Annotated in this window: 464 protein-coding genes, 3 tRNA genes, 1 other RNA gene and 7 pseudogenes (2 of these 475 only partly in view); 243 read left to right on the top strand and 232 right to left on the bottom strand. The window is 68.3% G+C overall.

Annotated elements, in window-relative coordinates:
* From ACGFJ2_RS32900 to ACGFJ2_RS32875, 6 genes are all read right to left on the bottom strand, one after another.
* On the bottom strand, positions 1-53 hold the start of the coding sequence (locus ACGFJ2_RS32900) for a replication initiator (RefSeq protein ID WP_393475108.1). The gene continues 1,489 nt to the left of window position 1, outside the view; the window shows 53 of its 1,542 coding nt (coding positions 1-53); it begins with the start codon at positions 51-53; its stop codon lies off the left edge, out of view.
* A 29-nt stretch (positions 54-82) separates the two neighbouring features.
* Positions 83-235, bottom strand: a complete 153-nt coding sequence (locus tag ACGFJ2_RS32895; protein ID WP_393474881.1) for a hypothetical protein — start codon at positions 233-235, stop codon at positions 83-85.
* Positions 232-1,641 (bottom strand): FtsK/SpoIIIE domain-containing protein, encoded by a 1,410-nt coding sequence (locus ACGFJ2_RS32890; protein ID WP_393474878.1) that lies wholly within the window; start codon positions 1,639-1,641, stop codon positions 232-234. The genes ACGFJ2_RS32895 and ACGFJ2_RS32890 overlap by 4 nt, the downstream gene beginning before the upstream one ends.
* A gap of 86 nt (positions 1,642-1,727) precedes the next feature.
* Positions 1,728-2,030 carry a hypothetical protein gene (locus tag ACGFJ2_RS32885; RefSeq protein ID WP_393474875.1) on the bottom strand — a complete coding sequence of 101 codons (303 nt, stop codon included), beginning with the start codon at positions 2,028-2,030 and terminating at the stop codon, positions 1,728-1,730.
* On the bottom strand, positions 2,027-2,302 hold the full coding sequence (locus ACGFJ2_RS32880) for a hypothetical protein (RefSeq protein WP_393474872.1): 276 nt from the start codon (positions 2,300-2,302) through the stop codon (positions 2,027-2,029). The genes ACGFJ2_RS32885 and ACGFJ2_RS32880 overlap by 4 nt, the downstream gene beginning before the upstream one ends.
* A complete protein-coding gene (locus ACGFJ2_RS32875; RefSeq protein ID WP_393474869.1) occupies positions 2,302-2,712 on the bottom strand; it encodes a plasmid replication, integration and excision activator in 411 nt (136 codons plus the stop codon). Before ACGFJ2_RS32875 ends, ACGFJ2_RS32880 begins: the two co-directional genes overlap by 1 nt.
* Before the next feature lie 267 nt (positions 2,713-2,979).
* Between ACGFJ2_RS32875 and ACGFJ2_RS32870 the strand changes: the two genes are divergently transcribed.
* The gene (locus ACGFJ2_RS32870) at positions 2,980-3,537 is read left to right on the top strand and encodes a suppressor of fused domain protein (protein ID WP_393474866.1); all 558 of its coding nucleotides are present in this window, start codon (positions 2,980-2,982) and stop codon (positions 3,535-3,537) included.
* A gap of 64 nt (positions 3,538-3,601) precedes the next feature.
* Here the strand turns inward: ACGFJ2_RS32870 and ACGFJ2_RS32865 are convergent, their stop codons facing one another.
* The gene (locus ACGFJ2_RS32865; protein ID WP_393474863.1) at positions 3,602-4,342 is read right to left on the bottom strand and encodes a GntR family transcriptional regulator; all 741 of its coding nucleotides are present in this window, start codon (positions 4,340-4,342) and stop codon (positions 3,602-3,604) included.
* A gap of 427 nt (positions 4,343-4,769) precedes the next feature.
* On the opposite strand from ACGFJ2_RS32865, the gene ACGFJ2_RS32860 reads away from it, so the two are divergent.
* Together ACGFJ2_RS32860 and ACGFJ2_RS32855 are read left to right on the top strand one after the other, a co-directional pair.
* Positions 4,770-5,990, top strand: coding sequence for a DUF5919 domain-containing protein (locus tag ACGFJ2_RS32860; RefSeq protein WP_393474860.1), 1,221 nt, complete (start codon positions 4,770-4,772; stop codon positions 5,988-5,990).
* Positions 5,987-6,814 (top strand): inositol monophosphatase family protein, encoded by an 828-nt coding sequence (locus tag ACGFJ2_RS32855; RefSeq protein ID WP_393474857.1) that lies wholly within the window; start codon positions 5,987-5,989, stop codon positions 6,812-6,814. Before ACGFJ2_RS32860 ends, ACGFJ2_RS32855 begins: the two co-directional genes overlap by 4 nt.
* A gap of 37 nt (positions 6,815-6,851) precedes the next feature.
* Here ACGFJ2_RS32855 and ACGFJ2_RS32850 read toward each other — a convergent pair whose 3' ends face one another.
* Together ACGFJ2_RS32850 and ACGFJ2_RS32845 are read right to left on the bottom strand one after the other, a co-directional pair.
* Positions 6,852-8,717 carry an IS481 family transposase gene (locus ACGFJ2_RS32850; RefSeq protein ID WP_393475105.1) on the bottom strand — a complete coding sequence of 622 codons (1,866 nt, stop codon included), beginning with the start codon at positions 8,715-8,717 and terminating at the stop codon, positions 6,852-6,854.
* Positions 8,718-9,207: 490 nt separating this feature from the next.
* Positions 9,208-9,846: a hypothetical protein gene (locus ACGFJ2_RS32845; protein ID WP_357958966.1), complete on the bottom strand. Its 639-nt coding sequence runs from the start codon at positions 9,844-9,846 to the stop codon at positions 9,208-9,210.
* A gap of 528 nt (positions 9,847-10,374) precedes the next feature.
* On the opposite strand from ACGFJ2_RS32845, the gene ACGFJ2_RS32840 reads away from it, so the two are divergent.
* The 3 genes from ACGFJ2_RS32840 (at position 10,375) to ACGFJ2_RS32830 (ending at position 11,664) form a co-directional block, all read left to right on the top strand.
* Positions 10,375-10,740 (top strand): hypothetical protein, encoded by a 366-nt coding sequence (locus ACGFJ2_RS32840; protein WP_358185531.1) that lies wholly within the window; start codon positions 10,375-10,377, stop codon positions 10,738-10,740.
* 328 nt (positions 10,741-11,068) lie between these two features.
* Positions 11,069-11,299 carry a DUF433 domain-containing protein gene (locus ACGFJ2_RS32835; RefSeq protein ID WP_358185534.1) on the top strand — a complete coding sequence of 77 codons (231 nt, stop codon included), beginning with the start codon at positions 11,069-11,071 and terminating at the stop codon, positions 11,297-11,299.
* Positions 11,296-11,664: a DUF5615 family PIN-like protein gene (locus tag ACGFJ2_RS32830; protein WP_358185538.1), complete on the top strand. Its 369-nt coding sequence runs from the start codon at positions 11,296-11,298 to the stop codon at positions 11,662-11,664. The genes ACGFJ2_RS32835 and ACGFJ2_RS32830 overlap by 4 nt, the downstream gene beginning before the upstream one ends.
* 288 nt (positions 11,665-11,952) lie before the next feature.
* Here ACGFJ2_RS32830 and ACGFJ2_RS32825 read toward each other — a convergent pair whose 3' ends face one another.
* The 6 genes from ACGFJ2_RS32825 to ACGFJ2_RS32800 all read right to left on the bottom strand — a co-directional run bounded on the left by ACGFJ2_RS32825 (position 11,953) and on the right by ACGFJ2_RS32800 (position 17,070).
* Positions 11,953-12,573 carry an SMI1/KNR4 family protein gene (locus ACGFJ2_RS32825; RefSeq protein ID WP_393474850.1) on the bottom strand — a complete coding sequence of 207 codons (621 nt, stop codon included), beginning with the start codon at positions 12,571-12,573 and terminating at the stop codon, positions 11,953-11,955.
* Positions 12,574-12,980: 407 nt separating this feature from the next.
* Positions 12,981-13,394, bottom strand: coding sequence for a PIN domain-containing protein (locus ACGFJ2_RS32820; RefSeq protein WP_358185545.1), 414 nt, complete (start codon positions 13,392-13,394; stop codon positions 12,981-12,983).
* Complete coding sequence (locus ACGFJ2_RS32815; RefSeq protein ID WP_358185548.1) at positions 13,391-13,651, bottom strand: CopG family transcriptional regulator; 261 nt, start codon at positions 13,649-13,651, stop codon at positions 13,391-13,393. The genes ACGFJ2_RS32820 and ACGFJ2_RS32815 overlap by 4 nt, the downstream gene beginning before the upstream one ends.
* A 1,050-nt stretch (positions 13,652-14,701) precedes the next feature.
* Positions 14,702-15,034 carry a helix-turn-helix transcriptional regulator gene (locus tag ACGFJ2_RS32810; protein WP_062431302.1) on the bottom strand — a complete coding sequence of 111 codons (333 nt, stop codon included), beginning with the start codon at positions 15,032-15,034 and terminating at the stop codon, positions 14,702-14,704.
* Positions 15,031-15,411, bottom strand: a complete 381-nt coding sequence (locus ACGFJ2_RS32805; RefSeq protein WP_358185552.1) for a type II toxin-antitoxin system RelE/ParE family toxin — start codon at positions 15,409-15,411, stop codon at positions 15,031-15,033. The genes ACGFJ2_RS32810 and ACGFJ2_RS32805 overlap by 4 nt, the downstream gene beginning before the upstream one ends.
* A 756-nt stretch (positions 15,412-16,167) precedes the next feature.
* Positions 16,168-17,070 (bottom strand): LysR family transcriptional regulator, encoded by a 903-nt coding sequence (locus tag ACGFJ2_RS32800; RefSeq protein WP_358185555.1) that lies wholly within the window; start codon positions 17,068-17,070, stop codon positions 16,168-16,170.
* Between the two features lie 90 nt (positions 17,071-17,160).
* Between ACGFJ2_RS32800 and ACGFJ2_RS32795 the strand changes: the two are divergent.
* Positions 17,161-18,183 (top strand): annotated as a pseudogene (locus ACGFJ2_RS32795) (MFS transporter); the annotation flags it as partial.
* A 124-nt stretch (positions 18,184-18,307) separates the two neighbouring features.
* Here the strand turns inward: ACGFJ2_RS32795 and ACGFJ2_RS32790 are convergent.
* A pseudogene (locus ACGFJ2_RS32790) lies at positions 18,308-18,391 on the bottom strand (zinc finger domain-containing protein); the annotation flags it as partial.
* Between the two features lie 660 nt (positions 18,392-19,051).
* On the opposite strand from ACGFJ2_RS32790, the gene ACGFJ2_RS32785 reads away from it, so the two are divergent.
* From ACGFJ2_RS32785 to ACGFJ2_RS32775, 3 genes and pseudogenes are all read left to right on the top strand, one after another.
* Positions 19,052-19,285 carry a hypothetical protein gene (locus ACGFJ2_RS32785; protein WP_357962482.1) on the top strand — a complete coding sequence of 78 codons (234 nt, stop codon included), beginning with the start codon at positions 19,052-19,054 and terminating at the stop codon, positions 19,283-19,285.
* A complete protein-coding gene (locus ACGFJ2_RS32780) occupies positions 19,285-19,677 on the top strand; it encodes a type II toxin-antitoxin system VapC family toxin (RefSeq protein ID WP_393474844.1) in 393 nt (130 codons plus the stop codon). The genes ACGFJ2_RS32785 and ACGFJ2_RS32780 overlap by 1 nt, the downstream gene beginning before the upstream one ends.
* Positions 19,678-19,822: 145 nt before the next feature.
* Positions 19,823-20,161, top strand: a pseudogene (locus ACGFJ2_RS32775) (inositol monophosphatase family protein); the annotation flags it as partial.
* 185 nt (positions 20,162-20,346) lie between these two features.
* On the opposite strand, the gene ACGFJ2_RS32770 reads toward ACGFJ2_RS32775, so the two are convergent.
* Positions 20,347-20,712 (bottom strand): Inorganic pyrophosphatase, encoded by a 366-nt coding sequence (locus tag ACGFJ2_RS32770; RefSeq protein ID WP_357962489.1) that lies wholly within the window; start codon positions 20,710-20,712, stop codon positions 20,347-20,349.
* A 512-nt stretch (positions 20,713-21,224) separates the two neighbouring features.
* On the opposite strand from ACGFJ2_RS32770, the gene ACGFJ2_RS32765 reads away from it, so the two are divergent.
* Positions 21,225-21,536, top strand: a complete 312-nt coding sequence (locus ACGFJ2_RS32765) for a hypothetical protein (RefSeq protein ID WP_393474841.1) — start codon at positions 21,225-21,227, stop codon at positions 21,534-21,536.
* Positions 21,537-21,588: 52 nt separating this feature from the next.
* Here the strand turns inward: ACGFJ2_RS32765 and ACGFJ2_RS32760 are convergent, their stop codons facing one another.
* Positions 21,589-22,035, bottom strand: coding sequence for a DUF6086 family protein (locus ACGFJ2_RS32760; protein WP_358185569.1), 447 nt, complete (start codon positions 22,033-22,035; stop codon positions 21,589-21,591).
* Positions 22,036-22,913: 878 nt separating this feature from the next.
* Between ACGFJ2_RS32760 and ACGFJ2_RS32755 the strand changes: the two genes are divergently transcribed.
* The 8 genes from ACGFJ2_RS32755 (at position 22,914) to ACGFJ2_RS32720 (ending at position 29,067) form a co-directional block, all read left to right on the top strand.
* Positions 22,914-24,260 carry a sialidase family protein gene (locus tag ACGFJ2_RS32755; protein WP_393474837.1) on the top strand — a complete coding sequence of 449 codons (1,347 nt, stop codon included), beginning with the start codon at positions 22,914-22,916 and terminating at the stop codon, positions 24,258-24,260.
* A 434-nt stretch (positions 24,261-24,694) separates the two neighbouring features.
* A complete protein-coding gene (locus tag ACGFJ2_RS32750; protein ID WP_358185575.1) occupies positions 24,695-25,150 on the top strand; it encodes a hypothetical protein in 456 nt (151 codons plus the stop codon).
* 146 nt (positions 25,151-25,296) lie between these two features.
* Entirely contained in the window at positions 25,297-25,767 is a 471-nt protein-coding gene (locus ACGFJ2_RS32745) for a hypothetical protein (RefSeq protein WP_393474834.1), read from the top strand.
* Positions 25,768-25,836: 69 nt separating this feature from the next.
* Positions 25,837-26,388, top strand: a complete 552-nt coding sequence (locus ACGFJ2_RS32740) for a DUF6461 domain-containing protein (RefSeq protein ID WP_393474831.1) — start codon at positions 25,837-25,839, stop codon at positions 26,386-26,388.
* A 3-nt stretch (positions 26,389-26,391) separates the two neighbouring features.
* On the top strand, positions 26,392-27,096 hold the full coding sequence (locus tag ACGFJ2_RS32735) for an SDR family NAD(P)-dependent oxidoreductase (RefSeq protein WP_393475102.1): 705 nt from the start codon (positions 26,392-26,394) through the stop codon (positions 27,094-27,096).
* A gap of 38 nt (positions 27,097-27,134) precedes the next feature.
* The gene (locus tag ACGFJ2_RS32730) at positions 27,135-27,596 is read left to right on the top strand and encodes a hypothetical protein (protein WP_393474828.1); all 462 of its coding nucleotides are present in this window, start codon (positions 27,135-27,137) and stop codon (positions 27,594-27,596) included.
* A gap of 197 nt (positions 27,597-27,793) precedes the next feature.
* Positions 27,794-28,357 (top strand): hypothetical protein, encoded by a 564-nt coding sequence (locus ACGFJ2_RS32725; RefSeq protein ID WP_393474825.1) that lies wholly within the window; start codon positions 27,794-27,796, stop codon positions 28,355-28,357.
* Between the two features lie 146 nt (positions 28,358-28,503).
* The gene (locus tag ACGFJ2_RS32720) at positions 28,504-29,067 is read left to right on the top strand and encodes a GNAT family N-acetyltransferase (protein ID WP_357958275.1); all 564 of its coding nucleotides are present in this window, start codon (positions 28,504-28,506) and stop codon (positions 29,065-29,067) included.
* A 111-nt stretch (positions 29,068-29,178) separates the two neighbouring features.
* On the opposite strand, the gene ACGFJ2_RS32715 is transcribed toward ACGFJ2_RS32720, so the two are convergent.
* On the bottom strand, positions 29,179-30,036 hold the full coding sequence (locus tag ACGFJ2_RS32715; protein ID WP_393474822.1) for a LysR family transcriptional regulator: 858 nt from the start codon (positions 30,034-30,036) through the stop codon (positions 29,179-29,181).
* A gap of 68 nt (positions 30,037-30,104) precedes the next feature.
* Here ACGFJ2_RS32715 and ACGFJ2_RS32710 point away from each other — a divergent pair, with 68 nt between their 5' ends.
* Positions 30,105-30,995 carry a DMT family transporter gene (locus ACGFJ2_RS32710; protein WP_393474819.1) on the top strand — a complete coding sequence of 297 codons (891 nt, stop codon included), beginning with the start codon at positions 30,105-30,107 and terminating at the stop codon, positions 30,993-30,995.
* A 10-nt stretch (positions 30,996-31,005) separates the two neighbouring features.
* Here ACGFJ2_RS32710 and ACGFJ2_RS32705 read toward each other — a convergent pair whose 3' ends face one another.
* Positions 31,006-31,776 carry an SDR family NAD(P)-dependent oxidoreductase gene (locus tag ACGFJ2_RS32705; protein WP_393474816.1) on the bottom strand — a complete coding sequence of 257 codons (771 nt, stop codon included), beginning with the start codon at positions 31,774-31,776 and terminating at the stop codon, positions 31,006-31,008.
* 131 nt (positions 31,777-31,907) lie between these two features.
* Here ACGFJ2_RS32705 and ACGFJ2_RS32700 point away from each other — a divergent pair, with 131 nt between their 5' ends.
* Positions 31,908-32,087 (top strand): TetR/AcrR family transcriptional regulator, encoded by a 180-nt coding sequence (locus ACGFJ2_RS32700; protein ID WP_393474813.1) that lies wholly within the window; start codon positions 31,908-31,910, stop codon positions 32,085-32,087.
* A 145-nt stretch (positions 32,088-32,232) separates the two neighbouring features.
* Here ACGFJ2_RS32700 and ACGFJ2_RS32695 read toward each other — a convergent pair whose 3' ends face one another.
* Together ACGFJ2_RS32695 and ACGFJ2_RS32690 are read right to left on the bottom strand one after the other, a co-directional pair.
* Positions 32,233-32,934 carry a hypothetical protein gene (locus tag ACGFJ2_RS32695; protein WP_393474810.1) on the bottom strand — a complete coding sequence of 234 codons (702 nt, stop codon included), beginning with the start codon at positions 32,932-32,934 and terminating at the stop codon, positions 32,233-32,235.
* A gap of 16 nt (positions 32,935-32,950) precedes the next feature.
* Positions 32,951-33,835 (bottom strand): amidohydrolase family protein, encoded by an 885-nt coding sequence (locus ACGFJ2_RS32690; protein WP_393475099.1) that lies wholly within the window; start codon positions 33,833-33,835, stop codon positions 32,951-32,953.
* Between the two features lie 169 nt (positions 33,836-34,004).
* Here ACGFJ2_RS32690 and ACGFJ2_RS32685 point away from each other — a divergent pair, with 169 nt between their 5' ends.
* A complete protein-coding gene (locus ACGFJ2_RS32685; protein WP_358185599.1) occupies positions 34,005-34,628 on the top strand; it encodes a DJ-1/PfpI family protein in 624 nt (207 codons plus the stop codon).
* A 57-nt stretch (positions 34,629-34,685) separates the two neighbouring features.
* On the opposite strand, the gene ACGFJ2_RS32680 is transcribed toward ACGFJ2_RS32685, so the two are convergent.
* Positions 34,686-35,012 (bottom strand): hypothetical protein, encoded by a 327-nt coding sequence (locus ACGFJ2_RS32680; RefSeq protein WP_357958261.1) that lies wholly within the window; start codon positions 35,010-35,012, stop codon positions 34,686-34,688.
* Positions 35,013-35,169: 157 nt separating this feature from the next.
* A complete protein-coding gene (locus ACGFJ2_RS32675) occupies positions 35,170-35,511 on the bottom strand; it encodes an NUDIX hydrolase (RefSeq protein ID WP_393474805.1) in 342 nt (113 codons plus the stop codon).
* 1,358 nt (positions 35,512-36,869) lie between these two features.
* On the opposite strand from ACGFJ2_RS32675, the gene ACGFJ2_RS32670 reads away from it, so the two are divergent.
* Positions 36,870-37,103 carry a hypothetical protein gene (locus ACGFJ2_RS32670; protein ID WP_358185605.1) on the top strand — a complete coding sequence of 78 codons (234 nt, stop codon included), beginning with the start codon at positions 36,870-36,872 and terminating at the stop codon, positions 37,101-37,103.
* Positions 37,104-37,207: 104 nt separating this feature from the next.
* Here ACGFJ2_RS32670 and ACGFJ2_RS32665 read toward each other — a convergent pair whose 3' ends face one another.
* The 4 genes and pseudogenes from ACGFJ2_RS32665 to ACGFJ2_RS32650 all read right to left on the bottom strand — a co-directional run bounded on the left by ACGFJ2_RS32665 (position 37,208) and on the right by ACGFJ2_RS32650 (position 40,622).
* Positions 37,208-37,384 carry a hypothetical protein gene (locus ACGFJ2_RS32665; protein ID WP_393475115.1) on the bottom strand — a complete coding sequence of 59 codons (177 nt, stop codon included), beginning with the start codon at positions 37,382-37,384 and terminating at the stop codon, positions 37,208-37,210.
* Between the two features lie 95 nt (positions 37,385-37,479).
* Positions 37,480-37,869, bottom strand: a pseudogene (locus ACGFJ2_RS32660) (dienelactone hydrolase family protein); the annotation flags it as partial.
* A 25-nt stretch (positions 37,870-37,894) separates the two neighbouring features.
* Positions 37,895-39,166: an MFS transporter gene (locus tag ACGFJ2_RS32655; protein WP_393474802.1), complete on the bottom strand. Its 1,272-nt coding sequence runs from the start codon at positions 39,164-39,166 to the stop codon at positions 37,895-37,897.
* Positions 39,167-39,509: 343 nt separating this feature from the next.
* Positions 39,510-40,622, bottom strand: coding sequence for a hypothetical protein (locus ACGFJ2_RS32650; protein WP_393474799.1), 1,113 nt, complete (start codon positions 40,620-40,622; stop codon positions 39,510-39,512).
* Positions 40,623-41,069: 447 nt separating this feature from the next.
* Here ACGFJ2_RS32650 and ACGFJ2_RS32645 point away from each other — a divergent pair, with 447 nt between their 5' ends.
* A complete protein-coding gene (locus ACGFJ2_RS32645; RefSeq protein ID WP_393474796.1) occupies positions 41,070-41,225 on the top strand; it encodes a hypothetical protein in 156 nt (51 codons plus the stop codon).
* 11 nt (positions 41,226-41,236) lie between these two features.
* Here ACGFJ2_RS32645 and ACGFJ2_RS32640 read toward each other — a convergent pair whose 3' ends face one another.
* Both ACGFJ2_RS32640 and ACGFJ2_RS32635 read right to left on the bottom strand, forming a co-directional pair.
* Complete coding sequence (locus tag ACGFJ2_RS32640; protein ID WP_393474793.1) at positions 41,237-41,521, bottom strand: hypothetical protein; 285 nt, start codon at positions 41,519-41,521, stop codon at positions 41,237-41,239.
* Positions 41,522-41,555: 34 nt separating this feature from the next.
* Entirely contained in the window at positions 41,556-42,065 is a 510-nt protein-coding gene (locus ACGFJ2_RS32635) for a hypothetical protein (protein WP_393474790.1), read from the bottom strand.
* A 242-nt stretch (positions 42,066-42,307) separates the two neighbouring features.
* Between ACGFJ2_RS32635 and ACGFJ2_RS32630 the strand changes: the two genes are divergently transcribed.
* Entirely contained in the window at positions 42,308-42,850 is a 543-nt protein-coding gene (locus ACGFJ2_RS32630) for a GNAT family N-acetyltransferase (protein ID WP_357958243.1), read from the top strand.
* Positions 42,847-43,620, top strand: coding sequence for a class I SAM-dependent methyltransferase (locus tag ACGFJ2_RS32625; RefSeq protein ID WP_393474787.1), 774 nt, complete (start codon positions 42,847-42,849; stop codon positions 43,618-43,620). Before ACGFJ2_RS32630 ends, ACGFJ2_RS32625 begins: the two co-directional genes overlap by 4 nt.
* Here the strand turns inward: ACGFJ2_RS32625 and ACGFJ2_RS32620 are convergent.
* The 4 genes from ACGFJ2_RS32620 to ACGFJ2_RS32605 all read right to left on the bottom strand — a co-directional run bounded on the left by ACGFJ2_RS32620 (position 43,617) and on the right by ACGFJ2_RS32605 (position 47,170).
* Entirely contained in the window at positions 43,617-44,126 is a 510-nt protein-coding gene (locus ACGFJ2_RS32620; protein WP_357958239.1) for a GNAT family protein, read from the bottom strand. The genes ACGFJ2_RS32625 and ACGFJ2_RS32620 overlap by 4 nt on opposite strands.
* A 68-nt stretch (positions 44,127-44,194) precedes the next feature.
* Entirely contained in the window at positions 44,195-45,025 is an 831-nt protein-coding gene (locus ACGFJ2_RS32615) for a carbohydrate ABC transporter permease (RefSeq protein WP_393474784.1), read from the bottom strand.
* Positions 45,015-45,926, bottom strand: a complete 912-nt coding sequence (locus tag ACGFJ2_RS32610) for a carbohydrate ABC transporter permease (RefSeq protein WP_393475096.1) — start codon at positions 45,924-45,926, stop codon at positions 45,015-45,017. Before ACGFJ2_RS32610 ends, ACGFJ2_RS32615 begins: the two co-directional genes overlap by 11 nt.
* Entirely contained in the window at positions 45,893-47,170 is a 1,278-nt protein-coding gene (locus ACGFJ2_RS32605) for an ABC transporter substrate-binding protein (RefSeq protein ID WP_393474781.1), read from the bottom strand. The genes ACGFJ2_RS32610 and ACGFJ2_RS32605 overlap by 34 nt, the downstream gene beginning before the upstream one ends.
* A gap of 164 nt (positions 47,171-47,334) precedes the next feature.
* On the opposite strand from ACGFJ2_RS32605, the gene ACGFJ2_RS32600 reads away from it, so the two are divergent.
* Complete coding sequence (locus ACGFJ2_RS32600) at positions 47,335-48,279, top strand: ATP-dependent DNA ligase (protein ID WP_358185643.1); 945 nt, start codon at positions 47,335-47,337, stop codon at positions 48,277-48,279.
* On the opposite strand, the gene ACGFJ2_RS32595 is transcribed toward ACGFJ2_RS32600, so the two are convergent.
* The 5 genes from ACGFJ2_RS32595 to ACGFJ2_RS32575 all read right to left on the bottom strand — a co-directional run bounded on the left by ACGFJ2_RS32595 (position 48,280) and on the right by ACGFJ2_RS32575 (position 53,789).
* Complete coding sequence (locus ACGFJ2_RS32595) at positions 48,280-48,654, bottom strand: hypothetical protein (protein ID WP_357958232.1); 375 nt, start codon at positions 48,652-48,654, stop codon at positions 48,280-48,282. It abuts the gene before it with no gap.
* 156 nt (positions 48,655-48,810) lie between these two features.
* A complete protein-coding gene (locus ACGFJ2_RS32590) occupies positions 48,811-50,760 on the bottom strand; it encodes a beta-galactosidase (RefSeq protein ID WP_393474777.1) in 1,950 nt (649 codons plus the stop codon).
* Positions 50,761-50,776: 16 nt separating this feature from the next.
* Complete coding sequence (locus ACGFJ2_RS32585; protein ID WP_357958228.1) at positions 50,777-51,619, bottom strand: carbohydrate ABC transporter permease; 843 nt, start codon at positions 51,617-51,619, stop codon at positions 50,777-50,779.
* On the bottom strand, positions 51,619-52,500 hold the full coding sequence (locus tag ACGFJ2_RS32580) for a sugar ABC transporter permease (RefSeq protein ID WP_358185654.1): 882 nt from the start codon (positions 52,498-52,500) through the stop codon (positions 51,619-51,621). The genes ACGFJ2_RS32585 and ACGFJ2_RS32580 overlap by 1 nt, the downstream gene beginning before the upstream one ends.
* Positions 52,497-53,789, bottom strand: coding sequence for an ABC transporter substrate-binding protein (locus tag ACGFJ2_RS32575; protein ID WP_393474773.1), 1,293 nt, complete (start codon positions 53,787-53,789; stop codon positions 52,497-52,499). The genes ACGFJ2_RS32580 and ACGFJ2_RS32575 overlap by 4 nt, the downstream gene beginning before the upstream one ends.
* A 171-nt stretch (positions 53,790-53,960) precedes the next feature.
* Between ACGFJ2_RS32575 and ACGFJ2_RS32570 the strand changes: the two genes are divergently transcribed.
* Entirely contained in the window at positions 53,961-54,950 is a 990-nt protein-coding gene (locus ACGFJ2_RS32570) for a LacI family DNA-binding transcriptional regulator (protein ID WP_357958222.1), read from the top strand.
* Positions 54,951-55,652: 702 nt separating this feature from the next.
* Here ACGFJ2_RS32570 and ACGFJ2_RS32565 read toward each other — a convergent pair.
* Entirely contained in the window at positions 55,653-56,117 is a 465-nt protein-coding gene (locus ACGFJ2_RS32565) for an ATP-binding protein (RefSeq protein ID WP_393474770.1), read from the bottom strand.
* A gap of 218 nt (positions 56,118-56,335) precedes the next feature.
* Here ACGFJ2_RS32565 and ACGFJ2_RS32560 point away from each other — a divergent pair, with 218 nt between their 5' ends.
* Positions 56,336-57,160 carry a helix-turn-helix domain-containing protein gene (locus tag ACGFJ2_RS32560; protein ID WP_393474767.1) on the top strand — a complete coding sequence of 275 codons (825 nt, stop codon included), beginning with the start codon at positions 56,336-56,338 and terminating at the stop codon, positions 57,158-57,160.
* Positions 57,157-57,375, top strand: a complete 219-nt coding sequence (locus tag ACGFJ2_RS32555; RefSeq protein ID WP_393474764.1) for a DUF397 domain-containing protein — start codon at positions 57,157-57,159, stop codon at positions 57,373-57,375. The genes ACGFJ2_RS32560 and ACGFJ2_RS32555 overlap by 4 nt, the downstream gene beginning before the upstream one ends.
* A gap of 171 nt (positions 57,376-57,546) precedes the next feature.
* On the opposite strand, the gene ACGFJ2_RS32550 is transcribed toward ACGFJ2_RS32555, so the two are convergent.
* Positions 57,547-58,671 (bottom strand): NAD(P)/FAD-dependent oxidoreductase, encoded by a 1,125-nt coding sequence (locus tag ACGFJ2_RS32550; RefSeq protein ID WP_393474761.1) that lies wholly within the window; start codon positions 58,669-58,671, stop codon positions 57,547-57,549.
* Positions 58,672-58,789: 118 nt separating this feature from the next.
* Positions 58,790-59,572 (bottom strand): SDR family oxidoreductase, encoded by a 783-nt coding sequence (locus ACGFJ2_RS32545; RefSeq protein ID WP_357958218.1) that lies wholly within the window; start codon positions 59,570-59,572, stop codon positions 58,790-58,792.
* An 86-nt stretch (positions 59,573-59,658) separates the two neighbouring features.
* Between ACGFJ2_RS32545 and ACGFJ2_RS32540 the strand changes: the two genes are divergently transcribed.
* Positions 59,659-60,516: a helix-turn-helix transcriptional regulator gene (locus tag ACGFJ2_RS32540; protein WP_393474757.1), complete on the top strand. Its 858-nt coding sequence runs from the start codon at positions 59,659-59,661 to the stop codon at positions 60,514-60,516.
* Between the two features lie 188 nt (positions 60,517-60,704).
* On the opposite strand, the gene ACGFJ2_RS32535 is transcribed toward ACGFJ2_RS32540, so the two are convergent.
* Positions 60,705-61,601, bottom strand: coding sequence for a hypothetical protein (locus tag ACGFJ2_RS32535; protein WP_393474755.1), 897 nt, complete (start codon positions 61,599-61,601; stop codon positions 60,705-60,707).
* Entirely contained in the window at positions 61,598-62,143 is a 546-nt protein-coding gene (locus ACGFJ2_RS32530) for an RNA polymerase sigma factor (protein WP_393474752.1), read from the bottom strand. The genes ACGFJ2_RS32535 and ACGFJ2_RS32530 overlap by 4 nt, the downstream gene beginning before the upstream one ends.
* 180 nt (positions 62,144-62,323) lie before the next feature.
* Here ACGFJ2_RS32530 and ACGFJ2_RS32525 point away from each other — a divergent pair, with 180 nt between their 5' ends.
* Positions 62,324-63,151, top strand: coding sequence for a hypothetical protein (locus ACGFJ2_RS32525; RefSeq protein ID WP_358185687.1), 828 nt, complete (start codon positions 62,324-62,326; stop codon positions 63,149-63,151).
* Positions 63,148-63,528 carry a GntR family transcriptional regulator gene (locus tag ACGFJ2_RS32520; protein ID WP_357958213.1) on the top strand — a complete coding sequence of 127 codons (381 nt, stop codon included), beginning with the start codon at positions 63,148-63,150 and terminating at the stop codon, positions 63,526-63,528. Before ACGFJ2_RS32525 ends, ACGFJ2_RS32520 begins: the two co-directional genes overlap by 4 nt.
* A gap of 70 nt (positions 63,529-63,598) precedes the next feature.
* Here the strand turns inward: ACGFJ2_RS32520 and ACGFJ2_RS32515 are convergent, their stop codons facing one another.
* From ACGFJ2_RS32515 to ACGFJ2_RS32505, 3 genes are all read right to left on the bottom strand, one after another.
* Positions 63,599-64,789: a MarP family serine protease gene (locus tag ACGFJ2_RS32515; protein ID WP_393474748.1), complete on the bottom strand. Its 1,191-nt coding sequence runs from the start codon at positions 64,787-64,789 to the stop codon at positions 63,599-63,601.
* Between the two features lie 91 nt (positions 64,790-64,880).
* Positions 64,881-65,543 carry a GDSL-type esterase/lipase family protein gene (locus ACGFJ2_RS32510; RefSeq protein ID WP_357958207.1) on the bottom strand — a complete coding sequence of 221 codons (663 nt, stop codon included), beginning with the start codon at positions 65,541-65,543 and terminating at the stop codon, positions 64,881-64,883.
* 56 nt (positions 65,544-65,599) lie between these two features.
* Complete coding sequence (locus ACGFJ2_RS32505) at positions 65,600-67,117, bottom strand: FAD-dependent oxidoreductase (RefSeq protein ID WP_393474745.1); 1,518 nt, start codon at positions 67,115-67,117, stop codon at positions 65,600-65,602.
* 190 nt (positions 67,118-67,307) lie between these two features.
* On the opposite strand from ACGFJ2_RS32505, the gene ACGFJ2_RS32500 reads away from it, so the two are divergent.
* Entirely contained in the window at positions 67,308-70,601 is a 3,294-nt protein-coding gene (locus tag ACGFJ2_RS32500; RefSeq protein WP_393474742.1) for a BTAD domain-containing putative transcriptional regulator, read from the top strand.
* 8 nt (positions 70,602-70,609) lie between these two features.
* Here the strand turns inward: ACGFJ2_RS32500 and ACGFJ2_RS32495 are convergent, their stop codons facing one another.
* The 4 genes from ACGFJ2_RS32495 to ACGFJ2_RS32480 all read right to left on the bottom strand — a co-directional run bounded on the left by ACGFJ2_RS32495 (position 70,610) and on the right by ACGFJ2_RS32480 (position 75,294).
* Entirely contained in the window at positions 70,610-71,965 is a 1,356-nt protein-coding gene (locus ACGFJ2_RS32495; RefSeq protein ID WP_357958201.1) for a PhzF family phenazine biosynthesis isomerase, read from the bottom strand.
* Positions 71,966-72,065: 100 nt separating this feature from the next.
* Positions 72,066-74,192, bottom strand: coding sequence for a beta-propeller fold lactonase family protein (locus ACGFJ2_RS32490; protein ID WP_393474739.1), 2,127 nt, complete (start codon positions 74,190-74,192; stop codon positions 72,066-72,068).
* A 285-nt stretch (positions 74,193-74,477) separates the two neighbouring features.
* A complete protein-coding gene (locus ACGFJ2_RS32485) occupies positions 74,478-74,678 on the bottom strand; it encodes a DUF5708 family protein (protein WP_357958197.1) in 201 nt (66 codons plus the stop codon).
* Positions 74,679-74,832: 154 nt separating this feature from the next.
* Positions 74,833-75,294 carry a hypothetical protein gene (locus tag ACGFJ2_RS32480; RefSeq protein WP_393474736.1) on the bottom strand — a complete coding sequence of 154 codons (462 nt, stop codon included), beginning with the start codon at positions 75,292-75,294 and terminating at the stop codon, positions 74,833-74,835.
* Between the two features lie 371 nt (positions 75,295-75,665).
* Here ACGFJ2_RS32480 and ACGFJ2_RS32475 point away from each other — a divergent pair, with 371 nt between their 5' ends.
* On the top strand, positions 75,666-76,604 hold the full coding sequence (locus tag ACGFJ2_RS32475; RefSeq protein WP_393474733.1) for a hypothetical protein: 939 nt from the start codon (positions 75,666-75,668) through the stop codon (positions 76,602-76,604).
* Between the two features lie 164 nt (positions 76,605-76,768).
* Here ACGFJ2_RS32475 and ACGFJ2_RS32470 read toward each other — a convergent pair whose 3' ends face one another.
* Together ACGFJ2_RS32470 and ACGFJ2_RS32465 are read right to left on the bottom strand one after the other, a co-directional pair.
* Positions 76,769-79,210, bottom strand: a complete 2,442-nt coding sequence (locus ACGFJ2_RS32470; RefSeq protein ID WP_393474730.1) for a hypothetical protein — start codon at positions 79,208-79,210, stop codon at positions 76,769-76,771.
* 5 nt (positions 79,211-79,215) lie between these two features.
* On the bottom strand, positions 79,216-80,517 hold the full coding sequence (locus tag ACGFJ2_RS32465) for a DUF4407 domain-containing protein (protein WP_393474727.1): 1,302 nt from the start codon (positions 80,515-80,517) through the stop codon (positions 79,216-79,218).
* An 81-nt stretch (positions 80,518-80,598) separates the two neighbouring features.
* On the opposite strand from ACGFJ2_RS32465, the gene ACGFJ2_RS32460 reads away from it, so the two are divergent.
* Positions 80,599-81,927, top strand: coding sequence for a hypothetical protein (locus ACGFJ2_RS32460; protein ID WP_393474724.1), 1,329 nt, complete (start codon positions 80,599-80,601; stop codon positions 81,925-81,927).
* 63 nt (positions 81,928-81,990) lie between these two features.
* On the opposite strand, the gene ACGFJ2_RS32455 is transcribed toward ACGFJ2_RS32460, so the two are convergent.
* Positions 81,991-82,536, bottom strand: coding sequence for a flavoprotein (locus tag ACGFJ2_RS32455; protein WP_393474721.1), 546 nt, complete (start codon positions 82,534-82,536; stop codon positions 81,991-81,993).
* Positions 82,537-82,665: 129 nt separating this feature from the next.
* Between ACGFJ2_RS32455 and ACGFJ2_RS32450 the strand changes: the two genes are divergently transcribed.
* Positions 82,666-83,268, top strand: a complete 603-nt coding sequence (locus tag ACGFJ2_RS32450) for a cadmium resistance transporter (protein WP_357958190.1) — start codon at positions 82,666-82,668, stop codon at positions 83,266-83,268.
* Positions 83,269-83,321: 53 nt separating this feature from the next.
* Here ACGFJ2_RS32450 and ACGFJ2_RS32445 read toward each other — a convergent pair whose 3' ends face one another.
* Positions 83,322-83,849 (bottom strand): MarR family transcriptional regulator, encoded by a 528-nt coding sequence (locus ACGFJ2_RS32445; RefSeq protein ID WP_357958188.1) that lies wholly within the window; start codon positions 83,847-83,849, stop codon positions 83,322-83,324.
* 38 nt (positions 83,850-83,887) lie between these two features.
* Here ACGFJ2_RS32445 and ACGFJ2_RS32440 point away from each other — a divergent pair, with 38 nt between their 5' ends.
* Positions 83,888-84,784, top strand: a complete 897-nt coding sequence (locus ACGFJ2_RS32440; protein ID WP_357958186.1) for an EamA family transporter — start codon at positions 83,888-83,890, stop codon at positions 84,782-84,784.
* On the opposite strand, the gene ACGFJ2_RS32435 is transcribed toward ACGFJ2_RS32440, so the two are convergent.
* On the bottom strand, positions 84,766-86,145 hold the full coding sequence (locus tag ACGFJ2_RS32435; protein ID WP_393474717.1) for an FAD-dependent monooxygenase: 1,380 nt from the start codon (positions 86,143-86,145) through the stop codon (positions 84,766-84,768). The genes ACGFJ2_RS32440 and ACGFJ2_RS32435 overlap by 19 nt on opposite strands.
* Before the next feature lie 89 nt (positions 86,146-86,234).
* On the opposite strand from ACGFJ2_RS32435, the gene ACGFJ2_RS32430 reads away from it, so the two are divergent.
* Positions 86,235-86,627 (top strand): glutaredoxin domain-containing protein, encoded by a 393-nt coding sequence (locus tag ACGFJ2_RS32430; protein ID WP_393474714.1) that lies wholly within the window; start codon positions 86,235-86,237, stop codon positions 86,625-86,627.
* Positions 86,628-86,632: 5 nt separating this feature from the next.
* On the opposite strand, the gene ACGFJ2_RS32425 is transcribed toward ACGFJ2_RS32430, so the two are convergent.
* Complete coding sequence (locus ACGFJ2_RS32425; RefSeq protein WP_393474711.1) at positions 86,633-87,262, bottom strand: hypothetical protein; 630 nt, start codon at positions 87,260-87,262, stop codon at positions 86,633-86,635.
* A gap of 78 nt (positions 87,263-87,340) precedes the next feature.
* Here ACGFJ2_RS32425 and ACGFJ2_RS32420 point away from each other — a divergent pair, with 78 nt between their 5' ends.
* A complete protein-coding gene (locus tag ACGFJ2_RS32420; RefSeq protein WP_393474708.1) occupies positions 87,341-88,033 on the top strand; it encodes a TetR/AcrR family transcriptional regulator in 693 nt (230 codons plus the stop codon).
* A gap of 16 nt (positions 88,034-88,049) precedes the next feature.
* Here the strand turns inward: ACGFJ2_RS32420 and ACGFJ2_RS32415 are convergent, their stop codons facing one another.
* The gene (locus ACGFJ2_RS32415; RefSeq protein ID WP_393474705.1) at positions 88,050-89,036 is read right to left on the bottom strand and encodes a hypothetical protein; all 987 of its coding nucleotides are present in this window, start codon (positions 89,034-89,036) and stop codon (positions 88,050-88,052) included.
* Positions 89,037-89,074: 38 nt separating this feature from the next.
* Here ACGFJ2_RS32415 and ACGFJ2_RS32410 point away from each other — a divergent pair, with 38 nt between their 5' ends.
* Positions 89,075-89,749, top strand: a complete 675-nt coding sequence (locus ACGFJ2_RS32410) for a 2'-5' RNA ligase family protein (RefSeq protein WP_393474702.1) — start codon at positions 89,075-89,077, stop codon at positions 89,747-89,749.
* A 66-nt stretch (positions 89,750-89,815) separates the two neighbouring features.
* Here ACGFJ2_RS32410 and ACGFJ2_RS32405 read toward each other — a convergent pair whose 3' ends face one another.
* The 3 genes from ACGFJ2_RS32405 to ACGFJ2_RS32395 all read right to left on the bottom strand — a co-directional run bounded on the left by ACGFJ2_RS32405 (position 89,816) and on the right by ACGFJ2_RS32395 (position 94,563).
* Entirely contained in the window at positions 89,816-90,205 is a 390-nt protein-coding gene (locus ACGFJ2_RS32405; protein WP_357958173.1) for a hypothetical protein, read from the bottom strand.
* A gap of 83 nt (positions 90,206-90,288) precedes the next feature.
* Positions 90,289-93,639, bottom strand: a complete 3,351-nt coding sequence (locus ACGFJ2_RS32400) for a tetratricopeptide repeat protein (RefSeq protein WP_393474700.1) — start codon at positions 93,637-93,639, stop codon at positions 90,289-90,291.
* Between the two features lie 237 nt (positions 93,640-93,876).
* Positions 93,877-94,563: a response regulator transcription factor gene (locus ACGFJ2_RS32395; protein ID WP_393474697.1), complete on the bottom strand. Its 687-nt coding sequence runs from the start codon at positions 94,561-94,563 to the stop codon at positions 93,877-93,879.
* A gap of 175 nt (positions 94,564-94,738) precedes the next feature.
* Between ACGFJ2_RS32395 and ACGFJ2_RS32390 the strand changes: the two genes are divergently transcribed.
* From ACGFJ2_RS32390 to ACGFJ2_RS32340, 11 genes are all read left to right on the top strand, one after another.
* The gene (locus ACGFJ2_RS32390) at positions 94,739-94,990 is read left to right on the top strand and encodes a MoaD/ThiS family protein (protein WP_357958303.1); all 252 of its coding nucleotides are present in this window, start codon (positions 94,739-94,741) and stop codon (positions 94,988-94,990) included.
* Positions 94,991-95,061: 71 nt separating this feature from the next.
* Complete coding sequence (locus ACGFJ2_RS32385) at positions 95,062-95,727, top strand: DUF2993 domain-containing protein (protein WP_357958168.1); 666 nt, start codon at positions 95,062-95,064, stop codon at positions 95,725-95,727.
* A gap of 37 nt (positions 95,728-95,764) precedes the next feature.
* Positions 95,765-96,277, top strand: coding sequence for a sigma-70 family RNA polymerase sigma factor (locus ACGFJ2_RS32380; RefSeq protein ID WP_357958301.1), 513 nt, complete (start codon positions 95,765-95,767; stop codon positions 96,275-96,277).
* Entirely contained in the window at positions 96,277-97,080 is an 804-nt protein-coding gene (locus ACGFJ2_RS32375; protein ID WP_357958299.1) for a zf-HC2 domain-containing protein, read from the top strand. Before ACGFJ2_RS32380 ends, ACGFJ2_RS32375 begins: the two co-directional genes overlap by 1 nt.
* Before the next feature lie 28 nt (positions 97,081-97,108).
* Positions 97,109-97,552, top strand: a complete 444-nt coding sequence (locus ACGFJ2_RS32370; protein ID WP_357958167.1) for a thioredoxin family protein — start codon at positions 97,109-97,111, stop codon at positions 97,550-97,552.
* Between the two features lie 32 nt (positions 97,553-97,584).
* Positions 97,585-97,668, top strand: coding sequence for a putative leader peptide (locus ACGFJ2_RS32365; RefSeq protein ID WP_350668905.1), 84 nt, complete (start codon positions 97,585-97,587; stop codon positions 97,666-97,668).
* Between the two features lie 61 nt (positions 97,669-97,729).
* Positions 97,730-98,161, top strand: a complete 432-nt coding sequence (locus ACGFJ2_RS32360; protein ID WP_358185737.1) for a DUF4395 domain-containing protein — start codon at positions 97,730-97,732, stop codon at positions 98,159-98,161.
* Positions 98,158-98,997: a sulfurtransferase gene (locus ACGFJ2_RS32355; protein ID WP_357958163.1), complete on the top strand. Its 840-nt coding sequence runs from the start codon at positions 98,158-98,160 to the stop codon at positions 98,995-98,997. The genes ACGFJ2_RS32360 and ACGFJ2_RS32355 overlap by 4 nt, the downstream gene beginning before the upstream one ends.
* Positions 98,997-99,326 (top strand): DUF1416 domain-containing protein, encoded by a 330-nt coding sequence (locus ACGFJ2_RS32350; protein WP_357958161.1) that lies wholly within the window; start codon positions 98,997-98,999, stop codon positions 99,324-99,326. The genes ACGFJ2_RS32355 and ACGFJ2_RS32350 overlap by 1 nt, the downstream gene beginning before the upstream one ends.
* A gap of 199 nt (positions 99,327-99,525) precedes the next feature.
* Positions 99,526-100,086 carry an RNA polymerase sigma factor gene (locus ACGFJ2_RS32345; protein ID WP_357958159.1) on the top strand — a complete coding sequence of 187 codons (561 nt, stop codon included), beginning with the start codon at positions 99,526-99,528 and terminating at the stop codon, positions 100,084-100,086.
* Positions 100,083-100,823 carry a methylated-DNA--[protein]-cysteine S-methyltransferase gene (locus ACGFJ2_RS32340; protein WP_393474691.1) on the top strand — a complete coding sequence of 247 codons (741 nt, stop codon included), beginning with the start codon at positions 100,083-100,085 and terminating at the stop codon, positions 100,821-100,823. The genes ACGFJ2_RS32345 and ACGFJ2_RS32340 overlap by 4 nt, the downstream gene beginning before the upstream one ends.
* 104 nt (positions 100,824-100,927) lie before the next feature.
* Here the strand turns inward: ACGFJ2_RS32340 and ACGFJ2_RS32335 are convergent, their stop codons facing one another.
* Entirely contained in the window at positions 100,928-101,482 is a 555-nt protein-coding gene (locus ACGFJ2_RS32335) for an XRE family transcriptional regulator (RefSeq protein WP_357958155.1), read from the bottom strand.
* A 143-nt stretch (positions 101,483-101,625) separates the two neighbouring features.
* Between ACGFJ2_RS32335 and ACGFJ2_RS32330 the strand changes: the two genes are divergently transcribed.
* Complete coding sequence (locus ACGFJ2_RS32330; RefSeq protein ID WP_393474688.1) at positions 101,626-102,966, top strand: hypothetical protein; 1,341 nt, start codon at positions 101,626-101,628, stop codon at positions 102,964-102,966.
* 43 nt (positions 102,967-103,009) lie between these two features.
* On the opposite strand, the gene ACGFJ2_RS32325 is transcribed toward ACGFJ2_RS32330, so the two are convergent.
* From ACGFJ2_RS32325 to ACGFJ2_RS32315, 3 genes are read right to left on the bottom strand one after another with little or no spacing between them, the layout of a single operon-like run.
* Positions 103,010-103,915 carry a hypothetical protein gene (locus ACGFJ2_RS32325; protein WP_393474685.1) on the bottom strand — a complete coding sequence of 302 codons (906 nt, stop codon included), beginning with the start codon at positions 103,913-103,915 and terminating at the stop codon, positions 103,010-103,012.
* The gene (locus ACGFJ2_RS32320) at positions 103,915-104,544 is read right to left on the bottom strand and encodes a hypothetical protein (RefSeq protein ID WP_393474682.1); all 630 of its coding nucleotides are present in this window, start codon (positions 104,542-104,544) and stop codon (positions 103,915-103,917) included. Before ACGFJ2_RS32320 ends, ACGFJ2_RS32325 begins: the two co-directional genes overlap by 1 nt.
* Positions 104,541-105,233 (bottom strand): hypothetical protein, encoded by a 693-nt coding sequence (locus ACGFJ2_RS32315; RefSeq protein WP_357958147.1) that lies wholly within the window; start codon positions 105,231-105,233, stop codon positions 104,541-104,543. The genes ACGFJ2_RS32320 and ACGFJ2_RS32315 overlap by 4 nt, the downstream gene beginning before the upstream one ends.
* 163 nt (positions 105,234-105,396) lie before the next feature.
* Between ACGFJ2_RS32315 and ACGFJ2_RS32310 the strand changes: the two genes are divergently transcribed.
* From ACGFJ2_RS32310 to ACGFJ2_RS32285, 6 genes are all read left to right on the top strand, one after another.
* Positions 105,397-107,334 carry a hypothetical protein gene (locus tag ACGFJ2_RS32310; protein ID WP_357958145.1) on the top strand — a complete coding sequence of 646 codons (1,938 nt, stop codon included), beginning with the start codon at positions 105,397-105,399 and terminating at the stop codon, positions 107,332-107,334.
* Positions 107,335-107,404: 70 nt separating this feature from the next.
* A complete protein-coding gene (locus ACGFJ2_RS32305) occupies positions 107,405-110,368 on the top strand; it encodes an ATP-binding protein (protein WP_225294305.1) in 2,964 nt (987 codons plus the stop codon).
* Between the two features lie 420 nt (positions 110,369-110,788).
* The gene (locus tag ACGFJ2_RS32300) at positions 110,789-111,631 is read left to right on the top strand and encodes a DUF998 domain-containing protein (RefSeq protein WP_393474679.1); all 843 of its coding nucleotides are present in this window, start codon (positions 110,789-110,791) and stop codon (positions 111,629-111,631) included.
* A 79-nt stretch (positions 111,632-111,710) separates the two neighbouring features.
* Positions 111,711-111,842, top strand: coding sequence for a hypothetical protein (locus tag ACGFJ2_RS32295; RefSeq protein ID WP_357958139.1), 132 nt, complete (start codon positions 111,711-111,713; stop codon positions 111,840-111,842).
* A gap of 397 nt (positions 111,843-112,239) precedes the next feature.
* Positions 112,240-112,554: an NUDIX domain-containing protein gene (locus ACGFJ2_RS32290; protein ID WP_357958138.1), complete on the top strand. Its 315-nt coding sequence runs from the start codon at positions 112,240-112,242 to the stop codon at positions 112,552-112,554.
* 58 nt (positions 112,555-112,612) lie between these two features.
* Entirely contained in the window at positions 112,613-113,179 is a 567-nt protein-coding gene (locus ACGFJ2_RS32285; RefSeq protein ID WP_357958136.1) for a hypothetical protein, read from the top strand.
* A gap of 27 nt (positions 113,180-113,206) precedes the next feature.
* Here ACGFJ2_RS32285 and ACGFJ2_RS32280 read toward each other — a convergent pair whose 3' ends face one another.
* Positions 113,207-114,052: an IS5 family transposase gene (locus tag ACGFJ2_RS32280; protein ID WP_393474674.1), complete on the bottom strand. Its 846-nt coding sequence runs from the start codon at positions 114,050-114,052 to the stop codon at positions 113,207-113,209.
* 1,206 nt (positions 114,053-115,258) lie between these two features.
* On the opposite strand from ACGFJ2_RS32280, the gene ACGFJ2_RS32275 reads away from it, so the two are divergent.
* Positions 115,259-116,149: a hypothetical protein gene (locus ACGFJ2_RS32275; RefSeq protein WP_358185753.1), complete on the top strand. Its 891-nt coding sequence runs from the start codon at positions 115,259-115,261 to the stop codon at positions 116,147-116,149.
* 282 nt (positions 116,150-116,431) lie between these two features.
* Here ACGFJ2_RS32275 and ACGFJ2_RS32270 read toward each other — a convergent pair whose 3' ends face one another.
* The 5 genes from ACGFJ2_RS32270 to ACGFJ2_RS32250 are packed head-to-tail and all read right to left on the bottom strand — an operon-like array spanning position 116,432 to position 121,339.
* Positions 116,432-117,574, bottom strand: coding sequence for an alpha/beta hydrolase family protein (locus ACGFJ2_RS32270; RefSeq protein WP_393474671.1), 1,143 nt, complete (start codon positions 117,572-117,574; stop codon positions 116,432-116,434).
* A gap of 24 nt (positions 117,575-117,598) precedes the next feature.
* Positions 117,599-119,017, bottom strand: a complete 1,419-nt coding sequence (locus tag ACGFJ2_RS32265; RefSeq protein WP_393474668.1) for a S41 family peptidase — start codon at positions 119,015-119,017, stop codon at positions 117,599-117,601.
* The gene (locus ACGFJ2_RS32260) at positions 119,014-120,063 is read right to left on the bottom strand and encodes an ABC transporter permease (protein WP_393474665.1); all 1,050 of its coding nucleotides are present in this window, start codon (positions 120,061-120,063) and stop codon (positions 119,014-119,016) included. Before ACGFJ2_RS32260 ends, ACGFJ2_RS32265 begins: the two co-directional genes overlap by 4 nt.
* Positions 120,060-120,950, bottom strand: coding sequence for an ABC transporter ATP-binding protein (locus tag ACGFJ2_RS32255; RefSeq protein WP_393474662.1), 891 nt, complete (start codon positions 120,948-120,950; stop codon positions 120,060-120,062). The genes ACGFJ2_RS32260 and ACGFJ2_RS32255 overlap by 4 nt, the downstream gene beginning before the upstream one ends.
* Positions 120,947-121,339: a GntR family transcriptional regulator gene (locus ACGFJ2_RS32250; protein ID WP_393474659.1), complete on the bottom strand. Its 393-nt coding sequence runs from the start codon at positions 121,337-121,339 to the stop codon at positions 120,947-120,949. The genes ACGFJ2_RS32255 and ACGFJ2_RS32250 overlap by 4 nt, the downstream gene beginning before the upstream one ends.
* Positions 121,340-121,610: 271 nt before the next feature.
* Here ACGFJ2_RS32250 and ACGFJ2_RS32245 point away from each other — a divergent pair, with 271 nt between their 5' ends.
* The 4 genes from ACGFJ2_RS32245 to ACGFJ2_RS32230 all read left to right on the top strand — a co-directional run bounded on the left by ACGFJ2_RS32245 (position 121,611) and on the right by ACGFJ2_RS32230 (position 125,088).
* Positions 121,611-122,552 carry an ATP-binding cassette domain-containing protein gene (locus tag ACGFJ2_RS32245; RefSeq protein WP_393474656.1) on the top strand — a complete coding sequence of 314 codons (942 nt, stop codon included), beginning with the start codon at positions 121,611-121,613 and terminating at the stop codon, positions 122,550-122,552.
* Between the two features lie 79 nt (positions 122,553-122,631).
* On the top strand, positions 122,632-123,456 hold the full coding sequence (locus ACGFJ2_RS32240; RefSeq protein ID WP_357958120.1) for an ABC transporter permease: 825 nt from the start codon (positions 122,632-122,634) through the stop codon (positions 123,454-123,456).
* A 48-nt stretch (positions 123,457-123,504) separates the two neighbouring features.
* Positions 123,505-124,623, top strand: coding sequence for a serine hydrolase domain-containing protein (locus ACGFJ2_RS32235; protein ID WP_393474653.1), 1,119 nt, complete (start codon positions 123,505-123,507; stop codon positions 124,621-124,623).
* A gap of 195 nt (positions 124,624-124,818) precedes the next feature.
* On the top strand, positions 124,819-125,088 hold the full coding sequence (locus tag ACGFJ2_RS32230) for an alpha/beta hydrolase (protein WP_393474650.1): 270 nt from the start codon (positions 124,819-124,821) through the stop codon (positions 125,086-125,088).
* 31 nt (positions 125,089-125,119) lie between these two features.
* Here ACGFJ2_RS32230 and ACGFJ2_RS32225 read toward each other — a convergent pair whose 3' ends face one another.
* From ACGFJ2_RS32225 to ACGFJ2_RS32215, 3 genes are all read right to left on the bottom strand, one after another.
* Positions 125,120-127,327: a hypothetical protein gene (locus ACGFJ2_RS32225; protein WP_393474647.1), complete on the bottom strand. Its 2,208-nt coding sequence runs from the start codon at positions 127,325-127,327 to the stop codon at positions 125,120-125,122.
* A gap of 59 nt (positions 127,328-127,386) precedes the next feature.
* Entirely contained in the window at positions 127,387-128,250 is an 864-nt protein-coding gene (locus ACGFJ2_RS32220) for an LLM class F420-dependent oxidoreductase (RefSeq protein ID WP_393474644.1), read from the bottom strand.
* Positions 128,251-128,406: 156 nt separating this feature from the next.
* Positions 128,407-128,829 (bottom strand): YjdF family protein, encoded by a 423-nt coding sequence (locus tag ACGFJ2_RS32215; RefSeq protein WP_393474641.1) that lies wholly within the window; start codon positions 128,827-128,829, stop codon positions 128,407-128,409.
* A gap of 169 nt (positions 128,830-128,998) precedes the next feature.
* On the opposite strand from ACGFJ2_RS32215, the gene ACGFJ2_RS32210 reads away from it, so the two are divergent.
* Together ACGFJ2_RS32210 and ACGFJ2_RS32205 are read left to right on the top strand one after the other, a co-directional pair.
* Positions 128,999-130,228 (top strand): MurT ligase domain-containing protein, encoded by a 1,230-nt coding sequence (locus ACGFJ2_RS32210; protein ID WP_357958104.1) that lies wholly within the window; start codon positions 128,999-129,001, stop codon positions 130,226-130,228.
* Entirely contained in the window at positions 130,218-130,931 is a 714-nt protein-coding gene (locus ACGFJ2_RS32205; protein ID WP_357958102.1) for a glutamine amidotransferase, read from the top strand. The genes ACGFJ2_RS32210 and ACGFJ2_RS32205 overlap by 11 nt, the downstream gene beginning before the upstream one ends.
* Before the next feature lie 147 nt (positions 130,932-131,078).
* On the opposite strand, the gene ACGFJ2_RS32200 is transcribed toward ACGFJ2_RS32205, so the two are convergent.
* The 3 genes from ACGFJ2_RS32200 to ACGFJ2_RS32190 all read right to left on the bottom strand — a co-directional run bounded on the left by ACGFJ2_RS32200 (position 131,079) and on the right by ACGFJ2_RS32190 (position 133,233).
* Complete coding sequence (locus tag ACGFJ2_RS32200) at positions 131,079-132,332, bottom strand: RNA polymerase sigma factor (protein WP_393474637.1); 1,254 nt, start codon at positions 132,330-132,332, stop codon at positions 131,079-131,081.
* Positions 132,333-132,357: 25 nt separating this feature from the next.
* Positions 132,358-132,762, bottom strand: coding sequence for a YciI family protein (locus tag ACGFJ2_RS32195; RefSeq protein WP_393475091.1), 405 nt, complete (start codon positions 132,760-132,762; stop codon positions 132,358-132,360).
* A 108-nt stretch (positions 132,763-132,870) separates the two neighbouring features.
* Positions 132,871-133,233: a DsrE family protein gene (locus ACGFJ2_RS32190; RefSeq protein ID WP_357958099.1), complete on the bottom strand. Its 363-nt coding sequence runs from the start codon at positions 133,231-133,233 to the stop codon at positions 132,871-132,873.
* Between the two features lie 66 nt (positions 133,234-133,299).
* Between ACGFJ2_RS32190 and ACGFJ2_RS32185 the strand changes: the two genes are divergently transcribed.
* From ACGFJ2_RS32185 to ACGFJ2_RS32170, 4 genes are all read left to right on the top strand, one after another.
* The gene (locus ACGFJ2_RS32185; protein ID WP_357958097.1) at positions 133,300-133,800 is read left to right on the top strand and encodes an FABP family protein; all 501 of its coding nucleotides are present in this window, start codon (positions 133,300-133,302) and stop codon (positions 133,798-133,800) included.
* 5 nt (positions 133,801-133,805) lie between these two features.
* Positions 133,806-134,102 carry a DUF2470 domain-containing protein gene (locus ACGFJ2_RS32180; protein WP_357958096.1) on the top strand — a complete coding sequence of 99 codons (297 nt, stop codon included), beginning with the start codon at positions 133,806-133,808 and terminating at the stop codon, positions 134,100-134,102.
* Between the two features lie 304 nt (positions 134,103-134,406).
* The gene (locus ACGFJ2_RS32175) at positions 134,407-134,820 is read left to right on the top strand and encodes a Fur family transcriptional regulator (RefSeq protein ID WP_357958094.1); all 414 of its coding nucleotides are present in this window, start codon (positions 134,407-134,409) and stop codon (positions 134,818-134,820) included.
* Positions 134,821-134,863: 43 nt separating this feature from the next.
* Positions 134,864-135,802 carry a folate-binding protein gene (locus tag ACGFJ2_RS32170; RefSeq protein WP_357958092.1) on the top strand — a complete coding sequence of 313 codons (939 nt, stop codon included), beginning with the start codon at positions 134,864-134,866 and terminating at the stop codon, positions 135,800-135,802.
* A 61-nt stretch (positions 135,803-135,863) separates the two neighbouring features.
* On the opposite strand, the gene dtd is transcribed toward ACGFJ2_RS32170, so the two are convergent.
* Positions 135,864-136,289: a D-aminoacyl-tRNA deacylase gene (dtd, locus tag ACGFJ2_RS32165; protein ID WP_393474631.1), complete on the bottom strand. Its 426-nt coding sequence runs from the start codon at positions 136,287-136,289 to the stop codon at positions 135,864-135,866.
* 60 nt (positions 136,290-136,349) lie between these two features.
* Here dtd and ACGFJ2_RS32160 point away from each other — a divergent pair, with 60 nt between their 5' ends.
* A complete protein-coding gene (locus ACGFJ2_RS32160) occupies positions 136,350-137,258 on the top strand; it encodes an asparaginase (RefSeq protein ID WP_357958088.1) in 909 nt (302 codons plus the stop codon).
* 11 nt (positions 137,259-137,269) lie between these two features.
* Here the strand turns inward: ACGFJ2_RS32160 and ACGFJ2_RS32155 are convergent, their stop codons facing one another.
* Both ACGFJ2_RS32155 and ACGFJ2_RS32150 read right to left on the bottom strand, forming a co-directional pair.
* On the bottom strand, positions 137,270-138,877 hold the full coding sequence (locus ACGFJ2_RS32155; protein WP_393474628.1) for a DUF2207 domain-containing protein: 1,608 nt from the start codon (positions 138,875-138,877) through the stop codon (positions 137,270-137,272).
* Between the two features lie 63 nt (positions 138,878-138,940).
* Complete coding sequence (locus tag ACGFJ2_RS32150; RefSeq protein WP_393474625.1) at positions 138,941-140,035, bottom strand: FAD-dependent monooxygenase; 1,095 nt, start codon at positions 140,033-140,035, stop codon at positions 138,941-138,943.
* A gap of 110 nt (positions 140,036-140,145) precedes the next feature.
* Here ACGFJ2_RS32150 and ACGFJ2_RS32145 point away from each other — a divergent pair, with 110 nt between their 5' ends.
* Entirely contained in the window at positions 140,146-141,207 is a 1,062-nt protein-coding gene (locus ACGFJ2_RS32145) for a TetR/AcrR family transcriptional regulator C-terminal domain-containing protein (RefSeq protein WP_393474622.1), read from the top strand.
* A 49-nt stretch (positions 141,208-141,256) separates the two neighbouring features.
* Here the strand turns inward: ACGFJ2_RS32145 and ACGFJ2_RS32140 are convergent, their stop codons facing one another.
* Positions 141,257-141,991, bottom strand: coding sequence for an alanyl-tRNA editing protein (locus tag ACGFJ2_RS32140; protein ID WP_357958081.1), 735 nt, complete (start codon positions 141,989-141,991; stop codon positions 141,257-141,259).
* Between the two features lie 195 nt (positions 141,992-142,186).
* Between ACGFJ2_RS32140 and ACGFJ2_RS32135 the strand changes: the two genes are divergently transcribed.
* Positions 142,187-142,756, top strand: coding sequence for an SGNH/GDSL hydrolase family protein (locus ACGFJ2_RS32135; RefSeq protein WP_393475088.1), 570 nt, complete (start codon positions 142,187-142,189; stop codon positions 142,754-142,756).
* On the opposite strand, the gene ACGFJ2_RS32130 is transcribed toward ACGFJ2_RS32135, so the two are convergent.
* From ACGFJ2_RS32130 to ACGFJ2_RS32110, 5 genes are all read right to left on the bottom strand, one after another.
* Complete coding sequence (locus ACGFJ2_RS32130; RefSeq protein ID WP_357958080.1) at positions 142,741-143,109, bottom strand: DUF2516 family protein; 369 nt, start codon at positions 143,107-143,109, stop codon at positions 142,741-142,743. The two genes, ACGFJ2_RS32135 and ACGFJ2_RS32130, sit on opposite strands and share 16 nt — an antisense overlap.
* A gap of 118 nt (positions 143,110-143,227) precedes the next feature.
* Positions 143,228-143,644: a hypothetical protein gene (locus tag ACGFJ2_RS32125; protein WP_357958078.1), complete on the bottom strand. Its 417-nt coding sequence runs from the start codon at positions 143,642-143,644 to the stop codon at positions 143,228-143,230.
* A gap of 3 nt (positions 143,645-143,647) precedes the next feature.
* Positions 143,648-144,139, bottom strand: coding sequence for a helix-turn-helix domain-containing protein (locus ACGFJ2_RS32120; RefSeq protein WP_358205386.1), 492 nt, complete (start codon positions 144,137-144,139; stop codon positions 143,648-143,650).
* Between the two features lie 59 nt (positions 144,140-144,198).
* Entirely contained in the window at positions 144,199-145,104 is a 906-nt protein-coding gene (locus tag ACGFJ2_RS32115) for a M56 family metallopeptidase (RefSeq protein WP_357958074.1), read from the bottom strand.
* Positions 145,101-145,463 carry a BlaI/MecI/CopY family transcriptional regulator gene (locus ACGFJ2_RS32110; protein ID WP_225294249.1) on the bottom strand — a complete coding sequence of 121 codons (363 nt, stop codon included), beginning with the start codon at positions 145,461-145,463 and terminating at the stop codon, positions 145,101-145,103. The genes ACGFJ2_RS32115 and ACGFJ2_RS32110 overlap by 4 nt, the downstream gene beginning before the upstream one ends.
* Before the next feature lie 54 nt (positions 145,464-145,517).
* Here ACGFJ2_RS32110 and ACGFJ2_RS32105 point away from each other — a divergent pair, with 54 nt between their 5' ends.
* Positions 145,518-146,021 carry an O-acetyl-ADP-ribose deacetylase gene (locus tag ACGFJ2_RS32105; protein WP_393474616.1) on the top strand — a complete coding sequence of 168 codons (504 nt, stop codon included), beginning with the start codon at positions 145,518-145,520 and terminating at the stop codon, positions 146,019-146,021.
* 15 nt (positions 146,022-146,036) lie between these two features.
* On the opposite strand, the gene ACGFJ2_RS32100 is transcribed toward ACGFJ2_RS32105, so the two are convergent.
* Positions 146,037-146,828, bottom strand: coding sequence for a class I SAM-dependent methyltransferase (locus ACGFJ2_RS32100; protein WP_393474613.1), 792 nt, complete (start codon positions 146,826-146,828; stop codon positions 146,037-146,039).
* Positions 146,821-147,564 (bottom strand): SDR family NAD(P)-dependent oxidoreductase, encoded by a 744-nt coding sequence (locus tag ACGFJ2_RS32095; protein WP_358205373.1) that lies wholly within the window; start codon positions 147,562-147,564, stop codon positions 146,821-146,823. Before ACGFJ2_RS32095 ends, ACGFJ2_RS32100 begins: the two co-directional genes overlap by 8 nt.
* 133 nt (positions 147,565-147,697) lie before the next feature.
* Between ACGFJ2_RS32095 and mshA the strand changes: the two genes are divergently transcribed.
* From mshA to ACGFJ2_RS32080, 3 genes are all read left to right on the top strand, one after another.
* Complete coding sequence (gene mshA, locus ACGFJ2_RS32090) at positions 147,698-148,936, top strand: D-inositol-3-phosphate glycosyltransferase (RefSeq protein WP_357958294.1); 1,239 nt, start codon at positions 147,698-147,700, stop codon at positions 148,934-148,936.
* Between the two features lie 26 nt (positions 148,937-148,962).
* Entirely contained in the window at positions 148,963-149,451 is a 489-nt protein-coding gene (locus ACGFJ2_RS32085; protein ID WP_393474610.1) for a YbjN domain-containing protein, read from the top strand.
* A gap of 105 nt (positions 149,452-149,556) precedes the next feature.
* On the top strand, positions 149,557-150,300 hold the full coding sequence (locus ACGFJ2_RS32080) for a phosphoglyceromutase (RefSeq protein WP_357958063.1): 744 nt from the start codon (positions 149,557-149,559) through the stop codon (positions 150,298-150,300).
* A gap of 47 nt (positions 150,301-150,347) precedes the next feature.
* On the opposite strand, the gene phoU is transcribed toward ACGFJ2_RS32080, so the two are convergent.
* Positions 150,348-150,998, bottom strand: a complete 651-nt coding sequence (gene phoU / locus ACGFJ2_RS32075) for a phosphate signaling complex protein PhoU (RefSeq protein WP_357958061.1) — start codon at positions 150,996-150,998, stop codon at positions 150,348-150,350.
* A gap of 132 nt (positions 150,999-151,130) precedes the next feature.
* On the opposite strand from phoU, the gene ACGFJ2_RS32070 reads away from it, so the two are divergent.
* Complete coding sequence (locus ACGFJ2_RS32070) at positions 151,131-152,300, top strand: ATP-binding protein (RefSeq protein ID WP_364013273.1); 1,170 nt, start codon at positions 151,131-151,133, stop codon at positions 152,298-152,300.
* Positions 152,297-152,989, top strand: coding sequence for a response regulator transcription factor (locus ACGFJ2_RS32065; protein ID WP_225294233.1), 693 nt, complete (start codon positions 152,297-152,299; stop codon positions 152,987-152,989). The genes ACGFJ2_RS32070 and ACGFJ2_RS32065 overlap by 4 nt, the downstream gene beginning before the upstream one ends.
* A gap of 60 nt (positions 152,990-153,049) precedes the next feature.
* Here the strand turns inward: ACGFJ2_RS32065 and ACGFJ2_RS32060 are convergent, their stop codons facing one another.
* Complete coding sequence (locus ACGFJ2_RS32060) at positions 153,050-153,631, bottom strand: copper chaperone PCu(A)C (protein ID WP_357958057.1); 582 nt, start codon at positions 153,629-153,631, stop codon at positions 153,050-153,052.
* A gap of 241 nt (positions 153,632-153,872) precedes the next feature.
* On the opposite strand from ACGFJ2_RS32060, the gene ACGFJ2_RS32055 reads away from it, so the two are divergent.
* From ACGFJ2_RS32055 to ACGFJ2_RS32040, 4 genes are all read left to right on the top strand, one after another.
* Positions 153,873-154,355, top strand: coding sequence for a CarD family transcriptional regulator (locus ACGFJ2_RS32055; protein ID WP_043624891.1), 483 nt, complete (start codon positions 153,873-153,875; stop codon positions 154,353-154,355).
* A 17-nt stretch (positions 154,356-154,372) separates the two neighbouring features.
* The gene (ispF, locus tag ACGFJ2_RS32050) at positions 154,373-154,828 is read left to right on the top strand and encodes a 2-C-methyl-D-erythritol 2,4-cyclodiphosphate synthase (protein WP_357958055.1); all 456 of its coding nucleotides are present in this window, start codon (positions 154,373-154,375) and stop codon (positions 154,826-154,828) included.
* Between the two features lie 229 nt (positions 154,829-155,057).
* Entirely contained in the window at positions 155,058-155,345 is a 288-nt protein-coding gene (locus ACGFJ2_RS32045) for a GlsB/YeaQ/YmgE family stress response membrane protein (protein ID WP_357958053.1), read from the top strand.
* 94 nt (positions 155,346-155,439) lie between these two features.
* Positions 155,440-155,715 (top strand): GlsB/YeaQ/YmgE family stress response membrane protein, encoded by a 276-nt coding sequence (locus ACGFJ2_RS32040; RefSeq protein ID WP_225294225.1) that lies wholly within the window; start codon positions 155,440-155,442, stop codon positions 155,713-155,715.
* Between the two features lie 128 nt (positions 155,716-155,843).
* On the opposite strand, the gene ACGFJ2_RS32035 is transcribed toward ACGFJ2_RS32040, so the two are convergent.
* The gene (locus tag ACGFJ2_RS32035; protein WP_393474603.1) at positions 155,844-157,562 is read right to left on the bottom strand and encodes a DUF2637 domain-containing protein; all 1,719 of its coding nucleotides are present in this window, start codon (positions 157,560-157,562) and stop codon (positions 155,844-155,846) included.
* Between the two features lie 58 nt (positions 157,563-157,620).
* Between ACGFJ2_RS32035 and ACGFJ2_RS32030 the strand changes: the two genes are divergently transcribed.
* Together ACGFJ2_RS32030 and cysS are read left to right on the top strand one after the other, a co-directional pair.
* Entirely contained in the window at positions 157,621-158,007 is a 387-nt protein-coding gene (locus ACGFJ2_RS32030; protein WP_357958049.1) for a PPOX class F420-dependent oxidoreductase, read from the top strand.
* Between the two features lie 43 nt (positions 158,008-158,050).
* Positions 158,051-159,442, top strand: a complete 1,392-nt coding sequence (gene cysS / locus ACGFJ2_RS32025; protein ID WP_357958047.1) for a cysteine--tRNA ligase — start codon at positions 158,051-158,053, stop codon at positions 159,440-159,442.
* Between the two features lie 257 nt (positions 159,443-159,699).
* Here cysS and ACGFJ2_RS32020 read toward each other — a convergent pair whose 3' ends face one another.
* The 3 genes from ACGFJ2_RS32020 to ACGFJ2_RS32010 form a co-directional block, all read right to left on the bottom strand.
* On the bottom strand, positions 159,700-160,365 hold the full coding sequence (locus ACGFJ2_RS32020) for a tetratricopeptide repeat protein (RefSeq protein ID WP_393474599.1): 666 nt from the start codon (positions 160,363-160,365) through the stop codon (positions 159,700-159,702).
* 82 nt (positions 160,366-160,447) lie between these two features.
* A complete protein-coding gene (locus ACGFJ2_RS32015) occupies positions 160,448-160,603 on the bottom strand; it encodes a transposase (protein ID WP_358205344.1) in 156 nt (51 codons plus the stop codon).
* Between the two features lie 144 nt (positions 160,604-160,747).
* Positions 160,748-161,182: an organic hydroperoxide resistance protein gene (locus tag ACGFJ2_RS32010; RefSeq protein ID WP_357958042.1), complete on the bottom strand. Its 435-nt coding sequence runs from the start codon at positions 161,180-161,182 to the stop codon at positions 160,748-160,750.
* A gap of 30 nt (positions 161,183-161,212) precedes the next feature.
* On the opposite strand from ACGFJ2_RS32010, the gene ACGFJ2_RS32005 reads away from it, so the two are divergent.
* Together ACGFJ2_RS32005 and ACGFJ2_RS32000 are read left to right on the top strand one after the other, a co-directional pair.
* Complete coding sequence (locus ACGFJ2_RS32005; RefSeq protein WP_393475085.1) at positions 161,213-162,394, top strand: LLM class flavin-dependent oxidoreductase; 1,182 nt, start codon at positions 161,213-161,215, stop codon at positions 162,392-162,394.
* Positions 162,391-163,206: an alpha/beta fold hydrolase gene (locus ACGFJ2_RS32000; RefSeq protein WP_393474594.1), complete on the top strand. Its 816-nt coding sequence runs from the start codon at positions 162,391-162,393 to the stop codon at positions 163,204-163,206. The genes ACGFJ2_RS32005 and ACGFJ2_RS32000 overlap by 4 nt, the downstream gene beginning before the upstream one ends.
* Before the next feature lie 181 nt (positions 163,207-163,387).
* Here the strand turns inward: ACGFJ2_RS32000 and ACGFJ2_RS31995 are convergent, their stop codons facing one another.
* The 3 genes from ACGFJ2_RS31995 to ACGFJ2_RS31985 all read right to left on the bottom strand — a co-directional run bounded on the left by ACGFJ2_RS31995 (position 163,388) and on the right by ACGFJ2_RS31985 (position 165,587).
* Positions 163,388-164,248: an NBR1-Ig-like domain-containing protein gene (locus ACGFJ2_RS31995; protein ID WP_393474591.1), complete on the bottom strand. Its 861-nt coding sequence runs from the start codon at positions 164,246-164,248 to the stop codon at positions 163,388-163,390.
* Positions 164,249-164,447: 199 nt separating this feature from the next.
* Positions 164,448-164,966, bottom strand: coding sequence for a hypothetical protein (locus ACGFJ2_RS31990; protein ID WP_393474588.1), 519 nt, complete (start codon positions 164,964-164,966; stop codon positions 164,448-164,450).
* Between the two features lie 96 nt (positions 164,967-165,062).
* Positions 165,063-165,587, bottom strand: coding sequence for a hypothetical protein (locus ACGFJ2_RS31985; RefSeq protein WP_393474585.1), 525 nt, complete (start codon positions 165,585-165,587; stop codon positions 165,063-165,065).
* A 382-nt stretch (positions 165,588-165,969) separates the two neighbouring features.
* Between ACGFJ2_RS31985 and ACGFJ2_RS31980 the strand changes: the two genes are divergently transcribed.
* The 5 genes from ACGFJ2_RS31980 (at position 165,970) to ACGFJ2_RS31960 (ending at position 167,978) form a co-directional block, all read left to right on the top strand.
* Positions 165,970-166,185 (top strand): FAD-dependent monooxygenase, encoded by a 216-nt coding sequence (locus ACGFJ2_RS31980; protein WP_393474582.1) that lies wholly within the window; start codon positions 165,970-165,972, stop codon positions 166,183-166,185.
* On the top strand, positions 166,182-166,442 hold the full coding sequence (locus ACGFJ2_RS31975; RefSeq protein ID WP_393474579.1) for a hypothetical protein: 261 nt from the start codon (positions 166,182-166,184) through the stop codon (positions 166,440-166,442). Before ACGFJ2_RS31980 ends, ACGFJ2_RS31975 begins: the two co-directional genes overlap by 4 nt.
* 16 nt (positions 166,443-166,458) lie before the next feature.
* Positions 166,459-166,854 carry a VOC family protein gene (locus ACGFJ2_RS31970; protein ID WP_393474577.1) on the top strand — a complete coding sequence of 132 codons (396 nt, stop codon included), beginning with the start codon at positions 166,459-166,461 and terminating at the stop codon, positions 166,852-166,854.
* 265 nt (positions 166,855-167,119) lie between these two features.
* Positions 167,120-167,251, top strand: coding sequence for a hypothetical protein (locus ACGFJ2_RS31965; protein ID WP_393474574.1), 132 nt, complete (start codon positions 167,120-167,122; stop codon positions 167,249-167,251).
* 40 nt (positions 167,252-167,291) lie between these two features.
* Positions 167,292-167,978: a winged helix-turn-helix transcriptional regulator gene (locus tag ACGFJ2_RS31960; protein WP_393474571.1), complete on the top strand. Its 687-nt coding sequence runs from the start codon at positions 167,292-167,294 to the stop codon at positions 167,976-167,978.
* 12 nt (positions 167,979-167,990) lie between these two features.
* Here the strand turns inward: ACGFJ2_RS31960 and ACGFJ2_RS31955 are convergent, their stop codons facing one another.
* Positions 167,991-168,989: an alpha/beta fold hydrolase gene (locus ACGFJ2_RS31955; RefSeq protein ID WP_393474568.1), complete on the bottom strand. Its 999-nt coding sequence runs from the start codon at positions 168,987-168,989 to the stop codon at positions 167,991-167,993.
* Between the two features lie 205 nt (positions 168,990-169,194).
* On the opposite strand from ACGFJ2_RS31955, the gene rlmB reads away from it, so the two are divergent.
* On the top strand, positions 169,195-170,157 hold the full coding sequence (gene rlmB, locus ACGFJ2_RS31950; RefSeq protein WP_357958024.1) for a 23S rRNA (guanosine(2251)-2'-O)-methyltransferase RlmB: 963 nt from the start codon (positions 169,195-169,197) through the stop codon (positions 170,155-170,157).
* 21 nt (positions 170,158-170,178) lie between these two features.
* Positions 170,179-170,251: transfer RNA gene (locus tag ACGFJ2_RS31945), tRNA-Thr, on the top strand.
* 680 nt (positions 170,252-170,931) lie between these two features.
* Here the strand turns inward: ACGFJ2_RS31945 and proS are convergent.
* On the bottom strand, positions 170,932-172,374 hold the full coding sequence (gene proS, locus ACGFJ2_RS31940) for a proline--tRNA ligase (protein ID WP_393474565.1): 1,443 nt from the start codon (positions 172,372-172,374) through the stop codon (positions 170,932-170,934).
* Between the two features lie 461 nt (positions 172,375-172,835).
* Here proS and ACGFJ2_RS31935 point away from each other — a divergent pair, with 461 nt between their 5' ends.
* Positions 172,836-173,132: a hypothetical protein gene (locus ACGFJ2_RS31935; RefSeq protein ID WP_358202440.1), complete on the top strand. Its 297-nt coding sequence runs from the start codon at positions 172,836-172,838 to the stop codon at positions 173,130-173,132.
* A gap of 238 nt (positions 173,133-173,370) precedes the next feature.
* On the opposite strand, the gene ACGFJ2_RS31930 is transcribed toward ACGFJ2_RS31935, so the two are convergent.
* Positions 173,371-175,350 (bottom strand): sugar transferase, encoded by a 1,980-nt coding sequence (locus tag ACGFJ2_RS31930; RefSeq protein WP_393474562.1) that lies wholly within the window; start codon positions 175,348-175,350, stop codon positions 173,371-173,373.
* 475 nt (positions 175,351-175,825) lie between these two features.
* Here ACGFJ2_RS31930 and ACGFJ2_RS31925 point away from each other — a divergent pair, with 475 nt between their 5' ends.
* Complete coding sequence (locus ACGFJ2_RS31925; protein ID WP_357959611.1) at positions 175,826-175,966, top strand: hypothetical protein; 141 nt, start codon at positions 175,826-175,828, stop codon at positions 175,964-175,966.
* A 577-nt stretch (positions 175,967-176,543) separates the two neighbouring features.
* On the opposite strand, the gene ACGFJ2_RS31920 is transcribed toward ACGFJ2_RS31925, so the two are convergent.
* The 3 genes from ACGFJ2_RS31920 to ACGFJ2_RS31910 form a co-directional block, all read right to left on the bottom strand.
* Positions 176,544-176,981, bottom strand: a complete 438-nt coding sequence (locus ACGFJ2_RS31920) for a hypothetical protein (protein ID WP_357959614.1) — start codon at positions 176,979-176,981, stop codon at positions 176,544-176,546.
* Between the two features lie 1,398 nt (positions 176,982-178,379).
* Positions 178,380-178,697: a hypothetical protein gene (locus ACGFJ2_RS31915; RefSeq protein WP_393475112.1), complete on the bottom strand. Its 318-nt coding sequence runs from the start codon at positions 178,695-178,697 to the stop codon at positions 178,380-178,382.
* Positions 178,649-179,134, bottom strand: a complete 486-nt coding sequence (locus tag ACGFJ2_RS31910) for an Rrf2 family transcriptional regulator (protein ID WP_393474558.1) — start codon at positions 179,132-179,134, stop codon at positions 178,649-178,651. Before ACGFJ2_RS31910 ends, ACGFJ2_RS31915 begins: the two co-directional genes overlap by 49 nt.
* Positions 179,135-179,276: 142 nt before the next feature.
* Between ACGFJ2_RS31910 and ACGFJ2_RS31905 the strand changes: the two genes are divergently transcribed.
* Positions 179,277-180,038, top strand: coding sequence for a hypothetical protein (locus tag ACGFJ2_RS31905; RefSeq protein WP_393474555.1), 762 nt, complete (start codon positions 179,277-179,279; stop codon positions 180,036-180,038).
* Between the two features lie 93 nt (positions 180,039-180,131).
* On the opposite strand, the gene ACGFJ2_RS31900 is transcribed toward ACGFJ2_RS31905, so the two are convergent.
* Both ACGFJ2_RS31900 and ACGFJ2_RS31895 read right to left on the bottom strand, forming a co-directional pair.
* Positions 180,132-182,891, bottom strand: a complete 2,760-nt coding sequence (locus tag ACGFJ2_RS31900) for a CARDB domain-containing protein (protein ID WP_393474552.1) — start codon at positions 182,889-182,891, stop codon at positions 180,132-180,134.
* Positions 182,892-183,085: 194 nt separating this feature from the next.
* Complete coding sequence (locus ACGFJ2_RS31895; RefSeq protein WP_358202380.1) at positions 183,086-184,051, bottom strand: hypothetical protein; 966 nt, start codon at positions 184,049-184,051, stop codon at positions 183,086-183,088.
* 217 nt (positions 184,052-184,268) lie between these two features.
* Between ACGFJ2_RS31895 and ACGFJ2_RS31890 the strand changes: the two genes are divergently transcribed.
* Entirely contained in the window at positions 184,269-185,222 is a 954-nt protein-coding gene (locus ACGFJ2_RS31890; protein ID WP_357959626.1) for a GntR family transcriptional regulator, read from the top strand.
* Here ACGFJ2_RS31890 and ACGFJ2_RS31885 read toward each other — a convergent pair.
* The 4 genes from ACGFJ2_RS31885 to ACGFJ2_RS31870 form a co-directional block, all read right to left on the bottom strand.
* Complete coding sequence (locus ACGFJ2_RS31885; RefSeq protein WP_393474548.1) at positions 185,219-186,202, bottom strand: BtrH N-terminal domain-containing protein; 984 nt, start codon at positions 186,200-186,202, stop codon at positions 185,219-185,221. The two genes, ACGFJ2_RS31890 and ACGFJ2_RS31885, sit on opposite strands and share 4 nt — an antisense overlap.
* 71 nt (positions 186,203-186,273) lie before the next feature.
* Positions 186,274-188,517 (bottom strand): bifunctional polysaccharide deacetylase/glycosyltransferase family 2 protein, encoded by a 2,244-nt coding sequence (locus ACGFJ2_RS31880; RefSeq protein ID WP_393474545.1) that lies wholly within the window; start codon positions 188,515-188,517, stop codon positions 186,274-186,276.
* Positions 188,514-189,017, bottom strand: coding sequence for a hypothetical protein (locus tag ACGFJ2_RS31875; RefSeq protein WP_358202347.1), 504 nt, complete (start codon positions 189,015-189,017; stop codon positions 188,514-188,516). The genes ACGFJ2_RS31880 and ACGFJ2_RS31875 overlap by 4 nt, the downstream gene beginning before the upstream one ends.
* Positions 189,018-189,079: 62 nt before the next feature.
* On the bottom strand, positions 189,080-189,271 hold the full coding sequence (locus tag ACGFJ2_RS31870) for a hypothetical protein (protein ID WP_393474542.1): 192 nt from the start codon (positions 189,269-189,271) through the stop codon (positions 189,080-189,082).
* Positions 189,272-189,297: 26 nt separating this feature from the next.
* On the opposite strand from ACGFJ2_RS31870, the gene ACGFJ2_RS31865 reads away from it, so the two are divergent.
* Genes ACGFJ2_RS31865 through ACGFJ2_RS31855 form a run of 3 tightly spaced genes read left to right on the top strand, consistent with a single transcriptional unit; the run spans position 189,298 to position 193,341 of the window.
* Positions 189,298-190,770 carry an AMP-binding protein gene (locus ACGFJ2_RS31865; RefSeq protein ID WP_393474539.1) on the top strand — a complete coding sequence of 491 codons (1,473 nt, stop codon included), beginning with the start codon at positions 189,298-189,300 and terminating at the stop codon, positions 190,768-190,770.
* Complete coding sequence (locus ACGFJ2_RS31860; protein WP_393474536.1) at positions 190,767-192,110, top strand: condensation domain-containing protein; 1,344 nt, start codon at positions 190,767-190,769, stop codon at positions 192,108-192,110. The genes ACGFJ2_RS31865 and ACGFJ2_RS31860 overlap by 4 nt, the downstream gene beginning before the upstream one ends.
* 37 nt (positions 192,111-192,147) lie before the next feature.
* Positions 192,148-193,341 (top strand): acetyl-CoA carboxylase biotin carboxylase subunit family protein, encoded by a 1,194-nt coding sequence (locus ACGFJ2_RS31855; protein ID WP_393474533.1) that lies wholly within the window; start codon positions 192,148-192,150, stop codon positions 193,339-193,341.
* A 164-nt stretch (positions 193,342-193,505) separates the two neighbouring features.
* Here the strand turns inward: ACGFJ2_RS31855 and ACGFJ2_RS31850 are convergent, their stop codons facing one another.
* The gene (locus ACGFJ2_RS31850) at positions 193,506-193,823 is read right to left on the bottom strand and encodes a hypothetical protein (RefSeq protein WP_357959649.1); all 318 of its coding nucleotides are present in this window, start codon (positions 193,821-193,823) and stop codon (positions 193,506-193,508) included.
* Positions 193,824-194,238: 415 nt separating this feature from the next.
* On the opposite strand from ACGFJ2_RS31850, the gene ACGFJ2_RS31845 reads away from it, so the two are divergent.
* Positions 194,239-195,075, top strand: coding sequence for a hypothetical protein (locus tag ACGFJ2_RS31845; protein ID WP_393474530.1), 837 nt, complete (start codon positions 194,239-194,241; stop codon positions 195,073-195,075).
* Positions 195,076-195,196: 121 nt separating this feature from the next.
* On the opposite strand, the gene ACGFJ2_RS31840 is transcribed toward ACGFJ2_RS31845, so the two are convergent.
* From ACGFJ2_RS31840 to ACGFJ2_RS31825, 4 genes are all read right to left on the bottom strand, one after another.
* On the bottom strand, positions 195,197-195,547 hold the full coding sequence (locus ACGFJ2_RS31840; RefSeq protein ID WP_357959655.1) for a hypothetical protein: 351 nt from the start codon (positions 195,545-195,547) through the stop codon (positions 195,197-195,199).
* A 22-nt stretch (positions 195,548-195,569) separates the two neighbouring features.
* Positions 195,570-195,890: a hypothetical protein gene (locus ACGFJ2_RS31835; RefSeq protein ID WP_357959658.1), complete on the bottom strand. Its 321-nt coding sequence runs from the start codon at positions 195,888-195,890 to the stop codon at positions 195,570-195,572.
* A gap of 171 nt (positions 195,891-196,061) precedes the next feature.
* Positions 196,062-196,421: a hypothetical protein gene (locus ACGFJ2_RS31830; protein ID WP_357959661.1), complete on the bottom strand. Its 360-nt coding sequence runs from the start codon at positions 196,419-196,421 to the stop codon at positions 196,062-196,064.
* A gap of 11 nt (positions 196,422-196,432) precedes the next feature.
* Positions 196,433-196,840, bottom strand: coding sequence for a hypothetical protein (locus ACGFJ2_RS31825; RefSeq protein ID WP_357959664.1), 408 nt, complete (start codon positions 196,838-196,840; stop codon positions 196,433-196,435).
* 99 nt (positions 196,841-196,939) lie between these two features.
* Here ACGFJ2_RS31825 and ACGFJ2_RS31820 point away from each other — a divergent pair, with 99 nt between their 5' ends.
* On the top strand, positions 196,940-198,175 hold the full coding sequence (locus ACGFJ2_RS31820) for a helix-turn-helix transcriptional regulator (protein ID WP_357959667.1): 1,236 nt from the start codon (positions 196,940-196,942) through the stop codon (positions 198,173-198,175).
* Between the two features lie 68 nt (positions 198,176-198,243).
* On the opposite strand, the gene ACGFJ2_RS31815 is transcribed toward ACGFJ2_RS31820, so the two are convergent.
* From ACGFJ2_RS31815 to ACGFJ2_RS31800, 4 genes are all read right to left on the bottom strand, one after another.
* A complete protein-coding gene (locus ACGFJ2_RS31815; RefSeq protein WP_357959669.1) occupies positions 198,244-199,191 on the bottom strand; it encodes a DUF1152 domain-containing protein in 948 nt (315 codons plus the stop codon).
* Positions 199,160-199,864 (bottom strand): class II aldolase/adducin family protein, encoded by a 705-nt coding sequence (locus ACGFJ2_RS31810; protein ID WP_357959672.1) that lies wholly within the window; start codon positions 199,862-199,864, stop codon positions 199,160-199,162. Before ACGFJ2_RS31810 ends, ACGFJ2_RS31815 begins: the two co-directional genes overlap by 32 nt.
* The gene (locus ACGFJ2_RS31805) at positions 199,861-200,130 is read right to left on the bottom strand and encodes a nucleotide-binding domain containing protein (protein WP_393474524.1); all 270 of its coding nucleotides are present in this window, start codon (positions 200,128-200,130) and stop codon (positions 199,861-199,863) included. The genes ACGFJ2_RS31810 and ACGFJ2_RS31805 overlap by 4 nt, the downstream gene beginning before the upstream one ends.
* A gap of 82 nt (positions 200,131-200,212) precedes the next feature.
* Positions 200,213-200,932, bottom strand: coding sequence for a four-carbon acid sugar kinase family protein (locus tag ACGFJ2_RS31800; RefSeq protein WP_393474521.1), 720 nt, complete (start codon positions 200,930-200,932; stop codon positions 200,213-200,215).
* A gap of 131 nt (positions 200,933-201,063) precedes the next feature.
* Between ACGFJ2_RS31800 and ACGFJ2_RS31795 the strand changes: the two genes are divergently transcribed.
* Positions 201,064-201,855, top strand: coding sequence for a DeoR/GlpR family DNA-binding transcription regulator (locus ACGFJ2_RS31795; RefSeq protein ID WP_393474518.1), 792 nt, complete (start codon positions 201,064-201,066; stop codon positions 201,853-201,855).
* Between the two features lie 48 nt (positions 201,856-201,903).
* Here ACGFJ2_RS31795 and ACGFJ2_RS31790 read toward each other — a convergent pair whose 3' ends face one another.
* A complete protein-coding gene (locus tag ACGFJ2_RS31790; RefSeq protein WP_357959683.1) occupies positions 201,904-202,443 on the bottom strand; it encodes an SMI1/KNR4 family protein in 540 nt (179 codons plus the stop codon).
* Positions 202,444-202,620: 177 nt separating this feature from the next.
* On the opposite strand from ACGFJ2_RS31790, the gene ACGFJ2_RS31785 reads away from it, so the two are divergent.
* From ACGFJ2_RS31785 to ACGFJ2_RS31760, 6 genes are all read left to right on the top strand, one after another.
* The gene (locus ACGFJ2_RS31785) at positions 202,621-203,136 is read left to right on the top strand and encodes a hypothetical protein (RefSeq protein ID WP_357959685.1); all 516 of its coding nucleotides are present in this window, start codon (positions 202,621-202,623) and stop codon (positions 203,134-203,136) included.
* 100 nt (positions 203,137-203,236) lie between these two features.
* Complete coding sequence (locus ACGFJ2_RS31780) at positions 203,237-203,728, top strand: hypothetical protein (RefSeq protein ID WP_357959688.1); 492 nt, start codon at positions 203,237-203,239, stop codon at positions 203,726-203,728.
* Positions 203,729-203,851: 123 nt separating this feature from the next.
* Positions 203,852-204,235, top strand: a complete 384-nt coding sequence (locus ACGFJ2_RS31775; RefSeq protein ID WP_357959690.1) for a hypothetical protein — start codon at positions 203,852-203,854, stop codon at positions 204,233-204,235.
* A gap of 301 nt (positions 204,236-204,536) precedes the next feature.
* Complete coding sequence (locus ACGFJ2_RS31770) at positions 204,537-206,102, top strand: alpha-L-arabinofuranosidase B (protein WP_393474513.1); 1,566 nt, start codon at positions 204,537-204,539, stop codon at positions 206,100-206,102.
* A 129-nt stretch (positions 206,103-206,231) separates the two neighbouring features.
* Entirely contained in the window at positions 206,232-206,489 is a 258-nt protein-coding gene (locus ACGFJ2_RS31765; protein ID WP_393474510.1) for a hypothetical protein, read from the top strand.
* On the top strand, positions 206,417-206,704 hold the full coding sequence (locus ACGFJ2_RS31760; protein WP_393474507.1) for a cellulose binding domain-containing protein: 288 nt from the start codon (positions 206,417-206,419) through the stop codon (positions 206,702-206,704). Before ACGFJ2_RS31765 ends, ACGFJ2_RS31760 begins: the two co-directional genes overlap by 73 nt.
* An 11-nt stretch (positions 206,705-206,715) precedes the next feature.
* Here the strand turns inward: ACGFJ2_RS31760 and ACGFJ2_RS31755 are convergent, their stop codons facing one another.
* Positions 206,716-207,156 (bottom strand): SRPBCC family protein, encoded by a 441-nt coding sequence (locus tag ACGFJ2_RS31755; protein WP_364008259.1) that lies wholly within the window; start codon positions 207,154-207,156, stop codon positions 206,716-206,718.
* A gap of 137 nt (positions 207,157-207,293) precedes the next feature.
* On the opposite strand from ACGFJ2_RS31755, the gene ACGFJ2_RS31750 reads away from it, so the two are divergent.
* The 5 genes from ACGFJ2_RS31750 to ACGFJ2_RS31730 all read left to right on the top strand — a co-directional run bounded on the left by ACGFJ2_RS31750 (position 207,294) and on the right by ACGFJ2_RS31730 (position 213,663).
* Positions 207,294-208,280, top strand: a complete 987-nt coding sequence (locus ACGFJ2_RS31750) for a DUF1838 family protein (RefSeq protein WP_357959702.1) — start codon at positions 207,294-207,296, stop codon at positions 208,278-208,280.
* 137 nt (positions 208,281-208,417) lie between these two features.
* Entirely contained in the window at positions 208,418-211,972 is a 3,555-nt protein-coding gene (dnaE, locus tag ACGFJ2_RS31745) for a DNA polymerase III subunit alpha (RefSeq protein ID WP_357959704.1), read from the top strand.
* A complete protein-coding gene (locus ACGFJ2_RS31740) occupies positions 211,969-212,313 on the top strand; it encodes a DUF6300 family protein (protein WP_393474503.1) in 345 nt (114 codons plus the stop codon). The genes dnaE and ACGFJ2_RS31740 overlap by 4 nt, the downstream gene beginning before the upstream one ends.
* A 119-nt stretch (positions 212,314-212,432) precedes the next feature.
* On the top strand, positions 212,433-213,035 hold the full coding sequence (locus ACGFJ2_RS31735; protein ID WP_357959710.1) for a superoxide dismutase: 603 nt from the start codon (positions 212,433-212,435) through the stop codon (positions 213,033-213,035).
* Positions 213,036-213,153: 118 nt separating this feature from the next.
* On the top strand, positions 213,154-213,663 hold the full coding sequence (locus tag ACGFJ2_RS31730; RefSeq protein ID WP_393474500.1) for a GNAT family N-acetyltransferase: 510 nt from the start codon (positions 213,154-213,156) through the stop codon (positions 213,661-213,663).
* A gap of 49 nt (positions 213,664-213,712) precedes the next feature.
* Here the strand turns inward: ACGFJ2_RS31730 and ACGFJ2_RS31725 are convergent, their stop codons facing one another.
* Positions 213,713-215,116, bottom strand: a complete 1,404-nt coding sequence (locus ACGFJ2_RS31725) for an aminotransferase class V-fold PLP-dependent enzyme (protein WP_393474497.1) — start codon at positions 215,114-215,116, stop codon at positions 213,713-213,715.
* Positions 215,117-215,334: 218 nt separating this feature from the next.
* Here ACGFJ2_RS31725 and ACGFJ2_RS31720 point away from each other — a divergent pair, with 218 nt between their 5' ends.
* From ACGFJ2_RS31720 to ACGFJ2_RS31710, 3 genes are all read left to right on the top strand, one after another.
* On the top strand, positions 215,335-215,796 hold the full coding sequence (locus tag ACGFJ2_RS31720; protein WP_393474494.1) for a hypothetical protein: 462 nt from the start codon (positions 215,335-215,337) through the stop codon (positions 215,794-215,796).
* 97 nt (positions 215,797-215,893) lie between these two features.
* On the top strand, positions 215,894-216,976 hold the full coding sequence (locus ACGFJ2_RS31715; protein WP_393474491.1) for a PLP-dependent cysteine synthase family protein: 1,083 nt from the start codon (positions 215,894-215,896) through the stop codon (positions 216,974-216,976).
* Positions 216,973-218,217, top strand: a complete 1,245-nt coding sequence (locus ACGFJ2_RS31710) for an MFS transporter (protein ID WP_393474488.1) — start codon at positions 216,973-216,975, stop codon at positions 218,215-218,217. The genes ACGFJ2_RS31715 and ACGFJ2_RS31710 overlap by 4 nt, the downstream gene beginning before the upstream one ends.
* Positions 218,218-218,274: 57 nt before the next feature.
* Here ACGFJ2_RS31710 and ACGFJ2_RS31705 read toward each other — a convergent pair whose 3' ends face one another.
* The 10 genes from ACGFJ2_RS31705 to ACGFJ2_RS31660 form a co-directional block, all read right to left on the bottom strand.
* Positions 218,275-219,594, bottom strand: coding sequence for a High-affinity nickel-transporter (locus ACGFJ2_RS31705; RefSeq protein WP_393474485.1), 1,320 nt, complete (start codon positions 219,592-219,594; stop codon positions 218,275-218,277).
* Positions 219,591-220,943 carry a tetratricopeptide repeat protein gene (locus ACGFJ2_RS31700; RefSeq protein ID WP_393474482.1) on the bottom strand — a complete coding sequence of 451 codons (1,353 nt, stop codon included), beginning with the start codon at positions 220,941-220,943 and terminating at the stop codon, positions 219,591-219,593. Before ACGFJ2_RS31700 ends, ACGFJ2_RS31705 begins: the two co-directional genes overlap by 4 nt.
* 32 nt (positions 220,944-220,975) lie before the next feature.
* Complete coding sequence (locus ACGFJ2_RS31695; RefSeq protein ID WP_357959730.1) at positions 220,976-222,331, bottom strand: DUF4331 domain-containing protein; 1,356 nt, start codon at positions 222,329-222,331, stop codon at positions 220,976-220,978.
* Between the two features lie 93 nt (positions 222,332-222,424).
* Positions 222,425-223,087, bottom strand: a complete 663-nt coding sequence (locus ACGFJ2_RS31690; RefSeq protein ID WP_393474479.1) for a hypothetical protein — start codon at positions 223,085-223,087, stop codon at positions 222,425-222,427.
* A 136-nt stretch (positions 223,088-223,223) separates the two neighbouring features.
* Positions 223,224-224,243: a hypothetical protein gene (locus ACGFJ2_RS31685; RefSeq protein ID WP_393474476.1), complete on the bottom strand. Its 1,020-nt coding sequence runs from the start codon at positions 224,241-224,243 to the stop codon at positions 223,224-223,226.
* Between the two features lie 21 nt (positions 224,244-224,264).
* Entirely contained in the window at positions 224,265-225,233 is a 969-nt protein-coding gene (locus ACGFJ2_RS31680) for a branched-chain amino acid ABC transporter permease (protein ID WP_358554584.1), read from the bottom strand.
* Entirely contained in the window at positions 225,230-226,090 is an 861-nt protein-coding gene (locus ACGFJ2_RS31675; RefSeq protein ID WP_357959742.1) for a branched-chain amino acid ABC transporter permease, read from the bottom strand. Before ACGFJ2_RS31675 ends, ACGFJ2_RS31680 begins: the two co-directional genes overlap by 4 nt.
* Positions 226,087-226,746, bottom strand: a complete 660-nt coding sequence (locus tag ACGFJ2_RS31670; RefSeq protein WP_393474472.1) for an ABC transporter ATP-binding protein — start codon at positions 226,744-226,746, stop codon at positions 226,087-226,089. Before ACGFJ2_RS31670 ends, ACGFJ2_RS31675 begins: the two co-directional genes overlap by 4 nt.
* Entirely contained in the window at positions 226,743-227,498 is a 756-nt protein-coding gene (locus ACGFJ2_RS31665) for an ABC transporter ATP-binding protein (protein ID WP_358202208.1), read from the bottom strand. Before ACGFJ2_RS31665 ends, ACGFJ2_RS31670 begins: the two co-directional genes overlap by 4 nt.
* A gap of 2 nt (positions 227,499-227,500) precedes the next feature.
* On the bottom strand, positions 227,501-228,688 hold the full coding sequence (locus tag ACGFJ2_RS31660) for an ABC transporter substrate-binding protein (protein WP_393474469.1): 1,188 nt from the start codon (positions 228,686-228,688) through the stop codon (positions 227,501-227,503).
* A 168-nt stretch (positions 228,689-228,856) separates the two neighbouring features.
* On the opposite strand from ACGFJ2_RS31660, the gene ACGFJ2_RS31655 reads away from it, so the two are divergent.
* Complete coding sequence (locus tag ACGFJ2_RS31655; RefSeq protein ID WP_393474466.1) at positions 228,857-229,957, top strand: 5-methyltetrahydropteroyltriglutamate--homocysteine S-methyltransferase; 1,101 nt, start codon at positions 228,857-228,859, stop codon at positions 229,955-229,957.
* A 10-nt stretch (positions 229,958-229,967) separates the two neighbouring features.
* Here ACGFJ2_RS31655 and ACGFJ2_RS31650 read toward each other — a convergent pair whose 3' ends face one another.
* Positions 229,968-230,735, bottom strand: coding sequence for a class I SAM-dependent methyltransferase (locus ACGFJ2_RS31650; protein WP_393474463.1), 768 nt, complete (start codon positions 230,733-230,735; stop codon positions 229,968-229,970).
* Between the two features lie 70 nt (positions 230,736-230,805).
* Here ACGFJ2_RS31650 and ACGFJ2_RS31645 point away from each other — a divergent pair, with 70 nt between their 5' ends.
* Positions 230,806-231,375 carry a CGNR zinc finger domain-containing protein gene (locus ACGFJ2_RS31645; protein WP_393474460.1) on the top strand — a complete coding sequence of 190 codons (570 nt, stop codon included), beginning with the start codon at positions 230,806-230,808 and terminating at the stop codon, positions 231,373-231,375.
* Positions 231,376-231,408: 33 nt separating this feature from the next.
* On the opposite strand, the gene ACGFJ2_RS31640 is transcribed toward ACGFJ2_RS31645, so the two are convergent.
* Complete coding sequence (locus ACGFJ2_RS31640) at positions 231,409-232,335, bottom strand: D-2-hydroxyacid dehydrogenase family protein (protein WP_358202186.1); 927 nt, start codon at positions 232,333-232,335, stop codon at positions 231,409-231,411.
* A gap of 160 nt (positions 232,336-232,495) precedes the next feature.
* Between ACGFJ2_RS31640 and ACGFJ2_RS31635 the strand changes: the two genes are divergently transcribed.
* Positions 232,496-233,029 (top strand): CHRD domain-containing protein, encoded by a 534-nt coding sequence (locus tag ACGFJ2_RS31635; RefSeq protein WP_393474457.1) that lies wholly within the window; start codon positions 232,496-232,498, stop codon positions 233,027-233,029.
* Between the two features lie 580 nt (positions 233,030-233,609).
* Here the strand turns inward: ACGFJ2_RS31635 and ACGFJ2_RS31630 are convergent.
* Positions 233,610-233,736: pseudogene (locus ACGFJ2_RS31630) on the bottom strand (ClpX C4-type zinc finger protein); the annotation flags it as partial.
* A 17-nt stretch (positions 233,737-233,753) separates the two neighbouring features.
* Positions 233,754-234,095 carry a hypothetical protein gene (locus ACGFJ2_RS31625; RefSeq protein WP_393474454.1) on the bottom strand — a complete coding sequence of 114 codons (342 nt, stop codon included), beginning with the start codon at positions 234,093-234,095 and terminating at the stop codon, positions 233,754-233,756.
* A gap of 335 nt (positions 234,096-234,430) precedes the next feature.
* Between ACGFJ2_RS31625 and ACGFJ2_RS31620 the strand changes: the two genes are divergently transcribed.
* The 11 genes from ACGFJ2_RS31620 (at position 234,431) to ACGFJ2_RS31570 (ending at position 244,056) form a co-directional block, all read left to right on the top strand.
* On the top strand, positions 234,431-236,257 hold the full coding sequence (locus tag ACGFJ2_RS31620) for a glycosyltransferase family 2 protein (protein ID WP_357959773.1): 1,827 nt from the start codon (positions 234,431-234,433) through the stop codon (positions 236,255-236,257).
* Positions 236,258-236,333: 76 nt separating this feature from the next.
* On the top strand, positions 236,334-237,383 hold the full coding sequence (locus tag ACGFJ2_RS31615) for an energy-coupling factor ABC transporter permease (RefSeq protein ID WP_357959776.1): 1,050 nt from the start codon (positions 236,334-236,336) through the stop codon (positions 237,381-237,383).
* Positions 237,384-237,413: 30 nt separating this feature from the next.
* Entirely contained in the window at positions 237,414-238,187 is a 774-nt protein-coding gene (gene cbiQ, locus ACGFJ2_RS31610; RefSeq protein ID WP_393474450.1) for a cobalt ECF transporter T component CbiQ, read from the top strand.
* The gene (locus ACGFJ2_RS31605) at positions 238,184-238,945 is read left to right on the top strand and encodes an energy-coupling factor ABC transporter ATP-binding protein (protein WP_393474447.1); all 762 of its coding nucleotides are present in this window, start codon (positions 238,184-238,186) and stop codon (positions 238,943-238,945) included. The genes cbiQ and ACGFJ2_RS31605 overlap by 4 nt, the downstream gene beginning before the upstream one ends.
* A 110-nt stretch (positions 238,946-239,055) precedes the next feature.
* Positions 239,056-239,394, top strand: a complete 339-nt coding sequence (locus ACGFJ2_RS31600; protein ID WP_225294105.1) for an STAS domain-containing protein — start codon at positions 239,056-239,058, stop codon at positions 239,392-239,394.
* 48 nt (positions 239,395-239,442) lie between these two features.
* Positions 239,443-240,216 (top strand): SDR family oxidoreductase, encoded by a 774-nt coding sequence (locus tag ACGFJ2_RS31595; RefSeq protein ID WP_357959786.1) that lies wholly within the window; start codon positions 239,443-239,445, stop codon positions 240,214-240,216.
* A 6-nt stretch (positions 240,217-240,222) separates the two neighbouring features.
* A complete protein-coding gene (locus ACGFJ2_RS31590) occupies positions 240,223-240,987 on the top strand; it encodes a crotonase/enoyl-CoA hydratase family protein (RefSeq protein ID WP_393474444.1) in 765 nt (254 codons plus the stop codon).
* A gap of 102 nt (positions 240,988-241,089) precedes the next feature.
* Complete coding sequence (locus ACGFJ2_RS31585) at positions 241,090-241,704, top strand: rhomboid family intramembrane serine protease (RefSeq protein ID WP_393474441.1); 615 nt, start codon at positions 241,090-241,092, stop codon at positions 241,702-241,704.
* Between the two features lie 114 nt (positions 241,705-241,818).
* Entirely contained in the window at positions 241,819-242,370 is a 552-nt protein-coding gene (locus tag ACGFJ2_RS31580) for an EF-hand domain-containing protein (protein ID WP_357959793.1), read from the top strand.
* Between the two features lie 217 nt (positions 242,371-242,587).
* A complete protein-coding gene (locus ACGFJ2_RS31575) occupies positions 242,588-243,121 on the top strand; it encodes an RNA polymerase sigma factor (RefSeq protein WP_393474437.1) in 534 nt (177 codons plus the stop codon).
* Positions 243,118-244,056 carry a hypothetical protein gene (locus ACGFJ2_RS31570; protein WP_357959799.1) on the top strand — a complete coding sequence of 313 codons (939 nt, stop codon included), beginning with the start codon at positions 243,118-243,120 and terminating at the stop codon, positions 244,054-244,056. Before ACGFJ2_RS31575 ends, ACGFJ2_RS31570 begins: the two co-directional genes overlap by 4 nt.
* Positions 244,057-244,132: 76 nt before the next feature.
* Here ACGFJ2_RS31570 and ACGFJ2_RS31565 read toward each other — a convergent pair whose 3' ends face one another.
* Positions 244,133-244,669: a TIGR00645 family protein gene (locus ACGFJ2_RS31565; protein WP_357959802.1), complete on the bottom strand. Its 537-nt coding sequence runs from the start codon at positions 244,667-244,669 to the stop codon at positions 244,133-244,135.
* A gap of 132 nt (positions 244,670-244,801) precedes the next feature.
* On the opposite strand from ACGFJ2_RS31565, the gene ACGFJ2_RS31560 reads away from it, so the two are divergent.
* Positions 244,802-245,176 (top strand): BlaI/MecI/CopY family transcriptional regulator, encoded by a 375-nt coding sequence (locus ACGFJ2_RS31560; protein WP_358554652.1) that lies wholly within the window; start codon positions 244,802-244,804, stop codon positions 245,174-245,176.
* A 57-nt stretch (positions 245,177-245,233) separates the two neighbouring features.
* Here the strand turns inward: ACGFJ2_RS31560 and serC are convergent, their stop codons facing one another.
* Both serC and ACGFJ2_RS31550 read right to left on the bottom strand, forming a co-directional pair.
* On the bottom strand, positions 245,234-246,355 hold the full coding sequence (gene serC / locus ACGFJ2_RS31555; protein WP_393474433.1) for a phosphoserine transaminase: 1,122 nt from the start codon (positions 246,353-246,355) through the stop codon (positions 245,234-245,236).
* Between the two features lie 61 nt (positions 246,356-246,416).
* Positions 246,417-247,646, bottom strand: coding sequence for a transposase (locus tag ACGFJ2_RS31550; protein ID WP_358202134.1), 1,230 nt, complete (start codon positions 247,644-247,646; stop codon positions 246,417-246,419).
* A gap of 204 nt (positions 247,647-247,850) precedes the next feature.
* On the opposite strand from ACGFJ2_RS31550, the gene ACGFJ2_RS31545 reads away from it, so the two are divergent.
* Complete coding sequence (locus tag ACGFJ2_RS31545) at positions 247,851-250,505, top strand: ABC transporter substrate-binding protein (RefSeq protein ID WP_393474430.1); 2,655 nt, start codon at positions 247,851-247,853, stop codon at positions 250,503-250,505.
* Between the two features lie 54 nt (positions 250,506-250,559).
* Here the strand turns inward: ACGFJ2_RS31545 and ACGFJ2_RS31540 are convergent, their stop codons facing one another.
* Complete coding sequence (locus ACGFJ2_RS31540) at positions 250,560-251,666, bottom strand: citrate synthase 2 (protein WP_357959815.1); 1,107 nt, start codon at positions 251,664-251,666, stop codon at positions 250,560-250,562.
* A 176-nt stretch (positions 251,667-251,842) separates the two neighbouring features.
* Here ACGFJ2_RS31540 and pdxH point away from each other — a divergent pair, with 176 nt between their 5' ends.
* Positions 251,843-252,496, top strand: a complete 654-nt coding sequence (gene pdxH / locus ACGFJ2_RS31535; RefSeq protein ID WP_225294082.1) for a pyridoxamine 5'-phosphate oxidase — start codon at positions 251,843-251,845, stop codon at positions 252,494-252,496.
* Positions 252,497-252,506: 10 nt separating this feature from the next.
* Positions 252,507-253,742, top strand: a complete 1,236-nt coding sequence (locus ACGFJ2_RS31530; protein WP_357959818.1) for an MFS transporter — start codon at positions 252,507-252,509, stop codon at positions 253,740-253,742.
* Between the two features lie 45 nt (positions 253,743-253,787).
* Here ACGFJ2_RS31530 and ACGFJ2_RS31525 read toward each other — a convergent pair whose 3' ends face one another.
* Positions 253,788-254,405 carry a UdgX family uracil-DNA binding protein gene (locus tag ACGFJ2_RS31525; protein ID WP_357959821.1) on the bottom strand — a complete coding sequence of 206 codons (618 nt, stop codon included), beginning with the start codon at positions 254,403-254,405 and terminating at the stop codon, positions 253,788-253,790.
* Positions 254,406-254,507: 102 nt separating this feature from the next.
* Between ACGFJ2_RS31525 and ACGFJ2_RS31520 the strand changes: the two genes are divergently transcribed.
* From ACGFJ2_RS31520 to ACGFJ2_RS31510, 3 genes are all read left to right on the top strand, one after another.
* Positions 254,508-255,212, top strand: a complete 705-nt coding sequence (locus ACGFJ2_RS31520) for a metal-dependent transcriptional regulator (protein WP_393474425.1) — start codon at positions 254,508-254,510, stop codon at positions 255,210-255,212.
* Between the two features lie 123 nt (positions 255,213-255,335).
* Positions 255,336-257,555: a SpoIIE family protein phosphatase gene (locus ACGFJ2_RS31515; RefSeq protein ID WP_357959827.1), complete on the top strand. Its 2,220-nt coding sequence runs from the start codon at positions 255,336-255,338 to the stop codon at positions 257,553-257,555.
* Between the two features lie 17 nt (positions 257,556-257,572).
* Positions 257,573-258,349 (top strand): alpha/beta fold hydrolase, encoded by a 777-nt coding sequence (locus ACGFJ2_RS31510; protein WP_357959830.1) that lies wholly within the window; start codon positions 257,573-257,575, stop codon positions 258,347-258,349.
* Here ACGFJ2_RS31510 and ACGFJ2_RS31505 read toward each other — a convergent pair.
* Complete coding sequence (locus tag ACGFJ2_RS31505) at positions 258,346-258,714, bottom strand: MarR family transcriptional regulator (RefSeq protein ID WP_357959833.1); 369 nt, start codon at positions 258,712-258,714, stop codon at positions 258,346-258,348. The genes ACGFJ2_RS31510 and ACGFJ2_RS31505 overlap by 4 nt on opposite strands.
* A gap of 20 nt (positions 258,715-258,734) precedes the next feature.
* Here ACGFJ2_RS31505 and ACGFJ2_RS31500 point away from each other — a divergent pair, with 20 nt between their 5' ends.
* Positions 258,735-259,163: a MarR family winged helix-turn-helix transcriptional regulator gene (locus ACGFJ2_RS31500; protein WP_393474421.1), complete on the top strand. Its 429-nt coding sequence runs from the start codon at positions 258,735-258,737 to the stop codon at positions 259,161-259,163.
* Here the strand turns inward: ACGFJ2_RS31500 and ACGFJ2_RS31495 are convergent.
* Positions 259,160-259,321 carry a hypothetical protein gene (locus ACGFJ2_RS31495; RefSeq protein WP_393474418.1) on the bottom strand — a complete coding sequence of 54 codons (162 nt, stop codon included), beginning with the start codon at positions 259,319-259,321 and terminating at the stop codon, positions 259,160-259,162. The two genes, ACGFJ2_RS31500 and ACGFJ2_RS31495, sit on opposite strands and share 4 nt — an antisense overlap.
* A 157-nt stretch (positions 259,322-259,478) precedes the next feature.
* On the opposite strand from ACGFJ2_RS31495, the gene ACGFJ2_RS31490 reads away from it, so the two are divergent.
* On the top strand, positions 259,479-260,846 hold the full coding sequence (locus tag ACGFJ2_RS31490; RefSeq protein WP_358202085.1) for a S1 family peptidase: 1,368 nt from the start codon (positions 259,479-259,481) through the stop codon (positions 260,844-260,846).
* 50 nt (positions 260,847-260,896) lie between these two features.
* On the opposite strand, the gene ACGFJ2_RS31485 is transcribed toward ACGFJ2_RS31490, so the two are convergent.
* A complete protein-coding gene (locus tag ACGFJ2_RS31485) occupies positions 260,897-262,042 on the bottom strand; it encodes an acyl-CoA dehydrogenase family protein (protein ID WP_358554678.1) in 1,146 nt (381 codons plus the stop codon).
* 162 nt (positions 262,043-262,204) lie between these two features.
* On the opposite strand from ACGFJ2_RS31485, the gene ACGFJ2_RS31480 reads away from it, so the two are divergent.
* The 6 genes from ACGFJ2_RS31480 to ACGFJ2_RS31455 all read left to right on the top strand — a co-directional run bounded on the left by ACGFJ2_RS31480 (position 262,205) and on the right by ACGFJ2_RS31455 (position 268,337).
* Positions 262,205-263,566: a hypothetical protein gene (locus ACGFJ2_RS31480; protein WP_393474414.1), complete on the top strand. Its 1,362-nt coding sequence runs from the start codon at positions 262,205-262,207 to the stop codon at positions 263,564-263,566.
* A complete protein-coding gene (locus ACGFJ2_RS31475; RefSeq protein WP_357959851.1) occupies positions 263,563-264,339 on the top strand; it encodes a class F sortase in 777 nt (258 codons plus the stop codon). The genes ACGFJ2_RS31480 and ACGFJ2_RS31475 overlap by 4 nt, the downstream gene beginning before the upstream one ends.
* Positions 264,340-264,604: 265 nt before the next feature.
* A complete protein-coding gene (locus ACGFJ2_RS31470; protein WP_393474411.1) occupies positions 264,605-265,381 on the top strand; it encodes a hypothetical protein in 777 nt (258 codons plus the stop codon).
* Between the two features lie 5 nt (positions 265,382-265,386).
* Positions 265,387-266,145, top strand: a complete 759-nt coding sequence (locus tag ACGFJ2_RS31465; protein ID WP_357959857.1) for a class F sortase — start codon at positions 265,387-265,389, stop codon at positions 266,143-266,145.
* A 24-nt stretch (positions 266,146-266,169) separates the two neighbouring features.
* Entirely contained in the window at positions 266,170-267,120 is a 951-nt protein-coding gene (locus tag ACGFJ2_RS31460; RefSeq protein WP_393474408.1) for a hypothetical protein, read from the top strand.
* Between the two features lie 71 nt (positions 267,121-267,191).
* Positions 267,192-268,337, top strand: a complete 1,146-nt coding sequence (locus ACGFJ2_RS31455; protein WP_357959861.1) for an acetyl-CoA C-acetyltransferase — start codon at positions 267,192-267,194, stop codon at positions 268,335-268,337.
* Positions 268,338-268,503: 166 nt separating this feature from the next.
* On the opposite strand, the gene ACGFJ2_RS31450 is transcribed toward ACGFJ2_RS31455, so the two are convergent.
* Entirely contained in the window at positions 268,504-268,641 is a 138-nt protein-coding gene (locus tag ACGFJ2_RS31450) for a hypothetical protein (RefSeq protein ID WP_393474405.1), read from the bottom strand.
* Positions 268,642-269,209: 568 nt separating this feature from the next.
* On the opposite strand from ACGFJ2_RS31450, the gene ACGFJ2_RS31445 reads away from it, so the two are divergent.
* The 4 genes from ACGFJ2_RS31445 to ACGFJ2_RS31430 all read left to right on the top strand — a co-directional run bounded on the left by ACGFJ2_RS31445 (position 269,210) and on the right by ACGFJ2_RS31430 (position 272,054).
* Entirely contained in the window at positions 269,210-270,040 is an 831-nt protein-coding gene (locus ACGFJ2_RS31445) for a helix-turn-helix domain-containing protein (protein ID WP_393474402.1), read from the top strand.
* Positions 270,040-270,312, top strand: a complete 273-nt coding sequence (locus ACGFJ2_RS31440; RefSeq protein ID WP_357959867.1) for a DUF397 domain-containing protein — start codon at positions 270,040-270,042, stop codon at positions 270,310-270,312. Before ACGFJ2_RS31445 ends, ACGFJ2_RS31440 begins: the two co-directional genes overlap by 1 nt.
* Positions 270,313-270,622: 310 nt before the next feature.
* Positions 270,623-270,823 carry a DUF397 domain-containing protein gene (locus ACGFJ2_RS31435; RefSeq protein ID WP_393474399.1) on the top strand — a complete coding sequence of 67 codons (201 nt, stop codon included), beginning with the start codon at positions 270,623-270,625 and terminating at the stop codon, positions 270,821-270,823.
* 295 nt (positions 270,824-271,118) lie between these two features.
* Positions 271,119-272,054 (top strand): inositol monophosphatase family protein, encoded by a 936-nt coding sequence (locus tag ACGFJ2_RS31430; protein WP_393474396.1) that lies wholly within the window; start codon positions 271,119-271,121, stop codon positions 272,052-272,054.
* Between the two features lie 74 nt (positions 272,055-272,128).
* On the opposite strand, the gene ACGFJ2_RS31425 is transcribed toward ACGFJ2_RS31430, so the two are convergent.
* On the bottom strand, positions 272,129-272,941 hold the full coding sequence (locus tag ACGFJ2_RS31425) for an MBL fold metallo-hydrolase (protein WP_393474393.1): 813 nt from the start codon (positions 272,939-272,941) through the stop codon (positions 272,129-272,131).
* A gap of 99 nt (positions 272,942-273,040) precedes the next feature.
* Between ACGFJ2_RS31425 and ACGFJ2_RS31420 the strand changes: the two genes are divergently transcribed.
* Positions 273,041-273,538, top strand: a complete 498-nt coding sequence (locus ACGFJ2_RS31420; protein ID WP_393474390.1) for a winged helix-turn-helix transcriptional regulator — start codon at positions 273,041-273,043, stop codon at positions 273,536-273,538.
* 20 nt (positions 273,539-273,558) lie between these two features.
* On the opposite strand, the gene ACGFJ2_RS31415 is transcribed toward ACGFJ2_RS31420, so the two are convergent.
* On the bottom strand, positions 273,559-274,110 hold the full coding sequence (locus ACGFJ2_RS31415) for a TetR/AcrR family transcriptional regulator (protein ID WP_393474387.1): 552 nt from the start codon (positions 274,108-274,110) through the stop codon (positions 273,559-273,561).
* Between the two features lie 77 nt (positions 274,111-274,187).
* Between ACGFJ2_RS31415 and ACGFJ2_RS31410 the strand changes: the two genes are divergently transcribed.
* Positions 274,188-275,429, top strand: coding sequence for an FAD-dependent monooxygenase (locus tag ACGFJ2_RS31410; protein ID WP_393474384.1), 1,242 nt, complete (start codon positions 274,188-274,190; stop codon positions 275,427-275,429).
* A gap of 112 nt (positions 275,430-275,541) precedes the next feature.
* On the opposite strand, the gene ACGFJ2_RS31405 is transcribed toward ACGFJ2_RS31410, so the two are convergent.
* On the bottom strand, positions 275,542-276,450 hold the full coding sequence (locus ACGFJ2_RS31405; protein WP_393474381.1) for a hypothetical protein: 909 nt from the start codon (positions 276,448-276,450) through the stop codon (positions 275,542-275,544).
* A 59-nt stretch (positions 276,451-276,509) separates the two neighbouring features.
* Positions 276,510-277,490 (bottom strand): LLM class flavin-dependent oxidoreductase, encoded by a 981-nt coding sequence (locus tag ACGFJ2_RS31400; protein WP_393474378.1) that lies wholly within the window; start codon positions 277,488-277,490, stop codon positions 276,510-276,512.
* Positions 277,491-277,692: 202 nt separating this feature from the next.
* Here ACGFJ2_RS31400 and ACGFJ2_RS31395 point away from each other — a divergent pair, with 202 nt between their 5' ends.
* Positions 277,693-278,244: an RNA polymerase sigma factor gene (locus ACGFJ2_RS31395; protein ID WP_393474375.1), complete on the top strand. Its 552-nt coding sequence runs from the start codon at positions 277,693-277,695 to the stop codon at positions 278,242-278,244.
* Position 278,245: 1 nt separating this feature from the next.
* Complete coding sequence (locus tag ACGFJ2_RS31390) at positions 278,246-279,262, top strand: CU044_5270 family protein (RefSeq protein ID WP_393474372.1); 1,017 nt, start codon at positions 278,246-278,248, stop codon at positions 279,260-279,262.
* Between the two features lie 116 nt (positions 279,263-279,378).
* On the opposite strand, the gene ACGFJ2_RS31385 is transcribed toward ACGFJ2_RS31390, so the two are convergent.
* Both ACGFJ2_RS31385 and ACGFJ2_RS31380 read right to left on the bottom strand, forming a co-directional pair.
* Entirely contained in the window at positions 279,379-280,050 is a 672-nt protein-coding gene (locus ACGFJ2_RS31385) for a ribonuclease HII (protein WP_357937811.1), read from the bottom strand.
* Between the two features lie 12 nt (positions 280,051-280,062).
* Positions 280,063-280,998, bottom strand: a complete 936-nt coding sequence (locus tag ACGFJ2_RS31380) for a LysR family transcriptional regulator (protein WP_357937814.1) — start codon at positions 280,996-280,998, stop codon at positions 280,063-280,065.
* Positions 280,999-281,077: 79 nt separating this feature from the next.
* Between ACGFJ2_RS31380 and ACGFJ2_RS31375 the strand changes: the two genes are divergently transcribed.
* The 3 genes from ACGFJ2_RS31375 to ACGFJ2_RS31365 all read left to right on the top strand — a co-directional run bounded on the left by ACGFJ2_RS31375 (position 281,078) and on the right by ACGFJ2_RS31365 (position 286,429).
* On the top strand, positions 281,078-282,364 hold the full coding sequence (locus ACGFJ2_RS31375) for a pyridoxal phosphate-dependent aminotransferase (RefSeq protein WP_357937817.1): 1,287 nt from the start codon (positions 281,078-281,080) through the stop codon (positions 282,362-282,364).
* 141 nt (positions 282,365-282,505) lie between these two features.
* On the top strand, positions 282,506-283,153 hold the full coding sequence (locus ACGFJ2_RS31370) for a GNAT family N-acetyltransferase (protein WP_225302219.1): 648 nt from the start codon (positions 282,506-282,508) through the stop codon (positions 283,151-283,153).
* Positions 283,154-283,405: 252 nt separating this feature from the next.
* Complete coding sequence (locus ACGFJ2_RS31365) at positions 283,406-286,429, top strand: BTAD domain-containing putative transcriptional regulator (protein WP_393474367.1); 3,024 nt, start codon at positions 283,406-283,408, stop codon at positions 286,427-286,429.
* A gap of 285 nt (positions 286,430-286,714) precedes the next feature.
* Here the strand turns inward: ACGFJ2_RS31365 and ACGFJ2_RS31360 are convergent, their stop codons facing one another.
* Positions 286,715-288,124 carry a class I SAM-dependent methyltransferase gene (locus ACGFJ2_RS31360; RefSeq protein WP_358176891.1) on the bottom strand — a complete coding sequence of 470 codons (1,410 nt, stop codon included), beginning with the start codon at positions 288,122-288,124 and terminating at the stop codon, positions 286,715-286,717.
* Positions 288,125-288,268: 144 nt separating this feature from the next.
* Between ACGFJ2_RS31360 and ACGFJ2_RS31355 the strand changes: the two genes are divergently transcribed.
* Positions 288,269-288,613 (top strand): hypothetical protein, encoded by a 345-nt coding sequence (locus ACGFJ2_RS31355; protein ID WP_357937826.1) that lies wholly within the window; start codon positions 288,269-288,271, stop codon positions 288,611-288,613.
* On the opposite strand, the gene ACGFJ2_RS31350 is transcribed toward ACGFJ2_RS31355, so the two are convergent.
* The gene (locus tag ACGFJ2_RS31350; protein WP_225302223.1) at positions 288,567-289,157 is read right to left on the bottom strand and encodes a TetR/AcrR family transcriptional regulator; all 591 of its coding nucleotides are present in this window, start codon (positions 289,155-289,157) and stop codon (positions 288,567-288,569) included. The genes ACGFJ2_RS31355 and ACGFJ2_RS31350 overlap by 47 nt on opposite strands.
* A gap of 26 nt (positions 289,158-289,183) precedes the next feature.
* Entirely contained in the window at positions 289,184-289,666 is a 483-nt protein-coding gene (locus ACGFJ2_RS31345) for a GNAT family N-acetyltransferase (protein WP_393474362.1), read from the bottom strand.
* A 60-nt stretch (positions 289,667-289,726) separates the two neighbouring features.
* On the opposite strand from ACGFJ2_RS31345, the gene ACGFJ2_RS31340 reads away from it, so the two are divergent.
* A complete protein-coding gene (locus ACGFJ2_RS31340) occupies positions 289,727-290,194 on the top strand; it encodes a helix-turn-helix domain-containing protein (RefSeq protein WP_358534501.1) in 468 nt (155 codons plus the stop codon).
* Here ACGFJ2_RS31340 and ACGFJ2_RS31335 read toward each other — a convergent pair.
* Complete coding sequence (locus ACGFJ2_RS31335) at positions 290,191-290,850, bottom strand: VC0807 family protein (protein WP_357937835.1); 660 nt, start codon at positions 290,848-290,850, stop codon at positions 290,191-290,193. The two genes, ACGFJ2_RS31340 and ACGFJ2_RS31335, sit on opposite strands and share 4 nt — an antisense overlap.
* A gap of 164 nt (positions 290,851-291,014) precedes the next feature.
* Between ACGFJ2_RS31335 and ACGFJ2_RS31330 the strand changes: the two genes are divergently transcribed.
* The 3 genes from ACGFJ2_RS31330 to ACGFJ2_RS31320 all read left to right on the top strand — a co-directional run bounded on the left by ACGFJ2_RS31330 (position 291,015) and on the right by ACGFJ2_RS31320 (position 293,919).
* Positions 291,015-291,800, top strand: coding sequence for an SURF1 family protein (locus tag ACGFJ2_RS31330; protein WP_358176882.1), 786 nt, complete (start codon positions 291,015-291,017; stop codon positions 291,798-291,800).
* Positions 291,709-292,560, top strand: coding sequence for a tyrosine-protein phosphatase (locus tag ACGFJ2_RS31325; protein ID WP_393474357.1), 852 nt, complete (start codon positions 291,709-291,711; stop codon positions 292,558-292,560). Before ACGFJ2_RS31330 ends, ACGFJ2_RS31325 begins: the two co-directional genes overlap by 92 nt.
* Positions 292,561-292,722: 162 nt before the next feature.
* Positions 292,723-293,919, top strand: a complete 1,197-nt coding sequence (locus tag ACGFJ2_RS31320) for an amidohydrolase family protein (RefSeq protein ID WP_357937844.1) — start codon at positions 292,723-292,725, stop codon at positions 293,917-293,919.
* Here the strand turns inward: ACGFJ2_RS31320 and ACGFJ2_RS31315 are convergent.
* From ACGFJ2_RS31315 to ACGFJ2_RS31300, 4 genes are all read right to left on the bottom strand, one after another.
* Entirely contained in the window at positions 293,916-294,302 is a 387-nt protein-coding gene (locus tag ACGFJ2_RS31315) for a YkvA family protein (RefSeq protein ID WP_357937847.1), read from the bottom strand. The genes ACGFJ2_RS31320 and ACGFJ2_RS31315 overlap by 4 nt on opposite strands.
* 80 nt (positions 294,303-294,382) lie before the next feature.
* Positions 294,383-295,801, bottom strand: coding sequence for an amidase (locus ACGFJ2_RS31310; protein ID WP_393474354.1), 1,419 nt, complete (start codon positions 295,799-295,801; stop codon positions 294,383-294,385).
* Positions 295,802-295,814: 13 nt separating this feature from the next.
* A complete protein-coding gene (locus ACGFJ2_RS31305; protein WP_393474351.1) occupies positions 295,815-296,771 on the bottom strand; it encodes an LLM class F420-dependent oxidoreductase in 957 nt (318 codons plus the stop codon).
* 172 nt (positions 296,772-296,943) lie between these two features.
* Entirely contained in the window at positions 296,944-297,612 is a 669-nt protein-coding gene (locus tag ACGFJ2_RS31300; protein ID WP_357937857.1) for a TetR family transcriptional regulator, read from the bottom strand.
* A 380-nt stretch (positions 297,613-297,992) separates the two neighbouring features.
* On the opposite strand from ACGFJ2_RS31300, the gene ACGFJ2_RS31295 reads away from it, so the two are divergent.
* The gene (locus tag ACGFJ2_RS31295) at positions 297,993-299,096 is read left to right on the top strand and encodes a hypothetical protein (protein ID WP_393474348.1); all 1,104 of its coding nucleotides are present in this window, start codon (positions 297,993-297,995) and stop codon (positions 299,094-299,096) included.
* Between the two features lie 117 nt (positions 299,097-299,213).
* Here ACGFJ2_RS31295 and ACGFJ2_RS31290 read toward each other — a convergent pair whose 3' ends face one another.
* The 5 genes from ACGFJ2_RS31290 to ACGFJ2_RS31270 all read right to left on the bottom strand — a co-directional run bounded on the left by ACGFJ2_RS31290 (position 299,214) and on the right by ACGFJ2_RS31270 (position 303,104).
* The gene (locus ACGFJ2_RS31290; RefSeq protein ID WP_357937863.1) at positions 299,214-300,272 is read right to left on the bottom strand and encodes an aspartate-semialdehyde dehydrogenase; all 1,059 of its coding nucleotides are present in this window, start codon (positions 300,270-300,272) and stop codon (positions 299,214-299,216) included.
* Positions 300,269-301,543 carry an aspartate kinase gene (locus ACGFJ2_RS31285; RefSeq protein WP_357937866.1) on the bottom strand — a complete coding sequence of 425 codons (1,275 nt, stop codon included), beginning with the start codon at positions 301,541-301,543 and terminating at the stop codon, positions 300,269-300,271. Before ACGFJ2_RS31285 ends, ACGFJ2_RS31290 begins: the two co-directional genes overlap by 4 nt.
* Positions 301,544-301,627: 84 nt before the next feature.
* On the bottom strand, positions 301,628-302,158 hold the full coding sequence (locus ACGFJ2_RS31280; protein ID WP_357937869.1) for a DUF5063 domain-containing protein: 531 nt from the start codon (positions 302,156-302,158) through the stop codon (positions 301,628-301,630).
* Positions 302,151-302,750, bottom strand: coding sequence for a recombination mediator RecR (gene recR / locus ACGFJ2_RS31275; RefSeq protein ID WP_225302238.1), 600 nt, complete (start codon positions 302,748-302,750; stop codon positions 302,151-302,153). The genes ACGFJ2_RS31280 and recR overlap by 8 nt, the downstream gene beginning before the upstream one ends.
* 3 nt (positions 302,751-302,753) lie before the next feature.
* Entirely contained in the window at positions 302,754-303,104 is a 351-nt protein-coding gene (locus tag ACGFJ2_RS31270) for a YbaB/EbfC family nucleoid-associated protein (protein WP_225302239.1), read from the bottom strand.
* A gap of 398 nt (positions 303,105-303,502) precedes the next feature.
* On the opposite strand from ACGFJ2_RS31270, the gene ACGFJ2_RS31265 reads away from it, so the two are divergent.
* A complete protein-coding gene (locus ACGFJ2_RS31265; protein WP_393474341.1) occupies positions 303,503-304,801 on the top strand; it encodes a transcriptional regulator in 1,299 nt (432 codons plus the stop codon).
* Between the two features lie 94 nt (positions 304,802-304,895).
* Here ACGFJ2_RS31265 and ACGFJ2_RS31260 read toward each other — a convergent pair whose 3' ends face one another.
* Positions 304,896-307,490: a DNA polymerase III subunit gamma and tau gene (locus ACGFJ2_RS31260; RefSeq protein WP_393474338.1), complete on the bottom strand. Its 2,595-nt coding sequence runs from the start codon at positions 307,488-307,490 to the stop codon at positions 304,896-304,898.
* Positions 307,491-307,521: 31 nt separating this feature from the next.
* Positions 307,522-307,617: signal recognition particle sRNA small type (ffs, locus tag ACGFJ2_RS31255), an RNA gene on the bottom strand.
* 105 nt (positions 307,618-307,722) lie between these two features.
* On the opposite strand from ffs, the gene ACGFJ2_RS31250 reads away from it, so the two are divergent.
* Positions 307,723-307,807 (top strand) — tRNA-Ser (locus ACGFJ2_RS31250).
* 69 nt (positions 307,808-307,876) lie between these two features.
* Here ACGFJ2_RS31250 and ACGFJ2_RS31245 read toward each other — a convergent pair.
* Positions 307,877-308,494 carry a pentapeptide repeat-containing protein gene (locus ACGFJ2_RS31245; RefSeq protein WP_393474335.1) on the bottom strand — a complete coding sequence of 206 codons (618 nt, stop codon included), beginning with the start codon at positions 308,492-308,494 and terminating at the stop codon, positions 307,877-307,879.
* A gap of 231 nt (positions 308,495-308,725) precedes the next feature.
* Here ACGFJ2_RS31245 and ACGFJ2_RS31240 point away from each other — a divergent pair, with 231 nt between their 5' ends.
* A complete protein-coding gene (locus tag ACGFJ2_RS31240; protein WP_393474332.1) occupies positions 308,726-309,172 on the top strand; it encodes an HAD family hydrolase in 447 nt (148 codons plus the stop codon).
* 409 nt (positions 309,173-309,581) lie between these two features.
* On the opposite strand, the gene ACGFJ2_RS31235 is transcribed toward ACGFJ2_RS31240, so the two are convergent.
* Positions 309,582-310,007 carry an SUKH-3 domain-containing protein gene (locus ACGFJ2_RS31235; protein ID WP_393474329.1) on the bottom strand — a complete coding sequence of 142 codons (426 nt, stop codon included), beginning with the start codon at positions 310,005-310,007 and terminating at the stop codon, positions 309,582-309,584.
* Between the two features lie 203 nt (positions 310,008-310,210).
* Positions 310,211-310,702 carry a hypothetical protein gene (locus ACGFJ2_RS31230; RefSeq protein ID WP_393474326.1) on the bottom strand — a complete coding sequence of 164 codons (492 nt, stop codon included), beginning with the start codon at positions 310,700-310,702 and terminating at the stop codon, positions 310,211-310,213.
* Between the two features lie 51 nt (positions 310,703-310,753).
* On the opposite strand from ACGFJ2_RS31230, the gene ACGFJ2_RS31225 reads away from it, so the two are divergent.
* The 5 genes and pseudogenes from ACGFJ2_RS31225 (at position 310,754) to infA (ending at position 314,221) form a co-directional block, all read left to right on the top strand.
* The gene (locus ACGFJ2_RS31225; RefSeq protein WP_393474323.1) at positions 310,754-311,095 is read left to right on the top strand and encodes a hypothetical protein; all 342 of its coding nucleotides are present in this window, start codon (positions 310,754-310,756) and stop codon (positions 311,093-311,095) included.
* A gap of 205 nt (positions 311,096-311,300) precedes the next feature.
* A pseudogene (locus tag ACGFJ2_RS31220) lies at positions 311,301-311,842 on the top strand (IS5 family transposase); the annotation flags it as partial.
* Between the two features lie 38 nt (positions 311,843-311,880).
* Positions 311,881-312,333: pseudogene (locus ACGFJ2_RS31215) on the top strand (HIT family protein); the annotation flags it as partial.
* Between the two features lie 758 nt (positions 312,334-313,091).
* Positions 313,092-313,862, top strand: coding sequence for a GNAT family N-acetyltransferase (locus tag ACGFJ2_RS31210; RefSeq protein WP_393474320.1), 771 nt, complete (start codon positions 313,092-313,094; stop codon positions 313,860-313,862).
* Between the two features lie 137 nt (positions 313,863-313,999).
* A complete protein-coding gene (gene infA, locus ACGFJ2_RS31205) occupies positions 314,000-314,221 on the top strand; it encodes a translation initiation factor IF-1 (RefSeq protein WP_357937889.1) in 222 nt (73 codons plus the stop codon).
* Positions 314,222-314,339: 118 nt separating this feature from the next.
* Here infA and ACGFJ2_RS31200 read toward each other — a convergent pair whose 3' ends face one another.
* From ACGFJ2_RS31200 to ACGFJ2_RS31180, 5 genes are all read right to left on the bottom strand, one after another.
* Positions 314,340-315,092: a methyltransferase domain-containing protein gene (locus tag ACGFJ2_RS31200; RefSeq protein WP_357937892.1), complete on the bottom strand. Its 753-nt coding sequence runs from the start codon at positions 315,090-315,092 to the stop codon at positions 314,340-314,342.
* Entirely contained in the window at positions 315,085-315,444 is a 360-nt protein-coding gene (locus ACGFJ2_RS31195) for an ArsR/SmtB family transcription factor (RefSeq protein WP_393474316.1), read from the bottom strand. The genes ACGFJ2_RS31200 and ACGFJ2_RS31195 overlap by 8 nt, the downstream gene beginning before the upstream one ends.
* Positions 315,445-315,625: 181 nt before the next feature.
* Positions 315,626-316,054, bottom strand: coding sequence for an arsenate reductase ArsC (locus tag ACGFJ2_RS31190; protein WP_393474313.1), 429 nt, complete (start codon positions 316,052-316,054; stop codon positions 315,626-315,628).
* Between the two features lie 9 nt (positions 316,055-316,063).
* Entirely contained in the window at positions 316,064-316,786 is a 723-nt protein-coding gene (locus ACGFJ2_RS31185) for an aquaporin (protein WP_393474310.1), read from the bottom strand.
* Positions 316,783-317,166: a metalloregulator ArsR/SmtB family transcription factor gene (locus ACGFJ2_RS31180; RefSeq protein WP_357937904.1), complete on the bottom strand. Its 384-nt coding sequence runs from the start codon at positions 317,164-317,166 to the stop codon at positions 316,783-316,785. Before ACGFJ2_RS31180 ends, ACGFJ2_RS31185 begins: the two co-directional genes overlap by 4 nt.
* A gap of 83 nt (positions 317,167-317,249) precedes the next feature.
* On the opposite strand from ACGFJ2_RS31180, the gene ACGFJ2_RS31175 reads away from it, so the two are divergent.
* Positions 317,250-317,708: an ArsI/CadI family heavy metal resistance metalloenzyme gene (locus tag ACGFJ2_RS31175; RefSeq protein ID WP_393474307.1), complete on the top strand. Its 459-nt coding sequence runs from the start codon at positions 317,250-317,252 to the stop codon at positions 317,706-317,708.
* Here ACGFJ2_RS31175 and ACGFJ2_RS31170 read toward each other — a convergent pair.
* Complete coding sequence (locus ACGFJ2_RS31170) at positions 317,683-318,579, bottom strand: helix-turn-helix domain-containing protein (protein ID WP_393474304.1); 897 nt, start codon at positions 318,577-318,579, stop codon at positions 317,683-317,685. The two genes, ACGFJ2_RS31175 and ACGFJ2_RS31170, sit on opposite strands and share 26 nt — an antisense overlap.
* 76 nt (positions 318,580-318,655) lie before the next feature.
* Between ACGFJ2_RS31170 and ACGFJ2_RS31165 the strand changes: the two genes are divergently transcribed.
* Positions 318,656-319,477 carry an alpha/beta fold hydrolase gene (locus tag ACGFJ2_RS31165; RefSeq protein ID WP_393474301.1) on the top strand — a complete coding sequence of 274 codons (822 nt, stop codon included), beginning with the start codon at positions 318,656-318,658 and terminating at the stop codon, positions 319,475-319,477.
* Positions 319,478-319,480: 3 nt separating this feature from the next.
* Here ACGFJ2_RS31165 and ACGFJ2_RS31160 read toward each other — a convergent pair whose 3' ends face one another.
* Positions 319,481-320,410, bottom strand: a complete 930-nt coding sequence (locus tag ACGFJ2_RS31160; protein ID WP_393474298.1) for a LysR family transcriptional regulator — start codon at positions 320,408-320,410, stop codon at positions 319,481-319,483.
* A gap of 132 nt (positions 320,411-320,542) precedes the next feature.
* Between ACGFJ2_RS31160 and ACGFJ2_RS31155 the strand changes: the two genes are divergently transcribed.
* The 9 genes from ACGFJ2_RS31155 to ACGFJ2_RS31115 all read left to right on the top strand — a co-directional run bounded on the left by ACGFJ2_RS31155 (position 320,543) and on the right by ACGFJ2_RS31115 (position 327,597).
* Positions 320,543-321,799 carry an MFS transporter gene (locus tag ACGFJ2_RS31155; RefSeq protein ID WP_393474295.1) on the top strand — a complete coding sequence of 419 codons (1,257 nt, stop codon included), beginning with the start codon at positions 320,543-320,545 and terminating at the stop codon, positions 321,797-321,799.
* A gap of 153 nt (positions 321,800-321,952) precedes the next feature.
* Positions 321,953-322,474: a hypothetical protein gene (locus ACGFJ2_RS31150; protein ID WP_393474292.1), complete on the top strand. Its 522-nt coding sequence runs from the start codon at positions 321,953-321,955 to the stop codon at positions 322,472-322,474.
* Positions 322,475-322,885: 411 nt separating this feature from the next.
* Entirely contained in the window at positions 322,886-323,119 is a 234-nt protein-coding gene (locus ACGFJ2_RS31145; RefSeq protein WP_357937925.1) for a DUF6289 family protein, read from the top strand.
* Positions 323,120-323,354: 235 nt separating this feature from the next.
* Positions 323,355-323,600, top strand: coding sequence for a DUF6289 family protein (locus ACGFJ2_RS31140; RefSeq protein WP_363992157.1), 246 nt, complete (start codon positions 323,355-323,357; stop codon positions 323,598-323,600).
* Between the two features lie 137 nt (positions 323,601-323,737).
* The gene (locus ACGFJ2_RS31135; protein ID WP_393474288.1) at positions 323,738-324,481 is read left to right on the top strand and encodes an SDR family oxidoreductase; all 744 of its coding nucleotides are present in this window, start codon (positions 323,738-323,740) and stop codon (positions 324,479-324,481) included.
* Positions 324,482-324,573: 92 nt separating this feature from the next.
* Positions 324,574-325,536, top strand: a complete 963-nt coding sequence (sigJ, locus tag ACGFJ2_RS31130; RefSeq protein ID WP_393474285.1) for an RNA polymerase sigma factor SigJ — start codon at positions 324,574-324,576, stop codon at positions 325,534-325,536.
* 230 nt (positions 325,537-325,766) lie between these two features.
* Positions 325,767-326,219, top strand: coding sequence for a hypothetical protein (locus tag ACGFJ2_RS31125; protein ID WP_357937936.1), 453 nt, complete (start codon positions 325,767-325,769; stop codon positions 326,217-326,219).
* Between the two features lie 10 nt (positions 326,220-326,229).
* Positions 326,230-326,829: a cell wall protein gene (locus tag ACGFJ2_RS31120; protein ID WP_357655210.1), complete on the top strand. Its 600-nt coding sequence runs from the start codon at positions 326,230-326,232 to the stop codon at positions 326,827-326,829.
* A 9-nt stretch (positions 326,830-326,838) separates the two neighbouring features.
* Positions 326,839-327,597 carry a MauE/DoxX family redox-associated membrane protein gene (locus ACGFJ2_RS31115; protein ID WP_393474281.1) on the top strand — a complete coding sequence of 253 codons (759 nt, stop codon included), beginning with the start codon at positions 326,839-326,841 and terminating at the stop codon, positions 327,595-327,597.
* Positions 327,598-327,678: 81 nt separating this feature from the next.
* On the opposite strand, the gene ACGFJ2_RS31110 is transcribed toward ACGFJ2_RS31115, so the two are convergent.
* Positions 327,679-328,320, bottom strand: a complete 642-nt coding sequence (locus ACGFJ2_RS31110) for a LysE family translocator (protein ID WP_357937945.1) — start codon at positions 328,318-328,320, stop codon at positions 327,679-327,681.
* 142 nt (positions 328,321-328,462) lie between these two features.
* Between ACGFJ2_RS31110 and ACGFJ2_RS31105 the strand changes: the two genes are divergently transcribed.
* Genes ACGFJ2_RS31105 through ACGFJ2_RS31085 form a run of 5 tightly spaced genes read left to right on the top strand, consistent with a single transcriptional unit; the run spans position 328,463 to position 331,695 of the window.
* A complete protein-coding gene (locus ACGFJ2_RS31105; RefSeq protein WP_357937948.1) occupies positions 328,463-329,305 on the top strand; it encodes a neutral zinc metallopeptidase in 843 nt (280 codons plus the stop codon).
* A gap of 48 nt (positions 329,306-329,353) precedes the next feature.
* The gene (locus ACGFJ2_RS31100; protein ID WP_357937951.1) at positions 329,354-329,650 is read left to right on the top strand and encodes a type II toxin-antitoxin system VapB family antitoxin; all 297 of its coding nucleotides are present in this window, start codon (positions 329,354-329,356) and stop codon (positions 329,648-329,650) included.
* 36 nt (positions 329,651-329,686) lie between these two features.
* The gene (locus ACGFJ2_RS31095) at positions 329,687-330,136 is read left to right on the top strand and encodes a VOC family protein (protein ID WP_357937954.1); all 450 of its coding nucleotides are present in this window, start codon (positions 329,687-329,689) and stop codon (positions 330,134-330,136) included.
* A 51-nt stretch (positions 330,137-330,187) separates the two neighbouring features.
* Positions 330,188-330,601, top strand: a complete 414-nt coding sequence (locus ACGFJ2_RS31090) for a TIGR03668 family PPOX class F420-dependent oxidoreductase (RefSeq protein WP_357937957.1) — start codon at positions 330,188-330,190, stop codon at positions 330,599-330,601.
* Positions 330,602-330,609: 8 nt separating this feature from the next.
* Positions 330,610-331,695, top strand: a complete 1,086-nt coding sequence (locus ACGFJ2_RS31085) for an ABC transporter substrate-binding protein (protein ID WP_393474276.1) — start codon at positions 330,610-330,612, stop codon at positions 331,693-331,695.
* 90 nt (positions 331,696-331,785) lie between these two features.
* Here the strand turns inward: ACGFJ2_RS31085 and ACGFJ2_RS31080 are convergent, their stop codons facing one another.
* The 3 genes from ACGFJ2_RS31080 to ACGFJ2_RS31070 all read right to left on the bottom strand — a co-directional run bounded on the left by ACGFJ2_RS31080 (position 331,786) and on the right by ACGFJ2_RS31070 (position 334,502).
* Complete coding sequence (locus tag ACGFJ2_RS31080; RefSeq protein WP_393474273.1) at positions 331,786-332,883, bottom strand: CU044_5270 family protein; 1,098 nt, start codon at positions 332,881-332,883, stop codon at positions 331,786-331,788.
* Positions 332,880-333,377 (bottom strand): SigE family RNA polymerase sigma factor, encoded by a 498-nt coding sequence (locus ACGFJ2_RS31075; RefSeq protein ID WP_357937966.1) that lies wholly within the window; start codon positions 333,375-333,377, stop codon positions 332,880-332,882. Before ACGFJ2_RS31075 ends, ACGFJ2_RS31080 begins: the two co-directional genes overlap by 4 nt.
* Positions 333,378-333,461: 84 nt before the next feature.
* Complete coding sequence (locus ACGFJ2_RS31070; protein WP_357937969.1) at positions 333,462-334,502, bottom strand: LLM class F420-dependent oxidoreductase; 1,041 nt, start codon at positions 334,500-334,502, stop codon at positions 333,462-333,464.
* A gap of 239 nt (positions 334,503-334,741) precedes the next feature.
* On the opposite strand from ACGFJ2_RS31070, the gene ACGFJ2_RS31065 reads away from it, so the two are divergent.
* From ACGFJ2_RS31065 to ACGFJ2_RS31030, 8 genes are all read left to right on the top strand, one after another.
* A complete protein-coding gene (locus tag ACGFJ2_RS31065; RefSeq protein ID WP_357937972.1) occupies positions 334,742-335,533 on the top strand; it encodes an ABC transporter ATP-binding protein in 792 nt (263 codons plus the stop codon).
* Complete coding sequence (locus tag ACGFJ2_RS31060; protein WP_393474268.1) at positions 335,530-336,378, top strand: ABC transporter ATP-binding protein; 849 nt, start codon at positions 335,530-335,532, stop codon at positions 336,376-336,378. Before ACGFJ2_RS31065 ends, ACGFJ2_RS31060 begins: the two co-directional genes overlap by 4 nt.
* Entirely contained in the window at positions 336,375-337,265 is an 891-nt protein-coding gene (locus ACGFJ2_RS31055; RefSeq protein WP_357937978.1) for a branched-chain amino acid ABC transporter permease, read from the top strand. The genes ACGFJ2_RS31060 and ACGFJ2_RS31055 overlap by 4 nt, the downstream gene beginning before the upstream one ends.
* Positions 337,258-338,385: a branched-chain amino acid ABC transporter permease gene (locus ACGFJ2_RS31050; protein WP_393474265.1), complete on the top strand. Its 1,128-nt coding sequence runs from the start codon at positions 337,258-337,260 to the stop codon at positions 338,383-338,385. The genes ACGFJ2_RS31055 and ACGFJ2_RS31050 overlap by 8 nt, the downstream gene beginning before the upstream one ends.
* Positions 338,386-338,425: 40 nt before the next feature.
* The gene (locus ACGFJ2_RS31045; protein WP_393474262.1) at positions 338,426-339,667 is read left to right on the top strand and encodes an ABC transporter substrate-binding protein; all 1,242 of its coding nucleotides are present in this window, start codon (positions 338,426-338,428) and stop codon (positions 339,665-339,667) included.
* A 55-nt stretch (positions 339,668-339,722) separates the two neighbouring features.
* Positions 339,723-340,382 carry a TetR/AcrR family transcriptional regulator gene (locus tag ACGFJ2_RS31040; RefSeq protein ID WP_357937987.1) on the top strand — a complete coding sequence of 220 codons (660 nt, stop codon included), beginning with the start codon at positions 339,723-339,725 and terminating at the stop codon, positions 340,380-340,382.
* 92 nt (positions 340,383-340,474) lie between these two features.
* The gene (locus tag ACGFJ2_RS31035; protein WP_357937990.1) at positions 340,475-341,623 is read left to right on the top strand and encodes an acyl-CoA dehydrogenase family protein; all 1,149 of its coding nucleotides are present in this window, start codon (positions 340,475-340,477) and stop codon (positions 341,621-341,623) included.
* A gap of 16 nt (positions 341,624-341,639) precedes the next feature.
* On the top strand, positions 341,640-342,398 hold the full coding sequence (locus ACGFJ2_RS31030; RefSeq protein ID WP_393474257.1) for a crotonase/enoyl-CoA hydratase family protein: 759 nt from the start codon (positions 341,640-341,642) through the stop codon (positions 342,396-342,398).
* Between the two features lie 74 nt (positions 342,399-342,472).
* Here the strand turns inward: ACGFJ2_RS31030 and ACGFJ2_RS31025 are convergent, their stop codons facing one another.
* The 8 genes from ACGFJ2_RS31025 to ACGFJ2_RS30990 form a co-directional block, all read right to left on the bottom strand.
* Positions 342,473-342,934, bottom strand: a complete 462-nt coding sequence (locus ACGFJ2_RS31025) for a MaoC family dehydratase (protein WP_357937996.1) — start codon at positions 342,932-342,934, stop codon at positions 342,473-342,475.
* A complete protein-coding gene (locus tag ACGFJ2_RS31020) occupies positions 342,931-344,142 on the bottom strand; it encodes an acetyl-CoA C-acetyltransferase (RefSeq protein WP_393474254.1) in 1,212 nt (403 codons plus the stop codon). Before ACGFJ2_RS31020 ends, ACGFJ2_RS31025 begins: the two co-directional genes overlap by 4 nt.
* Complete coding sequence (locus tag ACGFJ2_RS31015) at positions 344,135-345,025, bottom strand: MaoC family dehydratase N-terminal domain-containing protein (RefSeq protein WP_393474251.1); 891 nt, start codon at positions 345,023-345,025, stop codon at positions 344,135-344,137. The genes ACGFJ2_RS31020 and ACGFJ2_RS31015 overlap by 8 nt, the downstream gene beginning before the upstream one ends.
* Before the next feature lie 23 nt (positions 345,026-345,048).
* Positions 345,049-345,789 (bottom strand): 3-oxoacyl-ACP reductase FabG, encoded by a 741-nt coding sequence (gene fabG / locus ACGFJ2_RS31010; RefSeq protein WP_393474248.1) that lies wholly within the window; start codon positions 345,787-345,789, stop codon positions 345,049-345,051.
* Positions 345,790-345,795: 6 nt separating this feature from the next.
* Entirely contained in the window at positions 345,796-346,950 is a 1,155-nt protein-coding gene (locus ACGFJ2_RS31005; protein ID WP_357938008.1) for an acyl-CoA dehydrogenase family protein, read from the bottom strand.
* Complete coding sequence (locus ACGFJ2_RS31000) at positions 346,947-348,110, bottom strand: acyl-CoA dehydrogenase family protein (protein ID WP_357938011.1); 1,164 nt, start codon at positions 348,108-348,110, stop codon at positions 346,947-346,949. The genes ACGFJ2_RS31005 and ACGFJ2_RS31000 overlap by 4 nt, the downstream gene beginning before the upstream one ends.
* A gap of 101 nt (positions 348,111-348,211) precedes the next feature.
* On the bottom strand, positions 348,212-349,354 hold the full coding sequence (locus tag ACGFJ2_RS30995) for a CaiB/BaiF CoA transferase family protein (RefSeq protein WP_393474244.1): 1,143 nt from the start codon (positions 349,352-349,354) through the stop codon (positions 348,212-348,214).
* A complete protein-coding gene (locus ACGFJ2_RS30990) occupies positions 349,351-350,142 on the bottom strand; it encodes a crotonase/enoyl-CoA hydratase family protein (RefSeq protein WP_357938017.1) in 792 nt (263 codons plus the stop codon). Before ACGFJ2_RS30990 ends, ACGFJ2_RS30995 begins: the two co-directional genes overlap by 4 nt.
* Before the next feature lie 135 nt (positions 350,143-350,277).
* Here ACGFJ2_RS30990 and ACGFJ2_RS30985 point away from each other — a divergent pair, with 135 nt between their 5' ends.
* Positions 350,278-351,159, top strand: coding sequence for a LysR substrate-binding domain-containing protein (locus ACGFJ2_RS30985; protein WP_357938021.1), 882 nt, complete (start codon positions 350,278-350,280; stop codon positions 351,157-351,159).
* A 138-nt stretch (positions 351,160-351,297) separates the two neighbouring features.
* Positions 351,298-352,914, top strand: coding sequence for a long-chain-fatty-acid--CoA ligase (locus ACGFJ2_RS30980; RefSeq protein ID WP_393474240.1), 1,617 nt, complete (start codon positions 351,298-351,300; stop codon positions 352,912-352,914).
* Here the strand turns inward: ACGFJ2_RS30980 and ACGFJ2_RS30975 are convergent.
* The 9 genes from ACGFJ2_RS30975 to ACGFJ2_RS30935 form a co-directional block, all read right to left on the bottom strand.
* Positions 352,848-353,726: a LysR family transcriptional regulator gene (locus ACGFJ2_RS30975; RefSeq protein WP_357938027.1), complete on the bottom strand. Its 879-nt coding sequence runs from the start codon at positions 353,724-353,726 to the stop codon at positions 352,848-352,850. The genes ACGFJ2_RS30980 and ACGFJ2_RS30975 overlap by 67 nt on opposite strands.
* A 36-nt stretch (positions 353,727-353,762) precedes the next feature.
* Entirely contained in the window at positions 353,763-354,527 is a 765-nt protein-coding gene (locus ACGFJ2_RS30970; RefSeq protein ID WP_393474237.1) for an SDR family NAD(P)-dependent oxidoreductase, read from the bottom strand.
* Between the two features lie 16 nt (positions 354,528-354,543).
* The gene (locus ACGFJ2_RS30965; protein WP_357938033.1) at positions 354,544-355,677 is read right to left on the bottom strand and encodes a thiolase family protein; all 1,134 of its coding nucleotides are present in this window, start codon (positions 355,675-355,677) and stop codon (positions 354,544-354,546) included.
* Between the two features lie 136 nt (positions 355,678-355,813).
* Complete coding sequence (locus ACGFJ2_RS30960) at positions 355,814-358,021, bottom strand: peptidase domain-containing ABC transporter (RefSeq protein WP_393474233.1); 2,208 nt, start codon at positions 358,019-358,021, stop codon at positions 355,814-355,816.
* Complete coding sequence (locus tag ACGFJ2_RS30955; protein WP_357938039.1) at positions 358,018-358,200, bottom strand: hypothetical protein; 183 nt, start codon at positions 358,198-358,200, stop codon at positions 358,018-358,020. Before ACGFJ2_RS30955 ends, ACGFJ2_RS30960 begins: the two co-directional genes overlap by 4 nt.
* The gene (locus ACGFJ2_RS30950; protein WP_393474230.1) at positions 358,197-359,156 is read right to left on the bottom strand and encodes a TIGR04500 family putative peptide maturation system protein; all 960 of its coding nucleotides are present in this window, start codon (positions 359,154-359,156) and stop codon (positions 358,197-358,199) included. The genes ACGFJ2_RS30955 and ACGFJ2_RS30950 overlap by 4 nt, the downstream gene beginning before the upstream one ends.
* 67 nt (positions 359,157-359,223) lie before the next feature.
* A complete protein-coding gene (locus ACGFJ2_RS30945) occupies positions 359,224-359,385 on the bottom strand; it encodes a hypothetical protein (RefSeq protein WP_357938045.1) in 162 nt (53 codons plus the stop codon).
* A 26-nt stretch (positions 359,386-359,411) separates the two neighbouring features.
* A complete protein-coding gene (locus ACGFJ2_RS30940) occupies positions 359,412-360,428 on the bottom strand; it encodes an MvdC/MvdD family ATP grasp protein (protein WP_357938048.1) in 1,017 nt (338 codons plus the stop codon).
* Between the two features lie 61 nt (positions 360,429-360,489).
* Entirely contained in the window at positions 360,490-360,642 is a 153-nt protein-coding gene (locus ACGFJ2_RS30935) for a putative ATP-grasp target RiPP (RefSeq protein WP_357938051.1), read from the bottom strand.
* Between the two features lie 192 nt (positions 360,643-360,834).
* Between ACGFJ2_RS30935 and ACGFJ2_RS30930 the strand changes: the two genes are divergently transcribed.
* Positions 360,835-362,568: a hypothetical protein gene (locus ACGFJ2_RS30930; protein WP_393474226.1), complete on the top strand. Its 1,734-nt coding sequence runs from the start codon at positions 360,835-360,837 to the stop codon at positions 362,566-362,568.
* A 12-nt stretch (positions 362,569-362,580) separates the two neighbouring features.
* Positions 362,581-363,486: a GNAT family N-acetyltransferase gene (locus tag ACGFJ2_RS30925; protein ID WP_393474223.1), complete on the top strand. Its 906-nt coding sequence runs from the start codon at positions 362,581-362,583 to the stop codon at positions 363,484-363,486.
* A gap of 9 nt (positions 363,487-363,495) precedes the next feature.
* Here ACGFJ2_RS30925 and ACGFJ2_RS30920 read toward each other — a convergent pair whose 3' ends face one another.
* Positions 363,496-364,431, bottom strand: a complete 936-nt coding sequence (locus tag ACGFJ2_RS30920; RefSeq protein ID WP_393474220.1) for a hypothetical protein — start codon at positions 364,429-364,431, stop codon at positions 363,496-363,498.
* Positions 364,432-364,547: 116 nt separating this feature from the next.
* On the opposite strand from ACGFJ2_RS30920, the gene ACGFJ2_RS30915 reads away from it, so the two are divergent.
* Positions 364,548-365,249 carry a hemerythrin domain-containing protein gene (locus ACGFJ2_RS30915; RefSeq protein ID WP_393474217.1) on the top strand — a complete coding sequence of 234 codons (702 nt, stop codon included), beginning with the start codon at positions 364,548-364,550 and terminating at the stop codon, positions 365,247-365,249.
* Here ACGFJ2_RS30915 and ACGFJ2_RS30910 read toward each other — a convergent pair.
* The 5 genes from ACGFJ2_RS30910 to ACGFJ2_RS30890 form a co-directional block, all read right to left on the bottom strand.
* Positions 365,234-368,479, bottom strand: coding sequence for a BREX system ATP-binding domain-containing protein (locus ACGFJ2_RS30910; protein WP_393474214.1), 3,246 nt, complete (start codon positions 368,477-368,479; stop codon positions 365,234-365,236). The two genes, ACGFJ2_RS30915 and ACGFJ2_RS30910, sit on opposite strands and share 16 nt — an antisense overlap.
* Positions 368,480-368,651: 172 nt before the next feature.
* Positions 368,652-368,741: transfer RNA gene (locus ACGFJ2_RS30905), tRNA-Ser, on the bottom strand.
* 10 nt (positions 368,742-368,751) lie between these two features.
* Entirely contained in the window at positions 368,752-369,207 is a 456-nt protein-coding gene (gene tadA / locus ACGFJ2_RS30900) for a tRNA adenosine(34) deaminase TadA (RefSeq protein ID WP_357938069.1), read from the bottom strand.
* A complete protein-coding gene (locus ACGFJ2_RS30895; protein WP_393474211.1) occupies positions 369,204-369,680 on the bottom strand; it encodes a tRNA adenosine deaminase-associated protein in 477 nt (158 codons plus the stop codon). Before ACGFJ2_RS30895 ends, tadA begins: the two co-directional genes overlap by 4 nt.
* A gap of 16 nt (positions 369,681-369,696) precedes the next feature.
* A complete protein-coding gene (locus ACGFJ2_RS30890) occupies positions 369,697-370,206 on the bottom strand; it encodes a tRNA adenosine deaminase-associated protein (protein WP_358176779.1) in 510 nt (169 codons plus the stop codon).
* Positions 370,207-370,346: 140 nt separating this feature from the next.
* On the opposite strand from ACGFJ2_RS30890, the gene upp reads away from it, so the two are divergent.
* From upp to ACGFJ2_RS30860, 6 genes are all read left to right on the top strand, one after another.
* The gene (gene upp, locus ACGFJ2_RS30885) at positions 370,347-370,985 is read left to right on the top strand and encodes a uracil phosphoribosyltransferase (protein WP_357938075.1); all 639 of its coding nucleotides are present in this window, start codon (positions 370,347-370,349) and stop codon (positions 370,983-370,985) included.
* A gap of 128 nt (positions 370,986-371,113) precedes the next feature.
* Positions 371,114-371,338: a hypothetical protein gene (locus ACGFJ2_RS30880; protein ID WP_357655252.1), complete on the top strand. Its 225-nt coding sequence runs from the start codon at positions 371,114-371,116 to the stop codon at positions 371,336-371,338.
* Between the two features lie 97 nt (positions 371,339-371,435).
* Positions 371,436-371,594 (top strand): hypothetical protein, encoded by a 159-nt coding sequence (locus tag ACGFJ2_RS30875; RefSeq protein ID WP_225300975.1) that lies wholly within the window; start codon positions 371,436-371,438, stop codon positions 371,592-371,594.
* Entirely contained in the window at positions 371,591-372,121 is a 531-nt protein-coding gene (locus ACGFJ2_RS30870) for a PH domain-containing protein (RefSeq protein ID WP_225300974.1), read from the top strand. The genes ACGFJ2_RS30875 and ACGFJ2_RS30870 overlap by 4 nt, the downstream gene beginning before the upstream one ends.
* 96 nt (positions 372,122-372,217) lie before the next feature.
* Positions 372,218-373,561, top strand: a complete 1,344-nt coding sequence (locus tag ACGFJ2_RS30865) for a helix-turn-helix transcriptional regulator (protein WP_357938077.1) — start codon at positions 372,218-372,220, stop codon at positions 373,559-373,561.
* A gap of 98 nt (positions 373,562-373,659) precedes the next feature.
* Complete coding sequence (locus ACGFJ2_RS30860) at positions 373,660-374,337, top strand: FadR/GntR family transcriptional regulator (RefSeq protein WP_225300972.1); 678 nt, start codon at positions 373,660-373,662, stop codon at positions 374,335-374,337.
* 30 nt (positions 374,338-374,367) lie between these two features.
* Here the strand turns inward: ACGFJ2_RS30860 and dnaN (ACGFJ2_RS30855) are convergent, their stop codons facing one another.
* The 3 genes from dnaN (ACGFJ2_RS30855) to ACGFJ2_RS30845 all read right to left on the bottom strand — a co-directional run bounded on the left by dnaN (ACGFJ2_RS30855) (position 374,368) and on the right by ACGFJ2_RS30845 (position 377,608).
* On the bottom strand, positions 374,368-375,465 hold the full coding sequence (gene dnaN, locus ACGFJ2_RS30855) for a DNA polymerase III subunit beta (protein ID WP_357938081.1): 1,098 nt from the start codon (positions 375,463-375,465) through the stop codon (positions 374,368-374,370).
* Positions 375,466-375,527: 62 nt separating this feature from the next.
* On the bottom strand, positions 375,528-376,178 hold the full coding sequence (locus ACGFJ2_RS30850; RefSeq protein ID WP_225300970.1) for a response regulator transcription factor: 651 nt from the start codon (positions 376,176-376,178) through the stop codon (positions 375,528-375,530).
* Complete coding sequence (locus ACGFJ2_RS30845) at positions 376,175-377,608, bottom strand: sensor histidine kinase (RefSeq protein ID WP_393474202.1); 1,434 nt, start codon at positions 377,606-377,608, stop codon at positions 376,175-376,177. The genes ACGFJ2_RS30850 and ACGFJ2_RS30845 overlap by 4 nt, the downstream gene beginning before the upstream one ends.
* Positions 377,609-377,717: 109 nt before the next feature.
* Between ACGFJ2_RS30845 and ACGFJ2_RS30840 the strand changes: the two genes are divergently transcribed.
* Entirely contained in the window at positions 377,718-378,623 is a 906-nt protein-coding gene (locus ACGFJ2_RS30840; protein ID WP_393474199.1) for an ATP-binding cassette domain-containing protein, read from the top strand.
* Positions 378,620-379,354, top strand: a complete 735-nt coding sequence (locus tag ACGFJ2_RS30835; RefSeq protein WP_393474196.1) for an ABC transporter permease — start codon at positions 378,620-378,622, stop codon at positions 379,352-379,354. The genes ACGFJ2_RS30840 and ACGFJ2_RS30835 overlap by 4 nt, the downstream gene beginning before the upstream one ends.
* Positions 379,355-379,386: 32 nt before the next feature.
* Here the strand turns inward: ACGFJ2_RS30835 and ACGFJ2_RS30830 are convergent, their stop codons facing one another.
* On the bottom strand, positions 379,387-380,316 hold the full coding sequence (locus ACGFJ2_RS30830; protein ID WP_393474193.1) for an SMP-30/gluconolactonase/LRE family protein: 930 nt from the start codon (positions 380,314-380,316) through the stop codon (positions 379,387-379,389).
* A gap of 19 nt (positions 380,317-380,335) precedes the next feature.
* Between ACGFJ2_RS30830 and ACGFJ2_RS30825 the strand changes: the two genes are divergently transcribed.
* From ACGFJ2_RS30825 to soxR, 3 genes are read left to right on the top strand one after another with little or no spacing between them, the layout of a single operon-like run.
* Positions 380,336-380,773, top strand: a complete 438-nt coding sequence (locus tag ACGFJ2_RS30825) for an Lrp/AsnC family transcriptional regulator (RefSeq protein WP_393474190.1) — start codon at positions 380,336-380,338, stop codon at positions 380,771-380,773.
* Between the two features lie 9 nt (positions 380,774-380,782).
* A complete protein-coding gene (locus ACGFJ2_RS30820) occupies positions 380,783-381,508 on the top strand; it encodes a metallophosphoesterase (protein WP_393474187.1) in 726 nt (241 codons plus the stop codon).
* 4 nt (positions 381,509-381,512) lie between these two features.
* The gene (soxR, locus tag ACGFJ2_RS30815; protein ID WP_393474184.1) at positions 381,513-382,013 is read left to right on the top strand and encodes a redox-sensitive transcriptional activator SoxR; all 501 of its coding nucleotides are present in this window, start codon (positions 381,513-381,515) and stop codon (positions 382,011-382,013) included.
* A 139-nt stretch (positions 382,014-382,152) separates the two neighbouring features.
* On the opposite strand, the gene ACGFJ2_RS30810 is transcribed toward soxR, so the two are convergent.
* The gene (locus ACGFJ2_RS30810) at positions 382,153-382,599 is read right to left on the bottom strand and encodes a universal stress protein (protein ID WP_357938097.1); all 447 of its coding nucleotides are present in this window, start codon (positions 382,597-382,599) and stop codon (positions 382,153-382,155) included.
* Positions 382,600-382,735: 136 nt separating this feature from the next.
* Between ACGFJ2_RS30810 and ACGFJ2_RS30805 the strand changes: the two genes are divergently transcribed.
* The 3 genes from ACGFJ2_RS30805 to ACGFJ2_RS30795 all read left to right on the top strand — a co-directional run bounded on the left by ACGFJ2_RS30805 (position 382,736) and on the right by ACGFJ2_RS30795 (position 384,882).
* A complete protein-coding gene (locus tag ACGFJ2_RS30805) occupies positions 382,736-383,539 on the top strand; it encodes a phosphotransferase family protein (protein WP_393474181.1) in 804 nt (267 codons plus the stop codon).
* 132 nt (positions 383,540-383,671) lie between these two features.
* Entirely contained in the window at positions 383,672-384,217 is a 546-nt protein-coding gene (locus ACGFJ2_RS30800) for an RNA polymerase sigma factor (RefSeq protein WP_393474178.1), read from the top strand.
* Positions 384,214-384,882, top strand: a complete 669-nt coding sequence (locus ACGFJ2_RS30795; RefSeq protein ID WP_393474175.1) for a hypothetical protein — start codon at positions 384,214-384,216, stop codon at positions 384,880-384,882. Before ACGFJ2_RS30800 ends, ACGFJ2_RS30795 begins: the two co-directional genes overlap by 4 nt.
* Before the next feature lie 106 nt (positions 384,883-384,988).
* Here the strand turns inward: ACGFJ2_RS30795 and ACGFJ2_RS30790 are convergent, their stop codons facing one another.
* Positions 384,989-385,699 carry a TetR/AcrR family transcriptional regulator gene (locus tag ACGFJ2_RS30790; protein WP_357938105.1) on the bottom strand — a complete coding sequence of 237 codons (711 nt, stop codon included), beginning with the start codon at positions 385,697-385,699 and terminating at the stop codon, positions 384,989-384,991.
* A 115-nt stretch (positions 385,700-385,814) separates the two neighbouring features.
* On the opposite strand from ACGFJ2_RS30790, the gene ACGFJ2_RS30785 reads away from it, so the two are divergent.
* Both ACGFJ2_RS30785 and ACGFJ2_RS30780 read left to right on the top strand, forming a co-directional pair.
* Positions 385,815-386,516, top strand: coding sequence for an NAD(P)-dependent oxidoreductase (locus ACGFJ2_RS30785; protein WP_393474172.1), 702 nt, complete (start codon positions 385,815-385,817; stop codon positions 386,514-386,516).
* Between the two features lie 289 nt (positions 386,517-386,805).
* Positions 386,806-387,351 (top strand): GtrA family protein, encoded by a 546-nt coding sequence (locus tag ACGFJ2_RS30780; protein ID WP_393474169.1) that lies wholly within the window; start codon positions 386,806-386,808, stop codon positions 387,349-387,351.
* Positions 387,352-387,371: 20 nt separating this feature from the next.
* Here ACGFJ2_RS30780 and ACGFJ2_RS30775 read toward each other — a convergent pair whose 3' ends face one another.
* Entirely contained in the window at positions 387,372-389,915 is a 2,544-nt protein-coding gene (locus ACGFJ2_RS30775; protein WP_393475082.1) for a replicative DNA helicase, read from the bottom strand.
* Positions 389,916-390,287: 372 nt separating this feature from the next.
* On the opposite strand from ACGFJ2_RS30775, the gene ACGFJ2_RS30770 reads away from it, so the two are divergent.
* On the top strand, positions 390,288-391,589 hold the full coding sequence (locus ACGFJ2_RS30770) for an MATE family efflux transporter (protein ID WP_393474166.1): 1,302 nt from the start codon (positions 390,288-390,290) through the stop codon (positions 391,587-391,589).
* A gap of 68 nt (positions 391,590-391,657) precedes the next feature.
* On the top strand, positions 391,658-393,133 hold the full coding sequence (locus ACGFJ2_RS30765; protein ID WP_393474163.1) for an APC family permease: 1,476 nt from the start codon (positions 391,658-391,660) through the stop codon (positions 393,131-393,133).
* Between the two features lie 503 nt (positions 393,134-393,636).
* Here ACGFJ2_RS30765 and ACGFJ2_RS30760 read toward each other — a convergent pair.
* The 7 genes from ACGFJ2_RS30760 to rpsF form a co-directional block, all read right to left on the bottom strand.
* Positions 393,637-394,380, bottom strand: coding sequence for an amino acid ABC transporter ATP-binding protein (locus ACGFJ2_RS30760; protein ID WP_393474160.1), 744 nt, complete (start codon positions 394,378-394,380; stop codon positions 393,637-393,639).
* Positions 394,377-395,240 carry an amino acid ABC transporter permease gene (locus ACGFJ2_RS30755; protein ID WP_393474157.1) on the bottom strand — a complete coding sequence of 288 codons (864 nt, stop codon included), beginning with the start codon at positions 395,238-395,240 and terminating at the stop codon, positions 394,377-394,379. The genes ACGFJ2_RS30760 and ACGFJ2_RS30755 overlap by 4 nt, the downstream gene beginning before the upstream one ends.
* An 11-nt stretch (positions 395,241-395,251) precedes the next feature.
* Complete coding sequence (locus ACGFJ2_RS30750; protein ID WP_393474154.1) at positions 395,252-396,118, bottom strand: ABC transporter substrate-binding protein; 867 nt, start codon at positions 396,116-396,118, stop codon at positions 395,252-395,254.
* A gap of 154 nt (positions 396,119-396,272) precedes the next feature.
* The gene (rplI, locus tag ACGFJ2_RS30745) at positions 396,273-396,719 is read right to left on the bottom strand and encodes a 50S ribosomal protein L9 (protein ID WP_225300946.1); all 447 of its coding nucleotides are present in this window, start codon (positions 396,717-396,719) and stop codon (positions 396,273-396,275) included.
* Between the two features lie 15 nt (positions 396,720-396,734).
* On the bottom strand, positions 396,735-396,971 hold the full coding sequence (gene rpsR / locus ACGFJ2_RS30740; protein ID WP_020543048.1) for a 30S ribosomal protein S18: 237 nt from the start codon (positions 396,969-396,971) through the stop codon (positions 396,735-396,737).
* A gap of 62 nt (positions 396,972-397,033) precedes the next feature.
* The gene (locus ACGFJ2_RS30735) at positions 397,034-397,603 is read right to left on the bottom strand and encodes a single-stranded DNA-binding protein (protein WP_357938119.1); all 570 of its coding nucleotides are present in this window, start codon (positions 397,601-397,603) and stop codon (positions 397,034-397,036) included.
* An 87-nt stretch (positions 397,604-397,690) separates the two neighbouring features.
* A complete protein-coding gene (gene rpsF / locus ACGFJ2_RS30730; RefSeq protein ID WP_026214314.1) occupies positions 397,691-397,981 on the bottom strand; it encodes a 30S ribosomal protein S6 in 291 nt (96 codons plus the stop codon).
* Positions 397,982-398,158: 177 nt separating this feature from the next.
* Between rpsF and ACGFJ2_RS30725 the strand changes: the two genes are divergently transcribed.
* Entirely contained in the window at positions 398,159-398,485 is a 327-nt protein-coding gene (locus ACGFJ2_RS30725; protein ID WP_357938121.1) for a hypothetical protein, read from the top strand.
* 54 nt (positions 398,486-398,539) lie between these two features.
* Here ACGFJ2_RS30725 and ACGFJ2_RS30720 read toward each other — a convergent pair whose 3' ends face one another.
* Positions 398,540-398,719 carry a hypothetical protein gene (locus ACGFJ2_RS30720; RefSeq protein ID WP_225300943.1) on the bottom strand — a complete coding sequence of 60 codons (180 nt, stop codon included), beginning with the start codon at positions 398,717-398,719 and terminating at the stop codon, positions 398,540-398,542.
* A 72-nt stretch (positions 398,720-398,791) separates the two neighbouring features.
* Between ACGFJ2_RS30720 and ACGFJ2_RS30715 the strand changes: the two genes are divergently transcribed.
* Positions 398,792-399,535 (top strand): deoxyribonuclease IV, encoded by a 744-nt coding sequence (locus tag ACGFJ2_RS30715; protein ID WP_357938123.1) that lies wholly within the window; start codon positions 398,792-398,794, stop codon positions 399,533-399,535.
* 63 nt (positions 399,536-399,598) lie between these two features.
* Here ACGFJ2_RS30715 and ACGFJ2_RS30710 read toward each other — a convergent pair whose 3' ends face one another.
* The 4 genes from ACGFJ2_RS30710 to ACGFJ2_RS30695 all read right to left on the bottom strand — a co-directional run bounded on the left by ACGFJ2_RS30710 (position 399,599) and on the right by ACGFJ2_RS30695 (position 405,173).
* Positions 399,599-400,663 carry a mannosyltransferase family protein gene (locus ACGFJ2_RS30710; protein ID WP_393474149.1) on the bottom strand — a complete coding sequence of 355 codons (1,065 nt, stop codon included), beginning with the start codon at positions 400,661-400,663 and terminating at the stop codon, positions 399,599-399,601.
* A 2-nt stretch (positions 400,664-400,665) separates the two neighbouring features.
* Positions 400,666-401,985, bottom strand: a complete 1,320-nt coding sequence (locus tag ACGFJ2_RS30705; RefSeq protein WP_393474146.1) for a glycosyltransferase family 87 protein — start codon at positions 401,983-401,985, stop codon at positions 400,666-400,668.
* Positions 401,982-404,486, bottom strand: a complete 2,505-nt coding sequence (locus ACGFJ2_RS30700) for a transglycosylase domain-containing protein (protein WP_393474143.1) — start codon at positions 404,484-404,486, stop codon at positions 401,982-401,984. The genes ACGFJ2_RS30705 and ACGFJ2_RS30700 overlap by 4 nt, the downstream gene beginning before the upstream one ends.
* A gap of 300 nt (positions 404,487-404,786) precedes the next feature.
* Positions 404,787-405,173, bottom strand: coding sequence for a DUF5318 family protein (locus tag ACGFJ2_RS30695; protein ID WP_357938131.1), 387 nt, complete (start codon positions 405,171-405,173; stop codon positions 404,787-404,789).
* A 133-nt stretch (positions 405,174-405,306) separates the two neighbouring features.
* Here ACGFJ2_RS30695 and ACGFJ2_RS30690 point away from each other — a divergent pair, with 133 nt between their 5' ends.
* A complete protein-coding gene (locus ACGFJ2_RS30690) occupies positions 405,307-405,888 on the top strand; it encodes a PadR family transcriptional regulator (protein ID WP_357655325.1) in 582 nt (193 codons plus the stop codon).
* A gap of 13 nt (positions 405,889-405,901) precedes the next feature.
* A complete protein-coding gene (locus tag ACGFJ2_RS30685) occupies positions 405,902-406,981 on the top strand; it encodes an inositol-3-phosphate synthase (RefSeq protein ID WP_357938133.1) in 1,080 nt (359 codons plus the stop codon).
* Between the two features lie 56 nt (positions 406,982-407,037).
* Here ACGFJ2_RS30685 and idi read toward each other — a convergent pair whose 3' ends face one another.
* Complete coding sequence (idi, locus tag ACGFJ2_RS30680; protein ID WP_357939718.1) at positions 407,038-407,634, bottom strand: isopentenyl-diphosphate Delta-isomerase; 597 nt, start codon at positions 407,632-407,634, stop codon at positions 407,038-407,040.
* A 97-nt stretch (positions 407,635-407,731) separates the two neighbouring features.
* Between idi and ACGFJ2_RS30675 the strand changes: the two genes are divergently transcribed.
* Positions 407,732-409,021: an MFS transporter gene (locus ACGFJ2_RS30675; protein WP_393474138.1), complete on the top strand. Its 1,290-nt coding sequence runs from the start codon at positions 407,732-407,734 to the stop codon at positions 409,019-409,021.
* A 36-nt stretch (positions 409,022-409,057) separates the two neighbouring features.
* Here ACGFJ2_RS30675 and ACGFJ2_RS30670 read toward each other — a convergent pair whose 3' ends face one another.
* Positions 409,058-410,479 carry a CCA tRNA nucleotidyltransferase gene (locus ACGFJ2_RS30670; protein ID WP_357939720.1) on the bottom strand — a complete coding sequence of 474 codons (1,422 nt, stop codon included), beginning with the start codon at positions 410,477-410,479 and terminating at the stop codon, positions 409,058-409,060.
* A 227-nt stretch (positions 410,480-410,706) separates the two neighbouring features.
* Here ACGFJ2_RS30670 and ACGFJ2_RS30665 point away from each other — a divergent pair, with 227 nt between their 5' ends.
* The 8 genes from ACGFJ2_RS30665 (at position 410,707) to trxA (ending at position 419,540) form a co-directional block, all read left to right on the top strand.
* Positions 410,707-411,153, top strand: coding sequence for a YbaK/EbsC family protein (locus tag ACGFJ2_RS30665; protein ID WP_393475078.1), 447 nt, complete (start codon positions 410,707-410,709; stop codon positions 411,151-411,153).
* 47 nt (positions 411,154-411,200) lie between these two features.
* The gene (locus ACGFJ2_RS30660) at positions 411,201-413,321 is read left to right on the top strand and encodes a DUF6049 family protein (protein ID WP_357938138.1); all 2,121 of its coding nucleotides are present in this window, start codon (positions 411,201-411,203) and stop codon (positions 413,319-413,321) included.
* The gene (gene murJ, locus ACGFJ2_RS30655) at positions 413,318-414,931 is read left to right on the top strand and encodes a murein biosynthesis integral membrane protein MurJ (RefSeq protein WP_357938140.1); all 1,614 of its coding nucleotides are present in this window, start codon (positions 413,318-413,320) and stop codon (positions 414,929-414,931) included. The genes ACGFJ2_RS30660 and murJ overlap by 4 nt, the downstream gene beginning before the upstream one ends.
* Positions 414,932-415,097: 166 nt before the next feature.
* A complete protein-coding gene (locus tag ACGFJ2_RS30650) occupies positions 415,098-416,612 on the top strand; it encodes a protein kinase family protein (protein ID WP_357938142.1) in 1,515 nt (504 codons plus the stop codon).
* Positions 416,613-416,628: 16 nt separating this feature from the next.
* Entirely contained in the window at positions 416,629-417,264 is a 636-nt protein-coding gene (sigM, locus tag ACGFJ2_RS30645) for an RNA polymerase sigma factor SigM (RefSeq protein ID WP_357938144.1), read from the top strand.
* Positions 417,254-418,135 (top strand): anti-sigma factor family protein, encoded by an 882-nt coding sequence (locus ACGFJ2_RS30640; protein WP_393474133.1) that lies wholly within the window; start codon positions 417,254-417,256, stop codon positions 418,133-418,135. Before sigM ends, ACGFJ2_RS30640 begins: the two co-directional genes overlap by 11 nt.
* A 147-nt stretch (positions 418,136-418,282) precedes the next feature.
* A complete protein-coding gene (gene trxB / locus ACGFJ2_RS30635) occupies positions 418,283-419,215 on the top strand; it encodes a thioredoxin-disulfide reductase (protein ID WP_357939722.1) in 933 nt (310 codons plus the stop codon).
* Between the two features lie 10 nt (positions 419,216-419,225).
* Entirely contained in the window at positions 419,226-419,540 is a 315-nt protein-coding gene (gene trxA / locus ACGFJ2_RS30630; RefSeq protein WP_225300927.1) for a thioredoxin, read from the top strand.
* A gap of 91 nt (positions 419,541-419,631) precedes the next feature.
* Here trxA and ACGFJ2_RS30625 read toward each other — a convergent pair whose 3' ends face one another.
* The gene (locus tag ACGFJ2_RS30625; RefSeq protein ID WP_357938148.1) at positions 419,632-420,249 is read right to left on the bottom strand and encodes a GNAT family N-acetyltransferase; all 618 of its coding nucleotides are present in this window, start codon (positions 420,247-420,249) and stop codon (positions 419,632-419,634) included.
* 175 nt (positions 420,250-420,424) lie between these two features.
* Between ACGFJ2_RS30625 and ACGFJ2_RS30620 the strand changes: the two genes are divergently transcribed.
* From ACGFJ2_RS30620 to ACGFJ2_RS30595, 6 genes are all read left to right on the top strand, one after another.
* Positions 420,425-421,750 (top strand): PLP-dependent aminotransferase family protein, encoded by a 1,326-nt coding sequence (locus ACGFJ2_RS30620; RefSeq protein ID WP_393474128.1) that lies wholly within the window; start codon positions 420,425-420,427, stop codon positions 421,748-421,750.
* A gap of 168 nt (positions 421,751-421,918) precedes the next feature.
* Positions 421,919-422,875, top strand: coding sequence for a D-alanine--D-alanine ligase (locus tag ACGFJ2_RS30615; protein ID WP_393474125.1), 957 nt, complete (start codon positions 421,919-421,921; stop codon positions 422,873-422,875).
* Between the two features lie 601 nt (positions 422,876-423,476).
* Positions 423,477-424,529 (top strand): threonine aldolase family protein, encoded by a 1,053-nt coding sequence (locus ACGFJ2_RS30610; protein WP_393474122.1) that lies wholly within the window; start codon positions 423,477-423,479, stop codon positions 424,527-424,529.
* Between the two features lie 1,175 nt (positions 424,530-425,704).
* Entirely contained in the window at positions 425,705-425,977 is a 273-nt protein-coding gene (locus ACGFJ2_RS30605; RefSeq protein WP_393474120.1) for an RNA polymerase sigma factor, read from the top strand.
* A gap of 17 nt (positions 425,978-425,994) precedes the next feature.
* Positions 425,995-426,216 (top strand): RNA polymerase sigma factor, encoded by a 222-nt coding sequence (locus tag ACGFJ2_RS30600; protein ID WP_393474118.1) that lies wholly within the window; start codon positions 425,995-425,997, stop codon positions 426,214-426,216.
* A 52-nt stretch (positions 426,217-426,268) separates the two neighbouring features.
* Complete coding sequence (locus tag ACGFJ2_RS30595) at positions 426,269-427,342, top strand: hypothetical protein (RefSeq protein WP_393474114.1); 1,074 nt, start codon at positions 426,269-426,271, stop codon at positions 427,340-427,342.
* A 1,286-nt stretch (positions 427,343-428,628) separates the two neighbouring features.
* Here the strand turns inward: ACGFJ2_RS30595 and ACGFJ2_RS30590 are convergent.
* From ACGFJ2_RS30590 to rpmH, 8 genes are all read right to left on the bottom strand, one after another.
* Entirely contained in the window at positions 428,629-429,591 is a 963-nt protein-coding gene (locus tag ACGFJ2_RS30590; RefSeq protein ID WP_357938160.1) for a ParB/RepB/Spo0J family partition protein, read from the bottom strand.
* Between the two features lie 1,364 nt (positions 429,592-430,955).
* Positions 430,956-431,891 carry a ParA family protein gene (locus ACGFJ2_RS30585; RefSeq protein ID WP_357938162.1) on the bottom strand — a complete coding sequence of 312 codons (936 nt, stop codon included), beginning with the start codon at positions 431,889-431,891 and terminating at the stop codon, positions 430,956-430,958.
* A gap of 137 nt (positions 431,892-432,028) precedes the next feature.
* Complete coding sequence (rsmG, locus tag ACGFJ2_RS30580) at positions 432,029-432,688, bottom strand: 16S rRNA (guanine(527)-N(7))-methyltransferase RsmG (protein ID WP_357939726.1); 660 nt, start codon at positions 432,686-432,688, stop codon at positions 432,029-432,031.
* 373 nt (positions 432,689-433,061) lie between these two features.
* Positions 433,062-433,550 (bottom strand): R3H domain-containing nucleic acid-binding protein, encoded by a 489-nt coding sequence (locus tag ACGFJ2_RS30575; protein ID WP_357939728.1) that lies wholly within the window; start codon positions 433,548-433,550, stop codon positions 433,062-433,064.
* Between the two features lie 20 nt (positions 433,551-433,570).
* Positions 433,571-434,524: a membrane protein insertase YidC gene (gene yidC, locus ACGFJ2_RS30570; RefSeq protein WP_357938164.1), complete on the bottom strand. Its 954-nt coding sequence runs from the start codon at positions 434,522-434,524 to the stop codon at positions 433,571-433,573.
* A gap of 4 nt (positions 434,525-434,528) precedes the next feature.
* Positions 434,529-434,786, bottom strand: coding sequence for a membrane protein insertion efficiency factor YidD (gene yidD / locus ACGFJ2_RS30565; RefSeq protein ID WP_357655404.1), 258 nt, complete (start codon positions 434,784-434,786; stop codon positions 434,529-434,531).
* Positions 434,787-434,803: 17 nt separating this feature from the next.
* Positions 434,804-435,169 carry a ribonuclease P protein component gene (gene rnpA / locus ACGFJ2_RS30560; protein WP_225300917.1) on the bottom strand — a complete coding sequence of 122 codons (366 nt, stop codon included), beginning with the start codon at positions 435,167-435,169 and terminating at the stop codon, positions 434,804-434,806.
* A 59-nt stretch (positions 435,170-435,228) separates the two neighbouring features.
* Positions 435,229-435,366 carry a 50S ribosomal protein L34 gene (rpmH, locus tag ACGFJ2_RS30555; RefSeq protein ID WP_093172456.1) on the bottom strand — a complete coding sequence of 46 codons (138 nt, stop codon included), beginning with the start codon at positions 435,364-435,366 and terminating at the stop codon, positions 435,229-435,231.
* Positions 435,367-435,940: 574 nt separating this feature from the next.
* Here rpmH and dnaA point away from each other — a divergent pair.
* The 5 genes from dnaA to ACGFJ2_RS30530 form a co-directional block, all read left to right on the top strand.
* Positions 435,941-437,512: a chromosomal replication initiator protein DnaA gene (gene dnaA, locus ACGFJ2_RS30550; RefSeq protein ID WP_357938166.1), complete on the top strand. Its 1,572-nt coding sequence runs from the start codon at positions 435,941-435,943 to the stop codon at positions 437,510-437,512.
* 522 nt (positions 437,513-438,034) lie between these two features.
* The gene (dnaN, locus tag ACGFJ2_RS30545; protein ID WP_357939730.1) at positions 438,035-439,174 is read left to right on the top strand and encodes a DNA polymerase III subunit beta; all 1,140 of its coding nucleotides are present in this window, start codon (positions 438,035-438,037) and stop codon (positions 439,172-439,174) included.
* 48 nt (positions 439,175-439,222) lie between these two features.
* Complete coding sequence (gene gnd, locus ACGFJ2_RS30540) at positions 439,223-440,161, top strand: phosphogluconate dehydrogenase (NAD(+)-dependent, decarboxylating) (protein ID WP_357938168.1); 939 nt, start codon at positions 439,223-439,225, stop codon at positions 440,159-440,161.
* Between the two features lie 106 nt (positions 440,162-440,267).
* Positions 440,268-441,500: a DNA replication/repair protein RecF gene (gene recF, locus ACGFJ2_RS30535; RefSeq protein ID WP_393474106.1), complete on the top strand. Its 1,233-nt coding sequence runs from the start codon at positions 440,268-440,270 to the stop codon at positions 441,498-441,500.
* Positions 441,490-441,688, top strand: the 5' portion of a protein-coding gene (locus ACGFJ2_RS30530) for a DUF721 domain-containing protein (protein ID WP_393474103.1). The gene runs 359 nt beyond the window's last position; the window shows 199 of its 558 coding nt (coding positions 1-199); it begins with the start codon at positions 441,490-441,492; the stop codon falls past the right edge of the window. The genes recF and ACGFJ2_RS30530 overlap by 11 nt, the downstream gene beginning before the upstream one ends.

The raw sequence follows: 441,688 nt of genomic DNA, 5'->3' as shown, positions 1-441,688 counted from the left end.
CCGTGCAGCTTGGCGATCTCCTCGGCCACGTCGCGAGCGAGCGGTTGAGCCATGCGGACAGCGCGCGGAGTCTTGCGGTCGATCAACGAACCTCCTCTCCAATCTCGGGGAAGGTGAGCGCGGTCTGTCCGCACTCGCGGCACTCGACCAGGCCACGCAGCGGGTCGAGCCACAGGACATTGAGGGCGCGGCAAACAGCGCAGCGCAGGCCATCGAGGAAGTGGGCGAGCGTCATCCGACCTCACCGACCATCGCGCGGATGTCCTCGTCGGAGACGTACGCAGCCCGGACGCGAATCGGATCGGGGCTGGTCTCCAGCCGGACGTAGCCGACGCCAGCGCCCTTCTCAGGACGAGGAGAGATCAGGTCGGCCAGTGCGCCGCGATCTCTCGCTCCGTCGCCGAGAACCATGTCCACCTGTTCCGACTCGTCGAGCCGAAGGGCGATCTTGTCCGGGAAGAGGTTGCGGATGTTCATGACCTCCTTGCGCGGGTCCTGAAGAGCCGCCAGGACGCCGAAGCCGACCGCGCGCCCTTGGGTGGTCAGCGTGGCCAGGGCGGCGGAGATACGCTGCCTGAGCTGCTTGTCGGACTGGTACGCGGTCAGGAACGCCACCTCGTCGACCACGACCAGGACGAAGGGATGGTTGAGGGTCGGCGTGTGCGAGCGTTGCGCCCCGGCGAAACGAGCCGCGCGCTTCTGCATGACACTCACGGCCTCGTCGAGCAGGTCAGCACCGTCAGCGGGATCGGCCGCGTACCGACCGCCGAAGAGCGCCTTTCCGTACGACAGCTCCATCAGCTTCGGATCGAGCGCCCAGACCTCCACTAGGCCCGCCCGCATGGCAGGCAGGAGCCCACGTACCGCTGACCAGATGATCGAGCCCTTGCCCGCCCCGGTGGCACCAGCGACCAGGACGTGAGTCCCGTGCACCCGGAGCAGCCAAGGAGAGCCGTCCTCCTGCTTGCCGACCTCGACCGGGCCCACGGTCGGTACATCTGAAACGGGAAGTGCCGGTATCGGCGTGGCCAGTGGATCACGGCGTGGGAAGGTCAGCACAAGGCGACCGGCCTTGGCCACCGAGACCCGGCATGACTCCGAGCCGAAGCCATGGGAAAGGTTCTCGATCTTGTCGGTCCAGTCCTTGACCGCCTGGCCGTCGAGCATGCGAACGGTAACCCGATCGGCCCACGAGTCGCAGGTGACCTTGACCAGCCGTGGAACGTACTCCCGCCCGCGTATGTGCCGCGCCAGACCGGAGACGGTCATGACCGGCTGCCAGTGTCGCCGGTAGATCCAGAACCAGCGTGCGAACGCCATCAGCCGCCAGCCGACCCACCGCGCGAACGTGGGCCTGTCGAGGATCGCCCAGGCGATCAGTCCGGCGAGGACCGGAGCGACGAGCAGCAGCGCGACGCGCCAGCCGTATGCGATACAGAGCGCGCCCGGAACAGCGGCCACGGCCAGTGCGAACGGATGCCGCCAGATGAGGCGAACCAGACTGGCGACGAACCGCGCGGTGAAGATGATCAGAGTGATGATCGCCGGGGTCTGGACCACGGCCGGTTTGAAGACCACCGCCGTGTCAGGGGTGGTGGAGACGATGCGGTGCGGCTCGTCGCCGGGCAACCTCTTGAACATTAGGGTGAAGTCCTTCCAAGCATGTGGTGTGTGCGGAAGACTGAGGGGCCGCCGGAAGTTGCCGCTTCCTGCGGCCCCGCTGAACATCAGGCCGCCTCGTCAGCGGTGGCCTTGGCTGTCTGCTCGGAGTGCAGCCGCTCGCAGTCAGCGAGGTATCGAGCGGCGGCGTTGAAGATCTCTTGAGCGACGGTGAGGTCCTGATCGGTCACCGGTCCCGCGGTCGAGACAGTCACCGAGGCGTCCGGGGTGTCGAGGTCGAAGCAGGGCTTGTTGCCGTCGCCCAGCCAGGCGCGAGCCCGCAGCTCCACCGAGTTGAAATAGACGCCGACCCGTGAGGGCTCGCCAGCACGCATGGACACTGTGAGGTAGGTGTACGGGTTAAGAGTCATCGGCCCGCCACTCCCAGCCCGTTCGGCAGGCCGTGGAACATGCGCTCCACCGCGCCGGCGAACATCGTGGCCTCGCGCGCCAGACTCCGAGCGAACTCGACGTCGTCGAGCGTGACGTGATCGTTCGCTGAGGTGGTGACAAGCACCTGAGTGCCGCCGAAGACCAGCCCCAGGACGGGCGATCGCAGTGGATACGGATGGTTGCGCACGTCGGCGCCCTGACCGGCCTTGAGATTGATCGTGCTGGCCGGGAAAGCCTTGCGCCGCCCCATCACGCCGCGTCCTTGGTCGCGGTCGTCTTGGCAGCGGGACGAGGAGCCCGCATCTCGCGAACCTTGATCGAGTACGCCAGCCGCCCGGCCTGGTTGACGTAGGGCGTGACCGCCATGTGGTCGAAGTCCACCGGTGTGAACGGCAGCCCCGGCATGGGAGCAGGAGGAACCGGCTGCACCGGGCTGAGGATCTTCACGGCCACCGTCTTCTGAGCGGCCTTGAGCGAGGGGTCCGCGTCCATGACGGTGACCTGCCAGACGAGCTCACCCGTCTGCTTGTCGCGGGCCTGGACGAAGCGCCCGTTGGTCGAGGCGTCGAAGTCCTTGACGGGCTCGACCTCGCCAACGATGTAGCAGCCGTGCGGGAACACCATGTCGAATGTGACGGGGATGGGACCTTGCAGTGCCATGAGACTTACTCCTAGCTAGTCGTCTTGTCGCTAACTCGTCTTGTCGAGTTGCCCGTGGATCGGCGACTCGACAACACGAGTTAGCGGAAATCTTCAAGATCTTTTTGAGCGTACGACAAATCCACCCATAAGCCATTGCGGCAAAGCGTGACGATCGATACAAATGTCGATCAAACGCTGGCGTTGGCAAGGTGGCGGTATGTCATAGGTCCGTGGTGGCCGCGAGGCAGGCGTGAGGCGTATGGCGACCATTTGGGAAGTGTGTCTGTGAATCAGCACCAAGATGTTCGGCAGTTCTACTCGAGCAAACTGGGTGAGCCGGTTCGTGAAGCCTTATTCATAAAGGGCGAATATAAGATCGGCGTCCTCAAATGGGATGCTTCTGTAGCCACCGGTGGGGTTGCCCTGTATGCAACACTAGGATCTAGTGACTATCCGCTGCCTGGCAGAGACTTGGATCACCGCCAGGAATTCTTCATCGGCTTTGCTCCGGAATGGGACGACATCGCCGAGTCGCTGGCTCAACTGGGAAGCTATGCACAATACCGGGGCGTAAGCCTAGAGTCGGGGCACATCCTGCGCTTGCCTGGCGAACATGCGGAAGGGGCGTGGCTGGGCGGCTTTCTGGTTGTCGCGCCTTACGACGATATGTTCTCAGAAGCCGCTCTGGCTGACGGTAGGCACGTGGAATTCCTGATGGCAATTCCTCTCTATGCAAACGAGCTCAATTTCGCTGCCACGTATGGGGTCGAAGCCCTACGAGACGCCATGTCGCGTGACAACGTTCCCTTTTGGAAATCCAGCCGCCAGTCCACCTTCCGTTGAAGGCCTTCCTGCCCCGGCTGAGCTGAGCGTAAGGAGCAGGAGCGTCGCAGGAAGGGGCTATGAGCTAAAGCGAATAAGAGTCCTCTAGCTCGTGAAGATTGCCGGGCAGCACCAAGTCCACGATGAGTGCGGGCCGTCCTCCGCCATTGAACACACTCGCCAGCACCCCGAGGACTGGTGTGGTCTTGCGAATCTCCATGAGCTTGGCCTCGTCGGCCGAGGGGTGCCGGGCGCTCAGACGTTCGACGACGTGTTGGAGCTTGAGACCCTTGGTTGCCGCGAGATGCTGCCTGATGCCGGCTGACAGTGGCGCCGACTCGCTGAGCTGCGTGCCATCGGCGTGATGTGCCGGGCACCAGACGGTAACGAGGTCGGTGGGCTGCTCAGCGTCGCGAAACAGGACACGTCGCCGTACCACGGGAGACCCCTCGGGCACGTCAAGGAGCTTCGCCACCGAGGCGGTCGCGGTGAGTGGTCCGGCGTCAACGACCGAGCAGTTCTCCTCGGCTTCCACTCGATCTAGGACAGCCCGCCCAGGCCGGGTGCTCTGATCCGTCGAGACGGGCGGAGTCGCCCTTACGAAGGATCCCTTGCCGTGCTCCCGCTCGATGATGCCCCGAAGCTGGAGGACTTGGAGCGCCCGCACGACGGTGGGACGGCTCACCCTGAACTCACGGACAAGCTGAGTCTCGGAAGGCAGCAGAGAGCCCGGGGAATAGGTTCCGTCCGCGATCTTCTGCCTGATCGCCTGCACGATCTGGGCGTACTTCGGCGGCGCGAACTCTTCAGACGACATGACGACCATCCAACAACTCGACTTGTCGTTAAGCCTAGTTCGAGTCGGACGGCCTGTCTTCCTCTCAGGCGAGGAAACGTTCGGCATGGCGGGGGACTATCTGACTGCGCAACAGACGTCCCCCACCAACCGAGACGCGACGGTCATGGGCGCCCGGTATTAGCCCACCGTCACGCCTGCTTTATCGAGCCCCACCGTCGAGCAGAGCCAGCCAGACACCTTGTGCCTCGCTGAACCGCCATCGGTAGGTCTCATGGCTCTGCATCGACCTGTGGCTCCGCTGAGTTCTGCGGATGTAGGCCTGGCCGGCTGCATGGCAGAGCTCGTACACCGTGTCCACGCAGTCACAGGTCCAGGCGGCCACGCGGACGCGTTCCTCCGCCTTGAAGGGGTCTCGCCAGACCAGGCGCATGTGATCCGGACGGGGAGGAGCGACATGGAAGCTGATGCAGTCGGCAATCAGGCTCACGACATTGCCCCTGCCTTGCCGGTCCCGTTGCATCGCCAGCAGTCGTCCCGGTGCCGCTCGCCGGAAGAGGCGTCAGCGGAGTTCTCGGCCGCCACCAGGACGCGGCGCAGGCTCACGTACTTCCAGCCCCGCCCCGAGCAGGAAACACATCGCGCAGTCATGCAACGAGGATTGCCCGAGGCTCTGTCACGTCTCGATCGCTCCCAAGTACCGTCTGTGATCGACTTGTCTCTTTCCGTCTCCTCTTTGTCTCGTCCTCGCTCGTCTCTGTCGCTAACCTGGGCCCATATGGCACCCCAGCCCGAGGCGCGGATCATGACTGACCAGCCGATCCTGTTGAAGACGCTCCTGACGCAACGCCACTGGCAGACATACAGCACGTTCTGTAAGGAGTACGACAAGGCGGCCAAGAAGGTGGACCCCTCGTTGCAGGGTGGTTGGCCGAGCCGTGCGCAACTCCACCGTTGGCTGACCGGCGAACTCAAGGGCTTGCCGTACTCCGGCCACTGCCGTGTCCTGGAGGCGATGTTCCCCGGCAGGTCGGCCCACGAACTGTTCTCCACGAACACCGCCGAAGTGCCCACGCCGAGGACAGAGCCGGAGCCAGCCAGAAGCGCCGACCCCGAGACCGAGATCTGCGCCAGGCCGCAGATGGCCGATGTGACCGCTGTCTTCAGCAGCCGCTCTGCTTTCTCCTCCGCCTATCCCGCCTCGACTCTGTTCGACAGCGCGAAGGAGATCAACGCGGCGGGCCTGTCGCTCAACGTGCTTTGCCAGGGTTATCCCGATCATCAGCTCCGGCGCCTCCTGGACTCCGGCACCCGGATCCGGTGCCTCTTCCTCGACCCGAAGGGTCAGGCGATTCGCGCACGCGAGGCGGAAGAGCGCTACACAGACAGCACGTTGACGACCCTTACGGCGCTCAACATCACCATGCTGACCAGGTTGCGCGACCGGCTTGACACCGCATCGGCTCAGCGCCTTGAACTGCACGTCTACGACGAGACGATCCGGTTCAACCTCTTGATCGTGGACCGGGCGTTCTGCGTGGTGCAGCCATACCTGCCGCAGGCCCGCGGAGTCGATTCACCTACCTTGGTGATGAGAGATAACACCGCTGCTGACGGCCTGTTTCCCGTCTTCGACCAGGTGTTCAACGAGATGTGGGAGCGGAGCGAACCCGTATGACCATCGACGCCCGGACCCTCCTCCCCATCGCTGAACACGCCGTGTCGATGGCCAGCGAGATTATCCGGACCAAGGCTCCTGGCGTCGTTACGGCCAAGGGCGACCGGGACATGGCCACGGAGGTGGATTACGCCGTCGAACAGGCCGTCCGCGAGTTCCTGTCCCGAGAGACACCGGAGATCGGATTCCTCGGCGAAGAGGAGGGCGTCAGCCACACCGGTGATGGCCTGATGTGGGCGCTCGACCCGGTGGACGGGACGGCCAACTTCCTGCACGGCATCCCACTCTGCGGCGTCTCTCTCGGCCTGGTCGACAAGGACATGCCCACGCTGGGAGTCATCGACCTGCCGCTCCTCGGCATCCGCTACATCGCGGCGGAAGGAGCAGGCGCCCAAGCCAACGGATCCGACATCCGGGTGAGTGACGCCCGCGACTTGGAGGCCGCCATCGTGGCCTTGGGCGATTACGCGGTGGGGGAGAACGCTCTGGAGCGGAACCGGCCCCGCTTCGCCTTGACTCATGAGTTGGCAGCGCGGGTTCAGCGCGTACGGATGTTCGGCTCAGCCGCGATCGACCTGGCATGGGTGGCGGACGGCAAGATCGACGCCAACATCATGCTGAGCAACAATCCATGGGACACCGCCGCAGGCGTCGTCATCGCCCGCGAAGCCGGCGCCACCGTGGTCGACATCGACGGCAGCCCGCACAGCATGACCGCTCACGCGACCATCGCCGCTAGTCCGAAGCTGGTGGCTGATCTCGTCGAACTCATCGCTGAGGCGCGCAAGGATGCGAGATACAGCCAGCTGTCTGGTCTCACTTGATGCTTGACGCTTTGGCATCGGATGATGCTTGACACTCCTAGCCGATCTTTCGCTTCTTAGTATGCGCCTGGGACTTGATCCGGGTGATCTCCTGGGTGGTGGTTCGGGGCACGACGCGGATGGGTTCGCCGTTGTCGTGCACGGTGATGTGGGTGTCGTCCACGGTCACGTCCAGGATCTTGCGGGCGTGGATCCGGCCGACTTGGATCTTCTGGCCGACGATCTGGAAGTGGCCGCGGCTGCAGACCACTCGCTGGACGGTGACGGGTTCGGTCGGCGAGGTGGGTGGTGGTCCGGCGGGGCGGGCGTTGCGCAGGGTGAGGCATTCGGCGAGCGGGAGCGGGCAGGGCACGGCACGTAGCAGCAGGCGTTCCTCGTCCATGATGCGGGCGGTGATGCCGTCCAGGCGCACGATGATGCGGCGGCCGGCCAGGTGGGCGCCGATGCACAGGGCCCGGCCGGCCAGGCTGATGGTGCCGATCGAGCTGACCTGCCGATCCACCTCGACGGCGCTCGCCGCGATCGCGGGCTCGCCGACGCGTGCGTCCGGTGCCGGGCGGGCTTGTCCCGAGGCCAGCAGTGCGGCCAGGTCCTTGACGGTCAGCCGGGAGGCCACGCTCTTGAGCCTGCCACCGCCGGTGGTGAACACATGCAGCCGTTGCGTGCTGATCCACAAGGTGATCGGCATGCCCGCCCGATCGGGGCCGAGCCAGACCTGCTGGCCACCGATCGACAGGTTGCCCGACGCAGGAACAACCCGATCGACCTCGATCGCCTGGCGCGAGAGCGGATCGAGCACGCTCGTCTGGATGGGCTCGGGCCGTTCGAGCTGATCAAGGTGATGGACGGCCGGGACCGGGAGATCCGGCAGCGCGGCAGCGGGAGGGGCCTCAGGAGCAACGTCAGCAGCAACGTCAGCAGATGGAGCGGGCACCGTGGTCAGGCCGGCGGGCAGGCGCAGCGGTAGTTCCCGCTCGGCCCGGAGTTGGCCGGGGCTGCGCTCGGCGAAGAACCGGTCGGCGGGGAAGGCCATGTCCAGCGCCTGATGCGGGCGGGCGGTGTTGTACTGCTTGGCGAACGCGTCCACCTCACTTTGAGCGGCCTCGAGCGAGGCGAACGGCAGCGCCTCGGCCAGCAGTTCGCGGCGCACGCTCTGGTGAAAACGCTCGATCTTCCCCGTCGTGGTCGGAGTGCGCGGCGGGGTGTGACGCAGCTTGATGCCGTTCTCCCGGCAGACCCGCTCGAACAGCACCTCACCCGCCTTCGGTCCGCCGAACCGGCCGGTGAACTGCTTGCCGTTGTCAGTCAGCACCTCCAGCGGCACCCCATAGACGCGCATCGCCCCGGCGAACGCGGCGCACACCATCCGCCCGGTCGATCGGGCCACCACCGAGGCGATCACGCAGAACCGGGAATGATCGTCTACGCCGGTGATCAGCTTGGCCTCGCTGCCGTCGGCCAGCAGCAGCCCGCCCATGATGTCCATCTGCCACAGCTGCATCGGCTCGGGCCGCTCCCAGCGCCGGTAATCGCCGCGCCTGCGCCGCCGCGTCACCGCCTCGATCAGGCCGTTGCGCACCAGCACCCGGTAGATGCTCGCCCGCGACGGCAACGGCTCCACCCCGCGCCGCCCCAGCTCCCACAACAGGGTGCGCGGCCCCCACCGCGGATGAGCGCGCCGCAGCTCACAGATCAACGCCTCCACAGCGGCCGGGGTCCGCATCGGATGCGCCTTCGGCGCATGCGACCGGTCAGCCAGCGCGGCCAAGCCGCCGTCCCGATACCGGCGTACCCAGGCATGCACCGACTGCCGCGACACCCCATACCGGCCCGCCACATCGGTGACCTTCGCCCCCGACAACACCTCGATCACCGCGTGATAGCGCTGCTCCACGACGCTCAACTCCACCAATGCCACCTGAGCCTCCCCCGAAGCGCCGATAACGCCACGAGCAGGCACAGAAGACGATCAAGGTGTCAAGCATCAAGCGAGGCCAGAGTGTCAACCATCAAGCGAGACAGGACACGAGATACAGCCAGCGCACTGCCGAATAGTTCTTGTAGGTATCAAGGCGGCGGCGCGGCGCGCCGCCGCACTCCCGGCCCTCCGCCCGCCCGCCGTCCGGGCGTGCGGCCTGGGGGCCGGTCCCGGACGGCGGCGGGGCACCGGGCCGGGCGCCGCACACCTGCCGCGCCGTACCGACCGAACGCTCCGACCGGGGTTGCCACGCCGCCGCGCAGATACAGCCCTTACGATCGCCACGGCGTGGTCGGCCGCCGTGCGTGGTTGGGGGCGATCGACGATCCAGGGTTCGTTCCTCACCCTGGCTCACGGAGCAAGGCGGCTGATCACCGATTAGGGCGTGCGGGGTTGTGCACTGTGGGGGCCACATTCATGACCCTTGGCTGAGGAAGTCCACGGGGCGCTCGGGACACTCCAAGCAGACGAACGCGTAGAGCGATCCAGCGTCCTGGATCATGAGATCAGTGGGGTTCTGCACTTCCGGAGGGGCGTGAGGGGTGAGCAGCGGACGCTCTTCGATGGGAGCCCAACGCTTGCCGCTCTCGATGTCGAGTTCCCAGCTCGCAATTGTCAGCAGGTGTGCCATCTCGTGGCCTCTGCCGCACTCGAACTGCACCGGATCCTGGATCCAGTCCACCCAGCCCCCAATTTTGCTCCCAGGAGCAGCTGAGAGGTGCGAGGAATAACTCCAGTCATCAGAGTTCGAGGGATCCTTTTCCCAAGCCCAGATCCGATCCGTGAGCTCAGCGGGAAGTTCCCAGTCTCCCGGGTACTCCTCCACCCGCTCTGGCCACAGTACGCAAGGCGTGGGTAGATACGAGTGGTCGCTGTCAGGATCTGGCTCGGGGGCCTCACTGAGCAGACTCCCGACCTCTTCCGACTTCCGCCAGCGCACGATCGTATGAGGCTGAAAGTACGGCTCGTGATCGAGCGGGCACCACAACACTTGGAGGGCGTCGGTGCCATCGAGGAAGGGCAGCTCGGGAACATCTCGAGCGAAAAGCTGCATGACTGGGATCAGCGGAAGTGGATCCCAACCTTCCGAGGGGTCATGAGACAGCGGCTCAGGACAGATTGGCCAAGGCTCATCCGCAGGCCACAACAACGGCCCGCCCATGGAACTGTCCGTGATGGCCGGCTTTCCCCGACGCGGATGCAGTCGAACTGTGGTCCGGCGCTGACCTGCCAGTTCAGGGAAGACAGCCGCTACATCGAACGGCGCCGAGGGCGTCGTCAACCCCATGCTCACCACTCCGATCACAACAGACGACGTCGTAATGGCACACCGTAGAGCAGAGAACCGACAGAACGAATCCCTGTTCGCGGCTGTGATCGTCGTGCCATTAGCGTGCCATTAAGGGCGGTGACGAGGGGTCACCCACGGTCACTCACGACCGGCCTCAGTCGCAGGCCAGCGCGTCCACTAGCCAAGATCCCTGCAATTCCCAAGCTGACAGCGCGGGTTCGATTCCCGTCACCCGCTCCAAGCATGAGGCTGAACTCAGAGAACCACCCTCGATCGGCCTAGCATTGATCTGTGCATAACGCCCAGGTCGACGCCGAAGGCATTTGGTCCTTCCTCGGGACGAGCCTGCGACATCTCGCGCAGTCCGCAGGTGAGCAGCTTGAGTGGATCGGACCGGCGAGCATCGATGAACTGGCGCTCGACTTCGACGCGGTCTATCCCGCCGCATGGCCGTGCCGGGACGCGGGATGGATCTCCGAGGAACTCGACAGCACACTCGGCTATATAGACCGAAAGTTGATGAGCCTCACTGACGACGGTCCTTTAGCATGGACTCAAGAGGCCCTGCGCTCCCACCCTCACTGGGAAGAGATCAGAGGACTCGCTTCCCACGCTCTCGCCCACATGCCAGTGGAGCCGTGGAACAACTCACGTTGATCATGGGAATCATGGACTCTCTCCATCCAAGGCGTGCCCGTTGCGTGCCCGTTCCCCCGGTGGTCAGCGGGGAGTCACGGGAACTCACGGTCACTCGACCGGCATATGCCCAGGTCGGCGTTTCCCCTGCTCAGAGGACATGACCCTGAAAGACTTCCCAAGCTGACAGCGCGGGTTCGATTCCCGTCACCCGCTCCACAGAAAGCTCAGCTGGACCCCTGGTGCTTGCCGGTTGCCTTGATCTTCCTCATCTCTCTTCATGTCGCTGCGGTATCGCGGTCGCTAGCGCAGGTGCGAGCTGGCAGTATCGAGATGGAGGGGAGACAGCATGAACTTCGATCGGATCACTGTCGAGCTCGACAAGCTCGAAGGCAAACCGACCATCCGAGGGCTGCGAATCACCGTGGAGACGGTGGTACGGCTCGTCGCGGCTGGCTGGACCTTCGATGAGATCTTGTCGGATTACCCCGACCTCGAACGCGAGGACATCAAGCAGGGGCTGGAGTACGCGGCGGCCTCCACGAACGTCCACTTCTACCGCCTCCGAGAGCCGGCGTGAACTTCCTGATCGATGAGAACCTCTCACCGCGCGTCGCTGAACTGCTGACGAAGGCCGGTCACGATGCGGTGCACGTGCGCGACCTCCAAGCGACAAGTGCGCCGGACTCCACGATCATGGCCCTTGCCTTGGCGGACAGCCGGGTCATCGTCTCGGCGGATACGGACTTCGGCGCGCTTTTGGCTCAGGCCCGTACGACCAAGCCCTCGGTCATGCTCGTACGGGAGATCCTTGAGCTTCGACCGCCAGAGCTGGTGAATATCATCATTAACCACCTTGATGTCCTCGAATCTCACCTGTTGACGGGTGCGATCGTGGCCTTCGCCCCCGCAGGCATCAGGGTGCGAGCGCTCCCGCTCCGTTAAACAGAGACCACTTGACCGTCGTGCCATTAGCGTGCCATTAAGGGCAGTGACGAGGGGTCAACCACGGTCACTCATGACCGGCCTTAGCCGCAGGTCAACGTCCCTACGAGCCAAGATCCCTGCATCCCAAGCTGACAGCGGGTTCGATTCCCGTCACCCGCTCTCAGCGTGATGGTCCAGGCCGGATGCGGAATCCGAGGCCTGATGCTTCTTGATCGCCTCGGCCAGAGCTTGGTGGAAGCGCTCCTCCCGAACTAGGCCTCGCACTCGCTTACGAAGCCCAACCTGTCAGTCATCGGACTGGTGACGGCGCTCCCAGATGCCGGCCTTCCTGCCTTTCAGCCAGACGGGTGGCACCCACATGCACGGTTCATCCTCTTCTCCGACGGTGCTTACCGCGCTCCCTGGCTCATCTTGTGGCGAGACGTCAAAGTAACCGTCATAGAAGGGCTCGGCGAAGTCGCGGCCAATCGACTCCGCGAGCCACGATGCGAAGGTGATGTCCTGAGGAAAGAGCGCATGATCCAAGCAGCACAGGTTGGGATCCCATCCCCACATCGCGCCCTCAGGATCACGGCAATCCAGCAACGACGCGATTGCACATCCCCAGTCCAACAACTGGATCATGCCTGCCTGTCGTCCGTAGGACTCCGTGTGAAACTCCACAGCCGATTCAGTGATGTCCGGGAAGATATCGCTGCTCCAGAAGTCGTAGCCCCGTACACCGATGATGCCACCCCGAGGGCCGAAACCTCCGTTTCCTACCTCCAGATACAACCGCCGTAGCAGCAAAGGGAGCGGGTACCCAATGGCCTCTTCAGCCTCAGCGACCGCCTCGGACGAGGCCACCGGTAGGACATCAGGCCCAGCGTCGGACCGTATCGCTTCGAAGATCTCATCCTCGGTCATGATCTGCACTCCGCCTGCGGGGATCGCTGGAGGAAGAACCTGAAGTCGTTCACGTCCATAAGGCTGCATGCTGCCAGCTTCGGCCGACAACGCCACAACATGGAGGCATCGATCGCGTGCCAGATCCGTGCCAGAACAGGCGGACAGCCGCGGTCTCTCACGGTCACTCACGGGCAAGCAATCCGTGCTGACCTGCATCCCCGTTTCCCCAGCTCAGGACGCCAAGATCAGTAGCCGGTTCCCAAGCTGACAGCGCGGGTTCGATTCCCGTCACCCGCTCCAAGTAAGAAACCCAGGTAGCCAATGGATTCGGTGCCTGGGTTTTGTTGTTGTTCAGGGTTCTTGAGCCCTGTCTTTCGTTAGGCCGGGTGATCACCCTGTTGGAACCAGCAGGCCAGCGGCACGGCTCAGACCTTGATGACGGTAACGCGTGCGCCGCACAGGGTGGTGAGGTCCTCGGGGTCGGACGTGAGGACTGTGACGGGACTGGGGGCAGCGAGGGCGGTGGCGCTGAGCATGGCATCGATGGCGTACTTGTGCCCGTGCAGACCGGCGTCAGACAAGAGAGTGGCGGCGTGGCGGGCGATCGGTTCGGTGACCGGCTCGATGACAAGGCGGGATAGCGTCCACTCCAGGGCCGGCCGGTTGACGCGGGGGTGAACCACCTCGACGAGGGTGGCGGCAGAGGTGATGACGCGAAGGTCGTCGGCACGGGCGAGAGCGAGCCATGCGGTGACCGTACGGTCACGCAGGACGGCCTTGGCCAGTCCCTCGCTGTCGAGGACAAGTGTGCCGCCGGGAGCAGCGGGAGAACGGGTCACGCGGCCGCCCCACCATTGGCCTGTTCCCTGCGGGCCTGGTGGAGTTGGTCGCGCAGTGCCTGGACTTCGTCGTCGGTGATGGGGCCGTGCTCGGCCTCGGCGACCTGGATGAGTTCGTTGAGATTGTCGCGCTCGATCTGGCGGGCGACGGCTGCGGCGACGTAGGCGGACAGGCCGGAAGGGCCGCTCCGGGACCGGGCGGCCTCGGCGATGTCACGCGGCATGGTGATCGAATACTTGCCCGTAGGCTCACTCATGCCCTTTATCCTACTTCGCATCCTCCCTCAGCGTCGCGACCGCCTTGTTAGCGTCGAGAGGGCCGCTGCCTGGTCCGAGTATCTGCGTCACGCGAGAAACACAGACCGCAAATGATCGCCGGGCCATTAGCGGGCCATTAAGAGGGGTGAGGAGGGGTCAGTCATGGTCGCTCAGGACGTGTGGCACGTTCGACAGGGAAGACGGTGTTTCCCGCCCTCCACTCGGTGCCTTCATCCCACAGCGCAACGTGGCCAGGATCAACCGTTAAGGTGTCCACGCCACTCACGCGAGCGAACCTACGGCTCCAGACCGAGCGGTAAACGAGTTCCAGGGTTTGGTCGGGAAGCTGCCGGTACTGGGCTAGGTTCGTCGGATGAAGGGCCGGTTCATCCCAATCGATCGCGGTGACCTCTTCCCAACTCAACCACGTGACGCCGAAGGCGACTTCCCCCATTGCGCCAATTCCGCTTTGGCGGCCTCCGATGCGTCCTGGGGGAGTCCGTGATCGGTCGCCAGTCGCCTGAGCTGCGTACGCCGAAGAGGCAATCGAAGGCGTCGTAGTCTCTGTGCACTCCCAACATCGACAGAGAGATGGCGGCGCACCAAGCGGAGTCACCTATGTCGAGCCCGCGGGTCCACATGCGGCACTCGACAAACCCGTGGATGCTGGTTCCCATGCCGAGATCTTCTTGCTCGCGCAGCGGTGCTGTCCAACCCCCTATGATCACGAGCTGCTTTCGGGTAGGGCGTTTCGACGTCGGGGTGATGCGTCATGTACGTGCATGCGGTCCGCCAAGGCCGTGCCCGCTGCGTGCCCGTTCGGACGGCGATCAAGGGGGAGTCGCGGGAACTCACGGTTCCTCGACTGAAAACTGCCCAGGTCAGCGTTTCCCCTGGTCAGATGCTGTGATCGTGAAAGACTTCCCAAGCTGACAGCGCGGGTTCGATTCCCGTCACCCGCTCTCATAAGAAAGCCCGAGTGAGGGCTTGTGCGTGGGCTCGCACGGTCGAAGCCCTGAACTAGTTGGCCGCAGATCGGCGCGCCTTTCTCAGGCGACTTTCCAGGTTCGGTCGCCGAGCGTCGCTACGAGATCCAAGTGGCCCCCGAGCGCAGCGATGTACTCCCGTACGACGTCGATGCCGGATACCTCGCCGTGCTCGATCTTGGAGATGCGAGCTTGGCTGACTCCCAAGGTGTCGGCGAGTTCAGCCTGGGTGACACCGGCGGCCTGACGGATCTCGGCGAGCTGGAATCCGCGGACGTACGCTTCGCGGCGTTCACGCGCGACGGCTTCTCCAGCAGCGCGTTCCGTCTCGTCTCGCGGGTCGAGGGCTGCCGCCTTGGCCTTGACATCTGACCACTTGCTGTACCGAGTGCTCATCGCTCCTCCTGCTCTTCTCGCTTGAGCGTGATCAGATGCTGGGCAAATCGTTCATCAGCCAGTGGTATCGCTTCCCGATACCAGCGGTCCCAGTTGCCGGCTTTGTCCCCGGCCACCAGAAAGATCGCTTCCCTTGCCGGATCGAAGCAGAACAGCATCCGGATCTCACTCGTCCCCGATGAAGGCGGGCGTAGTTCCTTCATGTTGTGGTACTGGCTGCCCTGTACCCGGTCGACCAGAGGACGACGCGCCGTCGGGCCTTCCTCCGCGAGCTGATCGATCGCGTCCTTGATCAGGTCTGCAGTCTCCGGATCGGTTGCGCACAAGGTCAGATACCATGCCTCGACCTCCGGATGAAGACTGACCTCCCAGCTCATACGAACGATTATAACCATCTGGTCATATTCTCCACGTCCACCTTCGATGCACGCCGCCTCTCGCCGAAGATTACGCCTGGCGAGCCCTGAGTCGTGTCGATTGGTGGATGAGAAAGCTCGCGGGTCCAGAGACTGCCCCATCCGAGGTGCCCGTTGCGTGTCTCCCATCAAGGATGTCCCCGTGGCCCTGGCGCCTCCTCGGGCGGGTCGACGGCAGACGGGGTGATCAGGCGGCCGGCGTGTGCGCGTCGCGCGTGAAACACCAGGTCGCGGGCTGATCGTCGTGCCATTAGCGTGCCATTAAGGGCGGTAACGAGGGGTCAACCACGGTCACTCACGACCGGCCTCAGCCCCAGGTCAACGCCCCTACGAGCCAAGATCCCTGCAATTCCCAAGCTGACAGCGCGGGTTCGATTCCCGTCACCCGCTCTCATAGGAAAGCCCAGGTAGGGGGCTCATGTCGGGGCTGTCGAAGCTCTGAACTACTTGGCCGCAGATCGGCGCGCCCCCTCAAGCGACTTTCCAGGTTCGGCCGCCGAGTGTAGCTACGAGATCCAAGTGCCCCCCGATCGCGGCGATGTACTCTCGCACGACGTCGATGCCGGATACCTCGCCGTGTTCAATCTTGGAGACGCGAGCTTGGCTGGCTCCCAGGTGTTGGCGAGTTCAGCCTGGGTGACACCGGCGGCCTGACGGATCTCGGCGAGCTGAAATCCGCGGACGTACACTTCGCGGCACTTTGTTGCCCGTTATGTCCTATGCCACCAGGGCCGCTGCCTTGAGCGCGTGCTCGACAGCCGCTTCGTTGAACGCACGGATCGCCGCAGTCTCCGCCGCCTTCACCCAAGCCAGGCCGAGGATCGAGGGAGGCAACCCCGCGACGGGAACGAAGCGGACGTCCGGGCGCCCGTGGTGAGCCGCCGTCGGAGTGCAGAACAACATGCCGCCCCGGTTGAGCGCCACCTGGGTCAGGCCCTCCTGGCTGGTGGCCACCGTACCGGCCAGGGGAATGGGACGGCCGGAAGGGGTTACGGACGGTGTCACACGCTCGCGCCATGCGCGCGGAGCCGGGCCGTCCAGGCCGATCAGGGACAGGTCGGCCAGCTCCTCCGCGCCGATACTCGCACGGGCGGCCAACGGGTGGCGCGAGGAGAGGCCGAGCTGGTACGAGACCCGGTTCAGCCCTTCGCTCGTAGCCAGATCGGGCTCGTCCACCGGGAGCAACGTGAACGCGATGTCCACCTGCCCGACCCGCAACTTGCCAAAAGGGTCGGAGAGCGGGATTTCCACCAACTCGACCTCGCACCCCGGGTACTGGCGCTCGAAGGCGCGCACGCTGCCGATGACGACGTCTGTGGGGGTGGCGAAAAAGCCGAGCCTGATCACGCCTGTCACCTCGCGGGCGGCCGCCTTGGCCCGGCTGACCGCGTTCGCGAGGCCGTCGTAGGAGGGGCGCAGATCAGCCAGGAAACGTTCGCCCAGGGGCGTGAGGCGCACGCGCCTGCTGGTCCGGTGGAAGAGCCGGCCGCCGAGCCTGGTCTCCAGCGAGCGCATGAGCTGGCTTACCCGGCCAGGTGACAGGTAGAGGCGCTCGGCCGTACGCGCGAAGTGCAGCTCCTCACTGAGCACGACGAAGCACTCCAGCTCCCTGAATTCCATCCCACCTCCATCTGATCGCTTAGTCCACCTAAACCAAGCCTTGGACTTCCGCCATTGTTCCCGCTGGTGGCCGGCAGAAAGCTGGCATGCATGACCATGACTGATGTTTCTGCCGCCACCCGGGCGCGCTGGCTCGCCGTGTTTTCGGTCGCGGTGGGCACCTTCACCATCGTGACCAGCGAGATGCTGCCCGTTGGCCTCCTGACCTCGATCGCCGCCACCCTCGGCGTCTCCGACGGGACGGCCGGGCTGATGATGTCGGCGCCCGGACTGGTCGCCGCCGTCTCCGCGCCCGTGCTGGCGATCACCACCCGACGGCTCGACCGGCGCGTCACGCTACTGGGGCTGATGGCACTGCTGGCGGTGGCCAATCTCGCGGGCGCGTTCGCGCCGAACTACCCCGTCATGCTGGCCGCCCGGGTGCTGACCGGGGTAAGCATCGGCGGGTTCTGGGCCTTCGCGGCCGGACTCGGCCTGCGACTGGTGCCCGAAGGGTCCGTCGGGCGAGCCACGTCGATCATCTTGGCCGGGGTTTCGGTGGCGTCGGTACTGGGGGTGCCCTTGGCGACGTTCATCTCGTCGTTCGCGGGGTGGCGGACCGCGTTCATCGCCATGGGGGTGCTGGCCCTGGCCCTACTCGCGCTGCTGGCTACCACCCTGCCGCCCCTCCCCGGCGATCCCCGAGCCCGAGCGTCCGAGTCGTTGCCCCACGAGGCCCAGGCTCGCGCGTCGGAGGGGCGGCTCGCGTGGCTCTCCGGCCCGCTAAAGATCGTCCTTGTCCTGACCGTCTTGATCGTGTCCGGCCACTTCGCGGCCTACACGTACGTCCGGCCGTTCCTGGAGCAGGTCTCGCACGCTGGTCCCGCCCTCGTCAGCGCCGCCCTCCTCATGTACGGCGCCGCGGGCGTGGCCGGCAACTTCGCGGCTGGCGCATGGGCGGCCAGGAACCCCAAGCCGGTCCTGGTCACGCTGGCCGTGCTCATGGCACTCTCCACGGCGGCGCTGCCCCTGATCGGCCTGCCCCTGATCGTGCTCGTGGTGTGGGGCCTGGGCTACGGCGGCGTAGGAGTGACCCTGCAGCTCTGGATCATGCGGTCGGGCGGCGGCGAAATGGGCACGGCGCTCTTCGTCGGCGCCTTCAACGTCTCCATCGCGCTCGGCTCATTCGTCGGCGGCCGGGTCGTGGACGGAGTGTCGATATCCGCGGTGATGTGGGTGGGAGCGGCACTCGCCGTGGTCAGCGCGGCCGCCGCTGGCATCTCGGGCAGGGGTAGGACGACCGCTTCATGAAAGGAACGCGCGTGATCGGGGTGCCGCAGCGGGTCGTGCCCGCCGATCAGGTACAGCACGACGACCGCCATGTTGTGGCCGGGTGGGTAGCCAGTCCAGCCGGTGGGCATCCGGCTTCGGAGGGGCGACGTGCGGGCTGACGCAGCCCATGATGATTGCCATTACGCGGCGGGCCTCGAGCACTCAAAGCAAGCGACCTTCGGCGGAGTGACAGCCGCACCCTCGATACGGCGTTCACTGTCGGCGCGGCTCTTACGCAACCACCGCCGGCCCTTCGCGCGGCAGGCCCAGCACCTCTGAGTCCGAGTGAGCATGCCGAGATCTTGGCCCCCGTAGCGTTCGCCAGGCGTGCCCGCTGCGTGCCCGTTCGGACGGCGATCAACGGGGAGTCGTGGGAACTCACGGTCGCTCGGCCGGCATCGGCCCAGGTCAGCACTTTCCCTGTTCAGCTTCTGCGATCTTGGAGGAGTTCCCAAGCTGACAGCGCGGGTTCGATTCCCGTCACCCGGCCGGAGAGCCATCCGCTTTCTGCAGAAGTTTTCAACGGCGTGTCACCTCTGCCTTCGCTTAAAGTCCCCGTTGTATGTCCACACCGGGAATCAAGATCATTGTTCGGCGCTGGACGGGCGCCGCGGAGGGGAAGACGGGCCAGGACTTGCCACCGTAAGACAAAGCGTCTTACGGTGGCCGCATGGCCGACACCATCACCATCCGCAGCGACCCGGAGACTGAGCACGCCCTGGATATTCTCACCCATGACGGCAGCTCACGCTCGGCGGCTATCCGCCAAGCCGTGCTGGAAGCCGCCCTTCGTAAGGAGCGCGCTGCCGCTATGCGGCGCGCTGTCCTGCGTATGCCGCTCGGCGAACCGGACGGCATCGACATTGCCGCGGAGATCGCCCACAGCCGCGAGGACGAACGCTGATGATCTATCTCGACTCGGCCGCCGTCGTGAAACTCGCCCACGCCGAAGCCGAGTCGCAGGCATTGCGCGACTGGCTTGACGAACGGGCAGAGACCGGATGGACGAGTTCGGTTTTGCTGGAGATCGAGTCATCACGGGCCCTGGCACGCTACGCCCCAGAAGCCGTCACCCGACTTCACCTGGTCCTCGACTTGATCGACCTGGTGGAACTGGACGTCGGCATTCGCATCCTGGCCCAGACCGTGAAACCGGTGACCGTACGGAGCCTGGACGCTATCCACCTGGCAACTGCTCTCCGCATCCGCTCCCGGCTCACTTCATTCGTGACATATGACAAACGACTGGCCGATGCCGTCCAGGCAGCCGGACTGACCGTCGACATGCCTGCCTGAGACGTCTCTTCACCGCCTGGATCTTCTGACAGGGCGCCTGGCCGCGGACACCTGAGACGTCGCGCGAGCAAAGCGGCGCTGACAGCCCGGCTGCTCCGGATCCCACCTCGGACGTGCTCCCTGCGACGTATCTCGGGAGCCGCCATCGACCCGGGCCAAGCGGAGCGGAGCCGAGGACGGAGCCGGTGCCAGCCAGAAAGCGCCGGCCTCACGGATGTTCGGTTCAGCCGTGATCGACCTGGCTTGGGTAGCGGCAGGCAAGATCGACGCCAACATCATGCTGAGCAACAATCCGTGGGACACCGCCGCGGGTGTCGTCATCGCTCGTGAGGCCGGGGTCGCCGTGGTCGACATCGATGGCAGCCCGCACAGCATGACCGCCCACGCGACCATCGCCGCAAGCCCGAAGCTCGTAGCGGATCTCGTCGAACTCATCGCTGAGGCACACAAGGCCGCGAGATACAACAAGCGCACGGCCGAATAGTTCTTGTAGGTATCAAGCGGCGCCGCGCCGCCGTACGCCCCGCCCCAGCGTCCTCGTGCCGCGCTGTGGCCTGGGGACCGGTCGCGGTACGGGCGCCGCGCGGGGCATCGCCGTAGCCGCACCATGCCGTACCGAGCCGCCGCGCTGACCATCGTCACGCCGCCGCCAGTGCCACGCGGTCTTGCTCAGCTCGGCCGGTGGATCATTACAGCCGCTTGAGGCTGAGGGGCGTAGAAACCCTCCACCAACGCAATCTCATCCGACGAGCAGCACCACAAAAACTTGACCTCTGCGTTCCGCTTGAGCAGATCCACCGTGCAGGCTACGGCCGACACGGTCCGCACCGGAGACGAGCCGACCCACACATCGATGCCCTCGCCATCCCCGCCTTGGGTCCCCGACAAGAAGCCATAATCCAGCGGGTAGATGAAGCTCGACACCTTGGGATGCGGCGTGCCCGCAGGACGATCAATTACAATCTCGGCGTCACCCACGAGGGAGTCAGCCTGCTCCCATAGAGAAAGCCGCGCCCATGCGTCAAAGTCTGGCATGGGCAGACCATAGCCTCCGGCGGGGGCGCTCCGGCTCCGGGATGCTCGCCGCGCGGACCCGGAAACCGCTGAGGTGGAAGCCTGATCATCCCGCCCACCATCGACCCGGGACAAACCGAGGAGACAGGGCCATAGGTACCAGATCGTTCGTCCGGGGGCGCTCCATCTGGTAGCCGTTGCCCTGGCCCGCTTCCCCCTCGGGCGGGTCGACGGCAGCTGGGATGATCAGGCGGGCGGGGAGCGCGCGTTGCGCGAGAAACACCAGGGGACGGGCTGATCACCGGGCCATTACGTAAGAGGGGTGGCGAGGGGGCAATCACGGTCACTCATGACCGACTTTCTGCCCAGCTCAGACTTCCTGTGGGTCCTGATCGATGCAGTTCCTAAGCTGTCAGCGCGGGTTCGATTCCCGTCACCCGCTCTCATCCGTGAAAGCCCCGGTAGGCCGACGGATTCTGTGGTCGTTGATCTCTGCGTGCCATTAAGCGTCCTATGAGTGCGATTATGGCCGCGTGGTTGATGTGACCTTGGATGAGTCCGATGATTCCGGGGCCGTGGTGAAGCTCCAGACCGAAGCCTGGGAGCTTAACATCCGGGCGCCTCTGGCGGATTTGATGCGCCTCCGCGGGATCAAGGAGGCAGATTGGGATGCACGCCGCTCATTTTCAGTCGGGACCTGTGCTGACGCGCACGTGTTCTGGGTGGCAAACGAGGAGCAAGCGACGATCCTCATCGGCCAGGACGACGATACATGGGACATTGCGGTCACGGTGCCGCTCGAAACCGTCGACCAGATCGCACGCCTCGCCGAGGAGCATATGTGATGCATTGGTGATCACCTGGCAGGAGCGAGTAGGTCGGGCAACTCCCCGAGCCTTAGCGCGGCATTGCCCGAGCATGCTGCGCGGAAAGGGCCGCCCATCGCTCAACATCACATACGTGATCACCTTGCGGACATGCGGAATGCTCGCCTACCTGCACATCTCTCCAGCCGCCATCGCTGGCATCATGCAGGGGAAGTATTGCTCCGCCACGCTCGACGAGCACGAGGGCCGTCGCTATGAAGCCCTCCATGATTGAATGCAGGATCGCATGGTTCGAACGCTCGAAGCGCTCGATGAGAGCACCCACGAAGGCCGCGAAGGTAGCCAGGTCGACCTCACATTCGTCGCTCTCCATGGGGCCGAGTCCCGTCGGCAAGCCCGTCTCGAGGGCAAATGCCTCTGCTAATCGCATGAATAGGCCAGCGACTCCGTTCGAGGGGTTCCAGAGGACTTGATCGCCAACCTGGAAATACTGGCTCATGTACTCCTCGCGTTCCACCGTGCCCGGCGTTCCTCGGCGCGAGAGACGCCGTCTGTCCAGACCTGCCGACGGTCATTAGACGAGGCCACGCTTCATACGGCACTGGCCGATCAGGGATCATAGTTCGGACGCCTTCGCCTTGCGCGTCTCGTACCTCAGGTAATGCACCAGGCATTGGGAGCCGGCCAGGCGGACGATCATGAGCTGAAGTGGACGGGCCTGGATAGGCGGAGGTCTGGTGACCAGGGCAGCGAGCGGCTCTGAACTACGTACCGCGCGCTAGGCAGTAGATGGCTGAGGCGCAATCTTGATCATCTCGCCCACCATCGACTCGGCAGGCTGTCGTCGGTCAGCGTGCGAGCGCTGCGCGGGAAACACCAGGTCGCGGGCTGATAGTCGTGCCATTAGCGTGCCGGTCCAGACCCAGCGGCCTAGCGTCGTCCGGACTCTCGGTCAACTGGGTCGTTGGGGAGGAAGTTCTCGGTTGGGGCCGGATGCTGCTGGGGGACGATCCGGGGCCTGCCGTCGACGCGGGCTCGACCGGGCAGTAGGAGGTCTGCCCGTCCTGGCGTTCGCCGACGGTCGACAGACTCTTGTAGGCGCTACGAGGCCCGGAGGCGAGGGTTCGGTTCGGACACTTCCCTTGACTATGCGTACGGCCAACGGGCAGACAAAACTGATCTTGAGACAGTACTCTGCCCTCGCATCGTTTGCCGACTCCTGGGGACCCCCGGCGAGGCGGTCGACGTCCCCTGCAGACGCCCCATCGACGAAGATGAGGAAGGCTCGTGATTCGACGCTCCAGGGTTTTATTACCCGCAGCGGCCATCCTGATCGCCTGCGCTGTTGCGCAGCCCGCTTCCGCGCAAGGTGCCGCATCCGCCGGACCTGCCATCGTGCGGCCGGTCTCGGGCAGCAGCCCGCTGCCCGCAGGCTGCGGACTTCCCCCGGCCGACGGCTACACGCTGAACCCGAACACCGAAGTCCTGCCCATGCTGGCGCGGGACCCGAACCGGCCGTGGCACCTCGTCACGGTGTTCCAGCAGGACCGCTGGAACCGGTACGGCAGCAACGGCGCGGTTACCGCCGTATCGGACGACTACGGCAAGACCTGGCAGCGGTCCGAGAACCTGCCTGCTTTCTCTCGGTGTAACGGCGGTACGACCGCCAACGGCGGAGACTACGACGTCACAACCGACAACTGGGTCACGGTCACACCATCGGGTGCGGCGGTGGCCGCGTCGTTCTCGCTTTCGCGCACCGGCGATGTGACCGCCATCCTGGTGTCCCGGTCCGCTGACGGCGGCCGGCACTGGGACGCCCCGGTAACCCTGCAACGGGACGACAACCCGCGCTACTTCAACGATCGCCCGTCGGTGACCGCGGACCCGTACCATCCGGGCGTGGTCTACGCGGTCTGGGACCGCATCGACAGCACGGACACGAGCTGGGTACAGCCGATCTATCTGGCGAAGTCGACCGACGACGGGCGCACCTGGACCACGAAGAAGGTGTACGACGTACCCGCCAACAGTGGCGTCATCGGCACACAACTGGTGCCGCTCGCCGATGGGACGCTGCTGATCGGCATGCACCACGAGACGGACACCGATGGTGCCACCCAGGTCATCCGCTCGACCGACGGCGGCCAGACCTGGTCGGCGCCGACGTTGAACGTTCCGGCTCCGCTCGCGGTGGGCCCCCGCATCCCGGACCCGGACAATTCGGGTGACCCGGTACGCAACGCCTCCCTGCCGCTGCTGGCCGCCCAGCCGGGCACCCAGGTGGTCAACGCCGTCTGGCAGAGCCAGGACTCCGACGGCACCTTCCACGTGGCCTACTCGCGGTCGACGGACGGCGGAAAGACTTGGTCCGGCCCGGTCCGCGTTGACAAGACGCCCACCGGTTCCGCCGCCGTACCGGTCATCGCCGCATCCCGTACGGGCACTGTTGCGGTCACCTACTACGACTTCCGCAACAACACGCCCGACCCTGCCACCCTGCCAACCGACGTGTGGGCCGTCACCTGCGCCAACGACTGCACGCAGCCCGGGGCGTGGCGCGAGCAGCACATCGAAGGGCCGTTCGACGCGCGGAAGGTTCCGGCGACAAGCGTCGGACGCCTGGTCGGGGACTACACCGGCCTGGTCTCGGTTGGCAGTGCCTTCACGGCCGTGTATGGCGTGGCCACCGGCGACGCCGCCAACCCTGTCGACATTCACAGCGCGCTTTTCTCTAGCTGAGCGGTTTTGCGCCACCGGCGGGGTTCGGTCAGACCGAACCCCGCCCCCTCTCACGGCAGCGCCGACTGCTTTATTATGGAAATTCAGCTTCTCGCGCAATTCGGCGTTCTCCCGCTCCATCTTCCGGATTCTGGCCCGGCCTGGCCCGGCCCGGAGACCGGCTGCTGCTCGTCCTGAGCGCGCGTGATCCGATGCCGGTTCACCCAACTGCCCAAGGTGCTCGCATTGATCCCGAACCCGCGCGCCACCGACGCGACCATCGTTCGCCCTCCAGCACCATGCGGACGGCTTCTTCCTTGAACTCCGGGGAGAACTGCCTACGACGCCTCGTCATGTACCTACCCCTTCCAGGCTTCTGTCAGCTTATGTAGCCGACTGTCCAGAATCTGCTGGGCGCCTCATAGCCCAAAGCGTCAGTCCTAAGCTGAGCATCTATGCAGACATCGCCCGATGAAGTCCTCCAACTTGACGTTGTCGACCGCGTGGGCACGACCACAATGGCGGCCCTCATGCTCTATAACTCTGTGCCGGCCAGGCTCGCATTCGCGTCCCGCAGCCTCCTACTGGATGTAGAGGGCGAGGACCTGCTGGCATGCCTCATCGATCTCCGCCGCCGGTTGGAAGTGGAAGGCCTCAATCTCTGCTGCCAAGGAGCACGAGCGGATGTCTGGCCATCAGGCCAGCTCCGACAGTTCACCAATGGCCGCTTCGGATACGTCTTGGCATCCAAGCTTCCAGGCGAGGCACTTAAGGAAGTGGACTTGTTCGCATCGGCCCATCCCCACGAGATCGCTTCAATCGAGCAACAGCGGGAAGCTGTCTTCCGGTTTCACGGGCTGCGTCAACAGCGAGGTATAGCCGGGCAGGAGAAGCCCAGCTCAGAGTCGTGATTGTCGTGCCATTAGCGTGCCGTTAAGGGTGGTAATGAGGGCTCAATCACGGTCACTCGCGGCCGGCCTCAGCTCGAGGTCGTAACCGTACGAGCTGGGATTCCTACAATTCCAAGCTGACAGCGCTGGCGGTCAGCGGCGAGTCGGTGGTGATTCAGCTGACGGTCCGAAGGTTCGTGTGCGTCAACGCGGTCTGCGGGAGAAAGACTTTCGCTGAGCGGGTGCCGGACGTGACCTGCCGATATGGGCGGTGGCGCAGCCTCCCGCTGACCACGGGCTTGGCATCGATCGCACTGGCCTTGGCCGGCCGCGCCGGGGCTCGTCTGGCCAGGGCGCTGGGCTTGTTGACCAGCAGGACGACACTCCTGCGGGTGATCCGCGCGCTTCCAGAGCTGCCCATCACGGCGCCGACGGTTCTGGGAGTCGATGACTACGCCCTGCGACGTGGCAAGGTCTACGGAACCGTCCTGGTGGATATCGTGACTCGCCGCCCGATCGATCTGCTGATCGCCCGGGATGCGCAGACGCTGGCCGCATGCCCGTGGCCCGCTTCCCCTTCGGGCGGGTCGACAGCAGGAGGGGATGATCAGACAGGCGGAGGTGCAGGTGGAAAATGATCGTGCCGCCGTGGTGGCGGAGCCATCTGCAAGGATTTCCGCAGCTATCGAGTAGTGGGAGGGGATGCGATGAGCAGTGCATCAGCCGCGGATTACGTCTGGCTTCGCGATGCATGGACGGATGGCGTCGGCACCACGATTCTGTGCATCAACTTCGTACGGGGGCTGTCTCCTGAGGATGCGCTGCGGCGGATCAAGGTTACTCCGGGCACCTCCGGAGAGTACGGAGTCGCAGCCTACTCGGCTGAGGGTGGGACCGTCCTGGCCGAGAGTGGATGGGCGACCAAGTACGTCACCAATGTGGCGGAGCCATTGTCCCTAGGCACAGCAGTGGCCAGGGTTTTTGCTGACCTCCACGGCGCGGATTTCACCTATGAGGCCAACGAGCAACTGATCACCACGTTCAGCCTGTACAGCTACCGGTTGCGTGAGGGTGGCCAGCCTGACCGATTCCTCGCCGACGTGCGTGAACTTGGGCTGTATCGAGATGACGACGGATACGCCGACGACCCCATCTCCAGCGCTCTCGCCCTGGCTTCACGTGCCACGGGTGTACGCCTTTCCCGCAGCCAGTACGCCAGGCCCACACTCATCGGCTCAACTGACCATCTTTATCCTTGAGGCCTGAGCCTTGATCACCGTGCCATTAACCTCGGCAACGAGGGGTCAACCACGGTCGCTCACGACCGGCCTCAGCCGCGGGTCGACGCCACTACGGGCCAAGATCCCGGCAATTCCCAAGCTGACACAGCGGGCGAGAAGGCCGCAGCCGCCCTCGGCGCACGGTTCGTGCAGCTCGACGTGACCGACGACGCCTCGGTGCGCAGCGCGCTGGCGACGATCAACGCGGCCGAGGGTCGGCTCGACGTCCTGGTGCACAACGCGGGCATCCTCGGGAACGAACCCCTCGACGGTCCCACGGCCCTGCGGGTGTTCGACACCAACGCGGTGGGAATCGTACGCGTCACAGAAGCGGCACTCCCCTTGCTGCGCAAGTCCTCGAACCCCACCGTGGTCACCGTATCGAGCAGCGCCGGATCGTTCTGGGCGGTGAACAACCCTGACCGGCCCGAGTTCCACCTGCCACTGGCGCTCTACTCCGCGTCCAAGGCGGCGGCGACCATGCTGACGGTCCAGTACGCCAAATCCCAGCCCGGCATCAAGTTCAACGCCCTGGAGCCCGGCACCACAGCCACCGACATGACCGCGGCCTTCGGGATCGGAAGATCGCCGGAGGAGAGCGCCAGAGCCGTCGTACGCCTGGCCACTCTCGACGTGGACGGCCCGACAGGAACCTTGCAAGACGAGACCGGGGAACTGCCCTGGTAGTCGCCACGCGGGCGTAGTCCGGTGGCGGCGAGGAGCCGGTGGAGCGAGTCTCCTCCGACCAATTCGTGGCAAGCGGCATGCTCCCGGAGCGGCGGGAAGACGAAGGCCCCTTCTCCTGGTGGAACGAGATGCGGCCACGGTTCTTCAAAGGCTTTCACCGATGCCTGCCTGCCCTTGCGACCGCAGGCAACGACTTGATCGTGGAACATGTCATCGAATACCGGACCTGGCGCGAGGAACTATCACGCCTATTGACTGACTTCGACGTGTTCCTGGTCGGGGTGCATTGCGATCTTGCGGAGATCGACCGAAGAGAACACGAGCGCGGGGACCGCCGTGCCGGGGAAGGCCGTGGGCACGTCGAAATCAACGGCATGCATACGTTCGGTCCGTACGACTACGAGGTGAACACTACGAACGGCGTATCAACCACCCTCGTGCAGTCAGTCGTGACCGCTTGGCGCTCGAGAGGCGCGCGACGTGCGCTGACCACCTTTTAATGCCTCCGGCGGGGGCGGCACTTCGACTCCTGGCCCGCTTCCCCCTCAGGGGAGACGGCAGCAGTCGGGAGGATGAGACGGATGGCGTTTGCGCGTTGGTAGCAGGCTGATCGTCGTGCCATTAGCAAACATCGGCAGCGGGAGGCTCTTGATATCCAGCCGGCCATGGCTAAAGGATCGCGCGCTAGCATGCGGCGATGGACTGGGGCGCCTTCGAGAAGGCATGGTATGACAGCGGATGCCGCATCCTGAGTGATCTTGCGGCGGCGTGTCCGGGCGAGCGGCTGTACGGCGCGGCGTTCCATCTTTTCTACATGGACGGTGCCAAGATCCTCCCGCCCGCCCTGGCCGCCAACACTGAGGCAGCGGTGCGCGAGGACTATGGGTACTCGACACGGTTCGTCCCGCCGGAGTGGCGGTGGGATGTCCTGGACGCCGCGAGCGATGCGATGTCGCCGTGGTATCAGCGTCTCACTGAGGAGTATCTGGCGCCCGCTACCACCGAGCCCGAACGGGATGCGGCGATGGACGCACTCGAGGCGGCGCACGACAGCGCGATGGCCAATGCCTGCAAAGCGATGACCACGACAGCGCGCCGGGGCGGCATTCACGGCTCGCTTCCGCCCGGGTTCGTCGTCGTCATCCTCGAAGGGCAACGCGGGGATGAGGAGGCCGGTCTGATCCGGAAGAGCGTCGACCCGCAGACGCTGCCGACGGTCCCCGAACTGGCCGGGTATCTGCGGCAGCTCGACGAGACGTGAGCCCCGGCCTGGCCTTGCTCATTCCAGGGGCCGTCTTCTCCGAGTCCTGAGAGGTCCTGGCCCGGTCGCAGCGCCATGCAAGACCTCCTCAGGTAAGCCTCCGGCGATTACCGGCTCTATCAGCGACTATGCCAACCTCTATGCCCATGCAGATCAGATCCGGTACCCAAGACGACGCCGAGCAGATCGCAGAGCTCCACACTCGTAGCTGGCTGACTGCCTATGCCGGGATCATGCCCGCCAGCTATTTGAATGGGCCGCTGCTCGACGAGCGCAAGGCCATGTGGAGCATCCGACTCGCCACCCTCGCCTCGGAACCGGATCGCGCCCGCTGCCTGCTCGTTGCCGTCGATGGCAACGTCCTGCTGGGATTTGCCTATCTCGACGCCGGAACCGACGGGCGCCTCTTGCTCGATAACCTGCACGTCCAGCCGGAGCGCAAGCAGTCCGGCATCGGTCGCCAACTCGTGTACCACGCTTTTGGCTGGGCCTCCGAGCAACACCCTGACAAGACGGTCTACCTGGAGGTGTTGCGCGATAACGTGGCCGCGATCACCTTTTACCGGCGTCTCGGCGGCCATCCCACCAATGAGTTCATGGAACGCTTCCCTACAGGATTCGAACTACCTGTCGTCGAGTACACATGGGGTCCTGACATCGTCCGAACCCTTGCCGACAACCGTTCCACTACCGATCAGCTCGCGTCCTAGAGGCGCCCGGCGGGGCATTCTGGCTCCGAGATGATCGACGCGTCGGGATTGAGATCCGTGGACGGCTGAGGTGGAAGCCTTCCGATGCGCCGGCGGACGCCTGCTCCGTCTTCAGTCGCCCCGGTAGAGGGCCGTGAGCAGTTCGATCGCCGCCTGGATCGCCGGATGCGGCTCGTCTCGCCACCAAGTGAGGCGTACGGCGATGGGCTCGGCGTCGCGGACCGGCCGGTAGACGACGCCGGGCCTGGGGTACTGGTGCGCGGTGGACTCCGCCGTCATGCCGACGCAGCGTCCACTGGAGATCACGGTCAGCCAGTCGTCGACGTTATGGGTCTCCTCAGTCGCCGGGCGGGAGCCGGGCGGCCACAGCTCGGGTGTGGTGGTACCGGTGCGCCGGTCGATCAGGAGGATGCGCTCGCTGAGGTCGGCAAGGCGTAGCGACCGGCGTGTGGCCAGGGGGTCCTCGGCGGACAGGCCACACAGGCGCCGCTCCAGACCGATGATGGCACTCTCGAAGCGGCGGTCCTCCAGGGGATTGCGGATGACGGCGAGGTCGCAGGCGCCCTCCGCCAGGCCGGCGGTCGCGGAGTTGACGCGTACCAGGTGCAGATCCGTCCCGGGGTGCGTCGCGGCCCAGCGGCGCTGGAACGCGGGTGTGTGGCGGCCGACCGCCGACCAGGCATAGCCGATCCGCAGGATGCTGTGGCCCGAGGTGGCCTCCTGGACCAGGTTGTGCACCTCACTGAGCACCCGCCTGGCCTGGGCGACCACCCGCAGCCCGGTCGTGGTCGGTGTCACCTCGCGTGAGGTACGTCTGAGCAGCCTCACCCCCAGGGCGCGTTCGAGCGAGGCCAGAGTCCGGGACACCGCCGCCTGGGAGACGCCCAGAGCGATGGCCGCGTCGGTGAAGGTGCCCTCGTCGACGATGGCGACGAGGCACCGCAACTGCCGCAGCTCCACATCATCCATGACTCAAGTGTATAGATCCCGCAGTAAACGCATTTTGTGCATGCGTCGCCAGGTCCCACCATCTAGTCATGCGAAGCGCGTCCGACACGGTTTCCCTGTCTTCGGGTCCCTTGGTCCCGGCGCCGTCCAGGAGGCGGCTGGCCGGCGTGGTCACGATGGCCGGCAGCGGCCTGTCGAACCAGGTCGGCGCCGCGATCGGTGCTCTTGCCTTCCCCGTACTTGGGCCGGTGGGCGTCGTCGCGGTCCGCCAGTACGTCGCCGCGTTCGTCCTGCTCGCCGTCGGCCGCCCCCGCCTGCGGGACTTCACCTGGGCGCAGTGGCAGCCGGTGCTGGGGCTCGCCGTGGTGTTCGGGACCATGAACCTGTCCCTCTACACCGCCATCGATCGCATCGGCCTTGGCCTGGCGGTCACGTTGGAGTTCCTCGGCCCGCTCACGATCGCCCTCGCCGCCGCGCGTCGCCGCGTCGACGCCTTCTGCGCGGTGATCGCCGCGGCCGGTGTCGTCGTACTGATGCGCCCCCAGCCCTCGACCGATTATGTGGGGATGGGCCTGGCCCTGCTGGCCGCGTGCTGCTGGGCGGCGTACATCCTGCTCAACCGCACCGTCGGCCGCCGCATCCCGGGTGCGCAGGGCTCGGCCACGGCGGCGGGGATCTCCGCGCTGATGTTCCTGCCGGTCGGCATCATCCTCGTCCTGCACCGGCCGCCGACCGCCGCGGCCGTCGGCTATGCCGTCGCGGCCGGTGTGCTCTCCTCGGCGGTGCCCTACCTCGCCGACCTGTTCACGCTGCGTCGCGTACCCGCCCAGGCGTTCGGGCTCTTCATGAGCGTCAACCCGCTCCTCGCGGCCCTCGTCGGCTGGATCGGCCTGGGCCAGAACCTGGGCTCGACGGAATGGGCGAGCATCGGCGCCATCGTGGCCGCCAACACCCTCAGCGTCCTCGTACGCCGCGGCTGAATCCGCGCTACTACGCGGCGATGACGGCGACCCCGGTCCTGCCCCCGTCGACGTCCACCACGGTTCCGTGTACGAAGGCCGCTTCGTCACTGGCGAGCCAGACCACGGCATGAGCGATGGCATCCGGTGTGCCGATGCCGCCGGCCGGGGTGCCCTTCATCATGATCTCACCCGGATGGGGCTCGCTGCCTTCCGCGGCCGGGGGGAGGATCACACCCGGCGAGACGGCGTTCACCCGCACCCCCATCGGGCCGAACTCCGCGGCCCATGCCCGCGTGAGCGTCTCCATGGCGCCCTTGGTGGAGCTGTAGAGCGCGCCGAGCGGAACGCCCAGGCGAGCGATCCACGAGCCGAGGTTGATGATCACTCCGCCACCTGACTCAATCATGGCCGGAACGACGGCGGCGGTGAGGAAGAACGGCGCCTTCACGTTCACCCCGTAGACCTTGTCGAACGTCTTCTCGTCAGTGGCGGTGGTGCTGGGGGCCGGATAGATGCCGGCGTTGTTCACCAGGATGTCGATCCGCCCGCCCAAAGTCTCACGGGCCCGATCTGCCAGGTCCTGGGAGGACTCCACGCTGCCATCGAGGTCCGCCACCAGGAAATCCGCCCGGCCACCGGATGCGCGGATCCCTTCGACGACCTGTGCCCCGCGTTCCCGATTGCGCCCCGACACGATGACGTGGGCCTCCTCGGCGGCGAACGCTTCGGCGATCGCCTGTCCGATATTGCTGGTCGACCCCGTGACCAGCGCCGTCTTGTTCCGCAGTCGTTCACTCATGACGCGACCTCCCTTGTCTCGCAGTGCGTGGCCAACTGTGCCTCGCAGAAAATGGACCGGCAAGTCCAGAGTCGCTCGGGCCTCATGCCGGTAAAATGGACCTGTTAGTCCAATGATCTGGAAGGGGCTGGATGCCGGACGCGCCGACCGCGAAGGGCCGCGCCACGCGTGCCCGCATCGTCATGGGCGCGGCCGAGTTGCTGCGCGAGCAAGGTGTCGCTCTCACGACGCTCGACGACATCCGCGGCCGCACCGGTACGAGCAAGAGCCAGCTGTTCCACTACTTCCCCGCTGGCAAGGCCGGCCCTTGAGGTGGACCGGACGGCCGCCGCGTTGCTGGCGGGCATCCAGGGAGGCGTGACCATCATGATGGCCACGGGCGACTCGACCCACCTCAAGGCGGCGCTCGACACCGGAATCGAACACCTTCGTGCGACCACTCGATCGCCGTGAGATCTAACTACATCGGTCTGAAGAACGTGCGGAGAAGCGTTCTGTGAGCGGCTTGTAGTCGTGCTCGGGGAACAGGACCGGCAACGCGTCGAGCATGTTCTCCATGCGATCGCGCACGCCCTCGAACTCTTCATTGTCCAGCGGCGCTCGGGTGAACAAGAACTGCCAGGAGAAGGCGCCCTTTGTCAGCTGAAGCATCTCCAGGTACTCCGGGTAGCCAACGTCCATCTTCCAGGCGCCATAGCGAGGCTCGGCCACCCACCAGATTTCGGGTTCGTCCCCGCCTGGAAGCAGCCGCAGCGCGGCATAGTGACCCGTACCCGTGATGGGGTGGCAATCGATAACGCGCAGCTGCGATGACGGGAAAAGCTCCTTGCCCGTCCACGACTCAATCCACTCCTCGCCCAGCCCCGGGCTGCCCGCCCGTGCGAGGTGGGTGAGGTAGAACTCACCGTTGACGTACGGCCGCCCTTCACCCATCCACTGGCGCCCCAGCTCCCGAAAGCGCAGATCGCACTGCTCCAGCGCGGCGGGCGCCTTGACCTCCTGCTCACCCACGAGAGCCGCCCACGAGGCGGCGACATCGGTGAAACCCGTGTCGAGCTCGCCGTGCGAGGCGTGAAGGATCTTGATCTGGGGATGGTTGTCCAGGTCGCGGCAGACCTTGCTCCAGCCGGCTTCGTACGTCGTCAGTTCCGTCATCACGTACCGTCCCAACCTGCTATAGGCCGAACAGGGTCGCCGCGTTGTCGTGGCATACGGCCCGCAGCCAGTCCGGTCCGAGTCCCAATCGTTCCAGGGCGTGGAGCTGGTGCAGGTAGGGGTAGGGGGTGTTGGGGAAGTCGGAGCCGAGCAGGATGCGGTCGCCAAGCGCGGTGAGCCGTGGCAGGGCTTTGCGGGGGAACGGCATGAATTCTTCGGTGAAGTCGGTGAACGCCATCGTCGTGTCCAGCCGTACCTGGTCGTACCGTTCGGCGAGGTCGAGGAACTCCTCGTACTCGGGCATGCCCATGTGCGCGACGATCAGCCGCAGTTTCGGGTGTCGGGCAAGCACCCGCGCGATGGGCTCGGGGCCGGTGTGGTTGCCGGGCGCCGGCCCGGAGCCGCAGTGCATCACCACGGGGATGCGGGCCTCGGCCAGCAGCGCCCATGTCCGCTGGAGACGTTCGTCGGCCGGGTCGTACGCGCCCACCTGCACATGAGCCTTGAACACGCGTGCCCCTGCTTCAACGGCCTCGTGGGCGTATGTCTCGACGTCCGGCTCGGGGTAGAGAGTGGCGGTGTGCAGGCAGTCGGGGGTACGGCGGGCGAAATCGGCCGCCCATTCGTTCAGCCACCTGGCCATGCCGGGCTTGTGGGGGTAGAGCATCGCGGTGAAGGCCCGGACCCCGAACTCCCGCAGCAGAGCCGTCCGCTCCGCCTCCTGCTTCCGGTAGGTGATCGGCCACTTCAGCCCACCGATCAGCGGCCCGGTGCCGTCGAAGTAGTCCCAGACCTTGTGCAGGACACGCTCTGGCATGAAGTGGGTGTGGACGTCGATCAGCCCGGGGAGACCGAGCCCGGTCCAGAAACGGCGGACCTCACTGGCCTCCTCGCCCAAGGCCATGGGGGTGGAACTCACCCGGTACCGCCTTTCTGTCGAACGACCGGACGGTGCTCTTATCCCGCCACCTACGCATGGCCCGATCTCTAGACGACGACTCTATGCACAATGAGATGCCATCGCCGTGCTGAGGGCAGGGCCATAGGCGGCTCTTCAGACGAAAGGAGGCACGGTGCGTATCGCCATACCGTTGTTCGATCGGTTCACAGCGTTGGACGCGGTCGGCCCGTACGAGGTGCTGAAGTTCCTTCCCGATGTTGAGATCGTCTTCGTGGCCGTGGCGTCCGGGCCCATCCGGGACGTGCCGAAGTGGCTGGCCATCACCGCTGACGCCACGTTCGCCGAGGTTGACTCATGCGACGTGCTCCTGGTGCCCGGGGGCCCGGGTAGCAGGGAGCAACTGGACAACCGCCCGCTTCTGGACTGGATCGGCCGCATGCACAAGGGAAGTTCCTGGACGACCTCGGTGTGCACCGGCTCGTTGCTGCTCGCCGCCGCCGGACTGCTCCATGGGCTGCCTGCGACAACTCATTGGGGAGCGGTCGACGTGCTGGAGTCGTTCGGCGCGACCTACACCCCCGAAAGGGTGGTGTTTCATGGCAAGATCGTGACCGCCGCCGGCGTCTCCTCCGGTATCGATATGGCGCTGGCGCTGGTGGCGCGCATCGCTGACCAGACAACCGCGGAGGCTGTGCAACTCGCCATCGAGTACGACCCCCAACCACCCTTCGACGCAGGCTCACCGGCGAAGGCCCCTCAGGCCGCCAAAGACCTGCTCGCTCGTGGAATCCGCTGAAGGGGGTTCGGCCCCGGACGCACGGGCGTCCGGGGCCGGTCAATGGCGAGAACGCCGTCAGGAGAGGCGCTGGATGGTCCACATGTTCTGGGAGATCCGGGATGGGTGGCCACAGCTCGACGGGTCCCACTCGGTGTTGATGGTGACCCAGCCGGCGGGCAGCTGGTTGGAGCAGACGGTCATGATCGTGCCGACGGGCTGGTCGTAATAGGACGCGATGTTCCACACGTTGTAGGTGATCCTCGACGGATTTCCGCAGCGCGTCGGATCCCAGAAGTCGTTCGTCTTGACCCAGCCGGTGGGCAGGCTTCCGGCGCAGACTGTATTGACGGCCGCGCCGGCCGGGCTGACAGGCAGGAACAGGAGCGCGGTCAATGCGCTCAAGATCACACTGATGAACTTGAGGCTTTTCAAGGTCTTACCCCCTTTGACTCGACCTCCGCCGGTACGGCGGCTGGCTTGATCACCATTCGCCTCGAGCGGCGCGCTGGATGAGATCCGCCATGAGTCGGTATGACGCCTCGGGTCGTGTAGGGCGGCCTCAATGCTGGATCAGACCGCCGACCGGGACCGGAGCGACGTGGCCGGTCGCCGGAACGGTCTGCGCCAGGGCGAGGCCGATGTCGACGAGCGATGATCGACGCCGACAAGCGACGGCGGCGGGGATCACCCTTGAGCCCACGCCCAGCAGGCGTTCCACCACCTCGTCGTAGCCGGTCTCCTCAGCGACCTCCCGGATCACCGCGTCGAACGGATCCTCCCCGTGTTCGACCCTGCCGCCGGGAAGAGTCCAAGCAGATTCGCCTATGGGTGGTACGTGACGAGCGAGCAGCACCCGCCGGTCCTCGATGCACACGGCGTACGCCGCCAGCCGGAAACTCATCCGCACCTCTCCTGACGCACCGGCACTTCGTGCCGCTGAAGCGTTTCGTTACCGCGTGTTGGCAGAATCTCCTTATGCCTAACCTGGCCAGGGTTTTAGCACAGGTACTGATAAGCGCTGTCGCGCTCTCCCTACTGACGGCCTGTGGAACCGAAGCACCGCCAATCGCGGACCCACCCGTGACCAGGCCCAGCTCGTCATCTCCCAGTCCCAGTCGCGCCATCCCCTACGACGAATCGACACGCGTCGGCGGAGACGTGGCACCGCATCAAGCCGAGAACAACGCGTGGAAGTATCCCCCAGACCTAACACCTTCCCAACAGGGGATCGCCGACGCCGCCGCCAAGCGAATACGCCCAGCTCTGCAGAAACTGCGGGCCGCGCAGGACTTCGATCCAGACTCAGTAAAGGCTGCCTTTGAAGCGCTGGGCTACCCAGCGGATTCGATAGGAGCTCATGCATTTGACATCCCGACATTGTGGACGGAGCCTACGCCACCACCTGGAGTGGTCTTTGGCCTCAAAGTACGAGTCGGAGTTTGCCTCACCGGAGACGTACGCCCCGAGCGAGTGCTGATCGAATCGCGCGGCCCAAATGTAGAAACGGGCTGCATGCCTCTGCCGGTAACGCATTAGCTGTGCGTCAACAGCTCAACCGAGCGGCTCACCTTGCTCGGCTTGGGGCCGCTCGCACGGGGATGCCAACTGGCAGACATCCCCCCAGGCGGGCGCTGGTCTATCTGCAGTCCTCTTGCGCTACCCAAGCGCATCGCGGCATGGCATGATTCATTGCGATCATTCGACACAAAGGGGGAGCTTCCGAATGAATGCCAAGGCGCTGATATTCGCTGGGTTACTTATGGCCGGCTCCGGCGTTCTCACGGGTATCCTTCCGGTCACCTCGAGTGGAGAGAGATGCGGATCCGCTTTCGTTGGAGTGCCGCACGATGAGTCTCTTCGGATGTACTCCGAAGAATTCATGATTGCCGGATGCGACGACGTTCGGAACCTTGTGAGGATTCCAGCGCTCGTCCTTATAACAGCCGGTGGCGCCACAATCTGTGCGGCAGGCGCAACACGTTGGCGCATCAGCCTGGCAAAAGGCTAAAGCCTCCCAGCGGGCCGCTCCGTTGAAAGCTCCCAGGCCCGCGGCGGTGATCACGATCGCCCCGACCACCCACCGTGCCTTCCTTGCCCGCACCGATGGGAAAAGGACATCCAGTGACACCTCAGGTTCAGTGGCCGCAGCGACGTGAGGACATTCTCGAGGCACTACGCGTCTTAGGCGACCACGACTTCCAAAACCACCACTGGCGATCAGGGCGGGGATGGCCAGACCTCACCGCTGCCGTGCACTGGTTGATCGACGACACGTTCATCGACCAAATGGGGGCCCACGCATTGATCCCCTACCTCTTCAGCGATGACCAAGAAGCCGACCTCGTACAGACCGTGGTCGATGCCCTCTTGCCCATACTCGATGACCTCGGCCCTACCGCTCCAGACAACGCCTATCTCGCCCATCCTGGGTGGATCAATGTCCTGAACTCGGCTGGCGCCGCCTACCTGGCCTTGTCCGCCGGCAAGCTATAGGAGCAGCTCCCGTAGAGGGCTGTCACAGAAGCCTTCGCGAAGTTGCTCAGGAGTGCCGACCGTCCAGGTCACTGATCAGGTCGGCGTCACTTCGATCTGAGCAATCAGATGGGCAGGGTCGCGGCCAGTGGTGCGCCGACCTGGATGTTGAAGGCGCATGCTTCGACAAGCGAGTTCGTGATCTCTCGGGCAATCTTGGCTTGCTCTGCGAATAAGTCCTTGCCGGTGTCGAAGTAGGCCTTGCCGTGCTCGGCCAGGAAACCCTGCCAGTGCGCGGACACCAGCGCGGTGTCGGGTTGATCCGAACCGGCGAGCTTCGCTGCCAGGTGAGCTCGGCCGCTTCTTCGTCATGATCCCGCCGGCTGGTGTCCGTGTAGAAGTGTCCGACTCCCGGATGGGTGAAGACCTCCACGACGGCCCCCGCGTCCATGGCGGCCTTCTCCCATGCGACGACAGCGGCGGGAAGCGCGAACTCATCCGGATCGGCGACGTGCAGCTGCACGGGTAGATCGGCCCGCGCTGACGCGGGAATCCCTGTGATGCCGTGCAGGAGCAGCACACCGGCCGTGTCACGTCGGTCGGGCAGCAGTTCCCCGACCACCCCGGCGCCCATCGAGACGCCGGCGAGGACCGTGCTCGCGGGCATCTTCCGGACCGCGTCGCGGGCTCGCTCCACGATGACCTTCCAGCCGACCCGATTCATCAGGGTGAACCCATGGTCGATCGTCGTAGCGACCTGGCCTTCGTACAGGTCGGCGGTGACCACTTCGTGGCCGGCGGCACGAAAACGCTCAGCCAAGGCCGTCCGCCGGATCAGGGAGCTGCCTCCCCAGACGAGCGAGAGAGGACAGGGCCATGAACACCGGAGACAGGGCCAGAGCGACAGCGGTCAGCAGCAGGCTCGTTCGCAGCCCCAGCGCGCCGGCCAGATAGCCGCCGAGAAGCGACCCGAGCGGGGTCAGGCCCATGCCGACGAAGTTGAGTGTCGCGACGACTCGCCCCTGGATCGGGATCGGGGTGATGGCCTGGCGCACTGTCACGACGGTGACGTCGACCACCTGGCTGAAGACGCCGAACAGGAAGTTGACCGCCATCAGCGCGCCGATCGTGACCGCGGAGGAGCCGCGCAGCGCGGGGACGCACAGCATCACGCCATCGGCGAGCACCGCGGCGGACACCAGTACGACTCCGTACCCGTACCGCCTCGGCAACCTGGCCGACAGCAGGGAACCCACCAGCGCGCCCGGCCCCATCGCCGCCAGTACGAGCCCGACGGCGGCGCCCGACAGGTGCAGCGTACGCGGCAAGAAGAGCAGATAGATGGTCATCACGGCGGCGAAGGAGAACTGGAAGAGGGCCGAGGCGATCCCTACCGCCCGCAATGAGGCGTCGCTGACGACGAGGCGCAGACCCTCGTGGATCTGCCGCCACACGCGCGCCTGCCCTGCGGCCGGCCTGGGCATCGACTCGGGACGGCGGATCCGCCGGATCGACAGGACGGACAGGGTGAAGGACAAGACGCTCGCCAGGATGGCGATCGGCGCGGTGACGAGCGACACCAGGGCGCCGCCGATCGCGGGGCCGGCGATCTGCGCGGCGGATCTGCTGGCTTCGAGCGCGCTGGTGCCCTGGGCGAGCTGGTCGCGTTTCACCAGTCGTACGAGGGAGGTCTGGGAGGCCACGTCGAAGTACACGGAGAGGGCGCCGACGAGGAAGGCGACCAAAACGAGCAGCGGGATGTCGAGCATGCCGAGGAGGTAGAGGACCGGGACGACGGCCAGCACCACGGTACGGCCGACGTCGGCCAGCACCATCACGTCGGTGGAGCGTCGGCGATCCACCCCGGCGCCGGCGAAGAGCGAGAGCAGCAGGATCGGTGCCTGCTGGACGGCGCGGAGGAGGCCGACCTGTTCGGTGCCGGCGCTGAGCGCGACGACGGCGATGAGCGGCAGGATGACCTGGGCGGCCTGAGTTCCCAGCTGGGAAGTGGTCTGGCCGATCCAGAGCCGGCGGAAGTCGCCGTCTAGCCACACGCTGGGCGGAGTCGGGTCGGGTCCCGTCATCGGCGGCCTCGCATGGGCGAGCGCGCGAGCACGGCAAGGGCTGCGAGCACGGCAGGGGATGCGAGCACGGCAGGGGACGCGGGCACGGCAGGGGAAACGTACGGCACAGGGGTCCTTGAGTCGCTGAGAAGGGTGCCCGTCCCGCAGGATCTGGGCAGGAGGGTGCGCTGTGCCGCAATTCACGTGCAGCACGCGGTGACAGGTCGGGAAGTGACCTAGAACGTCAGCGCGTGCTCGGTTGACCGGGCATCTCAGCTCCTTGAAGGATCATTGGCTGCTTGAGACTAGCCGTCGGCTCATGCGGCGGACAAGGCAATTTGATGACCTGGCGCTCGGCCGGGTGTCATTGGAGTTCGTAGATCGCGGAGGTTCCTTTGCCCTGCTTGGCGTGGACCCATAGGCGGGTGGTGCCGGCCGCTGGCGCGATGTCAACGATGCTGACGGGCTGCTTGCTCGGCGGAAGAGTAGACCGTGTCCACTTGCCGTCGCGCAAATTGAGCACATAGGGCGCCGCCTGGGCGGGATTCGCGGCGATCCAGACACCGCCGACAGGGTCGGTACGCACGGCCACCAGCGCTGTGTGGTCGTTCACGGTTAATTTCACCTGGTTCCAGGCGGTGCCGTTCCAGTGGAGGACGACCGGGAGGGCGCCGTCGGCCCAGTTGGGGCCGACGGCCCACACATCGTTGTTCGACCTCGCGGTCATGCTGCTCAGCAGGAGCCCGCCGGCACGTCCGTAGCAGGCGTGCTGGGAGGATGACGAAACGCACGGGAGCGTGAAGTCCTTCCATTGCTTGCCGTCCCAGTGCAGCGTCCGTGGCGGGCCGCTCTGATCCACCACCCACACATCCTCGGGACCGGCCGCGGCGAGCGTGGTCAGTGTTCCCAAGAGGCGTTCCTGGCGCCAGGCCGTGCCGTTCAGATGAACCATCCAGCCACCACCGTCACCGTCACCTTGCGCGAACCAGGTGTGGTTCTGGTCGAGGACGGCGAAGTCGCTGGTCCGCTGCGTCTCCAGCAAGCGACGGGGACGGTGATATGTCCAGCGGCCGCCAGAGAACTGCCAGAGGTGCTCGGTCAAGTCCTCTTCGGTCTGCACGTGGTTGATCACCATCACCATGTCACCCGGCGCCGAGGCCCTGACGTCGATATATGTCGCCTTCCTCAGCTGCTTGGGCAGGTTGCCGACCGGCTGCCATGAGGTTGCGTTCCAGTGCAGGAGCGACGTGGTGCGCCGCCCTTTGTCGGTGACGAAGAGCCAGGCCTGGTTTCCCGTGGTGGGGATGATCTGTTGAGAGATGTCGTCGGCCGCGTACCTCAGGTGCCAGCGGGAGGCCGGCTCGCTGATCTGCTGTACGTCGGTCGGACCGGCGTGCCTCGATGTCAGGGCCGCCGCGTCTCCCCCCAGCAGGCTGGGGATCAAAAGCGACAGAAGCGCCAGCGGTTTCTTGCTCATGATTCCGATCATCAGGCGGCTGGCGCCCCGGCTCGGCTGTCGATCGTCGCGCTACTGGTCAGGCGCCTGGTGGTACGGTGACCGTGATCGGTGCGGTGCCCAAGCCGACAGCACGGGTTCGATTCCCGTACCCGCTCCACGTCTTCCAGTTGGCCGAGTTTCGACGTCAGCCCAAGCGAGGGAGACCGGCATGGCAATACCTTCATGGTACGAGTCGCTTCCCGAAGTCATTGGCGAAGCAGAGTATCGAGCGTTGCCCGAGGACATCGCCAGGAGCATCGAAATAGTGCATGGGCATGTGATCAAGTGCGAGTCGCCTGCCCCGCAGCACAACCGCATCGCGCGTCGTCTGGCCGGCTCGATGGAAGCCGCCCGGCCGATCAGCGGGCCATGTTTGAGCGTTGAGACCAGTATGCCGCCGCGGGCATGCCGCTCTACCTTCTCGTCATGCTCGACGAGAAGTACGAGATCGTCGAAGTGAAGGAGTTCCATCTCGATGCCGTGGCCTCCGAGTACAGACTTCATCGGGTGCATCAGGCGGAGCTCGAGCTCGAACTTCCCATCAGGGTGACCGTCCCGTTCCTCGCACTGACCGCTCCCTGAGGGGAGATCGGTCACAGAGTGCTCGTACGGTCGCGGGCCGCGATGGCCAAGGCGATGAACTCGCGGAAACGCGCGAACTCCTCCTGGCTCATCTTCAGTTTCACCCCGCCGTAAACCTGGTCGTCGCCCTGCCTGCTGCCGAGATGGACCTTGAAGCCGTCGCCGTGCGGCCGGGCGTCGACTCCGACAAACGCCACGTGGTAGCGCATGCTCTCGGACAGGCCCCGGTGAAAGATTTCCAGGGTCCTGCCGTCCTGCACCAGGATGTAATCGCCGAGCTCGAACTCTGCCGCCATAGCTCCCGCTTCGAAACCGTATGCATACCGGATCCTAGAGAAGGCCCACCGTACGCTGTGCCAGCACGCGGGAGGCCATTCTCTCGGCGGGCCTGCCGAGCACCTGTTCCAAGTCGGGGGTCTGCCTCTCCAGCGCGCCGGCTCTCACCTGCGCGTTGAGCCAGCTCATGGGTCCAGGAGCGGTGTCCGGCACTTCGCGATAACTCACGCCCAGTGCCTCGGCCACCTCCGGGTGACTCCACAGAGGGCCGGTGAAATCGTAGGCCTGGCCCAGATGTCCCTCGCCAGTCAGTACGTTGGCCGCTGCCTCGGCCAGATCGGACCGAAAGGCGGTGTTCAGTCCTCGGCCCCCGGTGCTGCCGGTCAGCTCTCCGCCGGAGATCCGCGGGATGAACGCATCGCTGTAGAAGGGGTGACGCAGGATCGTGTACGGCAGCCCGCTGCGCAGTATGGCCTGCTCCGTGGCGTGATGGGCCTCCGTCATTCCGGTGGCGACAGTGTCGGCCTCCAGAAAGCTGGTGTAGGCGATGGCGCCGACGCCCACCTTGACGGCGGCGGCGCACCAGACGCGGCCGAGATAACGATCATGGAACTCCCTCTGGAAGACAGCTCAAAGTGAAGCGCCGATGGGGAGCTGGAGGCCACTCATTTTCCTGCGGTCGGCCGCGGGAGAGGACTCAAACCGGCCGAAGTCGATCAGCTAGCCTGTGGGCTGTGATTCACAACGATGGCGTCGAAAGCAGCGATCAGAGCATCCTGACCGGTTTTGGGGGAGATTCCGGTCGCGTGACCTTGCGTCGGATGACCGTCGATGATCAGGACGAGTTCACCGAGCTGGTCAGGGCCAGCGCCGACCTGTACGGCCCGTACATGTCCCTGCCCGCCACGCCGCAGGATTTCCACACCTTTCTCGGGAAATTCGCCGACCCGCTGCTGGCCGAAGGCCTGGTGGTCTGCTTGCGCGACACCGGTGCCATGGCGGGCAACATCAACATCAACAGCATCATCCGCGGGCGCGCCCAGACCGCCTCCCTCGGCTACGCGGCCTTCGCCCCCACCGCCGGTCAGGGGTACATGTCCGAAGGGCTCCGCCTGGTGATGCGTTACGCGTTCGAGGAGCTGCGCCTGCACCGGCTGGAAGCCCAGATCCAACCCGACAACCACGCGTCCCTGAAGCTGGTCCAACGCCACGGGTTCCGCAGCGAGGGTTGCTCGCCGGAGCTGCTCTTCATCGACGGCGCCTGGCGGGATCACGAACGGTGGGTCATCACCAACGCCATGGCCGGCATGGTGCCCAGCGAGCCGCATCCGACCCAGCCTGTGCGTTGAGGATTCCGTCGGGTCCGAACAGCCCACCGAGCTATGAACGGCTCGTCGAGCAGGCCACGGAGGCATCCCTCGGCGGGTGGGACTTCGGCTGGCTGCGCGGGCGGACGAGCGGTGGACAACTGTCGTGGGTGTACGCCGAGCGAGCCTCGTCGCTCCTTCCAACGGCGCGGCGACTGCTCGACATGGACACCGGCGGAGGTGAGCTGCTCGCTTCGCTGTCTCCGCTTCCTCGGCACACGGTCGCCATGGAGGGCTGGCCGCCCAACGTCCCCATCGCCGGCGAGCGGCTGAGACCGTTGCGGGTGGCCGTATTGGGCGCTGCCGCCGATCGGATTCCCGTCCGCGAGGCCACCTTCGACCTCGTGCTCAACAGGCACGGCGCGCTGAATGCCGCCGAGATCGCGCGCGTTCTCGCCCCAAATGGACGGCTGCTCACCCAGCAAGTAGGCAGCCGTAATGGGCTGGAGCTGAATGACGCCCTGGGCGCACCGCCCCCGATAGATCCGGCGAGCTGGACATTGGAAGTCGCCGTCGACCGGCTCCGCCGCGCCGGGCTGCGGGTGCTGGACGCCCGTGAGGAGATGGTCGAGTACGTCTTTCACGACATCGGCGCTGTCGTCTTCCAGTTGCGCGCGGTCCCATGGCAGGTCCGCGACTTCGACCTCAACCGTTATGACCAGCGGCTACGCGCACTCCATGAGCGCATCTGTTCCCAGGGCGCTTTCGCCGCTCGCGATCATCGCTTTCTCATCGAAGCCGAGCTCCCCTAGCGAAGGTGCTCGTCGATGAGCTTCGAGTACAGGTACATGTCGCGACGTTCACCGCCCACCTCCTGCCAGCTGCGCAAGAGCCCCTCCCGCAGGAACCCCGCTCCCTCGGCGGCCTTCCAGGACGGCGTGTTCCACGGCTCCACGTGCAACTGCAGCCGTGGAATCCGCAGCCGCTCCAAGCCCCACGACGAGATGGCCCGCAGGGCGGTGCCCGCGACGCCTTGGCCGCGGGCCGACTTCGCCACCCAGTAACCCACCGAAGCCCGCCCATGAAGACCCGGCCACAATCCGATCTGACCTACGGCTCGGTTGTCGCCGGCATTCGCTATCGCGAAGGAGTAGCCGATCCCGTCGGCGGCCTTACTCCACTGGCGGTGGATGAAGGCGATGCCCTCGGCGGCCGAGTAATTCGGTGGCACGCCGGTGACCAGGGGGATGTAGGCGTCCTCGGAAGCCTCCTGCACCGCCGCGACGTCGTCCAGCCGCCATGGGCGAAGCAAGAGCATGTCGCCTGCCGGAAGTTCGGGAACTACCACCATTCCCGCATCATGCCACCCGAGCTGAACAAAACCCGTCAGCCCTTGAGGCCGGTCGTGGAGATGCCCTCGGTGATGCGCCGTTGGAAGATGAGGAAGAAGCCCAGGATCGGCACGAGCGACAGCACGGCCATGGCCAGCATGGGCCCCCAGGTGGAGCCGCTGCTGGAGTCGAGGAAGGTCCGCAGCGCCAGCGGCACCGTGTACGTCGACACGTCGCTCAGGTAGACGAGCTGGCTGAAGAAGTCGTCCCAGGTCCAGATGAAGGTGAAGATCGCGGTGGTGATCAGCGCGGGACTCGACAGGGGCAGGATGATCCGCCAGTACACCTGGATCGGCCCGCAGCCGTCGATCCTGGCCGCGTCGTCGAGCTCCCTGGGCAGCGACCGGATGAACTGCACCATCAGGAAGACGAAGAACCCGTCCACGGCCAGGAACTTCGGCACGATCAGCGGCAGGAACGTGTCGACCCACCCCAGCGCCTTGAACAGGGTGTACTGCGGAACGATCAGCACGTGGATCGGCAGCATGATCGACCCGAGCATGACGCCGAACCAGACGCCCTTGAACCGGAACGACAGCCTGGCGAACGCGTAGGCCGCCATCGAGCACGACATGACGTTACCGATGACGGCCGCCGTCGCCACGATGAACGAATTGGCGAAGAAGCCGGTGAAGGGCACGCCGAGCGCGTTCCAGCCATCGGTGTAGTTGTCCGTGACGACGGTTTGGGGCACCAGGCCGGGATCGGCGAAGATCTCGTCGTTGGGCTTGAACGACGAGCTGATCATCCAGAACAACGGGTAGAGCATGGCCAGCGCGCCCACGACGATCAGCACGTGAACGGCCCAGCGTGACCTAGTCGGCATAGTGCACCCAGTACCTCGACGAACGGAAGGCCACCGCGGTGAAGACCGCGGTCACGAGGAGCAGGAGCCAGGCCAGGGCCGAGGCGTAGCCCATACGGAAGTTCCCGAACCCCTCCTGGTAGATGTAGAGCGTGTAGAAGAGCGTGGAGTCCGCGGGGCCGCCCGTCCCGCCGCTGAGGATGAACGCCGGGGTGAACGCCTTGAACGCGTTGACCGTCTGCAGCACCAGGTTGAAGAAGATGATCGGGCTGAGCATGGGCAGCGTGATCCGGAAGAAGGCGCGCACCTTGCCGGCCCCGTCGGCCGCCGCGGCGTCGTACAGCTCGGCCGGGATCTGCTTGAGGCCGGCCAGGAAGATCAGCATGGGCGAGCCGAACTGCCAGATGTGCAGCGCCACCAGGGTGTAGATGGCGTACTCAGGCGTGGAGATCCAGCTCGGCCCGACGATCCCGAAGGCCGACAGCACGTCGTTGACCAGCCCGTCCGGCCCGAAGATCTGCCGCCACAGGATGGCGACCGCCACGCTGCCGCCCAGCAGCGACGGCAGGTAGTAGGCCGCGCGATACACGCCCACGCCGCGCATGGGCCGGTTCAGCAGCACCGCCACGAGCAGGGCGAACCCGCCAGAAAGCGGCACCGAGGCGACCACGTAGATCATTGTGATCCGCACCGCGTTGCCGAAGTGCGGATCGTCCATGATCCGCGCGTAGTTGTCCAGGCCCACCCACGACGGCGTCGTGAGCAGGTCGAAGTCGGTGAACGAGAGGAACAGCGAGGCCAGGATCGGCCCGCCGGTCAGCAGGAGCAGCCCCGCGAACCACGGCAACAGGAAGAGGTACGCCGACCGCCCTTCTCTCCTCTTGACCGTTATTTCAGTACGCGGCGCGCTTCGTCGAAGAATCGGGACACCCCCTCGGCAATGGACAGCTTCCCGAAGCCCACCTGCTGGTTGACGTTCATGAGCACCTTGTTGTGCAGTTCGCCCGCGCCGAGCGGCTGCGGAGGCGGCAAGGGGCCGACCTTGTCGGCGAGCGACTCGATGTAGGCGTAGACGAGCTTCTCCGACGGCGACGCCTTCGGCTCCAGCGCGGCCCGGATCGCCGAAGAGGGCGGTACGCCGCGTTCCGAGCCGAGCGGCGTGGCCACGTCCACGTCACTGACCAGCGCGTTGACCAGCGCGACGGCGTCCTGCGGCCGTTTGGTGGCCGCGCTGACCGTCAGCAGCATCGACGGCTTGTAGTACTGGCCGGGTTTGTCCCCGGTGGGGAAGGCGTGGACCGCTATGTCGTCCTTGGTGACGCTCATGTAGGCGGTGAGCTGGTTGGACCAGGCCCAGTCCATCACCGCCTTACGGGTGGCGACCAGGCTGTTCTGCACATCGCCCGCGGCCGTGGCCTGCACGTCGGGTGGGGCCGCCGCGCCCGCCTTGCGCAGCCCGTCCCAGAACGTGAACCACTCGGTGAGGTCCTTCTCGTCGTAGGCGAGCTTGCCGTCGGCGGTGAAGAACATCTTGCCCCGCTCCAGCAGCCAGTTCTCGAACGCGCCGCCGTCCTGGGCGCCGTCCTCACTGGCGTAGACGCCCTTGGGCGCCTTCTCGGCGATCTTCTTGGCCAGTTCGCCGAACTCCGGCCAGGTGAAGGTCTCGGGCACCTCGACGCCGATCTCCTTGGCCAGCGTGCGGTTCCAGATGAGGGCCATGGAGTTGATGCCGAAGTTGACGCCGTACTGCTTGCCGTCGATCTTCCCTGCGTCGACGACGTCCTTCGCGAAGCCGGACAGGTCCAGGCCCTTACCGAGGTACGGGCCCAGGTCGAGCAGGCTGCCACGCCGGGCGTACTCCCCGATGTAGGAGTAGTCCATCTGGATCACGTCGGGGGCGTTGCCGCCGGCGGTCTGCGTGGCCAGCTTCTCCCAGTAGCCGTCCCAGCCGGAGAACTGCGTCCTGACCTGGACACCGGGCCGCTTCTTACGGAACGCCGCGAGGGCCTGCTGGGTGGCGTTGTGCCTGGCGGTGCTGCCCCACCAGGCGAACTGCATGCTGGCCGCCCCGCCCGATCCGCCGCCGCCACCCGCGCAGCCTGCCAGGGCTAACGCCCCGGCGGCCACACCGACCTGCAGGAATCCACGTCTGCTCAGATCGCTCATGGCCACGTCCGTTCGTTACGCCCAGGCAATATTTAACTTAGGACGGTAATGAAAGGGCTACGGGACGTCAATCATTTGCAGTGGGTTGTTTCCCCCGCAAACCAGCCCCACCCGTGTTGGGCGGAAAGTTGACCTCACGTCCGTATCTCGGCATCGTGAACCGGGTGACCAGCGATGAGACGCGGGACGGAGTGTCGCTGACCAATCTCGACCAGCCGCTGTTCGACGGATCGAACGCGACGAAACGGGATCTGGTCGACTACCTGGACGCGGTACGCGACCGCATCATCCCGGTCCTGCGGGACCGCGCGCTGTCGGTGATCCGCGTACGGCCCGGCCAGGCGCCGTTCATGCAGAAGAACGTGCCCAAGTACGCCCCCGACTGGATCCGTACGATCTCCGTCTGGGCCGAGGCGTCGCACCGGCAGGTGTCCTACGCCCTGTGCGACGACCGCAGGACCCTGCTCTGGTTCGCCAACCAGCGGGCGGTCGAATACCACCCGGCGCTGTTCCGTGGCGAGCATCCCACCCACCTCGTGCTCGACCTCGACCCGCCGGAAGGGGACGCGTTCCCGCAGGTCGTCCAGGCCGCCAGGTTGGTACGCCAGGCCCTCGACGACACGGGGCTGGCCGGGGCGGTGAAGACGAGCGGGGCGAAGGGGCTGCACGTGTTCGTGCCCGTGGTGGCGGGGACCGCGATGGACGACCTGGCCGCGGCCACCCGAGCCCTGGCCGCGCGCGCCGAACGCGTCGACCCGGCGCTCGCCACCACGGCGTTCATCCGTGAGGACCGCGAGGGCAAGGTGTTCCTCGACTCGACCCGGGCGGGTGGGGCGACGGTGGCGGCCGCCTACAGCCCGCGCATTCGTCCGGGTACGCCGGTCTCCTTCCCGGTGGCGTGGGAAGACCTCGACCGGGTCGTGCCGGCCGACTTCACCGTCCACACCGCCGCGCGGCTGCTCGCCGACGGCGATCCCTGGGCGGAGCTCATGCCGGAGCCGCAGCGGCTGCCCGCGGACCTGGTCGAGGAGGGGCACACGATCCCGATCGCCCGCGTCCAGGCGATGCACGAGGGCAAGCGCCGGGCGAAGGCCAGGAGAGAGGGATGATCACAGGGTGTACGCGAACGCCGCTTCCGCGATCACCAGCAGCGGCACGAGCGGCACGGCGTACAGGGCCGCCTGACGAGCGCCCGTGTGCCGCTCGGGGAGGGCCGTGAGCAGGGCGAGCAGCACCGCGCAGCCGATCGGCGCGAGCAGCCAGGTCGAGAGGGTGATCGTGCCCCACGTGCTGGCCGCGTCGCATTCCGCGGTCTGGTCATAGGTCAGCGCGCCGAGTTCGCACGCCTTGTCCCCGAGGAGCGACACGGCCATCCAGGCGACGAAGCCCGCCAGCCAGATGACGACGGCGAGGACGGAGACCAACGCGACGGTCGTGCCGCTCGGCGAAGTCGTCCGGCTGAAGGACGGGGAGGGGGCGATCACGCCAGGACTCTAATGCTGATCAACCTCGGCGTGGCCGACTTTGATCAACCTGGCGCCCGGCGGCCGGTCCTCAGCGCCCGATCGCCACCGAAGGACCCGCCGCGCGACGTGGCGCGGCGCCGAGGGGGCCTCTAACCTTCAGCGCCTTCAGCGCCCTCAGCGCACGACCGCCACCCCGCCCGCGGGGACCGCGCCCGTGAACGGGCCGCCGGTCAGCAGGTCCGTGCCGGTCAGGCCGGGCACTGTGACGGGCATGTCTCCGTGGTTGATGAGGAAGACGCAGGCGCCGCGCCGTACCAGCTCCAGGGTGTCGGGCAGGTCGCGCGGCCGGGAGACGCCCGCGCGGTCGAGCACCTCGCCCAGCAGAGCGCGCAGGTCGTCGCCGCCGAGCGCGGCGGCCAGGTAGCTCGCCGTGCCGCCGCCGAACGCGTTGGCGGTCATGGCGGGATGCCCGGCGTCGGGGCCGTCGGTGAAGTGCCGCGTGGCCACCGCGCGTTTGAGGCGGACCCGCTCGGACCAGATCCGGCCGGTGGCCCCGCCGGTGAGCGTCACGGTCTCCAGCTCGCGCAGCGGGTGGAACTCCTCGACCGACAGCCCCAGCACCTCGCGCAGCGCGCCGGGGTAGGCGCCCGCGTGGACGGTGTCGTTCTCGTCGACGATGCCGGAGAAGTACGACACGAGCAGGTGGCCGCCGGCCTCGACATAGCGCTGCAGGTTCTTGGCCGAGCTTTCGGCGAGCAGGTACGAGCTCGGCACAACAACCAGCCTGTATCCCGAAATATCGGCGGAAGGGTGGACGAAGTCCACCGTGACGTGCTCCCGCCAGAGCGCCTCGTAGAAGGCGTCCACCCGTTCGCGGAAGCGCAGGTCGCCCGAGGGCCGCCACTCCAGCTCCAGCGCCCAGTACGACTCCCAGTCCCAGACCATCGCCACCTCGCTCGTGACCCGCTCGCCCTTGACCGGGGCCAGCCGGCGCACGTCGGCGCCGAGCGAGACGACGTCGCGCCAGATCTGCGAGTCGGTCCCCGCGTGCGGGATCATCGCCGAGTGCCACTTCTCGGCGCCGTACCGCGAGGCACGCCATTGGAAGAACAGCACCGAGTCCGAGCCCCTGGCCACGTGGGCGAGGCTGTTGCGGCGCATCTCGCCGGGCCGCTTGGCGATGCCGCGCGGCTGCCAGCTGATCGCGCTCGTCGAGTGCTCCATGAGCAGCCACGGCCCGCCGCCGGCCAGGGAGCGGCTCAGGTCGGCCGACATGGCGAGGTGGATGTGGTTGTCGGGCTGCTCGCCGTTCAGGTAGTGGTCGTTGGCGATGACGTCCAGCTCGGGGGCCCAGCGCCACAGGTCCATCGACTTGCAGTTGACCGTGCCCGCGAAGTTCGTGGTGACCGGTTTGCCGCTGCGGCGCAGGATGTCGCGCTGCAGCCGGTAGTGGGACAGGTGCTCCTCGTTGGCGAATCGGGCGTAGTCGAGGCGCTGCGCCGGGTTGACCACGGTATGACTCCACCGGGGCGCGTCGATCTCGTCCCATTCGCCGTAGTGCTGACCCCAGAAGGCGGTGCCCCAGGCGGCGTTGAGCGCGTCCAGGCTCTCGTACCGGTGCCGGAGCCATTCACGCCAGGCGGCGACGCTCGACTCGCAGTAGCACTCGCCGAGCGGCGCCCCGTACTCGTTGTGCACATGCCACATCGCCACGGCCGGATGCTCGCCGTAGCGAGCCTCCAGCCGCTCGGTCAGCCGGGCGCTGGCCGAGCGGAACGCCGGGTGGCTGGAGCAGGCGGTCTGGCGGGCGCCCGCGCCCACGCGGACGCCCTCGCGGGTCATGGGGGAGGCGTCGGGGTACTTTCTGGAAAACCAGGCGGGCGGCACCGTGGTCGGGGTGCCCAGGTTCACCGAGATGTCCGCGCTGTGCAGGCGGTCGATGATGGTGTCGAGCCAGCCGAACTCGTACACGCCCTCGGCCGGCTCCATCAGCACCCACGCGAAGATGCCCAGGCTGACCAGGTTCACCCCGGCCTGCCGCATCAGCCGTACGTCCTCCTCCTGCACCTCCAGCGGCCACTGCTCCGGGTTGTAGTCCCCGCCGAACGCGATGCCCTCGATCATGTAAGTCCCCCATTTTTCATGCCTTGACGGCGCCGCTGCTGAGGTCGGTGCGCCAGAACCGCTGCATCGTGAGAAAGAGCGCGATCAGCGGAATGAGTGCCAGAAACGTCCCGATGAGGATGAGGTTGTAGAGACTCGGATGGTTGGCCCCGGCGGCCAGCATCGTGTAGAGCCCGACCGTCAGCGGGAACTTGCCGTCGTCGCCGAGCATGATGAACGGCAGCAAGAAGTTATTCCAGATCGCCACGAACTGAAACAGGAAGATGGTCACCATCCCCGGCCCCATCAGCGGCAACGCCACCCGGGTCAGCAGCGTCCAGTGCGAGGCCCCGTCGATGCGCCCGGCCTCGAGCAGCGAGTCGGGGATGGCCGCGCCGGCGTACACGCGGGCCAGATAGATGCTGTACGGATGCAGGATCTGCGGCAGCAGGACCGACCAGTACGTGTCCGCCAGCCCGACCTTGGCGAACAGCAGATATTGCGGGATCGCCAGCACCACCGCGGGCACCAGGATGCCGCCGATCAGGATGTTGAAGATCAGGTTTCGGCCGGCGAAGCGGTACTTGGCCAGCGTGTAGCCCGACACCGCGGACACGGCGGTCGACAGCAGAGCCCCGCCCCCCGCGTACAGCAGGGTGTTGAGCATCCACAGCCAGTACACCCCCTCCCGATAGGCGGCGAGATCGGCCAGGTTCTGGAAGAACCCGGTGCCGGGGGAGAACGTCGAGGTCGAGAACAGCTCGCCGGACGTCTTCGTGGCGGCGATCACCACCCAGCTCACCGGGAACAGGCAGTACACCGCGCCGACCAGCAGAACCCCGGTCGGGACCAGCCCGTACGTTGAAGCGGAGCGGGCCATCACGTCTCCCCGAACGCGCGGTTCTTCACCACGCGCAGGAACCCGAACGACAGCACCAGCGAGATCCCGGCGATCACCACGGCCGTGGCCGCCGCCGAATACAGGTCACCGGTCACGAAGGCGTCCCGGTAGATCTTCATCAAAGGGCTCCAGGTCGAGCTGATCGTGTTCGTGAGCGGCCGGAGCGTGGTGGGCTCGGTGAACACCTGGATCGTGGCGATGACCGAGAAGACGGTGACCAGGATGATCGCCGGGGCCAGGATCGGGATCTTGACCCGCAGCGCGATCTGCAGCTCCGACGCGCCGTCGATGCGCGCCGCCTGGTACAGGTCCTGCGGCACGGCTCGCAGGTTCGTGTAGAGCACCAGCATGTTGAAGCCGGTGCCGCCCCAGACCGCCACGTTGGCCATCGAGTACACGATCGTGCTCTGACTCAGCGGCGCGACCCCGAACAGCTCGCTGATCGGGCTGACGCTCGGCAGGTAGAGGAAGCCCCACATCAGGCTGGCGGCCACGCCCGGCACCGCGAACGGCAGGAAGATCGCGATCCGGGAGAAGCGCGCCAGCCGTACCCTGGCCGCGTCCAGCATCAGCGCGAACACCAGCGCCAGCCCCAGCATCACGACCAGGACCAGCACGCCGTAGCCGAGCACCCGCAGCCAGCCGGTCCACAACTCGCCGTCGCCGATGGCGGCGGCGTAGTTGTCGAGCCCCACGAAGATCTCCCGCTTCGACCCCTTACCGAGCCCGAGCCCCGACACCTTGGTCCGGCGCAGGCTGAGGTAGACGGTGTAGCCGATCGGCAGGGCCAGGAACAGGGCGAACAGGGTGACGGCCGGGGTCAGGAACAGGTACGGCGCCCAGCTTTTCCTTGGGGTCATTGGGCGAGCTTGAAGCCGGACTTGGTCATGTCCGCGACCGTGGCGTCCTGGACGCTCTGGAGGGCGCCGCTGAAGGAGGTCTTGTTCAGCGCGGCCTTGTCGAAGGCGTCTTTGAAGGCGTTGTAGGCCACGTTGACGTTCGGGCCGAAGGTGAAGCCGCGCGCTCCCGCGCCGAACCCGGCCGCCTGCTTCCAGAAGTCGGGGATGTTCGAGAAGTACGCGGGCGGCTCGGAGAGCAGGTCGGCGCCCTTGGTCGCGGCGGGATAGACGGAGCCCTCCTTCACCAGCAGGGCGAGCGCTTCAGGGTCGCTGTTGAGCCAGGTGGCGAACTTCGCCGCGGCCTCCTTGTTCTTGGAACCCGCCGACACGGAGACGGCCGAGCCGCCCCAGAAGCCGCTGAAGTTCTCGCCGGCGTTCCACTGCGGCAGCTGCGCGATCGCCCATTTGCCCTTGGCCTTGGGCGCGTTGGTCGCCAGGAGACCGGGTGCCCAGATGGCCGACGGCCAGGTCAGGAGCTTGCCGTCGTTCAGGGCCTTGTTCCACTCGGGGGTGAAGTAGGGCATGTTGTCGATGACGCCCTCTTTGACCAGACCGCCCCAGTAGTCGGCGAGCTTCTTGCTGGGCTCATCGTTGATGGCGACCTTCCACGCCTCGCCGCTGATCGACCACCACTGCCCGCCCGCCTGCTGGGCCAGGCCCGCGAAGGAGCCCGGGTCCTTGCTGGAGAACGTGCCGAGGTACACCTTCGGGTCCTTCGCGTGCACGGTCCTGGCCGCGTCGGCGTACTCCTGCCAGGTCTTCGGTACGGCTATGCCGTACTTCTTGAACAGGTCTTCACGGTAGTAGAGCAGCATCGGGCCGCTGTCCTGCGGGATGCCGTAGACCGCGTCGGTGCCGAGCGTGACCAGCCCCCAGATGCCCTCGCTGAACTGCGCCTTCACCGGATCCGCCGCCGTCTTGATGTCCGCCACCGCCTCGGCCGCCACGAACGACGGCAGCGCCTGGTACTCCGCCTGGACGAGATCCGGCGGGTTCCCGGCCTTGGCGGCGGTGAGGAACTTGGTGGCCGAGTCGTCCCCGCCCGCCTGGGTGCTGGAGGTGACCTGGATGTCGGGATGCGCCGTGTTCCAGACCGCGACGACCTTGTCCATGCCGGGCACCCAGTTCCAGTAGGTCAGGGCGACCTTCTGCGTGGTGGAGCTCGACGGGGCGGCACTCTGCTGAGCGCCACCGCTGGAGCAGCCGGCCACGAGGGTGACGGCCGCGGCGACAGCGGCAAGCCTGTTCATGTGCATGGGTACCTCGACCTGGGGGAGTCAGCATCCTGGGGGTCTGTGAACGTTCACAGCGTGTGTCCGGCCATCTGCGCTGTCAACCCCTCGTTACGGTGTCGTTAAACGGCCCAAAAGGTGTGTGCACGTTCACAGTGCTTCAGCGGTGGACCGTGAGATGCTGAACGCGTGAAAAGGCCGACCATCCATGACGTGGCCGCGGCGGCCGGGATCTCACGCGGCACCGTCTCGCGGGTCCTGAACGGCGACCGTTATGTGAGCCCAGCGGCCCGGATCGCCATCGAACGCGCCATCGCCGAGACCGGCTACGTCGTCAACCGCAACGCCCGCAACCTGGTCAGACAGCGCGCCGGATCGGTCGTCATGGTCCTGTCCGAACCCCCCTTCGAGGACCCCAACTACACCACCACCATCCGCACCGCGATCCGCCGCCTCGGCGAACGCGACCTGTCGCTGGTCATGATGATCGCCGGCGACGACAGGGAGCGCGAACAGGTCCTCCGCTACGTACGGGGCGGCCACGCCGACGGCGTCTTCCTCCTGTCCACCCATGCCGGCGACCCTCTGGTCGACACGCTCCACGGCGCCGGCATCCCGGTGGTCTCCTGCGGCGCCGTCATCGGCAGGGAGACGGTGATCCCGTACGCGGCCTGCGACGAACGGGGCGGCGCCCGCCAGATGGCCGAATACCTGGTCTCACGGGGCCGCAAGAAGATCGCGATGATCACCGGCCCGATGGACACGCCGGGCGGCATCCAGCGCCTCGAAGGCTTCGCCGACGTCCTCGGCCGCAAGGCGTCCAAGAAGCTGATCGAACACGGCGACTGGACCCACGCCAGCGGCGAGACCGCCATGGCCCGCCTCCTGGAACGCGTACCAGACCTGGACGCGGTCTTCGCCGCCTCGGACGTGATGGCCTCGGGGGCCCTGCACACGCTGCGGGCGGCGGGCCGGCGCGTGCCGGAGGACGTGGCGGTGGGCGGCTTCGACGACTCATCGGTGGCGATCTCCACCCATCCACCGCTGACCACGATCCGGCAACCGCTGAGGGACGTGGCTCAGGAGACGGTACGCTTACTGCTGGCCCTGATCGACGGCGCCGAGCAGGTCGACTCGATAGCCCTCCCCACCAGCCTGATCGTCCGAGACTCAGCCTGAAGGCCCTCCGCTACGCTCCGGACGTCCTCCCAGGCGGGCTGACGCCCGCCCCCTGAAGGGCCTCGCTGCGCTCGGACTGCCTTTCCTAGCACGCTTCGCCGGGTCAGCTGGTTGGAGCGGGACAAGGTGGACGTCCACTTCAGGGCGTTCGGCATAATTGCTGCCACCGGCTGCCGTCAGTCATCGGACAGCAGGGTCCTTGCCCAGCTGGTTCGGGCGGTCGCTGCGCTCGTCGAGCTGTGCCGCAGGCACTCACACGCCCCGCGTGCCGTACTAGCGCCACTCGCTGAGTCGGATGACGTCCCGCAGAGTGGTGTAGTTTCTCGGCCGTTCGGCCCTGTTGGTGGAAGTGAAGGCCCCCGGTTGGAAGGTGCGTCCAACCGGGGGCGACCTCATCCGCGAACGCCAGGGACGGATGTCCGCAGATGAGGGGATGCCCTGGCTGGGAGATAGGGGGCAGTTCTCAACCAACCAAGGCGAGAGCTTGTTGCGGCCTTCGTCGCTACCGGATTCAACGACGAAGGCCGCCCCCGAGGCCCACTTCAAGAGACACTTGGCGGCCTGTCTCCTTTGCCGCTGCTCAGCGGTGGGGCCGGGGGAGCGTGATCGGCCGCGGCGATGGCACTCGGCTGGTCACGAGCATCAAGGTTGGCGCTCTAACTTGGCGTCCAGTTGTTCGAGATCACCGGCAACAAGCGCTAGTCATCTGGGCTCCTGGTCGGGCAGGGGGCGGGGGATCTCTAGGTCGCACCACACAACGCGGCGGCCGAGCGGAGTGACGTACGTGCCGCACCGCACGGAGAGCCTGCTTACGATGTCGAGGCCGCGGCCCGACTCGGCCTCGACATGCGGAGACTGGCCAGGGATGAATCGTGGCTCTGGCGCCGGGACGCCGGGGTCAATCACCTCCAGACGGATGAAGCCGTTCCCGAAGCCCATCCGTAGTTTGAGCCAGTCGCGCCGCCGGCCTTGCGGCACGTGTACACAGGCGTTCGTCACCAGCTCGGAGACGACTTGGAGTGCGTCGTCCCGTACCGGGTCACTGGCGGCAAGCCATATCTTGATCGCTTGCCGCGCCTGCCAGGGCGTTTTGGCAGTTCGACGCAGCGTTATGAATCTCGATATGACGATGTCCTCTATCTGTGCTGGCACAGAATCACCGACCATTTCTGTGTCTGGTATGCGGCCCGCGTCGCAACTAAGTCAGAGTTGTCCTGTTATGAGAGACTGAACCGCCGTCGTTTGTTTCCCGAGGGGCATTTCCAAGAATGCTCCTGGCCAGCTATTTTTGAGGTAGGGCGGCTGCGACACCTTTCAACAATTCTGTTGCGGCTGTTGTTGTTGCTGTCCACAACTCCTGTTGCTCCCCCGGACGGAGAGTCGAAATGTCGGCATGGTCAGACGAACCCCAAAACCTCCTGCCGGAGGCCATCTTTGGTCATGAGCTGCGCAGGCTGCGCCAGGCTCAGGGCTGGTCGCTAGAAGCGTTCGGCTCGCGGGTGAGGTATTCGGGGACGATGGTCGGCTACTACGAGCTTGCGAAACGTCCAGTGCCGGAGGAGTTCGTTACGCGCGTTGAGGAGGTTCTAGGGCTCAAAGGGGAGCTAGTCGACCTCTGGAAAAAGATCAATCCCAAGACCGCGCCGAAGTGGTTCAGGCAGTGGCCGAAGATCGAGGCAGCGGCGCGGATCATACGGAGCTGGGAACCCCTCCTGGTGCCGGGGCTCCTGCAGACGGCCGACTACGCTCGCGCTGTCCTGCGGGGAGTGCCTGGCGCGACCGAAGAGGAGGTCGAGCAGGCGGTTGAGGCGCGGCTCCAGCGGCAAACCATCTTCGACCGGCCTACGTCTCCCATGTTCGCTGGCGTTATGGATGAGGGTGTCCTGCATCGTCCGATCGGCGGACGCGAGGGCATGCGGCAACAGCTTGAGCGGTTGCTGTCGCTCATGGATCACCCGAAGATCACGATTCAGATCGTCCCGCTTGAAGCAGGACCGACAACCGGGCTTCTGGGAGGCTTCGCCGTTGCGCAGCTTCCCGACGCGCGGGACTGGGCTTACCTGGAATCCGCATCGAGTGGCCAAGTAACCGATCGCGTGGACGAGGTGCAGGGGATTAGCGTGAGGTACGACAAGATCCGTGCATGGGCGCATCCCCTGCATGTCTCAAAGGACGTGATCCGCGACATGATGGCGAGGTATGAGCAATGAGCGAGGAGCTGTCCAAGGAACTGGCCGGCGCCGACTGGCGCAAAGCCAAGGCTTCGGGCGCGAACAACGGCAACTGCCTGGAGGTTGCTCCTTTGTCCGGCGGGCGTGTCGGCATCCGAGACACTGAGGCTCCCGACCAGGCCCCGTACGTCGTTCGCGACTCAGTCTGGGCCGCCTTTATCGACGGTGCCAAAAAGGGGGAATTCGACTTCTAGCGTCACGCAAAGCCCCTGGTATTACATCAGGGGCTTTGTTATTGCTACATTCCGGTTTGTCTTGTTCGTTGCGCCACTAACAATCGCCGAATCTGGCCTCCGGTGCAGTCGCGGCCTGGCAGCGAGGCGCATCACCCCGCTTGTCCGGACTATCAAGACTTGCCCGGCCTGTCACGCGGAGAACCGCTCCGGACGGAAGTCCGCGAGCAGCTCATCTCTCTCCCCACCGACGATCTCCGAAGCGAGCAGCCGGCCGATGACCGGCCCGAGCGTGATGCCACTGTGGGAAACGGCCTCGTAGTAGCCGGGCACAGACGGCACCGCGCCCACCGAAGGGAATCCGTCGGCTGGGATGGGCCGGTTGGATACCCGTGTCTGTACGACGCGGGAGTCGCCGAACTCGGGAACGACCTGCCGCGCCAATTCGTGGAGCAGCCGCGCGAGTTCCGCCGGATCTTCGACTGTGTCGATGAGTGCGTCGATCTCGCGGCTGTGGAGGACCACCGAAGCGTCTCCGTCAGGACGGATCTCGATGTGCGGCGCGTGCATGGCCCGGTGGACCGGGACCTGAGCACAGCCGATCCGGGTCACGACGCCGGGTTCCCGGCGCATCGGCAAGTGCCGTGCGATGAGCCCGGCGACGTGCGAGGCGCTGGGGCCCGCCGCGTTCACGACGATGTCGACGTCGAGACGGCTCCCATCGGAGAGAGTAACTGTCCGGATGCTCCCGTCGGCACCGGTGCCGATGTCACTGACCGTGGTGCCGAACCGGTGCTCGGCGCCGGCCGCGACGGCCTGGCCGATCAGGCGGCCGACGAGATGACGTCCATGCACCCAGGCTTCGTCGGGGTAGAACACGACGGGAGCCTCATCGGCCATCGTGAGAGCGGGTTCGAGGCGGCGGCGCACCTCGGCCCCCGTGCACACCTCGACCCGGTAGTCCCAGTCGGCCAGCAGCCCGGCTGTTTCCAGGAGCTTCGCCTCCGCCGCGGGATCGTCTGTCCAGCGCAGGTGGCCGCTGGGATACCACCATGAGTCCGGCCCGATGGTTCCGGCAAGCTCACGGTAGGCGGCCATGCCCGCGACGTTCAGGTCGAAGTAGGACCTGCGCGCGGTCTTGTTGCTGGCGTTGACCCACGAGAAGGACCAGTTGGTGACGCCTTCCCCCGGCTGGCCCGCGTCGATGAAGATCACCTTGGCGCCGTGCCGGGACAGGTTCCAGCCCACGCAGGCTCCGAGGATGCCCACTCCGATGACCGCAACACGTTCAGGCCGCTTCACGGATCCGATCCCCACGATCGCCCCTTTCCTAGATCACGGGCGAACGCTCATTTCTAGCACGCAAGCCCTATGAACGGGACCGGCAAAGGCTCCGAAATCGGGTATCGAAGCGGCGGGCACGGGGTTATACCTTTCAGGCGCCGGCGCCGCCATCCACCGGCACGATCGCGCCGGTCACCATCGATGCCCGGTCGCTGAGCAGCCACGCCGCCACCTCGGCGACTTCGTGGGGCTCGGCCATCCGTCCGAGCGGGACCGATGCCTTCACCTTCTCGACGATGCCGGGGGTCGCCGCCTCCCAATCGTCGATCATCTTCGTGGCGGTGCCGCCGGGGGTGATGCCGTTCACCCGGATGCCATCACGGCCCCAGCTCACCGCGGCGGTCTCGGTGATGCTGTTGAGCGCGCGCTTCATGGCGCCGTACGCGGGGAGTGCGGGGTTCGCGCGGCGGCTGCCGATGCTCGAGGTGTTGACGATCGCCCCGCCACCGTCGCGTCGCATGAGTGCGGCCTCAGCCGTCATGGCGGTCCAGTGCGCCCGGAAGTTCACCGCGAACTGCTGCTCTATGTCCTCATCGCTCGTGGTGTCGAGCGGACCGGGCCGCTGGATCACCGCGCCGTTGTTGAACGCGCCGTCGAGCCGTCCGTGCAGCTCCTCGACGCGGTCGACCGCCGCGCGGATGCTCGTACGGTCGGCGAGGTCCAGGGTGACGGCGTCGGCGACGCCGCCGTCGGCGCGGATCTCGGCGACGATTTGCCGCAGGGCGTCGGTGCCGCGGGCGGCGAGTACGACGGCGGCCCCCTCGGCGGCGAAGAGCCGGGCCGCGGCCGCCCCGATGCCGCGGCTGGCGCCGGTGATGAACACGACCTTGCCGGTGAGCAGGCCGATGGGTGCGATGTCAGTGGTGTTCGTCATGACGACAGTGTCAGGCCGGCCACCAGGCCGGATGCAGGCACAGACGGTACCAGGATCGATCGCCGCGCAGCGTGCACACTGGGCATATGGACAAACAGGAACTCGGGGCGTTCCTCCGGAGCCGTCGCGAGCGGCTCCGGCCGCAGGACATCGGACTGTCCTCGGGCCCGCGACGCCGGACACCGGGACTTCGCCGCGAGGAGGTCGCGGTCCTCGCGCACATCTCCACGGAGTACTACGTCCGGCTCGAGCAGGGCCGGGCGCCGCGACCGTCGGGCGAGGTCCTCGCCGGGATCGCGGAGGCGCTGCGGCTCACGGACGCCGAGTCCGACCACCTCCACGTCCTGGCGGGAACCGCGGCGAGCCGTACCGGACTGCACCGGCGCGACGTACGCCCGAGCATCCTCGCGCTCCTCGAGCGGCTGCCGCAGACGGCCGCTTTCGTGATTTCGGCCACGTTCGAGGTGCTCGCGTGGAACGACCTCGCGGCCGCGCTCATGGAGGACTTCGCCGAGCTCGCTCCGCGGGACCGCAATCTCGCGCGCCGGGCATTCCTCGGCCCTACGCGCCCCGATGCGACGTTGTACGGAATCTCCGACGCCGTGGAGTTCCGGCACCAGGTCGTCATGGGGTTGCGATCCACCCTCGCCCGCTACCCGTCCGACCCTGCGGTGATCGAGCTCGTCGACGAGCTCCGCGATGCCAGCCCCGAGTTCGCCCGGCTCTGGGAGCGGCACGACGTGCAGGCCGCGCCAACGCTCATGAAGACGTTCCGGCACCCGGTCGTCGGGGAGATCGCCGTTGACTGCGACTCGCTCGCGCTCACGGAACGCGACCAGCACCTCGTGCTCTACAGCGCGCCCTCAGGATCCCCTGGCGTCGAAGCCCTGGCTCTGCTGAATGTCCTTGGCGCAGAGTACGTCAAGGCGAACAGGTCACGCTGACCTACTCCGGCCCCAGGCGGCGACCTGTCATCCCGTTACGGGCTCGTCGTCAGCGCCGGGCTCGTTTCGACGACGCCGTCGAGCACCTGATCGATGCGCCCCAGAAGATGAACGTGGTGATGCCCGCGTCCAGCGCCGCCGCGACGCACGCCGAGTGGCCCCCCGGTCGGTGGGCCGCTCGACCCTGCTCAGTCCCGCTCGTATTCGAGGGCGGGCTCGCGCTCGGCGGTGACCTGCAGCCGGACCACGCCGGGGCGTACCGACGCGACGTTGTAGACGATCCAGTTGGCGCCGACCTGGTCCGCCGCCAGCGGCTTGAGCTGGTACCCGCCGTCATCGACGGAGACAAGGCTGAACTCGGCGGTCAAGCCGCGCTTCCGCACTTCGGCCAGCACGTCATCGACGGTCTGGCCGCTCACCTTGGCCCCGGCCAGTTGTTCTCCGGTGCGACTGGCCGACTGCCATTCGTTCGCATAGGACTCGCCTGGCTTGGCCGGCCGTCCCAAGTCGAAACGCATCACGTCGGAGGTGCCCTTGAGCGCCGCGGGAACGGTCACGACCATGAAGCAGTCGCTGTCGGCCAAATCGCAGCCTTCCGGTTCCCTGCGGACCCAGAAGGGCCCACCCCCTTGAATCCTCACGATCTTGCCCACCGAGGCCGGGGAGACCGGGATCACCTTGAGCTCGACGTTGAGGCCAAGCGCCCGGAACGCCTCCGAGAACTTCCGCTGATCCGCGTAGGGGTCCTTGATCCGGGCGACATAGGTGTCCGCCTCTTCCCGGATCTCCACCGCGGAGTTGGCGTAGGAGATCGCGGTACCGCCGCTGTATCCCAGCAGGCTCGGTCCGAGGACGGCGCCGAAGGCGAGGACGACGGAGGCGGCGAGTCCGAGCAGCGTGCGACGAGCCCGGTGCCGGGTGCGCAGGCGTCGCGGGGCCCTCGTCGTCGCCGGGTCCCGCTCCTGGGCGATGATGTCCGTGAACAATGCCTGTGCGCGGGTGCCGCTGGCACGTTCGCCCGCTTCGTCTGGCCCGATCCGGGCTAGCGGCTTCAGCAGCTCGTTGATCTCATCAATGCTCTTCAAAGCGGTCTCCCTGCCGGAATAGCGGCGCTGGCTGATGTGAATCGGACATCGGCTTCGTCGAGCGCGAGGGAAAAGCGTTTGCGGGCTCGGTACAGCCGGATGCGTACGGCGTTGCGGGAAAGCCCCAGCATCGTGGCGATCTCTTTGCGGCCCAGGCCCTCCCACGCGACCAGCGAGAGGAGCTCACGGTCGTCGTCGGAAAGCGTGCTGAACGCCTGGGCGATCGCGTTCAGCTCGACGTTGTGGTCAGCGGGATCGCCATAGAGATCGGCCATCTCCGTGTCGAGTTCCCGGTGGCGCGACTGGTGCCGAAGCGCGCGGCGGCGATGGTCGGCCAGCACGTTGCGTGCTACTCCGTACACCCAGAGCCTCGCCTCCGCACCTGGAGGCAACTCGTCCATCTTGCGCCAGACGATGGTGAAGGTCTCGGCGACCACGTCCGCCGCGTCTTGCGGGGAATCGCAGCGGCGTCCGGCGTAGGCGATGACCTGGTCATAGGTCGCCCTATACACGGCTTCGAACCTGTCGGTGTCATCTGGCACGGGCGGGTCCCATCGTGACGTCCTTCACTCGATACGGGATGCGAACACCCTCTTCATTGGTGGATGCGGCCGTGCCATTTCGCCGCAAAACCAAAAATCTCGAGCGCCGTCGACCCTGTTGACTTTGTCGCAAGCCATGACGCAACATGTTGATACAAACCTTGCGACAAAGGAGACGGTATGGCGAACAGTTCCATGCCGGGCGCCGGCCCGCGGCCGGCGGAGGTCCGACTCACGGAGACCTGGCTGCGGCAGCACGGCCTCGGCGACGGCCCACCGACACCGTTGCTGACCACGCGACTGGCGGTACGGCGGCGGGCGCGGCTAATGGGCAGTGTCCTACTGGCCGCGCTGTATATCGCGGCCGCGCTGGCACAGGCCACTGACCTGATGGCCACTGCCGCATCCGGCGGACTTTGGCCGGCGCGGCCGACGCTGGTGCTGGCCCTGAGCGTGTTGATCATCGGGCTGGTGCTGGCCCGGATGCTGCTTGACGCCTGGGTACGGCGTGTCGACCGGCAGGCCGGGGCGGCGCTGGCGCGGCGAGTGGCCCATCCGGTGCAGCTCGGCTGGCGGACCCTCCTTGGAAGGAGGTACGCCGTGCTGGTGGCCGGCATCTTCGCCGGTGCGTTCGCGCTGGGGGTGAGCGCACTGGCCGTCGATGAGGGCAGAGTGCGGTACATGGCTGTCGTGCTGCTGATCGCCGTGGCCGGGGCCGGCCTCGGCTTGGCCCTGCAGCTGCGCGAGGTGCTGGCCCGGCCGGTCGTGGCCGAGGACGAGGTGTCGCTGACGGCCGACGTCATCATGCGCATCGAGGACGCGCGCGATAGCAACGCGCCGAGCGTGCTGTTGGGGTTGCCGGTGGTGTTGCTGTCCGGGTCCGCGCCCGGCTGGTGGACCGCCGCCTCACTAGGCTTCATGGTGCTGGGTCTCGCCGCCATCATCGCCGCCCATGCCAGGACGCCGTCGTGCGCGGACACAGCGCGGCACGTGGTCGGCGTCGAATGATCGTCATCGACGCGGGCTCGCCGGTGCCGCCGTTCGAGCAGCTGCGGGCCCAGCTCGCCCGGCAGATCCACGACCGTACGCTGGCCGTGGGCTCCCGGCTGCCGACCATCCGCCGGCTCGCGGCCGACCTTGGCCTGGCCGTCAACACGGTCGGCCGGGCCTACCGGGAGCTTGAGGAGGCCGGGCTGATCGAGACCCGGGGGCGGGCCGGGTCGTTTGTGTCCGCGGCGGGGGAGGAGGCCCGCGAACGAGCCCGCCAGGCCGCCGCCGACTACGCGGCCGTCGTGGCGAGCGTCGGCATCGACGAGACCGAGGCGCTCTGCATCGTCGAGGCGGCCCTGAGATCCGGCGACGCAGCCGCTTCCGCCTCATTCTGACTCGGCGCTCGGGCCTGTGCGGCCCGAGCGCCGAGCGCTTGGGCTTGTGAGGCCATGGTCCGCCCTGGGATCAGTCGCAGACCTGAGTGCTGACGGGCTTGGTGGCGGTCGCGGCCTCGCGGGCGTCGGCGGCGACTTCGCTGGCGGTCAGTACGTAACCGATGTCCTCCTGGCTGGTGACGGCGGCGAAGGCCACGCCCAGCACCCGCCCGTCGGTGGCCAGCAGGGGACCGCCCGAGTCGCCGTGCTCGACCTTGCCCCGAATGAGGTACACCTCCCGCGTCACCTCGGGCCCTCGGTAAATGTCGGGGATGGAGGCGCTCTGCCGCGCCGCGACCCGGGCCGGCTGCGGAGTGAACCCGCGGCCCTGGGGGTAGCCCGCGATGATGGCGTCCTCGCCCTTGTCCGCCTCGCCGTCGAAGGTCAGGTGCGGCAGTCCGAGGCCCGGTACGTGCAGGACCGCCACGTCCCGTCGCGGGTCGTACAGAACCACCACCGCTGGGTGAGGGCGCTGCTCGTGATCGATGATCTGCAACTCCGCGTCCACCCCCGCGACCACGTGCGCGTTGGTCATGATGTGATCGGGCGCGTACACGAATCCTGAGCCGGTGATGCGCTTGCGGCACGAGCTCGCCGTCCCCTGCACCTGCACGATCCCGGCCCGCGACTGCTGTAACGCGGGGCTCTTCAGCACTGCCGCGCTCGGCGGTGGAACGTCGATGAGCGGCTGGCCGGCGATCACGTCCAGCACCGGCGGGAAGCCGGACCGGTCGATGAACTGCTTGAACGGTTTCTGCCAGTCGCGCGCCGCGTCCGGGACCGCCTGATCGACCGTGGCCAAGAGCAGTGAGCCACGAATCTGTTCCACGACCGGCACCAGCGAGGTGGATACCAGCAGGCTTCCGACCAGCCAGGCGATGACCAGCACCGAAAAGGCGGCGACCAGCATTCCGCCCACCGCGTCCAGCCTCCGGGCAGGTTCGTCCCGCAGATGGGAACGCAATACCGCCCCCACGGTAGATGTGATGAACTGACCGATCATCGCGGCCAGAAGCACGATTACGAGGGCCAGTAATAACTGCGGGACGTCTCCGTCCACAACCGCGCCCGCGATGGGCGGCGCGAGATTAATCCCGAACACACATCCGCCGATGAAACCGATGAAGCCGGCCGCCCCGACGACGAACCCTTGGCGATATCCGGAGAAGCCGAAGGCGATCACCAGAGCGACCAACACGATGTCGAGCAGATCACCGATCACTAGGCAAAGGTTAAGCCCGATCTTTATCTCTGCGGTCGCGCAGAGATAAAGATCGGGCGGTGATGCGCGAATTACCGTCGACGAGGTCCGGTCACGCGACCAGGCGCAGCCAGGCAGCCGCGAGTGCGGCGTGACCGGCCGGTGTCGGGTGCGCGCCGTCCGCGGCCCAGTACTCCGGACCGGTCGTCGCGGCGAGCTCGGCGAACATGCCGTCGGCGGCGAGCAGGTGCGCGCCGTACTTGCGGGCGAGTTCGCGGACGACCTGGTTCTTCGGGTCCAGGTCGGCCCGCCACTCCTTCCGCTCCTTCTCGCCGATGTGCACGTCGCCGACCTCGACGAGGCCGCTGATCGGCAGAAGGGACGTCTCGATGAGGATCAGCTCGACGCCGGCCGCGGCGAGGGGCGCGAGCAGGCGGTCGTAGCCTGCCGCGTACTCCTCCGTGGAGATCACGTAGCCGTCCGGGTCGTACGTGTGCCAGGCCACGTCGTTGCCGCCGACGAGGATCGACACCACGTCCGGGCGCGCGTCGAGCACGTCCGCCTGCCAGCGGGCTTCGAGGTCCATCACCTTGTTGCCGGCGATCGCGGAGTTCAGCCAGGTCACGGGCCGGTCCGGGTGCCGCAGTCCCCACTCGCCCGCGACGCGCAGGGGGTAGCCGAAGCCGAGGCCGTCCTCGCTCTCCAGTCGTTGGCAGTCGGTGACCGAATCGCCGGTGAACATTACGGTGCTTCCGGGTCGGAGGGTGATCGTCATGTGTGTTCCTGAGTCTCGGTTGAGGAGAGGAAATTTCATTTCGGGGGAGTGCGGCGTTAAATCGCCGGGCTACCGAACCAATGGCCGGCGGCCCGCTCGAACGCGTCACGATCAGGGGCGCGATCACCGGCCCAGGCGACTATGCCGTCGGGCCGGACAAGCAGGGCCCCGAATCCGAGGTCGTTTCTCGCCGGACCGGCTACATACCGCATCCGGCTTTCCCAGCCCCTCGCTGAATCGTGCAGGCGCCGGTCGGTGCTGAAATCGAGCGCGACGCCTCGTCCGTCCCGCATCAGTTCGCCGAGGCGAGTGCCGTCCTCAAGACGAAGGTCCGGGGCATTGCGGCCGACCAGCGACTGCTGCTCGCTGCCGAGGTCGTAACGGAGCGACGATCCCGATGTCTTCTCGAACACGTACGTCGTTCCGTCACGGGTCCCGAGCAGGTCGCGGACCACTCCTTGGATCGCCTGGGCATGCGGGTCCGGCCGCATGACCGCCGCCTGGGCGCGCGTCCAGTCGAGCACCCAGGCGCCGATCGGATGGCGCTCGCGGGTGTAGGTGTCGAGCAGCCCGTCCGGCGCGTACCCCTGCACGGTCGCCGCGAGCTTCCAGCCCAGGTTCAAGGCGTCGCCGAGGCCGAGGTTGAGTCCCTGCGCCCCAAGGGGAGAGTGGATGTGAGCGGCGTCGCCCGCGAGCAGGACGCGTCCCTGCCGGTACGTCGTCGTCTGCATCGCCCGATCGGTGAAGCTTGAAGCGAGATGGACGTCGCTCAGCGTCACGTCGGTGCCGGACACCCGGCGCAGAACCGCCTGGAGATGGTCGCGAGTCGGCGGCCGCGAGCGATCGAACGTGCCGCCGTCGAAGTCCAGCATGCCGATGTACCCTTCCGCGGCTGTCCGGAGGTACATGCCGGTCGGCGTCAGGTTGAATCCGGGGCGCAGCTTCTCGGGATCGGCGATGGTGGCGAGCACGACATAGCCGGTGAACTGCGGCTCGGTGCCGACGAAGTCGAAGCCCGCGAGCCCGCGCACCGCGCTGCGTCCGCCGTCGCAGCCGACGAGCCAGCGCGCCGCGTACTCGTGCTCGCCGGCTCGTGCGACCACGCTCTCATCGGTCCGCGCGATGGCTGAGACCGTGACGCCGCGCCTGACCTCCACGCCGAGCTTGGCCGCCCACTCGGACAGCACCGCCTCGACCGCTTCGAGGTTCGTCATCACGCCGTCCATCGCCGGGCTGGGCAGCCGGAACGGCAGGGCGGCGACGTCGACCTTGGCCGGATCGAGCATCATGCCGGCGAAGTGGCCCACGCCACGAGGGGGTGACGGCTCGTCCGTGTCGGGGTTCCCGCCGGAAGGGACGCCTGAGGCCGTCAGCAGCGCGTGCAGCATCCCCCGGCGATAGAACGCCTCCACCGACGCGGCGGACAGGCCCCGCATTCCGAGGGGGTCCGCCTTCCACGGGGAGCCGGGCTCCGGCTCCCGCTCAAGCACCAGGACAGAGCAGCCCGCGAGACCAAGCTCGCAGGCAAGGAACAGACCAACCGGGCCGGCGCCCACGATCACTACATCGTGCACGGAAGCCCCCTTTCCGCAACTTATTGGAACGCTATTCCAGAGCGTTTTGCGCAGTCCTTCCGCGCGCCCCCGACGTTCTCCGAGGCATACGAAGACTGACGCGGGCCGCTCACACGGGGCACACACGGCGCTCACACGAGGACAAATCCTGATTTGGACACTCGTCGGCACGCGCGCGAAGATTCGGAAGATGGACGGGGATGCGAGGCTTCGCGTCACGCTGCTCGGCGCCTTTCAGGTGTCTCGCGGTGACGCCGCCCTGCCCGTTCCCGGCGCGCGGTCGCAGGGCCTGGTCGTACGGCTGGCGCTGGCCGGCGGGCGCGCGGTCGAGCAGGGCGTCCTGATCGACGCGATCTGGGCCGATGACCCTCCGGCCGACCCCGCCCATGCCTTGCAGGCCCTCGTCTCGCGACTGCGCCGGTCTATCGGCTCGGCCGGCGACGTCGCGCAGGTCGCGGGCGGCTACCGGCTGAACGTGGACGCGGCCGATGTGGACGCGCTGCGCTTCGAGCAGCTCGCCGCCGCCGGTCGTGACCGCCTGCGCGCCGACGACCCCCATGCCGCGGCGGCCGTGCTCGGCGAGGCCGTGGCGCTGTGGGGCGACCGTCCCGGAACCGAGCCCACAGTCGTCGCCGCGGTCGCGCCCACCGTCGCGACCTGGCTGGCGCACGCCTCGATCGAGGCCGTCGCCGACCTCGCCGACGCCGAGCTGTCCCTGGGCCGTGCCGACGCGGCCGCCGCCCGCCTGACCGCCCTGCTCGCCGAGCACCCCGTCCACGAACGGGCGGCCGCGCTGCTCATGGACGCGCTCGCCGCCCAGGGCCGCCAGGCCGACGCTCTGGCCCTGTACGAGCGGGTCCGCGAAGCCCTGGCCGACGCCCTCGGCACCGACCCGGGCACCGCCCTGCACGAACGCCACCTGCGCCTGCTGCGCGCCGAGCGGCCCGCCCCGGCCGCCGACACCGCGCCGACCGGGCCGAGCAACCTGCCCGCGCCGCCGACCGGGCCGAGCAACCTGCCCGCGCCGCTGACCAGCTTCATCGGGCGCGACGACGACCTCGCCCGGATCGACACGCTGCTCGCCACCGGGCGCCTGGTCACCGTGCTCGGTCCCGGTGGCGCCGGCAAGACGCGCCTCGCCGTCGAGGCCGCCCGCCGCCACCGCCACGACTACCGCGACGGCGCCTGGCTGATCGACCTCGCCTCGGTCACCGAGCCGGCCAAAGTCGGCGCGGCCGTGCTCGCCGGGATCGGGCTGCGCGGCGGCGCGCTGTTCGAGGCCCGGACGCGGGTCGAGGGCGACGAGCTGGACGTGCTCACCGACCGGCTCGGCGGCCGGGAGATCCTGTTGCTGGTCGACAACTGCGAGCACCTTGTCGACGCCGTGGCCCACCTGGTCGCGGCGCTGCTGTCCCGCTGCCCTGAGCTGCGCGTACTCGCCACCAGCCGCGAACCTCTCGCGGTCGACGGCGAGGCGCTGGTGCCGCTCGGCCCGCTCGCGCTGCCCGGCCCGGACGACGGCGTCGAGCAGGCCCGGCGGGCGGCGTCGGTACGCCTGTTCACCGAGCGGGCGGCGGCCGTACGCCCGGGCTTCGACGTGGACGACACGACGCTGCCCGAGGTCCGGCGGGTGGTCCGCGGCCTGGACGGGATGCCCCTGGCGCTGGAGCTGGCCGCCGCCCGGCTGCGGACGCTGTCGTTGCCCGAGCTGGCCGACGGGCTGTCCGACCGGTTCCGGCTGCTCACCACCGGCAGCCGTACCGCGCTGCCCCGGCACCGCACGCTGCGCGCGGTCATCGCCTGGAGCTGGCAACTGCTGAGCGAGCACGAGCGTACGGTCGCCGAACGCGTCTCGATCCTGCCCGGCGGCGTCACGCCGGCCTCGGCCACCGCGCTCTGCGCCGGCACCGCGGTGCCGGCCGCCGAGATCCCCGAGCTGCTCGCCGGCCTGGTCGACCGGTCACTGTTGCAGCTCGCGCCCGACCCGGGCCGCTACCGCATGCTGGAGACGCTGCGCGAGTACGGCACCGACCGCCTGGCCGAGACGGGCGACCTCGGCACCGTCCGCGACCTGGCCGCCGGCCACTTCGCCGAGCTGATGGCCCGGTACGACCCGCGGCTGCGCGGGCCCGGCCAGCTGACGGCCATCCGGGTCATCAGCGCCGAGTACGACAACGCGCTGGCCGCCCTGCGCCGACGGTGCGACACCGGCGACGCCACCGCCGCGGTCGCTCTCGCCCTGAACCTGACCTGGTACTGGCAGATGTTCGGCCGGCACCCCGACGCGACCTACTGGCTGGGCGAGGCGCTGGCCGTGCCCGGCGGCGGCGAGCCGACGCCCGGCCGCGACTGCGCCCACGCGATCCACCTGATCAACCGGGCCGACACCCGGCCGGGGCTGACCGCCGAGGAGGTCGCGGACGACCAGGCGCGGCTGCGCGAGCTGGCCGACCGGCTGCTCGCGTACCCGGAACTGCCGGGCCCGTGCGGCGCGCTCACCGCGCTCACACTCGCGTTCCTCCAGGAGGAGGAGACCGTGTACGCGAAGATCGCGCGCCTGGCCGACGGCGACGACGTGTGGCTGTCGGGGCTGGCCCGCATGTTCCGCGCCCAGTTCGCCGAGAACGCGGGCGAGTTCGACACCATGCGCGCCGACGTGGAGGCGGCCCTGGCCTGCTTCCGGCAGGCCGACGACCGCTGGGGCCAGGCCACCGTGCTGCCGATGCGCGCCCAGCAGCGGCAGTACGACGACGACCTCGACGGCGCGCTGGCCGACCTGCGCGAGGCGCAGTCGCTGGCCGGCGAGTTCGGCTCGCTCAGCCTCAGCGACGAGGTGTTTCTCCACCTGCGCTGGATCGACCTGCACCTGCGGCGCGGCGACACCGACTCGACGATCGCGATGGTCGGCTCGGCCCGGGAGCTGGCGCTGCGCGCGGCCTCGCCGGAGCTGTCGGCCCTGGTCGACGCGTGGGAGGCCGCCTTCCGGGTGCGGCGCGGCGACCTGGACCGGGCGCGGGACCTGCTCGACGACGCCGAACGAGCTCTGCTCGGTGACACCACGTTCCCCGGTGACCACGCGCGGGCGCTGGCCGGCAGCGTACGGGCCGCGCTCTGCCTGGAGCTGGGCGACCTGGCCGGCGCGGAGAAGATGCTGGCGAAGGCGTACGCGGCGGCGCTGGACGCCCGGGACCTGCCGATCCTGTCACTGGGGGCGGTGAACGCGGCCGCGCTCGCCCAGGCGCGCGGGCGGCATCACGAGTCGGCCGTCCTGCTCGGCGTCGCCTCCCGGCTGCGCGGCACGCACGACCGCACCGACCAGCAGGTCCGCGAGCTCACCCGCCGAGGGCGGGCCGCGCTGGGCGAGGAGGCCTTCGCCACGGCGTACGGGAAGGGCTGGGAGCTGGACGGGAAGACAGCCGTGACCGAGGTCGACCCGGCCCGGCTGCGCCGGGAACTCGGGACGGCTGCCCCAGATCCCGAGTGATCAGTCAGTTACTGGATGGGCACCGCGGTGCCGGAGACCGTGACGCGAGAGTCGCCGGGAATGGTGCTACAGGTCAGGAGGCTGGGCCGCCCCATGTCGACGCCCTGGTGAATGGTGAGAACGGTGCCATCTTCGAGGCGTCCCAGCGTACGCAGATAGCCGGTGAAGGCGGCGGCCGCGGCGCCGGTGGCGGGGTCCTCGACGACGCCGCCGGGTGGGAACGGGTCGCGGGCGTGGTAGACGGTGGGGGATTCGGGCCAGAAGAGGTGGACGGTGGTCCAACCCAAGTCAGCCATGATCTTGCCCAAGGCCTCGAAGTCGTAGTCGAGATCGGCCAGGCGGCTCCGGCTGGCCGCGGCCAGGACGAGATGGTCGTTGCCGGCGTTGGCGACGTGGGCCGGGTAAGCGGGGTCCAGGTCGTCGGCCGACCAGCCCAGTGCGGCGAGCACGGGCCGTACCTCCTCTTCGGAGGCTTGGCGGGTGGAGGTCGGCGGACTGGTCAGAGTGGCGGTGATCTCACCGGTCGGATCCGCGGCGATGTCCACCGGGACCGGGCCCGCCTGGGTGGTGAGGTTCACGGTTCCGGGGCCGATCCGCTCGCCGAGCGCGACCGAGGCGGCGATCGTCGCGTGGCCGCAGAAGGCGACCTCGGCCAGAGGGCTGAAGTACTGGATCCGGTACTGGCGCTCGCCCGTGGGGTGCAGGAAGGCGGTCTCGGAGTAGCCGAGTTCGGCGGCGATGGCGAGCATCTCCGCGTCTGACAACTCCCGGGCATCCAAGACCACTCCGGCGGGGTTGCCGCCGGTGGGAGTGGTGGTGAAAGCGGTATATCTGAGTACTTCGCTCATGTGGTCATCATGGCGCTTGGGTGGTTGCTCCGCACCTGGTGTGGCTTTGGCGTCTTCTTCCTCCACCTGCACATAACCCGCGGAATGCACGGCCACGCCCAAGACCGTGGCACTCAGGATCGCGATCCCGGCGATCGTCATGATGTGCCAGAAACCGGCGACCACCCCGACGTACCCGAGCCCGAGCGCGGCCTGCTGCGCCACCAGCACGAAAACGGAGCTTGTCGAGCGCCGACGATAGGTCTCATGCCGGTTCAACACGATAAGAGCGGACAAGAGGGGGATGGCCAAGGAGAAAGCGACCACACAGATCTGGGCGGACAGATCGAGGGCAGCGCCTCCGGGGGTCAGGAACGGCTGCACCAAGACCACTCCGATGGCGATCAAGCCGCCGTACATCAGGTTGTTCTGCCGGAGGGTCTCCTCCTGCTGGGCTGCCGCCCGTTTCCGCCACCATTCTCCTTGTGCGGCGGCTTGCCGCCGCCACCATGCTTCGTCCTGGATGTTCTCGTCCATGGCGACCATTGTCCGACAGCGCGAGCCTGCCTCCACCGGCGTTCGCCGTCCGGCAGGCGAGCTGGGCGGGATCGGCTGTGTCGATCCCGCCCAGCCCTGCTCACCAGTTGGTACTGGTGAGGCTCACCTCCTCGGGGGCACGGCCGGGGGTGCCGGTGCAGACGTGGTTCTTCTCGGTTCCCATGTGGTCCCGAAGTTTGGTCAGGCAGGTGCCGAGGGCCCGCTGACCGTAGTAATTGGGGTGAATTGATTCCTGACTCTGGCCCTGGGATTCCAGGACGACAAGGAAACGGGTCCATTCACTGATGTCGCCGGGCAGCGGGTTCTCAAGAGAGTTGGCGGCGGTGGCTTGCCGCGCACGGTTGGCGCAGACCTCGTGGCCGTCGAACAGGTTGCGCAGGTCGAGGAATTCCACGTTCTGGGTGCGGGCGACGTCCTTGAGCATGTCGGAGATCGCGGGAATGACGGTGTTACGGGCCCAGTCGGAGTCGTCGTTGAACATCGGGCAGCCGCCCACGTTGAAGCGCGAGTCGCTGAACTCGTGGTAGCGGTTCTGGTCGCCCAGCGGAACGGGAGACGGGTAGGACTGCAGGACGAGCCGGTAGGAGCCATCGGCGTAGTGGGCATCGGTCATGGCCCGCTTGATTTCCTGGACGGCCTGCTCGACCTTGGGCTTCGTCTTTGCCAGGCCTTCGCGGAAGACCGGCTCCTGGTCCACGTGGCAGTGCTCGATCCCATGCTGCTTCTGCCATCTCTTGACGCATTTCTCAAGGACGGAGGCGAAGCCGAGGTCGTTGCCGCCGATGGACAGGACCACCAACTCGACCTTGTACCGCTTGGCGGCCTGGCGGAGCTGGTCGGCCTGGGGAGGCTCGCCCTTGAAGGATTTTCCGCCCGCGTCGGCGCCGATCACGTTGACGGTTCTGGCGCCGGAGCAGGCGAGGTTGATCCGGCGCAGCACGTTGATGGCCGCGCTCTGGATCTCGGCCGAATCCGAGCGGTTGCAGCCGTTGTCGAAGGACTCACCGTAGACGCGCCGGCCGTCGTGACCGCACCGCAAACCGATCGAGGTGCAGTTGTAGGCGGCGCGGTCGGTCCCCCAGCGGTCACCCCGGTTGCTCGCCGGTACGGCATTGCCCTTCCAACGGCCGGCCTCGCCGGAGATGTAGCTGTCACCGAGGGAGACGATGGCGGTCCGGTCCACAGGTCTGTCGAGAACGGCCACACCGATCGGAAACCGGCCGACGTTGATGGTGGTGGCCTGCTCTTTGGTGGCGGTATTGATCACCGACACGGTGTCCGACCGGTTGTTGGTGACGAAGGCGCGCGTGCCCGCGGTGTTGATCGCCACACCACTCGGTGACTGACCCACCTGGATGGTGGTGGTCTCCTTGTTGGTGGCGGTGTCGATTACCGAAACGGTGCCCGAGAAGTGGTTGGCGACGTAGGCGAAGGTGCCCGCAGGGTCGATCGCCACCGCGATCGGATGGTCGCCGGCGCGGATGGTGTCAGTGACCTTGCTGGTGGTGGTGTCGATCACCGACACGAGATTGGGGTTGGCCGCCCCATAGTGCGTCACGTAGGCGCGGGTGCCGCCGGGCGTAACGGCCACGCTCTTGGGCCAGGGCTTGACGCCTATGGTGGTCACATTGCTGGTGGCGGTGTCGATGACCGACACGTTGCTCGACCCGTAGTTGGTGACGTAGACGCGGGTGCCGTCCGGGTTGATCGCCACACCGGTCGGAAAACGACCGACGGCGATCGTGGCGACGGAGGGCGGGGTGGCGGTGGTGTCGATCACTGACACGTTGTCCGAGCCGCTGTTGGCGACGTAAACGCGGGTGCCGTCCGGGTTGACCGCCACACCATTCGGCAAACGACCGACGTCGATCGTGGTGACGGCCTTGGTCTCGGTGTCCACCACCGACACGTTGGCCGAGGTGCTGTTGGTGACGTAGAGGCGGGTGCCGGCCAGGTTGATCGCCACCTGGTTGGGAGCTCTGCCGACACCGACGGGTGTGACGGTCTTGTAGAACGTGTCGACCAGCGACACGTTGTCCGAACCGCTGTTGGCCACGTAGAGGAAGTCCTGAAGCGCTGGATCCGCGGACTTGGTCAGTTGTGGGTCGGCGGTCGCCGCCGCGGACTTGGTCAGTCGTGGGCCGGCGGTCGCCGCCGCGGACTTGGTCAGTCGTGGGCCGGCGGTCGCCGGCGCGGATTCGGCCATGGGCACCGCCAACCCCGCTGCGACGACAACCCCTACCGCCAACACCCAGATCCGGGACGGCCGCACCGGCCGGTCTCGTCTGCCACCTGGTGCTCTGCGGCGATCCCCTGCCGCCTGTCTCGTCTGACGTCTCAGCATCGAACCCCCGTATTGCGTAATGAGGGTCCTGTTCTAGCCAGGACGGCATCTCGCTCAGTGGGGCGACGCGCCTGGAAGAGGTTTCCTGGCTGATCATTGGCAGGTTGCATAGCGACGCCACGGCCGTCGCCGCCGCCGGTCACAGCGTCAGCGCGGCTCCGCGCCGTCGCCGCGTACGATCTTGTAGAGCCCGTACAGAGCCTCCAGACCGCCGAGGGCCATCAGAACCAGCCCGACCTTCGTCGGTGTGAACACGAAGATCTCAGTGTCGAGTCCGAACAACCACAGCGCCAGCCCTGCGGCGAAGACGGTCAGACCGGTGAGGAATGTCTTGCGGGCGGGGGCCATGCGTATCTCTTTCGATCATGAGGGACGCGGCGCCCCCGTTCTCCGGAAACGCTAATAAAGAGCCAGGTCGGAGGCTTCCTGCGCGCTGAGGAGATCGGACTACATCTTTCGGGTGACGCGGCCGTGGGCGCGCGCGTACACGCCTGAGATTTGCTTACGCGGCGAACCAATAGATTCCGGCGAGCAGCACCAGCGGCGCTGCCCGCCACACCACCGGAGCCCGGGGCGTGGCGACTACGACGGCAAGGGGATACGCGACGAACCCGCCCAGGAAGGGGAGCACTGAGAAGAAGATTCCCAAGAAGCCGTCCTTGTCGGTGCCCTGCGTCAAGTGCCATATCGCCCCGACGAACAACATGCCTATGACGGCGACAGGCCATGCTGGACGGATTTCGCAGAGATAAAACGCCGGCCAGCAGAGACCGCCCGGTATTCCCACGAGCAGCGACATCATGGCCAGCTCTGTGAGAGGGAAGTAATCGGGAAGCACTATGAACATCAGAATGATCGCCACGATCGTCCCGCTGGCGGAAAACACGCCGACGACCGCCGCACGTCCCATCCGGCCAGGTAACAGTCGTCCGAAAGGTGGCGCGGGTATCTCTTCCGTGATCACTCGCACATGATGCCATGGGAGGAAGTTCCGTCCGGCTCACACCATGGCCACATAAGCGGCGAGCTTCTTCCGGCGACGAAGTCGAGATCCCCGAGCGGTGGCGAAGACGGAGGCACTCCTTGCCTCTGGCCGGTCTGCGCTGGCATCATGCCGAACATGATCGAGAGAATCGAGTCCTTCGTCCGCCGGTGAGCGTGATGACCGAGCCTGGACCGCTCGGACCCCAGATCAGCCTGTTCGACTACGCGCTGAGCCTGCACCAGCGAGATCCGAACTCTCCTCTACCGCGTGACGGCGAGCCGTACCCCGATGAGGAGCAATACCGCCGACGATCCCGGCGAGATGTGCCAGAAGATCAACGGCTGGTCGGCGTGGATGTCGCCGCGATCCTGGACGCGCACTTCGCCAGAGCCGATGCACCGCCCAGCGAACTCGTTGATGCCTTCCACGATGTTGACGTCCCGATCCATCGCAACGAGCACATCGCCGCCGCAGCGCTGCGGGCGGACGCACAGCGTGTTCAGCGGACCGGACGATGGCTCGTACGCCACAGCGGCGATCGGCGCTCCGCCGTCGTGGGGCTGGCGTTGCTCGCCGTCGATTGGGCGGAAGAGGACATCCCGCTGATCCAGACGATTGGGCTGCTGTCGAACTGGTTCGGTCCATTGGCCGCGGATGCCCTGCGACGACGCCATCGTGGTGGCCAGGAGGCACTGATGTGGCTCGCCCAAAGGGCCGCCGGATGGGGACGGGTCTACGTCATTGAGGCGCTCTGCCGGGGGAGCGCGTCGTCCAAGGCGCGCCCATGGCTGCTGCGTCACTCCTGCGACGGCGACTTCCTCAACGGCTACTTCGCCGGCCAGGTCGCCACCTCCGCTCACCTCCACGAAGCGATCACCGGGCCCGATGTCGACGACGATCTGATCGATCACACCGGCCGGCTGCTGAAGACCATGGCCGACTGCGGCGGCATGGGCCTGACCCTGGAGCACTATCCGCCGGCCCGCATCGTCCTGGACGCGTACGTTGGTCATCTCAGCCGCCAGACAGCGACCGTGAACAGGTATGTCGACGTCGCCATGATTGCCGACCACCTGGCCCAGAAACCGGCGGAAAGACTCGGGTGCACCCCCGAACAGCGAGACCGCCTCGTACGCCGGTACCTGGCAGTGCTCAATCGGGAGGAGTGGTGCGAGACGGTTCGCGCGGGCCATGACCCGGACAGCGACTTCTTCGCCTGGTTCGCGGGCAACGTGGCAACGCGGCTGGGTCTACGAGCGTTCATCGATCGCGACGCTGAGAAATCATGAGTAAGGCCCCTCTGATTCTCTCCGGACGATCACGTAATCCTGAGGGCGCTTGTAGCGGCTCTCCCTGAGTTGCGTATTCGGAGAGGTCGAGGAGAGGGCTGGTGCTTCATGTTGCTTCACTTTCGCGACGGCGCAGAGTGGATGAGTAGCGTAATCGCCAGGTGTTACGGAAGATTGAGAGCGAGTCGGATCCGCCGGACCGCCGCCCGGCAGCTCTCGGCCGACACACCGAGCTCGCGCCGTGCCACCGCGAACTCCGCATACGGGCCGGCGGTGTCCCGCACAGGGCCGTGGGTGCCGTCAGCGTCGAAACAATCATCCGTGAATGCGTCGCAGATCGTCATGCCGAGAAAGGCAAATGCCGACAACTCGGTTACTGCCGTCCGGATCGGTGCTTCCTCCGGATCGGTTACGGATGGTAGCTCCGATGGGAGATCGGCAAGCTCTTTCAACGCGGGCCGGAGCTCGCCGAGCTTGGCGTCCGGTTCGAAGTGGCGACCAAGCAGGCGGAGCCGGTCGAGTACCGCTCCCCACTCGGGGCCGATCGACAGCCTGGCTATCTGGCTGCGGGTGCCGCTGATCGCCTCGTGGATCTCCTCGCGAACGAGCCGGTCGGCAAGCTGAGAGAGGCGTAGCTCGTACTCGAATTCGATGTTGACCTCCACGAGCCTGCGGGCCACACGGATGAGCTCACGAGGCAGGCCGCCGGACAGGGCCAGGTCGAGCCACACGAACGAGTCGGTGAAACCTGGGACACGCCTCTGCAGCAGTTGCCGAGACAGCTCGAACGACATCGGCTCCAGTAAGACGATCTCGTCGAAGGCATTCTCGACATGGGATGGGCCGGTGATGACCCGACGGGCGAACGCGGCCCCGAGTTCGTCGGCGACGGCCACGAGGAAATAGCAGTGCAGCGACCCGAAGACCGCCTTGATCTCACTGAGGAAGCGGGTGGCCTCCTCTGCGGAGCCGATCCGGTCGACTTCGTCGATACAGATCAGCACCCGGCGTCCGCGAGCCTGCTCTGCCTTGGTGACTCCCTCCAGAAACCGGCACAGATGGCCAACAAGTTCCGGCATCGTCCAGGGCAGGGGCTTCAGCGCCACGGTGCGGTTGAATCCGGTCTCCAGGACCGGCAGTTTGCCGCTGGCCTGCATAGTCGCCGTCTGCTCCGCCTGCAGCCGCTGGTAGTGCCGCCTGGCCTCGGCGACGAGTGCCGGCTCGGACTGCCAGGACAGCCGCCGCCAGTTCCGCTTCGGTACGGTGGCGAAGAGAAGGAAAAGCAGCAAGATCTGGACGGTCAGTCGGTGATCGGCCCACCATGGCGCGAACCAGACCTGGAACTCGCCTAAGCCGTCATTGAGGGCCCCGGTCACCGAATCCGCCATGTGGGCGAGTTCGGCGGTGAACGACCAGGCCAGGAGGCCGGCGAGCATGCAGGACAGCGCCACGCGCAAAATGAGCCCGGAGGCGCCTCTCAAGTAGCGGAACAGGCTCTTGCGCTTCTTCAGCATGGTTTTGCCCTCGACCGTGAACCCTTGGTCACTGATGTACGCGGCGCACACGCGCTGGAACAGCTCGAGGAGGAACTCCTTAGGCACGTACTGTGTAGGCGCGGACACCAGGACCGAGAACTGCGACTCGCCCGCGCACAGTCCTCGCAGCAGGGTGGTCTTTCCTGAGCCGCGCAGCCCCGAAACGGCTATGCTCGCGCCCTCCGACCGCCGCAGCGCCGCCTGGGCGCGGCGGGTCGCCCGTGTGGGCACCAGCAGCCCCGCGTGATAGATGGCACGCAGTCGCGCGGTGTCCTGGACGAGAAGTCGCTTGCCAAGCCCGGGTTGCAAGAGCCGGTTGATTGTCTGGATCAGCTCGGGCATGACCGCGTTCTCAAAGGCGTCTTCGAGCCAGCGACGACGTGCCCGTTCTGCGCGATTTTCCAGAGTGGGGGCGGCAGGGAGCAGCAAGTACATCTTGAGGGTGCGGCGCAGCGGCCGGCCGATGTGATCGAGGCTCAGTATCCATGCAAGGACGATGAAGCCTCCAATGAGGAGGATCGAGGCGAACGAGAACGGCAGCCCGAACATCGGCGGTGCCGCCAGCATGGCCAGGCCCGTTACGAAGGACAGAAGCGCGATCAGGAGTTTCGGCAGACTGTGGGTGGTGCGGGCGGCGCGCCAGGTCAAGCTGGCCACCGGCACCAACGCCACGGCCAGCACCTGGCACGCCAGCAACACGAGCCCGGCCCACGAGGTGACCAGCAGCAAGAGACCGGCGATCAGGAGGATGGATGCCTTCGTCGACAGGAACCGTCGGAGGGCGGTCGGTCCGAATTCGGCTGCGAGGTCCTCGAAATCCATTCTCGCCTGGGTGCTCGCGTGGGCGAGCAAGGCGAATTCGGTGTAGCTGTCCAGGGCCGTCGCGTCGCGAAACGCCCGATCCCTGCTGCTTTGCGCGAGCACTTCAGACCAGTCCACGAGCTGCCGTACGGTCGAGTCGCGCGGCGATTCTCGATCGACATAGAAGCGGATACGGGGATCGTCCCGGCAGATGCCGGCCAGCTCGTCCCACGGAAACAGCGCGCGACCCGCGGTTGTGACGTCGCCCATGGGCGCTAACCTCCGGGCAGGTGGCGCGCCACCCGGTCAGTCGTGTGGTCAGGGATACGCGCATCTCGCATGCCGCGTAGTGCCCGATCCTCGAGGTCCTCCTGGCCAAGAAGGGAGGGGATAGGCTTGGGGCTGGGTTGCGGCGGGTGCTCCGGCCCGTCCGGTTCGCGCCCCCAGACCTCCTCAAGGGTCATCCTGCTGACGGGCCCGCCCACGCTCGTCTGGGGCTCAAGGGCGATCCGCAGTTCCTGCCGCTCAGCGAACGCGAGGACCTTCTCGTAATTGCCTGGCCGATGCATCAGCTTGACCACCACCGGCAGGCACTCGATCAGCATCAGCATCAGGAAGATCAGCAGCCGAGCGAGGTTCAGGGTGGTGTTCGTTCCCGACACCTCATCCAGTGCCTCAAGTCGGAGGAGCAGACCATCCGAGCTCTGGTTCTCCGCGTAAAATTGGGAGCGCAGTGAGTTCTGCTGCTGTATGTGGCGGTCGAGCTGCGCCTGATATCCCGGCAGGTCGGCTTTTGCTTGCGCGAGCCGGACTTGCTTCGCGCTTTCGCTGGTCGCCGTCAGGTGCCGCTTGCGGTTCTCGATTTGCGCGTTGAGCTTTTCGATCAGTTGCCTGGCGGCTCGGTAGTTTTGTTCCGTCGCGCGCGCCAGCGCGCCGTTCCCTTTTATTCCTTGCGGGCACTTTGCTCCGTATAGCTGGCATTGCCAGAGGTCGTAGTACTTGTTCGCCTGCCCCTGCTGGTAATCCCGATCGGCGATCAATGTCTTCATTCCCGGGTCCTGAGCTGGATCGAGCGGGACGTCACCCCCTGACGCGATCACCATGCGAAGTCCGTTGACGACGTTGGTCAGGCGGGCGATCTCCGTGCCGACCTCCCCGGTGGCGAGGTTCTGCTGGAACGAGTCCGCGCGTTGCTGCTTGATCGCGACGATCTGCGCGTCGATCTCCGGCTTGAAGATCTGCAAGATTAACGGAGTGGAGATGATGATCCCGAACAGCAGCGACAGGAGGAGCCTCGGCAGGGCGAGCGCAAACCGTCCTGGACCGCTCGTGCTGATAGACGCGACCAGCCACCGGTCCAAGAACATGATGGCCAGCCCCCACCCGAAGCCGAGGAGCATGGCCAGGACGAAGTTGACGCCGAGGGCCGCAGTCAGTGCGAAGGTCATCGAAAGAAAGGCCAGAGTGCTCGTGGTGAGCACCGCGGCGCCGATGCCCTCGAACTTGCTCTTTTCGGAGGGGCAATTGTCGAGAATGTCGGGCCGTGCGCCGGAAAGGAAGATCAATAGCCTTCGCATCGCCGCCCTTCCCGATCTCTGCGAACTGCTCGCTCGGTCATTTTAGTCCAGCGTTCCGTCTGGATATGAGACCATGCGGCAATGCGTCAGGCGTTATCGACCGCTATCGCAGGGCTCGCCGCCGGCAAGTCGTTCACCGTGCTCGAACTCGCCGCAACCAGGGTCACAGCTTTTCAGGTTGAAATCGATGCCGCAGGTGTTCCGCGGGCATCATCGCATCCAGGCACCGGCCTTTCGACTCCGGAGCTCGCCGGCGACCTGTTCATCGTGAATTCCGCCCCTGACGCGCCGGACGCAGCGGTAGCCCTGAAGCGACTCCGCGCGGCTCATCCGGAGGCGCCGGTTTGGACCAAGGCCGGGGCAGACGTGGGCGAGCTGGTGGAGGCAGCCATCGCCGACGCCCCCATCCAGCGAAGTCACGCACTGCTCGTCGCCCGGGCCAACCCGCGTACCGGCCACATCAAGCTCGCTTTGAAAACGCTCTTTCCCGAAGGCGCGCGGCGCGGCGAGGTCACCGAGTTGGCCGTTCGCACCGAGGCTACCGACGCGCACGGCGTCGTCTTCGCGGTGGTCGCATGGGACGGTTCCACGCCCGCGCTCCTGTCGGCCGAATCCGCCCTCTTGCGGCCAGGCGAGCACCACGTTACGGCAAGGCTTCGCCAGCCTGGCGAGGTCGAGTTTCTCACACCGGCCGGCCTCAGCCGGGATCCGCGCAGCGTGGCCGACCTGCTGGCCGCGATCCCGAGTTCGTTCGAGCGGGTAGAGCGGGCCCACCTCATCTGCGCGATCGAGGTCGCCGGCGCAGCCGCCCGGGTAGCGACACGACTGGACTGCGCCGAAAAAGTGATCAAGGCGGCACATCGCCAGTTCCCGCAGCCCGATCGTCTCCGCATCGGCCTCTTGGCCTATGGGGGGCACCGAATCGGCCGGCGTGGGCGGGGCCGGCGAGGCGACCGCGTGATCGTCACCGACTGGCTCGCGGCCCCCGAGGACGCCCTGAAGTCGTTGGGCTGGCTCGGCACCACCGAACTCGGATATCCCCGTGCCGCCCAGGTCGAGGACATGTTGGCCGCGGTGGTACGCCGTCTCGAGGCTGCTTCCCGTCCTCCGCAGACGACTCTGCTGGTCATCGGCGACAGGCCACCGCATCCGCCGGCCCCCGACGGAGAAGCCGTGCCGTGCCCGCATCGCCACGACTGGCAGCGCCTGCTCGGCACCTTGGAGCTGCAGCCGGACGTCACCCTGGCGGCGATCCGCGACCAGCCAGGCTCGCCCGGCGGGGCGGCCTGGGCCCGCTTGGGCGCCGCAGCGCTCAAGCCGCTGGATACGGTCGACGCCGACGCGTTTGGCGCCCAGATCGGTCTCGTCGTGCCGGCAAAGCGGCGGATGCCCATCCCGCTGATCGACTGAAAGGCCGCCCCCGTGTGGCAGCCAATGAAAGGGCCACAACCTGGCGATTGCCTGACCGACTCCCTAGCGGGGATAGCGCCGCCCGAGCTCCTTGAGCGCCAATGCCCAGGGATAAGTGTCCAGATTCTCTCCTCCGGTCTCAGCGGGAGGTGGCTCGAATTGGCCGGGGCCGAGGAGGACGGGGACGCCTTCGGCGCGCAGGCTTTCGACGCTTCGGAGAAAGGGGTCGCGGGAGGCTAAAGCGCTGCTGACGAAGGGCAGGACGACGACGGGAATGCCCAGGCCGGGCGCCTCGGCGAGGAGGCCGAGAGCGTAGGTGTCGGCGATGCCCTGGGCGAACTTGTTGATGGTGTTGTAGGTCGCGGGGGCAACGATGATCGCGTCGGCTCTGGGAGGTTTCGGTTCGTGCGGCTTGCGGTACCGGCTGCGGACGGGGCGGCCGGTCTGCCGCTCCAGTTCGGGGACGTCGATGAAGTCCAGGGCGGACGGGGTGGCGACTATCTGGACCGTCCAGCCCTCGTCCTGGGCGTGGGTGACCAGTCGGCCGACGTCGGCGGCGGCTCCTGCGGCGCACACGATGATGTAGAGGACCTTGCTGGATTGGATCACGTGAGGACTCCTGGCGGCGCGGCATACTCGCGGGCTTCACGGTAAACGCTGAGGGGACTACCAGCGGTATCGGCACGCCCGATACGTTCCTCAGGTACTCCCGCCTCCTGGAGAGGAACCACGCCCCTCGTGAACGTCGGCATCATCGGGCAAGCCGCCGGCCTGTTCGCCGTCACCAACATCGACGACATCGTGATCCTGGCGCTGTTCTTCGCCCAGGGGGCCGGGCACCGCGGCGCCACCTCGCGGATCATCCTGGGGCAGTACCTCGGGTTCGCCGCCATCCTCGTCGTCGCCATCGCCGCCGCTTTCGGCGCTACCTTCCTGCCCGAGCCCGTCATCCCGTACCTCGGCCTGCTACCGCTGGCCTTGGGTCTCAAGGCCGGCTGGCAGGCGTGGCGCGACCACGTCAACGGCGAGGACGCCGGCAACGAGCAGGCCGCGACAGGTGGACCCAAGGCGTTGGAGGTCGCCGCGGTCACCTTCGCCAACGGCGGCGACAACATCGGCGTCTACGTCCCTGTCTTCGCCACCGCCGGCATCGGCGGCATGAGCGTCTACGCCGTGGTCTTCCTCGTTCTGGTCGCCGTCTGGTGCCTGGCGGGCAGGTTCTTCGCCACCCGACCCGTCATCGCCAAGGCTCTCAGCCGGTGGGGGCACATTCTCCTGCCCATCGTCCTGATCGGGATCGGGCTGCTCATCCTCGTCCAAGGCGGTGCCTTCGGCCTCTGACCGGGTTTCTCGTCCTCGACGGATCGCCGCTCAGCTACCAGAGTGCTGTCGCCTCAGGTCTGATCATCGAGCTTCGCGGGCCGCGGCGCCTCGAAGCAGGCGAGCCAGGTGGTGAGCAGCGACTCCAGTTGGGCGGCCTGCTCGGACGTCAGGCCGTCGAGCAGGCGGCGCTCGTTCGCCACGTGCTCGGTGAACGCCTGGTCGAACAGTTGCCGGCCGGCTCGGGTGAGCGCGACGACCCGGCCGCGCCCGTCGCTCGCGCTGCGCTGGCGGGTGACCAGGCCGGCGCGTTCGAGCCGGTCGATGCGCTTGGTCATGGCGCCCGTGGTGACCATGGTGTGCGCGGCCAGCTCGCCGGGCGCGCGTTCGTAGGGCGCTCCGGCGCGCCGGAGGGCGGCGAGTACGTCGAAGTCTCCCTCGCCCAGCCCGTATTGCCGGTAGACCACGCACAGCCGCTCGGTCAGGTGGCCGGCGAGGCGGTGCAGCCGTCCGATCACGCCCAGCGGGCTCACGTCCAGGTCGGGTCGCTCGCGGGCCCACGCTTGCTGGATGCGGGCGACGTGGTCGAAGTTGTTCGTCACGATTCCAATATAGCTTCCATGGAAGCTATATTGCTTCCATGGAAGGTACTTTTCGGTGGGCGGCTGTGACCGCGCTCGCGCCGATCGCCTGGGGCTCTACGTATCTGGTCACCCATCGATTCCTGCCGCCCGATCATCCGCTGTACGGGGCCGTGATCCGGGCCCTGCCGGCCGGGTTACTCCTCCTGCTCCTCGCTCGGAAGCTCCCTCGGGGAGCGTGGTGGTGGCGTTCGCTGGTGCTCGGCACGCTCAATATGGGGGCGTTCTTCGCGCTGGTCTACCTGGCCGCCCAGAAGCTGCCGACGAGCATGGCATCGACGATCATGGCGACCTCCCCGGTGATGATGATGCTGTTCGCCTGGGCGGCGCTCGCCGAGCGCCCGAGGGTGGCGCACGTGACCGGGGCCGGGATCGGGATCGCGGGCGTCTGCCTGCTGCTGCTCGACGGTACGGCGTCGGTCGACGCCTCCGGCGTGCTGGCCTCCGTCCTGGCCATGGTCATGTCGTCGGCCGGCTATGTGCTGGCCAAACGGTGGAGCGCGCAGGTCGACGTCTTCTCGCTGACCTCCTGGCAGCTCATCGCAGGCGGGATCGCGCTCCTACCCGTCGCCGTCGCCGTGGAGGGCGCGCCGCCGTCGCTGGACGGCCCGGCGCTGCTCGGCTTCGGCTATGTCACGGTCGTCGCGACCGCGCTGGCGTTCGCCGCCTGGTTCGCGGGGCTGCGGCACCTGAGCGCCGCGACGGTGGGCCTGATCGGGCTGCTCAACCCGGTGACCGGCGTACTGCTCGGCACCGTGCTCGCCGGCGAGACGCTCACCGCTCAACAGGTCTGCGGGCTGGTCCTGGTGCTCTCCGGCATCCTGCTGGGCCAGCCGGCCGCCAAGCGCCTCGTCGCGCTGATCACGACAAGGCTGAGTCACACCATGGCCAGATAAGCGGCGAGCTCCTCCGCCGACGAGGTCGAGATCCCGACATATCCATCCGGCCGGACCAGCGTGTGGCGCTCGGCACCGTAGGGCTCAGCCAGCTCGTACGCCCGCACCTCCGGCCCATCGACCACGCGCGGCGCGGGATCAGGCGACAGCAGCGTGAAGTGCGTGCCCCGCAACAGGTCGAACATCCGGACCTGAGACCCGTCGGCCAGCCGCACCTGACCATCCGGCACGCGGTCCCCGCCCCGCCGGGCCAGCGAGCCGCCCCGATAGCTCACCATCAGCTGGTGGGTCTCCTCGTCGCGTTTGTGGGTCTTCTTGTCGAGCAGGTCGGTGCTGAGGCCGAGCACGCGGGCGGCGACGGGCCGCCGCTCCTCCTCGTACGTGTCGAGCAGCGATTCCGGCGCGCCGGCCAGCACCCGGGCGAGCTTCCAGCCCAGGTTGTAGGCGTCCTGTACGCCGGTGTTGAGCCCCTGCCCGCCGGCGGGCGAGTGCACATGGGCGGCGTCCCCGGCGAGGAAGACCCGGCCGGTCCGGTAGCTGTCGGCCAGGCGGATGTTCACCCGGTACAGGGACGACCACAGCAGCTCGGTGATCCGGACCCCGCCCAGCATCGACCGTTCGGCGAAGAGCCGCTGGAAGCCGGCGAGCGTCTGGTCCGGCACGACGCCCGGCTTCAGCGGGGCGAGCATCTGGAAGGTGTCGGTGCCGGCCATCGGGAAGAGCACCACCATTCCCTTGCCCGGCCGGTACCAGACATGGATGTGGTCCCGGCCGAGCCCCTCGACCCGTACGTCGCCGAGGGCCATCCGCTCCTCCTCGCGGGTCTCCCCGGCGAAACCGACGCCGAGCGCCTTGCGTACGAAGCTCTTGCCACCGTCCGCCGCGACCAGGTAGTCCGCCCGCAGGGTCGCCCCCGTGCTCAGCCTGGCCGTCACTCCGCGCGCGTCCTGCTCGAAACCGGTCAACCCGGTGCCCTGCTCCACCTTTCCGCCCAGCTCGGTCAGCCGCTCGCGCAGCACCGCCTCCGTGCGCCACTGCGGGTGCATCATCACCATGGGGTACGGCACCGCGTCGGTGGGGGTGACGAGCTTGTGCATGCGGCCCTGGTACACCGGCACCCTGCCGATCCTCACCCGAAGCGGCGGATAGAGCGTCGTAGTGGCCAGGACCCGGTCGATCACGCCTAGATCATCGAAGACCTCCTGCGTGCGGGGCTGCAGCCCCTTGCCCTTGGAGCCGCCCAAGGGCTCCGGCGCCTGCTCCACGATGCGGCAGTCGACGCCGCGCCTGGCCAGATCCACGGCGAGAGTGAGCCCGGTCGGGCCGCCGCCGACGATGAGAACGTTCGTCTTCTCGGTCATGGTGCGACCATGCCGGTCCGTACTGCCAGATCTCTGTCAGCGTCTCGCCCGCCACTGTCATCGTCGGACTCGCTTGAGATACTTCCGATATGTCCTCCGTGATCTCCAGTGCGCTCTCCGTGATCGCGATCTCCTTCCTCGTCCTCTATGCGGCGTGGATGATCTTCGCGAACCTGCCTCGCCGAGATCGGGCGACCTCGCACGCGCTGGCGGATCGTACGGGCGTGGTCGTCTACTGGCGGCCAGGCTGCAAGTACTGCATGAGGCTGCGCACGCGTCTGCGCTTCACACGGTTGCGGCACGCCGAGGTGAACATCTGGCGAGACCCCGAGGCGGCGGCGTTCGTCCGTTCGGTGGCGAACGGGAACGAGACCGTGCCGACCGTGACGGTGGCCGGAAAGACGATGGTGAACCCGTCGAAGGATCAGCTGCTGGAGGCGGTCAAGACGGAGGCCCCGCACCTGCTGCCCGACGCCCGCTAGGGCCTTTACCTGCGAAAATAGGCTCTCGCCGAGGGAGTCGCGAGCAGGATGACGACCAGCAGTGAGCCCAGGGTCGTCAGGGCGAGCTTGCCGATGTTCACGTAAAGGAGCCCGCTGGGCATGACGTGCGCGGCCGCGTCGACCATGGCGCGCACGTCGATCCGCTCAAGCACCGGGTCGCCGGATTTCTTGAAAGAGGATTCGAGCACCTGAGCGGTGAACACCTGGCTGGGAACGATCACGCTGCCGGCGACGAAGAGGACCGGCTGCAGAATCCAGGACAGCATCCGGCCGACCCGGTTCCCTCTCAGGTTGAGCAGGGCCAGAGTCACCAGGACCACGGCGATCCCGAGGGCGAGTGGTATATCCGCGAGGTTCGATCCGAAGCTGATGCCATGGCCGGCCAGGACGGCGGGGGGAAGGCCCTGCCGCGCGACCTCGGCCTCGGCCGCCGCCTGAGCGCCCGCGCCATAGAAGAGAACGACGGCGGATCCGACCAGGAGCGGCAAGGCGGTCAGCGATTGCAGCGTCGCCGCGAAGACGACGCTGCGCGGACGGCGCCTCTCCTGGGCGGGAGCCCGGCCATGCGGGCCTGGATCGGTCATCGTTTCACTCCCCACTTGAACGGTGTGCAAGAAGGAGCGTAGGGCAGCGCTTGAACACTGTGCAAGTTGTATTTGAACACTGTGCAAGACGCCCCCTATCCTGGGAACATGCCGCGTGACACGCTGACCCGTGAGCAGATCGTCCGGGCCGCCGTCGAGATCCTCGATGCCGAGGGCGTGGAAGGTCTGAGCATGCGGCGCCTGGGCACCCGGCTCGGCTCCGCCGCGACGGCGGTCTACTGGCACGTCAAGAGCAAGGAGAATCTCGTCGTGCTCGCCGGCGACGAGGTGTGGGGCGAGGTCGAGCTCCCCGACCCCGGTGAGGTCGGCTGGCGGACGGCGGCCACGACCATGGCCCACGACACCCGCGCGATGATCAGCAGGCACCCGTGGCTGGTGACGGCCATGAGCACCCATCTCATGTACGGTCCCGGCAAGGCGCGCCGCGACGACCATTGCCTCGCCGTCTTCGAAACAGCCGGGTTCGTCGGTGTGGAGGCGGACAACGCGAGCCAGACGGTCCTCACCTACGTGCTCGGCACGGCCCTCAGCGAGGTGGCCGAGGCAGCCTGGAGGGCGCGGCTACGCCGTAACGGCGGTGACGAGGAGGAGCAGATGCGAGAGGCCATGACCCAGGCGGGCGAGATCGCGATGCGATTCCCGCGCCTGCGCGCCCGCATCGAAGCGTGGGAGGACGCCGACTCCGCCGAGCCCCTCGACCAGAGCTTCGAACTCGGCCTCAAGACCATCCTCGACGGCCTCGAAGCCCAACTCACCGCCCGTCCCACGCCCGCCGGCTGAGACGCGCCCGCCGAGGTCAGATGCCCGCGCGTCGCAGGCGCGGCTCCGCCTCGTACGCCAGTCGGTCGAGGACTCGCACTCCGTCGGCCGTCAGCGATGCCTTCTTGGCGTTGAACGCGCGCACCCACAGCCCCGCCGCCCAAGCGATCGCGTGTTCCTCCGCCTTCCAACCGGGGGCCGCTCGCGCGTACGCCTCCAGGAAGCGCTCTGTCTCGTCGATCGTCGCGGCCTCGAACGGCTCGCCCGTCTCCGTGAACACGGCCGCCGCCGCTCCCGCTATGGCGGGCTCGGGCAGGCACACCACGCTGTCCCAGTCGTGTACGGCGTGCAGTTGGTGGCCCTGCCAGCGCAGGTTCTGCGACTCCCAGTCTCCGTGGCCGATCACCGGCGCATGCCGTACGGCCAGCAGGCGGTCGCGGACGCGGCGACCGAGGTCGTCCAGCCAGGCGGGACCGGGACGGGTGTTGAGATCGACGTCCATGTCGTCCGGCCACGGCCAGACGCTCGCCGACTCATGCGCCCAGCCGACCCACGGCGGCGCCGGGGCGACGGAGGGGACGGCGTCAGGCGCGGGCGCCAGGCGTACGAACCGCGCCAGCGCCTCCGCGAACAGCCGGGGCCGATCGGCATCCCGGTCCAACTGCGCCCCGCCGGGGAGATAGGTCTCGGCGGTGACCGTCCAACGGCCGGATGTGGCGGAAGTCTCGGTGGCGACCTTCCACGGGCCGGACGCCGGCTGGGCGCGGGTCTGGTCGGTGGCCGGCGAAGGGGGGAATGGCACGGCGTCCGTGAGTGGGGTGGGGCACGGGAAGTTCGTACGGGACAGCTGCCGCTGCACCTCCACACACCCCTGGACACGATCCGCGGCCGGACGGCGCTTGAGCACCACGGCCCTGCCGTCCGCCAGCTCGACACCCAGCACCACGGCCAGATGCCCAGTGCGAAAAAGCTCACGGACCGGGATCGAGCCGAGCCACGTCTCGCACCATGCCCGTACGTCCACAGATCACTAGATACCAGGGATCCTGGCATACTGCCCAGATGCCCGACTTCGCCGCCTTCTTTGCCGCTGGACGCGACGCTCTCCTGTCGGGGCGCGCCGTCCACGACCGGCCGATGGTGGAGGGTGGCGCTCGCTGGGGAGCCGCCGCGGTCCTGCGGCCCGCCGGTACGGTGCTCGACCGGCTGGTGGAGCTGGCCCGTGAGGCGGGTACGGTCGCCGGACCCGGGCACTGGGCGCACGGCGCGGACTGCCTGCACGTCACGCTGCGGTCCCTGGAGCATTACCGGTCGGTCATCCCCGTGGACGATCCGCTACGGCTTGCCTGGGCCGACGCTCTGCGAGAGGCGGCCGCGGGGTTGCCGCCGGTCCGGGTGATGCTGCGGGGCGTAAGTCCGCACGCGGGCGGGGTGCTCGCCTGCGGTTATCCGGTCGACGACGCGCTGGTCACCCTCCAGAAGCGGTTCGCGCACGGGCTGGCCGCTCGTGGGGTGCGCGACTTCGAGCGTGGCCGGGTGCGTGATCGCTGGTACGTCAGCCTCGTCCACTTCGCCGAGCCCGTGTCCGTGACGACGGCCGAGGCGATCGTCGGCTGGTGCGACGAGCGGGCCGACCTGCCGATCGGCCTCGCGGAGCTCACCGCGGCCGAGATCGTCCAGGCCGTCCACACGGGGACCGGGGTGCGGCTCGACACGCTGGAGTCGGCCGCACTCTGAGGTGGGCGCCAGCGCGCGACCTCAAACCGCACCGACACCCACCGCGCAACCCCCGAGCCCCGGCGGTTACCTCACCAACAGTGCCGTGACGAACTGCAGCAGGTGCCACGCCACATAAGCGCTGAGCGAGCAGAACGCCCACTCCTTGGCCCGCGCGATATGCGACACCCACCGCAGCGCCTCGGCCGGCTCCCGCCGCGGCCGAGCCGTGATGGCGAGGAAGCCCGCCGCCACCAGCCAGGCCGCCCCCGACGCGGTCACCAGCCCCAGCGAGATGGCCAGCAGGGGGCCCGACCCGGGCATCGGGTCGGTGGGGGAGAGTTGGCGGATCCAGGCGGTGAGCACTCCGGCGAGCACGGAGAGCGTGATCCGCCGGTCTTTACGTCCTTGTCGCTTGAGCCAGTGCAGGTCCCGACTGAGCCAGCGCAGGTCTCGACGCGGCTGGTTTCTGAGCATCCGGTTCACCTCCGTTGGAGTAGCTGGTAGCACCAGCTAACGGCAGGGAGCCGGTCAAGATCTGCGACCTCAGGTCGCGAAATTTACGACATTTGGCGGAGTTCTGCGGTGGCCTTCTTGAGTTCGAAGACGTCGCCCACCTCTTCCAGGATGCGTACCGCCTCCCTCAGGTGGGCCACGGCTTCCGCGCGGTCCCCGACCCGGTGGGCGATCAGGCCGATGGCCCGCAGCGCGCAGCCAAGGTCGCGCCGGGTGCCGGAGACGATATGCACATCCCTGGCCTGCGACGCGAACGTCAGCGCCTCCACCGGCCGGTCCAGGTCCAGCAGGATCATGGCCAGCGTGGTGAGCGCCGCCGCCCAGCGATCTCTGGTGCCGCTCTCGTTCTGCAGCTCGACCGTCTCCCTGGCGTACCCGAGTGCGGCGGCCGGCTGGCCCGCGACGTGCATGGCCTGCGCGATCGACAGCAGCGAGCTGGCCTTGTTGTCGCGTAGCTCCTCCCTGATCGCCAGCGACGCCTTGGCGGCGCGCAGCGCGTCCTGGTGCCGGTCGAGCGACAGGTACGTGTAGGCCAGCGTCTCCTGGACGTCCGCCTCGGCCCGGCGATTGCCCATGCCCTGGACCAGGTCCAGCGCCTCCAGCGCGTGCACGAACGCCACCTGCGGCAACCCCTGACGGCGCCGTACCCGCGCCAGCCGGTTGAGCATCCGCGCCTCGACCGGCAGGTCGTGGATCTCCCGGCTGATCGCGAGCGCCTGGTTGAGGTAGTCGTCGGCGCGCAGGTAGTCGGCCAGCCGCCAGTGCACCAGCCCGATGTCGCCGAGCGTCTCCGCCCGCCCCTGCTCGTGGTGGAGCTCCCGCTGTACGGCCAGCGCCTGCTCGTAGTGTTCGAGGGCCTCGTCGTAACGGGAGCCGTTGCGCGCGATGCGCCCCAGCGTGCACAGGGCCCGGCCGCAGCCGTGCTGGTCGCCGGTGGCCGTGTACCCGGCCAGGGCCCGCTCGGCGTCACGCTGCGCGTCGTGCGGCAGCCGGAGCGAGTCGTAGATCTCGGCCAGGCAGAGCAGCGTCTCGGCCTCACTGTGCTCGTCGCCCAGGTCGTGGCAGATCGCCAGCGCCTCCAGCCCCTCCGACAGGGCCGCGTTCGGCTCTCCCAGGTGGTGCTGTACGCGGGCCAGGATGATCAGGCTCTGCGCGGTGCCGTGCAGGTCGCCCAGCTGCTCGCGTACCTCCAGCGCCTGTCCGGCGTGGTGCAGCGCGAGCTCGTGCCGTTCCTGGGACAGGTGCAGCCGCGACAGCGAGTGCAGGCAGTCGGCGACCCCGGCCAGGTCGCCGATCTCCTGGTAGAGGTCCAGGGCCTCGCCCGCGCACTTGAGCGCGTCGCCGCTGTTGCCGGCGATGCCGTGTACCTCGGCCAGGTCGTTCAGGGCGCGGGCGCGGCCCTCGCGGTCGCCGAGTGAGGTGAAGTCGGACAGCGCCTCGCCGATGTGGCGGGCGGCCTGCGTGGAGGGGCCGATGTCGCGGTAGATCGAGCCGAGATGGCTGCGCATCAGCGCGATCGCCCGCCGGTCGCCGATCCGCGCCGCCGAGTCGAGCCCGATCTGCTGGATCTCCAGGTCGTTCTGGTAGTACCGCAGCCGCCTGAACGGCTCGAACACCGCCTCGGCCAGCCGCCAGGCGGCGTGGTGCGCGCCGGTCTCCTCCGCCAGCCGTACGACCGAGACCAGCGAACGGCGCTCGGCCTCGAACCACGCGCGCGGCGTGGCCGGATCGGTCGCCATGCCCAGGTAGTGGTCGAGCAGCCGGACCCTGGCCTCGCGCACGCCCGCCTCCGCGTGCCGGCCCAGCTCCCTGGCCAGCCGCTTGACCAGGTCGTGCACGCGATAGCGCGTCTCGGCCATCGGCTCCACCAGGTACGCCCGGTGCAGCCCCTCGACCGCGATCACCGCCTCGCTGACGGAGCCGCCCAGCGCGGCGGCCAGCACCTCGGGCGTGAAGTCCCGGCCGGGCAGCAGCCCGACGTGCCGGAACGCGCGCCGCTGCGGCGGAGACAGCGACTCGTAGGCCAGATCGAGCGCGGACCGGAAGGCGTCCTCCGGATCGCCGGACAGCGGTTGCCGCTGGTCGGGCCCGCGCAGCTCGCGTACGCGCGACTCGACGCTCAACCCGGGATCCTCGGCGAGCTTGGCCGCCGAGATGCGCAGCGCGAACGGATGGTACGAGCAGACCCTGGCCAGCTCGGCCAGCGCGTCGCGGTCGGCGGCCCGTGGCGACTCCTCGCCGAGCACCGCGACCAGCAGCGCGACGGCGTTGCCCGGATCGAGGACGGACAGGTCCATCAGGTCGGCGTGCCCGGTCGCGCGCAGCGGCGCCATCCTGGTCCTGCTGGTCACCAGCACCACGCAGTCCTTGCTGCCGGGCAGCAGCGCCCGCACCTGGGCCGGGTCGGCGGCGTTGTCCAGGATGAGCAGCAGCTTCCGCCCGGCCAGCCGGCTCCGGTACAGCAGCATCAACTCGGCCTCGTCGGCGGCGGGCATGTGCTCGCCGACGCCGAGCGAGCGCAGGATCTGCCCCAGCGCTTCGGCCGGGGTCATGGGTGGCTGGCTGGGGGACTGCCCGCGCAGGTCGATCACGATCTGCCCGTCGGGGAACCGGGCCGCCTGCTGGTGCGCCCAGCGCGTCACGAGCGCCGTCTTCCCCACGCCGGGAAGCCCCTGTACGACCATCGTGTTCGGGCGGCGCGGCCGGTCCAGCCACGAGGTGAGCAGATCGAGGCTCTGCTGCCGCCCGGTGAAGTCGGACACGTCGGCGGGCAGCTGAGCGGGCCGGGGCACCTCTCCGGCGGGCAACGGCTCGGCCGGCGCGCCCGGCCGGGTGAGGAACGGTGTGACCCGCCCCTCCCAGGGAGCGGACAAGTGCTCCCAGGCCCCGGCGACGCCCCGCAACGCGGCCGCGTCGGCGATCCGCAGCCGCCGATAGCCGGGCCGGACCAGCCACCCCTGCCGTACCCACCGGGTGAGCTGCCGCTGCACCACATCGGGCGCGCTGCCCACCAGATCGGCCAGCGTCTCCATGGACAGGGGCGGCGCCGACTCGCCGGCGAGCCCGTAGCGCTCGTCCAGGTGCAGCAGCCACACGGCCAGCCGCGCGGCGACGGGCGCCCGGGCCAGCGCCTCATGCCGGCGAGCGGCGACGTCTCTGGCGAACAGTTCCTGCACCAGCGCCATGGCCACCGCCGTATTGGCCGCGGCGTGCTCGCGCAAGGTCCGTACGTCGATGGACCAGGCGCGTACCTCGGTCAGCGCGTCGATCCGCACCCGTTCGCCAGGACTCCAGAACGCCAATTCCCCGACGAGATCGCCGCCGGCCCGCAGATCGTGAATGCCGTCGCGCTCGCCGCCCGCTAAATACTCCCGCGCATAGCCATAATCGATCACAAATACGCGGTTGCTCGGCCGAAATGCCGAACAAATACTCTCGTTACGCCGAAAGATTCGGGGCCGCGCGCCTTCTTCGACCAGCGACCGGAAGATCCCCACCCCGACACCACCCCTCTCGGGACGGCGGTGTCCACGACCGAAACAGCCCACACGACATGACAGCGACACGACGGCCGAGGGCCGTCCTGTCACATCAGTGGAACCTTGAGGGCGTCACATGTCAACTGTGGGGGATCATACGTGGGCCGGGTCGGTGCGGTCGGGGACGAAGCGGTAGCCCACGTTGCGTACCGTGCCGATCAGCGACTCGTACTCCGTGCCCAGCTTCGCGCGCAGCCGCCGGACGTGCACGTCGACGGTCCGGGTGCCCCCGAAGTAGTCATAGCCCCACACCTCCTGCAGCAGCTGGGCGCGGGTGAACACACGGCCCGGATGCTGCGCGAGGTATTTCAGCAGCTCGAACTCCTTGAACGTCAGATCGAGCACCCGCCCCCGCAGCCGCGCCGTATATGTCGCCTCATCAATGGACAGATCGCCACTACGGATCTCGTCCGGAACATCCTCGGCCTGAGTCGTACGGCCGACGGCCATCCGCAGCCGCGCCTCCACCTCGGCCGGCCCCGCGCTCTCCAGCAGCACGTCGTCGACGCCCCACTCGGCGGTCATGGCCGCCAGCCCGCCCTCGGTGACGATCACCAGCAGCGGGCAGTCGATGCCCGTCGTGCGGATCAGCCGGCACAGGCTTTTGGCCTGCACCAACTCCTTTCGGGCATCGACCAGAACGGCGTCGGCGGGCGGCGTGTCGATCAGCGCGGACGCCTCGGCGGGCGAGACGCGGACCGAGTGGAGCAGCAACCCCAGGGCCGGTAGCACCTCGGCCGACGGCTCAAGGGCGTTGGTCAGCAGGAGCAGGTTGCTCATATCGGCCTCCTCAAACACACAAGGACCCGGGGGCTTCGTCGCCCAGGTCCTGTAGGCGAGGATATCTCACGCGACGTTCGCGTCCATTGCGCGTCCACCAGATGAACAGCGCAAACCGTGGAACGCCGATGTTAACGCGGTCGCACAATGGAGTCTGGAAGAATGTGAGGTGGCCATGGCCACGGGAAAGGTACGTTATTGGGCCGCTGCGAAAGAGGCGGCCGGAGTCGCCGAGGAGCCGTTCGACGCGGCCACACTTGGTGAACTCATGACCAAAATCACACAAAATCGTGCCGAATTGGCCCGCGTGGTCAGCCGTTCGTCGTTCCTGGTCGACGGCTCGCCGGTGGGCAAACGGGCACACGAGGAGGTGATCCTCGGCGACGGAGCGACGGTCGAGGTGCTGCCGCCCTTCGCCGGGGGGTGATCGAGCGCTCGGCCAGGGCATGAGGCATTCCAGTCGATAAGCTCATGATCCCCCGTGAGACAGGATGTCCGATGCGCAAACTGATCGTTTTCCTGATCGTGCTGGTCGTTCTCCTCGCTGTCGTCGACCGGGTGGCGGTCACCGGAGTGCAGCGCGACCTCGCCAACAGGATCTCCGCCGCGGCCGACCTCAGCAGCCAGCCGACGGTGACCATCGAGGGCATCCCATTTCTCACACAGGCGGTCTCCGGCCGCTATCCAGAGGTACGGTTCAATCTCGGCACTCTCACCTACGGGGGAGTTCCGGTGAAGGACCTGCAGGGCGTCGCCTACGACGTGACCGCCCCGCTGGCCGACGTGCTCCAGAACAGAGCCAACGTCCGGGCCGGGCGCCTGACCGTCCACGGCACTCTGACCAGGGCGACGATCGACAAGTACGCACCGCAGGGCGTCAAGATCTCCGGGAACGGCCAGCGGCTCGTCGCGTCGGGTGAGGTGACGGTAGGGGTGAACAAGGTGAAGTTCAACGCGGAGATGCGCGTCCAGGTGGCCGACGGCGGCATCAAGCTCCAGGCGGAGAAGATCCAAGGGGTGCCCGACGCGCTCGCGAAGTTCGTGACCTACACGATCCCGTTCAAGGGGAAGCTCCCGTTCGATGTGAAGGTGACCGGAGTGAGGAGCGTGGCCGACGGGTTGGAGTTCGCGGCCGAAGCGTCTGACGTGCCACTCCGTGGATGACATCGAACCGGTCGGTCCCGCCGTACGTGATGAGGGTGTGACTGCAGCCGACACCGCCGACGAGGAACTGGTCAGGACCCTCTTCGACGAGCACGCTGGGCCACTCTACGGATACGTGCTGCGCCTCACGGGCGATTCGGGACGAGCGGAGGACGTCGTGCAGGAAACGCTGCTGCGGGCTTGGCGGCATCCTGACGCCCTCACCGGCCGCCCGATACGTGCCTGGCTGTTCACCGTCGCCCGTAATCTCGTCGTGGACCAGCACCGCGCCCGCAAGGCGCGCCCGCCGGAGACCGGCGACGAGGCGCTCGCCGTGCTGCCCGCGGACGACGAGCTGGAGCGGGCGGTCGAGTCATGGGCCGTGGCCGAGGCGCTGGCCGCGCTGCGGCCCGAGCACCGTGAGGTGCTGATGGAGGTCTACTACCGGGGGAGATCGGTGAAGGAGGCGTCGGCCACGCTGGGCATCCCGCCGGGCACGGTCAAGTCACGCACCTACTACGCGCTGCGCGCGCTCCGGCTCGCGCTCGAGGAGCGAGGGCTGGCGCCGTGATGACGTGTGAGGAGGTACGGCTGGCACTGGGCGCGCACGCGCTCGGCGCGCTGGAGCCCGACGAGGCATTGGAGATCGACACCCACCTGGCGACCTGCGAGGCGTGCGGTGCCGAGCTGCTCGACCTGGAGGGCGTCGCGTCGTTCCTCGGCAAGGTGTCGGAGCGCGACGTCGAGCTGGTCTCCAGCCCGCCGCGCCAGGTGCTCGACCGGCTGCTGAACGCCCGTGCCCGGCGCCACCGGAGAGGACGCGCGCTGCTGACCGTGGCCGCCTCCGTCGCGGTGATGGCGGTCGGCGTCACGGTGTGGATGGGCGCCCAGCAGCCGAACGCCATCCAGTCCGCCGCCAAGCCCGCCGCCACCTCCGCAGGGGTCGAGTCCCATGCGGAAGCGCCGTACGCCGCGACGGACAGCGCGCCGAATGACGCGCGGCTCAAGAAGTCCGAGGCGCGGCCGACTCCGCGGCCATCAGCGAGCCAGACGGCGCCCGGCCGCGAGTTCCCCGGCGAGAACGCCGCCAAGGGCTATCACGCGAGCGTGACGGCCTTCCCCGGCGGCGACGTGACGAAACTGTCGGTGCGGGTCAGTGGTCTGCCGCTCGGTACGACGTGCCGGCTGGTGGTGTTCGCCAAGAACGGCGCGTACGACTCCACCGCGAGCTGGAAGGTCAGCCGGGAGACCTACGAGAACAAGGCCGTCTTCCCGCGCCAGACCCGGATCCCGATGAACGACATCGCCAGGTTCGAGGTCGTCGACTCGGGCGGCAAGGTGCTCGTCAAGATCCCGGCCCCGAAGGGGAAGTAAAGCGTCCCCTCCGGGGTTGCACCACGAGATGACAGGACTGTGGGTGGCGCTGGCGACGCTGGCGCTCGGCTCGGTGATCGGGGTGGTACGACTGCGCCGCGACGGCAGGGTGCGCGACACGGCTCGGGCGGACGACCGCCTGGCCACGGCCGACCTGGGCGCTGACCTGGGGGAGCGGGCGACGCTCGTACAGTTCTCGACCGCCTTCTGCCAGCCGTGCCGGGCGACCCGGCGGGTGCTGGCCGACGTCAGCGGACTCGTGCCCGGGGTGGCGCATGTCGAGATCGACGCCGAGTCGCGTCTTGATCTCGTCCGGCGGCTCGACATCATGCGCACGCCGACGGTCCTGATCCTCGACAGCGCCGGAAATATCGTGAAAAAGGCGTCTGGCCAGCCGCGCAAGGCGGACGTCCTCGCCGCCTTGGCCGGGGCAGTGTCCCACGTTTCGTCTCAGAACGCGGACGAGATGTGACAGATGCCGAGACGGCGAGTAGTGTCCTTGCCATGAACCCATCGACAGAGCTGCTGACGAAGCGGCGCGCGGTTGATTTCTGCCGCGTAGCCACCGCGCTCTGTCGCGCTGCCTGAGGACGGTCTCGCGCGGACTTCCGATCCGCCCCAACCCGACCCCCTTCAGGAGCATCCTTCGATGCGTGCCGACCCTAGAGCGTTGCGTTTCAGCGCGGCCATCACGACTGCGATCCTCGCCATCGTCCTGGTGACGGGGAGCGCCTGGCTGCCGGCTGCCCAAGTGCTGCTGGCCGCCCAGGCGCTGGTGTTCGCACTCGGCGTGGCAGGGCGCTCGCCTTACGTGGTGCTCTTCAAGGCGCTCGTCAAGAGCGCCCCGAGGGAGACGGAGGACGCCCGCCCACCCCGCTTCGCGCAGGGTGTCGGGCTCGGCTTCGCGGTCGTGGGTCTGGTCGGATATCTCGCCGGGATCACGCCGCTCGCCCTCGTGGCCACGGCCGCGGCACTCCTCGCCGCCTTCCTCAACGCAGCCTTCGGATTCTGCCTCGGCTGCGAAACGTACCTGCTGATTCGCCGACTACTGCCCGCCGCCAAATTGGAGGTTCCCCAATGAGCCGCTCCGCCGTCCTGGTGGATGCCGAATGGGTCGAGGCCAACCTCGACACCCCCGGCGTCGTTCTCGTCGAGGTTGACGAAGACGCCAGCGCCTATGACAAGGGCCACATCCGTGGCGCCGTGAAGGTCGATTGGCAGAAGGACCTTCAGGACCCGGTCCGCCGTGACTTCGTGGACAAGACCGGCTTCGAGACACTGCTGTCCGAGCGCGGGATCTCCAACGACGACACCATCGTGCTCTATGGCGGAAACAACAACTGGTTCGCCGCCTACGCCTACTGGTACTTCAAGCTCTACGGCCACGACAACGTCAAGCTGCTCGACGGCGGGCGTAAGAAGTGGGAGCTCGACTCGCGCGAGCTGGTCAAGGACGTGCCGCAGCGCGCCAAGACCTCCTACGTGGCCCAGGAGCAGGACACGTCCATCCGCGCCTTCCGCGACGACGTGGTCGCCGCGATCGGCAAGCTCAACCTGGTCGACGTCCGCTCTCCCGACGAGTTCACCGGCAAGCTGCTCGCCCCGGCCCACCTGCCGCAGGAGCAGGCGCAGCGCGCGGGCCACGTGCCCACCGCTCGCAGCATCCCGTGGTCCAAGGCGGCCAACGACGACGGCACGTTCAAGACCGACGAAGACCTGCGCACGCTCTACGGCGAGGCGGGGGTCAACTTCGACAAGGACACGATCGCCTACTGCCGCATCGGCGAGCGTTCCGCGCACACCTGGTTCGTCCTGCACGAGCTGCTCGACCAGGCGAACGTGAAGAACTACGACGGTTCGTGGACCGAATACGGCTCGCTCGTGGGCGTGCCGATCGAGTTGGGGGAGGCCCGCTGATGACCACCACTCAGACTGCCCAGAACGTACAGACCGCACCGGGTTGCGGAGCTCCGGAGCAGACCATCGCGCTGCCCGCGGGGATCGACCTGTCCACCCAGTCCGTGATCCAGGGCGTCGTGACGGGCGCCGGCACCGCCTACGCGCGGCTGCTCGACCACTCCGGCGAGTTCACCGGCGAGGTCGTCGTGTCCGACGAGGGCGTGTTCCGCTTCTTCGCCGCACCTGGCGACTGGACGGTGCGCATCATCGCCGGCGGCGGCGTCACGCGTGACGTCAAGGTCCAGGCGAAGCTGGGCGAAGTGGCTCAGCTGGCCGTCGCCGTCTGACCCGGAAATACCAAGAAGAAGGCCTGCGTCCGATCTCGGACGTGGGCCTTCTGCTTTCCGGGTCCGTGAGGGCTGGGGTCTTTGGCGGGACACCCCCTTCGGGGGAGTGAGAGAAACGGCCGGGCGCCGTGACGAGACGGTGAGACCATGGCCGGTCATAGGGTGCAACGGATTACGGCCCGGTGGTGTTGTACCTGGTGTGAGTGACATCGACTGCCTCGACCCGGTGCGAAAGGCGCTGCTCGACGACCTCGACGGAGGGTTCGCCGAGCTGTTCGGCGCCTATCGCGGCGTGGTCTTCTCGACCGCGCTGCGGCTGAGCGGGCGGTGGGCCGATGCCGAGGACCTCACCGCCGAGACGTTCCTACGTGCCTACCGTGCCGTCGCCGGCTACGAGCGAGAACGGATCGCCGCCCTGCAACCGCGGGCCTGGCTCCTGACGATTCTGCTGAACATCTGGCGCAACTGCGCCCGTACCAAGTCCCGGAAGCCGCCCCCCGATCTGCGCGAGGAGCCGGTCGATACCGTTGATCCACGCGAGAGCGTGGAGGACGCGGCGGTGCGGCATGAGACCGGTGACAAGCTCGCAGAAATGCTCGGCATGCTGCCGGAGGATCAGCGAGTGGCCGTTGTCCTCCGGCATGTCGTCGATCTACCGGTCAGTGAGATCGCCACGGTCCTCAGAATTCCGCAGGGCACGGTCAAGTCGCATGTGTCGCGGGGCCTGCGGCGACTGCGCACACTTGGAGGTGTCCAATGACCCAGGACCCGCTGCTTGCCGGACTCGCGGCACTGGCCACGGACGCGCCCGACGGGCTGCTGGAGCGGATCGCCGCGCGCTGGGTGACGGCGCCGAGCCCGCTCGGGGAGCTTTCCGTCGCGTTCACCGGCCAAGGCATCGCCTACGTTCATCGGGGCGAGGGCTTCGCCGCCGCCTTCAGGGCGCGGGCCGGACGTCCGTTGCTGCCCGCCGACCGGCCGCCCGCCGGACTGCTGCCCGCGCTGCGCACCGGCCGCTCCTCGGGGGTCGCGCTCGACCTGCGGGGGCTGAGCGACTTCCAGCGCGACGTCCTGCTGGCCGCCCGGACGATCCCCAGGGGCGAGGTACGTCCCTACGCCTGGATCGCGGCCCAGGTCGGCAGGCCCAAGGCGGTACGCGCGGTGGGCGCGGCGCTGGGCGCGAACCCGGTGCCGCTGCTCGTCCCGTGCCACCGGGTGACCAGGTCCGACGGGGTGGCGGGCGACTACGTGTTCGGGGCGGCGGCCAAGGAGCGGCTGCTGGTGGCCGAGGGCGTGGATCTGGACGCGGTGCGGCGGCTGGCGCGGGCGCGGGTGTTCTACCTGGCCAGCGACACCACCGGTGTGGTGTGCTTCCCGACCTGTCACAACGCCCGGCGCATCACCGCCGCGCACCGGCACGGCTTCCGCAGCATCGCCCAGGCCCAGGAGGCCGGTTACCGGCCCTGCCGCACCTGCCGGCCCGCCTTGGCCGCCTGAGGCGCCCGTCCTGAGCGCCCGTCCTGAGCGCCCGTCCTGAGCGCCCGTCCTGAGGGCGCGTCCTGAGGGCGCGCCCTGAGCGCCGGTCAGGTACGGGTGCTCGGTCAGGTGCGGGTTTCCGTTGGGTAGCGCATCAGCAGTGAGGCTCTGACCTCGTCCGGGGCGACCGCGCGGTAGCCGTGCGGGACGTCCGAGCGCCACGAGATGTGGTGGCCGGGGCCCGCCGTCAGCGGCGCGTCCATCGGTCCCGCGATCAGGGTGCCGGCGTAGACCGTGAGGTGCTCGGTCACCCCTTCCAGATGCGCAAGGGAGGTCTGGGTGATGCCGGGCGGAATCCGCAGCCGGTAGAGCTCATAGGTCACCCGCCCGTCCTCGAACACCTCCAGCAGCGCGGCCTCGATCGCCGTGCCATGCACGACCTGTGGCGATGGCGGTGTGTCGAGTATCGCGCCGATCGGAACGCCGAGCTGCGCGGTGATGGCCCAGAGCATCTCCGCCGTCGCCTTGGCCAGGCCGGTCTCCACTTCGAGCAGCGTTGTCCTGTCGATGTCGGCGCGCCTGGCCAGCTCGGACAGCGAGACGCCCGCCGCCTGGCGCAGCAGTCGCACTCGTTGCCCGACGATGACCGGATCTGTGTCCAGCGCGGGCCGTGCCTCCATGTCGCTATGTTCCCCCACATCTCGCCGGATTGCGCCGGGCGCTCTGGTCTGTTGTGGGTATCTCCTTTCAGGTTCGCCATGAATGCGCGGCGATCATCACGCCTGGTAGTCGCATGTCTCGACATGTCGGTAGGATCCCGTGGGTGTCCGCGATGTCAGGAGTGATGGCCCCGTCCCGGCCCGTGTCCGTTCCGGGACCGATGCCGTCGCCGTTCTCTCTGCCCTTGCACGCGCTACGCATCGCCGGGAAGTGCGCGCTACCGCTGATCGCCTGGTTCTCGGCCGGTCAGGCGGTGCGCTTCGGGCTGCTGTACCTCGGTACGGAGATCTCTCATGGAGACGCCCGGCAGCTGCGCCTGGTCGCGACCATCGCGGTGCTGACGCTCATCGTCATGGCGTCGATGACGATCACCGCGGGCATGCTGTGGTCGGTACGCGGCGCGCTCTGGGAGATCAACGCCCGGCGGGCGGGGGGTGAGGAGGACGAGCGCTACTGGGTCTCCATGAACCGCGTCGCGCCCGCCTTCGCGGTCATCTACCTGACCTGGGGGTTCCATGTCGAGGACGCCCGCGACTTCGTACAGACGGACTTCCTGCACAACATCGACGACTTCTTCAGCGACAGCTTCCTCGGCAGGAGCAGCACGGTCGGGCGGGGGCTCATCGACCTCGACTGGCGGATCTCCCTCGGCCTGATGGCGGTGGCGTTCCTGCTGCGCGCGCTGTTCAGCAAAATGGTGGAGCGGGGCGACGGGAAGATCTCGGGGCTGGGCACCGCCCTGTCCGAGTTCGCCTTCGTGTTCTTCGGCCTGAACGCCACCTTCGTGCTGGCCAACGCGCGCGCCGACTGGGTCTCGCACCGCCTCGCCGTGTCCGCCTCGGGTGAGCTCGTGACCCAGGCCGAGCAGAGCATCCCCGGCTGGGAGGCGTTCTGGGGAGCGGTCGGTGAAATCTGGCCGTACATCGTGGACGGTGTCTTCATCCCGCTCACCTGGCTGACGGTGGCGGTGCTGGTCTTCGGTACGTACGCCGACGACGCCCGTACGATGCTCCGCGACACGCGCTTCGAGAAGGGGATCGACAAGCTCTACTCGACCCACTCGATCACGCAGAAGTCGGTCGAGCGGATCACCGGCGGCTTCCAGGAGCGCTGGGTCCCCCTGGCCAACTCCTTCAGGCAGACGCTGACGGGCGGCGTGGCGCTGTTCGGGATGATGTGCCTGTGCTACGTGTCGCTGCACGTCGGCGCGGAGTACGCGATGCGCGGCGTGCGGACGCTGATCGGGTCGAAGGTGGAGTGGCTCTGGATGCTCGTCGGCACCCCCGTCGACTTCGTCAAGAACCTGCTCGTCACGATCCTGACCATGGCCCTGCTGGCCGCCGCGTTCGACATCGCGGCCACGCGGGGCCGCCGGATGGCACCGGCGCCCGAAACGCCGGAATCGCCCGCCGTACGAGGCGGCCGGACGGGCGTCAGCGCCTGACGCGCCGTACGCCCTGACGTGCCGCACCCGGCCGGTCGGAGCGTCAGCGCTTGAAGCGCAGCACGTCCAGCTCCGGCTCCGTCTTCGCGGTCATGAGCTGGGCCGTGGGGATGTCCGAGCGGTAGTTGCTCGGCGTGAGCAGCAGCTCGACCTCGGCCGCCTGCGCGGCCGGCACCCGGGCGTAGGCCGTCATCTGGTACGACTCGCCCACCTCCATCTTCTCGGCCGGTGTCGTGTCGCCGCCGACCAGGGCCACCCACGTACGGCCCTGTCGATCCGTCACGAACAGGTCCTTGGGCTTGGCCGTCTTGACCGCTCCGTCCGCGTCGACGGCCGACCGGGTGATGTCGATCTTGAGGTAGGCCGACCCCGGCTGGGGCTTGCTGCCGGGGATCTGCGGCACGGTCTCCATCGTGGACTTCCAGCTGACGTGCTTGACCGTGACGGACTGCCCCGCCGGTACGACCTGCTCCTGCTTCGCCGGAAGCTGCCCTGATCTGACCAGATAGACGTGATAGCGGTCGTACGTCGTCGCCCCGACCGCCACGACCAGCGCGGCCACGGCTCCGAGCGCCGTCAGCACGGGCCGGCGGCGGCGCGGCGGCGGCGGAGTCACGGCGACCGGCACCTCGGCGGCGACCGGAACCGCCGGTTCCTCGGCAGGGGGCGGGACGACGGGGAGGGGTGGGACGGATGGCCGGGGAAGTGGCCCGGCGCTGGGGATGGCCGGGATCGGCTGGGTGGAGGTGTCCACCGAGGGTTCGGTCCGCTTGGGCGGCCACACCTGCTGATCGGGAGGGACCACCCGCGTGGCGGCCGAACGGCGCCGCCGCGGCCGCGGCCTCTGAGATCGAGGTGGCGGCTGGGACGGAGGCGGCGCCTGGGGCTGGGGCTGGTCCGTGTTCTGGCCGGCCGGAGGGGAGAACCAGCCGCGGTCGTCTGTGCTCATCAGCTCTTCTTCAGGATGTAGACGTCGCTGGGCGCGGACTTGAGCTGGGCCGCTGCCGGGCCGTCGATGCCCAGATCGACCTCGGCCTCCGGCTCGAACGGCTCGACCAGTGCCGATCCGGGCAGCTTGAACACGACCCGCGCGCCTTCGAGCGCCGAATCGGGGATCTCGAAGACGAAGTTGCCGCTGACCCAGAAGCCCGGCTGTATCCAGGGGTTGGCCAGCGTCTCGGATGCCTCGATCTTGTCCGTGGCGTCGTAGCTGACGCCGTCCGGGGTCAGCAGCGCGGGGGTGCCCAGGTGCAGGGGTTTGGTGGCGGAGGTCGCGGACGCCTGGACGATCAGGAAGAGCTGCTCGGTCTCCACCTTCCCGCGCGCGCCCTGTACGGCCCGCGCCATGGTGACCGAGTTGACGCGGACCGCGAACCTGCCGGTGTTCACCTCCTGGCCCTTCGCGCCGACGGTGGTGATGGGGGCGTCCATCTCGTTCGGGGTCAGGTTGCGCGTCTGGAGGCCGACCGCGCCGCCCAGCAGCGCCAGGCCGACGAGGGCGCCGAGCACGCGCGAGCCGCCCTGCCGGCGGGCGCGGGAGCGGCGGCCGGGCGGGCGGCGGGACGCGGTGGCGGTCATGTCGCCTCCGCGCCGTGCACCGGGAGCGTCACCTGGGCCTGGACGACGGGACGCCGTCCGTTGCCGGGCACTCCCGAGCCGGACCCTTCTGAGTCGGACTCTTCCGAGATCAGGCTCCAGTGGAAGGACGGGTCGTTGAAGCCCGGCTCGTATTCGAAGCCCGCCACGTCCAGCGTCACCTTCTGCGGCGGCTTGGCCGCGCCGTCCAGGTCGTAGCGGAGGATGACCGTGGTCGGGACGCCCGGCTGAAGCTGGCCGCTCTGCGCGTTCTTCGACAGGCTGTAGACCGTCGGCACGCCCTTCGCCTGGACCTGCGGGGTCACCTTGACCAGCGACCCGGCGAAGCTCGTCGCCGAGATCGAGCCCTCCGGCTTGCTGGGCGGAAGGCCGACCATCGCCGTGGCCTTGCCCTGGTTCGTCACCTTGAAGGTCAGCTCCACGAAGCGTTTGTCGGTGTCCCAGTCGGCCTTGGCCTTCTGCGTGGCCAGCTTGGCCGTCACGAACTGCGTACTGAACTGCCCCTGGTCGAGCACCGCCCCCTCCCCGTATTGAGGCGGGGCCGGATCGGGAACCTCGGCGAAACCGCCGAGCAGGGCGGTGATGCCGAGGGCGGTGACTGCCACCAGGGCCACTGCCGGCACCACTACCGGGCGTTTGGGCTTGTTGCTGCCGCCGGAGGGTTCCGTCATGGGTAAGGATGGTAATAGGTCACGCTTGCCCCATCTGCCGCTAGCCTCCCATCTGGCTGGTCTAATTGCCGAGAACCCTGCCGCAGCAGGGGGTCTAGCTCATACGCTGTCACGGAGCGGAGGGTCAGCCCCCACTAACGACATATCGCGGCCGGAGGGTCACGTGGCGGACGTGCATCCCGAGCATGCGCAGCTCCAGGCGGACCGCATCTACCTGGGTTGGCAGTACATCCTGCTGCACCCTGATCCGGGACCGCCGCCCAAGCGTCCCTCGCCCGGCGAAGGGGAGGCCGCCTCCGCGGAGGCCGACCAGGAGTTGCTGCGCCGCGAACGCTTCCAGCAAGACCTGCTCAACCGGCCCGTGCGGGTGTTCAGGGTGTTCATGGTCATCCTCACCGTGCTGATACTCGGGCTGGCCGTCGCCGGTTACCTGCAGTGGTCGTTCGCGCTGCTGGGTCTGGTCGCGGCCGGCGGCGTGGCGATCATCTGCAGCTACGCGCTCGTACAGGGTGACCGGGCGGTCCGCTACCGGGTGAGCGAGCAGCAGGCCCGCGACGACCGGCAGCGACGGGAACGTGACAAAGAGCTGTTCCGCGCGCAGGAGGAGCACGCCCAGCGCTACCGCGAGTGGCAGGAGGTCAAGGAACGCCACGACCGCCAGCTCACCTGGTACGCGGTCGCCGTCCCCGACGAGATCGACCGCATCGACGTGGCCGGCGGCACGCTGCCCGGCTGGTCGGCGCTGATCACCCTGCTCGGCGCCACCCGCCTCTACAGCGGCGGCCACCTCACCGTGCTCGACCTGTCCGAGGGCGCGATCGCCAAGGACCTGATCGAGCTGGCCCGCCGGGGTGGCGACGACCCGCTGGTCTGGGTGCTGCCGACGGACCTGCCCCGGCTGGACCTGGGCGCGACGCTGAAGCCCGAGGCGTTCGCCGACGTGCTCGCCCACGTGGTCAGCGTGAGCGAGGAGCACCGCACCACGCGCGACCTCAGCTTCGACAACGCGATCCTGGAGCGGGTGCTGGAGGTGCTCGGCGAGAACGCCACGATCAACCAGGTCACCGCCGCGCTGCGGGCACTCGCCCAGGTCGGCGACCCGCGCGACGACCTGAGGTTCGGGCTGATCACGGCGACGCAGCTCGAACGGATCGGCACGCTGTTCGGGCGGGGCGTCAGCGACCGCGTGGTGATCGAGCGGGCCTGGGCGCTGGAGTCCCAGCTGCGCAAGCTGGAGACGCTCGGTACGGAGGCCGTACGGCTGCCGCCGGCCAGGTTGCGGGTGGTGAGCATGGACCGGCAGGCCGGGGTGTTCGGCAACCGGGTGCTCGGCACCTACGTGGCCACCGCGCTCACGCACATCCTGCGCCAGTCGCCCGCCGCCGACCGGCCCTGGTATCACACGATCATCGTGGCGGGGGCCGACAAGCTCCGTGGCGACGTGCTGGACCGGCTCATGGACGCCTGTGAGACGTCCAGGACCGGCCTGGTGTTGACGTACCGGAGTCTGACCCCGACCGTGCGGGAGCGGCTCGGCAGGGGCCACGCGGCGGTGGCGTTCATGCGCCTCGGCAACGCCGAGGACGCCCGGGTGGCCAGTGAGCACGTCGGCACCGAGCACCGGCTGGAGCTGGCCCAGCTCACCGAGACGATCAGCGACTCGATCCCCGGCCTCGACGGCGGCTACACCTCCACGATCTCCCAGGTCGAGGATGCCACGGGGGAGCGTGACGACAACCGTACGGACCTCGCGGAGGACCTCGTGGAGTCGACGGAGTGGGGCAGGACGGCCGACAAGATCTCCGAGAAGGAGCGGGTGCTGCAGCGTTCGCGCGAGTTCCTCGTCGAGCCGCACCAGCTCCAGCAGTTGCCCACGACGTCGGTGATCGTCACCGACGCGACCGCGCAGGGCCGCCGGGTCCGCCTGGCCGACGCGAACCCGGCCATCCTCACATTTCCCAAGACCACGCTCGGCGAGCTGGACGACGTCCGCGAGGCCGTACTCGCGATCGACGGCAAGGGCGGAGACGGCGACGGAGAGCCGCCGCCGAACCTCGGCCCGCCGCCGTCACGCCTGGACTGGCGCAAGGACAGGCAATGACATGGCAAATGTCAACGTGGCGCGCTGACGGTAGGCGGATTTTACTAGCAACCGTCTGTGGGGGAATGAAATGCAGTCGAGTGTCTCGCTGAGCGGGCCCTGGTACCGAATCCAGTCGATCGCGGCACCCTCGCGAAGCTCGTCGGCGGAGTGGGACTTCGTCACCGTGCTGCCCGCCGTGCTGTCCGCCGCCCAACGTGACCGGCCCTTCGTCATCGGGTGGCTCTCCCGTGGATCAGGGGCGCCGCTCGAGCTCATCACCAACGCCGGGCCGCTGTCGCCGCCGCGCCAGCCGCGCCGCGCCACCGACGCGCCGGGGGCGCCGGCCGGTCCGCAGCCGCTGCTGTTCCCCGGCGGGGCGCGGGGGGTGCAGCTCGACGAGGAGTACCTGGCCGACCTCGCCGACCTGGTGTGGACGCCGTGCCCGGGACGGCAGGCGCCGCCGCTGGGCGGCCGGCGCGAGTTCGGCGGGCTCGAACCCGACGAGCTGAAGCGGCCGACGCTGTTCGAGGCGACGCTGGTCACGCTCATGTCGAGGCCGTTCGCGTGGCTGGTGGTGGCCGAGCCGACCGACCTGCTCGACGCCGAGGTCGCGCACCTGCGTACGCAGCTCAACGTGCTCAGGCAGTACGGCGACGCCTCCGAGCGCAGCAGGTTCGACGCCGAGCGGGCCGAACGCCGCATGCAGGAGCTCGACGCCTTCCGCGAGGCGGGGCTCTGGAACGTCCGCGTGCTGGCCGGCGGCGCCACGGCCGAGGAGCTCCGGCAGATCGCGCCGGTCCTGGTCGGCTCCGTCGAGATGAGCCACCACCCCTACCGGCTGCGCAGCGCCCAGGGCGCCGTCTACGGCCTGTCGGAGGCGCTCGCCCTGACGATGCAGGACCCGGCCGACGGCGCCGCCGCGCCCTTCGCCGCGACCGCCGGGGCCCTCGCGGCGCTGGCCGGGCTGCCCAGGCGCGAGGTGCCGGGCGTACGGGTGCTCGACTCCGGGTTCTTCGACGTGACCTCCGAGGCCGAGGAGGGCGAGCTGGACCTGGGGGAGATCCTCGACGGGCAGGACCGGTGCGTCGGCTCCTTCCGGGTGCCGCTGAGCACGCTCAATCGGCACGCCTTCGTCACCGGGGCCACCGGCTCGGGCAAGTCGCAGACGGTCAGGCACCTGCTGGAGCAGCTCAGCAGGGCCGGCATCCCGTGGCTGGCGATCGAGCCGGCCAAGTCCGAGTACGCCGCGATGGCCGGCCGCATCGAGCCCGGCACGGTCACTGTGATCAACCCGTCGGCCCCTGCCGGTGTGCCGTTCAGCATCAACCCGCTGGAACCCGAGCCCGGCTACCCGGTCCAGGCCCACATCGACATGGTCAGGGCGCTGTTCATGGCGGCCTTCGACGCCGAGGAGCCGTTCCCGCAGATCATGTCGCTGGCCCTGCAGCGCGTTTATGAGGCCACCGGGTGGGACGTGGTCACCGGCGGCGCCGTACCGGGCTCCAAGGTGCCGCCCAGCGTGCCGACCCTCGAACTGCTCCAGCAGCACGCCATGGACGTGATCCGGGAGATCGGCTACGGCCGCGAGGTCCAGGCCGACGTGGAGGGCTTCATCTCGCTGCGGCTGCGCTCGCTCCGCGTCGGCTCGGCCGGCCGCTTCTTCGAGGGCGGCCACCCGGCCGACATCGGCGGCTTGCTGGAGCGCAACGTGGTGCTGGCGATCGAGGACGTGGCCAACGACGAGGACAAGGCGTTCCTGATGGGCACGCTGATCATCCGCATAGTCGAGCACCTGCGGATGCGGGCCCGGCAGGAGAAGTCCACCGGCCTGCGCCACGTCATCGTCATCGAGGAGGCCCACCGGCTGCTGCGCGACCGCGGCACCGGCCGCGCCTCCACCCACGCGGTCGAACTGCTGGCCGGCATGCTCGCCGAGATCCGGGCGTACGGCGAGGGCATCGTGGTGGCCGAGCAGATCCCCACCAAGCTCGTCACCGACGTGGTCAAGAACACCGCGCTCAAGGTCGTCCACCGGCTCCCCGCCGAGGACGACCGGCAACTCGTCGGCGGGGCCATGAACCTCAGCGAGGAACAGTCCCGCCACGTCGTCTCCCTGCAACCGGGGTCCGCCGCGGTGTTCGCCGACGGGATGGACCGCCCGCTGCGCGTCCGGGTGCCGCTCGGCGAGTCCCGCGAGAAGCTGCTTGCCAGCCCGGCCCCGCCGATCCGGGGCCGAAGATCGGCGGCCTGCGGCAGCCAGTGCCGCACCGGCCAGGCGTGCACCCTGGTCGAACTCCGCGAGGCCGACGTCCTCGCCGACGCGCCCGACTGGGCCTGGCTGCGCATCTGGTGCGACACGGTCGTCCTGGCCTTCGTGAGCAACCGGCCGCTGCCCGGCGTACCGCGCGCCTTGACGGCCGCCTGGTCCGAGCTGCCCGCCAGACGCCGGGAGTGCCTGCTGGCCACCCTGATCGAACGCTCGGTACAGCGCCGGGCCTGGTCGCTGCGCAGCTGGTTCGACCCGGCCCTGCTCACCGAGAAGGCCGCCGAGACGGCCACCCGCCTCCTCGCCGCCGTGGACAGCGGCGGCGAACGCCCCGGCGCCTCATGGGTCATCCCGCAGGTGCGCTGGCTGCACGAGGTCGACAGACTCTTCCCGTACGGCCAGCCGGCCCCGAACCTGCGCAGCCCGGCACCGCCGATGGAGTACGCCCTGTTCCGCAACGCGCCCAACGGCAGCTCGGCCGAACTCCTGCAATCGGAACTGCTCGGCCACCGCGCCAAGGCACTGCGCCACCACCCACTGTCGATGGAGGTCGACCACAACAGGGCGCTGGCCTGGCGGGTCATCCTGGGTGACGACGAGAGCGAGGGCGTCCAGCGCGACATCACCACGGTCGCGATCGGCGTCGACCCGTCATCACGGTTGCGGCACGTGGGGCAGACGATGGGGGCCGGCTGGTTGGAAGGGGTACTGTCTTGGCCGCGCCGGTTCGTGCTGCCGTTTGACCGGGATGGTGCCCCGGAGCTCTCTTTCGCCGAGCCGGGCTGAGCTTTACAAAGGGCTCGCCGATCAGGCGCTTCGCGCCCATGGGGCTTCGGCGTGCTCCCCGGGGCCTTCGGCCCCTCCTATGCGAGGGCAAGCCCTCGCGCTCCCACGCTCCGCCACGGCCAGACCAAGGGCATGAGCCTCATGTTATGGGGAGGCGGGCCAAGGCACGCTAGGGCGGGTACCGCGCCGCGAAGTCGGCTGAGAGGGCGGCTCGCGAGTTGATGCCCTAACTGTCGTAGCGTGATCGGGTGGATCTACGGCGTTATGGCTGGTCGGCGGGCTTAGTACAGGATTGGGCTGATCGTCAGGTTGACCTCAACTTAAGTTGAGGCTGAAGACTACTCCTGCGGGCCTTGAAAGGGCCCATGCCGCACATGTCGGATGACGGGCACCAACCGTTGTCACCGCTGTCGCGCACCGATGGTGACGCTGCTTGTCTGTCATCGGCGCGCCCAGCCGCTGCCGGAAGGCGTTCGCGGCAACGGTGTCTGCTCGGCCGGCAACACATTTGCGCGCTCTGGTACGGCAACTCAAAGGAGAACCGGTATGGCGACGTTATCGGCTGGCACCACGGATCATCGACTGACGACCAAACTTCTTCTGCTCTGCGGCGCGATCGGCCCGGTGGTCTTTGTGGCCGTGTATCTCATCGCCGGGGCTACCCGTCCCGGCTACAGTGCCTGGCGCCACACCATCAGTACGCTCAGCCTGGGCGATCAAGGGTGGATACAGATCGTTAACTTCATGTTCTATGGATTACTCACGCTGTGCTTCGCGGCAGGCCTCAGGCGCGTTCTGCGGACTGGGGCCGGCTCCCTATGGGGATCAATCCTGTTCTTCATCGTCGGGCTCGGCCTTATCGCCATCGGTCCTTTTGTGTCGGACCCGATCCTCGGCTACCCGACGGCGACGCCCGCTGTCGCGAGCCTGGGCGGTTCCATCCACAACCTCACGAGTCTGATCGTATTCATCGCCCTCCCTGCCGCCTGTTTCGTGTTGGTACGGCGCTTTGCTCGCGCCAAGTGGCGCGGATGGACTTCCTACTCGATTGTGACGGGCACCCTTGCCATCGCGTTCTTCATGCTCTTCTTCGCCAGCGTTTCGGCTGCCAACGGTCAGGACGGGGGGACCTTGCCGGCCGGGCTGTTCGAGCGGATGCCCACCGTCATCCTTGGCGTCTGGCAGGCTCTTCTCGCGCTCCGACTCCTGAGCGAGAAGGTCTCTGAGCATGGCACTTCATCTGTAGAGCGGTTCCCGAGTTGATGGCTGCCATGTCGCAGTGTGATGAGATGAATCTGTAGCGTTATGCCAGGCTGGTCGGCTTGGACGCTGGGATAGCGGTGTGAGCGGGCGCAAACCGTACCCGAGCGATTCATCCGACGAGCGGTGGGTGTTGATCGAACCGGTCATCGCGGCGTGGAAGGCCACGCACCCCGCGGTCAGCGGCCACCAGGGCGGCTATGTGATGAGGTAGATCGTCAACGCGATCCTCTACCAGGGTCGGACCGGCTGCCAGTGGGACTTTCATCCGCCCTACGCGGCCGCCCTTGGTGGCCACGTCGATGTGACGATCAGCGTTGGGCCTCACTCGGTACGGGTCGCTTGACCGCGAGCCCGGTCAAGGACGATCGATACAGCTACCGTCCACAGCGCGATGCGCAACCAGGCACGCAGCAGTCTCTACCGCACTTCGTAAGCGTTCTCGCGCGGCTCCCCATACGAACAGTTAGCTGCTAAGTGTTCGTATGGGCGAGGGCTAGTAACGCTTGGGCCCGAGTACGCCCCCTGTTGTGGCAGTGCATTCCGGTCAGCCGACCGCAGACGCAGGCTCTTGCTCGTGATCACAAGTTCTCCCCACGCCGAATTTGATCGTGCCTGGCGGATCGGCCGTGGTCATTGACGACGACGGGCGAGTACTCCTGCACCGCCGACGCGACTGCGGTCTGTGGGCGCTTCCCGGTGGCGTGATGGACGTGGGTGAGACGGTCGCCGCCGCAGTGGTGCGGGAGAAGGGCTCGCCGATCAGGCGCTTCGCGCCCATGGGACTCGGCGTGCTCCCCGGGGCCTCCGGCCCCTCCCATGCGAGGGCAAGCCCTCGCGTTCCCACGCTCCGCCACGGCCAGACCATGGGCGCTAGCGTGCGACGTGTGCTGACTGGGCACGCTCGACGACTGTGGGTGTGGTAATTATCCAGCTACTATCTGTGACTGGACATGGACATGGCCAGTCGGGCACCGGAGACCCATGCGACAGATCCGCGCAACCCTCGCCGCCCTCACCGGCACGCTCCTCACCCTGGCCGTCGCCGGAGTCTCACAAGCGACCGCCGTCCACGCGGCGGAGATCGCCATCATCGATGGCTACGCCAAGACGGTGAGGGAATCGGCCCGCATCCCCGTCGCCTGCCCGACCGATCAGGTCCTGCTCGGCCGCGCCCACTTCGGGGACGAGAACGGCGAGACCACCTACTACTGCGGCCTGATCCTTATTGACGGGCAACGCGTCAAGGTCGGCGCACCGTCCTGGAGCGAAGCCCAGCGAGAGAGCAACTCGTTCTTCGCGGCTCCGCAGAATGAAGTCCTGGTCGGCCGGCAGCATTCCGGCGATGAGAACGGGCCCACGCGCTACGCCACCGCCTCCCTGAGCGCGTGGGGGCGGACCGTCGAGCTGACCTCCTACCGCTGGACCCCCGGACAGAGGGAAGGCAGCAGCCATTCCAAGGCGGGCGACTACGAAGTCATGGTCGGTCGCCAGCACTCCGGAGACGAAAACGGCCAGACCGGCTACCAATACGCCAGGATCGCCGGCTAAGGACTGTTTCTTAGATCAAGTGCGCAGTCAGATGACCAAGGCGGCCATGGTGACGGTGCCAAGGAAGATGTAGGCGCGTTTGTCATAGCGTGTGGCCACGGCCCGGAAGTTCTTCAGCCGGTTGATCGCCCGTTCGACGACGTTCCTGCCTTTGTAGCGTTGGCGTCGGAGCCGGTGGGTCGTCCTGCGGCCGAGCCGCGGCGGCCCGGTGGGCGCGTGATCACGTGGTTCGGGAATGGTGTGGCGGATCTTGCGGCAGCGCAGGTAGGCGCCGTTGACGCGGGAGGAATACGCCTTGTCCGCGGCCAGGCTGTCCGGCCGGGTGCGCGGACGTCCCGGCCCGAGCCGGGGAATGCGGATGTGGCCCAGCACCCGCCGCAACTGCGGGCTGTCACCGTACTGGCCCGGCGTCAGAACCAGCGACAGCACCCGGCAGTGGCCGTCCGCCGACAGGTGGATCTTTGTGGTGAACCCGCCGCGGGAGCGGCCTGAGCACTCCCCAGCCTGACCACCTCGGCCAGCCGGGCCGTCAGCGTGGCCAGCAGCGGATCGCCCCGGTTTGTCCCGGCGACGTCCCCTTTTTTTGCGGCCCGGCGCGGGAGACGGCGAGGCCGGCGGCGGTGTACGTGGCGCGCCAGCGGCGTGCTGGTGCGCCCGGACGGTAGTGGAGTCCACGGAGATGTCCCAGTCCACCCGCCCCTCGCCATCCTGCTCGGTCTGGATCGCCGTCAGCAGCATCTGCCAGGTGCCATCGGCCGACCAGCGGCGGTGCCGCTTGTAGACCGTGATCCACGAACCGAACCGCTCGGGCAGATCCCGCCAGCGCAACCCGGTCCGAGCCGAACACGCCGTCGATCGTCGTGCGATGGTCATTCCACCGCCCGCCACGACGGCCTGAGCCGCTCCCACTCGGCATTCGTTAAGCCGCCACGGCCCATGCATCAATCGTGACAACATCACCACGAATAGTCGTCAGACCTAAGAAACAGCTCTTAGCCGCAGCACAAGAAGGACCGTCCGAGGCACAGGCCCTCGCGGTATTCGCCCCGAATCGGATAACCCTAACAATCAGATCAAATGGGAGGACAACAGACTGCACGGAGAATCTTGAGAGCAGTCACCCTCCACCACTGACGGTAGCCATGGGGCTAGGACCTCACCCCTTGACTCCGAGTCGCCGCCGGTCCGAGCCCAAGCGACCTTCACCGGCTATGTCGCCCCTGACGGGCAATCCTCCGCAATTGCGGCAAAAGGCATGGCAGGGAAGATCTCTCGGGGCATCCGCAAAGAACTTCACAACGAGTGATCAAGGCATGGCATACTGCAACACGTGAAAGGGAGGAAGCGGCCGAAGCGACTTCCTCCCGTATGTCAAGGAGACTACCTCTTCCGATGCTCGATGACAACCAGCGGCATCTCTACACCGCCAAACGGATGCTTGACTTCGCGGCTGCTGCGACTCCTTGGCATCGAAGACTCTGGCGACTGGGGGCGGTGCTTGAGTTGACTGAGCTCCTTGAGGCAGTCAGCGCAAGAGCCCTGGGAGCACTAGCTGAGTCTTCGGTTAAATACCTAGGCGAAGGGCTTGCAAAGAGGATCCAGCGAGACCCTGGATTGGGCTCCCCGGCTGAACGCGGTCAGCTTATCAAGCATGTGAATAGGACCATGCAGGTGGGTGGTCACGACTGGGTTGCACTAAACATCCTGCTACAAGAAAGTCGACCCAGGTATCTTTCCCGATGGGCTGACCACCTCAGAAAGGAGGAAGCCGACTGCGAGCCGACCGCCCGGGCCATTGTAAGCCACGTGTTAGATCAGGGGTACAGCCAGGAAGCAACGCACAAATGGCTAACGTATCACATTAAGTACGGGACGACCAAGATAACCCTGGGTGATTTGTGCGATGAAGCGCAGTCGCTTATTAATAGGCTTCCGATTCGATTCGATATTCTAGTGCCGCTAACTGCGTGTCCGCCCCTTCCGGAGGCAAGACCAGACTGCTGGCTTGATTCATCTCAAACGGCCGAATGGCTCCAGTGCTGGTTTCCCTCCAGGCCAAGCATTAGGCAAGCAGGCGGCTTGCTCCTCGAACTCGATGCCAAGGATAAATACTCTGCCCTCAAAAAAGCTGGCAGCGAAGTTGATAAGCTTGCGTCCCGATTTCAAGTTGGGGCACGTCAAAGGCTGGAGTTTCATCCAACGCTTTACATGATCGGCGAACCCGAGCCGTTGGACTATATTGGAGGCCCGCGTCGAGTCGAAGTACACGCCCTTGAGCAGACGAAGGAAATATTTCGCATTCGACTTGATCCACAAATTGACGCGGCTCTCGAGCTCCTCCAACCACTAGATCGGGGCACTCCTGCCGCTGCAATTGCTGGAAGTTGGGCAGCTCTAGAAGCGCTCCTTGTCGGCCCAGGAGATACCTCCAATCGAGTGGTGGCCGCAACCCGAATGGCTCGAATCGTGGCGTGCAGTTATGTGACCAGCGAATTGCTATCACTTGCGCAGGCGCATGCTAGCATGCGAGACGATCTCGTCTCTAGGAAGCTGCGCTCTATTGGCACGGACCGCGAGAAGGCCATCTTCTTCGAAGAAGCAATACGAAGCAATGTCGTCGATGACTTTGCGAGATCTGGCCCTCAAATCGCCCTACAGCGCATCCGCTCTCTAATCGCCAACCCTGGTGCTATCTTGCCTCGCATTGTCAACCAACTAGAAGACGCTTTTCGCAGACTTTATCGACAGAGAAATTTAATTGTTCATGCGGGCCAGACGGCATCAGTTGCACTCGACGGGACGCTGCGGACTGTGTCACCCCTCGTAGGAGCTGGAGTAGACAGGGTTGTCCAAGCAAGTGCATTGCATAGTATTCCGGCTGTCATGTTCGCAGCCTCTACAGAAATCCGCTTGGCTCAAGCTGCCTTCAGCGTCAAGTGCCTGTCAGAGGTGTTCAGCGATCACACTTAAATAGTAACGCGGCAGCAGGCCAAAGCACGTCGACCGGGGTTGAGTGCTGGTCGACTAGTGTGATCAATGTCGTTCAGCGGCTGCACCCGGCCCCGGCGTCGCGTGGCTGTTGGGCCCGTGGTCGTGCTGAACCGCTCCAGGTGGTCGGCCTGTGGGCCTTGGAGCTCCCTGCCCGAGGAGTTCCTTCAAGGCGGGCGGCGCGGTGTCGCCGTCTACTGGCGTCTTCTGAGCCTGGGCGAGCTGTGGTCCCATCCCCGATGGCTTCGGCGGACGTGCCAGCCCTCAGGATTGGCCGCAGGTCGCGGGGCAGAATTTGACCTCGGGGTAGCGCGATGACGGCTTGTCCAGGAGGGACTGCCGCTTGGACTTCAGGTGCTGGTCGAGGAAGGCCGCCACGTATGTGCGGGTGAGCTCGGCGGCGCGTGCCGCAGGCGGAACGCCGTACGCAGGCTTGATGCCGAGGGCGCCCGCCAGTAGCGAGGCGTCGGTGAAGGTCGAGTGTTCCGCGCCGGTCACCACGAGCCAGCGCTTCCACCCGGTCAGCAGCTTCCAGTCGCGGTCCCAGGAGGTGTCGCGGCCGCCGGGGACGTGCTGCGCCGAGCCCAGGAACATGAACGGCCGGGTGAACCCGCTCTTGGGGATCCGGGCGTAGGTGGTGCCGTCCATGTCGATTCCGGCCCGCACGCGGGGATCCTTGAGCATGGCGGCCATGGCGCTGGACCCGCCGATCGACTGGCCGACCATGGCGATTCTGGAGCGGTCGATCACGGTGGAGCCGTTCCATTTCGCGGGCAGCTGGTCGAGCACGAAGGAGACGTCGGCCGCCCGGCCCTGGACCACTCCCGTGCCGAAGCCCGGGTCGGTGTCGCTGTCACAGGCGAGGCATTCGGCGACCCGCCCGTCGGCCAGGGTCGTGGCGTAGCTTTCGTAGGTGTGGTCGATGCCGGCCACGACGTACCCTCGGCTGGCCAGGTCCTCGGCCAGCGACGTGAGCGTGCTCATCGGATTGGTGAAGCCGGGGGACAGCACCACCAGCGGGAGCTTTTCCCCTGCGGGTTTCGCGTCTTTGATGGCGTACGTGCGGGTCTTGCTCAGCGTGTCGTCCGGGACGCTCGCGACCCCATAGCGCCTTATGGCGAGCTCCGATTCCTTCGGTGTCATGTACGGCGCACGCTCCCCGTCCCGCTGCTTGGCCGGATACCACAGGTTGACCTTGAGCTCTCTGGCTTTGGCGTCGAGGTTCCAGGGGTCGGGGCGGGAGGAGTCCTTCAGATACAGGGCGGTGGTACCGACCGGGTGGGCGCCGGTGGGGGCGGGCAGGGTGGCGGGGCCGGTCGGTGTGGCCGAGGGGGCGGCGGAGCGGGGTGGTACGGGTGCCGTGCAGGCGGACGTGGCCAGGACGGTCAGTGCTGCGGCGACTGCCAAAGGGTGTCTCATCGCGAGGTCCGTTCAGGTGTGCAGCAAGGTCAGGGCCTTGGCCAGGGCGGGGTCGCGCCCGGTGGCCGCGTCCTTCGGGGTCAGGGGCACGTAGTGGTCGGGGGGCACGCCGATCCGGTCGATCACCTCGCGATCGGGCCCCAGGTGGTGCCTGGCGGGGAAGCCCAGCAGGGTGTTGTTGCCGAGCAGGTGTGACTGCGCCGGGCCGGAGATGACCCCGGCGGTTCTGGTGCCGACCAACCGGCCAAGGCGATGGTCCTTTATCGCGGAGCTGAAGTGCTCGCATGCCGAGGCGCAGCCGCGGTCGGTGAGCACCGTCAGTGGCAGGTTGACCAGCTCGACGGTGTCGTCGGTCCGCGCGGTCTCGCACCTGCCGTCCACGGTGCACTGGTAGGCGGTGACCTTGCCGTGGCCGAACGCGCTCACCAGCCGGGTCGCCTCAGTGGGGCTGCCGCCGCCGTTGCCGCGCACGTCCAGTACGACGCCGGTGAGGGTGCGGCCGGTGCGCAGCCTGGAGATCGCTTTGAGTACCCGGTCCGCGGAGTCGGGGGCGAACCCGCGCAACCGTACGTAGGCGATGCTGTCGTCCAGCAGTTTGGACTGCACCACCTGCAGGGCGGCCAGGTCCCGTTGGTAGAGGCCGGGCTTGAGCGTCATGCTCCAGCGGCGGCCGGTGCTCTGGCGCAGGAGCCGCAGCCGGACCGGGCGCGCTTCGGGGTATTGCGGGTAGAGGGCGGCGATCGCGGGGGTGGGCCGGTCGTCGATGAAGGGCGCCGATCCGTTGATCGATTCGATGATGTCGCCAGGGCGCAGTCCGGCGGCCTGCGCCGCGCCGCCCTGCACCGTGGTGACGAACAGCGGGGGAAGGGCGACGCCGGGGTTGCCCTCCACCTGAGAGCGTTCGACGTTCGCTTGCAGACCCAGGCCGTAGCCGTCGCCGTCGTAGTAGTCGGGCGGCCGCTTGACGTCGTGTGTCCAGCGGGCGTGGTTGTCGCCGAGGGCGGCCACGATGGCCTCGAGGGTGACGATCGCCAGCTTGTCGCGGAGGTCGGGGGCCTGGTCTGTGATCTTGCGGTAGGCGGCCTCGAAGGCGGTCCAGTCGGCTTTGCGGTCGCCGGTCAGCGCGGGCATGGTGGCCTCGGGCAGGTCGCGGCCGTCGCGGTTGAGCTCTTGGGTCAGTGCGACGAATCCGGCGGCCAGCAGCGCGCGGGCGTCCAGCGTGGCGCCGCTGTAGTAGTTGCCGAGGATGCAGAAGTACGCCTGCTCGATGACGTCGATCGTGGTGGCCGTCTCCGCCCCAGGGGGTCCCTGGGGCGACGCGCAGACCGTACTGGCTGCCGTGCTCGCCTGGCTGCGCGGTGGCGTCGGCGCGGTGCAGGCCGCCGCCAGCAGGAGGGCGAGCCCGGCTGTTGCGATCTTGATGGCGGTCATGACAGGCGCCTGCGGATCCACCAGAAGGAGAGCCAGGTGAGGCCGAGGGTGAGCAGGGCGTAGATCCCGGTCTCGATCCACTGGAAGGGCCAGAAGCGGTCGAGGGGCTGGTAGGTCGCCTTCTGCCGGTAGCCGAGCCGGTTGATCTCCGCCGGGCACGCGCCCATCGTCGATGACGACGGTGCGCAGGGTCCCGACGTCGTCGAGATCTGGACGATCCCGACTCCGGGCTCGGGGCCGGCAACCGGACGTCCGGACGGATCGACGAGACCGCTGGACAAGACCCAGGCGCCCGCCTGGCCGGGAACAGTCGCATTCAGGCGAATCTCCACATGTCCGCCTTGCTCCCGGTTTATGCCGATGCCGTTCACGTTCGTCTCGCTGAGCTCGAAGGTCCCCGTGACCGGGGGCATCAGGTGAGGCCGGACCAGCAGCGGCATGGCGAACTGGATCGCGGCGAAGACGGCCAGGGTGAGGGCCATGGCGGGCAGTGTGCGGCGCACCAGCATGCCCACGGTCACGCCCAGGACGAAGGCGAACGCCGCGTACCCCATCGGGGCGATGCCGCGCGCGCCGAACACCAGGGGAGCCATCAAGGCCAGGTCGGCCGGGGCCGACTTGTCCAGGGGATCGGACCACCAGGTCACCGCGAGGCCGCACAGGCCGGCGGCGGCCATGGCGACCAGGCCGGTGAACCCGAGCTTGACCGCCAGCCAGCGGCCGCGGGTGACAGTCTGGTTCCACACCAGCAGGTGCGTGCCGGTCTCCAGCTCGCGGGTGATCAACGGTGCTCCCCAGAAGAGCCCGACGACAGCGGGCAGGAGCAGCACGACGAGGCTGACGGCCATGAAGGGCATGTCGTACTCGCCGAAGAACCGGTCGTAGAAGCGGACGCAGGTGTCGTCCTGAGTGCAAGCGGCGATACCGGTGGAGTAGCCGGAGGCCAGGTCCGGGCCGGTCAGGGCCAGGATGACGGCGAGGATGACGAGGAGGGCGGCCATCATCGCGGCCGAGCCGCGCAGCTGGCGCCAGGTCAGCCAGATCATCGCTGCACCTCCAGGGGGGCACGCCGGTTGTCGGCGGTGCGCTTCTCCATGTAAGCCAGGACGAGGTCCTCCAGGCTGAGCTGGCTGACCGTCCAGGCGGGGTCGTGGATCGGGGCGTCGGTACGGATGATGAACGTGCTCTGCCGGTCGGTGTGGCGCGCGGAGATGACTTGCTGGTCGGCGGGCAGCCGGTCGGGATCGCGGCGTGGGCCGACGAGCCGGTGATGGGTGGCCAGCAGCTCGTCGACCTCCCCCGCGATCTGGACACGAGAGTCGACGAGCACGATCAGGAAGTCACAGACCCGTTCCAGGTCGGAGACCAGGTGGGAGGAGAGCAGCACGCTGAACTCGTGCTCGACCGTGGCCTCCATCAGGCTCTGCAGGAACTCGCGGCGGGCCAGCGGGTCGAGCGAGGCGACCGGCTCGTCCAGGATCAGCAGCTCAGGTCGCTTGGCCAGACCCAGGGTGAGGGCGAGCTGAGCGCGCTGCCCGCCGGACAGCTTGCCCGCCCGATGGCCGGGATCGAGACCGAGTCGCTCGATACGCTCCCGCGCCATGGTGGCGTCCCAGCGAGGGTTGAGCCGCGTCCCTAACCGCAGGTGATCGGCGACGGTCAGTCCCGCGTAGACGGGTGTGTCCTGGGCGACGAAGCCGACCCTGGCCAGCTGCGCGGGCGTGGCCGCGGGCCGGCCGCCGAGCACGGTGATGCCGCCCGCCGTCGGCTCCAGCTGGCCGCCGGCCAGCTTCAGCAGCGTGGTCTTACCGGCCCCGTTGGGCCCCACCAGTCCGACGACGTGGCCCGCCGGGATGTCGATGGTGCACTCGCGCAGCGCCCAGCGCTTGCCGTATTTCTTGCCTAGTCCTTGGGCCTGCAGGACAGCGTTCACGCTATGTCCTCCTGAGCGGTGGTCCGAAAGGTGGTCATGAAGAGGGCCTCGATGCTTTCCTCGTCGAGGCCGGCTCGGCGGGCCTTGGCCAGCCAGCGCTGCAGTTCCATCCGCAGCGGGCCGTGCGCGGCCAGCGAGGTGCCGGTGAGCGTCGCCGTCACGAACGTCCCCACCCCCGGCCGGGCGGCCACCAGGCCTTCGTGCTCGAGTTCCCGGTAGGCCTTCAGGACGGTGTTGGCGTTGATCGCCAGGTGCGCCACCACCTCCTTGACGGTCGGTAGTTGGTCACCCTCGCGCAGCAGCCCGAGCCGTAGCGCATGCCGTACCTGCTGGACCAACTGCAGGTACGGCGAAACACCCGACCTGCCGTCCAGATGGAACTCGATCACTGGCTTTCTCCATTTATCTAGCTTGCTAGTACTTTAGACTCCTACATGTTAAAGGCCCATAAGGATCGCCGTCTCGGTACCCGGCGCCCGAAGCGGTCCATCGCTCCTCAGCCCGTCCGCGGCCCGGACCTACGCCGACGCCGACGCCGTCGCGCCGAAGAGATCCTCGGCCTCGACATCACCGACCCCAACCCTCTAGTTGCGTACGTGGTACCCAGTAATTTACTGTGGGCGTTGCAACTGCGTACGAAGTACTCAATTGGGGGGGATCATGGATCCGATCGTGGTCGCCGAGGGGCTGCACAAGTCCTTCGGCGACACCCACGCACTGCGCGGCCTCGACCTGAGCGTCCCGAAAGGCACGGTCTGTGGCGTACTGGGGCCGAACGGCGCGGGCAAGACGACCGCGGTGCGCATCCTGGCGACCTTGTCCGATCCCGATGCCGGGCACGCCCGCATCGCCGGATGCGACGTCGTCCGCGAGGCCGGCAAGGTGCGGGAGAAGATCGGGCTCGCGGGCCAGTACGCCGCCGTGGACGAGAAGCTCACCGGGCGCGGCAACCTGCGCATGTTCGGGCGCCTGTCCCACCTGTCCCGGCGCCAGGCGCACCGGCGGGCCGATGAGCTGCTCGAACGCTTCGGCCTGATGGACGCCGCCGATCGCCAGGTCGCCGGCTACTCCGGCGGCATGCGCCGCCGCCTCGACCTGATCACCAGCCTCATCCTGCGCCCCGAGGTGCTCTTCCTGGACGAGCCGACCACCGGCCTGGACCCGCGCAGCCGCGGTGAGATCTGGGACAGCGTCCGCGAGCTGGTCGCGGACGGCACCACGGTGCTGCTCACCACGCAGTACTTGGACGAGGCCGACCGGCTGGCCGACGACATCGCCGTCATCGACCACGGCCAGGTGATCGCCACGGGCACTCCCGACGAGCTGAAGGCCACCATCGGGGACCGCCTCGACGTCGTCGTCGAAAACCCCGCCGCGCTGCGCCCGGCGGCGACCGCGCTGAACGCCCTGGCCGGGGCCGAACCGACGGTGACGGACGCCGACCGGCTCAGCGTCGCCCTGCCCGGCGGCGGGTTCCGGCTCGCCGACATCGTGCGCGAGCTCGACCGAGCCGGGGTCGCCGCGCTCGACGTCAGCCTGCGCCGCCCCACCCTCGATGAGGTGTTCCTACGCCTGACCGACCGCAAGGAGACCGTCCAATGACCGCCCACACCAACCATCTGATGACCGCCCAGACCAACCATCTGATGATCGCTCGTACCAACCCGCAGAAGACCGTCCGATGACCGCTCTCACCCCGCCGATGGGTCGCCGCCTGCGCTGGACGTTCATAGATGGGCTCACCCTGGTCGGCCGCGAGCTGGGCCGGGTGCGCCAGGAGCCCGGCGAGATCGTCGGTGCGCTGCTCTTCCCGGCCATAGTGGTGGTGCTGTTCGGGTACGTGCTCGGCAGCGCGATCCAGGTGCCGGGCGGCGGTGACTACCGCGAATACCTCATGCCCGGCCTGTTCTCGATGGTGACCTTCACCGCCCTGCAAGGAGTCATGGCGCGCACGGCCGCCGACGCCTCCCGCGGCGTGATGGACCGGTTCCGCTCCATGCCGATGGCCCGGCTGGCGGTGCCGTTCGGGCAGACCGGCGCCGACTCCCTGGTCGGCCTGCCGCTCCTGGCCATCATGGTGAGCACCGGCCTGCTGGTGGGCTGGCAACCGCACCATGGCCTGATCCCCACGGCCGAGGCGTTCGGGCTGATGCTCCTGCTGCGGTACGCGCTGAGCTGGGTGGGCGTCTACGTGGGCCTGGTGGTGAAGAACGAACAGATCGTCGCCCAGGTGGTGGTGCCACTGTTCCTGCCGTTCACCATGCTCTCCAACTCGTTCGTCCCGACCGACGGCATGCCCGGGTGGCTGCGCTTCCTGGCCGATTGGAACCCGGTCAGCGCGCTCACCGCCGCCTCCCGGGAGCTGTTCGGCAACCCGGGCGCCCCCTCCGGCGACGTGGCGTGGCCGCTCGCGCATCCGGCGACCACCGTCCTGCTCTGGTCGGCCGTCCTGCTGGCGGTGTTCGTCCCGCTGTCGCTGCGCGCCTACATGCGCAGAGGACGCTGAACCCCGCTTGGTCTCTTCTGAATCGTTCTCCTCCGGAAAGGCAGCAAAATGACCGACAACACCTACGAAAAGGTGCAGCAGATCCTGGACTCGGCTGTGGCCGAGGACGGCATTCCCGGCATCGTCGCCGAAGTCCATGACGCCGGCAAAACGTGGTTCGGCACCGCGGGCGTGGCCGACCTCGCCACCGGACGCCGCCGTCAGCCCGGCGAATACCTGCACATCGGCAGCTCCGGCAAGGCCTTCACCGCCGCCACGGTGCTGGCCTTGGCGGCCGAAGGCAGGTTGAGCCTCGAGGATCCGGTGAACAAATGGCTGGCCGGTGTCATGGACGCGGGCGGCTACGACGGCAACAAGATCACCATCCGACAGCTGCTCAACCACACCGGCGGCCTGTTCCTCACCGGCCTCGCACCAGAACTACAGCACAGCATCGTCACTCAGCCGGCTCGCGTCTGGACCACCTCCGACCTGCTGAACCTCGCGGTTTCCCAGCCGCCGGTCGGCGAGCCGGGCGAAGGCTTCGTCTACGCCAACGGCGGCTACTACCTGGCCGGCGCGATCATCGAGAAGGTCACCGGCAACAGCTACGCCGCCGAGGTCGAACGCACAGTCATCCGGCCGCTCGGCCTGACCAGCACCTACGTACGGCCCATCACCGACACCAGCTACCCGGACCCGCACCCCCAGGCATACGTCGCCAATATCCTCAAGGAGGGTGTCGACCCGGCATCGCTCACCCCGGAGGACCTGGAGGACTCCGGCCTGCCGCCCATCGACTGCACCGCGCTCAACACCTCATGGGGATGGGCGGCCGGCGGCATCGTCTCCACCACCGCCGATCTGAGCCGTTTCCTCAAGGCGATCGCGACCGGCAGCCTGCTGCCACCGGCCCAGCACCATGAGATGTGGACCATGGTCTCCTCCGGCAGCGTCGTCTGGCTGCCGCACGCCCGCTACGGCCTCGGCGTGATCGAGTTCGACAGTGCGGGGACCAACGGCCTGACGCTGCGAGGCGTGAGCGGCACCCTGCCCGGATCCTTCACCCTCGCGCTGAGCACCGACGACGGCCGGCAGAGCGTCGCCGTCCACACCAACATCGAGCCGAAGAACCTGGACATCCCCATCAAGATCATCAAAGCGGTGTACGGCGTCACCCTGGGCTGACCGGCTGGCCGGACTTGGGAGGCAGTCGTACTGCCATACGAACAGTTGGCTGCTAAGTGTTCGTATGGGCGAGAGCTGCCAACGCTTGTGTCCGAGTGCATCGCCCTGTCGTGGCAGGGCATTCCGGTCAGCTGACCGTAGACGCAGGCTCGTGATCATGAGTGCTCCCCGTGTTGAGGAGGCCCACCGGCCGCTATGCGACCGCGGCACGGGTCGCGCCTCCACGCACGCGGTCGAACTGCAAACCGGCATGCCGGCTTCGAATTAACGATCTCGGGCGGGAGATTGCCCGCGACGCCGCTCGCCTGGGCCGAGAGCCTGGCCAAGGGCATTAAGGGGTCGCGGGTGCTGACCTCCGACGGCGACGGGCACATCGCATATCTGCGCAACGCGTGCGCGAAGGCGAGCATCGACCGCTGCCTGGTCTCCGGGACGCTCCCCGCGCCCGGCACGATCTGCCGCTGAAACTGCCACAGGAGATCGGCCCTCCAACTGATCAACCGAGGCATGGATCGATGCCCGTCGAGCGGAGGCCGGCCGCGAAATCCCGGTCTCCGCCGATCGCCGGGAAGTCGATCAGGTGATCTTGCAGGCGGGCGTGGCGGAACTGATAACTGCCGCCCACCTGCCGGAGCACGCCGTGACGATGGGCATGGTCCAGGAAATCCATCACCCGCCAGGGCAGTTTCTTCCTGAACACCAGCCAGGCGCGGATCAGCATCCACCGCCCCCACGCGGTGCTGCTCACCGCGATCAGGGTGACCCCGATGCCCACTCCGGCGCCGGCCACCAGCGCGGCGCCCAGCCTGGCCGCGGGGTGGGCGAGCATGGCCGCCGCGACGCCGACCATCAGGCCTGCGCCGAGCCCGCCGCCGAACGCCTGGGTCAGCGCGGTGGCGCGGTCCAGATCGAGGAGCGAGCGCGGGCTGATGTTCTCCTCGGGCCCGACCGGCGCGGTCAGGCCCGCGCCCAGCCCGACACCGATCCCTCCGGTGACTCCGGCCACCACGCCGGCCATGAGCCCGATGCCCGAGCCGCCCGTCATGAACCAGAAGACCACCCCGAACACCAGGCCGGAGAACACCCCGACGGTCACTCCCACGAGGACTCCCCTGAGGACATGGCGGCGGCGGCCCTTGATCGGGAGCCGGACCCGGGAAGGCGACGGCCTTCTCTTGAACCCGGAGACCAGGGCCGCCCCGACGCCGACACCGAGCCCGGTCCCGCATCCGGCGACGGTCAGGAACGATCGCCCGAACACGAGCCCCGCCATCAGCCCCATCACAGGTCCCGCCGTCAGCCCCGCGGCGAGCCCGGCCATGAGCTCGAAACCGCCCCGGGGGAGGGTCCGGTGCAGCTCCCACCAGCCGAGATCACGGGTGCCGAGTGCTCTCAGATGCCGGGCGAGGTGCGCGAGCCAGGCCCGAGCCTGATCGTGCTCGTACGCGCGGATGGGCGTCGCGGGGGATCCGGGACGGTCCGGCGGCGGCAGTGAACGTGCCGGATAGACCGTGGGAAGGAACGCGTCGAGCAGGTGGTGTTCGATCGCGGAGCGGTCCGGGAACCTGCCGAGGTCGAGCAGGTCGGACGGCTCGGTGCCAGGAGGCGCGTACGCGGAGAGCGTGAGGGAGACCATCAGCGGAGACGACAGCGATCGGGCGAGCGGGCCGTCGGGGCAGGCCAGGAGATGATCGAACATCGGCCCCCAGCGATCGTCGCCGGTGGGAAGGGCGGCGCGCAGGTGGTCGACGGCGTCCTCGGGTTTGACCGGTTCGATCTCCACGACCGCCGCGTGGGCGAGTGGCTGGCCCTCCGCCGCGACCGCGGCGGCGTACTCCGCGCCGCGACAGGTGATCACCAGCGGACGCTCGTCGATGACGGCTCGATTGATCGCTTTGATCGCTGTCGCGTGCAGACCGCCCGGCATCTCGTCCAAACCGTCGAGTACGAGCATCACCCGCGCGTTGTGGACCAGCCGCCATGCCACGTCGGTGCCGTGGACGTCCTGGTCCGCCAGGAACGGATACTCCTCACGCAGCCGCCTGGCGAACCAGACGTCGAGCCGTTCCCGGGCCGGGTCCCATGAGGACGCGGTCAGCAGGACGGGCACCGGCTCGGCCGGCTCGCGGGTTCGGAGCATGCCGAGGGTGAACAGCAGCGCCAGTACGGTCTTGCCGGCCGCGTGCTCTCCCAGGACCATCAGTTGCTTGCGCGGGAGCTTCCGGAACGCCGCCACCACGTCGCTCAGGCTGCCGTGCAGCCGCAGACGCGTGGGCCGCCCCGGTATCGTCCCCTTGCCCAGCACCGCGATCGGGGAGGCACCGGGACGCCCCGAGGACGACCAGCGCAACTCCAGCGGATCGGGCCGGCCCAGCGTCCGCGTCGCCGCCTCCTCGGTCCACTGGCCGCGAATCCGGTCCGCCAGCCGGGCCACCCACGGATCCAGCGCCCGCACCTCGTCCGCCGGGGAGACGGCGCCGTCGCGCCGAGGCGCGGCGGCCCCCCATCCCAGAGCGGCCACGGACACCAGCAGCGAGACCGCGCCGAACAACAGGCTGCCGACGCTGGCGAGCTTGTCGGCCTTCTCCAGCCGATCGGGCGAACCGAGGAGAAAGAACACGAGCACTGCGGCCACGGCGATCAGAAACGCCGCGCCGCTCACCCACAGCAGTACTGAGCGTCGTGATTTAATTACTCTCCGCACCTGAACATCATCACCCACCGAGGTCCGGGCGGGGGCGGGAACGCCCTGGTCCAGCCCCCTCAGCGTCCGGCCGGGGTGATGGCGGAGATCTGCGTGGCGAGCGCCGCCAGGTGCGCGAGGGAGGAGTCGGCGGCGGCGTCGGGGACGGCGACGATGACGTGGTCGATGCCCAGAGCGGCCAGGTCGCCGCAGCGCTGGACGCTCTCTTCGACGCTCTCGCCGTCGGGGACGCGCATGTGGAGGGTCTTCTCGATCTCCTCGTACTGCCGTCCCAGGCGTTCGCAATGGCCGCGCAGTACGCCGAGCTTGTGCCGTACATCGGCGCCGTGCAGGAAGTTACAGGCGTCGGCGTACTCGGCGACGAGCCGGAGGGTCTTCTTCTCCCCGCTGCCACCGATCAGGATCCGCGGGCGGGCCTGCGGGGAGTTGAGCGTGCGCTCCAGTTGGTAATGAGTGCCCTTGTACGGCTTGTCCTCGTCGCTCCACATCTGTTTGGCGATCTGGAGCGTCTCCTCCAGCCGCTCGAACCGTTCGGCAAGGGGAGGAAAGCGGAGGCCGAGACCTCGGGCCTCCTGCTCGTACCAGCCCGCGCCGATGCCGAGGACGGCGCGGCCGCCGGAGAGCGCGTCGAGCGTGCTGACCTGCTTCACCAGAAACCCGGGCTCACGGTAGACGGCGCCGGTGACGAGGGTGCCGAGCGTGACGCGGCGGGTGAGGGCGGCGGCATAGGACAGCGCGCCGTACGCCTCCAGCATCGGATCCTCCACGGCGCCGAAGTTGGGGATCTGGAAGAAATGGTCCATCACCCACAGGCTGTGCAGCCCCGCCTCGTCGGCGCCGCGGGCGACGGCCGCGAACCTCTCGGCGATGGCGGTGTCGCCGCCGGGCCAGATGAAGCGAGGGCAGGTCAGACCGAGTTTCATCGAATGCTCCTTGAATCGGGGAATGCCTGCCGCAGGATGACGCGTCACTGCGATTTCGGGCATGAAAAAACCCTCCCGCCCGGGTCGCTGGACCCGAGGCCGAGAGGGCTCCGTACGAACGATTATCTCATGGGCCGCGCACGCCCACCGCACGACTCAACGCCCGCGACGGCGTTCGGCGCGTTTGCGATGGGCTACCTCGCGCTTGTGCCGGGCCAGGGCCTCGCGGCGGTCCTTGCGGTCGCCGGTGGCCTCCTGCTTGCGGCTCTCCAGCTCCAGCCGCATGGCCTCCTGCGCGGCCGTACTCCTCGAAGAGACCCGAGCCGCCGCCCGCGCGGCCAGCTTGGCGGCCCGCTTGGGATTGACCCGCCCGCCGCCCCGGGAACCGGCTGGAACGGGCGGCGCGGCCGACGCCTGGGCCAGCAGCGCCAGGCCGTGCCGCATCAGATGCTCGTACAGTTCGGGATCGGTCGGCTCGGCGCCGAATGTGATGCGGGTGGCCCGCAGTTCGCCCTCCTCGACGATCTCCAGCACGCCGACCCAGAACGAGCCGTCGAGATAGACCGACAGCGTCACCATGGTTGCCCTCCAGCGGGTATGCCGAACGACGGCCTGACGAGGCCGCTTCCGGCACACCGGACATCCCTGGAAGGGCGGATACGAGAAGCGTCGCCCGGGCTACCGAACCGGGCCGCGTTTTCGTGTGCCCCACCAGAGTAGAGCCCAACGCCGACTAGGATCCTGTGCCATGACCCAGCTTCCACTGCGGGCTCAGCTCGCGAGCGCCCTGGGCCGCAGTGCCGCCACGCTGTCGAGGATGACCGGGCGCGGCGACGGCTCGGTCATCGGCGGTCGGGTCGGCCTGATGCTCGAGCCCGACCTGCTCCGGCAGCTCGCCCGTGACCGCAGGCTGGCCCTGGTCAGCGCGACCAACGGTAAGACCACGACCACCCGGCTGATCACTTCGGCGCTGCTGGAGCTGGGGGAGGTGGCCACCAACGCGTTCGGCGCCAACATGCCCGCGGGGCACGTCTCGGCGCTCTCCACGCACAAGGACGCCCCCTACGGCGTGCTGGAGGTCGACGAGAAATACCTGCCCGAGGTGCTCGACACCACCGGCGCCGGCGTCGTCTGCCTGATGAACCTCAGCCGCGACCAGATGGACCGCGCGGCCGAGATCTGGCTGCTCGCGCAGAAGTGGCGCAGGGCGCTGTCCGGCAAGCCGACGCACGTCATCGCCAACTGCGACGACCCGCTCGTCACCTGGGGCGCCTCGACCGCGGCCAAGGTGACCTGGGTCGCGGGCGGCCAGCGCTGGAAGGAAGACTCCTGGTGCTGCCCGGAGTGCGGCGGGCCGCTCGATCGTAAGGACGCCGACTGGGCGTGCCGCGAGTGCACGTTCCACCGGCCGGAGCCGCAGTGGGTCCTCGACGACGACGCGGTGGTCGATCCGCGCGGGCAGCGGTGGCTGCTCGACATCCAGCTGCCCGGCCTGGCCAACCGGTCCAACGCCGCGATGGCGCTGGCGGTGGCCGAGGCGTTCGGGCTGTCGGTCGAGCGGGCGCTGCCCCGGCTGCGCGAGGTCACCTCGGTCGCGGGCCGCTACACCACCGTCGAGCGCGACGGCCGCCACGCGCGGCTGCTGCTGGCCAAGAACCCGGCCGGCTGGCTGGAGGCGTTCGACGTCTCCGACCCCCAGCAGCCGATCATCCTCTCGGTCAACGCGCAGGGGCCCGACGGGCGTGACACCTCCTGGCTGTGGGACGTCGACTATCGGATCCTGCGCGGCCGCCCGGTGTTCGTCACCGGTGAGCGGCGGCTGGACCTGGCGCTCCGGCTCGACGTGGCCGACGTGCCGTTCTCGCTCTGCGGCAGCTTCACCGAGGCGCTGGCCATGCAGCCGCCGGGCCGGGTCGACGTGATCGCCAACTACACCGCCTTCCAGCAGATCCGATCGGAGTTCGGTCGTGCCGTCTGACAGCGCCCTTCGCATCGTCTGGATCTATCCTGACCTGCTGAGCACGTACGGTGACCAGGGCAACGTGCTCGTCCTGGAGCAGCGCGCCCAGCGCAGGGGGATCGAGACCGAGACCATCTACGTGCGCTCGGCCGACCCGGTGCCGGAGAGCGGCGACATCTACCTCATCGGCGGCGGCGAGGACCGCCCGCAGATCCTCGCGGCGGAGCGGCTGCGCAAGGACGGTGGCCTGCACCGCGCGATCGCGCGGGGCGCGGCGATGCTCGCGGTCTGCGCCGGTTACCAGATCATGGGCAGTACGTTCGGCGGCGAGGAGGGCCAGCCGGTCGACGGCATCGGCGTGCTCGACATCGCCAGCTCCCGCGGCCCCTCCCGGGCGGTCGGCGAACTGGTCGCCGAGGTGGACGCCGAGCTGGGCCTGCCGACGCTGACCGGCTTCGAGAACCACATGGGAGTCACCCGCCTGGGGCCGGGCGTCAAGGCGCTGTCCCGGACGACCGTGGGAGTGGGCAACGGCGACGGCTTCGAGGGGTGTTACGCGGGGCACATCGTCGGGACCTACCTGCACGGGCCGGCGCTGGCGCGCAACCCGGCGCTCGCCGACCTGCTGCTCTCCTGGCGCGCGGGCGACCTGGCCCCGCTCGACGACACCCGCTACGAGCAGCTCCGGCGAGAGCGTCTGGCCGCCGTACTCGGCAGCTGACTTCTACGGTTTTTACAACCAGTCGGTTTTACGGCACAGCACGGTGGGCCCCAGTCGCCGACCATGGTTGGGCGCCTCCAGGGATACGGCCGCTGAGCCCGCACAGGGCCGGGCGCCGTTACGACGTCTTCTTAGCCGCCCGCGTGGTCAAGTTCTTGGTCGTCGCGTGGTCAGTGCGCCGGCCTTGGCGTGCAGGTAGCGCTGTTGTTGGAGGCTGCTCGTGCGCTGTGCGGCCGCTTCGTACGACTCGCGGGCCGCCCGGTGGTCGCCGGACATCTCCAGCAGGTGGGCCCGGACCGCGTGCAGCCGGTGGTCTTCGGCTATCCGGGGGTCGTGTGCCAGCTTTTCAAGCAGGGCCAGTCCCGCTCCTGGGCCGTCGACCATGGCGACCGCCACGGTGTGGTTGAGCGTTACCACCGGGTTGTCGGACAGGCGCATCAGCACCTCGTACAGGGCCTTGATCTGGGGCCAGTCGGTCGCCGCCGCGGTCGGCGCCTCGTCGTGCAGGGCGGCGATCGCCGCCTGGAGCTGGTACGGGCCGGTCGGGCCGCGGGGGAGGGCTCCGGTGATGAGGGCTATGCCTTCGGTGATGTAGGCGGTGTTCCAGAGGGTTCGGTCTTGTTCGGCCATGGGGATCAGGGAGCCGTCCGGGCCCGTACGCGCCGGTCTGCGGGCGTCGGTGAGGAGCATGAGGGCCAGCAGGCCCGCCACCTCGGAGTCGTCCGGCAGCAGCCGGTTGACCAGGCGGGTCAGACGGATCGCCTCGGTGGTCAGCTCGGTGCGGTGGAGGGCCGGGCCCGAGGTGCTGGCGTAGCCCTCGTTGAAGATCAGGTAGAGGACGTGCAGGACCGCCGCGAGCCGTTCCGCGCGGTCCTGGCCGGAGGGCATGCCGAAGGGGAGGCCGCTCTCCTTGATGCGGTGTTTGGCCCTGGTTATCCGCCGGGTCATAGTCGCTTCCGGGACCAGGAACGCCCTGGCGATCTCCGCGGTCGTCAGGCCGCCGACGGCCCGCAGGGTGAGCGCGATCTGCGACGCGGGCGACAGCGAGGGGTGGCAGCACATGAACAGCAGGATGAGCGTGTCGTCGGACTCCGACGCCGGCCGGTCCGCGGCGGGGGCCAGCCACTGGTCGGGCAGCGTCCAGCGCGAGACGGTGTCCTCGCGGTGCCGGCGGGCCTGCTCGGCGCGCAGCAGGTCGGTCAGCCGGCGTGCGGCGACGGTGATCAGCCAGCCGCGCGGGTTGTCCGGCAGGCCCTCCTCGGGCCACTGCAGGGCGGCTGCGAGCAGCGCCTCCTGCGTCGCGTCCTCGGCCGTCGCGAAGTGCCCGTAACGACGTACCAGCGCGCCGAGAACCTGCGGCGCCAGCCCGCGCAGCAGGTCCTCGATCTCGCCCCCGGTCACAGCGGCTTCTCAGCCTTGCCGCCGGTCACAGCTCCTCGTAGCCTCCGGCGATCGGTCGTACGTCCACGTGCCAGTCGTGGATCAGGGTCGCGTTCGCGGGGTGGGGAGTGTCGGCCAGTTGCGCGGCGATCTCGGTGGCCCGGTCGAAGCTCTCGCACTCGACGATCGTGTAACCGGCCAGGACCTCCTGCGTCTCGGAGTAGGGCCCGTCGGTCACGACCGGAACCCCGTCCTTGAGCTCGACCCTCCTGGCGAGCACGGGCGCGCTCAGGCCCTGGGCGTCCACGAACTCCCCGGACTCGACCAGGGCGTGGTTCCACGCCTCCATGAAGGCGTGCAGCGCCGCGACGTCCTCCCCGGACCAGACCGGGGTGTCCGGCTTTCCGGACAGATTGTCGTAGTCGCGCTGCGTGCCGCTCATCATGATCATGTACTTCACGATCTCTCCTCTCGGCCGGCACCGCTCCCGGTGCCGTACACCAGAGACGTCGGAACCACCGCGCCGCCCCGGACACGCGCGCCGGAGGTTTCTCCGCGGTCAGTACACGAGAGCCTGCGCGCCCTCCGCCACGGCCTCCTCGACGAAGGTGGAGGCGCCGGCGATGCGGATGCCGTCGATGAGATCGTCGACCGTGAGGTCTCGCCGGGCCGCGCACTGGGTGCACACCGTCACCCGGCCGCCCGCCAGGACGGCGTCCAGCAGGTCCGTGAGCGGAGCGGCGTGGGCCAGATTGAACTCCTTGGCCCTGCCCGGCACCGCGAACCAGGAGGACTCGCCGGTCAGCCAGAGAGAGACCGGAACGCCGCTCGCCAGCGCGGTGGCCGCGACCGTGAACGCCTGGTTGCAGCGCTCCGGGGCCTCGGCGCCGGCGGTCACCTTGATCACCAGTGATCGTGCCATGTCCGTCACCCTAGACCCCTTCCCACCGGACGTCTTCACCGCGGGCGGCCAGTACAGTTTGGTGTCATGGAAGATGCTGAGGTCCAGGTGCCGGTGCATCCCGATCTGGAGCACATCGCGTTCCTGATCGGCCGCTGGGAGGGCGCCGGTGTCGGGGGATATCCGACGATCGAGAGCTTCAACTTCGGTCAGGAGATCGAGTTCAGCCACAACGGCAAACCGTTCCTGTCGTACGTGAGCCGCACCTGGCTGCTCGACGAGGACGGCAACCGGGTCAGGCCGCTCGCCACCGAGTCCGGCTACTGGCGGCCGCAGCCCGACCGGCAGCTCGAGGTGCTGTTGGCGCATCCGACCGGCATCGTGGAGATCTACATCGGCGAGGTCGTCTTCCACAAGATCGAGCTGCGCACCGACGTGGTGGCGCGCACCGCCTCGGCCAAGGAATACACCGCGGCCACCCGCCTGTACGGGCTGGTCAAGGGCAACCTCATGTGGGCCTATGACATGGCCGCGGTCGGGCACCCGCTCACGTCGCACATGTCGGCGGAGCTCAAGAAGGTAGCTTGATCCATATGAGCACCCCGTTCACCGCCGAGGCGGTCGAGGCGATCAAGCGGCACATGAACGACGACCACCCCGACGACGCGCTGATCATCGTGCGCGGGCTGGGCGGCCGGCCCGCCGCGACGACGGCGGCCACCAGCGGGGTCGACGCCGAGGCGATCGAGTTCACGATCGACGGCGGCGAGCGGGTCAGGGTGCCGTGGGGAGAGACGCTGACCGAACGCCCCCAGGTGCGCATGGCCGTCGTCCGCCTCTATCGCGAAGCCTGCGACAAGCTGGGCATCCCGGCCCGCGGCGAACACTGACCACGCGCGGGAACCGGGGGCATGAAAAAGGGCCCCAGGCGGCGTTCCGCTCGTGATCGAGCGGGTCGGATGGACCATGGACAGGAAAACCATCCCCGCCCTCCGACTGCCAGGGGCCCCGGTGGTTGCCTCGAATTCGCTAAGCAGACGCGAGACAACAGTCCGCATCGTTAGCGGACAACCACCTCGCTAGTCCAACTATGAATCACCATTGTTTGGACCACCTCCTTTCGGCGTACCCCAGAAGTTATGCGCTCGGTCGCGGACGGGGCAAGCGATTAATACTCGGTCGTAGACTCGGGGCATGACGGAGACGCAGTGGCACGAAGAACTCCGCGCCAAGGGCTACCGGGTGACCCCTCAGCGACAGCTCGTGCTGGAGGCGGTCAAGTCGCTTGAGCACGCCACACCCGAAGAGATCTCCGTCAAGGTGCGCGAGACGGCCCGTGGCGTCAACATCTCGACCGTCTACCGCACGCTGGAGCTGCTCGAAGAGCTCGGCATGGTCACCCACACCCATCTGAGCCACGGCGCCCCCACCTACCACCTGGCGGCGGACGCCGACCATCTGCACCTGGTCTGCCGGGGCTGCGGCGAGGTCGGCGAAGTGCGTCCCGAGCTCGCGGACGGGCTGGTCAAGGGGCTGGACAGCGAGATGGGCTTCGTGGCCGACGTACGCCACCTGACCGTCTTCGGCCGCTGCAGCAAGTGCCGATAGGCCGTCTTCGGTCGCCGTCGCAACTGCCGATAACCTGGAAGGCATGCGCAGCCCTCTGCTCGATCTCCCCGGTGCCGTTCCCGCCGACGGCCCCGACTCCGACGTGGCCGCCCACTACGGTGACCTGTTCGCCGAACAACGGGCGCTCGTCAAGGGCGAGGCGGTGGTCGACCGCAGCAACCGCGAGGTGGTCCGTGTCTCCGGAGCCGACCGGCTGAAATGGCTCAACGACCTGACCTCGCAGAAGCTCGACACGCTGACGCCCGGCGAGTGGACGCAGACGCTCGACCTCGATCTCCAGGGCCGGGTCCTGCACCACCTGACGCTGGTCGACGACGGCGAGGCCGTGCTGGCCCACGTCGAGCCGGGCACCGCCGACAGCCTGGTCGCCTATCTCGACCGGATGCGGTTCATGCTCCGCGTCGAGGTCTCGCGCGCCGACGACCTGGCGGTGCTCTCGTCCGCCACCGAGGACTTCCTGGTGCCGCGCGCCGAACTGCCCGACCATCTGGGCAAGCCGCTGGCCGGGCTCTGGGCGTACGAGGCGCTCCGCATCGAGGAGCACCGGCCCCGGCTCGGCTTCGACACCGACCACAAGACGATCCCGCACGAAGTGGGCTGGATCGGCACCGCCGTACACCTCACCAAGGGCTGCTACCGAGGTCAGGAGACGGTCGCCCGCGTCCACAATCTGGGGCATCCGCCGCGGCGGCTGGTGTTCCTGCACCTTGACGGCAGCGTCGACACGCTGCCGGCGCACGGGGCGCCGGTGATCTTCGAGAGCCAGGAGGTGGGCGTCGTCGGCTCCGCCGCCCGCCACCACGAGCTGGGCCCGATCGCGCTGGCCACGGTCAAGCGGACGGTGCCGGTCGACGCGCCCTTGCTCGCGGGCGGCGTCGCCGCCGCCCAAGAGGTCATCGTCCCCCCGGACGCGGGCCGCAACGTCACCATCGACCCGGCGATGCGCCGCCGCCTCCGCTGAACCGGCTTGCCCTTCTTGCCGATCGCCTAGAAGGGCTCGAGGTCGGGGGCGGAGACTGTGTTCACACGTCCACCACGAGCGTGATCGGGCCGTCGTTGACCAGGGACACCTTCATGTCCGCGCCGAACCGGCCCGTCTCCACGTGGGCTCCCAGCGCCCGGAGTTCGTCCACCACGGCGTCCACCACCGGCTCGGCGACCGGTCCTGGAGCGGCGGCCTGCCAGGTGGGCCGCCTGCCCTTGCGGGCGTCGCCGTAGAGAGTGAACTGGCTGATCACCAGAAGCGGCGCCGACACGTCGGAGCAGGACTTCTCGCCATGCAGGATGCGCAGCCCCCAGAGCTTGGCGGCGAGCTTGCGCGCCTCGGCGCGGGTGTCCGAGTGCGTGACGCCGACCAGCACGAGCAGGCCCGGCTCGTCGATCGCTCCGACGGTCACCCCGTCGACCACCACCGACGCGGTGCTGACTCGCTGTACGACTGCTCGCATAAGACCTCATTCTGGCCCAGGTCAAAAGGCTTCGTAGACTCATGCCGAAAGGGGAGGCGAATGTCGCTGGTTGTCGAGGTTGTCCGGTCCGGATTCGTGGAGTCGACCCATCACGTGCGCATGCTCACCGTGGACGCCGCGGGCGATCCGGTCGCGGTGCACGGCGCGGTGCACGTGCCGGCCTCGCCGCGCTCGGCCATGAAGCCGTTCCAGGCGGTCGGCATGCTCCGCGCCGGGCTCGCGCTCGACGGCGAACTCCTCGCGCTGGCCTGCGCCTCCCACTCCGGAGAGCCGTACCACGTCGACGGCGTGCGGAAGATCCTGGCGGAGGCCGGACTGACGGAGTCGGCGCTGCTCTGCCCCGAGGATTACCCCGCCGACCGGGCGGCGACCGACCTGGGCCGCGTCTACATGAACTGCTCCGGCAAGCACGCCGCCATGCTCGCCACCTGTGTGCTGAACGACTGGCCGCTCGCCACTTACCTGGAGCCGACGCACCCGCTGCAGCGGACGATCCGCCGCACGGTGGAGGAGCTGACGGGCGAGCGGGTCGCGGCCTCGGGCGTGGACGGGTGCGGCGCGCCGCTGTTCTTCGTCTCGATGGTGGGCGTGACGCGAGCCTTCCGCGCGCTGGCTCTGGGGGAGGCGGGCTCGTACGAGCGGCGGATCTTCGACACCATGCGCGCGCATCCGGAGTGGACGTCCGGCACGATCAGGCCGGAGACCGAGCTGATGCGGGCCCTGCCGGGGCTGATGGTCAAGGTGGGCGCGGAGGGGTTCAACGCGTTCGTGTTCGAGGACGGGCGGGCGGGCACCGTCAAGGTCGAGGACGGCGCGCAGCGGGCCCGCACGCCCGCCACGGTGACGGCGCTGCGCTCGCTCGGCCTGGACGCCCCGGAGCTGGACACGATGGCCCGCCCGCCGCTGATGGGCGGCGGGCGCGCCGTGGGCGAACTACGCCTCCGCTAAGCGCTGGGCTCCTACAACGTGCGGAACTGGCGGCTGGCCGAGATGGCGCCTGAGGTCGTCGTGGTGAACGTACGCATCGACCCGGCGAACTTGGACAGGTCCCACTCAGCCGGGCCGTGATACCAGTACAGGTTGTCGGACTGGGGCCCGTTGCCGGTGACCGAGGCGACGACCCGGGACCAGTGCTCCACGCCATCGAAGATCACCGCGTACGGGAGATAGCGGGAGAACAGCTCCACCCGGTGCTGTTCGGGCACCTCGCCGAGGTCACCGGAGAACAGGTACTCGCGGAAACTCATCGTGTGCGCCAGCGCGGCCGACCCCTTGGCGGTCTTGGCGGGCATGTACTGGCCGCCGACCGCCAGAGCGCCGCCGGCGATGATCAGCGCCAGGCCCAGCAGGCCGTACGTGGTGAACCAGGCGAGCGCCACGGTGGCCAGCAGGCCCACACCGATGAGCAGCACGCCGATGACCGTCCAGCGGGTCCGCTCGGTGTCGGGACGGCGGGCGAACCAGCCCTGCGTCACCACGTCGGCGTAGAGGGCGTCGCGGACCTTGCCCAGGTGACTGGCGAACGAACCGGACATCTGAGACAGCAGCACCATGTCGCGCCCGTCGAAGATGGCGTCGTACAGCGCCCGCTCGTACGGCAGCAGCGTGTTGACCGGCGCGTTCGGCAGCCTGACCAGCGTCCAGTCGGGCGCGTCGTAGGTCTGCCGCGGCTGCTCGTCGATGCGCAGGTAACCGCGGACCGCGAGGTCCACGATCGTCGCGGTGACGTCGACCACGTCGGCCTGTTCGTCCACCAGTGTGCCGATCTGGCCGGGCCGGACACCGTCGGGCGGGGAGAAGCGTCCGTTCTGCACGGGGGCGACCGAGTTGCGCTCGTGGCCAGCGGCCCTGGAGTCGCGTCCGCGCGTCCAGTAGAGCAGGCCGACGCCGCCGAGCAGGAGGACCAGCAGGGCGGCCAGCGCGCCGCCGGTGACGCCGTTCAGCGTGAACGCGCCGGCCAGCGAGAAGCGCCGCTCCAGGATCGGCGCGCCGCTGGTGGAGCCCTTGGCGTAGCCGACGACCACGGTCAGCGCCTGGCCGGGGCCCACGTTCTGCTGCTCGAAGGCGGCCTCGGTGGCGCCGTGGTCCATGGACGCGGACGTACAGCCGATGGCCGAGGTCAGCTCACCGGCGAAGCACGACAGGTTCTGCACCTGGCCGGGACCGCTCACCTTGACCGTCGCCTTGGTGACCGGCTCGCTCCAGCCGTTCACCGCGAACCAGCGCAGCTCCTCGATGGCACCCGCGGGCGTCACGGCCCCCTTGACGTCGTACTCGACGGTTCCGGGCCCCTTCATGGTCAGCACGTCGCCGGCGAGTGTGCCGCCCTTGACGTTCGAGATCTGGTACAGCCGGTCATTGTCGTCGTCGAAGCGGGTCCTGGTGAGGAACGTCCGCTTGAGCTCCCCCGAGCCGCCGCTGATCTTCTCGACCACGTGCAGTGTGCCGTTCTTGGCGAGGCTCATGGTCACCTCGTCGGTGATCCCGGCCGCCGCCGTGGCGGGGACGGCGGTCAGCGACAGAGCGACGGCCCCCAGTATGGCCAGCGTGCGCCTGATACCCGTCATGGCGGCACATCGTAGCGGTTCGTCCTCCTTGGAGGCGTACGGGCGTCTTCCGACCAGGCTGGATCAGTCGAGGGCGATGCCGTTGGCGGCCCGCTGGACGTTCTCCGGGGCCGCGCCCTGGCCGGGGTTCTCCAGGGCGAGGGCCTGGTTGAGCTCGGCGAACGGCCGCATCCGCGCCTCATAGCGGTCGAACGCGCCGTGCGGGTCCCTGGACAGCTCCTGGGCCAGTACGTACGCGCCCACCATCGCCAGGCTGGTGCCCTGGCCCGACAGCGGCGAGGCGCAGTAGCCGGCGTCGCCGACCAGCGTCACCCGGCCCTCGGACCAGCGCTCCATCCGGATCTGCGCCATCGCGTCGAAGTAGAAGTCGTCGGCCGCCCACAGCGCCTTCAGCAGCCGGGGCGTCTCCCAGCCCAGCCCGGAGCAGCGCTCCTCGATGAGCCGCTTCTGCTGCTCGATGTCGCGGTAGTCGTAGGCGACGTCCTCGCCACCGAAGCCGATGTTGACCCTGATCGAGGCATTGCCGGTGGCGGTGTAGAGGCCGAACCCCGCGTCGCCCTCGCGGTGCCACACCTGCCAGCGGTCCAGGTCGAGGAAGTTGTCGGCGCTGTAGATCGCCACGTACATGCCCAGGTGGTGAATGAACCGCGACTCCTCGCCGAACACCAGCCCGCGCACGTTCGAGTGCAGGCCGTCGGCGCCGACCACGTAGTCGAAGCGCCGCCGCACGCCGCTCTCGAACGTCACCTGGACCCCTTGGCCGTTCTGGTGGAGCGCCGCGATCGAGTCGCCATAGAGGTATTCGACGCCGCTGCCCGAGGCGGCGATGACGAGCGCGGTCAGGTCGTCGCGCATGATCTCGATGTCGGGGCTGTCCAGCCGGCCGCCGCTGATCGTCTCCTCGGTGGTGCGCATCAGCTCGTTGCCGTCGCCGTCGACCATCGACATGCCGCGCATGTCGGTCTTCATGGCTCGTGCCTGCTCCAGGATGCCCATGCGCTCGGCCACCTCCAGGGCGGCTCCCCGGATGTCGATCGCCTGGCCGCCTCGGCGGGGGGCGGGGGCGCGTTCGACGACGGTCACCTCGAAGCCGTGCTCGCGCAGCCAGTAGGCCAGGACGGGTCCGCCGATGCTGGCGCCGGAGATGAGGACGTTCATGGGATCTCCCTTTTGTTGACGCTGTACGAGGTGAATGTACGGCGTACAGACAGGCTTTGCAACTGGGATTCTGCTAATCTCTGTACTAGTACAGGGGTGGAGGAGGCCGGGTGGTTGGGGAAGCGGTGCCGCCGTACGTGCGGATCGTCGACGACATCAAGCGCCGGATAGCGGACGGCGAGTTGCGGGTCGGGGAGCGGGTGCCCTCCACCAGGCAGCTGGCGAGGGACTGGGACGTGGCTCTGGCCACGGCCGCCAAGGCGCTGGCCCGGCTCGCGCAGGAAGGCGTGGTCGTGGCCGAGTCGCGCGTCGGCACGGTCGTCGCCGGACCCTCGGCCCGGTCACCACGTCGGCCGCACGGCGACCCCCATGACCCCAGTCGAGAGCCGACGCGAGGCCCCGCCCCTGATGCGGTCTCCCGCGATCCGGGCCACGATCTGGGCCGTGACCCGGGCCGTGACCCGGGCCGTGACCTGGGCCGTGACTCCGCGCGTGATCTGACGCGGGAGCGGGTCGTGCGGACCGCCGTCGAGATCGCCGACGCCGAAGGGCTGTCCGCGCTGTCCATGCGCGGCGTCGCGGGTCGGCTCGGCGTGGCCACGATGTCGCTCTACCGCCATGTGGGCAGCAAGGACGACCTGGTCGAGCTGATGATCGACCAGGTGTTCGGCGAATACCCGCTCCCCGCCGAGCCGCCGCCCGGCTGGCGGGCCCGGCTGGAGGTGGCGGCCCGCGTGCAGTGGGCGGCCTACCGGCGGCACCCATGGCTCACCCGGATCACCTCGCTGAGCCGGCCGCTGCCGTCACCCAGCCTGCTCAAGCACGCCGAATGGGCGCTGGCGGCGGTCGACGGCCACGGCCTCGACCCGGAGAGCATGATGCACGTGCACATCCTGATGTACAGCTACGTCGAGGGGATCGCCGCCAACTTCGAGCTGGAGTCTCAGGCGCAGGCCGAGACCGGCCTCACGGACGACGAATGGATGCGGGCCCAGGACGCGCGGCTGACGGCCGTCGTCACCTCGGGCGCCTATCCCACGTTCGTCGATGTCATCCGCCGGATGGGGGGCGACTTCGACTTCGATCTCGACCGGCTCTTCGAGTTCGGTCTGCGATCGCTGCTCGACGGCCTGGCCGGGATCATCGAAGGCGCGGGCCGAGCCAGGTCGTGATCAGCCCGCGAGCGCGATGCGGAGACGCTGGTCCTGCGGCGCGGAGACGTCAGTCCGAGATCGCGATGCGGAGGCGGCGGAAGCCGCGGCCCTTGCTCTCGATCTTGGCGACCTTGATGCGCCCGATCTGCTTCGTCGAGGCGACATGCGTGCCCCCGTCGGCCTGGGTGTCCAGCCCGACGATGTCGACGATCCTGACGTCCTCCACATGCTCCGGCACCAGGTTGGTCGCCGTCCGGATGATGTCCGGGATGTCGAACGCCTCCTTGCGCGGCAGCACCCGTACGTCGATCCGCCGGTCCGCGACGATCTCGGCGTTGCACGCGTCCTCGACCGCCTCCTTGAAGCCCGGCGGCAGCTCCGGCAGGTTGAAGTCCATCCGCGCGCTCAGCTCGTCCATGTTGCCGCCCGTCACCAGCGAGCCGTAGTCGCGGAAGACGACGCCGCACAGGACGTGCAACCCCGAGTGGGTACGCATCAGGGCGGAACGCCGCGCGTCGGCCACCGCCCCCTGAACGACCGTGCCCACCGGCGGGACCGGATCGCCCTCTGCCGGAATCAGGTGCAGATCATCGCCTTTGCGCACTCCGACGATCCGAGTTTCCACCCCCTGCCAAAGCAGAACTCCGTGATCCGCCGGCTGGCCGCCTCCGCCCGGATAGAATGCCGACTTGCTCAGCACGATTCCGTCGGGTGTGGAGTCAAGGACGACGGCCTCGAAGTCGCGCAGGTCCTGATCCGACAATTCGAGCCGTTCTGTCCGCCCGTGGAGGTCATGAGTCATGTCGGCAGCTTAATCCCCGAGGTGGTTATGCGCGGCCTGCTGGATCGAGCCCTGATCGCACCGGCTGTCGCGATATTGGGGATTTGTTGTGCGATATCGGGATGTGGTGGTGGGGCTGGTGAACCTTGGCCGAGCCCGGCGCAGCTTCATTCTGAGTCGCCTCTGCCGCGGAGCGGGCCGGCCGCACCCGTCGTGATGTTCGTCGGCGACAGCTTCACGGTCGGCTCCGGCCCGGTGCCGCTCTGGCGGACCTACGCCGCCGAGTCGGCCCGGCTGCTCGGCTGGCAGCCGGTCATCGCGGGCGCGGGCGGCACCGGCTATCTCAACCAGGGCCGCGTCGGGCGTACGTTCCAGGAGTCGTTCGAGGCCGAGCTGGCCTGGCGCCCCGCGCCCGACACGCTGATCATCTCAGGCGGCCACAACGACAACCCCTGGTCGCCGACGAGCGTACGGCGAGCGGCGGCGAGCCTCATCTCCGAGGCGCGGACCCACTGGCCGAGAACCCGGATCCTCATGATCGGCCCTATCTGGCTGCACGACACCCCACGCAAGGCCTATCGGCTGCGTGACGCGCTGTCAGGCCTGGCCCAGCAGGAAGCAGTCCCCTTCCTGGACCCGCTCGCCGAGCAGCGGATCACCGGAACCCCGCCCGGCCAGCTGCTCCCCGACGGCATCCATCCGACCGCCGAGGGCCACTTCCACCTGGCCCAATGGCTGGCCGACGCCATCGGCCGCCTACCCGGGAAGGATCACCAAGGTCCGTAGGGGCCGTTGTTGCCACCGCGCCCGCCCATGCCCTTGACGGCGGGCTTGACATCGACGACGTAGACCGTCGCCGCGATGACGGCGATGATCGAGAAGAACCCCAGCCCGATCCCGAGGAACTCGCTGCCCCCAAGGAACATGAAGGCCTGGAAGTAGGACCACGCGCCCGCGGCGGAGAACAGCGTGGCCAGGATCAGGATGATCAGCCAGAGGTTTTTCTGCAGCTTGCCGGCCGACACGAACGCGTTGGCCGGCACCCGCGCCGCGTGCACCAGCGCATAGACCGACATGCCGAAGATGCCGGCCGCGAGCAGCAGGAAGAGAAGATTCAAGCCGCCGTTGACAATTTCCATGTGAGTCCCGCCCAACCCTCGCGATGAAACGGCCCCAGCCTAGTAGGCGCCCCCGACAAACGGGCACCCCCGAAGCGGAAAGCCCACCTCCGTGCGGAGGTGGGCTTTCGGCGTGGTGTCAGGCCTTGGGCGTGGTGGCCTTGGTGGTGCGGGGCTTCTTGACGGGGGTGGCGACGGCCGGCTCGGCGGCCTCCGACACCTCCTCCAGCTCCAGCGCGGCCTCGCCGGTCGTCTTGCTGACGACCTTGCGCCCGCGGGTGGCGAAGTCCTCGTAGACCTCGGTGGCCAGCACGGTCAGCTGGTCGGCGTAGGTGCGCGCCTTCTCGGGGAACTCCCTGGCGAAGCCCTCGGCCTTGTCGGCGTAGGTGCGGGCCTTCACGGGCAGGTCCTTGGCGATCTCAGCGCGCCGGGACTGCAGCTTCAGCAGCTGCTCGGGCAGCTCCCGCAGCTTCTCCACCGCGTAGTCGCCCGCACCCGCCACGGCGTAGAAAGGCTTGGAGTCGGTGAGCTTCTTGACCTCAGTGGCCAGCGTCATGGGTTAACCTTCCTTGGTTTCCTGGTTGGCGGTGCCATTGCCGGTGGACGCCGCGAAAGGCTCAAGCGCGGCGAGATATTCCTCAGGCAGCGGCTCGTCGTCCGATTCGGAGTCGTGCCGGAGATGAGCGTTCTGGGAGGTCTGCTCGTCTTCGGCGCGCTTCTCCTTGCGAAACGACTCGTAGATATCGATGAGCACCTGGCGTTGCCGCCCGCTCAGGTTCGCGTCGGCGCGAATCGCGGTGATGACATCACTCGGCGGCTCGCGATCCTCGATCAGGCCCGCCTGCACATAGAGCGCTTGCGATGAAATGTGCAGACCCTTGGCGATCTGGTTGAGGATCTCCGCGCTCGGCTTCCGCAGACCGCGCTCGATCTGGCTGAGGTAGGGGTTGGACACCCCTGCGGCCGCCGCGAGCTGGCGCAGCGAGATCTTCGCCTGCTGCCGCTGCTCGCGGATGTATTCGCCGATCGAGCCGACCTTCGGTAGTGCCATGCCTCTAGTGTGCCCCAGAGTGCTTGCAATTGCAAACGCAAAGCTAACGCCAGCAAGCGCTAAAACTGGATGGTCCAGAGGAACGGGGTGGCGGTGACCAACGTGACGGACAGGGCGAGGATGCTGAAGCGCATCGTGGTGGGCAGTGCGGGACCCGGCTTGATCAGGCGATCCACCCGGGCCATGACGTTCTGGGCGCGTACGCCGAGCATGCCCTGCGGGGTCGGCATGGCGCCGGCCGTACCGAACCTGAGCAGGGCGGTGGCCAGCCTGCGCGGCGAGCAGTAGCGGCGCGCGCGGTCGTCGGCGGCCATCTCGATGAGCAGCTCGACCTGCGCCTGCGCCTCGCAGACCACCTTGGACCAGGGCAGGGCCCGGCGCAGGGCGGCGAACGGCAGCAGCACCAGGTCGTGCCGCTCCCGTACGTGCGCGGCCTCGTGCGCGAGCACGGCCGTGAGCTCGTCGTGCGAGAGCAGCTTGAGCGCCCCCTCGCTGACCACCACCTGCGAGCGCAGCCCCGGCACGCAGTAGGCCGCCGCGCTCGGATGGTCGAGCACCCGCACGCCGGGCACGCCCGGGTCGTCGCGGGCGATCAGCGCGAGCAGCACGCGGTGCCGCCTGCGCGCCTGCAGCGCCTGCACGCCGGCGGTGATCAGCACCACGATGAGGACGGTTAGTGAGGTCAGCCCGGCGATCATCGCCGTCATGTGCAGCGGATCCCAGGTCCCGCGCGGCCGCTCGCCGCTCAGGAAGGCCGCCATGCCCGGCAGGATGCCCAGCCCGGAGGGCTGCACGGCGTACGCCAGCATGGCGCCGGTCGTGGCCAGGCCCCAGGCCACGCCCAGGGACTGCCAGAGGATGATGGCGATCCGAGGGGCACGAGACGTCCAGCGGGCAGTCGTGAGACGCCAGGAGCCGAGCCCGCACGCGAGGGCGAGCGCTGCCAGCGTCGCTGCCGTGGTCACTCTTCCTCCAGCTCCAGCTCCGTGAGAGCCCTGCGCAGGATCTCCGCCTCAGAGCCGGACACGGCCTGGGCGAAGCGGGTGAGGGCGGCCGAGCGGTCGCCCGTCAGGTCCAGAGCTTCCAGCATAAGCTCAGCGATGTACGCGTCGCGGCTCGCCGCCTGCTCGTAGCGCCAGGCGCGGCCGTCTCGGGTCCGCTGGAGGAACCCCTTGCGGGTCAGACGGTCGAGGACGGTCATGACGGTGGTCGGGGCCAGATCGCGGTCGGCTATGAGCCTGCCGACCTCACGGGCCGTCAGCGGGCTGCTCCCCGCCCAGATGATGTCCATGATGCTGCGTTCGAGCTCGCCAAGACCCTTCACACTCTTCAGCGTAGTACTACACAGCGTCGAGCAGCCATCCGGGATGCTGGTGAGATGGACGTCACGCTCGTACAGGGGGACATCACCGCGCAGACGGTTGACGCGATCGTCAACGCCGCCAACTCGTCGCTGATGGGCGGGGGCGGGGTCGACGGCGCGATCCACCGGCGGGGTGGGCCGGAGATTCTCGCCGAATGCCGGGCGTTGCGGACGTCCCACTACGGCAAGGGACTGCCGGCCGGGCAGGCCGTGGCCACGACCGCCGGACGGCTCGACGCCCGCTGGGTGATCCACACCGTCGGGCCGGTCTATTCGCGGACCGATGACCGCTCCAAAGTCCTGGCCTCGTGTTATCGCGAGTCGCTCCGGGTGGCCGACTCACTGGGGGCCCGATCGGTGGCCTTTCCCGCGATCTCGACCGGCATCTATGGGTGGCCACTGGACGACGGCGCCCGCATCGCGCTGCGCACTGTGCGGGAGGTTTCCACAGCTGTGGACGAAGTGCGGTTCGTCCTGTTCGACGCGGTCGCTTACGCGGCCTTCTCCGCCGCTCTTTAGTCAGCCGCTCTTTAGTCACAGGGGCGCCACGGAGTCCCAGGGGAGGGTCAGTTCGCCGAGGCGCCATCTGGCCGTGCCGCCGAGCGGTGGATGCCGGTGGATGGGCCAGGAGTTCGCCAGCAGGTCCATGGCGGCCAGCCAGCGTTGCCGGCGGCCGTGGGCGCCGTACGGGGCGGTTCTCGCCCAGGCGCGGTCGAAGTCGCTCAGGAACGCATGGATGCGCTCACCGGGGACGTTGTGGTGGATGAGGGTCTTCGGCAGGCGGTCGGCCAGGTCCGAAGGGCGGTCGAAGGCGTCGAACCTGGCCGAGAGGGTGAGCGTGCGCGGGCCGTCCCGATCCAGACCGGCCCAGATCGCCCGGTGGCCGCTCTCCGAGCAGGTGCCCTCCACCAGGACGCCGCCGGGGGCCAACCGGCCGCGCAGCGCCTCCCAGTAGCGCCAGGCGTCGGCCTCGCCGTACTGCCTGAGGACGTTGAAGGCCCGGATCAGCAGCGGGGGACGCGAGACCGGCAGTTCGAAGCCGCCCAGGGCGAAGCTCAGCCCGGCACGCTCGTACGGCTTGGCCAGGGCGACCCGCGCGGGGTCGATCTCGATGCCCACCACCTCGATGTCCGGGCTGATCCGCCGCAGGCGGGTGAACAGCTCCAGCGTGGTGGTGTGGGAGGCGCCGTAGCCGAGGTCCACGGCCAGCGGCCGGACGGCGCCGCGCAGCAGACGGCCATGCGCGGCGGCGATCCACCGGTCGGCGCGCCGCAGCCGGTTGTGCCCGGTCGTGCCCCTGGTGATCGAACCGACCGGCCTAGCCACCGACGCGGTGCACCCGGTGCTGGGCGGCCTGGGCGCGCGGGCGCATGACCAGGCGGTCGATGTTCACGTGCGCGGGCCTGGTGACGCACCACACGATCGCGTCGGCCACGTCGTCGGAGCTCAGCGGATCCGGCACGCCCTGGTAGACGCGGGCGGCCGCCGTCTCGTCGCCGCGGAAGCGGGTCACCGCGAAGCCCTCGCTCTGGACCATGCCCGGCGCGATCTCCACGACGCGTACGGGCTGCCCGACCAGCTCCAGCCTGAGCGTCTCGGCCATCGACCGCTGCGCCTGCTTGGCGGCCACGTAGCCGCCCCCGCCCTCGTACGCCACCAGCCCCGCGGTCGAGGTGAGCATCACCAGCACCCCGTCGCCCGACTCGACGAGCATGGGCACCAGGGCCTGCGTCATCCGCAAGGATCCGAGGACGTTGGTGTCGTACATCCGCTGCCAGTCGTCGAGCCGCCCCTCGGCCACCGGCTCCATGCCGAGCGCGCCACCGGCGTTGTTGACCAGCACGTCGCACCGGTCGAGCGAGGCCGCCAGCGCGTCCACCGACTCCTGAGAGGTCACGTCCAGGGACACGGGGCGGATCCCGGGCACCTCGGCGGCCAGCTTGTCCAGCCGGTCCCGACGTCGCGCGCCCGCCACCACGTCGTAGCCCTCGGCGGCCAGCCGCCGCGCCGTCGCCTCACCGATCCCGCTGCTCGCGCCCGTCACCACAGCTGTCTTCTTCATGGCACACATCTTGCCAGCACTGCCCATGACACCCCGCTTGTCGGGAATGTCGGGATGTTCTGCATAGTTGTACTGCGTTTGGAGGTGGTGTCGGGTGAGGCGACGACGGGTCAACCGGGTCGCGACCATCAGCATGCACACGTCTCCCCTGGAACAGCCCGGCACGGGCGACGCCGGCGGGATGAACGTGTACATCGTCGAATCGGCGAAGCGGCTGGCCGAGTCCGGCGTCGAGGTGGAGATCTTCACCCGGGCCACTGGACGTGACCTGCCACCGGTAGCCGACCTCGCCCCCGGTGTCATGGTCCGCCACCTGACCGCCGGACCGTACGAGGAGCTGACCAGGGCCGACCTGCCCGGCCAGCTCTGCGCGTTCCTGTCCGGCGTGCTGCGGACCGAGGCGATGTACGACCCCGGCCGCTATGACGTCATCCACTCGCACTACTGGCTGTCCGGCCAGGTCGGCTGGCTGGCCAAGGAGCGCTGGGGCGTGCCCCTGGTGCACACCATGCACACCATGGCCAAGGTGAAGAACCTGCTGCTGGCCCAGAACGACCAGCCCGAGCCGCAGGCCCGCGTGGTGGGTGAGCAGCAGGTCGTGGAGATCGCCGACCGGCTCGTGGCCAACACCGCCGACGAGGCGAACGAGCTCATGGAGCTGTACGGGGCGCAGGAGGAACGCGTCGCGGTGGTGAACCCGGGTGTCAACCTCACGGTCTTCCAGCCCGCTTCACAGGGAGCCTCCCGGCGCCGTCTCGGGCTGCCGCAGAACGCCCACGTCCTGCTGTTCGTGGGCCGGATCCAGCCGCTGAAGGCGCCCGACGTGCTGCTGCGCGCCGCCTCGCGGATGCTCATCGACGACCCTTCGCTGCGTGACCGCCTGGTCGTCGCGTGCGTGGGCGGCCCGTCGGGCAACGGCCTGGCCAGGCCGTCCCTCCTCGCCGAGCTCGCCGCCGAGCTGGGCATCTCCGACGTCGTCCGGCTCGTGCCGCCCGCGCCGCAGCACGAGCTGGCCGACTGGTACCGCGCGGCCGACGTGACCGTCGTGCCGTCCTACAGCGAGTCGTTCGGCCTGGTCGCCCTGGAGTCGCAGGCGTGCGGCACCCCCGTCGCGGCGGCCGCCGTGGGCGGGCTGCGTACGGCCGTACAGGATGGCGTGTCGGGTGTGCTCGTGGACGGCCATGACTCGCACGAGTGGGCACGTGCGCTGCGCCGGTTCGTCACCGCGCCGGCCTGGCGCGACGGCCTGTCGATCGGCGCCCGTGAGCACGCGGCGGCGTTCGGCTGGCAGGCCACGTCGTCGCGGCTGATGGAGGTCTACGCGGACGCCGTCGCCGACCTGCACCGGCTCCCGGTCGCCGTCATCTCATAGGCTGCCTGTTCCGTAGGCTGTACGACATGCGCGAAGTCGTAGAAAGCGCGCTCAAGGCAGCGGACGTGTCCTTTGACGAGCCGCGGCCGGGGGCGTTCCTGGTGAAGCTGCCCGGGCAGCACAAACTCGCCACGATGACGTGGTTGATCATCGGCGATCAGGCGCTGCACGTCGAGGCGTTCTTCTGCCGCCAGCCCGACGAGAACCACACCGAGTTCTACAAATGGCTGCTCGCCAAGAACGGCGGCATGTACGGCGTCCACTTCTCCGTCGACAGCGTCGGCGACGTCTACCTCGTCGGCCGGGTGCCGCTCACGGCGATCACGGAAGAGGAGATCGACCGGCTGCTCGGCTGCGTGCTGACCTATTCGGACGACTGGTTCGACCGGGCTCTGGAGCTCGGCTTCGCCTCGTCGATCAGGCGTGAGTGGGCCTGGCGCGCCAAACGGGGTGAGTCGCTGGCCAACCTCCAGGCGTTCGCCCGCTTCGCTGATCCGGCGCGGACCGACACCTGACCGGTCCGGCGCGGACCGAGGGCTTCCCGGGTCCGGCGCGGACCGAGGGCTTCCCGGGTGGTCCGGCGCGGACCGGCGGCTGACGCCCGCCATAGGATTGCCCGCATGGCGACTTTGGTGCTGCTACGGCACGGCGAGAGTGACTGGAACGCGAAAGGCCTGTTCACCGGATGGGTGGACGTGAGCCTCTCGGCCAAGGGCGAGGACGAGGCCCGCCGGGGCGGCAGGCTCCTGGTGGAGGCCGGGGTCCGCCCCGATGTGGTGCACACCAGCCTGCTCACCAGGGCCATCCAGACGGCCCAGCTCTCCCTCGGCGAGGCCGACCTGCTCTGGCTGCCCGTCAAGCGCTCGTGGCGGCTCAACGAGCGCCATTACGGCGCCCTCCAGGGCAAGAACAAGGCGCAGACCCGTGAGGAGTTCGGCGACGAGCAGTTCATGCTCTGGCGGCGTTCCTTCGACGTCCCGCCGCCCCCGATCGCCGACGGCGACGAATACTCCCAGGCGGGTGACCCGCGCTACGCCCTGCTGCCGCCCGAGCTCATGCCGCGCACCGAGTGCCTCAAGGACGTCGTCGACCGCATGCTGCCCTACTGGTACGACGAGATCGTCCCGGATCTCGCGGCCGGGCGCACCGTGCTGGTGGCGGCGCACGGCAACTCGCTGCGGGCGCTGGTCAAGCACCTCGACGGCATCCCCGACGAGGAGATCGCCGGGCTCAACATCCCCACGGGCATTCCGCTGCGCTACGAGCTGGACGCCGAGTTCAAGCCGCTCCAGCGCGGCGGCGAATACCTCGACCCGGAGGCCGCGAAGGCGGCGATCGAGGCGGTCGCCAACCAGGGCCGCTGAACGCCGACGGCGGGGCGCACCGTGCGCCCCGCCGTCATCGGCTCAGGTCAGCTCGGTGTCGGGCGGGAGCCCGTCACCAGGTAGACGACGTCACCGGCCACATTGACCGCGTGGTCGGCGTAGCGCTCGTAGTAGCGGCCGATCAGCGTGATGTCGATCGCCGGCTCCACGCCGTGCGGCCAGTCCTTGGCCAGGATGTTCCTGAACAGCCGCCGGTGCAGCTTGTCCATGGCGTCGTCGTCGGCCTCCAGCTCCAGCGCCGACTCCACGTCGTGCGAGGCGATGCAGCCGCCGGCCTTCGTGACCAGGGTCTCGGCGATCTGGCCCATCTGCACGATCGTGGGCCGTACCTCCGCCGGGATGGCCGTCTCGGGGTGGCGCAGCCGCGCGACCTTGGCCACGTGCACCGCCAGGTCGCCCATGCGCTCCAGGTCCGTGCCCATCCGCAGGGCCGTGATGACCATCCGAAGGTCCACGGCCACCGGCTGCTGCCTGGCCATCAGCTCGAAGATGGACGCCTCGAGCTGCTCGAACGTCGCGTTCACCTCCGCGTCTCTGGAGATCACGCTCTCCGCGAGCTGGAGGTCGGAGTCGAGCAGGGCCGTGGTGGCACTGGAAATGGCCGAGCGGACCAGTCTGGTCATCTCGACCAGCTTGTCAGTCAGGGAATCGAGTTCTTCATGGTACGCGTCGCGCATGCCGTCACCGTACGTCGCTCTTGATGAACGAACTCCTACCGCGAGATGAACTTTCCCGGAAAGAGCCGTTCATCCCCAGGTGGAAGGGCTGTCACTTGAAGAAGGCCACCTACCATCGAAAGCATGAGTGAGATGGCCATGAGCTTGACGGCCCTGGCGGGGTTCGTCGTGGGAGCGCTGGCGGTCCTGTTCTACCGCAACCAGATCGAGTCCTCGAACAGGGCCGCGACGGCCGGCGACCAGGAGACCGGCGCCTTGCCGCAGGGTGTCGCCTCGGTGCTGGCCGTGCTTCCCTCGTCCGCCGTCGTGCTCGACGCGCACGACCGCGTGCTGCGGGCCAGCTCGGCCGCCCGCGCGTTCGGGCTGGTCAAGGGCGATCGGCTGATGGCCGCCGAGCTTCTCGCCCTGGCCCGGCAGGTACGCCGGGACGGCGAGATCCGCGAGAGCGAGATCGACGTCGCGGGGCACAAGTTCGGCCAGGAGATCACGAACTTCGCGGTCCGGGTGGCCCCGCTCGGCTCGCACGGCCAGGTGCTGGTGCTCGCCGAGGACCAGACCGAGCGGCGCAGGGTCGAGGCCGTCCGCCGCGACTTCGTGGCGAACGTCAGCCACGAGCTCAAGACCCCCGTCGGCGCGCTGAGCCTGCTCGCCGAGACCATCCAGGACGCCGCGGACGATCCCGAGGCCGTCACCAGGTTCGCCGGGCGCATGCAGCACGAGGCCGCCCGGCTCAACTACCTCGTGCAGGACCTGATCACGTTGAGCCGGATCCAGGGCGCCGAGCCCATCCCCACCCCCGGCCAGGTCTCGATCGACGAATCCATCCACGACGCCATAGACCACTGCAACACCAGAGCCATCGCCAAGGACATCACGCTCGTCACCGGCGGCACGGAGGGCCTGCGCATCTGGGGGGATGACGAACTGCTCGTCACCGCCCTGCGCAACCTCATCGACAACGCCGTCGCCTACAGCCCCGAACACACCCGGGTCGTCGTCAGCGTCAGACCGGCCGGCGACTCCGTCGAGATCAGCGTCAGCGACCAGGGCATCGGCATTCCAGAAGAGTCGCTGGAGCGCATCTTCGAACGCTTCTTCCGCGTCGACGCGGCCAGGTCCCGGGCGACCGGCGGCACCGGGCTCGGCCTCGCGATCGTCAAGCACGTCGCCGCGGCGCACGCCGGCGAGGTCTCCGTCTGGAGCAAGGAAGGCTCCGGCTCCACATTCACGCTGCGGCTGCCCGCATTCGGCGGCACCGCGGTGGTCGTACCACCCCCGAACACCCTGGAGGCCGCAAAATGACCCGAGTTCTCGTGGTCGAGGATGAAGAGTCATTCTCCGACGCCTTGTCGTACATGCTCCGCAAAGAAGGCTTCGAGGTCTCCGTCGCGGCGACCGGGCCGGAGGCGCTCGACACGTTCGACCGGAGCGGCGCCGACCTGGTGCTGCTCGACCTGATGCTGCCCGGACTGCCGGGCACCGAGGTATGCCGCTCGCTGCGGCAGCGCTCCAAGGTGCCGGTCATCATGCTGACCGCCAAGGACAGCGAGATCGACAAGGTCGTGGGCCTGGAGTTGGGCGCCGACGACTACGTCACCAAGCCGTTCTCCTCGCGCGAGCTCGTCGCCCGCATCCGCGCCGTACTGCGCCGCCAGGGCGACGCGGTGGAGGAGCTGGAGTCCGCGGTGCTGGCGGTGGGTCCCGTGCGCATGGACGTCGACAGGCACGTGGTGGCCGTACGCGGTGACCAGGTGCAGCTGCCGCTGAAGGAGTTCGAGCTCCTGGAGGTGCTGCTGCGCAACGCCGGGCGGGTGCTCACCCGGGGGCAGCTCATCGACCGGGTGTGGGGCGCCGACTATGTGGGAGACACCAAGACGCTCGACGTTCACGTCAAGCGGCTGCGCGCCAAGATCGAATCAGACCCGTCCAACCCGCGCTGCATTCTGACCGTGCGCGGGCTGGGCTACAAGTTCGACGCGCTGGAGAGCTGACAGAGTTAAGCCCCGGTTCGGCACGTACCTCTTGTGCCGGACCGGGGCTTTCTCTTGGGGTCAGTGCTCCCCTTCGGCCGCGGCGGTGGCCGAGGGCGTAGGCGTCGGCGCGGCGGTCGCGTTGGGCGCCGGCGGGTAGTCCTTGAACTCGCGGCTGCGCGTGACCACAGGGACGTTCATGGACACGATCCCGGCGTTGGCGAACTGGAGGTCCAGCCGGATGCTCTCGCCGCCCCTGAGGCCCTTGGAGATGCCCTCCAGCATGATCTGCGGGCTCGGCTTGCCGGTGTTGACGAGCTGGTTGCTCGGCAGCTGGATCGGCGTGGTCACCTTCGCGGTGGCCATGGTGCCGGCGTTGACCGCCGTGAGCGTGTCAGGGGCGCCGTTGGTGTTGAGGATGTTCAGGTAGACCGGGGCGGAGCCGCCGTAGACGAGTTGTGCGCCGGAGTCGGGGCCGAGGATGAACGCCTGGGGGATGTGGATGCCATGCGTGCCGTAGTTCTTGGCCTGATCGAAGAGGACTCCGGCCTCATTGGGGGCGTACGGCTTGTTGGTGTCTGCGTCGAATCCAGCCGAACAGCCGGCGAGCACGGGGGCGGCCAGGAACGCGGCAGCGGCGACAATCCAGCGACGGCGGGTCACGAGCGGGTTCTCCTAGGGTCTTGCGCATGCATGTCGGGCAGCGCCCACCATATCCACCCGAATCCATGGTCATATCCGCACCCCTGCAGGTCATTAGCTATGCGCGCATATGCGATTCATAGAGTTGACGCCTTGTCAACCCCCAATATGCCGCTTTGACCTGCAGTTATGATGATTTCACTGTTCCGGGAGCCTGTGGATGCGTGGTACTCTGGAGTACAGCGGAAGGGGTACTTGTCACATGACTTTCCAGGTCGGCGACACTGTCGTCTACCCCCACCATGGGGCTGCTCGGATCGAAGCAATCACGAAGCGATCCATCAAGGGTGAGGAAAAGACCTACCTGGTGCTCAAGGTCGACAAGGGCGACCTTACCGTCCAGGTGCCAGCAGAAAACGCAGAACTCGTCGGCGTGCGCGATGTTGTCGGCCAGGAAGGCCTAGAGCGGGTTTTCGATGTTCTTCGGATGCCGCACACCGAGGAACCGACCAACTGGTCCCGGCGCTATAAGGCCAATCTGGAGAAGCTCGCGTCCGGCGATGTCAACAAGGTCGCCGAGGTGGTCCGGGACCTGTGGCGGAGGGACCGCGAGCGCGGCCTGTCCGCCGGTGAGAAGCGCATGCTCGCCAAGGCCCGTCAGATCTTGGTGAGTGAGCTGGCCCTCGCCGAGAAGACCAATGAGGACAAGGCGGAGGCCTTGCTCGACGAGGTTCTCAACTCCTGAACACGAAGCTTCCACGGGTGGGCGTCGGGGTCGACGTCCACCCGTTCGTTTCAGGGCGAGACCTGCATCTCGCCGGCCTGCACTGGCCGGGCGAGGTCGGGCTCGCGGGCCACTCCGACGGCGATGCCGCCGCGCACGCGGCTTGCGACGCGCTGCTGTCCGCCGCCGGGCTCGGCGATCTCGGTGGCCTGTTCGGCACCGCCGACCCGCGCTGGGCGGGCGCCTCGGGTGTCACGCTGCTGGAGGAGACCGCGCGCCAGGTACGTTCCGCGGGCTTCGAGATCGGCAATGTCGCGGTCCAGATCATCGGTAACCGGCCCAAGCTCGCGCCGCGCCGTACGGAGGCCGAGAAGGCGCTCAGCGCCGCTCTGGGGGCGCCTGTGAGCCTCAGCGCGACCACTACGGACGGGCTGGGGCTGACCGGGCGGGGCGAAGGGGTCGCGGCCATCGCGACGGCACTCGTTGTCTCTTAGTTCTGTTCGTCGTTCAAGGCGGTTCGTCAACCTTTACTGGCACTGCGGCGTCTTCTTACGGGATCCGTTGAGGGTATCCCGGCGGGCGCTGCCTCCGGCCCGCCGAGCGAACGGGGGCGGCGGTCCGTTACTGGCGCGGTACGGATCGCCGCCTTCCCGAGGGTACTTTCCCGATATGTCGGGTAAGTCCTTCTGAAGACATGTGGAACGTCTTCGGGGGGAGCTACACATGATCGGCGCGATTGTTTCCGCAGTCGTCATCGGCGCCATTGTCGGGGCACTGGCCCGGTTGATAGTGCCCGGTAAGCAGAACATGTCCATCGGCCTGACGCTGATCGTCGGCATCGTGGCGGCTCTGCTCGGCACGCTCATCGCTCAGGCGTTCGGCTGGGCCGACACCCGGGGCATCGACTGGCTGGAGCACATCATCCAACTCGCCCTGGCCGTCATCGGGGTCCTCATCGTAGCCAGGGTGAGCGCCGGAAAAACCGGCCGAACCGGAGGAACGCCGATCTGACCTGGCGTTTCCCAGCACCTACGCATATTCGCGCGTGGCCGGGTACTGATCTCCCTCGAGAGTGAACGGCTCACCCTCACTGGGAGGTTTGGTCATGACAATCCAGTCCATCCTTGGCGCCATCGTGATCGGCGCCGTGATCGGCGCCCTCGGTCGTCTGCTGCTTCCCGGCAGGCAGGCCATCGGGTGGATCCTCACCATCGTCGTCGGTATCGTCGCCGCCCTTGTGGGCACGCTCATCGCGCAGGTGCTCGGCGTCGCCACCACCAATGGCATCGACTGGATCGAACTCGTCATGCAGGTCGTTCTGGCCATTGTGGGTGTCGGGCTCGTGGCAGGGCTGCGGCGGGGCAGTGGTAGGAGCGTTTAGACGATGGCTTAGGCAGTTCCGCGACTGTGCCGAACCCCCTTCGGCGCGGAACGGTACGCGAAGACCCGCCCGGTACTTACACCGGGCGGGTCTTCTGCTGCGCTGGGCGGGACTTCTGCTGGGCCCGCTCAGTCCTCGGGTGGGAGGGGGGTGCTGCGGAGCCGGCCCGAGGGGGCGTCGTCTTCTACGACCGGGTGAGGAGCGGTGTCCTCAAGGGCGCGGTCCTGGAGTGAGCGGGTACGGGCGGTGGCGGACTCGGCGGGGTCGGCGACTTCCGGGCCGTGGTCGGGGTCGGGGTTGTGCCCCGCTTCGGCCTGTTCGGCGGCTTCGGCGGTTTCAGCGGCTTTGGCAGGTCTGGCGCGGGGAGGTGCGGCTGGGATGTCGCTGAAGACCCGGACCGGTTGGGTGTCGGTGTCCCGGTCGGTGACGACGGGGGTGCGGGGGTGGACGAGGACGTCGGTCGGCTTGACCCGATCGCCCCAGCGCACCGGACGCTTCTGCTCGTTGCCCGCCTCCGGGGTCGGCTGTGGCTCGGCGCTCGGCTCAGGGGCTGACACGGGCTCAGAGGCTGACACGGGCTCGGAGGCTGACACGGGCTCAGAGGTCGGCACGGGCTCAGAGGTCGGCACGGGCTTGGGAGCCGGCTCAGGAGCCGGGATTGGCTCGGGCTCTGGGGATGGCTCGGGTTCCGGGACAGGCAGGGCCGGTGCCGTGTCTTGGGGCTCTTCGTCGGCGGGTTCCTGAGCACGCTTGCGCAGGCCACGGCGGAGCTTCGCCGTCCGCTCGGGCGTGTCGGCGACTTGCGGCTCGGTCCGATCGCCCGGCGCGGTACGTCCGCTGGACTCGGTACGTCCGCCGGACTCAGTGCGCCCGCCGGGCTCGGGGCGTCCGTCGGGCTCGGGTTGTACGTCGGGCTCGGGTTGTACGTCGGGCTCAGTGTGGACGCCCGGCTCAGCGCTGGCACCTCGCTCGGTGCGTCCGCCGGGCTCATCGCGTACATCTAGCTCGGCGTGTCCGCCGGGTTCACCACGTCCGCCTGGCTCCGTCCGTCCGTCCGAGTGGATACGGAGGCCCGCCTCCGACTCTGACTCCGGGTCGCGCTCTGACCGGTGGGCCCACTCGAGCCTGGGTTTCGGCTCTTGGGCCTTCTCCGGCTGGTTGGGCCACTCGGCGGTCGGTTCCGGGCTGCGTAGCGGCAGATTTGTCGGTTCGGCGTCCGCATCCTGTGCGGGGGCGGCGGGCCAGTGGGTCACGCGGGCGGAGATGGGCGGGGTTTCCGGGGCGGGCGTGGGACCGATGACCGGGGTGGTCTCCAGCACGGGGTGGTGCAGCGGCTTGGTCAGCGGCGGCGGGTCCTCGGCGGGGCGGTTTCGGTGGAAGGGCACGATGTCCTGCTCCGCCGTACCGTCGTCATCGTCGTCTGTGGACGCCCTGCGGGCCTGGACGTGCTTGATGAGCAGCAACCACAGCCAGAGGGCGATCGCCAGCATGATCCACGGGGCGACCGCCACCCCCACCGCGAGAGGCCGTACGTCGAGCTGGACCTGGAGCGCCGTCGCGGCGTTCGACGCGGCGGCGGCCACGATGAGCAGGACCAGCACGACCGCCGCCTGGGCGCGTACCAGCAGGCGGGTCGAGCGCAGCAGGAGGACGCCGATCAGCGCGACGACCAGGAGCGCGTCGAAGCCAGCCGGATAGAGGAAGGCGAGGTCGGGTCGGGATTCGCCGCGGATGGCCAGCGCCCGCAGGTCGTCGAAGGAGAGCACGCAGGCGACTGCCGTCAGGCCGGCCACCGCGAGACCGGCGAGGGCGATGCCCAGGCGTCGGAGCGTAGAAGGGGGAGTCACGTCCATGGCGGTTCGAGCCTACAGAAGAATGGGGGGCAGGACCGATCAAGGGAGATACATGACCGAGCTCTCAGGGGACGTGCGCGAGCTGTTCGACGGGCCCAATTACGCGACGGTGACCAGCATCAATCCCGACGGCGGACCTCAGTCGACAGTCGTGTGGGTGCGTACGGACGGCGACGACGTCCTCTTCTCCACCGCCAAGGGGCGGCGCAAGCCGCGCAACTTCGAGCGCGACCCCCGGGCCAGCCTGCTCGTCATCGACCCGGCGAACCCCTACCGCTACGCCGAGGTCCGTGGTCGCGTGACCATGGAGGAGGACCCCGCGGGCGACCTCATCCAGGAGCTCTCGCTGAAGTACACCGGTAAGCCCTGGGAGGACAAGCCAGGAGTCGAGCGGCTAATTGTCCGCATAAGCCCAGAGAAGGTCATCATGCGTGCGTGATTAAAGGACCTGTGATGTCGGCTTAGGCGTTAGCCTTTCTTTCGTGAGCCTGCACATCTACGACACCAGCGCACGCGCCATCCGCGAATTCGTTCCGGTCGAAGCCGGCCGGGCGTCGATCTACCTGTGTGGGGCGACCGTGCAGGCTCCCCCGCACGTCGGGCACATCCGCTCGGGCGTCAACTTCGACGTGCTGCGCCGCTGGCTCATGCGTTCCGGATATGACGTGACGTTCTGCCGCAACGTCACGGACATCGACGACAAGATCATCCGGGTGGCCGCCGAAGAGGACGTCCCCTGGTTCACGGTCGCCGAGCGCAACCAGCGCGCCTTCACTTGGGCGTACGACACTCTCGGCTGCCTGCCCCCGACCGTCGAGCCCCGCGCGACCGGTCACGTGCCCGAGATGATCGTCCTGATGCAGCGGCTCATCGACCGCGGCCACGCCTACGCGTCGGGCGGCGACGTCTACTTCGACGTCGTCTCCTACGAGGACCGCTACGGCACGCTGTCCAACCAGAAGCTGGCCAACATGCGTGCGGCGGCCGACACCGACGACGAGTCGTGCAAGCGCGACCCGCGCGACTTCGCCCTCTGGAAGGGCGCCAAGCCCGGCGAGCCGACCTGGCCGACCCCGTGGGGCCTCGGCCGTCCCGGCTGGCACCTGGAGTGCTCGGCGATGGCCACCAAATACCTCGGGCCGGTGTTCGACATCCACGGTGGCGGGCTCGACCTGATCTTCCCGCACCACGAAAACGAGCTCGCCCAGTCCCAGGCGGCCGGAGACGACTTCTCCCACTACTGGATGCACAACGGCCTGGTCAAGATCGGCGCCGAGAAGATGAGCAAGTCGCTCGGCAACTCGCTGCTGATCCCGGAGATGGTGCAGAAGGTGCGCCCGGTGGAGCTGCGCTACTACCTCGCCGCACCGCACTACCGCTCGTCGATCGACTACTCGGAGGAGGCGCTGCGGGAGGCCGCGGCCGCCTACCAGCGCATCGAGGGCTTCGTGACCCGGGCCGCCGAAGTGATCCACGACGTCGATGCCGACGCTCCACTGCCGCAGGCGTTCAGCGACGCGCTCGACGACGACCTGGGCACCCCGCAGGCCCTCGCCGTCGTGCACGAGGTGGTCCGCGAGGGCAACGTGGCGCTGGCCAGGGGCGACAAGGAAGCGGTGGCACGCCTGCTGGCCGAGACCCAGAACATGCTCGACGTGCTGGGCCTCGACCCGCGCTCGGCGCAGTGGCGCTCGGCGAAGTCCGACCTCAAGCCGGTGGTCGACGCGCTGGTGGCCGTGGCGCTGGAGCAGCGTAAGGCTGCTCGGGCGCGTAGGGACTATGAGGCGGCTGACGCGATCAGGGACCAGCTGACGGCGGCGGGGATCACGGTGGAGGACACGCCGCACGGGGCTCGCTGGGAGCTGTCCCACTAGGATCCCGCCGTGGCCGACCCACTGGCTCCGGTAACCGGTCGGCGGTCACCGCACCCACAGGCTGCGGTGACCGCTCACGGCCTGTGGTCACCGCTCGCGGGGTGTGGTCACCCACAGGCTGCGGTGGCCGCTCACGGCTTGTGGTCACCGCTCACGGCCTGTGGTCACCCACAGGCTGCGGCGACCACCGCCCGCGGTGAGCCGCGAGCTTGTGTCATCGAAGGTTGAGCGGCTCAGGACCCTGTCAGGTCGTGGATCTAGCCCTGATCGGTGGCTGGCATCGTGATCTGCGTGCGCGCTTCCTCGACCTGACGCATGATGCGTTCGGCGCCGCAGTCCGCCGCGGTGGCGTACGCCTCCTCCGCCAGCGCCAGCGCGTCGCTAGTGCGGTTTTCCGCGGCAGCGATGTAGATCAGCCCGACCTGATTGGCCGCGACTCCAGCCAACAGCCCTATCTCACGGCGCAGCCGTATCGATTCCTCCAGCCGCTCCCGCGCGGCCTCCAACCGACCGGCAGAATGCTCCGCGATCCCAAGATGCCGAAGCACCTCGGACTGGGTGAACCGATCTCCGGCCTGCGTCGCCAATTCGTACGACTGCTCGAACAGCGGGATGGCCGTACGGGTGTCACCCCGTACGACCTGATGAAAACAGCCCACCCAGAACAGCGACTCGGCCAGGCCGGGTAGATCGCCGAGCATTCGATACAGCTGCGTCGCACGCTCGAACAAGGCCAACTCATGCGTGACCTCCTGCCGGTCTTCGAGAAACCGCGCGTGCAGGATCCGGCCCCGAGCCAAGGCAAGATCAGCCTCGACCTTGTCCAGCTCCCGCTCCGCTCCTGCCAGCCCAGCGGTCTCGCCGGCGTAGACAGCGCGTTCGTATGCCACCCTGGCCCGCTCGATACGTTCTTCCGCATGCATCCCGCTCACCCCGTCCCGGCGTCGACGACACGGTACATCGATAGCCGCCACAAGATCGAGCCGTGCGTCAAGCGAGACCGTGTCAGGCAATGGGCCCCCGCCAGGTGTAGATCGTCTGGGTGCTGATGTCCAAGTCGCGGGCCAACTCGGTAACCGTGCGGCCCGCTTCGAGTAATCCAGCACCTTGCGCCGGAACTCCGGCGGGTAGCCCCGTCGTCCCATGCCACTTTCCACTCATCAAGTGGCACAAGAACCCAGAAATCCACCTCCACCCAAGCCAGGGCACACCAGAGCCTCCACCCAACCCAGGGCAGCTCAGAGGTCGTTGCTCGGCGAGCCTGGCGTTGAGCTGGCACGTTGGACTCGTGGCTGCGTGTTCACCTCAGAGTGTGGAGCCATTCACTGACAGGGCGACGTCGATGTTGCCGCGTGTGGCGTTGGAGTACGGGCACACCTGGTGCGCGGTGCGCACCAGACCGGCGGCCTGCGCCGGGTCCTCGATCGAGGGCAGCGTGACGTCCAACTCGACCCCGAGCTTGAACGTGCCGTTGGCGTTCGGGATCAGCATGACCTTGGAGTCCACCGCCGCGTCCCCAGCCTCCAACCCCTGCCGTTGCCCGAGCATCGTCAGGACAGCGGAGAAGCAGGCGGCATAGCCGACCGCGAACAGCTGCTCCGGGTTCGTCCCATCACCATCGCCACCCAGTTCTTTCGGCTGGCGCAGGTTCACATCCAGCATCCCGTCGCTGGAGCGGCCGTGCCCGTGTACCCGGCCACCGGTCACCTGTGCCTGCGCGGTATAGAGCGGTTTCGTCATGTCGGAGTCCTTACCATCGTCTTCTTGAAAGTGAATCGTAGACTTCAAAAACAGGAAGTCAATGCTTTAAGATCCGATCGTGATCACTTCGCTGGAGGAACTATGACAAGCCCTCAGGTCGGCTATCTGCTGCCGACACGTGACTGGGTCGTTCTGGGAGATCGGGAGCCGTCCGCGCTGGTCGAGCAGGCGCGACTGGCTGAGAGCCTCGGCTTCGACTCCGTCTGGGCCGGCGACAGCCCGGTGACCCGGCACCGCGCGGATCCGCTGATGCTCCTGTCCGCGGTGGCCGCCACGACGGAACGGGTGACGCTCGGCACGGCCGTGCTCCTGCCCGCCTTGCGTCATCCGATCCTGCTGGCCCACCAACTGGCCACGCTGGACCGGATCGCCGACGGGCGCCTCATTGCCGGGATGGGCGCCGGATTCCCGCATCCGAACACCGAGGCACAGTTCGACGCGCTCGGCATCGCGTTCAAGCGCCGGGTCAGCCGTACCGAAGAGTCGATCGACGTGATGCGGCGCCTGTGGGCCGGCGGCGGGGCGGTGTCGTACCAGGGCGCGCATTTCGACTTCCAAGATGTGGTGCTGGAACCCAAGCCCGCGCAGGTCGGGGGGCCGCCGATCTGGCTGGCGGGAAGCGGCGCGGCAGCGCTGCGGCGCGTGGGACGACTGGCCGATGGGTGGTTGCCGTATCCACCGACAAGTGAGACGTACGCCCATGAATGGGGCGTGGTCCAGGAGGTGGCACGTCTGGGCGGTCGTGGGTCTGGTGAGGTGGCACGTCTGGGCGGTCCTGCGTCCGGCGAGGCGGCAGCTGTGGTGGAGCCTGCCGTGGGTGAGGTGGAACCTCTGGCGGGGTCTGCCTTGGGTGACGCGGACTCCCTGGTGGGGCCTGCTGCGGGTGAGGGAGTGCGCGTGATCACGCCTGCGCTGTACGCGACGGTCTGTCTCGATGATGACCCTGAGCGGGCGCGAGGCCGTCTGCGGACCAGTATTGAGCGCTACTACAACGCGCCGCTCGAGTTCATCGAGTCCATTCAGGCCACGTTCGCCGGATCCGCTGCCGATGCGGTCGATTGGTTGAACGCGTACGCCTCAGCCGGGGTGCGGCACGTGGTGATCCGGTTCGCCGTCGATGACCATCGCGCGGCCTTGGAGGAGTTCGCCGACCGGGTGCTGCCGCGGCTTCGCGCGGAGATCCGTCCATGACCACCTTTGTTCTGGTTTCCGGTGCTTGGCATGGTCCCTGGGCGTGGGATCGCGTCGTTCCCTTGCTCGAACGCGCGGGAGCGCGCACTGTCGTTCCTGACCTCGTGTACGGCCGTGACGTGGGTCTGCATGATCATGTGGCACAGGTCGTCGCCGCAATCGACGCTGCCGAAGCCGAGATCGGCGCCGACACCAAGGGCGCCGAGATCAAGGGCGCCGGAGCCGGGGTCGAGACCGAGGCTGGGGCTGGAGCCAGGGCCGGGGCTAGGGCTGGAGCCGAGACCAGGAGCCGTCGAGAGATCGATGTCCGCTCTGGCAGCGGTGTTGTGCTGGTTGGGCACAGTTACGGGGGCTTGGTGGTACGGCAGGCAGCCGACCTCCGCCCCGAACGCGTTGACCATGTGATCATGGTGGAAGGCTGGGCCGGGACGAACGGGGACAGCCTGCTCAGCCTTGCTCCCGAAGGGTTCGTGAAGTTCGTTCAGGCTTCGGCCGATGGCTGGCAGGTGCCCGCTCCCGCGCCGGCGCTCTTCGGCATCACCGATCCGGCCGACGCCGCGTGGCTTCAGGAGCGGTTGCGTCCGCAGCCGCTGCGTACCTTCACCGAAGGCACGCGCCTGACCGGGGCCGTCGATCGGATCCCTGGGACAGGGGCCTACTGCCGGCCGCAGACCTTCGCCTTCGACAGGTTCGCCGAGGCGGTCGGCTATCGAACCGTCGCGCTGGACGGGCCACATGATGTGCCGCTCACCGATCCGGGTGCTGTCACTGCCGTACTTCTGCGGGCTTGTGCCGGTGATTTCGCAGTGTGAGTGGTCGCCCTGATCCACGACGTACTCAACCGCGTCGCCCGCTCTTGAGCACCGTCATCACCTGGAGTTACCGGGCAAAGCCGCGGGCGTTCGAGCCACCCCCAACCCGCGCGGTGGGTGTGCCGAGGTGGATGTGACAGGCCGGTCCCTCGACCCGGCCAAGACCTGCTTCGAGAGGGGATCAGCCGACGACCACGTCCAGGAAGATCGGCTTCTTGGCGGACAGCAGCTGAGTCCCGGTCTCGTCGGTCATCTTCCAGTAGATCTTGCATCTGCCGGGGGAGTCCGATGCGCGGACGCGTACCGCGATGTCGACGGGCTCGCCCGGCTGGACCACGCGGATCTCGACCCGTTTGGGGGCGCGGCACGGGGTGTCATTCAGCCGGGTGAGAAAGCGTCCCCGCCATGGGATGGTGCCGGTGTTCCTGATCCGCCAGATCTTCGTGAACTCCGTCCCCGTCTTCACCACCGTGCCGTCCGGATGGGTGACGTCCTGCTCGAAGGCGGAATCGTCGTAGGAGGAGGCAGCCTGAGTGGGGATGGCCGACGTGGTGGGCTTGTTCTTTCCGGAGAGTGGGGCGAGCCAGATGAAGAGGGCGGCACCGGCGGTCGCGACCGCCGCGATCATGGCCAGCCTTCTGGCAAGGAGAGGCCGGGCTCGGCGTTCGAGGTGCTCCGCCTGCCCAGCGTAGGTCTGGTCATGACCCGTACGGTCCTCGATGGTCTCGCTACGTGCGGCGCTCGCGGCCTGCTCCCAGTGGGATCGCCACTCGCGCCTGGCCTCCGCGGCGTCCTGCTTCAGCCGGTCGACGGCGAGGACCCGGACGAACTCCCACGTCGTCTCCCAGGTCGGGAGTACCTGCCCCCGGGCGGCGGCGGCCAGCGAGGACTTCGAGGCCGCCGCGCCCATGCGGGTCGACATCTCCGCGTAGGACGGGTCGCCCGCCTCCGCCTTGAGCTCCGACAGTCGATACGCGAGGGCCGCCACCGGGCTCGCGGCCGGGTCCAGCCGGACCGGCTTTCGCCCAGGCCGCGATCCCATGCCCGTCCGCAGCGGGCCAGGCTCGTCCCCCTGCGAGCCTGATGTCCCTGGTAATTCCGGCATCTTCACCTGCCCTGTCCGGCGCCGTCATCCGGCCGTGCCGACGACTCCGGCATGGCCTGTGACACCTGAGAGCAAATGAGATTACCTGAATTGTCCAAATAAGTCCGGAATTCTGCGGTCTACGCGGGGGCCGTGGTCATTCGCCCGCGCACGCCCGGAAGCCGTACTCCGCCGCGAAGGATCGCAGCGCCTTCTCGTTCTCGTCCGGTTCCAAGGACTGTTCCACTGCCTTCTTCGCCTCGCCCTCCCTGCCCGTGCGCATCGCCGTCTCCGCGCTTCCGCTGAGTTCGCGCAGGCTCGCGACCAGCGCCCTGGCGGGCACGTAAAACCTCTCCCGCACCCGCGGGACGTCACCACCGGGCGGCGCGATCGCTTCTATCGCGGCGATGGTGCTGGTCATCGACTCCGACGCGCGGCGCAGTTCGTCCACCTCCTCGCGCAGGTTCGCGGGTGGCTCCTCGCGGAGATCCGACTGTCGGGACGCTGCCTCACACACCGCGTCTACGGCGGCGATGTACTGCCTTTTGACGTCCTTGTACGGTTTCTCCTCCGCCACCGAGACCGTCGCCCACAGCACGAAAGCCACGGCGGTCGGCACGATCCCGCCGACGATCACACGCCACGCCGGGACATGCCTTCTCTCAGGCGATCCCATCCGCCGCTCACTCCTTCGGAAGAAGACGCCCTTGGCGCTCTCGCGAGCGCCAAGGGCCGAAGTCCGGCCGAGCCACGTCCCCGTCCCAGCCCGGGATCAACACCGGATCCGACGCTCCTGCGACCGCTTGTACAGGGTGGCCACTTCGCTGCCACGCAGGAGGGAGTAGAGATGCACCTTGGTCTGGTTCCGGTAGAGCTGGCTACCGCCGGAGCACTTCCACGAAGGTGTCGTCGTCACGGTGAAGGCATCCCTTCCCTTCTTCACCTCCGAGGTGGCCTTTGTCCGCCAGAAACCGAGGCCGCGATACTGCTGGAGGCTCGTCTTGACCACGGCCCTGCGGCCCCACTCGCCCTTCTCACAGTGGACCTGCCTGCTGGTCGTGATGTAAGCGCCGCTCCTGTACGGGGTCTTTATCCGTTGCCAGCCCTTGCAACGGTCGTGGTAGCTGATCCCCAGGTACGACTTGGCCGACCAGCCCGGTGCTGCCAGGACCGCCGAGCTGTCCGAGACGGCGGTGACGCCCTGCCCCGTCTGCGCCGACGCTGACGACCCCGCCATAAGCCCGGCCGTCAGCCCGACGACGAGAGCCGCTCCTGTAATCCCTTTTCGTCCGATCATCGGATCTCCTTTCAAAGAAATCCTCTGCACTTTCCGACTCGGGAGTCACCGATCAACCGCGCACAGCGATTCAGCGGAATATCCGCACGCCTGTCAATGGCGCCGATAACGAATCCCGGAACTGGGAACGGCGCCACTCTGGCCGCCACTGCCCGGCTCCGGCAAGCGATCTGCCCTGTAAAGTCATCCGAACATTGTCCAGAGCTATTAGGACAATCAAATTCGCAGGTCAGGGGCCTATGTCAGGGATTCAACGCAGCAGTGTAATCCTTCCCGGATTTACACGATAGGCGCTCACGCCGAGCCCACTTTGAGCCTCGCAGCAATTGCGGCATTCGGCAATTCAGGGTCGACGTAGTGCTCGGGAAGGAATCGGGCGGATATGGCCATCGCCGAACGCTACCGCCACGGGCGGATCCTGCTGGCCGGTGACGCGGCGCACCTGTTCCCGGCCACCGGGGTGGCACTCAACGCCGACATGCTCGACGCGGTCAACGTGGCCTGGAAGCTGGCCGCTACCCGATGCCCGGTACGAGCCCTCACCCGCTGGCCGGCACCTTCGTCCCCGACCTCACCCTGCACACCGACCAGGGCATGACCAACGTCGCCGACCTCCTGCACCCCGCCCGGCCCGCCCTGCTCGACCTCGCCGACCGCCCAGAACTCCGTGAAACCGCCCAGGACTGGCGGCAACGCGTCGACATCCACACCGCCAAGACCGACGATCGACCGGCCGACGCGCTGCTGATCAGGCCGGACGCCCACATCGCCTGGGCCGCTACCCTCGACGAACCCGCCGACAGCGCCACGCCCCCGCTGCGTGAGGCACTTTCCGCATGGTTCGGAACGCCGTGAAACATCTGGGAGAGACATGACAAGTAGATTCACCGAGTTGGCTGTGGACTGCCACGATGCGGAGAGACTCGCGGCCTTCTGGTGCGAGGTCCTGGACTTCAAAGTGATCGACCGGAACGAGGGCAAGGTCGAGATCGGCTCCTGGGAGCCGACCGTCGAGGAGGTCCGGGCCCGCCAGATGTCGCCCACCCTGGTGTTCATCCAGGTGCCCGAGGGCAAGACCGTGAAGAACCGGCTTCACCTCGACGTGAGCCCGATCGACTGCAGCACCGACGACGAGGTGACCAGGCTGCTCGGCCTCGGCGCCATCAAGAGGGATGTGGGCCAAGGCCCGGACCGAAGCTGGGTGGTCATGGCCGACCCCGAGGGCAACGAGTTCTGCGTCCTGCGCACCCTGGCACCGCCCAACTAGATGACCGATCCCAAGGGTTGGTGGTCGTAGGCGGTCAGTGAGCGCAGAACGGGCTGTCCGGTCTGGTCGTTGTGCCAGATGGCGGTGGTCAGCGTGCGGATGCGCTGCATAACTCAGGCGACGACGCAGGCGGGAACCGGTGCATCCTGTCTGCCGCCGCGCGGCCGCGGCGATCCTCTGCCATAGCTCCGCGTTCAGCCGTCCCCGGGTCTTGACGGGCCCGGCCGGTCAGATCGCGGTTGAGCGTCGGGAGGCAGGTGCGGTCGTGGGCGAACTGCTGACGGGCCTTGGGCAGGGCCAGCGCGCGCGGGTCGTCGCGGCTCGACTGTCCCTTTCTCCCGTACTTGGTCTGCCCTCCGAGATGACCGGCGACCTGGCCGAGACCGCCTCTGACTAGGAAGTTCAGAATCAGGAAGCCCGAAGCTTAGAATGTTGAAGTGGATCAGCGATCGTACAACCAGTTCTGTGCCACTGCCCGGACCTTGGACATCGTGGGCGAGCGGTGGACGCTGCTACTCGTGCGCGAGTTGCTGACCGGGCCGAAGCGGTTCGGAGATCTGCAGCACAGCCTTCGCGGGCTGGGCACCGGGCTGCTGGCGGCTCGGATGAAGCATCTCGAGCGTGAGGGGCTGGTACGCAAGATCGTGCTGCCTGCGCCGGCGCGTACCCCTGCTTATGCCCTGACCGAAGCCGGCGAGGAGCTGGGGCCTGCGGTGCTGGCTCTGGCGCGGTGGGGCATGAAGTGGGCGATGGGGGAGCGCAAGGAAGGGGAGGCGTTCCAGGCCGGGTGGGCGGTGCTGGCGTTGCGGGTCGGCTTCGAGCCGGAGGCGGCGGTGGGGTTGCGGGCGGTGTACGAGTTCCGGGTTTCCGATGAGGTCTTTCACGCTCGGGTCGACGACGGGACGGTCGAAACGGTGCATGGGCCCGCTCAGCGGCCGGATGTCGTTATTGAGATGAATGACGATGTTCTGGTGGACATGGGGGCGGGGCAGGGGACGCTTGGCGATGCGATCAAGAGCGGAGCTGCGAGGGCTTTTGGGGACCTTGAGGCTTTGGGGAGGTTGCACGGGTTGTTCCGATTCCCTCAGCCGGAGGCTCGGATGGGTGGGCAGGGGGCGTCGTAGCTCGTATCAGATTCAGAGCCTGTCCACTTCGACGACGGCTTCGGCGAACGGCTGCGGAGCCTCCTGCGGCACGTTGTGGCCGATTCCCCGCAGGGTCCGGTGCACGTACTTGCCGGTGAAGTGCTTGCGGTAGGCGGAGCCGCCGCCTGCCGGGGTGAAGGGGTCGTGTTCGCCGTCGAGGGTAATCGTGGGCAGGGAGATGGCGGGAGCCGCGGCCAGTCGCTTCTCGATGCCGTCGTACCTCGGGTCGCCCGCGGCCAGGCTCAGCCGCCAGCGGTAGTTGTGGATCACGATGGGCACCCAGTCCGGGTTCGTGAAGGACGCCGCCGTGCGCTCGAACGTGGCATCGTCGAACTTCCAGGTCGGGGAGGCGTTCTCCCAGATGAGCCTGGCGAAATCGTGCCGGTACCGTTCGAGGCCGAGTCGGCCCCTCTCGGTGGCGAAGTAGTACTGGTACCACCAGGCCAGCTCGGCTCGCGGCGGCAGGGGCTCCTTTTGCGCCTCGCGGTTGGTGATCAGGTAGCCGCTCACGGAGACCAGGGCCTTGCAGCGCTCGGGCCAGAGGGCGGCGATGATGTCGGCCGTACGCGATCCCCAGTCGAACCCGGCCAGGATCGCCTTCTCCATCTTGAGGGCGTCCATCAGGGCGATGATGTCGAGGGCGATCACCGACTGCTGGGCGTTCCGGAATGTCCGGTCTGAGAGGAAGCGGGTCGTGCCGTGGCCCCGGAGGTAAGGGACGATCACTCGATAGCCCTTCTTTGCCAGTAGGGGTGTCACCTCGACAAAGCTCTGGATGTCGTACGGGAATCCGTGCAGCAGGATGACCGCGGGACCGGCGGCGGGACCGGCCTCCGCGTACCCGATGTTCAGGACACCGGCCTTGATCTGTTTCACCGGCGTCTTCCGGTTGTCGGGTACGACCGCCGAGGCCGAGGCGGCCGGGAGGTTGGGCAGTGAAGCCGCGGCCGTTCCCGCGAGGAGCAGCTTGGAGAACGTTCGCCTATCCATATATTTCACCTTCCGGGAAACAATATGAACATGTGTATGTACATAGAGTAACCGGAGCGGGTGGGAGGGAGTGCGCCGGGATTGCCGCCCCCTATCGGCCTCGCAAGTGAACCGACTGCGCCTATCGACCTGAGGGCCTGCTCGTAGCAGAGTGTGATCTTGAGTGAGGCGTGAGATGGGTGGTGGCCCGAGTACGCTTAATGCCATGGCAGCTGGCGGTAGGGCATCGGGCAGGCCCGCGAAGAAGAAGGGCCCGTCCAAGGGCACCGGTGGGCAGGGACGCCGCGGGCTCGAGGGCAGGGGCTCCACCCCGCCTGCCGAGATGCGTCACTGGTACAAGGACAAGGCCCGTTCCGAGCGGATCGCCCGCGAAGAGCAAGGCGGCGGACGGCGGCCCGCTCCGGCCCGGCAGCGGCGTTCCGAGGACGCGCCCGAATACATCGGCGGCCGAAACCCGGTGCTCGAGGCCCTGGTCGCCGGAGTGCCGGCCACCGCGCTATATGTCGCGCAGCGCATCGAGAGCGACGACCGCGTACGCGACTCGATCAAGGTCGCGACGGAGCGGGGCATCGCGCTGCTCGAATCGACCCGCGAGAAGCTTGACCGGCTCACCGAAGGAGCCGTTCACCAGGGGATCGTGCTGCAGATCCCGGCCTATGACTATGCGCACCCTTCTGAGCTGGTCGAATTGGCGCAGGACGCGGCAGAAGTTCCCTTGGTCGTGGCCCTCGACGGCGTCACCGACCCGCGTAACCTGGGCGCCATCGCGCGTTCGGCGACCGCTTTCGGAGCGCACGGGCTGCTGATCCCGTCGCGGCGTTCGGCCGGAGTGACGGGCGGGGCCTGGAAAACCTCCGCGGGCACGCTGGCCAACCTCCGCGTGGCACGGGCGTCCAACCTCACGGCGGCGCTGCGGGAGTACCGAGACGCCGGCCTGTTCGTGATCGGACTCGATGGCGAGGGCAGCGCGGACATCGGCGACGTCGACCTGCTGAACGAGCCGCTGGTGGTCGTGGTGGGCTCCGAGGGCAAGGGGCTGTCGCGGCTGGTGCGGGAGCAGTGCGATGTTGTGGCACGGATTCCCATGCGGGCGGCGGCGGAGTCGTTGAACGCTGGGGTGGCGGCTGGGGTGGCGTTGTACGAGGTGGCTCGTCATCGGGGTCGCTGACCGTCTACACTGATAGGCCGCGCCGACGTAGCTCAATCGGCAGAGCATCTGTCTTGTAAACAGAAGGTCAGGGGTTCGATTCCCCTCGTCGGCTCTCCATCAGATGGCCTCTGAACAGGGATTTCTTGTTCAGAGGCCTTCTGTTTGTCAGGACAAAGTCGAGATCTTGCTAACACCCTTGCTAACAGAGAGCCCGGCAGGCAACGGCAGCGCTTCGTCTCAGGCATCGCCGACACCTACGCGCTCGGCCTGCTCTCCGAGGCCCCTGGACTCGGCATTCCAGTAGTCATCCTGCCGTTCGTCAACACCGCCCTAGCCTCACGAGCCCCCTTCCAACGCAGTGTTGACCAGCTCAGGTCTGAAGGAGTCCGAGTCCTACTCGGCCCAGCTCAGTTCGAGCCACACCCGCCCAGTTCCGGCGGGGAACGCATCGACAGCTACCCCTGGGCTTTGGCGCTGGAAAACTTGCCGAATTGATCTCATAGGTATCAAGCGGCGGCGCGGCGCGCCGCCGTACCACCGGCCCTCCGCCCGCTTGCCGTCCGGGCGTGCGGCCTGGGGGCCGGTCCCGGACAGCGGCGGGACACCGGGCCGGGCACCGCACGCCGGCCCCGCCGGACCAACCGAACGCACCGACCGGGGTTGCCGCGCCGCCGCACAGATGCAGCCCTACGATCGCCACTGCATGGCTGGACGCCGTACGTGCTTGGGGCGATCGACGAGCCGGGACTTCCTTCCTCAGCCCCGGCTCACGGAGCATCGTGGTAACCGTGATCAGTAAGCCCGCCCAAAAATGACACGCTTGCCATATGCCGATGCTTCACCGCAATGCACGCACCATCCGGTCTCCGGAGTACCGTCGAGCGGAATGCAGCGTGGAGTTGCTGCGACCTTGGCCTTGATGTCGTCCTCACAGGCGGGTCTGCCGCAGTGCAAGACCAACGCCCATCCCGATGCCACCGCCTTCGTGAAGGCGTCCCAGGTGTCCACTCTCATGGTGTGACTGTCGCGGTATTCGGTAGCCCGCTGAAGAAGGAAGGCTTGGAACTCCTCCAGTACGCCAGGAATGAGCTCCGGTGCGGAAGCCAGCGAGATGCTTTGTTTGCCTTCGTCGCCCAGCCTCTTGGCCATCACTACAGTGCCAGCCTCAAGATCACGCGGACCGAGTTCCAGCCGGATAGGGGCGCCGCGCAGCTCCCATTCATTGAACCGGAAGCCAGGTGAAAGCTGTGCGCGATCATCGACATGGGTACGTATACCGGCCGCCTTAAGTCGCCCTGCAAGCTCCAGTGCCGCGGCTGAGGTCTGCGCGCCCTGATCGCCACGTCCAATCGGCACGATTACAACTTGATAGGGGGCGAGTCTGGGTGGGAGGACCAGGCCCTTGTCGTCGCCGTGGGTCATGATGACGCCGCCGATCATTCTCGTCGACATGCCCCATGAGGTGGTGTGACACAGTTCGAGACGACCGGCTTCGGAGGTGTACTGGATGTCGAAGGCTTTTGCGAAATTCGTGCCCATGTAGTGGGAGGTTCCAGCTTGGAGCGCCTTGCCGTCCCTCATCATGCCCTCGATGGTGAAGGTACGGACTGCGCCGGCGAACCGCTCCCCAGGTGTCTTCTCGCCAGGTACTACTGGGATCGCCGCGATGTCCCGCGCAACCTCCGTGTAGAGATCCAGTGCCAGCATCGTCTCGCGCATGGCGTCCGCCTCGTCGGCGTGTGCTGTGTGACCCTCTTGCCAGAGGAATTCCGTCGTCCGCAGGAACATGCGGGGCCGCAATTCCCAGCGCACGACGTTGGCCCACTGATTCAGCAGGAGCGGAAGGTCTCGATGGGATGAGACCCACTTGGCCATCATCTCGCCGATGATCGTCTCTGAGGTCGGCCGAACGACCAGCGGCTCTTCGAGCTCCTTACCGCCAGCGTGAGTGACAACGGCGAGCTCAGGCGAGAATCCCTCGACGTGATCGGCCTCTCGCCGAAGGTAGCTCTCTGGGATCAGTAGAGGGAAGTAAGCATTCTCATGACCGGTGTCCTTGATCCGGCGATCAAGTTCCTCTTGGATGAGCTCCCACAGGCGGTAGCCGTATGGTCGGATGACCATGGTGCCCTTGGCGGGTCCCCTGTCAACGAGCTGCGCCTTGGCAACCAGCTCGTTGTACCAGGCCGAGAAGTCCTCATTCTGAGGAGTCACACCACGTTCATCACGTCCCATGCACGGAGAATATCGCTCATGGCATGTCCTCGTGGTCCGTGGAGGACGGCCTTGCGACAGTGACCCACGGGGAAGAGAGCGGATGGAAGTCATAAGGTCTGTGACGCCTAATACATCAACCTGGCCTCATGCTTGCTCATGAGTGCACACGGGTGATCTCGGCCAGGACGGCGGCCCCGGTTTGGGAGCCACGTGGGGAGCCACCCGAACGGACGATCATGAACTGAGCCGTACGAGCCTGAACGGCAAGGCGACCTCCTACTGGCGCAGCGAACGGACCTGAATGGTCCTGAAGATCGTTTGGGGACCTTGTAAACAGAAGGTCAGGGGTTCGATTCCCCTCGTCGGCTCACAGGCGGGAGGCCCTCGCGATCTTCGCGAGGGCCTCTTGATTTCCCTATGGCGAGCTTCACCTGGTCTCCTCCCAGTGCGCTGTCGCGTCTGGCGGCTATCCTCACGGTATGAGCGCTCAGCCTGTCCATCCACAAGTTCCTCGGGAGCCGCGGGTGCCGCGTACCGTCGACGGGATCGCCGACGCGCTTCAAGGTGGCCGGCGGATGGAGTTCTACCGCGAGCTCGGTACGGCGCCGCTGGATCAGGCTGAGGCGATCCTGCGCCGGTGGTGGTGTGAGGCGATGCTGGATACCGACCCCGAGGCCGAGCAGATTCGCCGGGCCGCAATGGACGGCACCTTGCCGGTCGTCACGATGGAGGACATCCTCGCTCGCCGTGAGCGGCAGGGCCTGCCGCTTGAGTGAGCATGAAGCGGAGGGGTGGCCCTGTTACTTCTCCGAGGGTGTTGCGGAGCTGTTGGCGGATCCCCAGATCAGCCCGGCGTTGTTCTCGGCGATCGCCGCGCTGTCCGTTGAGATCAATGAGACGAGGGGCGGGGTCCCTGGGCACACTGCTTCGCCCCAGTGGCCACAGCAGCGGAGGGTTCCACTCGGCAAGGATGGGATCCTGGGTGTCGCGGAGTACGCGCACGGAAGATCGAGCCTAGAGAATGCGCTTCCAGTAAGTGGAGAGGAATTTCCGGGCGATCTCCCGATCCAATTTCAGGCTCGCGTGCTGGTCATGCCAGAGGCCCGTGAAGCCTCGTTGAAGGTCGTACGCGAATGTCCCCTGCTTGAGATTGAGCTCGACGGTCTTGTTGGGGAATGGGCCGAGCCACCCAGGCTTTCCGGCCAGATCCGCTTCGTTCCAGCGTGGCCCCAGGATGGGCCCGAGTGCCGCTACTGTTCTCTGTCTGTCGGGGGTCAATAGCGGTCGGTCGTTTACGACCGACATGTTTCCCTTGATGATGACGTTGTAGAGCATTTGGACGGTCTCGTCGAGGGTGGTTCGCGACCAGCCATTACCGACGCTCGTACGTTCGCCGCTGCCGCCTTTCATGCCGTCGGTTATCTTCATCGTACGGCCCTTGGCCATGTCGAACTCGCGGCCGAACTGGCCAACCCGTTTCTGGAAGAAGAAGGGATTTCTTCCGTCCTCGGCGAACTTTGCGAGTGCGAAGATGGCGTTCGCAGGAGTGGTGATCATGACAATCCCGGTGGCCCATTTGACGTCATGCCACCGCTTGGCCGGGCTCTGCTTCCATTCTCTGCCCCTCAGGCTCGCATAGGGTGGGGCAGGCCAGGACCGAGCGGCGATACCCGCGCCGGTGCTGAGTGCGGCCATGCCGAAGCCCATCTCAGCGGCGTGCTTCCAATCCCAGCCGGCGCCGCTCGCCCATCCCGTGGTTGCCAGCACTGTTGAGCTCACCGCACCGCCGACCATGATCCGGGAGAATGCCCGCTCCCATGTGGCCGACTCCATGGCCTCGGCCAGGCCCGTGAGCGCGGGTCCGCCTCGGCGTAGCAATGCGGGCAGCGCGCCGTGCGCACCGGCCATCAACCCGCCGGCGAGCACTCCGTGCAACATATCCCGAACCAGCTTCCCGACATTGATGGTGCCGGTGGCGAACAGCTGGTCGATCGCGCTCAGTCCGCCGGAGTACATCGCGCCCAACGCTGCCTGACGGATGATCAGCAAAGTGATCCGCAGTACCTGGCCCTCGGTTCGGAGCAGCTTTTTCACCACGGCGTCGAGGAGGGGGCCGAGCCGGGGGGCCAGTAGCTTTGCAATGAGCATCAGTGCCACCACGAACGCCGCGGATGCCAGGAATCGCCGTCTGGCCTCCACGATCGCGTCGTAGCCGATCTGGCCGCTGTCGGCGAGATGCGCGCAGCGCCGATGCAGGTCGGCCAGCTGCCCATTCTCGCCGTGCACCACCCGTGCGGTACGTCCGAACACAGCCGTGGCCAGCCCGGACCCGGCCCCGGTCACCCGCCCGGCCTGCCCGGCGACCTGCTCCTGGACGTCAGCGACCACGCGTCCCATCGTCGTCGCGGCATCCCGCAGCCGCGCCACACCGTCGAGATCACCATCCGGCCACGCGGACCCGACTCCTACAGATTCGAGGAACCAGATCGCCTGGCTCACGAAGTCAGGCGCTGGTGTGGTCGTCGGCAGACCGCTCAGGCTCAGCCGGGGCTTGTACACATCCGGATCCGTCAGCCATCCCGGGTACCCCTGCGCGTACGGGATCTCGGTGGTCGCCTCCTCGGCCTCGGCGTACCTGCTCCCGGCAATCATCCTGGCGTTCAAGTCCTCGGTTGCGGCATACCTGCACCCGGCGACGACCATCCCGGCCGCCATCGCGCGTAGCAGGTTCACCGCTCCGACCAGGTCTTTCAGCAGGTCGTCACGTAGTCGGGCGAACCCCGGCATGCCCGCCTCGGGATCGCCCTCGAACAGCGCCCGGCCTAGATCGTCCTGACCGAAGGGGCGCTCATCCACCGCCCGGCAGAACTCGTCCACGCCCTCGGCCAGATCATCAGCGGCCTTCCGGACGCCTTTCCCCGCGCTGATCCAGCTCTCCGGGTCGAATATCAGTATCCGCGCATGGGCCACATCGTCGGCGGCGATGTTCCTCATCTCCATGATCTACAGCAACCGCTCGCAATCACTAACGGAGCATCTACGCCGACGGATGGCGGGGCCGCCTTCACTGTCGGCCGGCAAGGCTCGATGCAGTGGTGGTTGATGCGCCTGGTCGCCTGGGTGGGGCTGGCGCGTGGGCCGGAGCCCCAACTCCCGTGACCGCGGCTACGGAGAATCCTGTACCCACAAAAACTGTGCGGAGGCGCATGTTCAGCATCCTCCTTTCAATAAGGCAGAAATGCGAGGCAAGCGATTCCCATATCGGATGTCGATGGTGCCGCCCAGGACGAATGCCACATAAATACACCATTTATACAGCCAGCAAGATCACGAGTCAATGCCCACTTGGTCCGGTCGCTACTTGGCCGTAGTCCTCACCCATATGACCGCCCCGACTGCCGGAATTGCGGCTACACCGCCGACCTCGCGAGGCGAGGAGGCCGCATGCGCTGGTTGCCGGCGTGGCGGTGTGGAGACGGTTCCCCAGCCTGCCCGCGTTCTTGCCAGGCTGCTGCTGCGTCTGGGCATCGCCGAGCGATGCGCGCTGGGCAAGTGGCCCTGCGGGTCCAGCGCGGACGTCACCCGCCGGGTGGCGGCGGGGGCGTACTAAATCCCATCCGCCACATGCGCGCCACAACAGAAGCAGCTCGTCCACGAGCACAGCGTCCGTGAGGGCCTTACGGAGCACCGTGTGGACGTGCTTTACGGTGTTCGCCGCCAGCGGGCCGCCCTAGGACCCCGCTGGACCTCGAAGCAAGAAGAACAGAGCCTCCGGCGGAAGCGCTCCGGCACCGAGGTGATCGCCACACGGCCTTGAACGTCGATGGGTGGCTTGGGGCTGATCACCTCGCACACCATCGACTCAGGCAAGCCCAGCAGACCGACTCTTCCGTATCAAGCCCGGCTCTGACCGCAGGACAACGCATGATCGAGGAACGGCGACCGGCAAACGTACACGCCAAGCTGAGCTTGACACTCCGTCCCCTGCCCGTTGCCGCTACGCGGTGAGTCGACGGCATATGAAGCGGGAGCGATGAGCAGATCGAGGAGTGGACGGAGATCGCCTTCGACCTGGCTCCCGAGATCGCCGCCGCGTACGGCGTCAGCTGTACACCCTGACGCGCGAGACGAGGGCACGGGGAAACCGGAGTGCTCGCGCTAACACCGGACACGACCGACCATAGGAGTTAAGGGGCAGAGAGGGCTCCAACCGCCGCCAGCAACTCGATGGGGAACTCCCGATCGGCTTGGCCGATGGCGAGCGCGACCCATCGGCCCGCTTCCGGTCGCCGCCAGACGAGCATCTGCCCGCTGAGCTGACACAGTTCGTCGATCGGTTCCGGGGCTGGGTCCTCGGCCCACAGGTACGGTTCCAGATCGACCGTCTCGGGGCTGCCCCAGCGTGCCGTCAGAGTGGTCTCCAGCTCCCTGTAAGCGGTGTCGATCACCTCCTCAGCGGCTTCGACGGTCTCTTCACTGCGATCGTCCCAGAAATCCTGGCTGGCCTGGAGAACACGCATGTGGTAGCCCGGACCGCTGGATCGGTTTCCCACCCGTGCTCGCTCCTGCGGGAAGGGGAGGGAGAGCAGGTCCTTTATGATGGCGCATTGATCTTCGGTGGTCATGCCGTGAGAATAGTGAGACGGCCTGCGCAGGTGAGCCCTGCGCCGGGCGTCTCCGGCTGGGTGACCAGCTGGGTGACGACGGCCACAGACGGGGCCGGACGGTCACGGACGACGAGGCGCGCTCGCCTGCGCCGAGGCCGCGGAAGCCGACGCTGTCGTCGTCGGCTCGCACACCGCCGCCCGCCAGCTCCTCGAGTGGCCATGGCGCCCGCTGGCCGGGCTGTCCCTTCCCATGATCATTTGGACGGTACGGCCGGCGCACACGCGGACGGTCGTCGAGTAGGTCGCGGCCGTCATCGCCGCGCAGGCGGCCGGCGTGTCCGGTGCGGACCAAGCCGGAGATCGCGACTGTTGAGACCGGGGAACCGGGCAGGTCGTCGAGCGCACGACTGGCCCCAGGCTCAGCGCCACTGAAGCTGCCACGTGATGTCGATCTCCGCGGTGTCGAGACCAAAGGCAAGCCGATTTCGGGGAGGCCCCGTGAGCCTCCCGTACGTGCTCGGGGGCGCGTTTGGTGTGGAATTGACGGCCCTTGAAAGTACGCCGGGCCAGCGACTACGGTCTGCGGATGATCGCTTTGCAGGACATCCTTGCCGATGCGGCTAGCGGACATATGCCCCAGCCTGGGGCTGGCCCCACGATCGTCCCGCAGCCGTCCCCGCGTGACGCGGGAGTGATCGCCTTCACCGCCCACAATGTGATCTACGCCGACCTCGATGAGGACTGGATCAGATCTCGGCTTCCCGACGGAGACCTATCGGCGCCACTGAACCCGCCCTTCCTCATGGAGTTAGAGGCAGCTATGGGGCGCAGAGTCAACAACATCGACATGCTCGCTGTGGCTGTCCCCTGCGTTGGTCCTCCGCCGATCGAACTGGTCGAGGTCACGGATGCGGCCCATCCTCGTGTCCGGCGCGCTCACCGCTATCGTGACGATGTACGCGTCTGGACCTGTCCAGGAGGTTTGCTGGTCATCGGACGAGGCGTCGCCGCTCGATGGGAGGTTGCGATCGAGGTCGACCCTTCCAGCCGAGGAGGCGGTTTGGGCCGAACCCTCGCCCGCGCCGCCAGGCATCTCATCACGCACCCTCTCTGGGCTCAGATCGCCCCAGGCAATGCGGCGAGCGTCCGAACATTCCTCGCCGCCGGCTACGTTCCGATCGGCGCGGAAGCGCTTCTCGTCCCACCCTCCTCATTCGGGCGGCACACTCCATGATCCGGAAATATCCGGAACGATCGGTGGCGTGCGTTCCGGCTGAGCAGATACTGCACCGTCGAGAATCAGCACACTGGTGGATTCGATCACGGTTCGGTGGGACGGCGGGCAGCGCCGGTCGTCCCGCGGATGATGAGTTGGTTGATGGCGCTCTCAGGGACCTCAGGCACGGGCTGGTACGGTCAGGCCGGCGTCGGTACGGGGGCCGGGCGCCACTGTTCGGAGCCGAAGACCTCGTAGCGGATCCGCTCGTCCGGTACGCCGCGGCGGTGCAGGCCGGCCCGGACCATCTGCATGAACGGGACTGGACCGCACAGGTAGACATCCGCCTCGGGGTGCAGGGGGATCGCGTCGGTGTCGATGAAACCGGTGAAGGCATCCGGCGCGTCCGGGACCGTCTGCTCGTACCAGACGAGGTTGCGGAAGGACAGCAGCCGGGAGCCGTTGGCGATCATGTCGGCTCGTAGCGGGTGGCGTTCCATACTGCGGTCGGCGTGCACGGCCGTGACGTCGCGGGTGGGCTGGGTGCGCCGTCGGCCGGCGTGAGGATGAACGACGCTGTGTCGTGCGCCTCGGTGCGCCGACCACCGTGTACTGCTCCGGGCGGATGCCCAGGGCGCAGTGTCGCTGTGCGATGCGCTCCACGATGTGGTCGAAGACCGGGGCGTCCGGGCCGGCGCCGACCAGGTGCCCGGCGAACGCGGCGACCGCACCGGCCAGCGCGTGCTTCTGCTCGCCGGTCGCCTGCGCGCTGCGGCTGTATCGGGTCGCCGTCGCAGTCGACGACCTCGGTCCCGCCCTCCAGTTCGCGTACGAGGCCGCCGATCGAGGCAGTGCGGGCCGTGGCGGCGAGGCGTACCCCGCCACTGCGACCACGGACGGTCTCCAGCAGGCCCAGGTGCTGCAGCCGCGCCGCGCCCTGGCCCAATCCCGGCATTGCGCTGGTGCGTAAATTGCGCGTGCATCGGACGGCAAGCGGCCCACCTGACGCTGTACGCCATGGAAGCCAACACAGCGACATGCAAGATGTGCAGCCGAAGAGGTGCGACGGTTGTCCTGAGCGCACGACGCTGCTCACCGTGGGCAAGGAAGAGTACGTCGAGATCATCAGATTCACCGTGAAGCCCACGACGATGACCTCCGTCTGGGGTCCGTGGACGTTCTCCGAACTCTCCTTCTGCAAGCCCTGCTCCGTCGCGCAGACGTGCCGGGCCTGCTGCACTCCCGCCTACCTGGCGGAGTCCAAGACCCCCTTGCGGGGGGCCAAGCTGCTGGCCGAGAACGACGCCCGGTGCGCGTTCTGCGCTTCCGGCCCGGCCTTCGACGTCGAAGCCTGCGTCAAGGACGGGCTGTTCTGGATCCGTTCGTGGTTCGAGAGCAAGAAGGAGACCTTCCCCAAGGAGATCCCGAACTTCAGCGTCAAGGTGGTGCCCGCGAACGTCATCCTGGCCGAGGGTCACGGGCTGGGTGAGAAGGGCACCCTGCTGGGCCTGTGCAAGGCTCAGGGTGTGGACAACAAGATCACCAGCTACACGATCTTTGTTCTCAACGGGATGCGCAAAGCGGCCTTCATGGAGACCCTGGTCCACGAACTCACCCACATCTGGCTCTACGAGAACAAGCTTTCTAAAAAGCCCTACGTGGAGGGCTTCTGCAACTTCGTCTCCATCAACTACCTGCTGTCGCTCGGCAACGACGAGGACGCCGGGCGCCGCAAGAACTTCATGATGGCCAACCCGAACGCCTTCTACGGGGGCGACATGAAGGCCTACCTGCTGCAGGCGAAAGCACCGGCATTCAACCCGTTCACGAACCTGCGGAGCGCCCAGGACATCAAGTGACCGCTCCGGCGAGGGCCTGGGTCGCACTACCCGGCCCTCGCCTGACTCGCAAGGTGAGTGCCCTAGCTGGCGCGGGGAGGCCGGCTAGGCGTACTAAACCGCCAGACCTGAGTTGATCTCGGCGAGCAGTTGGGTGGCTTTCGTGTAGCGGATGAGGTTGTCCAGCGTGGGTGGCTGGGTGAGGGTGGCCTGGGCGTGGCGGACGGCGTCACCCACCGTCGTCAACCCCAGGGCGCGCGCGGTGAGAGTGTCGACAGCGGTGTCGGCGTTGATCCGGCGGGTGGCCAGGTTGAGCTGGGTGGCCAGGAGTTCGGCCAGCAGCGTGCGCGGCTGCGTCACCGGCAGCGTGAGGACCGCGGAGGACTCCGGCCGGGAGAGCATGCCGTCGGCGGCCGAGCCGTCGGTGCCGTCGAAGCGGCTGTCGGTGGCCTGGACGCGGGCGAGTGTCTCGGCGGTGCGCAGGTCGGGCCGCAGTGCCCAGAACGTGACCAGCCTGGGGTCGTGGCTCGGGGAGACGGTCGTGATCCGGGTTTCCGCCGTAGCGGTGACAGGGCTGATCGGGCACGGGCCCGAGCCGGCGACGCTCAGCGAGACCGGTACGGTGACCTTCGCCCCGTTCAGGAGCAGCAGGCTCGGTCGCGCGGTGAACGCGATCGTGCCGGTTCCGGTGCGGGCGGGCAGCGTGCCGGTGTTCCAGCGCAGCGTGGTGGTGCCGTCGGCGTTCCTGGTCACGGAGCCGGGACGGGGTCCGGCGCCCTGGTCGAGCGCGGTGCTGTAGTAGACGCCGGCGGGCAGCGTCGCGGTGAGCGTGGCAGCGGGCGCGGGGGCGCCACCGGTGTTGCGGTAGGTCAGGGTATAGGCGGCGGCCTCGCCGGCGTTGACGGTGGCGGGCGCGGTGGCGTCCACGCCGATCAGCGGCTTTCGTACGGTGGTGGACGCGTCGGCGGTGTTGTCGGAGAGGGTGCCGGTTTCGGCGTATCCGCGCTCGTTGGTGCCGGACACGGTCGCCTTGTTGGTCAGGACGGTTCCGTCCGCAGTCGTACAGGGGATTTCGTAGGTGAATGTCTCCCGTGCGGAGTCCCCCGTCTTGATGTCGGACGTCGTACGGCGGACGACGGTGCCGTCAGGCATCGTGTCGTCGATCTTCACTGCCGTGGCGGTGGCGGGTCCCTTGTTGCCCACGCTCACGGTGTAGGTGAGCGTGTCGCCCGGAGAGGCGTCCTGCCTGTCCACGGTCTTGGTGGCGGTGAGGTCGATCGGTGGGTTGAGACTCGCCGCGGCCTCGGCGGTGATCTCGGTGTCGCCCAGGCCGAGTACGCCCTTGTGCGCGCCGTCCTCGAACCACAGGCTCTCGCGGAAGTTGAGGTTCAGGTGCTCCCAGTCGTTCCATGAGATCAGGGTCTGGCCCAGTGAGACGGGACAGGATTTGGTGTCGGGGCCCAGGATGATGTGGTTGACGTCCCCGGACTGGCCCGTCGCTTTGATGCCGTCGCCGTTCCAGTCGACCGGTTTGTTGGCCGGCGTGGTATTCCAGACGCCTCCCAGCCCGTACACGACGGTCCGCCCGCCGGCCCCTGGCACGGCGTCGCCCACCTCGTCGAGCCCGTTGTTCTCGGCCATGGGGGCGCGCTCTTGGGGCTGGTAGTCCAGGGGGCGGGTCGCGGTGGATGCCGTGGGGAACTGGTAGGAGTAGTTCATGACGCTCAGGTAGTTCGGCTTGCAGTTGATGCTGTCTATGCCACCGTGCTGGAGCCCGAGCGTATGGCCGAGCTCGTGCAGGAACGTGCCCGCCTCTGCCGCCACCTGGCCGCCGTTGTCGGTTATCCGCTTGTTGTCCCAAACGCCGAGCGTGATGACGAAGTCGTTGCCGCCAGGCAGGGCGATGCGGCCGAGGCGGGAGGCGTCGACGGTGAACTGGGAGTCGTCTCCGGCCTCGGCCTGCCCCGACGTGGTGCCGAGCCCGGTCAGCCCGTGCGCCGACAGGGCATAGCGGAACACCAGCCGCTTGGCGCCCAGGATGTTCTCGCAGTTGCGTGAGAGCCGGTCGAGCACGTCGCCGAAGTTCCCGTCGCAGGGCAGATCGGGGTCGCCGAACTTGAGGTCGGCGAAGTCGTTCAACGCGCCCGGGCTGTCGGTGTCGAAGGAGATCCGCTCCACCTCGGCGGCCCGCTCGCCGGTACGTACGTGCAGGGTGATGCCGTGCGCCGCGAAGGCGGCCACCACCTGGCCGATTGCGGTCGGGTCGAGCTCCCTGGAGCGCGGGCAGTACGACGCCACGCAGAACATCGCGTCCAGCTCGACGAAGATGTCCTTCCGGTTCGGGTCGGCGTTGTACGGGGGCTGGTTCAGCGCGAGGTCGACCGTGCCGTCCTGGTCGTAGTCGATGCCGTTGGTCTCCCAGTCGTCCAGCAGCCCGTCCTGGTCGGAGTCACGGCCCGTGTGCACCTTCAGCTGGGTGGCGCACGTGCCGATGGTGGTGTCGCCCGACAGCGTCGAGGTGATCTTTATCCGTACGCCGCTCGCCTCGCCGAGGCCTTCGCCGTACGCCGGCGGCAGGTCGAACTCACCCTGCACCAGCCCTGTCTCGGCGGATAACAGCTGCCGGTAGAACGACGTGGTGTGCCAGTAGTGGAACCCGGCCTCAACCGTGGCGGTGAACCACCCGCTCTCCTGGCTGTCGTTGACAAAGGTGATCCTGGCCCGAGGCCGCCCGCCTTCCGCGACCGAGAGGGGCGAGCTCCCGAGGAACTCACAGTCACCACGGACCGACCCTGCGGCGTGCCCTGGTGGGGCACCGAGCATGACGGCGACGACGGTCAGTACGAGCGGCATGATCACCCGGCGGATACGCATGGACCGAGTGTCGACGCACATCTCGGGGACGCCATGAGTAACCCCTACTCAGAAATTGCCCCGCCCCGGTCCTGCGCGCCGGGGTCAGGTGTGAAGCAGCTCCGTGAGCGGCCCGCGCACATCGGCGGGATACAGGTTCAGCTGGTCATACGATTCGCCCCTGAGGTCGGCCCACGCCTTTATGCCTGCTGGGCCTAGCGGGGGTTGCCGGACAGGTGCTGCACGTTGGGCGTGCGCCCATGGCGGGCGGGTGACATCTCCCTGCGGCGGGCCGCCAAGATGGCCAGCACCGCCAGCAGGGCGGTCACGGCAACCGACGCCCCGAGCGCGATCCACGTGGCCGGGTCAGGGTGGATCAGCGACTGGCCGCGCAGCGCCTGCCACGCCGTGATGGCGAACAGCGCGGCGTAGCCCACGATGACGACCCCGGTCAGCTGGGCGCGGGCGCGTTCGCCGCGCAGCCAGCTGACCCGGGCCGCGAGGGCGGTGAGAACCAGCACCGCGAGGACGAACACCTGCATGGAGTGCAGGCTGATGAAGTGCGGAACGCGCAGGTCGCCACCCACGGTGCTCCAGTTCGTGATCGGCATGCCGTCGCCGTCGGGCACCCCCACCCCGTGGCCCCCGACCAGCGGGACCGGGTTCCCGTAGGCATCTTCGGCCATCCGGGGCGTCCTGTTGGCCGTCCCGACCATGAAGGACGCCAGCCCCATGCCCATGACGGCCAGCCCGATCCCGGCACGCAGGGCCCAGGTGAGTGCCGGTTCACCGATCCGCTGGAACAGCAGCATGATGGCGATGAGCAGGTTCGCCCCGAACAGCCCGACCACGCCTGTGGAGAAGACCACCTGTCCGATCGTGTTGAACGTGTCGGCGCCGGTGTTGAAGTGGCTGTAGGTGCCGCGAGCGGCCTGTACCGCGATGAAGCCGACGTCGATCATCCCGGCGACGGCCAAGGCCGTTCCGAGGTTCCACATCGTGCGCTTCGCCTTGCGAAGCTTCGGCAACAGCCAGGCGAGCGTCGCGCCATGGATGACGAACGACACCCCGAACTTCAGCGGCTTCACCCAGATCGACTGCTGCATGAGCTCGCGGCCGTCTGTGAGGAGGCCGAAGAGCGCGACGACGATGAGCGCGGACATCGCCGCCACCATGATCATCAATGGTCGATGCCACGACCGCACTTCGGTTAACGAGAAGGACATCGGGTCCTCCGATCGGGCCGGTGCGTACGGTGTATTAAGTGTCATGCGTACAGAGTAGCTACGCCGGGCATGAAAGCCGCACTATTCTGCGCTTAAGACAAATAAAGTGAACTAGTGTTGTAGCGATCGAACTAGTACACTGTAGCGATCTCACCAAACGAATCGGGGGCACATGTCGTCGTCAACGCAGCGACCGGACCCGCCATACCGGCGGATCGTCGCGGAGATCCGTACTCGGATCCTGACCGGCGACCTGCGGCCCGGCGAGCGGATGCCGTCCATCCGGCAGATCGCCCAGCGATGGGGCGTCGCGGTCGCGACCGCGACCAAAGTGATGGCGACGCTCCGCGACGACGGGCTGGTCGAGACGAAGGTCGGTTCTGGCGCGGTGGTCAGCGCACGCGCGGCCCGGCAGCAGCCGACCGGCCCGAGCGCGTCACTGAAGCCGCGTCAGGGCGGCATCACCAGGCTGAACCGGAAGCAGGTTCTCCGCACCGCCATCGCGACCGCCGACGCCGAGGGACTCGACGCCGTCTCCATGCGGCGACTCGCGGCCGAGCTCGGCGTCGGTCCGATGTCGCTGTACCGGCACGTGGCGAACAAGGACGAGCTGGTGACGCAGATGGTCGACGAAGCCTTCGGCGAACCGGATCTGCCCATCCCGGGGCCGGAGGGGTGGCGAGCCAAGCTCGAACTGATCTCTCGCAGTCAGTGGGAGCTGTGCCGGCGACACCTCTGGCTGCCGAGGGCCATCTCGTTCACTCGCCCGTCGCTCGTCCCCAACATGATGGAGCACACAGAGTGGACCCTGCGCGCACTCGACGGGCTCGGGCTGCCCGCGGCGACCGGGATCCAAGAGGCGCTCACGCTGCACACGCTGGTCCTCACCATTGCTCTGTCCATGGCGGATGAGGTCGAAGCGGAGCAGGAGACCGGCGTGACGCTCGACCGGTGGTGGCTGGCCCAGCGGAAGCGAACCGACGAACTCCTCCACAGCGGACGCTTCCCACTGCTGGCCGCGATCCCAGAGGAAGCGGCGTCGGACCTGAACGGACTGTTCGAGTACGCCCTCGCGCGCCATCTCGATGGTTTCGCCGTCTTGGTGGAGGGCCGCGGCGGGTGTTAGAGCTCACTCAGCACGTGCATGGCGTCCCGCTCGATCCGTGAAAGGTCGTGGAGGATGGCGCCGGCCTGCTCAAGCTGCGCCGCGTCGCCGTTCTCTCCGGCCTTCGCGATCAAGTCGGCCACGCTCGTCCACAGCGCGGCGGCCTCGGCGTACAGCCGGTGACCGGTACGCAGGCGGTCATCGTCGACGAGTTCGGCGCACTCGCCGAGGAAGTCACGGTAGAGGGCGCGGAACAGGGCGCCGCCGGTGCCGGCCTTCTCCATGAGTACGGCCGCTTGTGGTAGGTCGCGCTGCGGATCGTCCGTACGCAGCAGCCACTTGGGCACCTGGCTCGCGGCTTTTTCGATGCCGCGGTGGCCCAGGTTCGCGATGGGAGGGGCCAGGAAGGCGTCGGCGCAGGCTTTGATCGCGGGGATGATCCGGTCCTGCCAGGAGGGCGCGTGCGCCGGCAGGGTGATGGAGAACGAGCGGTTCCTGGCGGTCATCGGGCCTCGTTCGGCCCTCGCCATGGCCAGGCTGTTCCGGCTCGTACGTACGGCCCCTCCCTGCTGCGCGGTGTCCACCAGGTAGGCATCGTGCTCGTCATAGCCGTACATGGCGACGATGTGGCCGCCGAAGTGCACCTTGGACTGGAAGTAGGCCAAGTGGAAGGAGTCGAGCTGGAGGCCGACCGGGCGACCGGCGTCGATCTGGGCGGCCACGTTCTCCCACGCCTTGCGTAGTGAGGTGGTCTCATCGATCGACAGCGTCAGCCCGAGCCTGGCAGTCAGGTTTCTGGTGAGTTCAAAGGGCTTGACGCGCCCGCCGAGGAAGGGGAACGGCATGCTTTTGCTGTCCCAGTAGATGAAGGACAGGCCCGAGCCGAGCCCGAACAGCATGGGCTCGGACAGATCAAGTCCCTCATGCCGTAGCAACACTCCCAGGGCCGTCGTCTCGCAGTGCTGCAGGCCACGGCCCTCGATGCCGTGCACGGTGGTCATGTCGCTCTCCTCGGTAGCCGGGCGATCGGTGTGTGCAGCATGGGGTCTCCCACAGAGGAAGAGTCAAGCCGTCAGCGCAAGAGACCGGGAGCGGTGGGTGCGCTGAACGTGCCCTCCCTGCGTACTGTGTGCCAGCGCAGCCGTACGCCCAGCACCGCGGTCGCCAATGACTGGATCACCACGAGGTACAAGAGCTGGCGGTAGACGAACTGCTGCAAAGGGAGCACCCACAGGGCCGAGGCGCGCTCGCCGTCCAGGCGGAGCGCGTACCAGCCGGTCACCGCCTGCACCGCGACGAACCCGGCCCACACCGCGACCACCGGCAGGGGATCGCCCACGGCCGTGCTGTAGATCGCCATGAGGTCGACGACGGGTGCGAGCAGCGGCAGCAGCACCTGGAACAGCGCCAGGTAGCCGAGGCAGCGGCGGCCGAACGGGTCCTGGTCGAGCACGGCGCGTCGATGCTTCCACATCGCCTGCATGGTGCCGTAGCACCAGCGGTAGCGCTGCTTCCACAGCTGGCCGAGCGTGGTCGGGGCCTCGGTCCAGGCCAGGGCCTTCTCCTCGTAGACCACCCGCCATCCGGCCCGGCACAGTGCCATCGTGAGGTCGGTGTCCTCCGCCAGCGTGTCGGTGCTGACGCCGCCCAGCGCCACCAGCGCCGAGCGCCGGAACGCCCCGATCGCGCCGGGTACGGTCGCCATGCAGTCGAGTTGCTCGAAGGCGCGCCTGTCGAGGTTGAACCCGATGACGTACTCGATGTGCTGCCAGCGCCCGATCATGCCGCGCCGGTTGCCGACCTTGGTGTTGCCGCTCACCGCGCCGACCGTGGGGTCGGAGAGCTGGCGTACCAGGTGGCCGATCGTCGCGGGTTCGAAGACGGTGTCGCCGTCCACCATGATGAGCAGCTCGTGCCCGGCCGCCGCGATGCCCGTGTTGAGCGCCGCGGGTTTGCCGCCGTTGCGCTGCCGGATCACCCGTACGTTGGCCAATCCCAGCTCGGCGGCCAGTTCGGCGGTCGCGTCGGTCGAACCGTCGTCGATGACGAGGATCTCCAACCGGCCCTGGTAGGTGGTGTCGGCCAGTGAGCGTACCGTCGCCTGGATCCCCGCCGCCTCGTTGTAGGCGGGCACGATCACCGTCACCGGCGGGGGCGCGGGCCACGCGGGCGCGCGTCCCCTTCGCCGCTTTCCACCTCTGGTACGGCGGGCATGCACCCACGCGAGCACGGCGAAGAAGACCAGCCGCGCCAGCGTGAGCGCGCCCGCGGCGACGAGCACCCACATCAGCGCGTCGGTGAACCATCCGGATACGCGCTGGGCCACGTTCAACGCCGAGCCGACGAACCGGTCCACTCCGCCGGCCTGCTGCTGTGCCGGTGGCATGCCGAGGGCCTTGGTCACCGTGACCGCCCGGTAGCCCTTGCCCGCCATCTCCTTCAGGACCAGATCGACGGCCTCGACGGTCTGCCGCCTGTCGCCACCCGAGTCGTGCATCATGACGATCGCGCCCCGGCCCCCGGCCGGAAGCGACGAGGTCACGATCTTCCGCGTGCCGGGGCGGCTCCAGTCCTTGGTGTCGAGATCCGTCAGCGTGACGAGGTACCCCTCGGCCGCCAGCGCCTTCATGCTCTCCCACTGCGGGCCCGTGATCGCTTCGGGCGTGGAGGAGTACGGCGGGCGGACCAGAGCGGTGTGCAGCCCGGTCGCTCCCGCCAGGGCCTTCTGCGTCAGTGACAGCTCCAGCCTGAGCCGCCATCCGGGAACCGTCGCCAACTCGGCGTGCGTGTAGGTGTGGCTGCCCAGCTCATGGCCTTCCGCGACGATCCGCTGAGCCAGATCGGGGTATTTCGCGACCTTCGAGCCGACGACGAAGAACGTCGCCTTGGCACCGTGCTTCTTCAGGGCGTCGAGCACCGCCGGCGTCCAGGCGGGGTCCGGGCCGTCATCGAAGGTGAGAGCGATCGTCTTGTTCGGCAGGTGCGCGCTGGAGGGCTCGCTGCCCGTGAGGTTCAGCACGGGTCCGCCCCGCCGCATCTCCGCCAGCTGTGCGGAAGGGTGGTCGGTGGCGGGCGGAGCGGCGCGAGTCTCGCCGACGACGTTGGTCACGTACCCGTTGAGTACGAGGGCGCCGGCCGCCAGCAGCATGCCGATGGCCAGCAGGAACCAGTGCCCTCTTGGGTCGGCTCGTTTGGCGGAAGGGGGCGTGGGCGCGATCGGTCGGTCCTGCTCAGCCTGGGCCGAAGTGGGATCCTGCCAGGCGGCGACCGCCGGACGCGGCCAGACCTGCTTGCCCTGGTCGGCCAGGTCGCTCACTTCTTCGGCCCCTTGGTCCGGTCCGGGTCGAGCCCCGGCGGCGTCTTGTTCTGGCCCGGGGGTAGGTCGGTGGGCTCGACTGTGGGCCCGACCGTGGGCTCGGTGGTCGGCTCCGGTGCCGGTTCCGTGCTCGGCTTCACGCTGGGCGACGACGACGGGGTCCGTACGGTCGCAGGGTCCTGCGACCGTACGGCGGACCGGGTGCTGCTTGGAGTGGGCCGCGACGAGATGCGGGTCACCGAAGGGGTGGGTCGCTTGGTGCGGCTCGTCCGAGGCGTCGGTGAAGGGTCGGGCGAAGCCGTGCTGCCCATCCCGCCCTTCTGATCGCCCGGCCACCCGGTCACCGACAGCGTCGTGTTGGAGAACAAGCCGCCGATGACGACGGCGAGCAGCGCGAGGGCCAGCACGCCGGACGCGATCGAGCCGATCATGATCAGTCGTCGCCGGCGACCGCTCTGGTCGACGAAGACGGCTGTCGTGTGGTGATGCTCAGGGGACACATCGGGAAATGGTAATGACCAGATGTAACTTGTGGGGAAATAGTGTGATTTGGACAGGGTGCTTAGCGGTGTCTGAGTCGTACCGCGGCGCGGAAGCCGTCGTTGAGGCGGCCGCCTTCGGTGGCGGTGACCGGGACCATCGTCCACGGCTGGTCTGGGCCGAGCAGGGTCGAGTATGCCGGAACAAAGCCCTGGTCGAGCAGGGAGACGGCGAAGTCTGTCGACACGCGGCCCAAGGCGTCCAGGGCCGCCATGCCGTGGCACGCTCTACGCCGGTTGCGTGATCCTCCCGATCGATCCGGTGCTGTCGCCGGAGCTCCGTGACTCTATGACCAGCGTGGCGCGCTTTCTGGTCCGCGCGGACGGCCTCTTCGAGCCTGGGCAGACCCGGCCGATGGCCGTCCCGGACCAGGTGGCGCCGCTTGCCGAGCCCGCCAAGCTGGACGCCCGCTCGCCCGCGTACCTCTGCTTCACCTCCGGCAGCACCGGGCGTCCGAAGGCGGTGCTGGGCGCGCACGACTCGCTGGCCCATTTCTTCCGCTGGCAGCGGGACACCTTCGAGGTCGGGCCGGGCGACCGTATGGCGCAACTGACGAGCTGGTCCTTCGACGTGGTGCTGCGCGACATCTTCACCTCGCTGATCAGCGGCGCCACACTCTGCCTGCCGGGATCGCGGTCGCGGGACGCCGGACGGGTCTTCTCGTTCGCGCGGACGTACGGGATCACGCTGGTTCACACGGTTCCGTCGCTGGTCCGGCGGTGGCTGGCGACCGCCGCCGTGGACACCGCCGTGCCGACCCTGCGGGTCGCCTTCTTCGCCGGGGAGCCGCTGCACGCGGAGCTGGTGAACGACTGGCGCGGCCGGGTGGCGCCCGGCTGCCGGGTGGTCAACCTGTACGGGCCGACGGAAACCACCCTTGCCCAGTGCGCTTTCGAAGTGTCCGACGAGCCGGGCACCGGCCCGTTGCCGGTCGGGCGGCCGTTGCCCGGGTGCTCGGTCGGCGTACTGCGGCCGGGGTCCTGGGAGCCCGATGACGTCGGCGAGGTGGTGCTGACAACGCCGTATCGGTCACTGGGCTACCTCGGCACGGACAGTACGTTCGAGACGGGTCCCACGGGTGAGCAGGTGTACCGCACCGGCGACCTGGGGCGGTGGGACGAGCGAGGGTTGCTGCATCTGCTCGGCCGGTTGGACCAGCAGGTCAAGGTGCGCGGTGTCCGGCTGCGGCTGCCGGAGGTCGAACGGGTGCTGCGCGGTGTGGCCGGCGTCCGGGAGGCCGCCGTGGTCGTCGCGGGCGATGCACGGCTTGTCGCCTATCTCGTGGGGGATCCGGCCGTGCCGCCCGTTCGGGTGTTGCGGGAGGCGGTTCTGCGGGAGTTGCCGGCCGCGGCGGTTCCGGATGAGTTCGTCGTACGTACGGACCTGCCACTGCTGCCGAACGGCAAGATCGACCGCACAGACCTGCGCTCCCAGGCCAGCGCCCCGGCCCCGGCCTTGGCCCCGGCCTCGGTTAAGCCCAGCGAATCTGGGGGGAACGTGCTGGTCGTCGAAACCTGCCGACGGGTCCTGGGCGTCGAATCGATCTCGCTCACCGCGGATCTCTTCGAGCTCGGCGTCGATTCGATGTCCGCGATGGAGATCGCCGCCCGGCTGGAGGACGCGCTGGAAGCGGAGATCCCGTACGGTCTGGTCTTCGACCACCCCACCGTCGAAGAGATCTCCCGCTACCTCGCCGACCGGAGCCTCGGGTGACCGGCCCGATCACCCCGTCGTGGACCCAGCGCAGCCGCCTGCTCCGGCTGGTCGAGGACGCGGAGGCCGGGCTCTACCGGCCGCAGCACACGATCTCCGCGTTGCGCGTACGCGGTTCACTGGACCTCTCCGCGCTGAACCTGGCCTGGCTCCGGCTGCAACGGCGGCACCCGATCCTGCTCACGTCCTTCGACCCGCACAAGCCGCTGTGGCGGCTGGACCCGGCCGACCCGGTTGACCTGGTACGGCTGCCGCGCCTCGCCGACGCTCGGCAGGCGCTGGTGCGGGAGGCCGAGCGGCCGTTCGACATAGAGCGGGGACCGCTGACCCGGCTGGTCGCCATCCCGCTTCCGGATGCCGCGGAGACGCTGCTCGGGCTGGTGACCGACCACCTGGTCTCTGACGCGTGGTCGCGGCGGATCCTCCTGGGCGACCTGTACCGGCTCTACGACCTGGAGATCGGTGCGTCGACCGGGAACCTGCCCCCGGCGCCGGCCGCGTACGTCGGCTGGGTGGAACGCCAGAACGACTACCTGGAGTCCACAGCCGGCCTCAACCTGCGCCGGAAGCTCACGCGGCACGTTCTCCTCCCCGACCGGGGGCCTGCTGACCGGGGGACCGCCGAGCGGAGGCCCGTCGGCCGCGGGACCGCCGACCAGGGGCCTGCTGACCAGGCCGATGTCCCGCGGATCGAGCGGCAGCTCGACGTGGACTCGTACGAGCGCCTGCTGCCGGCCGCGAAGCGGTTCCGGCTGACCCGGCTCCAGCTCGTCCTGGCCGCCCTGGACGCGGCGTCGGCCGAACTGGGTGGTCATTTCCCCGCCGCGACGATCATGGCGGTCGCCGGTCGTCCCCGCCCCGACCTGCACGGCTCGGTGGGCTGGTTCGCCGACCAGGTCGCCGTCGTCAACCGGGGCAGGCATGCCGATCCAGAGGAGCAGCTGCGGTCGTTCCGCGAGGCGGTCGTCGCGGCGCTGGACTCGGCGCGCGTTCCATGGGCGCTGGTCGTCGCGGACACCGTGCCGGAATGGTTCACCCACTCGATGTCGCTGCCGTACATCTCGTTCAACGCCCAGCCACGGCGGATGGGCCCCGCCCTGCGCCAGGCCGCCTTCGCCGGCACCGAGATCGAGGAGTTCCCTGTCCACCTCGGCCGGCCGGACGGGGCTCTCCTGACGTACTGGTCGGAAGACGACGTCGGCGGCCTGCGGGCGGCCCTGCGGTACAAGCCCGAACGCTACAGCGAGGCGGACGTCCTCGCGCTCTGGGAGAGCACCATCGCAAACCTCGACCGGTTCGCCGAAAGCGCGGGCCGGACAGTTGGGAGCGCCGACGGATGAGGTTGTTCGTCATCGGCATAGTTAGGAGTGCGGGCCAGTGAGGTTGTTCGTCATCGGTGCGGACCCGCGCCGCGAGTGGGCCTTTTCCACCTGGCTGCGCGCCGGCCTGTCGGTCACCCTCGCGGACGGGGTCAGCGGCGGCGGTTTCGAGCACGCCGTCGATCGTTTCCATCCGGTCGAGGTCCGCGATGAGAAGGCCGATGTGGAGTCACTAGTACGGATGGCGGCCAGCCACGACGGGGTGACCACGCTGGCCGAGGGATCGCTGATCACCGCCGCGACAGTGGCGCGGGAACTGGGCCTGCCGGGTCCGGGAGTCGGCGCGGCGCGCATCGCCCGCAGCAAGATCCGCCAGCGCTGGGCCGGTCAGCGGCACGGCCTGACCGGCCCCCGGCACTCGGCCGTCACCGGCCCCGACGATCTCGTCCGCTTCTTCGCCGCCGGAGTCCAGGCCGCGGTGCTGAAGCCGCCGGACGCCTCCGCGAGTGCCGCCGTGTTCGCCGTACACAGTGTCGAAGAGGCGCTGGACCGGTGGCCGCGAGTACGGGCGATCTCGCCGAGCCGTACCGGCATCGTGGAGGAGTACCTGCCCGGAGCGGAGGCGAGCGTCGAGGCCGTGGTGCGGGGCGGCGAGCTGGTCTTCTCCTCGCTGACCCGCAAGCAGACAGGTGGCCCTACCGGCTTTCTCGAAGTCGCCCACACCACCGACCAGGCCGAACGCCCCGACGCCGCCGTCAGCGCGCTCGTCCACGACCTGATCGCCGCCTGGCAGGTCGAATCGGCCATCTTGCACGTCGAGGTGAAGCTCGACGGCGGCCGCCCCGTCCTGCTGGAGGGGACGATACGACCGGCAGGCGACTACATCACCGAACTGGTGTCCGCGGTGCATGGCCGCGACCTCTACCTCGACCAGGCGCACCTGGCGCTGGGCCGGCCGCTCGCGGCGGACCGCCCACCCCGCGCCCGCCGGGCCGAGGTGCGCTTTCTGCTGGCCTCCGGCATCGTCCGCCGGAACGTCGCCCCGGTGGAGGTGCTCGCCGGCCTGCCGGACGTCAAGATCGTCCGGCAACTCGCCGCGGCCGGCTGCCGCCTTCCGCCACTGACCGCGAACTGGGCCAGGGCCGGGTACGCCCTCGGCTGGTCCACGGACGACGGCGAGTCGCTGACCGGCCAACTCCGGACGGCGGTCACCGATCTCGGCAAGCTGATGGGCACGCCGGAACTGGCCTGACTATAGGACGATCTCGGGATCGAGCTGACATGGGTCTTTCGGCGGCGAGGTTCAGTACCGGGAGTCTTTCCAGTCGTCCGGTCCCGCTGTCTCGTCGGCGGAGGGGACCGCGATGTCTGTCTTGGCGCCCCACCCGGTCAGGCGAGCGTCGACGACGTGGGAGATCAGGCGCTTGCCGAGCCTTCGGGCAGGGAGGTACGGACCCTGCGCACCAACTGGTCCTCTCCGAGCCACAGCCGCCACGAGAGTTCGGTCTTTGCGTACTTCCCGTCGTGCTGAGCCCGGAACGCGGCCGACGCCTTGTAAAGCTGGCTGAAAGTGAGCGTCCCCTGGTAGACAGTAGTACGGGTGTTGTCGTAGGTGCCGCCGGGTCGCTTGATATCAGTTGTGCCCAATATCGCCTTCAGCGTCTCTGGACCGGCGAGATCGATCCCGCCGGAATGCAGGAAGGGACGGGTCTTCTCGTCCTCGGAGAGGAGCACCCAGGTCTTCCCCTCGGGAGCGGGACTGATCCAGCCCTGGCAGTCCGTCCGGCCCTTGAACGTGAGGAACGCGGGGGATCGTCAGGGGTCTCGGGGCTGGCGACGTCCCTGACGTCGGTGCCGGTCACTCCGGCCTTGCCGAACTCGGCTTGGGTCTTTTTCCGATAGCTCGTTCTTCCCCGGTTTCCAAGACCTCTGGGAGGTTGTCTCTGAACCTGCACCGTTGATCAGTCAGCTGTAGTTGGGGAGTGCACACTAGTGGAGCTGAATTGCCGATGGGCCCATGGGGCAATTCATCGCATATCACGGACGGAAGCGATCGTTTCCCGTCAGCCAGGAGGGCCCGTGGGGCTTTCTAGCAACCGGTGAACGCAACAGTCGGATGATGGCCAGCCCAGCGCCTTGCCGTGATGAGATGGAGATCATCCTCTGTGATGATCGGCGCATGAAACGCATGAGCGTCGTGCTGGTGGTGGCCAGCCTGCTGAGCGTCACGATTCCCGGCGGCGCCGTGCGCGCGGCACCCGAATCGGAGACTCTCGACTCGGTCGTTAAAGCGATCAAGAAGCAGTTCGCGAAGAAAAGCAGCGTGCGCTTCTCCGTCAAGCGACGCGGCGGGCCCCCAGCCACCTGGGACATCAGGGCGTCCGGTGCGTACCGCTTCAGTGCTTCAGGCGTGTACGCCACCGAAACCACGACGATCTCCCATGAACCAGGAGGGACAGGCCGGTCCCGGGAAATCAGCATCGGCCCGGACTTCTACTCGCAGGCCTACGTGCGTTCCAAAGACGGCAAGTACACCTGGAAGTCGCCTTCGACAGTGGGGAAATGGACCTACGGCGGGCGGAACCTCCCCGGGGTCATCTGGGGAGAGGACCTGATCAACGGGATCAACCCGGGCTTCCTCAAACTGGGCGCCTCCCACGGAACAACCAGCACCGACGGCGGAACTTTCGAGGGAGCGAAGACGACCCTTCACAGTGGCACGGTGACGGTTCCCAAGCTGGATGAGAGGCAGGCTGGGATGTACTTCGGCACCCGGGAGGAGGAGTTCGTGTATGGCGGGCCGATCACCTGGAAACTCTGGGTAGGCCCGGACCATCTGCCGCGACGCTTCCACGCCATCATGAGGTTCACCCGGCCGGAGGGCGGCGACACCTACACCATGACGATGAACATCATCTACCGAGGATGGGGAAAACCTGTCAAGATCACGGCCCCGCCCAAACACCTCATCACCGACGACTGGTGATCAACGAGTGGCGGAACGGCACACTCAACGTACCCACCAAGGTTCTGCATAGTTGTCGCGCAGATCGATGTAGGAGCGATCTGGGCGGCGACGGCACCGCCTCGTGGGCAACGGCGCGCTCTCAGGCGGCCTGCGGAGTGGATGCCGGCCTCCGGGTCCACGCCTGCGGCCTTTTCCTGGTCAACCGCCTGGTCATGAGCGTGATCGCGGCTACGGTCAGGTGAGCTTCGCTGTGCGAGGGCTTGCGCTCGAAGATCACGTTGCGGCGGGCGTTCATCATCCAGGGGTGCGTTCTTTCGACGATCCTTCGCCTCGCGAGTACTTTGAACCCGGTCTGGCCAGGCCGTTTGGTCACGATCTTCAAGGTGAGGCGGAGGAAACGGCGGACCCAGCCCACCAGAACCCCGGCGTAGGCGCTGTCGCCCCATATCAGCGTCAACTGTGGATGCAGCATCCGCAGCCGGGCCAGCACTTCCCGGGCGGCAGTTGTCCATTTATGCGGCTTGACGCTGCAGTTCGGGGAAACGGCTGGTCCACAGGGCGCGAACCTGTGGAGGCAGGACCAACTCGGGCCAGAGGGCCCGCAGGAGCGAGGCGTTCAGGAAGCGCCGCAGGTCATCCGGCGTGGCACTTTCCCGGATCACCCGCATATACATCAGCTGGGCATCGGCGGTCTGCTCCAGGTCGCAGCTACGCCTTGGTCCCCAGCCGAGGTGATGGGGAAGCACGATGACACCCCTGACGGGCCCGGTGAGCTCTTCCAACGTGTCGGGCATGACGTAAGGGCGGACTTCTCCGTATCCCTTCGCATCCATGCCTCCAGTGTGACCGATCCGGGCTGAGCGCGCAGTTGATCTTGCTAACGGGTGTGCTAACAACAGCTACGGAGAGTCATGGATTTCCATGGACGATGGGGCCGGTTTGTGGGGGGTGAGCTGGTCAGCCGAAGGTTAGGGCTCCAAGGGAGATCTCAATCTGGCTCTGCCTCAGGCGGTGTGTTTATCTTCGATGTGAATGACGATCAAATCGTGCCCGTCTTGATCGCGCTTGCTACGGCCGAAGAGGCCGACCGTGAGATCATCGTGGTTCTCCAACTCGCTGGGATCGACGTACGTGAGAACGTCGGGATGATGGCCGGTTACGGCCCAACCGGGTGCGTCGTCCAGGTCAACGATGTCGAAGTCTCCGGCCGGGGTGCCCGCGTGAACGGGACCGTACTCCCGTAAGAGCGAGGTCGCCTGCTGGCCGAGATCGTCGGTCGGCTCCATCAAGATGACGCAGGTTCCGTTGGCGAAGAGCACCCAGGACTTGGCGGGGTCCAGTAGACGACGCCAGGTCTCGATCATGGCCGTTTTGTTCATGCGGAGCAGCGTAACGGGGGACTAGGGGGGTCACTAGTGGACGGGGTGTTCGGCGGACTGATGCCTGACCGCGTGTTGTGCAAGAGGGCTGATTGCCAGGCCAGCGTGGACGCGAGCGCGATGGCGTCCTCCTGCCGGACGATCCGCATGACGCCTTCCGTCGCCATCTCCAAAGTGAGCGTCCTGCGGAGCTCGGCTGTCCACCACATCCGCCCGGACGCATCGCTCTCATAGTCGATGTCCCAGCCCGGATAGGTGTTGCGGAGCACCGAGAGCTGACGGCCGCGGAGGTCCAGCAGGAGAGCGGCATCGGCAACGACCTCGCGGACGTTCGGGTCAGTGGCCATGAGCGCGTGCGCGCCGGTGTCGGTCATCGCGTCGCGGTTGTTCGTGTCCCAGTGCACGGTTCCATCACACTCGCCTGTGGTACGACTGCGGGAGAGGACACCGGTGGCGCACCCTGCCATCCGCCTGTGTCCGCTCGTCCCCCGGAGGTGCGTGTGATGAGCAAGGTTCCGGCCTGGGCCGGTCGGCTACGCATCGAGCGGACCAGGCGAGGATGGTCTCAACGGGATCTTGCCCGGCAACTGTCCAGGGTCGCAGACAGGGTCCTGCCTGAGCCGGAGAGCATAATTCGCAGAATCCGGGACCACGAGTGCGGGAAGCACCGGCCGGACGATGAGTACGCCGAGCTGTACTGCCGCGTGTACGGGTTGAGCGAACACGCTCTCTTCCACGACGAGGACGAAGCGACGTACCTCGGCGACGAGATCGACGCGATCGAGCTCGCCCGTCGAGCGGGGGCCAGCGACGTCGGCCGGGAGACCCTGGAACGGCTGGAACTCGCCGTGGATGACCTGTCGTCGGCTTACCCTCGCACGCCTCCGGGCCAGCTGCTTGTACGAGTGAAGCGGCACCTGGAGTACGTCGTGCGGCTCTTCGACGGCAAGAAGACCATCGCCGAGCATCGACGCCTGCTCGTGGCCGGCGGTTGGCTGTCATTGCTTGCGGCAACCTGCCACATCGACCTGCGGCAATACCCCGCTGCAGCGGCACGCCTGCGGACCGCCGGACAGCTGGCCGGCCACGCCGAGCACTCCGAGATCAAGGCGTGGTGCCTGGAAACAGAGGCGTGGCAGGCTCTCACCGAGGGCGAGTACCAGCACGCGATGATCCTCTCCCAGGGAGCGCAAGACGTCGCTCCGCGCAGGAGTTCGGCCTACGTCCAGGCGACCGGGCAGGAAGGCCGGGCGTGGGCGCGGATGGGGAAGGGAACCGAGACCAGGGCCGCGCTGAACCGGATTCACCAGATGGTCTCTCCGATGCCTATCCCGGACCAGCCAGAGCACCACTTCCGATATGACCCCGCCAAGAGCGAGGCATACACCGCGACGACGCTATCGTGGCTGGGCGATCCTGCGGCCGTGGGCTACGCACGGCAGGTACTCGCTCGGTTGGAGTCCACGGAGGACGGTGGGCCGCGCCCGCGCAGAGCCGCCTCCGCTCGGCTCGATCTGGCTTTGGCCCTGCTCGCCACGGACGAACCGGGAGAGGCTGGTCACATCACCCTCCAGGCGGTCATGAGCGGCCTACTCGTACCCTCGAACTACTGGCGGGCCCAGGAGGTCATCGCGGGCATCGAGGGGCACGGCCTGGCCGAAGTCGTCGAACTACGCGAGGCGTACCGCGAGCTGTACGGTCGATCGTCGAAGTCGCAGCAACCACAGCTCGGCGTGTGAAGACGGACGTCGCGACCCATCAGTTCGACACTCCCGTTGGACAGCACGACTTGCTCGGGCCGGAGTCCCTAGTGCGGGAACGCCTTTGGCGGACGGGGTGTCACCTCGTCGCGGAACGTCTCGATGACGGAGACGACCTGGCGCATGAGTTCGGTGTCCCGGAGCCGGTCCAGATAGAGCGAGCGCCGGGCCAGCGCGTCGAGGTCCACGGCGAAGTAGATGGCCATGAGCGGGTTGACGAACAGCTCGCTGCCCTTCGTCCGGTCGGTGAAGCGCACGTCCCCGAACTCGCCGCGTACGGCCGCCGCGATCGAGCCGTTCACGATGCTCGGGTACGTCGGCAGCTCGGCCTGGGCGTGCGCGACGGCGTCGAGATAGAGCGCACCCGCCTTCGTGGACCTGGAGACCGACGACGTGCCCAGGTAGGCGCCGTCGCGTTCCAGGGCCGCCAGGTTCTCCAGGACCTGTACGTGGTTGACGCCGTGGTAGGCGTCCACCCCGAAGCCCAGGCAGGCCACGATCTTCTCGGGGACGTCGAGAGCGTGGGCGGCGGCCAGGCTCGTCATGTCCTCGGCTGGGGTGCCGAGGCCGGCTTCGTCGCCGCGCATGAGGATGTCGGTGCCGCCGTCCACCAGGACGACCGCGTCCAGGTCGAGGTGCTCGGCGAGCTTGGCGTACGCGGCGCGCAGCGGGCGGACGCCGACCTTGGGGAAGGCGTAAACAGTCGACGGCTGGCCGTGCGTGGCCAGCCAGCGGGCCAGGCAGCCCTCGGGGAAGTACCAGTCGCGGGTCGCGGTGTCCGGGCGTATCTCCGCCACGTCCTCGAACAGCCAGACGCCCAGGTCGAGGGCGTCGAGGTGGCTGAACGACAGGTTCGCCAGGTGCACCTCCTTGCCGGCCTCCCGAAGAGACAGGGCCAGGGGTAACCCGGCGTACACGTCGAAGCCTCCGCCAGCGCCGGCGACGAGGATCCGGCTGGAACGCTCAAGCCGGGCGGACAGCGGCGTGCCGAACATGCGTCACATCTTTCCGCAAAGACGTGGGCCCATGTTCGTCCGCGCCCGCGCCCCAGGGAGTCCCGTACTTGCCGGTGAGCTCGCGGATCTCCGCGTCGGCGAGGAGGCGGGGTTCACGGTCGCCGAGCAGCAGGAGCAGCGCGCAGACCTCCTCGACCTCGACGGCCGCCTCCACCGCCGCGCGCATCGACGAGCCGGTCACGATCGGGCCATGGTTCTGCAGGAGTGCGGCCCGGAACGGGAAGTCGAGCCGTTCCAGTGCCCCGGCCTGGGCCGTGTCCCCCGGAGCGGCGTACCCGATCAGTGGCGTCTGTCCGACCCGCATGACGAAGTACGGCGTGAGCGGCGGGATCGCGCTGCGCGGTGACCACGGCGGCAGGCAGGCGACGGCCGCGGCGTGCCGTGAGTGCAGGTGGACGACCGCCTTGGCGGCCGGATCGCGCCGGTAGAGCGCGAGGTGCAGGGGGAACTCCTTCGACGGCATGGGCCCGGCGACGTGCGTGCCGTGCTCGTCCAGGACCGACAGCCCCTCGGGGTCCAGGGCGGCCAGGTCGGCGCCGGTTGGGGTGATGAGCAGGCGGTCGCCCTCTCGGACGCTGAGGTTGCCCGACGAGCCAGGGCTCAGGCCGAGGGCGGCCAGGTGGGCGCTCGCTTCGATCAGTTCGGCGCTCACGACAGCTTGTCCCATGCGGTGGGGAAGATGTCCGTCTCCCCGAAGTTGCCGGATTTGAGGGCGAGGTTGATCGGCAGGCAACGTTCGTTCAACCGCGCTTCCGTACGCGACCAGGTCATGCCGGGACTGATCTCGGCGCCGATGCGCAGGGTCCGGGCGCCGAGTGCGGTGACCACGGCTCCCGATGTCTCGCCACCGGCCACGAGCAGGTGGTGGGCCCCGGCCGCCACCAGGTCGGCCGCGCACCGGGCGAGCGCGCGTTCCACGAGCACCGCGTCCGTGCCCAGGTCCGCGTCGGTATCAAGGTCCGGGCCGAGGTTCGCGTCCGTGCCCAGGCCCGCGTCGGTGTCAAGGTCCGAGCCGAGGTTCGCGTCCAGGTTCGCGTTCGAGGCCGAGCGCCAGACCGGCCGCGCCGGTCACCAACCGTAGGTCGGCGGTGGCCGCCGCGATGGCGCGCAGGTCGGCGTCCGTGGTGGCGTCGACGACGGTCAGCGCGCCGTCGGCCTCCTGGGCGTTCAGGGCCGTACGGATGTGCGAGGCGCCTGCCCGTACCGTGTCGTGACCGATGAAGTGCACCCACCGCCGCGTCTGAGGGGACAGCAGGCGGCCGAGGTGCGAATCCCGCATGGGCGTCAGCGGGTGGTCGCGCATGGGGCTTTCGTCGAGCAGGTCGTCGTGGACGAACAGCCGGCCGCGATAGACGGTGCGGCCGGTCGCCGGGAAGGCGGGCACCACCACCGTACGCGTCTCGCCGAGGGCGTCCAGCAGCGCGTCGGCCACCGGGCCGATGTTGCCCTCGGGTGTGGAGTCGAAGGTCGAGCAGTACTTGAAATAGAAGCGCTCGCATCCCGTGGCGCGCAACGCCTCCAGCGCCGCCACCGAGTCGCGCACGGCGTCGGCGACGGGCGCCGTGCGCGACTTCAGCGCCACGACCACGGCATCGGCCTGGGAGTCGACAAGGCCGCCGGAACCGACGGCCACCACGGTGCGGAACCCGCGGGCGACCAGCATCGTGGCGAGATCCGTCGCTCCTGTGAAGTCATCGGCGACGGCCCCTAGGTACGGCATCAGCCCTCCGGGCGTGTGACGACAGCGTTGATGTGAAGATAAAGTACATTACTTGACGTAGATGTGAATCGATGACTAGCTTCTGTTAAATCGCACCACTGCCTGTGGACCGACCAGGGAGGGAAAGCACGATGACCGCCCCGGAGGAGCCTCCACTCATCCCGGACCAGCGCCGCGAAAGGCTCCTCAAGCAGCTACGGCGCGAGGGTGTGCTGAGCGTCCAGCAGATCACCCAGATCTTCGGCGTCTCGCACATGACGGTGCGGCGCGACATCGCGGAGCTGGAGCGGCAGGGGCGGGTCTTCTCCGTCCCGGGCGGTGTACGCATCGCCCACCAGGTGCACACCGAGCCGACGTTCCATGACAAGTCGCTGATCGAGCAGCCTGAGAAGCGGGCCATGGGCCGGGCCGCCGCCGAGCTGGTGAAGGACGGCATGACCGTCTACCTCGACGCGGGAACGACCATCCTGTCCATGGTCGCGTTCCTGTTGCCGCGCGAGAGGCTGACCGTGGTGACCAACGACTTCACCACGGTCGACGAGCTCCAGGCGGCCAGGCACCTGTCCGTCATCCACACCGGCGGCCAGGTCGAGCCCGACAACCGCTCCAGCGTGGGGCGGCTGGCCGCGGCCACCGTACGGCAGCTCGCCTTCGACCTGGCCTTCATCAGCGCTGGCTCGTGGGACCTCATCCGCGGCGTCACCACCCCGGCCGCCGCCAAGGTGGAGATCAAGCAGGCGGCGATGGAAGCGGCGTCACGCTCGGTGCTGGTGGCCGGGTCGTCGAAGTACGGAAGTTTCGGGATGTACCGGGTCGCGCCGCTGAGCGCCTTCGACATGGTGATCACCGACGCCACACTTACGGAGGCGGCCGCCGAAGGGATCCGCGCCGGCGGCACCGACCTTGAGCTGGCCGGGATCTAGCGCCTTCTCCGCTCCGGTACGGTCTGGGCTTGTCTGCCACCTGACTCCCTATGACAGCGGCTCACAGACGAGCGGATGGCCTTCGGTGCCTTGCGCGAACCCACTTGTGTCGTATCGAGCACCGGAGGCCCAACCCACCAGCCACTCGGTCATGGTCTCCGCGATGGGCGGCTCTTGCCCGGCCTCGTGCGGAACGATGATCACCGGCCAGGCTTCAGGCTCGCCTAAGGTCAACCAGCCGATGTCATCGCCGTCGATGGTGCTGCCCCAGCGGAAGAACCCCCCGGGTTCGGGCCACATGGCGAGCGTGAAGTCTTCGGGAGAGTCCTCTCTGAGGTCTCGGTAGTAGTCCATTTCCTCAGGCAACCCAGCACATCGCTCTTTGGTGAGCAGACGCAGGTCGCAGACATACAACCAACGAGCGAAGTCGCAGCTCCCGTAGCGTTCTATGAAAGCGACGTAATCATCCGGAAGCCGCATCCCGATATCCGCGAAAACCTCATCCCAGGCACGAACGCCGAAGACCGGTGAGGGCGGCGGGGGAACAAGGGCGGTGAGCTGCTCAAGCGGCGCAGGGTCGTATGGCACGCCGCCGACTGTAGCGGCAGCGACAGACAAACCTATGCCTTCCGCGGAGGCACCCAGCTCCGGAATTAGCCGTAATCATTCATGCCATGCGCAATGCGTGACGGCCAGGCCGGTGATGTGAGTGTTCGACTCGCGGGAGCAAGCGTCAATTGCGCTGGTCTGTGGTTGACTGGCGCAGTGATCAATTTACATCCGGCACTGGGAACGGCGAGAAAGAGCTGGCTGACACTAGTTCTCATCGTGCTGAGCACGGTCTTCCTTGCGGGTTGCGGAGGGTTCTGGGACACGGCTACCGGCGGGGGACTGTGTCAGAAACGGGCGGATTACGAGAACGCCCTTGTCCGGGAGGCATTGGGCCCCACTTTCTCTCAGGCGGGGCTGGTCGCGTCCATGCAGGATATGAGCGACTGCGATTCATCTACGTACGGTTCATGGGTTGATGTCAACCTTGAGAAGGCGGAGCCGAAGGATGCTGTCGCGGCCTTTGTGAAGGCGGGGTGGAGCAGCCGTCCGGCCTCCGAACGCTCTCGAGACTGCCCAGCGGACCGGTGTGAGGCATACGACCTGACCAAGAAGTTCGGGCAGCGGGTTGTCGCCGTGTCGGTCGAGGGACGTTATAGCGTGACCATGTTTGTTGCTTCGGCGGCCGACGACTGCTGGGACGGCAAGGGCTACAGGTGCCTCGACGGGTAGGGACAACGCCTTCGAGTGCCTGTAGTGGTCGACCAGCTCTGTCGTCATGACTGGCTCTTCGCGTTGCCGCCGGTGGCCCTTGATCGTGACGGGGAATGTGATGAGTACAGACCTGTACGGAATTCGCGTGATGGCGCTGGAACCGGGGCAGCGGCGGGTCCGGTTGCGCGTCTTCGTCACGTATTACGACGCCGATGAGTACGACCAGGCGCTGTTGGATGGAGATACGAGCTTCTTCTTACGCGTGCTATGGGACGAGGTCGAGGATGCCGGTCCGCTGGGCGAGCAGGTCAGCTTGGATGAGATCCTCGACGACGATTGGGTTGATGGCAACACCTGGCGGTTCATCGAGCGGTATGAAGCCGTGATGTCGAAGAACGTGTCATTTACAAAGACGGACATCGCCAACCTGCCAACCAGACGCTACGACCTGCATTGGTTCACCGACGAAGAGTTGCTGGTCCAAACCGATTACGACGTGTGGGTAACCGATCCCCGCTGGTTGGCGCACCTGAGCCTGGGCCAGCACTGGACCACCACCTCGTACCCGACCCAGGCCGACCGACCGCGTGCAGAGGACGCGCTGGGTTGACCGTCGCGGCCCGCGGAACCTACGACAACCGCTCCACTGATCGGTAACGGCTCGGCAACCCTTGCGACAGATCTCGAACTCGCCAGCTGCTGTCGGCGACCAATAGGCATGACGGAGCCGATCATGGAGCCGGATCAGCAGCCGAAGGGCGGGACAGCGCTCCTGCTTCTCGGTCTCCTATGGCTCATCGGCACACCCACCCTGGGTGTTCTGGCGTTCTCGTACGGCTTCACCGTGACCGAGGGCACATCGGCGAACGAAATCCTCTTCCTGGTGTGCGGGATAGCCATGTTGATCCTCGGGCTGGGCGCCCCGCCGGTTGGTTTCATCGCCAGTCTGGCGCTGAACAACAAGGCGGGCGCATGGACCTACGGCGTGATCGTGGCGGCATTCGTCGCCCTCGCGATCGCGTTCGTCACCAAAGATCGAGGCGGCCCGGTCCACGTGGAGGAGCCGGCCGTGTGCACGGCATCACCAGACAAAGCGGTAGGGGTGCCCGGCTGTTAGGGCGACAAGCTGTGATCGTTCTGGCCGCGCCGCGTTTTCATAACTCCGCCGAAACCTTGACGCAACATAGGCTTCCGATCCATAGTGAGCCAGTCACCCCATAAGCGCGTCTCTGGAGGTCTTATAGCACGCAAGAATGTTAGCGCTAACAATGTAACCTCCTTTCCGTCCCTGTCGCAATGTCGCAGGTCGGCAGGCATGTCGCTGTGCGCACAGTCGCACGGCGGCGTCCTTCGCGTCTTTCGTTTAATGACCTGTGCCTGGAATATAGCGACGCCCCCCTGAAAGGCAGAGGTTCATCATGATTGTTCGGTCCCAATTACGGCAGCTTAAAAAGGTCCTGCTGTCCGCCGGTGCGGCCGTCGCGCTCGCCGCCGGCCTCCTGGCCGGGGTCTCCACGCCGTCCCAGGCCGCCACATCGCTGTCGTGTGACATCTACGCCGCCGGCGGCACCCCATGCGTCGCGGCGCACAGCACGACCCGCGCCCTGTACGGCACCTACAACGGCTCGCTCTACCAGGTGCGCCGCACCTCGGACAACACCACCAGGAACATCGGCCTCCTGAGCGCGGGCGGATACGCCAACGCCGCCACCCAGGATTCGTTCTGCGCGGGTACGACCTGCCTCATCACCATCATTTACGACCAGTCAGGTCGCGGTAACAACCTCACCCAGGCGCCCCCCGGCGGGTTCTCCGGCCCGGCTCCTGGCGGGTACGACAACCTCGCGAACGCGACCGCCGCGCCGACGATGATCAACGGTCACAAGGCGTACGGCGTGTACGTGGCTCCTGGCACCGGCTACCGCAACAACAACACCAACGGCGTCGCGAAGGGAGATCAGCCCGAGGGGATGTACGCGGTCTTCGACGGCACGCACTACAACGGCGGCTGCTGCTTCGACTACGGCAACGCCGAGACCAACAGCCGTGACAACGGCAACGGCACCATGGAGGCCATCTACTTCGGGAACATCAAGGTCTGGGGCTACGGCACGGGCAACGGCCCCTGGGTCATGGCCGACCTCGAGAACGGCCTGTTCTCCGGAGTGAACCCGGGTTACAACGCGAACGACCCGACCGTGAACCACCGGTTCCTGACCGCCATCATCAAGGGCGAGCCGAACCACTGGTCGATCCGGGCCGGCAACGCGCAGTCGGGCAACCTGTCGACGTACTACAACGGAGCGCGCCCCAACGTCGCGGGCTACAACCCGATGAAGAAGGAAGGGGCGATCATCCTCGGGATCGGCGGCGACAACAGCAACGGCTCCGCCGGCACCTTCTACGAGGGCGTGATGACCTCCGGCTACCCGTCGGACGCCACCGAGAACTCGGTGCAGGCCGGCATCGTCGCCGCCGGATACGCGCCGTCGAGCGGCGGCAACCCCGGCGGAACGCTCACCCCCGGCTCGTCGATCTCGCTGCGCGCGACGACGGCCTGCTGCACCGACCGCTACATCCGGCACCAGAACGACCAGGCCATCACGTCGGTGATCACCTCGGGCAGCTCGTCTCTCGACAAGAGCGACGCCTCGTGGATCGTACGCAGCGGCCTGGCCAGCGGTTCGTGCGTGTCGTTCGAGTCGAGGAACTACCCCGGCGACTTCCTGCGGCACCAGAACTACCAGCTGTACCGGCAGCACAACGACGGCAGCTCGCTGTTCGCCGCCGACGCCACCTTCTGCCCGCAGGCCGGCAAGAGCGGCCAGGGCTCCTCGCTCGCCTCCTACAACTTCCCGACCCGGTTCATCCGCCACTACAACAACATCGTCTACATCGCCAGCAACGGCGGCTCTAACGCCTTCGACAGCGCCACCTCATGGGCCAACGACGTGAGCTGGATCGTCGAACAATCCTGGGCGTAGATGACATCGCCCACCTGAGTGGAGCCGTCCCCGGTCCTTGGGGGCGGCTCCTCGCCGTTCTCCCCAGACCGTCGGGTGAAGGAGTGGCTCCATTTCAGCTAATTTCCGAAATTTTCGGCTGCGGGGTGAATGTCATCCCAGGTTGCACGGCTGCATAGGCGGTCGATCTCCGAAAGCGCCTTCGTGATCGGCGCCTTCGATCAGCGCATCGCTCTGACCATACCGATCGAGTCGGGGAGCGCGCTCGGCGCGGGAAACAACATCACCTACTGGTCCGACATTCAGGATGGCAACCACTGCGCCAACAGACCTGAATGGCGGGCCCCGTTGCAGCAGAACAACCAAAAGTTCCTGCTGAAGACGGGCAACGCAGCGACACCGGCCTGACCCCGAGCACCACCTACCGCTTCACACTGCCGGCCGGGCACACGGTGACCGGCTCGTGGAACGGCACCCTCACCGTCAGCGGACAGACCGTGACCATCAGAAACGTCGCCCACAACGGCACCCTCGCCCCCGGAGCCGGCATCACCAGCGTCGGCTTCCAGGCGACCCGCCCGAACGGCAACACCGCACTACCGTCCGGATACACCTGCGCCTGACAGCTGAGGGCCTACCTACGAGACAGCCGCGCTGCCAGGATCCGAGCGCGGGCGAGCTGGACATTGCGCGCCTGGCCGGCCGCGAACCCGGCCAGGAGCCATGGCGCCGTCAGGTCGAGCCGATCGCTCATCCGGGTACCGGTGCCGTCCGGCTCAAGGTCGAAGCGGTAGGCCATGCGTATGCGTCCCGGGCTCCGCACCTCGCCGTGGACGGACAGGCCGTCGGTGTGCAGGGCCACGTCGATCGCGTTGTCGTACGTGAAGATCCGTAAAAATCGGAAACGCTCGACGGCCCTGTACCGGATCACGTCGGGCTCCGAGCGGTCCACATCGCTGACGGCCACCACGAGGGGGGACAGACCGATGTAGCTCTCCGGCGTCGTCAGGTGCTCGAACACCTTCTCCGGTGTGGCGTCCACGTGGAATTCGTGGGTCAGCACGCTGCTCGACACCTGGCCTCCCGTACCTGCGAGTTATGTCGAAGAATTGTGGTCAGATTTCTTACCGCCGGGAAGCGCGGAATGATCACGAACAGCGGCCTGGGATGATCAGCCTGATCACTGTCACCCTCGGCATCCCAGGAGCACCCTTGTCCAAGCGTCGTGGCTTAACCCTGTCCGCGGCCCTCGCCGCGCTGTTCGTGTGCGTCGCCATCCCTGGAGCAGCGGCGGACCAGCAGACAGAGGATCCGACATATCCGGGACCGGTCTACAAGACGGTTACGGACAAGAGCGGGCTGCTGTCCCTGCAGACCAATGGGCGGCCGGACGGAAAGGACATGGTCTTCCGGATCTCAGGGGCCGTCTACGCCAACATCGAGGGCAACGCCTACGACCCGCAGCTGCGCCATGGCCAGAAACTGTTCAACATCGAGGGCTACAACATCCGGCGGCTGTACCGGGTGCCCGGCACCACGCAGCTCTACCAGCTCTCCCGCGAGATCGTCTTCTACACCGACCCCACCGACCCCACGAAGATCCTGCGGGAGTGGAAGAACCCGATCGACCAGCGCACCTACCCGGTCGTCCCGATCAACAACGACACGGTGAACTTCGGCCCGTTCAACGTCACCTCCTCCTACGTCGGCCCGCCCCTGCGGCAGATGCACGACGAGACCGAGTGGACCAGCGACATCCCGGTACGTACCGACTTCGGGGCCACGCTGGGCGAGCAGTTCGGCCTGGTGAACGGCGTCTACGCGGCCCAGGAGATGTTCGACTTCTACGTCGACGATCGCGAGGTCGCGGCCCGTACGGTCGCGGGCAGCATCCCCAAGGGCGCGATGGACACCAAGATCAGCTGGGCCAGGACGAGCCCGTGGGCGCCGTTCATGTGCCTGCCGGAGACCGGCGTTCGCGGGCAGCTGACCTACCACGCCCGCAGCTGGTCGCTGGATTCCTACCTGGACGTCGAGCCGTGGCTGCGGGCGGAGGTCGACACCGCGTACCCGCTCTTCAAGGCCGCTCCCACCGCGCCCGGCCCGAGCGAGAACTCCTGGAGCTCCTTCTACAACAAGCAGCTGGGCAAGGGTGCCACCACCTGGTCCGGCTGGTGCGCCGCCAACGGAAAGGGCTGACCTTCCGGTAGCCGCATTGCACTCTGGCAAGACCCCGGCAACAGGGTGTCTGCCCCTTCGGTTCGATGCTCCAACAGCCTCGCGGGACGGAATAGGCTCATGCGTGCAGTCGGGCCGGGGCAAGGTTAGGGGAACGGGTGAGCAAGTCCTTCGTACATCTGCACGTCCACACTGAGTACAGCATGCTTGACGGGGCGGCGAAGATGAAGCCGCTGTTCAAGGAGGCCGCCCGCCTCGAGATGCCGGCGATCGCGATGTCCGATCACGGCAACATGTTCGGCGCGTACGAGTTCCAGAAGGTGGCCAAGGACAGCCCCGTCAAGCCCATCATCGGCATCGAGGCCTACGTGGCGCCGGAGAACCGGTTCGTGAAGAAGCCGGTCTTCTGGGGGTCGCGAGCCGAGACCGGTGTGGCGGACGGCGAAGGCGGCAAGGACGTCTCCGGCGGTGGCCGGTTCACCCACATGACCATGTGGGCCAAGGACGCGAACGGACTGCGCAATCTGTTCAAGTTGTCGTCCTTGGCCTCGTTCGAGGGCTACTACTCCAAGCCCCGGATGGACCAGGACCTGATCTCCCAATACGCCAACGGCATCATCGCCACCACCGGCTGCCCGTCCGGTGCGGTGCAGACCCGGATCCGGCTCGGCCAGTACGACGAGGCGGTCAGGGTCGCCGGCGAATACCAGGAGATCTTCGGCAAGGAGAACTACTTCCTGGAGCTGATGGACCACGGCATCGACATCGAGCGGGAGGTCCGGGCCGACCTGCTGCGGCTGGCCAAGCAGCTCGACATCCCGCTGCTGGTCACCAACGACAGCCACTATGTGACTGAGGACCAGGCCGACGCGCACGACAGCCTCCTGTGCGTCGGCGTGGGCAAGAACAAGGACGACCCCAACCGCTTCCGGTTCAACGGGTCGGGCTACTACCTCAAGAGCGCCGACGAGATGCGCAGGCTGTTCGCCGATCTGCCCGAAGCGTGCGACAACACGCTGCTCGTGGCCGAGATGGTCGGCGACTACAGCGACGTGTTCGCGTACGTGGACCGGATGCCCCAATACCCGGACGTCCCCGAGGGCGAGACGCAGGAGTCCTGGCTGCGCAAGGAGGTCGAACGCGGCCTGGAGATGCGTTACGGCACCCCGGTCCCCGCCGAGGTCATGGAGCGCTACGAGACCGAGATGAAGGTCATCGGCCCGCTCGGTTTCTCCTCCTACTTCCTGGTCGTCGCCGACATCTGCCGGCATGCCCGCGACAACGGCATCGCGGTGGGGCCCGGCCGTGGTAGCGCCACCGGCTCGATCGTCGCCTACGCGACGCGCATCACCGAGCTCGACCCGCTGGAGCACGGCCTGCTGTTCGAGCGGTTCCTGAACCCCGAGCGCATCAGCCCGCCCGACATCGACCTCGACTTCGACGACCGCCAGCGCGACCGCATGGTCCAGTACGTGACCCAGAAGTACGGCAGCGAGGCCACCGCGCAGGTCAACACGTTCGGCACGATCAAGGCGAAGGCCGCCGTCAAGGACGCCTCCCGCATCCTCGGCTACCCGTTCGTGATGGGTGACAAGATCACCAAGGCGATGCCGCCGGACGTCATGGGCAAGGGCGTCCCGCTGGCGGACATGTTCAACGAGAGTCACCCCCGTTACATCGAAGGCGCCGAGATCCGCGCCCTGTACGAGAACGACCAGGATGTGCGCAAGGTGATCGACACCGGCCGCGGCATCGAGGGTCTGATCCGCGGCACGGGCGTGCACGCGGCGGCGGTCATCCTGTCCTCGGCGCCCCTGCTGGACCTGATCCCCATGCACATGCGGGACAAGGACAAGGTGATCATCACCGGGTTCGACTACCCGAGCTGTGAAGACATGGGCCTGATCAAGATGGACTTCTTGGGCCTGCGCAACCTGGGCATCATCGACCACGCCATCAAGATCATCAAGCAGAACCGGGGTGTGGAACTCGACACGCTGACGCTTCCCCTCGATGACAAGACCACGTACGAGCTGCTGGCCCGCGGCGACACCCTGGGCGTCTTCCAGCTCGACGGCGGCCCGATGCGGCAGCTGCTGCGACTGATGGAGCCCACCCGGTTCGAGGACATCGCCGCAGTGCTCGCCCTCTACCGGCCGGGCCCGATGGCCGCCAACGCGCACACCAACTACGCGCACCGCAAGAACGCCCGCCAGGACATCGAGCCCATCCACCCCGAGCTCAAGGAAGCGCTCGAACCCATCCTCGGCCCCACCTTCCACCTGCTCGTCTACCAGGAGCAGATCATGGCCGTGGCCCGGGAGCTGGCCGGCTACACGCTGGGCGGCGCCGACCTGCTGCGCCGCGCCATGGGTAAGAAGAAGAAGGAGATCCTGGACGCCGAGTACGCCAACTTCCAGGCGGGCATGCGCGCCAACAACTACAGCGACGAGGCGATCCAGGCGCTCTGGGACGTCATGCTGCCGTTCTCCGGATACGCCTTCAACAAGTCCCACACCGCCGGATACGGTCTGGTCGCTTACTGGACCGCCTACCTGAAGGCCAACTACCCCGCCGAGTACATGGCCGCCCTGCTCACCTCCGTGGGCGACGACAAGGACAAGGCCGGCGTCTACCTCGCCGAATGCCGCAAGATGGGCATCCAGGTCCTGCCGCCGGACGTGAACGACAGCCAGCTCGACTTCGTCGCCGTCGGTGACACCCAGGTGCGCTTCGGCATGGGTGCCGTCCGTAACGTCGGGGAGAACGTGGTGGAGGGCATCGTCAAGGCCCGCGCCGAGAAGGGCCGCTACGAGCACTTCAACGACTTCCTCAGCAAGGTGCCGTTGACGGCCTGCAACAAGCGAGTCATCGAATCGCTGATCAAGGCGGGCGCCTTCGACTCGCTCGGCCACCAGCGCAAGGCCCTGCTCATGGTGCACGAGCAGGCGGTCGATTCGGTCATCGACATCAAGAAGAACGAGGCCCACGGCCAGGACTCCCTGTTCGGCGGCCCGAGCGACGACGAGGGCGAGGCGGCGTTCTCCGTACAGATTCCCGACATGGAGTGGGACAAGAAGACGCTGCTGGACTTCGAGCGGGAGATGCTCGGCCTGTACGTGTCGGACCACCCGTTGGCGGGCACGGAGCGGCTGCTGGCCCGCAACCGCGACACCACCATCGCCGAACTCCTCGAAAGCGGCCGTGACGACCGCGGCGACGTACGGGTGTGCGGCCTCATCACCAAGGTCGACAAGCGGGTCAACAAGGCCGGCAACGTGTGGGCGATCGTCACGGTCGAGGACATGGACGCGGCCATCGAGTGCCTGTTCTTCCCCAAGAGCTACGAGCTGTACGCCCCGGAGCTACGCGGCGACGTCGTGGTGTCGGTCGGCGGCCAGATCAACAACCGGGACGGCGCCATCAGCGTCTTCGCGCAAGATCTCACCCCGCTCGACGTGTCCGGCATCACCAGCGATTCCGGGCATCCCGTCACCATCCAGGTCCGCGAGGAACGCCTCACGCAGCAAACCGTGGAAGAGCTCCGTAACGTACTGAAGCTGCACCAGGGCAGCGTGCCACTGCGGATCAACGTGCAGCGGCTGAGCGGGAAGACCCTGGTGTGCGCTCTGCCGGAGTTCTCGGTCAACGCCGAACCCAGCTTCGCCGCGGACGTGAAGCAGCTGTTCGGACCGGAAGCCATCATGCTGTGACCCAACGGCGGATCGAGGTCGTCTCGACCGCGGAGCCGCCCACGTGCCCGCGCTGCGAAGGCGAAGCGCTGCTGTCGGCGCGGGTACCGTACGGCTGGGCCAACGCAGGCGGAGGGTGGGTGCACGGCCGTACCGGGGTCGTGCTCTGCCCTGCCTGCGATGAGGATGCGCCGCACGCGGCGCCGCTGATCACGTGGTTCCACGTCCACGGCAAGGCCGACCATGGGGACGCGGAGCTCGCGCGGCTGCTGGCGGCGTGGGCCCAGAACGTGTCGGTGTCCCGCTTGGACGAGCAGGCGCTGGAGGCCGAGATAGGGCGGTGGCGGCGCGGCGACCTGTAGCCGCGCGGGCTCGCCGCCCGTCGCTGTCGTGCCATGGGTGGGGCGACTCCTCTCTCGCTTAGTTGCACATATATCGTTGTTGCGAGTTATGTGCATTAGCGACCGTAGAGGAGCCAGACATGGGGGACTACACCCTTCCGGACATGCCCTACGACTACGCGGCGCTGGAGCCCGCGATCACCGGGGAGATCCTGGAGTTGCACCACGCCAAGCACCACGCCGCCTACGTCAAGGGCGCCAACGACACCCTGGAGAAGCTGGCCGAGGCCCGGGACAAGGGCGAGTACGGCGGCCTGGTCGGCTTGGAGAAGACCTTCGCCTTCAATCTGTCCGGCCACGTGCTGCACACGATCTTCTGGCAGAACCTGTCCCCGGACGGCGGCGACCGCCCTGACGGCGAGCTGGGCGCGGCCATCGACGAGCACTTCGGCTCCTTCGACGCCTTCGCCAAGCAGCTCACCACGGCCACCGCGACCGTGCAGGGCTCGGGCTGGGGCGTGCTGGCCTGGGAGCCGCTGGGGCGTCGGCTGGTGGTCGAACAGGTCTACGACCACCACGGTAACGTCGGCATGAACACCACTCCGCTGCTGGTCTTCGACGCCTGGGAGCACGCGTACTACCTGCAGTACCGCAACGTGCGCCCGGACTACGTCGAGAAGCTCTGGGACCTGATCAACTGGACCGACGTCATCTCGCGCTTCGAGGCCGTCCGCGGCGCCTGACCCATGACCGCGGCGCCTGCCCGCCAGCTTGGTCCAGCGAGCCGGGCGGGCGCCGCCTGCACCGGGATCGCCGTGGTCTCGGGCGGTGACGGCAGGCCCAAAATGAAAGAATCACCTCATGGCAGAAGGTATCTCGACATTTCAGGCCACCACGGATGACGGAGACGTGGTGGGGGAGATCCACGCGGAGTCCTGGAAGGTGGCCTACGAAGGCTTCTTCGACCCGGAGTACTTCGCCGAAGCCGTACGGAGCCGGCGCGAGAAGTGGCACGACACGCTCGCGGACGGGCAAGGCACCATCCTGCTCGCCGCCCTGGATGGACGGCCGCTGACCTTCTCCTACTTCGGTCCCTCGCCGACGCGCCCAGGAGACGCGGAGATCTTCGGCTTCTACAGCCACCCGGACGGGTGGGGCACCGGCAGCGCGGGTGCCCTGATCGCCGCCTCCTTGACCAGGCTGCGCGAGGAGGGCTTCAGCGGGGTACATCTGTGGACGCTGCGCGACACACCCCAGTCACGCCGCTTCTACGCCAAGAGCGGCTTCACCGAGTCGGGTGCGGCCCGCAAGCATGATTTCGGTGACGGCAATCCGATCGAGCAGGTCGAGTACGAGCTGAGCTTCCGCTGATCCCCTAGGCGGTCTCCGAAGGGCGGCGGCGGTCTGGAGCAGGGCCCGATCACGCCTCTCTGCGGGCGATGTCGCGCAGTGCGGTGGCGAGCCGGTCCACATCGTCGGCGGAGGTGAACAGGGCCGGGGTGACGCGTACGGCGGCGCCGCCGGTGATCCCGGTGCGGGCGACGGTGAAGATCCGGTGCCGGGTCATGAGCTCGTCGGCGACGGCCTGGTTGTCGGCTTCAGAGGTACGGCGGCGCAGTCGCATGGCGGTGATGGCGCCGTACATGTCGGGCTCGTCCGGCGTGAGTATCTGCACGGTGGGGAGGTCGCGCAGCTGGTGGACCCAGCGATCGCGCAGGAAGCGCAGCCGGGCCTGCTTGACCTTGGCGCCGAGGGTGTCGTGGAAGTCCAGGGCGGTGTCGGCGGTGAGGAAGGGGGCGACGTTCATGGTGCCGGAGTGCACGCGGGAGCGGATGTCGGTGGCCGGATAGGTCTCGTCGGCGTAGAGGGGGTCGATGTCGGCCAGGCGCTGGGCACGGATGTAGAGGAATCCGGCCCCCAGCGGTACGTTCATCCACTTGTGCAGGGAGAAGGCGGCGAAGTCGGCGTCGAAGTCGGGCAGGGTGAAGTCGAGCTGCCCCCAGGAGTGGGCGGCGTCGACGATGACGTCGACGCCGTACTGGCGGGCCATGGCGACGATCTGGCGCACCGGCGTGACCAGGCCGGTGCGGTTGTTCATGTGGCTGAGCAGCAGCAGTCTCACCTTCGGGTGCTCACGTAGCGCGCGCTCGTAGACCTCCAGCACCGCCTGACGGGTGGGAGGCTCGGGGATGACGATCCGCGCGAGGTGGACGCCGCGCCGGGCTTGGAGCCAGTTCATCGCGTACTGGGCGCTGTGGTAGTCCAGGTCGGCGTACATGATGCCGTCGCCCGGGCGCAGGCGGCGGTAGCCGGAGATCAGGCTCTGCAGCGCCTCGGTGCCGCCTCGGGTCAGTGCGATCTCGTCCCTGGTGACGCCGAGCAGCGTGGCGATGCGGTCGCGGATCTGGTCGGCTCGCGGCTTGTACGCGGTGCGCAGCAGGTGGGAGCTGCGCTCGTTGAGCTGGTCGATGTTGCGGTGGTACGCCAGCCGGACCGGCTCGGGCATGATGCCGTAGTAGCCGTTCTCCAGGTTGACGAAGTCGGCGCTCACCTGGAACTGGCGGGCGACGGTGGCCCAGAAAGCCTCGTCCTGGGCCAGCTGCTCGGGGGTCAGACCGCCGCCGGGTACGGTCAGCGCCTCCGCCGGGGCTGGGGCTGGGCACGTCACCGCCGGGGCTGAAGGCGTGACGGCCGGGACTGGGGGAGTCACGGCTGGGGCGGGGCGGGTCGTGGCCGGGACCGAGGGCGTCACAGCTGGGCGGGTCGCGGCGCCGGCGGCCAGCGCGCCGAGCCCGGCGAGGATCCGGCGTCGGGACAGGGTCATGAGGGACTCCACCTGATATCCGCGCGATTCACGCGAGGCGCGAATGTCCACCGTAAATCGCGGTACGGGAGAAATGGCCGTACGGTAGGACGCTCTTTCCCCCATGTCGGTGAGCGGGCCATCGACGCGCCCGCGAAACCGGATGACGGCACGAGCTTTACCGGAAGCATTGCTATTGCGGGGCGCGTCCGGCTGCCTTTCGGGCACTATCACCGGTGATGCTTGCGACACGAACGCTCCGTTCGCGCCGACCGGCCGCCCGTGGCACCGGCCGGCTGCTGACGCACGCGGTGTTCGCGATCGCCTTGGTCCTCAGCGTGGTGTTCGCCCATGGCGGCGCGTGCGCGGCCGTGGAACTGTCGGAACCGGTCGCTCACAGCGCTCAGCCGGCCGGCGGAGGGGTTTCTGCGTTCGCTCACGGCGCTCAGCCGGCAGCCCGAGGGGTCTCTCCGGTCACGCACGGCGTCCGCTGCCTGCATCGTGACCTGCCCGTGGGCCATGTACACGGAACCGAGCAGGACCGCTCAGCCACCAATCCCACCGGCGCGCCGACCTTGCCGGCCGGGCCGGCGGTCGTGCTGCCCTGCCCGGCGGCACCGCGGACCGCCGTGGCCGCCTCGTCGCCGGCCGATATCGGCGGGGGGGTCAGGCCCGATCAGGAAAGCGTGATGCGCGTATAGGCCAGGACTGCGTCTGCTTTCGTCGTCCACTGCCCGCCCAAGTTCGCGGTCATATCGCTGTGCCGTGAATTTCGCGTATTCTTCGGGGATTTTATCAATGTCATCACCAGCAATGTTCGCGCGCCCGCAAGAGGCCGCCTATTCCACTCTGTCGCTCACTGTCGGCAATACGCCGCTGGCGTTCATTTCCGGGCCGTTCGTACCGGGGGGAGGGGGATTCTGGGCCAAGCTCGAAGGCTTCAACCCGGGCGGCATCAAGGACCGGCCCGCCCTGCACATGGTGCGCCAGGCACGAGCCCGGGGGGAGCTCGCACCGGGTGCGACGATCATCGAATCGACCAGCGGCACCCTGGGGCTCGGCCTGGCTCTGGCCGGCATCGTGTTCGGCCACCCGGTCGTGCTGGTGGGCGACCTCGGCATGGAGCCGTTGATGTGCCGGCTCCTGACCTCCTACGGCGTCCGCCTTGAGATCGTCACCGAGCCGCACCCGGTCGGCGGCTGGCAGCAGGCCCGCCGGGAGCGCGTGCAGCGCCTGCTCGCCGACCTTCCCGGCTCCTACTGTCCCGACCAGTACAACAACCCCGACAACGTCGACGCCTACGCCGGTCTCGCCCACGAACTGCTGGCCCAGCTGCCGCACATCGACGTGCTGGTGTGCTCGGTCGGCACCGGCGGGCACAGCGCGGGCATCTCCAAGGTGCTGCGCCGCCACTTCCCGCAGCTGAGACTGATCGGCGTCGACACGGTCGGCTCCACCATCTTCGGCCAGCCCGCCCGGCCCCGGCTGATGCGCGGCCTGGGCTCCAGCATCCACCCGCGCAACGTCGCCTACGACGCCTTCAGCGAGGTGCACTGGGTCAGCGCCGCCGAAGCGGTCTGGGCGTGCCGCGCCCTGGCCGCCCGGCATTACATCTCGGGTGGCTGGAGCACCGGCGCGGTCACCCTGGTGGCCCGCTGGCTGGCGCGTACCACCTCCGGTCAGACCATCGTCGCGATCTTCCCCGACGGGCCCTGGCGATACTGGAACACCATCTTCGACGACGAGTACTGCCAGCGGCACGGCCTGCTCGACACGACCCCGGCGGAGGAACCGGACCTCCTGCCGGCGCCGAGCGAGCGGGAGGTACACCGCTGGACGCGTTGCGCCCACGTGATGGACCCACTGGCGGGAACGCGATGAGCGGCGCGCTGCGGCAGTTCCGCTCCTTCGACCGGCCGATTCAACTTCTGCAGATCAACCAGCTGGGCATCAACCTCGGCTTCTACATGCTCATGCCCTACCTCGCCCAGCACTTGTCGGCCGCCGCGGGCCTGGCGGCCTGGACCATCGGGCTGGTCCTGGGCCTGCGGAACTTCAGCCAGCAAGGCATGTTCCTGATCGGCGGCACCCTGGCCGACCGGCTCGGCTACAAGCCGATGATCATGGCCGGGTGCGCGCTGCGTACGATCGGGTTCGCCCTGTTCGGGCTGACCACCTCACTGCCCTGGCTCCTCGCGGCAGCCGCCGTGACCGGCTTCGCCGGAGCGCTGTTCAACCCGGCGGCCCGCGCCTACCTGGCCGTCGAGGCCGGCGAGCGCAAGGTGGCGGCCTTCGCCGTGTTCAACGTGTTCTACCAGGCGGGCATCCTGCTCGGCCCGCTGGCCGGCATCGCGCTGATGAGCGTCGGCTTCCCGGCCGTGTGCCTGTCCGCGGCGGCGATCTTCGCGGTGCTGACCGTCCTGCAAGGCGCGTGCCTTCCGGCCCGGCGCCCTCGGGCGGCAGAGCACCAGCCGGTGCTGCGCGAGTGGCGCGCGGCGTTCGGGAACCGGGCATTCGTCTCCTTCGCCGCGGCGATGATCGCCTCGTACGCGCTGTCGTACCAGATGTATCTGGCCCTGCCGCTGCAGGTGCAGCGCTTCGGCGGCGGTCAGGCAGGGGTGATGGCCCTGTACGCCCTCTCCGCGCTGCTCGGCATCGCCGGGCAGGTGCACCTGACCACCTGGTGCGCGGCGCGCTGGAGTCGCGGCCAGGCGATCAGCCGCGGTCTGGCGCTCATGGGGCTCGCCTTCCTGCCACCGGCCGTGGCGGCGCACGTGCCTCTGGCGCCGGTGTGGGCGATGCTGCCCGTGCTCGCCTGCACTCTTCTGCTCACCGTCGGCACGCTGATGGCCTTTCCCTTCGAGATGGCCACCATTGCCGACATGGCGGGAGATCGGTTGATCGGCACCTACTACGGGATCTACAACCTGGCGTCCGGCGTGGGCATCCTGGCCGGCAACCTGGTCGCCGGCGCCCTGCTCGACGCGGCCCGTACGACGCGGCTGGCCGCTCTGCCCTGGCTGTTGCTGGCCGTCGCCGGCCTCGCCTCCGCGGCCGCCGTCAGACGGCTGGACCGGCGCGACCGGCTCACCCCTGTCGGCCGGGTGGCCACCGCCACCTGACCAGCGGCGCCATCTCGGAGGCCGGGTGGCGACCGCCACCTGACCAACGGCGCCATCTCAGAGGAGGGAGGCCAGGGCGCGGGCGGCGATGCCGATGCCGACGAGCAGGACGAGTACGGCGGTGATCGTCGCCGTGAACGGACGCAGCCTGTACAGCCGCTTCGTCAGGGTGAGGTCGGCCAGGCGGCGGACGGCGACGGCCGCGGCGAGCAGGGTCAGGGCCATGCCCAGTCCATAACAGACGACCGTGACGATCCCGAACGCCGTACGCCCGAGCGCCATCGCTCCCAGCAGCACCACCAGGGCCGACGGACTCGGCACCAGCCCGCCCGCGACCCCCAACCCGACCACACCCCGCCCCGACGGAGCGAAATGCCCGTGCCCGTGTCCGTGCCCGTGCTGGCTTGCGGGTCGTACGGCTGAGCGGAGCAGGGCGGTGCCGATCGCCGCGATGAGCAGCCCGCTGATCACCCCGAGCCAGCCCAGCACCGTCTCCCCGGCGATCGAGGCGGAGACCGACAGCAGCACGCCCAGCACGATCACCCCGGCCGTGTGCGTCAGCGTCACCGTCGCGGCCACGGCGAACGCGTCACGCACGCGGCCGTCACGCCCGGCCAGGTACGCGGCCATGACGGTCTTGCCGTGGCCGGGCAGTGCGGCATGGACGGCACCCAGGACCAGCGACACGAGCAGGGCCAGCAGCCCGAGCGGGACCGTCAGCCGGTCGGCCCCGACCAGGCTGTTGAGGCGGTCGGCCAGCAGCCCGGTGTAGCGGGTGAGCACGTCCGCACCGGGCACGCGGGCCGGTGCTCCAAGACCGCCGCTGCCCGGCTCCACCGTGAAGCGGGCCTGGCGGACGTCGAGCGGGGAGCTGAGCAGGTCCACCGGGTACGCGTGCAGCTCACCGGACACGCTGCGGGTGGGCACACTGGACGCGCTGAGCCGGACACCGGAGCCGGACGCCGTGATCTCCCGCCAGCCCACGGCCTCGCCACGGTAGGGGTTGGCGAAGGTCAGAGTGAGCGGCCGGTCGACGCGTAGCGGGGCGGACAGGCGGCAGGTGAGCCTGCTGGTGGGCAGCCCGGCGGCCCCGGGGCGATAGGCGAAGGACGCGCTGGTGACCCGCCAGGCCAGCGGCCGATCACCGGCCTGTCCGCGCACCGCGCCGGCCAGCTCCCCACAGGCGCGCGCCGCATAGGTGTCGGGCGGCCCGGAGGCGCCCTGGCGCTGCTGCAGGGTGGGGATCTCGGCGCTGTCGATGATCGCCGTGTCCTCGATCCGGTCGAGGAACACGCTCAGGCCGTCGTAGTGGTTGACGCTCAGATTCCCCATCGGGTGCGCGGCCAGGATCACAGCAGCGGCGACAACGCCGATCACGCCGCGCCGCCCAGCGCCGGACGGGCCTTCGCCGGGCCACGGGGTGCCGCGCCGCCCAATCCGGCGCCGCCCAATCCCACGTCGCCCAGTGCCGCGCGGGCCTTTGCCGGCCCGTCCGGCGAGAAGTACGGGTTGATGGTCAGTGCCCTGGTCAGCTCGTCGTGAGCGGAAGAGGTCCGGCCGAGGGCGCGGGAGATCTCCCCTCGGTGGTAGGCGAACAGCGCGTTCCGCCCGCCGAGCCGGTCGGCGTAAGCGGCGTACCGGGCGGCCTCAGCATGGCGCCCGGCCCGGTGCAGGGCCCAGCCGAGCGCGTCGGCCACGTCCACGCTGTGCCGCCGCCCCCACTCCGCCCGCAGCTCCCGCACGGCGACGGCCGGTGAGCCGTGGTCCGCCTCGTATCGGCCGACGGCGAGGGAGTCCGTTACGCCGTTCGCCGCCTGCAGCTTGACCTGCGCGCGAAATACCGCGTACATCCGCCGAGCTCCGGCCTGGTCCCCGAGGTGCTGGAGCAGTTCGCCGTACTCCACGACGAAGGAGGGACTGCGCGTGACTGCGTCGGCGTAGTCGCGGCGCGCGTCGGCGAGGCGCCCGAGCGCGGCCTCGGCCCGGGCCTTGCCGGCCAGGGAGGGGGTGTGCGAGGGGTCGGCGGCCAGCGCCTCGGTGTAGGCGGACAGGGCGGCGCGCGGGTCGCCGTCGCTCCAGGCGAGCTCCCCGAGCTGCCACACGCAGAAGGCGTAGTCGGCCGGGTCGGAGGCGATGTCGCGGGCCCGTTCCAGGGCCTCGCGCGCACGGGCGCTCTGCCCGCGCAGGTGGAACAGGTGCGCGGCGCGGGTGAAGGAGACCAGGTCCGGACGGCCGTCGAGCAGGTGGCGGAGCACCCGGTCGGCCTTGACGTACTGGCCGAGCTCCACGTACGCGTCGGTGAGCACGGCGTACAGCGGCCATCGGTACGGCGCGGCAGTGCGCGCCCGCGTGCCCCAGCGCAGCGCGAGGGCGAAGTCGTGGCGGGCGTTGGCCAGGGCGCCCATCCCGATCACGGCGTCGATGTCGGGCAGGGAGCGCTGGAACGCCCCCTGTGCCCTGCCGTAGAAGGCCGGGTCGCCGGTGCGGCGGGCCTGCTCCAGGTACGCACCGCCGAGGTCGGCCCAGGTCCGCGTGTCGCCGGGATGGCGGCGCAGGTGGTCCTGGGCCTGATCGATGAACGCGGCCGGTTCGTACGCCGTTCGCCGCGGAGGGGTGGGCGGCGTTTCGTCCCGGCGCAGCCAGGCGCCGGGGGCGAACCAGGCCAGGAGGGCGCAGCCCAGTAGCACGCAGCCCAGCAGCGGTAGCGCTTTCCGTACGCGTCTCATCGGTCCTCGGTCAGTCAGAACGAGCTGTCGGTCTAGTGCACCGGCAGGGCGACGTACGGGAAGCTGCCGGTGATGGGTGCGGTGAGGAAGACCGGGTTGTTCTCGTCGATCAGATTGGGCGCGCCCGGTGCCGCCGGTTCGCCGAGGAGCATCCGGAGGTTGACGGTGACCACGTCGTCGGTGAGGCGGCGGCCGTTGGGATAGCCCTGCTTGTCGCCTTTGAGGTAGCCGTACTTGTGCGGTTTGGCAGTGACGGGGGTGCTCATGTTGAGCCGCAACTGCTCCGTGGGCGTGAAGCCGGAGGCGTCCCGGTTGAGCAGCTGCGAGTTGAGGTCTTCCTTCAGCGGGCCGCCCCGCTTGGTGGTCAGGCCGGTGAGGTAGATCTCCTCCAGGTCCGCGCGCGGCGGGGCGGGCGCCTTGACCCCGGCCTGCCGCTCGACGGTTCTGGCCTGCTCCGGGTCCCGGGTGGACTCGACGATCAGGCCGCTGCCGGCGTCGTCCTGCGGGCGCATGCCGTTGAAGCGGTCACGCGAGGCGAACGGGATGAGCACCTCGTTGAAGTTGGGGTTGCCCAGCCGCGACACCTGCTTGTATTCGCCGTTCAAGGACTTGCGGGCGGCCGTGGTCCACACGCCGACGACCGGGTTGGCCGTGGGGTCGCCGCCCAGGGCCAGTTCGGACTTGGGGACCTGGATGGCGAGCGAGTCGACGTTCATCGGCACGCCGGTGGCCAGCGGCGGGAACGGTATGCCGAACCTGAGCAGGTTCACCGCCTTGTTGTCGCTGAAGAAGGGGTCGGCGGCCTGCCCGGTGAAGACCTTTCCGCCGCCGGGCAGGTCGATCACGGCCTTCTGGCGCAGTCTCTGGTAGCCGGGCGTGATCAGGATGCCCATGTCGGACGGGCCCACGTAACCATCCCTGATCAGGGTCTGGTCGGGCTGGCCCGGCCGCAGCTTGGTCAGCGTGAAGCTCTGCTCCACCAGGGATTCGGGTCCGGCCTTCTGGCGTTCGCGCCGCAGCAACGAGGGCACCGGGAGCCCTTTGTTGCGGAAGGTCCAGCGGTAGGTGATGGCCGCCTTGCCGCTGCCGGTGTTGTCGATGTGCAGGTCGTATTGGACGTTGGTGTCGAACTGGTAGGGCTTGTACGGGATCTGGAAGGGGATGTAGTTCGCGACGATGGTCACCGTGTCTGGCTTGTCCGGGCTGGTGAAGGCGTACAGGTCGCTGGCGTCTATGACCTTGTCCTTGAACGTCCCCGGGGCGTCCCAATGGCTGGTCGCCGTGACGGCGTTCATCGCCGGGCCGAGCAGCACGGCGCCGGTCAGTACGGCGGTGGAGGCGGCGGCGGCCATGAGCCACGGCCGTCTGCCGATGAGGTTCAGCATCATGTCCCTCGCTTCGCGGATGGTCTCGTACGCGGTTCTGGCCGGTCCGCGGCGACGAAGGGGGTTCTCCGTCGCCGCGGGTGCCGGACTGTTACGTCACACGTACTGGACGACCGCGTCGAGGTTGGCGAGGTACTCGCCCGCGTTCAGGGTGATGCCGGTGATGTCCTTGACCGTGGTGCTGAGGTACGGGCTGACGTAGAACGGCCAGTACTTCGGCCCGACGCCGCCCTCCAGCGGGCGGGGCGTGGCCACGGTCGGCAGGAACTCGTGCAGCTTGTACGTCGCCACGAGCTGCTCGCCCTGCTCGACCCCGTCGATCGTCACCTCGGCGTGAGTGCCGTCAGCGCGCAGGCGGATGTCGTGGATCGTCACCTTGTGGCCGCTCTTGACGTCGTTGAGGGTGAAGCCGCCCGGGTAGTACACGCCGTTGCAGGGGTCGATGTGGTCCTGCTGCCAGCCGATCGGCATGTAGACGCCCTTGTTGCCGGGCTTGGCCTCGATCGGGTCGACTCCTTCCACCTTGACGCCCCGGTCATTGAGCAGTTGGACGACCTTCGGCCCGAAATCGAAGTTGGCGTGCCCCTTCGGACCGAAGTACGGCAGCTTGAAGCAGACGGCGCTGAGCTTGTCCACGGGCGGGCCGCCGAGGACGGCGGGTCGCGGGAGAGGATTGGCGGCCGCGGAGAGGGCCGGTGCCGCCAGGAAGATCGCGGCGACGAGTGCGGCGGTTCGAGCGACGAGAGGGAGAGCGCGCATGCTGTGCACCTTTCATCGTACGGAGGGCTGTCTGGCTCGTGACCAGGCCGGATGCACACACAGTAAGCGATCTACTACGCACGGTAAAGAGCTGGTAAACGAATCTTTCCCTCGGGACATTTACCGCCATATGCGCTCATGATCCGCTAACGCGGAATGGTGCGAACCACTGGCTGATCACCCGCACCTTTCCGGACGACGGAGGAATGACGGCGACGTAAATGGCCCCGCTCTTCATGGTGACCTTGGATTTGTAGAACGCGCCGCGGCTCAGCGCCTTCCAACCTGGCTGTGACAGCCCCAATTGCGCGGTGCCGGGACGGGCGGTGAAGGTGTCCTGTTCGCGCATGCCGTACCAGACCACGGCACCGCCGGCCGATGTCTTGAGGGCGAAGATCTCCGGTGCGAGTTGCGGCTGGTATTTGAGATTCCACTGGCCCTGCGCCTTTTGCCGGTCACTCCGCAGGCTCGCCACGAGTTTGGTGGTGTAATCCCCGGCCGCGAACAGCTGCTTGGCGTCCGCGTCCGCGCCGAGTGTGCTCATCAGGCGCGCGTGCGTCGTGGCCGCCTGCCGGGGTGAGACGGCGAGGCCGCCGCGCTCGTCCACGTTCAGCGCGGTGGCGTAGCCGTTGCCGTCCTTGGCGATGGCGGGTGGCTGCGTCGCGGAGGCGGAGACCACGCGCCACCCTTCGGTGGTCTGCTGGAAGATCAGTTGCGTCCAGTTCGACCCGGTTTTGTACTCGGCCAGGAACCAGTCGCCACTCGCCGGGATCGCGAACCGGGTCTTGGTGGCCCCGGCGCGGCCTCTCCTGCGCTCGCCGAGCAGCGTGTCCATCCGGGCGTCGGCGTTGGTCAGTTGCAGCGAGAGCCCGGCTTCCGCGGCCTCCCAGCCCTTGCCCCTCGAACTCGCCTGCTCGGCCACCCGCTCGTACCCGTCGAAAATGCGCTTGGCCTCGGAAGGGGAGACCGACGCGCCGGCCGGCAGCGGATTCGCGGTCGCGCCGCCCGCGAACGCCGGTGCCGCCGGTTCGCCGCCGCCATTACACGCGGCGACACCGAAAAGCGCGAGGACAATGGCCGAATAGCGGATCCTCATGGCAAGTCTCCGGAAAGTCGATTGCCACGAAGTACGCAGTGACCCCCGATCCAGGTTCACCGCTATTCCTCATCGGCAAGTTCACCGGGAATTGCCGCGCGGATTCGGCGAACTACGCCGGGCGAACGTGGGCAGCAGCCCCCGGGGCATGAAGAGGACGACGAGGATGAGGACGAGCGCGTAGACCGCGTACGACAGCACGCTCGGCGCGTACGTCGGCATCCCCGGCAGGTTCGCGACCCGGTCCAGCCCCTGCACGAGCAGCGTGATCGCGGTGGCTCCGACGACGGCTCCCCAGATCGTGCCCAGGCCGCCGACGACGGCCATGACGATGTACTGGATCGAGATGAGCACCGGGAACGACCCCGGCGCGACGTACCCGGTGTAGAAGCAGTAGATCCCACCCGCCAGACCGGCGAAGGCGGCCGACAGCGCGAACACGACGAGCTTGTAGCGGCCGACCGGGATCCCGGCGGAGGCGGCGGCGGTCTCGCTGGTGGCCAGGGCGCGCAGCGCCCGGCCGGGCCGGGAGGCGATCACGTTGTGCGTCACGAGCATCACCAGGGCCAGGCCCGCCCACGTCAGATAGGCGTACGCGGACGCGCTCTCCGCCTCGACCGAGCCGATGCCGAACCGGGGGATGGCCTGCAGCCCGATGTCGCCGCCGGTGAAGTCCAGCTGCCCGGCCAGGGAGAGCAGGATCAGCTGCATGGCCAGGGTGGCGAAGGCCAGGTGGTGGCCGCGCAGCCGCAGCAGCGGCGTACCGATGACGAGGGCGAACGCCGCCGCCGCGACGGGCGCGGCGATCAGCCCGGCCAGGGGCGGGACGCCGTTCAGCGCGAGCAGGGCGGCGGTGTAGGCGCCGATGGCGTAGAAGGCGCCCTGGCCCAGGGAGACCTGCCCGGCGTACCCCATGAGCAGGGAGACCCCGACCGTGACCATGGCCGCCAGGCCGAGCAGGATGTACACGGCCAGCGAGCTGTCGTCGAGCACGGCGGGCAGGACGAGCGTGACGGCGGCGATCAGCAGCCCGGCGGCCGCCCGCTTCACACCGTCTCCTGGTGAATCGTCGATCGGCGGCTCGCCTGTACGACCATGACGACGAGCATGAGACCCAGAGCGACCTCCAGCTGGTGAGACCCGTAGCCGTACCCCGCCGCCATCGTCTCGGCGACGCCGAGCAGCAGCGCGCCGCCGAGCGCGACGCCGGGACGGGTGAGCGCGCCGAACACGGCGGCGGCGAAGCCGTTGACGATGAGCGTGACGTCGGTGTCGAACGAGATGGGCCGCAGCGGCGTGACCAGCACGCCGGCGATGCCGCCGAGCAGCCCGCCCAGGGCGAAGGCGAGCAGGCCCATCAGCCGGGTGTCGATGCCGATGACGCGGGCGGCGAAGGGGTTGGAGGCGCACGCCGTCAGCGCCTTGCCCAGGTACGTACGGCCGAAGAACAGGACGAGCAGGACGAACGTCGCCGCGGTGACGGCGATGACGAGCAGGTGCTGGGTCTGAACGTGGGCCCCGGCGATGGTCACCGAGCCGGCCAGGCCGGGGGCCGAGCGCGGCTGGTCACCCCACAGGACGATCTCGACGGCGTACGCGAGGACGCCCACGCCGAGCGTGACGATGAGCGATGACAGAGGCGTGGTGTCCCGTTTGCCGGTGGCGGCCAGGCCGGTCAGCAGGCCCGCGAGCGCGGCGACCAGGACGGCGGCGACCTCGCTGACCCCGTGGGGGACCCCGAGCCCGAGCAGCGAGGAGGTGCAGAGCCCGGCGACGACGGCGAAGGTGCCCTGGGCGAAGTTGACCACCCCGGTGACCCGGTAGATGGTGACCAGCCCGCTGGCGATGAGCGCGATCGCGCATCCGACGGCCAGGCCGTTGAGCAGGTAACCGATGAACGCGCTCATGTGATCGCCCCGCCCAGGTACGCGCCCGCCACGCGCGGGTCGTCGGCCAGCTCGGCGCACTCGCCCTCGGCCACCACGCGCGCGGATTCCAAGACGTAGACCCGCTGGCACAGCTCGAAGGCCAGCCGCGCGTTCTGCTCGATGAGCAGCACCGTCAGCCCATGCGTACGGTTGAGCTCGACCAGGTGTTCGGCCAGCTTGGCGGTGGGCAGGGGGGCGAGCCCCAGCGACAGCTCGTCGACCACGAGCACGTCGGGCCGCGCCATCAGGGCCTGGCCGAAGGCCACCATCTGCTGTTCGCCGCCCGACAACACGCCCGCCCGCCTGCCGGCCAGCTCGGCCAGCCGCGGCAGCAGCTGGTAGACGAACGACGGGTCGCGCTGCCGGGACCGCCAGCCGCCGAGGGCGAGATTGTCGGCGACCGACAAATCCGGAAACACCTGGCGGCCCTCGGGGATGAGCGCCAGCCGGCCATCGATCCGCACGGTCCCGGAGGCCGGAGTGAGCAGGCCCGCCAGGGTGTTGGCCAGTGTCGACTTGCCCGCGCCGTTCGGGCCGAGCAGCGCGACCATCTCGCCGCGCCGTACCGAGAGTGTGACGTGATCGAGCGCGGTGGCGGCGCCGTACGAGACGACCAGGTCGCGGACGTCGATCATGAAGCCTGTCCGAGATAGGCGGCGAGCACGAGCGGGTCCGCGCGCACCTCGGCGGGGGAGCCGTCCGCGATGACCCGCCCGAGGTCGAGGACGACGACGCGGTCGGCGAGCCGGGTCACGAAGGCGACGTCGTGCTCGATGAGCAGGATGGTCAGCCCGCTCGCGCGCAGCTCCTCGACCAGGGCGGCGAGCCGTTCGCGCTCGCCGCCGCGCAGCCCGGAGGCGGGCTCGTCGAGCAGCAGCAGCCGGGGCCGCGCGCACAGGGCGCGGGCCAGCTGCAGCGCGCGCTGCTGGCCGATCGGGAGCTGGTCGGCGGGCCGGTCCGCCCACTCGGCCAGCCCCACCCGGTCGAGGGCGAGGTCCGCCTCGCGGGCGATCTCCCGCTCGTCGGCGCGATGCCGTGGCAGCCGCAGCGCCGCCGAGACGAACCCGGCCCGGGTACGGCTGTGCGTCCCGACCATGACGTTCTCCCTGACCGTCATACCGCGGAACACCCGGGCGCCCTGGAAGACGATGGACATGCCGAGCCGGGCCCGGCTGTGGGGCGCCAGCCGCTCGACCCGGCGCCCGAGGAAGGCGATCTCGCCGCGGTCGGCGAGCAGGTGGCCGGTGACGAGGTTGAACAGCGTGGACTTGCCCGCGCCGTTGGGCCCGATGATCCCGCACACCTCGCCGTCCGCGACGCTCAGTGTGACGTCGTCGACGGCGTAGACGCCTCCGAAGGAGCGCGATATCCCGGTGACCGCCAGCACCGCTACTCCGCGGCCACGGTCTTGGCGAGCTGCGCCTTGGCCCACGGCGTGGTGATGAACTGGCCGTTCTTCACGGTGTTGACCGAGATGTACTCGGGGGAGAGCCCGGAATGGTCGGTGGGAGAGTAGCGGAACCGGCCGTTCGGGGTGACCAGGTCCATGGTCTCCAGTGCCTGCTGGATCTTGGCCTTGTCGGTGCCGCCGGCCTTCTTGATCGCCTCGAACAGCAGCAGGCCGGCGCTGTAGCCGTCCTGCGCGAACTGCGGCGGCGGGTAGCCGTACTTCTGCTGGTACGGCTTGGCCATCTGCTCGATGACCTGCTTCTGCTTGCCGTCGGGTAACTGCTCGCCCACCACGCCGATGGCGCTCTGCAAGGTCATCCCCTCGGCCGCCGCGCCCATCGGCTCCAGCCAGAGCTTGCTGGCCTGGGAGGCGGTCAGGAACAGCGGCACCTTCAACCCCGCGGCGGCGTACTGCTTGGCGGCGGTGACGCCCGGCGCGCCGGAGCCCCAGAAGACCAGCGCCTCGGCCGCGGAGCCGCGTACATGGGTGAAGAGCGGGCTGAAGTCGGAGGTCGTGGTCTCGTACGGTTCGTCCACGGCGATCTTGACGCCGTATTTCGGGGCGAGCGCGACCATGGCCTTGTGTCCGGACACGGAGTAGGCGCTCTTGGAGTCGTAGGCGACCGCGACCGTCTTGAGGCCGGTGGCCTGGAGGTATTGCAGGTAGCGCTCGGCGTACATGCTGGACAGCGCGGGGGTGACGAAGACGTACGACTTGATCGGCTCGACCTGCTCCTGGGCGGGGGCCAGCGACAGGTAGGGCATCTTGTCGCGCTGCGCCAGGGGCTCGATCGCCAGCGCCGAGTTGGAGAAGACCGGGCCGATCAGCGCGTCGATCTCGCCCTTGATCTGGTTGTAGGCCACGATGCCCTGGTCCGGCGCGGTCTTGTCGTCGCGGGCGACGAGCTCCACCTTGCGGCCCAGCAGGCCGCCGCCGTTGTTGATCTGCTCGACGGCCAGCTCGACGGCCTTCTTGTCCTCGCTGCCGAGTGGGGTGTAGTTGCCGGTCAGCGAGACGATGAGGCCCACTTTGATCGGGTCTTGAGCGCCGGATCCGCCACCGCCACCGCTGCCGCACGCGGCCGTGGCGAGAACGAGACAGGCCAGGGACGGGAGAAACCTGCGCATCAGGACCTCCAGGACCGCGAATGTGGCCCTGAATGTAGGCAGGGCCTTTACGCCTGTCAATAGAGTGCCCAACATTGTGATCAGGAGGACGTTGGGCAGAATAGTGACAGTCGTTGCACAGTGGCCTAACTTTGGGCGTACTACGTACGCCTAGAGAAGGTGATCCACATGCGCACCTCACCCCCTTTCCGCGCAGATCACGTCGGCAGTCTGCTCCGGCCACCCGCCCTGCTCAGCGCCCGTGAGAGTCTTACCGGCGAGGCGCTGCGCGAGGTGGAGGACGAGGCGATCCGCGAGGTCGTGCGCAGGCAGGAGGAGCTGGGCCTGCAGGCGGCGACCGATGGAGAGTTCCGCCGGGCCTCCTGGCACATGGACTTCATCTACCAGCTCGGCGGCATCGGCCAGGCCACCGGCGAGCACATCACGGTCCGCTTCCACAACGAGCAGGGCGACCTCGAGTACACCCCGGCGGCGATGCGGGTGCACGACAAGATCAGGCTGACCGAGCCGATCTTTGCCGACCACTTCACGTTCCTGCGCGACACCGTGACCACGGCGGTGCCCAAGCTGACCATCCCCTCGCCCAGCATGGTCCACTACCGCGGCGGTCCCGCCTCCATCGACCCGGAGGTCTATCCCGACGTCGAGGAGTTCTGGAGCGACCTCAGCGCCGCCTACGCCGAGCAGGTGCGCAAGATCGGTGAACTGGGCTGCACCTACCTGCAGTTCGACGACACCAGCCTGGCCTACCTGAACGACCCGGCACAGCGGGCCGAGCTCGCCGAACGCGGCGACGACGCCGAGCACATGCACCTGCGTTACATCAAGCAGATCAACATCGCGCTCGCGGCCAAGCCCGAGGGCATGGCGATCACCACGCACATGTGCCGCGGCAACTTCCGCTCCTCCTGGGCGGCCTCCGGGGCCTACGACTTCGTGGCCGAGGCGCTGTTCGGCGAGCTGGCGGTGGACGGGTTCTTCCTGGAGTTCGACGACGAGCGCTCGGGCGGCTTCGAGCCCCTGCGCTACGTACCGGCGGGCAAGATGGTGGTGCTCGGCCTGGTCACTACCAAACGCGGCGAGCTGGAGTCCAAGGACGCGCTCAAGCGGCGCATCGACGAGGCCGCCAAGTTCATTGACCTGGACCAGCTCTGCCTGTCCCCGCAGTGCGGCTTCTCCTCGACTGTCGAGGGCAACGTGCTCGACGCCGACCAGCAGTTCGCCAAGCTGGCCCTGATCGCCGAGACCGCGCGGGAGGTGTGGGGCTAGGAAACCCCGGTCAGGCGCGGACGGCGCAGAGGAGGCGGTTGTTGCCGCGCTGCCAGAGCGTGCCGACCTCGGCGAAGCCCGCCGCCCGCAGGGCCTCGACGTGCTGGGACAGCAGGCCGGACTCGGTGCCGCTGTGATTGGCGCCCGCGGTCGTGCGAGCGGTACGGGCGTCGTTGAGCTCGGCGAAGGCCGGCTCGGCGGCGATCGCGTCCCACCACTGCCGCCAATCCTCGGGCCGGCCGTCGGTGAACACCCGGTCGGTGTGGCGGTCGTGGACGGCGCGTTCGAGCCGGGCGATGGCCGGAGTGTTGGCGTCGTCGGAGTCGAAGTGGTCGCCGTTGAGGAGCAGCCCGCCCGGCCGCAGTACGGAGACCAGATCGGCGTACAACTTCCGGAGCTCCGGCACGGCGAGCCAGTGCAGCGCGGTGGTGCTCACCGCGACGTCGGCCGGGCGGTCCAGGGACAGCGAGTCTGTCCAGCCCGGTGTACGCAGGTCGAGGTCGACGAAGCCGAGCCGCGGGTACGCGGCCCGGCCGAGGCCGAGCAGCAGCGGGTCGGCGTCGACCGGGATCACCGTGGCCTTGGGCAGCCGCTCCAGGAGGCGGGCGGACAGCGAGCCCGGCCCGCAGCCCAGGTCGATGACCAGCGGGTCAGGGCGGCCCAGCGCCTCGACGGCGTCGATCAACGCGGTGAAGCGCTCCTCGCGGTCGGGCAGGTAGCCCTCCTGCTGCCGGTCCCAGCGCGCGATCCAGTCGAGTGCGATCTCGTGAGTGAGCACGTCGTCTCCTTGTGACCCTCGTTTAAGCTTTAGACAGTCACAAGCTAAAGCATAGGATGTAACTGGTCAAGTGGATTTCAACAGTCACACGGACGCGGTCGTCCGAGTCGCCGTGGCGGTGGTCAATGTGCTGACCCCCGGCGAGAGCCGGGGGCGGCCCTGGCCGGCGCCGCACGATCTCGCCGCCGCCGCCACGGACGTGCTCCGAACCGTCTACCCCACGCATCCCGAGGTCACCGAGGCGGAGGGCGGCGCGTACGCCGAGATCGCGGCGCGTCTGCGCATGGTCTTCGAGGCCGTCGCGGCGGACGACATCGACACGGCGGCGACGCAGGTCAACAGCCTGCTCGAGGAGTCGCACGCCCGGCCGACGCTCCAACGGCACGACGGCGAACCGTGGCATCTCCACTTCCACGGCACGGGCGGCACCCTGGCCGGTGATTGGGCGGCCAGTTGCGCCACCGGGCTCGCGATCGTGCTCGGCGGCGAGTTCTTCGACCGGCTCGGCGTGTGCACCGCGCCGCACTGCGACCGGGTCTATGTGGACGTGTCGCGCAACGGCACGCGCCGCTTCTGCTCCACCGCCTGCCAGAACCGGGTCAAGACCGCGGCCTTCCGGGCACGGGGGAAGGCCACGTGAGCAGCTGGACTGGGCTGCCCGCGAGGACCGGGACTACGTGAGCAGCCGGATCGGAGCGCCCGCGAGGAATGCCGCGATGTCGGCCACGGCCTCCTGGAAGTAGGTGCGGTAGTTGCCCTGGGTGACGTAGCCGAGGTGCGGCGTGGCCAGGACGTTCGGCAGCGTGCGCAGCGGGTGGTCGTCCGGAAGCGGCTCCTGGTCGAAGACGTCCAGCCCGGCGCCGGCGATGCGGCCCTCCGTCAGCGCCTCGATCAGGGCGGCCTGGTCGACGATGGCCGCCCGCGAGGTGTTGACCAGATACGCCGTGCGACGCATCAGTGCCAGCTCCGGAGCGCCGATCAGCCCGCGGGTCCGGTCGCCGAGGACGAGGTGGATCGACACGATGTCCGACTCGGCCAGCAGTGCCTCCTTCGTGGCCGCGTACCGTACGCCCAGCTCGCCCGCGCGGTCGGCGGTGAGGTTGCGGCTCCAGGCGACCACGTCCATGCCGAAGGCGCGGCCGATGGCGGCCATCTGGGAGCCGATCTTGCCGAGGCCGAGCAGGCCGAGGGTGCTGCCGCGCAGGTCCAGGCCGATCGTGTGCTGCCAGGGACCGCCCGTCCGCAGCGCGGTGGCCTCGGGGATCAGGTGGCGGGCCAGGCCCAGGATGAGGGCCCAGGTCAGCTCGGTGGGCGGCGCCGAGCTGCCTGCGGTGCCGCAGACCGTGACGCCGTGGGCGCGGGCGGCGTCGAGGTCGATGGAGGCGTTGCGCATGCCCGTCGTGATGAGCAGGCGCAGGTTCGGGAGCCGGGCGAAGAGCTCGGCGGGGAACGGCGTGCGCTCCCGCATGATCACCAGGATCTCGTGGTCGCGTACGGCCCGCACCAGGTCGTCCTGCGTGGCGAAGTGCTCGCGAAAGCTCGTCGCCCGCACCGGGGACCAGTCGGCGAGGCCGAGTGCGATATCCTGGTAATCATCCAATACGGCACAGCGCAGCATAAATGCGGATATTACCGGCGCTGTCTCCGGCAGGTACAGGTGCTTACCGTCAAGCCGCTTCGCCCATGATTCGCCGCCTCGAAATACCGACATATGAGTGCGGCAGGGTGTCCTGAAGTGTGATGGGAGAGGACCACATCCCATGAGCAGACCCTTGGCAGTCGCCACCCTCACCACCGCGGCCCTCGTCGCCGGCCTCGCAGCCCTCCCTGGCCCCGCCACTGCGAGCCCGACCGGCACCGCGAGCCCCGCCGGCGCCGCCGACCGCGGGCAACGCGTCGTCATGACCGGTCGGCAGGAGGTGCCGGGTCCAGGCGACCCGGACGGGCATGGCGCCTTCACCTACCAGGTGAAGGGCGAGACGCTCTGCTACACCATCGCCGCCGACCGCATCCTGCCCGCCACGGCCGCCCACATCCACCGGGGCAAGAGGGGCGTGGCAGGCCCGATCACCGTCACCCTGAAGGCCCCGACCAAGGGTCCCGCGAAAGGCTGCATCAAGGCGGCCAAGCAACAGAGCGGCTCGAACGCCGCGCTCGTCCTGACCCAGAACGAGCTGCACGGCATCGTCACGTCGCCGGATCGGTACTACGTCAATGTGCACAACGCGAAGTATCCCGACGGCGCCATCCGCGGCCAGCTCCCCGGCGGGGGCGGCGGGTCCGCAACCCACTGAGGCCGATTCCCCGGTGGGGTCCGCGACTCACTGAGGCCGGTTCCCCGAGTTGGGTCGGTGACCTGCTGACGCCCGTTCCCCGGATCAGGTCGAGCGGGTCGATGAGATACTGACCCCTGCTCCAGCTCCCCGGTGCGATCGGGGAGCTGGAGCCCGTTCAACGGGTGGACAGGCTTTCAGCCTCCTCGTGCAACGCCGCGATGAGGATCAGCTCCAGATGGAGCTCGGCCAGATCGGGCGCCGCGAGGCCATCGAGGACTTGCATGGTGGGCCTCCCTGGCATCAAGGACGCCCCACAAGTCACAGGGGTTTACCGATCATTCCCTGAACGGTCAATCCCTGAACGGTCATTCCCTGAACCGTTCCCAGGCGGACTGCCGCGTCATGCCGAGCGAGGCGCCGATGCGCTCCCAGCTGACGTTCCTGGTGCGGAGGTGTCGTACCCAGTCGTGCAGATTGTCGTCGACCTGGACCTGCACGGCGGCGATCTTGGGGAGATGATCGAGGATCTGGTCCTCGCTCATGGTCTCCCACATGGGCAGGCGGGGTTCGGGGGAGGGGTCGAGCCCCACTTCCTTGAGGATGTCGGCGCACAGACCCACACATTCGTTGCAGATGTGCACACCGGGTCCGGCGATGAGCTTGGCTACGTCGGCGCCGCTCTTGTGACAGAACGAGCAGCGCAGGTTGTCCATCCAGTCAGGCATGGCCTGACAGTAGCTCGTCAGGTGATGCCTGACAACCCCGTGAGCGCCTGCATGATCTCCTGCCGCTCCTCGTTGATCCGGCGGCAGATCGTCACGTACGCGTTCAGCACCTTGCAGTACGCCTGGCGCGCCTCGTCGAGCTGGGCGGCACGGATGACGATCCGCTCATGGTCGCCCTGTGCCTCGGCCTCGGCGAGCAGCGCTCGTGCCTCGTCCACGATCTCTTCCGCCCTGATCCGCGTACGGCGGAGCAGGGCGGAGCATTCATGGAGCTCTCCCAGCCGCGCTGAGGAGACGATGAACTCCGCATCGTGTACGGCCGAGCCGGTCACCCTGGGCCCGCGAAGATCGGATCCCACTCTCGCCACCTCCCCGGTCAAGGTTGCCTCACTGTAGACGCGTCATCCCCTCCCGTGGATCACCTGACCTCGCGTGGGGGTAGGGCATCCTTCCCCCGGAGGGGGTTCTCTCCACCCGGGTGGGAAAACACCGTCCCTGAACCCCGTTCGGTCCCGCCGTATTGTGCGGATTGGCGGTTTCACCTGCGCTTATGCGATGAGTGCGGCGAATCTTCTGTCTGGGGAAAAGGCGCGGATGAAGAGGCGAGATCGGCCACGCGATGCCCGGTCGTCATCACATACTGAAACGACGTGACTGCGGTAAGTGATGGCGGCTGAGGGGCGCGGTTGTGGCTATGGCGACATCTAACGGCGACGAGGACGCGGTGGACGTCAGCGTCATCATCCCGGCCCACAACTGCCGTGAATATCTGGACCGGTGTCTCACCGCCGCGCTGGTGCAGCGGATCAGGAAAGAGATCATCGTCGTCGACGACGGATCGACCGACGGCAGCGACGAGCTGCTCGACCTCTACGCCACCTACCACAAGGGCAACGTCAAGGTCGTCAGCATCGCCGCCTCGGGCGGCGCCGGGCGGCCGCGCAACATCGGCATCGAGCACGCCACCGGCCGTTACGTGTTCTTCTGCGACGCCGACGACTACCTGGGCCCCGAGGCGCTCGAACGCATGGTCGCCATGGCCGACCGCAACGGCTCCGACATCGTGCTCGGCAAGGTCGTCGGGCACGGCAGGCGCGCTCCGACGTCCATGTTCCACCGCGGCGCCGAGCGGGCCGAGCTCGGTGACAGCGCCGTCTACAACAGCCTGAGCTGCTTCAAGCTGTTCCGCAGGGAGATGCTGATCAGCCACGGCATCAAGTTCGGCGAGGGCATGCTGGTCGGCGAGGACATCCACTTCACCGTGCACGCCTACTGCCACGCCAAGGTGATCTCCGTGGTCGCCGACTACGACTGCTACCACCTGGTCTCCAGGTCCGACGGCAGCAGCATCATGCAGCAGCCGGGCAGCCGGGATCCACGCGGCTGGCTCGGCATGATCCGCGGGCCGATCCAGCTCATGACCGAGCACGTCCCGCCGGGGCCGCTGCGCGACCACCTGCTCCGCCGGCACTTCAGGCTCGACGTGTTCGAGCAGCTCGGCGTGCCGTTCCTGAAGTCGGACGAGGTGCAGCGCAAGGAGATCGCGCAGGAGGTGGCCGCGCTCTGCGACCGGTGGCTGACGCCCGGCGTCTACGCCAAGCTCAGCCGGACCGACCAGCAGCGGATCGCCGCACTCGGCGACATCCACCGCCTGGTGCGGCTGGCCCAGATCGAGGGCGCCGCCGTACGCCGCCGGCTGACCGGCCTGCGCTGGGAGGCGAACCGGCTGGTCGTGACCGGGGTGGCCGGGCTCGACGGCATGCCGGAGCACGACGGTGTCGCGCTCGTGCTGCGCGCCCGCAACGTGCGCGGGCAGGAGCTGATCGTGCCCGCCGAGCGCGAGGGCGCCGCGTTCGTCGCCAGTGTCGACGTGGCCGCGCTCGACTCCGGCATCTGGGATCTGCGGGTGGCCGTCGAGATGGAGGGCGTGGTCCGGTACGGCCGGCTCGGCGCCGACCGCGACAGCTGCGTCACCCGCCCGACACCCCGGCTCATCGGCGCCGTGGTGGCGCTGCCGTACTTCACCAAGGACAACGGCAACCTCAGCATCGACGTCGGCGGGCACCTGATGACGGTGCCGGGCCGGGCCAGGATCCACCGGACCCGCTGGACGCTCGGGCGGCGGCTGCTCATCGACGGCGAGGTCACGGTCGTGGGCGTGATCCCGGCGGCCTCGGCGATCACCCGGCTGGTCTGGCGCGAGCGGCGTACGGGCAACGAACGGGCCGAGCGGGTGGTCGCGCTGCCGGGCGGCGGGTTCGCGGCCCGGCCCGCGATGGGCAAGTTCGCGCCGGGCATCTGGGACGCCTATCTGGAGGTCGAGCTGGGCGGGCCGCCCGCGAGGTTCCGGATCGAGACCGACGCCCAGACCGTCGCGGCGCCGCGCCGGCTGTGGGGCCGGTTGCGCGGCGGTGCCGTGCTGCGGAGCGTGCGGCCGTACGCGACGTCGGGCAAGGGACGGCTGAGCACAGTCGTGCTCAAGATGACCACCCGTACGGTCTTCCGTAGAATTCTCCGCTAATTGCCATCTATGTGCAGGTGCAAGACAATGTCCTAAAGTAGGCGTGTTGCGACACCGCTTGACGAAGGGCTTTGCCGTGCACGTACCCGATGGCTTCTTCAACGCGGCCGTATCCGTTTCCGCCGGCGCGGTCGCCACCGCGGGCCTGGCGGTCTGCCTGCGCGGCGCGCGCCGCGAGCTCGACGACCGGACCGCGCCCATGGCCGGGCTGGTGGCCGCGTTCATCTTCGCCGTCCAGATGCTCAACTTCCCCGTCGCCGCGGGCACCAGTGGGCATCTGCTGGGCGGGGCGCTGGCCGCGATCCTCGTGGGGCCCTATACGGGCGTGCTCTGTATGGCCGTGGTTCTGCTGGTGCAGTGCGTGTTCTTCGCCGACGGCGGTCTCACGGCGCTGGGGATCAACATCACGATCATGGGCATCGTCACCGTACTGGTCGGCTGGGGCGTCTTCCGGCTGGTCGCGCGGCTCGCCAAGGGCAAGGGCGGCGTGACGGTGGCCGCGTTCCTCGCCGCGCTGGTCTCCGTGCCGTCCGCCGCCCTGGTGTTCTCGGCGCTGTTCTGGGTCGGCGGCACCGCGCCGATCGAGGTCTCCGCGGTGGCGGCCGCGATGGGCGGCGTGCACGTGCTGATCGGCATCGGCGAAGGCGTCATCACGGCCCTGACCGTCGGCGCGGTGCTGGCCGTCCGGCCGGACCTCGTGTACGGCGCGCGCGGGCTGAGCACGCCTCTCGTGCTGAGGGGCACTGAGGACACGACCGCGGGGGCGACTGTGGGGACGACCGCGGGGACGACGGTCACGGTGGGCGCCGCCGAGGAGCCGGTGACCGCCGCCCGCGGCCCGTTGCGGGCGTTCCTGCTCGGCGGCCTCGGCCTGACGCTGGTGCTGGCCGGGATCGTGTCCTTCTTCGCCTCCTCCAATCCCGACGGTCTGGAGGCGGTCGCCGAGAACCATGGATTCCTCGACCAGGCCACCCACCACGTGTTCGGCTCGTGGGCGCTGGCCGACTACGGTGATGTGGGCGGCATCCCGGTGGGTGTCGCCGGGATCATCGGGGTCGGGCTCGTGCTGCTCATCGCCGGGGGCGTCGCCTATGCCGCCCGTGGCCGCGAGAAGGCCCGGGTCTGACGCCAGTGAACGAGAGACGGTGAGTGTCGGGTGGGCGCGGGGCACCATCATCAGCTCTACCTGGCAGGCGACTCGGTCGTGCACCGGCTCCCGCCGCAGTGCAAGCTGCTGGCCGTCGCCGCCTTCGCGATCGTGGTGGTGGCGACGCCGAGGGAGTGGTTCTGGGCCTTCGGGCTCTACGCGGTCCTGCTCGCGGGCGTCGCGCTGGCCGCCAGGGTGCCGCTGACGTACGTGCTGCGGCGGATGGTGGTCGAACTGCCCTTCGTGCTGTTCGCTTTCCTCATCCCGGTGATCGGGCTGGGGGAGCGGACGACCGTGCTGGGCGTCTCGCTGAGCGTGGCCGGGCTCTGGGCCGGGTGGAACATCCTGGCCAAGGCGACGCTGGGGGTGGTCGCCTCGATCCTGCTCGCGGCCACCACCGAGCCGCGGGTCATCCTCATCGGCGCCCAGCGGCTCCGGCTGCCCAGCCTGCTGGTGCAGATCGCCATGTTCATGCTCCGCTACATGGACGTGATCATGGATGAGATGCGGCGGATGCGGGTCGCGCGGGAGTCTCGTGGCTTCGAGGCCCGGAATTTCCGGCACATCCCGGTGATCGCGCGCTCGGCGGGCGCCCTGTTCATCCGCTCGTACGAACGGGGTGAGCGGGTGCACCTCGCGATGCTCAGCCGCGGCTATTCCGGACGGATGCCGATGATGGACGAAATTTCGGGATCCGTTGGGCAATGGGCCACGGCCCTCGCTCTGCCAGGCATCGCCCTGGCCGTACTAGGCCTGTCCGCCGTACAAGGACTGTCACTGTGAACTCTCCGGCCGTCAACTCCCTCGAAGTCAACCGGCTCGCCTACGCCTACCCCGACGGGACGCAGGCCCTGTTCGGCGTGGACTTCACGATCCGGCGCGGCGAGCGCGTCGCGCTGCTCGGCCCCAACGGCGCCGGCAAGACCACCCTCGTCATGCACCTGAACGGCATCCTCACGGCCGGGCACGGCTCGGTGAGCGTGGCGGGCACGCCGGTGCGCAAGGACACGCTCAAGGAGATCAGGCAGCGCGTCGGCCTGGTCTTCCAGGACCCGGACGACCAGCTCTTCATGCCCACGGTCAGGGACGACGTCGCGTTCGGCCCGGCCAACTCGGGCGTGTCGGGCGCGGAGCTGGAGCGCGCGGTCAAGGACGCGCTGGAGCGGGTCGGCATGCTGGAGGTCATCGACCGGCCGCCGCACCACCTGTCGTTCGGCCAACGCCGGCGGGTGGCCGTGGCGACCGTGCTGGCGATGGAGCCGGAGATCCTGGTGCTCGACGAGCCGTCCTCCAACCTCGACCCGGCCGCCCGCAGGGAGCTGGCCGAGGTCCTGCGCTCGCTCGACGTGACCGTGCTCATGGTCACCCACGACCTGCCGTACGCGCTGGAGCTCTGCGAACGCTCGCTGATCCTCTCCGACGGCGTGATCGTCGCGGACGGGCCCACCCGCGAGCTGCTCGCCGACGCCGAACTGCTCGCCCGCCACCGCCTGGAGCTCCCGTACGGCTTCGCCATCCCCGCACCGGCGGAGCATGGCTGATCCAGGAAGGTCATTTTCCTGTTTCGGGCCTCACATACGGATGATCCGAGTTTGTGCATGCCCGGTACCCGGGGATGTCGAAGTACAGTGGCTCATCGAGGAGGGGCCAAATGAAGCTGCGGCTTGCGCGACATGCCCTTGGCGATGCCGTGGTGGTGGCCGTTGAGGGTGAGCTGGACCTGTTCACGGCGCCGTTCCTCCGCGACGAGGTGCGCGACGCCATCAAACAGGATGGCGCCTGGCTGGTGCTCGATCTCCAGCAGTTGTCGTTCATGGACTCCAGCGGGCTGTCGGTGCTCATCGAGGCATGGCGGCTGGCCACGGGAGAGGGCGGCGGCGTGTCATTGGCCGGGCCGCAGGCCCCGGTGGCCCGCATCCTGCGCACGACCGGGCTCGACCGGCGGATCAAGGTATATTCCGATGTCGACACGGCCGTAGGTGAGATTTAACCCACCCCGAGTAGAACTTCATTCGGTTGGCGGGTTAGGGTCCGGGATATGGACGTGAACGGATCTGCAGCAATCATCTCCGGCGGGGCCAGCGGCCTCGGCGAGGCGACGGCCCGCGAGCTCGCGGCCCACGGCGCCACGGTGGTCATCGCCGACCTCAACGAGGAACGCGGCAAGAGCATCGCCGACGAGCTCGGCGGGGTCTTCGCCCGGACCGACGTGACGGACGACGAGCAGGTACAAACGGCGGTCGACGCGGCCGTCGCCACCGGCAAGCCGCTGCGCGTCGTGGTCAACAGCGCGGGCATCGGCTGGGCCGAGCGCACCGTCAACCGTGACGGCGCCCCGCACAACCCCGCCTCCTTCCGCAAGGTCATCGAGGTCAACCTGATCGGCACGTTCAACCTCATGCGCATCGGCGCGGCGGCCATCGCCAAGACCGAGCCGGTGGACGCCGACGGGCAGCGGGGCGTGGTCATCAACACCGCCTCCGTCGCGGCGCTGGAGGGCCAGACGGGGCAGCTGGCGTACTCGGCCTCCAAGGGCGGCATCGTGGGCATGACCGTGCCCGCCGCGCGCGACCTGGCGGCCATCGGCGTCCGGGTGAACACCATCTGCCCGGGGATCATCGACACCCCGATCTACGGCTTCTCGCCCAACTCCGACGAGTTCAAGGCCAAGCTGGTGGCGCCGGTGGTGTTCCCGAAGCGCATGGGGCGGCCCGACGAGTTCGCGCACCTGATCAGGTCCCTGATCGAGAACGACTACATGAACGCCGAGGTCGTCCGCTTCGACGGCGGCATCCGCTTCCAGCCCAAGTGAGGTCACGTGTCTGACGAAGTGCTCGTCGAAGAGTCCGACGGCGTCGCCGTGATCACGATCAACCGGCCCGCCGCGCGCAACGCCATCAACGGCGCGGTGGCCCGCGGCATCGCGGCAGCCGTCGACGCGCTGGAAGCTCGCCCCGACATCTCCGCCTACGTCCTGACCGGGGCGGGCGGCTACTTCTCGGCGGGCATGGACCTCAAGGGCTTCCTGTCGGGAGACTTCCCCGTGGTCGAGGGCCGCGGCTTCGGCGGTCTGACCGAGTCGCCGCCCAAGAAGCCGATCGTGGCGGCGGTCGAGGGCTACGCGCTCGCGGGCGGCTTCGAGCTCGCGCTGTCGTGCGATGTGATCGTGGCGTCGTCGGAGTCCACCTTCGGCCTGCCGGAGCCCAGGCGGGGCCTTGTGGCGGGCGCGGGCGGCATCATGCGGCTGCCGCGCCGGATCCCGTACCACGTCGCCATGGAGATCGCCCTGACCGGCGCTCACTACCCGGCCTCGCGCCTGTACGACCTGGGGCTGGTCAACCGGATCACCCCGGCGGGCGAGGCGCTGGACGGGGCACTGGAGCTGGCCCGCAAGATCGCCGCCAACGCCCCGCTGGCCCTCGCGGCCACCAAGAAAGTGATCATCGAGTCGCAGGACTGGTCGCTGGAGGAGATGTTCGCCAAGCAGGGCGGCATCATCAGCCCGGTGTTCAGCTCGAAGGACGCCATGGAGGGCGCGGCGGCCTTCGCCGAGAAGCGCGCCCCCCAGTGGAAGGGCGAGTAGTCCTTTTCCCGACCCCCTCCCCTTTTTGGGAGGGGGTTTCGCCGCGCGCGCATAACTTCTTCTGCGTACGGTAAAGAAGGAAAGGTCTAGCGGGAGGGGCTCATGAGCGACTATTCGAGGTCCGCGTACGAGTCGGCCAAGCGCGGCGCGGGCACCCTCCTCGCCGGCGCCCTGAGCGCGACCTTCGTCATGGTCGTGATGCTCGCCGTGATGTGGGCCGTCGAGGTCGTCGACTACACGACGAACGGCAGCCTGGACCGCGAGTTCGGCATCATCGGCTGGGACCCGTCGGGACTCGTGGGCATCTTCTTCGCCCCGTTCCTGCATGTGGGCTTCGGACACCTGATGGCCAACTCGCTGCCGCTGCTGATCCTGGGATTCCTGGCGGCGTTGCGCGGGCTCGGGCGGTTCTTCGCGGCCAGCCTGCTGATCATCGTGATCGGCGGTGTCGGCACCTGGTTCACCAGCCCCGACACGATCACGGTGGGCGCGAGCGGCCTGGTGTTCGGATATTTCGGGTACGTCCTGGCGCGCGGGATATTCGACCGGCGCGTCTTCGACATCGTCATCGGGATCGGCGTGGGGATCGCCTACTACTCGATCCTGTGGGGCCTGCTGCCCAACCAGCAGGGCATCTCCTGGCAGGGCCACCTGTTCGGCCTGGTGGGCGGCGTCGTCGCCGCCTGGCTGCTGCGCCGCAAGCGCGAAGTGGTGTAGGACGCCGCACACCCTCCTACGCGATTAGTTGGATCGACGCTTGGCCGCATCTCGACAGGCCAGACTCTTCGTAGTGGAATGATTACGCAAAGTGTCCACGAAGGGAGCCTCCCCGTGTCGAACCCTCTGGCCGAAGCCAACCTCAAGGCCGCGTTCGCCATCGTCGACGCCAACGGCAGCGGATACCTCGAGGCCGCCGACTTCGAGAGCCTCGCCGATCGGATGTGCGCCGTGATCGCGCCCGACCCGAGCTCGCCCTCGCACACGAGACTGCGGGCGGCCTACCGGGCATGGTGGGACCAGATCCGCAGCGCTGACACCGACGGGGACGGCCGGGTGAGCTGCGAGGAGTACGTCGCCCTCGTACAGGCGGGCGTGGCGGAGGACCCCCACTACTATGACAACGGCCTGAAGCCCCTCGCCGACGCGGCGTTCGACGCCATCGACGCCGACGGGAACGGCTCGATCTCGCGGGAGGAGCTCGCCCGCCTGTACGTGGCGGCCGGCGAGTCCGCCGAGACGTCCAACGGCTTCTTCGACCGCGTCGACACCGACGGCGACGGGCGCATCTCCCGCGAGGAGTACACGGTCGCCTTGCAGGGCATGTACGCGCCCGGATCGGCCGATGACGCGAGCGCCTGGGTGCTGGGCGCCGCCGACCGGTGAGCCCGCCCGGCCGGGTCGCCAGGTCCGTCACGAGCCGGCGTCAACCGACGTGTAACACGCCCAAACGGGCGCGACGTCGAGTGCGCCGCAAGCGCGAAGTGGTGTAGAACGGCGCTCACCCTGATGCTCGCAAAATCAGGGTGAAATGCCGATACGGCCTCAGACATGTAAGGGGTGTCCGCAACCCCGCATGAGGAGGCCACCATGGGAACCGCCGGTGGATGACGACCGAAGACGCCGGTTCGAGGCCGTGTACGCCCAGACGTACGAGCCGATTCTCGGATACGCCCTGCGCCGCTGCGACTCTCCCGAGGACGCGGCGGACGTGGTCGCCGAGACGTTCGCCATCGCCTGGCGCCGCGTCGACGCCCTGCCGCCCCACGCGGAGGCCAGGCTCTGGCTGTACGGCATCGCCAGGAACGTCCTGGCCAACCAGCGGCGCGGCCAGGTCAGGCGGTGGTCCAGGACCGTGGAGCTCGACGCCGACATCGCCGACCTCTACGCCCACTCGCCCGAGGGCAGCGTCGAGCTGGGCGCGATCGCGCAGGCGTTCAAGGAGCTGCACGAGGACGATCGCGAGCTGTTGTCGCTGGTCGCCTGGGAAGGGCTGGACCACGCCCAGCTCGCCAAGGTCCTCGACTGCTCGCGCAACGCCGTACGCATCAGGCTCCATCGCGCGCGCAAGCGCTTCTCCAAGGCGCTGGCCGGCGCGGGCGTCTCCGTCAACCGTCTCCCCGTGGAGTCCAGATGAACGAGTTGAGCGAACTGGCCGAGGCCGGTGAACTCGCCAGGATCAGCGAACTCGCCAGGGTCACGGACGAGCGGCTGGCCGGCCAAGCGTCCGGTGCGGGGGCCCGTGCGTTGCTGGCGGCCATCGTCGAAGAGAAGCCAGGCCCGGCAACCGCAACCGCAACGGCTGCCGCAGCCGCTGGGCGGCGGGCGCCGAGATCACGCCGTGCCCGCCGCCTGCTCGTGGGGCTGGCCGCCACCGCCGCGCTCGCCGCCGCCGCCGTCATGGGGCCTGTCCTGCTGGAGCGGATCCCGGGCACCGCCACCTCGTACGCGAACACCGCCATCGACATCGAACTGCGGGGCGACGAGTACATCGCAAGGATCAAGGACCCGTTCGCCGACCACGCCCTGTACGGCGAGGGCTTCCAGGCGCTGGGCCTCAATATCGGCGTGGACCTGATACCCGCCTCACCGACTCGGGTGGGCGAAATCGTGCGCTACGGATTCGCCGGCACCACCCGGGCCGACAGGCTCGGCGGTGGTCTGAAGCCGGAGGGATGCACGCTCGACCAGGAAGGCTGCTTCCTCACTGCCACGGTGAGCAAGGGATTCAAGGGCCGGGGTGTCTTCTACCTGGGTCGGCCGGCCAAGCCCGGAGAGAAGTACCAGGCTTTCGCGGAGGCCGGCAGGAAGGGCGAGATGCTCGAAGGCTACGACGCCGACGGGCGGACCGTGGGCAAGGTCGCCGCCGAGGCGCGCAGGCGAGGGCTGCGGGTGGTCTTCCGGATCATTGAGCCGAACCCGGACGGTAACGGCTTCGGCATGGGCCGGGACCAGTCGGCCAAGGTCGGCGACCACTGGTACGTCTGGGCCGCCGAGCCCGAGCAGGCCGGCACGGTGAGACTGCTGGTCACGGAGAAGCACCTCAGGAAGAACCCGGTAACCGGCGAGTAGCCGGCGCGGTATCCACGAACGCTCGCCCTTCTCCCCGCCGAAGGGGTGTCCCTCCCAGGGACCCTCGGCCACGACTCTAGGAGCTGTGCACCCGTTCGGCCGGGGAGGAGGACAGCAGGCGATCTATCAGCGCCAGCCCGATGGCCGACAGGACGAAGGCCAGGTGGATGATCGTCTGCCACATCATCTTGCTGTCCTCGATCGTCTGGGCCTTGATGAACGTCTGCAGCAGGTGCACGGACGAGATGCCCACGATGGCCGTGGCCAGCTTGACCTTGAGGACGTTCGCGTTGACGTGGGACAGCCACTCCGGCTCGTCGGGGTGCTCGTTGAGGTTGATGCGCGAGACGAACGTCTCATAGCCCCCGACGATGACCATGATGAGCAGGTTGGAGATCATCACCACGTCGATGAGGCCCAGCACCGACAGCATGACCGTGACTTCCAGGTCCTTGCCGCCGCCGTGGAGAACGCCTTCGATCAGGTGCCAGAGCTCGACCATGAACTGCCAGACGTACACCCCCTGGGCCACGATGAGCCCCAGGTAGAGGGGGACCTGCAGCCAGCGGCTGGCGAACATCAGGTAGCCCAGGCCAGTGGGCCGCCTGCTCATACTCATCCGGTATAACCCCTGTCACATGAGGATATGTCGCCACAACTGGGCGCAAAGGGAGATCAGCCCTGGTCGCGCGCGGGCCTTTTAGGGAAGAATGTTTCCTAACTCACCGAGCCGGAGGTTGGTCTGTTGGCGAACCTGGGATCCCTGGAGCGCGCGATCATGGACGTGCTGTGGGATGCCGGTAAGCCGATGCGGGTGCGCGAGCTGCTGGCCACGCTCAACGAGGTGCGCGAGCTCGCCTACACCACGGTGCAGACCGTCGCCGAACGGCTGGTGAAGAAGGGGCTGCTCGTCCGCACGCCGTACCGTAACGCCTTCAAGTACGCGGCCGCCTACTCCAGGGACGAGCACGTCACGCGGCTCATGCTGGAGGCGCTGGCGGCCAGCACCGACCGGCTGCCGGTGCTGGCGAGGTTCGCGCAGAGCGTCGAGGAGGAGGACGCCCTGGCCCTGCTGGACGAGCTGTCGCGCCGGACGGGTCAAAAACGCTCGACCACGTAACGGGTCAAAAACGCTCAACCCCGTAACGGGTCAGAACCACGTAACCGGCGCAACGGGTCAAAGACGCTCGACCACGTAGTCGATGCAGACCGTCAGTGCCTCGACGTCGGCCGGGTCGATGGCCGGGAACATCGCCACGCGCAGCTGGTTGCGGCCGAGCTTGCGGTAGGGCTCGGTGTCGACGATGCCGTTGGCGCGCAGCGCCTTGGCCACGGCCGCCGCGTCCACGTCGTCGGAGAAGTCGATCGTGCCGACCACCTGCGAGCGGAACTCGGGAGCCGCGAACGGCGTGGTGTAGGAGGTCTTGTCGGCCCAGGTGTAGAGGCGCTGGGCGGAGTCGGCGGTGCGGGCGGTGGTCCAGGCCAGGCCGCCGTTGCCGTTCATCCAGTCGAGCTGGTCGGCCAGCAGGAACAGCGTCGCCACCGACGGGGTGTTGTAGGTCTGGTCCTTGCCGGAGTTGTCGATCGCCACCGGCAGGCTGAAGAACTCCGGCACGTAGCGGTCGGTGGCGGCGATCTCCTCGACCCTTTCCAGGGCGCGTGGCGACATGAGCGCGATCCACAGGCCGCCGTCGGAGGCGAAGCTCTTCTGCGGGGCGAAGTAGTAGACGTCGGTCTCGTCGATGGACACCGGCAGGCCGCCCGCACCGGAGGTGGCGTCCACGAGCACCAGGGAGTCGTCGGAGCCTCCCAGCTCCATCGGCCGCTCGATCGGCATGGCCACGCCGGTCGAGGTCTCGTTGTGGGTGAGCGCGTAGACGTCGACGCCGTCCTCGGCCACCGCGGCCGGGTAGGTGCCCACCTCCGACTTGATCACCGTCGGCTCGCCGAGCCAGGGAGCCTTCTTGGCGACGGTGGCGAACTTCGAGGAGAACTCGCCGAACGACAGGTGCTGCGACCGCTCCCGGATGAGCCCGAAGGAGGCGATGTCCCAGAACGCGGTGGTGCCGCCGTTGCCCAGCACGACCTGGTAGCCCTCGGGGAGCGCGAACAGGTCGATGAGGCCGGCGCGTACGCGGCCGACCAGGTTCTTGACCGGCTTCTGGCGGTGCGAGGTGCCCATGACGCTCGCGCCGGAGGCGGCGAGCGCGGCCAGTTGCTCGGTGCGAACCTTCGAGGGCCCGCAGCCGAAGCGGCCGTCGACGGGCTTGATGTCAGCGGGAATCACGATGTCAGCCACCTGACCAAGGGTACTTACCCGAGGAGCTTGCCTGGACCCGGGTCCGGATCCTGAGAAAGGATCAACTACCACCGGTTGAATCTGGTGGTTTGCTCTCTCGGTCCCGTCTGGCTGAGGGGAGGCCGGTAGCGTGTGGCTGGTTGATGGCAGCCCAGCCCGCTATGCCGCGTGTGGCGATGTTGCGGGCCGCGATGTGGTCGGCGTGCCCAGCGAGGCCACACCTCTGGCAGACGAACCGGCCCCGCGCCGGCCGGTTCGCCCGGCTGATGTACCCGCAGTCCGGACAAGCCTGCGAGGTGTAGGCGGGGTCGACCAGGAGGAAGGCGATCCCGGCTCGGGTGGCCTTGTAGCGGGTGAAGGTGATCTGCTGGGCGAAGGCCCAGTTGTGCAGGGTGCGCCGCTGGAACCGATGAGCCCTTACCCGATCGCGGATGCCCTGAAGGTCCTCCAGAGCGACGCCGCGGCCGGTGCGTTCGGCTTCACGCACCACAAACGTGCTGATTTGGTGGTTGAGGTCGGTCATCATCCGGTGTTCACGCCCGGACAGGCGGCGCAGCACCCGCCGCGCCGCAGACGTCCCCTTCCTCTGCAGGCGCCGGCGTTGGCGATGGCGCCGCTCCCGCAGGGTGCGAACGTGGCCGTTATCGCCGACCGGCCCCGGCAAGGCGGAGCCAGGCAACACCGCACCATCGGAGGTGACCGCCAGGTTCGCCACCCCTTGATCCACTCCCACGAAGCCGCCGACCGGCTCACACACCACCGGCATCGGCAGAGTGAGTGCGACCTGCAACAGCCACACGCCGCGCCGGCAGATCAGGTCGGCCTCGCCCACCGGCAGCGTGTCCACGGCTTTGAGGTCTTCCGGTCGGCCGGTGAAGGTCACGGTGACGCGGCCGGTGGGGGTCCACAGCGACACCATCCGGGCGTCACGATTCCAGCTCATCAGCCGGGCGTCATAAGGCACAGCACCGTGCGGGCGGAAGATGTGAGCGCGTTTCTTGGAAGCGCGCCGGTTGGCATACGCGCCCGCGACCCGGGCGATCGCCCGCACGGCCGCCTGCGCGCCCAGCCCGGCCACCCGCGCCCGCACCTCGTAGTAGGCCAGCCGATGCAACTCCACCACAGCGAAGACGCGGTGCTGCCACGCCAGCCGGGACACGACGGTGGCCGCCTGATTGCACAACAGCACCGCCGCGGCCAGCGAGTCGGCCTGAGCCGGGGTGGGTGTGAGTCGCAGTTGCACGATCGTGGGCAGGCCCTGGCGTTTGGTGGTGGAGCGGCGGATCGCCATCGCGCACCTCCTGTCACAGCGGCCTCACCCACCGCACATATTACCGAACGTGACCGAGACTTTCCATACTGTTTTCGAAAGGAAGGGTGGCGCTTTCTCCCGGCCCTGAAGGACCGGGTCTCCGTGCCACCATTCAGATGAACCATTTCCCTCGATCATTCGTTGGTCCAGCAACACGGGTGGGGACCGGCTGGAGGAGTCCGGGTGGCCGATCTGCGGAATGTCGTCGAAGCGTTGATTCGCCGGCCGGTGTTCTGGCGGGCCGATCCGCCGTTGCCCACGGTGCTCGTGACGGGCCCCGAGGCGCTCGCCGCGGCCGAGCTGCTCGCCAAGCCGTTCGAGGACGCGGTGCCGTACGCCCACGTCAAGGAGGGCGAGCACAAGTCGATCCAGGCGCTCGTGGAGGCTCTGGCGGGGGAGCAGGGCGAGCTGGGCAAGCCGGTGGGCGGGTCGCTGCTGCCGCCGCCGCGCTTCCCGCTGGCGCAGTTCGTGCTGTGGGCGAGGAAGCAGCGGCACCTGCCGCCGCCGGGCAACAAGTCCGAGGACTGGCTGCCGGCTCCGGGCACGCACACGGGCTACCGGATGTTCAAGGAACGGCTCAAGGATTGGCAGCGGAGCAGCCGCGACAGCGACCGGGGGCGCAGGACCTCGGCCGACTTCCTGGCGCGCGCCGCGACGACCTGGGTGCCGGTCGGCACGCTGGCCGTCTGGTGGTTCAACGGTCCCGCCGACCTCGTCGGCCTCGCCCCGTGGGTGCTCGGCCTGTTGGTGGCCGCGCTCGGCACCACCGGCCAGGCCTTCTTCTCGATCAGGGGGACGCTGTTCACCGGCTGGCTCCGCAATCAGCCGTACATCCGGCGGGATCCGTTCGAGGGCCCCGCCAAGTACGCGCTTCGCCTGGCCAACGCCAAGGGCGCGGATGACGACGCGGATGTCAAGCGTGACGACACGGACGTCGAGCGGTTATTGGTCCACGCGCTGATGCGCGATCTACGCGAGGCGTACAAGAAGTGGATCATCCCGTGGCCGAGCTGGGGCAGAGGGCTGTACGCCCTGCTGCTGATCGAGGTCGTCGATCCCGACGGGGTCAACGCGCGGTTCCTGCGGCTGGTGGAGGAGACCACCAGGACGACCGGGTTGCTGCCGCCGATGGTCGTGCTGGCGGCCGTGTCCTCCGTCCCGCCCGGACCGCCGATCGGGTCCGCGGAGCTGGGCCGGCTGCCCGAGGTCGTCGGGCGGTGGCGGGCCGCGGCCCGGTTCCGCGTCCCTGACCTGCGGATCGGCATCCGGGCCACGGACGTGCCCGCCGTCGGGGAGTACCCGCCGGTGCTGCCGCGCAGGAAGCGGGCCCTGGCCTACTGGACGGCCATAGGGCTGCTGCTGGTCCTGCCGTTCGCCCTGGTCTTCTGGGTGCAGCGAGACAGGGCCGCGCACTGCGGCGGCCTGCAATGGGCGGAGCGGAGCGGCACCGAATGCGTCGGCATCGTGAACGCCGCCGGCGCCACGCCGGACGACCTCTTCGACGGCGCCGTGAAGGACCTGGTCAAGAAGATCGACGCGAACAACGGCTACGCCATCGGCTCGGGACGGTACGTCAGTGTGGTCCTGTTCGGCGAGTTCTCGATCACCAAGACGGAGGCGAACGACATCCGGCTGTCGGCTGCCGTGTCCGAGCTGGAGGCGGTGGAGGAGCAGCAGCGGACCGCCAGCACCACGCCCCGGCTGCAGGTGCTGATCGCCAACGCCGGTGACAACTTCCGCCACGGCCGCCGTACGGCGCAGCTCATCACCGAGCTCGCCGCGCGGGACCCGCACGTGATGGGCGTGATCGGCCTGCCGCGCAGCGTGGAGGGGGTCAGCCAGGCGATCGAGGAGTTGCACCTGGCGAAGATCCCGATGGTGGCGACCACGGCGACGGCGGACCGGATCGGCTACGTCGGCGACTCCGCCGACGGCAAGCGGCCCGGCCAGCCGTCCCCCTACCACTTCCAGGTGGGGCCGACCAACTTCCGTGAGGCGACGCTGGGCGCGCGGTTCGCCCGGCGCATGCTGCTCGCGGACGTGGACAAGCCGTCCGCGGTCATCGTCCAGGACGAATCGATCACCGACCAGTACACGAAGAACCTGGCCGACGACTTCGAGACGGCGCTGAAGGCGCAGGGCATCGCCGTCAAGGAGCCGAAGGACTACAACGTCGAGTCGGGCGGCATCCAGGAGGCCGCTGTGGCGGCCTGTGGCCTCAAACCGGACGTGTTCCTCTATGCCGGGCGGGCTTCGGAGTTCCTGGGCTTCCTGGCCTCGATAGAGGGCAGCGGCTGCAAGGACGCGAAGGTGCTCGCGGGCGACGACGTCGTCAGGGCGATGGCCGACCACGCGGGTGAGATCGCCCACATGAAGCAGATGGAGGTCTACTACGTGGCGCTGGCGCACCGGGCGGTGTGGAACCAGAGCGCCACCAAGCAGACCGCGTTCATCAGCGACCTGCTCGCGGGCGCGCACCCGAAGTCCTCCGACGACAACCTCATCCTCACCTTCGACGCGGCCAACGTGCTCTACCAGGCGGCCAGTACCGCCTACCGGGCCGGAGCGCAGGAGGGCGGCGGCCTGCCCAGCCGGGGCGACATCCTGTACCGGCTGACCCGGCGGGTCTGGAACGGCTCCAGCGGGAAGATCGACTTCGGCTCCGCCGATCTGCACGCCCCGGTCGACAAGGCTTTCGCGATCATGAAGGTGGACGTGGCGCGGGCGGGCAACCCGAAGCCGGTCGTCCGCTGCGGCTCGCTGGACGCCACTGAGCCGCCCCCGAAGGACGCCGTGTGCGCCGGCCTGCCCGACACCGCCGACTCGCAGCCGAAATGAAGTACGGCTGCCGCGTCAGAACGCGGCAGCCGTACGAACAGCGGGATCGAGACGTCAGATGATGCCGACGACCTCGGAGGCGCCGGGAACGTCGCTGAGGGGACGCGACGCCGGGCCGATGTACTTGGCGCTCGGGCGGACCAGGCGGCCCGTGAGCTTCTGCTCCAGGATGTGCGCGGCCCAGCCGGCCGTACGGGCGCAGGTGAACATCGAGGTGAACATGTGCGAGGGCACCTCGGCGAAGTCCAGCACCACGGCCGCCCAGTACTCGACGTTCGTGGCGAGCACCCGGTCGGGCTTGCGCGCGTGCAGTTCCTCCAGCGCGGCCTGCTCCAGAGCGGCGGCGACCTCGTAACGAGGCGCGTTGAGCTCCTTGGCGGTACGGCGCAGCACCCGCGCGCGCGGGTCCTCGGCACGGTAGACGCGATGACCGAAGCCCATCAGCCGGCTGCCCTTGTCGAGCTCGCTCTGCACGTACTTCTTGGCGTCGCCCAGGTGCTCGACGCCTTCGATCATGTGCAGCACCCGGGCCGGAGCACCGCCGTGCAGCGGGCCGGACATGGCGCCGACGGCACCGGAGAGCGCGGCCGCCACGTCGGCGCCGGTGGAGGCGATGACCCTGGCGGTGAACGTGGAGGCGTTCATGCCGTGCTCGGCGGCCGAGGTCCAGTAAGCGTCGATGGCCTTGACGTGGTTGGGGTCGGGCTCACCACGCCAGCGGACCATGAACCGCTCGACGATGGTCTTGGCCTCGTCGACGCGGCTCTGCGGCACCATCGGCAGGCCGAGGCCGCGCGCCGACTGCGCCACGAAGGACAGCGCCATCACGGAGGCGCGCGCGAGCTGGTCGCGGGCCTCCTCGTCACTGATGTCGAGGAGCGCCTTGAAGCCGTAGGCCGGGGCCAGCATGGCCAGCGCGCTCTGTACGTCTACGCGGATGTCACCTGAGTGGACAGGAATGGGGTACGGCTCCGCCGGGGGCAGGCCCGGCTGGAACTTGTTGTCGACCAGCAGGCCCCAGACGTGCCCGAAGGGGACACGGCCGACCAACTCCTCGATGTCGACACCCCGGTAGCGAAGGGCGCCCCCTTCTTTGTCCGGTTCCGCGATCTCGGTCTCGAAAGCTACAACGCCCTCGAGGCCGGGTTTGAAGTCGGACATTCTCGGCCGCCTCCCTTTCTTGCCATGTTGCGGCAATGCCTTGATGTCGAGATACCGGCGGGTCAATTTAACCCCCTACCCGCCCGTGGTCGGTCTCCGGACCCGCCGGAACGCGAAAGCCGCTGGTAGGGAGTGTTGTGTGGGATCTGCCACCAAGCGCGCAAGAATACCGTCTCGTGGATGCCACCTCGCGCCCGCCCGCGCTGGCGGGGCTTCGCCGTACGTATGAGGGCGAGCCGCTGCTCGAAGCCGATCTCTCCGCCGATCCGATCACCCAATTCGCCACCTGGTTCCAGGAGGCGCTCACGGCCGGCCTGCCGGAACCGAACGCCATGGTGCTGGCCACGGCCTCGGCCGGCGGCCGGCCGAGCGCCAGGACCGTCCTGCTCAAGGGCTATGACGAGCAGGGGTTCGTCTTCTACACCAACTACGAGTCGCGCAAGGGCCGCGACCTGGCCGAGAACGCCCGCGCGTCGCTGCTGTTCCCCTGGCACCCGATCCGCCGCCAGGTGCGGATCGAGGGCACGGTCGTACGGCTCTCGCACGAGGAGTCGGCCGACTACTTCAACTCCAGGCCGTACGGCTCGCGGATCGGGGCCTGGGCCTCGCGCCAGTCCGCGGTCGTGCGGTCCAGGGAGGAGCTGGACGCCCGATACGACGAGCTCGCCGCCCGGTGGCCGGAACATCCGCCCGTGCCCGACTTCTGGGGTGGGTTCCGGGTCAGCCCGCTGGAGGTGGAGTTCTGGCAGGGGCAGCTTGACAGGATGCATGACAGGCTGCGCTACCGGCGAACCCGCCCCGGATGGGTTCTGGAGAGGCTTGCCCCTTAATGTGCCTTAAGTGGCAATCGGGGAGTTGGTCAAGCGTCATCTCATAGACATACGGCCGCTGGCCGTTCCCACCTATCGGCGCCTCTGGTCCGGTCAGGCCATCGCCAACATCGGCATCGGCGTGACCGTCGTCGCGGTCAGCAAGCAGGTTTGGGACCTCACCCAGTCCTCGTTCTGGGTCGGCCTGCTGGGTCTGGCCAACCTGCTCCCGCTCATGGTGTTCGGGCTGTGGGGCGGGGCGTTCGCCGACGCGGTCGACCGGCGCCGGCTGCTGATCACCAGCTCGCTCATCTCCTGGGGCGCGACGCTCTTCATCCTGGCCCAGGCCCTCCTCGGCCTGGGCAACGTCTACCTGCTGCTGCTCGCCGCGGCCGTGAGCGCCACCGGGTTCGCCATGACCTCGCCCGCCCGCGGCGCGATCATCCCCAGGATCCTGCCCGCCGAGCTGGTGCCCGCCGCCAACGCGCTCAACTCGCTGGTGTTCGGGTTCGGCGCGATCATCGGGCCGATGATCGCGGGCGTGCTGCTGGCCTGGCAGGGCTACGCGCTGGCGTACGGGATCGACGCGGTGCTCTTCACGGCCAGCCTGTACGCGGCGATCCGGCTGCCCCGGCTGCTCCCCATGGGCGAGATCCAGCGGCCCGGCTGGCGCTCGGTGATCGACGGCCTGCGCTACATCGCGACCGGGCCGGTCCTGCTGATGTCGTTCGTCGTGGACATCATCGCGATGGTGTTCGCGCTCCCCAGGGCGCTGATCCCGCAGGCCGTGTCCGAGCGCTTCGACGGCTCGCCGATCGCGCTCGGCTGGCTGTCGGCCGGCATGGCCATCGGCGCGGTGCTCGGCGCGCTCGGCTCCGGCTGGGTGGGCCGGGTACGCCGCCAGGGGGTGGCGCTGACGGTCACGATCGCGCTCTGGGGGCTCAGCGTGGCCGCGGCCGGGTTAGCCCAGCAGCTCTGGCTCATGGTCGTGCTGATGGCCGTTGGGGGCGTGGCCGACATGGTCTCGTCGGTCTGGCGGCAGTCCATCCTGCAGCTGCACGCTCCCGACGAGATGCGCGGGCGGATGCAGGGGGCGTTCATGGTGGTCGTGGCGGGCGGGCCACGCCTGGGCGACCTGCGGGCCGGGCTGACGGCCGTGTGGTTCGGGCTGACGTGGGCGTGGGTGGGTGGCGGGCTGGCGTGCGCCGTCGCGGTCCTGATCGTCGGGCTGTCGGTGCCGAGCTTCCGGAACTACCGGGCCGGTTAGCCGTACGCGCGGACCAGGCGATGCGCGCGGCCCCCTGAGAGGGGATCAGGCGGTGCGCGCGGCCACCTTGAGATCGGCGAGGAAGCCCGCGTACGCCTCGTCCCGGTCTGGAGCCCGCAGCACGGCCGACGGGTGGATCGTGGCGACCGCCAGCGCCTCGCCCAGCGGGACCGGCTCGCCGCGCTGCCTCGTCACCCGGAAGTCCTTGCCGAGCAGCGCCCGCGCGGCGGTCGCGCCGAGCACCACGACCACCTTCGGATGGACCACGGCCAGCTCGGAGGCCAGCCAGGGGTGGCAGGCGTCGATCTCGGCGGCCGTCGGCTTCTGGTGGATGCGCCTCTTGCCCCTGAGGGTGAAGGAGAAGTGCTTGACGGCGTTCGTCACGTAGACGTCGTCGCGCTCGATGCCCGCCTCCTCCAGCCCTCGATCCAGGACGCGTCCCGCGGGGCCGACGAACGGCGCGCCCTGGCGGTCCTCCTGGTCTCCAGGTTCCTCACCGACCAGCATGAACCGCGCGCCGGCCGGGCCCTCGCCGAACACGGTCTGGGTGGCGTTCCTGAACAGGTCGCAGCCCTGACACCCGGCCGCGGCCCGCCGCAGCGCGGCGAGATCGAGGCGGTCGGGAAGGAACCGGGCTGCCCCGGTGTTGTCGTCCATCACCATCGTCGCTCGTTCTCCCCATAGGGTTCCCGTGTGACTTCTGTGCCCGTCGCCGACGGGTCCAGTCCATGCCCTGACCGGCGTAGCATTCAGTTGGGAGGAGCCTTGACCGCACACGGCCTGATCGACACCACGGAGATGTACCTCCGCACGATTTTCGAGCTCGAGGAGGAGGGCATCGTCCCGTTGCGCGCGCGCATCGCGGAGCGGCTCCAGCAGAGCGGTCCCACCGTGAGCCAGACCGTGGCCCGGATGGAGCGCGACGGCCTGGTCCGCGTCGAAGGTGACCGCCACCTGTCGATGACCGACCTCGGGCGCACCCTGGCCACGCGCGTGATGCGCAAGCACCGGCTCGCGGAGTGCCTGCTGACCGAGGTGATCGGCCTGCCCTGGGAAGACGTGCACATCGAGGCGTGCCGCTGGGAGCACGTGATGTCCGAGTCCGTGGAGACCCGGCTGGTGACGCTGCTCCACAACCCGACGGTCTGCCCGCACGGCAACCCGATCCCCGGGCTGGGCGAGCTGGGCGCCAGAGAGCCCGTCGAGGGCGGCCCCAGCCTCTTGACGTCCATGTCCGACCTCGCCGGACCAAGAGATATACCCGTGGTCGTGCGGCGAATTAGCGAACAAGTGCAAAGCGATCCTGCTGTGATGCTTAAACTCAAGCAAGTTGGGATACAACCCGGACGCGAGGTGACGCTCGCGGCGAGCGACGACGGTGTGCGGGTGACAGGTGACGGTGACGCGAACGACACTCTCGCGGAGCTTCCGCGTGACGTTGCCGCGCATGTTTTCGTCTCCAGGCGCTGACTCGCCCGCTACTCCTTGGTTGAATCCCTATTGGGAGGCCCTCCACTCCCGGCCGGTCGACGCTGTTGCAGGAGTGCCCGTGGTTCGCATTGCGCACATGCCCTCCCTAGGAGTGGTCTCCGGATGAAGCGTTGGGGGGATGTGTCCCAGGAAGAGGCTGATCATCTGGCGGCCGAATCCGTGCTTGATCATGCCGAGATGGCGGTCGTGGTGACCGACCGTTTCAGCAATCTCCTCTATTGGAACCCGTTCGCCGAGAAGCTCTTCGGCCGCCCGTCGAAGTCGTCACGTGACACCTCGATGCTGTCGCTGGGCATCATGGAGAAGGACCACCCGCTCGCCATCGAGCTCACCAAGCATGTGCTCAAGGGCGGGGTGTGGGAGGGCACCTTCGACGTGCGGCGGGGTGACGGCACGATCGTCTACGTCCGCGCCCAGGCCGTGCCGCTGCGCCACCCCTCAGGGTCGGTGACCGGCATCGTCGTCACCGCCCGCGAGGCACTGCGCAGCAACGAGCGGGAGAAGGACCGCTTCGGCCTGCTGGAGCGCATCGGCGAACGGCTGGCCGGCTCTCTTTACGTCGAGGAGACGCTCAAGCGGGTGGCCGAGATGCTCGTCCCGCAGTTCGCCGACCACTGCTTCATCGAGTTGATGGAGGGCGACCGGCTGGTCCGGCGGGTCTCGCAGCACGTCCAGGGCTGGAGCCCACCGGCCGGCACCTGGAAGCCCGTGGGCGCGGAGATCCGCTACCCCGCCTCCCACTACGCCGACACCGCGCTGCGCCGCCAGGAGACCATCCTCGTCGAGGACTTCGCCGTCAGCAGCTTTCCGTCGCCGAGCGAGGGCAGCGCCAAGCTGTGCGGCGAGGTCGGCATGACCTCCGCCATCGTGGCCCCCTTGTGCGTACGCGGCGAGACGCTCGGCCTGATGTACCTCGGGCTGTCCAACCTGACCGACCGCCGCAGCCCCCACTACGACGCCTTCGACCGCGACTTCGTCGGCGCCATCGCCACCCGGGTCGCGCTCGCGATCGACAACGCGCTGCTGTTCGAGGAGGAGCGGCACACCGCCGAGTCCTTCCAGAAGCACCTGCTGCCGCGCGCGCTGCCCCAGCTCGACGGCCTGCAGATCGCGGTGCGCTACTACCCGGCGGCGCCGCTCGCCTCCCACGGGCAGGGCATCCAGACCCAGGTCGGCGGCGACTGGTACGACGTGATCCCGCTGTCGGCCGGTCGCGTCGGCATCGTCATCGGCGACGTGGAGGGCCGGGGCGCCAAGGCCGCGGCCATCATGGGCCAGCTCAGGGCGGCGCTGCGGGCCTTCGCGCAGGACGACAAGTCACCGGCCGACATCCTGGCCAGGCTCGACGAGTGGACCCGCATCATCGCCACTCCCGAGAAGGACGACAGCGGCGCCGACATCAGCGTCCCGCCGATCGTGACCTGCCAATACCTCGTCTACGACGCCTGGTCGCGGCAGCTGTCGTTCGCCAACGCCGGGCACGCGCCGCCGTTGCTGCTCGTCGACGGCCAGTGCGTCGAGCTCGACATCGAGGAGGTCGGCCAGCCGTTGGGCGTACGCGCCAAGGGCCTGCACGCCGACCTGGTCTACAAGGAGGAGACGCGCACGCTGCCACCCGGCGCGGCGCTGCTCCTCTACACCGACGGCCTGGTCGACCGCCGCCCCGGCCGCGACGGCCGGATGCCGAGCGACGAGGAGACGCTGGGCGTCCTCTGCGAGAAGCTGGCGAAGATGGCCGACGCCGAGGTGGAGCGGGTGGCCGACGCGGCGACCGTCGCGGTGCCCGGCGAGATCGACGACGACATGGCGATCCTGGTGGTCCGGTCGAGCGAGTCGGACCTCGACGTCGAGGAGCGCACGTTCCCGGCCCAGCCGATCATGGTCGGCGAGGCGCGCCGGATGGCCTCCGAGGCGTTCGGCGGCTGGAACGTCCCCGAGGAGCGCGCCGAGCTGGCCTGCCTGCTCGTCTCCGAGGTCGTCACCAACGTGGTGCTCCACGCGGCCCACGGAAGCGTGCCGCGCAGGGAGCTGGTCGTCGAGGGGCCGCCGCTGCCGTTCGAGGAGTCGTGGGACGTACCCGGCTTCGAGGACGAAGTGGTGAGCGACAAGGAGTTCACGCTGCGGTTGCGCAGAGGCGAGGAGTCGGTCTGGGTCGAGGTGTTCGACCAGGACCTGCGCCTGCCGCGGATCCGGAGCGCGGGGGAGAACGACGAGGGCGGACGGGGCCTTTACCTGGTGGACCAACTCGCCAGGCGTTGGGGGTCGCGACCCACCAGGGAAGGCAAAGCGGTCTGGTTCGAGATTCCCACCCGTAGCCGCTGAGTGATTGGCTCGACGCCATGGACCTGGCCTTCGAACGACGCGGCACCGGCGAGCCACTGATCCTCCTGCACGGCATCGGGCACCACTGGCAGGCATGGCTGCCGGTCATGGACCGCCTCGCCGCCTCACGCACCGTCATCGCCGTCGACCTGCCCGGCTTCGGCGTCTCACCCGGCCTGCCCGACGGCACGCCGTACACCGCGGAGTCGCTCGCCGACGCGGTCGAGGCGTTCTGCGCGCTGCTCGGTGTGCGCGAGCCGCACGTCGCGGGCAACTCCCTCGGCGGCTACATCGCGCTGGAGCTGGCCTCGCGCGGCGTGGTCCGCACCGCGACCGCGCTGTCGCCCGCGGGTTTCTGGTCGCGCTCCGAGCTGCTGTACTGCCGGTCGGTGCTGCGCGCGCTGCGGGCCACGGCCAGGTCTCTGCCGCCTGAGCAGAGCATCGGGCTGGCCGAGAACCCCCTTGGCCGGGCCCTGTCGGCCGGGCTTCTGGTGGCCCATCCGTCCCGGCTGTCGCCGACGGCGCTGATCGCCGCCACCCAGGCGCTGGGCGGTGCGCCCGGCTTCGATGAGACCCTGGAGGCGTTCGCCGGAGTGATGCCGCCCGCGCCGCCCAAGTCGCCCATCACGATCGCCTGGGGCGAGCACGACCGGCTGCTGCCGCGCCGCCAGGCTGTACGCGCCGCCAGGTGGTCGGGGCAGCGGGTAAAGCTGCTCAAGGGCTGCGGTCACGTGCCGATGAGCGACGATCCGGGGCTGGTGGCCCGGGTGCTGCTGGAGGGCAGCGGCGGTTAGGCGGCCTCCAGGTTGGCGGCCATCTGGTTCAGCACCGCGAGGGTGGTCTGGTAGTCCTGCGTGCTCACGCCCTGGGTGGCGAGTTGCCGGAACTCCAGCACGCGAGCGAGGACCGCCGCGTGGGTCGCCTTGCCGTCGTCGGTGAGGGTGGTGCCGGTGATCCATCCTCTGGCGGTCAGCTCGCGCACCGCGTCGCCGACGCCGTCGAACGCCTTCAGCGCCTCGTACGGGTCATCGCCCTCGGCCACGGCGTTGAGCGCCTGCCATTGGCGGCGCGAGAGCTCATGGTCGTGGAGTGCGCGGTCCATCGTGTCCTCAAGGAGGGCGTGGACATGCTGGAGAAGGAAGCCTATTCTTCGGTTCATGGATGTATAATAGCAAATATATGTACGATGACAATGAAATTGCCGCAGTCGAGCGCGCGATGGTCGCCATCAGGCGCAGGCAGAGCAGGCGCGCGCTGGCGCGGCTGCAGGGCGCGCCGGGCCCGGAGTTCGAGGTGCTCGACGTGATCGAGTCCGCGAGCGCGCCCGCCACCGTCTCCACGGTGGCCGAGGCGCTCTCGGTCGACCAGCCGAGGGCGAGCAGGCTGGTGGCGGCGGCCGTCGCGGCCGGCCTGGTCGAGCGGCGGGCGGATCAGGCCGACGGGCGCCGGGCGCTGCTCGTGCTGACCGACGTCGGCCGGATCGCACTGGAGCAGGCGCATCGCGGCAGGCAGGCGGCGTTCGCCGAGGCGATGACGGGATGGTCGGACGCGGAGCGCGCGGAGTTCGCGCGGCTCCTCACCCGCTTCGTCGAAGGGCTCCCCGGCTAGCGGACCGTCTGCCCATAGATGAGCAGCATGACGATGACGAAGACGATCATCACCCCGACGTAGCCCACCGGCCCGAGGCGCATCGCACGCCGCACGCGGTTGAGGCCCCAGGCGAACAGCAACGCCAGGAAAACCAGCAGGATCAGGCCGCCGTCCATGCTGACCAGTATGCGGTGCCGGGGCGCTTCCCGCGCGGTTAGCTGGCTTCTGATCTTGACATGAGCCTGACGAACCGACACTCTGGGCGATCTTTGACCGTCCTTACCGAGGAAGACAACCGTGCACTTATCACGTGGTCAACAGTGGATCCGCGTCATGGCAGTGGCCGCCCTGGTGGTTACCCCCCTCGCCGGAGCGAATGCCCCAGCCGCGGCGGCCGACGACACGATCGTCCTGCCCCTGGAGACCCAGCCCCAGATCAAGCGTCCCACCCTGGACGGCATCAAGCGCGCGGCCGCCAACCAGCGTGGCACTCTTGAGGCGGCCGTCGAGGCGTACGTCGCCGAGACCGCCGCCACCTCACCCACGGCTTGGGCGAACCAGCCCGATGGCAGAGCGACTATCCCCGACGTCATGGTCGACGACCTGTCAGCGATAGAGCTGGACGACCTCGCGGCCCTCGCGCGGGACACCGGGACCGGCTTCGCCGAGACGATCGATCGGCATGGTTGGACGTCGGCCTACCGGAAGGTCGCGGCCGAACTGGAGGAGGCATTCCCGCAGGAGTTCTCCGGCGCGGTCCGGGCCGAGGACGGCTCCAGCGCGTGGTTCGGTTTCAAGGACGCGATCCCCGAGCAGGCGGTCGCGCTCGCCAAGACGCTCCCCGCAGAGGTACGGCTGGTCGGCGGGCGAGGCTTCTCGGAGGCGGAGCTGGCGGCGGCTTCGGAGAACGCGCACGTCGCCGCGATGGCGGACCCGGCGGTCGCGGGGGCGAGCACGTACTACGAGATCGAGACCGGCGTGATCCATGTCTCCGCGGAATTGCGCGATGCGGAGATGCCGACAGCCGAGCAGGCCGCCGTACGCGACCGGCTCGCGTCCGCACGGACTGTCAGCACGGGCATGAAGGTCGAGGTCGAGGTCTCTTCCATGCCGGCCTCGGTCCCGCAGGACGATTACCTCCGTGGTGGCGGCTACCTGACCGGATGCACCGCGGGGTTCAACCTCAAGTACGTCACTACCAGCACCAAGCGGATCGGCACGGCCGGGCACTGCGGTTCCACCGAGTTCAGCACGTACAAGAATCACAGTGCCGACGGCGGATCGACGGGCGTCATGGAAATCTGGTCCCATCAGGGGAAGTGGGGCGACATCGGGTATTACGACACCGGCGGCTTTACGCCCACGCGCACCTTCTACTACGACTTCAGCAAGAAGCGCTACGCCGACTCCCGTTCAGGCATGCCGGCGGTCGGCGACACGGCCTGCAAGTTCGGCAAGATCAGCGGGCGCGTGTGCACCAGCGTGCGCTACCGCAACGTCTCGGTCAACTCGCTGCGGCACATGGTCGTCTCGAACTCGACCGACTGTGCCAGCGGCGACAGCGGCGGCCCCTGGTATCACGGTGGCATGGCCATGGGCATCCACCAGGGCCTGATTCGCAAGTCCGGTGACACCTACCGGTGCTCGTTCACGCCGGCGTACCTGTACCAGAACAGAAACTACGACGTCTGGCAACGCTGACCACGGACGAAGACGCCCTCCTCGGTCGGAGGGCGTCATGCGTCCGGGTTCTAGAACCCGAAGGACCTCCCGATGATCTCCTTCATGATCTCGGTGGTGCCGCCGTAGATGCTCTGGACGCGGCTGTCGATCCATGCCTTGGCGACCGGGTACTCCATCATGTAGCCGTAGCCGCCGTGCAACTGGAGGCAGCGGTCGATGACCTTGTTCTGGAGCTCGGTGGTCCACCACTTGGCCTTGGCGGCGTCGACCACGGTCAGCTCCTTGGCGTTGAGCGCCCGGACGCACTTGTCCACGTAGTGACGGGCGATCTCCGTCTCGGTGGCCAGCTCCGCCAGGACGAACCGGGTGTTCTGGAAGGACCCGATATTTCGTCCGAAAGCCTGACGGGACTTGCAGTACTCGATGGTCTGCTCCAGCACCGTCTCCGCCGCCGCGACCGCCGCCACCGCGATGGACAGCCGCTCCTGCGGCAGGTTGTTCATCAGCTGGAAGAAGCCCTGGCCCTCTTCGGCGCCGAGCCGGTTGGCCACGGGGACGCGGACGTTCTCGAAGAACAGCTCGGCCGTGTCCTGCGCCTTCATCCCGATCTTGTCGAGATTGCGACCTCGCCCGAACCCCTCCATGCCCCGCTCGACGACCAGCAGCGTGGTGCCGCGCGCCCCGCCCGCGGGGTCGGTCTTGGCGACCACCACGACGAGGTCAGCGTTGATCCCGTTCGTGATGAACGTCTTCTGCCCGTTGACCAGGTAGTGATCGCCGTCAAGGACCGCGGTCGTCCTGACCCCCTGCAGGTCGCTCCCGGCGCCCGGCTCGGTCATCCCGATCGCCGTGATGAGCTCGCCGCTGACGAACCCGGGCAGCCAGCGCCGCTTCTGCTCCTCGTCGGTCAGGTCCACGAGGTACGGCGCCATGATGTCGTTGTGCAGCCCGAACCCGAGCCCTGACGCGCCATGCCGGATGATCTCCTCGACGATGACCGCGTTGAACCGGAAGTCGGTGACACCGGCCCCGCCGTACTCCTCGGGGACGGAGAACCCGAACAGGCCGATCTCCCCGGCCTTCTTCCACACATCACGCGGGACGATGCCGTCCTTCTCCCACTGGCCGTGGTGTGGCACGACTTCACGGGCCATGAACTCGCGCACGGTCTCCTGGAAGAGCAGGTGCTCCTCGTCGAAGAGGTCTCGCCGCATCAGTCGCCTCCAAGCGGGGGTGGTCGTGCTGGACAGAATACGATTCTGTTGCCGGTTTGCGGGGGCGGACACGGGTTCATCACAAGTGCCGGTAGTTGCGGTCTTCGGCGGATATCGACCCTAAGATCTACCTTCGGCCAACTGTGTTGATCGGAGTGTGCCGTGAATCGGTGGAGTAAGGCGTTCATCGCCGCATCGGTCGGCATGGCGGCGTCGGCCGCGTTCGTGGTGTCATCCCCCTCAGGGTCGGCGGAGTCCTCGCTCGTCGCGAAGTATCTCTGCACAGGTGGTGTCGCCGGTGCGAACGGCGTGCAGTTGGAGGCCACGATCACACCCAAGATCGCCGCGGGCGGCATGCTGGACGTCGAGTGGGCGCTGAAGTATCAGGGCACTCGCCGGTTCGGTTCGCCGGGCTTCTTCGAGGCCGGGTCGACGCTGAACCTGGAGGGCGTGGTCGACATCACCGGCGCCTGGAACGGCCAGCTCCGCCCGAAGGGCAGCAAGGACCAGGCCGATCTCGTGCCCGGTGACCAGTTAGTGCTCCCTGACGGACTGTCGGACGCGGGCCTGGTGAAGCGGCCCGGCACCATCCGGGTCAGGCCGGGCGGATTGGTTGTCAGGTTCCAGCCCGCCGAGGGCGAGGTGATGGTCAACAACCACAAGAGCATCACCTACTCCAGTGGCTGGCATCGGATCAACACCGAGAAGGAGTTCGGCGACTACCTCTACGACCTGCATACGACCGACCAGCAGGGCGAGAGCGCGAAGCTGTCCTTCACCGGCACGCAGGTCACCTACGTCGCCCGTCGGGATCGGGACCTCGGCGACGTGCGCGTGCTCCTCGACGGCGACACCGTGACTGATGGGCTGGTCAAGCCGAGCAAGGACCGCGACGGCAGCGAGATGACCGGCTCCAGGTCACAGGAAGACCTCTGGGAGTCACCAGTGCTCCCCTACGGACCCCACACGATCGAGGTCATCAACACCGAGTCCAAGGTGGCCTATGTGGACGCCTTCAAGGTGAGCACCGGCGACCTGGACGAGCCGCCGACCCACGACCAGGCCACGTGCGCGCTGCAGAACGACCCAGGGCCTATCGAGGTGCCGGTGCCCGGCGCCACCCCCACCTCGCCGACCCCCACCTCGAGCCCCACGGTGACCACGCCCACCCCGACCGGTCCCACCGGCACGCCGACCCCGGGCCCGACCACACCCACCCCCACGCTCCCGCACAACAACCCGCCGGGCACGAACGACGGCCTGGTGAGCGTGATACCGGGGAGCGTACGCACCAGTACGAGCACGGCGACCCCCAAACCCACCACGACCAAGACCAAGTACGTCAAGGCGCAGGTCGCCAAGACACCCAAGGGCGGGGTCGACTCCGGTGAGGCGCCCGAGCCGCCGGGCGGCGGGTCGTACGGGCTGATCGCGGGCGGCTCGATGCTGCTGATGGGCAGCGCCACAGGAGGACTGCTGCTACGGCGGCGCAAGGCCGAGCATGCCGGAGGAGTCGAGTCATGACCGAGCAGAAGCCGCTGCTGAACAGGGCACTTCCCGGGCTGCTGATCGCCGGGTCGCTGGGCGGGGTGGGCGCCATCATGGTCGGCCTGCTGTCGCTGGCGCCGCCCGTGGACGACGGCTCGGGTCCCGGGCCGCAGGCCCAGCCGGGCGACACGGTCCAGATCCAGAACGCGGCGGGCGCCTTCGTCCTGCCCCCGACCGTGGGCCCCGGCGGCAAGAACGTGCCGCTCACCCCCGCCCGCCTCGACGCGCCGCCGCCGCTGGCCGCCGCCCCGGTCGTCGCGCCGATCCCACCGGCCAAGACCAAGACCAAGAAGGCGGCGCCGGTCCGCATCAAGATCCCCAAGATCAAGGTCAACGCCACGATCGGTTCGGTCACCGTCGACCTCAAGGGCAACCTCACGACCCCGCCGCTGACGAAGCCCGGCCTCACGGGCTGGTACAAGTTCTCGCCGGTCCCGGGCGAGCTCGGGCCCGCGGTGATCAACGGCCACGTGAGCACCAAGAAGGGCGCGGCGGTGTTCTACCGGCTCTCCGAGGTGGCCAAGGGGGACCAGATCTACGTGTACCGGTCGGACAAAAAGGTGACGCGGTTCACGGTGAGTGGAGTCGAGCAGGTCAGCAAGTCCTCGTTCCCGACGGCTCGGGTCTACGGGAACACGAAGAACGCGCAGCTCAGGCTGATCACTTGCGGGGGCGTCTTCAACAAGACGGCCCACAGTTACACGGACAACATCATCGTGTACGCCACCCTGTCCAAGAAGAAGGGGTAAGGGTGGCAAGTGCTTGCTTGTAGGGTTTACGCGAACTTCACAGGGACAGTTCGTATCATCGCTACCTAACCGTGACCAACGGCTGGGATTCTGATACGCCTGTTGATACTGCGCGCTGAAATGGAGAAGGACAGTGCTGACCTCCAAGGCGAGGCACCGCCTCGCCCTCAAGGCATCTGGCCTGGCCTTAGCGGGTGCGGGTATCTTCTGGGTGGTTCCGGCGATGGCCTCCGCGATGGCGCCGAAACCAGTTACCTATACGTGCATGGGCGCGGGTGCTGGTGCTGGTATCGACTACAAGTTCGAGATGGACCTGCAAGGGCCGCTGACCGCACCAGTGCCCAGCTCCGCAGCGGTGGTGACGTGGAAGATCGGCCAGCCACTCGCCACTCCGTCCCTCACGGCATCATCGTCGATCGCCGCTACGGACCGCGTGGTCATCCAGGCGACAGTGGTCGTCACTGGGACTCCGAATCCTAGTCCGACCGAGACGCGGTCAGTTGGCGCCTCCATGACGCCGGGCGCCGTTTCCCCCACGGCGACGATGCCCATTCCGCCGGTCCTGATCTCGCTCACGCCCAAGGCGACCGGTGTGATCGCTGTGGTGCCCGACGACTTCGTCCTGCAGGTTGGCCCCACCAGCGGCACGGCAGCGACTACCCGGTACACCTGCACGGTCAAGGCCGGCTCCGAGGCCGAGGCGACCGCCGCTGCGGCCCTGATCACCGTCGCGACCGGCACCCCCACCGGCACCCCGACCGGCTCCTCCACCCCGAGCACCACCCCCACCCCCACGCCGACACCCACTCCCACTCCCACTCCCAAGCCCACCAAGACGCGCACCGCCTACGTCACCAAGACCCCCACGGCGACGAAGACCACCACCAAGAGCTCCAAGACTCCCAAGGCCGGAGCCGACACAGGTGGTGGCGGTGACATGGGTCCCGACGGCAGGATGGTCGTGCTGACCGGATCCGCACTGATACTCGCCGCCGGCGTTGGAGGACTCGTCATGCGTCGCCGTTCCGCCACCAGAGGCTGATCGAGGTGGCCGGACAGTACCCCTACGGGGGCGAACCGCCGCAGGACAGGGGCAGCACCGTGCTCAGGTCGGTGCTGATCCTCGCCGCCGTGGCCGGGGTAGTGACCGTGGTGGCCGGGCTGCTGATCGTGCTCCGTTCGCCCGAGGAGTACGGCCTGGCCAGCCAGCGTGACACGCTGCCCGTCACCGTGCAGCCCGACGGCAAGACGACGGGACAGCCGGCGCAGGCCCTGTTCAAGGCGGCCCCCACGGCGCCGCCGCCGCTGCCGCTGCCGGACCCGGCCCCTGCGATGCTGCCGTCCACTCCGCAGCGGATCGTGATCAAGCGGCTGGGGATCAACGCGCCGGTCGAGTCCCTCGGGCTCGCCAAGGACGGGACGATCCAGGTGCCGGCGGCCGACAACCCCAACCTGGTCGGGTGGTATCGCAACATGTCCACCCCCGGCGAAGCCGGTCCGGCCGTGATGCTCGGGCACAAGGACACCCGGACGCGCAGTGCCGTCTTCAGTCGCCTGTACGAGATCCGCAACGGCGACACCATCGAGGTCAAGCGGCAGGACCGTACGACCGCGGTGTTCACCGTCGGCGGCGTCGAGCAGGCGAGCAAGAAGACGTTCCCCACCCAGCGCGTCTACGGCAACCAGCCCAACGACAACGCCCAGCTCCACCTCATCACCTGCGGCGGCACGTACAACCGCAGTATCGGTCACTACACCGACAACATCATCGTCTATGCGACGATGACAAGCTCCTATCGAGGCTGAACGCGGAGGCGCGTCATGGGCTGGATGGCTAAGCGGAGACTGCGTACTGGCCCGACGGCGGCACTGCCCGCCAAACCGAGCCAGGCAGATCTCCTGCGACTGGTACGGCTGGCAGACCCGGAGGCCCGCGAGGACGGCGCCGACATCGTGGCGGTGGACGTCCGGGTGCACGCTCCAGTAGAGGCCGACCCTGAGTTGGTGGGCGGCGAGCTGGAACAGGTGTGGGCCTGCCGGGTGGTGGCGGAGGGCCCGCTGCCGTTCGACTACTTCGACCGCTACCTGGCCGAGGGGATCGCCTTCCGCCTCGGCGGGCTGGCCGTGTGCAGGGGCGAGGTGACCGACCCCGCCGACAGCGATCGTGGCGGTCCAGCGGTGATCCTTCCGGAACGGCCGACGGCGGACGAACTGCGGGCGGTGCTGAGCGGCCTCGACGACAGCCCGAAGGCTGACGTGGGTGACGAAACGGGCAGCGACGACAGCGCTACGGACGACACCGCGCCCGAGGACACCACCACTGCCGACGCCACGCCCGCAGAGACCGGGACGGGCGCGACCGCCGACACGGCAACCGACGCGGACGCGAAAGCCGAAACCGACGCCAAAACTGACGCTGAAGCTGAAGCGAGCGTCGACGCCGAGACCGAAGCAGCCGCCGAAGTCCCTGAAGTCGCTGAAGCCGCCGAGGTTACCGCCGCTCCTGGCGACGACATCAAGCCGGACGACATCAAGCCGGACGATTTCCTCTACACGGTCGGCGACATACGGGTCCTCGTGGTCCCGGAAAAGGGCCGTCCGCCCGCCGTACAGGAGCTCCTGCCCTTCGCCACCGAACTGACCGCGATCGAGCTGCGCGGCGACGACCCCGAGAAGGTCGGCGCGCTCGCGCTGCGTCTGGCCGACGCGTTGAACGGGCTGATCGTGGACCGGTGGCGGTTCCGGATCGACGCGGCGGAGGACCTTCTGCCCCCAGGGTGACGGGGCGTAGAGCATCGTTCTGTTGTAGTCTCTCCCTAATAACCGAACAATGCTCGGTTTCAGGAGGCACTGTGGCAGAGGCGTACATCGTCGGGGCGGTCCGCACCCCGGTCGGCAAGAAGAAGGGCGGCCTTTCCACCGTCCACCCCACTGACCTGGCCGCTCACACGCTGAAGGCGCTGATCGACCGCACCGGCGTCGACCCCACCGCGGTGGAGGACGTCATCATGGGGTGCGTCATGCAGTTCGGCCCCCAGAGCATGGACATCGCGCGAAATGCCTGGCTCTCGGCGGGACTGCCGGAGACCACGGCCGGTGTCACCATCGACCGGCAGTGCGGCTCCTCGCAGCAGTCGATCCACTTCGCCGCGCAGGGCGTCATGTCCGGCACCCAGGACCTGGTCGTGGCGGCCGGCGTCGAGTCGATGAGCATCGTCCCCATGGGCTCGTCGATCACGGCCGCGCTGGAGAAGGGCATGCCGTTCCCGTTCGGCGACATGTGGGTCGAACGGTACGGAAAGCAGGAGATTTCGCAGTTCCGCGGCGCAGAGCTGATGTGCGAGAAGTGGGGCTTCAAGCGCGAGGAGCTGGAGCGGTACGCCTTCGAATCCCACCAGCGGGCCGCCAAGGCCATCGCGAACGGCTACTTCAAGGACCAGATCGCGCCCATCAACGACGTCTCCGACGACGAGGGGCCACGGGCGGACACGACGCTGGAGAAGATGGCCGGGCTGAAGACGCTCAAGGAGGACGGCCAGATCACCGCCGCCACCGCGTCGCAGATCTCCGACGGCTCGGGCGCGGTGCTGATCGCCTCGGCGCAGGCCGTGAAGGACCACGGGCTGACCCCGCGCGCCCGCATCCACCAGCTCGCGCTCATGGGCGACGACCCGGTGTACATGCTGACGGCGCCGATCCCGGCGACGCGGCGGGCACTGGACAAGGCCGGCATGTCGATCGACGACATCGCGGTCACCGAGATCAACGAGGCGTTCGCGCCGGTGCCGCTGGCGTGGATGAAGGAGCTCGGCGCCGACCCGGCCACGGTCAACCCCAACGGCGGCGCCATCGCCCTGGGCCACCCGCTGGGCGGTACGGGCGCGATCCTGATGACCAAACTGCTGCACGAGCTGGAGCGTACGGGCGGCAGGTACGGCCTCCAGACGATGTGCGAGGGCGGCGGCCAGGCCAACGTCACCATCATCGAACGCCTCTGACACTGCTCGTCGGGACAGGCTCGCGCAGGGCCTTGCCGGACGGCACCCGGTACTGACGCGACGGTGCCCCGGGCCCTCGAACGAGGGGCCGGGGCACCGCGGGTTGTGTGCGGCGCGCCCATGGCGTTGGGTCGCGCGCCGCACTTACTACCATCCCGGTAGTGGACTAGCGTCCCTTGGGCGGGATCCGCCTGGGCGGCGCGATGGGCCGCTGCGGCATCCTCGGCATCTGCCGGGGCACCGGCGGCGTCTCCTGCTCGGGGAGGTTCTTACCGTGTTTCTTCTTGCCTGAACGTACTCGCATGAGGAAGCTCCTTTACGTAATTCACGACGCGGCCAGGGCCGGTCGACAAGCTCAGCTGCCGCGTCTGGATGAGGTCGGCGGGCATACACACCGCCGGGCGGGGCCGAGTGGCCGGGGTATTGGCAACCCCAACGAATTACAGGTAAAAGCGCATGTCACTGACCCTATGCCTCGCCTGGCGCTCGCGGCAACCGATTTAATTGCGCCGCGTTCCATGCGGGCTTGTCGCCCTACGCGCGCCCACACCTGTGTGCGCCGACACCCAAGCCCCCAAACCCATCTCGTACGGCCAGCCTGGCTGTCCCCTCTCCTCAGCGGACAAGACCAACCAGCAAGGCGTGCCACTGTGCCTCCGCCTGCCGGGCAGGCCATCGGTCGCTTTCATCAACGATCCACTCGTTCGGCCCGTTTCGAGTGCGTCGGATGAACCGCTGGCCGCCCGCCTGGCACAGCTCGTAGAAGGGGCTGGCGCACTCGCAGGTCCACGCGATCACGCGTACGTGGCGGCCGTTGTCACGGGGCGCGTTCCATGCCATTCGCTCGGCATGTGACGACTAGCCCCACGGTGGTGCGGCGCAGGCTGGCCGCCGAGCTCAGGGAACTGCGCCGGCAGTCCACCCTGAATCGCAAGCAGGTCGCCGATGCGGTGGGCATAGCCGAAAGCACCGTAACCAAGATCGAGAACAACTCCACGGCGCCCGCCTTCAGCGTCGTCTCTGTGATGCTCGATCTGTACGAGGTCGAAGGCGAACAGCGGCAATTCCTGCTCACGCTGGCACGCGAGGCACGCAAGCGCGGCTGGTGGCAGAGCTACAAGGGCAAGGGGGCTATTCCCGAGTGGTTTGAGGTTTACGTCGGCATGGAGTCGGCGGCGTCCAGACTGAATCACTACGACTCCGAACTCATTCCTGGCCTGCTTCAGACTGCCGACTACTACGGGGCGTACCTAGGGACGGCGCCTGCTGCCGTCAGCGCCGAGGACATCGAGCGCAAGATTGAATTTCGCCTGGCCCGCCAGGATCGTCTGACCACGTCGGATGAGCTGGAGCTGTGGTCGATCATGAATGAGGCATGCATACGGCGGATGGTCGGTGGCCGGGCCACGATGAAGGCTCAGTTGCGGCACCTCATGGAGATCAGTACGCGACCCAACGTGACCTTGCAGGTCCTGCCCTTTGAGACCGGGTCACATGCCGCGATGGACGGCTCGTTCATCGCGATCGAGTTTCCTGACCCCTGGCCGCCGGTGGTCTATCTGGAGAGTCAGTCGGATGCCCGATATTTGGAGGATCCTGCCGTAGTCCAAGGGTATAACGTGGTCTTTAACCACCTACGAGCGAAGTCTTTGTCGGTCGAGGACAGCCTGGCATTCATTGCCCAGGTGGGAAAGGATCTTTGATGAGCGACACAAGCGACGCGACTGGAGTTGACGTCGACCTGTCCCAGGTCGAGTGGTGCAAGTCGAGATTCAGCAACAACGGTGGGGCCTGCGCCGAGTTCGGGAAAGTCTTCGTGCCAGATGACGCGGGGCTGCACAAGCATGGCGACCTGGTGGTCGTGCGCGACTCGAAGGACCCCGAGGGACCAAAGGTGTTCCTCGACAAGGAAGAAATGCGCGCCCTGATAGACGGAATGAAGGACGGCAACTTCGACCATCTCCTCGCCGGATAATAGGACTGTGGCAGCGCTTACGCCCGGATTTCTGCATCAGCGCCCGTGGCCTTTCGTTGGGCAAGGGAGGCCCTTTTACCGCCCGGCCTTTCGTTGTCGCGGCGCCCGGACGTTCTCGCCGTAACCCTGCGCCCGCCCAGGGGCGTACCTCCGCGGTGGTGTCGGTGTACGGGGCCGCGTGCAGAGGATTACGCACGGGCCCTCCTCTCGGGAGTTCTACCGGCCGCAACCGAGGAGGAGGCCGGACGGCGTGTAGACGCCAGGATGCAGCGACAAGCCTCTGCGAAGATCAGGAGTGAAAGGAGTTGGGATGCAGCCCGACCTTTCAGGCGCCACATGGCACAAGAGCAGTCTCAGCGGGAACGGCGCAAGCTGCGTCGAGGTGGCGATCACCGAGGAGGTAGTCGCGGTCCGAGACACCAAGAACCGAGCAGGTGGCGTGCTCATGTTCCGCCCAGACGAGTGGGAAGCCTTCATCGGCGGTGTACGGCTAGGTGAATTTGACCTCTAACTCAGTCTCGCGTCCAACGCTCGATCGTCCTTCTGCGCGCTAGAGTTCCTGGTCCGCATGGGTCGGGGGCTCTTTGGCCGCGCTGCCCGACCTGGCTGTTAGAGGCTCTTCTGGGAACCCCCTCGGGCTGGCCGCCGTACTGCGTGCCTACAGCCCGCTCAGCTCCCCGTAGATCCGGCATGGGACGGCCCACGCATGGGCAGCATCTGATGGCCACGCACCCGCCTCGGTGGCCGCCGAGCGGAGGTATTGCGGCTGAGCGCTGGAGCTACGCCGACATGACGGAGGTGCGTTTGTGACGTCCCAGCCCTCACTATCCGGCATCGTCCAGCAGCTCACAGAGCTCGTGGGTACGGTCATTCGTGAGCTTCGTCCCCGGCTGATCCAAGCTGCACTTTCGGGTGACCGCTCAGAGAGCCGGAACCTTCGGCACGCCGACAACTTCCTGTCGGAGTACGACCTGTGGATGCACAGACGCTACCGGGAACTCCTGACACAGATCTTTCCCTCGTACGTCTATGCCTCCGAGGAGGCGGACCCCCAGGTCATCGGCGACGATCCCGACCCAGACCTATGCGTCCTGGTCGATCCGCTCGACACGAGCGAACTGGCTGTGCGGGCCTTGTACGGCTACACGCACGTCCTGGTCTACTCGCGGAGCCTCACACGTCCGATCGCGGCCGTAGTGGGCGACATCTTCCACCACCTGCAGATCTACACCGCCGCCCGCGATGATGCTGGGCACGAGCGAGCCTTCGTCTGCACGCAGGACGGACAGGCTTTTCCACTGCGTCTCGATCGGTCTGCCCAGCTGTCGGGGTCCCTGATCACGAACTATTTCATGAAACCTTCTGAGCGCTTCCTGCCGCTCGCCCGGCAGACTCGCCTGATAGAGCAGTTGGGCCAGCGCTCTCAAGACGGCGTCAGCCGAGGCAGGATCGGCGTTGACTTCGGTTCGATAGGGCTGTGCCACGTCGCGGCAGGTTTCAGCGACGCCATGATCGAGTTCGCCAAGGGCTTCGCCACCTGGGATCTCGCTCCAGGGCACTACATCCTCCAGACGGCCGGAGGGGTCGTCCTCGACCTCCAAGGCCGTCCACTGCCGCTGGACTATGGGTTCGGCACCATGGCCGACATTCGGAAAGCCATGGACCGCCGATACAAGTTTGTCGCCGCCTCCCGTGTGCCTCTTGCCCAAGACATCCTCTCCGCCATGACCCTCACCGAGTGAGGAATATGGCCGGTCCCCTTGCTGGGAGGCGGCATGGCGTTCGGGGACGCCGGGCCGGTTCCGCAAGCGGATCGCTAGCCGGGCGTCCCGTCGCGTTCGCTTCTTCGGGCGAGGCGCTGGGCTTGCCCGTTGTGCACATCGCCTACCCACTCCCAGCCGGGCTTGGCCGATGGGCCGATCCGCGGGTCGCTGGGATCATGGCCCTCACGCAAGGCGAGTACGTACGCCCGATCCCGCTCGATCCGCGCGTGTACCTGATCAGCTCCGCCGACTGACCCGTGCCCAGGGACGAGGACATCGACGTCGCCCGCCACGCCCTCCAGCAGTCGCAGCGCTGCTAGGTAGTCCTCGATCGGGTCAGCGGTGCCGTTCAGGTCGAGCATCGGAACCAGGACATCAGAGAGCATGTCGCCGGCGACGAGAACCCCGCGTTCCTCGATGAACAGCGCCGCATGGCCCGGTGCGTGCGCTTGGTGCTCGATGATCCGGGCTTGGGGGCCATCCCATGGAATCTGCGCCGTCTCGGCGGGCAGGGCGGTGATGAGGCCGAGCAGGTCCAGCGGTACCTGTCCGGCGATTTCCGTCTCAAGCAGGTGGTCGGCGATGTGGGCCTTCGCATCCGGGTCGGAAAGCTGATCCCGGACACTGGCCGCGCAGCGGGCCGTGCCGTAGCGAGGGGCCGCGCCGAGCTGGGGGTGCCAGAGCAGGTGATCCCAATCTGGATGCGTCGAGAAGCCTGCCACAACGGTCTGGCCTGAATGGGACAGGTCGTTCGCGAGGCAGGCCATTTCGTGGTCCTGCACCCCGGGGTCGATGAGCAACACGCCGGCCCGGCCGTGCACGACAACGGCGTTGCTCTGGCAGAACTCGCTCTCGTGGATCAGCACACCCTCCGCGACCTGCCTAAGCACGGGTGGCCCCTTCCGCTTGTGGTTTGCAACCGCTTTTGAGACCGTAGTACCGGGCGGTGGTAGATTGCAAGCACTATGGGCGAAGTGCATGAGCCGCGGTCGGGGTGCCCGATCAACGCCACCGTCGAGGTGTTCGGCGATCGCTGGAGCCTGCTCGTCCTTCGCGACATCGTCTTCGGAGACCGCCGCTATTTCCGAGAGCTGCAGGCCGGCTCGGAAGAGGGGATCGCGTCAAATATTCTCGCCGACCGACTCAAGCGACTCGTCGGGTTGGGATTGCTCACCCGTGAGGACGCGCGAGCCGGCCAGCGGGCGCGCTACAGCCTGACCGAACCCGCGATCCAACTCGTACCGGTGTTCGCGCAGCTCGGCAGCTGGGGGCTTCGCCACCGGCCCACGAGCCGCGCGCTGCGCGTTCGCGCCGAGCTGCTCGAACAAGGCGGCCCCGCGCTTTGGCAAGAGTTCATGGACGAGCTTCGCCACTCGCACCTTGGCTCCGAATCCCCACCGCGATCACCGAGCGTTCGCGAGCGACTGAAGGCGGCCTACCTCGCTGCTATCAACTCCTCGTAGCCGCCAGGCAGTCGACTTCGTCAGGCTTCGCGCTGCGGCGAGATGCCCAGGGCCGCGTAGGCGCCGTCCACGGCCGCCTGGCGGAGCTCGTCCTTCGGTACGTCGGTGAACTGGATCGTGCAGTCCTGGAGGCCGCCGAAGGCGATCACGGCCCGGGTGGCCTGCTCGAGCGTGGGTTCGGGGCCGTGCAGCAGCTTCGTCAGCCGCCTGCGCCAGTCCAGCACGAGGTCGATCAGGCCCAGGTCTGCGAGCGTGGTCAGCTCGCTGAGCATGAGCACCATCGCATCGCGGTGGCGGTAGTGGAAGTCGAAGTAGCCCTCCAGCAGGGCGCGGGGGTCGACCTCGTCCAGTGCCTCCTGGCCCGTCAGGAACGCCTCTTCCTCCTCCATGATCGGCTGCACGATGCTGCGGACCAGGTCCTCGCGTGAGGAGAAGTGGTAGTAGAGCGCCGGCTTGGTGATGCCCAGCTGGTCGGCGATCTCCTGAAGGCTGGTCCGCTGCACACCTTTCTGGGCGAAGAGCTCGCGGGCGACGTTCTGGATCCGCTGCTTGGTGTCAGAGGGACGAGGCATGCCGTAATTCTATCTGACTTAATGATAGGTAAGTAACCATGTTACGCTTACTTATCGTTAAGAAAGGAAGCGTGCACATGCGGATTCTCATCTCCGGCGCCAGCGTTTCCGGGCCGGTGCTGGCGCACTGGCTCACCAGGCACGGCTTCTCCGTCACAGTCGTCGAGCGCGCGCCGACTCTGCGCAAGACCGGCGGCCACGCGGTCGACCTGTTTCGGCCCGCTATGAACATCTCGGAGAAGATGGGCGTACTCCCGCGTGTCGAGGAGCGGGCCACCGGCGCGAACCGGATGACCGCGTACGGGGAGGGCGCGCGGCGTCCCGTACGGGTGGACCTCTCCAAGATCTTCGGCGCCACCGAAGGCCGGCACGTCGAGATCATGCGCGACGACCTGAGCGAGATCTACTACGACGCCACGCGCGACGACGTCGAGTACATCTTCGGCGACTCGATCACCGCGATCTCGCCCGACGGCGAGGTGCGGTTCGAGAACGCCGCGCCGCGCCGTTTCGACCTCGTCGTCGGCGCGGACGGGCTGCACTCCAACGTGCGCCGCCTCGTCTTCGGCGACGAGTCCCGCTTCAGCGCATTCATCGGGGCCTACCTCGGGGTGCTGACCCTGCCCAACGCCGCCGACCTCGACGGCGAGCTCCTCATGCACGTCGGCGTCGGCCGCACCGCCGGCATGTACGGCGCGCGGCACCTCGGCGAGGCGCGGGCGATGTTCCTGTTCCGGAGCGAGCGCGAGCTCGACTACTCCCATCGCGACGTGCCCCGGCAGAAGGAGCTGCTGCGCGGTGCGTTCAGGGGCCTGCACGCCGACGTGGACCGCTGGCTGGCCGAGCTCGACCGCACCCCGGCGTTCTACTTCGACTCGATCACCCAGCTCCACATGGACACCTGGTCGCGGGGGAGGGTCACGCTCGTCGGCGACGCGGGCTACTGCCCCGGCCCCGCCGTCGGCGGCAGCACCAGCCTGGCGGTCGTCGGCGCGTACGTCCTCGCCGGGGAGCTGGCGCGGGCGGGCGGTGACCACGAGCGCGCCTTTCCCGCCTACGAGCGCGTGATGGCGGAGCACGTACGCGGCAGCCGCGCCGTCGCGCTGAGCGCGGCGAAGACCCTGGTCCCCACGTCCCGCCTCGGCGTGCGGGGATTGGTCCAGGGCCTTCGCCTGATCTCCGCCCTGCCCGCGGGGCCCAGTCGCGCCCTCGTCCGCCTCACCACCAAGAGCGCACGCCTTTACAACTCCATGATCATCGACGACTATCCGGTGTCGCCCACCGCCTCGGGACGCCGGGTCGGCCTGGAGAATCGCTGAAGATCGTTTCGATTTGTGTGCGGCGCGCGCCGCAACCGATTTATTCGCGCGCGTTTCGTGCGGGCCCGTCGCTCTACGGCGAGCCCCGCCGCGGTCGCTCTTTTGGACGCTGTCAGCCTGGTTCGTTGAATAGGTCTTGGAGGGTCTGGGTGGTGGCCGCGCGGGTGACCCAGGTTTCGAGTTGGGCAATGTCGGTGCAGGTGGTGATCTGAGCGCGAATACCGTCGGGGACGGTGAAGCCGCGGGCGTCCAGCACGAGCAGCACCGATCTGGCGGCCTCTTCCGCTTTGCCCTCTGTCTTGCCTTCGACCTTGCCTTCGGCAATGCCGTCTGCTTTGCCGCGGCCGTAGTGTTCGCGGGCGAAGGGGCTGTAGACCGGCCATTTGGTGGACGCGGACTTCATGATCTCCTCCATGAGGTGGCGGATCTCGGGCGCGGACATGTCGTAAGCGTATTCATAGTAATCCGGAGCGTGTTCGTCGGTCACGTCCGGCAGCGCGGCGGTGAACGCCTCGATGACCTTGCGGTCGCGTCCGTGGACCATGACCGACATGGCGGCAAGGTCCAGGTGGGCGGCGGCCTCTTGGGGGTCGGTGATGGCCGGGATGCCGTCCGGCCCCAGCACCCAGGGCCGCAGGCGGAAGCCGGTCAGCCCGGACTCGATCGGCTGCGCGTAGTGCTCGGCGACCTTGCGGTCGGGGCAGATGACCAGGACCGAGACGTCACAGCCCAGCATGAGCCACAGGGCGGCGGCGTAGCGGGCGAGCTGCCGGGGATCCTTGGACTTGTCCTGCTGGATCTCCACGATGATGGCGTGGACGGGCGTTTGTGGTGGGCCCAGCACGAGGACCAGGTCGGCCTCGATGTCGTCGGAAGGGCGGGTGTTGAAGGTGCTCGTCTCCCGCCGGATCAGCGGAGTGGCGGGCAGGTCCGCCCCCAGGAAGTCACGCAGGATCTCCACCGCCAGTTGAGGGCGATCGGCGAACAGCTTGATGAGAGTGTCATGTCGGGGGGACGGCATGACACTCATTGTTACATCACGAGCACGTAAAGTGACGATCATTCGCCTCCTTTCGGCCCTCAGCCGGTGACCTGAGGTAGCACCTCTTCCCCGAGGCGACGGATGTTCTCCAGAGTGCGCTGATGGTCGCCGATTCCCTCGACCATGAGGATGAGGTGCTGGATTCCGGTGGCTTCCGAGGTGCGCAGGATGGACTCCACGCAGTGGGCCGGTGAGCCGACCGGGTGAACGCGGGTCAGGAAGTCTGCGTATGCCGAAATATCCCGCGATGGTGGTTCTCTGTTGTCCACCGGTACATAGCCGGCCAGGCCGGGTGTCAGCCAGCGCGGCAGGGACTCCTTCAGCTCGTTTCGGGCTTCGGCGGTGGAGTTCGCCACGTGGGCGACGGCAGCTGCCACGTGGGCTTGAGGCGTTACCCCGTGAGAGGCGTACATGGCGATCATCGCGCTCTTCTGCCGATCGTCGATGTGCATGCCGAGCAGCATCGGGAGGCCGCGCTTCGCGGCCAGTGCCACGGTCGGCGGCGAGGTGCAGGCCAGGACCGGGCGCAGCCTGGCCGGCGGGACCAGCGGCACTTCACGGAAGCTGAATAACTCCCCCGCCGCCGACACCCGCTCCCCGGAGAGCGCGGCGAGCAGTACGTCCAGTGACTCCTCGAAGCCCTGCTCGAAGCGCTCCAGCCCGGTGCCGAACACCTCCAGGTCCACCCACGGGCCGCCCCTCCCGACGCCCAGCGTGAAGCGGCCGTCCGACAGGTGGTGCAGCATGGCCGCCTGTTCGGCCAGGGCGATCGGATGCTGGGTGGACAGGACGCTCACGGCGGTGCCGAGGCCGATGCGGCTGGTCCTGCCGATCGCCACGGCCGCCAGCGTGGTGGCGGAGGGGCAGACGCCGTAGGACATGAAATGGTGCTCGGCGATCCAGGCATCGGCGAACCCGGCCTCCTCGGCCGCCACGATGAGGTCGAGAGCGCTCGCCAGCACCTGCTCTGATTTCTGGTCCGGAAATCGGGCCACGATCAGAAAAATCCCGATTCTCATCCCATCGATGATGGTTGATTCTTCGGGGTCGGAACACTGTTCAGGACGACGAGTAGCTGCCATCGGTCTTCCAGGCCCCGGCCGGGCAGCCGGGTTCGTTGTGGCTGTGGTGGGGCTCGGGTACGGGCTGGAGCCGGATGGAAAGTGAATCGCGTCAGCGGGTGATATCCCATGACCGCCATCCGCTGACGAAAGGCTTCAGATGACAGCGGCACGAGTCGAAGGTTCGCCGGAGGAGTCGCTCGGCGACTTCCCCGGCGTCTTCGACGCCTACTTCGAGGAGATCTTCAGGTATGTCGCCCAACGCCTCGGCCCGGCCCAAGCCGAGGACGTGGTAGCGGAGACATTCCTGGCGGCGTTCCGTAAACGGGAGCGCTATGACTCCACCAGGGCCAGCGTCCGGACCTGGCTGTACGGCATCGCCACCAATCTCGTCGGCAAACAACGCCGATCCGAGGTCAGAGCGTTACGTGCCAGACAGCGGCACGGCCCCGGAGCCGACTTGCCCGGACCTGAGGAGCGTGTGGCGGACCAGGTCAGCGCCCAAAGCCTGCGCCCGGCTCTCGCCTCGGCCATCGCCTCTCTCGGACAGGGTGAGCGGGACGTGCTGCTGCTCATGGCTTTGGCCGGATTGTCCCACCAGGAGATCGCCGTCGCGCTCGGCATCTCGTACGGCACGGTCGGATCTCGGTTGAGCCGTGCCAGGACCAAGCTTCGCGCCGCTCTGGGTGGCGCCAACCCCATGGAGGCATAGCGTGGACGAACTGACCCCGCAGGAGCTGACCTCGGTTCGCAGCCTGTACGACGATCTCCCCGCGGACCCGTTCGCCAAGGCCAGGGTCGAAACGAGGATGCGGGCACGTACCAGACGTCGGCTGCCGTGGAAGGCCGGCGTGGTGGGACTCACCGCCGCCGCCGCGCTGGCCGCCGCCATCGTGGTCGGCCCCGCCCTACGCACTGATGAGCAGCCCACGCGAACCGCGCTCTCCGGCCATTCGATCCTGCTGGCCGCCGCGACCAAGGCCAAGTCGGCTCCGACCGGCGAGTACTGGCACGTCAAGCGGCTGTACACGATCCGTCCTGACAAGCTGCACGGCAAGAACGGCAACACGTACCGACTGGAGAGTTCGCGGCTGGTCGAGCAGTGGGTTTCGGACGACGGGCGGGCCTGGACGGGCCTCAAGGAACTGCCCGCGCGCCCGCTTGACCAAGCAGCCTGGCGCCGTGACGGCGCTCCCACCGAGTGGAAGGTCGAGGACGGCCGCTTCTCCACATCGGAGGGCGAGAGCCGGCTCACGCCCGTAAAGGAGGGGGGACGGTTCCAGCTCGCCGGTGAGGACCTCACCCTTGAGCAGGTGAAGGCACTGCCCGCCGCCCCCGCTGCTTTGAAGGAGCGGGTGCTTCAGGCGATCAGGGCCGGTGTCGACGAAAAGAGCTTCGTCGACGACGGTCTGCCGATCACGTTGGCTTCGCTGCTGTACGAGTTGCCGGTTTCGCCGGACGTACGGGCGGCGGCCTATCGGGCGCTGGCCGACTTGCCGACGGTCACCGTCGAGGAGGGCGCCAAGGATCCGCGGGGCAGGGCGGGTGTCGCGGTCACGTTCCCGATCCAGCACGACAAGCCGACCCGGGGCCGGCTGATCGTCGATCCGAGCACGTCGATGGTGCTGTCCTACGAGGTCACGCACGCCTCGGGTATGGGGTCCAAGGCTGAGGTGGTGCTGGCCGCGGGCTGGACGGACGCGGAGCCGTCGCCTCCCACCGCCGAGTAAGCCGAGTAAGCCGAGTAGGGAGTCACCTGTCACGCGAGGGTCACTGGTTTCGCGAGTCGATGCGCGGGGGCGACCGACTCGCCGGACCGTCTGTGATTCCCACCCGCTGCACGCTGCTAACCGAAGAGGCTCGCCTGCCCCTCACCCACCGCCGGGTCCCGGTGCCTCTTGAGGTGGCGCCAGCGGGGCAGATCGTCCAGGTACGACCACGACAGCCGATGATGCTCCGTAGGCCCCAGCCGGGCCAGCGCCTCCTGGTGCACCGGTGACGGATAACCGGCGTTGTCCGCGAACCCGTACTCCTCGCACCCGATCGTCCCCATGTACGCGTCACGCCGCACCTTGGCCAGAACCGAGGCCGCCGCCACCGAGATGCTGGCCGAGTCGCCCTTGACCTCCAGGCGTACCGGCCACGGAGCCCCGATGTAGTCGTGCGAGCCGTCGAGGATCAGCGCGTCGGGCCGCACGGGGAGGGCGGCCAGGGCGCGGCGGGCGGCGCGGCGCAGGGCCTCCGTCATGCCGAGCTCGTCGACCTCGGCGTGGGAGGCGTCACCGAAGCCGATGCCCACAGCCCAGGACTCCAGGGAGGCGGCCACGGTTCCGCGCTTGGCGGCGGACAGCTGCTTGGAGTCCGTCAGCCCGGCGGGCGGGTCCGACAAGTCGGTGATGACGGCGCACACCGTCACGGGACCGGCCCACGCGCCCCGGCCCACCTCGTCGAGGCCCGCGACCGTGGTCGTGCTGCGCTGGGAGAGCAGCAGGTGCTCAATGTCATAGGTGGGCGCCATGGGCACCAGACGTTATCGCTCCGCGAGCGATACCGGATCCAGATCGGCGGCGAGATAGCGCGCGGCGACGTGGATGGCCCGCAGCGTCACCGACACCGACGGCCGGTGGACGCTGGAGCCGCGCGCGACGGCCCGTACCTCGCGGCCCACCGGATTGCCGGGGAACTGGCGTACGGCGATGCCGCGCACGCCGGCGGCCAGCGCGAGCGCGGGCACGGCGGCGATCCCGATGCCCTTGGCGACCAGCGACAGGATCGTGCCCAGCCCTTCGAACTCCCACGGCGTCGGCCGGGTACCGCCCACGTCCACGAAGAGCCGGTCGACGGCGAGGCGCGACGGCTCCCCGTCCGGCGTGGCCATCCACGGCTCGTCACGCAGCTCGCGCAGGTCCAGGGGCACCTCGGGGTCGGCCAGCCGGTGCTTGCGCGGCACCACCAGCACCAGCGGGTCGTTCAGCAGCGGGAACGTCCGCAGGCTGTCGCTGTCGCCGACCCGCCCGTACCAGTCGTCGACGAGCGCGATGTCCACCTCGCCCGCCTGCACCTCGCGCATGCCCCGCCCCGACCGGCTCTGCCCGAGCCTGAGCGTCAGCTCGGTGTAGCGGCGCAGCGAGCGGGCCAGCGCGGGCGCGAACGCGACCGCCGCCGTGGGGAAGGCGGTCACCACCACTCGGCCGGACGGCGTGCCCGCGTGGGCCGAAAGGTCGGATTCGGCCTCTTCGACCATGGACAGAATGCGTTCGCCGTGGATCACCAGGCGGCGGCCCGCGTCGGTCAGCTCGGCGCTGCGCGCGGTCCGGTCGATCAGCGCGGTTCCGGTCTCACGTTCGAGGGCCGCCAGCTGCTGGGACACGGCGGAGGGACTGTACCCCAACGACTCGGCGGTCGCCGAGATGCTGCCCCGACGGGCAAATTCGCAGATCAGCACCAAGCGCCGCAATTCGAGCATCGGACTTCCTTCCGCCCACCCACAAAAAGCCTCGCTTGTGGTGATGCCTTCATCCAACCACGCTGGGAACGTGACAAACATGACGGTTACCCTCTCCGCCACTCTGGCGACCAACGAAGACATCGAGCGAAGACGGCGCGCCGGGGAACGGGTGCTGCACCTCGCGTTCGGTGAGGCTGGCCTGCCCGTCCACCCGGCGCTGCGCGACAAGCTGGTCGCCGCATCCGAGCGCAACGGCTACGGGCCGGTCGCGGGGGCGGCCGACCTACGGGACGCGGCGGCGGGCTACTGGACACGACGGGGGCTCCCCACCGACCCCGAACTGGTCGTCTGCGGCCCCGGCAGCAAGTCACTGCTGTACGGCGTGCTGCTGGCCATCGGCGGCGACATCGTCCTGCCCATGCCCAGCTGGGTCAGCTACGCGGCGCAGGCCGACCTCGTCGGCGCCCGTCCGATCATGGTCGCACCCCCGCAGGGACAGGGCGGCGTACCGGATCCGGAGCGGGTGACCTCGGCCGTGCTGCACGCTCGCGCCCAGGGCCGGACCGTCCGCTCGGTGCTCGTGACGCTGCCCGACAACCCCACCGGACGCCTCGCGCCGCCGCAGACCATCCAACGCCTGGTGGAGGTCGCCCGCGAGCTCGACCTGTACATCATCTCGGACGAGATCTACCGGGACCTGCTGCACGACCCCCTGCTTCCGTTCACCTCGCCCGCGGACCTGGCGCCCGAGCGCACGGTCGTCACCACCGGGCTCAGCAAGAGCCTGGCGCTGGGCGGCTGGCGGATCGGCGTGGCCAGGCTGCCCGACGAGGCGTACGACCTGCGCGCCAGACTGCTCGCGGTGGCGAGCGAGATCTGGTCCGCCCCGGCCGCTCCCGTGCAGGAAGCCGCCGCCTACGCCTTCACCGACCCGCCCGAGCTGGTCGAGCGCATCCTGCGCAGCCAGCGGCTGCACGGGACTCTCGCCCGCGCGGTACGCGACAGGTTCACGGAGATCGGCGCGTCGGTGCCCACTCCCCAGGGCGGGTTCTACCTCTACCCGGACCTGAGCCACCTGCGGCTCGGCGGCTCGGCGGAGATCACCCGGCTGCTGCTCGAGGAGCACGGCATCGGCGTGCTGCCCGGCCACGCGTTCGGCGACGATCCCACCGCCGCGCGGGTACGGGTCGCGGTGAGCCTGCTCTACGGGGACACCACGGAGGAGCGGCTGGCCGCGCTGACCAGCCCCGATCCGCTCCAGCTGCCGTGGATCGCGGCCAATCTGGACCAGCTGTCGATGGGCTTGACAGAGCTCTCGCTGGCGCGGCTGAGCCCGGTGCGTGAACGGCACCCGGCGCTCGTGCCGACGCCATGTCACAGTTAGGCGAAACTTTGTCCACGGGCCGGTGCGGAGACCCCGCAATCGGCCCGTTGACCTGCATGAATACCCAGGTTGCAACAAGCTGCAAAGAATGGTGGGCGAGTGCTGTTCTCTCCCATACCGAGCAGCCTCCATCATGTGCTCATGCCCGCTCTTGTCACCTTGTCCGGGCGCCTCGTGCGCCTGGAACCTCTCAGCCTCGCGGTGATCGACGACCTCGTCGCCGCGGCGAGTGAAGACCGCTCCACGTATGCCTTCACCCGTGTCCCGGCCGGCCGGGACGAGATGGTCTCCTATGTGGAGGCCGCACTGGCTGAGCAGGCGGAGGGCCGCACGCTGCCCTTCGCCGTCCGGTGGCTGAACACCGACCGTGTGGTCGGTGCCACCCGTCTCATGCACCTGGAGTACTGGCAGGGCCCCATGCCCTGGCCGCCGGGTACGCGGGGCGCGGTGGGCGAGGTCCCGTCCGTGGCCGACATCGGTTACACCTGGCTGGGCGCCTCCGCCCAGGGCACGGGTGCGAACCGGGAGAGCAAGTACCTGATGCTCTCGCACGCCTTCGAGACGTGGAACGTCCACCGCATCACGCTCAAGTCAGACGTACGCAACAACAGGTCCCTGGCCGCGATAGCCGCCTTGGGCGCGCATTTCGACGGGATACGCCGGGCGGAATGCAGGGGCGCGGATGACACTGTCCGAGATACGGCGTACTACTCGATCCTGAACTCGGAATGGCCCGGGATTCGAGAACGCCTGGCCCAGAGGCTTGTCCTCGCGGCCGAGGCAGCATAAGGAAGCATCCGTGAAGGCCCCGCCATACGGCGGGGCCTGTGTCTTGCTTGTCCTATTTATGCCAGTGTCATGGCCGCCCCCGCGTTATCGGGGCCATGCCGCTGTTGACCCTCAGCATCCGCCGCGTGGCTCAACACCCGATTAAAGGCCGATCAACGCTTCGGTTAACGAATGGGCGGATGCCTATCTGTTGCGCAAGGATGGACCTATCATTTGGTAACAAATCTTTCCATTGCGTTGGAGACAGGCGACATGACTGGTCAGAGCGGCGAAGGCGGGCTGAGGTTCGCCGTGCTCGGCCCCGTCCGCGCGTGGCGCGATGGCCAGGAACTCGACCTGGGCACCCCGCTGCAGCGCTCCATTCTCGCCATGCTGCTCCTGCGGGAAGGCCGTGCGGTTACGCCGACCGAGATGATCGACGCGGTGTGGGGCGAGGACGCGCCGCCGCGAGCCCTCGGTGCGCTGCGCACGTACGTCTCCAGGTTGCGCACGGTCCTGGAGCCCGGCCGGGCGGCCCGTTCGCGGCCCGAGCTGCTGACCTCCGTCGGCCGGGGGTATGCGCTGCGGCTGCCCGACGATTCGCTGGACCTGACCCGGTTCGAGCGCGGCATCCATGAGGCCGAGGCCGCGCGCCGGGCCGGCAGGCCGCGGGAGGCCGCCGATGGTCTGCGGGCCGCGTTGTCGCTGTTCGAGGGCGAGCCGCTGGCCGGGGCCGTCGGGCCGTACACCGAGCATCAGCGTGACCGGCTGGTCGAGCGCCGGATCAGTGTGGTCGAGACGCTCATGGACCTCGACCTGGAGCTGGGTGAGCACGCCGCGGTCGTGTCCGAGCTGATCGCGCTGACGGGCGAGCATCCGCTGCGTGAGCGGCTGCGCGCCCAGCTGATGCTGGCCTACTACCGGTGCGGCCGGCAGGGTGACGCGCTGGCCGTCTTCACCGAGACGCGCGATGCGCTGATCGAGGAGCTGGGCATCGAGCCCGGCCCCGAGCTGACCGCGCTGCACCAGCGCATCCTGAGCGCCGACCCCACGCTGGCCGTGACCGAGGTGGCCGAGGAGGAAGCGCGGGAGGAACGGGCGCCGACGCTCGAACTGCCCCGCCCCGCCCAGCTGCCCGCCGCCGTGAGCGACTTCACCGGGCGCATGGACATCGCCGGGCGGCTGCGCACGCTGCTGTCGTCGAAGCCGGCCGAGGGCGTGCCGGTGGCCGCGATCTGCGGGATCGGCGGGGTGGGCAAGACCACCCTGGCCGTGCACGTGGCGCACGCGGCCGACGACCTGTTCCCCGACGGTCAGCTGTACGCCGACCTGCGCGGCTACACCGACGAGGCGACCGGGCCCGAGTCGGCGCTGGGCGCGTTCCTGCGCGCGCTGGGCGTGCCCTCCGACGTCATCCCGGAGCGGCTGGCCGAGCGGTCCGCGCTCTACCGGTCGCTGCTGGCCGAACGGCGCATCCTCGTACTGCTCGACAACGCCCACAACGCCGAGCAGGTCGTCCCGCTGCTGCCCGGTTCGTCGGGCTGCGCGGCCATCGTCACCAGCCGCCACAAGCTGGCCGATCTGCCTTCGGCCCGGCTGTTCGACCTGGACGTGATGGACCCGGACGAGGCCCTGACGCTGTTCGCCTCGGTGGCCGGGACCGAGCGGGTGGCGGCCGAGCACGGCGCCGCCATGGACGTGGTCGCCGCCTGCGGGTTCCTGCCGCTGGCCGTACGGATCGTGGCGGCCCGGCTGGCCGCGCGTCCCTCGTGGACGGTCGCCTCGCTGGTGCCCAGGCTGGCCGACGAGCAGCGCCGCCTGGACGAGATGCGGGTGGGCAACCTGGCGGTCGAGGCGACGTTCGCGCTGGGCTACGGGCAGCTGGACACCGCCCAGGCCCGCGCGTTCCGGCTGCTGTCGCTGCCCAACGGGCCCGACTTCTCGGTCGGAGCGGCGGCCGCCGTACTGTCGATGAGCGCGTTCGCCAGCGAGGACCTGCTGGAGTCGCTGGTCGACGCCAGCCTGCTGGAGGCGCCCGCGCCGGGCCGTTACCGCTTCCACGACCTGCTCAAGTTGTTCGCCCGGCGGACGCTGGAGAAGTCCGAACGGCCGCAGGCCCGCACGATGGCGCTGCGGCGGCTGCTCGGGTTCTACCTGGCCTCCGCCCAGTCGGCGCACCGGCTGGCCTACGAGGGCAGCATGATCGCCGACAACCTCCAGGTGGACGGCAGCGGGCTCTCCTTCAACAGCGTCAACGAGGCCGTCGCCTGGCTGGTGGCCGAGGGCGACTCGCTGTTCGCCGCGATCAACCAGGCCGCCGCCACCGCCCGCGCCCCCGAGCCGCTGCTGCCCGCCGGTGACCTGCTGGTGGCCATGGAGCCGCTGCTGGAGTCGGGCACCCACACCCGTGAGTTCGACCAGGGCACGCGGGCCGTGCTGGGCACCGCCACGCGCATCGGCGACGCCGGGAGCGAGCTGCGCGCCCGCTACGTGCTCGGCCGCGTGCTGTTCGCGAGCAACAAGCTCACGCAGGCCGAGGAGCAGTTCAGGATCGTGCACGAGCTCTCGGTCGCGCGCGCGGAGAAGGTCGTCACCGGCGAGGTGATGAACGCGCTGGCCGTCGTCGTGGGCCGGCAGCGCCGCCACGCCGAGGCGCTGACCTGGTTCGAGTCGGCGATGCGCTGGTATCGCGAGAACGGCGTACCGGCCGGCGAGGCCCTCGTGCTCAGCTACTCGGCCCGCGACCATCTCGGCCTCGGCCGCCCCGAGGACGCGATCGCCGCGGCGGAGAAGGGCCTGGCCATCTTCACCGAGATCGGCAGCGGCGCCGGCACCGCCCGCGCCCGCTACCACCTGGGCATCGTCCTGTCGCGGGTCGGCCGCATCACCGAGGCCGTCCACCACCACGCCGAGTGCCTGGCCTTCTTCCGGGCCAGCAAGCAGCGCGTGTGGGAGCAGCGGGTCTGCTCCCGGCTCGCCGAGACGTTCATCGCCGCCAAGCGCTACCCCGATGCCGTACGGCACGCGGAGGAGGCGCTGGTGGTGTCGAGAGAGATCGGCCATCCCTATGGCGAGGCGCTCTCGCTGATGGTGCTCGGCGAGGCGCTCGAAGGTCTGGGCAGTGCCACGAGGAGTCACGACTGCCTACGGCAGGCCTTCGAGATCTTCTCGCTGCTCGGCGCTCCCGAGGCCGACGACCTCAAGGTCCGTCTCGACAAGGCAGCGATCGTTGGTTCCAACATCGAGCCGGTCGTCAGTCCTGTCGTCGATACGGTCGCCGGTCCCGTCGAGCCCTGAGTACAGCTCGTCGTCCAGACGTGTCATCCACACATGGTTGATCAAGGCTGTCCCTTTGGGAGTCACGGATCCCCCGTGATGCGTGCCTGTGGCGCGGATTGCTAGCCCGGCCGGCCATCTGACCGTCACGCGTCGCTAGGGGGCCCGGTTATCCGGATGCTCCGCGTAACGGCTAGCCGCCTCACATCGACGACCGGCCGGACCCGACACGAGCCTCGAACCCCCCGGGCTCGTGTCTTGGTGAGAAGCCTCCACCCGAGGGGTCAACATCCGATCAACGGCCGATCAAAGCAGGAAATAACCCTCGGCGATGAGCGGCCGGATGGCGTCGGGGTGCAGGATCTCCCCGTCGCCGACCAGCTCGGCGATGACGTTGAGCAGCGGGCCGAGGGCGAGGTCGCCGTCGCAGACGCCCGCCAGGGCCGCCTCGACGGTGCCGACCTCCCTACTGCGGCGTAGGCCGTCCGTCTGGCGCAGCACGATGCGCATGGGGTCTTCCGCGCCCGGCAGGCCGATGCGCTCGTCCAGCAGGCCCGCCACGGTCCGCAGGTGGGCCGAGTCGAGGAACTGCACCCGGTGGGCGGTCGCGATCGAGTCGAGCACGCCGTCGACGTAGTCGCCGACGGGCAGCGTGACCTGGTGGGTGAGCTGCTCCACGCGGACCACCGGGTCGAGCGTGCCCGCGTTGCGCATGGTGATCCAGCCGAAGCCGATGCCCCGCACCTTGTGCTCGTCGAACCAGGCCAGCCAGCGGTCGTAGTGCTCGGTGTAGCCGGGGGTGCCCTGTACGGCGGCGTCCCGCAGCCACAGCTCGACGTATTCGGCCGGGTCCTGCACGTCCCGCTGGACCACCCAGGCGTCGCAGCCGGTCTCGCCGAGCCAGCCGCCGACCCGGTCGCGCCAGTCCTCGTCCGCCACGTGCAGCCAATTGGCCAGGAAATGGGCCTGGCCGCCCGGATTGAGGAAGCGGGGGGTCTGTCGTACGAGATCGCGGCAGAACGCGTCTCCGTCGGCGCCCGTCTCGCGATAGGTCAGCTCGCCGCCGGGCGAGATGACGAACGGCGGGTTGGAGACGACGAGGTCGAACAGCTCCCCCTCGACCGGCTCGAACAGGGAGCCGGCGCGGGCGTCCACCCAGTCGATCCCGGACAGCCGCCAGCTCAGCCGGGCCAGCTCCAGCGCGCGGGGGTTGAGGTCGGTGGCCACGATCTCGTCGACGCGGTCCGCCAGGTGCAGCACCTGTACGCCGCAGCCCGTGCCGAGGTCGAGGGCCCGGTGGACCGGGCGGCGGGTGACGAGCTGGGCCAGGTTGGCCGAGGCGCCGCCCGCGCCCACGACGTGGTCGGGGCGCAGCGCCGGGTCGCCGGGCCGTACCTTGCGATCGGAGACGACGTAGCCGCCGGTCTCCCAGGGCTGGAGGTGCACGGTGGCGCGTACGTGCTCGCCCTCGGCGGCGACCAGGCCCGACGCGAGAGCCTCGTCGAGAACCTCGCCCGGGAACCGCGCGGCCGGAACGGCGGCGCCGAGCCACCAGAGCCGGATCAGCGCGGCCAGCGGGTCGTCGCCGGCCGTGGCGCGCAGCGCCGGGACCAGCTCCTCACGGGACAGGGCCGAGGCCGCCATGACGCCCAGCCGATCGCGGACGCCGTCGATCGAGTAGCCGGTCTCGAGGAGGTGCTCGCGCAGTCGTTCCACGAGACCATCCTTTCACCGCAGAATCCCGCGCATGATCCGATACCCACAGTAATCATACTGTTACCGAAACGTCCAAGCGTTTTGCAAGTGGGCCACGATATCTCTATGAAGACCCACGCTCGGTGTTAGAAGAGGAGCGGATCAATGCAGATCCCTTGCCTGGCCTGCGAGTCCCGTTTCTGGCCCGACGACTACTTCCGCGCCTGCTCCGACTACAACCGCGGGCTGGACCTGGTCTCATGGACCTGCCCCAGCTGCGGCAACCGCGACGACCTGCGAGTGCTGCCGGGAGAGCTGGGATTCGGCTACCCCTGCCGGGGCCGGTTCGACGTGCACGCGCGGGTGCGCGTGCCAGGGCTGCGCAGGCAGCGTGGCGATCTGCGCCTGGACATCTCGCTCGACGCGGCCTGCTGGCGCGTGCCATCGCGGATCAGGCCGCTCTCTAGCGCTGCCGCAGGCTCTGCCAGGCGGCCTCACCGAGCCCTTTGATCTCCTCCTCCGTCGGCGTGTGGGCGCCGGCGAACCACAGACGGCACATCTCCTGCGCCGGTCCGAGCCACAGCACGTAACACATGGTCGGGTGTACGACCTGGAGCCGGCCGTTCTTCATGTGCGGCCGCCACCAGTCGGACACCTGGCGGAAGAAGGCGCGCCTGGCCTCCGCCACCTCGGCGCCGCCCGGCTCGTTCTTGCGCGGCGGGCGCTCACTGACCAGGAGCCTCGCGCGCTCCGGGTGCTCGCCGGCCCACCGCATGTGCAGCGCCACGACGGCCTCGATGCCGTCGCGGGCCTCCTCGTGGCTGACCAGCTCGGCGAGGAAGGCCGCCTGATAGGCGGTGAGGATCTCCGCGTAGAGGACGCCGAAGACGTGTTCCTTGCTGGCGAAGTGGTGGTAGAAGCTGCCGACGCTTACGCCGCTCTCCTCACGGAGGCTGGCCAGCGTGGTGGCCGACACCCCGTCCTGGCTGAATCGGCGCAGGGCACCGTCAATGATGCGGGTGCGTCCGTCGCGTCCGTTCTTGGCACTCTTCACACTGTCAATGGTGGAGCAACAGAACCTTATTCCGCAAATACCTCCGCCCGTTGGATCCTAGCGGTCACCTCGACCGATCCGGAAGTCACCTTCATCTGAGCGTCCGGCCAGAGCCTGCGGATCATCCGGAGCACCCGCCTGTTCTCCCCCAGTACGTCCATGCCGACCGTCTTCGCCCCCCGCACCGCGACCCTGAACAGCAGCACGTCGATCAAGTACGGCCCGAGCCCCTTGCCCTGCCACTCGTCGGCGACCACGACGGCGATCTCGACGTCGGCCGCGCCGCCCCGGTAACTCATGGCGTGGCCGATGATCTCGCCGTCCAGGGTGGCGACCAGGGCGTCTCTGTGGTCGTCCAACGCGATGAGCACCCGCACCATGCTGGCGGCCGGGGTGCCGATGCCGGTGAAGAAGCGCAGGGTCTGCGTGTGCAGGGACAGCCGGGCGAGGAAGCGCCGGAGCCGTTCGGCGTCGTCGGGCCGGGCGGGCCGAATCTGAGTTCCGAGCATGAACTCAGCTTCCCCTGATTTTCCTGGGTCTGTCAATTGAACTCAGGTATGATATGGCGCATGAACGTGGCATTCCAGGTGAACAACTGCTCCATCGAGCGCACCTTGGACATCGTTGGGGAGAAGTGGACCTTCCTGGTGCTGCGCGAGGCGTTCCGCGGCGTCCGGCGGTTCGCCGACATGCAGGCGATCACCGGGGCGCCCCGGCAGGTGCTCAGCGCGCGACTGGCGCGACTGGTCGACGAGGGCCTGCTGCGCAAGGAGCCCTATCGCGAGCCCGGCCAGCGCCAACGTGACGAATACCGCCTGACCGACAAAGGTCGCGACCTCTATCCCCTGCTCGTGGCGCTCATGCACTGGGGCGACAAATACCTGGCCGACGACGAGGGGCCACCCGTGCTGCTGACCCACCGCGACTGCGGGGCGCCCATCGAGCAGCACTTCCGCTGCGCCGAGGGTCACGAGGTCGCGGGCCCCCGCGAGGTGACGGCGCTCCCCGGCTCAGGCGCCGAGCTGAAGTCCGCCTAAATCCCAGCGGCAGTGTCGCGCTGGAGGGCGCGCAGGCACCAGCGGAAGTCGATCAGCGTCAGCAGCGCCGCCCCCGACAGCAGCACCGCGACGGCCGCGGTGCGCACGATGAGGTACGTCTGGATCGTCTGGCTGAGCAGCAGCCAGAGGCTGAGCGAGGCGTTGCCGAACTGCGCGCATCCCCACACCAGCGACTGCCTGGCGAAGAAGCGCCGCATCACCGGCCGCTCGATCACGTGCTCCGGCAGCGGCACCAGATCCTCCGCCACCCGCTGCGCCAGCGGCCGGCGCAGCCGGGCGGTCGCCAGAAACCCGGCGCTCGCGCAGAAGACGCCCAGGGTCGGCTGCAGGAAGAAGATCACCGCACTGCCGGACAGCAGCGCCAGCACCGCCCTGACGGTGACCGTGCCCGCGGCCAGCAGCACCGCCCCCGGCACCGCTCTGCGCCTGGCCAGCCGCCAGACCACACCCCCGTACACCCAGGCCACGGCCACCACGATCCCGCCGGTGATCCCGGAGAGGATCATCCCGACGTAGAAGACGGCGACGGGCAGGATCATGCCCTCGAACACACGGGGCACGGCGTGGCGCACCAGACGGCCGAACCGGGGCAGCTCGAACGCGGGCGCCTCGGACGGCGCGGCAAGCACGGTCATATGGCTTTGGAGGCGCTCTCTGAAGGGGGAGCTGATCGGACGAATCCCGACCGTACGCGATGAAGCGCCGTTCGGTAAGTGTTTCGACCAGATTGCGATTCGGTCACGCTCCGGCAGACCGAGCCAGGTGAAGGAGCACCGGCCCCGGTGCCTACCCTTGAGGGGTGTACCGGTTCCTTCTCACGCCCCGCTGGATCTCGCTCCACATCGTGGTGCTGCTGGTGATCCCGGCCTTCGTGTTCCTGGGCCGGTGGCAGTTCGGGCGCTTCGAGGAGCGGTCGGCCAACAGCACGCAGGTCACCGCGAACCTGGCGGCCGGTCCCGTGCCCGTCGAGACCCTGATGGGCAAAGGGGCGCGGGAGGCCGACCGGTTCAGGACGGTCACGGCTTCGGGGAGCTACGACACCAGCCACGCGCTGGTGGTGCGCAGGCGGCCGCAGGAGGGACAGCTGGGCTTCTACGTGCTGACCCCGCTGGTCACCGGTCCGGGTCAGGCCGTGCTCGTCAACCGCGGATGGGTGAAGGCCGGGGCGAGCGCCGACGCGCCTCCTGAGGTGCCGCCGCCACCGACGGGTCAGGTAACTGTCACCGGGAGGCTACGTCTCAGCGAGACCGAGGCGACGGCCGGGGTCAAGGAGCGCGCCGGTCTGCCACCCGGTCAGGTGTTGCTCATCGACACCGGGAAGATCGGCAAGGCGCTGCCGTACCAGCTCATGGGCGGTTACGTGGAGCTGACCAAGCAGCAGCCGGCGGCGGCCGCCGCGCCCGCGCCGGTGCCCGCGCCCGACGTGGGCGCCGGGGGCGGCCTCAACCTCGCCTACGGCGTGCAGTGGTGGCTGTTCATCGGCGTGGCCATCGGTGGCTGGATCCTGCTCATCCGGCGCGAGGTGGCCGACAGGAAGGCCGCGGCGAACGCGCCGGCCCAGGAAGTCGGGGCGCCCAGCAATTAAGCTGGATAGGGTGATCCGCCACATAGAGTTCGCAAGTATCTACAATTTTCGTGACGTAGGTGGATATGCCGCAAAGGACGGGCAAACCGTCCGGTGGCAACGGCTCTATCGTGCCGACTCACTCGGCTGGCTGGCGGGAGACGATCTCATCACGTTCCAGGCCCTCAAGGTGCGGACCGTCATCGACCTGCGCCATCCCTTCGAGGTGGAGCGGACCGGGCGGGTGCCCGACTCCGACGGGCTCGACTACCGCAACCTGCCCATCGAGGGCCGCCGCTGGGACATCAACACCTACGACGACCGGCTGGGCGTCGGGAGATACCTCGCCGACCGCTACCTCGAGGTGACCGAGGACGGGATCGACAATCTCCGGTCGGCCATCGAGACGATCTCCCAGTCCGGCAGCGCGCCCGTGGTCGTGCACTGCGCGGCGGGCAAGGACCGCACCGGGCTGCTCACCGCGCTCATCCTGAGCCTCGTCGGCGTGGCGGACGAGGACATCATCGACGATTACGCGTTAACGGGCCTGGCCACCGAGCGCTTCATCGCGAGCTGGCAGCGCCGGCATCCGAACGCCACCCGATGGCCCGGTTTCGGGGTGGCTCCGGCCGAGGCGATGCGGTTGTTCCTCGCCGATCTGACCGCCCGGCACGGCTCGGTCGCGAAGTACTGTACGGACGTCTTGCAGGTCGACGCGGGGATCATCGAAGAGCTGCAGAAGAGTCTTCTGTCGCGGACTGAACCGATCTCCGGTGGGTAGGCGGCACCGGGGTTCGCAGAGCAGCAACCTCACAAAGCGGACCTCCTGGCCCGGGGTCGCCACATCCCCCTCCCGGCGATCCCGGGTCCTCGGGCATAGTGGATACCCAACGGAGACGTCGCAGCTTGTTCGACGTTATGCGGCCGTCGTACGGTTACCTGCGTGACTACGCCGCTGCTCCCCGATCCGGATCCGAGGCGGCGCGACTATGTGATCATCTCCGCCGACGATCACCTGATCGAGCCGCCAGACCTTTTCGAAGGCCGGCTCGCGGAGAAATACGCCGAGGTCGCGCCAAAGGTCGTGGAGACGGAGGGCGGTCACCAAGTCTGGCGCTACGGCGGCGCCACATACCCGTGTGCCGGGCTCGACGTGGGCGCCGGTCTGCCCCGCGAGCAATGGACGCTCGACCCGGTCAGGTTCGAGCACATGCGCCCCGGCTGCCACGACATCGAGGCCCGCATCGAGGACATGGACCTGGCCGGCATCTGGGCGGCGCTCTGCTTCCCCGGCATGCTGGCCGGCCAGTCGGGCATGCCGTTCGCCAGGACCCGCGACCAGGAGCTCGGCCTCGCCCTGGTCAAGGCGTGGAACGACTGGCACATCGACGTCTGGGCGGGCACCTACCCCGAGCGCATCATCGGTCTGCAGCTGCCCTGGCTGCCCGACCCCGATCTCGCCGCCAAGGAGATCAGGGCCAACGCGGCGCGCGGCTTCAAGGCCGTGGTCTTCCCCGAGTTCCCGACCCGGCTGCGGCTGCCGTCGATCCACAGCGGCCACTGGGACCCGTTCTTCGCCGCCTGTGAGGAGACCGGCACCGTCGTCTGCCTGCACACCGGTGGCTCCAGCTGGTCGCCGGTGCCCTCGCCCGACACGCCCATCGAGGCGATCACCACGCTGATGCCGACCAGCGCGATGTTCGCCTGCGCCGACTGGCTCTGGTCCGGGCTCCCGCTGCGCTATCCCAACCTGCGCATCCTCATCGTGGAGGGCGGCGTGGGCTGGCTGCCGATGCTGGCCGCGCGGGCCGACTACGCGCTGGATCACCCCGTCGCGGGCGAGGCGCAGTGGGACGGCGGCCTCAAGCCCAGCGAGGTGCTGCGCCGCAACTTCTACTTCGGCACCCTCGACGACCACTCCCTGTCGGGGGTACGCCTGGCGGTCGGCCTCGACCATGTGCTGCAGGAGAGCGGCTACCCGCACTCCGACTCGACCTGGCCCGACACCCAGCAGGCGGTGGCCCAGAACCTCGGCACGCTTCCGCCCGCCGACATCGCCAGGGTCGCCTACGGCAACGCCGCCCGGTTGTTCGGCCACCCGCTGCCGTCACGAGCCTGGCTGCGGATGGAGGAGTTCTAGCGGCGGCGCGGTCGCTTGGGACCAAGCCCGTCGTCGAGCTTGCCCTGGACGCTTCCCTGGATGGTCGCGCGCTCCCAGTCCACGTAGCGTCCGCTCTCGCCGAGCAGCGAGGCGATCAGCCAGAGGAAGACCCCGAAGTCGTCCACGACACCGATGAGCACGAGAAAGTCCGGCACCAGGTCGATCGGCGAGATCATGTAGATCACGCCGAACCCCATCAGCGCCAGCTTGCTCTTGCCCATGCCGTCGTACTCACCGCGCATCACGGCGCCGATCATGCGCGGGATCGCTCGTAACCTGGCCATCAAGCCCGGCGTGCCGGGCTTGCTCACTTCACGGTATGTACGCCAGGCCGCCGCAGCCCGTCCTGCCTTCGCCATCATGTCGCTCCTCATACCCGGGCCTCTCACGACATAACGCGTCACGGCCGGAACCGAGTTCCCGAGGCTCGGCCCTCTGATGGTCAGCGCAGTGCGGCGTGCTCGAACGGCCGGGCGGCCTCGATCTGTGCCGCGACCCTGACCAGCAGGTCCTCCCGCCCGGCCGCGGCCACCAGCTGGACGCCCACGGGCAGGCCCGCCGCGTTCCGGTGCAGCGGCAGCGAGATCGAGGGCTGGCCTGTCGCGTTGACCGGCGCGGTGTAGGACACGGCGTGCGCGGTCCTGCCGAACGCGGTGCTCAGGTCGTCCGGCGGGATCCACCCGAGCGGGAACGGCGCGACGCCGAGAGACGGCATCAGCAGCAGGTCGTACCCCGACGCCCACCACGCGGCCATCCGCCTGCGGAACCCGTCGATCCACTGGGTGGCCAGGATGTGGGCGGCCGCGCTGTGCCCGCGCCCGGCGCCGACCATGGCGGCGTTGCGCGGCTCCAGCTCCTCCAGCTCGACCGGCTTGCCGCGCCAGACGCCGACGTTCTCGATCTCCGCGGCCAGGTTGTTCGCCACGATGGCGCCGAAGTGGGCGGGGAAGTCCGGGTCGCCGAGCGCGTCGGGGCAGCCGGGAGCCACGTCGTGGCCGAGCGCCGCCAGCAGGGCGGCGGCCACCTCGACCGCCTCGGTCAGCTCGGCGACCGCCGGCACGTCGTCTCTCGGGTGCGTGGCGACGAAGCCGACACGCAGCCGCCCCGGGTCCGCGCCGACCTCCTCGGCGAGCGGCCGCGGCAGCTGTGGGGCGTCATAGGGATCGCCCGGCACGTAGCCGGACACGAGGTCGAGCGCCGCCGCGGTGTCGCGCACGCTCCTGCTGACGAATCCCGGGCACGAGAAGCCGCTCCAGCCCTCGCCGGCCGACGGTCCCGCGCTGGAGCGCCCGCGGGTCGGTTTGAGCCCCACCAGCCCGCACAGGGCCGCCGGGATGCGGATCGAGCCGCCGCCGTCGCTGGCCGTGGCCAGCGCCACCATCCCGACCGCGACCGCAGCCGCCGACCCGCCGCTCGACCCACCCGCGGAGTAGGCCGGGTCGTAGGGGTTGCGCGTGGGTCCGTACGCCACGGGCTCGGTGGTGATCGTGCTGCCGAACTCGGGAGTGTTGGTACGGCCCAGCACGACGAACCCAGCGGCCCGCAGCCGGGCCGTACCGTATCCGTCCTCCTTGACCACGACGCCGTCGAACGTCCGTGAACCCGCGCCGTACGGCTCACCCGACTGCGGCCAGCCCAGGTCCTTCAACAGGATCGGCACACCACGGAAGGGCGCGTCGGCGGGGATGGCGTCGAGCTCGGCCAGCGCCCGCTCGAACCGCCGGTGGATCACCGCGTTCAGCTCGCCGTCGTACGCCTCGATCCGGGCGATCGCCGCCTCGACCAGCTCGCGCGGCGACACCCGCCCGTCGCGGACGGCCGCGGCCTGCTCGATCGCGTCAGACCTCAGTACGTCGTCCATCGCTTCCTCCCGGTCAGGTCGTGGGGGCCAGGTCGCGGACGGCCTGCGTGATCGTCACCTCGCCACCCGGGATGGGCGCGAGGACAGGGGTGTCGAGGCCGTTGTCGACGTACTCCTGGATCCTGGCCCGGCAGGTCGCGGCGTCGCCGTGCACGACCAGCGCGTCGACCACCTCGTCCGGGATCGCCTTGAGCGCGGCCTGCCGGTCGCCGGCCGCCCACGCCTCGTGCATCGGCCGCAGCACCTCGCCCCGGCCGAGCCAGTCGTGGAAGGCGGCATAGGCCGGCACGGTGAGGTAGGCGGCCAGCATCCAGCGGGCCAGCGCGCGTACCTTGTCGGTGTCCTCGCTCACGCAGACGAACAGGCGGGCGATGAGCTCGGTGTCACCGATCTCGGCGCGCACCTTCCGTACGTCCTCGGGCGAGAGCCAGTTGGTGATCGCGCCGTCCGCCTCCTCGGCGGCCAGACGCAGCATCCGGGGCCGCAGCGCCGCCAGCACGACCTTCGGCGGGATCTTCGGCGCCCGGTCCAGCTTGAACCCCTTGATCTCGAACGTCTCGTACCGCTGCGACACCTTCTCCCCCGTCAGCGCCTCTTTGAGGAAGCGCAGGGTGTCGCGGGTCCGCGCGTACGGCTTGGTGAACTCGACCGCGTTCCAGCGCTCCACGATCGCCGGGGAGGAGGAGCCGATGCCGAGCAGGAACCGGCCGGGCGCCAGGTCGGCCAGCGTGGCGGCCTGCATCGCGAGCAGCGCCGGACCGCGCGTGAACACCGGCACGATCGCGCTGCCGAGCCGGATCCCCGGCGCCCACTGCGCGGCCATGGCCAGCGGCACGAACCCGTCGACACCGTTGACCTCGGCCGACCACGCGTCGGTGTAGCCGAGGGCGGGCAGCTCTGCGATCAGCTCCTGCGAGTCCGCCAGTGAACGGTCGGTGAACGGGATCGTCATGCCCCAGTTCTGAGTCATCGCGGCCTCCAGCTTGCCCCTCGCGGGGGATCGGGCGTCAATGCCAGGTAGGCCGACCATACCAACCGACCGGTATGTAGTCGCCGCCCTGACCCCTCTGACCCGCCCCGCACTCAGCCGTCTTGCCGGGCGTCGCCTTGCCGGGCGTCGTCTTGCCGGGCGTTTTGTCGGGTCAGGCGCGCAGCTCGTGGACCGCCGCGATGAAGTCCTTCGTGATCCCCCGCAGCCCCGGCAGGTGCGACAGGCCGACGAGCCGGTCCACCAGCGGGACCGTCACGTCGATCAGGCGATGCGTACGGTCGCAACCTGGCGAGGTGTCGTGCACCCAGAACAGCACCATGCCCATCGACAGCAGCCACAGCAGCTCCGGCAGCTCTTCGCGCAGCTCGGAGTTCATGCGGTCGCGCGCTCCCTCGACCACCTGCCGGTAGATGTCGATCGACGCCTCACGGGCCGGCGAGGACTGGGCGCTGAACGGGCTCAGCGGGTTCGTGGGCTCGGCGGCATGCTTGAAGAACTTCACCGCGAACTCGTGATAGGGCTCCGAGACCCGTACCCACTCGCGCAGCACCCCGCTCAGCCGGGCGGCGAACGACGACTCCGTGGCCAGCAGCTCACGGCAGGCCGCCTCATGCTCGGCCTGGGCGCGGTCGTAGTACGCCTGGATCAACGCCTCCTTGCTTTCGAAGTAGTAGTAGGCGTTACCGACGGATACACCGGCCTCGGCCGCGATGGCCCGCATCGTCGTCGCATCGAAGCCGCGTTCCCGGAACAGCCGCAAAGCCGTCTCGACAATGACTTCCCGGGTGCTCTCCGGTCCTCGATTTCGGGCTTCGGACACGTTCGTCACTTTACGTGGTAGTGGTGCGTTAGGTCAGGAAAGATCACGGTGATCGCCACCACAGGGCAAAAATCCCGGTGAGATAGGGGTTAGCTCCTGCGAAGGATGGGATTGATGTTTCTGGCGGAAGGGCTATTCCGCGAAAAGGCATCGACATGTGGATACGTGGAACAGTACGGCTGGTAGCGGTCGTATTCCTCAACATTGAGATCTCCATAATCGCGCTGGCGTCGGCCGCTTCCGCCGCTTCCCAAGCACCCGGCAGGGCGCCGCGGCAGACACCATCACCGATCACTCGGTCCTACCACATCGGGGGGACGATCGAGGCGCGCCGCTGGCACCCTTCGGTGGATCCGGCCGACTTCGGCCGGGAGGCCGCCTTGAACCGCGGGGGCCTCTCCGCCCACGGCCAGAAGTCGATCGGGCGCGATCCTGACACGTTCGCGGGCGCGCCGGAGTCATCGGTCCCAGAACCGATCACCTTCGGCCCGCTCGCGAACGAGAGCGGCCCGGCCGCGCTCCTGCGGGACCCGGGAACGGCGACCGGCGGCGTGGAGACGGTGGCGGCGGTCGTACGTCGTCCGGACGTGGTCATACGTCGTCCGGACGTGGTCATACATCGCTCGGACGCGGTCATACGTCGCCCGGACGCGGTCGTACGGGACAGGGATGCGCTTGTGCGGGACCGGGATGTGCTCATGGGGGACGGGGATGTGCTCGTGCGGGACCCGGAGAGGGACGCGAGCGGGCCAGAGACGCCCGTAAACGGCCTGGAAAGGGCCGTACGCGACCGGGACGTGGCCAACCCGCCGACGATGTCACAGGACGCCGTACCAGTCGCTCTGCGAGCCGACGCGCCGGTCTCACCGGCCGAGGTGTCCACTATCGCGGCGCGCCCTCTGTCGTCCGTGCCTCACCCGGCCGCCGTGACCATGCGGAAGCTCGAGGCCGACACCATGCGAAAACCCGGCACCGCCACCCCGCGGAAGCCGGGCGACGCCACCACACGGAACGCCGCCAAACTCCAGAAGGCCGGCAAGTCCCAGAAGGCCGACGTGGACCTGGCCCGCGTCAAACCCAGGTACGCGACCGTGCGCATGTCCCACGCGCTGGCCGCCGACTGGCTGCGTGATGAGGGCCTGCGTACGCATTCGTCGGGCCACTGCACGAACAAGCAGGTGTACCGCTGCACGTCCCTGGAGGACATCCGCACCTCGACCATCTCGCGGGTGATCGGCATCAAACGCCAGAGCGGCTGCCCCGTCATGGTCACCGGCGGCACCGAAGCAGGCCACGCCCCGGGCCCGTACAGCCACGGAAACGGCTACAAGCTGGACATCACCCACAACCCATGTATCGACCGATACATCACCAAAAATCATGAGAAGTCCGGCACTCGGGGTGACGGGGCCGCCCTCTACCGATCACCCTCGGGCACGGTCTTCGCCGACGAGGTGGACCACTGGGACATCCTGTTCCGGTGACACGGCCTGGTGACACGGCCTGGTGACACGCCCAGATGACAGGGCCGACGACCCAGACGGCGGCGCGCCGTGCGAACCCGCACGACGCGCCGCCTACTGAGACATCTGGAGGGCCGACTACAGCTCGCTCGCCACCAGCTCGGCGATCTCAGCGGCGTTGAGCGCCGCTCCCTTGCGCAGGTTGTCACCGCACACGAACAGATCCAGCGTGTTGGGGAAGTCCACCGCCTGCCGGATCCGCCCGACATAGGTCGGATCGGTGCCCACGACGTCGATCGGCGTCGGGTAGACCCCGTTGGCCGGGTCGTCCATCAGCACCACCGTCGGCGCCGCCTCAAGCACCCGGTGCGCGTCCGCCACCGTGATGTCACGCTCGAACCGCGCGTGCACCGCCAGCGAATGCGTGGTGATCACCGGCACCCGGACGCAGGTCGCGGAGACCTTCAGGTCGGGGATGCCGAGGATCTTGCGCGACTCGTTGCGCAGCTTGAGCTCCTCGGAGGCCCAGCCACCCTCCTTGTACGAGCCCGCCCACGGCACCACGTTGAACGCGATCGGCGCCGGGAACGGCGACTCCTCGGGCAGCTTGTTGCCCAGCACCTTGCGTACGTCGCCCGCCACCTGGCCGATCGACCGGTCACCGGCGAGCGCCTCGACCTCGTCGTACAGCCGCGCGGAACCGGCCACGCCCGCGCCGGAAACCGCCTGGTAGGAGGCGACGACGAGCTCCTTGAGCACGTATTCGGCGTGCAGCGCGCCCATGGCCGCCATCATCGACAGCGTGGTGCAGTTGGGGGTCGAGATGATGTTGCGCGGCCGCAGCCGGGCGTCGAGCGGGTTGACCTCCGGCACGACCAGCGGGACGTCGGGCTCCATGCGGAACGTGCCGGACTTGTCGATCGCGATGGCGCCACGCTCGGCCGCGATCGGCACCCACACGGCCGACACTTCGTCGGGCACGTCGAAGATGGCAATGTCGATGCCGTCGAACACCTCGGGCGCCAGGGCCTGCACGACGACGTCCTCGCCGCGCACCCTGAGCAGCTTGCCGGCCGAACGCGCCGAGGCGACGAGGCGTACCTCGCCCCAGATGTCGGCACGGGTGGAGACGAGGTCGCGCATGACGGTGCCCACAGCCCCGGTCGCGCCGATCAACGCCAGATTGGGCCTGCTCATCGTCCTGAACCTCCGTACACCACTGCTGAGACCTGGTCCGCGTCGAGATCGAAGGCCCGGTGCGCGGCCGCCACGGCCGTGTCCACACCGTCCTGCCCGACGATCACCGAGATGCGGATCTCCGAGGTGGAGATCATCTCGATGTTGACCCCCGCGTCGGCGAGAGCCGCGAAGAACGTCGCCGTGACGCCCGGATGCGAGCGCATGCCCGCCCCGATCAGCGACACCTTCCCGATCTGGTCGTCGAAGAGCAGCGACTCGTAGGCGATGTCACCCTGGATCTTCTTCAACGCCGTCAGCGCCGTCGAGCTGTCGGTCGTGGGCAGCGTGAAGGAGATGTCGGTGCGGCCCGTGGCCGCGGCCGAGACGTTCTGCACGATCATGTCAATGTTGATCCCGGCGTCCGCCAGAGTTTTGAAGATCGCGGCAGCCTCGCCGACCTTGTCGGGAACCCCGACAACGGTGATCTTGGCCTCGCTCCGGTCGTGTGCGACGCCGGAGATGATCGGCTGCTCCATCTCGGTTCCTTCGCTATAAGGATCAGAAACGACCCAGGTGCCTTCTTTGGTGCTGAACGAACTGCGTACGTGGATCGGCACATGGAAGCGCCGAGCGTACTCGACACAGCGCAGGTGCAGGATCTTCGCACCGCAGGCAGCCATCTCCATCATCTCGTCATAGGAGATCTTGGGGATCTGCTGTGCCGCGCCCACGATGCGGGGGTCGGCGGTGAAGATGCCGTCGACGTCGGTGTAGATCTCGCAGACATCCGCGCTCAGCGCGGCGGCCAGCGCCACGGCGGTCGTGTCGGAGCCGCCGCGGCCCAGCGTGGTGATGTCCTTGGTGTCCTGCGAGACGCCCTGGAACCCGGCCACGATCGCGATGTGGCCCCGGTCGAGCGCCTCGCGGATGCGGCTCGGCGTCACGTCGATGATGCGCGCCTTGCCGTGCGTGGAGTCGGTGATCACACCCGCCTGCGAGCCGGTGAACGAGCGGGCCTCGTGCCCCAGGTTGGCGATCGCCATCGCCAGCAGGGCCATCGAGATGCGCTCGCCGGAGGTCAGCAGCATGTCGAGCTCGCGGCCCGGAGGCAGCGGCGACACCTGCTCGGCCAGGTCGAGCAGCTCGTCCGTCGTGTCACCCATCGCGGAGACGATCACGACCACGTCGTTGCCGGCTTTTTTCGTCGCAACGATCCGCTGCGCGACCCGCTTGATGCAGGACGCGTCGGCGACGGACGAACCACCGTACTTTTGCACAACGAGCGCCACGAGAGTCTCCCGGTTCGGACTGTGAGCTGCCAGTCTACTGGGGGCTTCTCATGCGCCTGATGGTTCATACCACTATGTGGATGATCACACCGCCGTGGTTTCCTCCGCCACGTCAAGCCGTGAGTGGGCGGCGAGTGCCTGAAGTGCCCGCATGGCCGCGCCCGCGTGGTTGCCCCACGTATTGAAATAGGAGTATTGCCACCACCACAGCGCCTCGTGCGGCCGTCCGGCCTGAAAATGCCGCAGCCCGTGGATGAGGTCGGCGGCGACCGCCGTCAGGTCGTCGGAGAGCCGGTATGGGGTGACACCCGTGTCTTTGTACGGGTCGAACACCTCGGCATAGTCGTCGACCGCCTCCAGCAACTCCGACATCGCGGTGCGTACGCCGTCGATGTCGGGATCCTCACTCAGTGGCGGCTCGTAGTTGCCCGAGAGGATCACATCCTCGTTGGCGCCGAGCTTGGCGCCCGCGAGACTTACCTGCGCCACTTCGACCAGCAGTAGCGACCAGATGGCGTCGCCGCCCTCGCCGCCGGCGACCCTGGTCAGGCCGTCCACATAGTTCTGCGCGTGAGCGGCGATCTCCTCCGCCAGCGCGCTCCACTGGTCAGACATCCAGCAGCCTCCGTCCTTCGAACGCGCGGCCCAAGGTCACCTCGTCGGCGTACTCGAGGTCACCGCCCACAGGCAGACCGCTGGCCAGTCGTGTCACTTTCAGACCCATCGGCTTGACCAGACGGGCAAGGTAGGTAGCCGTCGCCTCCCCCTCGAGATTGGGGTCCGTGGCGAGGATGAGCTCCGTGACCCGGCCATCGGCCAGGCGCGTCATGAGCTCCCGGATGCGCAGATCGTCAGGGCCGACGCCGTCGATCGGGCTGATCGCGCCGCCGAGCACGTGATAGGTCCCGCGGAACTCGCGCGTCTTCTCGATCGCGACGACGTCCTTGGACTCCTCGACCACACAGATCACATGAGTGTCGCGCCGCTGGTCGCGGCAGATACGGCACTCCTCCTCGGCGGCCACGTTGCCGCAGACCCGGCAGAACCTGACCTTCTCCTTGACCTCCAGCAGGGCGTGGGCCAGCCGCTTCACGTCGGCCGGGTCGGCCGCCAGCAGGTGGAACGCGATCCGCTGCGCGCTCTTGGGACCGACGCCGGGCAGCATGCCGAGCTCGTCGATCAGGTTCTGGACGACCCCCTCGTACATGGCCTAGAACCCTGGCAACTGTCCGAGACCGCCGCCGCCGAGTCCCTGGGCCAGCGGGCCCAGTTTCTCCTGCTGCAGGTCGGCCGCCGCGCGAACGGCGTCGCGTACGGCGGCGATCACCAGGTCGGCGATCGTGTCGGCCGTGTCCTGCGGGTCGTCGGCGTCTATGACGCTCGGGTTGATCTTCAGCTCGAGCAGCTCTCCCGAGCCGTTGACCACGGCTGTGACCATGCCGCCACCGGCCGAGCCCTCGATCTGCGCGTCGTTGAGCTCCTGCTGGGCGCTCACAAGCTGCTGCTGCATGAGCTGTGCCTGCTCCAGCAGCTGCTGCAGGTTGACATCCCCTGGGTTCACCGTCGTGCGCTCCTCGTGGCTCCGCGTTCTTGACTGCCACGAGCCTACGGTGTTTGGGCGTCGTCATGTACTGCGGCATCCCCAACGTTTCGCCTTGGCCGGATCCCGGCCCCCCTCCAGTGTCCGAGACCCGGCCAACACGTCGGCCGGAGCGGCCGCACCACGCCGACGCGTTGCCGCACGCTAGCCCCGGCAACGTTGCACACACGTTGCGATCGTTCAATCACCCCTTGCAATCCCCCCGAACCGGTTGCGGCCACCAACCGCGAAGCGGATGCTCACCGTAAGGGGTTGACTACTTGGAGTGGCCCATGTGTCACACACATCCGGAAGCGCACTCTCGCGGAGCGCGCGCGGCGGCGGTTACGGAGGAGGCGGCGTCGGAGAGACCGTACGGGATGGTCACCACAGGGCTGCGCACCGACCCGCAGGACACGAGCCTCGACCGGGAGAACACGCACGAGATCGGGAACGCCCACGACCTCCGCGAAGTGCACCCGTTGCAGTCACTGCTCCCCTTACTCGCCCAGTCGCTCGCCCACATAGCCGACGAATCAGCCCACATGATGGTCGTGACGGACGCCGACGGCAGGGTTCTGTGGCGAGACGGCAACCCTGGCGTCCTGCGCGACGACAGCCCTGGCGTCCTGCGCGACGGCAACTCTGGCGTCCTGCGCGTCGCCACCGAACCCGACCGAACCGAGCCCTGCACCGACAGACCTCTCATGCGCGTGCTGCACGTACAGTCACGCAGCGCCGCCCCGATCATCGACCCCGACACCGACCGAGTGCTCGGCTGCGTCGACATCAGCGGCACCGCGCGCTCCCCGCACCCGGCCACGGTCGCGCTGGTCTGCGCCACGGCCAAGCTCGCCGAGACCCAGCTCGCCCTGCGCATGCACGAACGTGACGAGCGCCTGCGCCGCCGCTACGAGGCCCTGGGCGGCCACCCGGGCATCCTGCTCTCCCCGACCGGACGCGTACTCTCCGGAGACCCGCTGGGCACACTCGGCGAACGGCTCCCGCTGCCCGCCCCCGGCGAGCGCATGATCCTCCGGGACGGCCGTTTCGTCCTCCTCGAACCCTTCTCCGACGGCTACCTCCTACGCGCCGCACCCCTCACATCCGCCCCCACTCACCTCCGCCTGCGCGGCTTCCTCGGCGAAGGCTCGCCAACGGCCCTGGTGGGCGAGCACCGCCTGCCACTCTCCCTCCGGCACGCCGAGATCCTCGCCCTCCTGGCCCTGCACCCCGGCGGCCTCAGCGCCGAACAGCTCTCTTTCCATCTGTACGGCGACGACGGCAATCCGGTGACGATCCGGGTCGAGATCCACCGCCTCCGCGCCGAGCTCGGCGACACGATCGGCGCCCGGCCGTACCGGCTGACCTCACCCATAGAGGCCGACTTCCTGGAGCTCCGGGGCCTGCTGGCGAGCCCGGACCCCGCCTCTCTGGCCCGCGTCTACGCCGGCCCCCTGCTGCCGCGCTCGGAGTCGCCCGAGATCCGCCGCGAACGCGACGAGTTCGAGGTCCAGGTACGTACGTGCCTGCTGCTGCGCGGCTCACCCGATGATTTGTGGGCGTACGCGCAGACCTCCGGCGGACGAGAGGACTTCGAGATCCTGCAGCGCCTCGCGACCACCCTCCCCGCGACTGACCACCGCGCCGCCGCCGCCCAAGCCCGCCTACGCGCCTGAAGCCGCCGCCGCCCGACCCCGCTTGAGACCGCCGACGCCCGAGTTCGCCTACGCGCCTGAGACCGCCGGTTCACCGCATACCCGAGGCGAGGTCTCAGAGTTCGCCGATCACCTGGGCGCCGAGCTCGCTCTGGAGGAGGGCCATGCCGGAGCGCGCGTCCACGTCCGCGTCGGCGTCGTTCAGCGGGTCGACCTCGTCGGCCTCCGGGCCCTTCCGGCGGTTGGGGACAGCTTCGGGCCAGGCGGCAGAGCTTGCCTGCTGCCTGGAGGCGGGGGCCCTGGGACCCGCCTGAGCGGCTGCCTTCGCGGCCGACCTCGCGGCGGCCAGTCCCGTCCCGGACGAGCCATTGCCCGCGCCCACGCTCACGGCTTGTCCCGAACCCTGGGGCCGGACACCGGTAGTCGAGTCGGTGGGGTCCGGGGTGGGTGGAGAGCCGGGACCCGGATCGTCAGGTGCGTCCGGCCAGGACTCGTCCGTCGTCGGGCGGCCACCGTTCTGGGAGGCGTGGTCGGCTGGTCCGGGTGGTTGGCCCGCCTCCTGAGAACCGGAGTCGTCGTCCGACGAGCCATGCGAATGAGCACGGCTGTGCCCCGACTGAGCACCGCTCTGCGGGACTGTCGCAGACCCCGGCTGGTCGTACCGGGAAACGCCCGACTGCGACGGATCCGTCTGCGGAGCCGGGTGCGAGCCTTGGTGCGGTCCTGTGTGCGAGCCCGCCTGCGGACCCGCGTGGGAGCCCGTGTGCGGACCGGACTGAGGCCCCGGCCGTGAGCCCCCAGAGCCCTGGGGGGCCGGGGAGCCGCCCACGACCGCCTCAACCCGCCAGGTGCCGCCGAGCACATCGGCCAGCGCGCTGGCCACCACGGCGTCCTTGCCGCCACCCGTGAAGTTCTTCATCGCGCCGACCTGACCGAAGCCGAGCGTGACCAGGTTGCCCTCGATGCCCACCACTTGGGCGTTGGTGCTCACATTGGCCCAGACGACGATGCTGCGCCGCTTGAGCGCGGCCAACACGGCGGGCCACTGCTGCTGGACCGCCCCAGCACCACCAACACCAACTGGAGCCGCACCCTGATGGGACGACGCCCCTTGCCCCTGGGACGCCTGCCCATGAGGCGCTTGCCCGTGGGACGCCTGGCCTTGGGCCGACGGGCCCTGAGGCGCGGCTGCGTGCGACGTCGGCCCGTGGGACCCGGCGCCGGGCGTCGACGCTGCCTGGGATCCGGCTGGTGACTGCGCGGGCCGCCCGGGGCGAGCCGGCTCCGGCCAGTCATCGGCACTGCCCCCCTGGGACCCCGGGCTCGCGGACACGCCACCGGCAGACACCGCCGAACTGTCGGCCGGCGCGCCCCCACCAGCATGACCGCCGTCCCCAGCCTGCGGAACACCGCCGGCATACCCAGCACCACCCGCAGGGGCGGGCCCACCACTCTGTGCGGGACCACTCGCGTACGCAGCACCACCATGCACCGGCCCACCACCGACAGGCGTGGCCTGGGCAGGCATGGCCCGGGCGGCCATCTGGGCGACGGCGCCGCCGCGTTCGAGGCGTTCGAGGCGGGCGAGCAGGGCGTCCTCGCCCTGCGACGCGCCGGGCAGCAGAACACGAGCGCACATCAACTCAAGCAGGAGCCGCGGGGAGGTCGCGCCGCGCATCTCGGTGAGGCCGGCGTTGAAGATCTCGGCGGCCCGCGTGAGCTCGGCCGGCCCCATGGAGCTCGCCTGCTGGACGAGGCGCTCCAGCTCGTCGGCCGGACGATCGAGCAGGCCGCTGCTGGCGGCCTCGGGGACGTTCGCCAGGATCACCAGGTCGCGGAAGCGTTCGAGCAGGTCGGAGGCGAACCGGCGCGGATCGTGGCCGCCCTCGATCACCCGGTTGACGGCGTGGAAGACCTGCGCCCCGTCACGGGAGGCGAACGCCTGGACGACCTCGTCGAGCAGGTCACCATCGGTGTAGCCGAGCAGCGAGACGGCCTTGGCGTAGGTGATGCCGTCGTCCTCGGCCCCGGCGAGCAGCTGGTCGAGGATGGACAGCGAGTCACGCGCGGACCCGGCTCCCGCGCGTACGACGAGCGGCAGGGCGGTCGGCTCGAACGGCACATTCTCCGCGACCAGAATCTCTTCGAGCAGCGCGCGCAGCGTCGCCGGCGGCATCAGCCGGAAGGGATAGTGGTGGGTCCGCGACTTGATGGTCCCGATGACCTTTTCCGGCTCGGTAGTCGCGAAAATGAACTTCAGGTGCGGCGGAGGCTCCTCGACGAGCTTGAGCAGCGCGTTGAAACCCTCGCGGGTCACCATGTGCGCCTCGTCGATGATGTAGATCTTGTAGCGCGCGGAGACGGGCGCGAAGAAGGCCCGCTCGCGCAGGTCACGCGCGTCGTCCACGCCACCGTGGGAGGCGGCGTCGATCTCGATGACGTCGAGGTGGCCCGGACCGGTGGGGGCGAGCGCGACACACGACTCGCAGACGCCGCACGGGTCGGGGGTGGGGCCCTTCTCACAGTTGAGCGAACGCGCCAGGATGCGGGCGCTGGAGGTCTTGCCGCAGCCGCGCGGCCCGCTGAAGAGGTAGGCATGGTTGATACGGCCCGTGCGCAGCGCCTGTCGGAGCGGATCTGTGACGTGCTCCTGACCCTTGACCTCGGCGAAGGTCCCAGGTCGGTACCTGCGATAAAGCGCAAGGCTCATGCGACCATCCCGCCTGCGAGGGGGCTCTCAACGAAGAGACCCCCCGCACACCCGCCAGAGCCCGCTTATCCTTGCTGCCTTCCGGCCCTGGGGAGGTTCACAGGATGACGCCGCGCGAGGGGTCCTTGGACAGTCTAGCCACATCCAGCAGTGCTCGCTGCAGCCAAATCGTGGTCTCGCCGGACGTAAATCATGGTCTTGTCACGTACGGGAGTCCGGTAAGCTACTCGGCGGAGGATTCGCCTAGTGGCCGAGGGCGCACGCTTGGAAAGCGTGTATAGGGCAACCTATCAGGGGTTCAAATCCCCTATCCTCCGCGCCTGGTTGAGGCAGTAAACGCGAAGGGGCCGACCCCATCCAAGTCGGCCCCTTTGTCGTGTCCGGTCTCAGTTGGCCTCTTCGGAGGGCTTGTCTCCCTCCTTGCTCGCCTCCTGGAGCAGGCCGTCAGCCTGCTTGGCCACCATGTTGCGGGTGCCGTCGGCCAAGCTCGTAGAACCAGCGTGTGCTCCTGGTCTCTGATGCGCCGCGCCCTGGAGAGCCTTATGGAGCTGTTCCGGCAACCGGGTTGAGTCGTCGATCATGGCCTCTGCAAGTTGCTCCACAGTCAGCCGTTTGGTCGGCTCAGCGCGCTCTCCGGTGGGGAAGGAGACGAAGTCCGCGCCCTGCAGCTGCGCTCCCTTAAGGACAGCCTCGTGAAGATCGGCTTCCGCTAGGTACGCTCCGCGAAGGTCGGCGTGCTCCAATACTGCTCCTTGAAGCTTTGCCTCCATGAGGACGGCTTCCTGTAGCTGCGCATCGTAGAACCAGGCACCTTGCAGAGACGCATCAGCGAGTCCTGCGTACTTTAAGTCTGCGAACGAGAATCTCGATGCCTGGAAGCTGGCTCCTTGAAGCTTCGCCGATCGAAGCTTCGCCCTCCAAAACCAGGCGTCGTTGAAATTGAGATTCCTCAGGTCAACCCCGGTGAGATCAGCCTGCGATAGGTCAACCAGTCCGGATCTCACCGCGCGACAACATCCGGGCGGGCCGCCTGACCCCAAAGCGCATCTCCATCCGGCTCCTGCTGCCGGACACCGACCGACCGTGGTCTCTCCCCTGCCGGGTAGCCAACGGACAGGATGAGCCGCTGTTCAGGCAGCGCGCCGCAGGCTCGCGCTACCGATGACCCTCTGGAGGTCTTCCGGCTCAGCGCCTCCCTCGGCGATGAGCTGAACCAGCTTGCCCTGAGGGCGCTCATGGACCTGGAAGTGAAGGCGGCCGGAACGGCACGCCTTACTCCAGGCGCGGCGGATCTGATGGAACGAGCGCACGACAAGGGCCTGCCCGTGGCCATCGTCAGCAACAACTCGGTGGCCGCGGTGACGACCTTTCTGGATCGTGAGGGACTTGGCGGCCTGGCGCAGTACGTCTCGGCGCGAGCGGCGGCGGACCCCTCACTCCTGAAGCCAGGCCCTTACCTGCTCGAACAGGCCCTCAGCCACCTCGATGCGGAGCCGTCGTCCGCCTTGCTCGTCGGGGACTCGGTGACCGACGTCGAGGCGTCCAAGCTGGCCGGTGTGGTCGCCGTCGGCTTCGCCAACCGGGCGGGAAAACTCGACCGTCTAAGCGATGCAGGGGCCGATCTCATTGTGACCAGCATGGAGGAGCTGGCGGACGCACTGACCAAGCCTGAGCGCGCATGAGAGCCCTTGTGATGTGGTCCCTCGTGTGTGGACGTCAGGACGTTAAGGCAACCTCGATCCCGCCTCTTAAAGTGCCCCAGGCCTCACTCGTCACCTTGGTCGCTCATGGACGGACCAGCATCGACCGCCGACCGCGCCAGGATCACGGTGTGCGGTCGTAGACCGGGTTCCACCGGGCGACGTAGAGGAAGGTAATGGCGAAGTGAACGTCCAGGACCAGCCCACATACGAGACATCCGCCGACGACTGCTCCCCGTCTCCAGCCGGATAAGGCGGATAGACCCCTCTGCCCTCCGCGCCGCAGCGCCTTCGTCACTGAACTGCTCAGACATCACACTCTCTCATGCGGCGTCGGCCTTCTTTTGAAGGGCAGGCGAATGACGCAGGAATTGCGGTTCCCCTGGAGCTCTTATTGAGGTGCCGCAAGCTTCACTGCCTTCACACCAGTGATCAGACGTTCCAGCCCTTCGTCCATCCTGCCGACGCGGAAGGCCCAACCACTGAGCAGATACATTATCCCCTCCTCATCGATACCAAGGAGGAATTCCCCGCCGAGCTCACCGACCGGGCAGAACCTGCGGGAGAACATCGCTGACAGCTCCGAGAACCTGCCTTCTTCTCCTCTCGCCAGCTCCGGGTCGATTTCAAACGGCTCGCGAGCAACCGTTATCCCGGGCCCTCTGACATCCACCCTCAGGCCGCCGAACTCGCAGATGAATTTCTCCGCCGCATCATGCCAATCAAACATGGGCATGGACGCCTGCCAGGGTTCGATGTCGATCCGCCTGCCGGGGAACCAGCCGGAGCGGCGCAATACCTGTTCCACCTCTGACATGAACCTCAATGCCTCACCTCATCCTACATCCGAGGTCGCCATCGTAGGCTTGCACGACGCTCCGGACAAGCATGGGAAGCTCTTTCGAACTGCCGACGATGAACGTTTGCGATGATATTCTCCCGAAGCCCGGCCTTACCTGAGCTCTTCAACTCGGCACCTTTCCGACAAGGAGAGTACGGCCCGAACACAGAGCTTCGGTCCTATCCAGCCGCCAGCGGCCTTGAATAATAGCCGTGCGGTGCCAAGAATATTGATTGGAAATAGCGGGCCGGACCGTCATCATCGCAGTCGTCACCGCCTTCGCGGTCCAGCCCTATCGATGCTTCCGGTAGGAGCGGATGCCATTGGTCCTCGAGATCGAACCGGTGTCCCAATTCCGCCAACCGAGCCAGCACTTTGTCGGCAGGGGTGGCGAACATGGGAATCCCGTGGAAATCGACATCGATCAGACTTACGTCGTCTGGCCGCCATACCTCAAGGGAGGACAGTAGACCCTCGGCATTGAATACGGCGTATATCGAGAACGAATCGTCGAGACCTTGCGTTCGGAGGCTCAACGCACCTCCAGGAGCAGACGCGTTCTCCACATTCCCGTAGACAGCCAGTTCGGGTCTCACCTGCGCCTCGTCCATGCCGAAGCGCAAATCATCCAATCCTGAGCCGACCCGGATTGCGAGAGTACGTTCAGTCATCGCCGCACTACCTTCTTACGGACAGGTGGGGCTTCCGCCGTAAGTATTACGATGGATGTCGATCTCGTTATCGTACTTGCCGGGGAACCGCTGCTGCATGTCTCGATACTCCATCTCCATCGCCTCGTCGTGCTTTCCGGCGTCAACCAACTCCTTCTGCCACTGCCGCCAAGCCTGCGACTCAAGGAACTGGCCGACGTCCTCTACGGCGCCGCAGACGCGCTGGGAATCGACCTGCCGGCCGTCTCCGTCGAGGTCCATCGGTCCAACATGAGCAAGCTTGACGCCGACGGCCGAGTCCTCCGCCGAGCCGACGGCAAGGTATTAAAGGGCCCCGGCTACCAACCGCCGGTCCTCGATAACCTTGTCAAGTGGCCGCCGACCGGTTCCTAAGCTTCGCGCAACGTCCGACCAAGGTTTGCGGAGGTGTCGCGGGTCGTCGGCTGCGGTTTATGGCCGGTCACCCGCGAAGGTCCCCACTGGATGCGCTGGAGCAGGCGCTGACCGAGGAAAAGGGGGCTCCGCTGCCGGAGCAGCCGCCGGTGCTGCGGGTGATGCGCCGCAGGCCATACCCGATGCCGGGGCGTCGCCGCCGCACGAGCGCGCCGCCACCCGGCGACGCCGCAAGGCGCGGGCGAAGGCTGCCGCGCTCGGCCGATCCCGAGGCGGGCTGAGCAGCAAAATCCATGCTGCGGTCGATACCGCCGGGCTGCCGCTGGTCTTCTTGCTCACGCCCGGGCAGGCCGCCGACTGCCCGCGATTCACCACCGTCCTGGACAAGATCCGCGTGGCCGGACCGGTGGGCCGGCCACGGACCCGCCCAGCTGCGGTGGCCGCGGACAAGGCCTATTCCTCCAAGGCCAACCGTGCCTATCTGCGCCGCCGCCGGATCGGCGCGGTCATCCCGGAGAAGAGTGACCAGCAGGCCAACCGGAAGAAGAAGGGCTCAGCCGGTGGGCGGCCTGCCGCCTTCGATCCGGAGCGCTACCGGCAGCGCAACACCGTCGAACGCTGCTTCCAGAAAATCAAGACCTGGCGTGGCCTGGCGACCCGCTACGACAAGGCCCAGAAAGCTACGAGGCTGGACTCTATCTCCGAGGCTCGATCATGTGGTTAAGACTCCTCACCTCAACCACATGATCCGAACTCTAAACAGCTCCTAGTGGCCGGGGAACGCGGGACATCTACTGATCATCCCCGTCGCCCATCACGAGAACCTCTACGACCTCCCCGCCGCCGACGGCCACGCGATCTTCGACACCACCCGAATGCTCGCCCGCGCCATGCGCACCGCCTATGACTGCGCGGGCGTCTCCACCCGCCAGCACAACGAGCCCGCTGGCAACCAAGATGTCTGGCACTTCCACCAGCACCTCTTCCCCCGCAGCCCGACTGGCACCCCGCCGACCGCCGCCGCGCCTACGCGGAGCGGCTGCGCGCCGCACTCAACCCCTAGCCAGCAGGCGCGCGTGCAGATGGTCAATGCGTCCCAAGCGAGCCTGGACGGAGAAGACGCCGAACACCTCCGTGAGCTGCGATCCAGCAGGAGTCGTAGTCTCATTTGCAGTCTCAGTTCACCGTCGTTCGTGGGTGTTCATCGGGGCCCGTTTCAAGGACTACAGCCCAGGTAGATACCCTTGTGACCAGCGGTGAACAGAGATCTACAGGCTTGGAAAGCGTGTAAAGGGCAACCTTTCGGGGGTTCAAATCCCCCATCCTCCGCCTGCCCAGAAGGGGTGTGCCGTCACGACGGCACACCCCTTCTGGCTTTCCAGCCTCAGTTGACGTCATCGCGGCACAAAACGGAGCCAACAAGAGATCGTTTGTGTCGCTCACAGCGCTCACACCCGGCCCCGGCCGAAACGACTCCCGGCGGGTTCCGCCACTACCGCGACCGGCTGCGCACATGGGACACGAGCCACCTGCTCGCCGAAACCCAGGCTCATCTCCTCGCCACGGCACGGGCCACCGTGGACCGCACGAACGCCTGGACCCACAAACCCCGCCTTCATCGAGGCCCGCCCTTACCCATCGTGCCCCGCCCCCGGCCCGCCGCCGCGCACGGCCGGGGACCACAGGCGACGCCCGGACAGCAGGAGCGCTACGCGCGGGCGCCTGGACCTTGGGAGAGCCGTGCGGCCCGCGGCTGATGAGCGCATTGGCGGCCCGCCGAGCTGATCGCCGGAAAAATGGTTGTACGGGATCGCGTTCGGGTTGATAGCGTGCGGGAACCGTGACAGGCCGCAAGGAGGTGAGACCCATGAACGCTGTATCGATGTGGGTGCTCCCCCTCGTCATCACGGTCGGGCGATTGACATAGGTGTCGCCGGGAGTGCCTCGACAAGGCAAGCCCGAAAGGCAACAACCTATGAACAGTTTCACTTCAGACATGGGCGAGCATCCCGTAGTGGTCGCGCGGGTCGCGGAGCGGCAATGGCACGCTCTGGCGGATGACCGGGTGGTCGGCCGCGGCGACACTTCGCGCAGGCCCGACGGACGGATCTTCGTCAGCATCGACGCGTGGCACGGCGCGGTCTTCGACCAACTCGCCGAAGCCATGCTGGCGGACCTGCCGAAGCCGCTGTACACGCTGGTCGACGAAACCGACCTCGACTTGACGTCCCACTGGGAACGAGCCGGCTTCACGACCAGACGCCGCGAGTGGGAGTACCTCGTACCCACCGACCCGCAGGTCACAGGACTCGGCTCAGCGCCACCACCGTCGGACGTGACGATCGTGGGCGTCGGCGAGGCGCAGGAGGGCCCTCTGCGCGAGCTGGATCGCGTGATCCGCGACGAGGTCGAAGCCACCGTCGGATGGCAGGAGATGCCGGCTGAGGTATTGCCCCTCCCAGACGGCGTTACCGTGCTGGACCCGTCGAAGTACGCGGTGGCCGCACAATCGGATGGATATGTGGGGCTGCTCCGGGTGGCGCCGGTCATCCGGCAGCCACGGATCGGGCTGATCGCGGTCCGGTCCGACCAGCACCGCCGCGGTATCGCCCGGGCGCTGCTCGCCCATGTGCTGGGTTCGCTGCACCGCCGCGGGATCGAAACGGCATCGGCCGAGGTGAACGAATCCAACGGGGCGGCCATGGCGCTCTTCGAGCGCGTCGGCGCCCGGCGTGCGAGCAGCAACCTGGAGCTGGTACTCCGCTGACGCCCCACCCATCGCCGGGCGAGACGGTCGGGTCACGGCCGCCGTCCGCGACAACCGCGCCTGCCGAGGCGCCCCGATCACGGTTGCGGCAACAGGATCCGTTTCCGCACCGACCTCACAGCCACTCCGGAGAAATCATGGCAAGAAAAGCAGGCGGCATCGAAGTGGAGGGCACCGTCGTCGAGTGCCTACGCAACGCCACCTTCAAGGTAGAGCTCGAGAACGGCCACAAGGTGCTGGCGCACATCAGCGGGAAGATACGGAAGAACTACATCAAGATCTTGCCGTACGACCGGGTGCTCGTGGAGCTCAGCCCCTACGACCTCGCCCGCGGCCGAATCCTCTACCGATACAGGTAACGGCGGGCCCCAGTGTTACAGCCAGATCTTGCGCTGCGGTTCGCCGCGCGCTGAGCGCGGAAGACCGGCTGTGACACTCCGGGGCAGCGTCCCCGGTATCGCAAAGCACCCGCTCGTGTCAGCCGTCGTTCGGCTTGAGGGCCTGGACGATGGCGGAGTGGAGTCCGCCGCCGGTGTCGTCGGTGAGCGTGACGCGGACGCTGGTGAAGCCCACGTCTCGTAGTAGTCGCTCGTACTCGCGGGCGGTGAGGGTGCCGTTGGCACAACCGATGCGCTGTTCGGCGGCGATGCGCTGGTCGCGGTTCAAGTCGTCGTCGGCGATCACGTCACTGATGCCCAGGCGGCCCCCGGGTACCAGGACGCGGAAGGCTTCGGCCAGCACTGCGGGCTTGTCGGTGGAGAGGTTGACGACGCAGTTGGAGATGACGACGTCCACAGCGGCCGCGGGCAGCGGGATGTCCTCGATGTGACCGTGCAGGAACTCGACGTTCTTCGCTTCGGCCTGTTCGGCGTTGGTGCGGGCCAGGGCGAGCATGTCGGGGCTGGCGTCCAGGCCGTAGGCGCGGCCGGTGGGGCCGACGCGGCGGGCGGACAGCAGTACGTCCAGGCCGCCGCCGGAGCCGAGGTCCAGCACCGTTTCGCCAGGGCGAAGGTCGGCGACGGCGAGCGGGTTGCCGCAGCCGAGGCTGGCGCGCAGGGCTGCCTCTGGCATCTCAGGTGCGTCGCCGTCGGCGTAGGCGGCGGAGCCGAAACAACCGTCGGTGAAGGCGCCGGCCTCGCAGTCCAGCGGTGTGCCGCCGGACACGGCCAGCTGGGCCAGCCCGGAGTAGCGCTGGACGGTGGCCTCACGCCTGTCAGTGGGTTCACTCATCGGTATCTCCTGACGCGGGCGTACAGGTGGGCGGCTTGGGAGCGGGACGGCCCATGACGAGATCGGCTGCGCTGGGAAAGCACTCCACGCACACGGTGTTGATCCGGTAGAAGGCCGCGGTGCCGACACGTTCGACCAGCACGAACCGGACCTCGGACAGAATCCTGAGGTGCGCCGAGACGGTGGACTGGCCCACATCGACGGCCTCGACGATCTCGCCCACGCTCATCGGCGCGCCATTCCGGGCCAGCAGCGAGACGATCTGCACGCGGGTGGCGTCCGCCAGGGCCTTGAACCAGGAGGCGTACTCGGCGGCGGTAGGCCGATCGAGCGGCCTCTTCTCTCCATTCATCGTTAATCGACGATAGACGATGAAGACTGGTCGCGGAAGCCGCAGATGGCGACATTCCATGCAGGTATGAGAGCGGCCGGACTTACCGAGAGAGTTCAGGTGACGATGTGACTGCGACGCTCGATCAGTACGATGTCTCGCTATATGCCGATGATTGGCCCGTCCAGATTCGCGGCGACGCTCACCTGGTCGCCGTGTCCGCGGGAGCGGAGGTCAGGTCGGCGATCAGCGCGCGTACGCGGGCCTCGATCGCGTCCCGGATCGGACGTACGGCTTCGACGCCCTGCCCTGCCGGGTCGTCCAGCACCCAGTCCTCGTACCGTTTGCCGGGAAAGATCGGGCAGGCGTCGCCGCAACCCATGGTGATCACGACGTCGCTGGCTTGGACGGCATCGACCGTGAGCACCTTAGGGATCTCGGCGGAGATGTCGATGCCACGCTCTGCCATCGCCTCCACCACGGCCGGGTTCACCTCATCGGCGGGCGCGGAACCAGCCGAACGAACGCGTACCCGGCCGCCGGCCAGGTGGAACAGGAAGGCGGCGGCCATCTGGGAGCGGCCGGCGTTGTGCACGCACACGAACAACACCTGCGGCAGCACGTCGGGCACGGGTTTCTCCTATCGGGGCTGATCGGCGGCTTGGTAAGTGGAACCGGAGACGTGTTGCGGGCTGTTCGGGTAGAGCAGGACCAGCAGCAGGCCGCCCAGCGCGGCACCGGCCAGCTGGGCGGCGATGAAACCGGGCACGGAAGCGGGGGCGATCCCGGCGAAGGTGTCGGTGAACGCTCGCCCCAGGGTGACGGCGGGGTTGGCGAAGCTCGTACTACTGGTGAACCAGTAGGCGGCGCCGATGTAGCCACCGACCGCGACCGGTGCCAGCGCGGCGCGGCCTTGCCGGGTCAGGGCGAAGATGACCACGATGAGCCCGGCGGTGGCCACCACCTCACCCAGCAGCAGATGAGGCGCCGACCGGCCACGAGCCGAGATCTGAACGGCCGGGAGCGCGAACATGGCGTTCGCCAGGACGGCCCCCGCGATCGCTCCGGCGATCTGGGCGGGAACGTAGGCCGCCACCTCCCGGCCACGCACCGCCGGGTCAGCGTCGCGGCGGGTGAGTACCCAGGCCGCGACGGAGACGACCGGATTGAAGTGCGCGCCGGACACGGGTCCGAGGATCACGATGAGCACGGCCAGGCCCGCTGCTGTGGCCAGACTGTTGGCCAGCAGTTGTACGCCGACGTCACGCGACAGATCAGCCGCCATGATGCCGGAGCCGACCACTATCGCCACCAGGGCCGCGGTGCCGGCGAACTCGGCCAGGGCCCGGCGCGCCAGGTTCACCGCGCGTCCGCGGCAAGCGTCTCGGGCAGGGCCAGTACGCCGGTCAGACGCTTGAGCGTGGCCGGGACGATCCAGTAGTACACCCAGGTGCCGCGCCGCTCGCTGTCGATCAGACCGGCCTCGCGCAGCACTTTGAGATGGTGCGAGATCGTCGGCGCGGTGACCGTGAAAGCCTCGGTCAGCTCGCACACGCACACCCCGTTGCCGACCTGGCGGCCACTTTCGTGGGCACCGATCAGGGACAGCAGCCGCAACCGGATCGGGTCGCCCAGTGCCTTGAACACGCGGGCCGTCTCGGCGGCCTCGTCTTCGGTGATCGGCTCCGCGATCAGCGGCGTGCAGCATCCGGAGGCGACCACCGGTAGCTCCTGTTTCGACATATCTCTAATTTGACAGACTTCTAATCAGAAGCGCAAACTCGAGGCTGCTTAGACATCCGTCGAAACAACGATCGGAGATCGTCATGTCTCGCGTCCAGCTCGCCCTCCGCGTCGCCGACCTGGAGAGCTCGATCACCTTCTACTCCAAGCTGTTCGGCACCGAACCGGCCAAGCTCCGGCCCGGCTACGCCAACTTCGCCATCGCCGAGCCACCGCTCAAGCTGGTGCTGATCGAAGGCGAGGAGGGAGAGGCGACTCGCATCGACCACCTCGGCGTCGAGGTCGAGGAGACCGCCCTGGTCAACGCCGCCACCCGGCGGCTCAAGGACGCCGGGCTGGCCACCTTCGAGGAGAACGACACGTCCTGCTGCTACGCCCTCCAGGACAAGGTGTGGGTGCACGGCCCGGGAGCCGAGCCATGGGAGGTGTACGTGGTCAAGGGCGACGCCGACACCCTGGCCAAGGAGACCGACTCAGCCTGCTGTACCCCAGCCGCCGCATCGGGCGACGAACCGGTCACCGCCTCGGAGAACTGCTGCTGAGCGCGATCGATCTCGCTGTGGTCTGTGGGTTGGCGAGTGAGTGGCTGGGCCAGGCGATGTCGTCAACCGCCAGAAACGGCTCGTCCGCCACGGTCGCGGGGGTTACTCCCGTGAACGCCACAACATCCCGATGCAGGTGGGACTGGTCCGTGTAGCCGGCGTCGGCCGCGACTCGGGCCGCACCTTCACCCGCGACCAGGCGGTGGGCGGCATGGTCGAACCGGACCAGCTTCACGGCGCGCTTGGGCGGCAGGCCGAGCTGCGACCGGAACCGGGACCAAAGGCGCTTACGGCTCCATCCGACCTCGGCCGCCAGTCCGTCGACCCGGACCAGGCCGTGGCCGCCGACGATCCGGTCCCAGGCCCAGGCCACCTCCGGGTCCACCGGCGGCGACCCCGCCTCGTACCGGCGGGTGAGCAGCGCGTCCGTCAACGCGAAGCGATCCTCCCACGACGAGACATCGCCCAGTCGCTCACGGATCCGTGACGCCTCCCGCCCCCACAGGTCGTCGAGGGCCACCACGGCGCCGTCGAGCTCGGCGGGGGAAGCGCCCAGGATCGCGCGGGCGATCACCGGGGACAGGCGCACCTGTACGCACTCGACGTTCTCCCCCCGCGCCCACACCGCACCCCCGGACCCGATCCCGGGCCCGGCGACGACGCTTCCCAGCTGCTGCCGCCCGGCGGCATCGTTCAGGATGGGCGAACCGGCGCCGAAGTCCAGCAGCAGCGTCACGGCCGGGTGCGGGACCATCCGGAGCGCGTCCAGGTCACCGACCCGGAACCCGGCCATGGTGACACCGGCCACCCGGCTGGGCCGCTGCGGGGATGCGACCTCCCACACAGCCGCACCGTGGACGAATGTCCGCACCGTCCCATGCTACGCACGCCAAGGAGAGGAACATTCGTCCAATCCGCCGGCGCGTACCAGCGGCGACAGTGGCCTCATGACCATTTCTGACGGCGTGAAAGGCCACGCCGAGACCCTGTCTCTGGACGACGACGACATCTACGTGTGCCAGGACGGCCCCGACGACGCCCCCGTACTCCTGCTCATTCACGGGTCCGCGTCCTCGACCCGCTCATGGGACACGCTGGTTCCGCTGCTGACCACGTCCCATCGCGTCATCCGAATCGACCTGCTGGGCCACGGCCGGTCAGCCAAACCGGCCGACCGCAGCTACGCGACCCCGGAGCAGGGACGCCGGGTGGGCACGGCAATGGACCGGCTCGGCGTCGAGCACGCCATCGTCGTCGGCCATTCCAGCGGCGGCGCGGTCGCCACCGCCCTCGCCGAACAGCGGCCCGACCTGGTGACCGCGCTCGCGCTCATCAACACCGGGCCCAGCCTGGCCGCCTTCATCGCCTCGGAGTCCGCCACGATCACGCCCTCGCAGTGGCCGCCGACCGACAAGCAGCTCCGCCAGTTCGCGAGCACCGGTTTCAGCCGCGCGGGCTACCAGATCCCCCAAGAGCTCCTGAACGAGGTACGCGCGATGACGTACCACACGCTCACCGCGACTATGCAGGGCATCCGCGAGTATCTGGAGCAGCGGGCGCTCCCGGAGCGGCTGACGTCCCTCGGCAAGCCGCTGCTGGTGATCTTCGGCGAGGACGATCGGAGATGGCGATCATCATCCGCCGCCGACTACCGCGTCGTTCCGGGCGCGACGGTCGAGTTGCTGCCCGGCCTCGGACACTCACCCATGCTCGAGGATCCGCCGCGGACCGCCGCACCCCTCCTGGCGTTCACCGCGCGAGCGAGCTGATCATTATCCCCAGGTGGGCAACCAGACCTCGGTGTCGGATACGTCCACTCGTCTGGAGTCGAGATAGTCGCGGAGTTCGACGAGCGCGGGATGCGGATTGTCGTCGCGCCAGATCAGTGACATCGGGTAGAGCGGCGCCGGGTCACGTACCGGTATGCGCCGCAGGTCGTAGCTGTCCGGCCACAGATACCGCGAGCCTTCGCCGACAAGGGTCGCCAGTTCGGAGGAGTCCGCGATCTCGGCCAGCAGCGCCTCGATTCCGAAGCTGGGCCCGACCATGTCGATCGTGAGACCGAACGCGGCGGCGAGTTCGTCGTAGTAACCGGCCCATTCGGTTTCTGGGGCCATGCCGGGCATCCAGATTCGGTGCCCGGCAAGTTGCGCGGGCGTGACTGCGTGAGCTTTGGCGAGCGCGTGGCGGGGTCCGACGAGTAGTTGGTGCGGCTCGTCGATCACTCGGGCAGTCCTGATCGGGTCTGGCAGATGCCGCGCGGAAACCGTGACGGCGTGGAACGTGGCGTCGATCGTCCCGGCCTCGACAGCGGCGATCGCGGCCTCGACGTCGCCCTTCAGGGTCACGACATCAAGCTCGATCTCGGGATGCGTACGGTAGAAGTCCTGCAGCAGCACCCCAGCCGCGACCCGCCGGTTGACGACGTCGACACGTAGCGCACGCCGACCAGGACGTACGGACGCGTCCGCCCGCTCTTCCACCCGGAGGAGTTCACGGGCGTGGGGCAGGAACGCCTGGCCGTCGATAGTGAGCTGGGCTCCGCGCGCCGTACGGGTGAACAGGCACACACCGAGGTCTTTCTCTAGCGTGGCGACGCGCTTGGAGACGGCCTGCTGGGTGATCGACAGCTCGGCGGCGGCTTCCTGGAACTGGCCTGCGTCCGCGACGGCGACGAATGTGCGTACGGCGTTGAGATCCACACACCACACGCTACTCCCACAACCAATGGTTGTGACTTGCCGCCAGCCGCGTTGTTTGATCCGCCTTCTCGGCCTTGCTTGGATCGGAGTGGTCAACGGCAAGTTGTTCGGAGCGGGGAGATGTGGAGCTTCGTGGCTAGACGATCCTTGGGCCGGCGGTTCGGCTGGCTGTGGGCGGCGTACGCGGTCAGCGCCTACGGCTCCGGCTTGGGATTCGGGGCATTGCCCCTGATAGCCGTGCTGGTGTTGCATGCCGGCCCCGCCCAGGTGTCCGCGCTGTCCGCCGTGGGGCCGGCGGTGGGCGCGCTGATCGCGTTGCCGCTCGGGCCGTGGGTGGAGTTTCGGCGCAAGCGGCCGATCATGATCGCGATGGACCTGGCTCGGTTCGCGGCCATGATGACGATCCCGGTCGCCTACGCTTTCAACCAGCTCAGTTTCGTACAGCTGCTGGTTGTCTCGACGGTGACAGCCGCGGCCAAGATCGCCTTCAACGCGGCCAGCGGCGCCCACCTCAGGACCCTCGTACGGCCGGATGATCTGCTCGTGGCCAACGCGCGGTTCGAGTCGACGACGTGGAGTTCGATCGCGGTCGGGCCGCCGCTGGGCGGGGCGGCGATCGGCCTGTTCGGGCCGGTGACCACTGTGGTGGCCGATGCGCTCAGCTACCTGTTGTCCGCGTTGGGGATCAGCGCCATTCGCGGCCGAGAAGAACCCCCGCGACGCACCGACAAGAGCCGGGCCCGGGCAGGCGAGCTGCTCGACGGCTTTCGGCACATCCTGACCCATCCCGGCCTGCGGGCGCTCTATCTCAACAACCTGCTCGTCAGCGGACTGATCATGGCCACCGAGCCGCTACTGGGCGTGCTCCTGCTCCGCGAGCTCGGGTTCTCCCCCTGGGAGTACGGCCTCGCCTTCGCCGTCCCCTGCGTCGGCGGACTCATCGGCTCACGCCTCGCCCGCCGCGTCGTGGCGCGGTACGGCCAACACCGGATCCTCCGTACGGTCGGCACACTGCGCGCGGTCTGGCTGATCGGCCTCGCCTTCGTCCGTCCCGGTGTCGCCGGCCTCGCGATCGTGATGGCTGTCGAGTTCGCGATCATCATCAGCATGAGCCTGTACAACCCGGTACTCGCCACCTACCGACTCGAACACACTCCCTCAGACCGCACCGCCCGCACCCTGTCGGCCTGGTCGATCAGCAGCAGCGCCGCCATCGCCATCTTGAGCGCGCTCGGCGGCCTGCTCGCCGACGCCACCAGCCCACGCACGGCCATCACGATCGCGGGAGTGCTGATCCTCGCCAGCCCGCTGTTGCTGCCCCGTCGCCCGAGCCCAAGTCACGGCGAAGCAGGCGCCGGTCTCCCGGCGCCCACGAAGCTGTCGGCGTAATACACCACCAGGAAAAATGTAGATGAGAGCGAGAAACATCATCGGACGCGCTTCCCTTCCATCTTGAGAAGCGACGGAAGAGGGCGGTAATCCCCTACGCTATGATCCAATCACCACTTTACGATCGGGCTGGAGTGGTGAAGGATATGTCGGGTGATCATCCCACCCCGTTCTTCTGCCGGCGCCGTCGCGCTCTTATCCGTGGCCCTTTTTCTCAACGGATCAGCGGTGAACGCAGACACGTCTGAAGCGACATCTCCCCCCGCGAAGACCACGGCCGTCCGGGTCCCCGTCGCGGTCAAAGAACCTCACATCTCGCTGACGGGCGGGATGGGCGGAGGCAGTGGCAAAGGCGGCTTCGAAATCTCCATACAGTTCGGCAACGCCGGCAAGGAGTCCGTGACCATCGTCGGGATTGGGCGCAGCGGGCCAGGAATGCAGCTGCTCAACCCCCAACGACGAGGGCCGTATGTGATTCTCCCTGGCGAGAGCATTGCTCTCCAACTCAAATACCGCGTGACAAACTGCAAGATCGTCCCCCGTGGGACGTGGCCGATACCACTCCGCGTACTCCGACCGAAGGGCGAGGAAACCATTTATCCCGATCCCTCCCTCGCGGGCGAGGAGGATCAGTGGTACCAGGAATTCGTTAAGAGCATCTGCGGTTCGAAATAGTCCGGCGCCTCGCTGATCGACGCCGGTTCGGCCGACTCGAACGCCTGGCGCATCCGCCCCTTCACGTCAGCCTGCTCTCCAGCCTCGCAGAGCAGGCCAGACCACAGCCGGCGACCTTACTCCATCCGTAAATCAAAAAACCAGTGTCCGAATTATCGGGCCAGCGCAGACGCGGCGGCATGAACAGCGGACATGACACCAGGTGAGCGCGTCGATACGCATCATCCATGCGTCCGATAACAGCAACACGTCATGGCGCGGGACGCGAATGCACCTGTCGTTCTACAGATCGTCATCCATGTCTGTAAGTGTTGCGTTTCCTTCGGACGGGACGGATCATTTCGATCATGGGTTGTGTCGCCGCCCAGGGGGGTGAGTCCCACACCGTTTCGTGCTCAGGAAGGACGATTCATGATCCGTCGCGCACTGGTCGCAGCAGCCCTGGCCACCACTGCCCTCATCGCCCTCCCCACCGGCCCCGCGCAGGCCTCAGCCTGCCCGGAAAACTACCTCTGCATCACCACCTACTACTCCGACGCCGCCCACACCACCGAGATCGGACTGAGAGAGGAACTCTGCGACGGCACCGTGTACGTCTGGGGTGTGCGCAGCAACTACTCGGACTACTATCGAGGCCCCTGCTGAGCGGAACGTGAAACGCCGGGCAGTTCGTTTCCAGCGATCCCGCCGAGACTCCGCCTTCGTGCTGACGAAGAACCATTCATGATCTGTCGCGCCTCATCGCCTTAGCCTGGCCACCACCGCCCTCGTCGCCCTCCCGACCGGCCCCGTGCAGGCCAGGGCGTCGCGGACCTATGAGCCGTTTCCCGGCGACTCCGCCGGGTCCCATCCGCTTTCCCGCAATCAGGAAGGACGATTCATGATCCGTCGCGTACTCGGCATTGCGACCTTGGCCGCCGCCGCCCTCGCTGTCATACCGACCACCGCGCAGGCCGGCACGCTGGGTTTCCGCTGCCCGGCCGGCTATGAGTGCAACACGGCGTACTACTCCGACTCCGCATACACCAACTTGGTCGGAGTCAAGACGGAATTCTGCGACGGTGAGGTCTCGAGCTGGGGCAGCGTCACCCGCTACAGCGAATGGACCAAGAGCCCCTGCGGCTGAGCGAAGACCTCCGGCGGGGTCGCGCACCGGCGGCCCCGCCGGATTTCCGTCCCGGCGAAGAGACACCGGCACCAGTCCGCGTTGTGAGCTCGCTCACAACGCGTCACAGCCGAGCAGGGCATTCCGTCATAGAGGCCATGACAAACTCGGAACAGACCTCGGTATTGATCACTGGCGCCAACAAGGGACTCGGCCTCGAGGCGGCCCGGCGGCTCGGCGAGCAGGGTTGGACGATCTTTCTCGGCTCGCGTGATGAAGGCCGCGGCCAGGCAGCCGCCGACAAGCTCACCGACGGTGGCGCGAACGTCGTCATGGTCCCCCTGGACGTGACCTCGGACGAATCGGTCACCGCAGCCGTACGGCTCGTCCGGGAGCACACCGATCGGCTGGATGTGCTGATCAACAACGCCGGCGCGCCAGGAAAGGCCATCGCGCCGGCCGACGCGACAGTCGACGAGATTCACTCCGTCTACGACACCAACGTGTACGGACCGATCAGGGTCACGCAGGCCTTCCTGCCCTTGCTGCGGGCGGCCGATCATCCGCGGGTGGTGATGGTGTCCAGCGCCGTTGGTTCCTTCGCGGTCGTGACCGATCCGGAGCAGCCCGCCTCGAAAATGCACGAGCTCGCCTACAGCTCGTCGAAAGCGGCGCTGAACATGATCACTGTCCGGTACGCCCAGGCGCTCCCGGAGATCAAGTTCAACATCGCCACTCCCGGAGAGGTCGTCAATCACAAATTCGCGGCCACCGACATGAACCATCACACCGGGCAGCTGACGGTCACCGAGGGCACCGACTCGATCGTGAGGCTCGCGACGATCGACGCCGACGGGCCGACCGGGATCTTCATCGATCGCCTCGGCCCCATCGCCTGGTGACCGCCGCGCAACCATGATCGAAGGCCCCTGGGTAACCTGCTGGACGTCGTGCGGAGGTGTCCACGTAGGAGAAGGCCAAGGAAATGAGCCGAGTGCCTGGATCAGCGGATGAGACGGGCGCGGTCGCGTACCGGCCGCTCCTGTTCTCCATCGCCTACGGGATGACCGGGTCGGTGGGCGACGCCGAGGACATCGTGCAGGACGCGTTCCTCGGCCTGACCCGGGCGCGCCAGGCCGGAACCACGATCGCCGACCTGAAGGCGTACCTGACGACGACGGTGACGCGGCTGGGCATCGACTACCTGCGGTCGGCGCGGGTGCGGCGGGAGACGTACGTCGGGGACTGGCTGCCTGAGCCGGTCGTCGTGACCGCCGATGGGCCGGGGCCGGTCGAGCACGTCGAGCTGGCCGACTCGCTGTCGATGGCGTTCCTCGTACTGTTGGAGTCCCTTTCGCCGGTGGAGCGGGCGGTGTTCATGCTGCGCGAGGTGTTCGGGTACGGCTACCCGGACGTGGCCAAGATGACCGGCAAGACCGAGGTGAACTGCCGGCAGATCTTCACGCGCGCCCGGCAGCGCATCGCCGCCGGGAGGCGGGGGCGCGACAGCATGCCGTCCCCGGCGTCGCGCGGCAGCGTGCCGCCTCCGGCGCGGCGGGCGGAAGGCGAGAAGCTCGCCCGCAGGTTCTTCGAGGCCGCCGCCGGCGGCGACATGGACGCGCTGCTCGGCATGCTCGCGCCCGACGTCGTGCTCATCGGGGACGGCGGCGGCAAGGCCCAGGCGATCGCGAAGCCGGCGACCGAGCCCCGGCGCGTCGCGCAGCTGCTCGTCGGCGGGTTCCGCCGGATCCGGATGCTCGGCGTCTCCTTCCGGCCGGCCTGGGTCAACGACCGGCCGGGCGCGGTGATGTACGACGCCGAAGGGCGCGTGGCCAGCGTGGTCGAACTCGACATCGCCGACGGTGTGGTCCAGGCGATCCACTCGGTGGCCAATCCCGACAAGCTCGGCCATCTCGGACCGGTATCTGATGTGGCGCGACTGCCAGAGAAGAACTGATCTCGTGTCCAAGCGAGTGGCGAGCGCCGTAGATCCCGGCAAGCGCCGTAGATCCCGACAAGCGCCGTAGGTCCGGGCGAGTCGCAAGCGCGGTGGAACGAGGCAGGCTGGGCGCGTCTGGACAAATTGGGCATTGACGAAAAATTCTTACATGTTTTGATGGATCAAGTCGGAAAGTTTCACCACCTCATCGGGGGACCCCTGCAGAGCCCACCCCAAGGAGGACGCGCATGGTGCGCCGCCAGCCCACTGACCCCCCACCCATCGACTTATACGCCTCCGTCCAAGGAGAGGTCTCCTGGTTCTGCTGCGGCACAGCCTGGGGACCCTGCAGCACCACCGGCAAGGGAGCCTGCGGCACCTGCAACTCGGGCAGCCTCCAGCACGCCTGGCCCAACACCTCCGACGCCTGCTTGGCCATCACCCACCCCGACACCTGCGGCGTCAGCCTCTCCCGGCGGACCTGCGGGTTCCAGCACAAGATCACGGCGCTGTGCAGCGGTACCAGCGTCGTCACCGCCATCGCCGACTGCGGCCCCCAGACGGACCTGTTCTGCGGTGAGAAGAGCTGCTGCGGCGCGACCTGCGCCAGCAACCGCCTGATCGACCTCACCCCGGCCGCCTACAGCAAGATCGCCAGCCTCTCCGCCGGCCTGAGGCCCTGCGAGATCTCGACCCCCTAGGGAGCTGACGATGACCAGTAGACGGCAAATGCTCAAGTCCGCCCTGCTCGGGGGCGGGGCCAGCGTGGTCGCCGCGACCGCGCTGGGCTCGCTCGGCCCCGAGGCGGCGTTCGCCACGGCCAGGGCGCCCGAAGTGGAGCCCGGCACCGTCGACCCCAACTTCGCCGAGGGCCGGATCCGCTCCATCAAGGACAACACGCTCCTCGTCCTGGGCTCGAACATGGTCTTCCACAACATCCGGGTCGTGGACGGCACGAGCCTCTGGAAGCTGGGGCCCGTCCCCTTCGACCAAGCCAAGCCGGGTGACGGCCTGTACGCCCGAGGTGTGCGGATGCCCGACGGGGTGCTCGCCGCCGAATCGGTGTGGCTCAACATCGTCAACATCAAGGGCCACATCAAGAACATCACCAGCGACAAGATCCACCTCGACCACAACGGCCAAGAGGTCCTCTGCCACGTCGTGTCGGGCAAGTCGGTCGCCGTCCACTCCGAGTCACCGCCGTCCGCGGACCTGTCGATGCTGCGGGTGAGCCAGCACGTGCAGATCCTCGGCGCGTGGCGACCGGACACCAACGAGGTCGACATCGCCACCGTCTTCTCCCCCCACTAGGAGCGACACATGCAAGGGATCGCCGCGCTTCAGCCGTACGTGATCGCCCTCTTCCTCGTCTGGGCGGCCCTGATGAAACTGTTCAGCCGTCGAATGCGGGCGGAAGCCGGACGGACCGCACTGGCCCGGCTGGTCGGCTCGGCGCGCGCGGTCCCCACGCTCCGCCTCGTCGGGGTGGTGGAGCTCGCGGTGGCGGCCGCGCTGCTGCTGCCGCCCGCCACCCCTGAGGAGGGCGCGGCCGCCGCCGTGCTCTCGGCGGGGTTCCTCGCCTATCTCGCCTATGCGTACGCGGCCGCGCCCACGTCGTCGTGCGGCTGCCTGGGCGCGCACTCCCATCCCGTGGACGTGCGTGCCTTCGCCCGTGCGGGGCTGCTGTGTGTCGCGGGCGTCGCGGCGATCTGGGCAGGGCCGTACCCGCTGGATCCCCCGCTCGTCGCGCTGGGCCTGGTGGAGGTCGTCGCCCTGCTGGGCCTCTCGGCGGAGCTGGACCGTTTCTGGCTGAGCCCACTGCGCCAGCTCCTCGTACGGCTCCGCCGGCCACTGGCCGTACGCTCACCGGGTGAGATCCCCCTGGAGGTCTCGCTGCACCTGCTCTACCTCAGCCCCGCGTACTGTTCGGCGTCCGCGCAGCTCACCTCGGACGTCCAGGACGTATGGGACGAGGACGGCCTGCGGTTCGTGGTGTACGGGGCGCGCGAGCGGACGGCCGTCTTCTCCATCCCTCTTGCCGGAGCCGACCCCTCGGCCGTCCGCGTCGCGCTCACCTGATCAGGGCGTCTGACCGGGCTGATCGACGATGCCACCAGGAGGCCACGCGGTTCCCGAAATATCGCCTGAAGCGCTGCGCTCCTATGCCGGTGCGAGGGCCTTGGAGCGATCGGCGATGAGGTGGACGGCGATGCCGGCGAGCACGGTGCCCATGAGGTACCGCTGGATCCGCAGCCAGAGCGGGCGGCCGGCCAGGAAGGCCGCCAGCGTGCCCGCCGACACCGCGATCAGCGCGTTGACCAGGGTGCCGATGAGGATCTGGACCGAGCCGAGCGCGAGGCTCTGCAGCAGCACGTGCCCCATGGCCGGATCGATGAACTGCGGCAGCAGCGAGAGGTACAGGATCGCGATCTTCGGGTTCAGCAGGCAGGTGAGCAGGCCCATGGCGAAGAGCTTGCGCGGCGGCTCGATCGCCAGCTCGCGCGGCTCGAAGGCGGAGGTGCCGCCGGGCTTGACGGCGTTCCAGGCCAGCCAGAGCAGGTAGGCGGCGCCGGCGAGCTTGAGGGCGGTGTAGGCGGCGGGTACGTACGCGAAGATCGCCGTCAGGCCCAGGCAGGTGGCCGTCAGATAGACGGTGAACCCGAGCGCCACCCCGATGAGGGAGATCAACCCGGCCCGGCGGCCCTGGGTGATGGAGCGCGACACCAGATAGATCATGTTCGGCCCGGGGGTAAGAACCATGCCCAGCGACACCAACGCGATTCCCAGCAGACCACCAGTCATATGGGCAGATTAGCGGACATTGCGCCCGGCCACCGGTGAATACTCTGCGTAAGCGCGCGGGTATGAGAGGTTCACCGTTGGCATCTATACGCCCCTTTCGGGAAGCTGTCATCCGAGCAGCACCCGAGAAGGGACCTCAGCGATGGACTTCAGGGACGACGCCAACCTCGATTCCTCACAGGTGGAGGACGTCGGCGGTAGTGGAGGGGGCGGGGGCGGTGGCGGGTTCCCGGGCGGCATGGTCATCGGCGGCGGCGGAATCGTCAGCCTGATCGTGCTCGTCATAGTCTTCGTCCTGAACAACCTGAGCGGCGGAACCGACCAGCCGGCACAACAGCGGCAGCCGTCCTCGAACCTGTCGCAGCAGTGCCGTACTGGCAAGGACGCCGATCAGTCGGAGAAATGCCGGGTTGTCGGCGTGGTCAACAGCATCCAGGACTACTGGAAGACCCAGATTTCCGACTATCGCCCGGCGAAGACCGTCCTGTACTCCGGCAGCCTGCGTACCGCCTGCGGCGCGGCCAGTTCGGCGGTCGGCCCCTTCTACTGCCCCGGCGACCAGCGCGTCTACCTGGACCTGAGCTTCTTCGACCAGTTGCAAAGCCAATTTGGCGCAAAAGGCGGCCCATTCGCACAGGCGTATGTAATTGCCCACGAGTACGGACACCACGCCCAGGACCTCCTAGGCGAGCTCTCCCAGGGCAACTCGGTGGCGACGGAGTTGCAGGCCGACTGCTACGCGGGTGTGTGGGCCAAGCACGCCGTCGAGACCGGCTTCTACGAAAAGCCGTTCACCACCGCGGAGATGGCCGAGGCGCTCGACGCGGCGGCGGCCGTCGGCGATGACCGGATCCAGCAGCGTACGCAGGGCAGGATCGACCCAGAGTCGTTCACGCACGGCAGCTCCGAGCAACGCGTCAACGCCCTGAATCGCGGTTACAAGATCGGCGATCCGGCCAAATGCGCACAGGCCGATCTTGTATAACGGCGGCGTAGAACACGAGTAATCGGATTCTCTCCTAAAATCGTTGGGGTGATCTTTAAGCTTGTCGGTGACGGACGTCCTTATCCCGACCATGGTCTGACGCCCAGAGAGTGGGCGCAGATCCCCCCACGGCAGGTCCGGCTCGACTCGTTGATCACCACGAAGGCCATGCTGGACCTGCACTCCCTGCTCGCCGCCGACTCCACGTTCTACGGCGACCTCTTCCCGCACGTGGTGCAGTGGGAGGGCGAGCTCTACCTGGAGGACGGGTTGCACCGGGCGCTCCGGGCGGCCCTGCACCAGCGCTCGATCCTGCACGCCCGAGTCCTGGAGATGCCCCGCTGACAAAGATTTGTCGGACCCCTTCGGCAGGATGCCTCCATGGTCTCTTTTCAGCTGGTGATCGACTGCGCCGACCCCGGACGGCTGGCGCGCTTCTGGGCCGACGGCTTGCGTTATGAGCTGGAGGAGCCGCCGGGCCACTTCGACACCTGGCGAGACTACTGGCAGAGCATCGGCGTGCCGGATGAGGAGCTCGGCGACGGAGACTGCTCCGACAGCATCGTCGATCCGGAGGGCGGAGGCCCGCGGATCTGGTTCCAGCAGGTGCCTGAGGGCAAGGTGGTTAAAAACCGCTTCCACCTCGACATCAAGGTGGGCGGCAAGCGGGAGGAGGTCCCGCTGGCGATCCGCAGAGAGCGCGTCGACGCCGAGGTGACGCGGCTGGTCCGGGCGGGCGCCTCTGTCGTACGCGTGCTCGCCGAACCCGGGATGGACCACTACGCGGTGGCGATGACGGACCCGGAGGGCAACGAGTTCGACGTGGTCTGAGAGGTCGCCTAAGAGGCCGTCCGGCTCAGAGGCCGGCTGAGAGTTGGTGCGATGGACGAGGCCGTGGCGCGAGCGAAGTTCCTGGCAGCACGCAGCGCCAGGCTGGCCACCGTGGACGAGCAAGGGGCGCCGCACCTGGTGCCCATCGTCTTCGCGGTGGCGGGCGACATGATCGCCTTCGCCGTGGACGACAAACCGAAGCGGACGACAGACCTCCGCAGGCTTCGGAACATCGCGAGCGACAACCGGGTGTGCGTCCTGGTCGACCACTACGCCGACGACTGGCGGCGCCTGTGGTGGGCCCGAGCCGACGGCACGGCCGCGCTCGTCGACGACGACACCACACGCGGCCAGTGGCTCGACCGGCTGGCCGCACGCTACGACCAATACGTGGAGCGACGCCCCGCCGGCCCGGTGATCGCGATCACCGTCGAGCGGTGGAGCGGCTGGGCCTACGACGAGTAGGAGGGACGATGTCCGGCAGCCGCCTTCGGCTCGGCGCCTGCCTGTCCCTGTCGGGCAAGTACGCGAGATTCGGCAGGCAGGCCGGACTCGCCCTGGACATCTGGCGGTCCACAACCGGCGCGGCAGACCTGCTCATCGAGGACGACGGCAGCGATCCCGAACGGCTGGCCGCCCTCCTCCCCAGGTTGTCGGCGGAGTGCGACCTCCTGCTCGGCCCCTACTCGACCATCCTCATGCGAAGAGCGGGAACCGTCGCCGTGACCCTGGATCGCCTGATCTGGAACCACGGCGGATCAGGCGACGACGTGGAGACCGCCCGCCCCGGCCACGTCGTGTCCGTGCCGACGCCGGCCAGCCACTACGCGGAGCCCTTCGTCCGGCACCTCGCCGCCCGCGAGGATCCCCGCCCGCTCCTGATCGTCCCCGGCAAGGGCCGTTTCGGCCGTCAGGTCGCCGATGGCGCTGAGCGCCGGGCGCGCGCCCTCGGGATAGACACCATCCGCCGCCGCCCGAGCACATCGGAGGGCTACACCGGCTCGCTCGAAGAGAACTGGGACATCTTCCGCTCGGGCTCATTCGAGGAGGGCTGGGATCTCTTCTGCGCCGGCTCGTTCGAGGAAGACGTGGAAACGGTCACCTCGGCCAGATCACTGCCGACGCCTCCGCAGAACGTCTGCGCCGTGGCCGCGGGCGTTCGCGAGTTCGGCCAGGCCGTCGAGGAGCCCTCGGGCATCTACGGTGTCGGGCAGTGGTTCCCGGGGAGCGGCGGTCATGTCGAGTTGTCCATGAGCGAGGACGACTTCCTGAGCGCCTACCGGAAACGCTCCGGGTCACTCCCCGACTATCCAGCAGCCCAGGCCGCGGCCGCTGCCGCGATCGCGACACACTGCGCCGGGCAGGCGGCCGGCGCCACACGTGAGGCGCTGTGGGATACGGCCGTAGCGCTGGAGACAACCACCATGTTCGGCGCCTTCAAGGTGGATCCCCGCACGGGTGCCCAGATCGGGCACCAGACGGCACTCACCAGATGGGGCGCCGAAGGCCCCGCCATTGTGACATCAAGGCCCCGCGGCCCGGCCACCCCGCCGTTGTGACATCAAGGCCCCGCCATCGTGACGACAATCTCCCGCCACCCCAAGGTCCGCCGTGGCAAAGTCCTCGCTCGGCCTGGCCTCAGCCGGAAGTCAGCTTTGCGGGCGCTCACCTAAGGCCTCGGCCCAGCCCATGTCCTCATAGCTGACCTGCAGTGTCGGCGACGATTGCCCTTGTTCGCGGAACTCGTAGGAGAGCAACTCCGCTGTCTCGTCGTCCACGATCAGTCGAGCCTCGCCCGCAGAGTCCCCATTCCCTGCTGTGGCCCGCGCCAGGGCGACCCCGGTGCGCCCCAGCGAATCGGTGACCTCTCCCAGCGACTTGATCGCAGGCTGTTCGGCAAGCAGCCGGTAGAGGGCGGAGCGGGTCCCGGGGCTGATCGGACCGGCCAGCAGGTCCTGCGCCGCCGACCACACGTATTCGGTGAACTCCGGTTTGGCGGGCCACCAGTCGCTTGCGCGCTCCTCGTCGAACAGCCGCCGCAACTGGCTCTCCAGCCTGTCCTTGCTGGTCGGCAGCTTGAGCAGTTGCCGGACCGTGAAGTTGTGGTTGCCGATCTGAAAGTGGAGTTCCATGTCGTAGTCGTTGGTCGACGGCTTCTCTCCGGCCAGGGCGGGCGAGCCCAGCTGCTTCCACTTCGCCTCGTCCGCCGGGGAAGCGAAGGCGACCTTAGGGTCCTGACCCGTCACGGTTCGGCTGGGCTCGCCCTTCTCGCTCGCGTACCAGCTGTCCTGGGTACTCGCCACGGTCGCCGAGAAGGGGATCTTCTGCCGTTGCGGCTTTTTGAGTTTCTTCCCGTAGTAATGGGCCGGCTGGGAGATGCGTTGACGGGTGTACCAGTAGGGGCCCGACGTGGCCGGCTCGCGGGCGGCGGTCTCGGCTGCGGCCAGCAGGACGGACCGGGCGTCCAGAGATTGCGTACGGGAGGAATGCGAGGACCGTGAACCGTCTCCGGCGAGCGGCGCACTGGCAATTGGTGGCGGGCCGGCCGGGACGACTCCGCCGCTGCCCCAAACCACCACGACGGCTGCCGAGGCAATGACCGTTCCGGCGATGGCCCCCACCACGGCACGGGTCCGCTTGGCCCGGCGTCCCCGGCGTACCAGAGCCGACACCGGCGCGGGCGTGACCGGTTCACGCTGAGCGAGAGTCCGCAAGGCCTGTGCGAACTCTTCATGGTCGTCGTTCATCGCGCTGCCTCCTGGTTATCCCGCAGAGCCGTGCGCAGCCGCGCCATCGCTCTGGAGTGCTGACTCTTGACTGTGCCGACCGTGCAGCCGAGTGCCGCCGCGACCGCTTTCTCCGTCAGATCCTCGTAGTGCCGGAGGACGACGATGGCGCGCTGCTTGCGCGGCAGGGCGAGCAGCGCGCGGCGTAAATCCTCGTGCGGCTCGTACGGCCCGGACCGAGGATCAGCGTGATCAGGCAGGTCGGCAGTGGGCAGTTCCCGTTGACGTCGCCGCCACCAGCTGACGTTCCCATTGACCAGCATGCGGCGCAGATAGGCATGCGGGTCGGTGGGACCTACGCGTCGCCACCGAACGTACAGCCGCACCAGGCAGTCCTGGAGCAGTTCCTCGGCCCGGTGCCGATCGCCGGTGAGCAGGATGGCGACGGCCATGTGCCTGTTCCAGGCCGCCTCGGCGAAGGCGGCGTACGCGGCGTCTTCCGTTGGATCACTCACATGGCCTCAACGCGGAGGTGCCGGAAAAAGGTTGGCAGAAGGGCGGAACTGTTTCCGCGCCCTCGCGCCGGACGCCCGTGACGGTCAGGGCATGAGGTCCCGCAGGAGCTCGATAGCGGCGACCCGACCGGCCTGGCTGTCCGCCAAGGGCTTGACGCTGACCGTCGTGATGCCGCACGCGGCGAGTTCCGCGAGCCGGTCGGCCACGTACTCCTTCGGCCCGACCAGGGACGTGGCGCGCAGCAGGTCCTCGGGGACCGCGGCCTCCGCCTCCCGCTTGCGTCCCGACAGGTAGAGGTCCTGGATGAGCTCGGCCTCCCGCTCGTAGCCGTAACGGCGGGCGAGGTCGTTGTAGAAGTTCTTGCCCCGGGCGCCCATGCCGCCGATGTAGAGCGCGAGCTGCGGGCGGGCACGGTCGAGCAGGTGGCCGACGTCGTCGCCGATGGCCAGGGGCATGGTGACCACGATGTCAAGCGGGCCCAGGGCCGGGTCGCGGTGGGCCTGGCCGGCGTCGAGCGACGGGCCCCAGACCTCGCGCAGCCGGCCGGGATGTACGAAGATCGGCAGCCAGCCCTCGGCGATCTCGGCGGCGAGTCTGACGTTCTTGGGACCGATGGCGGCCAGCATGACCGGAATGCGGTCGCGTACCGGATGGTTGATGAGCTTCAGCGGCTTGCCCAGGCCCGTCCCGCGCCCGGCCGGCAGCGGGAGTTCGTAGTGCTCGCCCTCGTACACGACCTCCTCGCGGCTCCACACCCGGCGGCAGATCTCCACGATCTCGCGGGTACGGCCGATCGGCGCGTCGTAGGGAACGCCGTGGAACCCCTCGACCACTTGCGGCCCTGACGCGCCCAGGCCGAGCGTGAACCGGCCGTCCGACACGTAGTCCAAGCCGGCCGCGGTCATCGCGAGCAGCGACGGCGTCCGGGTGTAGATCGGCAGGATCGCCGAGGCGAGGTGCATCCGGTCCGTGGCCGACGCGAGATAACCGAGCTGGCTCACGGCGTCGAAGGAGTATGCCTCCGCCACGAAGGCGATCTCCACCCCCGCCTTCTCCAGGTCACGCAGGCCCGCGGCCACCTGCTTGAAACCGCCGCTGTAGGCCAGGGTCGTGCCGATCCGCATGGCGAACCTCCAGGGTGGGATGGGCGGCAAACCCGCTCCGACTGCGCCCGACAAGGTGTTGACGTGTGTCTTCGAGAGACCTACATTACGCGTACTTAACGAACGATCGATAGTGCCAACTTAACGAACGATTGATCTATACCTCGGGAGCGGAGCGACCAGAGCGGGGGAAGGCGGCGGCATGGGCGACCGAGCCCGCCTCACGGAGTGAGGCCGCGAGAACAGCAAGGAGAAGCCGGATGCTCGAGATCGAAGGGCTCGTCGTTCGCTATGGCGCACGTGAGCCCGTACTTCACGGAGTGAGCCTCGCGGTCGCCGAGGCAGGCGTGGTCGCGCTGCTCGGCGCGAACGGCGCGGGAAAGACCTCCCTCATGCGGGCCGTCTCGGGGACGGTGCCGTTGCACGGCGGATCGGTCGCCGCGGGATCGATCAGGTTCCTGGGCCAGCAGATCGCCGGCGCGAACCCGGCGGCTGTGGTGACCGGCGGGCTCGTCCAGGTCCCGGAGGGCCGACACGTGTTCGGGCCGCTCACCGTTGACGAGAACCTCGACGCGGGCGCCGTCACCGTCCGGTCCCGCGAGGCGCGGGCACGCTGTCGCCGCCAGGTGTTCGAGATGTTCCCCCGGCTGGCCGAGCGGCACCGTCAGCGCGCCGGCACGCTGTCAGGCGGCGAACAGCAAATGCTCGCCATCGCCCGCGCGCTGATGGCCCAGCCGAAGCTGCTGTTGCTGGACGAGCCGTCGCTGGGCCTGGCGCCGCGACTGGTCAAGCAGATCGGCGAGATCGTGCGTGAGATCGCCCGCGACGGCGTCCCCGTGCTGCTGGTGGAGCAGAACGCGGCCATGGCGTTGTCCGTCGCCCAGTCGGCGTACGTCCTTGAGCTCGGACGGGTCGTCTTGAGCGGACCGGCCGACGAACTGTCGCACAGCGACGAGGTCCGCCGGCTCTACCTCGGCGAAGACCTGGAAACCGACCACGACGACCCGCGCGACGGCCGTGCCGTGCCCCAGCTGGCCCGGTGGACGGCGTGAGCCCGCCCCGCCTCGTGGTGGACGGGGTGAGCGTGGCCTTCAGCGGTCTGCTGGCGCTGGACGAGGTGTCGTTCACCGTCGAGCCGGGGACCGTGCACGCGGTCATCGGCCCCAACGGGGCGGGCAAGTCGTCGCTGCTCAACGCGCTGTGCGGCATCTACCCGGTGGCCGACGGACGCATCCTGCTCGACGACCACGAGGTGACCCGGCAGCGCCCCGACCGGGTCGCGGCGCTCGGGGTCGGCAGGACCTTCCAGAACATCGTGGTCTCGCCGCGGGAGTCGGTGCTGGACAACCTGATGGTGGGGCGGCACCGGCTGACCCGCGCCGGCCTGCTCAGGACCGCCCTGTGGCTCGGCCGCGGCGAACAGCGCCGCCACGAGGCGCGGGTACGGGAGATCGCCGAGTTCGCCGGCCTCTCGGCGCTGCTGGAGGCCACCGCCGGGCGGCTGGCGTACGGCGACCTCAAGCGCCTGGAGTTCGCCAGGGCGCTGTGCCTGGAGCCGCGCCTGCTCATCCTCGACGAGCCGGTCGCCGGCATGAACACCGCGGAGAGCCGGGAGCTGGGGCGGCTGGTCCTCGCGGCGCGCGACGCCCTCGGCCTCACCGTGGTGTTCGTGGAGCACGACATGGGCGTGGTCATGTCGATCGCCGACCGCATCACGGTGCTGGACTTCGGCAAGGTCGTCGCCGAGGGAACGCCGGCCGAGGTGCGCCGGGACCCGACCGTGGTCAGCGCCTATCTCGGCGTGTCGGACGAGGACGCTCCGGACGAGGACGCTCCGGACGCGCACGCTCGGGACGAACCCGTGATCGAGCAAGAGGCCGAGAGGACGCCGCGATGATCCGCCTGCTGGAACTGCTCGTCAACGGCGTGTCCCTGGGCCTGCTGTACGCACTCATCACGCTCGGCTTCGTCATCGTCTTCAAGGCCACCCGCGTGGTCAACTTCGCTCACGCGTCATTCCTGCTCCTGGGCGTGTACGTGGTCGCCGCCACCCAGTCGCGGATCGGGTTCGCCGCGGCGGCGCTGCTCGGCCTCGCCGTCGCCGGCCTGCTCGCGCTGGCGACCGAGCGGCTCCTGCTGGCCCGCATCGACCCGCACAACCACCACTCGATGGCGATCCTCACGATCGGGCTGAACGTCGTGCTGACCGCCGAGCTGACCCGCCGCCTCGGGGAGCAGGTGCTTCCGCTGGGGGCGCCGTGGGACGGCGAGGTGGTCAACCTGGGGCCGCTGACGCTGCCGCTCACGATCGTCATCATCGTGGTCGCCGTACCGCTGCTGATCGGCGGTCTCACCGCGCTGCTCACGCTGACCGGCTGGGGGCTGGCGATGCGCGCGTCCATCGCCGACGCCGAGGGCGCGGCGCTGGTGGGGATCCGGCTGCGCCGGGTCTCGGCCGGCGCCTGGGTGGTGGCCGGGCTGCTGGCCACTGCGGCCGGGATCGGCCTGGCCTCGTTCCCCAGCCCCGGCGTCAGCCTGAGCATCGAATCGGTCGCGATCGCCGCCTTCCCCGCCGCCATCATCGGCGGATTCGACTCGCTCGGCGGGGCCATCGCCGGCGGCCTCATCGTCGGGGTCGTCCAGGTGCTCGTGGCCGGTCACCAGGACTCGCTCGCGTTCCTGGGGCTAGGAGTGGGCGACGTCGTGGCCTATCTCGTGATGATCGTCGTGCTGCTGTGGCGGCCGTCCGGACTGTTCGGGTCGAAGGAGTTCAGCCGTGTCTGAGGACACCATCGCACCTGTCCGTCCCGTCCCCGCCGATTCGCGGGCCCGGACGCTGCCGCGCCGCCTGCCGGCAGTCGCCGCCGTGGTCGCCGCGATCGTGGTGGCGCTGGCCCTGCCGCTGTACGTGGACGCGTTCTGGCTGCGCATCGGCTTGTTCGCGATGGCCTCGGCGGTCGGGGCGCTCGGCCTGACCATCCTGTTCGGCGCGGCCGGGCAGCTGTCGCTCGGGCACGCGTTCTTCGTCGCGGTCGGCACGTACGGCTACGCGTTCCTCTCCGGCGGCGACGGCGGCGAGGGCGGCCATCTGACGGGCCTGGGACTGCCCCCGCTCGTGGCGGCGGTGCTCGCGACCCTGCTCGCCGGGCTGTGCGGCCTGCTGTTCAGCCCGATCGCCAGCCGGTTGCGCGGCATCTATCTCGGCATCGCCTCGCTCGGCCTGGTCTTCCTCGGCCACCACCTGCTGCTCAACCTGCGGCCGGTGACCGGCGGCTACGACGGGCGCTCGGTCACGCCGTTCGCGCTCGGCGGGTTCGTCTTCTCCGACGCCGGCGGCCTCGTCGTGCTCGGGGTGCCGTTCGGGGCCGTCGAGAACCTCTGGTATCTCTTCCTGGCCGTCACCGTCGTGGCCATGCTGGTGGCCCGCAACGTGCTGCGGGGCCGGCCGGGCCGGGCGTTCCGCCTCATACGTGACAGCGAGGTGGGCGCCGCCGCGATGGGCGTGCGGGTGCAGCGCACCAAAGCGGCCGCGTTCGTCCTGTCCTCGATGTACGCAGGCGCCGCCGGCGTGCTGACGGCGCTGGCGTTCCAGCGTGCCGTCCCCGACTATTTCGACCTCCATCTCTCCATCGACTTCCTCGCGATGATCATCCTTGGCGGGCTCGGCTCGACGTCCGGCGCCATCATCGGGGCGACGTTCGTGGTCGCGCTGCCGATCGTGCTGTCCCGCTACGCCGACGTGCTGCCGCTCGTCGTCGGCCCCGGCCAGGACGGGCTGGAAGCGTCCATCGCCGCGCAGTTCGTGTACGGCGCGCTCGTCGTGGTCGTCATGCTGACCCAGCCCGGCGGGGTGCGCGCGATGGTGCACGCCCTCCGGGACCGGCGCAGGCCGGCCGTCCCCTGACCCCTTCTCGACACCCCCCAGAGAACTACCAGGAGAACCCATGAACCGGTCCCGTCCGCGCGTCTTCGCCGCGGCCGCCCTCGTGGCCGCCCTGTCCGTCACCGCTTGCTCCACCAAGGCCACCTCGTCCGGGAGCGGCGCCGCCCCCGGTGTCAGTGACTCCACCATCAAACTGGGCATGCTGCTGGACCTGTCCGGCGCGTTCGCCACATCAGGGAAGACCAGCAACACCGCCAGCCAGTTCGCCGTCGACGAGATCAACGCGGCGGGCGGGGTGTGCGGGCGGAAGATCGAGCTCGTCATCCGGGACCACGGGTACGACGTGCAGAAGGCGGTCACGGCCTACGACGAGGTCGCGCCGCAGGTCCTCGGGTTGCTCAACGTCTACGGTTCGGCGATCACCTCGGCGCTGCGGGACAAGATCACCTCGAACGACATGCTGGTCGGCCTGACGGCGTTCGCGCCCACGCTGCTCGGCGATCCGCATCTCCTCGTGGTCGGCGCCACGTACGACGTCCAGGCGATCAACAGCGTCGACTGGATGGTGCGGGAGGGCATGTTGAAGAAGGGCGACACCCTCGGGCACATCTACCTGCAGGGCGAGATCGGCGAGAACAGCCTGAAGGGAAGCACGTTCGCAGCCGGGAAACTCGGTCTGAAACTGTCCGGCCAGCAGATCAAGCCGACCGACGCCGACCTCACCAGCCAGGTCAACGCGATGAAGGCGGCCGGTGCCAAGGCGATCCTGCTGGACTCGACGGCGAAGCAGACCGCGGCGGTGGCCAGCGCCGCCCAGGCCGCCGGACTCGACGTGCCGATCATGGGGAACGTGGCGACGTTCGCCACGAGCCTGCTGTCCACGGCGGCCGCGCCCGCGCTGATCAAGCGGTACTACCGGGTGTCGGGCATCGGGCTGCTCAGCGCGGACACCCCCGCGGTCAAGGCGCTCGCGGACAAGTGGAAGGCCAAGTTCGGCGCTCAGCAGCCGGAGTCGGGCGGCGCGGTGGTGCTCGCATACCTGTCGACCCACCTGTGGGCGAAGATCATCAGTGGTACGTGCAACGACCTGACCCGCAAGGGCCTGCTCGCCGCCCGCACCAAGGTGACCAGCTTCAGCATCGACGGGCTCGGGCCGGCGCTGGACCTGTCCGAGCCGGCGCAGCCGACCTCGCGGGCCAGCCAGATCCACCGCCCCGACCAGGGCGTCTACGCCGGCATGAAGCTCATCGAGGACTTCAAGGTGTCCGACCTCGCCAAGGAGTATCAGGTCAAGGCGGGCTAGCCCCGGCCGGGGCTGATGATCTCAACATCGGACACGCTTGGAATAGGATGTGGTGATGGCGACACGCGGCACGGCAGCGGCGGCGGATCGGCCGCCGGGGGCGGTGACCAGGGGAAACGGGCTTGCCGCGATCATGCGGTCGGCACGCGACATCTTCGCCGAGCGCGGCTACCACGGCGCCTCGATCAGGGACATCGCGAAGGGCGCGGGGCTGAGCCTCTCGGTTCTCTACTACTACCACGCAGGTAAGCAGGAGCTCCTCCACGCGCTGCTGGAAGACGCGCTCGACGACTGCCGGCGCGGCTGCGAGACGGCACTGACCGCCGCCGGGGACGACCCGGCGGCGCGGCTGAGCGCCTTCGTCCGGTCCACGGTCGAATACCGGGTGCGGCGCCAGGTCGACAGCCTGCTCGCGCTGCGAGAGCTGCGCAACCTGGAGCCGGAGCGGCTGGAGCGGTTCGTGGAGCGGCGCGACGCGCTGCCGAAACTGCTGCGTGAGATCATCGACGACGGCGCGGCGCGCGGCGTCTTCGCCACTCCCCATCCCGACGAGGCGCAGCGGGCGATCCTGGCGATGTGCAACGCGATCGCCCAGTGGTACCAACCCGACGGCGACCTGAGCGTCACCGACCTGGTGGAGCGCTACGTCCATCTGGCGCTCACGGTGGTGGAGCACCGCCCGCCGGCCCGAAGGTCGCGCGCCAAGACCCGCTGACCCGCCGATCCGGACCCTGACATCGCCGGTCCGCGACCTACACTTAACGATCGTTCGACAAGATCCTGGTCTTGCCGGCAGAGAGAGGAACGATGCGACGCACCGTCTTCGACGACGACCATGAGGCGTTCCGGGCCACCGTCCGTGACTTCCTCGCCCGGGAGGTCGTCCCGATCTTCCCCGCGTGGGAGAAGGCGGGCGCGGCGCCCCGCGACTTCTACCGGCGGCTCGGCAAGCTGGGCGTGCTCGGCCTGCAGGTCCCCGAGGAGTACGGCGGCGGCGGCCAGCGCGGCTTCAGGTTCAACGTCGTGGTGAACGAGGAACTGGCGCGGGCGAAGCTGGGCCTCGGCCCGGTACGGGTGCACACCGACATCGTGCTGCCGTACCTGCTGCGCTACGCCTCCGAGGAGCAGAAGCGGCGCTGGCTGCCAGGGGTGGCCAACGGCGAGCTGATGACCGCGATCGCGATGACCGAGCCGGGAACCGGGTCGGACCTCGCCGGCATCGCCACGACCGCGGTGCTCGACGGGGACCATTATGTGCTCAACGGGGCCAAGACCTTCATCACCGGCGCTGTCAACGCCGACCTCGTACTCGTCGTCGCCCGTACGTCCCCGCCCACGGGCGACCGGCGGGCGGGGCTGAGCATCCTGGTCGTCGAGGCGGGCTCGCCCGGCTTCTCGGTGGGCCGCAATCTGGACAAGCTCGGGCTCAAGGCGCAGGACACCGCCGAGCTGGCCTTCGAGGACGTCGCCGTGCCGGCGGCGAACCTGCTGGGCGAGGAGGGCCGCGCGTTCGAGTTCCTCCGCCACAACCTCGCGCAGGAGCGACTGTCCATCGCCGTGAACGCGCAGGCGGCAGCGGCGACGGCGCTGGAGGTCACCCTCGCCTACGTGAACGAGCGGAACGTCTTCGGCCGGCCGCTGTCCGGCTTCCAGAACACCAAGTTCGTGCTCGCCGAGTGCGCGACCGACGTGGAGGCGGGCCAGGCGCTGGTCGACCGCGCGCTGGAGGAGCACGACGCCGGCGAGCTGAGCGCGGCCGACGCGGCCAAGGTGAAGCTCTTCTGCACCGAGCTGCAGTCCCGCGTCGTCGACAAGTGCCTGCAACTGCACGGCGGCTACGGGTACGTGCTGGAATACCCGATCGCCCGCATGTACGCCGACGCGCGCGTCACCCGCATCTACGGTGGCACCAGCGAGGTCATGAAGAGCATCATCGCCAAGTCCATCGGCCTCTGACCAAGGGAGCACCTCGATGAGCACAGTGCTGACCGAATTCGCGGACGGCATCGCGGTCATCACCATCAACCGGCCCGCGGCACGCAACGCGGTGGACCTGGAGACGACGAAGGCGCTCGCGGCGGCGATCGACGAGCTCGAGTCCAGGCCCGACCTGAAGGTGGGGATCCTCACCGGAGCCGGCGGCACGTTCTGCTCCGGCATGGATCTGAAGGCGTTCACGCGGGGCGAGAAGCCTGCCCTGCCGGGGCGCGGCTTCGCCGGCATCACCGAGCGGCTTCCGGAGAAACCGCTGATCGCGGCGGTTGAGGGGTGGGCGGCCGCGGGTGGCTGCGAGCTGGCGCTGGCGGCCGATCTGGTGGTGGCGTCCCGAACTGCCCAGTTCAGCCTGCCCGAGGTCAAGCGGGGGCTGATCGCGGTCGGAGGCGGATTGTTGCGGGTGGCGAAGGCGTTGCCACACCACCTCGCCATGCAGCTGGTGCTCACCGGTGATCCGTTGCCGGCGGCGCGGGCGCACGCGTACGGGCTGGTCAACGAGCTCACCGAGCCGGGTGTGGCGCTGGAGGGGGCGCGGGCGCTGGCCGCCAGGATCGCCGCCAACGCGCCGTTCGCGGTGCGGATGTCCAAGCGGATCCTGTCGTCGTCGGTGAACTACACCGACGAGGCCGCGTTCGCGGCGCAGCTGAAGGTGTGGGCCGAGGTGGTGGCCTCCGCCGACGCGCAGGAGGGCGCCCGCGCCTTCGCCGAGAAGCGGACGCCGATCTGGGACCGTTGACCTGCCTTCCCTCGGGCAGCGACCGCTGACCTGACTTCCTTCGGGCGGCGACCGCCGACTTGCCCCGGGGATCCTCAGGCGTCGAGAAGGAGCGTGATGGTCTCGGCGACGCAGGCGGGTTTTCGTTCGCCGTCGAGCTCGATGGTGTAGCGCGTCGTGAGTGCGGCGCCCGTCGCGGTCTCCCGCAGGCCGGCGAAGGCGGCCACCGCCCGCAGGCGCGAGCCCTCAGGCACGGGCGAGGGGAAGCGGACCTTGTTCACGCCGTAGTTGACGCGGGCCCCGCCCAGGTCGAGGCGGAAGAGCCGGGGCCCGAAGTGCGGGATCAGCGACAGCGTCAGGTATCCGTGCGCGATGGTGCGGCCGAACGGACCGGACGCGGCCCGTTCTGGGTCGACATGGATCCACTGGTGGTCGCCGGTGGCGTCGGCGAAGGCGTCGATGCGCTCCTGATCCACGACGAGCCAGTCGCTGGGGCCGATGGGCTCGTCGAGGGCGCTCTTCACCTCCTCCAGGGAGGTGAAGACGCGGGCGGTCATGACGTCACCCGTTCGAAGACGGCGGCCAGGCCCTGGCCGCCGCCGATGCACATGGTCTCCAGGCCGTACCTGGCCTCGCGCCGGCAGAGCTCGCGGGACAGCGTCGCCAGCATCCGCACACCGGTGGCGCCGACCGGGTGGCCGAGCGAGATGCCGGAGCCGTGGACGTTCGTACGCTCCAGGTCCTCCTCGCCGAACTTCCACTCCCTCATGACCGCCAGCGCCTGGGCCGCGAACGCCTCGTTGAGCTCGATGAGTTCCATGTCGTGCAGCGAGAGGCCGGCCCGGTCCAGGGCGGCCGCGGTGGCGGGTACCGGGCCGATGCCCATGGTCTCCGGCGCGACCCCGGCCACGGCCCACGACACGAGGCGGACCAGCGGTCGCAGGCCGAGCCGGTCGGCGCGCTCGGGGGTGGTGACGAGGCACATGGCGGCGGCGTCGTTCTGCCCGCTCGCGTTGCCCGCCGTGACGGTCGCCTCCGGGTCGGAGCCGGCCAGGAGTGGCTTGAGCCTGGACAGGGACTCCAAAGAGGTGTCGGCGCGGGGGTGCTCGTCGGTGTCGATCACGGCCTCGCCGCTCCTGGTGGAGACCGAGGTCGGGATGATCTCCTCGGCCAGGATGCCGTCGGCCTGGGCCCTGACCGCGCGCTGGTGGGACAGCAGGGCCAGCTCGTCCTGTTCCCGGCGCGAGATCGCGTACGCGCGGCGCAGGCTCTCGGCGGTCTCGATCATGCCGCCGGGGATCGGGTGTCTCCGGCCGCCCGCGGTCTGCCGGGCGCGTACGAGGCTGTCGTGCACCGCTACGCCGTTCCTCGCGCCCCAGCGCATGTCCGTGGAGTAGAACGTGGCGTTGCTCATGCTCTCCGTGCCGCCCGCGACGACGACCTCATGAACCCCGGTCTGCACCTGCATGGCGGCGTGAATGACGGCCTGCAGGCCCGAGCCGCACCGGCGGTCGAGGTGGAAGCCGGGGACGTGGGCGGGCAGACCGGCGTCGAGCGCGACGACGCGGCCGATCGCGGGCGCCTCGCTGCTGGCGTTGCAGTGGCCCAGGACGACGTCCTCGATCTCGTCCGGCACGAGGCCGGTGCGCTCGATCAGGCCCTTGAGCGCGATGACGCCGAGGTCGGCCGCCGTCAGGCTCCTGAACATCCCGCCGTAACGGCCTATCGGGGTGCGGACGGGCTCACAGATGACCGCCTCACGCATGGCCGGCCCCTTCCTGCTCGATCGTCAAGGTACTGCGGGGCTCGTCATCCGCGCCGAACACGCCCAGCGTCAGCGATCCGGTGTCCTCGACCCGCCGGAGCTCCACCCGCTGGCCGCAGAACAGCGGCTTGCGGTTGCGGTGCCGCAGGCGGACGACCTCGCCCCGGTGCCCTTCGAGGCGGAGGATCTCCGCAAGGGCGAGCGTCATCAGGGGGCCGTGCACGACCAGGCCGGGATAGCCCTCGACACGGGTGGTGTACGGCCAGTCGTAGTGGATGCGGTGGGGATTCGCGCTCGCCGCGCTGAAGCGCATCAGCAGCGTCGGATCCGTGGCGAAATCCCAGGCCCACTCCCCCGTCCGGGTGAACGGAGCGCGGGCGGGGGCCGCGTCGGGCGGCTGCGCGGCCGAGGGCGCGGCGGGCCCGGCGTCCCGGTAGATCAGGTCCTGGCGCTCCTCGATCGCGAGTTTGTCATGCTCGTCGTACAGGGCGGTGACGACGGTCACCACGACGAGGCGGCCGGTGCGGCCGGACTTCTCGGTGACCGACTCCACGCGCGCCTCACGGCGGACCGTGCCACCGACCGTGAGCGGGGCATGGAGGACGACCTCGCCGCCGGCGAACATCCGGCGCGGCAGTTCCACCGGGGGCAGGAACGACCCGCGCGCCGGATGGCCGTCGGCGCCGAGCGCGGACGAGCGGGGCCAGCGGGCCAGGGCGAGCCAGTGCCACAGCGGCGGAAGGACGTCCCCCGGGCCGATCGCGGGCGTGCCGTCGTCGAACAACGCCGACAGCGCCGCCACCGGATGGGGGTCGACCGTCTCGGTCGTGACGACGGTGTGCGGTGCCCAGCTCGCATCAACCGCCCGCCGGTGACTGCTCACATCAACCGCCCGCCGGTGACTGCTCACATCAACCGCCCGCCGGTGACTTCGAGCACGGTGCCGGTCATGTACGACGACAGATCCGAGGCCAGGAACAACGCCACCGAGGCGACCTCGTGCGCCTCGCCCGCCCGTCCCATCGGGATCTCGGCCAGCTTCTGGTCCCACGCCTTCTGCGGCATCGCCTCGGTCATGGCCGAGCGGATCAGGCCCGGCTGGATGGCGTTGACCCGGACGCCGTGGTGGGCCAACTCCTTGGCGGCGGCCTTGGACAGGCCGACGACACCGGCCTTGGCGGCGGAGTAGTTGGTCTGGCCGACCATGCCGACCTTCCCCGACAGCGAGGAGATGTTCACGATCGCGCCGCTCTTCTGCTCGCGCATGACGGCGGCGGCCTTGCGGGTGCCGTTCCAGGTGCCCTTGAGGTGGACGTCGATGACCTGGTCGAACTGCTCCTCGGTCATCGTGCGCATCGTCGCGTCGCGGGTGATCCCGGCGTTGTTGACCATGACGTCCAGCGAGCCGAACGCCTCCAGCGCCGTCCGGATCAGGGCGTCCACGTCCGCGGCGCGGGTGACGTCGCACCGCGCCGCCCGGGCCACGCCTGGCCCGCCGAGCCCCTTGGCCACCGCCTCGGCGGCCTCCAGGTTGAGGTCACCGATCACGATCCGCGCGCCTTCCCTGACGAAGACCTCCGCGATGGCGAGGCCGATGCCCTGGGCGGCGCCGGTGACGACCGCGGTCTTGCCGTTGAGCAGCATCATGTTTCCTCAGCTGATGGGGTTGCGGGCGATCAGTTGGGCGGCGATGACGTTGCGCTGGATCTCGTTGGTGCCCTCGCCGAGGATCATCAGCGGGGCGTCCCGGAAGTAGCGCTCGACGTCGAACTCCTTGGAGTAGCCGTACCCGCCGTGCACGCGCATCGCGTCCAGCGTCACCTGCATCGCAGCCTCGGAGGCGAAGAGCTTGGCCATACCGGCCTCCATGTCGGCGCGGCCGCCCGCGTCGAGCCGGCGGGCGGCGTCCTCGGTGAGCAGCCGTGCCGCCTGGACCTTGGTCGCCATGTCGGCCAGCAGGTTGCCCACCGACTGGTGTTTCCAGATCGGCTTGCCGAACGACTCGCGTTCTTGCGCGTACCGCACCGCGTCGTCGAGCGCGGCCTGGGCGACGCCGACCGCGCGGGCGGCGACTTGGATCCTGCCGATCTCCAGGCCACGCATCATCTGCGCCCAGCCCTGGTTCGGCTCGTCGCCGAGCACGGCGGACGCGGGGACCCGCATGTCGTCGAAGACGAGCTCACAGGACTCGACGCCGCGATAGCCGAGCTTCGGCAGGTTCTTGGACACGGTCATGCCGTCGCCGGGCTCGACGAGGAGCACACTCATGCCCCGGTGCGCCGGCTTCGCGTCCGGGTCGGTCACGCAGAGTAGGCCGATGAGGCCGGCGTGGCGGGCGTTGGTGATCCAGGTCTTCGACCCGGTGATCAACAGGTCGCCGCCGTCCTCGCGGGCGTGCGTGCGCATCGCCTGCAGGTCGCTGCCGCCGCCGGGCTCGGTGAGCGCCATCGCCGCCCGGATCGTGCCGTCGGCCATCCGGGGCAGGTAACGTTCGCGCTGGTCAGGGGTGCCGAACGTGCGGATCATGTAGGTGATGACCGAGTGCCCGCCGATGGCGCCGGCCAGGCTCATCCAGCCGCGGGCCAGCTCCTCGGTGACCCGGGCGAAGCACTCCGTACTCACCTCCACGCCGCCGTGCTCGGCGGGCGCGAGCAGGCCGAAGAAGCCCAGCTTCTTCATCTCCTCGATGAACTCGGCGGGGTAGGCGTCCACCGACTCGTAGTCCCGTACTCGCGGCCGCACCCGCTCGTCGACGAATTCGCCGGCCAGGGCGACGATCTCCCTTTCGTCCTCGGTCAGTGCGCTCATGATCGCTCTCCGCTTCGTTCCGCGCCCTTGAGCAGTTGCTTGGCGATGATGACCTTTTGCACCTCGCTCGTGCCCTCGTACAGCCGGAACAGGCGGGCGTCGCGGTAGAACCGCTCGACCGGGACCGACCGCATGTATCCCAGGCCGCCGTGAATCTGTACGGCGCGGTCGGCCACCCGGCCGACCATCTCCGAGCAGAAGAGCTTCGCGCACGAGGGGGCCATGCGCCGGTCGCTGCCGTCGTCGTAGGCCCGCGCCGCGTCCAGCACCATCGCCCGCCCGGCCATGAGCTCGGTCTGCGAGTCCGCGAGCATCGCCTGCACCTGCTGGAACTCCGCGATGGGCCGCCCGCCCTGCCGGGTGGCGGCGGCATGGGTGACGCTCTCCTCGACGAGCCGCTGGGCCAGCCCGACGCAGATCGCCGCGATGTGCAGCCGGCCGCGCGCCAGCGAGCGCATGGCGGCCGCGAACCCCTCGCCCTCGACTCCGCCGATCAGCGCGGAGTCGGGCACGAAGACGTCGTCGAGGAAGACCTCGGCGGTGTGTGCTCCGCGCTGTCCCATCTTCTCGTCCTTGGGGCCGACCGTGAGCCCCTCGGCGCCGGACTCCACCACGAAGACGGAGATGGCCTTGGTGCCCTCGGTGTCGGCGTTCGTCCTGGCGAAGACCATGAACAGGTCGGCCCGGTCGGCGTTCGTGATGAACCGCTTCTGGCCGGTGAGCCGGTAGCCGCCCTCGGCCCGGACCGCCCGAGTCCGCAGCCCGCTGGGGTCGGAGCCGGCCTCGGGCTCGGTCAGCGCGAACGCGGCGATCTGGTCGCCGGCCGCCAGCGCGGGGAGGTGTCGCCGCTTCTGCTCGTCGGTGCCGAAGTTCACCAGCACCTGGCCGGCGATGCCGTTGTTGGTGCCGAGCATCGAGCGGAAGGCCGGCGCGGTGTGGCCGAGCTCCATCGCCAGCTGAACATCCTCGATCATGGTGAACCCGAGCCCGCCGTGCTCCTCCGGCAGCGCGTAGCCGAACAACCCCATGTCAGCCGCCTTCGCACGGATGGCCTCGGGGATCTCGTCGGTCTGCTCGATGACGTCTTCGGCGGGCACGACCTCCTTGCGTACGAAGGTGCGCACGGCGGCCAGCACCTCCTGGAACGCTTCGATGTCCACTGTTCAGCTCCTGAGGGTGGTGGGCGACGGCTCGGGCTTGAGGATCTTTCCGGCGGGCGAGGTGGGCAGCGCGTCGACCATGCCCTCCGGCCAGTACGCGTTCACCGCACCGCCCCCACTGCCAGCAGGTTTTCGATCTCCTCGGAGGTATGTCCAAGTTCGGCGAGGATCGCACGGGTGTCCTGGCCAGGGACGGGCGCGGGTGCCGGCCTGTCGCTAGGGGTGCCGGCGAACCGGGGCGCGGGCGCGGGCTGGATGGCGCCCTCGGCGTCGGTGTAGAAGCTGTCCCGGGCGGCGTTGTGGGGATGCGCGACGACCTCGTCCATGGTCAGCACCGGTGTGACGCAGGCGTCGACGCCGGCGAAGCGCGCCACCCATTCCTCGCGGGAGGCGTTCTTGAACGCCTTGGCGAAGGTCTCCCGCATCGCGGGCCAGGTGGCCGGGTCGCGCTGGGCGGCGAGGTCGACCGCGTGAGCGACGCCAAGGACGTCCACGAGCTTGGCGAAGAAGGCGCCTTCGATGGCGCCCACGGCCACGTGCCGCCCGTCGGCGCACTCGTAGGTGTCGTAGAAGGGGGCGCCGCCGTCGAGCAGGTTCGCGCCACGCTCGGTGGCCCAGGCGCCGTGCGCGTACCGGCCATAGATCATCGACATCAGCAGGCCGGAGCCCTCGACCATCGCCGCGTCCACCACCTGGCCGCGTCCCGACGCGCGCGCGTTCAGCACCGCGGCCAGCACGCCGAGCGCCAGCAGCATGCCGCCGCCGCCGAAGTCGCCGACCAGGTTGAGCGGCGGCGTGGGCGGGTGATCGGGACGGCCGATCGCGGCCAGCGCGCCGGAGAGCGCGATGTAGTTGATGTCGTGGCCGGCCCGCATGGCCAGTGGCCCGTCCTGGCCGAAGCCGGTCATCCGGCCGAACACCAGGCGCGGATTGCTCTCGGCCAGCGTCCCGGGATCGAACCCCAGCCGCTCGGCCACGCCGGGACGGAAGCCCTCCAGGACCGCGTCCGCCGTGTCGATCAGGGCCCGGACGACGGCGGCGCCACGGGGGTTCTTCAGATCGGCGACCAGCGAGCGGCGCCCGCGGTCGAGCACCGGGTTCGGGCGCGCGTCCCGATCGGCGGGGCGGTGGACGCGGATCACCTCCGCCCCCAGATCGGCCAGCATCATGGCGGCGAACGGAACGGGGCCGATGCCGCCCAGCTCGACGACCCGCACTCCGGTGAGAGGACCGTTCACGGTCATCGGCCCTGCCAGTTCGGCCGGCGCTTCTCGGCGAAGGCGCGGGCGCCTTCCTTGGCGTCCTCCGAGGCGAAGACCGGCTCGATGATCAGCCGCTGGCGGACGAACCGCTCCTCCTCCGGCCACTGCTCGTGCTCTTTGATCACTCGCTTGGTGGCGAGCGTGGCGAGCGGGCCGTTCTCCGCGATGCGGGCGGCGAGCGTCAGTGCGGCGTCCAGTGCCTCGCCCTCCTCGGTGAGCCGGTTGACCAGGCCTATCTCGTACGCCCGCGCGGCCGTGATCAGGTCCCCGGTCAGCGCGAGCTCCATCGCGATCTGCGGGGGGACACGGTGCGGCAGGCGCAGCAGCCCACCGGCGGCGGCCACCAGGCCCCGTTTGACCTCCGGGATGCCGAACTTCGCCGTCCGCGCCGCCACGACGAGGTCGCAGGCGAGGACGATCTCGCAGCCGCCGGCCAGCGCGTAGCCCTCGACCGCGGCGATCAGCGGCTTCTTCGGCGGCGCCTCGGTCACGCCGGCGAATCCCCGGCCCTCGAGGCTCGGCCGCTCGCCGCGCAGAAATGCCTTCAGGTCCATGCCCGCGCAAAAGCAGTCTCCGGCCCCGGTAAGGACGGCGGCGGAGAGGTCGTCGCGCCGATCGAGCTCGTCGAGCGCGGCGGCGATGCCCTCGGACACGGCGCGGGTGACAGCGTTCTTGGCGTGCGGGCGGTTGATGGTGATCACCGCGATGCGCGACTCGTGACGCACCAGCACGTCGTCACCGACGGCGGTCGTGCCGCTCTCCGTTGTCATCGTGCTCCTGGGTCATCGAACAGGTCAGCCGGTGGCGTCCCGGCGTATCCCGACTGCATCATCACCGCACCGGTACGCGCAAAGACCAGGGTGCGTATGGATCTATCGGCGCTGCCTATGAGTAAAGTTCAGGGCATGGACCTGCGGCTCGTCACGTACTTCGTAGCGGTCGTCGACCATGGCGGCGTCACCAAGGCCGCGAAGGCGCTCTACATCGCGCAGCCGTCGCTGTCCCAGGCGATCCGCAGCCTTGAACGCCAGCTGGGCACACAGCTGTTCGACCGGTCCGGCCGCTGGCTCACCCTGACCGCCGACGGGCGGGCGTTCGTCGACCCGGCCCGGCAGATCCTGGCCGACGTCGAGGCCGCCAAGCGGCGCGTGCACGCCGTCAGAGACCTGCTGACCGGGCGTCTGGAGATCGCGGTGCTGTCCGCGCTGTCCGCCGATCCGCTGCCGGAGCTGACCAGCGCGCTGCACCGGGCGCATCCTGGGATCCTGGTCACCGTACGCGATCCCGGCAGCTCATCGGGGGTCCTGAGCCAGGTGCGCCAGGGCGATGCCGAGCTGGGGCTGACGGACGCACCGGTGAGGAGCGACCTGTTGCGGACCCAGGAGCTCTGGGAGCATGAGATCACTCTCGTCCTCCCCCCGCACCTGGCCGCCGCGCTGCCCGACCCGGTCCCGCTGGCCGCGATCGGCGACATCCCCCTGGTCCTGGAATCCTCGGAGGCGGGCGGCCGGGCCGCACTCGACGACGTGCTGGGGCAGGCCGTTGGCTTCGTGGCCGTCGAGTGCGCGCACCGGCAGGCGATCTGGGAGCTGGTCATGCACGGCGCGGGCGCCACGTTCCTCCCCCGGCGGATCGCCGAGACCGAGCTGCGCAACGTGGTGGTGCGATCAACGTCGCCGCAGGTGCGGCGGACGGTGCGCCTGGTGTTCCGGCCTGGGCCGCTGTCCCCCGCCGCCACGGCCTTTCTGAACGTGGCGGCGGACATGAGCCGGCGACGGCTCTCATAGGTTCGGCCTATCGGACGATGCGGCGTTCGCTCTTTGCGCGACGCCCGAGGGGATGGTCGACTCTCAGCAGCGCGCGATGCCCGAGGGGATGGTCGACTCTCGGCAGCGCACGCCGGCCGGATGCGAAGGAGAACCGACGTGAACACACCGTCCGCCTACTCGGGAATGACAATCAGTGACCAGCTCGCCCGGCACGCCCGATCCATCCCCGACGCGGTGGCGCTGCGCATGGACGGGGTCGACCGGACGTACGGCCAGCTAAACGTAAGGGTCGACCGGCTGGTCCACGTCCTCGGGGCGCGCGGCGTCGGTCCGGGTGACCGGGTCGTGGTGATGATGTACAACGGGCTCGAACCGGTGGAGGTCTTCTTCGCCTGCGCCCGCATGGGGGCGGTCTGCGTACCGGTGAACTTCCGGCTGCACGCCGACGAGGTGGCCTACCAGCTGGCCGACAGCGGAGCCGTGGTCGCCGTCGTCGAGGACGGCCTGGCCGCCACCTTCGCGCGGGCGTGGAAGAACGTGCCGACCGTGCGGCACTGCCTCGTGGCGGGAGCGGCCGGCGAGCTGGGCGCGGACCTGGAGTCGTACGAGGACGCGCTGCGCGAGGCGCCCAAGAGCGGCGCCCGCGTGGCGGTCGACCCCCACGCGCCCGCGTTCATCATGTACACCTCCGGCACGACCGGCCGGCCCAAGGGTGCCGTGCTCACGCACTACAACCTGGCCGTCCAGACCATGAGCAGGTTCGCCCACATCGGCGTGCCGAGCGACTGCCGGGCGTGGCTGATCAGCACCCCGCTCTTCCACATCGGCGGCCTGGCCGCCCTGCTGTCCAGCGTCATGGTCGGCGGGCGGACAGTGATCGCCAGGTCCGGCCGGTTCGACCCGGTGGGGACCTTGGACCTGCTCGAACGCGAGCGCATCGGCTACGTCTTCCTCGTCCCCGCCCAGTGGCAGGCGGTCTGCGACGTTCCGGGCATCGCGGAGCGGGATCTGTCGGCGCTGCGGCTCATCTCGTGGGGCGCCGCTCCCGCGACCAAGGCGTTGCTGCTCCGGATGATCGAGACCTTCCCCGGCGCGAGGCTGCTGAGCGTGTTCGGCCAGACGGAGACCAGCGCGGTGTCGACCGTGCTCCTCGGCGAGGAAGCCCTCCGCAAGATCGGGTCAGTGGGGACCCCGCTGGTCAACGTCGAGGTCCGCATCGTGGACGAGCAGATGAACGACGTGCCGCGAGGCGAGATCGGCGAGATCGTCTACCGCGGACCGACGATCATGACGGCCTACTGGAACAAGCCGGCCGAGACGGCGGCGGCCTTCGCCGGAGGCTGGTTCCACTCGGGCGATCTCGTCCGCCAGGACGAGGACGGCTACATCTATGTCGTCGACCGCCTCAAAGACATGATCATCTCTGGTGGGGAGAACATCTACTCCGCCGAGGTGGAGGAGGCCATCGCCGCCCACCCGGGGGTGGCGGAGGTCGCCGTGGTGGGCGTGCCGGACGAGCGATGGGGCGAGACGCCGCTGGCCGTCGTGGTGCCCGCCAGCGAGGGGGGCCTGCCTACGGCCGAGGACATCAGGGAGTGGTGCCGGACGCGGCTGGCGGCCTACAAAGTGCCACGGCGCGTCACCGTGATCGCCGAGCTGCCGCGCAACGCGAGCGGGAAGGTGCGCAAGCACGAGCTGCGGCAGGCCTACGGGCCGGCCGCGACCATACCGACGAACGCGCGACCCGGCGGGGACAGCGCCGCGGGGTCGTAGACCAGTCCATACGCCCGGCTGATCGGTGGTTCCAGACGGCGCACGACGGCCCCCCGGGCCGCGGCGGCCTCAGCCATCGACCGCTCCAGGAACGTGGCGCCCACGCCGGCGAGTACGAAGGGCAGGCGGGCCTCACGGTGCTCCACCACGACGGACGGCCCGATGGCGCGTCCCGCCGCCGCGACCGCCTGCTCGATCCCGCCGACGACCTGGGAGCTGCCGCGCGGTACGGTCACCTGCGGGATGTCCGGCAGTTCGGCGAGCGGCAGCGGATCGGACGGCGGCGCCGAGCCGGGCGGGAGGACGAGCCAGTATTCCTGCACCCCGAGTTCGCGCACCTCCAGTCCGGCGCAGTCCGTGGCGGGCAGATGGCAGGCCACGATCTCGCAGTGCCCTTCCCTGATCAGGGACGCCGCCATGGTCTCGTCGCGCAGATCGCCGATGCGGATGGAGACCTTCGGGAACTCCCTGCGGAAGGCGCCGACCAGGCGGGCCACCGGGTCCGCGGACAGGGCGGCCATGGCGAAGACGTCCAACCGCCCCCGCGGCCGGCCGGCCGCGTCGACGAACGAGCTCTCCGCGGCGACGACGTCGCGCAGGATGCGGCGCGCGGGCCCCACCAGGCTGTGGCCGGCCGAGGTGAGCACCATGCCGCGGCCGATGCGGTGGAACAGCGGGACGCCGAGCTCGCGCTCCAGCCCCTGGATGGCCTGCGAGACGGTGGGCTGGGCGACGTCGAGCGCGGTCGCCGCGGCGTTGATGCCGTTGTGGTCGACGACCGCGAGGAAATACTTGATCTGGTGCAGGTCCACGCCCTGACTGTATCCAGCAGCGCCCATGCGGCCGCCTCAGCGCGGCGCCATGCGGATGGCGCCGTCGAGCCGGATGGTCTCGCCGTTGAGGTAGCCGTTCTCCAGGATCTGGCCCGCCATCCGCGCGAACTCGTCCGGGCGGCCGAGCCGGGCCGGGTTGGGCACGCCGGCCTCCAGGGAGGCCCGGACGTCCTCCCGCAGGCGGGCCAGCAGGGGCGTGTCCATGATCCCGGGCGCGATCGTGCACACCCGGATCGACCGGCTCGCCAGGTCACGAGCCGCCGTCAGCGTCATGCCGACGATGCCCGCCTTCGCCGCGGTGTACGGGATCTGGCCGATCTGGCCTTCGTACGCGGCAACCGACGCGGTCAGCACGATGGCGCCACGTTCGCCGTCGATCTCGTCCTGGCGGGCGATGCGGGCGGCGGCGAGGCGCAGGGCGTTGAACGAGCCGACCAGGTTGAGCTTGATCACCCATTCGAAGTCCTCCAGGGAGCCGGGCTCGCCCTCCTTGTCCAGCAGCCTCAGCCGGCGGCCGGCGCCCGCGCAGTGCACGAGCCCCCGCAGGCCGCCGAACTCGTCGGCCACGTCGAGTGCCGCCGCGAACCCCTCGGCGTCGGTGACGTCCGCGGCGGCGAACCGCGCCGCCGCACCGAGCTCCTTGACGACGGTTTCGCCGGCGGAGCCGGGCAGGTCGACGATGACCACCTTGCCGCCCGCCTCGACAAGCCGCCGGGCCGTCGCCAGCCCGAGGCCGGACGCGCCTCCGGTGACGGCGGTGCACAATCCTTCCAAACGCATGGGTGAGGCCCTCTCGTCAGAGCAGTTCGAGGATGGTCGCGTTGGCCATGCCGCCCGCTTCGCACATGGTCTGCAGCCCGAAGCGGAGGCCCTGGTCCTTCATGTGGTGGACGAGGCGCGTCATCAGGACGGCGCCCGAGCCGCCCAGCGGATGGCCCACGGCGATCGCCCCGCCCAGGGGGTTGAGCCGGTCGCCGGAGACGCCGGTCTCGGCCTGCCAGGCCAGCGGGACCGGGGCGAATGCCTCGTTCACCTCGAAGGCTCCGATGTCGTCGATTCGCAGGCCGGACTTCTTGAGCGCCTTGGCCGTGGCCTCGATGGGCGCGGTCAGCATGATGACCGGGTCGTCGGCCGCCAGTGCGGCGGTGTGCACACGGGCGAGCGGCCGCCATCCACGCGCCCGGGCGGTCTCGCCGGAGGTGAGGAGCAGGGCGCCCGCGCCGTCGGAGATCTGCGAGGCGTTGCCGGCGGTGATCACGCCGTCGTCGCGGAACGCGGTCTTCAGCCCTGCCAGCGTCTCCACCGACGAGCCGCGGCGGATGCCCTCGTCGGCCCGCAGGGCTCCCTCGACGGGCGCGAGCTGCCCGTCGAGCGCGCCGGAGTCGACGGCCGCCGCCGCCCGGGTATGTGACCGGGCGGAGTACTCGTCAAGCTGCCGCCGGGACAGACCCCACCGCTCGGCCATCATCTCCGCCCCGGTGCCCTGGCTGAAGCCGGACACGCCATAACGTTCGAGCACCTCGTCCGGGTACGGGCGACCGTCCCGCGCGGCCGAGCCCATGGGCACGCGGCTCATCGACTCGACGCCACCGGCGATCACGATGTCGTGGTGTCCGGCGATGATCCCGGCGGCCGCGAAGTGGACCGCCTGCTGGCTGGAGCCGCACCGGCGGTCGACCGTGGTGCCGGGGACCGATTCCGGCCAGCCCGCCGCGAGCACGGCGACCCGGCCGATGTTGCCGGACTGGTCTCCGGCCTGACTGACGCATCCCCAGATGACGTCGTCGATCTCCGCCGGCTCCACTCCGGTACGCCCGGCGAGCGCCTTGAGCACGTGTGCCGAGAGGGTCGCGGGGTGAATGCCAGACAGCGCTCCGTTGCGTTTTCCGATGGGGGTACGAACCGCATCGACGATGACCGCGTCCCTCACGCGCTTCTCCTCGGGGTGCTGGTGCCATGAACTGGGATTCGCCGCTCGGAACAGGCCTGCCGGAGCCGTTTCGAATCAACCACACGCTCAGGACCCGGCACAAAGCCCGGATTGCGATCGGGGATATCGCCTATACCTATGTGACGCGGCGTGTGGGCTTCGGCGAGGACTGGGGGCGCTGTTCGACATTTCGCGGTTCGTCGCACACCGTTTGCGCTCCGGTCTGGGCGCGGATCAGCCGGGCGTAGCGGCCCTGGAGAGTGAGCAGTTCGGCGTGGGTACCTCGCTCGGCGATCCGGCCGTCCTCCACGACAAGGATGAGGTCGGCGTCGCGTACGGTGCTGAGCCGGTGGGCGATGACGATCCTGGTCTGGGTCAGCCAGGCGAGGTTGTCCTCGATCGCGGCCTCCGTCGCGCTGTCGAGATGGCTGGTGGCCTCGTCGAGCAGCAGGATCTTCGGGCGGGACAGCAGCGCGCGGGCGAGGGCGAGCCGCTGCTGCTGGCCGCCGGACAGGCCGCCGCCCTCCACGAGCATGGTGTCGTACGACATGGGCATGGCGGCGATCTCGTCGTGAACGCAGGCGAGCTGGGCCGCGTGGGCGACCCGGTCGAGCGACGCGTCGGGGTCGTTGAGCGCGATGTTCTCCCGGATCGTGCCGGTGAACAGCGACGGCTCCTGGGTGACCACGCCGAACTGCCGGCGCAGGGAGCGCAGGTTGAGCTCGGCGGCAGGGACGCCGTCGTAGCGGATCTCGCCGGACGTGGGCGTGTGGAGGGCGAGCAGCAACCTGGCGAGTGTGCTCTTACCCGAGCCCGAGGGCCCGACCAGGGCGACCTTCTGGCCCGGCCGTATCGAAAGCGATATGTCGTGGAGCGTCCAGGGCCCGCGCGGATCGTGGCGGAAGCTCACCTCGCGCAGCTCCACGGCGCCGCGCAGCCGCAGCACCTCGATGCCCTCGGCCGGTTCGGGGTCGGCGGCCAGGATGTCGGCCAGCCGGTCGAAGTGCGCGCCGGCCTGCTGGAGGTTCTGCAGGGCGGTCATCAGCGAGCCGAGCGGAGTGAGCGCGGCGGCGGCGAGCGAGTTGAGCGCGAGCAGCATGCCCAGCGAGAGCGAGCCGTCCAGGACCCGCCATGCGCCGGCCCACAGCAGCCCGAGCGGCGCCAGGTAGCGGATCGCGCCGAGCGCCGCGTCGACCAGTCCTCTGACGAGGCCGCCACGCAGGTCGGCGTCAAGCTGGACGTCGAACTGCTCCGACCACCGCTTCATCGCGCGCGGCTCGGCGCCGGAGGCCTTGAGCGTCTCGATGCCGCGTACGGCCTCCATCAGCCGGGTCTGCGTGCCGGCCAGAGCGGACAGCTCGCGCCGGGTCAGGTCGCCGACCCGGCGCGACGTGCCGAGCAGCAAGCCGGCCTGAGCCATGGCGAGCAGCACGAGAAATCCGCCCAGAACGGGGTCGGCCACAAAGACGAGGACGAGGTAGACCAGGGCGAGGGGCCCGTCCAGCAGCGTCGACAGGATCTGCCCGGTGAGCGTCTCGCGCAGGGAGGTGACGCTGTTGGCCCGGCTCATCAGGTCACCCGTGCCGCGGGTGGCGAAGTAGCGGTACGGCAGCGCGACGAGGTGGGCGACCAGGTTCCGGGTCACCTCACCATCGGTGCGCGCACGCAGGGCCACCAGCAGCACCGAACGCAGGTATCCCACCGCGAACTGCGTCACCGCGGCGGCCAGCACGGCCCCACCGGCCAGCGCGAGCAGATGCTCGTCGCCGAGCGGCAGGACCCGATCGACGACGACCTGGAACGCGGCCGCCATGCCGAGGCCGAGGAGCTGCAGCAGCGCTGAGGCCGCCAGCACCTGGGCCAGCAGCCCCTTGCGCTTGGCCAGCAGCGTGCGCAGGAATTCGCGACGCCACTCCCGGCCGGCTCCGGAACGGCCCCGGCGGAAGCCCGGCGCGGGCTCGAACGCGAGCAGCACGCCGGTGAAGCCCCCGTCGAACTCCTCCGGTGTCAGCCGCCTGCGCCCCAGACCGGGGTCCACGACATCCACGTAGGAGGACGTCCATCGCCGCACCACGACGAAGTGCTGGAATTCCCAGTGGACGATGGCGGGCATCGGCACCCGGGCCAGGTCGGCGGGCTCCAGCGAGAACGCCTTGGCCCGCAGCCCGTACTCCCGGGCGGCCTCCACGATCGCGAGCGCGCTCAGCCCGTCCCTGCCGACCTGCAGCCGGTCCGAGAGCTCCCGGACAGTGGTGCGGCGGCCGTGGAAGGACAGCACCATGGCCAGGCATGCGGCCCCGCACTCGGTGGCCGCGTTCTGCAGGATGACCGGAATCCGTCTCATCCTCCGCCCCAACCGGTGCTCAGCACGGGCCCCGCCAGCAGGGACAGCACCGCCACCAGCACCATGACCGCGGCCCACAGCAGCGCGAACGTGGTCGCACGCAGCTCAAGGGACCGACGTCGCGCCGAAGGCTCCACATGGCGGCGCAGCGCCTCCGCCCGGAAGATCCGCCCGTTCACAGCGTGCTCGTACGGCTCGTGGTGCCCCAGAACCATTCGATCTTCGCGCTCCGGCGGCGCTCCTCGATCCACTCCTCGAAGATCCGCCGTTCGACACGACGACGCGTCTCGGCGTCCAAAACGGCGTCGCCGACCGAGATCACTCTGACCAGCTGGTCGCCGGGCGCCGGCTTCCGCAGGTCGGCGAGCGGCACGGTCTCGATCACCAGCCCGGCGTCCCCGGACTCGGCCAGGGCGTAGAAGCCGTCTAGCGCCTCGGCGGAACCGTCCAGCTTGCCGGCCGCGCGGCCGGCCGCTTCGACGTCGGGGAAGGTCAGGCGGGCGATCCTGGCCATGGCGAACTCCTCGCGGTGTTCGGCGAAGTACGGCTCGACGCGCCCGGCCGTAACCCTCTCCCGCACCCGCGCGGCGGCCAGCTCCCCGGCCACCAGCTCCCGCAGGTCCACCTCCGTGAGGCAGCGCCGGTCCATCCACGCGCGCGTCTGCTCGACGGTCAGCAGCCCACGGGCCCGGCGGAAGGCGTCCACCGCCTCCTGCAGCTCGCCGTCGGCGAGCTCGACCGGCGACCCAGCCAGCTCCACCTGGAGTAAGGCGGCGGTGACGATCCGGTCGGTCAACCGGGCCTCGTCCCACAGGAAGTCGAGCCAGGCCACGGCATCGGCCACCTTCACGCCCGCTCCGTCGATCCGCAGCAGGAGGAACTCGCTGGACCGGTGCACGCCCCGCAGCGGCCACGGCAGCGCCCGGTCCGGGCACCACGACAGCGAGATCGTTCCCTCTCCCTCCTGCTTGATCAGGAGGTCGTAGTGCAGGGCGTCGTCGTACTCCTCCCGCTGCCACAACAGCCGTAAGCGCGACTCGGGGTGGCGTTCGCGCAGCTCGCGCAGGCGTTCCTGAGCTTGCGGAGGCTCCAGGGCGGCCAGGTCGCGCAGCGTGTCGAGCGCATCGGACAGCATCGCCGCATCTCCTCTCTCACAGGGCGCCGCGCGGGGCCCGTACGACGCCCCGCGCGGTCGTGGTCGGTCAGTTGCCGCAGATGTCCGGGTCCATGGAGCAGGTGCCTACCTCCAGGTCTAGGACAGCGGTGCACAGCTCCGGCTTCTGCGCACCGTTGACGAGGCGGAGGTCGCCTTCGTGCAGCTCTGCCCCTGCGGGCGCGATGTCGTCGATCGTGATCTTGGACATGGTGTTTCCTTTCTCCTTGTTGTGTTTCACGCGGATCTGACGGTCTGCCCGATCTCGTCTTTCACCTCGCCGTACAGCAGTAGGTCGCAGAGCGCCTCGCCGATCGGCAGGCCGGTGGCCCGCTCGATCCACAGCCACTGTCCGGTCGGGTTGATCTCGAGGAAGACGTAACGCCCGTCGGGGGTCAGGATCAGGTCGAGCGCCCCGTAGCGCAGGCCGAGGCGTTCGACGATCTCGACGCAGCGCCCGGCCACCTCGTCGGGGAGCCGGTGCACCTCGTGGCGGGTGCTGCCCAGGTCGTAGCGCCGCCAGTCGAACCGGGTGTGGTTGCTCTCCTGGGAATGGATCTCCGCGGCGAAGACCGCCCGGCCGACCACGGTCACCCGCAGCTCGACCTGTTTGCGCACGTACTCCTGAATGATGACGGGACCGAACCTGATCGCATCGGCATAGGCCACGTCGCGGGTGGACACCGGCTCCGACAGCCGGCCGACACCCTCCCCGTCCGGGCGGGCCAGTATGGCCGAGCCCAGGGTCTTGGTGATGATCCGGCCCTCGTGCCGGCGGTAAAAATCCAGGAACTCGTCCGGATCGTTGGTGATCAACGTGTCCGGCAGCTCGAACCCGAGCCGGCCGGCCAGCGCCAGCTGGGACGACTTGCGCTGGGCGAGCTTGACCCGCGTCCTGGGCGCCGGGACCATGCGGCAGTCGAGCTGCTCCCACAGATCGCCGGCGAACTCCGCGCACTCCTTCTCGATGTGGCCGCGCGCACCCTCGTCCGCGATCTCGGCGTGCGCGACCGGGGACTGGGGGCGGCGAAACCACAGGGCCGTCAGGCCGTCGAGATCGACGTCGGCGGTCGTGGTGCGCAACCGCCGGCGTACGCGGCCGTCGCGGCCGTAGGCCGCGTCCAGCACCGCGCGGACCGGATAGTCGGCCGGGTCGAAGACGACCGCTCGCGCGCCACGCTCGGCCAGCAGACCGGCGACGTGCTCCGCGTGCGGGTCGGCGTCGATGGTGAGGATGAGTACCTCGCCCGCCATCTTTCGTTCTCCTCACGTGAAGACGCGGGGCGCGCGGTGGCGCCCCGCATCGCTCCAACGATCAGAAGTCGGCGTCGCTCCAGGTCCTGCCGCTCTCCCAATCCATCACCCAGCTGGACGTCTCCCGCTTCAGGCCGCCGTTGACCAGGCGAAGGTCCCCCTCGTTCAGCTCCGGTCCGATGGCCGCGATGTCGTCGATGTCAATCTTGGGCACAGTGATTCCTTTCGAAGGTGATCACCCCGTTGGGCAACCGAGTGAGACGCTAGGGACCACCCCTTGGCGCGAACTTCTTGACGTCTTGAGTGCGACTCCCGTGTCCGGCCCAAGCGGCCCAAGTCCCGCTCAAGTCGCCTGCACGACACTCCCCGGGATCAGTCCGATCTTGCGGAGCTTGAGGAGTTCGAGGTGCGAAGGACATGGACGGCGCTGGCCGCTGCCCTTGCGCTGGTCGGTGGCCTGGCCACCGCACCCGCGCAGGCGGCGGCCGTTTCAGTGAAGGTCGGCAGGGTGACGGTCTCGCCCGCCCGGTACGCGGGCGCGTGCCCGGCCACCACGACGTTCTCGGCCAGGGTGGCGGTACGCGGCGCGAGCAGGGTGACCTACCGCTGGCTGCGCGGCGACGGCCACAAGGGGGCGGTCGTCACCGCCACGGTCAAGGCCGGGGCGGTGGTCGTACGCGATCGGCAGTCGTTCGCGAAGAGCACATCGGGCTGGCAGGCCCTGCAGGTGCTCAGCCCGCGCAAGACGACCTCGGCCAAGGCCCGGTTCACAGTGTCCTGCGCGGATGCCTCGCCCGTGGTGGTGACGGTGCACACGCCGGAGCCGCCGCGCGTGACCGCCTCGGTGACCACGCCCGCGCCGTACTCGGGGAGCTGCGGGCTGCCGGGCCACCGGGTGACGTTCGACGGGCGGATCAAGGCGTCCCGGACGCCGGCGTCGGTGGCCTACCGGTGGGTGGACAGCGACGGCGGTCCCGAGCCGGTCGAACGACTCTGGCTCACCTCTGCGGGCAAGGCGGTCAGCTCGTCGCGCACGTTCTTGACCAGTCACTCCGGCTACCACTGGCTGGAGATCCTGGACGACAAGGGCCACGTGACCGGCCGCTCGGACAAGTCCGCCTACCGCGTGACCTGCACCCGCCCCGAGCAGCGGCCGCTGGCGTCCGTCACCGACGCGCGTGTGACGCCCGTCCAGTACGAGGGCCCGTGCAACAAACCGCTGGACTTCGTCTTCCGCGCCGACCTCGCGGTCACCCAGCCGACCGAGGTCATCTACCAGTGGGAACGCAGCGACGGCACGAAGATCCCGGGCCAGGTCGTCCTGTCCAGGGACCTGACCACGACGCTGGAGCACACCTGGAAGGTGACGGACCTGGTCAACATCAGCCAAGGCTCGGCCCGGCTCCGCGTGCTCACCCCGAACGCGGTCGCCACAGACTCCGTCCCCTTCAGGATCATCTGCCGGATCGACGAGGCGGTGACCATCACCGGAACCGAGATCACTCCGGACAGCAACCCGACCCCCTGCCCGAGCCAGTCCAAACCGTTCACGATCCGCTCGCAAGTCGCCCCCAAACCGGCCACCAAGCTGCCGCTCACGATCAGCTACCGGTGGCGCTGGGCCGACGGCAGCATGACCTCGCCGTACACCTACACCTTCGTCCAGGCGGCGCCCGTGACCCTGGAACGGTGGTGGGACGAGTGGATCAGCAAGTCGGGCAGCGTCCGGCTGGAGGTCACCGCCAACGACAGGGTGTATGTCAGCCCGTCGGTGGCCTACGAGGTCATCTGCGACGGCAAGCCGCCCACGGGCACCTACCCGCGCGTGGTGTCGATCACCGAGGCCTCCATCACCCCGGCGGACTACCGCGGCAAGTGCCCGGTCACGCTGAAGGCTCAGGGCAAGGTCACGGTGTCCGCCCCGATGGACGCGCTCTTCACGCAATGGGTCTTCGACGGGAAGACGCAGCCCTTCCTCGGCAGCACCGACTTCCCCGCGAACGGGCCCCTGGCCAAGGTCGTCGAGCGCGAGTTCACGGTGGAGGAGTCGACGGGAAAGCCCGTCACGGCGTATATGGAGAGCAGGGTGCCCAACGTCATGTCCTCCGACAAGATGACATACACCGTCACCTGCACCTGAGAGGAGCCGACGGTGGCCCTTGAGTGGACCGCACTGTCCCCCGCCGACATGCCGGCGATCGCCGATCTCGCACGGCGGTGCGTGGCGCACGACGGCGGACTCCAGGCGACCGCGTCCCTGTCCTTCCTGGAGCGCAGGTACGCAGCGGGGACGGCGGTGGGCGCGTTCGCCGACGGCCGCCTGGTGGCCTGCGGGGCAGTGCGCCCCGTGGGCGACGCGTCGGCGGCGACCGGTCTGGTCGACCCGGGGCATCGGGGGCAGGGGCTGGGGTCGGGCCTGCTGGACCGGCTGATCAAGGAGGCACGGCCGGACCGGCTGATCAAGGAGGCACGGCCGGTCCGGCTGATCGGGGAGCCGGGGCCGGTCCGGCTGGAGACCGAGTCGGTGACCCCGGAGGCCCACGCGCTGTTTCTCTCGCGCGGGCTCCGGCAGACGTTCGCCGAGGACGTCTACCGCCGCGACCTGAGCCGACCGCTGCCGCCGGAGCCGGAGCCGGAGCTGGAGCTGGAGGTCCAGGAATGGTCGCGGGACACAGAAGGGGCCTTCTACGAGGCCTACTCCGCGTCCTTCGCCGACCGTCCCGGCTTCCCCGGCTGGTCGCGGGAGGAGTGGGTGGACTGGCTGGTCGACGACGAGTTCCTGCCCGAGTGCTCGCTGGTGGCGCGCGGAGCGGGCGGGGCCGCCGGCTTCGTGGCGTGCGCGGAAGGGTTCTTGATCCAGGTCGGCGCCGTGCCCGCGTGGCGGCGGCGCGGGCTCGCGCGGGCGCTGGCGGTCGCCGCGCTCGGCCGCATGCGCGCACGCGGCGTGACGGAGGTCTTCCTGGACGTCAACGTCAACAACCCGGCCTCGGCCGCTCTCTTCCGCGGCCTCGGATTCGAGGTGATCGCCCGCCGGGCCCGCTACGAACCGGTGGACTGACCCCGCGCGTCAGCGGACCTTCGGCACCGGCTGGGCGCGGCGGGCGGCCTCGGCCTGGAGCCGGCGCCTCAGCTGTTTGCCGTGGCGGAGAAAGGAACGGGTGCGCAGGCGGCGGTCCTCGGGCAGGCTCCAGTCGGGCAGCGCGCGCTCGATCGCGACGCTGAGCCGGTCGTCGCCCTGGGGGGTGGCGGTGCCGAGCAGCACGACGTTCTCCTGCCACCGCATGCCGGGATCGTGCCGATGGAAGGTCAGGCAGACCGGCCCCGGCACGGCGGCCACACCAGCCGGCAGGTCCAGCTCGTACCCGATCGAGGTGGGCGAGAAGGCACGCGCGGGCACGGACACGGGCCGGCCGTCCGCCACCGTCGACACGATCGGCCGGCCGAGGTCGCGGGCCCGGCGGGCGTACGAGCGCCAGTCGGCGGGCGGCGCGGAGCGGCCGGGCAGGCGGGGACCCGACGGGGCGGGGTCGGAGGCGGGGATCGTGGTGCCGGGCGGGCAGGTCCAGGTCAGCGGGTCGCGGGTCAGGTCGCCGCCGGGCCACCAGGTGATCCGCTCGGGGGTCACCTCGATGTAGATCCGCGCGAAGTACCAGGTCAAGCGCTTGATCAGGAACCACGGCAGCCCCGCGAAGGCGTCCGGGATCTTGACCTGGGAGTCGCGGACGTACCGCTCGGTGTTGGCCTGCAGGTCGGCGTCGCGGACCGTGGCGCGGCCCTGCACCAGCACCACCGGATCGCCCTCGAACAGCAGGGCGACGCGCGGATCGCGGCGCGCCCGCTCGGCTTTGTCGGGATAGGTCAGGCCGGTGCTGACGTCGATCGTGCCGCGGGGCCCGGTGTACGGAGTGACGGGCCAGGTGATGGGCCGCCCGTCGCGGGTGAGCGAGGTGTAGACGCACACCACATAACTCTGGAACGTCGTGGCGGGAATCGTGATCGTCATGACCGCACACGCTAATGAGGAGGTCTTGGGCCCCACTTGAGGTCGATCTTCCAGACTCCCCCAAGAGCGAGAAGCCACGATGCCGGCATCCCTCCAGAATGAGAAGGAGTACGACCATGCGCACCGCCGCACACCCCAACCTGCCGCAGATCACGCTGCCCGGCCAGGCCGCCGCCGCGCCGGGGCCGCTCGACATGACCAACATGTACCTGGCGCACTACGGCTTCCGCCGCGACCTCGGCCACCTGATCACCGCGATCGGCCGGGTCCGTCTCGGCGACCGGCGGCGCGTCACCGCCCTGCGCGAGCACCACGGGTGGGTGCTGTTCGTGCTGCACCACCACCACACCGCCGAGGACGAGACGGTCTGGCCGCGGCTGCGGGAGCGGGCGCCGGAGGCGATCGGCACGATCGACGCGTTGGAGGCCGAGCACGAGGCCTGCGACCACTGGCTCCGCGAGAGCACCGAGGCGTTCCAGGCGTTCGACGCCGGCCCGTCGGAGCAGGGGCGCGAACGGCTCATGGTCGCCCTGCGCGCGCTGGCCGACACCCTCGGGGCGCACCTGGCGCACGAGGAGACCGATGGGATCCCGCTGATGATGGCCCACATCACGCCGGAGGAGGACGCGGAAATGCACAAGGCGCTCACGAAGCAGTACGGGCTCCGCAAGCTGATCATGCTGCTCGGCTGGATCACCTCCGACCTGCCGGCCGACGTCGAGGCGCACCTGCGCAAGACCTCGCCCAGGCCGCTGCTGCTGCTCAGCACCCTGGCCGGGGGCCGATACCGGCGGCGCGTGTCCTACCTGTGGGGGTGAGCCAGCTCCCGCTCCACGCTCTCGGCGTGCTCGGCGTGCCGCCGCGCCGCCTCGGCGTCGCCCAGAGCCTCGGCCAGCTGCGCCAGCGACCGGCTGACCGGCCACATCAGCATGCTCAGTCCGGAGATCCCCATGCGGCCGGCGTACGGGGACGCCTCCTCGTACAGGTCGGCGCAGGCCTGCCGGTCGCCCAGCGCCGCCCAGATCTCACAGCGGACGACCAGCCAGAACAAGTAGACGAACGTCCGTGGGATCGGCGATTGCCGCTCCCACGGCCCGAGCGCCTTACGCGCCTCCTCCAACCGGCCGCCGGCCACCAGGTAGTGGGCGTACCCGTCCAGGTTGAACTGGTCGAGCTGCTGGTGCGAGATGTCCAGCGGCGGCAGCGCCGTGTCCGCTGTCCCGCGGCGCAGGCGCATGAGCGCGATCTGGTACGTGGCGCCGGCCGTGGTCGACTCCGCACCCCACATCGAGGTCGCTCGCTGCTCGGCGTCGGTGGCCGCGAGCAGCGACTCGGCCGCCTCCAGGTCGCCGCGTTGGATGATGACGCCGAGCCGCAGCCAGTTCAGCATGATGCGCAGGTACGGCATGTGCGTACGTCCGATCAGCCGCTCCGCCTCGGCCAGCACGTCCAGAGCCTCCCGCACCCGGCACAGCTCCAGCAGCGTGCCGCCCTGGCAGGTGAGCCCGATCGTGCGCAGTTCGTCGTCGCCCGCCGCCAACCCGGCGCGGGCCATCTCCTCGCCCGCCTCCAGCCGCTGGTGCACCGAGTCCGGGTCGAGCAGCGCGTAGTAGCGGGCGAACAGCACCCGGCCGAGCAGCGTCGCGTCGTTCTCCTGGCGGGCCAGCCGCGCCGCCTCGGCGCTCCACCGGTCCCGCTCCACGGGGTCCCGTCCCGGCTGGTAGTACGCCTGGAGCGCCAGGCAGGCCAGCACCCGGGCCCGGGCCGACGGCTCCAGCCCTTCGTCGGCGGCCAGCTCCATCAGGTCGGCCAGCAGATCGGCGTCGTAGTCGCCGTAGACCTTCCAGGGCTGCAGGACGCGGCCGCCGTACCCGGTCGCGGCCTCGATCCAGCGCCGCCGGTCGCCCTCCTGCTTGGCCAGGCGGCGGATCCGCGTCAGCTCGGCCTCCTGCCCCGCCGAGTCGCCCGCCCCGAACCTGGCCTCGGCCAGCGCGAACAGCAGATCCATCCGCTCGGCCGGGCCCAGCCCGGGGTCGTCCTCGGCCACGTGGTCGGCCCGCTCCAGCAGCTCGACGGCCACGTCGTACGCGCGCAGCCGTTTGGCCTCCTCGGCCGCCCGCCACGCCGCCCGCCAGGCACGCGCGGTGTGGCCGGCCGGAATCGCCTGGAACCAGTGGTGCGCGGCGGCAGCCAACCGGTCGGAGGCCGAGCCGCCGGTACGTGACTCGATCGCGGCGGCCACGGCGGCGTGCAGCCGGGCCCGCCGCAGCACCGGCACCACCTCGGTGAGCGCCTCCTGCACCAGCGCGTGCACGAACCGGAACCGGCCGGGCCGCCCCTCTCCGACCAGGGCGGCGGCCATGGCCGGCTCCAGCCGGTCCAGCGCCGCGTCCAGGTCGAGCCCGGCGGCCTCGGCCACGATCGTCACGTCGAACTCCCGCCCGGCCACCGCCGCCACCCGCAACAACTCGGCGGACGGCCCTGGCAGCCGGTTCACCCGGCCGAGCACGACGTCCCGCACGCCCAGCGGCAGCGTGCCGCGGCCCGGCGACCCGGCTTCCAGGTAACGCGTCAGCTCCGTGACGAAGAACGGATTGCCGTTCGTGCGGTCTCTGAGCGCCCGGACGTCAGTGCCCGCTGGGGTCAGCTCGCCCAGCTCGGAAGCCGAAAGGCCGGACAGCGGCAGCCGCACCGCCTGCCGGCGCGACAGCGCCTCGAACGCCTCGGCCAGCGCGCCCTCCGGCGGCGGCCAGTCGCGTGCCGTACCCACCACGACCAGCTTGCCGTCCAGCACGTATCCGGCCAGGTAGCTCAGCAGCCGCAGCGAGGACCGGTCCGCCCAGTGCAGGTCGTCCAGCACCACCAGCACCGGCCGCAGGCCCGCGGTCAGCGCCCGTGCCGCCGCCTCATAGGTACGAAACCTCGCGCCCTCGGGGTCGGTCCCGGTCGCGGAGCCGACTCCGGGCAGGTTCGCGCGCACGTCGGCGGGCAGCGGCGGCAACGCGTCGGCCAAGCGCTCCAGCACCGTCACCCATGGCCAGAACGCCGGCGCGCCCTCCGTCGCCGCACACCGCCCCACCGCGACCGTGAAACCCCGGGCACGGGCCCGGCTGACCAACGCCTCGGCCAGCCGCGTCTTGCCGATCCCCGGCTCCCCGGTGATCAGCGAGAACCCGGTGCGGCCCGCCGCCGCCGCTTCCAGCAGCCCGTCCAGCGCGGACAGCTCCTCCTCCCGGCCCGTGATCCCCCGCTCGACCACCCGCGGCTCGGGCGGGCGCGGCGGCCGGTGGGGGAACAGCGCGGGGGATTGGTGGAGAATGTCGCGTTCCAGCGCGCGCAACTCCTCGCCCGGGTCGATACCGAGCTCCTCGGCCAGAATCCGGCGGACCGTGCGCAGCGTCTCCAGAGCCTCCCCTTGGCGGCCGCTCCGGTAGAGCGCCAGCGCGCGCAACGCCCACAGCCGTTCGCGCAGGGGGTGCTCGTGGGTCAGGGCCTCCAGCTCACCCAGCAACTCGCCGTGGCGGTCCTGCTGGATGACCGCGCTCACCCGCAGCTCGCGGGCCCGCTCCCGGGCCTCGGTGAGCCGCGCCCTGACAGCGGTCACATACTCCTGACCGTCCAGATCCTGGTACGGCTCACCGCGCCACAGCGCCAGCGCCTCGCCCGCCAACCGTTCCGCCTCGGCCGGCTCGGCCGCCTGCTCGGCCTGCCCGACCAGGCGCAGGAACCGCGTCGAATCCACCTGCTCCGGCTCGATCGCCAGCGTGTAGCCCACCGGCCCGAACATCAGCAACCGGCTCTGCGCCCTGGCCCGGCGTCCGGGCTCCAGCAGGCGGCGCAGGTTGGACACGTACGAGTGCAGCGACGCCATCGCCTCGGCCGGCGCCTCCTCGCCCCACAACCGGTCGATCAGCGCCGCCGGAGCCACCGGCCGGCCTTCCGCCAGCACCAGAACGCTCACCAGCGCCCGCAACTTCAGCGAGGTGATCTGACACGACCGCCCGTCGTCACCGACGACCTCCAGCGGGCCCAGCACACGGATGTCCACAGCGCTACCACCCTCATGAAATCGCCTGATCTTACGACAAGAGGAAGGTGAGCAGTCAGCCTGCTGAATGCGTGCCGCCTGGTCTTGGGGTAGCCGTCTCGTCCACGTCCCCTGGCGTCCTTGCACAGCAAAAGGCCCCTGACCCGGTCAGACAGGTCAGAGGCCCAATAGGTGGCGGTGGTGGTGGGATTTGAACCCACGGATGAGTTGCCCCATCACACGCTTTCGAGGCGTGCGCCCTCGGCCACTAGGCGACACCACCGTCGATGAGCTTACCGGATCCGCCGAGTGCCGAAGAACTCCTTTAGTACCGCAGCGCACTCCTCGCCCAGCACACCCATGACGACCTCGGGGCGGTGGTTGAGCCTGCGGTCGCGGACCACGTCCCACAGTGACCCCACGGCCCCGGCCTTCTCGTCGACGGCCCCGTACACGATGCGGTCGACCCTGGCCAGCACCGCGGCCCCCGCGCACATCGTGCACGGCTCCAGCGTGACCACGAGCGTGCAGCCGCTCAACCGCCACCCCCCGAGCGACCGGGCGGCCTGCTGGAGCGCCAGCACCTCCGCGTGCGCGGTCGGATCGGCGGAAGACTCGCGGGAGTTGCCGGCGGACGCGAGCACCTCGCCCCCCGGGCCGAGCACGACCGCGCCGACGGGGACCTCGCCCCGGGCGCCGGCCGCGGCGGCCTCGGACAGGGCCAGGCGCATCGCGTCGGCGTGGTTCACCGCAACCGGTCGAGCTCGTCGGCGAAGGACAGCCGCTCGGCGATCACCGAGAGGATGTCGGCCGGCAGCACGCCTTCTTCCATGGACAGCTCCAGCAGCTCTTCCGAGCCCACGCCCAGGTCGCTGAGCAGGTCGAAGTCGCCGGACGGCTTGACGCCCAGCCCGTTGCCGTCCTTGTCGGGCGCCACCCCGGCGAACTCCGCGAACAGCTCGCCGAGTGTGTCCGACATGATGGCGTGCGCGTCGGAGAGGAACACCCGCGGCTCGTCGTCACCGCGGTAGCGGACGATGGCGAACCACTCGTCCTCCACCTCGACGCAGAGCAGGGCGAGTTCGTCGCCGGACAGGCCGAGGGCCTCGGTCACCGCGTCGCCGAAGTCGTCGACGATCTCGGCGTCACCGAGATCGACCTCGGCGCCGCTCCAACCGCCGGAGATCTTGACGAAGGCCGCAGAGAAGGTGTTGGACGCCATGTCCGTGCTCCAGGGGTCAGCCGAAGACCGATTCGATGGCCCGCTCGAACGGCTCGGAGAAGCCGAGTCGCGCGGCGATGCTGGAGAGTACGTCTTCCGGGAGGAGTTCGATGTCGCCGGAGAGTATGCCCAGCTCCATCTCGTCGAGTCCCAGGTCCGCGAAGATGGACAGATCGCCGGCCGGAAGCACCGTGTCCTCGTCCTGGAGGATCTCGTCGAGCTCCTCCTCGTCGGGGATCGGCACGTCGAGGTAGTCGAGGACCTGCTCGGCCAGCGGGAAGTCCCAGGAGGCGGCGATGTCGGACAGGAAGACATCCACGCGATCACCCAGGACGCGCAGCGCCACGAAGAACTCGTCGCCCACGGCGACCAGGCCGATCGTGCCGCTCTCGCTCGGCTGCTGGCGCAGCGCCTTGATCAGCCCATGCAGATCGGTCGTCAGCGCGACCGGTAGCAGGCCGGCGTCCCAGCACTCGTCCTCGCGATAGACCACGATGGCGAAGTCGAGCGCATCTTCTTCTGTCATCGTCCACCCCACGACGTGGTCACTACGGGATCCAATCGTTCCAGACCCGGCCACCCCCCGTGGGCTGCTCCGACCAAATTGTGATCAAAACCCATGACGCGACGTGCCGGTTCGTTGCACACAAGATAGCGTTGTCCCTTATGGAAACCCTCGTCGTCGACCATCCTCTCGTAGCGCACAAGCTCACCACGCTGCGCGATGTCCGGACGGACTCGCCGACGTTCCGCCGGCTCGCGGACGAGCTGGTGACGCTGCTGGCGTACGAGGCGACGCGCGATGTGCGGGTCGTGGACGTGAGCGTGCAGACGCCGGTCGCCGAGGCCCATGGGGTGCGGCTGGCCAAGCCCTATCCGCTGGTCGTGCCGATCCTGCGGGCGGGTCTCGGCATGCTCGACGGCATGACCAGGCTGCTGCCCACGGCCGAGGTCGGTTTCCTGGGCATGATCCGCAATGAGTCGACGCTGCAGGCCGAGACCTACGCCACCCGGCTGCCCGATGACCTGTCCGGGCGCCAGTGCTACGTGGTCGACCCCATGCTGGCCACCGGCGGCACGCTGGCCGCGGCCGTGCGGTTCCTGTTCGACCGCGGGGCGGTGGACGTCACGGCGATCTGCCTGCTCGCGGCGCCCGAAGGGCTGGCGTACATGGACAAGGTGTTCGCCAACTCCGGCAAGCCGATCCGCGTCGTGACCGCCGCCCTCGACGAGCGGCTGAACGAGAACGGTTACATCGTTCCAGGTCTGGGTGACGCCGGAGATCGTTTGTACGGGGTGGTCTGACTCGTCACGCTGCGCACTCACTTCGTTACATACTGTTGTCTCGTGGGTATGAGGTGAGAGGAAGGCAACTTCCGCATGCGCGTGGGGGGAGCAGCGATGAGCATTTTTCCGGCTACCGAGGTGTTGTCGTGAGCGACCACACCGAGGCGGAGCCAAGTCCGTACGCGGACGTGGAGACGGCACTCCGCGAGGAGTTCGCCGGCATCCACTCCGCGATCACCGTAACGCGCTGCGTCGAAGCGGCGCACTACGGCGCGCTGGAGGTCACGGGCTACGCCCATCCGAGTCTCGTCGAGCGGATCGCGCGCAAGCACCTTCACGTCCTGGCTCTCGTGGCCAGCGAACGCGGCTAAGCAAGATCAAAACTATCCCGTCAAGTTACCTTTACCCCGGCATTGGGGTGGGTAATGTAGAGAGCGGGTGGAGTAGGTAAGTGGTACGGAGGCGACAGTGCAGGTCAAAAAGGTCCTCACATACGGTGGTATGGCTTTTGTGGCGTACTACCTGTTCGCGCGACCAACCGATGCCGCGGACGCGGTCAGAGGAGTGTTCGACAACGTGATCAACGCGGCCGACTCACTGGCCCAATTTGTGAACAACCTCGCATGAGACTTGTGACCCACGGGGACTCTGCTCCGGCGTCGGTCAACCGCTACCTTCTCCCCCACGAACAACAGGTCATCATGGTACGGCGTCACCCAGCCGTGCTGCTTCGCCCGGTCGCCGAAGTCTTCGGCGGCCTCATCATCGCCGGGTTGCTCAGCAAGATTTTCGGCGGCGAGGGGAGCAGCACGGCCCTCGTCGTCGTCTGGTGGCTCTGGCTTCTGCTCTTGATCCGCTTTGTTTGGAAAGTCGCGGAGTGGTCGGTCGACTACTTTGTGGTTACCTCAAAGCGGATGTTGCTCACCACAGGCCTCATCACGCGCAAAGTCGCGATGATGCCATTGGGCAAGGTCACCGACATGAGCTTCCAAAGATCTCTCCTTGGGCGCATGCTCGGTTACGGTGAGTTCATCCTTGAATCCGCTGGTCAGGATCAGGCACTGTCAACAGTCGAGTACATTCCGTATCCGGAGACTCTGTACCTCGAAGTGTGCCAGATGCTTTTCCCCAGCAAGGACGACAGCGACGATTAATCCTGCCGTGGGGAATTCTTCACGTGGGGATACCCGATTGCGCCACTTCATGCAATCATTGCGGAGTGTTGACCCTTCCCCGCCTTGAGAGATGAGATGCCGAGTCAGGGAACCATCGGTGACCGCGTCCGAGGACTGCGGCTAAACAGGCGGATGTCACAGGCCCAACTGGCCGGACCCGACCTGTCTGACAGTTATGTCTCGCTCATCGAGTCGGGCAAGCGGACTCCGACTCCGGTTGTAGCAAGACTCCTGGCCGAGCGCCTGGGGTGCACCACCGAGTTCCTCCTGCATGGGATCGAGCCTCGGCAGCGCATCGATACCGAGCTCGGTCTGCGCCACGCTGAGCTGGAGCTACAGCATGGCGACCCCGTCCTCGCGGCCGACCGCTTCACGGAGATCGTGAAGGCGGCCGACGAGGAGAACGCACTGCTGACCGCGCACGCCCGCCTCGGCAGGGCCCGTGCCCTCGAAGCGCAAGGACGGCTCGGCCAGGCGGTCGAGGCGTTCGAGCGGCTGCGCAGGGAGGCGGCGGCCCATCCTGAGCGGCTGGCCGACCTGCCGCTCACCGTCGCGCTGAGCCGCTGCTACCAGCGGGCGGGCGACCGCCTGAGGGCCCGCGACCTGGCCGCTCACGCGCTGGAGCAGGCGGAGCGGCTGGCCGTCACGCAAGGCGAGATCGCCATCGACCTGGCCGCCGCGCTGGTAGAGGTGCGCAGCGGACGCGAGGGCGACTCTCCCGAGCTCGGATTCGTCCGGCGGGTGCTCGACGCCAGCGGCGTGCCTGAGATTGTGGACCGTTCCGCTGAGATCCACGCCCTCTGGCAGGCCAGTGTGGCCGCGGCCGGTGGCGAGGACTCCGCACTGGCCGTACGCCTGGCCGACGACGCGATCATGGCGGGCCGGCCGACCAGGCTCACGCTGCAGCTGGCCCGCGTGGCCATGCACTGGGCCAGGCTCGACTCCGCGCCGATCGCCGAAGCCGACCGGTGGGCCGAAGCGGCGACTCGCGTGTTCGCGAGCACCGCGGGCAGCACGCAGGAGCACGGCGAGAGCCTCATCGCGCACGCCAGGGTCAAGCTGCGGGCGCGCGACGCCGTGCGAGCGGGCGAGCTGGCCACCTCGGCGCTCGACCTGGTGCACGACGCCCCGGGCACGGCACCGGCCGAGGCCCACCTCGTGCTCGCCACCGTCGCGCTCGCCCTGGACGCCGACGCGTCGAGGTCTCTCGGCGAGGCTCGGCAGCTGCTCGAGACGCTCAACCGTCCGGTGTTCGGCTCCGACAGGCAGGCCGCACGCTGCTGGCGAGAGCTGGGCGACCTCTACGGCAGCTCCGGGGACAAGGCCCAGCAGACCAGCGCCTATCGCAGGGCGTTGGAGGCCGCCGGAGTCCATTCCGCACTGGCAGGGGTGAAGATCGACGTTTCAGTGAACCGCTAGCCCTCCGGGAGCTCCAGATTTGGTTTTTGAGTCTGGAATAATTAGGGTCTACCAGTCATTGACTCATGGGATGACTGGCACCCCGGAGGAGGCGGACTGTGAGTCTGCGTACGGCTCAGCGAGCTTCGCTCGTCGACCAGGTGATCGATCAGCTCAAGGAGCAGATCACCTCAGGGTTGTGGCAGATGAACGGCAAGATCCCAACTGAGACGGTGCTCGCGGAGCAGCTCGGAGTGGGACGCAACACCGTTCGCGAGGCCGTACGCGCGCTTACACACGCCGGGCTGCTGGAGTGCCGCCAGGGTGACGGGACCTATGTCCGCGCCACCAGCGAGCTCTCCGGCGCCATGCTGAGGCGTCTGCGCCAGGCAGAGCAGCTGGAGATCCTCGAGGTGCGCCGCGCACTGGAGGTCGAATCTGCTCGCCTGGCCGCCACCAGGCGCACCGACGAGGACATCCTGCGCATCGAGGCCGCCCTGGCCGAGCGCGACCGCGCCTGGGAGCTGGACGATCCGGACGCCTTCGTCGAGGCCGACCTGGCCTTCCACATGTCCGTGGCGCATGCCACGCACAACCTCGTGCTGATCGACCTCTATGAGGACTTCTCGGCGGCGCTACGGGCCAGCATCACGGCCGCGGGCACGTCGCTGAACAAGAGCTACATCCCGCACGACGCCATCGCGCGCGCCATCTCCTCGGGCGACGCCACCGCCGCCGAGCGCGCCGGGCATGCCTGCATGGAGCACATTCTCATCGCGCTCACCGAGGGCGAATAACCCGCACCGAGGGCGCATGACCCGCAAGGGTCACCCGAGGCGCAGCGACATCACCAAGTAGCGGAAGCTGGGCTGCCCGTCGCCAGGAACATCCTGGATCAGGGCGGCCCTCGTCGGTGACTCCATGTTGAGACGGGCCAGGTCGGTCTCTATGCCGGTCAGGCCGTCGAGGAGGAACTGCGACTGGAAGGCGATCTGGATGTCGTCGCCGCGCAGCTCGCACTCGACCACCTCGGAGCCCCGGCCGATGTCGCCGCCGCCGGCCTGGATGCGTACGTGGCCCTGGCTGAACGACAGCCGGATCGCGGTGTTGCGCTCGGCCACCAGCGCCACCCGCTTGATGGCGTTGACGAACGCCGTCACCGGCACGTCGGCCCTGATCGACCAGTCGGCGGTCAGCCTGGCGCGGTAGTCGATGAACTGCTCGTCGAGCAGGCGGACCGTGGTGCTGCGGCCGACGCTCTCGAAGCCCGCCACACCGTCGCCCAGCGCCACCGCCACCTCGCCGCCGCGCAGCGTCTTGGCCACGTCGACCAGCACACGCGCGGGCACCATGGCCGACACCGCGACGTCGGGTGTGGCCGGGCGCCAGGTGAGGTCGCGGGCCGCGATGCGGTAGCGGTCGGTGGCCGCCATCGTGACCGACTCGCCCTCGATGTCGACCCTGATGCCGGTGAGCATCGGCAGCGTGTCGTCACGGCTGGAGGCGGGCGCGACCTGGCCCACGGCCGAGGCGAAGACGCCGCCGCCGATGGCGCCGATGCTCGGTGGCATCGTAGGCATGGTCGGGAAGTCTTCGACAGGCATCGTGATCAGGCCGAACTCGGCGCTGCCACAGGTCAGGACCGCCTCCTGCCCCTCAGTGACGATCTCGACGTCGTCGGCGGGCAGGCTACGGCTGATCTCCGCGAGCAGGCGGCCGGGGATGAGCACCTGGCCCTGCTCGGCCACGTCGGCGTCGATCCTGGCCTGGGCCGAGACGTCGTAGTCGAACGCGGACAGGCTCAGCTCCTCGTCGGCGCCCAGCAGCAGGCCCGAGAGCACGGGCACCACAGGGCGGCTGGGCAGCACCCTGGCGGCCCACGCCACCGCGTCTGCCAGAACATCGCGGTTTACCCGGATTTTCACCTGACCCACCCTTTCGTGTTGCTGCCTCCTATGAAAGGTAGCCGGTGCCACCGACAATGCGACTATCTGCTGTTGAGGTAGGCGAGCACCGCCAGGACCCGGCGATTGTCGTCGTCAGAAGGCGCCAGACCCAGCTTGGCGAAGATGCCGGCCGTGTGCTTGGCCACCGCGCTCTCGCTGAGGTAGAGCCGCTGAGAGATGGCGGCGTTGGAGCGCCCTTCGGCCATCGCCTCCAGCACCTCCCGCTCACGTGGCGTGAGGGCGGCCAGCGGCTCGTTCCTGGCGTTGCTGGCCAGCAGCTTGGCGATCACGTCGGGGTCCATCGCGGTGCCGCCCTGGGCGACCCGGCGTACGGCGTCGATGAACTGCTCGGCGTTGAACACCCGGTCCTTGAGCAGGTAGCCGATCGCGCCGGACCCGTCGGCGAGCAGTTCGCGCGCGTACAGCTGCTCGACGTGCTGCGACAGCACCAGGATCGGCAGGCCGGGCACCTGCTGACGGGCTGCCAGCGCGGCCTGCAGGCCCTCGTCGGTGAAGGTGGGCGGCAGCCGTACGTCCACGATCGAGACGTCGGGGCGCAGCTCGATCAGCCCCTTGAGCAGCTCGGGCCCGCTCTCCACGGCGGCCACGACCGTGAAGCCGTGCGCCTGGAGCAGGTGGACCAGGCCGTCTCTGAGAAGGTAGAGGTCTTCGGCGACGAGAACACGGTTCATCTGCTGAACCATAGACGGCGCGGCGTCGCCTCCGCCCACCAGCGATCCCTGTTGTGGCAGGCCGGGAGCAGAGTGGCCGTCAGGTACATGGCGCAGCCGAGCGCGATCATGAACAGGATGACCGGCCACTGCCACGGCTCTGGCATGTACAACGCGAGGAACCAGGCCTTCTCCGGGATGCCGAAGACCTTGAAGATGCCCGCCACGATGCCCTGCGGGAACAGCGGGCACCAGGAGGTCAGCCAGAGCGCGACCACCACGGCGGCTTTCCAGCGCGGCAGCTTGGGCAGGCTGCCCGCCCAGTGGTACGGCAGGACCTTGGGCATGCTCATGGTCACCGCGGTCGGCCCGCCGGGCGGGCTGTGCACCGCGAGCACCCCGTCGAAGGCCGCCAGCCGCCGCTCTATGCCCATGAGGCCGCTGCCCTTGCCGGGGTCGGCGCCGCCCATGCCGTCGTCGATCACGGAGATCCGCAGGTCGGAGCCGTTGCCGCTGATGTCGACAGTGGCCGTGGCGGCCCCGCCGTGCCTGGCCGCGTTGGACAGCAGTTCACTGACCGCGAAGTAGGCGGCGGCCTCCACCGGCGGCTCCGGGCGGTGCGGCAGGTCGACGTCCACGTTCACCCGGAGCGGGCTGTCGATGGCCAGGGCGCGCACGGCGTCGGCGAGCCCGCGTTCGGCCAGCACCGGCGGGTGGATGCCGCGGATGACGGTACGCAGCTCGGTCAGCGTCTCCGAGGACGCCTCCTTGGCCTTGGACAGCAGCGCCTTGGCCGCGGCCGGGTCGGTGTCGACGAGCTGCTCGACGGCGCCGAGCGTCATGCCGATCGCCACCAGCCGCGCCTGCGTGCCGTCATGCAGGTCGCGCTCGATCCTGCGCATCTCCGCGGACTGGGTGTCGGCCGCCAGGTTGCGTACCCGCTGAAGGTGGCTGACCTGCCCCGCCAGGCGGCTCGCCGCGGTCGGGGCCAGCACCAGCTCGCACCACATGCCGTAGACGCGCAGCCCGCGGTCGGGCAGCAGCAGGAGCAGCGGCAGCAGGCCCAGCTTGACCACCGGGTCCAGGACCAGCCAGACGCAGTCGCGCCAGGTCGCCGGGTCGGTGACCAGCCACTTCCACCGGTCGTTCCAGGCCGGCACCCGCGGCGACTTGTACAGCGTGCGGTGCGAGCGGTACATCCCGTCGGCCTGCCGCTGCGGGGGCGGCGGCTTGGGCAGGTACGGCGAGTCGATCCGGACCTCTAACCACTCCCCGACCAGCCGTCTCCTGTGCTCCGCCACCCGCCTGACCAGCCGCACCTGCGGCGGGAGGAGGGGGACCACGCCGAGGCCGAAGGTCAGGACGAGCATGCCGAACGAGACGACGGTGGCGGGCACCTCGACGAGGATCAGCGCCAGCAGCCCTGCGGCCTGGCCGTACCTTCTCAGCATGCTCCCAGTGTGCGCGACCCGGAGCATCCCGCATATTGCACCTAGATACACCTTTGCCGGGTACCCAGCCCGATTCTCGGCGACAGCCGGAATTCCTAGCGTCTAAGGCATGAAAGTCATCGAGGTCAGGAACCTCCACAAGCGGTACCCGAATCACGTCGCGGTGGATGACGTGTCGTTCGAGGTGTCGGATGGCGAGATCTTCGGCATCCTCGGCCCGAACGGCGCCGGCAAGACCACGACCGTGGAGTGCGTCGCGGGGTTGCGCACTCCCGATCGTGGCACCGTACGCGTGACCGGGATCGACCCCCACCAGGACAGGGACGCGTTACGGCGGGTGCTCGGCGCGCAGCTGCAGAGTGCCGAACTGCCGGAGAAGATCAAGGTGTGGGAGGCGTTGGATCTCTACGCCTCCTTCTATCCGGATCCGGCCGACTGGTCCGAGCTGATCGAGCGCGTCGGGCTCGGCGGCAAGCGGGAGGAGCGCTTTGGCAAACTCTCCGGCGGTCAGCGGCAGCGCCTGTCCATCGCGCTGGCGTTGGTGGGGCGGCCACGTGTCGCAGTGCTCGACGAGCTCACCACCGGCCTCGACCCGCAGGCCCGCAGGGACACCTGGCAGCTGGTCGAGCAGGTGCGCGACTCCGGCGTGACGATCGTGCTCGTCACTCATTTCATGGAGGAGGCCGAGCGGCTCTGCGACCGCGTCGCGCTCATCGACGCGGGCCGGGTCGTCGCCACCGACACGCCCACGGGGTTGATCGCCCAGGTGGGCGGGGCGCAGCGGCTGCGGTTCCGGCCGACCGCGCCCTTCTCCGACGACCTCCTGCTGGCCCTGCCCGAGGTGAGCGAGGTCGCCAGGAGCGGCGAGCAGGTCGTGGTGACGGGCACCGGCGACCTCGCCACCTCCGTCATGCTGACGCTCGCCCGGCATGAGGTCGTACCCGCCGACCTGCGCATCGAGCAGGCCACGCTCGACGACGCGTTCCTCGCACTGACCGGAAGGAAGCTGTCATGAGGAAGATTCTCTTCGTCGAGACCAAGCTGCATCTGCGGCAGTGGCCCACGGTGGTCTTCACCATCGGCCTGCCGCTCGCCCTTCTGCTGGGGCTCGGCAGCATCCCCGACCTGTCCAAGCCCGATCCGGCTATGGGCGGCCAGCGGTTCATCGACACCCAACTGCCGGCCCAGATGGCCCTGCTCGCCGTGCTGACGCTCGCCTGCTCGGTGCTGCCGGCAGTCCTGGTCACCTATCGCGAGCAGGGGGTGCTCAGGCGGATGTCGACGACGCCCGTTCCGCCGGGGCGGCTGCTGGCCGCCCAGCTCATCATCAACCTGGCCATCGGCACCGTGTCGGTCCTCCTCCTGGCGGTGGTCGGGAACCTGGTGCGCGGCGTGGCGATACCCCGGCAACTCCTCGGTTTCGCGCTGGTCTTCCTGCTCGGCTCGGCCGCGCTGCTGGCCCTGGGGCTGGTGATCGCCTCGGTCGCGCCGTCGGGGAGGGCGGCGTCGGCGATCGGGTCGGTGGTGATGTTCCCGCTGATGTTCGTCGCGGGTATGTGGATCCCGCGTGAGGTCATGCCGGACGCGCTGCGGGTGGTGAGCGACTATTCGGTGGCGGGGCCGTTCGCCCAGGCGTTGCGCGACACCTGGGCGGGCCACGCGCCGCAGCCGCTGCACCTCGTCGTCATGGCGGCCGGGCTGCTGGTCTTCGGCGGGATCGCGATCCGGTTGTTCCGCTGGGAGTAGCGCTGATCCGGTTGCTTTCGCCGGGAGTGGCGCTAGGACCAGACGGGGCGGGCGCCCGTGACGTTCAGCATCACCGAGTAGAGCGAGGACGAGGACGCGATGAAGAGCCTGTTGCGCTTGAGGCCGCCGAACACCAGGTTGGCGACATCGTCGGGCAGGCGGAGCCGGCCGATCAGCGTCCCGTCGGGGTCGTGGCAGAGCACCGCCTTGCCCGCCGCCGCCCACACCCGGCCCGTATCGTCCAGCCGCATCCCGTCGAAGCGGTCGTCGTCGCCTCCCTGCGCGAAGACCTTGCCGCCCGAGAGCGTGCCGTTGTCGTGCACGTCGAGCACGCGTATGTGCCTGCGGCGGGTGTCGGCGATGTACAGACGGGACTCGTCCAGCGAGAAGGCCAGCCCGTTGGGCCGGTCGAAGTCGTCGGCCACCCGGGTCACCTCGCCCGTCACCGGATCGACGCGGTAGACATGGCAACCGTCGATCTCCGGCTCGGCCCGAAAGCCCTCGTAGTCGCTGTCGATGCCATAGGCGGGGTCGGTGAACCAGATGGAGCCGTCAGAGCGGACCACCGCGTCGTTCGGGCTGTTGAGCCGCTTGCCCTGCCACCGGTCGGCGATCACGGTGATGGAGCCGTCGGCCTCGGTGCGGGTGACCCGCCGCTGACCCTGCTCGCACGAGATCAGGCGGCCCTGGCGGTCGAGCGTGTTGCCGTTGACGTAGCCGGCGGGCTGCCGGAACGGGCCCACGGCGCCGGTCATCTCGTCCCAGCGCAGCATCCGGTCGTTGGGGATGTCGCTCCAGACCAGGAACCGGCCCGCCGGGAAATAGACGGGCCCCTCGGCCCAGCGGGTGCCGAAGTAGATCCGCTCGACCAGGTCGTCACCGCCGACCACGGCGAAGCGCTCATCCAGCGCTTCGAGCTCCGTGGGGATGTGGCCATATGGTGTTTGGTGGAATGGCTGCATAGTCGAATAGCATACTGTCATGGACGAGATCGACAAGATGCTGATCGGCCTGCTTCAAGAAGACGCCACGCGGTCGTACGCGGTTCTCGGCAAGGCGGTCGGCCTGTCGAGTGGGGCGGCGCACGAGCGGGTGCGCAAGCTGCGCGAACGTGGGGTGATCAAGCGCACCACGATCGAGGTGGATCCGGCCGCGCTCGGGCGCGAGGTCGTGGCGTATGTGCTGGTCGACGGCGGCGCCTGGATGGGGGACGCCGCCGCGCGGCTGGCGGCCATCGCACCGGTCGAGGAGGCCCACGTCATCGCCGGTCCCGCCTCGGTGCTGCTCAAGGTCCGTACGGCCGACACGAGGGAGTTACAACAGGTCCTGCGGCAGGTGTTCGAGGTGGACGGCGTGACCGGGACCCAGACGGTCGTCGTGCTGGAGACGTTCTTCGAGCGGCCCGTACACGTGGAATAGGGTGCTCAGGTGGCGATTTTTGCGCAGATCAGTGATACCCACATCGGTGGCTCCGACGAGAGCGTCGAGCGCACGCGGCAGGTCATGGAGCATCTACGTACCCTGGGCCTCGACGCCATCCTGGTCACGGGTGACATCGCCGACCACGCGTTGCCGGAGGAATACACGATCGCGAAGGAGCTGCTCCGCGACGAGCGGCCGATGGCCATCTGTCCGGGCAACCATGACGCGGTGCCGGAGTTCGAGAAGCTGCTCGGCCCGGCCAACCAGGCGCTCAGGCTCGACGACCTGACCATCGCCCTGGCCGATTCGAGCGTGCCCGGCCACGACCACGGCTACCTGGCCGACGAGACGCTGGCCTGGCTCGACGAGGTGCTGTCGGAGCGGCCCGACGTCCCGGCGTTCGTGGGGATGCACCATCCGCCGATCGAGCTGGGCATCCCGTACGTCGACCAGATCCGGCTGCACGAGCCGGAACGGCTGGCGGACCTGCTGTCACGGCACCCGCACGTGGCCGGGGTGCTGACCGGCCACGCGCACACCGCCGTGTCGGCCCGGTTCGCCGGACTGCCGCTCGTCGTCGCACCCGGCGTCATCTCCACCTGCCTGACCAGTGTGGAGACCGAGGCCGAGATCCCGGTCACGTACGACCTGCCGCCCGCGTACGCGCTGCACATCTTCGACGGCCGACAGCTGGTCACCCACTTCCGGCCGGTATTCCTCAAGTATTCTTGAGGTTATGACCAAGGTGGCGTGGAACTCCAAGGAGCTGACGGTCGGCCAGCTCGCCGAGCGCAGCGGCGTGGCCGTGTCGGCGCTGCACTTCTACGAGGCCAAGGGGCTCATCGGAAGCCGCCGTACCGCGGGCAACCAGCGGCGCTACACCCGTGACACGCTGCGCCGGGTCGCGTTCGTCCGGCTGTCGCAGCGGCTGGGCATCCCGCTGCGGACCATCAAGGACGCCCTGAGCGAACTGCCCGAGGAGCGCACGCCCACCCGTGACGACTGGGCGCGGCTGTCGGCGGCCTGGCGCAGCGAACTCGACGACCGGATCGAGCAGTTGCAGCGGCTCCGCGATGACCTCACGGAGTGCATCGGGTGCGGGTGCCTGTCGCTCGACCGGTGCGCACTGGCCAACCCGCACGACCGGCTGGGCAACGAAGGGCCGGGGGCGAGGCGCATCGACACCCGGCTCACCCCGTCCAAGGACGGCTGCTCGGCCCCACCGGCCGCGTGCTAGGCGGTCTTTCACGGCGGTTCGTCACGCGGCCGTCTCGGTCCCTGTGACAGTCCGTCGTGGTTGGGGTCCTTTTGACGGGATAGCCCCTTCGGAGAGGAAGAAGACGGTCCGTCGCGCCCAGAAAACGGTCGTGGACCGATCAGTGCTTGGTCGGTGGGACGATCAGGGTCGGCCGGTGGGCGTGGTGCAGCACGTGGTTGGAGACGCTGCCCAGGAGCACGGAGCGTACGCCGGCAAGTCCTCGCGACCCCGTGACCACCAGCGACGCGTCGACCTCGTCCGCGACGTCGACGATCGTCCGCCAGATCGACTCGTTGTCGGCCACCGCCCGATACGTCACATCCGCGAGCCCGGCCGCGATCGCCAGCTCGGCCCCCTCCTTGGCGTACTGCTCAGCCTGGACCCGCCATTCCTCACTGGAGTCGGCGAGGACCGCGGCACCGGCCAGCGGATACCTCTTGAGCTGCACGAGCAGCGGCTCCCACACGGTCACGATGAGCGTGGGCTCGGCGGCCAGGTGCTTGGCCGCGAACTCGATGGCGGCGCGCGAGTCGGCTGAGCCGTCGTAGGCGACGAGGATGGTCATGGCGTGCTTCCCTTCAGTTGAAGCTCACTCTCTCGTTGCAGCACTGGGACGATCAGCCGGGATTCCGGGAGCCGCTGTCTGTTGTGTCACACCGGAAGTTGTGTCGCAGCTGAAGGACCGGCGAGGATCGGTCTTCGTGACACTCCCCCGCGTGCCCCGCCTCGACATCGACGGCGTTCTGCGCGAGCTCGACGTACCGCTCGTCTATGAAGGCCCGTGCCCCGGCGGCCAGGTCGGCGCCGCGTACGTGCGCTGGCCCGACGGCCGCCGGTCGGTGCTCAGCCGCGGACCCGATGTCGGCGCGCTGCTGGAGGTGGCCCGCGCGGCGGGCGTCCCTGCGCCGCGCTACGAGCTGGTGCGCCCGCCGGTTGTGGTGCAGGAGCTGCTGCCGGGCTCTCCCCCGCTCGAGCCCTCCCGGGTCACGATCGAGTCCATGCTCGACGTCAACCGGCGCTGCCGCGGCCTGCTGGCCGGCCGTACGGATCTGCCCGGATTCGCGCTCTTCCTGCGCGCCGACGGGCCGGGCTTCTGCCTGCACGAGCCGCTGCGGACGTACGACAGCCGCACGCGGCGGCTGCTCGACCAGGTCGAGGAGATCGGCGCCGCCCTCCCAGAGCGGCTGGACGGCCCCGACCTCGTACACACCGACTTCCATCCCGAGAACGTGCTGGTCGACGCCTCGGGCACGGTCACCGGAGTGATCGACTGGGACGGCGCCACACAGGGTGACGCGGACTTCGATCTCTTCACACTGCGCTTCGACCTCACGCACCGGGCCCCGGAGCTCGCTCGGCTGCTCGACGGGATGGTGTCCGAGGAGGCGGCGCCGGCCTGCTGGGCGCACATGAGTCTGCGCATGGTCGACTGGGCGATCCGGCACTTCACCGCCGCCGAGGTCACTGTCTGGCTCGACATCGCCGAACGACTCCGGCCGCTCTGATCTCCGCCCGACGCACGTCAACGGCGCCCGCCAGGACGACACGTCGGTCAGCGGTGCCGTCCTGACCGGAAACGCTTCGGGTCGCTCGGTCCAAGTAGAGGTGTAGGGCGAGCGACGAAGGGAGCGAGGCCTGTGCGCCTCAACGAGGACCCCGAGGCCTTTGAGGCCTTTTATCGCCGCCATGTCGATGGCGTCATGCGGTTCGTCGTACGCCGGGTGAGCGATGCACACCTGGCCGCCGACCTGACTGCCGACATCTTCCTGGCGGTCTTGGACTCCGGGCACACCTACCGCCCCGGCAGAGGCAGCGAGACCGGTTGGTTGTACGGCGTGGCGCGCAACGTCGTGTCCGCCCAGTATCGACGCACGGCCCGCGAGGCGAAGGCGACCAGCCGCGTCGCGGGCCGGCGAATGATGGACGACCACGACCTCGACCGCATGGAGGAACGGATCGACGCCGAGCGCCAGACGCGGCGCGCGCTGGCGGCCATGCGCGACCTGCCCGAGGGCGAGCGGGCCGTGCTTGAGCTCGTGGCGATCGATCAGCTCACCGTCAAGGAGGCCGCCGTGGCCTTGGGCATCAACGGGGTGACCGCCCGAGTCCGCCTGCACCGGGCCAGACGCGCCCTGGAAGACGTCGCTTCGCCGTCGGCTGTGTACGTGGAGGGACAGGCATGAACAACTTCGAGGAGCGTCTGCTCACCGCACTCAAGGACGACATCGCCGGCAGGAGGGCGGACCCGGTCGTCCAGCCACCGGCGCGACGCCGAAGGACCGGGCGTGTCGTAGGACTGGCCACCGCGGTGGCGGGGGTCACGGCGGCCACCGTGGTGGCCATGAACGTGTACGGCGGAGCCGCCACCCCGGCCTTCGCCGTGACCAGGAACGCGGACGGATCAGTCGAGGTGCGGATCAGCGAGTTTCGTGACCCCGGTGAGCTGACGGCCAAGCTGGCCGCGGCGGGGGTGACGGCGGTGGTCGACTACCTGCCGGCGGACCAGACCTGCAAGAACCCCCGAGGCGGGCACGGGGCCGGCGACGGGCGGGTCAAGAACAGCTTCCTGATCAGGACGGTCGGCACGGGAATGGCGTTCCTGATCGGCAAGGGGCAGGCGGGCTCCGGCCAGACGCTGGTCCTGGCGGTCTCGGTCGACCAGGCGGACAAGCCGCCTACCGCGATCTCATTGGAGGTGGTCAAGGGGGCGGTGGCCCCCTGCGAGGCGACCGCGCTGAACCTTCCGCCGACCACTGACTCGACCGGCGACGGCCCGTCCACCAGTGAGAAGACGGACGACTCTCCCGGCACCACTGAGAAGACGGACAGCACCGTCAGCGGAGGCTGATAACCGCCCGGGGCGTCAGCTTCCGCAGAAGGCGGCTGCGGGCCGCCGTCGAGCTACGGCGGCGGCCCGCAGCGCGCGGACCACATCGCCGACCCACTGCGGGCCGTCACGCCTCGGATTCGATGCCCAGTGACCGGACGAGCTGGGCCAGTTCTTCTTGGAAGAGCTTGTCGGGACTGATCGTCTGGGTACGCAGGTGTCCATAGATCTCCAGTGACACCAGGCCGTGCAGGTGGCCCCAGATGCGCAGCGCGAGTGCCACGCCGGCCGGCGGCAAGGTGGGGAATGCCGGGCGGACCTTGCCGAGAAGCCCGCCGTCGAAGTCGGACCATTGGAAGTCACTGTGCGCGTAAAGGTGTTGGGCGTGCGGCCAGGCGGCGTCCGCCAGGGCGGCGATGCCCGTACAGACCCGGTGCGCGGCGTCCGGTGCGGCGCCGCCCTCGGGAGCTTGATAGCCGGGCACGGGGTCGCCATAGATGAGGCGAAATCCCTCGGGATTGGCCAGAGCCCAGTCCCGAAAGGCGCGCGCCCATGTCTGGATCCGAGTGGCCGGACGCGCGGCCGGGGCCTTGGCCCATGCGGCGTCCACGGCATCGGCCAGCGCGGTGTAGACCTCGTTGATCAGCTTCGTGACCAGATCGTCGCGAGTTGCGAAGTAGCCGTAGATCGCATTGGCGGTCATGCCCATCTCACGGGCGATGGCCCGCAGTGTGATCGCGTCAGGTCCGCCCGAGGCCATCAGCCTGAGCGCGACCTGCTGAATCTCCGCCGTCGTCTCGACCCGCAGCCGTTCGCGGCGTCCTCCCGTACTTCCCACAGCGGCCACTCTACAGCGTCACCAGACTGCTTGCCGTATAAAAACTTCACGCCGTATAGTCTCGTCACGTCTGACAGCGAGGCACGCGTCTGACAGCGAACACATAGGGAGACCCATGCACATCGGCATCATCGGCGCCACGGGCGGCATCGGAAGCCGCGTCGTCACCGAAGCCCTCCACCGGGGGCATCACGTCACAGCGTTCAGCCGCGACGCCACCCGGATCAGCGAAGAGCGCGAGAACATCGTCTGGAAGAGCGTCGACGTCCTCGATGCCGGAAGCGTCGCCGCGGTCCTGCCCGGGCTGGACGTCTTGATCAGCGGATTCCAGCCTGGCAACGCCGCCGACGACTTCGCCGACACCGTGTCGCGGTCGATCGCCGATCCCACGGTCTACGCCACCGCCGCCCGAGCGCTGCTCAAGGCGCTGGAGAGTCACCCCCGGACCCGGCTGATCGTGATCGGCGGCGCCGGCAGCCTGGAGATCGAGCCTGGCCTCGTACGAGCCGACTCCGACGAACTCCTGCACGAGAGCCTCGATCAGATTGGGCTGCCGAGGGAGTACGCCGCCGCCGTACGCGGGCATCGGGACGCCCTGAACATCCTGCGCACGTCCAACCGGCTCTGGACCTACTTCAGCCCGGCCGAGGACATCGCTCCCGGCCGGCGCACCGGCCGCTTCCGGATCGGTGGCGACCAACCGATCCTCGACGCCGACGGACGCAGCCGAATCTCCTCGGAGGACGCCGCCGTCGCCCTCGTCGACGAGGCGGAACTGCCGCGCTTCGTCCAGCGGCGCTTCACCATCGGCTATTGAACCGGCCAGCCCCACCTTTCATGCTCACGGAATCGCGGAACCTCGGTTCCTCAGATGGTTCGTCACACAACCGTCTCAATCCCTATGACGGTCCGTGGCGGTCCCCATCGAATTAGAGGGATACCCCCTCCGGGGGTGAGGAAGAAGCAGGCCCGTGGTGGCCGGAGTCCCTACGGAGGGACCGCCTCCGGGGGTGAGGCAGGAGCCGACCTGTCGTGGCCGGGAATCCCTTTGGATACCCCTTCGGAAGACAACGCTCTGCGGTGCCGGACCGGTGAGAAGATCGAGGGTGCTCCGAATAGCAAACGCAGTACTCGAAAGATTACCGGGCCCGCTGCACGCCCTTGCGCTGAAGCACCGTGAGCTGCTGAAGTTCGCGGTGGTGGGTGGAACAGCGTTCTTAGTCGACAACACGGTGTTCTACGGGCTGAAGCTCACCATTTTGGAACCGAAGCCGGTGACCGCGAAGATCATCGCGGTGCTCGTGGCGGCGATCGTGTCCTACGTGTTGAACCGCGAATGGTCGTTCCGGACCAGGGGCGGCCGCGAGCGCCGTCACGAGGCGGCGCTGTTCTTCCTGGTCAGTGGCGTCGGTCTGGTGCTCAGCTCCGCGCCGCTTTGGATCTCCCGGTACGTGTTTCACCTGGAGACCCCGGATGTGAGCCTGGTGACCCAGGAGATCGCCGACTTCATGAGCGCGCAGATCATCGGCACGCTGATTGCCATGGTCTTCCGCTTCTGGGCGTTCCGGAAGTGGGTCTTCCCCGACGAGAAGGCCCAGTCCGGCAGCATGCGACTGGCTCCCACCCCCGATCCCACGGACGAGGCGGCATGACCGCCCTGCAAAGCCCGAGGCTAGTGCTGGGCCATGTCGACGAAGCGGCTGTAGTGGCCCTGGAAGGCCACCGTGACGGTCGCCGTGGGGCCGTTTCGGTGCTTGGCCACTATCAGGTCGGCCTCGCCTGCCCGCGGCGACTCCCGTTCGTACGCGTCTTCGCGGTGCAGCAGGATGACCATGTCGGCGTCCTGCTCGATGCTGTTGTGGACGGAGATCCCGTTGGCGACGAAGTTGTGGGTTCCCAGCACCGTGGCGTCATAGACCGGCTGCTCTCCTAGGCTCTCGATCGAAACGACCTCGTCCCAGAAGACGTCGTTCGTCGCCAGCATCTCCATCTGGGCGTCATCCAGAATCGCCGCCACCCGACCCAGACGCTCCCGGCTGGGTGCGTGCTTCCACAAGGCGCTGCCGCAGAATTGGGTCCCCAGCGCGTTCGAGAACGCCCGATGGGTCATGCTCTTCTGTGTCAGCACGTCACGAACACGGTCCCAGATCTCACGGGGAACCGTGTCGAGGTTGGTCTTGCTCTTGGCTGCCCGCAGCGCTGGAAGGCAGCGAGCGGCATGCTTTGCTCGTTCGCCGACCACGCCCACCTCCTCCAGGAACCGGAGCTGGTTCTCCGCGCCGTAGATGTGCAATTGATACCCCGGCGGGTAGTCGCCCTTCCGGGTTGTTTTGATGCGAGTCATCACGTTGAACCGGAGCAGCAACCGCGCGACGTCGTCGATCAGTCGCCGACTCGTCGAGGCATAGTAGATCCGCGGCTGGCCGAGCTTTTCGTCCCACCAGACGCATCCGTCTGTCGCCCACAGGTGACGCAGGAACAGGGCGATCTGCTTCTTCGGCAGAGAGAAGACTTCCTGGGGAACGAACTTGTCGTGACTGCGAAGGCCGAACAGACCCAGGCCGTCGAGCCAGGCGGCGATGGGGTTGCGCTTGCCGTGCGTGAGCCGATAAGGGGCAGGTAGCCGCAGCGTGGTGACCCGCGCGGCGGCATAGTCGTCCCGGACCGCATTCACTCCAAAATGCGTGGCGGCCATCGTCACAGCTTCCAGGCAAGTCTCGTCCGTACTTGCGTACCGAATCGGCTGGTTCCTGACGAACGAACCATCTCCGATCATGTGCCCGAGGAGGATGACCTCCTCCTCGGGCCACTCCTGAAGATCTTGAGGGGCGGGAACGTGGCGCGGAACGGCAAGGCGAGTGCCCGGTCCGATCTCCCCCAGAGGTCGCCAGCCGTCGTAGGTCATGAAGGGGTGATTGGCCGTCGCCTCGATCTCGCGGCCCGACGTCAGGCGCAGCCTGAAGGCCTCCTTGGTTCCGCTGGGAAAGACATGCGTCATGGTGCGCGGCACGAGCCGCAACTTCTCATCCAGCGACCACACGGGGATGTCGCGTGCGCCAGACTCCAGAAGCTCCCCCAGCGACACCTCCGCGCCTGTGTCGGCCCGAAGGATGCGGGTGTCTGCCGTCAGGCAGCCGGACTCGCGCAGGTCGCTGACCGCGGGCCGCTTGTCCGTGCGCTGCTCGGGGCCTCGGTTGAGCTGGGAGATCGCGATGACCGGCACCTCCAGCTCCTTGGCCAGCAGCTTGATCGCACGGGAGATCTCCGAGACCTCGTTCTGGCGGCTCTCGGTCTTCTTCGGCGAGCTCATCAGCTGGAGATAGTCGATCACCACGAAGCGCAGGTCGTTGCGCTGCTTCAGGCGCCGGCACTTGGCCCGGATCTCCATCATCGACATGTTGGGCGAGTCGTCGATGAACAGCGGCGCCTCGGCCACCTCGCTCATCCGCCGGGCCAGCCTGGTCCAGTCGTCGTCGCCCATGCTGCCCGAGCGCATGGCGTGCAGCGCCACCCGCGCCTCGGCCGACAACAGACGCATCGTGATCTCGTTACGCGACATTTCCAGCGAGAAGATGACGGTGGTCATCCCATGCTTGATCGCCGCGGAGCGGGCGAAATCTAGACCTAGGGTGCTTTTTCCGATGGCCGGGCGGGCGGCGACGACGATCATCTGGCCCGGGTGCAGGCCGTTGGTGAGCTGGTCGAGGTCCTGGAAGCCGGTCGGCACGCCGACCATCTGCCCACTGCGGCTGCCGATGGCCTCCAGCTCGTCGAGGGCGCCCGGCATGATGTCGGCCAGCGGCGCGTAGTCCTCGGACGTGCGTCGCTCGGTGACCTTGTAGATCTCCGCCTGCGCGCGGTCGACCAGGTCGTCGACCTCTTCGTTCTGGCCACCGTAGCCGAAGGAGACGATGCGCGTGCCGGCCTCGATGAGGCGGCGGAGGATGGCCTGCTCGCGGACGATCTTCGCGTAGTAGCCGGCGTTGGCCGCGGTGGGGACGACGGCCGTCAGCGTGTGGAGGTAGGCGGCACCCCCGACGCGGGCCATCTCGCCGCGCTTCTGCAGGTCGTCGAAGACCGTGACGGCGTCGGCGGGCTCGCCTCGGCCGTAGAGGTCGGTGATGACGTCATAGATCATCTGGTGGGCGGGCCGGTAGAAGTCGTCGGAGCGGATGAGCTCCACCACATCGGCGATCGCGTCCTTGGACAGCAGCATGCCGCCCAGAACCGACTGCTCCGCCTCGATGTTGCTAGGCGGCGTACGTTCGAACCCCGGGCCTGCGCCGCCCTCTTCGTCAATGCTCACCGCGCCCCCTCAACACCTTGCAGGCGGTCGCACCACCCCCACTTGTAGTCGACCGGTGTGACAGTTTCGCGGGTTCGCGGTGAGACGGCAACGCGGCCTGTGGACAACCCTGTGGTCAAGCTGTGCACTATTCGGCTCAGGGTGTGAAACAACTGTGGACGGAGCTGTGGATAACTCTGTCCACAATCCACAGCACCCCACTTGACCTGCGAAAACTTTGTCCACCGGCTGTGGAGGAAAGAAAGTTGGCCCGACACGCCGGGTAATGGCCATAATGGGTAAATGCCCATTACGTCGCAGGACAGGGAGATTCTGCGCCTGGCCGTGCCCGCGTTCGGCGCGCTGGTCGCCGAACCGCTCTTCCTGCTCGCCGACTATGCCATCGTGGGGCACGGGCTGGGCACCACCGCCCTGGGTGCCCTCGGCGTCGCCGGCACGATCCTGGCCACGGTGGTGAACCTCTGTGTCTTCCTCGCGTACGGAACGACGGCGTCCGTGGCCCGCCAGACCGGTGCGGGCCATCATGCCAGGGCGATGCGCAGCGGCGTGGACGGCATCTGGCTCGCGCTGGCCATCGGTGCCGCCCTCATCGCGGTCTGCTGGCCGCTCGCCCCGACGATCGTCGGACTGTTCGGGGCGGTCCCGGAGCAGGCCGGGCAGGCTACGACGTACCTGCGCATCTCGTTGCTCGGCGCGCCCGGCATGCTGGTCGTGCTGGCCGGGACGGGCGTGCTGCGCGGCCTGCAGGACACGGTCACGCCGCTGGCCGTCGCGGTGGGCTCGTTCGCGCTCAACGCCGGGCTGAACGCGTGGTTCGTGCTCGGACTGCACTGGGGCATCGCGGGCTCGGCCTGGGGCACCGTGCTGGCTCAGACGCTGGGTGCGGCCGTCTACCTCGTCGTGGTGGCCAGAGGAGCGCTGCGGCTCGGCATATCGCTCACGCCTCACCTGGCGGGCGTCAAGCAGGCGGGTACGGCCGGCTTCGCGCTGCTCATCAGAACCCTCTGCCTGCGCGTCGTGCTGATCGCGGCGACCGTGGTGGCCACCAGGATGGGCCAGGCCCAGCTGGCCGCGTACGCCATCGCCACCCAGGTCTGGACCCTGCTGGCCTTCGCCCTGGACGCCATCGCCATCGCCGGCCAGGCCATCACCGGCCGTACGCTCGGCGCCGGCGACGTGGCCGCCACCAGGGCCGCGACCCGGCGCATGGTGCGATGGGGTCTCTGGTCGGGGTTCGCGCTCGGCGTGCTCGTCGTCGCGGCCAGGCCGCTGCTGCCCGGCCTGTTCGACGCCGATCCACAGGTGACCGAGCAGTTGCTGGCCGTGCTCTGGCCGGTGGCGCTGTTCCAGCCGGTGTGCGGCGTGGTGTTCGTGCTCGACGGGGTACTGATCGGCGCGGGTGACCAGCGCTACCTCGCGTGGGCGGCCCTGTGGACGACGCTCGCGTACCTGCCGTGTGCCTTTCTCGCCTCGGGATTCGGCATCGTCGCACTCTGGTGCGCGCTCGGGGTGTGGATGATCGCACGTTTGATCACGCTAGGACAGCGGGCGCTCGGTACGGCATGGCTGGTGACCGGGGCGTAATCGTCCCGTGCTTGCTGTTACGCGTGTGGTGCGGCACTGTGGGCGGGTTCCCTGAGCGGGGTGTGCCTTTGTCGACAATCCTCCGGCGGCTGCCGCCCGACGCGGCGACCGGGTTACGCACAGGCGCGCGCCACAGCCTCGCCGAGCTATACCGGCCCGCCGATCTGGTCGTGCTCGGGCTCGGTGTGATGATCGGCGCGGGCATCTTCAGCATCGCCGGGCAGCAGGCCGCGACCATGGCCGGCCCCGGAGTGATCCTGTCGTTCATGATCGCTGGGATCGCCTGCCTGCTGGCCTGCCTGTGTTACGCCGAGCTGTCGTCCACGATGCCGACCTCGGGCAGCGCCTACACCTTCACCTACGTCATCTTCGGCGAGGTATGGGCGTGGATCATCGGCTGGGCGCTGATCCTGGAGCTGGAGCTGGCCGTCGCCGTGGTGGCCAGGGCCTGGGCGCTGATCACCGTCCGGGCGATCACCGGGTTCGGGGTGCGCCTGCCGTACCAGAACGTGGTCGAGGACGTGTTCGTCCTGTTCATCCTGGTGGTGCTGACGAGCGTCGTGGCGCTCAACGCGCGGGTCGGGCTGCGGGCACTGTGGGTGATGGTGGCGGCCAAGCTGCTGGCCATCGGGGCGGTCATCGTCGTCGGGGCGCGGTACGTCAAAGTGGCCAACTTCGGCGACCTCTACACCGAACCGAAGCCCCTGACCACCCCGGCGGCGACCGTGCTCGACATCATCGTGGGGCAGAGTCACGCGTTCGGCTGGTTCGGGGTGTTCGCGGCGGCGTCGGCCATCGCGTTCGCGTACATCGGCTTCGACGTCGTCGCCACCGCCGCCGAGGAGACCGTGAACGCCTCCAGGGCCATCCCCAAGGGCATGATCCGCAGCCTGGTGATCGCCACGGTCATCTACCTCGCGGTGGCCGTCGTCATGGTCGGCATGATCCCCTACACCGGCATCTCCCCCGACTCGCCGCTGTCCAGCGCGTTCCGCGTGGTGGGCGTCGACTGGATGGCGCATGTCATCGACATCGGCGCGGTGCTCGGGCTGACCACGGTCATCCTGGTGCTGATCGTGGGGCAGACGCGCGTATTGTTCTCGATCGCCCGCGACGGCCTGATGCCGCGCCGTCTGGCCACGATCAGCCGCAAATATCACACCCCCACGCGGGTCACGCTGCTCATCGGAGTGATCGCGATCCTGCTGGCCGAGCTCGTGCCGGTGTTCACGCTGCAGCAGCTGGTGGTGATCGGGACGCTGTTCGCGTTCATGTTCGTCGCGGCGGGCGTGATCGTCATGCGGCGCCGGATGCCGCACCTCGACCGCGGCTTCCGCGTCCCGCTCTCGCCGCTGCTGCCCGCGCTGTCCCTGGTGGCGACGCTCTGGCTGATGGTGAATCTGCAGGTGCTCACCTGGGCGTGGTTCGCCCTGTGGATGGCTTTCGGGCTGCTTGTCTACCTTGTGTACGGTCGGCGCCACAGCCTGCTGGCCCAGCCTGAGCTGCCTCCCCTGAACCATGCCAGAGGGCGCCATCGGCGTTAAGCCCGGGTGGTTTGTCACGACCGTCTCAATCTCTGTGACGGTCTGTGGTAGCTGGTGTCCTTCGGGAGGGATACCCCCTCCGGGGGACGAATGAAAACGGCCCGTCGTGGCTGAGGTCCCCAGGAAGGGACCCCCTCCGGGGGAGCGGGAGGAAGACGGTCCGCCGTGGGTGGGCCCCAAGGGGGCACCCCCTCCGTGAGAGCGGACGAAACGGCCCGCCGTGGCCGAGGTCCCCAGGAAGGAACCCCTCCGGGGGAGCGGATGAAGACGGTCCGTCGTGGCGGGGCCCCTAGAAAGGGGCACCTCCTCGGGAGGCGGACGAAAACGGGTCGTCGTGGTTGAAGCTCCGAGGAAGGGCTCCGGGGGGGCGGACAGAACGGTCTGCCGTGGCTGAGGTCCTTAGAAGGGAGCCCCTTCGGGAGAAGCGGTCCGTTGTGGTCGGGGTTCCAGGAAGGGACCCCCTTCGGGGAGCGGATACTCGCCCGACGTTCGTGGACGCCGCGTTAGAGCCGCCCGGAGTCCAGCACGGCTCGCAGGAAGTCTCTCGTACGGGCGTGCTCCGGATCGGTGAAGATCATCTCCGGTGGGCCCTTCTCCAGCATGACCCCGCCGTCCAGGAAGCACACCGTGTCGGAGATGTCGCGGCAGAAGCCCATCTCGTGCGTCGCCAGGATCATCGTCATGCCCGAGTCCTTGAGCTCCCTGACGACCTGGAGCACCTCCACGACCAGCACCGGGTCGAGCGCCGAGGTGACCTCGTCAAGCAGCATCAGCCGTGGCTTGGTGGCCAGCGCGCGGACGATGGCCACCCGCTGCTGCTGGCCGCCGGAGAGCTGGTCGGGGTAGGAGCGGGCCTTGTCCGCCAGCCCGAACCTGGCCAGCAGCTCGCCCGCCTGCTCCTCCGCCTCGGCCTTGGCCACCCCGTGCACCCGCCGGGGCGCGAGTGTGATGTTGTCGAGCACCGTCATGTGCGGGAACAGGTTGAACGCCTGGAACACGATGCCGAGCCGCCTGCGTACGTCGTCGACGTTCGCCCGAGGGTCGGTGATCTCCTGCCCGTCAAGGTGGATGGCGCCGTCGTCGATGGTCTCCAGCAGGTTGACGCAGCGCAGCAGCGTGGACTTGCCCGACCCTGACGCGCCGATCAGGCTGACCACCTCGTGCGGGCGTACCTCCAGGTCGACGCCGCGCAGGACGCTGTGGCCGCGGAAGTTCTTCCACACCCCGTCGATGGTCAGCAGGCTCATCCGCGCCTCCTTCGCGTACGGGCGGCCAGGTGGTCGGTGAAGCGGGCCATCGGGATCGTGAGCAGGATGAACAGCAGCGACGCCACCAGGTAAGGCGTGTAGTTGAACTTGCTGGCCGCGATGATATTCGCCGACCTCAGCGCCTCCAGCGGCCCGATGGTGGCCACCAGCGCCGTGTCCTTCTGCAGGGAGATGAAGTCGTTGAGCAGCGGCGGGACGACCCGCCGGGTGGCCTGCGGGAGCACGACGAACCGCATCGCCTTGACGTGGCTCAGACCGAGCGAGCGGGCCGCCGCCATCTGGCTGGGATGGACCGACTCGATGCCCGCGCGGAACACCTCGGCCACGTACGCGCCGTACGAGAGCGTCAGGCCGATGATGCCGAGCGTGGCCAGATCCGTCGGAATGCCCTGCAGCCTGAGCGCGGGCAACCCGAAGCCGACCAGGTAGATGACCAGGATCGTCGGCACGCCGCGGAAGATGTCGGTGTAGAGCGTGGCCAGCGCCCGGACCGGGAAGAAGGCGGGCGCCGTGACGGTACGGGCCAGGGCCACCAGCACCCCGACAAGCAGGATCAGCGGCTCTGCGATCAGGAACATCTTGATGTTGAGCAGGAACCCGGTCAGGACCTCCGGCCACGCCTTGACGAACCACTCGGGGTTGAAGAACGACTCCCGCACCCGCGGCCAGCCGGGCGAGTGGGTGACCACCACCACCGCCAGGACGAGGAAGACGATCGTCGAGGCGCCGGCGATGGACGTCGAGCGCCGGGCCCGCGACCTGCGGACCCGCTCGCGTTCGAGCTGCCGCTCGCTCTTGACCCAGCCCACAGCGCTCTCACTCGCTGAAGGCTCGCTCACAGAAGGCTCGCTCACTTCAGCTCGGGCGCGCCCGCGGCCGCGCTGAGCCACTGCTGCTGGATCTTGGCCAGCTCGCCCTTGGACTTCAGCGCGTCGACGGCCTTGTCAACGCACGGCTTGAGCGCGCCGCCCTTCTCCATGACCAGGCCGAACTCCTCAGGCGTGCCGCCGATCGAGCTGAACTGGCCGACGATCTTCGACTTCTCGACCTGCGCGGCCGTCACGTAGAAGGCCGTGGGCAGGTCCACGACGATCGCGTCGACCTGCTTGTTCTTCAGCGCGTTGATGGCGTCGATCTGGTCGGTGTAGACGTTGGGCTCGGCACCGGGCTTGATGACCTCCTTGACCGCGTTGAGGGAGGTCGTGCCGACCTGCACGCCTATCTTCGCGTCCTTGAGCTCGGCCAGGCTCTTCGCGCCGGCGAACTTGCCGTCCCCCATGGCCACGATGGCCTGCTTGACCGTGTAGTAGCCGTGGCTGAAGTCGACCGCCTTGGCTCGGTCCGGGGTGATCGAGACCTCGTTGATGTCGAAGTCGAACTGCTTGGCACCCGGTGCGAAGGCCGAGTCGAACTTGACCGTGCTCCACTGCACCTCGGTGCGGTCGAAGCCGAGCTCGCCCGCCACGGCGAACGCGACCGCGCTCTCGAAGCCCTGGCCGTTGCTCGGGTCGTCGTCCTTGAACCACGGCTCGAAGGCGGGCTTGTCGGTGGCGATCGTCAGTTTGCCGGCGTTGATGAGCTTGAGCTGGTCCTTGGTGCACGCGGTAGACGCCGTGGGACTGACCGGGGCGGCGCTTGGCGGGGTGTCGGCGGGGGCGCAGGCGACGGCCGCCGCCGCGAGCACGCCAAGGGCCAGCAGCATCGAGGGTCGGGCCATGGCTGGGGGCCTCCAGGGAAGGGGCGCGGGAAGAACGAGCAAATCCTACGCTGCGGGACAGTGCACTATGTCCCCCACCTGCACCCATACGGCCCTAGAGACAGCGCTGCCCCCTCTCGCGGGCGAGAGGGGGCAGCGGCGGAGCTGAGAGTCGTCAGCCGGCGACGACCTCGACGTCGACCGACGCCGAGACCTCGGGGTGCAGCTTGACGCTGACCTTGTGCGAGCCGACGCTCTTGATCGGGTTGACGATCTCGATGCGGCGGCGGTCGAGGATGGGACCGCCGGCGGCCTTGACGGCCTCGGCGACGTCACCCGTGGTGATCGACCCGAACAGGCGGCCGGAGTCGCCCGCGCGGGTGACCAGGCGGACGCGAAGGGCGCCGAGCTGGCCGGCGACCTCCTTGGCCGTGCCCAGGTCGCGGATCTCGCGAGCGTCACGAGCCTTCTTGATGGACTCGATCTGCTTCTCGGCGCCACGCGTCCAGCGCATGGCGTAGCCGCGCGGGATGAGGAAGTTACGGCCGTAGCCGTCCTTGACCTCGACGATGTCGCCAGGGGTGCCGAGGCCGGAGACCTCGTTGGTGAGGATGAGCTTCATATCGACAGTCCTCCCTTAGCGCGCGGTGCTCGTGTAAGGCAGCAGGGCCACCTCACGGGCGTTCTTGATCGCGGTCGCCACGTCACGCTGGTGCTGGGTGCAGTTGCCCGTCACCCGGCGGGCCCGGATCTTGCCGCGGTCGGAGATGAACTTCCGCAGCAGAGCCGTGTCCTTGTAGTCGACGTAGGAGATCTTGTCGTGGCAGAACAGGCAAACCTTCTTCTTGGGCTTGCGCAGTGCCGGCTTTGCCATCGTGGTGCTCCTTTCAGAGCCCCGCCGTCAAGCGGGAATGGACTCGGGCTGGTGAACTGGAATTAGAAAGGCGGTTCGTCGCTGAAGTCGTTGCCGCCGCCGCCGAAGCCGCCGGAGCCGCCCTGCTGACCGCCGCCCTGGTAGCCGCCACCGCCACCGCCGCCGCCGAAACCGCCGCCGCCCTGGGGCGGAGCGGGCGACGCGGAGGCCCACGGGTCGTCGGCCGGGCTGCCACCGAAGCCGCCGCCACCGCCGCCACCCTGACGGGTGGTGCGGTTGACCTTGGCCGTGGCGTTACGCAGAGACGGGCCGACCTCGTCGACCTCGACCTCGTAGACCGTGCGCTTCTCGCCTTCCTTGGTCTCGTAAGACCGCTGCTTGAGCCGCCCCTGCACGATGACCCGCATGCCGCGCTGGAGGCTCTCGGCGGCGTTCTCCGCCGCCTGCCGCCACACGTTGCAGGTCAGGAAGAGGCTTTCGCCGTCTTTCCACTCGTTGGTCTGGCGGTCCATGAACCGCGGAGTGGACGCGATGCGGAATCGAGCCACGGCTTGACCCGTGGGGGTGAAGCGCAGCTCCGGATCGTCGACAAGGTTGCCGACGATGGTGATTACGGTGTCGCCTGCTGCCATGGCTTGCGCTCGCCTTCCTGCACGCCTTCGCTTTGGTTACGGCTCAGAGTACGGCTGCCGCCCGACAAAAAGCCGGGCAACGGCTGCTTAGTGCACGTCGGGGCGGAGAACCTTGGTGCGCAGGATGCCCTCGTTGAGGTTCATCTGCCGGTCGAGCTCCTTGACCGTCGCGGGCTCCGCGGACAGGTCGATGACGGCGTAGATGCCTTCCGACTTCTTGTCGATGTCGTAGGCGAGACGGCGACGGCCCCAGACGTCGACCTTCTCCACAGTGCCGCCGTCGTTGCGGACGACGGTGAGGAACTGGTCGAGGGACGGCGCCACAGTGCGCTCATCGAGCGAAGGGTCCAGAATGACCATTACTTCGTAACGACGCATGCGGGACTCCAACCTCCTCTGGACTTTTGCGGTCACGACACTCTGCCGTGACAGGAGGACGCTGACGTCAGGACCCGGACACCCCTTTCGGCGTCTCAGGCTGATGGATCACCCATCACAACGCAGCTTGACCAGGTTACCAGCCGCTCGCGGATGGGAAGGACCTGTAGGAAACCCATGGGGGTGACATTAGTGCCGCACATCCTGCAACCTCCGGAGACCCAGCGGTTCAGACTCACGCTCAACAGCGACGGGGCGCCGCACCCGATCGAGAACGTCCTGGCCGTCGCCACGCTCGTGTGCGGGCTGGTGGCCTTCATCTCGACGTTCTTCGTCGCCGCCCACCCGATCTCCGCGTGGTTCGGCACGCTCGGATTCGGGATGGGGCTCTACTCGCAGTACGTCTCGGTGACCACGCCCCAGCGCTCGCTGAACATCATCGGCCTGGTGGCGTCGTTCGTCGGCGTCGCGCTCGGCATCGCGCACGGCGGATTCCTGCCCTGAGCGGCTGATGCCATGCGAAACGGTCCCGGCATGGCCGGGACCGTTCGCCTGAGGTCATTTACCAATATGCAGATCCACGCCGAGCAGCACCAGGAACCACAGGAAGACCGCGAGGAGCGCCTCGGCGATGTTCCGGAGGATCCCCGGGGTGATGTAGTGGTAGACCCAGGCCACATAGATGCCGATAAGAACCCAAATTAAGAAGATCAGTGAGCGCCAGCGCCAGCGCGTCATATCGTTCTCCTCGCGTAGGGGGCGCCTGGCGACTTCCCTGAGCCCTCTGCTCCAAACGGATAAGCTCGTGACATGGTGCGCATCGGAGCTCACGTAGGTCAGGACGACCCAGCCGCCCACGCGGCCGCGATCGGGGCCGAGGTGGTGCAGTTCTTCCTGGGCGATCCACAGGGTTACAAGAAGCCCGTGCTGCCGGCCGAGCCGGTCGAGGGCGTCGACATCTACATCCACGCGCCCTACCTGATCAACGTCGCCACCACCAACAATCGCATCAGGATCCCCAGCCGCAAGCTGCTCGCCCAGCACCTGGAGGCGGCGGCCGGGCTCGGCGCCAAGGGCCTGATCGTGCACGGCGGCCACCTCAACAAGAACGAGGACCCGCAGATCGGGTTCGACAACTGGCGCAAGGTGTTCGAGCGCATGGAGTGCCCGATCCCGGTGCTGATCGAGAACACCGCGGGCGGCGACAACGCGATAGCCCGCAGGCTTGACCGCATCGCCCGGCTCTGGGACGCCCTCGACGGCTTCGACGTGGGCTTCTGCCTCGACACCTGCCACGCGCACGCGGGCGGCGAGGAGCTCCTCGACCTGGTCGACCGGGTCAAGGCGATCACCGGCCGCATCGACCTGGTGCACTGCAACGACTCGCGCGACGAGTTCGACTCCGGTGCCGACCGGCACGCCAACCTGGGCAACGGGAAGATCGACCCCGAGCTCATCCTGGCGGTCTGCCGCGCGGCCGCCGCGCCCATCGTGGTGGAGACGCCCGGCGATGGTCAGGCCGACGACATCGCGTTCCTGAGGAAGAACCTCTAGCGAATACACACAGCCTGTGGATAACTTCCCTGGATTACCGAGTCCCGAAAGTGGGTATGGAGATCATCCTGCCCAGGCGCCGCTCAGGAAGCGGACCACGTCGAGCAGCATGAGCGGCCCCGCCACCAGGGCGTACACCACCATCACCCATGGATACCGGGCCACCAGCCGGCCGAAAGCCACCCACAGCGGGAACCACAGCAACAGCGAACGCGGGATCGACAGGTAGTACGCGGAGGTCATGAGCGCCCCCGCCTGTAACCCCGTGTAAACCAGCTCGCTCCACCGGCGCATGATCAGCAGCCAGACGAGCGCGGCCACGGCCACCACCGCACCGGCCAGTTCCATGCGGAAGGCGATCGCAAAGTCACCCGTGCCCATGGCCGACTGCCACGTGGTGCTCCACGCCTGCCACGGCCACACCATCTGCCGTCCCCACCCGGCCTCCTGGGCGTGCTTCCAGGCGAGCCAATCTCCCGAGCGGCTGTAGTGGAAGAAGGAGTACGCCACCAGCGGCAGGAAGGGGACGAGCAGCCACGGCGCCCGCCGGATGGGCTGCCTGCTGGTGAGGAACTCCACGATCAGCGCGACCGCCAGGAACAGCCCGGTGATGCGTACACAGGAGGCGCCCGCGGCCAGGGCGGCGGCCAGCGGCCAACGACCCTGGCGGGCGGCCAGCCAGGCGGGGATCGCGAACGCCAGGAACAGCGCCTCGCTGTAGCCGGCGACCAGGAAGACGGCCATCGGGAACAGCAGCAGCCCGGCCACCGCGGCCCACCCCGAGCCGCCCTCGAACTCCGTCAGTCTGGCCAGCGCCACCACCGCCACCAGACCGGCGACCAGCGAGACGATCAGCCCGCAGGCCGTCCAGTCCGGCACCACGAGGTGGACCACCCGCATCGCCAGCGGCAGTCCGGGGAAGAACGCGGGCAGCCCGGCGTCCGGCGGCCTGCCGGGATCGCCGTCGTAGCCGTGCTCGGCGATCGTGATGAACAGCCCGGCGTCCCACTTCCGCCACGTGCCCACATAGTCGTGCAGCGCGACCCCGAGCAGGGTCGCCACCAGCAGCCCGCCGCGCGAGGCGAACCAGAGGAGCGTCGCGTCGCGGTCGGCCGAGCGGGTGATCATGGCTAGGCCGGGCGCAGGGTGAACCGGTCCGGCGCGCCGTCGAAGACGCCGCCGGCCTGGTCGTCGATGCCTGTCTGCCGGATGACGTCCTTGTCGGGACGCAGGATGTCACGTACCACGAAGGCCATCATGATGGCGATCGTGAGGACCCGTCCCCATACGGCGGTGAAGTAGGTGTTGTCGCCGATGCCCAGGTCGGGACGGCTGACCGGAGACTGGGAGAGCAGATAGAGCCAGATCGCGCAGAAATACCAGATCTCGGCGACCTGCCAGAGCGCGATCGGCTTCCAGTTGGGCCTGGCCAGCACCGCGAAGGGCACCAGCCACAGGACGAACTGCGGCGACCACACCTTGTTCGTCATCATGAACGCGGCCAGCGCGAGGAAGCAGATCTGCGCCAGTCTCGGCCGGCGCGGCGCCATCAGCGTGAGGGCCGCGATGCCCAGGCACAGCAGGCCCAGCGAGACCATGCCCAGGCGGCTGACGTCGGTGTCACCCAGGATCGGCCAGCCTTTGTTCTGGAAGAACAGCCAGGGCGAGCCCCAGTCGACGCCGCGTTCCTCGGAGAAGACGTAGAAGCGGCGCCAGCCGTCCCAGGCCAGCACCATGAACGGCACGTTGACCACCAGCCATGACCCGGCGGTCGCACCCATCGTGACGAGGAACGGCCGCCATCGCGCGGTGCGCATGGTGAGCAGCAGGAGCGCGCCGACGAACATGATCGGGTAGAACTTCGTCGCGATCGCCAGGCCGAGCAGCACGCCGGCCAGCACCTGCCGCTTCCGGGCCCAGGCCAGCAGCATGCCCATCGACAGCGCGCCCGCGACCAGGTCCCAGTTGATGTAGGCGGCCAGGACGATCGACGGGGCGAGCGCGTACCAGAGCGCGTCCCACCGCCTGGTCGGTCCCGCCACCGCCGCCATCAGCAGCACGCCGGCCACCAGGCAGACGCCGAGCAGGATGACGGTGATGTCGTAGAACCTGACCGCCTGGGCGACCACGTCGCGCTCCAGCCAGCGGGCGATCCAGCTGATCACCTGCATGACCTCGCCGAGGACCACCGGATATTCGACGTGCTTGTCGAACGGCACGTCGGCGAAATAGGGGTTCTGCGTCGCCAGCTGCCGGTCGAAGTAGAGCGGGTAGATATCGGTGTAGCAGAAGTTCGTGTACGTCGAGACCTGGTCGTTCCACCCGCCCGTGCGGCAGGGCAGCCGCACGATGTAGGCGAGCGTGGCCCCCAGGGCCGCGAACAGCCCCAGGGGAAGGTACGGCACGGCCCGGTTCATGAGCGGTGGGCGGACCTCGGTGCTCGACGTCACCAGTCCTCGCGTCCGCTCGGCATCGGACCGGGAACGATGACCGGGTTGGACCCCTGGCCCTGGCGGCCCCGCCCGTCGAAACCGCCGCCGTCGTCCTGCGGCTCGCCGTTCTGGTTGGGGTCGACCGTGATGATCTGGTCGTCGTCGCCGGTGCACGGCGGGACGACGCCGCAGTTGGCGTTGGGGTCCTCGTCCTCAAGGGACGGGTCGTCCTCGGTGGGCGTCGGCGTGGGCGTCGGGCTCGGCACGATGTTCTCCGGCTGCCCGATGTCGGCCCTGGTGGGGAACTGCTCGACCTGCTTGTTCTGGAGTGCGGCGGTCATGAACGCGCGCCAGATCGTGGTGGGCGTGTCCGCACCCTCGAACTGCAGCGTGGTCTCATACGCCTTGGTGTAAGGCTTGTTGACGTTGTACTTCTTGGATGGCGGCTGACCCTTGGGGGTGATGGGGCAGTTCGAGTTGATGGGCTGGACGACCTTGCCGGTCTTCGTCTTGCACACCTCACGGTACATACCGACCGCCGTAGACAGCTGCGGAGTGTAACCGACGAACCAGGCTTCCTTCTCGTCGTTGTTCGTACCGGTCTTGCCCGCCGCCGGGCGGTTGCCCAGGCCCTTGCCCCTCGCGGTGCCGCTCCGCAGCACCTCCTGCATGGCCACCGTCGCGTCGGCGGCGGCCTCGGGGCTGATCACGTTCTTGGAGGACTTCTGCTCGGGATAGGCGACCTGCCCGTTCAGCTTGATCTCCTTCACCACGTGATATTTGGTGTACTTGCCGGCGTTGGCGAAGATCGAGTATCCGGCCGCCTGCTCCACGGCGGTGACCGGCGCGCTACCGATGGCAAACCCGTAGCCGTGGTCATCGACGTCCTTCTCCATGCGCGTCCGGCTGAACCCGGCCGACTCGACGAGGCTCTTGACGTCGTCGATCCTTTCGGGCAGCGCGTACGCCATCGACACGTAGGCGGTGTTGACGGACTGCGCGGTCGCCTTGACCACGTCGATCGAGGCGCCCACGTTGTGGCTGTTCTTGAAACCGCCGGGCTGCTGCCCCGGCAGTTCCTTCGGCACCGTGACGCTGCCCGGTACGTAGCTGTTGATCGAGTATCCGGCCTTCAGCCATGCGGCCAGCACGTAGGGCTTGAACGCGGAGGCGGCCTGCTTGGCCGAGTCGAAGGGCTCGTTCCACGGGTCCTTGAGGTAGTCAGTGCCTCCGTAGAAGGCCACCACGCGGCCGTTCTTGGGGTCAACGGCGGCGAGACTGGTGTGGAACTCCTTCGACATGTTCTTCGTCGCGTCCTGCACCGCGGTCTTGGCGGCCTGCATGAGCCTCTTGTCGAAGGTGGTGACGATCTCGTAGCCGCTGCTCTTGATGGCGTCCATGGTGATGCCGCGCGCCTCGAGTTCCCGAGTGACCGCCTCGAGCATGTAGCCGTTGAGACCCGCGTAGGCGCTGTCCGTGTTGGACTTCTTGATCTTGGGCCACTCCGCCGTCTTCGCTTCCGCGGCGTATTTGTCCGGCCACTGCTTGGCCATGTAGTCCAGGACGGTCTTCCAGCGGAATTTGAGCGCGGGGTCCTCGGAGCCCCAGCTCGGCGTCTGGATGTGCGCGGCCAGGTAGGCCGCCTCCGACAGGGTGAGGTTCGAGGCATGCTTGCTCTTGCCGAAATACGCCTGGGCTGCCGCCTCGACGCCGTAGGCCCGGCCGAAGTTGACGGTGTTGAGGTAGGTCTTAAGGATGTCCTCTTTGGACTTCGTCTGGTTGAGTTTGACCGCGATGAAGATCTCGCTGACCTTACGCTTGATCGAGACTTCCGAGCTGAGGCCGCCGTAGTAACCGCGGGCCATCTGCTGGGTGATCGTCGAGGCGCCCTGCAACTGCTGACCCGTCGCGGTCATCCACAGCGAGCGGGCCATGCCGGAGATGGAGATGCCGGAGTCCTCGTAGAACGTGTCGTTCTCGATGGCCACCGTGGCGTCCCTGAGCTTCTCGGACATCTGCTCGTACGGGATGATCTTCCGGGGTGTGCCGAGCTTGGCGATGACCTTCTTGCCGTCCGAGAAGTAGACGGTGCTGCCCTGGGCGGTCGCCCCGGCCTGCGTGTCGTTCTCGTCGGGCACCGGGGTGTTGGCGTAGGCCACCGCGATCATGCCGAAGATGCCGGCCGCGAGGACCGTCATCGAGGCCATGACGATCTTCCAGCTGGGGATGAAGCGGCGCCACTTCGGCCGCTCGTCCTTGGGCCGCTCAGGGCCCTCGGGGCCGCCGGGGCCGCCAGGCCCTTGGGGTCCGCCGGAGCCGCGCCCGCGCGCCCGCCTGGGCGCGTCGCTGATCATGGTCTCCTGGTTGCTGCGGGCGCGGGTGTCGTATTCGCCTTCGCCGCGCGAGCGCTCACGGCCGCCCTGGCGCCGCCCAGGCTCGCGCGGCGCGGCCTCGCGCCGACCCGGCTGGCGGGGGCCGGGACTGCCCGGACCCGGCTGTTGGGGGCCTGATTGCGGCATGCCCGGACGCTGGGAGCCCATTTGCTGGGGGCCCGGCTGCTGGGGGTCCGCGTATGGCTGGGCGGCCATCGCGCCGGTCTGCTCGTACGCGGCTTCCGGCCGACGCTGAGGCTGTGCCGCCCCCCAGCCTGCTTCGCCGGTTTGCGGCGAATTGTCTTGGGGCACAGAACGGGATGAGTTGGAGCGACGGCGCCTTCCAGGCCGACCCGTCCCCTCATTGCTGCTGTTACTCACACGTCCTCACAACGTCGTCGGATAGCACGGCGGATGGGCGTGGGGCTCCTCGCCGTCCTCGGTCTTCTACGGTCGCCCGACGCGGTCCGGCGGTCCGTTGCCGAGGACGAACGACACCGTCAGGTGGTTCCAGGAACAACCTTGACAGACCTCGACGGCGTACACCCGGAACTCATCGTAATCATGGGCCATATCGGCGAGTTCCGACGCGACCTTTGCCTCACCGGCATGGCGTCCCGGGGAATCCCCGGAGACGTAGGTCACGTTGGTGACGTTCTCCCCCTCGCACATCGGGCAGAGGTGTTCGGTCGGTTCGCCGAAGTGGCGCGCCGCGCGAAGGAGGTACGACTGTGCGTCACGAATATCCCCAGGCGACGTACACCTGGGGTGCGGGAAGTCGACCACCGCCCGCTTGGCAAGGCCGTAGTCCACCACCTTTCCCTGTGACCACATGAGCGCCAGACTACGGCGTTTTGCTGAATCATCCCAACGCCTTGGCAAAGTCGTTAATTGCGGCGATATAGCGGCGCGACGTATCATCGGGATGTATCGGCTCGATACATCGACGTGAGAGGGGGCGGTTCCAGTGGCCAGCGGGCAGGGCAGAGTGCTGGAGCTGGCCGTGCTCGGGTCGCTGCACGAGACGCCGCTACATGGCTATGAGCTGCGCAAACGGCTCAATGCCTTGCTGGGCATGTTCCGCGCCTTCTCCTACGGGTCGCTCTACCCCTGTCTGCGCTCACTGCTCGAACAGGGCCTCATCGTGGAGGAGCAGCCGGCGCCCGCCGCGATCGTCGGGGGCCGGTCGAAGATCGTCTACAAGCTGACCGCGGAGGGCAAGGAACGGCTCCAGGACCTGCTGACGCAGGCAGGGCCGTCCGCGTGGGAGGACGAGAGTTTCGGCGTCCACTTCGCGTTCTTCAGGCACACGGAGGCGGAGGTGAGACTGCGGATCCTCGAAGGCCGCCGCAGCCGCCTGGAGGAACGCCTCGACAGCGTGCGCACGGCCCTGGCCCGCACCAGGGAGCGCCTCGACAGCTACACGCTCGAACTGCAACGTCACGGGCTCGAATCGGTCGAACGCGAGGTGCGGTGGCTGAACGAGCTGATCGCGACAGAGAGACGGGGCTCCTCTGAGGAGAACCCCGAGAGATCAACTGATGAGTAAGGGAGCGAGTGCGATGGGTTCGGTTCGCGTGGCCATTGTCGGTGTTGGCAACTGCGCGGCGTCACTGGTTCAGGGCGTTCACTATTACAAGGACGCCGACCCGGCCACACGGGTGCCGGGCCTGATGCACGTGAAGTTCGGCGACTATCACGTGGGCGACGTCGAGTTCGTCGCCGCGTTCGACGTCGACGCCAAGAAGGTCGGCCGCGACCTGTCCGAGGCGATCGGCGCCAGCGAGAACAACACGATCAAGTTCGCGGACGTGCCGCCCACCGGGGTGATCGTCCAGCGCGGCCATACCTTCGACGGACTTGGCGAGTACTACCGCGAGATCATCGAAGAGTCCGACGAGTCGCCGGTCGACGTCGTCCAGGTGCTCCGCGAGAGCCAGGTGGACGTCCTGGTGTCCTACCTCCCCGTGGGCTCCGAGGCGGCCGACCGGTTCTACGCCCAGTGCGCGCTGGACGCCAAGGTGGCGTTCGTCAACGCGCTGCCGGTGTTCATCGCCTCCGACCCGGAATGGGCGGAGAAGTTCACCGCGGCCGGCGTGCCGATCGTCGGCGACGACATCAAGTCGCAGGTCGGCGCGACCATCACGCACCGCGTGCTGGCCAAGCTGTTCGAGGACCGTGGGGTCGAGCTGCTGCGCACGTACCAGCTCAACGTCGGCGGCAACATGGACTTCATGAACATGCTGGAGCGCACGCGCCTCCAGTCGAAGAAGATCTCCAAGACGCAGTCGGTCACCTCGCAGATCCCGCACGAGATGGCCAAGGCCGACGTGCACATCGGCCCGTCGGACCACGTGCCGTGGCTCGACGACCGGAAGCTGGCCTTCGTGCGGCTGGAGGGGCGCTCGTTCGGCGACACGCCGCTCACCCTGGAGTACAAGCTGGAGGTGTGGGACTCGCCCAACTCGGCGGGGATCATCATCGACGCCGTGCGCGCCGCCAAGATCGCCCTCGACCGGGGGATCGCGGGACCGATCCTGAGCGCGTCCTCCTACTTCATGAAGTCGCCGCCGGTCCAATACTCGGACGACGACGCGCGCGACTACGTCGAGAAGTTCATCCGCGGCGAAGTGGACAGATAGGTCCGTGGTCCGGCGCCGTGCACTCCGCGCGGCGCCCCACAAAGCCCCACAAAATCTCACAAAGCGGTACGGGCAGCGCTTCGGGCGGCGGGAGGCAGCTCCTCCACCGAGGCCGGGCGCCAGTCCAGGGGATTGGTGCCCAGTTCGTTCAGCATGGGGACCTGTTCGCGGCACCACGGGCTGATCGCCAGCAGGGTGCTCAGGACGCCGTCCGCGAACTCCTTCCAGGGCATCCACCGGATTTCGTCAACCTCGTCCGGGTTCGGGATGGCGGAGGCATCGACCGTCACGCGGTAGACGGGGCAGAGCTCGTGTTCGACGATGCCGTTGGGCATGACCGCGCGATAGGTGAACGTCGGCAGCATGAGATCCACCCGGTCCACCGTCAGGCCGAGCTCGTAGGACAGCCTGCGGATGACCGCGTGCTTCAGCGGCTCGCCGGGTAGCGGGTGGCCGCAGCAGCTGTTGGTCCACACGCCCGGCCAGGTCAGTTTGCCCGCGGCGCGCCTGGTCAGCAGGACGCGGCTGTCCTCGTCGAAGACGTAACTGGAGAACGCCAGGTGGAGCGGGGTTTCCTGGCCGTGCACCGAGCTCTTGGGAGCGGTGCCGATCGCGTTGCCGTCGCCGTCGACCAACACCACGTGTTCTTCCATCGTCACGCTACGAAGCGTACGTGATCATGTTGGCCACTGGCGACGAATGACTGCCTGCTGTACCAACCTGTGAATCGGGCGGAAGTAGGCTGACTGCGTGTCATTCGTCGCCGATCTTCGCGTGGTCCTGAAGGGCAGGGACTTCCGACGGCTGTTCGCCACCCGGCTGGTCTCCCAGTTCTCCGACGGGGTCTTCCAGTTCGCCGTGGTCGGGTTCGCCTTCTTCAGCCCGGAGACGCAGACCACGGCTCTGCAGGTGGCGGCCGGGCTGGCCGTGCTGCTGCTGCCGTACAGCATTCTCGGCCCGTTCGTCGGCGTCTTCATCGACCGCTGGTCGCGGCGGCAGATCCTCGTCGTCGCGCCGATCGTGCGCGGCGCGCTGTTGGTCGTGGCGGCGGCGCTGGTCGCCGCCGACGTGCCCGACACGGTCTTCTACGCGGCCGCGCTCGGCGTGCTCGCGGCCAACCGGTTCTTCCTGGCCGCCCTCGGCGCGTCGCTGCCGCACGTGGTGCCGGAAGACCGGCTGATGGCCGCCAACGCGGTCACGCCCACCTCGGGCACGGTTTTCACCTTTCTCGGCGCCGGGGTGGGCTTCCTGCTGCGTGAGCTGTTCGGCAGCGGCGACTTCGGCGTGGCGCTGCTGCTGGTCGTCTCGGGCGTGGTCGCCGGGATGAGCGCGCTGATCGCCCGCACCATGGAGCGCTCGCTGCTCGGCCCCTCCTTCGACCCCGAGCGGCCGCAAGCCCGCGAGGCCGTGCGCAACGTGCTCATCGGCCTCGTCGACGGCGCCAAGCACCTGGTGGGCCACCGTACGGCCGCCGCCACGATGGGCGCGATGGCGACACACCGGTTCATGTACGGCATGGCCACCGCGCTCGGCATCATCCTCTACCGCTACTACTTCTCCGGCGGCGACTCCGAGGTGGCGCTGCGTGGGCTCAGCCTGGTCGTGGCCACCTCGGGTGTCGGCTTCTTCCTCGCGGTGATCGTCACTCCGTGGGCCACCGCGCGGTTCACGATCGAGCGGTGGGTACCGATCGCGCTGGTCGTGGCCGGCGTGCTCACGGCGGTGCTGGTCGTGCCGTTCCAGACGTGGAGCCTGCCGATCGCCGGGTTCGTGCTCGGCATCGCCGGGCAGAGCGTCAAGATCTGCGCCGACGTCACGGTCCAGCGCGACGTGGAGGACGCCTACCTGGGCCGGGCCTTCTCGATCTACGACATGCTGTTCAACGGCATGTACGTGCTGGCGGCCGCCCTGTCCGCGGCGATCCTGCCGGCCAACGGCAAGTCCTACGCGGCCGTGGTGATCGTGACGGCCGGTTACCTGGCGGGCGCACTGATCTACCGGATGATCATCCCGACGCCGCGCGCCACGGCCTCCCGCTGATCATCCGGGGCGCCGTGCCACGGCCTCCTGCTGAGATCAAGCCGGAGTCGTGTCGCCGGCCGGTGACGCGCCGCTCTCCCGCGCCCACTCCAGCAGCGCCTCGGTGGCGGTCTCCTTGCCGACCATCCCCTTGTCCAGGCGGAGCTCCAGCAGGAACTTGTACGCCCGCCCGACGATCGGGCCGGGACCGACGCCGAGGATCCGCTGGATCTCGTTGCCGTCGAGCTCCGGGCGGATCTTGGCCAGCTCCTCCTCGTCGGCCAGCCGGGCGATGCGCTCCTCTAGCTGGTCGTACGTACGCGACAGCGTGGCCGCCTTGCGCTTGTTGCGCGTCGTGCAGTCGGCCCTGGTCAGCTTGTGGAGCCGGTCGAGCAGGTGACCGGCGTCGCGCACATAGCGGCGCACCGCGCTGTCGGTCCACTCGCCCGTGCCGTAACCGTGGAAGCGCAGGTGCAGCTCCACCAGCTGCGACACGTCGGCCACCACGTCCTTGGGGAACTTGAGCTCGGTCATGCGCTTCTTGGCCATCTGCGCCCCCACCACCTCGTGGTGATGGAAGGAGACCCGCCCGCCCGCCTCGTGCCGCCGCGTCTTGGGCTTGCCGATGTCGTGCAGCAGCGCGGCCCAGCGCAGGATCCGGTCGGGCTTGCCGTCGTCCTCCTGGGCGATGGCCTGGTCGAGGACGGTCAGCGTGTGCTCGTAGACGTCCTTGTGCCGGTGGTGCTCGTCGATCTCCAGGCGCAGCTTGGGCAGCTCGGGCAGCACGTGCGCGGCCAGCCCGGTCTCGACCAGCAGGCGCAGGCCCTCGCGCGGGTAGGTGCCGCAGATCAGCTTGTCGAGCTCGTCACGGATGCGCTCGGCCGAGACGATCTCGATGCGCTCGGCCATGTCGGTCATCGCCGCGAGGGCCTTGGCGTCGACCGTGAAGCCGAGCTGCGAGGCGAACCTGGCGGCGCGCAGCATGCGCAGCGGGTCGTCGTCGAAGGACTGCTCGGGCGTGCCCGGCGTGCGCAGCAGCTTGGCCGACAGGTCGGTCAGGCCGCCGTAGGGGTCGACGAACGCGTGCCCCGGCAGCCGCACGGCCATCGCGTTGACCGCGAAGTCGCGCCGCTCCAGGTCGGCCTCCAGCGTCTCGCCGTACATGACCTCCGGCTTGCGGGACTTGGGGTCGTACGACTCGCTGCGGTAGGTGGTGATCTCCAGCAGCGAGCCGCCCTTCCGCACGCCGACCGTGCCGAAGTCGATGCCGATCGTCCAGACCGAATCAGCCCAATCACGGACCATTTCCAGGACCCGTTCGGGCCTGGCGTCGGTGGTCAGGTCGAGATCGTTGCCCACGCGGCCGAGCAGGATGTCGCGCACCGGGCCGCCGACGAGGGCCAGCTCGTGCCCATGCGCGGCGAACAACCGGCCAAGCTCGTCGGCCACCGGAGCGATCTTACGGAACAGGTCGGTCATGGCCCGCTGCTGGCTTTCGGTCAGATTTGAGTCGGACAAGCTGGGTAGGTCCTTTGATTCCGGAACATATCCCCCGAGCAATATCCAGTCGGGGTTACCGTCGGTCAGGGGACCGTCGGGGGCCATGGAACCAGGCCAGGAGGTCTTCTATGAAGGACGCCCTCGCGATCCACCGCTGGCTCCTCGCACACCAGGTCCATCATGAGATCGTACGCCTTCCTCGCCCCATGACTTGCGTGGACGAGTTGCCCGAGGCGGTCTCCGCCGCGCCCGGGCGGTGCGTGGCGGTCACGGTGTTCGAGGTCGCCACGAGAATCGGCCGCGAGGTCGTCGTCGCCGTCGTCTCCGCCGTCTCGGACCCACCGCAGGCCGGGGCCGTCTGCGGCGCGCTCGGCGTGCGGCAGGTACGCCTCGCCCCCGACTTTCTGGTCAATTCCGCCACCGACTACGCGGCCGGGCTCGTCAGCCCATTGCTGCTGCCCGAGGGCCTGGCCGTGGCGGTGGACGACCGCCTCCGCGCCGATGCCGACGCGATCTTCACGGCCACCGGGGAACGCCACACGGCCATCTCCATGCGCGCCCTTGACCTGCTGACACTCCTGCCCGGCAAGACCGTGAACCTGCGGATCCCGAGGCCCAGAGGATCCCGCCAGGCGGTCGCGATACGGCACTGAGCCCGTACCATTGCGGGCGTGCGTCGTACTCCAGCTCGGGCGGACGCGTGATCCGTAAGGTCTCGCTGCTCGCCGTACTGTCCGCCGCGTTGCTCGCGCCCATGGCCGCGACGACGCCGAGTACTGCTGCCACGAAGACGCCGGGCACGGCCGCCGGGAAGGCGAACAGGCAGTCGATGGACGTGTCGATCACGTCCATCACGCCCGATGTGCCTACGAGCCAGACCACGCAGATCAAGATCGCCGGAGTGGTCCGCAACGACACGGGCGAGGCGATGACCAGCCTGCGGGTCCAGCTGCGTTACCAGCCGCAGAAGTTCCCCGACCGGGCCACCATGTCCGCCTACCAGACCGACCAGAACCCGGCGACCCTGCCCACGAGGCTCTCTACGCAGGTCTCCTTCATGGACATCCCGGCGCTGGAGGCGGGTGCCTCCAAGACCTTCGAGCTCCTGGCGACACCCGTGCAGCTCGGGCTGACGTCGTTCGGTGTCTATCCGATCGCCGTCGACGTGGCCCGCTTCGGTGCGTCGATCTCCACGCCGCAGCGCACCTACCTGACGTACGCGCCGCCGACCCCGCAGAAACTGCCGCGCAACCGGCTGGCCATCGCGCTGCCCATCATCGACCAGACGCATCGCGCCGAGAACGACAACTTCGTCGACGACAAGCTGGGCCCGCAGCTGACCGGCAAGGGCCGGCTCGCCGAGCTGGCCGGCATCGCCGCCACGGCGCACAAGAGCGTCACCTGGTTCGTGGACCCCGCGCTCCTCGACGACGCGCAGGCTCTGTCCCGCAAGCACCGGCTCAAGGGCAAGGACCAGGCCGCCGACCCCAACGCCGCGCAGTGGCTCAACTCGCTGCGCACCGCGCTGGCCTCCTCCCCGGTCGTGGCCACGCCGTACGCCGATCCCGACGTCGCCGCGCTCGCCCACCAGGGGCTGGACGGCCAGACCGCCACAGCGATCGCGATGGGCGGCCAGGTCGCCACGGAGCTGCTCAAGCGCGACGTGTCGCTGACGACGAACTGGCCGGTCGCGGGCGTGCTCGATCCCGACGCGCTCGACCTGCTCAACGTCTCCAAGGTCGACCGGGTCCTGCTCAACTCCACGAACCTGCCGCCGCAGCCGCCGGTCGCGTTCACGCCCGACGCCGTCACCACGCTCGACAGCGTCGAGGGGCCGGTCACCGCGCTGGTCGCCGACGCGGAGCTCACGCGCACCTTCGAGCCCGACTCCACCGCGCCGGGCTCGGTCTTCCTGAGCAAGCAGCGCTTCATCGCCGAGACCGCGATGGTCGCCTCCGAGCCTGGCCAGACCAATCCCCGGTCGCTGGTCATCGCACCCTCGCGCCGCTGGGACCCGAACCCGAAGCTGGTCAACACTCTGCTCAAGACCGCGAACCGGCTGCCGTGGCTGACGCTGACCCAGCTCGGCTCGCTCAAGCCGAGCAAGGCGTCCGTGCCCAGGGCCGCGCTCACCTACACCGACCAGGACCGCAAGGACGAGCTCAGCGCCAAGTACCTCGCCCCGCTCAAGAAAGTGGCCGAGAAGGCACAGCTCACCGCCCTGATCGCGGCCGAGCCCAAGCCGCACTCCGACTTCGACGCCGCGGTGCTCAGGCTGGCCTCCTCGTCCTGGCGCAACAACACGCGTGCGGGCCGCGCCGCCACCAAGCTGGTCGACGGGGCCGTTCAGACCCAGATGAACAAGATCTCGATCACCGGGGCCGACCCCGACCAGCTGCGCCAGCTGGCCGGGAGCAACGGCCAGGTGCCCATCAGCGTGAAGAATTCGATCGGTGAGACGATCGCTCTCTACATCGACGTGAAGAGCAACAATCCCGGTGTCCTCCAGATCAACCCCACGCCGTCCAAGAAGCTGCTGACGATCCCCAACGATCAAAATGGCGGCGTCCAGGTGGGGATGAACGCGACGACCAGCGGTGACGCCACGGTGAGCGTCCAGCTGATGACCAGGAACGGTCTGCCGTACGGCAAGCCGGTCAAGCTGACGATCCGCACCACCGGCTACACGGGGATCGCCCTGGTCATCGTCGGGGCGGCGCTGGCGGTCATGCTCGCCGCGGTCGTGACACGGGTGCTACGGCGCAGATCGCAGCGACGGCTCGCTCGGGCCGCCAAGAGCCGGGAGAGTGAGACCGTATGAGCCGCATGTTGCGGGCCAGCGCCATCATGGCGGCGGGCACGATGGTGTCCAGGGTCACGGGATTCGTGCGGACGATGGTGCTCGCCTCCGCGATCGGCACCTTGGCCATGGGTGACGCCTACAACGCCGCGTACGCGATTCCGTACAGCATTCTCGACCTACTGCTGCTCGGCGTGCTCAGCAGCGTCGTGGTGCCGATGATCGTCAAGGCGCAGCAGCGCGACTATGACGGCGGCCGGGCCTATGAGCAGCGCCTCATGACGCTGGCCACGGCGGCGCTGCTGGTCGTCGCCGTGCTCGCCGTGCTGGCGGCCCCCCTGCTCATCGACCTCTACACCACCGACTGGCTGCCCGGCAGCCGCAAGTTCGAGGTCGCGGTGCTGCTGGCCCGGTTCATCCTGCCGCAGCTGGCCTTCTTCGGCGTCGGCGCGGTGGCCGGGGCCATTCTCAACACGCGTGACCGCTACGCGGCTCCCATGTGGGCGCCGGTGATCAACAACCTCGTGGTCATCTGTGTGCTCGTGCTCTACATGGTGGTGGCCGGCAAGGCGGGCGGCGACATCGGCCTGGTCACCAACGGCCAGATCGCGCTGCTCGGCCTGGGCACCACGGCGGGCATCGTGGCGCAGGCCGCCGTGCTGATCGTCGCGCTCAAGCGGATCGGGTTCTCCTTCGTCCCGCGCTTCGACGTGCGCAACGCGCGGCTCGGCGAGATGGGCCGGGCCGGGATCTGGACCATCGGCTACGTGGTGGTCACGCAGCTCGGCTTCATGCTGACGACCAACCTGTCCAGCGCGGCGGGCGATGCGGTGCCCGGCCACGGCATCAGCCCGTACACGCTGGCCTTCCAGCTCTTCCAGCTGCCCTACGGCGTCATCGGCGTCTCGGTGATCACGGCCATGCTGCCCAGGATGAGCCGGGCGGTAGAAGCGGGGCAGCTCGACGAGGTCCGCTCAGAGTTCGGGTCGAGCGTGCGACTCATCAGCTCGGTGATGGTCCCGGTGTCGCTGCTGCTGATGGTGCTCGGCCCGGCGATCACCGTGCCGTTGTACGCCCACGGCGTCACCTCGGCCGACGCGGCCGTCTACATCGGCAACGTGCTGCAGGTCTACGGCCTGGCGCTGGTGCCGTTCTCGATCTTCCAATTGCTGCTGCGGGTCTTCTACAGCTTCGGCGACACCCGGACGCCCGTTTACGTGGGCGCGGCGACGACGGCGGTCAACGCGCTGCTGATGGTAGTCTTCAACGTCCTGCTGCCGGCTCGGTACGCGGTGATGGGGTTGGCCTTCGCCTACGCCGTCGCCTACACCATCGGGGCCGGCGGCGCCTGGATTCTCGCCGCCCGCCGGGTCAAGGGGCTGGGGGGCTGGAAGATCGGGACGGCTCTGACGAGGATGTACCTGTCCGCACTGCCCGCGGCGGCACTGGCGCTGGTGGCCGTCTGGGCGGTTCAGGATGTGTTCGGCGGGCTCACCTTCCTCAACTCGGTGATCGCCTTGGCCGTGGGCGGCGGCCTGGGCATGCTGTTGTATCTGGGAGTCGCCCATCGCATGCGCATCCCGGAGATCAACTCGATCGTTGGGATGGTTGCCGGGCGGGTAGGCAGGTAAGGAACGCGGGTGGAACCGGCGCGGCACTAGCATGGTGCCGACACGGCGCGAATGGAAGCAGGAGGGGCGTGGGCGGATCCACCCGGCATAGCGTGCCTACGTGGTACACCCCCACGCAGGTGAGTCGAGTCATGAGCACCCCCGAGCGGCCGAGCGGAGTGAGTCAGTGAGCACGTCGTCGGTCGAACCCGGCACCCGTCTCGCCGAACGCTTCCGGCTGGAGGACCGGGTGACCGAGTCCGATGGAGCCACCCTGTGGAAGGCCATCGACGAGATCCTCGCCCGCCCCGTCGCGGTCCACACCTTCTCCCCTGACTTTCCCCGCGTCCACGAAGTGGTCACGGCCGCCCGCGCCGCCAGCAGACTCACCGATCCGCGCCTGACGCAGGTGTTCGACGCCGCCGAGCACGACGATCACTCGTACGTGGTCAGCGAGTGGGTCACCGGCGACACCCTGTCCGACCTGCTCGCGGCCGGCCCGCTGGAGCCGGAGCGGGCCGCCGGCCTGGTCGCCGAGGCCGCCGAGGCGCTGGCCCACGCGCATGAGGCCGACCTCTACCACCTGTGCCTGCGTCCGGCGCACCTGGTGTGGACGACCGGCAACACGGTCAAGGTGCTCGGCGTCGCGGTCGACGCCGCCCTGTCCGGGCTCACCACCGACCAGCCCGCCCTCGACGACGCCGAAGGGCTGGGCCGCCTGCTGTACGCGGGGCTGTCCGGCCACTGGCCGGGCGACGAGGAGGAGGGCGGTCTGCCCACGGCGCCGATGATCGACGGGCACTTCTGCACGCCCCGCCAGGTCACCGCCGGAGTGCCCGGATATCTCGACGCGGTCACCATCAGGTCCTGCCTGCCCGAGTCCCGCAAGGGGCAGGCCGCCCTGTCCAGCCCGTCCGAGATCGCCGACGCGCTCGCCAACGTGGCCCGGCCCATGCCGATCCCGATCGCCTATCCCCAGACGCCGGCGGTGCAGTCGGTCTCGCACTCCGAGGGCATCGAGACCGAGCGGCGCCCGCCGCGCCCGCCTCTGCCGACGCAGCCCAGGCCCATGCCGCCCCGCGCACCCAGCGGCGGCAGCATGATCAACCGGGTGCTGATGACCGTCGTGGTGCTGCTCGTCATCGCCGCGGTCGGCGTCGGTGCCTGGACGATCGGCCGCAGTCTGGGCAGTCCGAACTCCCCGCAGGCGGAGACCTCCCCGAGCGCCTCGGCCTCCGCGTCGGCGCAGCCGATGGTCGTCGTGAAGCCGGAGAAGGCGACCGGCTTCGATCCGCTCGCCGACCGGGATGAGAAGAACGAGATGGCGCCGCTCGCCATCGACGGCAAGCCCAGCACGCTCTGGAAAACGGAGAACTACAACAGCGCCGACCTGGGCAACCTCAAGGCCGGGGTGGGATTGCTGCTCGATATGGGCAAGAGCATGCCGATCGGCGACGTGGTGGCTACGCTGGCCGATGCATCGGGCGCGAGCGTCGAGCTGAAGGTCGGCGATTCGCCTGAGCTGGGCTCGCTGAAGACCGTCACCAAGGAGAAGAACGGGTCCGGAAAGATCACCTTGAAGCCTGATCAAGCCGCAAGCGGCAGGTACGTTTTGATCTGGTTTACCCGTCTTCCGGCAGATGCGGGCAAGTTTCATGGCACCATCTATGAAGTAGTGGTGCATTCTCCCGGATCGGCATAACCCAGGAATCCCTCTTGTGAACTCCCCACCCGAGCCACCCTCCTCCGCGGAGCGGCCCGCCGTCACCGACGCCGAGCTGCTGACCGCGCACATCAACGGGGATCCTCACGCCTTCAGCGAGATCGTCAAGAGACACCGTGACCGCATGTGGGCCGTGGCCCTGCGCACGCTGGGCGATCCCGACGAAGCGGCCGACGCGGTGCAGGACGCCTTCGTCTCCGCCTACCGGAAGGCGAGCACGTTCCGCGGCGAGGCCGCGGTCACGACCTGGCTGCACCGGATCGTGGTGAACGCCTGCCTCGACCGGATGCGCCGCAAGTCCGTCAGACCGGTCGCCGATGACGAGCTCATCGAGGCCGCCGAGCGTGACACGCCGATGCCCGACCAGACGGGTGAGCGTGAGGTTTCGATGGAGGTTTCGGCCGCGCTGAAACTGCTTCCGACCGACCAGCGCGCCGCGCTGGTGCTCGTCGACATGATGGGCTATTCGGTCGAAGACGCAGCTCAGGTGCTTGAAGTGCCCAGCGGGACGGTGAAGAGCCGGTGCGCGCGGGGGCGCGCGAAACTTGCCCCAATTCTTTCGCATCTGCGGAACCGATCGGACCTCAGTCGCGTCTCATCCGCGAAGGGAGCAGAACTTCGTGACGGGTGATACGCACTACGATCTGGAAATCCTGGCCGAGTTGGCCGAGGGTCTCCTAGACGCTGGCACGGCCCGCCAGGTCCGCGAGCATCTCGCGGTATGCGACCCCTGTGGGGAGCTACTGGCCGACCTGGCAGCGGTTCGCGAGGTGCTCGCGGCGACTCCGACACCGGCCATGCCGATGGGAGTCGCACTGCGCATCGACAAGGCGCTGGCCGCCGAGGCGGGATCCGCGCGCGGGGGTGGTGTCGGCCTGGCGGAACCCCCCAACTGGGATGAGCTCATGCGGGACTCCCCATGGGAGCAATCCCCGCGGGAGCCGGAGCCGGTACGCCTCGGGGTGGTCTCCGACGACGGCACCATCGTCCCTGCCAAGCACACGGCCGCACGACGGCGCCGATGGGCGATGCCCGCGGTCGCCGCTGCTGCCGCGGCGGCTGTGGTGGGCACCGCGGTGCTCTCCACCAGCCTGCTCGCGGGCGGTGGTGGTGGCACCATCGCCAGTGGGCATCAGCTGCAGACCGGTGAGGCGTCGTCGCCGCCGCCCAAGGCGGAGGTGCGGCCCAGGCCGTACGCGCTGACCGACAGCGGGCACAACTACAGCGAACAGGAGCTGCGGCAGCCGCTCGAAGGCATCTTCGGACCCGCGCCCATAGCGGGTGGCGGTTCCTCGGAGATCGACGTGGTCGACAAGTGCGTCAGCCGGGTGGCCAACCGTACGAAGCTCAAGGTATTCGCGGTCGACCAGGGCCAGTTCAACGGGTCGGAGGCCATCATCATGACCTCCTGGAAGAACAAGGCGGCCAAGACGCTCCGCGTCGACATCGTCGATCCGTTCAACTGCAAGAGCCTGCGTAAGCCCATGGTGGGGCGCTGGTAGGTCGGTGATCCCTTAATTGCCCACGTCAGAGCCCGCTTCGGCGGGCTCTTTCGTTTTCGGCGTGCGTTGAGGACGGGGCCGGGAATCACGGCGGCCTAGGATCTGTTGAGGCGACAGGCAAGAGCAGACTAGGAAGGCGTGAGAGCGTTGAGCGACGTGCGTAACGTGATCATCATTGGATCCGGCCCCGCTGGATACACGGCGGCCGTCTACTCCGCGCGCGCCGAGCTCAAGCCGCTGGTCTTCGAGGGCTCGGTGACGGCGGGCGGCGCGTTGATGAACACCACCGATGTCGAGAACTTCCCCGGTTTCCCCGACGGCATCATGGGCCCCGATCTGATGGACAACCTGCGTAAGCAGGCCGAGCGGTTCGGCGCCGAGCTGGTCGCGGACGACGTACTCGAAGTGGACCTTGAGGCCAATCCCAAGGTGATCAAGACCCACAGCGAGACCTACTACGCCAAGTCGGTCATCCTGGCGATGGGCTCCGGCTACCGCGAGCTGGGCCTGCCCAACGAGAAGCGCCTGTCCGGGCGGGGCGTCTCCTGGTGTGCCACCTGTGACGGCTTCTTCTTCCGCAACAAGGACATCGTGGTCGTCGGCGGTGGTGACACCGCGATGGAGGAGGCCACGTTCCTGACCCGCTTCGGCCGCATGGTCACTGTCGTGCACCGCCGTGACGAGCTGCGCGCCAGCAAGATCATGCAGGAGCGGGCGTTCGCGAACGACAAGATCCGCTTCATCTGGGACAGCGAGGTCGTCGACGTCCTCGGCGCCGACAAGGTCGAGGCCGTCAAGCTGCGCAACCTCAAGACTGGCGAGGAATGCGAGCTGGCCACCGACGCGCTGTTCCTGGCGATCGGCCACGACCCGCGCAGCGAGCTGGTCAAGGGCCAGATCGACCTCGACGACGACGGCTACGTCAAGGTCGACGCGCCCAGCACGGCGACCAACATCGACGGCGTCTTCGCCGCGGGCGACGTCGTCGACCACATCTACCGGCAGGCCATCACCGCGGCTGGCACCGGCTGCTCGGCGTCACTCGACTCCGAGCGCTGGCTGGCCTCGAACGAAAACTAAGGAGCGCACCGTGAAGGCAGTAACCGACGCCACCTTCGAGGCCGAGGTCCTCAAGAGCGACAAGCCCGTGCTCGTTGACTTCTGGGCCGAGTGGTGCGGCCCATGCCGTCAGGTATCGCCCATCCTCGAGGAGATCGCCAAGGAGCACGGCGACAAGCTGGAGATCGTCAAGCTCAACATCGACGAGAACCCGGATGTCCCGCGCGACTACGGTGTGCTCCAGATCCCCACCCTGAACGTCTACAAGGGTGGAGAGGTCGTGAAGCAGATCATCGGCGCCAAGCCGAAGGCCATGCTGCTGCGCGAGCTCGAGGGCATCATCTGACGACGCCCGCAGCGTTTCAGTGAGAAGCCCCCTGGCGATGGTTCGCTCAGGGGGCTTCTGCCTGTTCGCCTTTGGCGTCCTTGAGAAGGCGTCAGACGGGGCGAAGGGCGCGTTCCGGGCTCATGGAGCCGAGTAGGCGCTCCAGGGCCACCTCGACGTCCTCGCGCCACGAGACGGCCGTCTTCAGCTCCAGCCGGAGCCGGGGGAAGCGCAGATGCGGGCGTACCGTCTTGAAGCCCACGGACAGCAGGTATTCGGCCGGGACCACGCAGCTCGGCTCCTCCCACTTGAGGTCGCCGAACGCCTCGATGGCCTTCACGCCACGTCGCGTCAGGTCCTTGGCCACGCCCTGGATCAGCATCCGGCCCAGACCGCCGCCCGAGAACTCCGGAATGATGTGCGCGGTCATGAGCAGCACCGCGTCGGCGCTGACCGGCGAGGTGGGAAAGGCCACCGAGCGGGGGCTGTAGAGCGGCGGGCTGTAGATGACGAAGCCGGCGGGCACCCCGTCGACGTACACGATCTTGCCGCAGCTGCCCCATTCGAGCAGCGTGCCGGAGATCCATGCCTCTTTCTCCAGCTCTGGACCACCGGAGTCGATCGCGCGCTCCCCGCTGACGGGGTCGAGCTCCCAAAAGACGCACCGCCGGCAGCGGCGCGGCAGATCGTCCAGATTGTCCAGGGTTATGTTGACCAGCCGACGCGACAACTACGGCCCCAATCGTTGACCCGGAAAAGCGCGCGAAAAACGCGTCCCCAGCTGGCATCGTAGCCCAGTGACGTCCCGCCATCGGGTACCACGACGGTCGAGCCCGGTCACAGCCGACATGTCCGACTGCCGTAATCTGGTAGTTCAGCGACAAATGACACCAAGGAGGTGGACCGTGACAGGAGAGCTGGATCACGGTCAGACGCCCGCGACCCAAGGGTCGCGCATCGATGCCTACGTCGATCGGTACGCCGCACGAGCTACCGGGATGGTCGCCTCCGAGATCCGAGCTCTTTTCGCCGTCGCGTCGAGGCCCGAGGTGGTCTCGCTCGCCGGCGGCATGCCGTACGTCACGGCCCTCCCCCTCGACATGGTCGGCGAGCTGGTGTCCGATCTGGTCACCAGGCGCGGTCCCGTCGCGCTGCAGTACGGCTCCGGCCAGGGCGATCCGCACCTGCGCGAGCAGATCTGCGACGTGATGCGGCTGGAGGGGATCCAGGCCGGGGCGAACGACGTGGTCGTCACCGTAGGTTCGCAGCAAGCGCTTGATTTGGTCACCCGGATCTTCATCGACCCGGGTGACGTGGTGCTGGCCGAAGGCCCGTCGTACGTAGGCGCCCTCGGCACATTCGCCGCTTATCAGGCCAAAGTGGTGCATATCGCCATGGACGATCAGGGCATCATTCCCGAGTCTCTCGCGCAGACCATCTACGCGCTGGAGACCGCGGGCGCCCCGATCAAGTTCCTCTACACGATCCCGACCTTCCACAACCCCGCCGGTGTCACCCTGAACCTGGCGCGGCGGCAGCAGGTGCTCGACATCTGCCAGCGGGCCGGAGTGCTCATCATCGAGGACAACCCGTACGGGCTGCTCGGCTTCGACGGCGAGCCCATGCGCGCGCTGCGGGCCGACAATCCCGACGGCGTGGTCTATCTCGGGTCGTTCTCCAAGACGCTCGCCCCTGGGTTCCGGGTCGGCTGGGCGCTGGCGCCGCACGCCGTCCGCGACAAGCTCGTGCTGGCCATGGAGTCGGCCGTACTGTCGCACTCGTCCTTCACCCAGCTGGCCGTGGGCCAGTACCTCGCCACGCAGCCGTGGCAGGAGCAGATCAAAACGTTCAGGGAGCTCTATCGCGAGCGACGTGACACGCTGCTCGACGCGCTCTCGGCGCTCATGCCCCCCGAGGTCACCTGGACACGACCGGCCGGGGGGTTCTTCGTGTGGGCGACGCTGCCGGAGGGCCTGGACTCGAAGGCCATCCTGCCGCGGGCGGTGGCGGAACGGGTGGCGTTCGTGCCGGGGACCGGGTTCTTCTCCGATGGGAGTGGGGCTCGGCAGATGCGGCTGTCCTACTGCTTCCCTGAGCCGGACCGGATTCGGGAAGGGGTCCGGCGGTTGGCTGGGGTGATCGAGCAGGAGATCCAGCTGCGGGACACGTTCGGGACGGGGTCGGCCCGGGGGCATGCGGGCGTGGACACGCCCGGACCTGACCTGGCCTGATCCTCTCTTGCCTGCCGGCGTCTCGGTTGGGACGCCGGCTCTTCCCCTCGCAGTGCATATCTATGCATTCCGTTGGTCATAGCCCGCACGGTAGAAAGCGCCTGCCGTACACCATTCCACCCCAGCCCCGGTACGGTTGGACAGCGTGCGATCAGCGGAGGAGAACAAATGAGCGATCTGGGCCACGTGCTCGTGCTGGCCGGGGGCCTCTCATACGAACGGGAGGTGTCCCTGCGCTCCGGTCGCCGGGTGAGTGAGGTGCTGCGGGCGGCCGGCATCGACGTGGAGGCCCGCGACACCGACGCGTCCCTCGTGCCGTCCATCCTGGCCGACCCACCGGACGCGGTCTTCGTCACGCTGCACGGCGGCGCGGGTGAGGACGGCGCCATCCGTTCCATCCTCGAACTGCTGAACGTCCCCTATGTCGGCGCCGACCCCGACGCCTGCCGCGTCGCCTTCGACAAGCCGACCGCCAAGGGCGTCGTACGCTCGGTCGGCCTGCGCACCCCCGAGTCGGTCACCCTGCCCAAGGAGACCTTCCACGACCTCGGCGCCACGGTCGTCCTGGGCCGCATCGTGGCGCATCTCGGCCTCCCCCTGTTCGTCAAGCCCGCCCGTGGCGGCTCCGCCCTGGGCGCCTCGATCGTCCGCACCGCCGAAGAGCTCCCGGCCGCGATGGTCGGCTGTTTCGCGTACGGCGACACGGCGCTGATCGAGCGGTACGTGGCGGGCGTCGAAGTAGCGGTCTCGGTCGTCGACCTGGGCAACGGCCCGATCGCCCTGCCCGCCGTCGAGATCGTCCCGGACGAGGGCGTCTACGACTACGCGGCCCGCTACACCGCCGGCCACACCGAGTTCTTCGCGCCGGCCCGCCTCTCCGCCGAGGCGGCCGCGGCCTGCGCCGAAACCGCCGTGACGGCCCACAGCGCCCTGGGCCTCCGGGACATCTCCCGCACCGACCTCATCGTCGACGCCTCAGACAAGCCCCACTTCCTGGAGGTCAACGTGGCCCCCGGGATGACGGAGACGTCGCTGCTGCCGATGGCGGCGGAGGCCGCGGGCCAAGACCTGGGCGACCTCTGCCGCATCCTCCTCCAGAACGCCGCCTCTCGCGTACACGCTTGACGTCTACGCCTCCCCCGCTGTCCCCTGGCACTGACCTCACGCCATCTTCAACCCTGGGGGTACGACCCCTACCTCCGTTTTGCAGGGCTGGCCTCTGCCCCTGCTGGTGTTTGCAGGGCTGACCTCTGCCCTGTGTGGCCTTCCCGCAGGCCCGGTGCCGGACTCACCTCGGCTTCGCATGCCCCGCGTCGGAGGTACCTCGCCTCCGCACACCCAACACCGAGCGCACCTCGGCTTCGCATGGCCCAAGGCCGCTTCGCCTTCGCGGAGCCAACACCGGGCGTAGCTCGGCTTAGCACACCCCGCACCTGGCCCATCTGGCCCATCTGGCCCATCTGGCCCTCACGCCAGCACCGACCTCACCTTGCCTCAGCCACCCACCGCCCGGCTCTGGCTCGCTCTCGCTGGCCGCCTCCTTTCCCGCCTCTCACAACCGCTCGCCAAACTGGCCCCAACCCACAACAGGAGGCATCACCGCCAGCATGGGGATCACCGCTAACCAGCAATGCAGCACCCGAGCCAGCGGACACCCCCGGGCCCACCCTCGACGATCGCCTCTCGCCTCTCTGAATCTTGTGAGTCGTGAAAGTAGCCTGGGCAGGTGCCGATCGATTCGACCTATCCCAAGAGCTTCGCCAGCGACAATCACGCAGGCGTCCACCCCACCATCCTCGAAGCCGTGGCTGCGGCGAACCACGGGGACGCACCCGCCTACGGGGACGATCGCTGGACATCAACCTTCCAGGACCACATCAAGGACGTCTTCGGCCCAGGGGCGGAAGGCTTCCCCGTCCTGAACGGAGCCGGCGCGAACATGGTCGGCCTCGCCCCCATGCTCGGCCGCTACGACGCCATCATCTGCGCCGACACCGCTCACATCGCCACCCACGAAACCGGCGCGACAGAACGGCTCCTGGGCGCGAAGCTCCTGACGGCCTCCACAGCCGACGGCAAGCTACGCCCCCAGGACATCACCACACGACTCGACACCTTGGGCAGCCACCACAACTCCCAACCCCGCGTGGTCTCCATCTCCCAGGTAACCGAACTCGGCACCTGCTACTCCCCCGAAGAAATCGCCGCCCTCGCTGATACGGCCCACGCCGCCGGCTTGCTCCTCCACATGGACGGCGCCAGACTGGCAAACGCGGCCGCCCACCTGAACACCACCCTCAGCGCCATCACCACGGAAGTCGGCGTAGACATCTTCAGCTTCGGCGGCACCAAGAACGGCGCGCTGGCAGCTGAGGCAGTAATAGTCCTCTCCTCTTCTTCCCTCGCCCACGCCATCCCCTTCCTCCGCCGCCAGTCCCTCCAGTTGGCCTCCAAGATGCGCTTCATCTCAGCCCAACTCTCGGCCCTTCTCACGAACGACCTCTGGCGCCACAACGCAACCCACGCCAACGAAATGGCCACCCGCCTCGCCAACGGCATAGCCGACCTCCCCGGCATCACCCTCGCCTACCCCGTCCAATCGAACGCCGTCTTCGCCACCCTCCCCAAACCAGCCGCGGCCGCCCTCCTCACCCGCTACCTGTTCCACTACTGGGACGAGACCGCCGGGACCGTCCGCTGGATGACCGCCTTCGACACCACCCCGGACCACGTAGACGACTTCCTCGATGACATCCGCAAGTCCCTCGTCCTCCCCTGATCCTCCGGCCCTGACATTCGCGTGAGCTCCCCGCCCACGCACTCCACAAGCCTCCGGCCCACGGTTTCACGTGAAACAACCCTCCCCAGGTCGCCAGTCGGACGCACTGTAAGCGGCTACCAGGGACTCCCGGTAGCCGGACACCACGTGCCAAGCGGATGGCCAGACGTCTGCAGCCAGGTAGGCGACCACGAGAAATCCCGGTGGACGAACCACGGACCCGCTCACCGGGGTCTGCACTGGGCCTCGTTGATGGTGCTTCTGGACCGAGTTCGTCGACGCCGTTCGGGGCTCGGTGAGTCGCAGGGGTAATCCGGTGCCGTGGGGCCGACGAAGGCGGTCCCACGGCACCGATCACCCCCAGCCGTTGCCCTACACCCGCCATCCCCAGGCGATCGTGAGGCCCCGGCCGCTCCGACTTTGCCACCAGCCCGGCCTCCCCGATGTCCGCAGAACCCAAGACCACATGGCCGCGTGCCTGGAGAGCCGCTGTCTGTGGAACACGATGTCCGTGTCCATCCATCCAGAGTGCCTCGTGTCCGTTCACACGCACCACCGACGCCCCACCCCCGTTTCACGTGAAACCATCCACCCGCTAGCACCGCGGCGTGGCAACCCATTAACAGCCCCTCCCCCGGCGGGCATCTATGGATGACGTCCCGCAGAGCGGTGTAGTTTCTCCCCCGCTCCCCCTTGCTCGCCCACATCGGAAACCCACAACGGGATCGTTGATCCGCCATTTTGGTGGGACCCCACGCAAATGGCGGAGTCGTCCCGAGAGCGAGGGAGGCGGTGGGAGATGGGAAGTGCCTCTTCTGGATGAAGTTGGCGGCCGGGACCGGTTATGACCGGCGATACGACACCTTGGCCTGGTCGGTTTCGCGCGGGTTGCTGCAGCCCTCCTGTCGGCGAGAGGGACGCGAACGTCCGGGAGTAGATCGCCATGAGCACTGATGAGCTTGGTTGGCCCGGGCACTCGGAGATTGGTTGACCCGCGTCGGCCGGAGGCTGGTTGGCCCGGGCGCTCGGAGATTGGTTGGCCCGGGAACTCGGAGGATGGGCCGGGCTGGCTTCCCGGGTCGTGTGGATCAGCGCGCGTGAAAGCATTCTCACTGTCGCGGCAAGAAATAGGTGTGATCGTGTACAACACGCGTAGCGGGAGAGATCAACCGGCGGTGCCGACCGATCTCTTCGACCGCTACTTCGCCGAGATCCACCGGTACATCGCCCGTCGCCTGCCCACGGACGACGCTGACGACCTAGCCGCCGAGGTGTTCCTCGCGGCGTTGCGCGGCAGATATGACCCAGCGGTGGGAGAGGTCAGGCCCTGGCTGTACGGCATTGCTACCAACCTGGTCGCGCGGCACCGCCGTACCGAGACCACGCGGTGGAAGGCGCTCAGCCGCGCGGCGGAGCGTGACTGGGACGGCCACGAGGACCCGCACTGAATCGAGTACTCGATCGGGTGGACGCCGCGCGCTTCACCGCTCCGCTCACAGGGGCGCTGGCCGCGCTGAAGCAGCGCGATCGCGACGTGGTGCTGCTGATCGCGTTGGGCGGTCTGAGTCACGCCGAGGTCGCTTCCGCCCTGAACATTCCCTACGGAACCGTCGCGTCCCGGCTCAACAGGGCACGCAAGCATCTGCGCGCGGCGCTGGGCGCGCTGAAGGAGGACATCGATCGATGAGCTCGAGCTGCTCGCCCGGGCACTATCCGACGCGCCCCCGCCTTCGCCCGAGGTGGTCGCTCGCGCTCACGCCCGCCTCGCCGCTCACGCCCGCCTCGCCGGTGACGGCGAGCGCTCCCGCCCTGCCACCGGCCGTTCCCGCACTCGCGTGTGGGTGTGGGCGCTGAGCTCGGCCGTGGCCACGGCCGCGATTGTCATAGCGGCCACACTGGTGGCCAACCTGGTTTCTGCGCCTGCCCCGGTGCTGGTCCAACCACGGAACAACGAGTTGCTCGATCTAGCCGACCGCGTGGCACGCCTACCTGAACGAAAGGGCGCCTACTGGCGGGAGGTGATCATCACTGGTGAACGGATCTCAGCGGGCGGCTACGACTTGCTGACCCGGCAGCGCATCGAGCGAACGGCTCCGCTGGACTCCGCGGAGAGGTCCATGCTGCAGACCTCCGTACCGAGCGCGCTCCCGGCCTCCGCACCCGACGAACGCGCATGGCGTGCGGCGGGAGCGCCGGCCCGAATCAAGCCGCGCTGCCCTAAGGACAACCCGGCCGATGAGTGCCGACCGATTCGGATCGCCGACCAGCCCCAAGGCTGCGAATGGCGCGACGGGGACGACGCTCGGGTCGGGGACCACTCCGTCGCGGACCTCACACTCGCCGATCTGGCTGCCATCCCCGCCGACCGGAACGGCCTGCTCGCCAAGCTCCGCGACTTTCACCGCATCTGGCAGAGCCGAGGGTTCGAGCAGCCGTTTGAGGAGTTCCTCCCTCTCGCGGGCAATCTTCTGTCCATGCCGATCCGCCCGCAACTTCGTGCCGCGATTCTGCGTCTGCTGGCGGAGCTTCCCGGCACCAAGGTGTACGGCACGGCGGCCGATCCGCTGGGCAGGCAGGCGTTGTCGGTCACGTTCACCCGCGACAGCGAGCAGCCTCAGTCGCGGGGATCGAAGTCGCTCCCCGCGTACACGCGCACCCTCTTGGACATGGAGACCGGCACCACGCTGGCCCGGGCCAGTTATGTGCCGAGCGGTTCCAGAGGCGACATCCTGACTTACTACTCCGCGCAGGCGCCTGAGACGGGGTGGATCGCCTCTCGGCCCATACCGCCGAAGTCCTGCAAGGTCAGGTAATCGGGGTTAGGGAAGCCCGCGCACAGGTACCTCCGACATTTTGCGGCCGGTGAATCGGCTTGTGGTGCGTTGGCATTGCCAGATCGCGCCGGCGAAATGTTCCACCGGAATGCACCACTCGCGGATGACGACCGGCCCGGCCCGCCCACGACTCGCCTACAAGTCGCCTGACAAGGGTGGAGGCGAAAGGCGGGCTGCGGACGACCTGACTGAGTGGCCGAGAAACCACACTGCTCTGCGTGACGTCATCCAATGGATCACCTGACCGAGGCGGAGCCGTCCGCGCAGGCCGATGGCGCCAGAGCGGGTAGATGGTTTCACGTGAAACAGCGGCGTCGGTGGTGCGGCCAGGCAAAGGCGGCGGCCCGCTGCGGAGTGGCTGCCACCGCGAGGCGCGGGCGAGCAGCCCGCTCGGCGCGCCCACAGGCGGCACCCGGCACGGCGCGGCCGCGCTGCGCCGCCGCGGTGCTTGTGGGAGATCGGCACGGCGCGGCCGAGCTGCGTCAGCGCAGTGCTTGTGGGAGATCGGCGTAGCGCGGCCGAGCTGCGCCGGCGCAGTGCTTGTGGGATACCCAGAGAAGGGCCTTGTCGTGGCGTGGGCGCCTGCACGCCGCCCTACGGCCCATCCCAGGCTCGGCCGGTCCCACTGGTGGTTGGATCCACAATCTCGCCGTGAGACTTCTACCCGTGACGTGTAGGGCTGACGGACCGAGAAACCACGCCGCCCTGCGTGCCCGTCATCTCCGGCCCGCCCGCGACTCCCTTACAGTCGCCTGCAGATCGTCCACGGCCCGCCTTTCACCCCCCACCCTCGGCCTCTACGGCCGTCCCCAGGGACCTCCGCTCGGGGCGCCTGTGGGGACGCCCGCCGGAGCGTCCGCTCGGGACCCTCCTGGGGATGTCCGCTCAGGGGGTTCGGCTCGGGCCCCGCTCGGGATGCCCGCTCGGGATGCCCGCTGGGGGTTCGGCTCGGGACGCCCGCTCGGGGGTTCGACTCGGGACGCCCGTCGAGACCTTCGCTCGAGTGTTCGCTGGGGCGTTCGCTCAGGGCGCCCGTCGAGGTCGTCTTTCGAGGCTCGGAGGCTCGCCACTACGAGTGGCGGCGGTTGGTGGGGTCGGAGCTGGTGGCGTTTCACGTGAAACACGAGCTACTCCGGCGGCAGCCTCAGATCGGGTTCAGTGGGCCGACTTCCTTCAGGTGTTCGCCGTCGGTCCCCAGGCGACGCGGCGCCTCACCTGGCCATGGTTTCACGTGAAACGGCAAATGGTTTCACGTGAAACATGGGTCAGTCTTCGGCGTTCCTCATTGCGCGGGCGGCCTCGGGAGCCATAGTGCCGATGATGCGCTCAAGGTCATCGATCGTCGCGAACTCCACCACGATGCGCCCCTTACGACGACCGAGGTCGACTTTGACCTTGGTCTCGAAGTGGTCTGAGAGGCGGTCTGCGAGGTGGACGAGGCCGGGTGCGGAGGGCTTGTTGGGCTGGCGGTCGCGGGTGGCCTTGGGGGCCGCCTTGGAGCTGCCGAGGGAGACGATCTCTTCGACGGCCCTGACGGAAAGAAGTTCGGCGACGATCCGCTTGGCGAGTTGGATCTGCTCTTCCGGGCTGTCGAGGCTTAGGAGGGCGCGGGCATGGCCGGCGCTGACGGTGCCGGCGGCGACGCGGAGCTGGACCTCCGGCGGGAGGTTGAGCAAGCGAAGGGTGTTGGTGATGTGAGGACGGGATCGGCCGACCTTCTGGGCGAGCTCTTCATGTGTCGCCCGGAAGTCGTCGAGCAGTTGCTGGTACGCGGCGGCTTCTTCCAAGGCGTTGAGCTGCTCGCGCTGGAGGTTCTCGATCAGCGCGTCTCTGAGGAGCTCGTCATCCTGGGTGTTGCGGACGATCGCGGGGATCGGGTCGAGCTCAGCCAGTTGGCAAGCGCGCCAGCGGCGCTCCCCCATGATCAGCTCGTACTTGCCGCCGCCCACCGAGCGCACGACGATCGGTTGCAGCAGACCGACCTCGCGAATGGACGCGGACAACTCATGAAGGCGCTCGTCGTCGAAGACATCACGGGGCTGGCGCGGGTTGGGGACGATCGCGCTGAGGGCGATCTCCCTGAAGTACGCTCCGGCAATCGGCTTGGGGCCGGCGGTCTCCCCCGTTGCGCCATTCGCGGGGGCTACTGTCCCCGCGCCGTCAACGATGGGACCGGTCGGGATGAGTGCCCCGAGTCCCTTGCCCAATCCCCGCCGATGCTGACTCACTGCTTCTCCTCATCCACCGGGCCGATTCCGGTCACTCCAGGAGAGGTTACCGTCGTCAACGCAACAGGGTGCCCGCTCGCCACACGCGGTTCCTCCGGATTTACACCGCCACAACCTCACGCGTACACATCCGACCAGGCATGCACTCCGCAGGCCCTGTACCCCATGATTTTGGGCGCCAAGACAGACCGTTCAGAAAGATTCCAATCTTGGGGCGGGAGTTTGGGGGTGTGGGTGTGTAAGGAGGTGGGATGTGGGCGGTCGCGATATGGGTGCGGGAGGCGGAGGTGCGGGAGGCGGAGGTGCGGGAGGCGGAGGTGCGGGAGGCGGAGGTGCGGGAGGCGGAGGTGCGGGAGGCGGAGGTGCGGGAGGCGGAGGTGCGGGAGGCGGAGGTGGGGTGCGGGGAGTTTGGCCGAGGTGGTGGGCATCACCGCGTGCCGTGCGTCGCTCGCACGCCGTCTTCGCCGCGCTACCCTCGCACGTCGTCTTGTCGACGTCCCGCATCACGCATCCCGTGGGAGTGTCCGGACTTGGAGGGCATGGTGAGCGGCCCACGGTCCATGAGTTGTGCCAACGAACCCGCCCCGCCTGCACGGCCTCCACGGGGCCGTCGGGGCGCCGCCAGGTCCTACCCTCTGAACGCCCGGTGTTGTGCCCCGTGTGCCCTGTGTATCGGTGAATATCGCTGTGTGCCGATATGTGCTTCCTGTGATGCCTCTAATGGTTGAGGCCCTAGCGATGCCTGTGGCTGGCCAGAGCCCGCGATGCAGGGGTGCCTGTGGTGCAGGGGGTGCCTGTGGTGCAGGCGATGTAGGCGCTGCCTGTGGTAGTGCGACCTGCGCCCTGGTGCCTGTGCAGTACGTGGGGCGGGTGTGCTGTGCGTGCGCTTTGATAACGCCTTGCGGACACCGTTGGGCAGCGGCGTGAGCCGCCTGTGGATCCTGTGGATCAACGCGGAAACGAGCATGGGGTCGGGGAGACGAACGGGAGCGCTCCCTACGGACGCGGTGAGACGAGCGGGAGCGGTCTCCGTACTGACGCGAGGAGGCGAACGGGAGCGGTCCGCACGGGCAACGGGTGGTGAGGATCGTGCCGCTGCCAGAGACGAGAGGTCACGGCCGTGCTGGTGCGGGAAACGAGCGGTAAGAGATGGTCTGTGTTGATGTGGGAAACGAGCAGCAGAGGATCGTCCCTACGAATACGGAATAGAAGAAACCGGGACCAGCCCACGGGTGAGGGGCCATCGGTGGACAGCCCGTGGAAACCAACCCAGGAGTAGGACGGTCGGCAGAGCGGCCGCCGCATTCAGGTCACACGAGACACCAACGGCCGCACAAAGATCAGCCCTACGACACGGCAACAGGTCAGACGGCGGCGCGGTGGGCGATTTCTCGGGCGGCGTCCATGTAGGCCATGGCGCCACTCGAGCCAGGGTCATACGTCATCACCGACTGCCCATAGCTGGGCGCCTCAGAAAGGCGGACGCTGCGCGGGATGACCGTGCTGAGGACCGTCTCTCCGAAGTGGGCGCGGACCTCGTCGGCGACCTGGGACGCCAGCCGGGTGCGGCCGTCGTACATGGTGAGGACGATCGTCGACAGGCTGAGCGTGGGGTTCAGGTGTGCCTTGATGAGGTCCACGTTGCGGAGGAGCTGGCCCAGGCCCTCCAGCGCGTAGTACTCGCACTGGATGGGGATCATGACCTCTTCGGCGGCGACCAGGGCGTTGACGGTCAGGAGGCCGAGCGATGGCGGGCAGTCGATGATGATGTAGTCGAGCTCGATCGCCTCGAACGCCCCCAGCGCGCGCCTGAGGCGGGCTTCCCGGGCGACAAGTGAGACGAGCTCGATCTCGGCGCCGGCGAGGTCGATGGTGGCGGGGGCGCAATAGAGGCCCGGCATGTCCGGCACCTCCTTGACGATGTCGGCCATCGGCAAGTCGTCAACGAGCACTTGATAGACATCCGGGACATCGCCCCGGTGCTCGGTGGCCAGGGCCGTGGACGCGTTGCCCTGAGGGTCGAGGTCGACCACGAGTACGCGCTGGCCGTGCATCGAGAGCGCGGCGGCGATGTTGACCGAAGTCGTGGTCTTTCCGACGCCGCCCTTCTGGTTCGCCACCGCGATCACTCGGCACTTGGGCGGCCTGGGCCAGGCGCCGTCGCCTCCCCCGGGCGCTTCGCCCGCCTTGGCGGCAGCTGTTTGGGTGGCAGATGTTTCACGTGAAACCACTGAGCTGAGCGCCTCTCGTACCAACGGCGAATCACCGGGGTTTAGGGGGGTCTGGGTCACGTTGGCCATCCTTTCAACCAGTGGCAGGCCGGTGCCAGGAATTCGCTGTCGCGACACGCCCATTTCGGGCCAGCCAACCCCGCTGGGACTCTCGGACAGAGGGCTGTCCGGCCAGCCAAGACCGCTTGACGCGATTGGCACGACCGTCACCTCCTTCGTCGCCGCCTACCGGGCTCCGGCGCGCGACCTGCTACCACCCGAACCAATGTTGCAGGCGGCTCGACCTTACCGCGCCCGACACTCACAAGCTCGGCTGTCCTCGCCCCGATGGCCCGCAATTGGGGCTCCGCCTCGGCAAGTTCCTCCGCGGCGCGCTCCCCCTTCATGGCGATCAACTCGCCACCTTCGCGAAGAAGTGGCATGGCCCACTTCAGCAGCCGGTCAAGCGGCGCGACCGCGCGGGCGCTGGCGACGTCGAATTCGCGCTTGCCCGCCAGCTCTTCCGCGCGACCGCGCAACACCTCGACGTTGTCCAGTTTGAGCGCTTCGACGCACTCCTCCAGGAATACGGTACGGCGAAGCAGCGGCTCCAACAGGGTCACCGTGATGTCCTGCCGTACGATCGCCAGCACGAGGCCCGGCAACCCGGCGCCCGAGCCGATGTCGACCAGCCGCACCTCCGGCGGCACGGCCTCGGCGACGACGGCGCAGTTGAGCAGATGACGATCCCAGATCCGTGGGACCTCGCGGGGGCCCAGCAGCCCGCGTACCACCCCAGGGCCGGCGAGGAGCTCGGCGAACGCCTGTGCGCGGCCCCAAGCCTCACCGGTGAAGACCTCTCGCGCCACATCAGGCGGAGGCGGCAGCTCACGCGCTTCGTCGGGCGGAGGCGGCAGCTCGTCGGTCACTGGTGGGTGGCCCTTCCTTGGGGGTCATGGGCGATGCTCTGTCTCTACTCAAGGCTAGGTGAGCGATCACTTGGGAAGACTAGCGGGCCGCCCTGAATGAGGGGCGCGCGCCACACTCCCTGCACTCCGCGCCGAGGTGGAGGTCGTGGAAGACCGGACAGTGGCCATAATGCTCCAAATTTCACAAATAATGCCAAAGGGTAAATGAAGCAGCAATGGGCCACGGAGCGGACAAGCTGTACGTACATGAAGAGTGCCCTCACGCGAACCGGCCGCCGTCCCCCGAGTGCGGGACGGCGGCCGGTCGGCGAGCGAGTGTGCGTACGTGCGGTCAGACCGGGAGTACGACCACGTAGCGGTGCGGTTCCTCCCCCTCGGACTCGCTACGGAGCCCGGCGGCCGCCACCGCGTCATGGACGATCTTGCGCTCGAAGGGCGTCATCGCGTGCAGCGCCTTGGGCTCGCCCTTCTCCTTCACCTCGTTGGCGATCTCGGTGCCGAGCTTGGTGAGCTCGGCACGGCGCCGCTCACGGTAGCCGGCGACGTCGAGCATCAGCCGGGACCGCTCCCCCGTCTGCCGGTGCACGGCCAGGCGGGTCAGCTCCTGGAGCGCCTCCAGGACCTCCCCCTCGGGCCCGACAAGGCCGGTGCCCTTGAGGCCCACGACCGAGACCAGCGCGCGGTCACCTTCGACGTCCATGTCGATGTCGCCGTCGATGTCGGCGATATCCAGGAGACCCTCGACGTAGTCTGCCGCGATCTCGCCTTCCTGCTCGAGCGCGTTGAGATCAGGAGTCTTCTCCTGCTCGGCCTCGGTCATGGCCGGCCTCTCCTTCGTGTTCACGACTTCTTGCTGCCGGTGCGCTTGCTGCGGGACTGACGACTGGGCTGCTGCCGAATGATCTTAGGCTCCGGCGGCGCGGAAGGCACTTCCTCTTCCGGAGTGGCGCCCTTGCGGAGTTTCGACAGCAGGCCGGTCTTCGGCTCGACCGGGACCACGTTGCCCTTGGCGTCGAACTGCGGCATCGGGTGGCGGCTGTAGAACCAGTGCTGCTGACCGAGCGTCCACAGGTTCGTGGTGACCCAGTACATGATCAGGCCGAGCGGGAAGTTGAGGCTGAAGAAGGCGAACAGCGGAGAGATGTACATCAGGATCTTCTGCTGCTGCGCCATGGGGTTGTCCGGCATCTGGGCCATGGAGCGGGTGACGCTCTGCCGGACGGTGAGGAACGTGGTCAGCGAGCTGATCGCCACGAAGACGCCGAGCACGATCTTCGTTGTGACGACGGTGGCCCCGAAGCTTTCGACCTGGGCCTGCGACATCCAGAAGTTGGCCGGCAGCGGCGCGCCGAAGATGTGCGCGGATCGGGCGCTGTCGACGAGCTGCTGCGTCATGCCGTAGACCGGGCGGCCGTCGGCCATGGCCCGCAGCACGGTGAACATCGAGATGAAGATGGGGAACTGCGCGACCACGGGCAGGCAGCCACCGAGCGGGTTGGCGCCCGCTCCCTGGTAGACCGCCATGACTTCCTGGTTCATGCGCTGCTTGTCGTTCTTGTAGCGCTTGCGGAGCTCTGCCACCTTGGGGGCGAGTTCCTGCATCTTGCGCGACGAGCGCATCTGCTTCAGGAAGAGCGGGAAGATCAGGACCCGCATGAAAACGGTCAGCGTGATGATGGTCAGGGCCCATGTCAGCCCGCTGTCCGGGTTGAGGAATGTGCTGTATCCCTGATGGATCCAGATGATGACATGGGCTACGGCTTCATAGAGCCAGCTCAGCCAGGACAGCTCCACCGAGCTATCTCCCTTGCGTTTCGTGGGACCGAACCGGGCGTGGGGGCACCGGGTCTATACCTCCGGGATGGAATGGGTGGCACCGCCCGATGCGCCGGACAGTCAGCCAAGTGCCGCGCAATGCACCATGTACGGCTATCGCTTCGAGCCCGTAGGCACTGCACGACGGATAGAAACGGCAACGTGGACCGAGCATCGGGCTGATGAAGGCCCGATAGAACCGGATCGGGATGATCAATGCCCGAGCGGGGAGGCTCGGCATCCCTTGCGGCTGCTCCGTCATCTGTGTCCATCCATCGCGGACTCGCGCCGCCTGAACAAACGATCCAACGCGAGGTCGAGCTCGGCGGCAAGGTGCTCGTATCGCGCTGACGCAGCCGGTGGATTGGCGCGTACCACCAGCAGGCTACCTCGCGGCAGCCGGTCGAGACGGTCCCGCATCAGGTGTCGGAGCCGCCGCTTGACCTTGTTGCGCACGGCGGCGCCACCCACAGCTCGGCTCACCACGAAACCAACCAGAGGCGTCGAATCCCCAGAAATGCTTAGATGCACTACCAGGGTAGGACGGCCCGCGCGCTTCCCACGCTTGACGGCCGCCTCGAACTCCTCCCCGCGTCGCATGCGGGATTGACGGGAAAGCACCATATACGCCTATCGCCCGCCGGCGGACTTCACCGGCGGGCGGACTATCGGACGCGAGTCGATCAGGCCGACAGCGTTTCGCGGCCCTTACGGCGGCGAGCGGCCAGGATGGCGCGACCGGCCCGGGTGCGCATCCGCAGCCGGAAGCCGTGGGTCTTCGCGCGGCGACGGTTGTTCGGCTGGAAAGTACGCTTGCTCACGGGTGGGCTCCAGGCTTGAAGGTGCGCCGCAGGGGCGCTGATACACACATGGCTGGCTTGCCAAGAGAGCGAGGGCACGCGAAATAGCCGTCGCGTGACAAGCCGACCATGGCACGTTACGGGGCAAGCATGCCCCAGGTCAAACTGGCGGCCCGGCGAACGGGGTTATCCACTAATCCACATGCGGGTTTTCCACATCCTCGGCCACGTCCACAGTATGTGCACTCAGGTACCACTAGGCTGTGGACAACGCTTGAACACAGCTGTGCACAGAGCTACTGTCAGCCCTCCCAGAGCCGCTCAGGCCCTGTGCATAACCTGTGGATGGCCTGTGGATGATGTGGGTGTCCAGCTCGCCCGCCACGCTGTGGACCAAGGCGCCGGCCGCCCCTGCGGGTGGGAGTTCCATGTGGATAACTCGCCCCGGTGGACAGCCAGTGACGGCGCACCGACGACTTGTGACGTACGTGTGCGAAGCGCCAATAACCAGGCCGCAACGGCACCAATGCCCGCACTGGGCAAGCGGTAAACGATCGATCGCGGGGGGCCGCGAGAGGAAGGAGGGGTAGCGCACATGAACCATGTCGACCTCGGCACGGTATGGGCGAGGGCCCTGAGCAACTTCCTCAACGAGAACGTCCCCATACAGCAGCGCACCTGGCTCTCCATGGTGCGCCCGATCGCCCAAGCAGACGACACGATCGTGCTGGGCGTCCCCAACGACTTCCTGAAGGACCTCATCGAGGGGAAGCTGCGGCCCCTCGTGGCCCACGCGCTCTCCCAGGAGCTCGGCCGGGCGATGCGCCTGGCCGTGATGATCGACACGACGGCCCCCGAGCAGCAGATGCCGGACCTTCATCCACAGCCTGTGGCTCAAAATTATCCCCAGGGCCTGGACCCCCAGCCACGTTATGCACAACCCCCATCGGCCCAGCACTACCAGGCTTCCGAGCCTCCGCAGTTCTATTCTCCACAGCCGGACCCGGCCCAGATATCCACCGAATATCCACAGCCCACGTTCACTTTTGAACAGGGGCAGTCCCCTGTGGAGAAACTGCCGGAGCCGACGCACAACCGCTGGGAAGCGAAGAGCAACAAGCCCAGCGAACCCGCCCGGCTCAACCAGAAGTACACCTTCGAGACATTTGTCATCGGGGCCAGCAACCGATTCGCCCACGCGGCCGCCGTGGCCGTAGCCGAATCCCCCGCAAAGGCGTACAACCCTCTCTTTATTTATGGTGACTCGGGCCTGGGGAAGACCCACCTCCTGCACGCGATCGGGCATTACGCCCAGAGCCTGTACGACGGCGCGCGGGTGAGATACGTGAGCTCGGAAGAGTTCACCAACGACTTCATCAACAGCATCCGCGACCACAAGGCCGACGGCTTCCGCGGCCGCTACCGGGCGATCGACATCCTGCTCGTGGACGACATCCAGTTCTTGGAGGGCAAGGAGCAGACGCAGGAGGAGTTCTTCCACACCTTCAACACCCTCCACAACGCCAACAAGCAGATCGTGATCTCCAGCGACCGGGCGCCGAAGCAGCTGATCACGCTGGAGGACCGGCTGCGCAACCGGTTCGAGTGGGGCCTGATCACCGATGTCCAGCCGCCCGAGCTGGAGACCCGCATCGCGATCCTCAGGAAGAAGGCCATCCAGGAGGGCCTGGCCGCCCCGCCCGAAGTCCTGGAGTACATCGCCAGCCGCATCTCCACCAACATCCGCGAGCTGGAGGGCGCCCTGATCAGGGTCACCGCCTTCGCCAGTCTCAACCGGCAGGGCGTCGACCTCCAGCTGGCCGAGGTGGTGCTGAAGGACCTGATCACCTCCGACGGCGGCCACGAGATCACCATCGCCACGATCATGGCCAAGACCGCCGAATACTTCGGCATCAGCATCGACGACCTCTGCGGCAGCTCGCGCAGCAGGGCTCTGGTCAACGCCAGGCAGATCGCGATGTATCTGGTACGCGAGCTGACCGACCTGTCGCTGCCGAAGATCGGGCAGCAGTTCGGCGGCCGCGATCACACGACCGTCATGCACGCCGAGCGCAAGATCCGCTCGCTCATCGCGGAGCGCAGGTCGATGTACAACCAGGTCAACGAGCTAACAATGCGTATCAAACAGACGTCGCGCGGATCCTGACCGTCATGCACAGCCTGTGGATAACACTGTGGATCAGGGGAAACGTCAGATCGCGGCGGCCGTACGCCCCATCTTCGCCTGAAAAATCCTGCGCGATGCCTGGGGATAAAGTTGGGGACATCCTGAGGACAACCTGGGGACATCCGGTGGATGACTTGTGGACGGCCTGTGCACAGTCGAAAAAGGGTCTCTCACGAGGCCGTTTAGCCCGTGGATAACCTGTGGAAAGCCGGTGGATGACCAGTGGATGAACGCACCATGATCTGGGGACGAGCTGTGGGCAACGAACTTTCATCCCCAGGCGGCGAAGTTTCCCCCAGGCGTAATCCACCGAGCATGTGGGCGACGCCACGCAAGCTGACCAGGGGAAACGCCCGTTGTCCACACTATCCACAGCCCCTAGTGTGAAGACCACCTATCTCTCTTACTAAGAAACTCAAGACCCATAGAGGGGTTCTCCCGGAACTCGAGTGCGGGAGAGGCAACACTTGAATCAACGACGAACTCAGGAGGCTGATGACCGTGATGTTCCGAATCGAGCGAGACGTCCTCGCTGAGGCGGTGGCATGGACGGCACGCAGCCTGCCCGCGCGACCGTCGGTCCCCGTTCTCGCCGGAATGCGGATGGAGGTCACCGAGGACCAGCAGCTGAAGCTGTCGGGCTTCGACTACGAGGTCTCCGCCGAGGTGACGCTCGAACTCCACACCGGTGAGGCCGGCGTCGTCCTGGTCTCCGGCAAGCTGCTCGCCGAGATCACCCGCGCGCTTCCCGCACAGCCTGTGGACTTCGTCGTGGAGGGAGCCAAGGCGGTCGTCACTTGTGGCAGCGCCCGGTTCACCCTGCTGACCATGCCTGTGGAGGACTACCCGTCGCTGCCGGCCATGCCGCCCGCCGCCGGCCGGGTGGGCAGCGACGTCTTCGCCGCCGCCGTCGGCCAGGTCGCCGTCGCCGCGGGCAGGGACGACACGCTGCCCATGCTCACCGGCGTACGGATGGAGATCGAGGGCGACACCGTGACCCTCGCCGCGACCGACCGCTACCGCTTGGCCGTACGCGAGCTGAAATGGCAGCCCGACCAGCCCGACTTCGCGGCGATCGCGATGATCCCCGGCAAGACGCTCGCCGACTCGGCCAAGGCGCTCGGCGCGACGGGCGCCGAGGTGGAGATCGCGCTCAGCTCGGCGGGCGGCACCGGCGAGGGCATGATCGGCTTCTCCAGCGCCGGGCGGCGGACCACGACGCGGCTGCTCGACCCCGAGTTCCCCAAATACCGCTCGCTGCTGCCGACGGAGTTCTCGGCGCGCGCCGACCTGTCCACAAGCTCGTTCGTCGAGGCGGTCAAGCGCGTGGCCCTGGTCGCCGAGCGCAACACTCCGGTACGCCTGGCGTTCAAGAGCGGCGAGGTCGTGCTGGAGGCCGGCAGCGGCGACGAGGCCCAGGCCGTCGAGGTGCTGCCGGTGGACTACGAGGGCGAGGAGATGAACATCGCCTTCAACCACCAGTTCCTGCTGGAAGGGCTGGGCGCGATCGACTCGGACGTCGCCCGGCTACAGATGACCACGTCCACCAAGCCCGCCATCCTCACCGGTGGAAAGCCTGTGGATGACGGCGGAGTCCCCGACTACCGTTACCTGATCATGCCGATCCGCTTGTCGAGCTGAAAATCCCATCGGGGATTATGGAGGCCTGACTAGGGGAGTTGGTACATCATGCAGATCGGCATGGTCGGACTTGGCAGGATGGGCGGCAACATGGCCGAAAGGCTGCGCCGCGGAGGTCACGAGGTCGTGGGCTATGACCACAACCGGGAGGCCAGCGACGTCGGCAGCTTGAAGGAGCTGGTCGACAGGCTGGAGGCGCCGCGCGCGGTCTGGGTGATGGTCCCGGCCGGCAAACCCACCCAGCAGACGGTCGACGAGCTCGGCAAACTCCTCTCCGAGGGCGACATCGTCATCGACGGCGGTAATTCACACTATGTGGATGACCAGAAGCACGCCGCCGAGCTCGCCGAGCGCGGCATCCGCTTCGTCGACTGCGGCGTGAGCGGCGGCGTCTGGGGGCTGCAGAACGGCTACGCGCTGATGTGCGGCGGCGACGAGGCCGTGGTCCAGCACATGATGCCGATCTTCGAGACGCTCAAGCCCGAAGGCGAGGACGGCTTCGTCCACGCGGGCGAGGTCGGCGCGGGACACTTCGCCAAGATGGTCCACAACGGCATCGAGTACGGCATGATGCAGTCCTTCGCCGAGGGCTGGGAGCTCCTGGAAGCCTCCGACATCGTCAAGGACGTCAAGGGCTGCTTCAGCAGCTGGCGTACCGGCACCGTCATCCGCTCCTGGCTGCTCGACCTGCTGGTGCGGTCACTCGACAGCGACGAGCACCTCGAGGAGCTGCGCGGTTACGCACAGGACTCCGGCGAGGGCCGGTGGACCGTTCAGGCGGCGGTGGACCACGCCGTGCCGCTGCCGGTGATCACCGCCGCGCTGTACGCCAGGTTCGCCTCGCGTCAGGAGGACCCGCCCGCGATGAAGGTGGTGGCCGCGCTGCGCAACCAGTTCGGCGGCCACCCGATCGCCTCGGCGGAGGGCTCGACGGGCATGGGCGCCGACTCCCCCGGCGCCGACGTGACCCCGCCGAAGGTGCGCTGAGCCTCCTGAACGTGCGCTGACCCGATACCGGTTCATCCGAGATCGGTTATCCACAGGCGCACGCCGGTGACCCCAGTGAGCTGCGTGGCCCACTAACCTTCTTGGGGTGCACGTCGCCCACCTGTCGCTGACCGACTTCCGGTCCTACGCCTCCGTGGAGCTCGGCCTGGAGCCGGGCGTCACGGCGTTCGTGGGGCCCAACGGCCAGGGCAAGACCAACCTGGTCGAAGCCCTCGGCTACGTCGCGACGCACTCCAGCCACCGGGTGGCGAGCGACGCGCCTCTCGTACGACGGGGCGCGAGCCGGGCCATCGTGCGCTGCGCCATCCACAGGGACGACCGGCGGGCGCTGGTCGAGCTGGAGATCAACCCGGGGCGCGCCAACCGCGCCCGGCTCAACCGCTCCCCCGTGTCCAGGCCCCGCGACGTCATCGGACTGCTGCGCACGGTGCTGTTCGCCCCCGAGGACCTGTCGATGGTCAAGGGCGATCCCTCTGAGCGGCGGCGCTTCCTCGACGAGCTGCTGGTGAGCCGCACCCCGCGGTTCGCCGGCGTGCGCGCCGACTACGACCGCGTTCTGAAGCAGCGAGGAGCGCTCCTGCGTGCCGCCTCCCAGGCCCGCAGAGGGGCCAGGAGCGCCCGAAGGGCCGAGAGTGACACAGGATTCTCGGCGGCGGGCGCCGGAGACGTCCTGAGCACTCTGGAGGTCTGGGACGCGCATCTGGCGAGACACGGCGCGGAGCTCCTCCAAGCACGGCTCGATCTCATCGACGCGCTGCGCCCGCTGGTCGCCGGAGCCTATGCCGCGCTGGCCCCCACGAGTGCCCCCGCGACACTGGCCTATCGCAGCACTTTGTCCACAGGCGGCGACGCGGCTGAGGACGAAGTCCCCGGTGAGACGGGATCTTCCGATACACAGACGTTATCCACAGACTTGGGGAAAACCCTTGAAGAACGACTCCGCGAGCGGCTATTGGAAGTCCGCGCGGCCGAGCTGGAGCGGGGTGTCACGCTCGTCGGCCCGCACCGCGACGACCTGATCCTCGGCATCGGCGAGCTGCCCGCGCGCGGCTACGCCAGCCATGGCGAGTCGTGGTCGTTCGCCTTGGCGCTGCGCCTGGCCGCCTACGACCTGCTCCGGGCCGAGGGCGGCGACCCGGTGCTGATCCTGGACGACGTCTTCGCCGAGCTCGACAGCCAGCGCAGGCGCCGCCTGTCCGAGATCGTCGCCCCCGCCGAGCAGGTGCTCATCACCGCGGCGGTGGCCGACGACGTGCCCGGGGAGTTGATCGGGGCCAGGTTCGACGTCGCAGAAGGGAGTGTGACGCGTGTCCGCTGAGAGCAACCCGCGCGGATCCGCCAACGGGTCTGCTGACGGCACCTCCCGGGTGCCTACCGATGACAACCCCACGGCCAGGGGCGCGGCGATGGCCAGGGAGAAGCTGGCCCAGGCCAAGGCCGACGCGGCCAAGCGCGGCCAGCTCCCCCGCCGCGAGCCCAGGCGCAGGGCGGGGGCGCGCAGGGACG

The organism is Nonomuraea sp. NPDC049028 (genome assembly GCF_043197735.1).
GTDB lineage: Bacteria > Actinomycetota > Actinomycetes > Streptosporangiales > Streptosporangiaceae > Nonomuraea.
This window is presented reverse-complemented; position numbering and strand designations above follow the sequence as displayed.

Excerpts from the sequence above, each read along its gene's own strand:
- ACGFJ2_RS32895 (WP_393474881.1), bottom strand. The coding sequence starts at position 235 with ATGACGCTCGCCCACTTCCTCGATGGCCTGCGCTGCGCTGTTTGCCGC.
- ACGFJ2_RS32890 (WP_393474878.1), bottom strand. The coding sequence starts at position 1,641 with ATGTTCAAGAGGTTGCCCGGCGACGAGCCGCACCGCATCGTCTCCACC.
- ACGFJ2_RS32885 (WP_393474875.1), bottom strand. The coding sequence starts at position 2,030 with ATGACTCTTAACCCGTACACCTACCTCACAGTGTCCATGCGTGCTGGC.
- ACGFJ2_RS32880 (WP_393474872.1), bottom strand. The coding sequence starts at position 2,302 with ATGGGGCGGCGCAAGGCTTTCCCGGCCAGCACGATCAATCTCAAGGCC.
- ACGFJ2_RS32875 (WP_393474869.1), bottom strand. The coding sequence starts at position 2,712 with ATGGCACTGCAAGGTCCCATCCCCGTCACATTCGACATGGTGTTCCCG.
- ACGFJ2_RS32865 (WP_393474863.1), bottom strand. The coding sequence starts at position 4,342 with ATGGTCGTCATGTCGTCTGAAGAGTTCGCGCCGCCGAAGTACGCCCAG.
- ACGFJ2_RS32860 (WP_393474860.1), top strand. The coding sequence starts at position 4,770 with ATGGAAGCTGATGCAGTCGGCAATCAGGCTCACGACATTGCCCCTGCC.
- ACGFJ2_RS32855 (WP_393474857.1), top strand. The coding sequence starts at position 5,987 with ATGACCATCGACGCCCGGACCCTCCTCCCCATCGCTGAACACGCCGTG.
- ACGFJ2_RS32845 (WP_357958966.1), bottom strand. The coding sequence starts at position 9,846 with ATGCAGCTTTTCGCTCGAGATGTTCCCGAGCTGCCCTTCCTCGATGGC.
- ACGFJ2_RS32835 (WP_358185534.1), top strand. The coding sequence starts at position 11,069 with ATGAACTTCGATCGGATCACTGTCGAGCTCGACAAGCTCGAAGGCAAA.
- ACGFJ2_RS32825 (WP_393474850.1), bottom strand. The coding sequence starts at position 12,573 with ATGACCGAGGATGAGATCTTCGAAGCGATACGGTCCGACGCTGGGCCT.
- ACGFJ2_RS32815 (WP_358185548.1), bottom strand. The coding sequence starts at position 13,651 with ATGAGTGAGCCTACGGGCAAGTATTCGATCACCATGCCGCGTGACATC.
- ACGFJ2_RS32810 (WP_062431302.1), bottom strand. The coding sequence starts at position 15,034 with ATGAGCACTCGGTACAGCAAGTGGTCAGATGTCAAGGCCAAGGCGGCA.
- ACGFJ2_RS32805 (WP_358185552.1), bottom strand. The coding sequence starts at position 15,411 with ATGAGCTGGGAGGTCAGTCTTCATCCGGAGGTCGAGGCATGGTATCTG.
- ACGFJ2_RS32800 (WP_358185555.1), bottom strand. The coding sequence starts at position 17,070 with ATGGAATTCAGGGAGCTGGAGTGCTTCGTCGTGCTCAGTGAGGAGCTG.
- ACGFJ2_RS32785 (WP_357962482.1), top strand. The coding sequence starts at position 19,052 with ATGGCCGACACCATCACCATCCGCAGCGACCCGGAGACTGAGCACGCC.
- ACGFJ2_RS32780 (WP_393474844.1), top strand. The coding sequence starts at position 19,285 with ATGATCTATCTCGACTCGGCCGCCGTCGTGAAACTCGCCCACGCCGAA.
- ACGFJ2_RS32770 (WP_357962489.1), bottom strand. The coding sequence starts at position 20,712 with ATGCCAGACTTTGACGCATGGGCGCGGCTTTCTCTATGGGAGCAGGCT.
- ACGFJ2_RS32750 (WP_358185575.1), top strand. The coding sequence starts at position 24,695 with ATGCAGACATCGCCCGATGAAGTCCTCCAACTTGACGTTGTCGACCGC.
- ACGFJ2_RS32740 (WP_393474831.1), top strand. The coding sequence starts at position 25,837 with ATGAGCAGTGCATCAGCCGCGGATTACGTCTGGCTTCGCGATGCATGG.
- ACGFJ2_RS32725 (WP_393474825.1), top strand. The coding sequence starts at position 27,794 with ATGGACTGGGGCGCCTTCGAGAAGGCATGGTATGACAGCGGATGCCGC.
- ACGFJ2_RS32720 (WP_357958275.1), top strand. The coding sequence starts at position 28,504 with ATGCAGATCAGATCCGGTACCCAAGACGACGCCGAGCAGATCGCAGAG.
- ACGFJ2_RS32715 (WP_393474822.1), bottom strand. The coding sequence starts at position 30,036 with ATGGATGATGTGGAGCTGCGGCAGTTGCGGTGCCTCGTCGCCATCGTC.
- ACGFJ2_RS32710 (WP_393474819.1), top strand. The coding sequence starts at position 30,105 with ATGCGAAGCGCGTCCGACACGGTTTCCCTGTCTTCGGGTCCCTTGGTC.
- ACGFJ2_RS32705 (WP_393474816.1), bottom strand. The coding sequence starts at position 31,776 with ATGAGTGAACGACTGCGGAACAAGACGGCGCTGGTCACGGGGTCGACC.
- ACGFJ2_RS32700 (WP_393474813.1), top strand. The coding sequence starts at position 31,908 with ATGCCGGACGCGCCGACCGCGAAGGGCCGCGCCACGCGTGCCCGCATC.
- ACGFJ2_RS32690 (WP_393475099.1), bottom strand. The coding sequence starts at position 33,835 with ATGGCCTTGGGCGAGGAGGCCAGTGAGGTCCGCCGTTTCTGGACCGGG.
- ACGFJ2_RS32675 (WP_393474805.1), bottom strand. The coding sequence starts at position 35,511 with ATGAGTTTCCGGCTGGCGGCGTACGCCGTGTGCATCGAGGACCGGCGG.
- ACGFJ2_RS32655 (WP_393474802.1), bottom strand. The coding sequence starts at position 39,166 with ATGACGGGACCCGACCCGACTCCGCCCAGCGTGTGGCTAGACGGCGAC.
- ACGFJ2_RS32650 (WP_393474799.1), bottom strand. The coding sequence starts at position 40,622 with ATGAGCAAGAAACCGCTGGCGCTTCTGTCGCTTTTGATCCCCAGCCTG.
- ACGFJ2_RS32645 (WP_393474796.1), top strand. The coding sequence starts at position 41,070 with ATGCTCGACGAGAAGTACGAGATCGTCGAAGTGAAGGAGTTCCATCTC.
- ACGFJ2_RS32640 (WP_393474793.1), bottom strand. The coding sequence starts at position 41,521 with ATGGCGGCAGAGTTCGAGCTCGGCGATTACATCCTGGTGCAGGACGGC.
- ACGFJ2_RS32620 (WP_357958239.1), bottom strand. The coding sequence starts at position 44,126 with ATGCTCTTGCTTCGCCCATGGCGGCTGGACGACGTCGCGGCGGTGCAG.
- ACGFJ2_RS32615 (WP_393474784.1), bottom strand. The coding sequence starts at position 45,025 with ATGCCGACTAGGTCACGCTGGGCCGTTCACGTGCTGATCGTCGTGGGC.
- ACGFJ2_RS32605 (WP_393474781.1), bottom strand. The coding sequence starts at position 47,170 with ATGAGCGATCTGAGCAGACGTGGATTCCTGCAGGTCGGTGTGGCCGCC.
- ACGFJ2_RS32590 (WP_393474777.1), bottom strand. The coding sequence starts at position 50,760 with ATGATCGAGGGCATCGCGTTCGGCGGGGACTACAACCCGGAGCAGTGG.
- ACGFJ2_RS32585 (WP_357958228.1), bottom strand. The coding sequence starts at position 51,619 with ATGGCCCGCTCCGCTTCAACGTACGGGCTGGTCCCGACCGGGGTTCTG.
- ACGFJ2_RS32580 (WP_358185654.1), bottom strand. The coding sequence starts at position 52,500 with ATGACCCCAAGGAAAAGCTGGGCGCCGTACCTGTTCCTGACCCCGGCC.
- ACGFJ2_RS32575 (WP_393474773.1), bottom strand. The coding sequence starts at position 53,789 with ATGAACAGGCTTGCCGCTGTCGCCGCGGCCGTCACCCTCGTGGCCGGC.
- ACGFJ2_RS32565 (WP_393474770.1), bottom strand. The coding sequence starts at position 56,117 with ATGGTCGGTGATTCTGTGCCAGCACAGATAGAGGACATCGTCATATCG.
- ACGFJ2_RS32560 (WP_393474767.1), top strand. The coding sequence starts at position 56,336 with ATGTCGGCATGGTCAGACGAACCCCAAAACCTCCTGCCGGAGGCCATC.
- ACGFJ2_RS32555 (WP_393474764.1), top strand. The coding sequence starts at position 57,157 with ATGAGCGAGGAGCTGTCCAAGGAACTGGCCGGCGCCGACTGGCGCAAA.
- ACGFJ2_RS32545 (WP_357958218.1), bottom strand. The coding sequence starts at position 59,572 with ATGACGAACACCACTGACATCGCACCCATCGGCCTGCTCACCGGCAAG.
- ACGFJ2_RS32540 (WP_393474757.1), top strand. The coding sequence starts at position 59,659 with ATGGACAAACAGGAACTCGGGGCGTTCCTCCGGAGCCGTCGCGAGCGG.
- ACGFJ2_RS32525 (WP_358185687.1), top strand. The coding sequence starts at position 62,324 with ATGGCGAACAGTTCCATGCCGGGCGCCGGCCCGCGGCCGGCGGAGGTC.
- ACGFJ2_RS32520 (WP_357958213.1), top strand. The coding sequence starts at position 63,148 with ATGATCGTCATCGACGCGGGCTCGCCGGTGCCGCCGTTCGAGCAGCTG.
- ACGFJ2_RS32510 (WP_357958207.1), bottom strand. The coding sequence starts at position 65,543 with ATGACGATCACCCTCCGACCCGGAAGCACCGTAATGTTCACCGGCGAT.
- ACGFJ2_RS32500 (WP_393474742.1), top strand. The coding sequence starts at position 67,308 with ATGGACGGGGATGCGAGGCTTCGCGTCACGCTGCTCGGCGCCTTTCAG.
- ACGFJ2_RS32495 (WP_357958201.1), bottom strand. The coding sequence starts at position 71,965 with ATGGACGAGAACATCCAGGACGAAGCATGGTGGCGGCGGCAAGCCGCC.
- ACGFJ2_RS32490 (WP_393474739.1), bottom strand. The coding sequence starts at position 74,192 with ATGGCCGAATCCGCGCCGGCGACCGCCGGCCCACGACTGACCAAGTCC.
- ACGFJ2_RS32485 (WP_357958197.1), bottom strand. The coding sequence starts at position 74,678 with ATGGCCCCCGCCCGCAAGACATTCCTCACCGGTCTGACCGTCTTCGCC.
- ACGFJ2_RS32470 (WP_393474730.1), bottom strand. The coding sequence starts at position 79,210 with ATGGGCGACGTCACAACCGCGGGTCGCGCGCTGTTTCCGTGGGACGAG.
- ACGFJ2_RS32465 (WP_393474727.1), bottom strand. The coding sequence starts at position 80,517 with ATGCGAAGGCTATTGATCTTCCTTTCCGGCGCACGGCCCGACATTCTC.
- ACGFJ2_RS32460 (WP_393474724.1), top strand. The coding sequence starts at position 80,599 with ATGCGTCAGGCGTTATCGACCGCTATCGCAGGGCTCGCCGCCGGCAAG.
- ACGFJ2_RS32440 (WP_357958186.1), top strand. The coding sequence starts at position 83,888 with ATGGAAGGTACTTTTCGGTGGGCGGCTGTGACCGCGCTCGCGCCGATC.
- ACGFJ2_RS32435 (WP_393474717.1), bottom strand. The coding sequence starts at position 86,145 with ATGACCGAGAAGACGAACGTTCTCATCGTCGGCGGCGGCCCGACCGGG.
- ACGFJ2_RS32430 (WP_393474714.1), top strand. The coding sequence starts at position 86,235 with ATGTCCTCCGTGATCTCCAGTGCGCTCTCCGTGATCGCGATCTCCTTC.
- ACGFJ2_RS32420 (WP_393474708.1), top strand. The coding sequence starts at position 87,341 with ATGCCGCGTGACACGCTGACCCGTGAGCAGATCGTCCGGGCCGCCGTC.
- ACGFJ2_RS32410 (WP_393474702.1), top strand. The coding sequence starts at position 89,075 with ATGCCCGACTTCGCCGCCTTCTTTGCCGCTGGACGCGACGCTCTCCTG.
- ACGFJ2_RS32405 (WP_357958173.1), bottom strand. The coding sequence starts at position 90,205 with ATGCTCAGAAACCAGCCGCGTCGAGACCTGCGCTGGCTCAGTCGGGAC.
- ACGFJ2_RS32395 (WP_393474697.1), bottom strand. The coding sequence starts at position 94,563 with ATGAGCAACCTGCTCCTGCTGACCAACGCCCTTGAGCCGTCGGCCGAG.
- ACGFJ2_RS32390 (WP_357958303.1), top strand. The coding sequence starts at position 94,739 with ATGGCCACGGGAAAGGTACGTTATTGGGCCGCTGCGAAAGAGGCGGCC.
- ACGFJ2_RS32385 (WP_357958168.1), top strand. The coding sequence starts at position 95,062 with ATGCGCAAACTGATCGTTTTCCTGATCGTGCTGGTCGTTCTCCTCGCT.
- ACGFJ2_RS32375 (WP_357958299.1), top strand. The coding sequence starts at position 96,277 with ATGACGTGTGAGGAGGTACGGCTGGCACTGGGCGCGCACGCGCTCGGC.
- ACGFJ2_RS32370 (WP_357958167.1), top strand. The coding sequence starts at position 97,109 with ATGACAGGACTGTGGGTGGCGCTGGCGACGCTGGCGCTCGGCTCGGTG.
- ACGFJ2_RS32365 (WP_350668905.1), top strand. The coding sequence starts at position 97,585 with ATGAACCCATCGACAGAGCTGCTGACGAAGCGGCGCGCGGTTGATTTC.
- ACGFJ2_RS32360 (WP_358185737.1), top strand. The coding sequence starts at position 97,730 with ATGCGTGCCGACCCTAGAGCGTTGCGTTTCAGCGCGGCCATCACGACT.
- ACGFJ2_RS32355 (WP_357958163.1), top strand. The coding sequence starts at position 98,158 with ATGAGCCGCTCCGCCGTCCTGGTGGATGCCGAATGGGTCGAGGCCAAC.
- ACGFJ2_RS32350 (WP_357958161.1), top strand. The coding sequence starts at position 98,997 with ATGACCACCACTCAGACTGCCCAGAACGTACAGACCGCACCGGGTTGC.
- ACGFJ2_RS32340 (WP_393474691.1), top strand. The coding sequence starts at position 100,083 with ATGACCCAGGACCCGCTGCTTGCCGGACTCGCGGCACTGGCCACGGAC.
- ACGFJ2_RS32335 (WP_357958155.1), bottom strand. The coding sequence starts at position 101,482 with ATGGAGGCACGGCCCGCGCTGGACACAGATCCGGTCATCGTCGGGCAA.
- ACGFJ2_RS32325 (WP_393474685.1), bottom strand. The coding sequence starts at position 103,915 with ATGAGCACAGACGACCGCGGCTGGTTCTCCCCTCCGGCCGGCCAGAAC.
- ACGFJ2_RS32320 (WP_393474682.1), bottom strand. The coding sequence starts at position 104,544 with ATGACCGCCACCGCGTCCCGCCGCCCGCCCGGCCGCCGCTCCCGCGCC.
- ACGFJ2_RS32315 (WP_357958147.1), bottom strand. The coding sequence starts at position 105,233 with ATGACGGAACCCTCCGGCGGCAGCAACAAGCCCAAACGCCCGGTAGTG.
- ACGFJ2_RS32305 (WP_225294305.1), top strand. The coding sequence starts at position 107,405 with ATGCAGTCGAGTGTCTCGCTGAGCGGGCCCTGGTACCGAATCCAGTCG.
- ACGFJ2_RS32300 (WP_393474679.1), top strand. The coding sequence starts at position 110,789 with ATGGTGACGCTGCTTGTCTGTCATCGGCGCGCCCAGCCGCTGCCGGAA.
- ACGFJ2_RS32285 (WP_357958136.1), top strand. The coding sequence starts at position 112,613 with ATGCGACAGATCCGCGCAACCCTCGCCGCCCTCACCGGCACGCTCCTC.
- ACGFJ2_RS32280 (WP_393474674.1), bottom strand. The coding sequence starts at position 114,052 with ATGACCATCGCACGACGATCGACGGCGTGTTCGGCTCGGACCGGGTTG.
- ACGFJ2_RS32265 (WP_393474668.1), bottom strand. The coding sequence starts at position 119,017 with ATGACCGCCATCAAGATCGCAACAGCCGGGCTCGCCCTCCTGCTGGCG.
- ACGFJ2_RS32260 (WP_393474665.1), bottom strand. The coding sequence starts at position 120,063 with ATGATCTGGCTGACCTGGCGCCAGCTGCGCGGCTCGGCCGCGATGATG.
- ACGFJ2_RS32245 (WP_393474656.1), top strand. The coding sequence starts at position 121,611 with ATGGATCCGATCGTGGTCGCCGAGGGGCTGCACAAGTCCTTCGGCGAC.
- ACGFJ2_RS32240 (WP_357958120.1), top strand. The coding sequence starts at position 122,632 with ATGACCGCTCTCACCCCGCCGATGGGTCGCCGCCTGCGCTGGACGTTC.
- ACGFJ2_RS32235 (WP_393474653.1), top strand. The coding sequence starts at position 123,505 with ATGACCGACAACACCTACGAAAAGGTGCAGCAGATCCTGGACTCGGCT.
- ACGFJ2_RS32230 (WP_393474650.1), top strand. The coding sequence starts at position 124,819 with ATGCGACCGCGGCACGGGTCGCGCCTCCACGCACGCGGTCGAACTGCA.
- ACGFJ2_RS32220 (WP_393474644.1), bottom strand. The coding sequence starts at position 128,250 with ATGAAACTCGGTCTGACCTGCCCTCGCTTCATCTGGCCCGGCGGCGAC.
- ACGFJ2_RS32215 (WP_393474641.1), bottom strand. The coding sequence starts at position 128,829 with ATGGTGACGCTGTCGGTCTATCTCGACGGCTCGTTCTGGGTCGGCGTG.
- ACGFJ2_RS32210 (WP_357958104.1), top strand. The coding sequence starts at position 128,999 with ATGACCCAGCTTCCACTGCGGGCTCAGCTCGCGAGCGCCCTGGGCCGC.
- ACGFJ2_RS32195 (WP_393475091.1), bottom strand. The coding sequence starts at position 132,762 with ATGATCATGATGAGCGGCACGCAGCGCGACTACGACAATCTGTCCGGA.
- ACGFJ2_RS32190 (WP_357958099.1), bottom strand. The coding sequence starts at position 133,233 with ATGGCACGATCACTGGTGATCAAGGTGACCGCCGGCGCCGAGGCCCCG.
- ACGFJ2_RS32185 (WP_357958097.1), top strand. The coding sequence starts at position 133,300 with ATGGAAGATGCTGAGGTCCAGGTGCCGGTGCATCCCGATCTGGAGCAC.
- ACGFJ2_RS32180 (WP_357958096.1), top strand. The coding sequence starts at position 133,806 with ATGAGCACCCCGTTCACCGCCGAGGCGGTCGAGGCGATCAAGCGGCAC.
- ACGFJ2_RS32175 (WP_357958094.1), top strand. The coding sequence starts at position 134,407 with ATGACGGAGACGCAGTGGCACGAAGAACTCCGCGCCAAGGGCTACCGG.
- ACGFJ2_RS32170 (WP_357958092.1), top strand. The coding sequence starts at position 134,864 with ATGCGCAGCCCTCTGCTCGATCTCCCCGGTGCCGTTCCCGCCGACGGC.
- dtd (WP_393474631.1), bottom strand. The coding sequence starts at position 136,289 with ATGCGAGCAGTCGTACAGCGAGTCAGCACCGCGTCGGTGGTGGTCGAC.
- ACGFJ2_RS32160 (WP_357958088.1), top strand. The coding sequence starts at position 136,350 with ATGTCGCTGGTTGTCGAGGTTGTCCGGTCCGGATTCGTGGAGTCGACC.
- ACGFJ2_RS32155 (WP_393474628.1), bottom strand. The coding sequence starts at position 138,877 with ATGACGGGTATCAGGCGCACGCTGGCCATACTGGGGGCCGTCGCTCTG.
- ACGFJ2_RS32150 (WP_393474625.1), bottom strand. The coding sequence starts at position 140,035 with ATGAACGTCCTCATCTCCGGCGCCAGCATCGGCGGACCCGTCCTGGCC.
- ACGFJ2_RS32140 (WP_357958081.1), bottom strand. The coding sequence starts at position 141,991 with ATGACTCATGACCTCCACGGGCGGACAGAACGGCTCGAATTGTCGGAT.
- ACGFJ2_RS32135 (WP_393475088.1), top strand. The coding sequence starts at position 142,187 with ATGTTCGTCGGCGACAGCTTCACGGTCGGCTCCGGCCCGGTGCCGCTC.
- ACGFJ2_RS32130 (WP_357958080.1), bottom strand. The coding sequence starts at position 143,109 with ATGGAAATTGTCAACGGCGGCTTGAATCTTCTCTTCCTGCTGCTCGCG.
- ACGFJ2_RS32125 (WP_357958078.1), bottom strand. The coding sequence starts at position 143,644 with ATGACGCTGGCCACTGAGGTCAAGAAGCTCACCGACTCCAAGCCTTTC.
- ACGFJ2_RS32120 (WP_358205386.1), bottom strand. The coding sequence starts at position 144,139 with ATGGCACTACCGAAGGTCGGCTCGATCGGCGAATACATCCGCGAGCAG.
- ACGFJ2_RS32105 (WP_393474616.1), top strand. The coding sequence starts at position 145,518 with ATGGACGTCACGCTCGTACAGGGGGACATCACCGCGCAGACGGTTGAC.
- ACGFJ2_RS32095 (WP_358205373.1), bottom strand. The coding sequence starts at position 147,564 with ATGAAGAAGACAGCTGTGGTGACGGGCGCGAGCAGCGGGATCGGTGAG.
- mshA (WP_357958294.1), top strand. The coding sequence starts at position 147,698 with ATGCACACGTCTCCCCTGGAACAGCCCGGCACGGGCGACGCCGGCGGG.
- ACGFJ2_RS32085 (WP_393474610.1), top strand. The coding sequence starts at position 148,963 with ATGCGCGAAGTCGTAGAAAGCGCGCTCAAGGCAGCGGACGTGTCCTTT.
- ACGFJ2_RS32080 (WP_357958063.1), top strand. The coding sequence starts at position 149,557 with ATGGCGACTTTGGTGCTGCTACGGCACGGCGAGAGTGACTGGAACGCG.
- phoU (WP_357958061.1), bottom strand. The coding sequence starts at position 150,998 with ATGCGCGACGCGTACCATGAAGAACTCGATTCCCTGACTGACAAGCTG.
- ACGFJ2_RS32070 (WP_364013273.1), top strand. The coding sequence starts at position 151,131 with ATGGCCATGAGCTTGACGGCCCTGGCGGGGTTCGTCGTGGGAGCGCTG.
- ACGFJ2_RS32065 (WP_225294233.1), top strand. The coding sequence starts at position 152,297 with ATGACCCGAGTTCTCGTGGTCGAGGATGAAGAGTCATTCTCCGACGCC.
- ACGFJ2_RS32055 (WP_043624891.1), top strand. The coding sequence starts at position 153,873 with ATGACTTTCCAGGTCGGCGACACTGTCGTCTACCCCCACCATGGGGCT.
- ACGFJ2_RS32045 (WP_357958053.1), top strand. The coding sequence starts at position 155,058 with ATGATCGGCGCGATTGTTTCCGCAGTCGTCATCGGCGCCATTGTCGGG.
- ACGFJ2_RS32040 (WP_225294225.1), top strand. The coding sequence starts at position 155,440 with ATGACAATCCAGTCCATCCTTGGCGCCATCGTGATCGGCGCCGTGATC.
- ACGFJ2_RS32030 (WP_357958049.1), top strand. The coding sequence starts at position 157,621 with ATGACCGAGCTCTCAGGGGACGTGCGCGAGCTGTTCGACGGGCCCAAT.
- ACGFJ2_RS32020 (WP_393474599.1), bottom strand. The coding sequence starts at position 160,365 with ATGCATGCGGAAGAACGTATCGAGCGGGCCAGGGTGGCATACGAACGC.
- ACGFJ2_RS32015 (WP_358205344.1), bottom strand. The coding sequence starts at position 160,603 with ATGAGTGGAAAGTGGCATGGGACGACGGGGCTACCCGCCGGAGTTCCG.
- ACGFJ2_RS32010 (WP_357958042.1), bottom strand. The coding sequence starts at position 161,182 with ATGACGAAACCGCTCTATACCGCGCAGGCACAGGTGACCGGTGGCCGG.
- ACGFJ2_RS32000 (WP_393474594.1), top strand. The coding sequence starts at position 162,391 with ATGACCACCTTTGTTCTGGTTTCCGGTGCTTGGCATGGTCCCTGGGCG.
- ACGFJ2_RS31995 (WP_393474591.1), bottom strand. The coding sequence starts at position 164,248 with ATGGGATCGCGGCCTGGGCGAAAGCCGGTCCGGCTGGACCCGGCCGCG.
- ACGFJ2_RS31990 (WP_393474588.1), bottom strand. The coding sequence starts at position 164,966 with ATGGGATCGCCTGAGAGAAGGCATGTCCCGGCGTGGCGTGTGATCGTC.
- ACGFJ2_RS31985 (WP_393474585.1), bottom strand. The coding sequence starts at position 165,587 with ATGATCGGACGAAAAGGGATTACAGGAGCGGCTCTCGTCGTCGGGCTG.
- ACGFJ2_RS31980 (WP_393474582.1), top strand. The coding sequence starts at position 165,970 with ATGGCCATCGCCGAACGCTACCGCCACGGGCGGATCCTGCTGGCCGGT.
- ACGFJ2_RS31975 (WP_393474579.1), top strand. The coding sequence starts at position 166,182 with ATGACCAACGTCGCCGACCTCCTGCACCCCGCCCGGCCCGCCCTGCTC.
- ACGFJ2_RS31970 (WP_393474577.1), top strand. The coding sequence starts at position 166,459 with ATGACAAGTAGATTCACCGAGTTGGCTGTGGACTGCCACGATGCGGAG.
- ACGFJ2_RS31955 (WP_393474568.1), bottom strand. The coding sequence starts at position 168,989 with ATGGATAGGCGAACGTTCTCCAAGCTGCTCCTCGCGGGAACGGCCGCG.
- rlmB (WP_357958024.1), top strand. The coding sequence starts at position 169,195 with ATGGCAGCTGGCGGTAGGGCATCGGGCAGGCCCGCGAAGAAGAAGGGC.
- proS (WP_393474565.1), bottom strand. The coding sequence starts at position 172,374 with ATGGGACGTGATGAACGTGGTGTGACTCCTCAGAATGAGGACTTCTCG.
- ACGFJ2_RS31935 (WP_358202440.1), top strand. The coding sequence starts at position 172,836 with ATGAGCGCTCAGCCTGTCCATCCACAAGTTCCTCGGGAGCCGCGGGTG.
- ACGFJ2_RS31930 (WP_393474562.1), bottom strand. The coding sequence starts at position 175,350 with ATGAGGAACATCGCCGCCGACGATGTGGCCCATGCGCGGATACTGATA.
- ACGFJ2_RS31920 (WP_357959614.1), bottom strand. The coding sequence starts at position 176,981 with ATGACCACCGAAGATCAATGCGCCATCATAAAGGACCTGCTCTCCCTC.
- ACGFJ2_RS31910 (WP_393474558.1), bottom strand. The coding sequence starts at position 179,134 with ATGCCGGGATTGGGCCAGGGCGCGGCGCGGCTGCAGCACCTGGGCCTG.
- ACGFJ2_RS31900 (WP_393474552.1), bottom strand. The coding sequence starts at position 182,891 with ATGCGTATCCGCCGGGTGATCATGCCGCTCGTACTGACCGTCGTCGCC.
- ACGFJ2_RS31895 (WP_358202380.1), bottom strand. The coding sequence starts at position 184,051 with ATGATCATGGTGGCGGCGATGTCCGCGCTCATCGTCGTCGCGCTCTTC.
- ACGFJ2_RS31890 (WP_357959626.1), top strand. The coding sequence starts at position 184,269 with ATGTCGTCGTCAACGCAGCGACCGGACCCGCCATACCGGCGGATCGTC.
- ACGFJ2_RS31885 (WP_393474548.1), bottom strand. The coding sequence starts at position 186,202 with ATGACCACCGTGCACGGCATCGAGGGCCGTGGCCTGCAGCACTGCGAG.
- ACGFJ2_RS31870 (WP_393474542.1), bottom strand. The coding sequence starts at position 189,271 with ATGGCGGCCCTGGACGCCTTGGGCCGCGTGTCGACAGACTTCGCCGTC.
- ACGFJ2_RS31845 (WP_393474530.1), top strand. The coding sequence starts at position 194,239 with ATGGAGATCATCCTCTGTGATGATCGGCGCATGAAACGCATGAGCGTC.
- ACGFJ2_RS31835 (WP_357959658.1), bottom strand. The coding sequence starts at position 195,890 with ATGGATGCGAAGGGATACGGAGAAGTCCGCCCTTACGTCATGCCCGAC.
- ACGFJ2_RS31830 (WP_357959661.1), bottom strand. The coding sequence starts at position 196,421 with ATGATCGAGACCTGGCGTCGTCTACTGGACCCCGCCAAGTCCTGGGTG.
- ACGFJ2_RS31820 (WP_357959667.1), top strand. The coding sequence starts at position 196,940 with ATGAGCAAGGTTCCGGCCTGGGCCGGTCGGCTACGCATCGAGCGGACC.
- ACGFJ2_RS31815 (WP_357959669.1), bottom strand. The coding sequence starts at position 199,191 with ATGTTCGGCACGCCGCTGTCCGCCCGGCTTGAGCGTTCCAGCCGGATC.
- ACGFJ2_RS31800 (WP_393474521.1), bottom strand. The coding sequence starts at position 200,932 with ATGCCGTACCTAGGGGCCGTCGCCGATGACTTCACAGGAGCGACGGAT.
- ACGFJ2_RS31795 (WP_393474518.1), top strand. The coding sequence starts at position 201,064 with ATGACCGCCCCGGAGGAGCCTCCACTCATCCCGGACCAGCGCCGCGAA.
- ACGFJ2_RS31780 (WP_357959688.1), top strand. The coding sequence starts at position 203,237 with ATGAGTACAGACCTGTACGGAATTCGCGTGATGGCGCTGGAACCGGGG.
- ACGFJ2_RS31775 (WP_357959690.1), top strand. The coding sequence starts at position 203,852 with ATGGAGCCGGATCAGCAGCCGAAGGGCGGGACAGCGCTCCTGCTTCTC.
- ACGFJ2_RS31770 (WP_393474513.1), top strand. The coding sequence starts at position 204,537 with ATGATTGTTCGGTCCCAATTACGGCAGCTTAAAAAGGTCCTGCTGTCC.
- ACGFJ2_RS31765 (WP_393474510.1), top strand. The coding sequence starts at position 206,232 with ATGTCATCCCAGGTTGCACGGCTGCATAGGCGGTCGATCTCCGAAAGC.
- ACGFJ2_RS31760 (WP_393474507.1), top strand. The coding sequence starts at position 206,417 with ATGGCGGGCCCCGTTGCAGCAGAACAACCAAAAGTTCCTGCTGAAGAC.
- ACGFJ2_RS31735 (WP_357959710.1), top strand. The coding sequence starts at position 212,433 with ATGGGGGACTACACCCTTCCGGACATGCCCTACGACTACGCGGCGCTG.
- ACGFJ2_RS31730 (WP_393474500.1), top strand. The coding sequence starts at position 213,154 with ATGGCAGAAGGTATCTCGACATTTCAGGCCACCACGGATGACGGAGAC.
- ACGFJ2_RS31725 (WP_393474497.1), bottom strand. The coding sequence starts at position 215,116 with ATGACCCTGTCCCGACGCCGGATCCTCGCCGGGCTCGGCGCGCTGGCC.
- ACGFJ2_RS31720 (WP_393474494.1), top strand. The coding sequence starts at position 215,335 with ATGCTTGCGACACGAACGCTCCGTTCGCGCCGACCGGCCGCCCGTGGC.
- ACGFJ2_RS31715 (WP_393474491.1), top strand. The coding sequence starts at position 215,894 with ATGTCATCACCAGCAATGTTCGCGCGCCCGCAAGAGGCCGCCTATTCC.
- ACGFJ2_RS31710 (WP_393474488.1), top strand. The coding sequence starts at position 216,973 with ATGAGCGGCGCGCTGCGGCAGTTCCGCTCCTTCGACCGGCCGATTCAA.
- ACGFJ2_RS31700 (WP_393474482.1), bottom strand. The coding sequence starts at position 220,943 with ATGAGACGCGTACGGAAAGCGCTACCGCTGCTGGGCTGCGTGCTACTG.
- ACGFJ2_RS31695 (WP_357959730.1), bottom strand. The coding sequence starts at position 222,331 with ATGATGCTGAACCTCATCGGCAGACGGCCGTGGCTCATGGCCGCCGCC.
- ACGFJ2_RS31690 (WP_393474479.1), bottom strand. The coding sequence starts at position 223,087 with ATGCGCGCTCTCCCTCTCGTCGCTCGAACCGCCGCACTCGTCGCCGCG.
- ACGFJ2_RS31675 (WP_357959742.1), bottom strand. The coding sequence starts at position 226,090 with ATGAGCGCGTTCATCGGTTACCTGCTCAACGGCCTGGCCGTCGGATGC.
- ACGFJ2_RS31670 (WP_393474472.1), bottom strand. The coding sequence starts at position 226,746 with ATGATCGACGTCCGCGACCTGGTCGTCTCGTACGGCGCCGCCACCGCG.
- ACGFJ2_RS31660 (WP_393474469.1), bottom strand. The coding sequence starts at position 228,688 with ATGCGCAGGTTTCTCCCGTCCCTGGCCTGTCTCGTTCTCGCCACGGCC.
- ACGFJ2_RS31655 (WP_393474466.1), top strand. The coding sequence starts at position 228,857 with ATGCGCACCTCACCCCCTTTCCGCGCAGATCACGTCGGCAGTCTGCTC.
- ACGFJ2_RS31635 (WP_393474457.1), top strand. The coding sequence starts at position 232,496 with ATGAGCAGACCCTTGGCAGTCGCCACCCTCACCACCGCGGCCCTCGTC.
- ACGFJ2_RS31620 (WP_357959773.1), top strand. The coding sequence starts at position 234,431 with ATGGCGACATCTAACGGCGACGAGGACGCGGTGGACGTCAGCGTCATC.
- ACGFJ2_RS31600 (WP_225294105.1), top strand. The coding sequence starts at position 239,056 with ATGAAGCTGCGGCTTGCGCGACATGCCCTTGGCGATGCCGTGGTGGTG.
- ACGFJ2_RS31595 (WP_357959786.1), top strand. The coding sequence starts at position 239,443 with ATGGACGTGAACGGATCTGCAGCAATCATCTCCGGCGGGGCCAGCGGC.
- ACGFJ2_RS31585 (WP_393474441.1), top strand. The coding sequence starts at position 241,090 with ATGAGCGACTATTCGAGGTCCGCGTACGAGTCGGCCAAGCGCGGCGCG.
- ACGFJ2_RS31570 (WP_357959799.1), top strand. The coding sequence starts at position 243,118 with ATGAACGAGTTGAGCGAACTGGCCGAGGCCGGTGAACTCGCCAGGATC.
- ACGFJ2_RS31565 (WP_357959802.1), bottom strand. The coding sequence starts at position 244,669 with ATGAGCAGGCGGCCCACTGGCCTGGGCTACCTGATGTTCGCCAGCCGC.
- ACGFJ2_RS31550 (WP_358202134.1), bottom strand. The coding sequence starts at position 247,646 with ATGGCGATCCGCCGCTCCACCACCAAACGCCAGGGCCTGCCCACGATC.
- ACGFJ2_RS31540 (WP_357959815.1), bottom strand. The coding sequence starts at position 251,666 with ATGTCCGACTTCAAACCCGGCCTCGAGGGCGTTGTAGCTTTCGAGACC.
- ACGFJ2_RS31525 (WP_357959821.1), bottom strand. The coding sequence starts at position 254,405 with ATGGTGATGGACGACAACACCGGGGCAGCCCGGTTCCTTCCCGACCGC.
- ACGFJ2_RS31515 (WP_357959827.1), top strand. The coding sequence starts at position 255,336 with ATGAAGCGTTGGGGGGATGTGTCCCAGGAAGAGGCTGATCATCTGGCG.
- ACGFJ2_RS31510 (WP_357959830.1), top strand. The coding sequence starts at position 257,573 with ATGGACCTGGCCTTCGAACGACGCGGCACCGGCGAGCCACTGATCCTC.
- ACGFJ2_RS31505 (WP_357959833.1), bottom strand. The coding sequence starts at position 258,714 with ATGAACCGAAGAATAGGCTTCCTTCTCCAGCATGTCCACGCCCTCCTT.
- ACGFJ2_RS31500 (WP_393474421.1), top strand. The coding sequence starts at position 258,735 with ATGTACGATGACAATGAAATTGCCGCAGTCGAGCGCGCGATGGTCGCC.
- ACGFJ2_RS31495 (WP_393474418.1), bottom strand. The coding sequence starts at position 259,321 with ATGGACGGCGGCCTGATCCTGCTGGTTTTCCTGGCGTTGCTGTTCGCC.
- ACGFJ2_RS31490 (WP_358202085.1), top strand. The coding sequence starts at position 259,479 with ATGGCAGTGGCCGCCCTGGTGGTTACCCCCCTCGCCGGAGCGAATGCC.
- ACGFJ2_RS31485 (WP_358554678.1), bottom strand. The coding sequence starts at position 262,042 with ATGCGGCGAGACCTCTTCGACGAGGAGCACCTGCTCTTCCAGGAGACC.
- ACGFJ2_RS31475 (WP_357959851.1), top strand. The coding sequence starts at position 263,563 with ATGACCGAGCAGAAGCCGCTGCTGAACAGGGCACTTCCCGGGCTGCTG.
- ACGFJ2_RS31470 (WP_393474411.1), top strand. The coding sequence starts at position 264,605 with ATGGGCGCGGGTGCTGGTGCTGGTATCGACTACAAGTTCGAGATGGAC.
- ACGFJ2_RS31460 (WP_393474408.1), top strand. The coding sequence starts at position 266,170 with ATGGCTAAGCGGAGACTGCGTACTGGCCCGACGGCGGCACTGCCCGCC.
- ACGFJ2_RS31450 (WP_393474405.1), bottom strand. The coding sequence starts at position 268,641 with ATGCGAGTACGTTCAGGCAAGAAGAAACACGGTAAGAACCTCCCCGAG.
- ACGFJ2_RS31440 (WP_357959867.1), top strand. The coding sequence starts at position 270,040 with ATGAGCGACACAAGCGACGCGACTGGAGTTGACGTCGACCTGTCCCAG.
- ACGFJ2_RS31435 (WP_393474399.1), top strand. The coding sequence starts at position 270,623 with ATGCAGCCCGACCTTTCAGGCGCCACATGGCACAAGAGCAGTCTCAGC.
- ACGFJ2_RS31420 (WP_393474390.1), top strand. The coding sequence starts at position 273,041 with ATGGGCGAAGTGCATGAGCCGCGGTCGGGGTGCCCGATCAACGCCACC.
- ACGFJ2_RS31415 (WP_393474387.1), bottom strand. The coding sequence starts at position 274,110 with ATGCCTCGTCCCTCTGACACCAAGCAGCGGATCCAGAACGTCGCCCGC.
- ACGFJ2_RS31410 (WP_393474384.1), top strand. The coding sequence starts at position 274,188 with ATGCGGATTCTCATCTCCGGCGCCAGCGTTTCCGGGCCGGTGCTGGCG.
- ACGFJ2_RS31405 (WP_393474381.1), bottom strand. The coding sequence starts at position 276,450 with ATGCCGTCCCCCCGACATGACACTCTCATCAAGCTGTTCGCCGATCGC.
- ACGFJ2_RS31400 (WP_393474378.1), bottom strand. The coding sequence starts at position 277,490 with ATGAGAATCGGGATTTTTCTGATCGTGGCCCGATTTCCGGACCAGAAA.
- ACGFJ2_RS31395 (WP_393474375.1), top strand. The coding sequence starts at position 277,693 with ATGACAGCGGCACGAGTCGAAGGTTCGCCGGAGGAGTCGCTCGGCGAC.
- ACGFJ2_RS31385 (WP_357937811.1), bottom strand. The coding sequence starts at position 280,050 with ATGGCGCCCACCTATGACATTGAGCACCTGCTGCTCTCCCAGCGCAGC.
- ACGFJ2_RS31380 (WP_357937814.1), bottom strand. The coding sequence starts at position 280,998 with ATGCTCGAATTGCGGCGCTTGGTGCTGATCTGCGAATTTGCCCGTCGG.
- ACGFJ2_RS31375 (WP_357937817.1), top strand. The coding sequence starts at position 281,078 with ATGACGGTTACCCTCTCCGCCACTCTGGCGACCAACGAAGACATCGAG.
- ACGFJ2_RS31370 (WP_225302219.1), top strand. The coding sequence starts at position 282,506 with ATGCCCGCTCTTGTCACCTTGTCCGGGCGCCTCGTGCGCCTGGAACCT.
- ACGFJ2_RS31365 (WP_393474367.1), top strand. The coding sequence starts at position 283,406 with ATGACTGGTCAGAGCGGCGAAGGCGGGCTGAGGTTCGCCGTGCTCGGC.
- ACGFJ2_RS31355 (WP_357937826.1), top strand. The coding sequence starts at position 288,269 with ATGCAGATCCCTTGCCTGGCCTGCGAGTCCCGTTTCTGGCCCGACGAC.
- ACGFJ2_RS31345 (WP_393474362.1), bottom strand. The coding sequence starts at position 289,666 with ATGCTCGGAACTCAGATTCGGCCCGCCCGGCCCGACGACGCCGAACGG.
- ACGFJ2_RS31340 (WP_358534501.1), top strand. The coding sequence starts at position 289,727 with ATGAACGTGGCATTCCAGGTGAACAACTGCTCCATCGAGCGCACCTTG.
- ACGFJ2_RS31335 (WP_357937835.1), bottom strand. The coding sequence starts at position 290,850 with ATGACCGTGCTTGCCGCGCCGTCCGAGGCGCCCGCGTTCGAGCTGCCC.
- ACGFJ2_RS31315 (WP_357937847.1), bottom strand. The coding sequence starts at position 294,302 with ATGATGGCGAAGGCAGGACGGGCTGCGGCGGCCTGGCGTACATACCGT.
- ACGFJ2_RS31310 (WP_393474354.1), bottom strand. The coding sequence starts at position 295,801 with ATGGACGACGTACTGAGGTCTGACGCGATCGAGCAGGCCGCGGCCGTC.
- ACGFJ2_RS31305 (WP_393474351.1), bottom strand. The coding sequence starts at position 296,771 with ATGACTCAGAACTGGGGCATGACGATCCCGTTCACCGACCGTTCACTG.
- ACGFJ2_RS31290 (WP_357937863.1), bottom strand. The coding sequence starts at position 300,272 with ATGAGCAGGCCCAATCTGGCGTTGATCGGCGCGACCGGGGCTGTGGGC.
- ACGFJ2_RS31280 (WP_357937869.1), bottom strand. The coding sequence starts at position 302,158 with ATGTCTGACCAGTGGAGCGCGCTGGCGGAGGAGATCGCCGCTCACGCG.
- recR (WP_225302238.1), bottom strand. The coding sequence starts at position 302,750 with ATGTACGAGGGGGTCGTCCAGAACCTGATCGACGAGCTCGGCATGCTG.
- ACGFJ2_RS31265 (WP_393474341.1), top strand. The coding sequence starts at position 303,503 with ATGGTCACCACAGGGCTGCGCACCGACCCGCAGGACACGAGCCTCGAC.
- ACGFJ2_RS31260 (WP_393474338.1), bottom strand. The coding sequence starts at position 307,490 with ATGAGCCTTGCGCTTTATCGCAGGTACCGACCTGGGACCTTCGCCGAG.
- ACGFJ2_RS31240 (WP_393474332.1), top strand. The coding sequence starts at position 308,726 with ATGGACCTGGAAGTGAAGGCGGCCGGAACGGCACGCCTTACTCCAGGC.
- ACGFJ2_RS31235 (WP_393474329.1), bottom strand. The coding sequence starts at position 310,007 with ATGTCAGAGGTGGAACAGGTATTGCGCCGCTCCGGCTGGTTCCCCGGC.
- ACGFJ2_RS31230 (WP_393474326.1), bottom strand. The coding sequence starts at position 310,702 with ATGACTGAACGTACTCTCGCAATCCGGGTCGGCTCAGGATTGGATGAT.
- ACGFJ2_RS31225 (WP_393474323.1), top strand. The coding sequence starts at position 310,754 with ATGGATGTCGATCTCGTTATCGTACTTGCCGGGGAACCGCTGCTGCAT.
- ACGFJ2_RS31210 (WP_393474320.1), top strand. The coding sequence starts at position 313,092 with ATGGGCGAGCATCCCGTAGTGGTCGCGCGGGTCGCGGAGCGGCAATGG.
- infA (WP_357937889.1), top strand. The coding sequence starts at position 314,000 with ATGGCAAGAAAAGCAGGCGGCATCGAAGTGGAGGGCACCGTCGTCGAG.
- ACGFJ2_RS31200 (WP_357937892.1), bottom strand. The coding sequence starts at position 315,092 with ATGAGTGAACCCACTGACAGGCGTGAGGCCACCGTCCAGCGCTACTCC.
- ACGFJ2_RS31195 (WP_393474316.1), bottom strand. The coding sequence starts at position 315,444 with ATGAATGGAGAGAAGAGGCCGCTCGATCGGCCTACCGCCGCCGAGTAC.
- ACGFJ2_RS31180 (WP_357937904.1), bottom strand. The coding sequence starts at position 317,166 with ATGTCGAAACAGGAGCTACCGGTGGTCGCCTCCGGATGCTGCACGCCG.
- ACGFJ2_RS31175 (WP_393474307.1), top strand. The coding sequence starts at position 317,250 with ATGTCTCGCGTCCAGCTCGCCCTCCGCGTCGCCGACCTGGAGAGCTCG.
- ACGFJ2_RS31165 (WP_393474301.1), top strand. The coding sequence starts at position 318,656 with ATGACCATTTCTGACGGCGTGAAAGGCCACGCCGAGACCCTGTCTCTG.
- ACGFJ2_RS31145 (WP_357937925.1), top strand. The coding sequence starts at position 322,886 with ATGATCCGTCGCGCACTGGTCGCAGCAGCCCTGGCCACCACTGCCCTC.
- ACGFJ2_RS31140 (WP_363992157.1), top strand. The coding sequence starts at position 323,355 with ATGATCCGTCGCGTACTCGGCATTGCGACCTTGGCCGCCGCCGCCCTC.
- ACGFJ2_RS31135 (WP_393474288.1), top strand. The coding sequence starts at position 323,738 with ATGACAAACTCGGAACAGACCTCGGTATTGATCACTGGCGCCAACAAG.
- ACGFJ2_RS31125 (WP_357937936.1), top strand. The coding sequence starts at position 325,767 with ATGGTGCGCCGCCAGCCCACTGACCCCCCACCCATCGACTTATACGCC.
- ACGFJ2_RS31120 (WP_357655210.1), top strand. The coding sequence starts at position 326,230 with ATGACCAGTAGACGGCAAATGCTCAAGTCCGCCCTGCTCGGGGGCGGG.
- ACGFJ2_RS31115 (WP_393474281.1), top strand. The coding sequence starts at position 326,839 with ATGCAAGGGATCGCCGCGCTTCAGCCGTACGTGATCGCCCTCTTCCTC.
- ACGFJ2_RS31110 (WP_357937945.1), bottom strand. The coding sequence starts at position 328,320 with ATGACTGGTGGTCTGCTGGGAATCGCGTTGGTGTCGCTGGGCATGGTT.
- ACGFJ2_RS31105 (WP_357937948.1), top strand. The coding sequence starts at position 328,463 with ATGGACTTCAGGGACGACGCCAACCTCGATTCCTCACAGGTGGAGGAC.
- ACGFJ2_RS31095 (WP_357937954.1), top strand. The coding sequence starts at position 329,687 with ATGGTCTCTTTTCAGCTGGTGATCGACTGCGCCGACCCCGGACGGCTG.
- ACGFJ2_RS31090 (WP_357937957.1), top strand. The coding sequence starts at position 330,188 with ATGGACGAGGCCGTGGCGCGAGCGAAGTTCCTGGCAGCACGCAGCGCC.
- ACGFJ2_RS31085 (WP_393474276.1), top strand. The coding sequence starts at position 330,610 with ATGTCCGGCAGCCGCCTTCGGCTCGGCGCCTGCCTGTCCCTGTCGGGC.
- ACGFJ2_RS31080 (WP_393474273.1), bottom strand. The coding sequence starts at position 332,883 with ATGAACGACGACCATGAAGAGTTCGCACAGGCCTTGCGGACTCTCGCT.
- ACGFJ2_RS31070 (WP_357937969.1), bottom strand. The coding sequence starts at position 334,502 with ATGCGGATCGGCACGACCCTGGCCTACAGCGGCGGTTTCAAGCAGGTG.
- ACGFJ2_RS31065 (WP_357937972.1), top strand. The coding sequence starts at position 334,742 with ATGCTCGAGATCGAAGGGCTCGTCGTTCGCTATGGCGCACGTGAGCCC.
- ACGFJ2_RS31055 (WP_357937978.1), top strand. The coding sequence starts at position 336,375 with ATGATCCGCCTGCTGGAACTGCTCGTCAACGGCGTGTCCCTGGGCCTG.
- ACGFJ2_RS31045 (WP_393474262.1), top strand. The coding sequence starts at position 338,426 with ATGAACCGGTCCCGTCCGCGCGTCTTCGCCGCGGCCGCCCTCGTGGCC.
- ACGFJ2_RS31040 (WP_357937987.1), top strand. The coding sequence starts at position 339,723 with ATGGCGACACGCGGCACGGCAGCGGCGGCGGATCGGCCGCCGGGGGCG.
- ACGFJ2_RS31035 (WP_357937990.1), top strand. The coding sequence starts at position 340,475 with ATGCGACGCACCGTCTTCGACGACGACCATGAGGCGTTCCGGGCCACC.
- ACGFJ2_RS31030 (WP_393474257.1), top strand. The coding sequence starts at position 341,640 with ATGAGCACAGTGCTGACCGAATTCGCGGACGGCATCGCGGTCATCACC.
- ACGFJ2_RS31025 (WP_357937996.1), bottom strand. The coding sequence starts at position 342,934 with ATGACCGCCCGCGTCTTCACCTCCCTGGAGGAGGTGAAGAGCGCCCTC.
- ACGFJ2_RS31020 (WP_393474254.1), bottom strand. The coding sequence starts at position 344,142 with ATGCGTGAGGCGGTCATCTGTGAGCCCGTCCGCACCCCGATAGGCCGT.
- fabG (WP_393474248.1), bottom strand. The coding sequence starts at position 345,789 with ATGATGCTGCTCAACGGCAAGACCGCGGTCGTCACCGGCGCCGCCCAG.
- ACGFJ2_RS31005 (WP_357938008.1), bottom strand. The coding sequence starts at position 346,950 with ATGAGCGCACTGACCGAGGACGAAAGGGAGATCGTCGCCCTGGCCGGC.
- ACGFJ2_RS30995 (WP_393474244.1), bottom strand. The coding sequence starts at position 349,354 with ATGACCGTGAACGGTCCTCTCACCGGAGTGCGGGTCGTCGAGCTGGGC.
- ACGFJ2_RS30990 (WP_357938017.1), bottom strand. The coding sequence starts at position 350,142 with ATGACAACGGAGAGCGGCACGACCGCCGTCGGTGACGACGTGCTGGTG.
- ACGFJ2_RS30985 (WP_357938021.1), top strand. The coding sequence starts at position 350,278 with ATGGACCTGCGGCTCGTCACGTACTTCGTAGCGGTCGTCGACCATGGC.
- ACGFJ2_RS30970 (WP_393474237.1), bottom strand. The coding sequence starts at position 354,527 with ATGCGTTTGGAAGGATTGTGCACCGCCGTCACCGGAGGCGCGTCCGGC.
- ACGFJ2_RS30960 (WP_393474233.1), bottom strand. The coding sequence starts at position 358,021 with ATGAGACGGATTCCGGTCATCCTGCAGAACGCGGCCACCGAGTGCGGG.
- ACGFJ2_RS30950 (WP_393474230.1), bottom strand. The coding sequence starts at position 359,156 with ATGCTGTCCGATGCGCTCGACACGCTGCGCGACCTGGCCGCCCTGGAG.
- ACGFJ2_RS30945 (WP_357938045.1), bottom strand. The coding sequence starts at position 359,385 with ATGTCCAAGATCACGATCGACGACATCGCGCCCGCAGGGGCAGAGCTG.
- ACGFJ2_RS30940 (WP_357938048.1), bottom strand. The coding sequence starts at position 360,428 with ATGGCGGGCGAGGTACTCATCCTCACCATCGACGCCGACCCGCACGCG.
- ACGFJ2_RS30920 (WP_393474220.1), bottom strand. The coding sequence starts at position 364,431 with ATGACGATCACGATTCCCGCCACGACGTTCCAGAGTTATGTGGTGTGC.
- ACGFJ2_RS30915 (WP_393474217.1), top strand. The coding sequence starts at position 364,548 with ATGCGCACCGCCGCACACCCCAACCTGCCGCAGATCACGCTGCCCGGC.
- ACGFJ2_RS30895 (WP_393474211.1), bottom strand. The coding sequence starts at position 369,680 with ATGGCGTCCAACACCTTCTCTGCGGCCTTCGTCAAGATCTCCGGCGGT.
- ACGFJ2_RS30890 (WP_358176779.1), bottom strand. The coding sequence starts at position 370,206 with ATGACAGAAGAAGATGCGCTCGACTTCGCCATCGTGGTCTATCGCGAG.
- upp (WP_357938075.1), top strand. The coding sequence starts at position 370,347 with ATGGAAACCCTCGTCGTCGACCATCCTCTCGTAGCGCACAAGCTCACC.
- ACGFJ2_RS30870 (WP_225300974.1), top strand. The coding sequence starts at position 371,591 with ATGAGACTTGTGACCCACGGGGACTCTGCTCCGGCGTCGGTCAACCGC.
- ACGFJ2_RS30865 (WP_357938077.1), top strand. The coding sequence starts at position 372,218 with ATGCCGAGTCAGGGAACCATCGGTGACCGCGTCCGAGGACTGCGGCTA.
- ACGFJ2_RS30850 (WP_225300970.1), bottom strand. The coding sequence starts at position 376,178 with ATGAACCGTGTTCTCGTCGCCGAAGACCTCTACCTTCTCAGAGACGGC.
- ACGFJ2_RS30845 (WP_393474202.1), bottom strand. The coding sequence starts at position 377,608 with ATGCTGAGAAGGTACGGCCAGGCCGCAGGGCTGCTGGCGCTGATCCTC.
- ACGFJ2_RS30840 (WP_393474199.1), top strand. The coding sequence starts at position 377,718 with ATGAAAGTCATCGAGGTCAGGAACCTCCACAAGCGGTACCCGAATCAC.
- ACGFJ2_RS30835 (WP_393474196.1), top strand. The coding sequence starts at position 378,620 with ATGAGGAAGATTCTCTTCGTCGAGACCAAGCTGCATCTGCGGCAGTGG.
- ACGFJ2_RS30830 (WP_393474193.1), bottom strand. The coding sequence starts at position 380,316 with ATGCAGCCATTCCACCAAACACCATATGGCCACATCCCCACGGAGCTC.
- ACGFJ2_RS30825 (WP_393474190.1), top strand. The coding sequence starts at position 380,336 with ATGGACGAGATCGACAAGATGCTGATCGGCCTGCTTCAAGAAGACGCC.
- soxR (WP_393474184.1), top strand. The coding sequence starts at position 381,513 with ATGACCAAGGTGGCGTGGAACTCCAAGGAGCTGACGGTCGGCCAGCTC.
- ACGFJ2_RS30810 (WP_357938097.1), bottom strand. The coding sequence starts at position 382,599 with ATGACCATCCTCGTCGCCTACGACGGCTCAGCCGACTCGCGCGCCGCC.
- ACGFJ2_RS30795 (WP_393474175.1), top strand. The coding sequence starts at position 384,214 with ATGAACAACTTCGAGGAGCGTCTGCTCACCGCACTCAAGGACGACATC.
- ACGFJ2_RS30785 (WP_393474172.1), top strand. The coding sequence starts at position 385,815 with ATGCACATCGGCATCATCGGCGCCACGGGCGGCATCGGAAGCCGCGTC.
- ACGFJ2_RS30775 (WP_393475082.1), bottom strand. The coding sequence starts at position 389,915 with ATGCTGCTGTCCAAGGACGCGATCGCCGATGTGGTGGAGCTCATCCGC.
- ACGFJ2_RS30770 (WP_393474166.1), top strand. The coding sequence starts at position 390,288 with ATGCCCATTACGTCGCAGGACAGGGAGATTCTGCGCCTGGCCGTGCCC.
- ACGFJ2_RS30760 (WP_393474160.1), bottom strand. The coding sequence starts at position 394,380 with ATGAGCCTGCTGACCATCGACGGGGTGTGGAAGAACTTCCGCGGCCAC.
- ACGFJ2_RS30750 (WP_393474154.1), bottom strand. The coding sequence starts at position 396,118 with ATGGCCCGACCCTCGATGCTGCTGGCCCTTGGCGTGCTCGCGGCGGCG.
- rplI (WP_225300946.1), bottom strand. The coding sequence starts at position 396,719 with ATGAAGCTCATCCTCACCAACGAGGTCTCCGGCCTCGGCACCCCTGGC.
- rpsR (WP_020543048.1), bottom strand. The coding sequence starts at position 396,971 with ATGGCAAAGCCGGCACTGCGCAAGCCCAAGAAGAAGGTTTGCCTGTTC.
- ACGFJ2_RS30735 (WP_357938119.1), bottom strand. The coding sequence starts at position 397,603 with ATGGCAGCAGGCGACACCGTAATCACCATCGTCGGCAACCTTGTCGAC.
- rpsF (WP_026214314.1), bottom strand. The coding sequence starts at position 397,981 with ATGCGTCGTTACGAAGTAATGGTCATTCTGGACCCTTCGCTCGATGAG.
- ACGFJ2_RS30725 (WP_357938121.1), top strand. The coding sequence starts at position 398,159 with ATGGGGGTGACATTAGTGCCGCACATCCTGCAACCTCCGGAGACCCAG.
- ACGFJ2_RS30720 (WP_225300943.1), bottom strand. The coding sequence starts at position 398,719 with ATGACGCGCTGGCGCTGGCGCTCACTGATCTTCTTAATTTGGGTTCTT.
- ACGFJ2_RS30715 (WP_357938123.1), top strand. The coding sequence starts at position 398,792 with ATGGTGCGCATCGGAGCTCACGTAGGTCAGGACGACCCAGCCGCCCAC.
- ACGFJ2_RS30710 (WP_393474149.1), bottom strand. The coding sequence starts at position 400,663 with ATGATCACCCGCTCGGCCGACCGCGACGCGACGCTCCTCTGGTTCGCC.
- ACGFJ2_RS30700 (WP_393474143.1), bottom strand. The coding sequence starts at position 404,486 with ATGCCGCAATCAGGCCCCCAACAGCCGGGTCCGGGCAGTCCCGGCCCC.
- ACGFJ2_RS30695 (WP_357938131.1), bottom strand. The coding sequence starts at position 405,173 with ATGTGGTCACAGGGAAAGGTGGTGGACTACGGCCTTGCCAAGCGGGCG.
- ACGFJ2_RS30685 (WP_357938133.1), top strand. The coding sequence starts at position 405,902 with ATGGGTTCGGTTCGCGTGGCCATTGTCGGTGTTGGCAACTGCGCGGCG.
- idi (WP_357939718.1), bottom strand. The coding sequence starts at position 407,634 with ATGGAAGAACACGTGGTGTTGGTCGACGGCGACGGCAACGCGATCGGC.
- ACGFJ2_RS30670 (WP_357939720.1), bottom strand. The coding sequence starts at position 410,479 with ATGACCGACCTGTTCCGTAAGATCGCTCCGGTGGCCGACGAGCTTGGC.
- ACGFJ2_RS30665 (WP_393475078.1), top strand. The coding sequence starts at position 410,707 with ATGACTTGCGTGGACGAGTTGCCCGAGGCGGTCTCCGCCGCGCCCGGG.
- murJ (WP_357938140.1), top strand. The coding sequence starts at position 413,318 with ATGAGCCGCATGTTGCGGGCCAGCGCCATCATGGCGGCGGGCACGATG.
- ACGFJ2_RS30615 (WP_393474125.1), top strand. The coding sequence starts at position 421,919 with ATGAGCGATCTGGGCCACGTGCTCGTGCTGGCCGGGGGCCTCTCATAC.
- ACGFJ2_RS30585 (WP_357938162.1), bottom strand. The coding sequence starts at position 431,891 with ATGGCCAACGTGACCCAGACCCCCCTAAACCCCGGTGATTCGCCGTTG.
- ACGFJ2_RS30575 (WP_357939728.1), bottom strand. The coding sequence starts at position 433,550 with ATGACCGAGGCCGAGCAGGAGAAGACTCCTGATCTCAACGCGCTCGAG.
- yidD (WP_357655404.1), bottom strand. The coding sequence starts at position 434,786 with ATGCCGAGCCTCCCCGCTCGGGCATTGATCATCCCGATCCGGTTCTAT.
- rnpA (WP_225300917.1), bottom strand. The coding sequence starts at position 435,169 with ATGGTGCTTTCCCGTCAATCCCGCATGCGACGCGGGGAGGAGTTCGAG.
- dnaA (WP_357938166.1), top strand. The coding sequence starts at position 435,941 with ATGAACCATGTCGACCTCGGCACGGTATGGGCGAGGGCCCTGAGCAAC.
- gnd (WP_357938168.1), top strand. The coding sequence starts at position 439,223 with ATGCAGATCGGCATGGTCGGACTTGGCAGGATGGGCGGCAACATGGCC.